Annotated in this window: 370 protein-coding genes, 10 tRNA genes, 3 rRNA genes, 1 other RNA gene, 3 pseudogenes, 1 riboswitch and 3 other annotated features (1 of these 391 cut by a window edge); of the genes and pseudogenes, 324 read left to right on the top strand and 63 right to left on the bottom strand. The window is 45.4% G+C overall.

Going from position 1 to position 461,373, the window contains the following annotated elements:
* The 3 genes from MHB37_RS26470 to gpmA form a co-directional block, all read left to right on the top strand.
* Positions 1 to 1,222, top strand: partial view of a PLP-dependent aminotransferase family protein gene (locus MHB37_RS26470; RefSeq protein WP_405168691.1) — the 3' portion only. It extends 284 nt beyond the left edge of the window; 1,222 of the gene's 1,506 nt are visible here — the last part of the coding sequence; its start codon lies off the left edge, out of view; it ends in the stop codon at positions 1,220 to 1,222.
* A gap of 292 nt (positions 1,223 to 1,514) precedes the next feature.
* Positions 1,515 to 2,300, top strand: a complete 786-nt coding sequence (locus MHB37_RS26465; protein ID WP_036679782.1) for an AraC family transcriptional regulator — start codon at positions 1,515 to 1,517, stop codon at positions 2,298 to 2,300.
* A 779-nt stretch (positions 2,301 to 3,079) separates the two neighbouring features.
* On the top strand, positions 3,080 to 3,823 hold the full coding sequence (gpmA, locus tag MHB37_RS26460; protein ID WP_076141983.1) for a 2,3-diphosphoglycerate-dependent phosphoglycerate mutase: 744 nt from the start codon (positions 3,080 to 3,082) through the stop codon (positions 3,821 to 3,823).
* 1,542 nt (positions 3,824 to 5,365) lie between these two features.
* Here the strand turns inward: gpmA and asd are convergent.
* Positions 5,366 to 6,157: an archaetidylserine decarboxylase gene (gene asd, locus MHB37_RS26455; protein WP_341164518.1), complete on the bottom strand. Its 792-nt coding sequence runs from the start codon at positions 6,155 to 6,157 to the stop codon at positions 5,366 to 5,368.
* Positions 6,158 to 6,243: 86 nt separating this feature from the next.
* Complete coding sequence (locus MHB37_RS26450) at positions 6,244 to 7,338, bottom strand: YheC/YheD family protein (protein ID WP_405168690.1); 1,095 nt, start codon at positions 7,336 to 7,338, stop codon at positions 6,244 to 6,246.
* Between the two features lie 217 nt (positions 7,339 to 7,555).
* Between MHB37_RS26450 and MHB37_RS26445 the strand changes: the two genes are divergently transcribed.
* From MHB37_RS26445 to MHB37_RS26425, 5 genes are all read left to right on the top strand, one after another.
* A complete protein-coding gene (locus tag MHB37_RS26445) occupies positions 7,556 to 12,244 on the top strand; it encodes a WIAG-tail domain (protein ID WP_405168689.1) in 4,689 nt (1,562 codons plus the stop codon).
* Positions 12,245 to 12,959: 715 nt separating this feature from the next.
* The gene (locus tag MHB37_RS26440) at positions 12,960 to 13,802 is read left to right on the top strand and encodes a glycosyltransferase (RefSeq protein ID WP_254848867.1); all 843 of its coding nucleotides are present in this window, start codon (positions 12,960 to 12,962) and stop codon (positions 13,800 to 13,802) included.
* Complete coding sequence (locus tag MHB37_RS26435; protein WP_111505479.1) at positions 13,799 to 14,719, top strand: glycosyltransferase; 921 nt, start codon at positions 13,799 to 13,801, stop codon at positions 14,717 to 14,719. Before MHB37_RS26440 ends, MHB37_RS26435 begins: the two co-directional genes overlap by 4 nt.
* On the top strand, positions 14,716 to 15,453 hold the full coding sequence (locus MHB37_RS26430; RefSeq protein WP_076142551.1) for a glycosyltransferase family 2 protein: 738 nt from the start codon (positions 14,716 to 14,718) through the stop codon (positions 15,451 to 15,453). The genes MHB37_RS26435 and MHB37_RS26430 overlap by 4 nt, the downstream gene beginning before the upstream one ends.
* Positions 15,454 to 15,500: 47 nt before the next feature.
* Entirely contained in the window at positions 15,501 to 16,232 is a 732-nt protein-coding gene (locus tag MHB37_RS26425) for a sugar phosphate nucleotidyltransferase (RefSeq protein WP_076130445.1), read from the top strand.
* A gap of 65 nt (positions 16,233 to 16,297) precedes the next feature.
* Here the strand turns inward: MHB37_RS26425 and MHB37_RS26420 are convergent, their stop codons facing one another.
* The gene (locus MHB37_RS26420) at positions 16,298 to 16,813 is read right to left on the bottom strand and encodes a GNAT family N-acetyltransferase (protein WP_076195275.1); all 516 of its coding nucleotides are present in this window, start codon (positions 16,811 to 16,813) and stop codon (positions 16,298 to 16,300) included.
* A gap of 195 nt (positions 16,814 to 17,008) precedes the next feature.
* Here MHB37_RS26420 and MHB37_RS26415 point away from each other — a divergent pair, with 195 nt between their 5' ends.
* The 5 genes from MHB37_RS26415 to MHB37_RS26395 all read left to right on the top strand — a co-directional run bounded on the left by MHB37_RS26415 (position 17,009) and on the right by MHB37_RS26395 (position 19,058).
* Positions 17,009 to 17,296, top strand: coding sequence for a hypothetical protein (locus tag MHB37_RS26415; protein ID WP_036679726.1), 288 nt, complete (start codon positions 17,009 to 17,011; stop codon positions 17,294 to 17,296).
* A gap of 24 nt (positions 17,297 to 17,320) precedes the next feature.
* Positions 17,321 to 17,665 (top strand): hypothetical protein, encoded by a 345-nt coding sequence (locus MHB37_RS26410; RefSeq protein WP_036679724.1) that lies wholly within the window; start codon positions 17,321 to 17,323, stop codon positions 17,663 to 17,665.
* Positions 17,662 to 17,964: a hypothetical protein gene (locus MHB37_RS26405; RefSeq protein ID WP_051491084.1), complete on the top strand. Its 303-nt coding sequence runs from the start codon at positions 17,662 to 17,664 to the stop codon at positions 17,962 to 17,964. The genes MHB37_RS26410 and MHB37_RS26405 overlap by 4 nt, the downstream gene beginning before the upstream one ends.
* On the top strand, positions 17,945 to 18,385 hold the full coding sequence (locus tag MHB37_RS26400) for a hypothetical protein (RefSeq protein WP_405168688.1): 441 nt from the start codon (positions 17,945 to 17,947) through the stop codon (positions 18,383 to 18,385). The genes MHB37_RS26405 and MHB37_RS26400 overlap by 20 nt, the downstream gene beginning before the upstream one ends.
* A 142-nt stretch (positions 18,386 to 18,527) precedes the next feature.
* Positions 18,528 to 19,058 carry a GNAT family N-acetyltransferase gene (locus MHB37_RS26395; RefSeq protein ID WP_076179672.1) on the top strand — a complete coding sequence of 177 codons (531 nt, stop codon included), beginning with the start codon at positions 18,528 to 18,530 and terminating at the stop codon, positions 19,056 to 19,058.
* Between the two features lie 348 nt (positions 19,059 to 19,406).
* Here the strand turns inward: MHB37_RS26395 and MHB37_RS26390 are convergent, their stop codons facing one another.
* Complete coding sequence (locus MHB37_RS26390; protein ID WP_256715073.1) at positions 19,407 to 20,270, bottom strand: IS3 family transposase; 864 nt, start codon at positions 20,268 to 20,270, stop codon at positions 19,407 to 19,409.
* Positions 20,271 to 20,281: 11 nt separating this feature from the next.
* Positions 20,282 to 20,599, bottom strand: a complete 318-nt coding sequence (locus MHB37_RS26385; RefSeq protein ID WP_076305695.1) for a transposase — start codon at positions 20,597 to 20,599, stop codon at positions 20,282 to 20,284.
* Positions 20,600 to 22,446: 1,847 nt separating this feature from the next.
* A riboswitch (purine riboswitch) is annotated at positions 22,447 to 22,545 on the top strand.
* 70 nt (positions 22,546 to 22,615) lie between these two features.
* Between MHB37_RS26385 and MHB37_RS26380 the strand changes: the two genes are divergently transcribed.
* The 8 genes and pseudogenes from MHB37_RS26380 (at position 22,616) to MHB37_RS26345 (ending at position 31,568) form a co-directional block, all read left to right on the top strand.
* Positions 22,616 to 23,953 (top strand): 5'-deoxyadenosine deaminase, encoded by a 1,338-nt coding sequence (locus tag MHB37_RS26380; RefSeq protein ID WP_076302428.1) that lies wholly within the window; start codon positions 22,616 to 22,618, stop codon positions 23,951 to 23,953.
* A gap of 140 nt (positions 23,954 to 24,093) precedes the next feature.
* Positions 24,094 to 24,291 carry a sigma factor gene (locus tag MHB37_RS26375; RefSeq protein WP_339244812.1) on the top strand — a complete coding sequence of 66 codons (198 nt, stop codon included), beginning with the start codon at positions 24,094 to 24,096 and terminating at the stop codon, positions 24,289 to 24,291.
* Positions 24,221 to 24,664: a sigma-70 family RNA polymerase sigma factor gene (locus MHB37_RS26370; RefSeq protein WP_339244809.1), complete on the top strand. Its 444-nt coding sequence runs from the start codon at positions 24,221 to 24,223 to the stop codon at positions 24,662 to 24,664. The genes MHB37_RS26375 and MHB37_RS26370 overlap by 71 nt, the downstream gene beginning before the upstream one ends.
* Positions 24,661 to 25,827: a hypothetical protein gene (locus MHB37_RS26365; protein WP_339244806.1), complete on the top strand. Its 1,167-nt coding sequence runs from the start codon at positions 24,661 to 24,663 to the stop codon at positions 25,825 to 25,827. Before MHB37_RS26370 ends, MHB37_RS26365 begins: the two co-directional genes overlap by 4 nt.
* 206 nt (positions 25,828 to 26,033) lie before the next feature.
* Complete coding sequence (locus MHB37_RS26360) at positions 26,034 to 27,932, top strand: LTA synthase family protein (RefSeq protein WP_405168687.1); 1,899 nt, start codon at positions 26,034 to 26,036, stop codon at positions 27,930 to 27,932.
* Between the two features lie 8 nt (positions 27,933 to 27,940).
* On the top strand, positions 27,941 to 29,356 hold the full coding sequence (locus tag MHB37_RS26355; RefSeq protein WP_339244801.1) for a hypothetical protein: 1,416 nt from the start codon (positions 27,941 to 27,943) through the stop codon (positions 29,354 to 29,356).
* Positions 29,357 to 29,529: 173 nt separating this feature from the next.
* Positions 29,530 to 30,576, top strand: a pseudogene (locus MHB37_RS26350) (IS1595 family transposase).
* A 77-nt stretch (positions 30,577 to 30,653) separates the two neighbouring features.
* Positions 30,654 to 31,568 (top strand): phosphotransferase, encoded by a 915-nt coding sequence (locus MHB37_RS26345; protein ID WP_076187163.1) that lies wholly within the window; start codon positions 30,654 to 30,656, stop codon positions 31,566 to 31,568.
* 310 nt (positions 31,569 to 31,878) lie between these two features.
* On the opposite strand, the gene MHB37_RS26340 is transcribed toward MHB37_RS26345, so the two are convergent.
* Entirely contained in the window at positions 31,879 to 32,637 is a 759-nt protein-coding gene (locus MHB37_RS26340) for an AAA family ATPase (protein WP_405168686.1), read from the bottom strand.
* A gap of 253 nt (positions 32,638 to 32,890) precedes the next feature.
* On the opposite strand from MHB37_RS26340, the gene MHB37_RS26335 reads away from it, so the two are divergent.
* From MHB37_RS26335 to MHB37_RS26280, 12 genes are all read left to right on the top strand, one after another.
* The gene (locus tag MHB37_RS26335) at positions 32,891 to 33,991 is read left to right on the top strand and encodes a glycosyltransferase (protein WP_076187167.1); all 1,101 of its coding nucleotides are present in this window, start codon (positions 32,891 to 32,893) and stop codon (positions 33,989 to 33,991) included.
* A gap of 54 nt (positions 33,992 to 34,045) precedes the next feature.
* Positions 34,046 to 35,161, top strand: coding sequence for a glycosyltransferase (locus MHB37_RS26330; RefSeq protein WP_076187192.1), 1,116 nt, complete (start codon positions 34,046 to 34,048; stop codon positions 35,159 to 35,161).
* Positions 35,162 to 35,214: 53 nt separating this feature from the next.
* A complete protein-coding gene (locus MHB37_RS26325; protein WP_175617396.1) occupies positions 35,215 to 35,385 on the top strand; it encodes a hypothetical protein in 171 nt (56 codons plus the stop codon).
* A 171-nt stretch (positions 35,386 to 35,556) separates the two neighbouring features.
* A complete protein-coding gene (locus MHB37_RS26320) occupies positions 35,557 to 37,029 on the top strand; it encodes a glycosyltransferase (protein WP_339169622.1) in 1,473 nt (490 codons plus the stop codon).
* Positions 37,030 to 37,680: 651 nt separating this feature from the next.
* A complete protein-coding gene (gene wecB, locus MHB37_RS26315; RefSeq protein ID WP_340033622.1) occupies positions 37,681 to 38,775 on the top strand; it encodes a non-hydrolyzing UDP-N-acetylglucosamine 2-epimerase in 1,095 nt (364 codons plus the stop codon).
* Complete coding sequence (locus MHB37_RS26310; protein ID WP_036679704.1) at positions 38,765 to 39,751, top strand: polysaccharide biosynthesis protein; 987 nt, start codon at positions 38,765 to 38,767, stop codon at positions 39,749 to 39,751. Before wecB ends, MHB37_RS26310 begins: the two co-directional genes overlap by 11 nt.
* Positions 39,748 to 40,587, top strand: a complete 840-nt coding sequence (locus MHB37_RS26305; protein ID WP_076195129.1) for an SDR family oxidoreductase — start codon at positions 39,748 to 39,750, stop codon at positions 40,585 to 40,587. Before MHB37_RS26310 ends, MHB37_RS26305 begins: the two co-directional genes overlap by 4 nt.
* On the top strand, positions 40,584 to 41,555 hold the full coding sequence (locus MHB37_RS26300; protein ID WP_076195131.1) for an NAD(P)-dependent oxidoreductase: 972 nt from the start codon (positions 40,584 to 40,586) through the stop codon (positions 41,553 to 41,555). The genes MHB37_RS26305 and MHB37_RS26300 overlap by 4 nt, the downstream gene beginning before the upstream one ends.
* Positions 41,552 to 42,268: a glycosyltransferase gene (locus MHB37_RS26295; protein ID WP_405168685.1), complete on the top strand. Its 717-nt coding sequence runs from the start codon at positions 41,552 to 41,554 to the stop codon at positions 42,266 to 42,268. Before MHB37_RS26300 ends, MHB37_RS26295 begins: the two co-directional genes overlap by 4 nt.
* A 5-nt stretch (positions 42,269 to 42,273) precedes the next feature.
* Positions 42,274 to 42,849 carry a class I SAM-dependent methyltransferase gene (locus tag MHB37_RS26290; protein WP_076130427.1) on the top strand — a complete coding sequence of 192 codons (576 nt, stop codon included), beginning with the start codon at positions 42,274 to 42,276 and terminating at the stop codon, positions 42,847 to 42,849.
* Positions 42,850 to 42,882: 33 nt separating this feature from the next.
* Complete coding sequence (locus MHB37_RS26285) at positions 42,883 to 43,605, top strand: glycosyltransferase (RefSeq protein ID WP_076141520.1); 723 nt, start codon at positions 42,883 to 42,885, stop codon at positions 43,603 to 43,605.
* Entirely contained in the window at positions 43,602 to 44,639 is a 1,038-nt protein-coding gene (locus MHB37_RS26280; RefSeq protein WP_076141521.1) for a glycosyltransferase family 4 protein, read from the top strand. Before MHB37_RS26285 ends, MHB37_RS26280 begins: the two co-directional genes overlap by 4 nt.
* A 76-nt stretch (positions 44,640 to 44,715) precedes the next feature.
* Here the strand turns inward: MHB37_RS26280 and MHB37_RS26275 are convergent, their stop codons facing one another.
* On the bottom strand, positions 44,716 to 45,783 hold the full coding sequence (locus MHB37_RS26275) for a glycosyltransferase family 4 protein (RefSeq protein ID WP_076219322.1): 1,068 nt from the start codon (positions 45,781 to 45,783) through the stop codon (positions 44,716 to 44,718).
* 201 nt (positions 45,784 to 45,984) lie between these two features.
* Here MHB37_RS26275 and MHB37_RS26270 point away from each other — a divergent pair, with 201 nt between their 5' ends.
* Entirely contained in the window at positions 45,985 to 47,019 is a 1,035-nt protein-coding gene (locus MHB37_RS26270) for a YhcN/YlaJ family sporulation lipoprotein (protein ID WP_076281923.1), read from the top strand.
* 81 nt (positions 47,020 to 47,100) lie between these two features.
* On the opposite strand, the gene nagA is transcribed toward MHB37_RS26270, so the two are convergent.
* The 8 genes from nagA to MHB37_RS26230 form a co-directional block, all read right to left on the bottom strand.
* On the bottom strand, positions 47,101 to 48,285 hold the full coding sequence (nagA, locus tag MHB37_RS26265; protein ID WP_076130422.1) for an N-acetylglucosamine-6-phosphate deacetylase: 1,185 nt from the start codon (positions 48,283 to 48,285) through the stop codon (positions 47,101 to 47,103).
* Complete coding sequence (gene nagB, locus MHB37_RS26260; protein ID WP_341143508.1) at positions 48,273 to 49,001, bottom strand: glucosamine-6-phosphate deaminase; 729 nt, start codon at positions 48,999 to 49,001, stop codon at positions 48,273 to 48,275. The genes nagA and nagB overlap by 13 nt, the downstream gene beginning before the upstream one ends.
* Positions 49,001 to 49,879 (bottom strand): MurR/RpiR family transcriptional regulator, encoded by an 879-nt coding sequence (locus tag MHB37_RS26255; RefSeq protein WP_076219325.1) that lies wholly within the window; start codon positions 49,877 to 49,879, stop codon positions 49,001 to 49,003. Before MHB37_RS26255 ends, nagB begins: the two co-directional genes overlap by 1 nt.
* Before the next feature lie 234 nt (positions 49,880 to 50,113).
* Entirely contained in the window at positions 50,114 to 51,094 is a 981-nt protein-coding gene (locus tag MHB37_RS26250) for a LacI family DNA-binding transcriptional regulator (RefSeq protein WP_076130419.1), read from the bottom strand.
* A 197-nt stretch (positions 51,095 to 51,291) separates the two neighbouring features.
* On the bottom strand, positions 51,292 to 52,896 hold the full coding sequence (locus tag MHB37_RS26245; RefSeq protein WP_256716153.1) for an FTR1 family protein: 1,605 nt from the start codon (positions 52,894 to 52,896) through the stop codon (positions 51,292 to 51,294).
* Between the two features lie 238 nt (positions 52,897 to 53,134).
* Positions 53,135 to 54,472 carry an iron uptake transporter deferrochelatase/peroxidase subunit gene (efeB, locus tag MHB37_RS26240; protein ID WP_405168684.1) on the bottom strand — a complete coding sequence of 446 codons (1,338 nt, stop codon included), beginning with the start codon at positions 54,470 to 54,472 and terminating at the stop codon, positions 53,135 to 53,137.
* Positions 54,473 to 54,477: 5 nt separating this feature from the next.
* Positions 54,478 to 55,365, bottom strand: coding sequence for an iron uptake system protein EfeO (efeO, locus tag MHB37_RS26235; RefSeq protein WP_076305600.1), 888 nt, complete (start codon positions 55,363 to 55,365; stop codon positions 54,478 to 54,480).
* A gap of 966 nt (positions 55,366 to 56,331) precedes the next feature.
* The gene (locus MHB37_RS26230) at positions 56,332 to 56,499 is read right to left on the bottom strand and encodes a hypothetical protein (protein WP_169744806.1); all 168 of its coding nucleotides are present in this window, start codon (positions 56,497 to 56,499) and stop codon (positions 56,332 to 56,334) included.
* Positions 56,500 to 56,714: 215 nt separating this feature from the next.
* On the opposite strand from MHB37_RS26230, the gene MHB37_RS26225 reads away from it, so the two are divergent.
* From MHB37_RS26225 to MHB37_RS26190, 8 genes are all read left to right on the top strand, one after another.
* Positions 56,715 to 56,939, top strand: coding sequence for a LuxR C-terminal-related transcriptional regulator (locus tag MHB37_RS26225; protein ID WP_019908812.1), 225 nt, complete (start codon positions 56,715 to 56,717; stop codon positions 56,937 to 56,939).
* Between the two features lie 166 nt (positions 56,940 to 57,105).
* Positions 57,106 to 57,867, top strand: a complete 762-nt coding sequence (locus tag MHB37_RS26220; RefSeq protein WP_076130854.1) for a SagB/ThcOx family dehydrogenase — start codon at positions 57,106 to 57,108, stop codon at positions 57,865 to 57,867.
* A 200-nt stretch (positions 57,868 to 58,067) separates the two neighbouring features.
* Entirely contained in the window at positions 58,068 to 59,087 is a 1,020-nt protein-coding gene (locus tag MHB37_RS26215; RefSeq protein ID WP_341164332.1) for an AraC family transcriptional regulator, read from the top strand.
* Positions 59,088 to 59,258: 171 nt separating this feature from the next.
* A complete protein-coding gene (locus MHB37_RS26210; protein ID WP_076219529.1) occupies positions 59,259 to 61,040 on the top strand; it encodes an ABC transporter ATP-binding protein in 1,782 nt (593 codons plus the stop codon).
* The gene (locus MHB37_RS26205) at positions 61,037 to 62,776 is read left to right on the top strand and encodes an ABC transporter ATP-binding protein (RefSeq protein ID WP_076194572.1); all 1,740 of its coding nucleotides are present in this window, start codon (positions 61,037 to 61,039) and stop codon (positions 62,774 to 62,776) included. The genes MHB37_RS26210 and MHB37_RS26205 overlap by 4 nt, the downstream gene beginning before the upstream one ends.
* Before the next feature lie 32 nt (positions 62,777 to 62,808).
* The gene (locus MHB37_RS26200; RefSeq protein ID WP_081390604.1) at positions 62,809 to 63,225 is read left to right on the top strand and encodes a hypothetical protein; all 417 of its coding nucleotides are present in this window, start codon (positions 62,809 to 62,811) and stop codon (positions 63,223 to 63,225) included.
* A 623-nt stretch (positions 63,226 to 63,848) separates the two neighbouring features.
* Positions 63,849 to 64,748, top strand: coding sequence for a hypothetical protein (locus MHB37_RS26195; RefSeq protein ID WP_076219520.1), 900 nt, complete (start codon positions 63,849 to 63,851; stop codon positions 64,746 to 64,748).
* 92 nt (positions 64,749 to 64,840) lie between these two features.
* The gene (locus MHB37_RS26190) at positions 64,841 to 65,305 is read left to right on the top strand and encodes a phage tail protein (RefSeq protein ID WP_076194578.1); all 465 of its coding nucleotides are present in this window, start codon (positions 64,841 to 64,843) and stop codon (positions 65,303 to 65,305) included.
* Positions 65,306 to 65,478: 173 nt separating this feature from the next.
* On the opposite strand, the gene MHB37_RS26185 is transcribed toward MHB37_RS26190, so the two are convergent.
* Positions 65,479 to 65,859: a hypothetical protein gene (locus MHB37_RS26185; RefSeq protein WP_405168683.1), complete on the bottom strand. Its 381-nt coding sequence runs from the start codon at positions 65,857 to 65,859 to the stop codon at positions 65,479 to 65,481.
* 121 nt (positions 65,860 to 65,980) lie between these two features.
* Between MHB37_RS26185 and MHB37_RS26180 the strand changes: the two genes are divergently transcribed.
* A complete protein-coding gene (locus tag MHB37_RS26180; RefSeq protein ID WP_076303269.1) occupies positions 65,981 to 67,933 on the top strand; it encodes an AraC family transcriptional regulator in 1,953 nt (650 codons plus the stop codon).
* Between the two features lie 98 nt (positions 67,934 to 68,031).
* Here the strand turns inward: MHB37_RS26180 and MHB37_RS26175 are convergent, their stop codons facing one another.
* The 4 genes from MHB37_RS26175 to MHB37_RS26160 form a co-directional block, all read right to left on the bottom strand.
* Positions 68,032 to 69,201, bottom strand: a complete 1,170-nt coding sequence (locus MHB37_RS26175; protein ID WP_339169596.1) for a DUF4179 domain-containing protein — start codon at positions 69,199 to 69,201, stop codon at positions 68,032 to 68,034.
* Positions 69,188 to 69,721, bottom strand: coding sequence for an RNA polymerase sigma factor (locus MHB37_RS26170; protein ID WP_076129163.1), 534 nt, complete (start codon positions 69,719 to 69,721; stop codon positions 69,188 to 69,190). Before MHB37_RS26170 ends, MHB37_RS26175 begins: the two co-directional genes overlap by 14 nt.
* Positions 69,722 to 69,984: 263 nt before the next feature.
* Positions 69,985 to 70,533, bottom strand: coding sequence for a hypothetical protein (locus MHB37_RS26165; RefSeq protein WP_339244764.1), 549 nt, complete (start codon positions 70,531 to 70,533; stop codon positions 69,985 to 69,987).
* Positions 70,534 to 70,620: 87 nt separating this feature from the next.
* Complete coding sequence (locus tag MHB37_RS26160; RefSeq protein ID WP_052097297.1) at positions 70,621 to 71,832, bottom strand: sugar efflux transporter; 1,212 nt, start codon at positions 71,830 to 71,832, stop codon at positions 70,621 to 70,623.
* 248 nt (positions 71,833 to 72,080) lie between these two features.
* Between MHB37_RS26160 and MHB37_RS26155 the strand changes: the two genes are divergently transcribed.
* Positions 72,081 to 73,010 (top strand): aminoglycoside phosphotransferase family protein, encoded by a 930-nt coding sequence (locus MHB37_RS26155; protein ID WP_076218773.1) that lies wholly within the window; start codon positions 72,081 to 72,083, stop codon positions 73,008 to 73,010.
* Between the two features lie 200 nt (positions 73,011 to 73,210).
* Here the strand turns inward: MHB37_RS26155 and MHB37_RS26150 are convergent, their stop codons facing one another.
* The gene (locus MHB37_RS26150) at positions 73,211 to 73,396 is read right to left on the bottom strand and encodes a hypothetical protein (RefSeq protein ID WP_036679656.1); all 186 of its coding nucleotides are present in this window, start codon (positions 73,394 to 73,396) and stop codon (positions 73,211 to 73,213) included.
* Between the two features lie 507 nt (positions 73,397 to 73,903).
* Between MHB37_RS26150 and MHB37_RS26145 the strand changes: the two genes are divergently transcribed.
* The 24 genes and pseudogenes from MHB37_RS26145 to MHB37_RS26030 all read left to right on the top strand — a co-directional run.
* Positions 73,904 to 74,815, top strand: coding sequence for a dihydrodipicolinate synthase family protein (locus tag MHB37_RS26145; protein ID WP_038573110.1), 912 nt, complete (start codon positions 73,904 to 73,906; stop codon positions 74,813 to 74,815).
* Positions 74,816 to 74,820: 5 nt separating this feature from the next.
* The gene (locus tag MHB37_RS26140; protein WP_076129213.1) at positions 74,821 to 75,462 is read left to right on the top strand and encodes an SGNH/GDSL hydrolase family protein; all 642 of its coding nucleotides are present in this window, start codon (positions 74,821 to 74,823) and stop codon (positions 75,460 to 75,462) included.
* A gap of 147 nt (positions 75,463 to 75,609) precedes the next feature.
* Positions 75,610 to 77,016 carry an ABC transporter substrate-binding protein gene (locus MHB37_RS26135; RefSeq protein WP_076129167.1) on the top strand — a complete coding sequence of 469 codons (1,407 nt, stop codon included), beginning with the start codon at positions 75,610 to 75,612 and terminating at the stop codon, positions 77,014 to 77,016.
* Between the two features lie 84 nt (positions 77,017 to 77,100).
* Positions 77,101 to 77,976, top strand: coding sequence for a carbohydrate ABC transporter permease (locus tag MHB37_RS26130; RefSeq protein ID WP_076129168.1), 876 nt, complete (start codon positions 77,101 to 77,103; stop codon positions 77,974 to 77,976).
* 13 nt (positions 77,977 to 77,989) lie between these two features.
* Positions 77,990 to 78,832 (top strand): carbohydrate ABC transporter permease, encoded by an 843-nt coding sequence (locus MHB37_RS26125; protein ID WP_081382492.1) that lies wholly within the window; start codon positions 77,990 to 77,992, stop codon positions 78,830 to 78,832.
* 24 nt (positions 78,833 to 78,856) lie between these two features.
* On the top strand, positions 78,857 to 79,546 hold the full coding sequence (locus MHB37_RS26120) for an N-acetylmannosamine-6-phosphate 2-epimerase (protein ID WP_036679646.1): 690 nt from the start codon (positions 78,857 to 78,859) through the stop codon (positions 79,544 to 79,546).
* Positions 79,547 to 79,569: 23 nt separating this feature from the next.
* Positions 79,570 to 80,448: an ROK family protein gene (locus MHB37_RS26115; protein ID WP_076303275.1), complete on the top strand. Its 879-nt coding sequence runs from the start codon at positions 79,570 to 79,572 to the stop codon at positions 80,446 to 80,448.
* Positions 80,449 to 80,471: 23 nt separating this feature from the next.
* Complete coding sequence (locus tag MHB37_RS26110) at positions 80,472 to 81,326, top strand: MurR/RpiR family transcriptional regulator (RefSeq protein ID WP_051491079.1); 855 nt, start codon at positions 80,472 to 80,474, stop codon at positions 81,324 to 81,326.
* Between the two features lie 30 nt (positions 81,327 to 81,356).
* Entirely contained in the window at positions 81,357 to 81,830 is a 474-nt protein-coding gene (locus tag MHB37_RS26105) for a YhcH/YjgK/YiaL family protein (protein WP_076281915.1), read from the top strand.
* A 236-nt stretch (positions 81,831 to 82,066) separates the two neighbouring features.
* The gene (locus tag MHB37_RS26100) at positions 82,067 to 83,059 is read left to right on the top strand and encodes an ABC transporter substrate-binding protein (RefSeq protein ID WP_139329957.1); all 993 of its coding nucleotides are present in this window, start codon (positions 82,067 to 82,069) and stop codon (positions 83,057 to 83,059) included.
* Positions 83,040 to 83,816: an ABC transporter ATP-binding protein gene (locus MHB37_RS26095; RefSeq protein ID WP_076129171.1), complete on the top strand. Its 777-nt coding sequence runs from the start codon at positions 83,040 to 83,042 to the stop codon at positions 83,814 to 83,816. The genes MHB37_RS26100 and MHB37_RS26095 overlap by 20 nt, the downstream gene beginning before the upstream one ends.
* Positions 83,810 to 84,562 (top strand): ABC transporter permease, encoded by a 753-nt coding sequence (locus tag MHB37_RS26090; protein ID WP_076186390.1) that lies wholly within the window; start codon positions 83,810 to 83,812, stop codon positions 84,560 to 84,562. Before MHB37_RS26095 ends, MHB37_RS26090 begins: the two co-directional genes overlap by 7 nt.
* A 470-nt stretch (positions 84,563 to 85,032) precedes the next feature.
* Positions 85,033 to 87,606, top strand: a complete 2,574-nt coding sequence (locus MHB37_RS26085; RefSeq protein WP_081394068.1) for an alpha-L-arabinofuranosidase C-terminal domain-containing protein — start codon at positions 85,033 to 85,035, stop codon at positions 87,604 to 87,606.
* 75 nt (positions 87,607 to 87,681) lie between these two features.
* Positions 87,682 to 89,118 carry an ABC transporter substrate-binding protein gene (locus tag MHB37_RS26080; protein ID WP_076277619.1) on the top strand — a complete coding sequence of 479 codons (1,437 nt, stop codon included), beginning with the start codon at positions 87,682 to 87,684 and terminating at the stop codon, positions 89,116 to 89,118.
* Positions 89,119 to 89,285: 167 nt separating this feature from the next.
* Entirely contained in the window at positions 89,286 to 92,216 is a 2,931-nt protein-coding gene (locus tag MHB37_RS26075; RefSeq protein ID WP_339244741.1) for an extracellular solute-binding protein, read from the top strand.
* Positions 92,213 to 93,178 (top strand): carbohydrate ABC transporter permease, encoded by a 966-nt coding sequence (locus MHB37_RS26070; protein ID WP_405168682.1) that lies wholly within the window; start codon positions 92,213 to 92,215, stop codon positions 93,176 to 93,178. The genes MHB37_RS26075 and MHB37_RS26070 overlap by 4 nt, the downstream gene beginning before the upstream one ends.
* Before the next feature lies 1 nt (position 93,179).
* Entirely contained in the window at positions 93,180 to 94,040 is an 861-nt protein-coding gene (locus tag MHB37_RS26065; RefSeq protein WP_036679629.1) for a carbohydrate ABC transporter permease, read from the top strand.
* An 8-nt stretch (positions 94,041 to 94,048) separates the two neighbouring features.
* On the top strand, positions 94,049 to 95,542 hold the full coding sequence (locus tag MHB37_RS26060; protein ID WP_405168681.1) for a hypothetical protein: 1,494 nt from the start codon (positions 94,049 to 94,051) through the stop codon (positions 95,540 to 95,542).
* Positions 95,539 to 96,153 carry a YIP1 family protein gene (locus MHB37_RS26055; protein WP_076277616.1) on the top strand — a complete coding sequence of 205 codons (615 nt, stop codon included), beginning with the start codon at positions 95,539 to 95,541 and terminating at the stop codon, positions 96,151 to 96,153. The genes MHB37_RS26060 and MHB37_RS26055 overlap by 4 nt, the downstream gene beginning before the upstream one ends.
* An 18-nt stretch (positions 96,154 to 96,171) precedes the next feature.
* Positions 96,172 to 98,544, top strand: a complete 2,373-nt coding sequence (locus tag MHB37_RS26050) for a DUF5696 domain-containing protein (RefSeq protein ID WP_405168680.1) — start codon at positions 96,172 to 96,174, stop codon at positions 98,542 to 98,544.
* Positions 98,545 to 98,548: 4 nt separating this feature from the next.
* Positions 98,549 to 99,424, top strand: coding sequence for a carbohydrate ABC transporter permease (locus MHB37_RS26045; protein ID WP_081382489.1), 876 nt, complete (start codon positions 98,549 to 98,551; stop codon positions 99,422 to 99,424).
* A 3-nt stretch (positions 99,425 to 99,427) separates the two neighbouring features.
* Positions 99,428 to 100,420, top strand: coding sequence for a carbohydrate ABC transporter permease (locus tag MHB37_RS26040; protein ID WP_081387615.1), 993 nt, complete (start codon positions 99,428 to 99,430; stop codon positions 100,418 to 100,420).
* A 199-nt stretch (positions 100,421 to 100,619) separates the two neighbouring features.
* Positions 100,620 to 101,708 (top strand): low temperature requirement protein A, encoded by a 1,089-nt coding sequence (locus tag MHB37_RS26035; protein ID WP_405169624.1) that lies wholly within the window; start codon positions 100,620 to 100,622, stop codon positions 101,706 to 101,708.
* A 197-nt stretch (positions 101,709 to 101,905) separates the two neighbouring features.
* A pseudogene (locus MHB37_RS26030) lies at positions 101,906 to 102,202 on the top strand (HAD-IIB family hydrolase); the annotation flags it as partial.
* A gap of 148 nt (positions 102,203 to 102,350) precedes the next feature.
* On the opposite strand, the gene MHB37_RS26025 reads toward MHB37_RS26030, so the two are convergent.
* Positions 102,351 to 103,346 carry a serine hydrolase gene (locus MHB37_RS26025; protein WP_340940909.1) on the bottom strand — a complete coding sequence of 332 codons (996 nt, stop codon included), beginning with the start codon at positions 103,344 to 103,346 and terminating at the stop codon, positions 102,351 to 102,353.
* Positions 103,347 to 103,459: 113 nt separating this feature from the next.
* Here MHB37_RS26025 and MHB37_RS26020 point away from each other — a divergent pair, with 113 nt between their 5' ends.
* From MHB37_RS26020 to MHB37_RS25995, 6 genes are all read left to right on the top strand, one after another.
* On the top strand, positions 103,460 to 105,832 hold the full coding sequence (locus tag MHB37_RS26020) for a YcdB/YcdC domain-containing protein (RefSeq protein ID WP_405168679.1): 2,373 nt from the start codon (positions 103,460 to 103,462) through the stop codon (positions 105,830 to 105,832).
* 830 nt (positions 105,833 to 106,662) lie between these two features.
* Positions 106,663 to 108,315, top strand: coding sequence for an extracellular solute-binding protein (locus MHB37_RS26015; protein ID WP_076194604.1), 1,653 nt, complete (start codon positions 106,663 to 106,665; stop codon positions 108,313 to 108,315).
* A 183-nt stretch (positions 108,316 to 108,498) separates the two neighbouring features.
* On the top strand, positions 108,499 to 109,404 hold the full coding sequence (locus MHB37_RS26010; RefSeq protein WP_036679607.1) for a sugar ABC transporter permease: 906 nt from the start codon (positions 108,499 to 108,501) through the stop codon (positions 109,402 to 109,404).
* 19 nt (positions 109,405 to 109,423) lie between these two features.
* A complete protein-coding gene (locus MHB37_RS26005) occupies positions 109,424 to 110,311 on the top strand; it encodes a carbohydrate ABC transporter permease (protein ID WP_038573097.1) in 888 nt (295 codons plus the stop codon).
* Between the two features lie 83 nt (positions 110,312 to 110,394).
* Positions 110,395 to 112,158, top strand: coding sequence for a sensor histidine kinase (locus MHB37_RS26000; RefSeq protein WP_038573096.1), 1,764 nt, complete (start codon positions 110,395 to 110,397; stop codon positions 112,156 to 112,158).
* A complete protein-coding gene (locus MHB37_RS25995; RefSeq protein WP_076303284.1) occupies positions 112,136 to 113,797 on the top strand; it encodes a response regulator in 1,662 nt (553 codons plus the stop codon). The genes MHB37_RS26000 and MHB37_RS25995 overlap by 23 nt, the downstream gene beginning before the upstream one ends.
* Before the next feature lie 78 nt (positions 113,798 to 113,875).
* On the opposite strand, the gene MHB37_RS25990 is transcribed toward MHB37_RS25995, so the two are convergent.
* Positions 113,876 to 114,703 carry a TerC family protein gene (locus MHB37_RS25990; RefSeq protein ID WP_036679597.1) on the bottom strand — a complete coding sequence of 276 codons (828 nt, stop codon included), beginning with the start codon at positions 114,701 to 114,703 and terminating at the stop codon, positions 113,876 to 113,878.
* A gap of 662 nt (positions 114,704 to 115,365) precedes the next feature.
* Here MHB37_RS25990 and nifB point away from each other — a divergent pair.
* The 10 genes from nifB (at position 115,366) to MHB37_RS25940 (ending at position 126,382) form a co-directional block, all read left to right on the top strand.
* Positions 115,366 to 116,742: a nitrogenase cofactor biosynthesis protein NifB gene (gene nifB / locus MHB37_RS25985; RefSeq protein WP_405168678.1), complete on the top strand. Its 1,377-nt coding sequence runs from the start codon at positions 115,366 to 115,368 to the stop codon at positions 116,740 to 116,742.
* A gap of 6 nt (positions 116,743 to 116,748) precedes the next feature.
* The gene (gene nifH, locus MHB37_RS25980) at positions 116,749 to 117,615 is read left to right on the top strand and encodes a nitrogenase iron protein (RefSeq protein ID WP_036679593.1); all 867 of its coding nucleotides are present in this window, start codon (positions 116,749 to 116,751) and stop codon (positions 117,613 to 117,615) included.
* A gap of 74 nt (positions 117,616 to 117,689) precedes the next feature.
* Positions 117,690 to 119,153 carry a nitrogenase molybdenum-iron protein alpha chain gene (gene nifD / locus MHB37_RS25975; RefSeq protein WP_076129186.1) on the top strand — a complete coding sequence of 488 codons (1,464 nt, stop codon included), beginning with the start codon at positions 117,690 to 117,692 and terminating at the stop codon, positions 119,151 to 119,153.
* A complete protein-coding gene (gene nifK / locus MHB37_RS25970) occupies positions 119,150 to 120,691 on the top strand; it encodes a nitrogenase molybdenum-iron protein subunit beta (protein WP_405168677.1) in 1,542 nt (513 codons plus the stop codon). Before nifD ends, nifK begins: the two co-directional genes overlap by 4 nt.
* A 161-nt stretch (positions 120,692 to 120,852) precedes the next feature.
* Entirely contained in the window at positions 120,853 to 122,217 is a 1,365-nt protein-coding gene (gene nifE, locus MHB37_RS25965; RefSeq protein WP_405168676.1) for a nitrogenase iron-molybdenum cofactor biosynthesis protein NifE, read from the top strand.
* Entirely contained in the window at positions 122,207 to 123,544 is a 1,338-nt protein-coding gene (gene nifN, locus MHB37_RS25960) for a nitrogenase iron-molybdenum cofactor biosynthesis protein NifN (RefSeq protein WP_076186360.1), read from the top strand. Before nifE ends, nifN begins: the two co-directional genes overlap by 11 nt.
* Positions 123,510 to 123,914: a nitrogen fixation protein NifX gene (gene nifX / locus MHB37_RS25955; protein WP_076146356.1), complete on the top strand. Its 405-nt coding sequence runs from the start codon at positions 123,510 to 123,512 to the stop codon at positions 123,912 to 123,914. Before nifN ends, nifX begins: the two co-directional genes overlap by 35 nt.
* Complete coding sequence (locus MHB37_RS25950) at positions 123,898 to 124,464, top strand: DUF269 domain-containing protein (protein ID WP_076279961.1); 567 nt, start codon at positions 123,898 to 123,900, stop codon at positions 124,462 to 124,464. Before nifX ends, MHB37_RS25950 begins: the two co-directional genes overlap by 17 nt.
* Before the next feature lie 38 nt (positions 124,465 to 124,502).
* Positions 124,503 to 125,255, top strand: coding sequence for a HesA/MoeB/ThiF family protein (locus MHB37_RS25945; protein WP_076279960.1), 753 nt, complete (start codon positions 124,503 to 124,505; stop codon positions 125,253 to 125,255).
* Positions 125,252 to 126,382 (top strand): homocysteine methyltransferase, encoded by a 1,131-nt coding sequence (locus tag MHB37_RS25940; protein WP_280753694.1) that lies wholly within the window; start codon positions 125,252 to 125,254, stop codon positions 126,380 to 126,382. Before MHB37_RS25945 ends, MHB37_RS25940 begins: the two co-directional genes overlap by 4 nt.
* Positions 126,383 to 126,474: 92 nt before the next feature.
* Here MHB37_RS25940 and MHB37_RS25935 read toward each other — a convergent pair whose 3' ends face one another.
* From MHB37_RS25935 to MHB37_RS25925, 3 genes are all read right to left on the bottom strand, one after another.
* Positions 126,475 to 127,365: a carbohydrate ABC transporter permease gene (locus MHB37_RS25935; RefSeq protein ID WP_036679567.1), complete on the bottom strand. Its 891-nt coding sequence runs from the start codon at positions 127,363 to 127,365 to the stop codon at positions 126,475 to 126,477.
* A 27-nt stretch (positions 127,366 to 127,392) separates the two neighbouring features.
* The gene (locus MHB37_RS25930) at positions 127,393 to 128,277 is read right to left on the bottom strand and encodes a carbohydrate ABC transporter permease (RefSeq protein WP_036679565.1); all 885 of its coding nucleotides are present in this window, start codon (positions 128,275 to 128,277) and stop codon (positions 127,393 to 127,395) included.
* Positions 128,278 to 128,484: 207 nt separating this feature from the next.
* Positions 128,485 to 129,861, bottom strand: a complete 1,377-nt coding sequence (locus MHB37_RS25925) for an ABC transporter substrate-binding protein (protein ID WP_076129193.1) — start codon at positions 129,859 to 129,861, stop codon at positions 128,485 to 128,487.
* Positions 129,862 to 130,099: 238 nt separating this feature from the next.
* On the opposite strand from MHB37_RS25925, the gene MHB37_RS25920 reads away from it, so the two are divergent.
* The 5 genes from MHB37_RS25920 to MHB37_RS25900 all read left to right on the top strand — a co-directional run bounded on the left by MHB37_RS25920 (position 130,100) and on the right by MHB37_RS25900 (position 137,275).
* Positions 130,100 to 131,920: a sensor histidine kinase gene (locus MHB37_RS25920; protein ID WP_076194621.1), complete on the top strand. Its 1,821-nt coding sequence runs from the start codon at positions 130,100 to 130,102 to the stop codon at positions 131,918 to 131,920.
* Positions 131,921 to 133,576 (top strand): response regulator, encoded by a 1,656-nt coding sequence (locus tag MHB37_RS25915; protein WP_339188297.1) that lies wholly within the window; start codon positions 131,921 to 131,923, stop codon positions 133,574 to 133,576. It begins immediately after the preceding gene.
* 71 nt (positions 133,577 to 133,647) lie between these two features.
* Positions 133,648 to 135,339 (top strand): alpha-glucosidase, encoded by a 1,692-nt coding sequence (locus MHB37_RS25910; RefSeq protein WP_076129196.1) that lies wholly within the window; start codon positions 133,648 to 133,650, stop codon positions 135,337 to 135,339.
* Positions 135,340 to 135,491: 152 nt separating this feature from the next.
* The gene (locus MHB37_RS25905; RefSeq protein ID WP_312149175.1) at positions 135,492 to 136,226 is read left to right on the top strand and encodes a class I SAM-dependent methyltransferase; all 735 of its coding nucleotides are present in this window, start codon (positions 135,492 to 135,494) and stop codon (positions 136,224 to 136,226) included.
* 38 nt (positions 136,227 to 136,264) lie between these two features.
* Positions 136,265 to 137,275, top strand: a complete 1,011-nt coding sequence (locus tag MHB37_RS25900; protein WP_405168675.1) for an MBL fold metallo-hydrolase — start codon at positions 136,265 to 136,267, stop codon at positions 137,273 to 137,275.
* Positions 137,276 to 138,577: 1,302 nt separating this feature from the next.
* On the opposite strand, the gene MHB37_RS25895 is transcribed toward MHB37_RS25900, so the two are convergent.
* Positions 138,578 to 139,186: a phosphatidylglycerophosphatase A gene (locus tag MHB37_RS25895; RefSeq protein WP_076129198.1), complete on the bottom strand. Its 609-nt coding sequence runs from the start codon at positions 139,184 to 139,186 to the stop codon at positions 138,578 to 138,580.
* Between the two features lie 269 nt (positions 139,187 to 139,455).
* Between MHB37_RS25895 and MHB37_RS25890 the strand changes: the two genes are divergently transcribed.
* From MHB37_RS25890 to MHB37_RS25880, 3 genes are all read left to right on the top strand, one after another.
* Positions 139,456 to 140,589, top strand: coding sequence for a GerMN domain-containing protein (locus MHB37_RS25890; RefSeq protein WP_405169623.1), 1,134 nt, complete (start codon positions 139,456 to 139,458; stop codon positions 140,587 to 140,589).
* A 163-nt stretch (positions 140,590 to 140,752) separates the two neighbouring features.
* Positions 140,753 to 141,511 (top strand): ribonuclease PH, encoded by a 759-nt coding sequence (gene rph / locus MHB37_RS25885; protein ID WP_036686952.1) that lies wholly within the window; start codon positions 140,753 to 140,755, stop codon positions 141,509 to 141,511.
* Position 141,512: 1 nt separating this feature from the next.
* Positions 141,513 to 142,169: an XTP/dITP diphosphatase gene (locus tag MHB37_RS25880; RefSeq protein ID WP_076220464.1), complete on the top strand. Its 657-nt coding sequence runs from the start codon at positions 141,513 to 141,515 to the stop codon at positions 142,167 to 142,169.
* A 393-nt stretch (positions 142,170 to 142,562) separates the two neighbouring features.
* Here the strand turns inward: MHB37_RS25880 and MHB37_RS25875 are convergent, their stop codons facing one another.
* Together MHB37_RS25875 and MHB37_RS25870 are read right to left on the bottom strand one after the other, a co-directional pair.
* Complete coding sequence (locus MHB37_RS25875; RefSeq protein WP_405168674.1) at positions 142,563 to 145,025, bottom strand: glycosyl hydrolase family 18 protein; 2,463 nt, start codon at positions 145,023 to 145,025, stop codon at positions 142,563 to 142,565.
* 60 nt (positions 145,026 to 145,085) lie between these two features.
* A complete protein-coding gene (locus MHB37_RS25870; protein ID WP_340033585.1) occupies positions 145,086 to 147,047 on the bottom strand; it encodes a glycosyl hydrolase family 18 protein in 1,962 nt (653 codons plus the stop codon).
* 602 nt (positions 147,048 to 147,649) lie between these two features.
* Here MHB37_RS25870 and MHB37_RS25865 point away from each other — a divergent pair.
* From MHB37_RS25865 to MHB37_RS25850, 4 genes are all read left to right on the top strand, one after another.
* On the top strand, positions 147,650 to 148,084 hold the full coding sequence (locus MHB37_RS25865; RefSeq protein ID WP_076129202.1) for an NfeD family protein: 435 nt from the start codon (positions 147,650 to 147,652) through the stop codon (positions 148,082 to 148,084).
* Positions 148,084 to 149,019 (top strand): SPFH domain-containing protein, encoded by a 936-nt coding sequence (locus MHB37_RS25860; protein ID WP_076129203.1) that lies wholly within the window; start codon positions 148,084 to 148,086, stop codon positions 149,017 to 149,019. The genes MHB37_RS25865 and MHB37_RS25860 overlap by 1 nt, the downstream gene beginning before the upstream one ends.
* Positions 149,020 to 149,121: 102 nt before the next feature.
* Complete coding sequence (locus tag MHB37_RS25855) at positions 149,122 to 149,577, top strand: cupin domain-containing protein (RefSeq protein ID WP_036686965.1); 456 nt, start codon at positions 149,122 to 149,124, stop codon at positions 149,575 to 149,577.
* 155 nt (positions 149,578 to 149,732) lie between these two features.
* Positions 149,733 to 150,569 carry an aldo/keto reductase gene (locus MHB37_RS25850; protein ID WP_076146344.1) on the top strand — a complete coding sequence of 279 codons (837 nt, stop codon included), beginning with the start codon at positions 149,733 to 149,735 and terminating at the stop codon, positions 150,567 to 150,569.
* Positions 150,570 to 150,668: 99 nt separating this feature from the next.
* On the opposite strand, the gene asnB is transcribed toward MHB37_RS25850, so the two are convergent.
* On the bottom strand, positions 150,669 to 152,513 hold the full coding sequence (gene asnB, locus MHB37_RS25845) for an asparagine synthase (glutamine-hydrolyzing) (RefSeq protein ID WP_076129204.1): 1,845 nt from the start codon (positions 152,511 to 152,513) through the stop codon (positions 150,669 to 150,671).
* A 144-nt stretch (positions 152,514 to 152,657) separates the two neighbouring features.
* Between asnB and MHB37_RS25840 the strand changes: the two genes are divergently transcribed.
* Together MHB37_RS25840 and MHB37_RS25835 are read left to right on the top strand one after the other, a co-directional pair.
* Positions 152,658 to 153,014 carry a hypothetical protein gene (locus tag MHB37_RS25840; RefSeq protein WP_036686975.1) on the top strand — a complete coding sequence of 119 codons (357 nt, stop codon included), beginning with the start codon at positions 152,658 to 152,660 and terminating at the stop codon, positions 153,012 to 153,014.
* Positions 153,015 to 153,223: 209 nt separating this feature from the next.
* Positions 153,224 to 153,297: transfer RNA gene (locus tag MHB37_RS25835), tRNA-Arg, on the top strand.
* A gap of 1,603 nt (positions 153,298 to 154,900) precedes the next feature.
* Here the strand turns inward: MHB37_RS25835 and MHB37_RS25830 are convergent.
* A complete protein-coding gene (locus tag MHB37_RS25830; protein WP_405168673.1) occupies positions 154,901 to 155,809 on the bottom strand; it encodes a serine hydrolase domain-containing protein in 909 nt (302 codons plus the stop codon).
* A gap of 444 nt (positions 155,810 to 156,253) precedes the next feature.
* Between MHB37_RS25830 and MHB37_RS25825 the strand changes: the two genes are divergently transcribed.
* The 7 genes from MHB37_RS25825 to MHB37_RS25795 all read left to right on the top strand — a co-directional run bounded on the left by MHB37_RS25825 (position 156,254) and on the right by MHB37_RS25795 (position 167,275).
* On the top strand, positions 156,254 to 157,267 hold the full coding sequence (locus tag MHB37_RS25825; RefSeq protein WP_076142395.1) for a LacI family DNA-binding transcriptional regulator: 1,014 nt from the start codon (positions 156,254 to 156,256) through the stop codon (positions 157,265 to 157,267).
* Positions 157,268 to 157,291: 24 nt separating this feature from the next.
* Positions 157,292 to 158,041, top strand: a complete 750-nt coding sequence (locus MHB37_RS25820) for an alpha/beta hydrolase family protein (RefSeq protein ID WP_248549555.1) — start codon at positions 157,292 to 157,294, stop codon at positions 158,039 to 158,041.
* A 62-nt stretch (positions 158,042 to 158,103) separates the two neighbouring features.
* A complete protein-coding gene (locus MHB37_RS25815; protein ID WP_036687012.1) occupies positions 158,104 to 159,027 on the top strand; it encodes a sugar ABC transporter permease in 924 nt (307 codons plus the stop codon).
* A 17-nt stretch (positions 159,028 to 159,044) separates the two neighbouring features.
* Complete coding sequence (locus MHB37_RS25810) at positions 159,045 to 159,944, top strand: carbohydrate ABC transporter permease (protein WP_036686985.1); 900 nt, start codon at positions 159,045 to 159,047, stop codon at positions 159,942 to 159,944.
* Between the two features lie 57 nt (positions 159,945 to 160,001).
* Entirely contained in the window at positions 160,002 to 161,606 is a 1,605-nt protein-coding gene (locus tag MHB37_RS25805) for an extracellular solute-binding protein (protein WP_076129208.1), read from the top strand.
* Between the two features lie 109 nt (positions 161,607 to 161,715).
* Positions 161,716 to 163,884 carry a beta-glucosidase BglX gene (gene bglX, locus MHB37_RS25800; protein ID WP_076129209.1) on the top strand — a complete coding sequence of 723 codons (2,169 nt, stop codon included), beginning with the start codon at positions 161,716 to 161,718 and terminating at the stop codon, positions 163,882 to 163,884.
* Between the two features lie 46 nt (positions 163,885 to 163,930).
* Positions 163,931 to 167,275 carry a GH36-type glycosyl hydrolase domain-containing protein gene (locus MHB37_RS25795; protein WP_405168672.1) on the top strand — a complete coding sequence of 1,115 codons (3,345 nt, stop codon included), beginning with the start codon at positions 163,931 to 163,933 and terminating at the stop codon, positions 167,273 to 167,275.
* Positions 167,276 to 167,336: 61 nt separating this feature from the next.
* Here MHB37_RS25795 and MHB37_RS25790 read toward each other — a convergent pair whose 3' ends face one another.
* Positions 167,337 to 169,202, bottom strand: coding sequence for an arginine--tRNA ligase (locus tag MHB37_RS25790; RefSeq protein ID WP_076187567.1), 1,866 nt, complete (start codon positions 169,200 to 169,202; stop codon positions 167,337 to 167,339).
* A gap of 40 nt (positions 169,203 to 169,242) precedes the next feature.
* Positions 169,243 to 169,461, bottom strand: a binding site (T-box leader).
* A 249-nt stretch (positions 169,462 to 169,710) separates the two neighbouring features.
* On the opposite strand from MHB37_RS25790, the gene MHB37_RS25785 reads away from it, so the two are divergent.
* From MHB37_RS25785 to MHB37_RS25775, 3 genes and pseudogenes are all read left to right on the top strand, one after another.
* A complete protein-coding gene (locus MHB37_RS25785; protein ID WP_036687001.1) occupies positions 169,711 to 170,070 on the top strand; it encodes a hypothetical protein in 360 nt (119 codons plus the stop codon).
* Between the two features lie 81 nt (positions 170,071 to 170,151).
* A pseudogene (locus MHB37_RS25780) lies at positions 170,152 to 173,197 on the top strand (beta strand repeat-containing protein).
* 430 nt (positions 173,198 to 173,627) lie between these two features.
* Positions 173,628 to 175,364: an exosporium glycoprotein BclB-related protein gene (locus tag MHB37_RS25775; protein WP_405168671.1), complete on the top strand. Its 1,737-nt coding sequence runs from the start codon at positions 173,628 to 173,630 to the stop codon at positions 175,362 to 175,364.
* 73 nt (positions 175,365 to 175,437) lie between these two features.
* Here MHB37_RS25775 and MHB37_RS25770 read toward each other — a convergent pair whose 3' ends face one another.
* From MHB37_RS25770 to MHB37_RS25745, 6 genes are all read right to left on the bottom strand, one after another.
* Positions 175,438 to 178,782: an SNF2 helicase associated domain-containing protein gene (locus tag MHB37_RS25770; protein WP_405168670.1), complete on the bottom strand. Its 3,345-nt coding sequence runs from the start codon at positions 178,780 to 178,782 to the stop codon at positions 175,438 to 175,440.
* A gap of 81 nt (positions 178,783 to 178,863) precedes the next feature.
* On the bottom strand, positions 178,864 to 179,538 hold the full coding sequence (locus MHB37_RS25765; protein ID WP_405168669.1) for a TetR/AcrR family transcriptional regulator: 675 nt from the start codon (positions 179,536 to 179,538) through the stop codon (positions 178,864 to 178,866).
* A gap of 57 nt (positions 179,539 to 179,595) precedes the next feature.
* Positions 179,596 to 180,645, bottom strand: coding sequence for an ABC transporter permease (locus MHB37_RS25760; RefSeq protein WP_405168668.1), 1,050 nt, complete (start codon positions 180,643 to 180,645; stop codon positions 179,596 to 179,598).
* Positions 180,642 to 181,373 carry an ABC transporter ATP-binding protein gene (locus tag MHB37_RS25755; RefSeq protein ID WP_076279987.1) on the bottom strand — a complete coding sequence of 244 codons (732 nt, stop codon included), beginning with the start codon at positions 181,371 to 181,373 and terminating at the stop codon, positions 180,642 to 180,644. The genes MHB37_RS25760 and MHB37_RS25755 overlap by 4 nt, the downstream gene beginning before the upstream one ends.
* 577 nt (positions 181,374 to 181,950) lie before the next feature.
* Positions 181,951 to 182,235 (bottom strand): hypothetical protein, encoded by a 285-nt coding sequence (locus MHB37_RS25750; protein ID WP_405168667.1) that lies wholly within the window; start codon positions 182,233 to 182,235, stop codon positions 181,951 to 181,953.
* Between the two features lie 78 nt (positions 182,236 to 182,313).
* Complete coding sequence (locus MHB37_RS25745; RefSeq protein ID WP_339244692.1) at positions 182,314 to 182,529, bottom strand: hypothetical protein; 216 nt, start codon at positions 182,527 to 182,529, stop codon at positions 182,314 to 182,316.
* A 320-nt stretch (positions 182,530 to 182,849) separates the two neighbouring features.
* Between MHB37_RS25745 and MHB37_RS25740 the strand changes: the two genes are divergently transcribed.
* From MHB37_RS25740 to pstA, 4 genes are all read left to right on the top strand, one after another.
* On the top strand, positions 182,850 to 184,286 hold the full coding sequence (locus MHB37_RS25740) for a stalk domain-containing protein (protein ID WP_076220484.1): 1,437 nt from the start codon (positions 182,850 to 182,852) through the stop codon (positions 184,284 to 184,286).
* A 54-nt stretch (positions 184,287 to 184,340) separates the two neighbouring features.
* On the top strand, positions 184,341 to 185,201 hold the full coding sequence (locus MHB37_RS25735) for a phosphate ABC transporter substrate-binding protein (RefSeq protein WP_038573065.1): 861 nt from the start codon (positions 184,341 to 184,343) through the stop codon (positions 185,199 to 185,201).
* Between the two features lie 82 nt (positions 185,202 to 185,283).
* Positions 185,284 to 186,231 carry a phosphate ABC transporter permease subunit PstC gene (gene pstC / locus MHB37_RS25730; RefSeq protein ID WP_036685038.1) on the top strand — a complete coding sequence of 316 codons (948 nt, stop codon included), beginning with the start codon at positions 185,284 to 185,286 and terminating at the stop codon, positions 186,229 to 186,231.
* Between the two features lie 50 nt (positions 186,232 to 186,281).
* Positions 186,282 to 187,109, top strand: coding sequence for a phosphate ABC transporter permease PstA (gene pstA / locus MHB37_RS25725; protein WP_081386384.1), 828 nt, complete (start codon positions 186,282 to 186,284; stop codon positions 187,107 to 187,109).
* An 883-nt stretch (positions 187,110 to 187,992) separates the two neighbouring features.
* On the opposite strand, the gene MHB37_RS25720 is transcribed toward pstA, so the two are convergent.
* A tRNA-Arg gene (locus tag MHB37_RS25720) sits at positions 187,993 to 188,066 on the bottom strand.
* A 279-nt stretch (positions 188,067 to 188,345) separates the two neighbouring features.
* On the opposite strand from MHB37_RS25720, the gene MHB37_RS25715 reads away from it, so the two are divergent.
* The 44 genes from MHB37_RS25715 (at position 188,346) to MHB37_RS25500 (ending at position 242,725) form a co-directional block, all read left to right on the top strand.
* The gene (locus MHB37_RS25715) at positions 188,346 to 189,191 is read left to right on the top strand and encodes a hypothetical protein (RefSeq protein ID WP_036685042.1); all 846 of its coding nucleotides are present in this window, start codon (positions 188,346 to 188,348) and stop codon (positions 189,189 to 189,191) included.
* A gap of 98 nt (positions 189,192 to 189,289) precedes the next feature.
* Positions 189,290 to 190,624: a trigger factor gene (gene tig / locus MHB37_RS25710; RefSeq protein WP_076303255.1), complete on the top strand. Its 1,335-nt coding sequence runs from the start codon at positions 189,290 to 189,292 to the stop codon at positions 190,622 to 190,624.
* Between the two features lie 386 nt (positions 190,625 to 191,010).
* Positions 191,011 to 191,601 carry an ATP-dependent Clp endopeptidase proteolytic subunit ClpP gene (gene clpP, locus MHB37_RS25705; protein WP_076129430.1) on the top strand — a complete coding sequence of 197 codons (591 nt, stop codon included), beginning with the start codon at positions 191,011 to 191,013 and terminating at the stop codon, positions 191,599 to 191,601.
* A 12-nt stretch (positions 191,602 to 191,613) separates the two neighbouring features.
* A complete protein-coding gene (clpX, locus tag MHB37_RS25700; RefSeq protein WP_036685052.1) occupies positions 191,614 to 192,870 on the top strand; it encodes an ATP-dependent protease ATP-binding subunit ClpX in 1,257 nt (418 codons plus the stop codon).
* A 112-nt stretch (positions 192,871 to 192,982) separates the two neighbouring features.
* Positions 192,983 to 194,110 (top strand): flavodoxin-dependent (E)-4-hydroxy-3-methylbut-2-enyl-diphosphate synthase, encoded by a 1,128-nt coding sequence (gene ispG, locus MHB37_RS25695; RefSeq protein WP_036685055.1) that lies wholly within the window; start codon positions 192,983 to 192,985, stop codon positions 194,108 to 194,110.
* Between the two features lie 202 nt (positions 194,111 to 194,312).
* Positions 194,313 to 194,984, top strand: a complete 672-nt coding sequence (locus tag MHB37_RS25690; protein WP_076306854.1) for a BlaI/MecI/CopY family transcriptional regulator — start codon at positions 194,313 to 194,315, stop codon at positions 194,982 to 194,984.
* A gap of 22 nt (positions 194,985 to 195,006) precedes the next feature.
* Positions 195,007 to 195,150, top strand: coding sequence for a hypothetical protein (locus MHB37_RS25685; protein ID WP_340011142.1), 144 nt, complete (start codon positions 195,007 to 195,009; stop codon positions 195,148 to 195,150).
* Positions 195,151 to 196,046: 896 nt separating this feature from the next.
* Positions 196,047 to 197,756 carry an ATP-dependent protease LonB gene (gene lonB, locus MHB37_RS25680; RefSeq protein ID WP_038573063.1) on the top strand — a complete coding sequence of 570 codons (1,710 nt, stop codon included), beginning with the start codon at positions 196,047 to 196,049 and terminating at the stop codon, positions 197,754 to 197,756.
* Positions 197,757 to 197,990: 234 nt separating this feature from the next.
* Positions 197,991 to 200,354, top strand: coding sequence for an endopeptidase La (gene lon / locus MHB37_RS25675; RefSeq protein ID WP_405168666.1), 2,364 nt, complete (start codon positions 197,991 to 197,993; stop codon positions 200,352 to 200,354).
* 12 nt (positions 200,355 to 200,366) lie between these two features.
* Entirely contained in the window at positions 200,367 to 201,035 is a 669-nt protein-coding gene (gene yihA / locus MHB37_RS25670; RefSeq protein WP_036685063.1) for a ribosome biogenesis GTP-binding protein YihA/YsxC, read from the top strand.
* Between the two features lie 104 nt (positions 201,036 to 201,139).
* Positions 201,140 to 201,922, top strand: a complete 783-nt coding sequence (locus MHB37_RS25665; RefSeq protein WP_076129427.1) for a tyrosine-protein phosphatase — start codon at positions 201,140 to 201,142, stop codon at positions 201,920 to 201,922.
* A 135-nt stretch (positions 201,923 to 202,057) separates the two neighbouring features.
* Positions 202,058 to 204,034 (top strand): S-layer homology domain-containing protein, encoded by a 1,977-nt coding sequence (locus MHB37_RS25660; protein ID WP_405168665.1) that lies wholly within the window; start codon positions 202,058 to 202,060, stop codon positions 204,032 to 204,034.
* Between the two features lie 119 nt (positions 204,035 to 204,153).
* Positions 204,154 to 204,933: a YveK family protein gene (locus tag MHB37_RS25655; RefSeq protein WP_036685072.1), complete on the top strand. Its 780-nt coding sequence runs from the start codon at positions 204,154 to 204,156 to the stop codon at positions 204,931 to 204,933.
* Complete coding sequence (locus tag MHB37_RS25650; protein ID WP_036685074.1) at positions 204,914 to 205,600, top strand: CpsD/CapB family tyrosine-protein kinase; 687 nt, start codon at positions 204,914 to 204,916, stop codon at positions 205,598 to 205,600. Before MHB37_RS25655 ends, MHB37_RS25650 begins: the two co-directional genes overlap by 20 nt.
* A gap of 41 nt (positions 205,601 to 205,641) precedes the next feature.
* Positions 205,642 to 207,474, top strand: a complete 1,833-nt coding sequence (locus MHB37_RS25645; RefSeq protein WP_405168664.1) for a polysaccharide biosynthesis protein — start codon at positions 205,642 to 205,644, stop codon at positions 207,472 to 207,474.
* Positions 207,475 to 207,497: 23 nt separating this feature from the next.
* Complete coding sequence (locus tag MHB37_RS25640) at positions 207,498 to 208,184, top strand: hypothetical protein (RefSeq protein WP_076194518.1); 687 nt, start codon at positions 207,498 to 207,500, stop codon at positions 208,182 to 208,184.
* Positions 208,185 to 208,186: 2 nt separating this feature from the next.
* Positions 208,187 to 209,212: a copper amine oxidase N-terminal domain-containing protein gene (locus tag MHB37_RS25635; RefSeq protein ID WP_076194515.1), complete on the top strand. Its 1,026-nt coding sequence runs from the start codon at positions 208,187 to 208,189 to the stop codon at positions 209,210 to 209,212.
* Between the two features lie 92 nt (positions 209,213 to 209,304).
* On the top strand, positions 209,305 to 209,970 hold the full coding sequence (locus MHB37_RS25630; protein WP_076194513.1) for a sugar transferase: 666 nt from the start codon (positions 209,305 to 209,307) through the stop codon (positions 209,968 to 209,970).
* A 38-nt stretch (positions 209,971 to 210,008) separates the two neighbouring features.
* Positions 210,009 to 210,776, top strand: coding sequence for a glycosyltransferase family 2 protein (locus tag MHB37_RS25625; protein ID WP_076194511.1), 768 nt, complete (start codon positions 210,009 to 210,011; stop codon positions 210,774 to 210,776).
* Between the two features lie 28 nt (positions 210,777 to 210,804).
* Positions 210,805 to 211,404, top strand: a complete 600-nt coding sequence (locus tag MHB37_RS25620; protein WP_256717245.1) for a DapH/DapD/GlmU-related protein — start codon at positions 210,805 to 210,807, stop codon at positions 211,402 to 211,404.
* Positions 211,405 to 211,572: 168 nt separating this feature from the next.
* Positions 211,573 to 212,580 (top strand): glycosyltransferase family 2 protein, encoded by a 1,008-nt coding sequence (locus tag MHB37_RS25615; RefSeq protein WP_076194508.1) that lies wholly within the window; start codon positions 211,573 to 211,575, stop codon positions 212,578 to 212,580.
* Positions 212,581 to 212,615: 35 nt separating this feature from the next.
* Positions 212,616 to 213,761 carry a hypothetical protein gene (locus MHB37_RS25610; protein WP_076194505.1) on the top strand — a complete coding sequence of 382 codons (1,146 nt, stop codon included), beginning with the start codon at positions 212,616 to 212,618 and terminating at the stop codon, positions 213,759 to 213,761.
* A gap of 46 nt (positions 213,762 to 213,807) precedes the next feature.
* Positions 213,808 to 214,998: a CDP-glycerol glycerophosphotransferase family protein gene (locus tag MHB37_RS25605; RefSeq protein WP_076194502.1), complete on the top strand. Its 1,191-nt coding sequence runs from the start codon at positions 213,808 to 213,810 to the stop codon at positions 214,996 to 214,998.
* A gap of 30 nt (positions 214,999 to 215,028) precedes the next feature.
* Positions 215,029 to 216,285 carry an oligosaccharide flippase family protein gene (locus tag MHB37_RS25600; RefSeq protein ID WP_076194500.1) on the top strand — a complete coding sequence of 419 codons (1,257 nt, stop codon included), beginning with the start codon at positions 215,029 to 215,031 and terminating at the stop codon, positions 216,283 to 216,285.
* A 59-nt stretch (positions 216,286 to 216,344) separates the two neighbouring features.
* Entirely contained in the window at positions 216,345 to 216,755 is a 411-nt protein-coding gene (gene tagD / locus MHB37_RS25595; RefSeq protein ID WP_076194498.1) for a glycerol-3-phosphate cytidylyltransferase, read from the top strand.
* Positions 216,756 to 216,818: 63 nt separating this feature from the next.
* Positions 216,819 to 217,697, top strand: coding sequence for a glucose-1-phosphate thymidylyltransferase RfbA (rfbA, locus tag MHB37_RS25590; protein ID WP_076179300.1), 879 nt, complete (start codon positions 216,819 to 216,821; stop codon positions 217,695 to 217,697).
* A gap of 20 nt (positions 217,698 to 217,717) precedes the next feature.
* The gene (gene rfbC, locus MHB37_RS25585) at positions 217,718 to 218,278 is read left to right on the top strand and encodes a dTDP-4-dehydrorhamnose 3,5-epimerase (protein WP_076129409.1); all 561 of its coding nucleotides are present in this window, start codon (positions 217,718 to 217,720) and stop codon (positions 218,276 to 218,278) included.
* Between the two features lie 28 nt (positions 218,279 to 218,306).
* Positions 218,307 to 219,302, top strand: a complete 996-nt coding sequence (rfbB, locus tag MHB37_RS25580) for a dTDP-glucose 4,6-dehydratase (protein ID WP_076194495.1) — start codon at positions 218,307 to 218,309, stop codon at positions 219,300 to 219,302.
* A 42-nt stretch (positions 219,303 to 219,344) separates the two neighbouring features.
* A complete protein-coding gene (locus MHB37_RS25575) occupies positions 219,345 to 219,950 on the top strand; it encodes a YdcF family protein (RefSeq protein WP_405168663.1) in 606 nt (201 codons plus the stop codon).
* Positions 219,951 to 220,602: 652 nt separating this feature from the next.
* Complete coding sequence (gene hemA / locus MHB37_RS25570; RefSeq protein WP_076194493.1) at positions 220,603 to 222,000, top strand: glutamyl-tRNA reductase; 1,398 nt, start codon at positions 220,603 to 220,605, stop codon at positions 221,998 to 222,000.
* 5 nt (positions 222,001 to 222,005) lie between these two features.
* Entirely contained in the window at positions 222,006 to 222,833 is an 828-nt protein-coding gene (gene ccsA, locus MHB37_RS25565; RefSeq protein WP_405168662.1) for a cytochrome c biogenesis protein CcsA, read from the top strand.
* 5 nt (positions 222,834 to 222,838) lie between these two features.
* Positions 222,839 to 223,486: a bifunctional precorrin-2 dehydrogenase/sirohydrochlorin ferrochelatase gene (locus MHB37_RS25560; protein ID WP_405168661.1), complete on the top strand. Its 648-nt coding sequence runs from the start codon at positions 222,839 to 222,841 to the stop codon at positions 223,484 to 223,486.
* A gap of 822 nt (positions 223,487 to 224,308) precedes the next feature.
* On the top strand, positions 224,309 to 225,262 hold the full coding sequence (gene hemC / locus MHB37_RS25555) for a hydroxymethylbilane synthase (protein ID WP_076129403.1): 954 nt from the start codon (positions 224,309 to 224,311) through the stop codon (positions 225,260 to 225,262).
* A gap of 5 nt (positions 225,263 to 225,267) precedes the next feature.
* Positions 225,268 to 226,815 carry a uroporphyrinogen-III C-methyltransferase gene (gene cobA, locus MHB37_RS25550; RefSeq protein WP_340394530.1) on the top strand — a complete coding sequence of 516 codons (1,548 nt, stop codon included), beginning with the start codon at positions 225,268 to 225,270 and terminating at the stop codon, positions 226,813 to 226,815.
* Between the two features lie 759 nt (positions 226,816 to 227,574).
* The gene (gene hemB / locus MHB37_RS25545; RefSeq protein ID WP_076129402.1) at positions 227,575 to 228,573 is read left to right on the top strand and encodes a porphobilinogen synthase; all 999 of its coding nucleotides are present in this window, start codon (positions 227,575 to 227,577) and stop codon (positions 228,571 to 228,573) included.
* 82 nt (positions 228,574 to 228,655) lie between these two features.
* Positions 228,656 to 229,957, top strand: coding sequence for a glutamate-1-semialdehyde 2,1-aminomutase (gene hemL, locus MHB37_RS25540; RefSeq protein WP_370511266.1), 1,302 nt, complete (start codon positions 228,656 to 228,658; stop codon positions 229,955 to 229,957).
* Positions 229,954 to 230,889, top strand: coding sequence for an RluA family pseudouridine synthase (locus MHB37_RS25535; RefSeq protein ID WP_405168660.1), 936 nt, complete (start codon positions 229,954 to 229,956; stop codon positions 230,887 to 230,889). The genes hemL and MHB37_RS25535 overlap by 4 nt, the downstream gene beginning before the upstream one ends.
* A gap of 331 nt (positions 230,890 to 231,220) precedes the next feature.
* Positions 231,221 to 232,588, top strand: coding sequence for a LysM peptidoglycan-binding domain-containing protein (locus MHB37_RS25530; protein WP_405168659.1), 1,368 nt, complete (start codon positions 231,221 to 231,223; stop codon positions 232,586 to 232,588).
* A gap of 194 nt (positions 232,589 to 232,782) precedes the next feature.
* Positions 232,783 to 233,066: a binding site (T-box leader), on the top strand.
* Positions 233,067 to 233,168: 102 nt separating this feature from the next.
* Positions 233,169 to 235,868 carry a valine--tRNA ligase gene (locus MHB37_RS25525; protein WP_076297113.1) on the top strand — a complete coding sequence of 900 codons (2,700 nt, stop codon included), beginning with the start codon at positions 233,169 to 233,171 and terminating at the stop codon, positions 235,866 to 235,868.
* A 5-nt stretch (positions 235,869 to 235,873) separates the two neighbouring features.
* Positions 235,874 to 237,250 (top strand): folylpolyglutamate synthase/dihydrofolate synthase family protein, encoded by a 1,377-nt coding sequence (locus MHB37_RS25520; RefSeq protein WP_076129399.1) that lies wholly within the window; start codon positions 235,874 to 235,876, stop codon positions 237,248 to 237,250.
* A 6-nt stretch (positions 237,251 to 237,256) separates the two neighbouring features.
* The gene (gene murC / locus MHB37_RS25515) at positions 237,257 to 238,633 is read left to right on the top strand and encodes a UDP-N-acetylmuramate--L-alanine ligase (RefSeq protein ID WP_036685137.1); all 1,377 of its coding nucleotides are present in this window, start codon (positions 237,257 to 237,259) and stop codon (positions 238,631 to 238,633) included.
* Positions 238,634 to 238,842: 209 nt separating this feature from the next.
* Positions 238,843 to 240,009 (top strand): diguanylate cyclase, encoded by a 1,167-nt coding sequence (locus MHB37_RS25510; protein WP_076129397.1) that lies wholly within the window; start codon positions 238,843 to 238,845, stop codon positions 240,007 to 240,009.
* A gap of 33 nt (positions 240,010 to 240,042) precedes the next feature.
* Entirely contained in the window at positions 240,043 to 241,200 is a 1,158-nt protein-coding gene (locus MHB37_RS25505) for a GGDEF domain-containing protein (protein WP_076280013.1), read from the top strand.
* A gap of 337 nt (positions 241,201 to 241,537) precedes the next feature.
* Positions 241,538 to 242,725, top strand: a complete 1,188-nt coding sequence (locus MHB37_RS25500; RefSeq protein WP_076129395.1) for a glycosyltransferase — start codon at positions 241,538 to 241,540, stop codon at positions 242,723 to 242,725.
* Between the two features lie 92 nt (positions 242,726 to 242,817).
* On the opposite strand, the gene MHB37_RS25495 is transcribed toward MHB37_RS25500, so the two are convergent.
* Positions 242,818 to 243,804: a diaminopimelate dehydrogenase gene (locus MHB37_RS25495; RefSeq protein WP_038573038.1), complete on the bottom strand. Its 987-nt coding sequence runs from the start codon at positions 243,802 to 243,804 to the stop codon at positions 242,818 to 242,820.
* Positions 243,805 to 244,020: 216 nt separating this feature from the next.
* Here MHB37_RS25495 and MHB37_RS25490 point away from each other — a divergent pair, with 216 nt between their 5' ends.
* The 42 genes from MHB37_RS25490 to MHB37_RS25285 all read left to right on the top strand — a co-directional run bounded on the left by MHB37_RS25490 (position 244,021) and on the right by MHB37_RS25285 (position 280,433).
* Positions 244,021 to 245,259 carry an SPOR domain-containing protein gene (locus MHB37_RS25490; RefSeq protein WP_405168658.1) on the top strand — a complete coding sequence of 413 codons (1,239 nt, stop codon included), beginning with the start codon at positions 244,021 to 244,023 and terminating at the stop codon, positions 245,257 to 245,259.
* Between the two features lie 199 nt (positions 245,260 to 245,458).
* On the top strand, positions 245,459 to 245,704 hold the full coding sequence (locus MHB37_RS25485) for a DUF4321 domain-containing protein (RefSeq protein ID WP_036685144.1): 246 nt from the start codon (positions 245,459 to 245,461) through the stop codon (positions 245,702 to 245,704).
* A 34-nt stretch (positions 245,705 to 245,738) separates the two neighbouring features.
* On the top strand, positions 245,739 to 246,335 hold the full coding sequence (locus MHB37_RS25480) for a nucleoside triphosphate pyrophosphatase (RefSeq protein ID WP_076186081.1): 597 nt from the start codon (positions 245,739 to 245,741) through the stop codon (positions 246,333 to 246,335).
* A 25-nt stretch (positions 246,336 to 246,360) separates the two neighbouring features.
* A complete protein-coding gene (radC, locus tag MHB37_RS25475) occupies positions 246,361 to 247,050 on the top strand; it encodes a DNA repair protein RadC (protein ID WP_036685147.1) in 690 nt (229 codons plus the stop codon).
* Positions 247,051 to 247,088: 38 nt separating this feature from the next.
* The gene (locus tag MHB37_RS25470; protein ID WP_036685150.1) at positions 247,089 to 248,123 is read left to right on the top strand and encodes a rod shape-determining protein; all 1,035 of its coding nucleotides are present in this window, start codon (positions 247,089 to 247,091) and stop codon (positions 248,121 to 248,123) included.
* 62 nt (positions 248,124 to 248,185) lie between these two features.
* Positions 248,186 to 249,064, top strand: a complete 879-nt coding sequence (gene mreC / locus MHB37_RS25465) for a rod shape-determining protein MreC (protein ID WP_076186079.1) — start codon at positions 248,186 to 248,188, stop codon at positions 249,062 to 249,064.
* Positions 249,064 to 249,594, top strand: coding sequence for a rod shape-determining protein MreD (mreD, locus tag MHB37_RS25460; protein WP_081387283.1), 531 nt, complete (start codon positions 249,064 to 249,066; stop codon positions 249,592 to 249,594). The genes mreC and mreD overlap by 1 nt, the downstream gene beginning before the upstream one ends.
* 79 nt (positions 249,595 to 249,673) lie before the next feature.
* Positions 249,674 to 250,333, top strand: a complete 660-nt coding sequence (gene minC / locus MHB37_RS25455) for a septum site-determining protein MinC (RefSeq protein WP_076280016.1) — start codon at positions 249,674 to 249,676, stop codon at positions 250,331 to 250,333.
* A 5-nt stretch (positions 250,334 to 250,338) separates the two neighbouring features.
* Complete coding sequence (gene minD, locus MHB37_RS25450) at positions 250,339 to 251,133, top strand: septum site-determining protein MinD (protein ID WP_036685156.1); 795 nt, start codon at positions 250,339 to 250,341, stop codon at positions 251,131 to 251,133.
* Positions 251,134 to 251,335: 202 nt separating this feature from the next.
* Positions 251,336 to 252,232 carry a M23 family metallopeptidase gene (locus MHB37_RS25445; RefSeq protein WP_076194474.1) on the top strand — a complete coding sequence of 299 codons (897 nt, stop codon included), beginning with the start codon at positions 251,336 to 251,338 and terminating at the stop codon, positions 252,230 to 252,232.
* A complete protein-coding gene (locus tag MHB37_RS25440; protein ID WP_036685160.1) occupies positions 252,225 to 253,067 on the top strand; it encodes a M50 family metallopeptidase in 843 nt (280 codons plus the stop codon). The genes MHB37_RS25445 and MHB37_RS25440 overlap by 8 nt, the downstream gene beginning before the upstream one ends.
* Positions 253,068 to 253,121: 54 nt before the next feature.
* Positions 253,122 to 254,363, top strand: coding sequence for an Rne/Rng family ribonuclease (locus tag MHB37_RS25435; RefSeq protein WP_076129388.1), 1,242 nt, complete (start codon positions 253,122 to 253,124; stop codon positions 254,361 to 254,363).
* The gene (locus tag MHB37_RS25430; protein WP_155288184.1) at positions 254,344 to 254,511 is read left to right on the top strand and encodes a hypothetical protein; all 168 of its coding nucleotides are present in this window, start codon (positions 254,344 to 254,346) and stop codon (positions 254,509 to 254,511) included. The genes MHB37_RS25435 and MHB37_RS25430 overlap by 20 nt, the downstream gene beginning before the upstream one ends.
* Positions 254,426 to 254,512: a sequence feature (ribosomal protein L21 leader region), on the top strand. Its footprint overlaps the gene before it by 86 nt.
* Before the next feature lie 14 nt (positions 254,513 to 254,526).
* Positions 254,527 to 254,838: a 50S ribosomal protein L21 gene (rplU, locus tag MHB37_RS25425; RefSeq protein ID WP_036685166.1), complete on the top strand. Its 312-nt coding sequence runs from the start codon at positions 254,527 to 254,529 to the stop codon at positions 254,836 to 254,838.
* 12 nt (positions 254,839 to 254,850) lie between these two features.
* Positions 254,851 to 255,186 (top strand): ribosomal-processing cysteine protease Prp, encoded by a 336-nt coding sequence (locus tag MHB37_RS25420; RefSeq protein WP_036685168.1) that lies wholly within the window; start codon positions 254,851 to 254,853, stop codon positions 255,184 to 255,186.
* Between the two features lie 17 nt (positions 255,187 to 255,203).
* Positions 255,204 to 255,515, top strand: coding sequence for a 50S ribosomal protein L27 (gene rpmA / locus MHB37_RS25415; RefSeq protein ID WP_036685171.1), 312 nt, complete (start codon positions 255,204 to 255,206; stop codon positions 255,513 to 255,515).
* A gap of 243 nt (positions 255,516 to 255,758) precedes the next feature.
* Positions 255,759 to 256,499 carry a Spo0B domain-containing protein gene (locus MHB37_RS25410; protein WP_076105522.1) on the top strand — a complete coding sequence of 247 codons (741 nt, stop codon included), beginning with the start codon at positions 255,759 to 255,761 and terminating at the stop codon, positions 256,497 to 256,499.
* A gap of 15 nt (positions 256,500 to 256,514) precedes the next feature.
* The gene (gene obgE, locus MHB37_RS25405) at positions 256,515 to 257,825 is read left to right on the top strand and encodes a GTPase ObgE (protein ID WP_036685174.1); all 1,311 of its coding nucleotides are present in this window, start codon (positions 256,515 to 256,517) and stop codon (positions 257,823 to 257,825) included.
* Between the two features lie 210 nt (positions 257,826 to 258,035).
* Positions 258,036 to 259,358, top strand: a complete 1,323-nt coding sequence (locus MHB37_RS25400; protein ID WP_038573034.1) for an SPFH domain-containing protein — start codon at positions 258,036 to 258,038, stop codon at positions 259,356 to 259,358.
* A 10-nt stretch (positions 259,359 to 259,368) separates the two neighbouring features.
* Positions 259,369 to 260,115, top strand: coding sequence for a hypothetical protein (locus MHB37_RS25395; protein ID WP_076129386.1), 747 nt, complete (start codon positions 259,369 to 259,371; stop codon positions 260,113 to 260,115).
* Positions 260,116 to 260,129: 14 nt separating this feature from the next.
* On the top strand, positions 260,130 to 260,906 hold the full coding sequence (locus MHB37_RS25390) for a hypothetical protein (RefSeq protein WP_248549646.1): 777 nt from the start codon (positions 260,130 to 260,132) through the stop codon (positions 260,904 to 260,906).
* Between the two features lie 66 nt (positions 260,907 to 260,972).
* A complete protein-coding gene (locus tag MHB37_RS25385; RefSeq protein ID WP_076129385.1) occupies positions 260,973 to 262,334 on the top strand; it encodes a hypothetical protein in 1,362 nt (453 codons plus the stop codon).
* Positions 262,335 to 262,492: 158 nt separating this feature from the next.
* Positions 262,493 to 262,930 carry an ACT domain-containing protein gene (locus tag MHB37_RS25380; RefSeq protein WP_038573029.1) on the top strand — a complete coding sequence of 146 codons (438 nt, stop codon included), beginning with the start codon at positions 262,493 to 262,495 and terminating at the stop codon, positions 262,928 to 262,930.
* A gap of 33 nt (positions 262,931 to 262,963) precedes the next feature.
* Positions 262,964 to 264,250 carry a homoserine dehydrogenase gene (locus MHB37_RS25375; protein ID WP_036685184.1) on the top strand — a complete coding sequence of 429 codons (1,287 nt, stop codon included), beginning with the start codon at positions 262,964 to 262,966 and terminating at the stop codon, positions 264,248 to 264,250.
* Positions 264,251 to 264,309: 59 nt separating this feature from the next.
* Positions 264,310 to 265,287 (top strand): homoserine kinase, encoded by a 978-nt coding sequence (gene thrB, locus MHB37_RS25370; protein WP_038573028.1) that lies wholly within the window; start codon positions 264,310 to 264,312, stop codon positions 265,285 to 265,287.
* The gene (gene pheA, locus MHB37_RS25365; RefSeq protein ID WP_036685188.1) at positions 265,284 to 266,171 is read left to right on the top strand and encodes a prephenate dehydratase; all 888 of its coding nucleotides are present in this window, start codon (positions 265,284 to 265,286) and stop codon (positions 266,169 to 266,171) included. Before thrB ends, pheA begins: the two co-directional genes overlap by 4 nt.
* Before the next feature lie 4 nt (positions 266,172 to 266,175).
* Positions 266,176 to 267,057 (top strand): branched-chain-amino-acid transaminase, encoded by an 882-nt coding sequence (gene ilvE, locus MHB37_RS25360; protein WP_036685189.1) that lies wholly within the window; start codon positions 266,176 to 266,178, stop codon positions 267,055 to 267,057.
* Positions 267,058 to 267,361: 304 nt separating this feature from the next.
* Positions 267,362 to 269,101, top strand: a complete 1,740-nt coding sequence (locus MHB37_RS25355; protein WP_405168657.1) for a LysM peptidoglycan-binding domain-containing protein — start codon at positions 267,362 to 267,364, stop codon at positions 269,099 to 269,101.
* Positions 269,102 to 269,554: 453 nt separating this feature from the next.
* A 16S ribosomal RNA gene (locus MHB37_RS25350) occupies positions 269,555 to 271,112 on the top strand.
* 262 nt (positions 271,113 to 271,374) lie between these two features.
* Positions 271,375 to 274,301: ribosomal RNA gene (locus MHB37_RS25345) — 23S ribosomal RNA — on the top strand.
* A gap of 128 nt (positions 274,302 to 274,429) precedes the next feature.
* Positions 274,430 to 274,546, top strand: a 5S ribosomal RNA gene (rrf, locus tag MHB37_RS25340).
* Together the 16S, 23S and 5S rRNA genes form the textbook arrangement of a ribosomal RNA operon.
* A gap of 620 nt (positions 274,547 to 275,166) precedes the next feature.
* Positions 275,167 to 275,241 (top strand) — tRNA-Glu (locus MHB37_RS25335).
* An 89-nt stretch (positions 275,242 to 275,330) separates the two neighbouring features.
* Positions 275,331 to 275,406: transfer RNA gene (locus MHB37_RS25330), tRNA-Val, on the top strand.
* Positions 275,407 to 275,495: 89 nt separating this feature from the next.
* Positions 275,496 to 275,572: transfer RNA gene (locus tag MHB37_RS25325), tRNA-Met, on the top strand.
* Between the two features lie 25 nt (positions 275,573 to 275,597).
* A tRNA-Asp gene (locus MHB37_RS25320) sits at positions 275,598 to 275,675 on the top strand.
* Positions 275,676 to 275,689: 14 nt separating this feature from the next.
* Positions 275,690 to 275,762, top strand: a tRNA-Lys gene (locus MHB37_RS25315).
* 36 nt (positions 275,763 to 275,798) lie between these two features.
* Positions 275,799 to 275,873 (top strand) — tRNA-Gly (locus tag MHB37_RS25310).
* A 10-nt stretch (positions 275,874 to 275,883) separates the two neighbouring features.
* Positions 275,884 to 275,960 (top strand) — tRNA-Arg (locus MHB37_RS25305).
* 19 nt (positions 275,961 to 275,979) lie between these two features.
* Positions 275,980 to 276,061: transfer RNA gene (locus tag MHB37_RS25300), tRNA-Leu, on the top strand.
* Positions 276,062 to 276,407: 346 nt separating this feature from the next.
* Complete coding sequence (locus MHB37_RS25295; protein WP_341143460.1) at positions 276,408 to 278,393, top strand: AraC family transcriptional regulator; 1,986 nt, start codon at positions 276,408 to 276,410, stop codon at positions 278,391 to 278,393.
* On the top strand, positions 278,380 to 279,429 hold the full coding sequence (locus tag MHB37_RS25290) for a FecCD family ABC transporter permease (RefSeq protein ID WP_405168656.1): 1,050 nt from the start codon (positions 278,380 to 278,382) through the stop codon (positions 279,427 to 279,429). The genes MHB37_RS25295 and MHB37_RS25290 overlap by 14 nt, the downstream gene beginning before the upstream one ends.
* The gene (locus MHB37_RS25285; RefSeq protein ID WP_405168655.1) at positions 279,426 to 280,433 is read left to right on the top strand and encodes a FecCD family ABC transporter permease; all 1,008 of its coding nucleotides are present in this window, start codon (positions 279,426 to 279,428) and stop codon (positions 280,431 to 280,433) included. Before MHB37_RS25290 ends, MHB37_RS25285 begins: the two co-directional genes overlap by 4 nt.
* A 276-nt stretch (positions 280,434 to 280,709) precedes the next feature.
* Here the strand turns inward: MHB37_RS25285 and MHB37_RS25280 are convergent, their stop codons facing one another.
* Together MHB37_RS25280 and MHB37_RS25275 are read right to left on the bottom strand one after the other, a co-directional pair.
* Complete coding sequence (locus MHB37_RS25280; RefSeq protein WP_405168654.1) at positions 280,710 to 281,990, bottom strand: GHKL domain-containing protein; 1,281 nt, start codon at positions 281,988 to 281,990, stop codon at positions 280,710 to 280,712.
* On the bottom strand, positions 281,983 to 282,720 hold the full coding sequence (locus MHB37_RS25275) for a LytTR family DNA-binding domain-containing protein (RefSeq protein ID WP_076303065.1): 738 nt from the start codon (positions 282,718 to 282,720) through the stop codon (positions 281,983 to 281,985). Before MHB37_RS25275 ends, MHB37_RS25280 begins: the two co-directional genes overlap by 8 nt.
* A gap of 156 nt (positions 282,721 to 282,876) precedes the next feature.
* Here MHB37_RS25275 and MHB37_RS25270 point away from each other — a divergent pair, with 156 nt between their 5' ends.
* The gene (locus tag MHB37_RS25270; protein ID WP_339169432.1) at positions 282,877 to 283,818 is read left to right on the top strand and encodes an ABC transporter ATP-binding protein; all 942 of its coding nucleotides are present in this window, start codon (positions 282,877 to 282,879) and stop codon (positions 283,816 to 283,818) included.
* Entirely contained in the window at positions 283,815 to 284,597 is a 783-nt protein-coding gene (locus MHB37_RS25265; RefSeq protein WP_076130409.1) for a hypothetical protein, read from the top strand. Before MHB37_RS25270 ends, MHB37_RS25265 begins: the two co-directional genes overlap by 4 nt.
* A 210-nt stretch (positions 284,598 to 284,807) precedes the next feature.
* Here MHB37_RS25265 and MHB37_RS25260 read toward each other — a convergent pair whose 3' ends face one another.
* The 3 genes from MHB37_RS25260 to MHB37_RS25250 all read right to left on the bottom strand — a co-directional run bounded on the left by MHB37_RS25260 (position 284,808) and on the right by MHB37_RS25250 (position 288,537).
* Positions 284,808 to 285,716, bottom strand: coding sequence for an aldo/keto reductase family oxidoreductase (locus MHB37_RS25260; RefSeq protein ID WP_370510776.1), 909 nt, complete (start codon positions 285,714 to 285,716; stop codon positions 284,808 to 284,810).
* A 174-nt stretch (positions 285,717 to 285,890) separates the two neighbouring features.
* Positions 285,891 to 287,081, bottom strand: a complete 1,191-nt coding sequence (gene fabV / locus MHB37_RS25255; RefSeq protein WP_405168653.1) for an enoyl-ACP reductase FabV — start codon at positions 287,079 to 287,081, stop codon at positions 285,891 to 285,893.
* Positions 287,082 to 287,601: 520 nt separating this feature from the next.
* Complete coding sequence (locus MHB37_RS25250) at positions 287,602 to 288,537, bottom strand: aldo/keto reductase (protein WP_405168652.1); 936 nt, start codon at positions 288,535 to 288,537, stop codon at positions 287,602 to 287,604.
* 183 nt (positions 288,538 to 288,720) lie between these two features.
* On the opposite strand from MHB37_RS25250, the gene MHB37_RS25245 reads away from it, so the two are divergent.
* The 11 genes from MHB37_RS25245 to yajC all read left to right on the top strand — a co-directional run bounded on the left by MHB37_RS25245 (position 288,721) and on the right by yajC (position 301,592).
* The gene (locus MHB37_RS25245) at positions 288,721 to 289,695 is read left to right on the top strand and encodes an ornithine cyclodeaminase family protein (protein ID WP_076185517.1); all 975 of its coding nucleotides are present in this window, start codon (positions 288,721 to 288,723) and stop codon (positions 289,693 to 289,695) included.
* Positions 289,696 to 289,709: 14 nt separating this feature from the next.
* Positions 289,710 to 290,870: a dipeptidase gene (locus tag MHB37_RS25240; RefSeq protein ID WP_076278864.1), complete on the top strand. Its 1,161-nt coding sequence runs from the start codon at positions 289,710 to 289,712 to the stop codon at positions 290,868 to 290,870.
* An 11-nt stretch (positions 290,871 to 290,881) separates the two neighbouring features.
* Positions 290,882 to 293,008: a CocE/NonD family hydrolase gene (locus MHB37_RS25235; protein ID WP_341143458.1), complete on the top strand. Its 2,127-nt coding sequence runs from the start codon at positions 290,882 to 290,884 to the stop codon at positions 293,006 to 293,008.
* A 752-nt stretch (positions 293,009 to 293,760) separates the two neighbouring features.
* Entirely contained in the window at positions 293,761 to 294,486 is a 726-nt protein-coding gene (locus MHB37_RS25230) for a BofC C-terminal domain-containing protein (protein WP_076130403.1), read from the top strand.
* 245 nt (positions 294,487 to 294,731) lie between these two features.
* Positions 294,732 to 295,235 (top strand): crossover junction endodeoxyribonuclease RuvC, encoded by a 504-nt coding sequence (gene ruvC / locus MHB37_RS25225; protein WP_036677679.1) that lies wholly within the window; start codon positions 294,732 to 294,734, stop codon positions 295,233 to 295,235.
* Positions 295,232 to 295,849, top strand: coding sequence for a Holliday junction branch migration protein RuvA (gene ruvA, locus MHB37_RS25220; RefSeq protein WP_036677675.1), 618 nt, complete (start codon positions 295,232 to 295,234; stop codon positions 295,847 to 295,849). The genes ruvC and ruvA overlap by 4 nt, the downstream gene beginning before the upstream one ends.
* A gap of 36 nt (positions 295,850 to 295,885) precedes the next feature.
* Positions 295,886 to 296,893: a Holliday junction branch migration DNA helicase RuvB gene (gene ruvB, locus MHB37_RS25215; protein ID WP_036677672.1), complete on the top strand. Its 1,008-nt coding sequence runs from the start codon at positions 295,886 to 295,888 to the stop codon at positions 296,891 to 296,893.
* A 32-nt stretch (positions 296,894 to 296,925) separates the two neighbouring features.
* Complete coding sequence (locus MHB37_RS25210; protein ID WP_076130402.1) at positions 296,926 to 299,025, top strand: SpoIID/LytB domain-containing protein; 2,100 nt, start codon at positions 296,926 to 296,928, stop codon at positions 299,023 to 299,025.
* A 9-nt stretch (positions 299,026 to 299,034) separates the two neighbouring features.
* Positions 299,035 to 300,063 (top strand): tRNA preQ1(34) S-adenosylmethionine ribosyltransferase-isomerase QueA, encoded by a 1,029-nt coding sequence (queA, locus tag MHB37_RS25205; protein WP_076130401.1) that lies wholly within the window; start codon positions 299,035 to 299,037, stop codon positions 300,061 to 300,063.
* A 21-nt stretch (positions 300,064 to 300,084) separates the two neighbouring features.
* Positions 300,085 to 301,221: a tRNA guanosine(34) transglycosylase Tgt gene (tgt, locus tag MHB37_RS25200; RefSeq protein WP_036677666.1), complete on the top strand. Its 1,137-nt coding sequence runs from the start codon at positions 300,085 to 300,087 to the stop codon at positions 301,219 to 301,221.
* Between the two features lie 50 nt (positions 301,222 to 301,271).
* Positions 301,272 to 301,592: a preprotein translocase subunit YajC gene (gene yajC / locus MHB37_RS25195; RefSeq protein ID WP_036677664.1), complete on the top strand. Its 321-nt coding sequence runs from the start codon at positions 301,272 to 301,274 to the stop codon at positions 301,590 to 301,592.
* 95 nt (positions 301,593 to 301,687) lie between these two features.
* Here the strand turns inward: yajC and MHB37_RS25190 are convergent, their stop codons facing one another.
* A complete protein-coding gene (locus MHB37_RS25190; RefSeq protein ID WP_248549480.1) occupies positions 301,688 to 302,527 on the bottom strand; it encodes a phosphatase PAP2 family protein in 840 nt (279 codons plus the stop codon).
* Positions 302,528 to 302,621: 94 nt separating this feature from the next.
* Positions 302,622 to 303,014 carry a TIGR04086 family membrane protein gene (locus tag MHB37_RS25185; protein ID WP_036677660.1) on the bottom strand — a complete coding sequence of 131 codons (393 nt, stop codon included), beginning with the start codon at positions 303,012 to 303,014 and terminating at the stop codon, positions 302,622 to 302,624.
* A gap of 226 nt (positions 303,015 to 303,240) precedes the next feature.
* On the opposite strand from MHB37_RS25185, the gene MHB37_RS25180 reads away from it, so the two are divergent.
* On the top strand, positions 303,241 to 304,005 hold the full coding sequence (locus MHB37_RS25180) for a DUF421 domain-containing protein (protein WP_076130399.1): 765 nt from the start codon (positions 303,241 to 303,243) through the stop codon (positions 304,003 to 304,005).
* 4 nt (positions 304,006 to 304,009) lie between these two features.
* Here MHB37_RS25180 and spoVB read toward each other — a convergent pair whose 3' ends face one another.
* Positions 304,010 to 305,608, bottom strand: coding sequence for a stage V sporulation protein B (gene spoVB, locus MHB37_RS25175; protein ID WP_076130398.1), 1,599 nt, complete (start codon positions 305,606 to 305,608; stop codon positions 304,010 to 304,012).
* A 196-nt stretch (positions 305,609 to 305,804) separates the two neighbouring features.
* On the opposite strand from spoVB, the gene MHB37_RS25170 reads away from it, so the two are divergent.
* The 6 genes from MHB37_RS25170 to MHB37_RS25145 all read left to right on the top strand — a co-directional run bounded on the left by MHB37_RS25170 (position 305,805) and on the right by MHB37_RS25145 (position 312,610).
* Positions 305,805 to 306,056: a post-transcriptional regulator gene (locus MHB37_RS25170; RefSeq protein WP_036677655.1), complete on the top strand. Its 252-nt coding sequence runs from the start codon at positions 305,805 to 305,807 to the stop codon at positions 306,054 to 306,056.
* Positions 306,057 to 306,277: 221 nt separating this feature from the next.
* A complete protein-coding gene (gene secD / locus MHB37_RS25165; RefSeq protein ID WP_036677653.1) occupies positions 306,278 to 307,528 on the top strand; it encodes a protein translocase subunit SecD in 1,251 nt (416 codons plus the stop codon).
* Complete coding sequence (gene secF / locus MHB37_RS25160) at positions 307,518 to 308,420, top strand: protein translocase subunit SecF (protein ID WP_052097271.1); 903 nt, start codon at positions 307,518 to 307,520, stop codon at positions 308,418 to 308,420. Before secD ends, secF begins: the two co-directional genes overlap by 11 nt.
* Positions 308,421 to 308,563: 143 nt before the next feature.
* On the top strand, positions 308,564 to 309,514 hold the full coding sequence (locus MHB37_RS25155; RefSeq protein WP_036677651.1) for a cation diffusion facilitator family transporter: 951 nt from the start codon (positions 308,564 to 308,566) through the stop codon (positions 309,512 to 309,514).
* Between the two features lie 29 nt (positions 309,515 to 309,543).
* Positions 309,544 to 311,946: a single-stranded-DNA-specific exonuclease RecJ gene (gene recJ, locus MHB37_RS25150; RefSeq protein ID WP_405168651.1), complete on the top strand. Its 2,403-nt coding sequence runs from the start codon at positions 309,544 to 309,546 to the stop codon at positions 311,944 to 311,946.
* 145 nt (positions 311,947 to 312,091) lie between these two features.
* Positions 312,092 to 312,610, top strand: a complete 519-nt coding sequence (locus MHB37_RS25145) for an adenine phosphoribosyltransferase (protein ID WP_036677647.1) — start codon at positions 312,092 to 312,094, stop codon at positions 312,608 to 312,610.
* Between the two features lie 252 nt (positions 312,611 to 312,862).
* Here MHB37_RS25145 and uraA read toward each other — a convergent pair whose 3' ends face one another.
* Positions 312,863 to 314,176 carry a uracil permease gene (gene uraA / locus MHB37_RS25140; protein ID WP_038572987.1) on the bottom strand — a complete coding sequence of 438 codons (1,314 nt, stop codon included), beginning with the start codon at positions 314,174 to 314,176 and terminating at the stop codon, positions 312,863 to 312,865.
* Positions 314,177 to 314,489: 313 nt separating this feature from the next.
* On the opposite strand from uraA, the gene MHB37_RS25135 reads away from it, so the two are divergent.
* The 21 genes from MHB37_RS25135 (at position 314,490) to MHB37_RS25035 (ending at position 342,170) form a co-directional block, all read left to right on the top strand.
* Positions 314,490 to 316,670, top strand: coding sequence for a bifunctional (p)ppGpp synthetase/guanosine-3',5'-bis(diphosphate) 3'-pyrophosphohydrolase (locus tag MHB37_RS25135; RefSeq protein ID WP_036677643.1), 2,181 nt, complete (start codon positions 314,490 to 314,492; stop codon positions 316,668 to 316,670).
* A 21-nt stretch (positions 316,671 to 316,691) separates the two neighbouring features.
* Positions 316,692 to 317,135: a D-aminoacyl-tRNA deacylase gene (dtd, locus tag MHB37_RS25130; RefSeq protein ID WP_036677641.1), complete on the top strand. Its 444-nt coding sequence runs from the start codon at positions 316,692 to 316,694 to the stop codon at positions 317,133 to 317,135.
* A gap of 133 nt (positions 317,136 to 317,268) precedes the next feature.
* On the top strand, positions 317,269 to 317,424 hold the full coding sequence (locus MHB37_RS25125) for a hypothetical protein (RefSeq protein WP_175617366.1): 156 nt from the start codon (positions 317,269 to 317,271) through the stop codon (positions 317,422 to 317,424).
* Between the two features lie 150 nt (positions 317,425 to 317,574).
* Positions 317,575 to 318,084: a type 1 glutamine amidotransferase domain-containing protein gene (locus MHB37_RS25120; protein ID WP_076105448.1), complete on the top strand. Its 510-nt coding sequence runs from the start codon at positions 317,575 to 317,577 to the stop codon at positions 318,082 to 318,084.
* 48 nt (positions 318,085 to 318,132) lie between these two features.
* Positions 318,133 to 318,582, top strand: coding sequence for a hypothetical protein (locus MHB37_RS25115; RefSeq protein ID WP_036677637.1), 450 nt, complete (start codon positions 318,133 to 318,135; stop codon positions 318,580 to 318,582).
* Between the two features lie 366 nt (positions 318,583 to 318,948).
* A complete protein-coding gene (locus MHB37_RS25110) occupies positions 318,949 to 319,086 on the top strand; it encodes a hypothetical protein (protein WP_175617365.1) in 138 nt (45 codons plus the stop codon).
* Positions 319,087 to 319,278: 192 nt separating this feature from the next.
* Entirely contained in the window at positions 319,279 to 320,532 is a 1,254-nt protein-coding gene (gene hisS / locus MHB37_RS25105) for a histidine--tRNA ligase (protein WP_076281194.1), read from the top strand.
* 55 nt (positions 320,533 to 320,587) lie between these two features.
* The gene (gene aspS / locus MHB37_RS25100) at positions 320,588 to 322,372 is read left to right on the top strand and encodes an aspartate--tRNA ligase (RefSeq protein ID WP_076193219.1); all 1,785 of its coding nucleotides are present in this window, start codon (positions 320,588 to 320,590) and stop codon (positions 322,370 to 322,372) included.
* 61 nt (positions 322,373 to 322,433) lie between these two features.
* Positions 322,434 to 323,189 carry a ThiF family adenylyltransferase gene (locus MHB37_RS25095; protein ID WP_076130395.1) on the top strand — a complete coding sequence of 252 codons (756 nt, stop codon included), beginning with the start codon at positions 322,434 to 322,436 and terminating at the stop codon, positions 323,187 to 323,189.
* Positions 323,190 to 323,428: 239 nt separating this feature from the next.
* On the top strand, positions 323,429 to 324,727 hold the full coding sequence (locus tag MHB37_RS25090; protein WP_036677630.1) for an NCS2 family permease: 1,299 nt from the start codon (positions 323,429 to 323,431) through the stop codon (positions 324,725 to 324,727).
* 250 nt (positions 324,728 to 324,977) lie between these two features.
* On the top strand, positions 324,978 to 325,475 hold the full coding sequence (locus tag MHB37_RS25085; protein ID WP_405168650.1) for a hypothetical protein: 498 nt from the start codon (positions 324,978 to 324,980) through the stop codon (positions 325,473 to 325,475).
* A 112-nt stretch (positions 325,476 to 325,587) separates the two neighbouring features.
* Positions 325,588 to 327,771: a UvrD-helicase domain-containing protein gene (locus tag MHB37_RS25080; RefSeq protein ID WP_339169399.1), complete on the top strand. Its 2,184-nt coding sequence runs from the start codon at positions 325,588 to 325,590 to the stop codon at positions 327,769 to 327,771.
* A gap of 391 nt (positions 327,772 to 328,162) precedes the next feature.
* Positions 328,163 to 328,444 carry a CD3324 family protein gene (locus MHB37_RS25075; protein WP_076129667.1) on the top strand — a complete coding sequence of 94 codons (282 nt, stop codon included), beginning with the start codon at positions 328,163 to 328,165 and terminating at the stop codon, positions 328,442 to 328,444.
* Between the two features lie 294 nt (positions 328,445 to 328,738).
* Positions 328,739 to 330,043 carry a replication-associated recombination protein A gene (locus tag MHB37_RS25070; protein WP_076129668.1) on the top strand — a complete coding sequence of 435 codons (1,305 nt, stop codon included), beginning with the start codon at positions 328,739 to 328,741 and terminating at the stop codon, positions 330,041 to 330,043.
* A gap of 379 nt (positions 330,044 to 330,422) precedes the next feature.
* Positions 330,423 to 331,439 (top strand): ABC transporter ATP-binding protein, encoded by a 1,017-nt coding sequence (locus MHB37_RS25065; protein WP_076129669.1) that lies wholly within the window; start codon positions 330,423 to 330,425, stop codon positions 331,437 to 331,439.
* A complete protein-coding gene (locus MHB37_RS25060; protein WP_036677615.1) occupies positions 331,426 to 332,361 on the top strand; it encodes an ABC transporter ATP-binding protein in 936 nt (311 codons plus the stop codon). Before MHB37_RS25065 ends, MHB37_RS25060 begins: the two co-directional genes overlap by 14 nt.
* 4 nt (positions 332,362 to 332,365) lie before the next feature.
* Entirely contained in the window at positions 332,366 to 333,328 is a 963-nt protein-coding gene (opp4B, locus tag MHB37_RS25055; RefSeq protein ID WP_036677612.1) for an oligopeptide ABC transporter permease, read from the top strand.
* A 27-nt stretch (positions 333,329 to 333,355) separates the two neighbouring features.
* The gene (locus MHB37_RS25050) at positions 333,356 to 334,261 is read left to right on the top strand and encodes an ABC transporter permease (RefSeq protein ID WP_076129671.1); all 906 of its coding nucleotides are present in this window, start codon (positions 333,356 to 333,358) and stop codon (positions 334,259 to 334,261) included.
* A gap of 19 nt (positions 334,262 to 334,280) precedes the next feature.
* Entirely contained in the window at positions 334,281 to 336,128 is a 1,848-nt protein-coding gene (locus MHB37_RS25045; RefSeq protein WP_076218485.1) for an oligopeptide ABC transporter substrate-binding protein, read from the top strand.
* Positions 336,129 to 336,420: 292 nt separating this feature from the next.
* Positions 336,421 to 339,153 carry a glycoside hydrolase family 9 protein gene (locus MHB37_RS25040; RefSeq protein WP_405168649.1) on the top strand — a complete coding sequence of 911 codons (2,733 nt, stop codon included), beginning with the start codon at positions 336,421 to 336,423 and terminating at the stop codon, positions 339,151 to 339,153.
* 32 nt (positions 339,154 to 339,185) lie between these two features.
* Positions 339,186 to 342,170 carry a glycoside hydrolase family 48 protein gene (locus MHB37_RS25035; protein WP_081388349.1) on the top strand — a complete coding sequence of 995 codons (2,985 nt, stop codon included), beginning with the start codon at positions 339,186 to 339,188 and terminating at the stop codon, positions 342,168 to 342,170.
* A gap of 368 nt (positions 342,171 to 342,538) precedes the next feature.
* On the opposite strand, the gene mnmA is transcribed toward MHB37_RS25035, so the two are convergent.
* Positions 342,539 to 343,660, bottom strand: a complete 1,122-nt coding sequence (mnmA, locus tag MHB37_RS25030; RefSeq protein WP_076193287.1) for a tRNA 2-thiouridine(34) synthase MnmA — start codon at positions 343,658 to 343,660, stop codon at positions 342,539 to 342,541.
* Positions 343,661 to 343,954: 294 nt separating this feature from the next.
* On the opposite strand from mnmA, the gene cymR reads away from it, so the two are divergent.
* Positions 343,955 to 344,374, top strand: a complete 420-nt coding sequence (gene cymR, locus MHB37_RS25025; protein WP_036677599.1) for a cysteine metabolism transcriptional regulator CymR — start codon at positions 343,955 to 343,957, stop codon at positions 344,372 to 344,374.
* 202 nt (positions 344,375 to 344,576) lie between these two features.
* Here cymR and MHB37_RS25020 read toward each other — a convergent pair whose 3' ends face one another.
* The 3 genes from MHB37_RS25020 to MHB37_RS25010 form a co-directional block, all read right to left on the bottom strand.
* Positions 344,577 to 345,032 (bottom strand): GNAT family N-acetyltransferase, encoded by a 456-nt coding sequence (locus MHB37_RS25020; RefSeq protein ID WP_076304253.1) that lies wholly within the window; start codon positions 345,030 to 345,032, stop codon positions 344,577 to 344,579.
* 68 nt (positions 345,033 to 345,100) lie between these two features.
* Complete coding sequence (locus MHB37_RS25015; RefSeq protein WP_076179369.1) at positions 345,101 to 345,718, bottom strand: YitT family protein; 618 nt, start codon at positions 345,716 to 345,718, stop codon at positions 345,101 to 345,103.
* Positions 345,715 to 346,161, bottom strand: a complete 447-nt coding sequence (locus tag MHB37_RS25010) for a GNAT family N-acetyltransferase (protein ID WP_076129675.1) — start codon at positions 346,159 to 346,161, stop codon at positions 345,715 to 345,717. Before MHB37_RS25010 ends, MHB37_RS25015 begins: the two co-directional genes overlap by 4 nt.
* A 128-nt stretch (positions 346,162 to 346,289) precedes the next feature.
* Here MHB37_RS25010 and MHB37_RS25005 point away from each other — a divergent pair, with 128 nt between their 5' ends.
* Positions 346,290 to 346,742, top strand: coding sequence for a MarR family winged helix-turn-helix transcriptional regulator (locus MHB37_RS25005; protein ID WP_076105880.1), 453 nt, complete (start codon positions 346,290 to 346,292; stop codon positions 346,740 to 346,742).
* 179 nt (positions 346,743 to 346,921) lie between these two features.
* On the opposite strand, the gene MHB37_RS25000 is transcribed toward MHB37_RS25005, so the two are convergent.
* On the bottom strand, positions 346,922 to 347,365 hold the full coding sequence (locus tag MHB37_RS25000) for a carboxymuconolactone decarboxylase family protein (RefSeq protein WP_076281201.1): 444 nt from the start codon (positions 347,363 to 347,365) through the stop codon (positions 346,922 to 346,924).
* Between the two features lie 271 nt (positions 347,366 to 347,636).
* On the opposite strand from MHB37_RS25000, the gene MHB37_RS24995 reads away from it, so the two are divergent.
* From MHB37_RS24995 to MHB37_RS24985, 3 genes are all read left to right on the top strand, one after another.
* The gene (locus tag MHB37_RS24995; RefSeq protein WP_076129677.1) at positions 347,637 to 348,011 is read left to right on the top strand and encodes a hypothetical protein; all 375 of its coding nucleotides are present in this window, start codon (positions 347,637 to 347,639) and stop codon (positions 348,009 to 348,011) included.
* Positions 348,012 to 348,169: 158 nt separating this feature from the next.
* Positions 348,170 to 349,378 carry a glycosyltransferase gene (locus tag MHB37_RS24990; protein ID WP_076185497.1) on the top strand — a complete coding sequence of 403 codons (1,209 nt, stop codon included), beginning with the start codon at positions 348,170 to 348,172 and terminating at the stop codon, positions 349,376 to 349,378.
* Between the two features lie 22 nt (positions 349,379 to 349,400).
* Positions 349,401 to 350,501: a glycosyltransferase family 4 protein gene (locus tag MHB37_RS24985; RefSeq protein ID WP_254857104.1), complete on the top strand. Its 1,101-nt coding sequence runs from the start codon at positions 349,401 to 349,403 to the stop codon at positions 350,499 to 350,501.
* 249 nt (positions 350,502 to 350,750) lie between these two features.
* On the opposite strand, the gene MHB37_RS24980 is transcribed toward MHB37_RS24985, so the two are convergent.
* Complete coding sequence (locus MHB37_RS24980) at positions 350,751 to 351,419, bottom strand: SOS response-associated peptidase (protein WP_076129680.1); 669 nt, start codon at positions 351,417 to 351,419, stop codon at positions 350,751 to 350,753.
* Between the two features lie 156 nt (positions 351,420 to 351,575).
* On the opposite strand from MHB37_RS24980, the gene MHB37_RS24975 reads away from it, so the two are divergent.
* The 6 genes from MHB37_RS24975 (at position 351,576) to leuS (ending at position 358,364) form a co-directional block, all read left to right on the top strand.
* Entirely contained in the window at positions 351,576 to 352,031 is a 456-nt protein-coding gene (locus tag MHB37_RS24975; protein WP_076129681.1) for a DUF523 domain-containing protein, read from the top strand.
* Positions 352,032 to 352,159: 128 nt separating this feature from the next.
* Complete coding sequence (locus MHB37_RS24970; protein ID WP_076129682.1) at positions 352,160 to 353,311, top strand: cysteine desulfurase family protein; 1,152 nt, start codon at positions 352,160 to 352,162, stop codon at positions 353,309 to 353,311.
* Between the two features lie 92 nt (positions 353,312 to 353,403).
* Complete coding sequence (locus tag MHB37_RS24965) at positions 353,404 to 353,925, top strand: PRC-barrel domain-containing protein (protein ID WP_036677560.1); 522 nt, start codon at positions 353,404 to 353,406, stop codon at positions 353,923 to 353,925.
* 14 nt (positions 353,926 to 353,939) lie between these two features.
* Complete coding sequence (locus MHB37_RS24960) at positions 353,940 to 354,149, top strand: hypothetical protein (RefSeq protein WP_036677557.1); 210 nt, start codon at positions 353,940 to 353,942, stop codon at positions 354,147 to 354,149.
* Between the two features lie 179 nt (positions 354,150 to 354,328).
* Positions 354,329 to 355,396, top strand: a complete 1,068-nt coding sequence (locus tag MHB37_RS24955) for an AI-2E family transporter (RefSeq protein ID WP_036677553.1) — start codon at positions 354,329 to 354,331, stop codon at positions 355,394 to 355,396.
* 517 nt (positions 355,397 to 355,913) lie between these two features.
* Positions 355,914 to 358,364 carry a leucine--tRNA ligase gene (gene leuS, locus MHB37_RS24950; RefSeq protein WP_076129683.1) on the top strand — a complete coding sequence of 817 codons (2,451 nt, stop codon included), beginning with the start codon at positions 355,914 to 355,916 and terminating at the stop codon, positions 358,362 to 358,364.
* Positions 358,365 to 358,425: 61 nt separating this feature from the next.
* Here the strand turns inward: leuS and comER are convergent, their stop codons facing one another.
* Positions 358,426 to 359,277, bottom strand: coding sequence for a late competence protein ComER (comER, locus tag MHB37_RS24945; RefSeq protein WP_036677548.1), 852 nt, complete (start codon positions 359,275 to 359,277; stop codon positions 358,426 to 358,428).
* 187 nt (positions 359,278 to 359,464) lie between these two features.
* Between comER and MHB37_RS24940 the strand changes: the two genes are divergently transcribed.
* The 7 genes from MHB37_RS24940 to MHB37_RS24910 all read left to right on the top strand — a co-directional run bounded on the left by MHB37_RS24940 (position 359,465) and on the right by MHB37_RS24910 (position 369,252).
* Entirely contained in the window at positions 359,465 to 360,118 is a 654-nt protein-coding gene (locus MHB37_RS24940; protein ID WP_405168648.1) for a ComEA family DNA-binding protein, read from the top strand.
* Positions 360,119 to 360,231: 113 nt separating this feature from the next.
* Positions 360,232 to 360,750 (top strand): dCMP deaminase family protein, encoded by a 519-nt coding sequence (locus tag MHB37_RS24935; RefSeq protein ID WP_076137388.1) that lies wholly within the window; start codon positions 360,232 to 360,234, stop codon positions 360,748 to 360,750.
* A gap of 114 nt (positions 360,751 to 360,864) precedes the next feature.
* Positions 360,865 to 363,540, top strand: coding sequence for a ComEC/Rec2 family competence protein (locus MHB37_RS24930; RefSeq protein WP_405168647.1), 2,676 nt, complete (start codon positions 360,865 to 360,867; stop codon positions 363,538 to 363,540).
* Between the two features lie 771 nt (positions 363,541 to 364,311).
* Complete coding sequence (locus MHB37_RS24925; protein WP_405168646.1) at positions 364,312 to 366,375, top strand: glycosyl hydrolase 115 family protein; 2,064 nt, start codon at positions 364,312 to 364,314, stop codon at positions 366,373 to 366,375.
* Between the two features lie 133 nt (positions 366,376 to 366,508).
* Complete coding sequence (locus tag MHB37_RS24920; protein ID WP_340976724.1) at positions 366,509 to 367,048, top strand: RNA polymerase sigma factor; 540 nt, start codon at positions 366,509 to 366,511, stop codon at positions 367,046 to 367,048.
* Positions 367,045 to 368,163 (top strand): hypothetical protein, encoded by a 1,119-nt coding sequence (locus tag MHB37_RS24915; RefSeq protein ID WP_076185491.1) that lies wholly within the window; start codon positions 367,045 to 367,047, stop codon positions 368,161 to 368,163. The genes MHB37_RS24920 and MHB37_RS24915 overlap by 4 nt, the downstream gene beginning before the upstream one ends.
* A gap of 72 nt (positions 368,164 to 368,235) precedes the next feature.
* Positions 368,236 to 369,252 carry a LacI family DNA-binding transcriptional regulator gene (locus MHB37_RS24910; RefSeq protein ID WP_076179378.1) on the top strand — a complete coding sequence of 339 codons (1,017 nt, stop codon included), beginning with the start codon at positions 368,236 to 368,238 and terminating at the stop codon, positions 369,250 to 369,252.
* A 485-nt stretch (positions 369,253 to 369,737) separates the two neighbouring features.
* Here MHB37_RS24910 and MHB37_RS24905 read toward each other — a convergent pair whose 3' ends face one another.
* Positions 369,738 to 370,688, bottom strand: a complete 951-nt coding sequence (locus MHB37_RS24905) for a sugar kinase (protein ID WP_405168645.1) — start codon at positions 370,686 to 370,688, stop codon at positions 369,738 to 369,740.
* A gap of 346 nt (positions 370,689 to 371,034) precedes the next feature.
* Between MHB37_RS24905 and MHB37_RS24900 the strand changes: the two genes are divergently transcribed.
* The 6 genes from MHB37_RS24900 (at position 371,035) to MHB37_RS24875 (ending at position 376,083) form a co-directional block, all read left to right on the top strand.
* On the top strand, positions 371,035 to 371,676 hold the full coding sequence (locus MHB37_RS24900; RefSeq protein ID WP_038572952.1) for a bifunctional 2-keto-4-hydroxyglutarate aldolase/2-keto-3-deoxy-6-phosphogluconate aldolase: 642 nt from the start codon (positions 371,035 to 371,037) through the stop codon (positions 371,674 to 371,676).
* Between the two features lie 238 nt (positions 371,677 to 371,914).
* Positions 371,915 to 372,151: a hypothetical protein gene (locus tag MHB37_RS24895; RefSeq protein WP_038572950.1), complete on the top strand. Its 237-nt coding sequence runs from the start codon at positions 371,915 to 371,917 to the stop codon at positions 372,149 to 372,151.
* 308 nt (positions 372,152 to 372,459) lie between these two features.
* Positions 372,460 to 373,008, top strand: a complete 549-nt coding sequence (locus MHB37_RS24890; protein WP_036677530.1) for an RNA polymerase sigma factor — start codon at positions 372,460 to 372,462, stop codon at positions 373,006 to 373,008.
* Positions 373,005 to 374,261, top strand: coding sequence for an anti-sigma factor family protein (locus MHB37_RS24885; RefSeq protein WP_405168644.1), 1,257 nt, complete (start codon positions 373,005 to 373,007; stop codon positions 374,259 to 374,261). The genes MHB37_RS24890 and MHB37_RS24885 overlap by 4 nt, the downstream gene beginning before the upstream one ends.
* A gap of 276 nt (positions 374,262 to 374,537) precedes the next feature.
* Positions 374,538 to 375,557, top strand: a complete 1,020-nt coding sequence (holA, locus tag MHB37_RS24880) for a DNA polymerase III subunit delta (protein ID WP_036677525.1) — start codon at positions 374,538 to 374,540, stop codon at positions 375,555 to 375,557.
* A gap of 37 nt (positions 375,558 to 375,594) precedes the next feature.
* A complete protein-coding gene (locus MHB37_RS24875; RefSeq protein ID WP_076193273.1) occupies positions 375,595 to 376,083 on the top strand; it encodes a hypothetical protein in 489 nt (162 codons plus the stop codon).
* A gap of 149 nt (positions 376,084 to 376,232) precedes the next feature.
* On the opposite strand, the gene rpsT is transcribed toward MHB37_RS24875, so the two are convergent.
* Positions 376,233 to 376,505 (bottom strand): 30S ribosomal protein S20, encoded by a 273-nt coding sequence (gene rpsT, locus MHB37_RS24870; protein ID WP_036677521.1) that lies wholly within the window; start codon positions 376,503 to 376,505, stop codon positions 376,233 to 376,235.
* Positions 376,506 to 376,809: 304 nt separating this feature from the next.
* Between rpsT and gpr the strand changes: the two genes are divergently transcribed.
* From gpr to dnaJ, 16 genes are all read left to right on the top strand, one after another.
* Positions 376,810 to 377,811 carry a GPR endopeptidase gene (gpr, locus tag MHB37_RS24865; RefSeq protein WP_036677518.1) on the top strand — a complete coding sequence of 334 codons (1,002 nt, stop codon included), beginning with the start codon at positions 376,810 to 376,812 and terminating at the stop codon, positions 377,809 to 377,811.
* A 156-nt stretch (positions 377,812 to 377,967) separates the two neighbouring features.
* A complete protein-coding gene (locus MHB37_RS24860; protein ID WP_076129693.1) occupies positions 377,968 to 379,305 on the top strand; it encodes a stage II sporulation protein P in 1,338 nt (445 codons plus the stop codon).
* Between the two features lie 35 nt (positions 379,306 to 379,340).
* A complete protein-coding gene (locus tag MHB37_RS24855) occupies positions 379,341 to 379,826 on the top strand; it encodes a hypothetical protein (RefSeq protein WP_076185487.1) in 486 nt (161 codons plus the stop codon).
* A gap of 140 nt (positions 379,827 to 379,966) precedes the next feature.
* Positions 379,967 to 381,781 carry a translation elongation factor 4 gene (lepA, locus tag MHB37_RS24850; RefSeq protein WP_036677511.1) on the top strand — a complete coding sequence of 605 codons (1,815 nt, stop codon included), beginning with the start codon at positions 379,967 to 379,969 and terminating at the stop codon, positions 381,779 to 381,781.
* A gap of 105 nt (positions 381,782 to 381,886) precedes the next feature.
* Positions 381,887 to 383,692: a sensor histidine kinase gene (locus MHB37_RS24845; RefSeq protein ID WP_248549491.1), complete on the top strand. Its 1,806-nt coding sequence runs from the start codon at positions 381,887 to 381,889 to the stop codon at positions 383,690 to 383,692.
* Positions 383,677 to 384,444: a response regulator gene (locus MHB37_RS24840; RefSeq protein ID WP_405168643.1), complete on the top strand. Its 768-nt coding sequence runs from the start codon at positions 383,677 to 383,679 to the stop codon at positions 384,442 to 384,444. Before MHB37_RS24845 ends, MHB37_RS24840 begins: the two co-directional genes overlap by 16 nt.
* A gap of 95 nt (positions 384,445 to 384,539) precedes the next feature.
* On the top strand, positions 384,540 to 385,844 hold the full coding sequence (locus MHB37_RS24835) for an ABC transporter substrate-binding protein (protein WP_405168642.1): 1,305 nt from the start codon (positions 384,540 to 384,542) through the stop codon (positions 385,842 to 385,844).
* Between the two features lie 91 nt (positions 385,845 to 385,935).
* A complete protein-coding gene (locus MHB37_RS24830) occupies positions 385,936 to 386,820 on the top strand; it encodes a carbohydrate ABC transporter permease (RefSeq protein ID WP_249267723.1) in 885 nt (294 codons plus the stop codon).
* A 61-nt stretch (positions 386,821 to 386,881) separates the two neighbouring features.
* Positions 386,882 to 387,709, top strand: a complete 828-nt coding sequence (locus MHB37_RS24825) for a carbohydrate ABC transporter permease (protein WP_076129699.1) — start codon at positions 386,882 to 386,884, stop codon at positions 387,707 to 387,709.
* 19 nt (positions 387,710 to 387,728) lie between these two features.
* Positions 387,729 to 390,005, top strand: a complete 2,277-nt coding sequence (locus MHB37_RS24820; protein ID WP_405168641.1) for an FAD-dependent oxidoreductase — start codon at positions 387,729 to 387,731, stop codon at positions 390,003 to 390,005.
* 185 nt (positions 390,006 to 390,190) lie between these two features.
* Positions 390,191 to 391,363 (top strand): radical SAM family heme chaperone HemW, encoded by a 1,173-nt coding sequence (gene hemW / locus MHB37_RS24815; protein ID WP_076105910.1) that lies wholly within the window; start codon positions 390,191 to 390,193, stop codon positions 391,361 to 391,363.
* Between the two features lie 93 nt (positions 391,364 to 391,456).
* Positions 391,457 to 391,948 (top strand): N-acetyltransferase, encoded by a 492-nt coding sequence (locus MHB37_RS24810; protein WP_051490987.1) that lies wholly within the window; start codon positions 391,457 to 391,459, stop codon positions 391,946 to 391,948.
* A 103-nt stretch (positions 391,949 to 392,051) separates the two neighbouring features.
* Positions 392,052 to 393,083, top strand: a complete 1,032-nt coding sequence (hrcA, locus tag MHB37_RS24805; protein ID WP_036677493.1) for a heat-inducible transcriptional repressor HrcA — start codon at positions 392,052 to 392,054, stop codon at positions 393,081 to 393,083.
* A 48-nt stretch (positions 393,084 to 393,131) separates the two neighbouring features.
* Positions 393,132 to 393,713, top strand: coding sequence for a nucleotide exchange factor GrpE (gene grpE / locus MHB37_RS24800; RefSeq protein ID WP_036677491.1), 582 nt, complete (start codon positions 393,132 to 393,134; stop codon positions 393,711 to 393,713).
* Positions 393,714 to 393,888: 175 nt separating this feature from the next.
* Entirely contained in the window at positions 393,889 to 395,736 is a 1,848-nt protein-coding gene (gene dnaK / locus MHB37_RS24795) for a molecular chaperone DnaK (protein ID WP_036677488.1), read from the top strand.
* A 253-nt stretch (positions 395,737 to 395,989) separates the two neighbouring features.
* Positions 395,990 to 397,114, top strand: coding sequence for a molecular chaperone DnaJ (gene dnaJ, locus MHB37_RS24790; RefSeq protein WP_036677487.1), 1,125 nt, complete (start codon positions 395,990 to 395,992; stop codon positions 397,112 to 397,114).
* Positions 397,115 to 398,846: 1,732 nt separating this feature from the next.
* On the opposite strand, the gene MHB37_RS24785 is transcribed toward dnaJ, so the two are convergent.
* Complete coding sequence (locus MHB37_RS24785) at positions 398,847 to 403,424, bottom strand: S8 family serine peptidase (protein WP_405168640.1); 4,578 nt, start codon at positions 403,422 to 403,424, stop codon at positions 398,847 to 398,849.
* 284 nt (positions 403,425 to 403,708) lie between these two features.
* Between MHB37_RS24785 and MHB37_RS24780 the strand changes: the two genes are divergently transcribed.
* From MHB37_RS24780 to MHB37_RS24765, 4 genes are all read left to right on the top strand, one after another.
* On the top strand, positions 403,709 to 404,068 hold the full coding sequence (locus tag MHB37_RS24780) for a hypothetical protein (RefSeq protein WP_036683926.1): 360 nt from the start codon (positions 403,709 to 403,711) through the stop codon (positions 404,066 to 404,068).
* Positions 404,069 to 404,106: 38 nt separating this feature from the next.
* On the top strand, positions 404,107 to 404,286 hold the full coding sequence (locus MHB37_RS24775; protein WP_036683923.1) for a YfhD family protein: 180 nt from the start codon (positions 404,107 to 404,109) through the stop codon (positions 404,284 to 404,286).
* Between the two features lie 97 nt (positions 404,287 to 404,383).
* On the top strand, positions 404,384 to 404,758 hold the full coding sequence (locus MHB37_RS24770) for a hypothetical protein (RefSeq protein WP_076128956.1): 375 nt from the start codon (positions 404,384 to 404,386) through the stop codon (positions 404,756 to 404,758).
* 727 nt (positions 404,759 to 405,485) lie between these two features.
* Positions 405,486 to 406,397, top strand: a complete 912-nt coding sequence (locus MHB37_RS24765) for a methyl-accepting chemotaxis protein (protein ID WP_076310171.1) — start codon at positions 405,486 to 405,488, stop codon at positions 406,395 to 406,397.
* A 275-nt stretch (positions 406,398 to 406,672) separates the two neighbouring features.
* Here MHB37_RS24765 and MHB37_RS24760 read toward each other — a convergent pair whose 3' ends face one another.
* Positions 406,673 to 407,053 (bottom strand): hypothetical protein, encoded by a 381-nt coding sequence (locus MHB37_RS24760; RefSeq protein WP_405168639.1) that lies wholly within the window; start codon positions 407,051 to 407,053, stop codon positions 406,673 to 406,675.
* Between the two features lie 154 nt (positions 407,054 to 407,207).
* Between MHB37_RS24760 and MHB37_RS24755 the strand changes: the two genes are divergently transcribed.
* The 7 genes from MHB37_RS24755 (at position 407,208) to mtaB (ending at position 414,326) form a co-directional block, all read left to right on the top strand.
* Complete coding sequence (locus MHB37_RS24755) at positions 407,208 to 407,768, top strand: RNA polymerase sigma factor (RefSeq protein WP_076128962.1); 561 nt, start codon at positions 407,208 to 407,210, stop codon at positions 407,766 to 407,768.
* A complete protein-coding gene (locus MHB37_RS24750; RefSeq protein ID WP_405168638.1) occupies positions 407,728 to 409,404 on the top strand; it encodes a DUF4179 domain-containing protein in 1,677 nt (558 codons plus the stop codon). The genes MHB37_RS24755 and MHB37_RS24750 overlap by 41 nt, the downstream gene beginning before the upstream one ends.
* Before the next feature lie 104 nt (positions 409,405 to 409,508).
* Positions 409,509 to 410,087 carry a DNA-3-methyladenine glycosylase I gene (locus MHB37_RS24745; RefSeq protein ID WP_076192116.1) on the top strand — a complete coding sequence of 193 codons (579 nt, stop codon included), beginning with the start codon at positions 409,509 to 409,511 and terminating at the stop codon, positions 410,085 to 410,087.
* Positions 410,088 to 410,296: 209 nt separating this feature from the next.
* Positions 410,297 to 411,349, top strand: coding sequence for a 50S ribosomal protein L11 methyltransferase (gene prmA / locus MHB37_RS24740; protein WP_036683907.1), 1,053 nt, complete (start codon positions 410,297 to 410,299; stop codon positions 411,347 to 411,349).
* A gap of 2 nt (positions 411,350 to 411,351) precedes the next feature.
* Positions 411,352 to 412,035 carry a site-2 protease family protein gene (locus MHB37_RS24735; protein WP_405168637.1) on the top strand — a complete coding sequence of 228 codons (684 nt, stop codon included), beginning with the start codon at positions 411,352 to 411,354 and terminating at the stop codon, positions 412,033 to 412,035.
* Positions 412,036 to 412,214: 179 nt separating this feature from the next.
* Positions 412,215 to 412,979: a 16S rRNA (uracil(1498)-N(3))-methyltransferase gene (locus MHB37_RS24730; protein ID WP_076185272.1), complete on the top strand. Its 765-nt coding sequence runs from the start codon at positions 412,215 to 412,217 to the stop codon at positions 412,977 to 412,979.
* 3 nt (positions 412,980 to 412,982) lie between these two features.
* Positions 412,983 to 414,326 (top strand): tRNA (N(6)-L-threonylcarbamoyladenosine(37)-C(2))-methylthiotransferase MtaB, encoded by a 1,344-nt coding sequence (gene mtaB, locus MHB37_RS24725; protein ID WP_076128970.1) that lies wholly within the window; start codon positions 412,983 to 412,985, stop codon positions 414,324 to 414,326.
* Positions 414,327 to 414,649: 323 nt separating this feature from the next.
* Here mtaB and MHB37_RS24720 read toward each other — a convergent pair whose 3' ends face one another.
* Together MHB37_RS24720 and MHB37_RS24715 are read right to left on the bottom strand one after the other, a co-directional pair.
* The gene (locus MHB37_RS24720; protein WP_036683900.1) at positions 414,650 to 414,976 is read right to left on the bottom strand and encodes an AzlD domain-containing protein; all 327 of its coding nucleotides are present in this window, start codon (positions 414,974 to 414,976) and stop codon (positions 414,650 to 414,652) included.
* Positions 414,967 to 415,701, bottom strand: a complete 735-nt coding sequence (locus tag MHB37_RS24715) for an AzlC family ABC transporter permease (protein WP_036683898.1) — start codon at positions 415,699 to 415,701, stop codon at positions 414,967 to 414,969. The genes MHB37_RS24720 and MHB37_RS24715 overlap by 10 nt, the downstream gene beginning before the upstream one ends.
* Positions 415,702 to 415,910: 209 nt before the next feature.
* Here MHB37_RS24715 and MHB37_RS24710 point away from each other — a divergent pair, with 209 nt between their 5' ends.
* From MHB37_RS24710 to MHB37_RS24695, 4 genes are all read left to right on the top strand, one after another.
* The gene (locus MHB37_RS24710; RefSeq protein ID WP_405168636.1) at positions 415,911 to 418,139 is read left to right on the top strand and encodes an Ig domain-containing protein; all 2,229 of its coding nucleotides are present in this window, start codon (positions 415,911 to 415,913) and stop codon (positions 418,137 to 418,139) included.
* 151 nt (positions 418,140 to 418,290) lie between these two features.
* Positions 418,291 to 418,851: an ECF-type riboflavin transporter substrate-binding protein gene (locus MHB37_RS24705; RefSeq protein ID WP_405168635.1), complete on the top strand. Its 561-nt coding sequence runs from the start codon at positions 418,291 to 418,293 to the stop codon at positions 418,849 to 418,851.
* Positions 418,852 to 418,932: 81 nt separating this feature from the next.
* Positions 418,933 to 420,639 (top strand): ABC transporter ATP-binding protein, encoded by a 1,707-nt coding sequence (locus tag MHB37_RS24700; protein WP_405168634.1) that lies wholly within the window; start codon positions 418,933 to 418,935, stop codon positions 420,637 to 420,639.
* Positions 420,636 to 421,466 (top strand): energy-coupling factor transporter transmembrane component T family protein, encoded by an 831-nt coding sequence (locus tag MHB37_RS24695; RefSeq protein WP_405168633.1) that lies wholly within the window; start codon positions 420,636 to 420,638, stop codon positions 421,464 to 421,466. The genes MHB37_RS24700 and MHB37_RS24695 overlap by 4 nt, the downstream gene beginning before the upstream one ends.
* Before the next feature lie 54 nt (positions 421,467 to 421,520).
* Here the strand turns inward: MHB37_RS24695 and MHB37_RS24690 are convergent, their stop codons facing one another.
* A complete protein-coding gene (locus MHB37_RS24690; RefSeq protein WP_405168632.1) occupies positions 421,521 to 422,507 on the bottom strand; it encodes a Na/Pi cotransporter family protein in 987 nt (328 codons plus the stop codon).
* A 99-nt stretch (positions 422,508 to 422,606) separates the two neighbouring features.
* On the opposite strand from MHB37_RS24690, the gene MHB37_RS24685 reads away from it, so the two are divergent.
* The 30 genes from MHB37_RS24685 to rnpB all read left to right on the top strand — a co-directional run bounded on the left by MHB37_RS24685 (position 422,607) and on the right by rnpB (position 461,033).
* Complete coding sequence (locus MHB37_RS24685) at positions 422,607 to 424,031, top strand: class I SAM-dependent rRNA methyltransferase (RefSeq protein WP_076281218.1); 1,425 nt, start codon at positions 422,607 to 422,609, stop codon at positions 424,029 to 424,031.
* Between the two features lie 773 nt (positions 424,032 to 424,804).
* Positions 424,805 to 428,317 carry a helicase-exonuclease AddAB subunit AddB gene (addB, locus tag MHB37_RS24680; RefSeq protein WP_076306381.1) on the top strand — a complete coding sequence of 1,171 codons (3,513 nt, stop codon included), beginning with the start codon at positions 424,805 to 424,807 and terminating at the stop codon, positions 428,315 to 428,317.
* A gap of 2 nt (positions 428,318 to 428,319) precedes the next feature.
* Positions 428,320 to 432,363, top strand: coding sequence for a helicase-exonuclease AddAB subunit AddA (gene addA, locus MHB37_RS24675; RefSeq protein ID WP_405169622.1), 4,044 nt, complete (start codon positions 428,320 to 428,322; stop codon positions 432,361 to 432,363).
* Between the two features lie 40 nt (positions 432,364 to 432,403).
* Positions 432,404 to 433,585: an exonuclease SbcCD subunit D gene (locus MHB37_RS24670; protein ID WP_076136581.1), complete on the top strand. Its 1,182-nt coding sequence runs from the start codon at positions 432,404 to 432,406 to the stop codon at positions 433,583 to 433,585.
* A 1-nt stretch (position 433,586) separates the two neighbouring features.
* The gene (locus MHB37_RS24665) at positions 433,587 to 437,003 is read left to right on the top strand and encodes an AAA family ATPase (protein WP_405168631.1); all 3,417 of its coding nucleotides are present in this window, start codon (positions 433,587 to 433,589) and stop codon (positions 437,001 to 437,003) included.
* A 354-nt stretch (positions 437,004 to 437,357) separates the two neighbouring features.
* Entirely contained in the window at positions 437,358 to 437,717 is a 360-nt protein-coding gene (locus MHB37_RS24660) for a histidine triad nucleotide-binding protein (RefSeq protein ID WP_036683863.1), read from the top strand.
* 139 nt (positions 437,718 to 437,856) lie between these two features.
* Positions 437,857 to 438,030, top strand: coding sequence for a 30S ribosomal protein S21 (gene rpsU, locus MHB37_RS24655; RefSeq protein WP_036657994.1), 174 nt, complete (start codon positions 437,857 to 437,859; stop codon positions 438,028 to 438,030).
* Positions 438,031 to 438,045: 15 nt separating this feature from the next.
* On the top strand, positions 438,046 to 438,489 hold the full coding sequence (locus tag MHB37_RS24650) for a GatB/YqeY domain-containing protein (RefSeq protein WP_036683862.1): 444 nt from the start codon (positions 438,046 to 438,048) through the stop codon (positions 438,487 to 438,489).
* A gap of 118 nt (positions 438,490 to 438,607) precedes the next feature.
* Positions 438,608 to 439,993: a nodulation protein NfeD gene (locus tag MHB37_RS24645; RefSeq protein ID WP_248549505.1), complete on the top strand. Its 1,386-nt coding sequence runs from the start codon at positions 438,608 to 438,610 to the stop codon at positions 439,991 to 439,993.
* 55 nt (positions 439,994 to 440,048) lie between these two features.
* The gene (gene floA / locus MHB37_RS24640; RefSeq protein WP_036683849.1) at positions 440,049 to 441,053 is read left to right on the top strand and encodes a flotillin-like protein FloA; all 1,005 of its coding nucleotides are present in this window, start codon (positions 440,049 to 440,051) and stop codon (positions 441,051 to 441,053) included.
* 18 nt (positions 441,054 to 441,071) lie between these two features.
* The gene (locus MHB37_RS24635; RefSeq protein ID WP_405168630.1) at positions 441,072 to 441,650 is read left to right on the top strand and encodes a hypothetical protein; all 579 of its coding nucleotides are present in this window, start codon (positions 441,072 to 441,074) and stop codon (positions 441,648 to 441,650) included.
* Positions 441,651 to 441,822: 172 nt separating this feature from the next.
* Positions 441,823 to 442,116, top strand: a complete 294-nt coding sequence (gene yqfC, locus MHB37_RS24630; protein ID WP_036683844.1) for a sporulation protein YqfC — start codon at positions 441,823 to 441,825, stop codon at positions 442,114 to 442,116.
* On the top strand, positions 442,113 to 443,294 hold the full coding sequence (gene yqfD / locus MHB37_RS24625; RefSeq protein WP_076304277.1) for a sporulation protein YqfD: 1,182 nt from the start codon (positions 442,113 to 442,115) through the stop codon (positions 443,292 to 443,294). Before yqfC ends, yqfD begins: the two co-directional genes overlap by 4 nt.
* Before the next feature lie 15 nt (positions 443,295 to 443,309).
* Positions 443,310 to 444,281: a PhoH family protein gene (locus MHB37_RS24620; RefSeq protein ID WP_036683834.1), complete on the top strand. Its 972-nt coding sequence runs from the start codon at positions 443,310 to 443,312 to the stop codon at positions 444,279 to 444,281.
* A 14-nt stretch (positions 444,282 to 444,295) separates the two neighbouring features.
* Positions 444,296 to 446,551: an HD family phosphohydrolase gene (locus tag MHB37_RS24615; protein ID WP_036683831.1), complete on the top strand. Its 2,256-nt coding sequence runs from the start codon at positions 444,296 to 444,298 to the stop codon at positions 446,549 to 446,551.
* Positions 446,548 to 447,045 carry an rRNA maturation RNase YbeY gene (gene ybeY, locus MHB37_RS24610; RefSeq protein ID WP_076129001.1) on the top strand — a complete coding sequence of 166 codons (498 nt, stop codon included), beginning with the start codon at positions 446,548 to 446,550 and terminating at the stop codon, positions 447,043 to 447,045. The genes MHB37_RS24615 and ybeY overlap by 4 nt, the downstream gene beginning before the upstream one ends.
* On the top strand, positions 447,045 to 447,440 hold the full coding sequence (locus tag MHB37_RS24605; protein WP_076304278.1) for a diacylglycerol kinase family protein: 396 nt from the start codon (positions 447,045 to 447,047) through the stop codon (positions 447,438 to 447,440). Before ybeY ends, MHB37_RS24605 begins: the two co-directional genes overlap by 1 nt.
* Before the next feature lie 199 nt (positions 447,441 to 447,639).
* Complete coding sequence (locus MHB37_RS24600; RefSeq protein WP_405169621.1) at positions 447,640 to 448,101, top strand: cytidine deaminase; 462 nt, start codon at positions 447,640 to 447,642, stop codon at positions 448,099 to 448,101.
* Between the two features lie 668 nt (positions 448,102 to 448,769).
* Positions 448,770 to 449,663, top strand: coding sequence for a GTPase Era (era, locus tag MHB37_RS24595; RefSeq protein WP_036683823.1), 894 nt, complete (start codon positions 448,770 to 448,772; stop codon positions 449,661 to 449,663).
* A 113-nt stretch (positions 449,664 to 449,776) separates the two neighbouring features.
* Positions 449,777 to 449,920 carry a YqzL family protein gene (locus MHB37_RS24590; protein ID WP_076098533.1) on the top strand — a complete coding sequence of 48 codons (144 nt, stop codon included), beginning with the start codon at positions 449,777 to 449,779 and terminating at the stop codon, positions 449,918 to 449,920.
* Positions 449,921 to 449,956: 36 nt separating this feature from the next.
* Positions 449,957 to 450,712 carry a DNA repair protein RecO gene (gene recO, locus MHB37_RS24585; protein WP_036683821.1) on the top strand — a complete coding sequence of 252 codons (756 nt, stop codon included), beginning with the start codon at positions 449,957 to 449,959 and terminating at the stop codon, positions 450,710 to 450,712.
* Between the two features lie 420 nt (positions 450,713 to 451,132).
* Positions 451,133 to 452,020, top strand: a complete 888-nt coding sequence (glyQ, locus tag MHB37_RS24580) for a glycine--tRNA ligase subunit alpha (RefSeq protein WP_036683820.1) — start codon at positions 451,133 to 451,135, stop codon at positions 452,018 to 452,020.
* Positions 452,013 to 454,088, top strand: a complete 2,076-nt coding sequence (gene glyS / locus MHB37_RS24575) for a glycine--tRNA ligase subunit beta (protein WP_341171252.1) — start codon at positions 452,013 to 452,015, stop codon at positions 454,086 to 454,088. The genes glyQ and glyS overlap by 8 nt, the downstream gene beginning before the upstream one ends.
* A 162-nt stretch (positions 454,089 to 454,250) precedes the next feature.
* A complete protein-coding gene (locus tag MHB37_RS24570; protein ID WP_076103766.1) occupies positions 454,251 to 454,730 on the top strand; it encodes a DUF188 domain-containing protein in 480 nt (159 codons plus the stop codon).
* Between the two features lie 39 nt (positions 454,731 to 454,769).
* Positions 454,770 to 456,590 carry a DNA primase gene (dnaG, locus tag MHB37_RS24565; RefSeq protein WP_036683805.1) on the top strand — a complete coding sequence of 607 codons (1,821 nt, stop codon included), beginning with the start codon at positions 454,770 to 454,772 and terminating at the stop codon, positions 456,588 to 456,590.
* 40 nt (positions 456,591 to 456,630) lie between these two features.
* Positions 456,631 to 457,764, top strand: coding sequence for an RNA polymerase sigma factor RpoD (rpoD, locus tag MHB37_RS24560; RefSeq protein WP_036683799.1), 1,134 nt, complete (start codon positions 456,631 to 456,633; stop codon positions 457,762 to 457,764).
* A gap of 110 nt (positions 457,765 to 457,874) precedes the next feature.
* Positions 457,875 to 458,699, top strand: coding sequence for a hypothetical protein (locus tag MHB37_RS24555; protein WP_405168629.1), 825 nt, complete (start codon positions 457,875 to 457,877; stop codon positions 458,697 to 458,699).
* A gap of 5 nt (positions 458,700 to 458,704) precedes the next feature.
* Positions 458,705 to 459,475 (top strand): class I SAM-dependent methyltransferase, encoded by a 771-nt coding sequence (locus MHB37_RS24550; RefSeq protein ID WP_340921549.1) that lies wholly within the window; start codon positions 458,705 to 458,707, stop codon positions 459,473 to 459,475.
* Entirely contained in the window at positions 459,451 to 460,566 is a 1,116-nt protein-coding gene (locus MHB37_RS24545) for a Nif3-like dinuclear metal center hexameric protein (RefSeq protein WP_076098536.1), read from the top strand. Before MHB37_RS24550 ends, MHB37_RS24545 begins: the two co-directional genes overlap by 25 nt.
* A 64-nt stretch (positions 460,567 to 460,630) precedes the next feature.
* Positions 460,631 to 461,033, top strand: an RNA gene (rnpB, locus tag MHB37_RS24540) — RNase P RNA component class A.
* The last annotated feature ends 340 nt before the right edge of the window (positions 461,034 to 461,373 follow it).

Below are 461,373 nucleotides of genomic sequence, written 5' to 3'. Positions count from 1 at the left end.
GAATCGGGCTCTGAGTGAAGTCGCAGATGCTGCTGGAGGAGATTGTGCAAGCGAGACTACGATTCCAATCTCGGCATGGGGAAAGCGGCTGCTTGCGCGCCCGATACCCTTTTATGAAAAGAGTAACAAGAAAGTAGTGAGCTTCCAGAGTAGTGGTATGCGGATGGAACATTTTCCATACTCCGAATGGCGTAGTGCGCTCTCTTATGCCGGAGGGAAGGAAGGTGGATTGCTGCAAAGCACTTGTCCACCTCAAGGCGATGAAGGACTTCGGAAAGCTATCGCTGCACATCTGCGGATTACCCGCGGGATTCGCGCGGATGCAGAGTATATCGTATTGTTCAGCGGCTCGATGCAAGGCATCGTTATTTTGACGCAGCTGCTGCTGGATGCAGAAGGCTCAGCGGTCGTTGAGAACCCGGGCTTTCACGGGATTCGCCGAGCCGTAGAGATCACAGGAGGCCGATTGCTGGCAGGGGAGCTGGATGGCAACGGTCTTATTCCGGAGGATTGGGATGCCCGGCTGTTGTTTGTTACGCCGAGCCGTCAATTTCCTACGGGTGTGGTACTGCCTTTGGAACGACGCCGAACCTTGTTGGAATGGGCGCAGCGGCATCATGCAGTAATCATTGAAGATGATTATGACAGTGAGTTCCGTTGGGCTGGGCGTCCTATCGAGCCCTTAAAAGCACTGGATCGTGAAGAGCGGGTCGTATATGTGGGCTCCTTTTCAAACACGATGTTTTCAGGCCTGCGGCTCGGCTTTGCAGTGCTTCCGCCCTCTTTAGTAAAGCCGACTATCGCCGCCAAGGCGCTATATGAGCCCTTGCCGGTAGGGCTGCTGGAGCAGCGAGCCTTGGCGAGGTTCATGAATACAGGCGGCTATGGCCGTCATCTGCGCCGGATGACACGCATCTATGGTGAACGCGGACGAATCCTCAGGACGCTGCTGTCGGAACGGCTTAAGGAGCTCTTCGAGCTGCTGCCTGGTGATGCGGGCTTGCATGTATATGCCCGCTGGCTGCGCAGCAGCGAAGAGTTTGTTGCTTTCCGAGCGGCAGCGCTTAGGCGCGGCACGGATTTTAGAGATGCCGCGTTATATCAGCTATCACCGGGAGCGCCGGCCGCTTGTTTTTCTTTTGCCCATCTGAATGCCGCGGAGCTGGAGGAAGGGATAACAAGCCTGCATCTGGCGTGGGAAGATGTACAAAATGCAACATGACAAGGTATGATAAAGAAGATGAAATGCAAAACTAACCGAATGCTTGCGAATTTTGACGAAGAAACTCGGAGTAGATTAAGCTAAACAAAACTATATAGACACTGCGAAGTCAGAAAGAGCAGATTTGCTGAGAATACTAAGCGGATGCTTACGAGACAAGTTTTGCTAACAAAACAAAGCGGATGCTTACGAAGCGAGTTTTGCTAACAAAACAAAGCGAATGCTTACGAAGCGAGTTTTGCGAAGAGGTTTAAAGTAGGTTATGCTAACAAAACTTTTAGGAGGGAACGTTATGCTGCATGCATCGCCGTCCTCTTTTGTTATTTTGCCGGCTCTGGCTAAGATTGTATGCGAGCCGGGCTGGAAATGGCAAAAAAGAGAGAAGTCGCTGCAAAATTATGATTTATTTTATGTATGGAGCGGGGAAGGGACGGTTGTGCGTAACGATGAACCCTTTCAAGTAGGTAAGGGAAGCTGCTTCCTTTTTCGTCCGGGTGACCATACAAGTGCTACACATAATCCGCAAAAGCCACTTGTACTTACATATATTCATTTTGATGTCTCCGAAGAGGTGACGGATATTCCGCTGCCCTATCGTGAGCTTACAGAAACCGTTGAATTTGAACATCTGCTTGCTAGGTACGTTCGACTATTTCTGGTGGATACTTACGCCGCTGAAGAAGAAGGGCAGCTTGTACTGAAGCAGCTGATGATTCATCTGCTGAGGGAGGACCGTGTGAAGCCAGTAGAACGTTATGTTAGCAACCATTTGACAGAAATCATTCACGAAATAGCGAACTATGTGAGCCAGCATCCGGGGATTGCACATCGTGTAGAGGATCTTGCTGCTCGTGCGGGGCTTTCACCGCGGTATTTTTCAATTAAGTTCAAGGAGCTTACGGGTTCTTCTGTGCAGTCTTATGTCATCCGAGCCCGGATTGAGCGTGCTCAGCATTTACTGCTGTACGCGGGAATGAATGTTACTGAGGTAGCAGATGCGCTTGGGTATCGTGACATTTTCTTTTTCAGCCGCCAGTTCAAGCAATATACCGGAAAAAGTCCATCTGAGATCCGCTGATTCACTTTTTTAGTTTCAGTTTGTTCAACCAAGGGTAAATACTTTGCAGTTTAGTTTACAGAGAATTTACATAACTTCTTGGAAGGAGACTCTTGGCATGATCATCAGACGCAGAATTTGCAACACGGATTGTAAGAGTGGAGGCGGAGGTATTTTTAGAAACCGCTTAAAACGGTTAAAGCAGGCGAATGCTTTTGTCGTGGATAGCTGGTTCTAATTGAACAAGCAAGCATAGAATCGCATGATATGACTAAAAATATAAATAGCCGGAGCCGTGAGGCATCCGGTTTTTTTGTGTTGTTAGAAAATGATATATATAATGAACTTAAGTCGAAGATTAGAGTAACTGATGGGCATTTCATCGTGCCTCACGTTGTATTTTGTACAATAGATTGACTCTAATAGCAGTCGAATTTGAATTCTGAAGCACATCTTACATTCAAATTCAGGAGAAACAGCCTTTCTAGAGATTTTCACGATAATCTATTGCACGAAGTACAATGTAATGTATCTTCAAGTGATAGTTAAGATTTTCTGTTGCACATTCTGCAATGAAGCGTACGCTCATTTACCGCAATATCCACACACCATTCACGCTCCATGCACGCCTCATTCACGTACCTTTGAGGATGTTTAATTGGCCTAACTATGAGGTAGCGGTAGATATTTATTTCTACGATTGGGTTATTACTAAGGTGAGAGCTTTCTGCGATACGTTTCGCATAATGTTGTTCGTCGGTAGAATATATAAGGTTCATAGTTGGAAGGAGAGAGAGAAAATGTACGAAATCGTACTTATACGTCATGGTGAGAGCCAGTACAATGTACAGAATTTGTTCACAGGCTGGAGTGACCCGGATTTAACTGAGAAGGGTATCCAAGAGGCAAAGACTGCTGGTAAGCTGTTGAAGGACGCTGGGTATACATTTGATCTGGCTTTTGCTTCGGTACTCAGACGCTCGATTAAAACTCTTAACTATGTACTGGATGAGATGGATTTGCTGTGGATTCCCGTGCAAAAGTCTTGGAAATTGAATGAGCGCCATTACGGGGCATTGCAGGGATTAAGTAAAAGCGAGACAGCACTAAAATATGGAGATGAGCAACTGCATATCTGGCGGCGGAGTTTATCGGTGAGACCCCCGTTGCTGGAGCTTGATGATCCTAGATATGCCAGAAACGATATTCGCTACAGCAGTGTTCGTCCGGGAGATATCCCGCGTGGAGAGAGCCTGGAGGACACTGTACATCGTGTAGGCGATTTCTGGGGAAACCGGATCGTACCTCTTTTGCGTAAAAAAGAACGGGTGCTTATCTCAGCCCACGGCAATACGCTGCGTGCATTGATTAAATTTATGGAGGATATTGATGAAGCGGCATTACTGGAGCTCAATATCCCTACTGGAGTACCACTCGTGTACAAACTGGATGAGGACATGAATCCTATCAGTCGCTTTTATCTAGGCGATCCGGAACAGGTAGCGGCCAAGGCGCTTGATGTTGCTAAGCAGGGACATGTGTAATTGGCGTGTAATAAGCGTATAGGCGTAGCAGGTGTATTGAGTATGACGGGTGTACAGTAATAAGCAAAACGGGGCGTAAAGGTTAAATAAGCGCAACAGGTGTAATAGGTTATATAAGCGTAACAGGCGTATTAGGTGTAATAAGCATATTAGGGCGTAGCAGGTTGAATAAGCATAACAGGTGTAGTAGGTTAAATAGGCGCAACAGGTGTAATAGGTGGGTTACATGAAAAGATAAAAGGACAGCCTTGGGGCTGTCCTTTTTGTTATTAGTGTGTTTGTGACCAATCAAATGTGCGAAAATGGCGCGTTTAAGGTCAGCTGGGTCCGATAGCGTTGAATGCTAACGTTCCACCAACTCTCCGTAGATCCTGACCAATGCTCCACCAGCCTTCCACTAACGCTCGACTAGTCCTTAACTTTCTCTCGGCCAGCCCTTAACTAACTTTCGACCAACCTCCACCAACGCTCTGCAAATGCTTACGGACTCAGCAGCCGCTATTTGCCCATTTATCGCCATTTGAGCGGAGTTTCGGACTCCAGCGTCGCTATTTCCCAAGAATCGACTCTAATATGGCGTTTTTCATGCCAATAGCTGCGGTGGAGTCCGATAGAATTGCAAATGTGTGAAAAAGCCGCGTATAAGGTCATCTGGGTCCGATAGCGCTGAGGCTAACCTTTCACCAACTTTCCGTTGATTCTCGACCAACTCTCGACCAGCCCTCAACTAACGCTCGACCACCTTCCACCAGCTCTCGACTAGCCCTCAACTAACTTTCGACCAACCTCCACCAACGCTCTGCAAATGCTTACGGACTCAGCAGCCGTTATTTGCCCATTTATCGCTATTTGAGCGGAGTTTCGGACTCCAGCGTCGCTATTGCCCAAGAATCGATTCTATTATGGCGTTTTTCATGCCAATAGCTGCGGTGGAGTCCGATAGAATTACAAATGTGTGAAAAAGCCGCGTATAAGGTCATCTGGGTCCGATAGCGCTGAGGCTAACCTTTCACCAACTTTCCGTTGATTCTCGACCAACTCTTGACCAGCCCTCAACTAACGCTCGACCACCTTCCTCCAGCTCTCGACTAGCCCTCAACTAACGCTAGACCAACCTCCACCAAAGCTCTGCAAATGCTTACGGACTCAGCCGCCGCTATTTGCCCATTTATCGCCATTTGAGCGGAGTTTCGGACTCCAGTGTCGCTATTGCCTAAGAATCGACTCTAATAAGGCGTTTTTGATGCCAATAGCTGCGGTGGAGTCCGATAGAATTGCAAATGTGTCAAAAATCCGCGTATAAGGTCAGCTGGGTCTGATAGCTAGCGATAGGTGTACGTTGGCTAGACGATATGTATACGTTGGCTAGCGATAGGTAGATGATAGCTGGACGATTGGTACACGATGGTTAGACGATAGCTAGAGCGTTCGCGTCCGCAACTGTGCTCCACACGAAGTCCCAAAAATTAGAGGGCACCCCAGCAGCCATTTCATGGCTTTTGAGGCACCCTCTAATTTTTCTGGGAATTCGCCTAAATCTCCCTACAAAGGTCGATGCAACGTTCCCAGTAGTTCGCCCATTTTTACCTTTGAGTTGACCTCAAGCTTGGGTCTCGGGGTAAAGGTACCGCTTTCCGTGAGCAGCACTACGGTGGAGCCAAACTCAAAATAAGCCAGATCATCACCTATTTGCCACTCGGCAGCGGTATCATCCGTATAACGAATACTGCTGACGTTCATTGCGCCTACCTTTACTACCGCGGTTTCTCCGTGACTCCCGGCAATATACGTAATGAGACGTTCGTTGCGGTTCAGGACACCCTTCATATGTCGCATTCCGAAATCGTTGACAGGATAGGCCCGTCCGCGAATATAATCGCTCTCCACCTTTTGTCCGGTAAGGGGAGAGTGAATCCGGTGATAATCGGTAGGACTCAAATAAAGAACGAAGAAAAAACCCTTCTTGTACAGCTCCAGATGCGGGGAGTGATTAAGGAGATCCTCGATCTTATAATCCTGCCCTTTTACATTCATAATCGTACCGGCGTTAATGTCACCCATAGCAGTAATCGTTGCGTCTACGGGACTAACCAAAGCGTCAGCGTCGGTTGCAATAGGCCGCATGCCCGGCTTCAGCCGGCGGCTGAAAAACTCATTAAGAGTGAGATATTCTCCAGGATTTTTCTCCGCTTGAGCGGAGGGGATTTGATAAGTCTTAATAAATGCCGGGATAAGAAAACGGCTGATTCTACTATGAGAAAAAGATCCCATTAACCGTGAAATCCACCGGTGTGAGGATAGCTCGGTCATCAGCCGTAGCAATTGTTTTACCATGCCCATCTCCCTTCCATAATGCAGCAGTACGGTTGTATACGGGTCGTCTCTGCTCTGCATTATATTGACATAGAATAGGAGACAAATCAATAACTGTTATATACCGTACTGTTCGTTTCTATTAAAAAACGCGCGTATCCCATAGGTCTGCGATAGCTGTCTTTCCAAATTTCCGTAAGGCCGGCTTTATGAAATCCGTAGCGTTGGTCACGACCGTTACATTCTATGAAGAAGAGTCGTCCGTCCTTAGTAATGCCTATATCCAGTCCGATATCGGCCAGTCCGGGAAGGTCTTGCTCCAGACACCGTGCGATTGCAAGGCTAAGTATTTCGACAGACATACGGATGTGGGCCGCTGTGGATCTTGAAAAGGCCTTTTCGAGCGCGAGGGAGGAGCTTAACGCTTCTCCTCCGCGGGCTATATTGGAGACAAAGCCCCCTGGGGCAGCCAGTTTGGCGAAGAGCCCAGTGACCTGCCAATCTCCTCCCCAGCCGCGCTGAACGGTGACGCGTAGATCAAAGGGACGTCCTCCAATCTCAGCAAGGGGAATACGTTCTTGTACAAGATAAGGCACGGAGGTTAGGCGTGCGCGGAGCGCTTGTGGCAACGCCGCCTGATTGACGGGAATACTTCTCCAGCGCTGCATCGAAGGGGAGAGGTAGCTCAAGGTCCAACGCTGAGCTCCCTTGCGGACCAGCCGCATGACCCCATTCCCTATACTTCCCCGGCAAGGTTTAAGAATGAGATCGGGATAAAGATTCATCATTTCTTTTAGGCCTGAGACTCTCGTTGTTACGGGTAAATATTCGCGAAGCTCCGTATTTTTTTCAAGCAGCTGATGGATCTCATCTTTGCCGTATCGATTACATGTATTGAAAATCAGGGGATAGTGCTTCAGCAGACGCTGCATCCCAGGGCTGTTTTTGCTGTATATTGCCCGGTTATGGATAACAGCAGGCGTAGGAACAACTACGCTTTTATATCCATTAACTCCCTTTATATAGGCGGCACTAAAGCCTGTGTCCGTATCGATGTCCGCGAGCTTCAGGAAGCAAGGGACTAAACCGTATGCCGCCGCGGCCTCTTCATAGTTGGATAGAGACTCCTGTCCTGTTTTTAGCCGGGGAACGCCCCGGTGCATATCGGCATTTAGTAATATTCCAATGAGCTTATGCCCCATGTTTGTTCCTCCTGTTTCATCGGTTACATGATCCCTGCTTTTTCTACTCTTGTCATAGTATGTTTGTACCCGCGTGTCAGGGTGGACGAATGCGCGAAGGCAGATGCCTTTTTTTATACATAATCTTATGAAGGCCTCATCGCAAAAGGGTGTCATAAGCCCATACCGCTGCATATGATGCCTAGGAGAAACATTAGATGGAAGGAGGAGACTGCTTGTGAGGGGTTCCAAAAAAAAGCAGCCGCGCAGTCCACAGAAACGACTCTATTTTGTAGATAATCCCAATAAAGAGGAACTGAGTATGCTGGATACCAAAAGCAGCTCTAGAAGCTCGGGGAATAACAGTGACGGAGTCAGTGAAGCAGAGATCGCGGAAGTTCAGGTAAGTGGGGGAGCAATAGCTGAAGTCGTTCTAGAGGAGCCAACTTCTGCTCCAGTTCTACAATTGGAGCCGGAGCTTATAGAGGAAGCGCAGCTTCAGAAACAGGCGGATAATCTTCCTGAAACCGTATGGTTCGCTCCTCCAGAGAAAGAACGTTTTCAGCCCGTTTATACAGATGATCTTTCGGATGCAGCGGTGACCGGAGCCAAAATCGCTCCACGTACCATTGACGGTTCTAAGCTAAAGTTCGGCATTATTGGTACACCTTGGCTGCAAGATTACGCTGTACAGAGTATCAATATCGCGGACAAGGCAGTCACTTCTGCAAAAATCGCACCAGAATCGATAGTGGGCGAGCATTTAGCAGAAGGAAGCGTTAGTGGCGGTAAGCTGCTGGATCATTCGATCAGTGGAGAGAAGCTGAAAAATGGCAGTATTAGTCCAGAGAAGCTGGCTGATCGGATTATAGGCGGCGGTCAAATTGCAGATAAAGCTATTGAGAGCCGCCATTTAAGCGATTTGATTATTACTGCGGATTTACTGGAAGATGGAGCCGTTACTAGTGACAAAATAGGAAGCAGCAGCATCACAAGCCGCCACCTGGCAAACGGCAGTGTTGACCGTTCCAAGCTGGCCGATGCAGCGGTATCTGGCGATAAAATTGCTGATGGTGAAATCAGCAGCTCAAAGCTAGCGGATGCTGTCATTGAAGGCCGCCATCTTAGCGACGCTTTGATAACCGCCAGACATCTGGCCCCGGGAGCGATTGGTTCTGATCAGCTTGCCAGCAAATTGATCGGTAAGGAACAGCTGCAGACGGGTATTATCGAAGGCGGACATTTAGCTGATGGAGCCATAGGCTCCAAGCAACTTGGTGCAGATGTCGTGAGAAGCATCCATTTAAGCCCAGAAAGTGTGAATGGTAATCATATCGGTGATGGCGAAATATCGAGTCGGCATTTGGCTGACCGCAGCATCTCTTTTTTAAAGCTGGCTGAGGGTGCAGTAGGGACTGCACAGTTAGTGGAGCAAGCGGTAACCTCGTCCAAAATTGCTGACCAAAGCATTCTCCCACATAAGCTGGCAGACGAAGCAGTGACCACAAGACATATTGCTAAATCCGCCATTCGCGGACCGCAAATTGCTATGCAAGCCATAACTTCTATTCATCTGGAACGCGAAGCAGTGAATCATTCGCATATAGCTGCGGAAGCGGTCGGCTCGGAGCAGCTCAAGGAAGAAGCTATTCAGACTCAACATTTATCTTCCGGTGCTGTGACTGGAGAACAGCTGGCTTCAGAATCTGTGGGTGGGGAGCATCTACGTGCACAGAGCGTTACTTCAGCCAAGTTGGCAGATGGAAGTGTAAATGCAGCTAAGCTGGCAGCGGGTGCAGTGATTGGCAGCACGATTGCGCGTGAAGTAGTCAGTGGTGAACATATCGCTTTTTGTACAGTGGAGGAAAAGCATCTGGCGGATGCCAGTGTGAGCGGCCGTGTATTGCAGGATGCTGTGGTAAATAAGGATCATTTGGCCACGGGAGCCGTGGAACGAAGACATCTTGGTGAAAATAGTGTGACTTCCGCTGCGATTCAATCGGGCTCAGTTTCAGGAGATAAGCTGGCTTCCGCTGCGGTGAGAGAAATTCACCTGGCAGCAGGAGCCGTGCAGCCTCATCATCTGGCCGATCATGCAGTAACCTCGTTGAAGCTTTCACCGGAAAGTGTCTCAACGGATAAAATCAGTGATTTAGCAGTCACTTCGGCTAAGCTTGCAGACGGCAGCATAGAATCCAGTAAACTGGCGGCGTCAGCAGTTCAAGCGGAGCATTTGTCGGTAAATGCTGTGAGTTCGAAAACCATAAGCGAAAGTGCTGTTCAAAGTAGACATTTGAATCCCGGCAGTGTCAGTGGGGCGCATATCCGGCCGTTGTCTATCGGGAATGGTCATATCCTTCCGAATTCTATTTCTGCAGTTCAAATCCAAGAGGGCAGTATTAATAGCTCTAAGCTGGTAAAAGGTGCCGTGGATTCTCAGCATCTTTCACCTGGTAGTGTAGACGGCAGCCATCTGTGTATCGATACCATTGAAGGCCGTCATATCCTACCGGGTGAGATCACGCTGGCTCATCTGGCGGAAGAGGTACGTAGCTCTGAGTTGCTGCCAGACGGCTGCATAACTGGGGAGAAGCTGGCAGAAGGATCGGTAGATTCCAACCATCTCCTGCCTGGAAGTGTGAACGGAAGCCATTTGAACTCGGGTTCTGTAGAAGGTCGACATATCCTACCGGGTGAGGTCACGCTTGCTCATCTGGCTGCAGATGCATATACCTCCGACTTGCTGCCTGAAGGCAGTATTACCGGGAAGAAGCTGGCGGGAGCATCTGTGGATTCTATTCATTTAGTGTTTGGAAGTGTGGAAGGCGGACATCTGAGTTCAGGTTCCGTCGAAGGACGTCATATTGGAAAAGGTGAGATTACCCTAGCTCATCTCGCCGATGAAACCCGAAGCGCTGATCTGCTGCCAGACGGTAGCATTACTAGAGAGAAGCTGGCGGAAGAATCCGTAAGTTCTATACATCTAGTGCCTGGCAGTGTGGATGGCAGCCATTTAGGCCCAGACACAGTTGAAGGACGTCATATCCGATACGGTGAGATCACGCTGGCTCATTTGGCAAAAGAAACACGCAGCTCTAAATTGCTGCCAGACGGTAGTATTTCTGGAGTAAAGCTGGCACATGCTTCCGTAAATTCAAATCATCTAGTACCTGGCAGTGTGGAAGGCGTTCATCTAAGCTCAGGTTCTGTCGAAGGACGCCATATTGGAAAAGGTGAGATTACGTTAGCTCATCTGGCCGAAGAAACACGTAGCGCTGACTTGCTGCCAGACGGTAGCATCACTCGGGAGAAGTTGGCGGAAGAATCCGTAAATTCTAATCATCTGGTGCCTGGAAGCGTAGATGGCAGTCATTTGAGTCCGGACACGATAGAAGGACGTCATATCCGATATGGTGAGATCACGCTGGCTCATTTGGCCGAAGAAACACGCAGCTCCAATTTGCTGCCAGACGGTAGCATTACTGGGGAGAAACTGGCGGAAGCATCCATAAATTCAAATCACCTTGTACCTGAAAGCGTGGAGGGAACTCATCTGAGTCCGTCTGCAATAGAAGGACGCCATATTGGAAAAGGTGAGATCAAGCTAGCGCATCTGGCGGATGAGGTACGCAGCTCCGAGCTGCTGCCAGACGGAAGCATTACTGGGGAGAAGCTGGCGGAAGCCTCCGTAGAAGCAATTCATCTAGTGCCTGGCAGTGTGGATAGAACTCATCTGAGTCCGTCTGCAGTAGAAGGTCTCCATATTGGAAAAGGTGAGATCAAGCTAGCACATCTAGCGGAAGAGGTACGCAGCTCCGAGTTACTGCCGGATGGCAGCATTACCGGTAAAAAGTTGGAGGGTGGATCTATTACTGCCTACCATTTGGCTCCTGGCAGTGTCTATGGGGGACACTTAGGGGGGAATGCGGTAGATAGCCGCCATATCCGTGCTGGAAGCATTACTCTGAATCATTTGGCAGAAGAAGTGCGCAGCGCTGATTTATTGCCGGAAGGCAGTATTACAGGGGAGAAGATTGAAGTCGGGACGATCCAGTCTTTCCATTTGGCCCAAGGCAGCGTCTCTGGAGGTCATTTGGCCGGGGATGCGGTGGATGGCCGCCATATTCGATCGGACAGCATCACGCTGAAGCATTTGGCAGAAGAGGTACGCAGTGCGGATTTGTTGCCGGATGGCAGCATTACGGAAGAAAAACTCGCTGAAGGCTCCGTGAGTTCTTCACATTTACAACCATGGAGTGTTTACGGAGAGCATCTTGCTGACAAGATCGTGGCAGATCGGCATTTGCAGCCTGGCATCATCAAATTAGAACATCTTGCAGATGAAACACGCAGCTCAGCCCTGCTCCCGGATGGCAGTATCAACGGAGCTAAGCTGAAGGAAGGCAGTATCGAGTCCGCTCATCTGACAGAAGGTGCAGTAGGGACAACAGAGCTTCAGGATGAAGCGGTAGTAGCATCCAAAATCTCTTCGTTTGCGATTCAAGCCCGCCATCTGGAAGAAGAAAGTGTTCAGGAATATCATATTTCCCCAGGTGCAGTAAACGGGACTCATCTGGCACCGAACTCTGTAAATACAGATCATCTGTCCTTCAGTCCGATTCAGACAGCTGGGAAGCGAGAAGCACTACAGCAGTTTGGAATGACAGCATTTATGTTCAATGGGGATGCTGAGAGTGTAGAGGTGACCGTATCGTTTGATGAGAGCTTTGGGCATACGGGTTATGTGCTTGTTGCCATGACCAATCAGCCTTACTTCTATGCTTCCTTAAAGAGCAGAGCCAATGGAGAAGCAGTGATTCAAGTGGTGCGGTTGCGCGAAACTCCGCATTTCTATGGGGTCATCTCTTGGATTGCTATAGGCGCTCCTTTAGCTAAACCGGCAGCGGATGATCGCGTATTTGATTGAACCTTAAGCAATTCCTCTTAAAAACAGCAGAGCAGCGAATCTCCTTATTGGAGATCGCTGCTCTGTTTTTTTGGTGGGGAACGGTACTTGTCAGCATCGCCGGGTTCTAATTATTCGCTGTGGCTGCGGATCTGTCCGATAGCCTGGTAGTCTAACATCCGCTGCCACTACGGACCCAGATGGCGTTATTTGCAGATTTATCGTTTTTTGAGGCTGGTTTCGGACTCTAGTGACGCTATTGTATAGAAAAAGAGCCTTATTGGGTTCTTTTCATGCCAATAGCTGCTATGGAGTCCGTTAATAACCTAAAAGTGTGATAATGCGGCGAATAGGAGCAACTGTGTCCGATAGCGCTGAAGTATAATCATCCGCTGTGGATTCGGTTGTGTCCGATAGTGCAAAAGTATAATCATCCGTTGTGGATTCGGTTGTGTCCGATAGCGCTAAAGTACAATTACCTGATGCGGATTCGGCTGTGTCCGATAGCGTCCTAACCTAATCCCCCTGCTGCGTTACTGCGTTCGTTACCGCCGCAGGTTGTGTCCGCAGCAGCTGGCTATGCGCAATGTATCTAAGCCGAAGTTTGGTGGGGAGTACATTTGTCCTGTTTTCAGAACGACAGGAGACAATTGCCGTTACCCTGTGCGTTATAGTACATAAACTGTGATGTAACCCTCAGCCTGAAGAATTGGCTCTGTAAGGAAGGTGGATGAGCATGAAGCCCAAACGAACTTCTGCCCGCCGCACAGGGCGGCGGGTCTCTCGGATGAAGCGGCGGACTTCACGCCCAGTGCGGCAAGTCGCTGTAGTCCCTATAGTTAACCATCCTAATCCCTATGTTTCGGTTATTATTCCAGCCATGAATGAAGCTCAGACCATTGCGGGAGTGATATCTGGAGCCAGAGGGGTCCATCCGCGCTGCGAGGTAATTGTGGTCGTGAATGGATCCACTGATCAAACGGCAGGGATTGCACAATCGCTAGGTGCGCGTGTTATTTCCTATGAGTTGCCGCTTGGACACGACGCTGGCCGTAGTGTGGGAGCTGAGGCAGCCAAGGGAGAAATCCTATTGTTTACAGATGGAGATTTGGTGATACCTGCTTCGGGGCTGCGTCCTTACGTCACTGCTGTTAGTGGTGGAGTGGACATAGCGCTTAATGATTATTCCGGTCCGGTCCGGAAGCTGTCCCCCCATCCGGTGGTGCTGTCTAAACATGCACTGAATATTCTGCTTGGCCGTCCAGATCTGAAGGGATGTTCGATGACGGCAGTTCCGCACGCAATCAGCCGCAGAGCACTTGATATTTTAGGGAGCGATTCATTATCACGTCCTCCACTGGCGCATGCCCAGGCAATTCTTAGTGGACTGCAAGTGGTAGCCGCTCACAAAGTACCTGTAGGGAAGTTAAATGCGGTGAGACGCAAGGAAGACGGCATAGATCCATTGCAGCAGTTGATTACAGCGGATCATATGGAGGCTGTATCCCTCTTGCTGGAACATCGGGGGAACAGAGCGGGCTTTGGCGACGGAGCCCGGCGCAGAGAGATGGTGAGATGATGGTTGCAACTTTACGAGGCACAGCAGCTCGAACGGCAAAGAAACGCCCAATCCGTCACAGGTCAGCCAATCGCTCTGTAAAAGCCAACGCTGCTGCTCGCCCGCTTCTGTCTCGGCAATCGAAGGCAGGCAAGGAGACTCTGAAATTACCGAAGTTACGTGGGACTTTGTCAGTCATTATCTCCGCGCGTAATGAGGAGCAGACCTTGTCCCGTCTGCTGCATCAGGTTGCACGGCTTGAACCTGCAGAAATTATCGTCGTACTTAATGGCTGCAGTGATAACTCTTTTCCTATTTCTAGACAACATCGTCAAGCCATTGTAGTACACTGCCCAGAGTCTGTCGGACATGATGTGGGCCGGGCTATCGGTGCAAAGCTGAGTCGCGGGGATATATTGCTTTTTCTGGATGGAGATATGGTCATTCCGGCCTCTCAGCTCGTTTCATTCACGGCGGCTGTAGATCGCGGAATTGATGTAGCTCTTAATGATTTAGACTCACTGATGCCTTCCTTTGGATTATGTGATGATGTCACCCGCAGCAAACTGTTTCTGAATTATGCTCTGGATAGGTACGATCTCGGGGTTAGCTCTATGACAGCTGTTCCTCATGCGCTTTCGCGGCATGCGCTTGAGACCATAGGCTACCGTGAATTAATGGTTCCACCTAAAGCCCAAGCTCGCTCTGTATTAGAAAAGTTACGGGTGGAGAAGGTAGGAACGGTAAATGTTATTAAACATAATCGGCTGCGCAAGGCAAATACAGGGGTTGGAAATGCTGTGGAAAAACTGATCATAGGAGATCATGCTGAGGCTCTACATGAGGTTCTTTCCCGGCGAAAAGCTGGTGGTCTGCTAAGTAGTGAAACACAGCGTGAGTACCGCAGACAGGTAGCCGCTTGGAGGAATCGGATATGACGCTGACGAGTATTATTATTCCAACCTACAATGCGCTGCCCTTGCTGCGGGCCTGTGTGGAATCTATTCGTGCCTACACTCCGCCGCCTTATGAGATTATCGTAGTGGACAATGCTTCAACGGACGGAACAGACACCTATTGCCGTGCGAATCATATAACGTTTATTTCATTGCCAGACAATCGCGGCTTTCCAACTGCATGCAATTTGGGGCTACAGCTAGCGTCAGGTGATGAAGTCCTGCTGCTGAATAACGATGTAGTGGTGTCTCAAGGATGGTTAACTAATCTGAAGAGGGCTCTATATAGTGCTCCTGATGTAGGTATTGTTGGACCAGTCACAAACTATGCCAGTGGACGTCAACAGGTGAAGACCGATTATGAAGGTCTGATAGGTTTTCATCAGGCTGCTGAGAGGGCGAACCTTCCAAATCCCCAGAAATGGCTGGAGACGAGACGGCTGGTAGGATTATGTTTTTTATTCAAAAGAGAGCTGCTAACTTCCGTAGGTCTACTGGATGAGAGATTCTCACCTGGACATTACGAAGATGATGATTATTGTTATCGCGCCAGGATAAAGGGATATCGGCTGCTTATCGCCGGAGATTGCTTGGTGCACCATGAAGGAAGTGCAAGTTTCAAGCAAGTTTACAATACCGGACTGCAAGAACTGGTGGAACGAAATCGCAAGATCTTTATAGATAAATGGAATGTAGATCCTATTAATTTTATATGAAGTGCAGATCCGAAGGCAAAGGACGTAGATAAAGAGGAGGAAAGTAAGTGAAAGGAGTCATACTGGCGGGCGGAACAGGATCTAGACTTCAACCGCTGACCCGGCTTATGAACAAACATTTGCTTCCGGTCGGCAAATATCCTATGGTCTGTTACGGCATAGACCGGCTTCGCCGGGGAGGAATTACCGACATTCTTCTGGTCATAAGCAAGCAGTCTGCTGGCCTGTACACGGATTTTTTAGGCAGCGGTGCTGCATTTGGTGTATCTCTGACCTATAAAATTCAGGAAGCTGCCGGAGGCATTGCCGAGGCGCTTGATTTAGCAGAAGGGTTCATTTTCCCAGGGGAACGATTTGTTGTATTGCTCGGGGATAATCTTTTTATGGATGATCTGAAGCCTTATGTGGAGAGTTATCTTCGTCAGCCGGCGGGCACTGCAAAGGTGTTGCTGAAGCCGGTGGAGGACGCGCGCAGATACGGTGTACCTGTGTTTGATAGTCAAGATGCGGCATGGATTGCTTATATCGAAGAAAAGCCTGAGCATCCGAAGACCAATTATTGTGTAACTGGTATTTATATGTACGATGAAGCTGTATTTGATATCATCCGGCGGGTATCGCCTTCCAAGAGGGGGGAGCTGGAGATTACCGATGTAAATAATATATACGCCGCTGATCGCAGACTTAGTTATGATGTGCTTAAGGATTGGTGGAGTGATGCGGGGACGTTCCAGTCTTTGCACGAGGCGGGGGAAAAGTTAAAAGATGCACTGCCATAAGGCAGTGCTTTTTTTGTTGTAATCCTGCTATAGATAGCCGCAAGGGCTTTGAAATCACACGTTACTCAGAGAGCTCGGGGGTTAGAAATCCTCCACCAGATTAAATCCTCAGTTTCTTTGTATCTCTCAGAGCCTAGACGCTCCAATACTTTGTGGGAGGCTGTATTATCTTTTTCAGTGTCAGCGATTACATAGACAGCTTGGGGATGGGAGAAGATCCATGCATTAATTGTGTGTAGTGCCTCTGTTGCATACCCTTTTCTTCTATATTTCTCATCAATCCCATACCCTAGAATAACCTCGCCTTTCTCATTCGGGTAACCTTTAAGGATAATGAATCCTATAATACATTGATCTTCCCGATGAACGATGGCCCAGTTCGTTAACCATAGGTAATGGTCGGGGTCCTGCTGCACCTTTTTTAGCCTGATCTGCATAGCATATTGCATTTCATCATCAAGCGCCGCACTGATGGCAGCTAAGCCTAATTGCTGCTGTAGCTCCGAATAGTTATCTATTGCTAGCGTGAGCTCTGGGGCAGTTAAAGGTATTAGATCGATACGCTTGCTTTCAAGCTTCATATATTCCCCACCAACCTTTGGTAAACTCAGGATTGTGCATTTCACATTTTAATCCTTTTAAATGTACTTAGCAATAACGTAATTTTTATGTCATTCCAGTCACGAATAGAGCCTTAACTTGTCGAGGATCCCGGCACCGTCCCGGCTCCTGCCGCATATGCTGTAGCAGGGCGTTTGAGCAAAGGAGACATGAAGGTGCAGAGTAAAATAACTAAAGTCCTGCAGCACATGGCCCATACGCACGAACAGATGGCGCGGATATTAGACGCTGAGCGCCATGTGGCTGTCCGTATGTCGCAAATTGTCCACGATCTGCCAGATGCGGAGCCTGATTTTGATGGGATCAGCGGGATGATCGAAAGCTCAACTCAGGTAAACAAGAATATTATTGCTTACTTGAATGCACTTGCAGATCTGGAAGAAGCGATGGCTGATGGGGTAGGCAGAGTGATTAAGGAATTGAACGGTCAAGAAGAAGAGTAACGCTATAGGAGCAGGAGGCGGAAGATGAGCAGAGAAAAGGCTTATCTGCAAATGCTGGAGTCCACCGCCGCCATCCAGTGGAACGTTGCGTTGATTCTGGAAGCTAAGGCGGTTGAAGCTGAAAAGGTAAAGCAGTGGGCACAGCATCATATCCACGCTAGAGCCTTTGATTCCCACAGTGAGCAACTGAAGGAGTCCCTCTCTATACACGAGGTCATCGTGGAGATGGTCGAAGGGCTGACCAAACTGGAGAACGGACTCTACAGCAATTTAAAAGCAGTGCTGGGCAGTGGTGAAGACGATGGTGGCGGGGAAGGTTTTGGAGACATGTCAGGTGATGGCTTTAGTTTTGGAGAAGACAGCAAATGAGCGGGGACCGTCTCTCTGAACATGCCGTCAAGCTGGAGATGATTCGCTCCATTTCGCGCAGTCAGGCTGCTTTGGCGGCCATCTTGGAGAGCATCGCCGAATTGACGGAGCAATCTGAGTTGACGGCCCGCAAATTGAGCGACAATATCAGGATTTTAAGTGGGTATCAGAGTGCGATGTGCCGGATGATGTCCGGGATTTCACTACATCGTCCTAAACGGGGAATTCCTGCTGCGCCATGGCTGAGCAAGGCATACGCCGTAGGAACCTCCAGAGAACATGGAGCACAGGAGGAATAGAAGCATGAAGAAAAAAAGCCGCAGAACGCTACGTTCAGGCAGAACCCGTAGACGCACATTGCTGCTCTCGCGGAGAGCAAAAGTTCGTAAAGGGCTAGCCCGTAAATCCCGCAGAGTTCTTGCCCGGAAAACTGCTCGTTATGGGAAGTCAAAGAAAGGCCTATTGCTACGCAAGAAAAGAAGACTTCGTCGCAAGCTTGTTCGTAAAGTAAGGGTTGCGCAGCCACCGGTGATTGTGGTACCCGTGAGCGAGGCTCCGCCTGCTCCACAGGTAATTCCGCTCCCCCCGGAGCTGGGCGTTTCGCCGGAAACGCCTCCGGCAGACGCCTTTCAACAGGGCTACACCGAAGCATACAACGTGGGGTTCGACGCCGGTTTCGCCAAGGGCTTCGAGGACGGGCATAAGCTGGAATTCAGCTAGGAGACACAGATGACAAGATCCGCTCCGCCCGTGAGCGGGTCTTGGGGTTTTCGTGCGGACTGGTTTGCTGCGTTGCCGATGTGATAAACTTCATAATGAAAGTGAAAATAATATGAGGTTAAGATGAAGGCAGGGATGATTCATGGGTACTGAGATTCGCAGAGCACGCAAAGATGAGATTGATGAAATTATGGAGCTGATTGCCAAATGCGTACAGGTGATGCAAGCAGGTGGCAGCGATCAGTGGGACGAGCATTATCCGAACCGGGAGATCATCTCCCTTGATATTGAACGTGGCAATCTATGGGTATGTGAGGAGAACAATGCGGTGGCCGGCATTCTAGTGTTGGACGAGCACCAATCCGAGCAGTATGGGAAGATTGACTGGACAGAAACGCAAGGGCCTCATTTAATTATGCATAGATTGGCTGTGCATCCCGAAGTGCAAGGGAAGGGAATTGCGCGCCGTCTTAGCACTTATGCAGAAGAATATGCTCGCCAGAATGGTTATTCCAGTATCCGTCTGGATACATATGCTAAGAACACTGGGGCACTCGCCCTATATCCCAAGTTAGGTTATGATCGCAGGGGTGAAGTAACTTTTCCGGGGCGCACCGCTAATTTTCCGGTGTTCGAGAAGGTTCTAGAAAAGCACGGAAATTCGGAAGCTTAACATAGCAAGAGAACCAGAGGATATCTCAGAGCCATCAAATGGCTGCTGGGATATCCTCTTTTTTCGTGAAAATAACACCTTTCTCTAAACAAAAACTTTGTTTGATTAGGTAGCATTTGCGCTTACGGAAACCCTGCTCAAAAGGCGATGAATTTGCAAAAAAGCGTCATTGGAGTCCGAAACCCTGCTCAAAAGGCGATAAGTGTGCAAATAGCGTCATCTGGGTCCATAAGCATCAGCGGCTGAGTATGACTCGCCAGTAACGGACCCAGATGACCTTAAACGTGGAATTTTCCCACATTTGGGATGCTATCGGACTCCATGGACCTCTGTCAAGAAAGTGGACAGTCACGCAACAGACATTCTAGTCAATTGCTCAGCAAAACGAACTGGAGAAAGATACCCCAGCGCGCCATGCATTCGCTTGCGGTTATAGTAAAACTCAATATATTGAAAAAGTGTCTGGTAGGCTTGCTCCTTAGTTTTGAATCGCGGATTACAATAAATGAGCTCCTTTTTCAAAATGCTGTGCCACGACTCGATACAGGCGTTATCATAACAGTTACCTCTGCGGCTCATGCTGGACTCCATGCCATACGCTTTCAACTGCTTCGTGTATTCATGAGAAGTATATTGAGAACCTCTATCGGAGTGATGTAATAGACCCTTTTCCGGTTGTTTAGCTTCGTAAGCATCTTGTAAAGCGCCCGAAATCAAGCTGGTTTCCATATGGTTCTCCAAGCGCCACCCCACGATTTCGCGCGTGCAAAGGTCCATCACACTTGCCAGGTACAAGCGCCCTCCCCGGCAAGGAATGTAAGTAATGTCGGTAACCCATACTGAATTGGGTTTGAGTATTTTAAATTGCTGGTTCAGCGTATTCGGGGCAATCGGATGGTCATGATTGGAGTCGGTGGTCTGTACGCGATACGTTTTGGAGACAATGGAGCGAAGCTTCATATGTCGCATGTACACACTCACCGTGCGTTCGGTAACGGTATAACCTTCTTGATGTAACAGGCGGGTGATCTTCGGACTCCCATACCGCTTTTGATGGTCTGCAAAATGATACTGAATTCGCTTCATTATCGCAGCCTTACGAAGCATATGCGTACTGGTTTTTTCTGTCCGCCACTTGTAGTACCCGCTCCGTGACACATGTAGGGTCATGCACATCTTCTCCAAGAGAAACTCGGAGCGATGTTTTTCAATAAACTGGAATCTCAGTTCCTTGGTTTGCTGAAGATGTGCACTGCTTTTTTTACGATCGCTAATTCCTCTTCCACATCGGCAATCTTGTTATCTTTTTCTTGAAGTTGCCGACGCATCTCCTTCAACTGTGCCTCGAGTTCCCGTACTCGATCCACGCTAGCTGCCGGTTCATTCTTTAGTTCTCGATACTGGCTCATCCATTGATGCAGGGTACTTTTTGGGATGTTGAGCTCTTCCGCCAAGTCGCCCACTGTCTTTGTTTGCTCTTGAATGAACTGCACTGTCTGTTTTTTAAATTCTTCGTTATACCGTTGTCGATGTTCTCCCATGTGAACACACCTCCGTGGACTCATTATCGCCAGTCTGTTAACTAGTGTCCACTTTTTATTCTAGCTTCACCAGCGCAGCTATTACTATAAAACACACTACATATGGACCTGTTTCGAGGGAATAGCGTCACTGGAGTCCGAAACCATGCTCAAAAAGCGAAAATGTGCAAATAGCGTCACTGGAGTCCGAAACCCTGCTCAAAAGGCGATAAGTGTGCAAATAGTGTCATCTGGGTCCATAAGCATCAGCGGCTGAGTATGACTCGCCAGTAACGGACCCAGATGACCTTAAACGTGGAATTTTCCCACATTTGGGATGCTATCGGACTCCAGCGCAGCTATTGGTATAAAACACACTGCATATGAACCTGTTTCGAGGGAATAGCGTCACTGGAGGAGTCCGAAACCCTGCTCCAAAGGCGATAAATGTGCAAATAGCGTCAGCTGGGTCCGAAACCCTGATCAATAAGCGAAAATGTGCAAATAGCGCATCTGGGTCCATAAGCATCAGCAGTTGAGTATGACTCGATAGTAACGGACCCAGATGACCTTAAACGTGGAATTTTCCCACATTTGGGATGCTATCGGACTCCAGCGCAGCTATTGGTATAAAACACACTACATATGGACCTGTTTCGAGGGAATAGCGTCACTGGAGTCCGAAATCTTGCTCAAAAGGCGATAAATGTGCAAATAGCGTCATTGGAGTCCGAAACCCTGATCAATAAGCGAAAATGTGCAAATAGTGTCATCTGGGTCTATAAGCATCAGCGGTTGAGTATGACTCGATAGTAACGGACCCAGATGACCTTAAACGCGGAATTTTCCCACATTTGGGAATGCTATCGGACTCCAGCGCAGCTATTGGTACAAAACACACTGCATATGGCCCTGTTTCGAGGGAATAGCGTCATCTGGGTCCGAAAGTATGGAGGATTATGACTCACCCGTGGTGTGGACGTAGCGAGAGCAGTAGAAGCAGGAGTAGATGTAGATGTAGATGTAGAAGTAGACGTAGCAGTGTAATAGTCGCAAGGGGAACATAGATGTGCAGAAGTAGAAGTAGTGTAGGGACAGTAGTAGCAGAAGCAGTAGAAGTAGCAGTGGAGTAGGCGCAGGGAGAAAGTAAAAGTGCAGAAGTAGGAGTAGAGTAGGAGCTGTAGTTGTAGTTGTTGTAGCAGTAGACGTAGCAGAAGCAGTAGACGTAGCAGTGTAATAGGCGCAAGGGGAACGTAGAAGTGCAGAAATAAGAGTAGTGTAGGGGCAGTAGTAGAAGCAGTATCAGTAGACGTAGCAGTGGAGTGGGCGCAAGGAGAATGTAGGAGTGCAGAAGCAGTGGAGTAGGCGTAGGGGAGAAATACAAGAAGCCGAAGCAGTGCAGAAGTAGCAGTTGAGTAGCAGTAGGGTCGGCATAGGTCAGTTAGATGAATAGAGCTAGACGTACACTTTCGGGCTCTGACCAGTCCACCATACCGCGCTATATGCAGGCAGTGGTTTAGCACAGCGCGTTAGAGTAAGCAGAGATACTGTCCGAAATGGTCGACCTAATCGTGCGAAATGGCCGACTTAATCGAACGAAACGGCTGTCTCTTAAGCCATGAAATAGCTCTCGGAAAGCTTATTTTCTATGTTTTCCTGACAGTAAATCTGACGCAAAGTACAGGGTATCGTGATCGAAATTTTCTTCAAACAGAATAATCGTGATCATAAATCGAATTATGTTATTTAACATAACATAAAATACTAAATCACTTTTATGAAACAGTATTAATAAAACGAAATCAATTTTATGTGTCATGTATATTGACATATAACCTGTCTTTAGATTATTATTGGACTATTCAAATTACAAATGAATAGTCTTTTTTCGTATATCCTTAATAATTGGTTTAAGGGTCTCTACCGGGAACCGTAAATTTCTGGCTACGAAAATATGCTCAGGCATATTTTTGTGGCCTTTTTGTGCTACATGCGTGAGGTTGTACTGGAATTAACTCAATGAGGGGGAGAAGGGCTATGGGGAATATTTTGATCAAAAATGCCGAAATCATTACGATGAACAAGCAAGAGGAAATTATACACGGGGATGTCCGGATTAAGGATGATCTCATTGTTGAAATCGGCACTGGCCTGATCCCGCAGGGCGACGAGCAGATCATTGATGCTACGAACCGTACATTAATTCCGGGTTTTATCCAGACTCATATTCATTTATGCCAGACGTTATTCCGAGGTAAAGGGGACGATCTGGAGCTGATGGATTGGCTGCGCAAACGAATCTGGCCATTAGAGGCCGCGCATGATGAAGAATCCCTTTATTATTCGGCTATGCTTGGCATCGGCGAACTGATCACCAGCGGCACGACGACGATTGTGGATATGGAGACTGTCCATCATACGGATTTTGCGTTTCAGGCTATAGCTAAAAGTGGAATCCGGGCCTTGTCCGGCAAGGTGATGATGGATCAAAAAGGGGGAGATGTGCCTGAGGCGCTGCAGGAGGATACCGCATCTTCTTTGCAGGAAAGTGTCGATCTACTGGAAAAATGGAATGGTTATGGAAACGGCCGGATTCAGTATGCATTTTCTCCACGTTTTGTGATTTCCTGTACAGAGCCTTTATTAACCGAGGTGCGAGATCTGTCCGCAAGATACCATGTGAAGGTGCATACTCATGCGTCTGAGAATTTAGGGGAAATTGAGATTGTGCAGGCCATGACTGGCATGCGTAACATCGTTTATCTGGACCATCTAGGATTAGCCAATGAACGGCTTATACTGGCGCATTGCGTGTGGCTGGATGCTGAGGAGCGGCGGATTTTGCGGGATCGAGGAGTGCATGTAAGTCATTGCCCGGGTTCCAATCTGAAATTGGCCTCCGGAATTGCCGACACACCAGGGATGCTTCATGAGCATGTTTCTCTTAGTCTGGGAGCGGATGGCGCTCCATGCAATAACAATCTGGATATGTTTAATGAGATGCGATTGGCGGCGATTATTCAAAAGCCTCATCACGGACCCACAACCATGGATGCCCGCAGTGTATTCCGTATGGCTACTATTGGTGGGGCGAAGGCCGTAGGGATGGAGGATAAGATCGGGAGTATCGAGGTAGGCAAAAAAGCAGATCTAGTGCTCCTTAATCTCTACAATTTTCATACCTTCCCCTCTTACGACGTAGATCCCATCTCTAGAATTGTATATTCCGCTACGCGGGCAGATGTGGAGACAACGATAATCGACGGGGAGATCGTGATGGAAAGAGGTTTGCTAAAGACTGTGGATAAAGAAATTGTACTAAATGAAGCTAACCGTTCTATTAAAAGATTACTCACGCATACCTCGATCGTTTGAGGGGAGAGGTCGATTCGGATTCGGATATCTTATCATTCGCAGGGGATCATCACTGGACCCCCTGTTTTTTTATGAGAAAATATGAACATAAGGGAACTAAGGTGCCTTTTATGAGGTCGTATTAAGTGAGGTGAAGCTAATTGGAACTGGAAGGTCTTCAGCATAGCGAGACGATGAATGAACAGCAACTAAGAGAAATCATGAGCCGTTACGGAGAGGATATATGGAATTATATCTATTATCTTACCAAAAATTCTGAACAAGCCGATGATCTGGCTCAAGAAGTATTCATTAAATGTTATTACCGGATTGGAACGTACCGGGGGTTCTTCATTTAAAGCATGGTTGCTTACGATTGCCAGGAATACTGTTTTTTCGCACCGGAAATCGCGCTTTTTTCGTTCGGGCTTATGGGGTGGTGTACAGCCATTGTCCACGGTTGATGTGAAGCAGCGGGAAAAAACTGTCGAACCTCTTGGCGTAGCCCGATCTGCGGAGATGGAGTATTTGGGTAATCAGTCCATTGGTGAGATATGGGATCTAATTATGGCATTGTCTCCAAAGCTGCGCGAAATATTGGTCCTGGATTTGAAATATGAGCTCTCTATAAAAGAAATAGCTGAACTGATGAACTTGAGTCACGGAACGGTAAAATCAAGATTGCACCGAGCGCGGCAAAAAATTCAGAACAAATTAAAGGGGGTAGAATGATGGAGGATCATAAACCGGAATGGTATGCTCAGGCCCGAAAAGGACCTTTTGGAAATGAAAAGTTTACTATGAGGCATGCAGACAACGTCATTCGCCGAATTCAAGAAGATCAACAGGGAGCGAAATCTTACTCAGGAAAAAGACTGCCTGTGCAATTGTTGGCTGTGGCGAGTTTTATTGTATTGTTGGGCTTAGGTGTATTCTTTCTGAACGGAAGGTTCCTCGGTAATGAATCAAGCAACCCTGCGCAAACTGAGGTTTCGTCGCATTTCACGGAGGCTGAGCTACAGCGGAACGCAGATCAGGTGATGCAGAGTTTACTTGGAAAGACTTATCCGCTAGATCACCGGGAATGGCTTAAGGAGCAACAGCAGATATTTTACTCTTACCAGAAAGGTGAGGACTCCGCATATATCTGGATCAATTATGAGACAGGAGAACTGGTGCAAACGAAGATGAGTAGGATTCTGACAGCTGCGGAGATCGACGCTGAAATGAATACCCGTGCGGAAGAGATCAAGGGCAAACTGGGTTATGCGAATGATTCAGCTTATGAAGTGCTCAGATACGTTGAATATGATGTTACACAACATTCTGGCGTGAAAATTGAGAATAACTTTAGGGCGGAGAAATGGCGTATCGGATTTGTAAATGGTGAATTCGATTACGCATCAGCCACGCTTGAGGCCTCGGCGGTATCAGAAGAGATGCGTCAAGCTGGGGAACAGGCCTTGAAGGTGTTGAGAGGTAACGGAGGTGAAGAGCTTAGTTTAGTATTTCGGGCTATGGACAAGGATCAGGATACGCTTACGCTGCAATACGGATCAAAGGTTTCGGTTACGTTCGATAATGTTACTAGAAGGATTGAGCAGATTAGTGATACAAATCCTCGTGCTAGTGATAAAACAGATCCCAAACAACTAACGGTATTAGACCGGGAGCTGTCTCTAATTGATGGGGATCGCCTACGTGAGAAGGCAGCACCTCTGCTGACTAAGATATTTAGCGTTGCTGATGTGAGCGAATATAGCTTGCTTAAAAGAGATCAGGAGCCCGGGAATCTCACTTTTCATAAGCTTGGCAGTCCTGAGATCACTGTATATTATGATAGTGATTTAACGATCTGGAAGGTAAAAGAGGATTTGCCAGCAAGCCAGTCTTAGATTGAAAGGCATAACATAATAGGCTTAAATAGGGAGGTTCCACAGCCGAAAAGGCGTGGGATTTCCCTATTTGTAGTGGGAGCGAAAGGTGCACATTTTTGATAAAAAAAGTAAGTATTGTTATACTAGAACAATCTGATATTTTACAGAAAAGATGAATAGAGTTCATAATCAGAACAAATGAAAAGGTAAGAGGGGATTAAAACGTGAAAAAGCACGGGCCGAATCGAGCTCAGTTCTATATTGTTGTCCTGCTGCTATGGTTGAAGCTGCTCCTGCTGAGAGTGCTGTTCTTTGATAGAATTGCTTGGGAGTGGATTGCAGCAGATGTTGCTCCAGTCCTCTTCATCATGGGGATACTGACAGTCATTACTCCTTCGCGGGTGAGAACAGCTGTCTATTGGACATTTAACGGGATATTATCGCTGCTGCTGTTCGCAGCCAGTGTATATTTCAATCACTTTGGTTCTGTTCCTACGTATCTGGCTTTATATGAACTGAATCAGGTGTTTCAAGTGAAGGCAAGCGTAGAATCAACGATACAGACTATTGATTATTTATTTTTCGCTGATTTTGTGATCATGGCAATCTATGTCTTGATCCGCAGATGGAAGCATGGAAAAGCCTATCCGCGTGAGCGTGAGCGATTCAGCTCCCGGAACACACGATTGGCACATATGATGGTGATTCTGGTGGCTATTCTTGGAGGTTTTGCTTTATCGGCCAATTCTGTCAATTCTGCGCGGGGAATTACAAATGAGCTTGTGCAGGCAGAAAGTGCCGGATTCCTGAATTATGAGGTCGTTGCCGCAATTAAGGTCAAGGAAGATAACAATCTCATTGGAACCGGAGATATTAAGGATACAATCACGAAGATTGATGAGCTACAAGCTTCCTATCCTTATAGTAGTAAGGCCGCGGGCACAGCACCTGAGTATTTCGGCTCGCAAAAGGGCAAAAATGTAATTGTCATCCAAATGGAAGCTTTCCAAAACTTCCCGCTGCATCAATCCCTGAAGGGTCAAGAGCTGACTCCAGTGTTGAACAAGTTGGCAGATGAGGGATTTTACTTCCCCCATGTCTACCAGCAGATTGGTCCGGGCAATACTTCTGACGCTGAATTTATGAGCAACACGTCGATTTATCCAATCGGGACCTTGGCAATGTCCACTGGATTCGGGGACAGAGAACTGCCGAGCCTACCACGTCTGCTGAGAGATAAAGGATATGAGGCGTACACCTTTCACGTGAATCAAGTGGGCTTTTGGAATCGGAATGAGCTATATCCTGCACTTGGATTTAACGGCTATTATGATAAAGATTATTTTACCAATGATCATTTTAATGCGTTTGGTGCTTCCGATGAACAGCTTTATATTACGGGTGTCGAGAAATTGGCAGAGCTGCAGAAGAAAGGAACTCCTTTCTACGCACAAATGGTGACGGCGTCCAGCCATCATCCCTTCCAAATTCCGGACTCTTTTAAGAAGATATCAGTGCCTGATGAGTTAAAAAACACGATGCTTGGCGATTATTTGACTGCTATTAACTATACTGATTATGCCATTGGAACTTTAATAGAGGGTTTGAAGAAAAATGGAATGTGGGATAACACTGTGCTGGTGATGTATGGCGATCATTTTGGCTTGCAGCCGCAGGATGTGCCACCGGAGCAAGTAGAAAGTGCTTTGGGGATTCCATACGATTCCCGGATCAGTCGCTTTAATATTCCATTGATTGTACATGTACCAGGAATGGAGCAAGGGAAGGTAGTAGAGAGAACCGGTGGACAGTTGGATATTCTTCCAACAATAGCTAACCTATTGGGGGTTTCTTTAAAAGAAGAAGGTTATACAGCATTTGGTCATGATCTCTTGAACATTGATCGTAATGTGTTAGGGATGCGGTATTATTTGCCTTCTGGTTCTTTCTTTAATGATGATATTCTCTATGTGCCTGGTAAAGATTTTGCTGATGGTAAAGCTGTGTCGCTGGATACGCTTAAGCCAGTATCGGATTTCACAAAATATCAGACTGATTATGAGTATATTTTGAAGCTAATGAATTTGTCCGACGAATATGTGAAGCTGTTACCACAGAGATAGGGGGAATCATGAAAAAGTTCTGGAAACCGGAGTATCTCGTAGGCCTTGCCGGCTGCGGTATCATTATTTATTTGCTATTCGTAGGGCCATTTATTGGTGTTGCCGATAACGGAGATTTTCTGCGTATGATGAATACCATCGGTCTGAACTACTATGATACTGGAGCATCGTATGCCGACCAGTTTTTCAATTTTAGTCATTCCAGTTTTGCGTATGAAAATTTATTTAGAGGTTTTTATCCATCCTCACAGATTTTTATAGTACTTGTGCCGAGATTGATCGGCGGGCTCATCCATGGCAGCTTTTTTGATGTTCGTTTGCTGGGTGCAGTTTATGGGCTTCTTTTACTGGCGGCAACTTGGCTGCTGGTGAAGTATAATGCTCGTGGCTCTTATGTTACAGGGTTGCTGTTGGGAGCAGCTATCTTATTTGTATTTTACGATATCGGGTATGTGGCCTATTTCAACTCCTTGTTTGGAGAACCAGTGTCGATGGTGTTTATGCTGCTGACATTTGCATTAGGATTAAGATTAACCAGCCAAGAGAAGCCAACCACTAAAGGATTAACCTTATTTTTTATCGCGATTCTGTTTCTGGTCACCTCCAAAATCCAGAATGCACCGATTGGGATTGCCTTTGCACTGATTTTCTTGCGGTTTATGATGCTTGACGGAGAGGGCAAATGGAGGAAGCTGGCGTTACGTTTTTCGATTGCCATCTTTCTTGTATCCATCGTTTTGTATGTGGCAGCGCCAAAAGATCTGAAGCATATTAATCTGTATCAAACGGTGTTTTTTGGGATTTTAAACGAATCGCCGGATGTGAAGGGAGACTTGCAGGATCTCGGATTGCCGGAGCGGCTGGAGGTACTGGCGGGTACAAATTATTTTCAGACCGATACAGTGATTAAGCAGGATGATCCTTCGCTGGTTCCGGACTTCTATGACCGTGTATCTCATAAAGATGTATTGTTCTTCTATCTGAAGCATCCGGACCGGTTGATAGATAATATGAAATATGCTGCGAGTAACAGCATGGCGATTCGCCCGTATTATCTAGGAAACTATGAGAAAAGCGAGAATAAACCAGCAGGTGCATTATCCTATACTTACAGTGCATGGAGCCAATTCAAAAACAAACATATTCCGCACACGCTCGGATTTCTCTCCATATTCTATCTGGTGTATTTTGCGGGAGCTTTGTTCCAGTATTTCCGCAGCAGGGATATTCGTGGCAAAGTTGCCGGCGAGCTGCTGATGCTGCTAGGGCTAATAGGGATTTTCTCCTTCTTGGTTCCGATTCTTGGGGACGGAAGGGCTGACATCGGTAAGCATTTATTCTTGTTTAATGTGTGCTTCGATATGATGGTTGTAGTCATGTTTGGATGGATTGTTCACAAGCTGACGGTGATTGCGAGACGCTAATTTCAAGAACCTATCAAACACAAAATAACACAAAGCAAACAGCAAGTTTCCGATTTGGAGACCTGCTGTTTTTTTATAAATATGACTATGTTAAACTTTGTTGTTGATGTTTGATAATTGCGAACGAGTGTTCTATAATAAGGGCAATATAACTGTTCGGAGATGATTTGCCCATGGATTTAAAGGAACTGAAAAAGCTTGCTGATACGTTGGACGATAATGGTAAGCGAGAACTTATCTACTTTTTGCAGTCCCGAACCAAGGGAGTGGCACTTCCAGTTCGAGCGATTGATGAAATTCAAGAGCAGAAGCATAAAGATGGACTTGTTTGCCCGCATTGCAAAAACCATTCTGTTGTTCGATTTGGAAAGTAGGCTGTAAGAACACGCACTGGAGAGGTTAAACGTCAACGTTACCGTTGTAAGTCCTGTCGCCAAACATTCAATGACCTTACGAACACCCCTCTGCAACGAATGAGGCGACCTCATATGTGGGTTCGTTTTATCGAATGCATGATTGAGGGCTTTTCTCTGAGAAAATGTGCAGAGCAGTTAAACGATGAAGTCACGCATGTCACCTTGTTTTACTAGCGGCATAAGATTCTTTCCGCTCTGAAGCAGATTCCAACCGAAGCATTTCAAGATATTGTTGAAATGGACGAGACCTACTTTCTTTACTCGGAAAAGGGCAAGCGGAATATTACCGAACGCAAGCCACGTAAACGTGGCGGCAAAGCGAAATATCGTGGTATAAGCCACGATCAAGTGTGCGTGCTGGTTGCCCGTGACCGTCAGAAAATGACTTACTCTGGTGTACTTGGGCGTGGACGTATTCGGATTACAAAATTAGACGAAGCGATTGGTGGTCATCTATCTGACTCAAACGTGTTATGCACTGATTCATGGAGGGCATTTAGCTCCTATGCGAATTCAAAAGGCATGACTCATTACCGATTCAAGTCCGACGGAAAACAACGTGTGAAAGGCGTGTACCATATCCAAAACGTAAACAGCTACCACAGCCGCTGGAAGAAATGGATGGATCGCTTCAATGGTGTTGCAACAAAGTATTTGCAGAATTACTTGGCGTGGTTTCGTTACTTAGACAGCAAGGAATATGAGAATACCGCATCGAATAAGAAAAATATGTTGGTCAAATCGTGCCTGTTTACTGTGACCGACACGAACACCAAACTTCGGCTTTCTGCTTATTCTTGTTAAGCTAACGGGCAGTTATGCGTAACTTTTAGGGAATGTAAATATCTAAATAACGTAAGGAACGAGGAGGCAGACAATTCATGGGAGGAACGAATGTATGGGATGCGGAGTGGGAGGTTAACGAAGAGCAGGCGCGGACGCTGATCGGCAGACAATTCCCTCAGCTGTCATCGAAGCAAGTGAAGCGATTGGGCTGGGGCTGGGACAATACGGTTTTTCTCATCGGTGACGAGTACGTGTTCCGGTTTCCAAGAAGAACGATTGCAGTTGGCTCGATTCGTATGGAAGGGAAGCTGCTGCCAAAGCTGGAGGCATATATAACCATCCCCTATCCGAAACCGTTGTTTTATGGCGAAGCAAGTGACGAATACCCGGCACCATTTCTTGGCTATGCCTACGTGCTAGGAGATTTCCCAATCGGTTTGACGGAAGAACGTAGGGCTTTATCGGCAGAGACGCTGGCGAAATTTTTGCGGAGATTGCATGAGTTTCCGGTGCAGGCGGCGCTGAAGTGCGGAGTTCAGCAAGATCATCGAAACTTGACGGACATAGCATCGCGCAAAGTGAAATTGGAGGGCTTTCTATCGAAGGTGGTTGAACACTTGTCGCCGGAGGAGTCCGGTGTGATCGAAGCGTATATTAGCGGGCTGCAAAAGGACCGTGTCGAGGCGGTGAATGCACTGCTACATGGCGATCTTCATTTCAAAAATATGCTTGTGAATGAGAACGGGATCGTTTCCGGCATCATTGATTGGGGCGATCTGAGCGTAGGCCATCCGGCTTGCGATTTGAGCGTTGCTTATAGCTTTTTACCACCTTACGCTCGCGGCGTGTTTTTCGAAACGTACGGAGGAGCGGACGAGGAAACGAAGCTGCTGGCGCGGCTAATCGCGGTATACATCCCCATACTGATCTTAATGCAAGCGGTCGATGACGGGAATGAAGCAATTGCGGCAGAGGCGAAATCCAACATCATGCGGGCACTGTCGGATTAGGCTTATTATTTCGTTGCGGCTATGGGGCTATGGCTATCGGCACCATTTTGTCGTTTAAAGGCCGCGATAAGGTACGATCCGCCTTCTCTGATGCCGCTTTATGTTGAGGAACACGAAATTCAACAGAGTAAGTCGTTGCGCTAACGGGACACGATAGCTAGCAATAAACCGCCTTTTCAACGAAGGCGGTTTTCTTATGGTCAAATATCAAACATAGCCAAAAATATAAGAATTTATATGTTCCATGTTGTAAATATCCTTATATTTCTCGCTTAAACGCTTACCGTCCTTATAGGGACGTCGAAGGCGTTTATGCTTGTTTATCTTCAAATAACTCACGCAGCATCCCTTGACGATCGTTCATAAACGCTTTAGTCACGGTATAATGTTCGGTTTCCTCCAAGGCGACGGACCGTATTCCCTCCCCCTCCAAGAGAAAAATTTCAGCACCGGGATAGGACATCAGAATGGGGGAATGAGTTGCGATAATGAATTGTGAATCTTGCCCGACCAGCTCATGCATACGCACCAGCAGAGACATTTGACGTAAGGGGGAAAGCGCTGCTTCAGGCTCGTCGAGGATATAAAGACCGCGGCCGCCGAAACGGTGAACGAATGTAGCTAAAAAAGACTCTCCGTGGGACTGCTCATGCAGAGATTTGCCTCCGTAGGAGTCTTTGATCGGAGGGCCACCGGGTTGTTCATCCAACTCATCAATATAAGAAGCCACATTATAGTAACTCTCCGCACGTAGAAAAAAGCCATCCTTCGGCCGTCTAACCCCTCTAGCAATTCTAAAATATTCATAAAGATTCGAATGCGAGGAACGAGTGTTAAAAGAAAAGTTTAGCGTTCCACCCTCAGGGTTAAAGCCCCAAGCAGCAGCAATTCCCTCTAACAAGGTTGATTTGCCCGTGCCGTTCTCTCCAACAAGAAAGGTCACTGGTTTTTGAAAAGTCAGGCGATCCAGCGTTCGAACAGCAGGCAGATGAAAAGGATAGGTTTGAAAGGATGGCACCAGATCACGCAGCAGCTCCGCGTGTCGCAAATACAACGTGGTGTTAATCATAGTTCCCCCCTTGTGAATTTCAAAAAATAATCATCTTCGGACAGATTGGACAGAGATGACAAGTTTAGTGCCTCTAGCTAGTCCTTTATAGTATAACAGCATCCAGCGAGTGGATGAAATCTGACGGGGTTCGGGCAAGCCGGGCAAAAGACAGGGTACATCTGCCAATTTAGTTCTAGTAATGACAGATGTCCATGAGGCGAGTGCTGACTCCGCATATAGTTATACTGTCTTGAGAATACAACGGGGCAGGGTGAAGGCCGTGAAAGCAAAAAGGAGAAAACACAAGCGTCCGCGAGATTATCGCGACGGTTATCACGAAGGATATCGTCTCGGCATGTGTGAGGCTGTGCAGCGTCGGAGTACTGCAGAGGTCGAAGCCTGTCGGCCATTTAAGCTAATGTATGTTCCTCAAGGGTTCCATGCAATCGATACTGGGGTAATTGAGGCGCTTCAGCAGCTTGTAAGTGAGCTTGTGATAAGCACTCCAGAAACTATGCTGGAGACCGCGGCTCGGGAGATGCCCGGGGCAGTGCTGGTTATGAATGGACTGCATGTTTTTCCGGAAAATCATTTAGAACAGATTACAGAAATCAGAAAGCTGGGCATTCGGACTGCGATCTGGTTTGTGGATGATCCTTATTTTACAGAGGATACTTCAGTGATCTGCCGGCATTATGATCACGTCTTTACGCATGAGCTCGGTTGTGTGGAGTTTTATCAATCCTTTGGAGTTCCATCCGTTCATTATTTACCGCTTTGCGTCAATCCAAAGATGTTCTATCCGCGCCGTACGGCACCGCAGTATAAGTACGACATTGTGTTTATTGGCAATGCATTTCATAATCGGACAGCGCTGTTTGATGAACTTGCCCCCTATTTAAAGGATAAGAAGGTGCTGATCGCTGGCGGCTTCTGGGAACGGCTTGCGACTTATGACCAGCTTGCCCCTTTTATTAGCAATGGCTTTATCCCACCTGAGGAAACTGCGAACTATTACAGTGGTGCAAAGCTAGTCATTAATATTCACCGTCCGTGGGAGGAGGGGCAGGATAACCGGAATAGCTTCCGTTTACCATCACGCTCTATCAACCCACGTACTTATGAGATCAGTGCCTGCGGTACTATGCAGCTTACGGATGTTCGTGAGGATCTGGGCAATTATTATCGGCCAGGTTATGACTTGGATACTTTTGGCTCTGCTAAGGAATTGCAGGAGAAGATTGAGTACTATCTGAAGCATGAAAAAGAGCGCCGAATATACGCTTTACGGGGACTACAGACAACCATGCGCAACCATACATTCACTGCGCGTTTGCCACATTTGCTGAATGTGATTGCTTCAAGTGTATGAAATCTATAACGGGATAAAGGAGCGAGGATGATAATGAACAACAATGAATTTATTATGCCTGCACCACCGCTACCTCTGACACCTCCAGAGGAAGAAAAGCTTCGTGGTCGTCTGAGTGGTTTTAAGGGCGGATATGATGAAGGATATTTACGGGGGCGGCTTGCGATTTTGGATGGTCGGCCAGAAGAAGTATTTCCCGTACGGAATATTCATGTAATGTATGTGGCTTCTGGTAAAGGATATCCCTACTCTCCATTAGACGATGCAGTCCTCTACGCGCTGCAAAAATTAACCACACAAGTCACGATAACGGATGTGCGCCAAAACTTAGTGGAGTTAGCCGCTGCTCAAAGACCGGATCTGGTACTTGTGCTGGATGGTATGGATTTACCGCTTGAGCAGATCTCCGTTCTTCGGGCTAGCGGGATTAAGACAGCCATTTGGCTTACAGATGATCCTTATTACACTGATTTTACAGTTAAAATTGTGGCGCATTACGATTTTGTGTTCACGCTTGAGCGTAATTGTATTGATTTTTATAAGGGACTTGGCTGCCCTGAAGTTCATTATCTTCCTTTTGCCGCTCACCGCGAGCATTACCGTCCAACTACAACACGTTCACCATTGAATCGCGAAGTTAGTTTTATTGGCTCTGCCTATTGGAACCGGGTTAATTTCTTTCGTGAGATTCTTCCGGATTTGATGAACTATAACACGGTGATTAACGGCATCTGGTGGGACCGTCTGCCTGAGGCGGCACTTTATGGAGATCGAATTGAGATAGGCAAGTGGATGTCACCACAGGAAACAGCGGTAGCTTACAGCGGATCCAAAATCGTCATTAACCTCCACCGCTCGCACATTGATGAAGTAGTGAATAACAATACGCTTTCGATTCCGGCGGTATCTCCTAATCCGCGTACTTTTGAAATCGCGGCTACGGGTACGCTGCAATTAGTAGATGCCAGAGATGATATGGGATCTTTCTACAAACCTGGCGAAGAAATTGAGACTTTTGCAAGCCCTCAAGAAATGATGGATAAAATCCGTTTTTACTTGACTCATGAGGAAGAACGCCGTGCGATTGCCCTGCGCGCTTTTGAACGGACGCTTAAAGATCACACCTACACCAAACGTATACACCAGCTGTTAACAGTAATTTATGGCTAGGTCATATGCCCGGAAATGGAACGGAAATGTGCGCTTACCAGGGGACAGGTGTCGTGCCGGCATCTGTTTTTCCTCGATATACTGTAGAACCGAACCTCAGCTTATGCCTGTGGCCTGATGAAAAGAAGCAACGTCTGGAGCGGGCTTGTATAGCGGAGCGGAAGCAACTGGCTAGATTCGAGAGCAGAGTGGAAGTGAAGGGGCGAAGCTCGGGAGCGAAGTGAAATTGACTGACGAGATTCTAGAGCTAAGCGGAAGCGATGTTGCGAGTCACAGGAGCGACCATTTTCAAAGAGAGTTTTACTGCGAAGGATAGAACTTAGCGCAAAGTTTGTAAATTTTTTAAGGAGGTGAATGGCTGCTCCAGGCCCCTCGTTAGGGAGCGCCGAAACGCCATGGCTGACAAAGCTACAATCGTCCTCTTTTCACATGTATCCAATACACGCAGTATTACGGGAGCGGAGAAGCTATTGTTGTTTTTCGCTCAGGAGCTTTCTCCGTACTTTAATTGTATTCTCGTTGCGCCTCAGGACGGCAAGCTGACTTCTCAGGCTCGAAGCTGTGGAATAAGTGTACAGTTGCTTTCGATTCCTCTTTTATATGGAATGTACACTCCTTATGCAGGGTTGGAGGCAGATGCTCGGAAATTCCAGGAAAGCAGGGAGTATCACGAATTAACAGACTGGCTGAATTCCCTGCGCCCGGCGTTTGTTATTACAAGTACCTGTGTGCATGCTCTGCCAGCAATGGCTGCAAAGTCACTGGGCATTCCGGTGATATGGAAAATATCAGAGACGATAACAGACAATGAATATACACCTATTAGTGTAGGGCTGATTCATCGGAATAGTGATGAGATACTAGCTATTTCACAAACAGCTGCGGCTTGCTTTCCAGAGGACGTGAGAGCGGAAAAAGTGATCCAGCTGCCTCCCTCTTGGAATGATAAAGAGATGATGATTGAGGCTTGGAGCAAGCTTCGGAGCGAACGGCGGCGGGAATTGCGGGTTAAACCGCATGAACAGCTGATCGGCTATATTTCTTCTTTTATCAACAAGGAAAAAGGTCTAGAACATTTTGTGAAAATGGCTGTGCTTGTGCACGCGGTTCATCCAACCTCGAAATTTGTTGTCATTGGGTCAGCTGGCGATAAAAGCTACTATGAGCGCTGTGTCCGCAAGGTGAAGCTTGAGGGACTGTACACCCGGTTTAAATTTGTTGGTTATGCTGAATGTCTTCCATCTGCCTATTGCGCCATGGATGTGCTAGTGGTTCCTAGTCTGATCCGCGAAGGCTTCGGCATGACTGCTCTGGAAGGAATGGCTTTTGGAAAGCCCGTGGTCGCTTACGACTCTGGGGGCTTGCGAGAAATTCTGCACGCAGCGGGCTGTGGCGAAAATCTCGTGCCAGCATCGGACATTTCCGCGCTGGCAGAAAGAGTCAACGTCATGCTGGCGCAGCCGGGACTGGCGTTAACTCTAGGCAGTCAAGCGCGGGAGCGCGTCGACGCCGTCTATGGTCCGGCGGCTTATCGGAGCCGCCTGCAGGGCCTTGCGGAGATGTGGAACCTCCGCTATTGCAGCGCACCTGCGGTGCGCGAGGCTGACAGCGTGGTGGTGGTGGAACCACCCGCTGTCCAGCCTGATTTACCCGCAGCGTCGCCGGCTTTGCCGCCGCGAAGCAAGGGCCTGCCAAGCCGCGTCGCCCGCAAGCGGCGCGGCAAAGCCCGGGCGCGCCGGCGAAGCGGGCGCCCGTTGGTTTTGCGCCGCGTTGCTCGCAAGCGGCGTAAAGGTTCTGCCCGGCGGCGCAGCACCGCCGGGGGCAAGCGCCGCCGGGCCCGCCGCGGTGGACGGCGGCGCGCGGCGTAAATGCCTCGATTGCAGCGAAGCGGCAAGCTGAGCGCAAAGAGAGGCATATTTGCCCTCGAATGCGTCGAATTCGGCAAGCTGAGCGCAAAGAGAGGCATATTTGCCCTCGAATGCGTCGAATTCGGCAAGCTGAGCGCAAAGAGAGGCATATCTGCCCTCGAATACGTCGAATTCAGCTAGCTGAGCGCAAAGAGAGGCAAAAATGCCCTTCATTGAGCTCATTCCAGCAACCGGAGCCCAATGAGCGGTATAAATCCCGCTAAATGAGCTCATTCCAGCAACCGGAGCCCAATGAGCGGTATAAATCCCGCTAAATGAGCTCATTCCAGCAACCGGAGCCCAATGAGCGGTATAATTCCCGCTTATTGATCTCAATCCAGCAACCAGAGCCCAATGAGCGGTATAAATCCCGCTAAATGAGCTCATTCCAGCAACCAGAGCCCAATGAGCGGTATAAATCCCGCAAAAAGAGCTCATTCCAGCAACCTGAGCCAAATGAGCGGTATAAATCCCGCAAAAAGAGCTCATTCCAGCAACCTGAGCCAAATGAACGGTACATTTCCCGCTCAATGATCTCAATCCAGCAACCAGAGCACAGTCCGCTGATTGAGCCAAGTCAGACCATAATTAAACAGGCAGGGGAGTGAACTCATGAAGATCATGACGATTTTAGGCACGAGGCCTGAAATCATTCGCCTCAGTGTAATCATTCCGCTTCTCGACGAACATGCTGAGCGGCACATCCTGGTGCATACAGGCCAGAACTTCACCGCCAGTCTCAGCGGCATTTTCTTTGCTGAGCTGGGTCTGCGGGCACCGGATTATGTGCTGCAGGATAAACAAGCAGGACTAGGCGGCCAGCTTGCCGCCATGTTCGGAGGGTTAGAAAGTATTTTACTAAAAGAACAGCCAGATCGCGTTTTGCTTCTGGGCGATACGAACAGCGCGTTATGCGCGATTTTGGCTGAACGTATGGGAATTCCGGTGGTGCATATGGAAGCGGGCAACCGCTGCTATGACCTCCAAGTACCAGAAGAGAAAAACCGCCGTGTCATCGACGCCGTTTCGACCATTAATATGCCTTATACGCAGCAGAGCAAAAGACATCTAATCAGCGAAGGTTTCCCCAGCAGGCGTATCGTGTTAACAGGAAATCCGATCCATGAGGTCATGACCCACTTTGAGCACAAAATCCAGACTAGCGACATTCTGGAGCAGCTGAAGCTTAACGCAGGACAGTATTTCCTAGTCACGGCCCACCGTGCTGAGAATGTAGATGATCCAGAGTCCCTTGTACAAATTATGTCGGGTCTTAACGCAGTGGCTGAGCATTTTGGAATTCGTTTAATATGCAGCATTCATCCTCGCACTCGCTCCAAACTTACCGAGCAATTTTCCCTTCCAATGAACCCACTAGTTGAATTTCATGAACCTTTCGGATTTTTTGATTTTGTCTACTTGGAACAGCACGCCTTATGTGCCATCACCGACAGCGGGACTGTACAGGAGGAATGCTGCTTGATGAAAGTGCCAACAGTTACGATTCGCAGAACGACGGAACGTCCAGAAACAGTGGATTGTGGCAGCAATGTAGTCTCAGGTGTAGATCAGAAAAGTATTCTGCGCAGCGTCAAGCTGATGACGGCGCTCAATCGGGATTGGGAGGCACCGGAAGGATACATGACTCCGGATGTTTCGGTCAAGGTAGTTAAATTCTTGCTTGGAGGGAACCTGCATGTTCAATAATAAAAGGATTGTGGTCACAGGCGGAACTGGTTCCTGGGGGCATGAGCTGATTAGGCAACTTCTGCCACAAAATCCTAAGGAAATCATCGTATTCTCCCGCAGTGAATCCGCTCAAGTGGCGATGAGCCGGGAGTTTGAAGATCAACGTCTCAGCTTTATCATTGGCGATATCCGTGACAAGGATGCGCTGATTGCAGCCTGCCGTGGCGTTGATTATATCTTTCATCTGGCGGCGCTCAAACATGTTCCAGTCTGTGAAGATCAGCCTTATGAAGCACTCAAAACCAATGTAGTGGGAACTCAAAATGTGATCGAAGCTGCCATTGTAAATGGCGTTGAGAAAGCAATTTACATCTCTACCGATAAGGCTGCGAACCCATCCAACTTCTATGGAATGACCAAAGCGATCGGGGAGAAATTGTTCGTTTATGCCAATCTGATTGGCTCAAACACCCGGTTCGTTACTGTACGCGGAGGTAATGTGCTCGGAACGAACGGCAGCGTAGTGCATTTGTTCATGAAGCAGATTAAAGATAAGGGTCAGGTACGCATTACGGATATGAAAATGACCCGCTTCTTTTTTACCCTACGCGATGCTATTACGTTATTATTTAAAGCTTCTGAGGTTAGCTTGGGTGGAGAAATCTTCGTCATGACTATGCCTACCTGCCGAATTATCGATCTTGCTGAGGTGCTGATTGAGGCTTCCGGAGAGTCCAATGTGAGTATTGTTGAGACCGGGATTCGTCCGGGGGAGAAAATCCACGAGATTCTGATGAGCGATTTCGAAAGCTTAACTACCGTTGTCTACGATGAACAGTATCTAGTAATTCTCCCTACGCTGAACATGCCGGAATTAAAGGCACATTATAGCGCTTATCCTCATGTCTCTTTCAATAGCTTCAGTTCAGAGACGAATCTGATGGATCGGGAAGAGATCAAAAGCATCTTGATCCGGGGAGGGTTCCTGCAATGAAGCTGCTTATCCTAGGTGGAAACGGTATGGCGGGGCATATGCTGGCGGATTATTTTCGCCGCCAGGGCAAGCATCACGTCTTCCATACAACCCGGGATAAGAGCGATCTTGGCGGGCTGTATGTAGATGCGAACGATATAGCCGGAGTTGAGAAGCTGGTCGATATCGTTTCCCCTCATTGCATTATCAATGCAATGGGGGTTCTCAATCAATTCGCGGAGCGTGACAAAATTGGGGCTTACCACGTGAATGGCTTTCTCCCTCATCACTTGTGGCGAAAGGCGGAGGATGTTCAGGCAAGGCTCATTCATATCAGTACCGACTGCGTGTTCGAAGGAACACGCGGAGGGTACACCGAAGAGGATGCTCCTGATGGAACCTCTGTATATGCAATTTCGAAAAGTCTCGGTGAGGTGCAAAAACCCGGGCATCTTACGATTCGCACTTCCATTATTGGTCCCGAAATCCGCTCAGGCGGTATTGGTCTGATGGATTGGTTCCTGGCGCAGAGTGGTAAAGTTTCAGGATACCGGCGGGTGATGTGGAACGGGGTCACAACGCTCCAATTAGCCAAAGCAGTGGATGTAATGCTGGATTCCCCCGTATCGGGGCTAATCCATTTAGCGCATCCAGAGCCGGTAAGTAAATATGAGCTGCTTCAGCATATTCAGGTGGCTTTTCATAAAGAAAATGTGGAGATCATCCCTGAGGATGAACATATTCAGGATCGTACACTAGTGAATACAAGAGCGGATGTCCTCTTGCCGCTGCCTTCATATCCTTTAATGCTGCAGGAACTGGCTGACTGGATGAAACAGTCAGAGATGTATTTATGACAGGTCAAAGACTTCTGATTACCGGAGCCGGTGGATTCACCGGGCAACATGCCGTTCGATTATTTTCGGCAGGAGGGGCTGAGGTTATCGCTGTATTGCGGCCGCAATCGACAGCTGCCTCCACTCTTTTTCCAGAAGGAGTAAAGATATATATTTGTGATTTAAGTGACCGGAAAGCAGTAGCTGAGATGATCAAGCAAACTACACCGGACGCTGTCCTTCATTTGGCTGGGAAGAACTCCGTACCCGAGTCATGGCTTAATCCCTTGCTTTATATGGAGACCAATGTGATGGCCACCTTATATTTACTGGAGGCTATGCGAAGCCTGCCGAGCAGTCGGATTCTAGTGGCTGGCTCCAGACTTAAGTTCAAACCGGGTGTGGTGGCTGGGCCACCACACCCGTACAGTCTTAGCAAAACAATAGAAGAGCTGGTGTCCCTCGCTTGGGGCACCTTATTTAAACAGCCGGTTATGCTGGCTGAGCCCTGTAATCTGATTGGTCCCGGTCCTTCCACCGGCTTCTGCTCTTTATTAGCACAGCACATTGTCCGAAGTGAAGGCCAGCCAGAAGAGGAAATACCTCCATTTAAGCTCTCTTCTCGTTATGCGCTGCGTGATTTTTTAGATGTAAGAGATGCCGTTAGAGCTTATGATTACATTTTGCGTAAAGGTACAAATGGAACCATCTATCGCATCGATTCGGGGAAGCAGCGGGAACTCGGGGAGATCGCGGAGCAGTTGCTCAGTCATTCTGTAGGTCCAGTGCCAATGGACTGGGGACCTGCAGATGCTGAACGGGCTATTTCAGAGATCGCAGCCACAGCGGATAAGAAGGTTCATTCAGAAGCATCAACCCCTGAGGCTGATGTGACTTCACTGGGCTGGCTTCCGGAAATTGGGCTTAAGCAATCGTTAATGGATATTTTGAATTATTACCGAGTTAGCGGGGAGGGGAGGTTGTTATGAGACCGAAGGTTTCGGTAGTGATTCCTTTTTATAATTGTCCTTATATTGAGCACGCCCTGCAAAGTGCGTTCTCCCAGTCTTGGGAACCTTACGAAATCATTGTTGTCGATGACGGCTCGCATGCCCATAGCAATCTAATTACACCGTATCTTTCCCGAATTCATTATTTGGGCAAAGGCAATGGGGGAACCGCCTCCGCACTGAATCACGGCATATTGAATGCAACGGGGGACTATGTGGTCTGGCTTAGCTCGGATGATTTATTTTATCGGGATAAGATCAACAATCAGGTTCTGTTCATGGAGCAGAACCACTTGTTAATCTCCTATACCAACTTTAATTATATTAACGCTCAATCGCAGCTGGTTCAGCTGAATGCTGCGCCATTGTTTCCTAGTCACCTGGATTACTTACGTTGTTTTTTACACGGTAATCCCATTAATGGCTGTACGGTGATGTTTAAACGAGAGGTGTTTGGAGCCATCGGACTTTTTGATGAATCACTTCCTTACACCCATGATTATGACTTATGGTTCCGCGCCATTCTGAACGGATATCCACCGGTGTTGTTGAATCAATCCCTCACAGCTTACCGGACGCATGAGGGCATGGGAACGATCAAATATTTTGATGTAATTATGGCAGAGGCAGCTGCGACCAATGCCCGCTACAAGAATTCGCTGCAGCACTTGATTTCTTCTATGGGGGGCTGAAGGTAATGTACCGGGAAATTGAAGTGAATGACTTTCTGCCAGTCTTACTGGAACAGTTGAAATTCTGCCAGAGTATTCTGGATATCGGCAGCGGCACCGGTACCCTGCTTGAACGATATGAAGCCGCAGTAGTGCTTGGATTAGAAATTCACAGGCCGTACCTGCTGCATCGTCAATATAAGTCACCTCATATTATTCCGGTACATGCAGATGCCAGTCATATGGATAAATTATTCCTCCCCAAAACATTTTCAGCGGTTACCTTTATTGATTCAATAGAGCACTTTAATAAAAATGAAGCGAAGACTCTGCTAGGGATGGCCGAAAGAATCGCCAATAACCGAGTAGTTGTATTTACCCCTCGGGGCTTTTTTCCACAGGAGGGTATGGATCATTATCATTTGCAGGGAGAGCATTATCAAAAGCATCGGAGCGGGTGGGAGCCGGAGGATTTTATTGCACTTGGGTATGAGGTAACGGTACTTAAAGGTTTCCATCATGCCCAAAACCCATCGTTTCGTGAAGCATTCGGGGAGAGCCATGCACCAGTAGATGCCCTGCTTGCTTGTAAAACAGTATAAAAGTTGAGCTCCGGGTGAAGGAGGTGAGTGCGTATGAGTGAAGAACCTAAAGTATCGGTGATCATCCCATTTTATAACTGTTCGTATGTGGATCTCGCCATCCAAAGTGTCTTGGATCAAAGCTATCCGAATATAGAACTTATTGTAGTCGATGACGGTTCTACCCTATGGCTGGAGAAGTTGGCCCCCTTTCGTGACAGAATCATTTATATACAAAAGAGTAATGGAGGGACGGCTTCTGCTTTGAACAAAGGGATAGAAGTGGCTACCGGAACGTATTTTGCCTGGCTCAGTGCAGATGATCAATTTCACCCGGATAAAATCAAAAACCAAATAGAAAAGCTCAAAAGTACGGGTACTTTGTTTAACTATACAGCTTATTATTATATAAATGAGCAGGGAGAACGGATCTCAGATACGGTAAGTATGCTTTTTAGCAGCAGAGCCCATTTTATTGAGACTATGATGTTGGGTTGTCCGGTGAATGGGAGTACAGTTCTTCTTCATATGGATATATTTCGTGCTGTAGGAACGTTCGATGAAATGTTGTTATATACTCAAGACTATGATTTATGGCTGCGTATTTTACCGCATTTTAGCTGGTCTTATATTGAGTATCCGCAGCTTGATTATCGAGTGCATCAAGAGATGGGCTCAGTGATTTATAGTGAGGCGCAGAAAAGAGAGATAGAACAGGTACAAGCAAACCATCATGGGGTTCTATCGCATCTGCTGCTAAAGGAGAGAGGGGAATGAAATTAATATTTCCTGTTCTAACTCTATCTAGGGGCGGAGCACAACGGATGCTGGCAGAACTGGCTAATCGTCTGTCAGAGATCGGTCATGAAATTACGATCCTCTTGCCCAGCGATGGTGTCGTTGAATACGAGATAAATTGTGAATTGCGTTATGCGGCAGATGGTGATTTGTCGGCCAGCGATTTTCCAGTGGGGGACGTGATTGTCTCCAACTTTTATACCACAGTCGAGGTATCGCAGCAGGCAAGTAATGAGGGAAAAGGGATTCATATTCGTTTAGCGCTTTGCTACGAGCCCACTTTTTTACCTGACAATAGCCGTTCTTTTGCATCCTATAGTTTAACCAGCAATCTGCTTGTACTATCCCGTTGGCAGCAAGAAATCGTCCAGATGAATCATGGGATTAAGGGGACAATCGTGCCCATTGGTGTGAATCCTGTTTTTAGAAATTTGAACATTCGTGAACCTGAAAATAAGCTTGTAGTTTCCGCGGTTATGCGAAAGCCAGAGGGTGGATTCTCAGGCCATCGTGAACAAGACTATTTGCTTGAACAGTTAAATCGGGTCAGAAGACTTCATCCAGAAGTTGAACTTTATTTGATCATTCCTCCTGGTGAATTTGCTGAGTCGACTACCCTGCAAACTTTATTAGCGGACGAACGATATCATATAAGGACTCCTGCAAATGATACTGAGCTTTGTTACCATTATAGTGAGAGCGATATTTTTGTAAGCTCAAGTACGTATGATACGGGATCGCTACCAGGCATCGAGGCTATGCGTTGTGGAGCAGCGCTCGTTACTGTTTACTCCGGTGGAAATATGGAATATGGCAGGCATGGCCATAACTGCTTAATGTCCTACCGGTTTGAGAATCGGCTCGCGGATGATATCATAACCTTAATTAAAGACCCGGATTTACGCCAGCGGCTGGCTCGTAAGGGGGAGCAGGATTCACAGCATTTCACTTGGGAAAAAAGCACACAATTGTTTCAGAATGCACTGTTTGAGATCGTAGCGAGGAACTCTTAATAATATGTCCTTAAAATATAAAAAACCTTCAATACCACGTGAGAAGTGGCTTGAAGGTTTTTTTGCATGATATCGGTTAGAAGATGGCATAGGAATTCATCATTTCACGAAAAGATTGCGCATACTTCTCGGTTCCGAAGCGTGAGACCATATATCCTCTTCCTTGCTGGCGGAGACCCTCTCGCAGAGGAATATTGTTCATAAGCTCCAGTCCTTCGTTGACGGCAGTTGGAATATTGCCAAGGGGGTAAAATTTACCCGTGACATTATGAACAATAAAGGATCTGACACCATCGGAATCTGTACTAAGTACTGGACAAGTGCAGCAAATCGCTTCGGCAACAGCATATCCAAATCCTTCTGTAATGGAGGTAGCTAACAGGAATCCACCCGAATTAGCGATCGAGGAATAATAAATGGGCATTACATGATTAGGAATATTGGTAAAAGTACTTAGACGATCATTCAGCCCTAGAGCGTGTAGCTCCTCCTGAAAGGATTGTTTCTGATCCTCTGCGGCTAAATTAGGATCATGGAACATCCACAAATGAATATCTGGTTTATAAAGGCGAATTTCATGGGCGATTCTCAAATATTCCCGCCAATTTTTATTGCTCTCTAGCCGGCCTACCCAAGCGATAACCGGATTAGCGGGAGGTTCAGCAGGGATATGCTGAAAGGACTGGACATCAACAATATTCGGAATTACATAACGATGCAGCCAGGGACAGATTTCAATAAACAGCTCCAATAAATGATCGGTTGGCGGGATTAGTACCGCATTACAATAAGAACGTAAATAAGGGACGGCATCTCTGATCAGAGTTTCCGCATGACTGCGTTTTCCAAGGCCTTGAGATTCGTATATCATAATACCGCGGTAACCGAGTTCACGCAGACGTTTCAGTAATAAATAATCAGATGTAACAATAATGGCATCGTAATTATGGGTCTCCAGCAAATTTTTAATTTCTTCATCTGAAGATGAGACAAATACCGGAAAATTGGTCGTATTCTGGCCTGAACCCGGCATTAGATATAAAACATGGCATTCGATCCCACTTCGCTGGAGACTTTCACATCGCAGCTTATTTAATGTCTCCACCCCGCCACTCGGTACATAAAACGTAAATAGAACTTTCATGCACAAGCCTCCTGACTTTTGCGGAGTAATACCGACTTGTTGAGATATGGCTTACTGTTTATAAGATACGCCGATCTGCACTCGCGGGTGACGGTCAAAGCGGCATAGTTCCAAATCCTTTCAGGATAGCTTGTTCTTCAGAAGGTCATCCTAACGATCGTACACTGCACACATACAACATTAGAGATGGAGGATGAATTCATGTTGCGATCCAAGATCAGTATGTCAGTCTCAGCTGCATTGCTTCTCGGCTTGGTGAGTATTACAGGGTGTGGAACCAATACGGCAGAAAAATCGAATGTGCAAACCAATAGTGTCCGGGGAGTAAATGATGGGCGTATTGGTGTGAATTCCGTACGCGGTGGCACGCATAACATCACTAAGATGGAAGTTAGTCAGGAGCTTGCAGACCGGATTGCTGCAATGCCTGAAGTCCGCTCAGCGAATGTAATGCTTGCAGGGAAAAGCGCGTATGTAGCAGTAACTTTAAACGATGCAACTGCTGGCCTGCGTGCCAAAGGGACTCCATCGTATCGGGCAAAATCCTCAACCACTCCTCACAATTACGGACCGACTGGCGTAATGTCTGGTACAGGAAGAGTGAAAATTGGCCGTGATGGAATGAATGATACTGGAGCCGTAACCAATGGTATGAACGGAGCCTTAAAAGGTACTGTAAATACAGTTCCTGGTACAACAAGTACTGGACCGGCAACCAGAAATGGAATCAATGGCATGGGTAATTTGGGAGCGGATATGTTGGGAACAGGAACAGGTACAGGTACTATGGGAACAGGTACGACAAGAAACCATACTTATAATAATGGTCCTCTGCTGAACAGCAATGGCTCGAAACATGATGTAGATATGGGGATGGGAAAAGGTATGGGAACTGGAATGGGAATGGGCATGCGCAGTACCACTCCTAGTACCCATGATACGAATTACAGAAGTAATTCGACGCATATGTATAACACCAATAGCACGAATAACACAAATAACACCATAAATACAAGAGAAACAGAAACAGTTACCAAAGCAATTAAAGATAAAATTGCTGCGGAAGTTAAAAAACATGATGCGAGAATTAAGGATGTATACGTATCAGCAAATCCTGACTTCGTGGAACGCGCCAATGTTTATGCTGAAGAGGCTCGTGCCGGTCATCCGATAAAAGGATTTGTGGATGAATTCCGCACCATGGTTGAACGAATTTTCCCAACTCGTAATTATTAATGATTTTTGTGATCTAAATAAAAAAGCAACAATCTCACCATCTGGAGAGAATTGTTGCTTTTTTGTTTGGAGCTAATTTTATTAAGTGGTGATTGGACGTCCGCCGATCCATACGCCGCGAATATTAAATTCAGCATCAAGGCGTAGGATATCGCCGCGTTTTCCAGCCTCCAAGGAGCCAATGCTTCGTTCCATTCCAATGGACGCCGCTGGCGTAAGGCTTGCAGCGCGGGAGGCCTCTTCCAAGGTGAGTCCTACCTCTTGGATCAGATAACGGAAGCCGCGAATCATCGTTAGTGTGCTTCCAGCTAGAGCAGCGGGATTATCTTTAAGGGTAGCGATGCCATCTTGAACGAGTACAGGTAAATCACCGATTGTATATTCACCATCACTAAGTCCAGTTGCAGACATGGCATCAGTAATCAGTAATAAATTGTTCTCTTTCTTGAGACGGGTCAATATAGAAATGGCTGCGGGATGAACATGAATCCCGTCGGCTATAATCTCTGCGCGAATGCGCTTATCGAACAAAATAGCTCCAGCCGCTCCAGGCTTACGGTGATGTAGGGGTGTCATCGCATTGAACATATGCACGGCTTGGTTAAGTCCAGCATCTGCTGCGGCAATAACCTCTTCAAAGGAGGCATCCGTATGCCCGAGCGCTGCAGTTATACCGTGCTTGCGCAGCCAGAGAATAGCTTCGAGGGCACCTTCACGTTCCGGAGCAAGCGTGACTTGCCGGATCATTCCTGGATAATCGTTCTCCCATTGTGCTAGCCACTCAATATTGGCAGGAACAATATGCTCTGGATTTTGTGCGCCGGACCATTTCGGGCTGATGAAGGGTCCTTCCAAATGCATGCCTGCGATTTGTGTGTAAGGCATTTCAGCAGCGCGATAAGCGCTGACTTCGGAGAATACTTGGTCAATAGCAGACTTGGAAGCGGTCATGGTTGTAGCCAGCATTGTTGTTGTTCCTTGGGAACTATGGAACTTAGTGATGGCATTCAGCGATTCAGTATCACTGTACATAAAGTCGTGGCCAGCTCCACCATGAACATGTACATCTACAAATCCGGGGATCAGAAGATCCGTTGCTTGACCACTGGCAGGCCAATGCGCGTAACGCTCTGGAAGCCAAGCCGCATCTCCAGCATAGTGGATCTGCTCTCCAGATACGGCAATCACACCGTGCTCAATTAAACCTTGGGGAGTCAGTACCTTACCGAACAGCAACTGTTCTAGTTCTTTATTTATTTCAGCCATTTGCCTGCTCCTTCATCTACGAGAACGATTACATTTGGATGGCTCTGCAGCAAAGATGCAGGGCATTGGGTTGTAATCGGGCCTTCAACAGCATTGCGGATGGCTTCAGCTTTGCCGGCACCACGAACTAATAAGAGGATTTGGCGTGCTTTTAGGATGCCTCCAATGCCCATTGTGATCGCTTGCCGAGGGACCTCATCCAAACTGTCAAAGAATCTAGCATTTGCTTCCCGGGTATCTTCAAGCAGGTCGACGACATGGGTTTTGCTGCTGAGGTTAGCATCGGGTTCGTTGAATCCAATGTGGCCGTTGCTGCCAATACCGAGAATCTGCAAGTCAACGGGTCCGTTTTCTTCCAGCATTTTATCGTATGCAAGGCATTCTGCTTCCATATCCGCTGCGTTTCCGTCAGGGATATGTGTCTGTCCTGGATCAATATCTATATGGTTAAATAATTGCTCGTTCATGAAACTGCGATAGCTCTGTGGATGGTCGACAGGCAAGCCGATATACTCATCCAGATTAAAGGAAGTTGCTTTAGAGAAACTCACAAGTCCTTTTTGGTGCATTTCAACCAATTTGGCATAAACCCCAACAGGGGAGCTTCCAGTCGCAAGACCGAGCACGGCTTTAGGATTGCTTTGCAGCAGGCTGGCGATAAGATTCGCACCCGTTTGTACGAAATCTTCATCACTATGGAACTTTAGAATATTCATTAGGATTGTCCTCCTCGTTTGTTTCGGTATTGTTGGACATTGAGATAAGATTGCTCCAGTCTAGGAATAAAATCCCCAAAACGGGTGCTGACCATTCCAGTGAACAAAATATCAATGATGTGAAGCTGAGCTATGCGTGAGGCCATGTCTCCCCGGCGCATGCCTTTCTCCAAAGATGAGGAGAATAGGGGGATATCCGCCAGAGTAGCCAAGGTGCTGCTGCCATAAGAGGTTAGTGCGATAGTGCTTGCTCCGCTAGCCTTCGCACACATCAAGGCATCAATGGTCTCGGGAGTCTCTCCCGAATAGGATACTGCAAATACGACATCACCTTCGGAGAGTGATGAAGCAGAGGTAATCTGCATATGGGAATCAGCAAAAGCAGTACAATTTACGCCTATGCGGATCAGCTTCTGATAGAAATCCTGAGCGACAATGGAAGAGGTCGCCATCCCGTACAGATCAACGCGGCGTGCTTGGCACAATAAATGAACTGCTGCCTGCAATCGCTCCAGATCTAACAGTGAGGTAGTATCCCGGATGGAGGTCAGATGGTTCGTCTGCATCGCTTCCACAATCACGGAGAGTGGGTTGCCGGCTACAATATCTTGATAAGAAGAGCCACCATCCTGCGGCGCGGCATCACTATGAGCAATTTCTGCTGCCAGCTTCACCTTGAAATCCGGAAAGCCTTTAAAATGAAGCACCTTACAGAAACGTGTGATCGTTGCCGGGCTTATTCCGCATTGTTCTGCTAATTCTGTAATGCCCATATGAACGATTTCGCCTGGTGAGGAGAGAATTCGTTCAGCCAGCTTTCGTTCCATTTGAGAGAGCTTGGCCTTCTCATGCTCGAGTGCATGCAGTATTGGGGACATCCATTCATCCACCTCGTTTCAATGGGGTATTGAAATTATTTTTATGATTATTAACTAAATGCAGAAAATTATTTTCATATTTAGGATAAAACAAATTCCATTCGGAAGCAAGGGATAAAAATGAATACTAAAGGGGAATATGCAAAAATAAAAAACGGTCTACTCGCAGAAGGCTGCAAAGTGGACCGTTAAAATGATGTAATTACGGAGATATAAGATGAAAAGGATACTATACTATACTGTATTGCGTTCTATAATACGGTACTCAAGCTTGCGATGAACGGGTTGTCCATCATTTCGCTGGATCTGATCATAGATAATCCGAAAAGCGGATATGCCCATTTCAGTTAACTGATTATCTACAGTGGTCAGACCTAACGTTCGGCCGATAGGCTGATCATCAAATCCAATGACGGCCAAATCCTCAGGAATGCGGATACCCTTTTTCCAAGCTTCGATGATTAAACCAGCCGCTATATGATCGCCTGCTGAAATAATCAGGGCATCAGGACGATTCTTCATCTGCAGCAGTTGGTGAAGTACGCGGGCACCGTCCTCTTCGGTCAGACAGTTATAGATCATCCATTCATCATTGTAAGGCTGATCTGTAGCTTCTAGAAAGTCTCTAAAGGCAATTTGGCGGATAGAGCTGCTGCTGCCGTGTGGTCTTCCTTCACAGTAGCCAATATGGCGGTAACCTTTATCATTCAAATATTGAAGGCCACTGCGAAAAGCAGAATAATGCTCAATATATACAGAAGAAAATTGGCGTTCTCCCCTATCCTGACATACCACAATAGGACCATAAGCTGTATATTCTTCAATAGCTTCTGAGCTCATTGTTGAAGAGACCATAACTACACCGTCAATTTCTTTGTTCCGCAGCATCTCAAGCACCTTAATTTCTTCTTCCGTACGATAATCGGTTTGGCAGAGAACGAGCCGGTATTGAGCCAGCAGTGCTTCTTGAGCCAAGCCTGCAATAATGACTGAGAAATAAAATAAGTTGGTATACGGAATAATAACAGCTATAGCTTGAGTCCGCCCAGTGATCAGATGCACGGCGTTCATATTACGCGTGTAGTTTAATTTTTCAATAGTATTTAGGACTGCGGTTCGTTTGACTTCACTTACATAAGGGTGATTATTGAGCACCCGCGAGACTGTTGTCACAGAAACACCAGCCATACGGGCAATTTCTTTAATATTAGCCATTAGAGTACAACAGCCTCCCTTTTGTGCTTGTGTATAGTCATTTTATTTTATCATATTGTCCGCAAATTACCTCCCAAATAAAAAGCTTGCTATGGAATCCATTTCATAAATTAGACTGTAAATGCAAGAGATTACCGGACTAAACCGGCGTAACCACAAGGGCGTGACGGACCGGTATATCTATTGTATTAATAAAACTAAGCTGTTCGTGAAGCCTTTGGCGATCTGTTCCGAAACAGCTCCCACACAATAAACAACAGGACAAGCAGCTGTGGAAGCAAGGTTTCCCAAGTGGGATACATGCCAAGCCAGTTAATTGAAGGCAAGCCCTCTTGTACATGTGCAGGAAGTTTGCCGGCAACCTGAAGCGAGTGAATGCTCTCCCCAAGAAAGCGGAATACTAGGTAATAAATCAGAATTGTAGCTGTACGGAAGAAGGCGGCAATCGGTAATTTTGCACTCAAGGCAATAATTGCATAACCTACAATACCAAGAATAATCAGAGCACATCCAATCCCAAGCAGTAATTGAGACAGCTTGATGGATGGAGCCATGCCCACATAAAAAATTGTAGTTTCTGCACCTTCACGTAAAATAGCAAGCGCTGCAACGGAGGACAGTGACCAAAGGTTTCCTTTGGCCAGCGCGCCATCAACTTGCCTACCCACGTAGTTGTTCCAATTTGCAGTGTTTGATTTGCTATGTAACCAGCGTCCGATTGTGAGCATCATAACTACTGCGACAAGACCAGTAATTCCTTCAATCATCTCCCGTGCTCCCCCGGAAGCTGCCCGAGAAATGGTATAAGTGAGCACAACAGCCAATCCGATACTTGCGATGAGGCCGACAGCTGCACCGGACCAGATCCATTTTTGCGCTTTGGCGTTCCCATCACGTTTCAGGTAAGCAAGAAGAGCTGACAAGACGAGAATAGCCTCAAGCCCTTCGCGCAAGAGAATCAAAGCGGCATCCCAAGCATTATAAGTGGTTTCACCAGCCAAAGGCGTTAGTTCGCTAAGCATATTGTTCATGATGGTTAAAGCTTGATCCAGTTTAGGCGGATTTGAGAGCAGGTAACCTGTGACAGCCGCACTCTCATTTTCGATATTGTTGTAGACTGTTGGTGAGGCGATCTGGACTTGCCCTTCGGCAGAAGGCCAGGCTACGATGAATTGCTCCATGATGTTAGCGGCTTCTGTGCTGTTATTGTCTTTGGCAGCGGAGGATGCTTTGTTCAGGTAGCTGATTAATCCCTCTATAGAAGCTGGTTCACTGGAAGTATCCCCAGCGTCAATGGTTTTGCCTTCACTGTAATCAGCCAGCAGTTGATACAGAGCTTCTGCTTCCGATTTCGCCGATGCCTCGCGAAGCGGTTCAGCCTGCAGCGCAATCCGCAGCAGGCTTATTCGCGTCTCCAGCAGGCTGTAGACGGCGGAATCGTCCGCCCGGATGTTGCGCTCCGCCGGCTTCCATCCGCTGACGATGTCGCGGTACGCTGCCGCTGCCGCGCTCCAGTCGGCGCTGCGCGCCGCATCCCGCGTGCGTTCCGCCGCGGGCAAAAGCTTCGCCGCCGTCTCGCGTCCGGCGGCTCCAGTGTCACCGCCGACCGTGCCGGAGGCGGCGGTGACGTACGCGTCCACGCTTCTCGCGAGCGTGGACAGTGCGGTTTTGGCGGGCTCGCCGCCGCCCGCCGCAAGGGCTTTCGCCGCGTCTGCAAGCGCGGCGTCAACGGCAGCAGCCGGACCGGCGAGTGCCGGGTCCGGCGTGCCTGTGTTCGCGGTGCGCCACAGCGCAGCGAACACTTCTACATCGGCCGCGGCCGCGTCCCAGCGGCTCTGGCCGGCTTCGACGAGTGCGCTGCCGACCGGCGGCAGGAGCTCGTCGACCGTGCCATCGCCCTCCGCCCCCGCGGGGCTGGAGAGCAAAAGCATACACAAAAAGCCAAACAGAATCAGCAAGGCAACCTTTGGCATTTGCCGTTTAGGATGCGTAAGAGATAACATCGGGATAATCCCCCTTCAATAATGGACAGCCATAAATTTAGCTTAGTAGTGTTTCCCCGATAAAGCCGCCTCTGCGGACACCGGGGAAGCAGGCAAATACAGCGCTGCCGGTGTGAGTCATATATTCGTTCAAAAGATCAGTCTTAGAGAGGCGCTGCTGAATGGCAACGAATTGTTTCATTAAATCACGTTGAAAGCTAATGAATAACAAACCTGCATCAAGCTGGCCCGTGGTGACGTCCAAACCGCTGGAAAAAGAATAGGAGCGGCGCAGCATTTTGACTGTACCGTCACCATGCGCCAATGCGGAATGTGAATTCACCGGAATGACAGGTTTCCCGGAAGCGTCCGCAGCTGAAAGATCCAGATCATCGAATTCATCCTTAGCTCCGAGTGGAGCTCCGTTGTGACGATAACGCCCGAAGGTAGCCTCCTGATCACTTAGCGACGACCGATCCCAGACTTCAATACGCAGACGTACCCGGCGTACCGCCATATAAGTGCCGCCGCTCATCCAAGAAGGACCGTCACTGCTGCTGTTCCAGACCACTTTGTTCATTTCAGCGTTATCGGTTGTATCGGGATTGCCCGTGCCGTCTTTGAAACCCAAAAGATTGCGTGGCGTAGCCCCCTTGGGATCCGCTGCTCCAGTGCGTTGAAAACCTTCCTGTGTCCAGCGCAGTACAGCAGTCCCCCGGGCGATACGCGCCAGATTACGGATCGCATGGAATGCGACCTGCAGATCATCCGCACAGGCTTGCACACAAATATCCCCGCCACACCATTTCGGATCAAGATTGTCACCCGCAAATGCCGGAAGATCGGTCAATAGGGCTGGGCGTTTCGAAGCTAAGCCGAATCTTTCATCAAAAAAGGAAGGGCCAACACCAAAGGTCAGCGTACACCGTGCAGGGTTTAGCCCGTCCGCTTCCCCGGTGTCTGAGGGTGGAAGATTGGGGTTGTCATTTACGTCACCAATAAGCTCGCCAGTAGTAAGAGCGGCAGCGGCAGTGGTCCATGCTTGCATTAGTTTTTTCACATCGGCCAGTTTGGTTGTGGTGAAATCAAAGGCAGCAAAATAAATAAAGTTCTGTGCAGGTGTCAAAATCCCTGCCTGATGGCTCCCATAAAAAGGAATGGAACTGGAATCACCTTCTGCGGATTTCGTTGGCTCAGCTACAGCATTACGCGCAGCCATAATTCCACCGACACCTCCGCCCCCTAACAAAAGACCAAGGCCAGTGGCGCCAGTAAGCCGCAGCATATCGCGGCGGCTTAATTTTTTACCAAATATAGGCTCATTCTTCGATTGATCATTAAGAGGGGGACTTTCAGGATTACCTGGTACTCCAGTGAACTTGTTATGTTTATTCATGAGGGTCACACTCCTAGAATAGTTCCCATGTTGGACAATGGCTCAGCCAAGGCGTCCAAATTCTGACTCAGTTTACGTACTTCATCTTCTTTCAGCTCTTCATAGGAAACATATCCATCTCCGGATTTGAAAGGGGCAAGCTCAGCTTGCAAGGCAGCGAATCGCTCACCAATGGTTTTTTCAAGATCGGCATCTTTTTTAGCTAGTTCTGGTTTTAACAGCTCGTATATCTTTTGCGCACCCTCAACGTTTGCGACGAAATCATACAGGTCTGTGTGCGAGTAACGTTCTTCCTCTCCGGTTACTTTGGAGGAGGAGACCTCATTTAACAGCTCAACAGCACCAGTTACGAGCAGATTCGCGTCGATCTCAACGGTCTCCACTTTCGCACGCAGCAGCTGTGCATCCTTCAGCAATTGGTCAGCAACTTCTGTCATGTCTTTAGTTGTATTGTCCTGCCAGAGTGCTTTCTCAAGCTTGTGGAAACCGCGCCAATCTGCCGCATCTACATCATTTTCCCGGGCATCGATATTTGGGTCCAAGTCACCAAGGGCTTCTGCAATAGGCTCAATCCGTTCATAATACATGCGGGCAGGAGCATAGAGCGCCTTAGCCTCATCAATCTTGTCCTCTTTTACAGCGTTGGTGAAACTCTCTGTTTGCTTCACAAATTCATCACATTGCTGGATGACGTATGTGCGATATTGATCTATAGCTGACGTGAAGTCAGCGGTGGCAGTCTCCGGTGTGTTGGTAGCTGCTGCAGTCGTCGGTGCGTTGGTGGCTGTAGTGCTGTTGGCAGCAGTATTTGTAGAGTTGTTGTTATTGGCACATCCAGTGAACAGTATGGAGGCCGCAAGTAGACTTGCAGGCACAGCATAAGTAAATTTCATTAAAAAAACACCCCTTTTTTTATATCTAAATGATAATCGTTATCAATTATGCTGGACTTATCATAAGTCCGTATACAATTACTGTCAATATAAAAATGTGATGTATCTCATTGTAATAATTGCACGACAAAAACTCCCAGGGTTGGGAGTATAGTTTGTAGCAATGTATCCGATTACAATTGAAAAAGCAGAATAGTAACCGCGCCAGCGAAGCTTTACGTGAACGCAGCAGTAACCGATATTTTGATCTTTGCGCATAAGCAGTAACTAAAGGACCCAGATGACACTAAATGCAGCATTATTCGATATTTGAGCCGCTATCGGACCGCATAGTCGCTATTGGCTTGAAAAGTACCGAATATGAGCCTGTTTCTAAGGACTAGCGTCACTGGAGTCCGAAACTTCGCACAAAAGGCGGCAATTTTGCAAATAACGCCATCTGGGTCCGAAAGCCTCAGTAGGGGCTGATGAATACACTATTGAAGCGGGTAGCCGACCTGGCGAACCATTGCGTGCACGCAGTAGTAACCGCCCCAGCAAACTTTTGCGCATACGCAGTAACTAAAGGACTCAGATGACACTACATGCAGCATTATTTGATATTTGAGTCGCTATCGGACCGCATAGTCGCTATTGGCTTGAAAAGTACCCTATATGAGCCTGTTTCTAAGGAATAGCGTCACTGGAGTCCGAAACTTCGCTCAAAAGGCGATAAATTTGTTAATAACGCCATCTGGGTCCGAAAGCCTCAGTTGGGGCTGGTGAATACACTATTGGAGCGGGCAGCCAACAGCCTACAACATAAAGCAGCGATTCCCATTAATGGCGAATCGCTGCTCTAAGTCGTTTACGATGTTTAAATGAAGGGAACCGTCTCATTTATAGTTAATTAAGCTGTTAATGTGACAGTTCCATTCTTTGAAGGTTTGATCTGCTTAAGAATAAGATCAAGGCGTCATCCGCTTTTTATCGTTCATTATGGGATTCATGATCTGCAGAGGGTTGGTTTTCGAACACTTCTGCAGCTTCCTCTGCAGAAAATTCAGGTTCGAATTTACCTACGAGTGGTAATTTGTTTAATTTCGTTGTTTGTACTTCTGCTTTGGTAGGTTGATTGTTTTTTGAATGGCTCATACATACACCTCCTTTAATAAAGAACAACAAACCATAGTTTGCCCTGAAAAAAGATGTTCATATTCATGAAAATTTCAGGCTTTTGCATTTGAATGAACTAAGCCCATTTTATATTTGTGACAGCACCATTAACATCAACACTACATAATATGTTTTGACTGTATCCCTTTACCTTGTTATACCAAACAAACCCAGGGCAAGGAGGGGTGACACCATTGAAGGGGAACGAACACCACAGCAAATTTCTGTTGACTCATCGTGAGCGCGAAGTTTTTGAGCTTCTCGTGCAGGACAAAACGACTCGTGATATCGCTGGCTTATTATTTATCAGCGAAAAAACAGTTCGAAACCACATTTCCAATGTAATGCAAAAACTAAACGTTAAAGGCCGTTCACAAGCGGTTGTCGAGCTGATCAAGCTTGGGGAGCTGAAAATATAGCTGGCCATGTCTTCGGAAGTGACGCGTTTAAGCCTTCTTTTGCCCTTCGGGGCAAAGGAAGGTTTTTTGTTTACTCACCAAAACAACTGAAGAGTGAGTTAGATCACCGTATGATTTTTATGACATGATAAATTAGAGCTATTAAGGTAGTTCAGGAGGATCTGTTATGACCAGATATGAACAACAAAGAAATTTTCTGAAATCCAATTTTCATGAATTCAAACATATCAAAACAGATAAGATCAAGGGAATTGCACAACCGCCAATTGTTAAGCCATTTGATTCAGATTCACTAATTATTGATTTGCCCAAGGTCAGCAAAGACGTTGTGAGTAAAGATAATATTTTTGATTGTATAGATCAAAGAAGAAGTACACGGTTCTATTCTGAGGATACTGTTAGTCTGGAGGAGTTATCCTATTTATTATGGGCTACCCAAGGGATTAGCGGCATGAATAAGAACGGACTTACGCTGCGGACTGTACCCTGCAGTGGGGCGACGCACACCTTTGAAACCTATTTAATGATTATGCGTGTAGAGGGTATTGGGCAAGGGATCTATAGATACCTGCCTGTGGAACATAAGCTCTTATTTATGTTTGAATTAGATCAACTTGAACAAAAGATTGATGCTATTACTTTGGATCAGCCCTTTGTCCCTAACTTTGCCAAAAAGGCTTCTGTATTGTTTGCCTGGAGTACCACACCCTACCGCTCCGAATGGAAGTATGATATTTCTGCTCACAAAAAAATCCTCATCGATGTTGGACATGTCTGCCAGAACCTTTATTTAGCCAGCGAATCCATCGGTGCAGGTGCTTGCGCAATTGGAATCTATGATCAAAAGTTGATAGATGAGATTTTAGAATTAGACGGCGATGAAGAGTTTGTTATCTATCTTGGGGCAGTTGGGAAGAAACGAGAGTAGCTATGAAGGCTAGATACGGCTTCGGAAGTGAGACATATAAGCCTTTTTCACCCTTCGGGGTGGGAAAGGTTTTTTTGATTATAATCCAGTGTATTTGCCCAACTGCTCAGTCTGAACGAAGAGGAAATCGTAATGTTTAATTGATAATCATTCTCATTGCATATATAATTAACCCAAAGTAAGAGGAAGCAGGGATGTGCATGGAGCGAAGCAATGGACTGAAAGAAGCAGAAACGATTGATGCCCATAAGACGCTTACATGTGAAGGGGTGGATTATAATTATCGTTTTGATGGGGCTCATTTTGAGATTAAACCTCCAGTCGAAATAGGGGAAGGCAGTTGCCGCAGCCTGCTTAGCCATGGGTATATCCAGATGACAGATTTTAATCTCTGTTTTAATCGGGATATCGAAGCGAAGGGCAATTTTAGCACTCCGCGTACAGAGCTGGCATTCTGCATGGGGCATGGCATTGAGTGGGGGACCTCGCTGAAATCGGACTATTTTGTTATAGATACAGGAGAAATTGCGCTGTTTCATGGCGGAGTAAGAAGTGAAAACTGCACATACCTGAGTGGAGCGGGGTACCGATTCATCAGCATAGATATGAGCCCTGCACAATTTGAGCGGATGACCAGTGGTCTGACTGAGGATACACGGCTTCGCATCGGAGCTGGTGCGGGTTTGTTTTTTGGAAAAAATAACATCACACCATCCATCCGCTTCATTCTATCGCAGATTGCGGATTGTTCCTATAACCATGGCATGCGTGAACTTTATCTGGAGGGCAAAATGCTGGAGCTTATGGCGGTCTATCTCAATGAATCTTTATATGAAGCAGACCGGATTCCACGCTCGGTCAAGCTGTCCAGAGAGGATATGGAGAGCCTGCGGCTCGCTAAGGAGATTTTACAGCGTGATTATTTGCACCCGCCGACGCTTGCAGGCCTTTCTCGCATTATATGCCTCAATGAGTTCAAGCTGAAAAAGGGCTTTAAGGAAATGTTTGGTTATACCGTGCATGCCTACGTTATCGAACAACGGATGCAGAGAGCGCAGCAGCTGCTGGAACAAGGGAGTATGACTGTAAGTGAAGCAGCCTCCAGAGTTGGATACGGTAATGTGAGTCATTTCTCGGCAGCCTTCCGCAAAAAGTTCGGTGTGCGTCCAGGAGAATATCTGATCAGCGGCAGGCAGCGTCTCTTCGGTATTAAGTTGTAAGTCCGTATCCTGCACAGATGCTCCTGATTTGGTTAATTATAATCCCTTAAACGGTAGCAATCGTGAACAACGTTCCTATACACTAGTGCACAGAGAATCATTCTCAGTGCACTTTTTTTGCGCGTAATTACCAAGAGTGGGGGAACGGCTGTGAGTAAAACCAAAACCGGCATGCCAAGGCTGCTGGAGATCGCCGGAGAGAAGCGAGGTTTGCTGCTCTTGTCCGGAATATTGTCATCTGTCAGCGCTGTATTAATGCTGATTCCGTTTTTGTCTGTTTATTTCATTTTGGCAGAGCTGCTGCGCCATGCTTCATCGCCTGGACAGGTCGACGGTGCGTATATGATCCGCTGGGGGTGGATTGCACTTGGAGGGTTAATCGGAGGGCTGGTGACTTCGTATTGTGGTATTATGTGCTCGCATATTGCGGCTTTTCGTATTCAATATAATTTGCGTGTGCGAATGACCGAGCATTTGGGCAGATTGCCGCTCGGTTTCCTGAACGGGACTTCAACAGGCGTGGTCAAGAAGACGCTAGAGCAGAATGTCGACAAGGTGGAAAATTTCGTAGCGCATCAGCTTCCCGATTTAGTCAGCGTGCTGGCTTCTACAGTGCTGATGATCGTGGCGATGTTTTGGCTTAGTCCGCCGTTGGCGGTAGCTTGCCTGCTGCCGATAATTATAGGATTAGGTGTGCAGTCAGCGCTTATGATGAGCAGCAGAGGCAAAGCCAGTGTGAAGCAGTATCATGATTCGTTGGAGCAGATTAATACTTCGGCGGTGCAGTATGTACGGGGGATGCCCGCGGTTAAGGTGTTTGGGCAGACGGTGCATTCTTTCAGAAAGTTCTACAGTGATATGACCAGCTACCGCGATTATTGTCTGGAGTATACGGACCGTTATCAAACAGGTTATATCTTATTCAAAACATTGCTGGCGTCACCGTTTACCTTTATTTTGCCGGTGGGCGTCTTCATGCTAAGCGGTCGGCCGGATTCCATGTCCTTTGCGCTTGTGCTGTTGTTCTTTCTGATTATGGCACCCGGCGTTTCATCTCCGCTCTACAAGCTACTTCTGCTGGCTTCAAGCACTCGGGATATTGGCGAAGGCGTGGAGCGGATGGACCGTCTCTTGGCACAGCAGCCTGTACCGGAAATAGCAGAACCGCTATCTCCGCATACTTTTGACGTTGAATTTGTCGATGTAACCTTCTCCTACAGTGAAGATGCAGGGACTGCAGCGGCGCTCAGCGAAGTCTCATTCCGTGCGGAACAAGGGAAGGTTACAGCACTGGTAGGCCCGTCAGGTTCGGGAAAATCGACGGTGGCCAGCTTGGTGCCGCGGTTCTGGGACCCGCAAGTGGGTGCAATCCGCATCGGTGGAGTCGATATTCGCCATATGGCAATCCATGAATTAATGAATACAGTTGCTTTTGTATTTCAGGAAACCTTCCTGTTCTATGACACTTTGTATGAGAATATTGCTGTCGGCAAACCGGGAGCGACTTTGGAGGAAGTCCAGGCTGCAGCCAGAGCGGCACAATGCGACGAGTTCATTACTCGGCTCCCGCAGGGATACGATACGTTAATTGGTGAGGGCGGTGTCTATCTCTCGGGTGGTGAGGAGCAGCGCATTGCAGTAGCTCGGGCTATTCTCAAAAATGCACCAGTGCTCGTGCTCGACGAAGCGACTGCTTTTGCCGACCCAGAAAATGAGTTTCATATGCAGTTAGCACTTACGGAGCTTATGCGCGGCAAGACGGTTATTGTCATTGCTCACCGACTCTCCTCTATACGTGAAGCTGCACAAATTCTGGTGCTGCGGGATGGAGAAATCGTGGAACGTGGAGAGCACGCAGGTTTGATTGAGGCGGACGGGCTTTACGCAAAAATGTGGCATGCCTACACTGACGCCGGAGATTGGCATATGGAAAAAGGAGGGGATCAGCTATGAAGGTATTGCATAATATTACTGCCGGTAAACCGCAGCAGTTGCTGAAGCCTGTGCTTTTTTCCTTGTTGGCTAATCTAGTTAGTGTGCTTCCGTTCGCGCTTGTAATTGAGGCGGTGCGGTTGATTTTTGCTCCTTATATTACTGTAGGCGCAGAACTTCAGACAGAACGCCTTTGGTGGATCTGCGCAGGGCTTGTCGCCGTCATGGTGCTGATGTTCCTGAGTGAGATTCCCGCCTATCGCACCGCTTACCGCGGGGCATACAATGTTGCTGCACAGGGACGTGCGGAATTAGCAGAACATCTGCGGAAGCTTCCGCTGGGTTACCTGACTCGCCGGGACCCAGGTGATTTAGCCAATATGATGATGGGCGATTTCACGCTCGTTGAGACGGGCATTTCACATCTGCTGCCACAGCTTGCGGGAGCTTTTGTCCTGCCGATATTTGCACTTGCTGGTTTACTGTTTCTGGACTGGCGGATGGCGCTTTCTATGTTCGTAGCTCTGCCGGTTGCTCTCCTGATCATGTATATATCGGGCAAGCTGCGGCGGAGACTCGGAGCGGATCATATGAAGGCCAAGCTGAACGCTGCGAACCGCTTGCAAGAATACTTGAATGGTATACGGGTAATGAAGGCCTATAACCTGACGGGAGAACGATTTGTCCGTCTGGATAACTCTTTTAAAACTTTGATGAAGGAAAGTGTGAAGCTGGAAGGGATGTTCGGTCCGGTTATTCTAACCGCTATGGCTCTTCTTCGTGCGGGACTGACCTTAATGGTATACGTAGGTGTTCATCTATTATTAGGGGGGGAGCTCGGTATTTTGCAGTTGGCAGTATTCCTTATTGTCGGCACACGTATCTATGATCCATTGACCACGGCGCTAGCCAATTATGCCGAATTCCGCTACAACGAACAAGCGGGTGAACGTATAGTAGACCTGCTACGCCAGCCGGTAATGACAGGTAATACGAGTCCTCTTCCTAAAAGCAGCACCATTCGGTTTGACAATGTAACCTTTAGCTATGGAGGAGAGCCTGTTCTCAAAAATTTAAGTCTGGAAATGCCGCAAGGTTCACTGACTGCAATTGTGGGCCCGTCAGGCAGCGGCAAGAGTACAGTGCTGCGCCTGATCTCACGTTTCTATGATCCTGAAGAAGGGAGCGTTCTGCTAGGTGGGCGCAACATCAAGGATATTGATCCAGAACATCTGCTAGGATCTGTATCGGTGGTGTTTCAGGATGTGTACCTATTCCAAGATACCATCGGGAACAACATTGCTTTTGGGCGGCCGGGGGCGTCGCAGCGGGATATTCAGCAGGCAGCGCAAATGGCTCACTGCCATGATTTCATCATGAAATTACCGCTTGGTTATGACACGCCGGTAGGCGAAGGCGGCAGTACGCTGTCCGGAGGGGAGAAGCAGCGAATTTCCATTGCCCGTGCGATTCTCAAGAACGCTCCAATTGTGCTGTTGGATGAAGCTACTGCATCGCTTGACCCGCAGAATGAGGCCGAAATCCAGAAAGGAATTGATGCGTTGATTACGGGCAGAACCGTCATTGTTATCGCCCACCGGTTGAAAACCATACGCGGTGCGGACAACATTATCGTACTGGAAGACGGTCGGCTGGTCGAGCAGGGACGACATGAAGCCTTACTGTTGCGCGGCGGACTGTACGACCGGCTCTGGAAGCTGCAACAGCAATCCGTTGGATTCCGCATCACATCTTAGGCAATGCTCGGCACATTTTAGGAGGGAAACGTATGGCTATAACAAAGGATGAATCCGCTTGGCCGATCATAAGCCTTAGTTTGGGGGAGGCGTTTGATCAGGAGACAGTAGAAGAATATATCGCTTATTGGGAAGAGCTGCTCGCGCGCCGATCTGCCTTCGGCCTGCTGATGGTGCATTCTGCTGAGAAAAACACACGTCCAGAGCGTGCGGTCACACAGCTGTATATGAACTGGTGCAAGATGAACAAGCGGGAAATCGCCCAATATTGTTCAGGCATCGCGGTCGTAATGCAGAATGCAAAGTTGCTTGCTGTCTACAAGCCAGTTACAGCGTTGTCCACTAAAAGAACCTACGGCTGCCCCGGAGGCGCCTTCTCTGGAGAGTCTGAGGCGATAAGGTGGCTGGAGGAGCAATTGACTAAGACATCCTCGGGTACGAAAACCTAATATAGCTGCCCATATTTTGGGGATACACATTAAAGCTTTCTTCACCCTTTTGGGTGGGGAAGGCTTTTTTTATCTAGAAAGATAAGAATCTGCCAACCCCTCACAACCAACGTGTCAGAGTAAGCTTTTTGAAATATAAATGGGGTGTGTTGGATGAAGATAAATAATAATTATTTGAAAGAAGAATTAAACCAAGAAGTTTGTAGAGGAATTAGGTTTTCAAACATTAGAGGATGATCTCTAGCCAATGGTTATTTCAAGTGGTCGAAGAGATGATGGAATTCTTTATTATTGACTTGCTGAAGTTACCTGATGACCAACCAATCCAAATAGATTTAGGAATAATGCCTGAATTTATATTACCGTTTATCCCGGAAGAGAGAATGCACTAAGCTGGGCATCAAAACCATAGAAAGAACACCAAACATGAGCGTAGAAGAACAATTTAGGTTAGTTCGTGAACATTTTAAAAATGTAGGGATGACCGAAAGGTATACCTACTCAAAGAAACCATTTCTTTGTCAGGGATGGTTTCTTCATAACTAGAAAAGTACACAGGTATGCCCGTATAATAAATAGGAGCAAGTAATTGGAAGTAGATTGATGATGAGGGGAGAGAAGACATGTTTTTCTTTAAAAAAAATAAAGGCATCACAAAAGAGGAGCTACAGGCCTTGGTTGAAGGCTTGGAGCAGGCTTATATGGATAAGGATGAAGAAGGTTTGAGCAAAAGATTTCATCCAGATAAAAGGGGAATGTCCTTTTTAAATCACTTTCAATTAATGATGACATTTCAAATCTATAATATAAAATCTGAAATTCTCGAATTTGAATTGCTGTCAATGGATGCCACTAAAGCAGTCTTTACATACACTCGGAAGCACATTCATACCTGTATCAACCCCGCCGATGAACGTGAGGAAAAAAGAAATCAAATTATCAGTTATTACGTTGAGGCTGTGAAGGAGAATGGTTCAATTTGGATTACGAGGTACAGCCCTTATAGCACGATTTTTGTAGATAAGAAGGGTGATTTCCTTAGTGGTGTGGATGCGGTCATTCCTCCTGGAGAAGAGATCAATTCAGGCATTGCGCGATTCATCCCGTATTTTCAGCTTGATAGCTATGTACCTGCAACCTTCCATATCTACAGTAACAGTCAATTTATCGGATATTATCCGTTAGGAGAATACCATCGGTACGAACCTTCGCATACGTTCACGATTAATTATTTTGATAAGATAGAGGCATCTTCTGTAGAGAAGCATACAGCGGATTATATCTCCCAAGAGACCTTGTTGACTGCTCAAGTACTGCATCAGACTGTTAATAGCTCTATAGTGGAGACGCAGTTGATGAACAATAATGTATTAGAACATGAACTTGTTACCAGCCTGCTTACGAAGGATGGGTTCTATATGATTAGATTTCTGTATGACAAAGGGGAGCCGATCCCGCCAGAGGAGCGAGAAAAGTGGAAGCGTGAGATGGTCACTTTAATAGAAAAAGAGCACAGCAGTTAACACAGAAACTTGCTGTTACAGACAACACGCGAACCGTATCCTAAGTAACGATAAGTTTTTTTGGTAATAATGAGAGAAAAGGAGAGATGGAAATGTCCTATATCGTTGATTTTAAAAATGTGTCTACGGTTGGGTTAGAATCTTCACCTGTAGTAGATGCACTTGCTGGTCTGCGTGCTAATGAGGCCCGTTACTTTATGAACAAATACAAACATGAGTTTACGGTTGTACGAGCCAGCGAAAGTCAGGAGACCCTTGATTATGTGAACCGAATTTTAAAAGAAGAACGTGATATTGAGTTTGCGGCCAAGCCTTTAGAAACATCGCGTTTTCAAGTGGAAAATATTAAATTCGCTTATGTCTTTTATGAGGATGGTCTTGCGGTGAACGTTATGTATACGGTGGATGACCCTAAGAAGCGGGCTGTTGGTTTTAAGCTTTCTGAGGGGATGGAGATCCCAAAGGAGCTAGAAGAGAAGTTTAAGTTTGCTAGGCAGAAGTCCAAGCTAGCCGGAACAATTCGGGGTTCATTTTTTGTAATTAAAGGAGAGTATTAAGGTTAGCAAAATTGCAACTTAATCAATGAGAGGGCCATCCTGTAAAAGGATGGCCCTAAATCTTGCCGATATAGATAATTTGCGTAGGTTATCTATGGGAATGGACTCTCATTCAAGAGGCCGAATTTATTATATAGAGCAACGAAAACTGGAGTTGCGAGCGTACTTCATAATTATTTTGCATGAATAGCTGGAACGGTGAAATGTACGGTATAAATCCCGTAGAAAAGAGCTGAGGTGGCTGGAACGGTAAAATGTACGGTATAAATCCCGTAGAAAAGAGCTGAGGTGGCTGGAACGGTAAAATGTACGGTATAAATCCCGTAGAAAAGAGCTAAGGTGGCTGGAACGGTAGAATGTACGGGATAAATCCCGTAGAAAAGAGCTGAGGTGGCTGGAACGGTGGAATGTGCGGTATAAATCCCGCAAATAAGAGCTGAAGTAGCTGGGACGGTGAAATGTACGGGATAAATCCCGTAGAAAAGAGCTGAGGTGGCTTGGCTATATCGACTTGGTTGGAGACTCTCCGGGGGCATCAGATTTGATCCATTCAAATGTGTTCGACAAGTCACCTATCATTTGACAATGATAATGGTTATCGTTTACGATTTTGGTTTGTATAGGGATTTGCAGCTGCAAAGGGTTAGCATGCTTTTGGACTTGGGAGGTTTAACAGTGAATTGGGAAGAATACATCCAGGTATGGGACGCTTCATGGATTCAACTGGTGGATATTCGCCAACATGTGATACGTAGACAGAGTAAACAGCAACATATACTCCCAGCTAGTTGTTTTATATTTGTCGTGCGGGGGCAAGGTGCTATCTGGTTGGATGGTAATAGGCATTCCTTAGAACGATTCTTTGTTTTACATGCGGGAAAAGGAAGTAACATCAAGTTCGAGGTTGGACATGAGGATGTCACATACTATTACATTTTATATAGAGGTAGTATTTCTACTAAAGCTAGTAAAACAATATTGAAATCCTATTATATAAATAACCCTTTTCATCTGCAATATGCATGTAAACCAAATTCTCCGGTTGTTTTATACCGTCATGCGGAATCGATGTATGAGGAATGGAATCGCAGACCGGCTATGGAACGGTTCCAGGCGAAAATCCAGTTTTATCAGTTTGTATATACACTTGTCCAGCAGTTACAGCTTCAAGGAGTTGCCCCCAAAGAAATAGATTTAGTGGAACAGATCATTCAATACATTCACAAACATTATTATGAACCTATTTCACTTGAATCTATGGCAGAAGTATGGAATTATAGCATTCAATACTTATCGAGGCAGTTCAAACGCCGTACAGGGAGAAGTCCCATTGAATATGTAATTCAGACCAGGATGGCTAAAGCGAAGGAGTTACTGATTCAAACCGATGCCACCGTACAGGAGATTGCTGTAAGCGTAGGTTATAGTGATGTCTTTTATTTTACCCGTCTGTTTAAGAAGCAGGTTGGGACAACGCCAGTTCAATACAAAAATAAGGTGAAGTCAGGTTTGATCGTTTCAGATAGTCCATGGCAAGAGTTCTTATCCTCCATGGGCAAATATTCTTCTGCTTGTTATATTGATGATGATAATCATTATCAATTAAAACTTGAAGGGGATAAACAGATGTTAAAGGGGATCGAAACGAAAAAAGGATTAATGCTAATGCTTGTGCTCACACTGTTACTTACAGCTTGCGGAAATGGGAACACTAGCCGTAATAGCAATGCGGGAGCAGAACCAACACAAAGTAAACCTTCCAATCAGGCCATTGAAAATACGGGTTTACGGAAAATAACAACGGTCATGGGGGATGTTAATGTTCCAGCCAATCCCCAACGTGTTGTAGTTGATTGGGATTTGGGACCAGTCTTAGCAGTTGGGGTAGTACCGGTTGGAGCATCAAATACCCAACTGGAGTATTCTCAGTTTCTCAAACCTTTCTTAGATGAGACGGTACAAGATATAGGGGCAGAAGGAAGTATTTCTTTTGAAAAAGTATTAGAGCTAGCGCCAGACGTCATCATAACCTGGAATAAAGATGCTTATAGTAACTATTCTAAGATCGCACCGACCGTATTATTTGATACAAGTAAATACGCAACGATTCAAGAAGAGATTACAGCTATGGGAGAAATTCTGGATCGAGAAGAAGAGGCTAAACAGTTTGTGGCAGATTTCGAAAAACGTAAAATAGCTGCCCGCGAAAAAATTAATAATGTACTTGCAAAAGATGCAACTATTTCTATCGTAGATTATATCACCGTAGAGAAATTTTTAATGGTCATTGGTAATCAGGGTGAGAGAGGCGGCAGAGCTACTTACGATATTTTGGGTCTGAATCCCGCTCCAAAAGTTCAAAGTGAAATCATTGATAAGGAAATGAGCCGGGTTGAAGTTTCTTGGGAAACGGTAAATGATTATGTAGGTGACTACGTTATTGTCCTTACCGTAAAGGACAAAGAACCGCCTAAGTTGCCAGCAACATGGAAGATGTTGGATGCAGTCAAAAACAATCGAATGATTGAGATTGATATGGAAAAATATTTTGCAGCAGATTCATACTCCTCCTTATTACAAGCCGAAGATATTGCCGACAAATTATCGAAGCTGGCTTCATCAAAATAACCTTATTGGATTGAACCTACCTGAAGCCATCTAAATATAAAGACGAAGCCTATTATGGCTTCGTCTTTTGTAGTTTTGCATACCCTTTTACAAATGAACTATTGGACCGAAAGTACAGTCTCCAGCTCAGGGATATATTCCTTGACCATATTGTTGTCTTCCCACAGTCCTTTAGTCCCAGCTAGGGCTTGACCTTCGGAAATGACTAAGTACGGTTTGATGGTTACGGTATTCGGTATAGTCTTGAAGGGTTCAAAACGAACATTATAAGATTCGCTTAAGGGGTGAGCACCGATGGGCTTCAGTTGAACGCCACGTTCATCGACAATGTCAAATTGAAGAGCGATGACGCCCCCGTTAGCACCCTTATATTTCGAAGGGATAGAAGCGAGCATTTCTTCTACGCTCTGGCCCGGTTTGGTTTTGTACTCAATGGATACCTGCGTTGTGATTGGGGTGATTTCTACCTTACTGATCTGCAAGTTAATGTTATCGTGATGCTTGGTCTCCTCTGAAGTTAGTGCGGTAACAGGCGTTGATTTGGTAACAGGCAGAACGAATTCGAACGGGACATCGTAACCCTTTAACGTTACATTTACAGTCAAGTCAAACTGATCAGGGAACTGGACAGTCTGTGTTGTTGTGCTCGGATCATAATAAGTATTCAAAACCTGAACCATTATGCTGGAAGCAGTCTCACCATCCATGTGTTCGTAACTCCAGAGCAGAGGTTGACCTTTATAGAGAACCTCAAACTTATCCACCGCCCCTTTATTGGCATCTGAAGGCGGCGAATTGGGCTCCGAAGCCAGACGGTTTCCAGGAGTGGTTAGGTTCATAAGAATTCGGGTTCCGTCAAATAACAACGTTGGGATATTCATGGTCACATCGCTATGGGTCACGCTTTGGTTTACGTTTGTGATGAAATCCCCGGCTTGTTGAACACCGGGATCTAAGTTTTTTTCGCCCCATAATGAATAGATTTGTCCCAAAACCGGAATTTGCTTGAGTGCACCAGCCATTGCGGGCGATACAAAGCCGGAAGCGAGGACTGTAACTCCAAGAATTGCAGCGGCTGCAGTGGAAATCAACCACTTATTAAAAGTTCTTGATGCATCCATCTTTCTCTGAATGGGGGAAATGGAATTATCGGTCTCCCTGATGATTTGGTAAGTCTCATTCAGTTTGGAGCGGGCAATATCCGATAACTGAGCGGGAAGTAGGCTTTGGCAGTTCTTTAACTGTTCTTCTAACTTAGTGTTTACCATGTCGCAACTCCATTTCTTGATTGAATTGAGATGAATGCTTTAGCTTTTTGCGGGCGCGATGCAGCCGGGTCTTCACAGCAACCGTAGAAATTTCGAGAATGTCGGAAATTTGACGGATCGGCATGTCCTGTAGGTAGTGAAGGTGAATGACAATCCGGAGGTTCTCCTCAAGATGTTGAACGGCATCCCATAATTCGATTTTCTCATAATCCTTGGAAGTGGAAGGGACTTCGGGAAGCTCTCCATAAGGGAGGGCTCTTGAGTTGTTTTTGAGCATTTTATTGCATTCATTAATCAGAATCCGGAAGATCCACGTTTTGAAAAAAGCGGGCTCTCTGAGTGTATGGATGTTCTTAAAGGCTTTAAGCATCGTCTCCTGCAGGGCATCTGCACAATCTTCTTCTTTGTTGACGATGGACCTTGCAGTTCTGTATAAAGGTAACTCTATCTCCTGCATCAACTGCACGAATGCTTCAGGGTCTCCAGCTTTGGCTTTGACGACAATAGGATCTATATGCAAAGATTTACCTGCTTTCTTGACTAGAAGTCTTAGGATGTTCGTAACGTTACTTAAATATTAGATCGGGTAGGTAGCTAGAAGGTTACCACAAACATGATTCAATTCTCCGCATCTCGCAATGCTAGCAAGGTGAGAAATTGGTTTTTTTTCACAAAAAAATCGCCGTTCAAATTCCCTGTCAGGAATCGGTCGACGATTTTTCATAAGCAAGTCAGTCAGTTAGTCAATCAATCAGTCAGTCAGTCAGTCAGTCAATCAATCAATCAATCAATGATATAAATGACCCATTCCCCTTGATCGTTTGGCCGAATAGCGTATAGCATTTTTACATTTTCAACTGTCTTTGCGGCCATATCCAAGCGTTGTCCGATTACCGTTATATTCACCTGATGTTCGTTGGGTAACATGGAATCGATGCTTTCGATGTCTGTGAATTTGTACTGATATTGTTCGTCATAATAAGGTTCCATAGCATCTGCTAGTTTTTTGTTTACGAACCCGGATTGGAAAAGTGTGTGGTCATGCTCAACCAAAGCAGTTAGGTTTTTTTCCAGCACTTCAAGTGCGGGGAGATCATACTCTGTCAATTGATCTGAATATGATTTCAGATTTATCGACAATTCTGCTTTAAAACTAGTTTCATTTGGCTGCTTGGGTTCTGTGTTTTGCGGCTTCTGCGTATTCATCGCTGGACTTTGGGTTGGCGTATTTGCTCCTGTGCTCGGCTCCTCGATGGGTTTAACATCCCCTGCACATGCTGCCAGAAAGATTAAAGACATCAACATGAGCATTCTTGCAATAGTTTTTAACATCTAACCCCACCTTTTTAAGGATATGTTAGTTAGTCGCGAGAAAATATGGAGAAGTTTCAAGGGCTGAATGAAGCCCGAAAAAGCGGATTAAATCGCTAGTTTTTGTGGATCATCTACAGAGTAACGTCCGCTTACCGCAAGCATGATTGTAGAAATAATGACGAGTATGAAACAGAGCACAAATGAGTACCGGTACCCAACAACACTAGCTAATAACCCGCCAACAAGACTGCCAATCAGTCTGCCGATCGTGGATGAATTAGAGTAGAGCGTGGATGCATACCCAGGCATGTTTGGAAGCAGATCCTGAATGTAGCTAATGCCAATCGCTGAAATAACGGCAACAAAAAAGGCAAGCAAAATTTGGGCTGCAAGCATTTGCCACATCGCGCCTGAAGTAATGACAACGAGATAATAAGCTCCTCCGAAAATGGCTCCGCACATCATCAGGATTCGGTTACTGTATTTCGCACTAAGTAGTCCCAGCATGATCATAAAAGGAATTTCCAGCGCAGCACAAATACTGCTGACTAAACCGACATCGCTTGTTGTTCCCCCTAGATTGTTAGTAATAAAGAGGGCAGTATTGATGCTACTCGTCCAGTGGGCTACATACATGAGTATCATAATCAGAAAAGGAAGCAGAACATTACGGTTCTGACCCAACCGGAAACTTTTTACTTTTACTTCTGCAGTACTGCTTTTCACTTCTGTATTTGATTTCAGGAATAGTGAAATAAGTAAGGCAACCAGCAGGAATACTCCGATGGTGCCCGAGAAAATCCCTTTAAACCCAACAGCAGCAATTAGCAGAGTACCGATTAAAGGACCTGTAATAAAGCCGAGAGAGAAAGCAGAACGCAAGGTAGAATTTGCAAACGCAGTATCCGTAAAATCGCTCTTATTCACTGCTTCTCTAGCTATGGCGAACAATTGAGGCATCCCTGGTGCACCTAGAGCGGTGAACACAATCATGTAGATGAATAAGATCGTAAAATCCCCAATGAGCAAGTATCCGCTATAAGCCAGAGCATTACAGAGCGTGGAGACAAGGTAAATGTTTCTTCGATTTAAGCCGAGGTCAGAGCGTCTTCCGATTAGTGTACTGATCCATATCCCGGCAATTAACGTGGTGGCCAGAAAAACACCAAACAGCCCGACAGATACTCCAAGCTGTTCCGTGAAATAAATGGATAAAAAGGGTGCGCTGAGTGAAATCCCCATCCCCTGCAGTAACATACATAAAAAGAGTAAGCCATAAGAGGGAATCGAAAATAGTGCAGTTAGTCGTTTGAACATGTTGTGAAAGTACTCCTCTATATTTGTATAGATATTTCATAAAAAAAAGCCGTTGAAATTGATTCCAACGGCTTTTTGTATGCTTGTTTTTTTCAAGACCTTATTCAACATCATAATTGATCAGAAAGAATAAGTCTATACTTTCGGCTGGATTTTATTTACTATTGTGAAGCCGGCAAAACCTAATAAATGGAGTGTTGTTAATGGACGTTACTTGTCATCTCGATAAGGCTGACTTACAGGATTATATTAGTAGGGTTTTTGGCAGCAGTTATTTCGTTGCTCGTGTTTCGCGCATGCATGGCGGCGCACAAAAGGTGGTCTACAAGATTGAGTGCAGTAATGGATTTTCCTGCGTTTTGTATGTGTGGGATCTTTCCATGAATTATTTTAAAGAAGAAAAAGAAAATGAAGATATAAACGAACAATCCTATGGAAGTCATTTATTCGAATTAAATAACAGGTACTTAACACAACATGGAATTCAGACCCCTGCTCTTTATGATCTGAATAAGGTAAGAGATCGTTACTCTTTCGATTATGCTCTGGTTGAATATATAGATGGAAGAATGGCAGAAACCTATTTTCATCATCCCGAGTTACGTGTTCAAGATAAAGTTTTTCAGCGTGTGGGGGAGATGCTTACTGCTATGCATACCCACGAGAGGCATGTTTTTGGGAAAGCAAATGCTAACGAGAGCAGCATGGGGCAATGTCATTTATTACAAATGGAAAATGCGAAAGTACAGCTAGCCTATGCCTCCCAACATATTGAGAAGATCAGGTCTAATCAAAGCAAACTGCTCGATAAGTTGTACGAGCTTGAATCAAAAATTCAACCCAGACAGCAATATGGGTTTATTCACGGGGAACTGGGTCCTGACCATGTTATGGTTAACGATAAACTGGAACCTTTCTTGATCGATATCGAAGGAGCAATGTTTTATGATATTGAGCATGAGCATAGTTTTTTGCAGATGAGATTTGGGGATTTCTACCGGTACTTAAAGAACGATGCTCTGGATCATGATAGGCTGTTATTTTATCAATTCCACCATCATGTCTCCTTAACTTCAGGTGGATTAAAGCTGCTGCATAGAGGATTTCCTGATCAACAATTCGCCCAAGGCCTAGCTGATTATCAATCGGAACGCGCGCTGAGGTTTATCGAAGGATGAACTAAACAAGGCCTTTGAATTGATAACCTACTGCCATGTCCTTGAAAGTAACCTATTAGCCTTCTTCACCCTTTAGGGTGGAGGAGGTTTTTTCGGTATACAACTACAAGGCATAATAAAAGACCGCATCCACTGAAATTGCTTCCAGAACTGGCGGTCTGATGTCTTCGTTATGAATCAATCTTTATCTGAAGGGTTAGTTAATGAAATTTAACGGTCTTGATGCGAGCCTCTTCTTCATAGCTAAGTGGTTTCGGAGATTGCGGAGTGTGCAGATGGCGCTCCACGGAGTACTCCATTTTCCGGTAGTCCTCATTACCTGTATTCAATGTTGGATTCCAGTTTTCTGTCACCCAATTTTTAAGTTCCTTAAGTCCTGCTAGCATTTCCTCCAGCCTCCTTTGGCGAAGAAACAAAATAGATTTTGTTGTTCTTTGTTTACGCTTTCATTATAATCCTAAACTCCATTTTTTAAAAGGTGTGTCCGTCTGAAAAACACAGATTATTCAGTGAACATTGTGTGTTATTTAGGTTTTGTGCTTCATCTGGAGAGAAGTGTCTCCCTGTAGGAGACATTTTTAACGAAGCTGAAAGGATACTCATTAGTACCACTTTTTTAAATTATTTTACATCCGTATATCCAACAAATACTGCCCTGAAGAAATAAATTTAGGGTGGAGAATTTACAGGATTATTTTCTAATGAATATGGAAAAATAAATGATTATTAGCTGCGAGTTGCACTGAAAACCATTATTTTGCTAATCATAAATAAGATTGGTGGAAATAAATTTTATTTTTCAAAAAATAGAGAAAATAATTTACAAAAGCAAAATATAATGATATTTTGTTTATGTAGAAAAGAAACCGCTCACAACTTAAGGGGGATTAACAATGACACTCACAAAGTTCCACGGAATTATACCTGCCTTTTATGCCTGCTATGACGATCAAGGAAATATTTCGGAATCCCGGACGCATGCTTTATGTGATTACTTATTTGAAAAAGGAGTTCAAGGTGTATATGTGGGAGGCAGCTCAGGAGAATGTATTTACCAGAGTCTCGACGAACGCAAAGCGGTACTAAGCTACGTAGCTAGTAACCTGAAAGGTAAAATGACACTGATTGCCCACGTGGGTGCCCCTTCCACTAGAGATAGTATTGAGTTAGCGAAACATGCTGCAACCTTAGGATACGATGCATTATCCGCAATCCCGCCTATATATTTCAAGTTACCTGATAGTGCAGTCTATAAATATTGGAGCGAGATTATGGAGGCAACCCCTCTAAGCTTCATCATCTACAACATTCCTCAGACTACTGGATATACACTGACTCCGTCCCTATTTGAGAAGCTGCTTGCGAACAAAAAGGTGATTGGTGTGAAGAACTCCTCCATGCCGACTATGGATATTGAAAGATTCAAAAGAGTGGGTGGAAAAGATGTAGTGGTATTTAATGGACCGGATGAACAATATGTTGCGGGAAGAATCATGGGAGCGGATGCGGGAATCGGTGGAACCTATGCGGTTATGCCTGAGCTGTTCCTGCAAGCAAATGAATTTGTTAAGGCTGGTAAGTTCGAAGAAGCTGGACAAATTCAAAGCGATATCAACGATATTATCATCGCCCTTTGTTCGCTGAAAGGTGCCATGTATGCCGGAATAAAAGAGATTCTAAAATTAAGAGGCGTAAACATTGGTAGCGTAAGAGCACCGCTTGAGGCAGTAGCCGCTGAAGATGCTGGTCCGATCGCAGACATTATGAAATTGATTGATCAAGCTATTGAAAGATATTGCGGTTAAGACAAATGAAGAAATCCATCGTATGCTTTGGCGATTCTAATACTTGGGGCTACGACGCAGAGACAGACCGCAGATTTAAGGATGATATTCGTTGGACGGGAATTCTTCATACAGAATTGGGTGACGCCTACCGTATGATCGAAGAAGGGCTTCCCGGCAGAACAAGTGTCAGTGAGGACCCTCTATTCGAAGGACTTTCTGGAATTTCCTATATCTATCCCTGCCTGATGTCACATTCGCCATTAGACTTGGTTGTGATCATGCTTGGGACCAATGATACCAAAGAAAGGTTTGGATTAACTTCTTATAACATCGCACAAGGTATTGTTAGACTGGCTCTTAAAGCTAAAGGTAGCGGTGCAGGACCTGAGGGGAAGGCTCCAGAGGTTCTAGTAATCGCGCCCCCTCCGATTGGAGCAGAGTATATTCATACCCCTATTGGCAAACCAATGGGTAGCGGGTGTAGTGAGAAGTCTATGGAGCTCGCTGAGCATCTTGCAGCTTTGCTAACGGGAACTGGTATCCACTTTGTAGATTCCAGAGACCATGTATCGATGAATGAAATTGATTATATGCATCTTGATCCGCAAGGACATCGCAGCATGGCCGATTTAGTGCAATACCATGCCAAACGGATTTTAAATTAAAGGTTCTATGCTTTCGAGCGAGTTTTGTACGAAGAGATTCAGAGAAGATAATGCTCACAAAACTTTAAGCGTATGCTTTCGATGCGAGTTTTGTACGTAGCGATTCAGAGAAGGTAATGCTCACAAAACTTTTAGGGAGGTTTATAAATGAAGAAAAAACGTTTACTCTCGGCAATGCTTGCGCTAATGGTGATTATTTCTTTAATTTCAGGTTGCTCAGGTAACAATGCTGCGAGTTCTAATACATCCGATAATTCTTCTGCATCTGGGAAGGAAAAAGTGGCGATCAGAGTATGGCTGACTCCACAGTGGAAGGGTGTTGTGGATGCCACGGAGGCAGGCGCGGACTATGATAGCTTCCTAAAGCACGCCGCTGAGAAATTCAAAGCACAATATGATAAATACGATGCAGATATTCAAATAGAGGTCATTGCTGGAGATCAGCGCGATCAATTGCTTAATGTTAACTTAAGCGGAGGAACACCTCCAGATGTGTTCTTTGAGAGTGTATTCCCGATGGGGGATTACGTTCACCGGGGAGCATTGGTTCCTTTGACTGACATCATTGATGAAGACGCGAAAAGCGATATTGCTCAAAACTACTGGGACGCTGTAACGTTCGGAGAAGATATTTATTTCTATCCATTCCAGCACAACCCAGGCACCTTGGTTTACAACGCGGACATGTTTAAAGCAGCAGGCTTAGAAAAGTTTGTGGGTGAAGAATCCGAAATCAAAACTTGGAACTTGGATGAATATCAACAAATTCTTGAGGGTCTGAAAAACAATCTGCCGAAGGATAAGTATTCCAATGCATATCCAATGGCATTATTCGCTGTAAATAATCAGGGCGATACATGGAACCTTGCCTATATGAGAATGTTCGGCAATAAGTTCTTTGATGATCAAGGCAACATTGTCCTGAATGATGAGAACGGAGTTAAAGCTGCAACTTGGCTGAAAAACCTATATGACGGCGGATATACAAATCCAGGCGCAGAATCTGTTTCTTCTAATGATGCCAATGCTATGTTCCAAAATCAGCAATTAGCGATCAGTTTCACTAACCCAATTCTGTTTAATGGTACGAAAGCTAATATGGCGGACGGTACGGCAGCGAAATTCGATATGAGACTTGCTAATATTCCGTCGGAAAGCGGAGATCCTCTATCCTTTACTTATGTAGTAGGCGCTAGTGTATTCAAGTCCAAAGATGCTAAGAAGACTGAAGTAGCTAAGGATTTCGTGAAGTTCTTCTCAAGCGATCCTGAGTTAGTTAAATCCTCTAAGAATGGTATTCCTGTAAGAAGTTCTGTAGCCGAAGCGCTTAAAGCGGAGAATCCACTGTTTGCAGCTTACGATGCCAACTCTAAATATTTGTTCAACTTCACAGGCAACGTTCCAGGATACAGCCAATTAAGAGAGGTCTTATATCCAGAGCTACAAGCACTTTACATGGGAGCTAAGACACCGGAACAGTTTGTGCAAGATTATCAGGCAAGTGGCAACAAGGTGATTGAGACCAATAAAGCTGGCTCTGTAATTTTCCAATAATCTAAGACCAGATAAACAATACACGATTGACAGCCTTTAGGGTCTGAAGAGACTCTAGGGCTGTTAATTAGAAAGGTAAACGATATGAAACTACGTAGTAATTACCTAAAAGAGAATATTACAGGTTATCTGTTTATTTTACCTCAGATGATAGTATTCTTAGCCTTTCTTGTCTATCCGATCTTAGAAGGGATGCGGCTGAGTCTATACCAGATTAATTATGACAGCGAGAAGTTTGTGGGTTTTGCCAATTACACCACATTGTTTAATGATCCGGTATTTTTTAAGGCTACTATCAACACCGTTGTGTTCGTAATATTTATCGTTCTACTTACAGTGGGGTTTGCATTGTTCGTAGCCTCTGCGGTATTTGATAAGAATGCTAAGTACGTTTCCTTTATTAGAGGAAGTTATTATATCCCGGTAATGGTGTCCATGGTGGTTATGAGTATGGTCTGGAGCTTTTTGCTGAATCCGGCTAACGGACTTATCTCTTATCTATATAAAGACATGGGACTAGGGACGATTAATCTGCTGGGAAATCCAAAGACGGTTCTGCCAGTCGTGATATTTGTAACCTTCGCAACTAACGTGGGCCAGGCAATTATTCTGTATATAGCTGCGATGATTGGTGTCTCGAAAGAGCTTTTTGAAGCAGCAGAAATCGATGGTGCTAGCAGATGGCAAGTGATTACAAAGATCCTGATTCCTTCGGTAGGACCTACAACAACTTATATTACGATTATCAATATTATTGCCGTATTAAAAATCTTTGTAGTTATTCAGTTATTGACCGGTGGCGGACCGAACAATTCCTCCGTAACGCTGATGTACTATCTTTATAATAATGCCTTTAAATATAACCAACTCGGTGTAGCTTCTGCGGTAGGGGTTATCATGTTCGTGATTACATTGATATTGTCTGTGCCACAGCTACGAAGCATGATTAAGGTGAAGTGAGGGGGAATACAACATGTCGAAGATTAAAAACAAGAAAAAGAGAGAGAAGTTTGATGTGATATCGAATGTGATCATTATCCTCTTCGCACTCCTTAATCTTTTTCCACTATATTGGTTATTCACAAGTTCACTTAAAAACAGCTCGGATGTTGTGAAGATGCCTCCAGACTGGTGGCCCAAATCGATTACATTCTCCAACTATGTGGATGTATTTCAGAACCAGCCGGCTTTAAGATGGACGTTTAATAGTATTTATGTATCTGGTATTTCTACTATTTTGGTTATTGTTGTAGGCTCTATGGCCGCCTATGCGTTCTCAAAGATTAATTTTAAAGGTAAAAATATAATCTTCATTATCTTTATATCAAGCTTGATGATTCCTAAAGAAATTATGATTGTGCCCTTATTCCGGATCACCCAACAATTTGGAATGGTAAATAGTTATAACGGTATGATTTGGCCGAACGTGGCGGGTGCATTTGGAGTGTTCCTATTAAAGGGATTCTTCGATTTAACCCCTAATGCCTTAAGAGAAGCCGGGAGAATAGATGGTGCAAATGAATGGAGAATCTTCACGCGCATCATGTTGCCTATTGTCAAACCTGGTATTGGAGCCTTATTTATTCTGAATTTCGTGCAAGTCTGGAATGATTATTTGTGGCAGCTGGTTATAGGCCAAGAGAACAAAATGAAAACATTAATGGTTGGTACTGCGACCTTAATGCAGGATTTGAATCCTAATTTCGCTTATAAAATGGCCGGAGCTACCATCGCTGCAATTCCGATGTTGCTAGTGTTCATGTTATTCCAACGGTTCTTCACCAATGGGATTACGGCAGGAGCAGTTAAAGAATAAATAAAAATGTGGAGTGGGTTACTGATGAATACTGAAAATAATGTACTTAAAAAAATAAAACATAAACTAGTCGTCTCCAGTCAAGCCTTACCAGAAGAACCGCTGCATAGCCCGTTTATTATGGGGAGAATGGCTTATGCTGCTTACTTAGGCGGGGCTTCTGGAATTCGGGCAAACAGCGTAGCGGATATTCAAGAAATCAAAAAGCAAGTGAATCTGCCGATCATTGGGATAATCAAAAAGGTGTATGAAGGCTCTGAAGTCTTTATTACACCCACTCAAAAGGAAGTCGATGAGCTGTACCGCGAAGGGGTAGATATCATTGCTATGGATGCTACAGACCGTATTCGCCCGGACGGATCTACTATTTCTGAACTTTTTCCACTTTTAAAAGAGACCTATAAAGATCAACTGTTTATGGCGGATTGTTCTACATTTGCGGAAGCTGCGAAGGCTGTTGAGCTGGGATTTGATCTGATAGGAACTACCTTGAGCGGTTATACCGAGGCTACTAAAGGCCGCAACTTGCCAGATTTTGAATTGGTTCAACAAATCGTCAACAACTTCTCTGTTCCCGTTATAGCTGAAGGTGGGGTTTCCACTCCTGAAGAATTAAAGACCATGTTTGATTTAGGTGTGTATTCAGCAGTGGTTGGCTCTGCGATCACGAGACCGATGGAGATTACGAAACGGTTTGTGAACGCTATTCAGTAGAACGCCAGAGAGGGTAGATGGGAATGAGAATTGTAGCCGTAGATATTGGCGGTACCAATACCAAGATGTGTATATGCGATAAACAGGGGAATGTACATGACTTCAAGGAGTATGCAACAGAAAGCTACTTGGGGGGACCCCATGTAATCTCGAGAATGCTGGAAAAGATTGCAGAATACGATCATTTTGATGCCATTGCCATAAGCACCGCGGGCCAAGTTAATGCAGAAGAAGGATTTATTGTCTATGCTAACGAAAATATACCTAGATATACTGGAATGAAAATTAAGGATATTGTCACCCATCATTTTAATAAACCTGTTATGGTAGAGAACGATGTGAATTCAGCTGCATTAGGCGAAGCTTATTATGGAGCTGCTCAGAGCTTTAACAATTTCTTATGTCTAACCTTTGGCACAGGCATTGGCGGTGCGATCGTCATTAATCGCCAAATCTATAAAGGGGCTAATGGGGTAGCGGCTGAATTTGGCCATATCTTTACTCACCCATTGTCGGCCACATGCGGAGTAGAAGGACTGCCGTATTATGAGAAATACGCTTCAACTACAGCTTTAGTGAAGATGGCTCAGCTGGCAGATCCCGAATGCATGGACGGAAAAGCTTTATTTGATAAAATACAGAGCGGAAATGAGCAGCTTGAACGTATTTTAGATTTATGGATTACTGAAGTGGCTGTGGGTTTAGCCTCTATCACACATATCTTCAATCCATCCGCGATCATTATTGGTGGCGGCGTAATGGAACAAGAAGATTTGGTTCGAAGGGTAGAAGAACGCACGAAGTCTTTGATTATGGAAAGCTTTGCGGGAGTGAGAATTGTTAAAGCCTCATTAGGGAATAAGGCAGGTCTGCTGGGAGCTTCCTCCTTATTCGTACATTAATTTATTGAAAAGGAGGGGCTTTTTTGCGGACAATCAGTATTTTTTCTTCAATTCATTCTAAATACAATAATTTGACGAATACGGAGAAGAAGGTAGCGGACTACGTACTGGAGAATACGAGAAGTGTAGTCTACATGTCGATTACTGATCTTGCAGATGCATGTGATGTTGGGGAATCAAGTATATTTCGATTTTGCAAATCTTTAAGTTATAAAGGGTATCAAGAGTTCAAGATCGCATTGGCACATAGCATCACTGTGGAGAATGAGATCCCGCAGCTTACCGATCAAATTCTGATGGATGATACGATTGAAGCTGTTGCTTCTAAAGTGCTGACCACGAATGTAAGTGCACTCAACGAGACCTATAATTTAATTGATATACAGAAGATCAGTGAGGCCATTGAGTATTTGATTAATGCAGAACGTGTATTGTTTTTCGGTGTGGGCTCTTCTCTAGTCACAGCTATGGAAGCCAAGATTAAATTTATGCGCATTACGAACAAAACGGAATGTTTAATGGATTCACATCTGCAGATGATGTCGGCAGCGTTGATGTCTAACCGGGATGTCGCTGTTGTGATTTCTTATTCCGGCTCGACCAAGGATAGCATTGAGGTTGCGAGAAAAGCAAAGGAACGAGGAGCCAAAGTAATATCCATTACCAGGTTTGAAAAGTCACCGTTAACCTCGTACTCCGATCTGACCCTGCTATGTGGGGCTAATGAAGGACCGCTGCAAGGGGGTTCATTATCTGCAAAGATATCGCAGCTTTATCTGCTTGATATTTTATATGTAGAATATTTCAAGAAGACTAGTGAGCAATCCATAATCAATAAAGAAACTACAGCTTCAGCAGTCAGTGAGAAACTGGTTTAGCACATTAAGATGTGAGGGGAATGGGAAGTTATGATCTTAGGTTCTTTGTCATCTTGGGAAGAGCATATCAAGTATGAGAATCCTGTCATTGTTGAGGCTATTGAGGAATTGAAAGTAATCTTACAACATGATCCTGATCTTGGGCGAATCGAAATCCGCGGGAACGAAATGTATGCTTCGATTATGGCTCTGGAGGCAAAATCGCTGGAGGAACAAGCCGCAGAGAAGCATGAGACTTATATTGATGTGCATTATCTGATAGAAGGTGAAGAAACGATTGGCTGGGCACCCCTGCAAGAAGGGATCGAGCCCATTAAGCCTTACGATGCCGAAGGAGAATATGCGCTTTATCCCCCATCAGCAGATGAAATATTGTTATCTTTGAAGCCTGGAATGTTCGCGGTCTTTTTCCCTCATGATGTTCACAGACCGGGCATGGGTCAACCGGGGCAGCAGATTAAAAAAGCTGTCATTAAAATCCACACAAATCTACTAACTCCATAATATAGAGATTGAGGCTGGTAGCGGAACCATTCCGCTGTCAGCTTTTTTTGCGTCGCTTCTATTTACTTATATCTAAATTTATAAATATACAAAATATAAAGATTGGTGGTAAACTTAACATGCCTAAAGCTTTTTTTGTAGAGCTTAAGGATTTTTTTGCATGCACATTTATGAGTGAGCAAAGAATATTACAGAGAATTACACTATAGAAAGAATAATGGAGGCAGGAGAGTTAAATGAAGAATAAAGGTCTAAAGAGAATGTTGTTGTTATCTATGATGGTTGTTGTCATCGCTGCACTTGCAGTGGGTTGTGGTTCGAAAAATAATACAAATACAGAATCGTCAGAGGGAGCTGCTCCAGAGGCTGCAAAAGAAGTTACCTCATTGTCGCTCGGTTTATTACCCTCGATTGATGCTATTCCTTTTATCATCGCACATGAACAAGGTTTCGATAAAAACCACGGTGTGGATCTGGACATCCAGACGTTTAAAAGCGCCAAAGATCGGGATGTAGCTTTTCAAGCAGGCAAGCTGGATGGTCTAAGTGCTGACCTGGTTGCGATCTCCATTTACAATGAGGCTGGACTGGATGTGAAGATCACCAGTACAACTTTTGGGGAATTTGATTTGCTGACTGGAAATGAATCGATCCAGGATGTGAAGGGTTTGAAGGGGAAAACCGTGATTTTGTCCAAAAATACCTCCACACAATATACAGTGGCCATGATGCTGAAACAAGCAGGTCTGACCGAAGCTGATATTACAGTGACAGAGGTTCCACAGATTCCGACCCGTTTAGAATTGCTTAAGAATAATAAGGCGGATGCGGCAATTTTGCCAGAACCTTTTGTAACGATGGGCAAAACCTCAGGCCTGCGTGTACTGAGCTCAACGCTAACTGCGGGAGTAAATCCGTTCGTATTAGCTTTCCCGCAAACTGCAATTGATGCCAAAGCAGAAGCTATCCGCAGTATGTATGCTGCTTATGATGAAGCAGTAGCTTATATGAAATCCCATGAACAATCTGAATATATCGATCTTGTAATCAAAGAAGTAGGATATCCAGAAACATTAAAAGATGAGATCAAGGTACCGGATTATGTACCAGCTTATCAAGTGGATGTGAAGGAAGTAGAGGCTGCATTTGCTTGGGCACGGGAAAAAGGTTTGCTTAGCAAAAATATCTCGGCTGAAGATGTGATTTCTGATGTCCAATTCAAGAAATAAAGGACTCGCCATAAAGGATCTGAAAGTAGAATATAAGAGCGGACAATTAGCCTTAGGTCAGGTGGATTTATCTTTGCCGGAACATGGGATCTACACCATTATCGGACCCTCTGGCAGCGGAAAATCAACCTTATTACGGGCGATTGCGGGCTTGCTGCCTAGCTATCAGGGACAAATTCTTTTTAATGAGAAATCTGTACATGAGAAAGAAACGTTAATCGGGCTGGTGCCGCAGAACTACGGGCTTCTTCCTTGGAAGACTGTACATGATAATATTCAGATAGCGATGAAGATTACGCATACGGCAAGTTCATCCAAGCAAGAACGGGAGACGCAGATTAAGCAGTGGCTTTCGTCGATGGGGATCTCTGATTTAGCAGAACGTTATCCCTTATCCCTCAGTGGAGGCCAGCAGCAAAGAGTAGCGATTGCCAGAGCTTTTGCCATTTTGCCTACTATTCTGTTGCTGGACGAGCCATTCTCTGCACTCGATGCGATAACAAGGGAAACGCTGCAGGTCCTCTTTTTAGAGAACTGGATGGCTAACCCGACGACTACATTATTTGTCACTCATGATGTGGAAGAAGCGATTCTGCTGGGGCAAAAGATTATCGTCATGCCGTCCAACAAAGAAACTACACCTGAAATTATTGATAATCATTTGGTGTTTCATATGAAGCATGAGGATAAGCGGGACAGTGTGGATTTCTTTGAGCAGACTAAGCGGATTAGAAAGGTAATGCAGGAGATATGGTAAACAAACGTCGACTTCATCATCTAGTAAGGCTGCTATTTGTATTTGTCTGTATGAATGTAGTCTGGTATATCGCATTTTTACTTATGAACCATTCGATTTTGCCAAGTCCCTTTGCTGTATATAAGGCGATGTTTCAGTTAGGAGCGCAGGATATTGCTATAAATGTAGGGTATAGCTTGTTCAGAATTTTTGCAGGTGTGGTACTGGCGTTAATTATTGGACTGCTTGTAGGTCTTCTAATGGGACGTTCGTTGACCTGGAACAAACTGCTGGACCCTGTGGTTTACTTGACCTATCCTGTTCCCAAAATTGCCCTGCTTCCAGTAGTGATGCTGTTCTTCGGGCTTGGGGAGACGTCCAAAATCCTAATGATCATGCTGATTCTATTGTTTCAGATCATCATTTCGGTAAGGGATGGGGTTAAGGCTATTCCGGACAATACCTATGATGTCTTAACTAGTATAGGTGCCAGCGCTGTGAAGAAGTTCTGGCATGTGACACTGCCGGGGGCATTGTCAGTAATTCTGAGTACGATTCGTATTTCGCTTGGAACGGCGATATCTGTACTGTTTTTTACGGAGATCTATGGAACAGAGCACGGTATGGGCTTTTTCATCATGGATGCGTGGTTAAGATTAGATTATCCGGAGATGTATGCGGGAATTATGTTGTTCAGCTTGGTCGGTTTTATTCTCTTCTTGCTTGTTGATTTTCTTGATTACAAGTTTATGAAGTGGCGGAACTAAATTTAGTTGGAAATTAAACGATAGCTTTCCTTTGCCTGAGTTTGGGCAAGGGGGAGCTTTTTTTATATGATTTTTTGGGGGCAACACAATCAATTTTAGTTTCATTATTATTTGAATGGAAAAATAAAACAGTAAAATAAATGAAGGAAAAAATGAAAATTAAACTTACTTAGGGCTGTAAACCCCCGTTTATTTTAGAAAAATATAAAGATGGTGAGATGAAAAGAGGGAATTTGTTTTAAAAAAACTAATAAATCTCTTGATTTCTTGCAAATCTATTGGAAATTATATTCATAAAAGTATAAAAAGGTTTAGTTTAATTTATTTACAACCAGATTTTAGTATGGTATTTTATCAATGGAAACGGATTCATTTAGGTTTTGTGAAATGATTTTAAGTTATTACGAATGGAAGGATCTGTTCACTTCATAAAAATGAAAACGCTAATAAAAGGTTGGGGGTAATTATCTTTGAATAAATATGGACGGAAGCTATGGCTTACGGTACTGATTTTCGTGATTGCGATTGGCGGGCTGACGTATTATTGGGCTTCTAAGGGCGAAAACCCAGCAACACTGTCTCAGGAGTCTGCCAAAGAAGCAACGGGTGAAGCGGGAAAGAAAACTCTTCCAACGGCGACAGCAGCTAACACAAGTAGTGGAACCGCATATACGTTGACTGTGGATACGGCGAATCCGGGAGCTAAGATCAGCCCGATGTTGTACGGAGCCTTTTTCGAAGAGATTAATCATGCGGGAGATGGAGGGCTATATGCAGAGCTGATTTCCAATCGTTCCTTTGAGGATAGTTCGGTCACACTGTTCAATTGGTGGATGGATGAAAAAGGAGGGAGTAAAGGGAAGCTTGCTCTGACCAGCACTAAGCTTTTGAACGATGCTCAGACCCAGGCAATGGCTTTAACAGTATCATCAGCTGCCGAGGGTGGTTCGGTATCTGCTGTGAATAATGGTTACTGGGGGATTGCTTTGACGAAGGATGCCAGTTACAAGTTGTCTTTCTATGCGCGGCCAGAGCCAGGGGACAATATGCCACTGCGTATAACGTTAGAGAGCCCAGATGGCAATGAGCTATATGCAGAACAGACCGTTGATAAGTTAAAAGAAGGATGGCATCCATATACATACACACTGACTTCTACAGGTACTGTAGCAAACGCACGAATTGTAATCTCTGCTGCCAATGTAGGGACTGTTTATCTCGATATGGTGTCTTTGTTTCCTGAGACTTGGAACAACAGGGAGAATGGGCTTCGCATCGATTTGGCTGAAAAGGTAGCTGCGATGAAACCCGCATTCGTTCGTTTTCCGGGGGGATGTTTTGTGGAAGGGAAAACGCCAACTGATGCTTATCAATGGAAGAACACCATTGGTCCGATTGAAACGCGTCCCGGTCATAAGGGATATTGGGATTACCGCTCCTCAGATGGGCTGGGCTTTCACGAATATCTGCAATGGGCCGAAGATCTGAAAGCGGAACCATTATATGTAGCTTATATCGGGATTTCACATAACGGAGATCCTATAGCCAAGCAGAATACCGTTCCAGTCAGTGAAATTCAGCCATGGATACAAGATGCGCTGGACGCCATTGAATATGCAAACGGACCGGTTACTAGCAAATGGGGGGCACAAAGAGCCGCCAATGGTCATCCGGAGCCTTTTAATATGAAATATTTAGAGATTGGTAACGAAAACAATTTCCAGATGAGTGAATATATTAAGCGTTATGGCTTGTTTTATAAAGCAATTAAAGAGAAGTATCCAGAGATTCATCTCATTGCCAATGCGGCAGTTGAAGGTGAGCCTATCGAGATGGTTGATGAGCATTACTATGAAACCTCTGAATGGTTCCTCAGCAACTCGAACAGATACGATACTTATGACCGGAGTGGTCCTGAGATTTATGTTGGTGAGTATGCGGTGACCAAGGGTGCGGGAGAAGGCAATCTGAACGCTGCAATCGGCGAGGCCGCTTTTATGATGGGCATGGAACGGAATTCTGATATCGTAAAAATGTCCTCTTATGCCCCGTTGTTTGTGAATACGAAGGATCGTACTTGGAACCCGGACGCTATTGTGTTTGATTCATCGACTAGCTACGGAACACCTTCTTATCATGTGCAGCAGATGTTCGGAAGCAATAAGGGGGATGTGGTTCTTCCAACCTCACTTGTGGCTCTAGGTCAAGAAGAAACCTCCGGTAAGCAATCCATTCAAGGTGGAATTGGTTTGGGGACTTGGGCCACCCAGGTAGAGTACAGCGATGTACGAGTAGCGAAAGGTGATGACGTTCTTTTTGAAGATCATTTCAAGAAGGATTCCGGAGCCTGGACTCTAAACAATGGGGACTGGGAACAATCCAAGGGTACTTTTAAGCAGACTTCTAATGATATTGATATTCGTGCAGTTGCCGGTGAGACTTCATGGAGTGATTATACACTTTCTCTTAAGGCGAAAAAGACTGGCGGAGCAGAAGGCATGCTCATTATGTTCGGCTCTAAAGATGAAGGTAACTTCTATTGGTGGAATCTTGGCGGCTGGGGAAATACGCAGAGCGCGATTGAAAAATCAGTAGGTGGAACAAGAGCAGTCATCGGAAGAACGGTTCCTGTAAGGATTGAGACTGGGAAATTGTACGATATCCGCATTGAATTATCAGGTGCTAATATCCGGCTCTATCTCGACGATGAGCTTATACAAGAGGTGAACGATGAAAGTCCAGCAGGGCCGCTGTTCCAAACTGCGAGCCGTGATCTTGCCACAGGTGAGCTGATCGTTAAAGTCGTTAATGCGGGTGACACTGCTCAGCGCACGGATGTTTCTTTTGCCGGACTTGCCACATCAAGTCTGGAAGGAACAGCTACCGTACTTCAGTCGGACGATTTAAATGCTGAGAATAGCTTCGCTGAACCTGACAAGGTGGCACCTGTAACTCAAAAGGTAAGTGTAGACAAAGGTAGTCTGGAGTTTGAATTCCCGAAATATTCCGTGACCGTGTTGAGACTAAAGGAAGGGGGGAAATAGCCGGTCACGGAGGGAGGTTCACTCCTTCACTATAAACAAGCATTTATTTGTTCAATTTAAGAGGGAGGTTAGGTTATGATTTCGCAAAGAAAAACGAGCAGTTTAGTCGTATGTATGGTAATGGTTTTTGTGCTTATTCTGTCAGCCTGTAGCAGCGCTGGAAGCTCAACGACGAATAAAAATGCAGCTAACAACGGTAAAACGAACACTGAAAAAACTAATAATGCTAGTGAGCCAACCAATGCAACAGCTACTGAGGGCACGGAAGCAGCAGATCCTGCCAACGACCTGCCAAGCAAAGATATTCAAGGTGAGGTTACCGTTTGGGCCTTTAATGAAAAAGTGTTCGAGGAAGTCGGCGCTGCATTTATGGCTGAATATCCTGGAATCAAGCTGAAGACGGTAGTTATGCCCTTTGGCGACCTGCATGACAAGCTGCAAACGACAATCGCCGCAGGTAGTGGAGCGCCGGATGTAGCTGAAGTAGAAATGTACCAGTTGAACCGTTATATGGCGGGCAATGTGCTGGAGAATCTTTTGGAAGAGCCTTATAACGCTGGAAAATATAAAGATCTGGTTGCTCCATATAACTGGGAACGTTGGATGACACCAGACAGCTCACAGCTGCTTGGTATGCCTTGGGATATGACACCGGGGGTTTATTACTACCGTGCAGACATTTTTGAAGAGCTTGGATTGCCAAGTGATCCTGCTGAGCTTGGTGAATACATGCAAGATGAAGAGAATCTCTTGAACCTGGCTCAAATTTTGAAAGCTAACGGTAAATATTTCATGGAGTGGAGCGATGGCCCGATCGTATGGGCAGGAGATGAAGTCGGCTACTTTGATAAGGATATGAACTGGACACGTAATACGGACAAAATGGTGAAAGTTCTTGATATTACAAAACGTGGACAACAGCTGGGCTGGGCACCTCATATCGGTTATGGCTCAGACGAAGGTAAACAGCTAGTTCTGAAAGGTGATTTAGTTGGTGTCGTATCGGGTTCATTTGGAGCGCGCGGACTTCAGGAAACATTCCCTGAGCTTGCCGGAAAATGGAAGGTAACCCGTTTGCCAATAGGAATTAACGTGGGAATGGGCGGCTCAAGCTTTGTTATTCCTTCGCAAAGCAAAAATAAAGAAGCGGCATGGGCTTACATTCAGTGGAGCATGAGAAGTGAAAATGCTTGGAAAATTTGGACAAAACATTCCATTCAGCCGGGTTACAAGGATATTTCCAGTCTTGATTGGTACGCAAACACTAAAAATGAATATCTGGGTGGGCAAGAGGAATTTAAACTATATGAGCAATTAAGCAACGATATTCCAGTCAAACACCTTACACCAGTAGATAACAAGGGCTGGGAAATCTTTATAGCGGCGATCGGTGATGCACTGGCTAAGAACACAGATTCCAAGACGGCTATTCAAAAAATTGGTGATGATGTCTTGAAGCAAGCTTCCAAAGAAATTGCTGCCTTTAAAAAGGCAATGGGAATGCAGCCGTAAGGAAATCTAATAACAGGAGGGGCAGCCTGCAATTGCCAGAGCTGCCCTGCTTGTATTCACTTAAGTCCGAGAGGCCCGTAAAGATGGGAGGAGACCGATGCGTGTTACGCATACTGCGAAAATATAAGATTAGTTTGTTGTTACTGGTACTTTTAGGAGTCTCCCTAATGTGGTGGAATCAATCACGAGGGTTTGATAATTCAGCGATGGAGGGCGTCCCCGTTTATGCGGATGTTGATGAAAGCTCTATTTTAGAAAGCGATAGTGTGAATTCAAAACTCGAAGCCTCTTACTTAAGCTATTACGAGGAAAAACAGCAGGATGGAGCAAAGGACTCATCGGATTTTACGCTTGCTATTCCTTCGGCGGATTATACGGCCATTAGTGCTGAAGGTACAGAGGTAATGACGGATCTTGGTGGAAAACCCGGCAAGGTACTAGCGCTTAAAGCAGAGGATAGCTGGGTGGAATATACATTTACGGTTCCGGCAGATGGGTTGTATCAGATGGGGATGGAGTATTATGCCCTTCCTGGTAAACGATCCTCGATCATTCGAAGCGTAAAGATTGATGGGGAGTATTTATTCTCTCAAGTAAAAAAAATGGAATTCCAGCGGATGTGGAAGGAAAGTGCAGAGCCATGGCTGGACAATCAAGGGAATGAATTTAATCCCAAGCGGGAAGAGGTAACAGGCTGGCAATATCGGGAGTTTCGAGATGCCGAGGCCAGAACTGCGGATCCCTTTCGCTTTTATCTGACCAAAGGGGAGCATACGGTGAAGCTGGAAGCCATCCGGGAGCCGGCCGCACTTAGTGAACTGAGAATATTTTCTCCAGAACCGCTCCCGACTTATGCGGAAGTGAAGCAGGAGTATGAGAATAAGGGTTACAAGCCTGTTCAGAATCAAGTGATCAAAATTCAGGCAGAAGAATCCTCCCTTCGTTCAGATCCAACGCTGAAGCGGATCGAGGACCGGGAGCCACTCACCGAACCTTTTAACAAAGATGCTATTGTGCTTAATAGTTTTGGGGGTGTCGGGTGGCGTACGGGTGGACAATGGGCGGAATGGGATTTCGAGATTCCTGAGTCAGGGCTCTACAATATCGCAATTCGTTACGGCCAGTGGTTCCTAAACGGGATACCGGTGGAACGCCGGATTATGATTGATGGCGAGGTACCGTTCCAAGAGCTGAATGCCTTGAAATTCCCTTACAAAGCGGAATGGCAAGTAAACAAGCTGGGAAATGAGGACGGAGAATACTTCTTTTATCTCGAACAAGGCAAGCATACGTTGCGGATGGAAGTTCAAGTATCGGGTGTAGGCGGAATGATTGAAGCTGTGCTGAACACTACACATAAAATGTCTCTTTTGGGACGTGAAATCACGCAGGTAACGGGAACGAACCCTGATCCAAACGGGGATTGGCAGCTGGAGCAGAACATTCCTAATCTTGTGCCACGTTTACATTTGATGGCGCGGACGTTGGATGATGCCGTGCAGGATATGTATGCTTTTGGCGTTGCTGATGGAAGCTCTGAGCTGAGTACGCTTTATGAAGCACGTGATCGGTTCCTGGAAATGGCGAAGGATACCTCAAGTATTCCAGGTCGTCTTCAGCAATTTACGGATCTGCAGTCATCGCTTGGCTTATGGGTCAACGGATTAATGAAGCAGAGTATTGTAATGGACTATATTGAAGTGAAGTCGGAAGATCAGCCATGGCCTAAAGACGCGGCTCCTTGGTATACCCGTGTAGGGACGATGACGTATGACTTCTTTAGTTCTTTTACAAAGGATTACAGCGGCATAGGAAATACGTACAAAAATGAAAAGGTGCTGGATGTCTGGATCTCTCGTGGACGTGATTGGGCGGAGATCATTAAGCAAATGGTGGATGAGGACTTTACACCAAACACGGGCATCAAGGTGAACGTCAATATTATTCCTACGCTTGCAGCGGATCAGAAGCAGATTCTGTTATTAGCCAATACTGCCGGACTTGCTCCCGATGTGGCACTGGGGGTTGAGGGTGAAGTGCCGATTGACTTCGCGGTGCGGAATTCACTCGTGAATCTGAATGAATTCTCGGATTATCAAGAGGTTGCTGAACGTTTCAGAGCGGGCGCACTGATTCCTTATAAGTATGATAACGGAGACTTCGCATTGCCGGAGAATCAGAACTTCACGATGCTCTTTTACCGGAAAGATATTATGGCACAGCTGGGCATTAGCGAGAAGGATATTCCGAATACGTGGCAAGAGGTTATGGAACTGATTCCTGTGCTGCAACAAAACGGGATGGACTTCTATTATCCACATGCCCCGAACAATCCGAGTCTAGCCATTAATGAGTTTGCGCCGTTCTTATTCCAGTATGGCGGGGATTTCTATAAGAATAATGGGATGTTGTCTGATCTGGATTCACCAGAAGCACTGACAGCTATGAAAATGTGGACGGGACTCTTTACGAACTACAAGCTGCAGAAACAAGCGGATTTCTATAACCGTTTCCGTTCTGGAGAGATGCCAATCGGCGTTGCTGATTATTCCACATACATTCTGTTATCTACTGCCGCACCTGAGTTGACAGGCTGGTGGGGCATGAAACCAATGCCGGGTATTGAACAAGCCGATGGACAGATTAACCGTTCTACAGGCGGGCTTGCACAGACAGGAATTATTTTTAAGGATACGGATATGAAAGAAGAGTCTTGGGAGTTCCTGAAATGGTGGACCAGTGCGGATGCACAGGAGAACTTCGGCTCAGAGCTTGAGTCTTTGCTGGGTGTTGAAGCTCGTTGGAATACAGCCAATGTTGAAGCGCTCAAACGTCTGCCGTGGCAGCAAGATGATATCGACGCCATTATGGAACAGTGGGAGTGGTTTAAAGAGCGCGAAGTGGTGCTTGGAGGATATTACACGACCCGGCATATCGCCAACATCTGGAATGAAATTGTGCTCAACGGTAAATTCCCGCGGGAGGCGATGGAGCAAGGTGTGCGTGAAATCAATAAAGAGCTTAGTAAGAAACGCGAAGAGTTCGGAATTGAAACTTCCCAGACTTCAAGCGCTAAAGAGGAAGGAGGTCAGAAATGAGTAGTGAAACAATTACACCGGCACAGAACGAAGCCGTACAGATGCAGCCGACGAAAACTCCCGGGAAATGGGCTCAGCTTTGGTTGGATATCAAGAAAAATAAAGTTTCCTATTATTTCTTGGCCCCTTTCCTGATTCTGTTCACCGTTTTTACTATTGTTCCTATTATCATGTCCGTCGTTCTAAGCTTCAGCTATTACAACATTATTGAGACACCGAGATTCATTGGCTTCTCTAACTATAAGCTGTTGTTTGTAGACGACGATATCTTTCTTAAAGCTGTTGGGATTACGCTGAAATTTGCTATTATTACAGGTCCGATAGGTTATATTATGGCCTTCTTGCTGGCCTGGCTGATTAGCCAGATTCCGCAGAAGTTCCGCTTTTTCTATACCCTATGCTACTATGTGCCATCGATTACAAGTGCAGTAGCAATGTCCGTGGTTTGGTTGTATTTGTTCGCCGGCGACCGCAAGGGGTTGCTCAATCACTGGCTCATTCAGCTGGGGATTATCAATGAACCTTATTTATTTCTACAAAATGTAGATTCGATCGTACCGGTGATCATCATAGTTTCCTTATGGATGAGTATGGGGGTAGGTTTCCTTGCTTTTCTGGCCGGACTTCAAAATGTACCGACAGATTTATATGAAGCTGGCTCAATTGATGGGGTCAAGTACCGCTGGCAGGAGCTTTGGTACATTACAATTCCATGCGTCAAACCGCAGCTATTATTCGGTGCGGTGATGCAGGTGGTCGGTTCGCTTACCGTATTTGACGTCAGTATGCGGCTTGTTGGATTTCCGAGTCCCCTTTATGCAGGCCATACGATTATGGCGCATCTGTTCGACTACGCATTTATCCGCTTTGAGATGGGATATGCGTCAGCGATTGCTGTATTACTGTTCGCTTTGATGCTTGGGCTCAACCGTCTCATCTTCAAAGTGCTGGGGAGGGATTAGGATGCACAAAATAAATTTAAGGCGTATTGACTATGGCGGCATCTTTTTATATCTGTTCTTAACGGTGTTTGGCCTAATTATGCTGCTGCCACTTGTCTATATGGCAGTGACTGCTTTAAAACCAACAAGCGAACTATTCCTGTTCCCACCGCGGTTTTTCGTAGTGAATCCGACGTTGGTGAACTTTCGTGATTTGCTGTTAATTACCGGAACTTCGGCGGTGCCGTTCTCACGGTTTATTTTCAATAGCGTGGTCGTTACATCGGGGATTGTGGTCGGGGGTGTCTTAATTTCAGCAATGGCGGCTTATCCGCTTGCCAAGCACAATATGCCATTTAAAAGCGCTATCTTTAGTATGATTGTGGCGGCGCTGATGTTTTCACCCCTAGTATTGCAAATACCGCAATATCTGCTGATTAGCCGCAGCGGATTAATGAATTCGTATTTTGCAATGATCTTACCTTATCTGGCTGCACCGATGGGAATGTTTCTTATGACCCAGTTCCTGCGGCAGCTTCCAGACGCTTTATTAGAGGCGGCCCGCATAGACGGGGCTTCAGAATGGAAGGTATTCTGGGTGGTTGTGATGCCAATGCTTAAGCCGGCGATTTCGACTTTTGCTTTATTTAGCTTCATTTCTGCTTGGAATGATCCGTATCCTTCAATGGTCTATACGACTGTTCAGGAAATGAAGACATTGCCGCTTGCCATCCAAACCATCAGTGGTGGAGCCGGAGTCGTTGCTAGGGTAGGCACTTTGGCAGCAGCAAGCTTCTTGATGATTCTCCCGACTATTCTTGTCTTTATATTAACGCAGCGGATGGTGCTTCAGACAATGGCCCATTCGGGGCTGAAGGAATAGGGGGAGTCATGATGATAGGACGTAATATGAAAAAAATGCTGCTAACAGGGCTACTGGTGACGCTGACACTGCCAGTGCTGCTGCTTCCAGGGCAGGCGCTAGCTGGCGAAGCCCCGTATGAGGGGTATACATGGAATCAGTCCGGCAATGAGGTCCGCTCGATTAATGGTTATCTCTACGATTCTTCTATCGATCCAACAGGAACAGATACGGGGTCCTTCAAAAATCCGGAATCTCTCTTTATTAGTGATGACGATTCACTCTACGTAGTAGACACGGGCAATAGCCGTATTGTTCATATGGATAAGGACGGTCGTCTGCTAAATCTGATCGGTGATGCGGAGGGCAGCGGCAAGCTGCAGGAGCCGAAGGGTGTATTCGTGAAAGAGGATGGAACGGTATATGTAGCAGATACAAAAAACGCGCGTATTGCTATTTTTGATAAAAATGGCAAGTTCGTAAAAGAGTTTCTAAAACCGGATAGCCCATTACTGGGTGCTAATTTCTCTTATTCTCCTTCTAAATTAGTTGTAGATAAGCGTGATTATATGTATGTGGTGAGCGATGGTAACGCGCAGGGGTTGCTGCAAATTGACTCGGGCGGTAAGTTCAAGGGGTTCTATGGAGCGAACCATGTAGGCTTCTCCTGGACACGACTCTTAATTAAGCTGGTGGCCACCAAAGAGCAGCAGAACCAGCTGGCGACCGTTAAACCTTCTGAGTTCTCCAACGTGGATCTGGATGAAGAAGGATTTATCTACAGCACGACCCTGGGCGAAGAGTATAACCAGATCAAACGGTTATCTCCGGTAGGCGTAGATACGCTGAACATTGGTAAACGCTGGTACGGCGATTATTACTCCGAGGGTCCATTCAGTATGGCTTCCTTTATGGGGATCAGTATTGATAAGAACGGATTTATAACCGCGCTGGATTTGCAGTCCAGTAAAGTCTTCCAATATGACAAGCTGGGGAATTTGTTATTCAGCTTCGGCGGGATCGGGGATCAGAATGGACTCTTCGTGACTCCTTCCGCCGTAGATCAAACCGCTGATGGTCTCATCTATGTAGTGGATAAAGGACGGGGCAGAATCGATCGCTTCCGGACCACGCCGTTTGCGGATTTGGTTCATCAGGCATCTTTGCTATATGTAGATGGCAGCTATGACGAAGCGCAATCCTTATGGCAAGAGGTGCTGCGATTAAACGCCAATTATGATATGGCTTATCAGGCTATCGGCAAAGCGCTTTATAAAGCAGAGCAATATAAGGAATCTATGAGCTATTTCAAGCTTTCAAATTCCAAAGCTGACTATTCATCCGCTTTCCGCGAATATCGTAAATTGTATATCCGGGAGCACTTTACTTATTTCTTCGCCGGCGGAATTGGACTGTTCTTAGTACTGTTCTGGAGTGCGCCGAGATTATACCGGAGATTCCATACCTGGCTGTATAGAGGAAACAAGGCAGTATTGGACCCGGCAAAGGGGGAGATTGGATGAACACTTTGCGAATGATTCATCAGGTTGTAGTTCATCCTTATCAGTTCTATAACGATATTCAGGGAAAGCAGCGTATCCGCTGGATACAGGGGATTGCCATCGTTCTACTGACCTTTGTGGCACGAATGATCTCGATTCTAATTACAGGGTATGCTTTTCAAACTAGAGAGCCGCATGAAATCTCTATGTTTCATGAGTTTATTTGGCTTATCGTTCCTTGGTTGACCTGGTGTATCTCGAACTGGGGTGTCAGTACGATTATGGATGGTGAGGGGAAATTTAAAGAGATTTTTGTGGGCAGTGCCTTTGCGCTTGTTCCATACATGCTCTTTATCATCCCAGTCACACTGCTAACGTTGGTCCTTTCGCTGGATGAGGCTTCAACCTTCAATCTGCTGCACAAGTTTGTGATTCTTTGGGTGGCTTGGTTGATTTTAATGAAGGTGAAGATCCTGCATGATTTTGAGATTCGCAAGGTTATTTTTATCACCATAATCAGTGTAATAGGGATCGCCATTATCTGGTTTGTAGGCATTTTGCTATTTGGTATTTCCAATCAATTTGTTTCATTTATTGTCGATCTGCTCAAAGAATTGAGATTGCGCGCGTAAGGAGGGAAAGGTAACACGATGAGAAAAAAAGTTAAAGTGCGGGGCATTCTCTGTATTGTTGTGATGATGCTGTTCGCAGTGATAAATGTTCAACCCCTACACAGTTCCGCCGATCCGTCCACCGCTACGCAGTCTGTTCAGACTGAAGAAAGCAAAGAGGTTGGGCAAGAGCAAACATCGGTGGTGACTGAACCAGCTGAAGGGCAGGCCACTGCTGTGCAAGAAAAGGAGACCACGGCTCCGGCAGAAGAGCAGGCTCCAACAGCTGTAGCAGCACTTGTTCAGAAGGTTGAGCTGCAGCCGGTCACGCCTGGAACAAAAGCACTGGAGAACGAACGCTATATTTTATATGTAGATGAGAAATCGGGAAATCTTCGCATCACAGATAAAATCACAAACAAGGAGTGGCTTGGATCTCCACAGCTGGAGCGAACAGCCATGCCAAATATTAAGAAATATACGACCGCGCCGATTTATGCCAGATACACACAGGGGGCTGACATTACACAGGTCTACCCACTTAAAGATGAAGACTCCACGGTTACCGTAACGATTGAGCAAGATGTCGTCCGCGCGGAGTTTGCTTTTATTAGCCTGAAGCTTTCTTTTGCTCTGGAGTACAGACTGACTGCTAATGGATTTGAGGCTTCCATTCCACAGGAGTATTTGAAGGAAGAGGGGAATGCGAAATTCACGAGTCTGGAGGTGCTGCCATTTTTTCATGCGGCTAGAGAAGATGCAGAGGGGGCAATGATGCTTCCAGATGGTTCAGGGGCATTGCTGGAGTTTCGGAAAGATCATCCCGCTTATTTGAAAGGTTATTCTGAATACATTTACGGCGGGGACGAAACCTTCGTGAAACAAAATCATGAAATTACGGATAACTCTTGGCAAAAGGCGGCACCTCTTAAAAAAGCTATCGCCTTGCCAGTGTTTGGGATCTATCAGGGAGACACAGGATATTTAGCAATTGTTACTAAGGGAGATACCGACGCTAAAATCAACGGTGTTCCATCAGGCATTCGCGCTATTTCGCTTTATAGAGCATCAAGTGAATTTACCCTGCGCAAGGATGATGTTATTTTTGTCGGCAATTCCGGCCAAATTCCTTATTATCAGGGTGAGATGATCAAAACCGATCGTAACGTACGTTATGTTCTGCTCCAAGGTGAGGAAGCCAACTACGTTGGGATGGCGAAGGAATACCGTAATTACTTAATGGAGGAGAAAAAGGTCAAGGAAGTAGTTCTTGAGAACACGCCATTGTATCTTCAAGTGCTCGGCGGGATTTCACGTGATGAAGTCATCGGTTCAACTTTTATAGAAGCAGCTACGTTTAAACAAATCAAGGACATGATTGATCAATATCAGGCAGAGGGTGTTACTCAGCTAGAGATTACCATCGAGGGATGGTCCAAAAATGGTTTATACGGAAACCAGCCAGAACAATTCCCTGTTGAGAAGAAGCTGGGAGGCAATAAGGGACTAAAAGAGCTTCAGGAATATGCCGCAGGCAAGGGCGTAAATCTTTATTTGAAAGCTAACTACGTGAAACCTTACCAAGATAGCAACGGCGTGAAGGCAAGCAGAGATGCTGTGCGCGGTATTAATCGTGAAGTCTTGAAGCAGTACGTCTATTATCTCTCCACCCGGTGGAATACGGATGACTATTTTTATTTAATGAAACCTAGTGTTATCGCAAAACGCAGTAATGCTGAGTTAAGCAAGTTTCAGGATCTGGGTGTGAAGGGTGTGCAGTTTGAACACTTTGGAAGCTTGCTATACTCCGATGAGGATAATAAATCCAATACGGACCGCCAGCTTACAGAAGATACTTATGTTAATGCATTGGATAACTTCCGTAAGGGTGAGCTTAACACGGCAGTAGATTATGGTTTTGCCTATACATTAGGACATGTGAACCGGATTGATCAGGTGCCGCTCGACTCCAGTCAATTTGTCTATACAGATCGGGCGATTCCTTTTTATCAACTAGTGTTACACGGCTTAGTGCCTTATACAGCAAGCCCGGTTAATCTGTACGATGATTCCCGTAACCAAACCTTACGGGCGCTGGAATATGGAGCCCTTCCAAGTTATGAATTAACCTATGCTCCGACTAGCGATCTTCAGAGAACCATGGCAGACCGGCTGTTCAGCTCTAGTCTTGAGAACTGGCTGGCACCTTCTGTGCAGAATTATCTCACATTGAAAGAGGTCTATGACAGCATTAGCAACCAGCAAATGACGAATCATGAGCAGCTGCAAAGTAAGGTCTTTCGGACGACTTATGCAAACGGTGTGAGCATTATAGTCAACTATAATGAGCAGTCCGTTGACGTGTCTGGTCAGACCGTCGAGGCATTCAGCTATGCGGTAACAGGAGGATGATGAAGTGAAAAAATCAAAGCTATCGATGCGAGCGCGTTATTTCGTTGAAGGATATTCCTTCATCGGCCTGTGGCTGGTCGGATTTCTGGTGTTTATGGCTGTTCCGCTGGGCCGTTCCTTGTATTATTCCTTTCAGGATCTCCAAGTGAGCAAAGGCGGCTTACTGGCCACTTTTGTTGGGATGGAGCATTATCGCGCCGCTTTTACTACAGATGTTAATTTCTTGCCTCTGCTTAAATCGACGATGGTGTCGACGGTGACTCAGGTTCCGTTAATTCTTATCTTTTCGCTCTTTTGTGCGATTCTGCTAAATCGCGGACTCGTAGGAAAAACCTTTTTCCGTGGCGTATTCTTTTTGCCGGTCATCATTGCTTCAGGGGCGATCCTGGGCAAATTGATGGATCAGGGTGCCGCAAATTTACCGATTTTTTATAACCAGGATTTATATGATAAGCTCCATAACTTTATCCCCGGCGACATTTTGAAGTCGTTGCTGAAATATGCAGAATCTTTAACGCTGGTGATGTGGGATTCTGGCGTGCAAATTCTGATTTTTCTAGCGGGGTTACAGACGATTTCTGTTTCACTGTATGAAGCGGCCAAATGTGATGGAGCAACCGCGTGGGAGAGCTTTTGGAAAATCACCTTCCCGATGATTATGCCGATGATGCTCGTAAACACATTGTTTAGTATCGTCAGCTCATTCACGAAGGCAGATAATCAAATCATGAGTCATATTTTGAATGTCGTCTTTAAGAATAATGATTTTGGATATGGCTCAGCGATGGGCTGGATTTATTTTGTGTTTATTTTCTTGGTTCTGGGTTTGGTCTTCCTGTTATTCAGCAAGTCGCTCGGTGCCACCGAAGGGAGGAAGTAGAAGATGTTGAAGGAATCCGTAAAGCAGGTTCGGACAACGAACATGGAACATCTGACAACTCGTCTAAAAGCAAGCGGCAGGCTGGACAGGGTCGTGAAACGTTCGCTTCAGGTGCTGAATATCGCTTTTTATTACTTGGTTATTCTCAGCTTAACGTTCGTATTCCTATATCCCTTGTTATACATGGTATCCAAATCCATGATGCAAGTAACAGACGTAGCTGATGCCACAGTGCAATGGCTTCCGAAAAAGATAAGTTTTGGCAACTATTTTCTGGCATGGGATTCGCTTAAATTCTGGGCCGGGTTCGCAAATAGTGCGATTATTTCCTTCGGGAGTGCGGTTCTGCAAATCTTAAGCTGTTCCTTAATCGGTTATGGTTTTGCCAGATACCGTTTTCCAGGCTACGCAGTATGTTTCGTTCTGCTGCTGTTTACTTTTCTAGTTCCACCGCAGACGATTGTTGTGCCACTGTATTTGTTCTTTAGTGACTTGGGGTGGATTAATACACATTTGCCGTTTGTGGTTCCTTCTATGTTTGGGCACGGGTTGAAGGGGGCATTATTCGTACTGATCTTTATTCAGTTCTATCGCGGAATGCCTAAAGTGTTGGAGGAAGCAGCACGTATCGACGGTGCAGGCGCATTCAGAACGTACTGGAAAATCATGTTTCCTATCGCCAAGCCGGCAATGCTGATCGTATTCTTGTTCTCTGTGGTATGGCACTGGAATGACAGCTTTGAACCGAATACGTATTTAACAACACCGGATTTCTATAATCTGTCGCAGCGATTAGCGATGTTTTATGGTTCCAATAATCAGGCAGCGGAGACGATGTCGCAAATGACTTCGGGTTCTATTGGGATGGCCCCAACTGGACTGAATCAGGTTATGGCGGCCTGTATTCTAACCATTCTGCCAATTCTGATTCTGTATTTGTTCGTACAGCGTCATTTTGTAGAAAGTGTGGAACGCTCCGGTATTGCCGGGGAATAACTTTATTTACTAAAAACCAGCAAGCTCCCTGTGTGGAGGCTTGCTGGTTTTATTTTTAGGTAAAGGGTCTTCAAATTAGTATATCAATTCGGTTAAGATGGATAAGTATTCGATAAACTGTATTAGAAATACACATCCAAACCAAGGGAGTCAGACGATGAATAAACGCACATCGGGATTTGAGCACAGTACAGTATCCATTGCTGAGAAGAAAGTTACTTGGCTGGAGCTATTTTATGATCTGCTTTTTGTAGCAGCAGTTTCAAAAGCGAGCCATGTCCTATTGCATGTAGAGGCGGGTACAATTCCACTTGAATACTTATCCAAATTTATCTTAATATTTATTCCGATCTGGTGGGCTTGGGTAGGGCAATCGCTTTTTGTGAATCGGTTTGGGCAAGATATCTTTTCACATCGGATATTCTTGATTCTACAATTATTTTTTGTATTAATAATGACGGCGAGTTTATCGGTTAATTTTGATCAATATTATATGCCATTCTTAATAGGTTATGTTGGTTTAAGAGCTATGACAGCCATTCAATATCTTACGATAAATAAGAATGAAGCGGCTGATAGAAAGGGCACTGCCCGGTATTTGGGAAGCAGATTTTGGATTGGATTAGTGATCTCTTCTTTATCACTTTTCTTTGACTCTTGGATGCGTTATGTAGTTTTGTATGCGGGAATTACTGTAGACATTCTGCTTCCATTAGTAGGCCGGAAATACTTGGTAAAAAGTCCGATCAATACTCATCATTTATTGGAACGCTTTTCGTTGTTTACGCTTATTCTGCTTGGGGAATCAGTGGTCAGTATCCTTGCGGTTTTACAGTCTAGCCACTGGACGTGGCATTCTGTTGTATTTGCATTATTAACTTTTCTATTAATTATAGCTATGTGGTGGCAATATTTTGATAATGTTGAAAAGAAAGTGGATAAGACTATAGAGACTGCCGGGCAAACCATAATTTACGGGCATTTATTTATTTATGTATCCTTGAGTATGATTGCAGCGTCGATCCAACTGCTATTTTTAGATCAATTAAATTATACATTTATGGTGTGTTTTATTTTTGGATCGGTCCTGCTCTACTTCTTCTCTACCTCACTGGTCTTCCATAAATATAGACGTATACAGCAACGGTTAGGGATATTCCATTTGACGTTATTATTAGGTTTACTTGGTGTTTTTTTCGCAGTAGATTTGTTGTTCCTTATACCTAATTACCTGATCATTGGTGAAATGATGTTATTTTTTGTGGTATATGCAAAATTAACGACGTAAGCTTGTTGTGCTGAAGCTGAATAAGAAAACAAGAAGGAAGCCGATCCGTGTGATCGGCTTCCTTCTTGTTTTAGATCCCATGAAATATAATCTATCTAGTTACGATCGAACGGGGAGGCTTATTTCATAATATGTATAAGATTGTATTTTTTGATGTGGACGGTACTCTAGTGAGTGAAATTGATAGAAGCATCCCAAGATTTCCTGAATTATGGTTCGAACGTTTTCACGGATACGTTATGAATGTGCTTGAAGAAACACAAGTTTCTAAATCAACGGCGATTAAACAGGTGCTGGATTATCTGAATATTTGCAAGTCAGAGGCTATCGCGTTTGGTGACGGTGGGAATGATATCGACATGTTGGAGTATGTGGGATTGGGCATTGCGATGGGAAACGGTGCGGAACAGTTAAAACAAAAAGCCGATTTTGTTACAAAAAAAGCAAGTGAAGGCGGGATAGCCTACGCATTAAAGAAATTTGGCGTCATTTAAGCTTGCAGCAAACGAGTTGAAGAAAAATTAATAGCGATCATTTGTACAAAACTAACAGCGACAGCCCAAGACTTTATCAGTCTATGGCTGCGGCTGCTTTATGGATTGTGTGGTATCCACACATAGAACTGCATGTGATTCCTGGTTCTTACTGCCCTAGAAGAGCTGGCACAATAAATCGGCCGAAAACATTTGCAGGAGAGCCTTTTTTGTACTTATCCGCGGTGATAACGGCAACCAGCTCGTAAGCAGGAACTACAATGATATGCTGCCCTTTAAAGCCGAGTGCAAAATAATAAGGGATCTCGTTCGGCTGTTGCTCTGAACCTGCATTGAATTGGGATACCCACCAATGCCAGCCGTAGAATCCTTTTTGCGGATGATTGGCTTCAACGTAAGGGCGAGTAGATTGCTGAATTGTATCTGAAAAAAGGATTTGCTGATCCTTCCAGCGTCCCTCTTGCAAATAAAGTAAGCCGAATTTCAGCATATCCTCCGGCTTCAGATGAAGTCCGAACCCACCGGTATGTATGCCTTGCGGATCGCTCTCCCAGTGATAGCTTTGAATGCCAAGTGGTTGAAACAGCTGGTCTTCGGCAAATTCTGCAACCGCCTGTCCAGCACAATCACGCAGGATTGCGGACAAGAGCTGAGAGGAGCCTGAGTTATAAGTCATCACGGTTCCTGGTGTATGAGCTAATGGCTGTGCAAGCACAAATTTTATCCAGTCTGCGGTTTTAGTCATGGCCGGAAAAGAATTCTGCCCACCAAACTCTGTCCAGTTAAAGCCTCCGGTCATCGTTAATAAGTGTTCGATAGTGATCTCTCTTTTACGTGGGTCACGATCTTCTTTTAATGAAGGAAAAAATAAAGAAATAGGTGTGTCTGGAGGTGGAATCATTTGTTTATCTATGGCTATGCAAACTAAGGCGGAGAGTATGCTTTTGGTGCACGAGTTGATTTTGCCAAGCTCTTCAGCGATTTGTGGATCGCGGTAATGCTCCAGTATGGGTTCTCCATGTTGAATGATCAAACAACTGCGAATGTCTAGGTTAGTAATACCGTCAATAAGCGGCTGAAGGTTCCAGTCAGTAATGTCGGTGACCCCCTTTCTAGATGAATTATAGCTGCAACTGTTTACCATTATAGCTCACATCACAAAAATGTCGTAATTTCCTGTCGTTAAATAATTATGGAAAATACAAGAAAATATCTGTATAATAATATGAATCACGTGTTAGAGGAGGATGAATTCTTTTGAAAAGCAATAGTACTCTTTTTGTTCATCAAACAGCTAAAACGGTATTAATCACTTCCGTTGCACTCGCGTTACTCTTACCCCCTGGCTTAGCCGCAGCCGATTCTATATCTGTTAGCAGCAACACTTCCGTAACGCAGGTTAGTACGCAATCAGCGGCTCCAGCTACGACTACGAAATCTGAGGCTGATCCTGCAAAAGTGAAATTCACGCAGGAGCAAGCCATTGCAAAGTTAAAAGAACTATTCCCATCTCTAAAAGATGCAACTGTAAACAATGTTCAACTGGGATCTAACCAAAGCTACCCAGCTCCAGCAAATCAAATGATCTGGCATATTCAGTGGCAGGTTCAAGAAGGGAATATAGGATATGGTTTTAGCAGTGAGGTAGACGCCATTAATGGTGATATCATCAACACCTATCTCTCATTCTCCCAGGAGAAGAACGAATCCTATTATCCACCGAAAGTATCGCAGACTCAGGCATTGGAGATCGCCAAGACTTTTGTGGCTAAGGCAGCCTCATCGGTTAAGAGCAGTGAGCTGCAATTAAATGAGAATGTTGGTTATAGTTATTTTTCGGAATCATTATTCGGTCCTGTTCAATATGGATATAACTTCAGTATTCTGAAAAATGGTATTCCTTCTGGATCGGACAGCATTAACATAGTTGTGGATGGTAACGGAAATGTAACGCAATTCTCTAAGTCTTCTCAAGGGCTTGAGTACCCGTCTGCACAGCCCAAGATTACCTTGGAGCAAGCACAGAAGCAATTTGCGGAACAGTTTGATGTGGGCCTATTTTACATTCCTATTTATAAGAACGGAAAACCTAACAACTGGATTCTAGGCTGGCGTCCAATAGATCAGTCTCTATATCCTATCGATGCATTAACGGGCAAGCGGATAGATTATGAAGGAAAAGAATCCGTATCCACCTCAGTCGTGTATTCAGAAGTAGCGAAGAGCAAGGATGTTTTTCAGGCAAGAAGTTCTAGTACAGAGCTTTCTGCAAAAGAAGCAGCACAGCTTGTAGAGAAGGTTGCTTATATCCCGGCAGATCGTAAATTGATCTCGCAAACCTTGAGAAATGACTATCAGGATTCAGATCGGAAAATCTGGCAGCTATACTGGGGCAGTAATGGAAATGATCGTTACATTGGTGCTGGCTTTCCAGAACAATCCTCTGCCGAGATCGATGCAAAGACCGGTGAAGTATTGCAGTACCAGGTTCAAGCTTATGGTGCTATTCAGGATAAGAAGAAGGAAGAGCCGGCACCTGCTGGAGGTAAGAAGCTTAGTGAGGCTGAAGCGAAGGTGAAAGCGCTTAGTATAATTAATAGTCTATATCCTCAGGCGAGCCAGAAGCTAAAGCTGGTAGAATACGGGGATAATTCGAGTTTGACTTCAGACGGATCAGGATATGGATACCAGTTTATTAGATATCATCAAGGAATTCCTGTGAGTGACAGCACCATTACGGTAAGCTTGGATCTTTACGGCAGACTGACTTCTTACATGGGGAATCGGATAAGCGGTATCGATGGAATCACATTATCGCCTGATGCAACAATTTCCAAGAAAGAAGCGCTCGAAAGTTATAAACCTAAATATCAGACTAAACTGAAGTATACTCAGGTTGGCGGATACAATACTTATAGTAACTATGTCGCACCGAAGGTGAAGCTGGTATATGATACAACCTTTGATGAATCTAACGGATTGAATCAGGTTTTGGATGCAGCCACTGGAAAATGGGTTGCGGTGTATGATTACCTCGGTCAGCAAGATGCTCAACTATCTGCAACGGATATCAAAGGTCATGCAGCAGAGCGGGAATTATCAGAATTGGTAAACCACCATGTGATTACACCGGATGCCGATGGCAAAGTGAACCCGGATCAAGAAATAACTGTCGGTGATTGGTTATCCTATCTTGCCAAAGCTTCTAGTCCAAATTTCACCAATTATTATAATAATAATGAACGAAAAACTGTGGCAGGCGTGAAGCCAGAGAATTCATATTATGATGCAGTTATTTTTGCAGCAGATCGTAAATGGATCAATAAGGATGAAAGCCTGCAAGTAGAGAGTAAGTTAACCCGGGAACAGCTTGCTGTTCATCTGGCTAATTTCTTGAAATACAATAAACTCACAGCTTATCTTGATAAAGATGTGACTGTAAGTCAGTTTAGTGATAGCTCAGCTATAAACAATAAAGGGGCCGTGGCTCTTGTTGTGAAATTGGGACTCTTAAAGGATGACAACGGCAAGTTTAATCCGCAGCAGAATGTAACAAAAGCGCAGGCGGCTTCGGTGATCATGAAGCTAGTGGAGCTGCAAGGAAAGACCGATCAGATCATTGGTCAATAAGTGTTAATAAGACAGCCAGGCAGCGATTCTCCGACGATTGGAGAATCGCTGCCTGGTTTTTTAGTTTGCAGCGCGGCGGATTGACTAAAGCATCTCTATCTGGCAAATGCAGTTTCCAGTATTCTCTTAGCATTTTTTGTGCGCCGATTCTTGCTGGAATCCGCAAAATAACTGCATTCTATACAGCTATTTCTTATGCAAAAGGTGAATGTGTATCTTTAATTGCATTCTCTGCAACTAAAAACTAGAGAATTCACCTATTGGCGAGAAAAGCAAGAATATAAGTGTACGAAATACACTTATATCCTTTGGCCGAGTGATTTGATGCATTATAAGTGTACTAAATACAATTAAACGCGTAATGCCGCGTAATTCAATGCTTAATTCAACGCTTAATTCAATCCTCCGCGTAATCCTCAACGCAATCCTCAACGCAATTCTCAACGCAATTCTCAACGCAATTCTCAACGCAATTCTCAACGCAATTCTCAGCGCAATCCTCAGTCCATTCCTCAGCGTAATCCTCAACGCAATCCTCAGTCCATTCCGCCTACACTATGCAACCGCCGGCTCACTATATAGGTAATCTTGATGGCTAAAATTCTTATGGGATAGCATAAGGATCAGCCTCTTTTTTGTGTAATTAATTACCAATACATAGACACTTACAAACTCACAGTATTATGATAATCAGAGTGACCCTAAAGCGGAGCTTTGTTAGGCGAACATGAATAGGTAAAGAAAAGATACCGAATGTAAACGGTTCACACTCGCTGTGTTAACGCTTTCTTCTTACAATTAGGATATAGAAAATAAGGGAGGTTCAATAGATGAAAAGAAAGATTAAAGGCTTGCCTTTAATGGCATCGGCCATTGTTTTATCATTAGTTTTCAGTGGTTGCTCCAGCAATAATAGTGGAAACAGTAGTAGTACCGCAGAGGGAAACACTAGTGCGCAAACGGAAATGGAAGGCGGCCCTTTAACCAAATATGATCCGCCGATCAAACTTCGCTCCACGATGAACGAAACAGGCAAAGAGACGTTGGCGCAGGGCGATACACATTCCAATAACATCTGGACCAGAGGATACGAGGAAGAGCTTGGGATTAAAGTGTCCTATGACTGGATTGTGGCTGATGCTAACTATAACGATAAAATGAATGTTACCTTGGCGAGCGGGGATTTACCTGATTTGTTAAAGGTGTCCACGGTGCAATTCGAGCAGCTTTATGAAGCTGGCATGTTGGAGGATTTGACCGGGGTATTTGATAAATATGCTTCGGATCTTGTCAAAGAATATTACGCTGAAGAGGACGGAGCAGGGCTTAAGCCGGTTACGAAAGATGGAAAACTGATGGCGATGGTAAGCTTCCCGGGTTCGCTGGATTCCTCTGATATGATATGGATTCGAAAAGACTGGATGGACAAGCTGAATCTGGCAGAGCCAACATCCATGCAGGATATTATTAAGATTGCAGAAGACTTTACATTTAAAGATCCAGACGGAAATGGCAAACAGGATACTTACGGCATTTCGTTGAACAAGGACTTGCCAATCAATGCGTTTCTACTCGGGTACCATGCTTACCTGGAAACTTGGATCAAAAACGCCGATGGCGAGGTTGTGAATGGTACGATTCAACCGGAGGTAAAGGCTGGACTTGCGGAGCTGCAAAGATTGTATAAAGAAGGAGTCATTGATCCAGAGTTTGGGGTAAAAGACTTTGCCAAAGCGATGGAGGATGTGAATGCTGGTAAATCCGGTATGTTATTTTTGCCGCAATGGGCCCCTTTCCAAGTAAAGGACATGATTAAAAAGGATCAAAATGTTAACTGGGTGCCTTATCCAGTACAATCTATTGATGACCAACCTGCCAAAACCCAAAACCATCTTACGATTGGAGGCGTATTCGCGGTCCGTAAGGGCTACGAGCATCCGGAGGCATTGATCAAGCTGCTTAACTTCCAAGCAGAGAAAATGTTTGGGGAGTCCGCTAAAACGGAACGGGCAAAATATTTGAACGGGGACACAGGTCTGGGCTTCCAAAACGCGGTTGTATCCAACCTCCCACCGAACAAAAATGTAAAGGCACAGGATGAAGTGGAAAAAGCCCTTGAATCGGGAGATACCTCAAACATGGGCCTTGAAGCTAAATTATTCTATGATGATATTCAAAGCTACCGCGGTGGAGATCTTGATAAATGGCATATGGAACGGATCTTTGGGCCGCTTAGCTCACAATCGGTTATCAAACACTACCGCGACAATGACTTGGTGTTGATGAATGAGTTCATTTATGCCCCAACTAAAACGATGAACAGCAAAGCGGCTACCTTGGATAAACTGCGTGCAGAGACCTTTGTCAAAATCATTTACGGAAGTCTTCCTATCGATGAATTCGACAAATTCGTAGCCAACTGGAAAAAGCTCGGTGGAGATCAAATAACGAAAGAAGTAAATGATATCGTAAAAGCAAACTAGTAAAAACGACGCAGAAGAGGACTGCCCCTAGTCATGATAATGACAAACGGGCAGTTCTTTTTTTGGCTGAACAGCTATTCGGTTCGATAACCAGGTCAACAAAAGATACTTAAAGTCAATACGCTACACTATTAAGGCAATTTGGGGCTGCTCTATAATTGAGATACAAGGAGGAGAAAGCATATGCACTTTAATACTAAGCAATTTCTACGTAATATTCCGCTCCATTTAATGATTTTACCTGCCTTAATAGTAATCATTATTTTTAGTTATATTCCGATGGCTGGCCTTGTAATTGCCTTCCAGAATTTTTCCCCGATTTCAGGGTTTAAGAATATGAACTGGACAGGGCTCGAAAACTTTCGTTATTTGTTTGAGCTTCCCGGTTTTGGTCAGGTCGTATGGAATACTGTATTTATCTCCGTCATGAAAATTATTGCTGGGCTGACCGTGCCAGTTATAGCGGCTTTATTGCTTAATGAGGTTCGTGTAAACGGCTTCAAACGTTCGATTCAGACGATTATTTATATGCCGCACTTTTTCTCATGGGTTATCTTGGGCGGGATTATCGTAGATGTACTGTCTCCGAGCAGCGGGATTGTCAACATGCTTTTAAAAGCACTAGGCATGCAGCCTATTCAATTTCTAGCGGACAATAGCTGGTTCCCATACGTACTAGTGATCACAGATCAATGGAAGGAGTTTGGATTCGGGACGATTATTTATTTGGCGGCTTTAACCAGCATTGACTCCTCTCTTTATGAAGCTGCTGTAATCGATGGTGCCGGAAGATGGAAGCAGACCTGGCATATTACGCTTCCGGGTATTCGCCCGATTATGATCCTGATGCTTACACTCAGCCTTGGCAACGTCCTGAATGGGGGATTTGACCAAGTGTTCAACCTCTACAACCCGCTAGTGTATGAATCAGGCGATATTTTGGACACGATGATTTACCGAATTGGTCTACAGGATGCTCAGTACTCTGTATCGACCGCACTAGGATTGATAAAATCGGTAGTTTCCTTCGTATTTATCGGGCTGGGTTATTATCTGGCGTATCGTTTTGCTAAATATCGGATTTTTTAGAGAGAAAGGAGTGGACTAAATGCACCATACTTCAACTGCTTATCGTTGGTTTCTCCGCTGCAATTATGTATTTCTGACTTTGCTCGCGGTGCTTTGTCTTTTTCCAATCGTGAATATTCTGGCGATCTCTTTCAGCTCCAGCGCAGCTGTTAACGCGGGTAGCGTAACCTTCTGGCCTGTGGATTTCACTCTTTCTTCCTATAAATATATCCTTCAGAACAACCAGTTCATTCACTCCTTCGGAACTAGTCTGCTTCGGGTAGTGCTTGGGGTATCCGTTAACTTGTTGTTTACGATTCTAGTAGCTTATCCGCTGTCTAAAGAGGCAAAGTCCTTCCGCTCACGGACCGTGTATGCCTGGATTTTTGTGTTCACGATGCTCTTCAGCGGGGGTCTGATTCCTGGCTATTTAATTGTAAAAGAAATGGGGCTGCTGGATAGCATCTGGTCGCTTGTTATACCGGGCGCGGTGCCGATCTTTAATGTTCTGCTCATGCTCAATTTCTTCAGAGGTTTGCCAAAAGAATTGGAGGAAGCCGCATGGATGGATGGCGCAGGACACTTACGTACGTTGTGGAGTGTGTATCTGCCGGTATCTATGCCAAGTATTGCGACCATTACGTTGTTCGCTTTGGTAGGTCACTGGAATGCATGGTTCGATGGCATGATTTATATGAGAAGCCCGGAACATTATCCGCTGGCCACCTATTTACAATCCATACTTCAGCAGGTATCGATCCAGACCGAAAATATTACTTTTGAACAAGCTGCGTTATTAAACCAAATCTCAGACCGTACAACGCAAGCCTCCCAGATCTTCTTGTCTATCATTCCGATCCTGGCGATTTATCCGTTCCTGCAAAGATATTTTGTGCATGGACTAGTCGTGGGTAGTGTAAAGGGTTAAACTGGACTGGACCTAAAAATAAGAAGGAGCCTGAACATGGCTCCTTCTTTATTATTATTCGATAGAAGAGGGAGAAAATTCCAATGAAATCATTCTCCATCGGGTGGAACCCCGATTCCATTGTGATCAAGCTGATCGGAGCTTTCCTATTGGTCATGCTTCCACTCTGTGCGCTGAGTATATCTATTACCTACTATAGCTCCAACCAAATGCAAGCTGAAGTGGAGAGGGCGAACGAATCGAAGGTTCATTTTTACTACAGCCATCTTGAATTTGAGCTGCAACGGATAACGGGCTTAGTCACGGAGTACTCTCAGGATGAAACGCTGGCTACCTTCAGTACCCGTATTCCAATTATGAGCCGGTACGAAGTGGATTCTAATCTGAACAATATATACACCAAGCTAAAACAAATCAAAGAAACCAGTCCTTATATTAGTGATGTTGTGTATTATGTCCCGGAAATTAATAAGCGGGTTAGCGCTGCGGTGGGGGTTAGGGATGTCACCAACGAGGAATGGCAAAGTCTGCTGGCCACTATGGGTAATCTGAAGGGTGCTTTATCTAAATACGAAGACGACTTATATTTACTGCGTAGTAATCCTTATAACCTGGATCGCAATCTTTCACCTAATTTTTTGCTGGGAGTGAAGCTTTCCTCACCTGAGCTTGAGTTGCGTTTGAAAGAATTTGCGGTATCAGGGGGGAGCGATATTACGTTAGCCTTCGGCAATAACGATTATGTGATATCAACTTCTGACCAGAAGCCCAGGTTGTTCCCCATAGAGAAACCACTAAATAGTGAAGAGACTGTAAGTGTGCAGCGGTATCGTTTTGATAATTCTTTTTACTATTCGCTCTACGATCACAGCAATAACTTTAGGCTGACCGCAAATATTCCCAATACGGTGCTCATGAAGCCGATTCATGTCTACTCATTGTTGCTATGGTTGTTGTTCGTTGTCTCGATAGTGATCATTATCTTGTTCTCTTTATGGACATACAGGATGATTCATCGCCCGATGTCTATTCTTATCAGGGGGTTTAAGAAAGCGGAGCAGGGGCAGACGGGGATCTTTATAACTCACTCCCGCAGGGATGAGTTTGGGTATCTATATTCTCGTTTCAATGAGATGCTGAAGCATCTGAATACGTTAATCGATGAGAACTACGTGCAGCGTATCCGGACAGGGGAAGCGGAGCTTAAACATTTACAATCGCAGATCACGCCTCATTTTCTCTATAACAGTCTATTTAGCATAAAACAGATGGCTGAGGTGGAAAATGTAGAGCTGATCAAGGAATTCTCTGATTATTTAGGGCAATATTTTCGGTACATGACCCGGGATTCCGCCCAGGAGGTTACTTTGCAGCAAGAGCAGGAGCATGCTTTGGTCTATCTGGCTATACAGCGGATTCGTTTTGGCGCGAGAATTAGAGCTGAGGTAGATGAGATTGCAGCGGATTGCCGGGACATCAAAGTCCCACGGGTTCTCCTGCAGCCCATTATTGAAAATGTATTCGAGCATGGGCTTAAGCAAAAAAGCAGCAATGGCCTATTAAAAATGAGTTATGAAAAAGTTGAGCATACGCTGACTATTATAATAGAAGATAACGGTGACTCACTTAGTGAGGACAAGTTAAATCTCTTGCAGCGCCAGTTCTCCGAGCAGAATGCCATTCAGGGGGAGATCACGGGTTTATTAAATGTAAATCAGAGATTGAGGATCAAATTTGGTTCCCCTTATGGCTTGATGGCAGAGAGAAGCAGTTTGGGCGGACTTTGTGTAAGAGTCAATTTACCGCTTAAAGGGGACGTGCAGGATGCAACGAATGATGATAGTTGATGATGAGCCTAATATTTTGGATGGGCTGTACGAATTTTTTGTAAAGGCAGATTTTAAAGATTTGGAGATCATAAAGGTTCATTCAGCGGATCATGCCATAGACTGGCTTAATACCGTAAAAATAGATATTGTGCTTAGTGACATCTGTATGCCAGGTATGGATGGGATGGCGTTAATTCAGGAAATTGTCGACCGCTGGCCACGTTGTAAAGTAATTCTGCTGACAGGACATAATGAATTCGATTTTGCCCATCAGGCGATCCGAAATCCATGTGTAGTTGACTATTTATTGAAGACAGAGGGGATGGATAAAATTCGTGCCGCTGTGGAGCTGACTTTGGAGAAAATATCTTCAGAAGAGGATTATTTCTATAAAAGCCAGTGGCTTCGCGACAAGCTCCCGCGCGCTCTGCCCCAGTTACAGCAGCAGTTATTACACGATATTCTAAGACGCACCGAACGGATAGACCGGCAGAGCTTGCAGGTTGAATTCGATGCCATTCAGCTCCCGTTCAACGCGGATGGATCCGTCCTGCCTATTATTCTGCGGATGGAGGCTTGGCGAAATTATGAAACGGCTTCAGACCGGAGTTTAATTCGTTATGCGGTAGCCAATATTGCGGAGGAGCTGCTCAGCGACAAGGTTGAAGTTAAGGCTGTGGATCTGGATCCGGGGACGATAGCTTGTTTTGTTCAGCCTAAAAGTGAAAGTGTATCCTCAATCAAGGAAGAAGAGCTCTGGTTAAAAACGCTGCGCTTCGTCCACGGAACAATGGAATCCGTTCAGCAAGCCTGTGGCAAATGTCTGCAACTATCTGTGTCTATCATCGCCAGTGATCAGGAAGTGCATTGGCATGAGCTGAACTATGCCTTGAACCGTTTACGATTAGCCATTTTTGATAGCCCCGGACTTGGGATGGAAAAGCTGCTGAGGATAAATACCAAGGAAGTGGGCCCAAGTCCAGGTTCTATGCATAATCGAAATGCAACAGCGGAACTACTGCTCGACTATTTAAAACAACGGCTGCTTGAAGGTGATCTCGATTGGGGCACATCTTTTCGCAAATGGGTGGAGCTCTCGGGGGAAGGTGGGCCGGAGGATCCTTTTTTGAGATTAAGATTAATGTCTGGGATCAGTAACACCCTGCTGCAGACTTTACAAGAGTTAGGTTTAACGGAAAAAGCACATAGCGGTATGAATTTATCACGCATGTTATATTTTAATATCAATACACACTGGTCGGATGTCATCTCTTTTTATCACACGTTTTTTGAATGGATTATCTCGAACAGAAGCGCTACCTATAAACATGATGAATCGAATATCCTGTCCATGATCCACCAATATATTAAATCCCATCTGGCTGATGATTTGTCCTTAACCCGGATTGCGCAGGAAGTCTCACTTAATCCGTCCTATCTGTCACGCTGGTATAAAAGAACGACAGGGAAGGGGATTTCTGATTATATTCTGGAGAAAAAAGTGGAGCTGAGTAAGGAGCTGCTGCTTGGAACTGCTCTAAAAATGCACGAGATCTCCGGCCAGCTCGGGTTTAGTGATCAGCACTATTTTTTTCGATTCTTCAAAAAAACCGTTGGCTGTACGCCGCAGGAATATCGAGAGCAAAAACGAGGATAAATAAAAATACCCCGAAAGACGGACACCTGTTCAGAAGGTGCATCTTTCGGGGTATGGTTTGTGGCTGTATTTTAACGATTATTTACCGAGTTGTTTGTCTACTTCTCGAACCGGATTCTCGCCAACATTCTCTTCAACCTTGTGGCTACTCATAAACCAGCCGATTACAGCGATGAGTACGAGCACAACGTAGAAGGTGGCTTTCCACCAGGTACTATGTGCGAAATCTTCGGACAGAACACCAAGTGAAGGGTGCGCCAATGTAATGACTGACAGCTTAACACCCACCCAACCTACGATAAAGAAGGCTGCAATTTCAAGTCCTGGACGGGAATGCAACAGCTTAACGAAGAAGGAAGCTGCGAAACGCATAATGACCAGACCGATAAATCCACCGGCAAAGATGACGAGGAATTGTCCGCCATCAAGGCCTCCGATTTTTGGAAGACCACTTGCAGGAAGAGCAACCGCGAGTGCAACTGCGGCTAGGATGGAATCGACCGCGAAGGCGATGTCAGCAACTTCTACCTTCAGAACAGTAAACCAAAAGCTGGATTTCTTTTTATTGACCGCACCGTCAGTGCCGCTTTCAGCAGCTTCATCTGTGACGGGCTTCTTAAACAACAGTTTTCGGAAAATATGATTACCCGCGATAAATAATAAATAAATCGCGCCGATGGCTTGTACTTGCCAGATATCGACCAGATAGGAGATGACAAATAGCGAACCGAATCGGAACACGAAGGCCCCCGCTAATCCGTAAAACAACGCTTTTTTTCTTTCCTCATCAGGAAGGTGCTTAACCATAATTGCCAATACCAATGCGTTATCTGCGGCGAGTAGTCCCTCTAGTGCTACCAGAACAAGCAATACCCAACCGTACTCTAATAATAATCCCCAATCCATTACTGTTGTCCTCCCTTTTTGAATGCAAATATCTACCAAAAGATATCTACCCTACCATTTTAACCAAATTTATATAAAAAAGACCTTTACCAAACAGATTAGCCTTTGGAATAAAGGTCTAACCTGATTGGTAAAGGTCTCGCTAACAATGTGAATTGCCAATAAAGCCGGAGAATATCCTCATATTCTCGTATTGACGACTTTATTTAACAGCTACTCCCCTTTACGGGATATATTAAATTTTTAAGATTATTCAATGTGTTCTTGCCTAAAGAGATCATATACGAGATGAAAGTCATTGTCAATAAAAGTTGCAGAAATAAATGGATTCTATCTTTTAAGATTCCTTAAAATGGCCAGAAACATGACATGATGACGGAGAATCAACAGAGATTGAATAAAATGGAAACGGAAACATGATAGATATAGGTTATATAAACTCACATTTAATATGACGAAACTGCAAACATAAGGAAAAACAGGACTTAAAAAGGGAAAACTCGATTGACGATGTAGGTTGATGAAAATATGATGAAACTAATCAAAGCAATCAAGCGAGAAGTGTGTTAACTAAAATTACATCAGTTGTTCTATCAGAGTGAGTTTTACTGCGAAGAAGTACTAGTAGTTCATGCTGCATAAAATTTTTAGGAGGTGGAGAAATGCCGCAGGCGTCATCGAGGTTATCCATTGAAGCAGAGGAGGAGCTCAGCCGCCATCCCTGCTACAGCGAGGAAGCTCATCGTTTTTTTGCTAGGATGCACATCCCGGTTGCTCCCGCCTGTAACATCCAATGTAATTACTGCAACCGAAAATTCGATTGTGTGAATGAAAGCAGGCCTGGTGTAGTTAGTGAAGTGCTAACTCCAGAGCAAGCTGAACGCAAAGTGAAAGGTGTAGCCGCACAGCTGATGCAACTGTCGGTAGTTGGGATTGCAGGTCCGGGTGATCCGCTGGCGAATCCAGAACGAACCTTTGACACGTTCGAACGAGTCAAGCGGCAGGTCCCTGATGTTACCCTTTGCCTGAGTACTAATGGATTGACCCTTTACAGGCATGTAGATGCCATACTAGCGCTAGGTATCCGTCATGTCACGATCACCATCAATGCCATTGATCCCAATGTGGGCCGTGAAATTTATCCATGGGTTGTTGACGAAGGGATCCGGTACGAAGGACAAGAAGCAGCGGAGCTGCTGATCAGCCGCCAGCTTCAAGGTTTGGAGCTGCTGGCGCAGCAAGGTGTTCTTGTTAAAGTTAATTCCGTTATGATTCCAGGGGTCAATGATCATCATCTCCCTGAAGTATCGCGAACAGTTAAAGCGCTCGGGGCAACTCTGCATAATGTGACGCCTTTAATTATCGCACCGGGAAGTCAGTATGAACGGGATGGGCGCAAGGCGCCGCGTCCTAAAGAACTGCACAACCTGCAGGAAGTGCTTGGGCGCGAAGGGATGAAGGTCATGCGCCATTGTCGGCAATGCCGTGCTGATGCCATTGGGCTGCTAGGTCAGGATCGTAATCAGGATTTTATATTAGAAAAGATGGATGAAAATCCAGTTATTAATGAGCAAGCTAGAGCGCTCTTTCAACGTGAACTCGATGCCAAAATCCGTCAGCGTGTCAAAGCCAAAGAGCTAAGGCAGAACTCTTTCCAGCAAGGGCAGCACACCACCAAAGTCGCTGTTGCTACACGTGGTGGGGATAAGGTCAATCAACATTTTGGCCACGCGACAGAGTTCATGGTTTATGAAACGGATGGAATAAACGTGAAACTGCTAGGTATCAGAAAGATTCAGGCCTATTGCCACGGTAAAGCGGATTGTAATGGGGATAAGAATGCCACGTTACAAGAAATTATTTCTATATTAAAGGACTGTCAAATATTGCTCTGCTCTGGTATTGGCGATGTCCCTCGCGCCAGCTTAAATAAAGCCGGAGTATTGCCTCTGGTGCGTAAAGGTGAAATACAGGATGCGATTCTCGAAAGTGTGAAGATCAGCTCTTATTTTGAAAATATATCGATTTCGAAGGGATGATGAATGATGAGACAAATAGCTTTTTACGGTAAGGGCGGTATCGGTAAATCCACAACTTCGCAGAACACTTTGGCGCAGCTCGCCACTAAATTTGGTCAAAAAACAATGATCGTAGGCTGTGATCCTAAAGCGGACTCCACACGGCTGATTTTGAACACTAAAGCTCAGAATTCAGTGCTCCAATTGGCAGCAGAAAGAGGAACGGTTGAGGATTTGGAGCTTGAGGATGTAGTTCAGTTGGGATATGGCGACATTCTTAATGTGGAGTGTGGTGGACCTGAACCGGGTGTGGGTTGTGCCGGCCGCGGGATTATTACAGCTATTAATTTTTTGGAGCAGCAAGGGGCTTATGAAGGATTGGATTTTGTATCCTATGACGTACTTGGTGACGTGGTATGTGGTGGATTTGCAATGCCGATCCGTGAGAATAAAGCACAGGAAATTTATATCGTATGCTCCGGGGAAATGATGGCTATGTATGCGGCCAATAACATTGCGCGCGGAATTCTAAAGTATGCCAACAGCGGTGGCGTAAGATTGGGCGGTCTGATCTGCAACAGTCGTAATACGGACCGTGAGGATGAGCTCATTATGGAGCTGGCACGCCGTTTGAATACACAAATGATCCATTTTGTCCCGCGGAATAATGTGGTTCAGCATGCAGAGCTGCGAAGAATGACCGTAGCCCAATATAATCCTCATCATCAGCAAGCGAGAGAATATGAGATTTTGGCAGAAAAGATCCTGAATAACAATATGATGACAATCCCGACCCCGATTTCTATGGAAGAGCTGGAGGATTTACTCATGGAATTTGGTGTGATTGAGGATGAAGAGACGGCGCTGAAAAAGCTGAAGGCATCTGGCCAATAATTAGGTTCGTCCGGTGAACAGAGTAGAGAGACGGCTGTTCACCGGATCACTCTAAGGGATGAGGAGGGTTCAGAATGGGGCTTAATATCGAAGATAACCAAAAGATGCTCGAAGAGATTCTTGAGGCTTACCCGGAAAAGGCACGGAAGGATCGTCAGAAGCATTTTGAAATCAATAATGAAGAGTTAATAAACTGTGGCAAATGCGCCATCAAATCGAATATGAAGTCCCGTCCGGGGGTTATGACCCAAAGAGGATGTGCTTATGCCGGTTCGAAGGGCGTGGTCTGGGGCCCGATCAAGGATATGGTGCATATCAGCCATGGTCCTGTAGGTTGTGGGCAATATAGCTGGGGAACAAGACGGAATTATGCCAACGGAACACTGGGCATTGATAATTTTACGGCTATGCAGGTGACGAGTGATTTTCAGGAGACAGATATTGTATTTGGCGGTGACAAGAAGCTTGAAGTCATTTGCCGTGAAATTAAAGAAATGTTCCCACTGGCTAAAGGAATTTCGATCCAATCAGAGTGTCCTGTGGGGCTAATCGGAGACGATATTGAAGCGGTGTCCAAAAAAATGTCTATCGAGCTAGGTATCCCGATCATTCCCGTTCGTTGTGAAGGGTTCCGTGGGGTTAGCCAATCCTTGGGTCATCATATTGCTAACGATGCGATCCGTGATTTTCTGATGGGGAAGAAGGAGCTTGCGGAATGTGGTCCTTACGATATTAATATTATCGGAGATTATAACATCGGTGGGGACGCTTGGGCTTCACGCATTTTACTGGAGGAAATGGGTCTGCGTGTTATTGCGCAGTGGTCTGGGGATGGAACCATCAATGAATTGGCGATTGCGCATAAGGCGAAGCTCAATCTGATTCACTGTCATCGCTCCATGAACTATATGGTAACGACGATGGAGAAAGCATATGGGATTCCTTGGCTGGAATACAACTTTTTCGGGCCGACCAAAACCGCTGAAAGCCTTCGAGCCATCGCCGCAAGGTTTGATGAATATATTCAGGAAAACTGCGAGAAAGTCATCGCTAAGTACACGCCACAAATGGAGGCGATAATCTCTAAATTTAAACCCCGGCTGGAAGGTAAAAAGGTCATGCTGCTGGTAGGTGGATTACGTGCCCGCCATACACTGGGGGCTTATGAGGATCTGGGGATGGAGGTAGTGGGCACAGGTTATGAGTTCGCTCACAAGGATGATTACGAGAAGACATTTCCTGAACTTCCGGAAGGCACTATTATTTACGATGATCCAACCGCTTACGAGCTGGAAGAGCTTGCGCAAAGACTTGATATTGATCTGATGGGCTCGGGTGTGAAGGAGAAATATGTGTATCACAAGATGGGTATTCCTTTCCGGCAAATGCACTCTTGGGATTATAGTGGTCCTTACCATGGCTATGATGGGTTTAAGATTTTTGCTAAGGACATGGACATGACCATTAACAGCCCGGTGTGGAGCTTGATTAATTCAGGGAAAACAGGATCACTCCCTAAAAAGGAGGCGGGCGTATGAAGGAAAAACTGGAGATCCCAGATTACAATACATTATTTCAAACTGAACCCTATGTGAAGCAACGTGATGGGAAAAAAGCATTCGAGGCACCCTGCAGTGAGCAAGAGACAGCAGAAGCATTAGCCTACTCGAAGTCGTCTGAATATAAGGATAAGAATTTTGCCCGCACCTCACTGGTAGTTAATCCTCATAAAGCATGCCAGCCCCTAGGAGCCTTGATGGCTGCGCTGGGATTCGAGAAAACTCTGCCGTTTATACATGGCTCTCAAGGCTGCACTGCGTATTTTCGTAGTCATTTAAGCCGTCATTTCAAGGAGCCGACCCCCGCAGTTTCTTCCTCTATGACAGAAGATGGTGCGGTGTTTGGAGGGATGAACAATCTTATTGATGGTCTTGAAAATAGTGTGGCGCTCTATAAGCCAGAGATGATAGCTGTATCCACTACATGTATGGCTGAGGTTATAGGGGATGATCTGCAGGCTTTTATATCCAATGCCCGCCAGAAGGGTGCAATTTCGAACGAAATTCCAGTGCCCTACGCCAACACGCCAAGTTTTTCCGGATCACATATTACAGGTTACGATTCCATGTTAAAGTCTATCCTCAGTACCTTGTTCATCCGCTCTGGGATTGAAGCTACCCCTGGCAGTGGAGAGGGAACTGGAGAGAAGCTGAATGTCATTTTAGGGTTTGAGCCTTATACGGGGAATTTTGCGGAAATTCGAAAAATCCTTGCCGCGTTTGATACAGGCTACACCTTCCTTGGTGATCACAGCGGCAATTTTGATTCCCCGGCTACAGGTGAATATTCCTATTATTATGGGGGAACGAAGCTGGCGGATGTGCCGAAGGCAGCTAATGCGTTGGGAACTCTTTCACTTCAGAAATATTCTGTCAAAAAAACGTTGGAATACATCAGCGGCACATGGAAACAACAGACCGTTGCGATGTCGACTCCGCTGGGCATTCATGCCACAGATCGGCTAATAGAGTCTATCAGTGAATTAACGGGATTGCCCATTCCGCCTGAGCTTGTGGAAGAACGTGGCCGGGTAGTGGATGCTTTACTCGATAGCCACCCTTATCTGCATGGCAAACGAGTGGCTTTAGTTGGCGATCCGGATTTGCTGATCGGCCTGATTGAATTCTGTCTGGAAGTCGGTATAGAGCCTATTCATATTGTGTGCTCTAATGGGGAAAACGGATTTAAAGAAGAAGCGAAAGCTCTGCTTGCTGCCAGCCCCTACGGAGCAGAAACAACGGTTCATATCGGAAATGATTTGTGGCATATGCGCTCTCTGCTGATTGATGATCCTGTGGATCTGGCCATTGGAAGCTCTCATCTTAAATTTGCTGCCAAAGATGCCGACGTTCCTTTGATCCGTGTAGGCTTCCCTGTCTTTGACCGCCATCATCTGCATCGTTATTCGATTATCGGTTATCAAGGTGCCTTGAACTTGTTAACTACTATAGTAAATACAATTCTGCAGGGGTTGGATGAGGATTCATCTGGCTTCAACCACGATCTTGTTCGTTAGTAGGAGAACGTTAAGCCGAATCGTATACTTCCGATTCATTCCCTCGTCCTCATATGGAGCCGAGCGTTGGGGAGCGGCCGGAAGTGCAATATTTATCGTAGTGAGACTGAATAATTGAGCATTTTAAGCGTAAGGAGTATTCAGTTACGGGAGGTGGTACGATGGAGTCCATCAGAAACGATGTATTCGACGCGCAAGCTTGCGGGAGCTTAACTCCGAAATCGAAACCATGTCCACGCCCCAAGCCGGGCGAAGCGGCTGGGGGCTGCTCCTTTGACGGAGCCCAAATCACGCTGCTGCCGATCATGGATGCTGCGCATCTTGTCCATGGGCCGGCTGCTTGTGCCGGGAATAGCTGGGAAAGTAGAGGGGCTTTGTCAAGCGGGCCTTCGCTTTCACAATACGGATTCACTACAGATCTCAACGATAACGATATTATTTTTGGCGGAGAAAAGAAACTGAAAGATAGCATTGACTATATTGCCGGGCGCTTTATGCCTCCGGCAATATTTGTATATGCGACCTGTGTGACAGCATTGATTGGCGAGGATTTGGATGCGGTATGCAAGGAAGCGGCAGGCAGATTGGGGCTTCCTGTGATCCCCGTGAACAGCCCCGGATTCGTAGGCAGTAAGAATCTTGGAAATCGGCTGGCTGGTGAAGCGCTGCTACAATATGTAATTGGCACAGGTGAACCAGAGATTGAGATTCCTTTAGGTGTGAATTTGATTGGGGAGTACAATATCGCGGGTGAAATGTGGGATATCGAGAAATTAATGAAGAGTGTTGGAATTACGCTAATGTCCAGAATTACAGGGGATGCAAGATATAAGGAAATTACATGGGCACATCATGCAAAAGTGAATATGGTTGTGTGCAGCCGTGCATTGTTAGGTCTGGCAAAAGAAATGGAGGCAATATACCACATTCCTTATTTCGAAGGCTCCTTCTATGGGGCCAAGGAGACAACTTATTCCTTACGTCAAATGGCTTATTTGCTGAATGACCGTGAGATGGAGCGGCGTGTGGATCGGTTGACGGAACTAGAGGAAAGCAGACTGATTCAGGAGCTGCGGCCCTACCGCAAGCTGCTTAAAGGAAAGAAAGCAGTTCTCTATACGGGTGGAGTAAAAAGCTGGTCGATTATTTCCGCACTGAAGGAGTTAGGCGTTCAGGTGGTAGGTGTAGGCACGAACAAAAGCACGGAAGATGATGTACGGCGTATAGCGGATCGTGTTGGTGATGACACCGAATATATCCCGGAGGGCGGGGCAAGCCGAATTATCAAAACCGTCCGGGATCGTAAGGCAGATATTATGATTGCTGGCGGACGGAATATGTATGTGGCAATGAAAGAGCAAATTCCGTTTATCGATATTAATCAAGAAAGACACAAGGCCTATGCTGGTTACGAAGGTTTACTAAGGCTGGCTAAGGAGCTGACGTATTCTCTTGCTAATCCAATCTGGAAGCTGGCTGCCAGTGCCGCTCCCTGGGATAAGGAGGAACCTTCCTATGACCGTTAACAAAAGGAGTAAACCTACTTCAGTTAATCCAATCAAAATCGGTCAATCCCTTGGTTCCGTACTGGCATTTCAGGGTTGCTACAAGGCATTGCCTATTGTGCATGGCGCGCAAGGTTGTTCCGCATTTCCGAAGGCGCTGCTTACCCGGCATTTTCGCGAGCCAATAGCCGTACAGACCTCTGCTTTGCAGGAGATGGATGTAATCTTTGATGCGAATCGTAATTTAGAGGAAGCTCTAAATACCATACTCAGTAAACACCGACCAGACATTATAGGCATTATTGGGACTGAGCTGACGGATGTGGCTGGAGTGGATTATCAATCCATGCTCAAGACCTATAAAAGGGAGCGGAACATGCGGGGTGGGCTTGCTTTTTCCGTCACCTTACCTGACTTTCGTGGTTCATTGGAATCGGGGTTCAGTTCTACCGTGGAGGCGATGCTTGATGAGATGATTCAGCAGGTAGGCCATCGGGGTTCAAGGAGTGTGAATTCACGTCAGATTACCCTCTTGCCGGGATCGTTTCTGACGCCGGGTGATGTGATGGAGCTGAAAGAAATGATATCCTCCTTCGGTTTTGAGGTAATTGCTGTACCTGATATATCGACCTCTTTGTCTGGGCATCTGCTGACAGGATTTTCACCGCTAACAAGAGGTGGGGTGCCTCTAGATTCGATGCTGCAAAGCTTGCATTCGGGTCTAACCCTTGCCATCGGCGGAAGTATGGAGCGTCCAGCTAGAAGACTGCATAATGCGCTGGGAACTCCCTACAAAGTATTCGAGAGTGCTATGGGGCTTAAAGCAACGGATGATATTTTGCAATTTCTGCATCAAATTAGCGGGGAGCCGGTACAGCTTCGTTATTGCTGGCAACGAGAGAATTTATTGGATAGCATGCTGGATGCTCATTTTCAATTTGCGGGAATGTCTGCACTTGTTGCGCTGGAGCCAGATCATTTGTATACCGTATCTTCTTGGCTCGAAGAGCTGGGGGTGGAGCAAAAGGCCCTGGTCACTTCCTATGAAACTCCTTTGGTGGTTGAGATGGAACGAGAGGTATGGGTCGGTGATCTGGATGATGTTGAGTTTTTGGGTAAAGGTGCAGATTTATGGATCGGTAACTCACATGGGATAAATGGAGCGGCGCGGTTAGATGCAGCATTTATGGCGGCTGGATTTCCCGTTTGGAATGAGCTTGGTGCTTATATGGCCACTTCTGTAGGGTATCGGGGAGCGATGGAGTGGACGAATAAAGCGGCGAATCTGTTAATGCGAAGGGAGGAGGAACATCGTGAAAGTAGCATTCGCTACAGAGGATGGAATTAGAGTGAATGCCCATTTTGGGCAGAGTCCGATGTTCGCAATTTATAAAGTTACCAAAAGTGGCGGGGAGCTTATAGATCTTCGTAAACTGCCAACGATTCTCAATCAGGATGAAGCAGGCAAAATAGAGAGTCGTCTGGAGGTGGTAGAGGATTGCACACTAATATTCATCATGCAGATTGGAGCCTCAGCAGCGGCAAGAGTCACACGTCGTAAAATTATGCCGGTAAAGGTTCCACCAGGCAGTCCTATTGATGAGCAAGTGAAGCGGATTGTTGAAATGCTACAGGGCAAACCACCGATGTGGCTAGCCAAGGTATTACATGCTGAAAATGAAGCGGAAGGGGCGAGTGTAGATGGATCCCATAGCTAATGAGAGTGCTGCATTAATGGGCCGGGTTGCTCCGGAAGCGGCAGTATTAAACCGCCGTAGTCGAACCACGGAGAAAGAGCTGGATAAAGATATAGCAAAGATGTTCATACGGCGGTTGTGTCAATTGCTTGATACAGAAGACTTTTTTGGAAGACATGCTTCTCTTTCACCACAGAAGAAGATCGAACGATTGTTTCTCGCTTCCGCTGAAGATAAGAACAAATCTGATTTTAACTGCGCGGTTTCTCCAAAAGTCCGTTTGCAGGTTCCTCTCTTGTTTCAGGCGGTGGCGGGCGTGATCGAGGAGAAGAGTGGGGTTCTGGTTCAGAGTTCATCTGAAATAAACGGGGAAGGATTTGGGCGTGCTCTTTTATATAGTGATCGGATTATTCTTGTGTTAAAAAGCTTGAGAGCAGGTTTTCCGTTTCCTTTTACCTCTGAGGAGAAAGTAATTCGCTACGGCGTTGCTTGTGTAGAAGAAGGGTTAGCCTTTATGGATAAATTTAATGAAATGACAGCTCTTTATGGAACGGATGGTCTGGAGGGTTAGATTCCAATGATGCAGCTCAGCCACAGGGAGGGAGCAACATGGAGCAGCTTATAGGCGGCACCGAACTGGAACGATACGCTCGCCAATTGAAGCTGCTTGGAGAGGGCGGGCAGAAAGCGCTAAAAGAAGCTACAGTGATGATTGCTGGAATTGGAGGGCTTGGAGGCACTGCCGCACTTTATTTAGCTGCTGCCGGAATCGGCAAGCTGATCTTGGCGCATGAAGGAAACATTGTGCCTCCAGATTTAAATCGACAGATATTGATGGACAGTGATCATTTAGGTATGGAAAGGATGAGCACAGCCATTCAGCAGCTAAAACGTCTGAATCCAAATGTTGAAATGGAAGGATTTAATTCGAAGATTGAATATAATATGGCAAAACCTTGGGTAGAACAAGCCGATATAGTGATTGATGCACGGTATGATTTTCCGGAAAGATATACGTTGAACCGCCTATGTGTAGAAACCGGCACGCCAATGGTAGAGGCGGCGATGTATGGATTTGAGATTTCACTAACAACGGTTATACCTGGTGAAACCCCTTGCTTAGAGTGTCTTTATCCGGATGTGAATCCAGAATGGGAACCGTTTGGCTTTCCAGTATTGGGAGCAACCTCCGGAATTGCGGGTTGTCTGGCTGCGTTGGAAGCCGTAAAATGGGTTACAAGGGTAGGGACGACTTATGCGGGCGTAATGCATCGCTTCAATTCACTCGACTTCGCCTGTTACAGCGTCCATATTACCCGTAATCCGAATTGCACTTGCTGCGGAGAGGAAGGTAAACCGTGAAAAGTCTCAGGCTATGTGACACGACACTTAGGGATGGTGAACAGGCGGCTGGAGTTTCATTCACGAGGGAAGAAAAGCTGGAAATCGCAAGGTTGCTGTCGGAATGCGGAGTGGAGCAAGCAGAGGTAGGAATTCCTGCCATGGGCAAGCAAGAGCAAGAAGATATTGCGGCTATCGCTGATTTAGGTCTACCTATGAAGATGATGACTTGGAATCGGGCTTTGGAAAGTGATATCGACAAAGCTTGGGCGACGGGTGTGAACTGGAGTCATGTATCGATCCCTGTCTCGGAAATTCAATTACAAGGTAAGCTAGGTTTAACACCTGCCAAAGGTCTGACAAGATTACTGCATGCGACGGAATATGGTCAACGGCTAGGAATGACTGTGTCGGTGGGGATGGAGGACTCTTCAAGGGCAAGTATGGAGTACCTGGTTGAACTGGTAAATACATTATATAAAGAAGGCATTCGTTGGTTCCGTTATGCAGATACGGTATCTGCTCATCATCCGGGTCAAATGGCAGAGCGGGTAAGCACATTACTTAGTGCTGTTCCTGTAGATGTAGAGCTTGAGGTACACTGCCACAATGATTTTGGTCTTGCGGCTGCAAACACACTTAGCGGTATTGCCGCGGGTGCGGTCTGGGCAAGCACTACGGTAGCAGGGATTGGTGAACGTACCGGGAATGCAGCAATGGAAGAAGTAGTGATGGCTTGGCGTTATCTTTATGGCGGAGAGAGCAGCGTACGTCCGGAGTGTTTGAAGGGGCTGGCGGATAGGGTGATCACAGCCTCGGGCCGAAGTGTCGGCGATGCCAAACCAATCGTCGGATCACTCGCCTTCACACATGAATCTGGGATACATGTTGACGGTTTGTTGAAAGAAACAGCCACCTACCAGACCTTTGATCCCACAGAGGTGGGGAGAGCACATCATTTTGTGTTAGGTAAACATTCCGGAAGTGGTGGAATCATACATGTACTGAACGCACATGGTTTAGAGGTTAGTGCTGGAACCGCGGGACGTTTGCTTGAACGGGTGAGAGACTATGCCGAAGTTAATAAAGTGAATGTGCCAGAGCTCCTCTTGGTTGAATGGCTGAGGGAGGATTGGCAACGACCGTAAGAGATATTAGTAAGAATGAATAAAGGCTGACAAGACGGGTACGAAACCTGTCTTGTCAGCCTTTTAATGTTGTTAGGATTAAGTTTATTGTGTTAGCCCTTAACCGCTCCAGCGGTAATTCCCTTGGTCATCTGTTCTGTGAAGAGCAGGTAGATCAGGATGGTTGGGATAGCGATGATCGTCATAACCGCGAACTGTGCACCATAGTTGGATGAATACTCACCAGTGAATTTCATAATGGAGAAGGGAATCGTCTTAAGATCTTCCGAGGTGAGGAAGGTATTCGCCATAATGAATTCATTCCAAGTGCTGATGAAGTTGAGCACACAGATGGTTGCCAGCGCCGGTTTGGTGATGGGCAGGATGATACGGAAGATTAACCCGTAAATGCCACTGCCATCAATAACGGCGGACTCTTCAATGGCCCGTGGGATGGTCTCCAGGAACCCGGTCATAATCAGGACACTCATGGGGATGACAATGGCTGAGTAAGGCAAAATCAATGTGTACATATTGTTCAGCATCCCAAGCTTGTTAAACAGAATGAAGTTTGGCAGCAATGTAGCGTGAATCGGGATGATCATGCCTAACATGATTAGAGAGAGGACAATGCCACTTAGCTTCCATTTCATCCGGGTAAACGCATATCCCATCATCAGGGACACCAGCGCAGAGAGCATAACAGTTATCACTGTAATGATAAGACTGTTGGCGAAATAACGTGGCACACGCCCGTAGGTAAAAGCGTTTCGATAGTTCTCCCACTGGGGTGGAGAGGGCCATTTCAGAAATGAGCTTCCAAAGAACTCACCGCTCTTGAGCAGGGAATAATCGATCAACCAAATAAGCGGAAATAACTGAATCAACGCGATGATACACAGGAACACCATCATTAGGATTTTGCCCGTTGTAGGCTTTCTGCGTTCTTGTTTGTGAAGGTTTAGCTTAGGGGGTGAAGCGGCAGGCGATAAGGAATTATTCATAGGATTTCCTCCGGTTACAGGGTTTCTTTAAAATTCTCCGATATCTTTCTTTAAAATCTTGTTGAGGATAACGGTTAGGATCAGGCAGAACACAATAAACAGAATGGAAATGGCATTACCATAGCCGTATAGCGATGATGAGAAGGCGGTTTTGTACAGATAGTTCCCTAGGAACTGTGTGCTATTTGCAGGGCCACCGTTGGTCATTAAGAATACGGTTTCCATTTGCTTAAGACAGGTGGTGACGGCAATGATGATGGCAACCCGCATCATCGGCGAAAGCAGCGGAATGATGATACGCGTGTAGAGGGTAAAGTTGTTGGCGCCATCGATTCTTGCGGCTTCGCTTAAATCTTCCGGAATGCCTTGCAGACCTGAATAATACAGCAGCAGTGCATACCCAAAGCCTTGCCACATAACAACAATGATGATGCACCAGATGGCTGTCTTCGGATCACCGAGCCAATCATGCGTAAGTGCGTCCAATCCAACTCCGCTTAGCAGCTTGTTAAGCAGTCCGTAGTTCGGATGGAAAATTCCGGTCCACAGCTTGGCTGTAACGACGACGGAAATTACAGCGGGGATAAAAAAGATCGTCCGGAATATTTTTTCGTATTTGCCGGAGTTGGTTAGGAATATCCCCATGAGAATGGCAAAGGGATGTTGTAAAAATACTGTGGCGGCGGTCAGGAGCAGGGCGTTGACCAGCGATCTCCAGAACACTTTGTCATGAAATAGAATTTCGCGGTAGTTATCAAAGCCGATGAAATTGTATTTGCCGATCCCGCCCCAATCCGTAGAACCGTAATAAGCGCTCATGAAGATAGGGATGCAGATCATAAAAGCAAATAGGAACAGTCCAGGTGCGATGAGTAAGAAAATCGCTTTTTTGTCGCTTAACACTCTGTGCATGGAAATCTCCGTCCTTTTAAAGAGTAATCTATCTATTACCATCGTAACGGGAAGCCAGGCACCGGAACATGCCGTAAATTTCAGATCGGTGTATACATTTTTTCGAAAACAAAACCCCGGCCTCTGGGGGAAGCCGGGGTTTGCGCACTGCCATCTATAAGCTTACTTCAGGAGCGCTAAGGTTCATGTTTTTTGTAGTTCTCTGGTTTATTTACCAGCGAATTTATCGGATGCAGCATCCAGTGCTTTGGCGAATTCTTCAGGGGTAATCGCATCAGAAAGCAGGCTTTGATGCGCCTCCATTACCTTTTGCTTGAACTCATCGTCACCCACATCCTGCAGTGGAGTACCGCTGGAAGAGGTCATGGAGCTGAACACTTCAATCAATTCTTTTTGCAGCTGGGTTTCGTTACCCGTTAGGAATTGATCGAATTGCTGCGCAGGTGTACCCGCGCCAGCTTGCCATAGCATTTTAGACCAATGCTCTGGAGCGAAGAAATATTTCAAGAAATCAACAGCGGCTTCAGCATGTTTGGAATTTTTGCTGACTGCATATCCACCACCATACCAAGCGGCATCATCGGTTGCTTTACCTTTAGCTGAAGCTGGGAATGCGAAAGCACCTACGTTATTGCGGAATTCTTCAGAGAAGTTCTCGTCTGTTGCCAGACCCGACTCCCAAGCGCCCATAAAGAACATGGCAGCTTGCCCTTGTCCGAACAAGTTGCGTGCAGCACCGTAATCGGCAGTCAGCCAGCCATCGGCAAAACCTTTAGCATCGGCGAATTGCTGCATTTCAGTTGCAGCTGCAACCAGACTAGGATCTGTAAAGGATATTTTACGTGCAACAGCTTCATCCATTGTATTGAAATCGCCAGTCTGACGTTGGGCTACAAATTCATACCAGATAGGCAGTGTCCAAGCGTCCATACCATTCATAGCGATCGGGTTAATTTTCTTGGCACGAAGTGTTTTGACGGCGGCAAGCAAATCATCTGTTGTTTTTGGAACCTCGATGCCGTTGTCAGCAAATATTTTTTTGTTATAGTACATCACCATGTAGTCGGCACCACGCGGCAAGCCGTAAAGCTTACCGTCTTTACTGAAGCCGTCCATGGATCCGGACACAAACTGATTACCTTCGAAGTCAGCACTGTTCAGTTCAAGCAGCAGATCGTTATCCAGCAGCGGACTCAGGAAGGAGGGCTGACCCCAGGCTTGAATGATATCAGGCAGCTGATTGCTGGAGGCATACACTTTGATTTTTGATTTGTAAGGCTCATCTTGAAGCGCTTCTACTTCAATCTTGACGTTAGGGTTCTCTTTCATGTAAGCATCGATAATGTCTTGCTCTACCTTACCTGAACCATTGGCCCGATCCGCGAGCGCGGTGAAGAACTTCAGTGTGATTTTTTCGGCGGGTGTGTTTTCCCCTGCACTAGCTGTTGCTTCGGCAGTAGCTTCGGCCTTGTCATTTGTAGGTGCATTGGTAGCTTTCGCATTGTTATTTCCGCCACCGCAGCCTGCCAGCAGAGCTGGTAGCATTAGACTCATAAGTGCTAGCTTTATTCCTTTACCTTTCATCAAAAACCCACCTTTTTTATGAGATATATTTCCACGAGAACGGCTGTCATCGAACGAGGACGACAATGTCGTTTCTTCTTGCATCCCCATCTTAAGAGTTTATGACCGATAGAAACATGGTCCATATTTAAGAACTATGTAGGCATTTTTCAGTGATTGTAAAAAGCTGGTTCAGGGTTTAATGATTTCAGTTATACTTGGTTTACACATTTATTGATTATACATGAAGGTGGTTCTCATGAATCGAAACATCCGCTTATTAAGCCGTTATCGCCATCTTCCGCTCCAGTTTAAGCTGTTATTATGGTTTGTGCCGCTGCTTCTCGTGACTATATTTGCTATGGGGTGGAACTCCTATCAGATTTCTTCGCAGCAGGTGGTGGAGAAAATGAAACAGTCACAGGATCACCTGACCCGGAAAACAGCAGAGCAGATTGATGAGATGGTGAGGGGAATGATTTCTTTTTCCAATACACTCTTTCTGGATGAAAGTGTGCAGCGGCTCTTAGTGTCGTCAGAAGCACAAAAAGAACGTAATTCCGTATTTAAAACGGTCACCAACCTGATGGTCGCTGGCAATTCGATTCAATCCCTGATTCTATACTCTTTGGAAGACCAGAATAATGGGGCGGAGCCTTTTGCTGCGAACCAAGCCGGATTGACGACTGGCATGAAGTTCTCTAACTTTATCCAAACCTCGTACTACAAGGAAGCCGTTGAAGCCGCAGGCAGTCCAACCTTTGGATTGTCCAGACCCACGGATGGCATATTTGTTGGTGATCATTATCATAAGATTGTACTTTCCAGAATTATCAAGAATGTATATACTTTAAAACCGGCAGGGCTAGCGGTGATCGGGGTCGATGCTGGTAAGATTGGAAGCCAATATCTAGACAACTCTGAAGATGATGTAGATATGTTTGTGGTTGATCGAGACGGGCTCATCATTACGGCTTCTAACCGGAGCTGGATCGGCAAAAGAGATCTTGATCTTCCGTATTTTGCGGACAGCGATCCTAAGTTGAACCTAGAGCAGAGACTGGAGTCTACAGCGGATCACAAACAGTGGATTGTCTCGCATCTGCAGTCAGAAACGACGGGTTGGTATGTAGTGGTGGTGCATTCCAAACGGCAGCTTGTCAAAGAGCTGGGGCAGATTTCACAGGTCACGGTGACGATCGCTTTTCTGTGCTTAGCAGTTAGCTTAATGGTTACCTGGCTCGCCGCCGCCTCAATAACGAAACCGCTGAAAAAGCTTTCCCGCTCCATGCGCAGATTCCAGACAGGGGATTTCACGCAGCGCGTATTTTTTGAAGGAAATGATGAGATTGGTCTCTTGGGCCATGGTTATAATCTAATGGTGCAGCGGATCAAATCGCTCATCAATGATGTATATGCCTCCAAACTGAAGCAGCAGGAAGCAGAATTGAAAACGCTTCAGGCACAGATCAGGCCGCACTTTTTATATAACACGCTGAATACGATTTGTTGGGAAGCTGAGAAGAAAGGCGACAAAGAAATAGCGGATATGGTCTATTCGCTTTCTCAAGTATTCCGGCTGAGCTTAAATGATGGGCGGGATACGTTTACATTGGAACAGGAAGTAGAGCTTGTAAAGAATTATTTGTTCCTGCAAAAAAATCGGTTTAGAGAACGTTTTGAGTTCGAAATTACCTTGGATGAGAGTATCAAGGATTTTACAGTTCCTAAGCTGCTGCTCCAGCCACTGGCGGAAAATGCAGTGATTCATGGGATCGAGCCACTGGCTGGAAGCGGACTCATCTCGATTCGCGCCTTCCGCAAAGATAGGACTATTGTGCTCGAAGTTCAAGATAACGGGGTGGGAATCACGCCGGAAAGACTTCAGGAGCTACATCAGCGTTTAGCGAGAGGAAGCTCTATCTCGGAGGAAGAGGAGAATGCTGGACGTTCGGGGTTTGCGCTCTCGAATGTACAGGAACGTTTAGCTTTGTTTTTTGCCGGAGCCTCATTGCAAGTAGAGAGTGTAGAAGGAGCAGGCACACGTATTATCATTCATATCACTGTGGAGGGTCCCTAAATGATGAAGCTGAAGCTGCTGATTGCTGAAGACGAAGACACCATCCGTGAGGGTATCGTCAATATGATTGACTGGAATTCGCATCAGATTGAGGTAATGGGCGAAGCGGGGAACGGAAGTGAAGCGCTGGCTCTGATGGAGTCTGAACAGCCGGATTTATTGTTAACGGATATCCGCATGCCGCAGATGAATGGTCTGGAGCTAATCGAAGCTGGACGGCGTCGCGGTTACGACTTTCGCTCGATTATTTTATCTGGCTACAATGAGTTCTCTTATGCGAAACAAGCGATTGCGCTGGGGGTTGTCGATTATGTGCTGAAGCCGTGCCGGCCGGAGGAAATTCTGAAGACGGTACTCAAGGCTAAGGAGCTAATTGAAAGGCAGCGTTGTCAGGAGAATGAGCAGCTAAAAAGAGATCGTTCCTGGCATAAAAATGCACCGCTTGTCAAAAGCCAAGTGCTGTCCCAATGGATTCATCATCCTCCGGTTCCGCTGGAGCGGCGGCAGGAGCTGATCGGTGAGTTAGCTATGGCTATTAGTCACGAAGGTCCGCAGATTGGGCTGGTCAGCTTTGATTTTGATCCTCCCTCTGCCGGTGGGTCTGGACAGGATTTTGTACTTTTACGTTACGCGGCCCTAAATATTATTAGTGAGACCTTGTCTCCTATCTATAAAGGAAAAATCGAGACCTTCCATGATGGCAATCTCCTGCTCTGGATCGGCAGTGGTTTAGCTGGAACGGATTCTCGCAAGTCTTACCGAACCCCCATCTATTTAAAAGAGCAGATTGGGATGCTGCAAAGCAATCTGGAGAAATACCTCAAGCTGTCAATCAGTATTGCTGTAGGCTCCTGTCGTGCGGATATTTCGGAAGCTCATCTGTCTTATAAAGAAGCGCTTCAGGCCATGGAATCCCGCTTTCTGAACGGGAAAGGCGGCGTTTATTTTTTTACAGAAGGTTCAGGAGTTATTGGGGGTGGCGCACAGGAGATCGGGATTTTAGATGATCCTGAATTAAATGTGCTGGAGGATGAGATGCTTGTGGCAGTCGGTGCAGGAAGTAATGAGCTTGCCCTCGATCTGCTGGAGCAATGGCTGGAACGTTTTCGCGGAAACCCCGGATGCCTCAAGCAGGAGGTGAATATTCGGGCAACAGCTTTTGTCGTTCGCCTTAAGAGGCTTGCGCAGGAAAAACAAGTAGCTGGATTTGAATGGAAGCAGCATTTGGTCAATTGGATGGAGCAGGCACCACAGATCGAGACGCTGGAAGAATTATCTACGATCCTGAATAAGATCATGCAGAATGTGGTGGAGGCTTTTTCTAAACATCGCCCTCTGCATCGAACAGTAGTTACAGCGCTTGAGATCATCCGTAACAAATATAATACCAATCTGTCTCTGGATTATGTTGCGAAGGAAGCTTATGTATCTAATACTTATTTAAGTTCACTGTTCCGCCAGGAGCTGGGTGTGAATTTTCTCGATTACTTGCATCAATACCGGGTAGAAGAGGCAAAAAAGCTGCTCCGCCAAAACTTAAAAATGTACGCCGTTGCAAAGTTAGTGGGCTATGGGGAAGAACGCCACTTCAGTGCTACTTTTAAGAAATGGACCGGACTTACGCCCTCACAATATCAAAAGGGACTAGGGAAGTAGGAGTAAATTGTTATCTACTAGGCTTTGTGTGGTTAAACTCTACATATAGCTAAATAGGAGGTAACCGAGAAATGAACCCGAAATGGTGGAAAGAGAGTGTCGTGTACCAAATTTATCCGATTAGCTTCATGGATAGTAACGGAGATGGGATTGGAGACTTGCAAGGAATCATATCCAGACTGGATTATCTGCAGGATTTAGGTGTAGACGTGATTTGGGTCTGCCCAATTTATAAATCACCAAACCATGATAACGGTTATGATATCAGTGATTACTGTGACATTATGAAGGAATTTGGCACGATGGATGATTTTGACCATTTGCTGAGGGAGATGCACGCACGTGGGATGAAGCTGATGATGGATTTGGTTCTGAACCATACGTCACATGAGCACCCATGGTTTGTTGAATCCAGATCGTCGAAGGACAATCCGAAACGGGACTACTATATTTGGCGAAAAGGAAAAAATGGAGGTCCCCCGAATAACTGGGAGTCTTATTTCAGTGGCTCGGTGTGGGAGCATGATCCGCGGACGGATGAATATTACCTTCACCTTTACTCCAAATATCAGCCTGATCTGAACTGGGAGAATCCGGTGGTCATTGATAAGCTGCATGAGATGGTGGAATGGTGGCTGAAGAAGGGTGTGGACGGATTCCGCTTTGATGCCATTGCACATATCGTGAAGACGAAAGGTTACCCGGATGCGGATAATCCAGGTGGAACACCTACCGTAAGAGCTTATGGAATGTTCTCCAATCTGGCAGATGTGCATACCCTGCTACAGAATTTATATGATAAAGTGCTTTATTTCTACGATATTATGACGGTAGGAGAGACTTCAGGACTTGGACCGGAGCAGGCGCTTGATTATGTAGGTGATGGTCGCCGGGAGCTGAATATGACTTTTCAGTTTGAGCATATGTTTCTGGATGCCGCTTCGGCAGGTAGTGGGAAATGGGATGTCGTCCCATGGAGTCTACTGGAGCTGAAAAAGATTATGAGTAATTGGCAGACGGTTCTGCATGACAAAGGCTGGAATGCGAATTATCTCTGCAACCATGACCAGCCGCGCGCAGTGTCCCGGTTTGGGAACGACCTTTTTTACCGGATTCCTTCGGCTAAAATGCTGGCGACCTTCATTCACATGCTGGAAGGCACACCTTATATTTATCAAGGCGAAGAAATTGGAATGACGAATGTCTGTTTCGAATCCATTGATGAGTACCGGGATGTAGAGACGCTTAATTATTATGAAGAAAAGCGAAAAAACGGCGTTCCAGAAGAGCAGATTATGTCTGCCATTCATCATAAAAGCCGGGATAATGCCCGCACCCCGATGCAGTGGGACGATGGTCACGCAGGTGGTTTTACGACGGGGACTCCTTGGATTGAAGTAAATTCCAACTATATGGAGATCAACGCTGGCAATGCGATTAAAGATCCCGATTCCATCTACAACTACTATAAACAGCTGATTGCCCTGAGAAAAAAACACAAAGTCATCGTTTATGGAGCCTACGGGCTGCTGCTCGCAGAGCATACAGAGATATATGCGTATACTCGGACATTAGAAGATCAGCGGCTGCTGGTTATTCTGAATTTTTATGATGGAGAGCCTGTATTCGAATGGCCAGCGGAGTTCCAACCAGACAATATTGAGCTGTTAATTTCTAATTATTCCGTGGAAAAAGATGAGCAGATCCAACCGCTTAAACTTCGTCCTTATGAAGCACGAGTATATTTGCAGCAGCTTGTGTAAGGGAAGCTACAGGAATGAGTTGTCATGAAGGGGCTGAGCGCTCCACTGTGACAACTCTTCTTTGAGTTTGTGAGTAAAAGACTGTACAATGGCGATACATTAACATACATAGAGTGGAGTTACAGGAAGACGCCTGTGGGAGGAGAGACAACATGACTGAATGGTATGAAAAGAGCTTCGGAGAGGATTATCTGGTCGTATACAAACATCGAGACTTTGGTGGAGCTCGTAAAGAAGTTGAACGAATGATCTCGTGGCTGGGACTACCGCCAGGCTCCAAAGTGCTGGATTTATGTTGTGGGATGGGACGTCATTCACTGGCGCTTGCGGAAGCAGGGTACGAGGTAACTGGAGTAGATTTATCAGAGGTATTGCTGCGTGAGGCAAGATCTCAAAAAGGAGCGGAGCAGGTAACTTGGCTGCGTTCTGACATGCGCGACCTACCGTTAACTGGAGGTTTCGATGCTGTGGTTAATCTGTTCACTTCCTTTGGTTATTTTGAAGAGGATGAGGAGCAGGTAAAGGTTTTGCGTGAAATCTATCGGATGTTGAAGCCGGGTGGCAAGTTTGTTATTGATTATCTGAACCCTGCGTATGTGATTCGTCATCTGGTGCCGCATTCTACCCGTGAGGATGGAAAGAATCTGATTGATGAGTCGCGGCGGATCGAGGATGGGTATGTGAAGAAGGACATCATTTTAACCTCTAAAAATGATTCTACACCTCGTCAATATCATGAACGTGTGAAGCTGTATTCCTTGGAGAAATTCAGCGGGATGATCGAGGAAGCAGGTTTACAGCTCGAAGCTGTGCATGGCAGCTATGAAGATGAGGTTTATAATGCAGCAAGCTCCACGCGGATGATTTTTAGTGGAATTCGATCGTAATGGTATCAGGAAAAAGATTCAAAGGCGGTGATCGCACCATGTCTAAGGCGGATATCACTTCATGGGACGAGAACATTCTTCAGGTCTCGGTACCCATGGACTCGCCGCTTCGTCAAGTGAACAGCTATATTCTTCCCGATGAGGATGGCAGAATTACTATTATCGATCCGGGTCCGCGTAGCCCGGAGACAGAAAAATGCTGGCAGGCGATCCTGCAGGAGCTGGGATTGTCGTGGAAGGACGTGCGGGATATCGTCGTAACGCATCATCATCCCGATCATTATGGATTGGCGGGATGGTTGCAGTCGCAGACCGGATGTAAAGTATGGATGACTGAACGTGCTCATGCCGAAGCGATGTTGATGTGGGGCGGTAACACGGATATCAATGAAGTTTTGCCGTTATATTTCATCAGACACGGAATGTCGGAAGAATGGTCGAGTGGAATTAAAGCGCATTTGGAGAGCTTTGACGCTCAAGTAGAGCCACAGCCGGTTGTAACTTATCTGAATGAGGTAGAGCCTTTCGGGATGGGTGGCCGTGAATGGAAATTGATTGTAACTGGCGGACATGCACCGGGACATGTGAGTTTCTATCATGCGGGCAGCGGGCAAATGATCTGCGGCGATGCTGTGCTGCCGCAGATTTCGCCCAATGTCAGCCTGCTTCCAGGCAGCGATCCACAGCCGCTGCAGACGTTTCTTCAGGGGCTGCGGGAGCTGGGGAGCTACCCGGTCAGCATGGCGTTCCCGGGTCATCGGGAACCGTTCACGGGCTTCGCGCACCGGGTCAGCAGTCTGCTCGCTCATCATGAGGAGCGGCTGGATACCACGGCAGCCTTGCTCGCAAACGGCCCGCTGAGCGGCTTCGCCGTCTGCGAAATTCTGTTTCGCAGCCGGGTAACCACCGTTCACCAGATGCGCTTTGCGATGAGTGAGACACTGGCGCATCTGGCGGAGCTGATGCGCCGGGAGCGGGCAGTGATGATAGAGGCGGACGGTGTTATATTGTTTGCAGCATCTGAAAGTGCTGGTGACCATGTTAGTTAGAGTTTCTAGCGCGATCGAAGAGTGATGAAATGAATGATGAGTGATGAATGATGAAATGAATTTAGATGTGAATGTTATGATCGAGTAGAGGTGTAGAGCAGTCCTGTGTTATTGGGACTGCTCTTTTTTGGGCTTTGGTTTTAGTGACTAAGTAGAGAGTATATTTCGGTGCTATTTATATGAATATTGAGCTCCTTAGTCCGATCGAATACCCAACTAACCTTTGATTACATACTCATGCGTCACGCTGATCATTTAGACTAACATTTGATTACTTTACTCATGCGTTATGCAGGTCATTTGACTAACATTTGATTACATTACTCGTGCGTCACACTGGTCATTAGGACACAGATTTGATTACTTTACTTATGCGTCACGCTGATCATTTGGACTAACATTTGATTACTTTACTCATGCGTCACACAGATCATTTGGACTAACATTTGATTACTTTGCTTATGCGTTATGCAGGTCATTCGGACTCAGATGCAGCTATTCGTGGATTTTGAGACTTTTGAGGTGAGTATCGGACCGGAGAGGCGTTATTGCTAGAGTAATGGGTTGTTATTGGTCATTTTTGAGTGAATAGCGACTCTGGAGTCCGAAATTGACTAAATCAAGGGTGATTTATAGAAATAGGGTCTCCTGAGTCCGATTACATAACCTAACTAACATTTGATTACTTTGCTCATGCGTTACACAGATCATTCGGACTCAGACGCCGCTATTCGTGGGTTTTGGGACTTTTGAGGTGAGTATCGGACCGGAGAGGCGTTATTGCTAGTGCAGAGGGTAGTTATTGGTCATTTTTGAGTGAATAGCGACTCTGGAGTCCGAAAGTGACTAAATTAAGGGTGTTTTATGGAAATAGGGCCTCCTGAGTCCGACCGCATTACCCAACTAACATTTGATTACTTTACTCATGCGTCATGCTGATCATTCGGACTCAGATGCCGCTATTCGTGGGTAGAAGCACATCTTATTGAGTAACTAAGTGCTGGTATTGACTAATTGGGGAATTTCTCCCTGTTTTTTGAGGTTTGTTGGAGTGTAGAGCGGATATTAGGGAATTTCTCCCTAATAATCTACGAATGTAGCTATAAATTAAGGTTTTCGTAGAGTTATTAGGGAAGAATTCCCTAATAACTTAGGTTTTGAACGATTTTCGGTATTTTTTAGGGAGTTTTTCCCTAAAACGGTCCCAACCCAACCCAACCTTAAAAAAAGCGATTGTCTCATAACCCGCAAGGGTTACGAAACAATCACTTTTTAATTCTCAGAGTGTACCCAAAACACCGGTTACTCCGGTTGTTTTTCATGTTCTGCAAGTTTCCTTGCAGCTTCTTCGCGATCCTCAGGCGAATGCGGAAGTTCGAGGTCTATCTCACGCTCTGCTTGCTTACGGTGTGCGATTCGGCTACTAGCTGCAGCGGCTACCGCGCCGACGATATCGTCGAGGAAGGTGTGGATCTGCCCGGTGTTTTTGTCGTTCAACCGTTCAAGAACGCCTGGCTTAAGCTTGTCCACATAACCATAGTTGGTGAAGCCAATGCTGCCATATACATTTACGATAGAGAAAGCCAGAATCTCATCCACTCCGTATAATCCCTCATCATTTTCGATCATATCCTGAAGCGGCGGAAACAACTTCCCCTCCTCCGCGAGCATGTCCAATTGAATGCCCGTAAGTACCGCATTTTGCACTTCTCGTTTGCTGAGTACCATCTCAACGTTATGGACACATTCTTCCATCGTTAAGTTTGGATAATATTTTTTTTGCAGAAACATAACGAGCTCTGCGATTTCCTGCAGGTTCACTCCACGCTTATTCAACCACATTTTGGTCGCATCTGCGACTGCCTTGCTGTTCAGACTGTAAGGTATTTTTGCGATTGGTTCATCAGCCATGATTAGTCACCTCGTAAGTTAAGTCTTTGCATTACAACGTTCGTTAGCATGATGTTAAACGCTGGTGTTATCTCAGATTGTACGTTTAGAAAAAGTATTTGTCCAGAAAACGGAGTCTATGTGAATTAATATCTAGATCCAACCTAACCTGAAAATAAAGCGCACAGGCTTTTCCAACAATTTAGGATAAGCAGTTGTTATTTTTTGGACAAAGGTCTCGTATACATAGCAGTACAAATGCTATCTAACCTTGAAAGGGGTAATAAATGATGAAAAAAATGCAACAAATCCGCGGGATTTCCGCAGTCTGCCTACTCGCAGTTCCACTGGCACTGTCCGGTTGCGGCTTGTTCGGTTCGGAATCAGCATCGATAGATGCTCCGCCACCTGAGGTTGAAGCGCAGATGTTACAGACAGAGGGAAATAACACTTTGGATTCAGGTGTATTTGGTCCAGTGGCTCAGGATGATGCACAAGCAGTTGTGAAGGACAGCACCAAAACCGCTAAAGCAACGGATAAAGCAACGGCTTCCGGTGACCGGACGACCGTATATTTGGAAGATGGAAACGGCTTACTCGCTCCAGTGTCGCTAAATCTGTCAAAAAGCAAAGATTCCAGCACGCTCAAGAACTCTTTAATGGCATTAGTGAATAAGGGAGAATATGCGTCCTCATTGCCAAAAGGCTTCCAAGGCATTCTACCAGCTGGAACTGAGGTGCAAAGCATTACGGTAGACAAGTCGAATCTGGCAGTTGTTGAGTTCAATTCGGAATTTAACAACTACGATGCTGCGGATGAACGCAAAATCCTTGAAGCGATCACTTGGACACTTACCGGTCAAGATGACATTAAAGGTGTGCAGTTCTGGGTAGATGGTAAAAAGCTTACGGAAATGCCGCTTCAAGGCACTCCGCTGGATCGCCCGCTGTCCCGCACAATGGGCATTAACCTGCCAAAACAAGGTCCATCTTTGATGAACTCTAGTGCGGTTACTGTTTATTTTTCCACAACATCTCCTGACGGTATCCAATATTATGTTCCGGTTACGCGCTTTGTACCCGCAGGGCAAGAACAGCTGACTGCTGCTATCAATGAACTGATTGCGGGACCTGAATCCGGAGACGGTCTGGAAATGGTTATGACACAGGGCACATCACTTGATTCGGTTGAAGCCGGACAAAACGGTGTTGTTACTGTATCCTTGACTGACGATATGTTCGCAGATGGGAAGGAAGTTCCTGCCGAATTGCTGGAATCGGTTGTTCTGACTGTTGCGCAAAATACGGAAGATGCTCTGGTTCAAATTCGTTTGAACGGCAAACAATCGATTACTGACACTGACAATGTGGATTATAGCAAACCTGTTTCTGCACCTGAATTTTTGAACGAGCTCCCGTTATAGAATGACCTTCTAAGGTTTAAAAGATGCTTTTGTGCCTCCTCTTTGGTAGAATAAAAGTTGCTCAAAAAGACGTAACGTCCCGAACGGTGAACTGCCGCAATGAACAACAGGGAAACGGGACTCACACTAAACTATTAGCTATACGATGTAGGAGGCAGAAAAGATGAGATCAAACGGGCGAACTGACGACCAATTACGGCCGCTGACAATAACGACCCAAACGAATAAATATGCTGAGGGCTCCGTGATCATTGAGATGGGAGACACCAAAGTTATTTGTACGGCTACTGTAGAGGAAAAAGTGCCTCCGTTTCTTAAAGGACAAGGAAAAGGCTGGGTAACTGCCGAATATTCGATGCTTCCTCGGGCCACCCAGTCCCGTAATCAACGTGAAGCTGCACGCGGTAAACTTACCGGACGTACAATGGAGATCCAGCGGCTGATCGGCCGTGCGCTTCGCTCCGTGGTGAATTTACAAGCGTTAGGTGAACGTAGTATTACGCTGGATTGTGATGTGATTCAGGCGGATGGGGGAACTCGGACGGCTTCGATAACAGGCGCTTTTGTTGCCATGGCATTTGCTATTAATAAAATTGCACTACAGCACAAGCTGGCTGTTTTTCCTATAACAGACTTTTTGGGAGCAATTAGTGTAGGTGTTGTAGGGGATAAAACATTGCTCGATCTGAATTATGAAGAGGATTCCAAAGCCAAAGTGGATATGAATGTAGTCATGACCGGCGGCGGTGCTTTTGTTGAGGTACAAGGGACTGGCGAAGAAAGACCATTCTCGCGTCAAGAGCTGGACCTATTATTAGGTCTAGGTGAGAAGGGAATTTATGAACTGATTGCGGCGCAAAAAGAAGCGCTCGGAGCGATTGCTCTGAAAATCCCTTCCGGCCAACCGGGCCAAGAGGTGTAACATGAATTCCAAGGGCAATATTCTCATTGTCGCAACGAAGAATAAGGGGAAGGTGCGCGAATTCGAGCACGCTTTTGCCCCGCTGGGCCTGACAGTTAAGAGTATGTATGACTATCCGCATCTGCCCGATGTGGTGGAAGACGGGGCTACTTTTGCAGAGAATGCGTTTAAAAAATCCAAAGCCGTAGGTGATGCACTTGGAATTCCGGTACTCGCTGATGATTCGGGTCTTTGTGTAGATGCTTTGGATGGCAGACCGGGTGTGTACTCTGCACGTTTTGCCGGTGAAGACGCTACGGATGGGGAAAATAACCTGAAGCTGCTTAGCGAGCTAGAGAGATTGAAACAGGGGGAAGACACAGATCAGCCTTTGTTGAGCACGGCTAGGTTCGTCTGTACTTTATCGCTGTACGATCCAGTTTCCAAGCAGGAGCTAACCGCAGAAGGTGCGGTCGAAGGTTGGATTACTTCAGAACCATCAGGTGCTGGCGGTTTCGGTTACGACCCGCTATTTTATCTGTCTGAACATGAAAAAACTATGGCCGAGCTTACGCTGGAAGAGAAGCAGCAGATTAGCCATCGAGGAACTGCACTGCGACTGCTGACGGCAAAGCTGGAGAAAAAACTGGCAGCCGAAGGCGGCCTATCGCAGGAATAGATTTTTATATAAAAGTGGGGGTGTCCAAAAGCCGCAAAATGGCTGCTGGGCACCCCCGTTTTTTATTCCTTCCCCTTAAACAAAGCATCAAACTTCGTTCGATTCTAGCACATTCAACCGTATGAAGCGGCTACCCGGACACAGCTGACCTTAAACGCAGCTTTATCCGATATTTGAGATTCGAACGGACCCCAAAGTCGCTATGGGCACGAAAAACACCCCGAAAGAAGCATTTTATAGGGAATAGCAGCACTGGAGTCCGATACACAGCTCCAAAGGCTTGAAATTTGTAAATAACGTCAACTGGGTCCGTAACGTAAGCCCCAAAGGATGAGAATGCCTCTGCACTAATAATGGGATGTTCTCCTTGTTGGAATCAAGGAGAGTACCGGATTATATCAGCTTCCAAAGAGCAGGGGTGGAAGCTGGCTCCCACCCCTGAAGTGAAGTGTGAGGCTGCAAGCAGGAATACGTTTTTCCACTGTAGGCGACGACATCACCTACTTTATAAGCAACTCCTGTTACCCAGCTAGACCCTCCCGAAGTAGGAGTAGCAGTCGGTAATGGAGTTTGCGTCGGTGTTACGGTTGCGGTGGGCGTCGGTGCCACCGTAGGCGCTGGAGTAACGGTTGCAGTAGGCGTCGGTGCCACCGTCGGTGCCACCGTTGGTGTCAAAGTCGGTGTTACTGTTGGAGCTACAGTTGCCGTTGGTGTAGAAGTTGCTGTTCCACACACGCTGATGTATTTCCAGACACCGTCCGGTCCGCTAAGATCGGGACGGTCTCCCTGTGTCCACCACTTGGCTTCATAGAGTGAGCCGCTGTAGGAAACGCGTTGTCCGCCAGTATATGCGGTTGCCGCATTCCAGGTCGCTGCCGAGCATTGTCCCGGCGTAGGAGTAGGTGTTGGCGCTACAGTTGGCGTTGGCGTCACGGTTGCCGTCGGAGTCGGTGTTGTTGTAGGTGTTGCCGTTGGTGTTGCTGTTGGTGTAGTCGTCGGAGTAGGTGTTGCTGTCGGTGATGCAGACGGTGTTGGTGTTGGCGTAGGTGTAATGCCTCCGTACAGTTTATCGTATTCCTGTTGGGACGAGTTTCCGTTCAGGGTGATTCGCTGTGGACCGCCTGAAAAATTCAGCTTCATCATACCCGGAATTTCAAGTGAAGCTCCATTCGCAATAGTTTGAGTAGCTGTACCTGTAATACGGTAGCGGTTGAAATCCCAGGCCGTGGAGATTTGCTCAACGCTACCGGCTCCCCATGCCGAGGTTAGGGTTGTAGTTGTTGGCAGGTCGAACTCCAGCTTCCAGCCACCGGAAATATCTGTGCCGGTATTGTTCGTTATTTTTAATGAATAGGTATAGTTCGGATGATCATAGGCGCCGCTGAAGCTGAGGTTGAAGTTTTTAGGTTCAGGCAACTGCGGCTTAGGAGCTCCGCCCGGCGGCGAGGCTGTCTTCAGCTGATCATAGGCAAAATCGGTCAGAGAATTGCCATACGTATAAGTGCCATCGCTCTGCTCAGAGTAATCGCCCGTTAGTTCCCAGAACATCATACCTCCCAAGCCTTTTTGCTTGATGTAATCCAGCTTGTAGCCAAGAGATTCCTTATCTTCATACGTAAGAAAAATCTTCTTGTCTGCGTTGAACAAGTACGGTGTTTTGGTAACAGGATCGAAGTAGCGCTTATTCGCTGGATCTTTGAGCAGATTTAGCACATGCCAGATCGGATTTGCACCAGCAGGCTGCTCTGGTGCGGGATCATTCCAGATCCCGTATTGGCCATCTGCTCCCCCACCGGTTGTCGGAGCTGTGCCGTAAAGGCCGGTATTGTTGATGCCTCCATTCACATTTTTCCAGCCTCGTGAATAATAAGGAACTCCAATCACGATTTTTTCCGGAGGAAGCGTTCCAAGATAGTATCGGACCGCCCAGTCGGTATTTAGAACCGGAGTGCCCAGCGCAGCAGTTTCAGTATCGCGGGAATCCGGGTACAATGCAGAATGCGGCCCTACATATCCATTCCAAGCCCCATGGAAATCATAGGTCATAAGGTTCGCCCAGTCTAAATACTGATTGGCTTCCCCAAGCTTCATGCCCCCAAGAATCCAGGAAGAGGCGGTGGCCGCAATGGTCAGGTCATATTTCTGATTGTCTTGAGCACCTGCCAGATCGAGCTTTTCGCGGAGTTTTTTCATAAGAAGAACGTAGTTGTTGTAATTAACTGTACGCAGCGGTTCTGCCACGGCAAAATCGTTAGGATTACCGGACTGCCCAGTGCCAGAAGGGTACTCCCAATCGATGTCTACTCCGTTGAACTGATAGGTACGCAGAAAATCCACAACACTATTGGCAAAAGCTTCTCGCCCGGCTTCTGAATTCGCCATGTTGAAGAACCCTCCGGAACCCGACCAGCCGCCAACAGAAATCAGGGTGCGGACATCAGGATAGAGCTGTTTGTACTTAACCAGTTGGTTAAAATGCCCCTTAAAAGGCAGGGTGGTCAGCTGACCGGGATAGTCTTTTTCGATTGCAGCTGTACGGTCCATGAGATCAATCTTGTTCGTTTGAGGATTTACCTTGGCGAAGGCGTAGTTAATATGGGTAATTTTATCCCACGGAATCTTGTCTACGGTGTAAAATCCTTTGTTCTCCTGATCGCCCCACTCTGGGAAGTAAGCAACGATTTTACGAGGGTGATCAGCTGCTGGAGCGGGAGCGGAAGGTGTTGTTTCCGCGGCATGGGCCACTGGTAAGGATGCACCTGTCCCGGTGTAAAGTGGAACCAGAACGATTAGGCTCATTAGCGCAGCAAGGTAACTTATGGATATTTTGCGCTTAGCACGTGCTTTTGCAATCATATTTAATATACCTCCAAAGGGGGATAATGTTATTTCAGGAACGATGCTTCCAGCAAGTCTTTAATTGAGCTTCCATAGCGCAGGTGTGGTGGCTGGCTCCCAGCCCTGAAGTGAAGTATGGGGCTGCAAGCAGGTATATGTTTTTCCGTTGTAAGCGACGACATCACCTGTTTTGTACGCAACGCCTGTTCCCCAGCTAGACCCTTCCGAAGTAGGCGTAGCGGTAGGTAAAGGAGTTTGTGTAGGTGCAACGGTTGCAGTTGGCGTTGGCGCTAAAGTAGGCGTAGGTGCAACGGTTGCGGTAGGCGTTGGTGCTACCGTAGGTGTTAAAGTTGGGGCCACAGTTGCAGTTGGTGTTGGTGTCGCTGTTCCGCATACGCTGATGAATTTCCAGACCCCATCAGTTCCGCTAAGATCAGGACGATCCCCTTGCGTCCACCATTTGGCTTCATAGACTGAGCCATTGTAGGAGACACGCTGTCCGCCAGTGTATACGGTTGTTGCACCCCAGGTCGCTGCAGAACATTGTCCCGGTGTAGGCGTTGGGGTTGGCGTCACGGTTGCAGTTGGCGTTGGTGTTGGTGTTGCAGTTGGAGTTGCAGTAGGTGTAGCGGTTGCAGTTGGTGTAGGTGTTGGTGATGTGGATGGTGTCGGTGTCGGCTGCACCACTCCGCCACCAAGATCGGCGTTTAGTTTATTGGTTAGTGTTTTGTTCCGGTCACCACTTGTTTCCCAGAACATAGCACCTGCAAGACCCTTGGACTTCAGGTAGCTGATCTTGTGGCCAAAGGATTCTACGTCGTCATAGCTGATAAAGGTTTGATTTGTTGGATTATAGAGATAAGGCACTTTGGATGTATCATTCCAATAGCGGATATAACCGTTTTTGTTGATATAATTGGCTTCGAGATCATAGAAATCATAGCTGCCTTTTTCCCATGTACCCGTTGGTGAGATGCCAGCGGACACCTGATATTGGCCGTTTCCTGAAGCAGGAGCTCCGCCCCAACCACGACCGTAATAAGCCATGCCAAGTACAAGCTTGTTCGCAGGTACACCATTCGCAAGATAGGAGGTTACCGCTTTATCGATGTTAAAATTTTGCGGTTCGGTTAAGCCCGAAGCGGAAGCTGCGGGATCATAGTACAACGGAGCATTATGTCCGGTGGTGGTGTTCCAGCTCCCATTAAAGTCATAGGTCATAATATTGATCCAGTCGACAACGGAAGCAATGCCGGCCAGATTATTATTGTTGATATACGTTGGGCCTGCCCCGGAAGCAATGGTCAGCAGATAGGTTTTTCCATCCGCCGCGCCGGCTGTATTCAGCTTTTCGCGAACTTTTTGCAGCAGCAGTACATAGTTTTCTTTATCTTCAGGACGGTAGCTATTGCCTGCGAGTCCACCACTTACTGGATATTCCCAGTCGAGATCCACGCCGTCCATCTTGTATTTTCGAATAAAATCAACCGCGGAATTGGCAAAAACCTCACGGGTCGCAGCTGTCGCAGCTACATCCGAGAAACGGTTCGACCAGGTCCAGCCTCCAACGGAGATTAGGGTCTTCAGGTTCGGGTTCTTTTCCTTCAGCTTCCATAGCTGCTTCAGGTTACCTTTGATGGGATCATCCCATTTGTCATCCCCGAAGCTTTTTCCAGTGTCAATCCACGGGTCACCAAGAACAATCGTACCGTTCGGAACGCTGATGGCTTGGCCTTGCTCATTCTGGCAAGACCAGGTCACCGGATTAGGGCCGGTGGGGTCGGGATTGCCATGGATTCCATTCCAACAAATATCCGCAAAAGCGTAGTTAATGACATTCATTTTGGTAGGATCGATATCAGTTACATTGTAAGAACGCCCGTAAGCGGCCCATGAAGCGTAATAACCAACCAGTTTGTAATCCTGTGCGGCGTTGGCTATTTTGGGACTGCCGCCCAGGGTGGAAAAGAGTGTCAGAACAAGCGCGGCGATCATCGCAATTGCAAAGGTTTTGCGTGAAGCTTTTTTCGTGAAGATCATTGAATTTCTACCTCCTAGATTCAAAGTGTAGTTCGAAATTCTTTTCGGCAAGATGTCCTGACCTTCACCTCCCGTCGGTTGTAGTGCACCATCACCCTTGGCGTTTCTATCATTCTATTGAAGATCAATTCGTAGATTCAGCAGCAAAAAAGCAGCGGTCCAAATCAAGCCTTACCCAATCAGTAAGCGCTTTCTTTTATGCTTTTTGTGTGCTGCTGTTTCATGGATTTTTAAAGATGTAACATGCTGTGTATGGTTTGAATGAATAGAGGAGGATGTTTGGAAGTTGGATAATTAGGATGAATTAGATATAAATGGGTGATGGTAACTCTTATTCTCAAGCATAGCTTGCAATTGCGCTAGGGATAAAATCAGGTGATATAGGGGGACAATTTTCTAATTTATAGTGACTCTTCAAAAAGTGAACCCTTTTGGATTTGTATACTCGCCTTTTATCAAGAAACTCATGAAGAAACACATAACCACCGATGTAATGAATATAAATCATATACATGCCTGAAATATTTTTTTATGGAACTATGCAACGCATCGTTGTTTCTTTTCGTTATAGTAGTATCATACGGAAGGTGGTGGGCTCACCGATGGTTGTGTGGGTGTTTTGGCTGATCGCAGCCGGTGTCCTGTTTGTTGTTGAGATGATGACGCTTACTTTTTATTTATTGTGGCTTAGTATTGGTGCTTTGGCCGCAGGTTTGGTGTCGCTGATTGTTCCCGAAGCCATTTTGTTTCAGGTGGTCCTTGGATCACTGGTCGCACTTGGTCTGACTATATTCTCGAAACCACTGGTTTCTAGATTTCGCCATTCACGTGGGTTCAAGGATACAGGTACAGAAATCATCGGTAGGCAAGGAGTAGTTGTTGAGCCGATAGAGCAGGGACGTTACGGGCAAGTGAAGGTAGGCGGAGATACGTGGAGCGCGAGCTCTGATCAGAATCTGGGCAAGGATGAGGTTGTAAGAGTAGTGAAAAGAGGCACGACGATTATCGAAGTAGAACGATGGGGGGAAATGAACTAATGCAATGGGCAATTATCGCAATTATTATTGTAGTGGTCGTAGTTTTTGTGGCATTAACAGTCAAAATCGTACCACAGCAACGGGTAGGCGTAGTGGAAAGGCTCGGTAAATTTAATCGTCTGCTGACACCGGGGTTGAACATTCTGATTCCTGTAATTGATCAGGTGCGCACGTACCATGATTTACGGATTCAACAAGCGAATGTACCTCCGCAAACGGTAATTACAAAGGATAACGTGCAGGTGCAGATTGATACGATTATTTTCTACCAGGTGGTTGGACCAGAGGAAGCTACTTATGGTATTTCTGATTATGTGTATGGGGTAAGAAACATTTCGACGGCAACAATGCGGCAAATCATCGGTAAGCTGGAATTGGATGAGACCTTGTCTGGACGGGAAAAGATTTCGACGGATATCCGTCTTGCTCTCGATGAAGCTACTGAGAAGTGGGGCGTGCGGATCGAGCGTGTGGAAGTTATCGATATCAAACCGCCGTTGGATATTCAGGAAGCGATGGATAAGCAGATGAAAGCAGAGCGGAGCAAACGTGCCATTGTTTTGGAGGCGGAAGCTGCCAAGCAGGATATGATCCTACGCGCTGAAGGGGATAAACAGAGCAAGATTCTAAAAGCAGAAGGCGATAAAGAAGCGCGTATCCGTCAAGCAGAGGGTTCACGCCAGGCGCAGGAGCTGGAAGCACACGGTGAGGCTAAAGCGATTCAAGCCGTGGCAGAAGCAGAAAAATCACGCATTGAGCTGATTCGTTCGGCAGGTCTGGATGAGCACGTTCTGGCTTATCGTTCCTTCGAGGCTCTGGCTGAGATTGCCAAAGGTCCTGCTAATAAAGTGTTCTTGCCAACTAGCGCTGTTGAAACACTGGGAAGTCTTGGAGCGATTGCGGAAGTCTTCAAAGCGAGCAAGGACAGTAAATAGATTTTACAATTCGAGCTTATTCCGTTAAAGTAAAAAGCAAAAACAACCTTATGCATATGAAGCTATTGTTGTTCATGCTAACTTTGAAGGAGAGAAGCTACTGTGACGCAAAAAGAAATTTCACCGCTAGTTGAACTGCTTGGATTACAGCCTCACGTTGAGGGTGGTTGGTACAAAAGACTTTGGAATTCGGAATTTGAAATTTCGCAGGAAGTGTTAGGCGATAGCTATTCTGGATCACGTCATTCGGCATCTTCAATTTATTTTTTACTTCACGAAGGCGAACAATCTGATTGGCATACTGTATTGTCCGATGAAGTTTGGTTGTGGCATTCCGGTAGTCCAATCGTGCTAAGTCTCGGAGGTAATGGAGATAAGCCTGAGGATGTGCAGGAAGTTATTCTGGGTCTCGATATTGCTGCAGGCCAGCAGCCACAAGTGGTTGTTCCAGCGGGAGTATGGCAGGCCGCGCGCTCGTTAGGCAAAGAACCGACGCTGGTATCCTGTATTGTTTCTCCTGAATTCCATTTTGATGATTTCAAACTAATTGAGAAATAAAGAAGAGCGGGGGCGCTTACGCCTCCGTTTTTTTATAAGGATTTGGGGAATGATGAAGCCATCTGCTATACTTTTTATGGTAGCGTTTGCTTCTTAAGTGGATAAATAGGTTAAGTATGTTTAACGAAATAACAATAAGCTTGGAGGGTTAAGCGATGAGTGAATTGAATGCACCGTTCTCGGGTGGTCCTACTTTAAATGACGGGGTGACCATGCCGTGGCTGGGTCTTGGCGTGTATAAGACTAAAGATGGCGAAGAGGTTATTCATGCGGTCAAAACCGCAGTGGAATTAGGATATCGCAGTATTGATACGGCAGCCGGATACAATAACGAAGAAGGCGTAGGACAAGCTATTCGTGATTGTGGAGTGGCCCGGGATGAGTTGTTTATTACAACTAAAGTACGGAATCCTGATCAAGGTTATGAATCTACGCTAAAAGCGTTCGAGGATAGCCGGCGCAAGCTGGGTCTGGACTATCTAGATCTGTATCTCATACACTGGCCGGTGGCAGGGAAATATCGTGAGACATGGAAGGCCTTAATTCATCTGCAAAAAGAAGGCCTCATCAAATCTATCGGCGTGAGCAATTTTCAGGTTCATCATCTGAAAGATATCATCGAGGATACCGGAGTGGTGCCTGTGGTGAATCAGGTGGAATTCCATCCGCTGTTGACTCAGCGCGAGCTGCTGAAATATGCCAATGAACAGGGCATTCAGCTTGAAGCATGGAGTCCATTAATGCAGGGGAATCTTGATCTACCGCTCTTAAACGAGTTGGCTGAGAAGTATGGCAAGACCCCTGCTCAAATTGTACTTCGCTGGGATTTGCAGCAAGGTGTCATTACGATTCCTAAATCCGTACATGCGGATCGAATCAAGGAGAATGCGGGATTCTTTGACTTTACGCTTAGTGATGAGGATGTCAAAGCTATCGAGGGCTTGAACAAAGACCATCGATTTGGCCCGGACCCGGACAACTTTAACTTTTAAAGATCGTAGAGTAATTATTGCAAATACAAGCCAAACAGCAAGCCACCGGATACGGGGACTTGCTGTTTGGCTTGTCGATTACCTCAGTTATCTACGTGTTTATTGGATGGAGACGTTATATTTACGCAGCCAGAGATCCACTTGGGCGAGGTAAGCAAACAGCTGAGGACCGGACATGAGCTGGCCGAACCAAGGCAGATTGGTTGAGGATTCCGGGGAAGCGGCGATCTCACGGATTTTGGCAGCATCAATTAGCGGAAGTAGGGGTGAAGTGGAGTCATCCAGAATGTTTAATACCTGAGTTCGTACCGCATTTAAATAGGCAGGATTATGAGTTTTGGGGTAAGGGCTTTTTTTGCGGTAGAGCACATCGTCTGGAAGAATGCCTTCAAGAGATTTACGTAAAATCCCTTTTTCACGGCCCCCCAGATTCTTGATTTCCCACGGAATATTAAATACATATTGAACGAGTCGGTGATCACAATATGGAACACGTACCTCTAGCCCTGCGCCCATGCTCATTCGGTCTTTACGGTCTAGCAGAGTAGGCATGAAGCGGGTGATATTCAGATAGGACATGACGCGCATTTGTGCTTGTTTTCCCGTCTCTCCATCCAACTTCGGAACTTCAGCCACCGCATCGCTATATCTGTCACCCAAATATTCCAGTGGACGGATCCACTCGTTAATTTCTGGGGAAAGTAGACTTGCACGCATTTTCGGAGCAACTGACCAAGGAAAAGTGCCTGAGGAGAGCATTTCCTCACGGTGGAACCAAGGGTATCCGCCAAAAATCTCATCCGCAGCTTCACCGGAAATAGCTACTGTCGCGTTCTTTTTAATCTCCCGGCAAAATAAGTACAAAGAAGAGTCTACATCGGTCATCCCTGGTAAATCCCTAGTGTACAAAGCATTATCCAGCGCTTCTACAAGCTCTGGGGTATCGAACGAGATGTAGTGGTGGTTTGTATTCAATTCATCGACCATTCGTTTAATCCACGGCCCATCTGCTCCCGGCTGGAAAGTATGACTTTTGAAATGTTTGTCGTTATCTACATAGTCTACGGAATAAGTATCCACTTGTCCCTGACCATTCCGGTTGTAGTAATCCACTGCAAGTGCCGTCAGCGCACTGGAATCCAGCCCTCCCGACAAAAGAGAGCAAACAGGGACGTCTGAGACCAGTTGGCGTTCGAGTGTATCTTGGAGCAGTTCACGCACCTTAGCGGCTGTCTCTGCTTCATTGTCAGTATGCTTTGCGCTCTCCAGCTTCCAATAGGCATAACTGCGCAGACCTTCACGGCTATAGATCATAGCATGACCTGGACGAAGCTCTTGCATATCCTTATAAACACCATGACCCGGTGTACGCGCTGGACCGATGATGAAGATTTCTGCGAGACCTTCAGGACCCACGATTGGTTGTACCTTGGGATGCTGCAGCAACGCCTTAGGCTCTGAGCCAAAAACTAGGACATCATCAACCTTGCTGTAGAACAGGGGTTTCACACCTAAACGGTCACGTGCAAAAAAGACTTGGTCCCGCAGACCGTCCCATACTGCAAAAGCAAAGATTCCATTGAGCTTCTCTGCGCAATCCGGCCCCCATTCGATATAGGAATGCAGCAGCACTTCTGTATCGCACTGGGTGCGGAATTGATGCCCTCGCTGCTTAAGTTCCTGTTTGAGTTCGAGGGCGTTATATAATTCGCCGTTGTAAACAATCGCGTATACCTGTTCCTCATGGCGGGTGATCATGGGCTGGGCACCGTTCTCCGGATCGATAACGCTAAGTCTGCGGTGACCGAAAGCACAGGGGCCTGAGATCCAGGTTCCGGCTGCATCGGGGCCGCGGTTTGCTAAAGTTTCAGTCATTTTGACCAGCAGCTGCGAGTGCTGAGTGAGATCTCCGCGCCACTGGATAAATCCGGTTATTCCGCACATGATGGTTCATCCTCTCTTTTGTGCGATTGTTGTCCTTACTTTTTTGCCAAGTAATACAGATATATGCCGAAGGAAGGCATAAAATGTATGTCCTTATCCGAACACTAGGGGAGAGGGGAATTTGCCAGGAGGGAAGGATGACAGGTGTATTATATTAAAGACGCCAAAATTCGCAGAATGATGGAGTACGATGGTGCGCCTTGTGCAGAAGTGGGTGTTTTGCCGGGTGCTGTTAGTGATCCTGCGCTTTTGGTGTATATCGTTGAGGATCGGCGTGAAGAAGGATATGAGATTGTCCGTATTCTGACTAATGATGCTGATACCTCCACCGATTGGTTTGATAACAATATGCATGACGCTTTTCAAGATGTGACCTCGAGTGCATTTACAGGCAGTAACTTCATGTCGCCAGAAGATGAGCATTCCAAGTTTCAACGAGAATTACTCACTTTTGGGGATTTAAAAAAGCAGCTGGAGAAGCGTTTTCGAAAGCTGGAGTAAATATCGAAGGTTTGTAAAACGCACACTGGAATGGCTGAAAAGGACGGCAGAAATGCCGTTTTTTTCATTTCCTGTGGTTACGCTGATGTGTGAAAAAGCTGCACCGGAAACACTTTTATTATTTTTCTAAGTTGTTTTGACTTGAAAAATCCGCTGAATAAGGTATAATAAATATCGTTGCGTCAATACATAGTATTTATTTCTTATATGTCCCGGTAGCTCAGCTGGATAGAGCATGCGCCTTCTAAGCGCACGGTCAGGGGTTCGAATCCCTTCCGGGACGTCAATTAACAGCCTTCCTTTGGGAAGGCTGTTTTTGCGTGCGGGAGTTTTAGTTCGAGGTCACACACGGGGTGCCTTTGTCTTCCTTCTTGATCTAAATGTTGAAATTCGAGTCATCGTTGAACATTAAACTTCGAACGACTAGATCACATTTACACCTATGCAGTAGCTATCGGACCCAGATGACCTTAAATGCTGAGAAATGCGGAATTTGCGATGTTATCGGACTCCATCGTCACTATTGATGCCAAACGTGCCCCAAAAGAGCCGCTTTCTCAAGAATAGCTGCTGTGGAGTCCGAAACGTTTCTCAAAAGGCGATAAATGAGTAAATAACGTCACCTGAGTCCGCGAGCCTCCTCGGTCTGAGTAATGCTGGTTACTTGGTGTGTTGAGCTACTAACCATCATAGAACATCAAGCTTCCAGCATCTAGCCCACATTTGTACATACGCAACAACTATCGGACTCAGTGGATCTTAAATGCTGAAAAGTGCCACATTTGCGATGTTATCGGACTCCATCGTCACTATTGATGCCAAACGTGCCCCAAAAGAGCTACTTTCTCAGGAATAGCTGCACTGGAGTCCGAAACGTTGCTCAAAAGGCGATAAAAGAGTAAATAACGTCATCTGAGTCCGCGTGCCTCCTCAGTCTCAGAAAGTGCTGGTTACTTGGTGTGATGAGTTACTTATTTTGTACATACGCAGCAACTATCGGACCCAGAGGACCTTAAATGCTGAAAAGTGCGGGATTTGCGATGTTATCGGACTCCATCGTCGCTATTGGTGCCAAACGTGCCCCAAATAAGCCACTTTCTCAGCAATAGCTGCAGTGGAGTCCGAAACGTTGCTCAAAAGGCGATAAAAGAGTAAATAACGTCATCTGAGTCCGCGAGCCTCCTCGGTCTGAGAAAGAAAGTGCTGATTACTTGGTGTGATGAGTTACTTATTTTGCACATACGCAGCAGCTATCGGACCCAGAGGACCTTAAATGCTGAAAAGTGCCACATTTGCGATGTTATCGGACTCCATCGTCGCTATTGGTGCCAAACGTGCCCCAAATGAGCCACTTTCTCAGGAATAGCTGCGCTGGAGTCCAAAACGTTGCTCAAAAGGCGATAAAAGAGTAAATAACGTCATCTGAGTCCGCAAGCCTTCTCAGTCTAAGTATTGCTGGTTACTTGGTGTGATGAGCTACTTGTAGGCGTTGGGGACTTACGGTTTGAGCATTTATTGGTGTGAACGCTTGGGCGTGTTTAGTTACTTATCATCTGTTTAGTTACTTATATTGTACATACGCAGCAGCTATCGGACACAGAGGACCTTAAATGCTGAAAAGTGCGGGATTTGCGATGTCATCGGACTCCATCGTCGCTATTGGTGCCAAACGTGCCCCAAATGAGCTACTTTCTCAGGAATAGCTGCACTGGAGTCCGAAACGTTGCTCAAAAGGCGATAAAAGAGTAAATAACGTCACCTGAGTCCGCAAGCCTTCTCAGCCTGAGACAGCGCTGGTTACTTGGCGGTGTTAAGTACTAATCGCGGAAGAATGTAAATTACCCATTATGCGCACGCTAACCTCAAGCCATAAAAAAAGACCGCTCCTAAAGAAGCGGCCAGATTTCCTCCCAGACGGTATCCAGGATTCCCTGCATGTTATCTTCCATGCTGTTAATTGCAATGACTGCTTGAGCGTCCGGCACCACAAGACAGAATTGTCCATGAGCGCCATCGGCACGGTAAGCGTCGTGGGAGCAGCGCCAGAATTGACAGCCGTATCCTTCTCCCCAGTCGTCGTTTCCATCATTGTCGATCTGTTTTTGTGTAACAAAATCGATCCATGCTGCGGGAATTAGTTGCTGGCCCTGCCACTTTCCTTGCTGTAAAAGCAGCTGTCCAAACCGGCTTAACTCTTCCGTGTTAATCTGAAGTCCGGCACAGCCAAGGGTTACCCCTTGAGGTGTTGTTTCCCAATCGACATTGTTTATGCCCAGAGGTGCAAACAAATGAGGTACCAGATAATCCTTTACGGTTTGCCCGACGCGGGCTTGCACCATTGCAGAGATCATAATGGTATCTCCGCTGCTGTATGTAAATTTCTCTCCGGGAGCTCTGTCTAAAGTCAGAGACAAATAATGCTGCACCCAATTTTTATCCTTCAAGGCTAATCTCTCTTCAGCCCAAAATGGAGGGGAGTCGTGCCCTGTACTCATTCGCAGCAAATCGAACAAAGTTATATCTCCGGGCTGCATGGAAGGAGGCGTTTGTTTAAGAGGAGAGGCATACTCCGGAAAAACATCTCTAAGCGTTGTTTCCAGTGTCAGCTTCCCTTCATCAATGGCAAGACCTACTGCCATACAAGTAAAAGACTTGCTGACGGAATGCTGCAAGCGCCGAATATCCTCCGTGAGATCCAGTTTTCCCACAAGGTTTCCGTTTTGAAGCACACGAACATTGAAGATATTCAGGTTTCGTTCACGAGCCTTAGCTGCGAATGGAGCCATGTTCAACATAAAAAGAGTCCTTCTTTCTCTTGATATTCCTAGCTAGGATAGCGAAGTGACAAAAAGAAAAACTAGAAAAATGAGTGGAAACGTTTTCTGCTATTGCGATGAAAATCACTAAATTGATGGTATTCCATTCTTATTTTAAAGTCAATAAAGCAAGTGGAACTATTGTTTGATATATAAATTACAATTAATTCTAATTCATTAATTTAGTAACTATAGACTTATTGTAATTTTAACCAAATAAAAAGTGATGAATCACAATTTTTTTTGTGTTTTTAGTTGACTTATAAAAATTACCTGTTCATAATGGACGAAGTAAGCGGAAAAAACGCGCTGAGGACTCAAAATGATGTCGTGGGAAACGTTTCCCATCATTTCATGCGTTTCCACAACCTGATTTTCATCGGGTGAAGGGGGGACTCATCATAGGAGTGGAGCAAGGTAAATATGAATATCAAAGATATTGCAAGGCTATCAGGCGTGGGTATCGCCACAGTCTCCAGAGTAATCAATAATAGCGGTGTTGTAAGCGATACAACTAGAGCTAAAGTAATGGCGGTTGTTAGAGAACATAACTATATTCCAAACGGTAATGCCAGCAACTTGAAAAAAACGCGATCCAATACCATAGCGCTAATGGTAAAAGGGATCTCAAACCCGTTTTTTGCCGACATGATCAAAGAAGTTGAACGCCAGGTGAACCTGCGGGGATGTCCGCTAATGATCCAGCATGTAGAAGATGGAGTAGACGAGATCGATATCGCTCTACAGCTTGTAAAAGAAAAAAATCTATATGGCGTGATTTTTATGGGCGGAACGTATGATCACTCCGAAGATAAATTCAAACAATTAAAAATTCCATTTGTTCTGACTACCATTACGACTACAAAAGAAGTCGATCCTGCTGTTTTTTCAAGCGTGATCATTGATGATCTTCAGGAATCTTATAAGGCTGTCAGCTATTTAATCTCATTAGGACATCGCAATATCTGTTTTTTGGCCAGATTTCCTCTGGTGCAAAATACAACAGGTAACCGGCGGCTTATGGGATATATCAAGGCGCTTGAGGAGCATGGAATTGAGTACGACCCTTCAATGGTAGAGGACTGTGAATATAGTCCAAGCTCTGGCTTTACAGCTACCAAACGTCTGCTCAATAAGAAAAAAGATATCACTGCTGTTTTTGCTGCATCAGATACGATTGCCATTGGGGCGGCTAAGGCGTTATTGTCCTTGGGCTTATCAATTCCAAATGATGTTTCGATTATCGGATTCGACGGGATTGAAATGGCAGAATATTATCATCCATCTCTGGATACGATCAGCCAACCCGGAGTGGATATGGCGAAGGCCAGTGTTGAAATTTTGTTTGACCTGATCACAGGTGATTCGCAAAACAAACATATGGTATTCGAATCCGTACTGGTTAAGCGGGGATCTTGCAAGAAAATAAACAAATGAATAAGAACGAAAAGGAGATAACTCATGGCATTATTAACAGTTGAGACAGGCTCTCCTACCTTGAGAATGACAACGACCATCAGTATTATCTCCCCCGTCGATTCAGGCAACATGTCTGGAGGAACGCTCTACCTGCTGCATGGTGCTGGTGATAACGCCAGTACTTGGCACAGGATGACTACTATTGAGCAGTATGCAAGTCAATATGGTTGTACAGTCATAATGCCCCAAGTAAACAGGAGCTACTATACAGACATGGAGTACGGACTGGATTACTTCCACTATGTGACCCATGAGCTTCCCGAGCTTTGTGGCCGAATGATGAGGTTGGATGATAATCCGCAGAAGACGTATATCGCTGGTTTATCGATGGGCGGGTATGGCGCTCTGAAATGTGGACTTACCTATCCCGAGCGTTACAGCAAAGTGGTTTCGTTATCAGGAGTTACCGATCTCCAGAAACGATTAAACGATCCGCAAATGTCCAAGGACATGGCGAGGGAGATGGCGGGTACTTTTGGAAAACGCTTACAAATTAAGCCGGATCAGGATCTGTACGCTTTAGCCACTAAATTGGTCGACGATAAACGTAACCTGCCTTCGATTCTGACTTGCTGTGGTTCGGAAGATCCGTTTGTGGAGATGAATCGGGAATTCGCAGCTTACCTAGAGACGACCCCTTATGAATTTCAGTATGTTGAGACCTCTGGAACTCATGAATGGCGATTCTGGGAGGAACATCTGAAGACAACCTTTGATTTCTTGTACAACTAAAAGACATAAGCAGAGTGAGGAGATGCAAATTGAAATCCGAAGTTGCAATACCGGCTAAAAAAATGAACGACAGCAGATTCCAACTGTTCCTAAGAGAAGTCTGGAAGAACAGAATGGTCTATACTCTGGTGCTTCCTGGACTAGTGTGGCTTTTCCTATTCGCTTATCTGCCGATGGGTGGTCTATCTCTGGCTTTTAAAGATTTTAAAGCGAATTTAGGAATTTGGGGCAGCCCATGGAGCGGATTCGAGAATTTCACCTATGTGTTCCGTGACCCGGCTTTTATTGACGCCGTATGGAGAACGTTAACCATTAACATTGGTAAGCTGATTATTCAGTTCCCTTTTCCAATCATATTGGCATTGCTGCTGAATGAACTACGCATGAATCGTTACAAAAAAGCTTTACAGACGGTGTTCACATTTCCGAACTTCCTGTCATGGATCGTAGTATCCGGGGTTGTTATCAATGTGCTTTCCTATGATGGTCTGGTCAACAGCCTCATTCAAATGTTTGGCGGGACAGGCATTAACTTCCTGGGTTCTGAAAAAATGTTCGTTCCGATGTTGTATCTTACGGATATCTGGAAATCAGCAGGTTGGGGAGCCATTATCTTTATGGCCGCTATCTCTGGTATTGATACAGACCAATATGAATCCGCACAGATTGATGGTGCTACACGCTTGCAGCAAATGTTCCGCATTACTCTGCCTAACATTCTTCCGACGATTACGATTATGTTTATCCTTTCTGTCGGTGGCCTGATGTCATCTGGATTTGACCAAATCTTTAACTTGAGCAACGCTGCAACGAAAAACGTCTCGGAAGTACTAGATGTGTATATCTACCGAATCACGTTCCAGTCTTCAACAGACTTTTCATTCTCCACTGCAGTCAGTTTGTTCCGTTCACTTGTTAATATGATTCTGCTGATTCTGGCAGACAGAGCTGCCAAACTTATGGGCGGAGACGGTTTATTCCGGTAAGAAAGGAGTGCAAATGTATGAGTAAAAAAAAGCTGACCATTATGCAAGACCATAAAAAAATGACCGCTATGGATTATGTGATTTTCGTAATTCTGAGTGTAGGCGCTTTGGCCATTCTTATTCCATTCTGGAATGTCATTATGATTTCTTTTTCTACGCAAAAAGAATACGCTGATAACCCTATGATGTTATTTCCGAAGAACCCAACACTGGAATCCTATCGGGCACTCTTTGCTGATGGGCGGATCGGGACAGGGTATTGGAATACCTTTAAGATCTTAATCTTAGGACTACCGCTTAGCTTGTTCTTAACGACAAGTATGGCTTACGGCCTTAGCCGCAATAAATTCCCGGGTAAAAAGCTGATTTTTATGCTTGTCCTGTTCACAATGATTTTTAATGGCGGGATTGTACCTTTGTACCTGGTGATGAAGGATCTGCATCTGACAGGCAACCTTTGGTCAGTTATTCTGGCTGGAAGCTTCAGTGCGTTTAACCTGATTCTGATGTCGAACTATTTTAGCAGTCTGCCTGAGTCCCTGATGGAATCTGCGCGACTTGATGGTGCTGGGGAATGGAGAATCCTGTTCTCTGTAGTCCTGCCATTATCTGCTCCAATCGTAGCTACCATCACATTGTTCTACGGAGTAGCCTTCTGGAATGGATGGTATGACGCCATGATCTTCCTGCGGAAAGCGGATCAGATGCCACTGCAGAACGTGTTGCGATCTATCATTATGGAAGCCCAAGTGAATGCATCGAATGCCACAAGTGTTGACGCAGTGGGTAAGCAATCATTCTCTATGGGTATGAAAATGGCGGCAGTATTCGTTACCATGGTTCCTATTATGTGTTTCTTCCCAATGCTCCAAAAGCACTTTGCCAAAGGGGTACTTACAGGGGCTATCAAGACCTAGTGGTTTATGATTTATCCATATAAAAGAGGGTCAGTCACACAATTTAAGGAGGACAAAATGAATATTTTAAAAAGAAAATCTGTAAAGTCAATCCTTGCCGGTGTTTTATGTCTTACTCCAATCATGTTGGCAGCATGCTCAAGCTCAGACAACAATGCTAATAGCGGAAATTCAGGCAATCCAACAGATGGATATAAAGATGAGTTGAAGATTTCGTTAGCCAGTACCATTAAGACAACAGAATCTGATTTTGATAACGTGTATCATAAATATTTTACGGATAAGTTCAATATTAAATGGGATTACAACTATATTGAATGGGATTCATGGGCTGAGAAGCTTCGCCTATGGATTAACTCTGGTGATCTTCCTGACGTAGCAAGCTGGAACTATGTTCACGGTGATGCGCTTAATTACATTGATCAAGGGCTGCTGTACAAGCTGCCAGATGACTGGAAAGAACGCTGGCCGAATGTGGCAGCCGCTTATAAGTTGACAGGACTTGGCGATGAATTGGAGAAAGCGGTAGGTGGCACTTATGTTCTGCCAAGACCGGTATACTTTGAGAACAAGCCGGCAGATCCGCTCATTAACCAAATCGGAGTAATTGCTCTGCGTTCTGACTGGGCTAAAGCCGTTGGTTTTGAATTGAAGGATGCTTACACTACTACAGAACTGATGGAATTTGCTAGATTGCTTAAAGAGAAAGACCCTGGCAAGGTAGGAGATAAACTCATTCCTATTTCTTATGACATCAACGATGCTTTGACTAATATTGTAATGGCTAATAGCGTGCATTCCAGAGTAGAGTCAGCATTCTATAAAGATGCAGATGGCAAATACCAATGGGGTCCAGCCAACGATGAAACGTTAGCGGCACTGAAAGAACTTCAAACTACTTATAAAGAAGGATTACTGCACCCTGAGTTTTATACTTGGAAAAATGGTGAATCTGGCCAAAAGTTCACAGTTAACGGTGTTTCCGGTATTACGAGTCTAGGTGGTTTGGCTTCTTACAGAAAAGACATGGACGTTAAAATGAAAGATAACCTAGGTGTAAATAGTGATGACCTAGTACACACAGCTATTGTACTTGGCGATGACGGTAAATATCGTAACCTTGATCAAGTTAACTTCTGGTCTGCTGTAATCTTCTCGCCAGATATTAGCAAAGAGAAATTTGAACGGATTATGGACTTCATGGAATATACAACAAGTAAAGAAGGTCAATTGACCGTTAACTTGGGCTTTGAAGGAACAGACTGGAAAAAAGGCGAAAATGGCGAATTAATCAGCCTACTCCCTGAAGGAACAACATTGGATAAGAAATATCCGAACCGTTTTGAAGGACTGTATGTCTTGGCGGATGACTTTAGTGTCGTGAACCCTGCGATCAAAAAAGAATATCGCGATCGTTCTGTAGAACTGTTCAAGGAAAAAGCTGAGCTTGCGTTAAAAGACAAAGCAACGGCTGAATATGACTGGGACTACCAGTTGTATGATTCCAAGGCTAAAAATCAGGCTTCCTTTGACTATGCTACAGAATACACTAACCTGATTTTGAAACCAGGCGATCTAGAGGCGAACTGGAAAGAATGGGTTAAGAGCAAACAATCCCTCGTTCAGCCGGTTCTAGATGAACTAAACAATCTAAAAAAATAGCTTTCGCCCTATGCATGTAGGAATGAACCTACAGGACCCGCGTGCAATTCTTGCACACGGGTTTTTCCATTCATAGGCATCGGCAGAATTGAACAATGGAGGATTTGAAATGAATGAGCAGCAACTGACTACCTTGTTGAACCAGATGACGCTTGAAGAAAAGATTGCACAATTGCAGCAGCTAGCCGCTAATTTCTATGAAGGGGCAGAGGATGGAGGACAAATCACTGGCCCTATGGCATCCATGGGAATTACGGACCACATGATCGAGAGCAGCGGCTCTGTACTTGGTCTATCAGGTGCAGCGCAAGTCATTGCGGTTCAGGAAGCCCATTTACGCAAAAATAGATTGGGCATTCCCTTGCTGATGATGGCGGATATTGTGCATGGCTTCAAGACGATTTTTCCGGTCCCGCTGGCAATTGGCTGCTCTTGGGATATGGATCGCGCAGAGCTGAGCGCCGAGATTGCGGCTAAAGAAGCGGCAGTCTCCGGTGTGCACGTTACTTATGCGCCAATGGCGGATCTTGTACGGGACCCACGTTGGGGAAGAGTAATGGAATCTACAGGAGAAGATCCATATTTGAATGGTAGGTTTGCCCGTGCGTTTGTGCGCGGATTTCAAGGAAGCGACTTGACTGGTGATGTAGATCGTCTGGCGGCTTGTATTAAGCACTTTGCTGCCTATGGTCTATCCGAAGGCGGTCGTGATTATAATACGGTGGATTTATCGGAACGGCAGTTGCGTGAATATTATCTGCCGGCCTATCGTGCAGCACTGGATGAAGGTGCAGAGATGGTCATGACTTCATTTAATACGATTGATGGGATTCCGATAAGCGGCAACGTCAAGCTGCTTCGCCAGCTGCTTCGTGAAGAATGGGGATTTGATGGCGTATTGATTTCGGATTGGGGTGCAGTGAAGGAACTGATCCCACATGGTGTCGCTGAGGATGAGGCTGAGGCAGCACTTAAAGCCATCAAAGCTGGTGTAGACATCGAGATGATGACGGCTTGTTACGTTCATCAGCTTCCGGCGCTTGTTGCAGATGGACAAGTAGATGAGAAGATTATTGATGAAGCTGTGCTTCGTATTTTGAAATTGAAGCAAAGATTGGGCTTGTTCGAGCATCCGTTCCGCGGAGCTGACGTCGAGAAAGAGCGTGAGGTAATCTTCTGTGAAGATCATCGAAATGCGGCGCGTGAGTTGGCGGCTAAATCCTGCGTACTGCTCAAGAATGATCAGGTTCTGCCGCTTGCTGCAGAGCAACGGATTGCGCTAATTGGACCGTTTGCTACAAGCGGAGATATTCTTGGACCGTGGTCGTGGTTGGGTTCAACGGAAGAGGCAAGCCGTCTTGCACCAGCACTTCAAGCTCGCGCAGGTGCGGGTAAGATTACTGTTGCAGAAGGTTCTGGAGTCGATAGCTTTACAGAGGAACAGTGGCTGGAGGCGGAAGCGGCTGCTAAGCAAGCTGATGTGATTGTACTGGCGCTTGGTGAACATTCAGAGATGAGTGGAGAAGCGGGCAGCCGTTCAGATATCCGTTTGCCGGAAGCGCAGCTTGAGCTTTTACAACGTCTGAAACAGCTGAATAAGCCTATCGTGGTGGTGTTGTTTAATGGACGTCCACTAGACTTGGCCGGTGTGTACGAGCATGCAGATGCTATTCTGGAAGCTTGGTTCCCGGGCAGTGAAGGCGGAGCGGCAATTGCCAGTCTACTTTATGGAGATGAGAATCCTTCAGGAAGATTAACGATGTCTTTCCCGGTATCCGTTGGGCAGATTCCAGTCTATTACAATCATTTCAACACTGGACGCCCACTTCATGCTCCGGGTGCCGACAAACGTTATGTCTCGCAATACCTGGATATTCCTAATGAGCCGCTTTTGCCATTTGGTTTTGGACTGAGCTATACGTCATTTAGCTATAGTGAACCAATTCTGTCCGGTGAAATTATGACTGAAAATCAGCCTATTGAAATAAAAGTTACGGTGACCAATACTGGAGAAGTAGATGGGGAAGAGGTAGTGCAGCTGTATATCCGAGACATTTCCGGAGAGGTCGTCAGACCAATGAAGGAACTGAAGGATTTTGCCAAAATCAACCTCTCACCAGGGGAAAGTCGTGAAGTGACCTTTACACTTACCGAACAGCAGCTTCGTTACTATCATAGCGATCTAAGCTTTAGCAGCGATCCGGGACGATTTAAATTATTCGTCGGTTCGAACAGCAATGAGGTTAAAGAACGGGATTTTTGCTTAACATTAGCATAAGTAGAATATATACGGCAGTAACGCCGTAATGGAGGAAGTGTATAATATGACTACTAATTTGAATACTAACATCCGTTTAAACGCCGGGGATCTATCCTTCACTTTTACAAACAGCGGGGACTTGTTCCAAGTCCTCTACGAACGGACAATGATCAATCAATTGCTGCCAAGCATTGTGGATGGTTCATTATCCAATCTATATTTGCGAGTGTACAATGATGGAAACATTCAAGCCATTCCTTTGCTGGGCATTCATTCTTCAAGCACTGTACGTAAGGCTGGAAACCGTTTGGTTTGGGAAGGTACTGCGGAAAATATTGAATATCAAGTTATTTTCACCCCTACTGCAGGAGGAGCTTGGTTCTGGGATGTGAAGCTTACTGGACAAAATGCAGAGGTAGATCTCGTGTACGGACAGGATGTAGGGATTGCTGATATCGCTGCTGTCCGCAGTAATGAAGCTTACCTGTCACAGTATATCGATCATGCGGTATTTGAGGATCAATCCAACGGGTACGTTGTTTGCTCTAGACAGAATCAGCCGCAGGGCGGGAAATTCCCATATCTGCAACAGGGTTCACTTACCAAGGCAACAAGCTTCTCAACAGACGGTTTTCAATTCTTTGGACTGTCCTATAAAGAAACCAACCAACCAGAGAGCTTGGGTCGTGAGCAATTAAGTAATGAAATCTATCAATATGAATTCGCATATACTGCGCTGCAATCGGAACGGGTGAAGCTGAGCGGGGAAACACGGTTTGTGTTCTACGGATTGTTTAAGCAAGATCATCCAGAAGCGATCACTGCGCTAGAATTTGCTAATGATATTGCTGCGGCTTGGGATGCTGTTAAAGATTTACCTTTAGAAGCTGAAGCAGCACTTGAACGTTCTTTCTTCTCGAAGGAGCTGGGAGCACCGCTGGCTGCAGATTCGCTGACAGAGAAAGAGATCGGGGTCTTGTTTCCGGTTCGTTATCAGGAGGAGAGAGAAGGAGACACACTACTTTCCTTTTTCACTGAGAATTATGAGCACGTAGTATTAAAAGAGAAAGAAATGCGCGTAGAACGGCCACACGGCCATATCCTGATGAGTGGGGATAACGCTCGACTTAATGATAAGGTCATCACAACAACTTCTTATATGTACGGGATCTTTAACTCCCAAGTGGTAATTGGAAATACCAATTTCAACAAGCTAATGTCCAATCCAAGAAATGCGCTTAACATTCCAAAAGCTTCAGGACAACGCATTTATGTAGAGTGGAACGGTGAATATCGTTTGCTGACCATGCCTTCTCTATTTGAGGTTGGTTTCAACTATGCTCGTTGGTATTACAGAACAGATGGTGAATGCTTCATTATTACGAACTACACCACCGAAGATTCGCCAGAGATATTCCTGAATGTGCGTTCGGAAAGCGGACGAGCTTATCGTTATTTAGTCACTAATCAAATCACTATGAACGTTAATGAATACGAGCTTCCATATCAATCTAAGCAAGAAGGTGGAGCAGTAATCTTCTCGGCTGACAGAAGCGCACTAAGTGCTGGTGAATATCCTGACTTACAGTATAAATTACAGGTACAGGGTGCGGAGTTAACTCTGCAGGATGAAGGTAGACTTGTCTCTCCTGTTCAACAAACTGAAGCGCCGTTAGCAGTTCTGGAGCTGTCTGCCAGCAGTGAATGGACCTTGAATATTCAAGGGCTTCTGGATGGTAAGTCACTTGCTCCAAGAAATCGTTCAGCTGAGGAAGAAATTTCTGCTTATCGCGCGTTTTATGCTGGTGTGATGAATGGCTTCCGCCTGACGCTTGGGGACGGAACAGAAGGTGAACTGTTTAAGGTTAACGCTCTGACTTGGTGGTACACACATAACATGCTGGTTCACTATTCGGTTCCACATGGTTTAGAGCAATATGGTGGCGCTGCTTGGGGAACCCGGGATGTATGTCAGGGACCTGTGGAATATTTCATGGCTACGCAAAAATACGAACAGGTTCGGGAAATTTTGCTGACGCTGTATAGTCATCAATATGAAGATGATGGCAACTGGCCACAGTGGTTCATGTTTGATAAATACACGAAGATACAACAAGAAGAAAGTCATGGAGATATTATTGTATGGCCGCTTAAGGTGCTTGGAGACTACTTGGCAGTAACTCAGGATTACAGCATCTTGGGAGCAACAGTACCGTATACCCGTAAGCACAGCTTTGACTTTACAGAAGAAAAGGCGACGTTGCTGGATCACGCACGGAAGGAAATTGCTTATATTAAGGATCATTTCCTGCATGACACACATCTGTCTTCTTACGGTGATGGAGACTGGGATGATACGCTCCAGCCTGCAAATCCACAGCTGAAGCAGTATATGGTCAGCAGTTGGACAGTGGCACTTACCTATCAGACACTTAATCAGTTCTCAGAGGTACTTCGTTCAGTTGATCAAGCTGAGGCAGAGGAACTGAAGGCGATGGTGGAAGGGATCCGTAAGGATTTCCATACTCATATGCTTCAATCCGAAGTGATTCCTGGCTTCCTGTATATGGAAGACCCTGAGCAAATTAAACTTATGGTGCACCCAAGTGACACAGAAACAGGTATTCAGTACCGTCTGCTGCCTATGACGCGCAGTATGATCAGTGAGCTGCTTACTCCGGAACAGGCCGAAGCACACTATGATGTCATTCAGGATAAACTATTCTGCCCTGACGGTGTGCGTCTGATGAATCGTCCAGCTCAATATGTTGGCGGGGTCAGCACTCATTTCAAACGTGCGGAGCAAGCGGCTAACTTTGGCCGGGAAATTGGACTTCAGTATGTGCATGCACATATCCGTTATGTAGAGGCTATGGCTAAGCTCGGTAAAACCGATCAGGTCTGGAAGGGTCTGGCAGCGATTAATCCGATCGGAATCCGCGATGTGGTGCCAAACGCTGAACTACGTCAAGCTAACTCCTATTTCAGTAGCTCGGATGGTAAATTTAACACCCGTTATGAGGCACAGGAGAATTTCGATAAACTGCGCAATGGTGACGTAGCTGTTAAAGGTGGCTGGAGAATCTATTCCAGCGGTCCTGGGATCTATATGAACCAGTTAATCTCGAATGCACTGGGGATCCGTACGGAAGGTGGAGACTTAATTGTTGACCCTATTCTGCCGGAATCGCTGGATGGAATGCACTTTAGTTTTGAATATGCAGGCACTAAGGTAGACTTTATCTATCACCTTACAGGTCGTGAGATCAGTCAAATTACTATCAACGGTACGGAAGTGCAAACAGAAGGTACACCTAACCGCTATCGTAGTGGTGGTGTTCGCATCAAACGTGCGGACTTTGATCGTCTCAGCACGGAAGCTGGAAATGTGATAGAGATTTATAAGTAACATTATATATAGAAGGGCAATCTCCGCGTTAAGCGCGGAAATTGCCCTTTTTTTGTATCTTCTACATTCGGTTCGGTGTCGGTAACCCAAGCACTTCGAGCACATCTCCCAAGATGTCCTTGAATCTTGAAGTAAGCCAGAGGCGGAATTCGATCGTAGCTGGATCGCCTTTTAGAATCGGACATACAGAATAGAAGTTGTTGAACAGGGTAGCTAAGGTATGTGCGTAAGTGCAGAGCGTATTTGGCGTCAACTCTATACTTGCTGAATGTAATGTCTCCGGCCAGAGGTTTAGCTGTCTTAGCAGCGCAAGCTCTGCTTTTTCCAATTCGGAAGGGAACTGAAGCTGTGCGGCAGCTGTAAGGATTGGGATCGTAGCTTTACTCAAAACGCTTGTCGCACGCGCAAAAGTATACATCAGATAAACTCCGGTATTGCCGGATATTTCGGTAGCCTGTTTGAAATCAAACACGATTTCCGTTCCTAAATTAAACCGTAGCAGATAGTAGCGAATCGCAGCAGTGGCAATCAATCGGCTGGAGAGGCCGTCTTTATCGGAACGTGAGTGCTCAATGTTCTGTTCCATAAGCTCCACCAGATCGCTTACCTTAATCCCGATTCCCTGGCGTCCGGACATAGCATAAGAAGTTTTGCCTTCTGAAATATCTATACCCAGCTCGGCCGCCGAGGCGGGACTAAGAGATACAACACCATAACTCACATGATGGAGTTTGTCTGCTTGCTCGTTATAACCTAGTGCCCCTAAGGCTTGCTTAACCATCTGTTGTGGATATTCCTGTCTGTAATCGATCACATTGATGACTCTGTCCGCGTGCCCATAAGATTCTTGGGTTCCAGTTAATCCAGTTGTCCATAAACCGGACGAGAATTCGCTATAGGAGAAATCTTTGGTCAAAAGACCAAATTTCCAGAGATGATAGGCAATATCTTTGGCTGTATACGTTAAAATCCCATTCGAACGCACCAGCACCTTATCGAGCTGATGCTCCTCTGAATCCGCTCCAATGTTAGCCTCTGTTCCTTGCTTCAGCACCCAGCAGCCTGCGAGTTTACCTTCAGTCTCTTGTACAAAAACGGCTGTCTGCTTCAGTAGCTCAGCTGCGGCTGCCCAAAATCCCTCTTTTAAAATACTGCTCTCCCATACCAGCAAATCATAATAAATCCCAAAATGTTTCATTTCCTCTACATGCTCTCTAACGATGCGTTCAGCTACAAGGTTGCCCAGCCAGGCTTCGTTACCGCCCCCTAGTTCAAGTGAGTGGAGTATATCAGTGCGCTTGTGTGTCATCTCTGGGTTCAGCGCATATTCTTTGTTCACTTTGGCATAAAGATCCCAGCAAAAATCACCGAAACGTTGGTGTTCCCCTTCTAAAGGTATATTTAATAATCCAACAACTGTATCCGCCAGCTGATTGCCGAGATCATCAATGTAGTTATGGACCTCTACGTTATACCCAGTTCTTTTCATAATTCTGACTAGAGTATCGCCGATACAGGCGTTTCTTAGATGACCTACGTGAGCGGCTTTGTTGGGGTTGATAGAAGTGTGCTCGATGATGACTTTTTCGCCAGTGCTGGCAGGCAGTTCAAAGGAATGTTCAGCCCAGCTTTGCCAATTCATATACAAATTGATAAATCCGGGAGCAGCGACTTCAACTTTTTGTAAAAGACCGGCGAAGCGCCCTTGGAATTGAAGTTCTGCTTTCACTAATTCTGCTATGACCATTGGGGATTTTCGTAAAGTTTTGGCTAGCTGCATAGCGATATTGCATGAATAATCACCATGTTCTAGATTTGCTGGCTGTTCGATCAGAATGGCAATGTCCTCTGGATAGTCAGCTCCTAAGGTATTGAATACACGTTGTACACTGTGCTCGATTCCGTCTTTGATGATTTGATTTAACATGGTATACCCTCCTTTGAAAATACAAAAAAGCCCTCGTCTCAAAAGAGACGAGGGCTTTAGCGCTCGCGGTACCACTCTCGTTGCTGAACAAGTTGTTCAGCCACCTTACGGGATAACGGCCTTCAGCCGGGACTTCCTACTAAGGTTCAGAAGTCCATCTCACGGGTGCGCTTCATTAAAGGGATCTGTACCGGCTTACACTCTCCCGGCTCGCTGAGGACTAGATCTCGTTAATTACTCTCCCGCTCATCGATGCTTAATTAATTTTTACCAGTATACCTAATATTTCATAAAAAGCAATAGTGGTTAGCTTCTTAACAATCTTGGTTGCTCTTTGTTGTTAGATTATCAGTTTAGTAGATTATAAATTTGGAAAAAGAAGGCTGTCTTGTTATAGGACTAGCTGTTCCTTTGCACAACAGTCCACACGCTAACTCAAGCCAAGGAATATTACTATACGGAGCCACTAATCTTTCAATTTGTAGTGGAAGGGAGGAGTGAATAAAACATGGCTATTTTTTCTACTGGACCTATAGATAACAGCCCGATCCTAGGGGTCAGACCGTCGCAACTGGTAACCGTAAAAGTAGTTAATCGGGATTCTCTTAATCCTTATAATCTAGTTATTCAAGGTTTCCTTCTTAACGGATCAAGAACGATGTATGTGAATGAAACAGTAAATCTAGCACCTAATCAAGTTTTAACTAAGAACTATTTTGCCGACTTGGACGCATTTGAATTTGTGTTTACAACAGTAGAAGCAGTTGAAGCAGAGGTTGGGATTTCAGTCTGGGGAAAACAGAACTCGGGGGCATTGGTAGATCCTCATCGCATAGTTGCGTGGGAGAAGCAGGCAGTATTAATTTAATAATTATTTTTGTGACACAGTTAACGTTAAAGGAGTGATGAGAAATTGAGTTATTTATCTACCGGACCGATAGACAATAGTATGGTAGGGGGTGTAAGACCTACTCAGCATGTTACTGTCAAAATTGATAACCGAAGTGACATTGATTCATCAATGGCTCTTGTTCAAGGATACTATATGGATGGGACAAGAACTTTATATGTAAGCGAGCTGATAAATGTAGCACCTAATGAAGTTATAACACGTGATTATTATGGCGATTTTGATGCGTTCGAATTTATTTTTACAACTACAAGTCTGGTAGATGATCCGATTCAAATCTCAGTATGGGGAAAAAATAGCGTTGGCCAGATTGTGACTGCCCATCGACTTGTACATGCAGAATTGCTTGGTGTAACGCAAGGAATAACTGGCGCGACCGGCGCGACCGGGGCGACTGGTGCAACGGGAGCGGATGGAGCAACAGGAGCAACGGGAGCGACCGGCGCAGGAGAGACTGGAGCTACTGGTGCAGATGGAGTGACTGGGGCGACTGGTGCAACGGGAGCGGATGGAGCAACTGGAGCGACTGGAGCGACTGGAGCAGGAGAGACTGGGGCAACAGGTGCCGATGGAGTAACTGGGGCGACTGGTGCAACGGGAGCGGATGGAGTAACTGGAGCGACCGGAGCAGGAGAGACTGGAGCTACAGGAGCAGACGGAGTAACTGGGGCGACTGGTGCAACGGGAGCAGACGGAGCAACTGGAGCGACCGGAGCAGGAGAGACAGGTGCAACAGGTGCAGATGGAGTGACTGGTGCAACGGGAGCGGATGGAGCAACGGGTGCAACGGGAGCAGACGGAGCAACCGGGGCGACCGGAGCAGGAGAGACTGGGGCAACAGGAGCAGATGGAGCTACAGGTGCAACAGGAGCAACGGGAGCAGACGGAGCAACGGGAGCGACTGGAGCAGGAGAGACTGGGGCAACGGGAGCGGATGGAGCAACTGGTGCAACGGGAGCAGACGGAGCAACCGGGGCGACCGGAGCAGGAGAGACTGGAGCAGATGGAGCTACAGGTGCAACAGGAGCAACGACCGGAGAGCAGACGGAGGAGCAACGCAACAGGAGCGACTGGAGCAGGAGAGACTGGGGCAACAGGAGCAGATGGAGCTACAGGTGCAACAGGAGCAACGGGTGCTACCGGAGCGACCGGAGCAGGAGAGACTGGGGGGACTGGAGTCGATGGAGCAACTGGGGCGACTGGTGCAACGGGAGCAGACGGAGCAACGGGAGCGACCGGAGCAGGAGAGACTGGAGCTACAGGAGCAAACGGAGCAACTGGGGCGACTGGTGCAACGGGAGCTGACGGAGCAACGGGTGCTACCGGAGCGACCGGAGCAGGAGAGACTGGGGCAACAGGAGCAGATGGAGCTACAGGTGCAACAGGAGCAACGGGAGCAGACGGAGCAACGGGAGCGACTGGGGCAGGAGAGACTGGGGCAACAGGAGCAGATGGAGCTACAGGTGCAACAGGAGCAACGGGTGCTACCGGAGCGACCGGAGCAGGAGAGACTGGAGCTACAGGAGCAAACGGAGCGACTGGAGCGACCGGAGCAACCGGAGCGACTGGAGCAACGGGAGTAGCTGGGGCAACCGGAGCAACGGGTGAAGCTGGAGCGACTGGAGCAACGGGAGTAGCTGGGGCAACCGGAGCAACGGGTGAAGCTGGAGCGACTGGAGCAACGGGAGTAGCTGGGGCAACCGGAGCAACAGGAGTAGCTGGTGTAACCGGAGCAACGGGTGAAACAGGAGTAACCGGAGCGACTGGAGTAGCAGGAGCAACTGGAGCAACAGGAGTAGCTGGTGTAACCGGAGCAACGGGAGTAGCTGGTGTAACCGGAGCAACGGGTGAAACAGGAGCAACTGGAGCAACAGGAGTAGCTGGTGTAACCGGAGCAACGGGAGTAGCTGGTGTAACCGGAGCAACGGGTGAAACAGGAGTGACCGGAGCGACTGGAGTAGCAGGAGCAACGGGAGCAACAGGAGTAGCTGGTGTAACCGGAGCAACGGGTGAAGCTGGAGTGACCGGAGCGACTGGAGTAGCAGGAGCAACGGGTGCAACAGGAGTAGCTGGTGTAACCGGAGCAACGGGTGAAACAGGAGTAACCGGAGCGACTGGAGTAGCAGGAGCAACGGGGGCAACAGGAGTAGCTGGTGTAACCGGAGCAACGGGTGAAACAGGAGTAACCGGAGCGACTGGAGTAGCAGGAGCAACTGGAGCAACAGGAGTAGCTGGTGTAACCGGAGCAACGGGTGAAACAGGGGTGACCGGAGCAACGGGAGTAGCTGGAGCAACGGGAGCGACTGGAGTAGCTGGTGTAACCGGAGCAACGGGAGCAACAGGAGTGACCGGAGTGACTGGAGTAGCTGGAGTGACCGGAGCGACTGGAGTAGCTGGTGTAACGGGGGCAACAGGAGTAGCTGGAGTAACGGGAACAACGGGAGTAACAGGAGCGACTGGAATAGCTGGTGTAACCGGAGCAACAGGAGTAGCTGGTGTAACTGGAGCAACAGGAGTTGGAGTGGCCGGAGCTACCGGAGCAACTGGGCTCACTGGTGCAACAGGTGCAACCGGAGTAACTGGAGCTACAGGTCCGAACATTCAACAAGAAGGGTTTTCTGCTTTCAAGCCCTCATTGGCAATTTCCACATCTACACAATTAACTGGCTGGACTGTGACAACACCTTTTTATGATAGCCCGTCTTTCGACGAAGTTGGCGGAAATTATACCATTCCGACAACTGGTAGATATTCGATTGAAGCGACTATCAATTATTCTACAACTGCCTCACTTTCTATCAGTCTTGGTGCTGGAGTTAATCCGGCTTTCGTAGTTCAGAGAACTTCTCCTACTGCAACAAATCTGGTAAGTGGGTTGTTCCCAGTACTTGATGTGAATGTTGCACTTATATTAGATTTGAGAGCAATTTTGGGAAGTGGTACTGTGACGCTGGCTGGAGAATTTGCATTAACCGCAGGTGATGTGATTGGCTTGTTCTATGTGGCAAATGGTTTGACGGTTCCTTTGAATTTGGGTGGAGCGAACTCAGCAGGTATCGTCTGGTCTGTTCATGAATTAACTTAAGCTTATTTATCTTCAAGTTCAGTGTTTATAACAGGGGTAATTCGGTAGCCGTTAGTGTGGCTCTCGGGTTACCCCCTGTTTTGTTGGCATATGTTATAAGTCGACTGGAATGTTGCTTATTAGATTCTTATTCTATTAAACCAGTACGGATTTTCAGCTTATTTTAATAAATCAAATATGTGTAATAGTAGTTTTTAAATGGATGTCCACACCTTAATTCAAAACAAGAATAATACTATAAAGAGCCAAAAAATATGAACTAATTTTTTAGGCTCATAGATTATCAACTTAGAGTAGGTGGGAGGAATGATTATAGATAAAAACACATTTTATACAAAGCTATTGAGGAGAATCTTGTTCGATTGATTTGATTTTTGAAATTCAAATAATACGAGTATTTTAAAATCTATACAAAATGAGGTGTTGAAAATTGAGTCAACTATCTACTGGTCCCATAGAAAATAATCTGGTAGGGGGTGTAAGACCTACTCAGCTTGTTACTCTTAAAATTGTCAATCAGAGCGATGACACTCCGTCAACAGTTCAAGTCGAAGGTTATTATATGAATGGGACAAGAACTTTATATGTAAGTGAGCTGGTTAATGTAGCTCCTAATCAAGTAATTACTAATGATTATTATGCAAACTTTGATTCATTTGAATTTTTATTCACAACACCAATTATGATTGATGATCCCATTCAAATTTCAGTTTGGGGGAAAAGCAGCACAGGTCAATTAGTGACTGCTCACCGCCTTGTCTACTCTGAATTATATGGAGAAAATATAGGAATTACAGGTGCTACTGGAGCTACTGGAGCTACAGGAAGCGTTGGTGCAACGGGAGCGACAGGTGCTGGCGTAACCGGAGCCACAGGTGCTGGAGTAACGGGAGCGACAGGAAGTGCAGGGGCAACGGGAGCGACAGGAACTGCTGGAGCAACGGGAGCCACAGGTGCTGGAGCTACTGGAGCTACAGGAAGCGTCGGAGCAACGGGAGCAACAGGAAGCACTGGAGCAACGGGAGCGACAGGTGCTGGCGTAACCGGAGCAACAGGAACTGCTGGAGCAACGGGAGCAACAGGAAGCACTGGAGCAACGGGAGCAACAGGAAGCACTGGTGCAACGGGAGCGACAGGTGCTGGCGTAACCGGAGCCACAGGTGCTGGAGCCACGGGAGCGACAGGAACTGCTGGTGTAACGGGAGCGACAGGAAGCACTGGAGCAACGGGAGCGACAGGTGCTGGCGTAACCGGAGCAACAGGAACTGCTGGAGCAACGGGAGCAACAGGAAGCACTGGAGCAACGGGAGCGACAGGTGCTGGCGTAACCGGAGCAACAGGAAGTGCTGGAGCAACGGGAGCGACAGGAACTGCTGGCGTAACGGGAGCGACAGGAAGTGCTGGAGCAACGGGAGCGACAGGTAGTGCTGGAGCAACGGGAGCGACGGGTAGCGCTGGTGTAACTGGAGCGACAGGAACTGCTGGAGTAACGGGAGCGACAGGAAGTGCTGGAGCAACGGGAGCGACGGGTAGCGCTGGTGTAACTGGAGCGACAGGAACTGCTGGTGTAACTGGAGCGACAGGAAGTACTGGAGCAACGGGAGCAACAGGTGCTGGTGTAACTGGAGCAACAGGTGCTACTGGTTCAGGTGCAATTATTCCATATTCTTCTGGTCTTCCAGTAGCAATGACCACTGTATTAGGGGGGCTTTTGAATACTTCAAGTGCAGTTGGTTTTGGTAGCAGTGCAACCAATATCAGTATTACAGGCGGTACTATAGATCTCACCGGAGCGGCTGGAACCTTGCTGAACTTTGCGTTCTCGGTCCCTAGAACTGGAACGATTACGTCTATGGCAGCCTATTTCAGTGCGACAGCTTCCGTTAGTTTAGTGGGGACTACGGTAACAATCACGGCTCAATTATACAGATCTACTACACCTAACAATACCTTCACAGCAGTACCTGGGGCTTTAGTTACGTTAAGTCCTCCGCTTACAGGATTAGTTGCTCTTGGAACTATTAGCAGTGGTAATACCACAGGTTTGAGCATCCCTGTAACTGTGGGAGAACGCTTGTTGTTGGTCTTCACTTCGACGGTCACGGCTGGCATTGACGTTGCAACAACTGTTGCTGGCTATGCTAGTGCAGGAGTTACAATCGCATAATCTGAAGAAAAAGGGATATCCCGATAGCCCTATGGGCTGCAGGATATCCTGATTTTTTCTCCAACGTTGTTATTTAGATCATTAGAATCTCCCGGATGTCTTGCTCTGTGAGGGTAGACAAGCTTTCTTGACCTGGCTGGATGACCTCATCGATCAAGTTCTTTTTCTTCTGCTGCAGCTCATACATCTTGTCCTCTACGGTGCCTTGGGTGACGAGACGAATTACTTGCACTACATTTTTCTGCCCGATACGGTGAGCCCGATCCGCAGCTTGCTGCTCGACGGCAGGGTTCCACCAAAGATCGTAAAGGATTACAGTGTCTGCCCCAGTTAAGTTGAGCCCGGTCCCGCCGGCCTTTAAGGAGATTAAGAAAATATCACGCTCTCCTTCATTAAATTTATTACATAAATCTACTCGTTGAGAAACAGGCGTTTGACCATCTAAATAAAAGTATGGAATGCCCTGATATCCTAGTTCACGCCCAATCAGGCCGAGCATCTCTGTGAATTGTGAGAATACTAACATACGTTTACCCGAACTGCGACATTCTTCTATAATTTCGAGCAGCTGCTCGAATTTAGCAGAGCTTCCCTCATATCCATCGACCAAAAGAGCAGGGTGGCAGCACAACTGGCGCAGACGAGTTAGTCCCGCCAGAACTTTGATCCGATTATTATTGCCGAAGCTATCTTGGGTCAAATGCTTAAGCGCCTCTTTTTTCAAACGGGCGAGATAAGCTACATATAACTTTTTTTGCTCCGGCAGCAGTTCACATGCTTGTACGGATTCGATTTTGTCCGGAAGTTCCTTTAACACATCACTCTTTAAGCGCCGCAGCAAAAAGGGACGCGCCCGCTTCGCAACCGTTTCTCTTGGTAAATCATGAAAAGCTTTTTTGCCTGGAAACAACCCAGGGAACACGGTGCCGAAAATGGACCATAAATCTTCCAACGCATTCTCCACGGGAGTACCCGTAAGTGCAAAACGGTGCCGGGCTTGAAGCGCCATTACAGCTTGGGCTGTCTGTGTAGTATGGTTTTTTATAGTTTGTGCTTCATCGAGAATCAGGGTATGAAAAGACTTTTTAGCATACAGCTGAACATCTCTGCGAAGCAACGGATAAGAAGTGATGATTACATCAGCTTTTGCTGTATTTTTTAAAATCCGCCCGCGCTCAATTAGACTACCGTCTGCAATGACAGCTTTGATCTCTGGCGTGAATTTTTTAAGCTCATTAAGCCAGTTATAAGTGAGAGACGCAGGAGCGACAATTAGGGCAGGCAATCCATTCTGGCGGATCTCTGGAAGTTCTGACAGGAGAAAAGCGATACTTTGCAGCGTTTTGCCTAACCCCATATCATCCGCCAAAATACCACCAAAACGGTAATGGGCCAACGTCTTCAGCCACTGAAACCCATACTGTTGATAATCCCTTAGCACAGGAACCAGACTGTCAGGTATAGGAAAATCAAGATTCTCAGGATTCCGCATGTTCGCAAGTAACCTTTTAAAGGATCTGCCCAGCTTAATGGAGTCACTCTTAGCATCCGTGGAGGTCAAATGTAGCCCGCGAACAACGGGCAGAGAAAATTCCACCCCTTTGATCTCACCTTCCCGGATGCCTATATCATTCATAAAGGTAATGATTTCTTGAAGCTCCTCGCTCTCCAGCGGTAGTAGGGCCCCATCAGGCAAGCGGTAGTATTTGCGTTTTTCCTGCAGGGATTTCAGAACCATAACAATCTCAGCTTCTGGAATCCCGCCCATATCGAATTTAAAATCAAGCCAGTCCGTCTTTTCATTCCAACTAATGCTCACCTTTGGGGGTGTAGTGCTCGTGAACAGTCTTGCTTTGACTGCGGAGGTCGCATAGACCGAAAGCAGCGGTTCCAGCAGCGGAATGGTATGGTACAAAAAATCGTACTCGCCCTCTTCGTCTGTCATAATATATCCGCCTTCAGTTTTAGCGAAGGATTCGTGCTCCATCAGCTCCAGAATGCGGGCTTCTCCCTCCCCGTCTCGCAAAAGAATCAAATTCGTCCCGCGAACATGGGCTTTTTCATCTAAGGGATTGATCACAATGTCACCATATTGGAACTCTAGTCCGGCGAGCAGCCGATCTCTCACACGGTCCAGATAAAGTCTCGCGATAAGCCTATGTTGGACAATCCGATCCGCGATGGAATCGGCGATATGGACGTTGCCTAGCTTTTTCAGACCAGGAATAACCTTGTCCATAAAAGACTCCATTTGCTCGGGGGCAATATCGATACCATTTCGGCGGGAGGAATCCAGCATTTTTTTCATTTCAGCAAGGCGTATGCATTCTTGAGGGGATAGCTTCAGCAACTTACCTTCCGATAGTACTATCCCGTAATCTTCTAAGACCGAAATCTGCTCAAGTCCTTGAATATCCAGATGATATCCATCCTCTTCTGCCTGTTCAAATTCAAAGCTGAGTGGAGGCGCCTCATTAGACACAAGGATGCCTTCGTACAGCACCTCTTCTTGTTGCAAAAATACCGAAGAGCCCTCTGAAAGCGCAGGCTGAAGCGACTCCCAGAAAAAAGGAGGGACGGCCAGCAAACGATCTCCCCCAATACTTCCCCCATAAGGTGAGTAAGGAGTGACGTTATCGCGGTACATTTTTTCATTTAATACAATATCAATCAGCTTCTGTAGAACAACATTGTCTTCCTTCCGAAAGCTGTAAATGGCAGGATCATAGATAAAATGTTTCGAGAACTCAAAGGATTCTCCGCGGTGTACGCTTTCTAGAAATCCCCTTATTTTCTGAACAATATATAGACGTTTTGGACCGACTTTCATTTCTATACCCAGCATGGTGTGGCTGTAACTATAAGTGAACGGCTTGCATGTAAACTCTATATTTAGAGGAAGTCTGTTATCTACAAAAGCCCCCGTACCGCTAGGACGCGGTGTATGGTTGCTGAACATCCCCAGTAGGCTGCTCACGAGCTGTTGATCTCTGGACTTTCCCCCGTTGTCTTGCGCAGTATCTGTAAAAATACGTGGGGTTAGAATCTCAGTATCTTCTATAGAGGACAGGTGCGAAGCTCCGGTAGGCTCTGAACGATCTCGGCCAGTTTTAAGGGCGTCAACGTTGATCAGCACAGCCGCGATATGTTTACAGAATGGCCCCCCATGGGAGTAGGCTGGACAATTACACTCTGCCTGGACATCCCCATCAATATCAATGACCACCATAACTTCATAGTCGATCGCCCCCTGAACGATGGCTTCATATCGAGAGCGGGGCAAATCTGGAATGGAGTCATTGTATTCTTCAACTTCAATTATATCGACACTTTCAGTTTGGTAATAAGCTAATCCTTTTTCAAAAATAGACTTGCCGCACAGCAGTTTGATTACCCGTTCTGATACACTAAAGCCCATAACATAATTCCTTCCTCATAACTTGATCTCGAAAAGTCCGAATTTAATATAGTACTTATGATAACAGAACGGGCGTGCGCATCAAATAGGGGGTGTTGCTTTACTTATTCCATGCATGATAAAAGCGATCGTCAGGTTGATTTCTTCCTCGTCGTTCCAGTCCTTATCTGGCTGCAGCAGCAAGCGATTCATCAAATAACCTACGACAGACGAGAGTGTGAAGCGTATAAGTGTGGGTGTAGGCACCTCGATGATTTCACCCTTTTCCTTAAAATGTTCAACAATATCAATCACGCGCTCCAGTATTTTGCTAAGAATATTCTCTACAAACTGCGCTCTAACTGTTGGCTGAAAAGGAATCTCCTGAATAAGAATCTTAAGAATTTTAAAATTCTTGCGGGCGAAATCCAGCCGATTGATCATAAATGCCCGCAGGAACTCCTCGAAGCTGTCGTAGGGCATATCGAGCACGCCGTTGAAATTCCGCAGCACAAAAGGCGCAAGCATGCGACTCATGGTAGGACCTACTATGGCAAGCAGCAGATCATTTTTAGTCTTGTAATAGCGAAAAATCGTTCCCTCCGCCACGCCCGCCTTCTGAGAAATTTCACTCGTGGATGTCGCAGAGTATCCTTTTTCGGAAAACACCTCAATCGCCGCTTGTAGAATAGAAATCTGCTTCGGTGTCAGTTTCTCGTCTTTGCCAAGGGTCAGCAACTCTTCTATATTTTGTTCCGTAGAAACTTCCTCTTTCATTACAATAATCCTCCATGCTTAATTCATTTTGTTTCAATGATAATAGCTTTTGTGAAGTTACATTTTGCGATGCTTGCGCAGTGCCAATACATTCAGCAGCATAAATAGCAGCGAAAATCCTATAAGTACATAGACATCCATTGCAATTGCGCTCCATCCTTTGCCACGGACCATAATGTTCATCAGAGCTTCTGATCCGTAATAGATCGGTGTAGCGAGGCCAACGCGCTGGAGCCACAGTGGGAGGGTATCGAGCGGGAATAATCCACTGAGGAAGATTTGTGGCACTATAATGAGTGGAATGAACTGAATCATCTGCAACTCATTGGCTGCAAAAGCCGACAGCAGTGTGCCCAACGTCAGCGCTGTCATCGATAGGAGTAATGTGATCAGCAACACGTAAGCAAAGCTGCCTGTCATCATAATGCCAAGAATCTGTATGGAATACCATGAGATCAATAGCGCCTGAAAAACGGTAAATATGCCGAAACCACATACATACCCGAGCACAATCTCCCATCTTTTTAATGGAGTCGAAAGTAGGCGTTCAAGCGTGCCTGTGGTTCGTTCCCTTAAGAAGGATACACCTGCAATCAAGAATACGAAAAAGAAAACAAATACGCCAATCATAATGGGACCGAAACGGTCGATCGTCTTCATATTCTCAGAACCGTAAAGATAGCTGATCTGCGGCTGTAATTGTTCCTTTGTACTTGGAAGAAGTTTTTGGGAGATTTGTTGCAGCGTCATGATTACTGCCTTATTGGCTGTAGGGTTGCTACCTTCTAACAGCACTTGAGGCGTAACTTGCGAATCTCCGGCGGTTCCGTTCAAAGTGATCAAAGCGTCAATTTTTCCTTCTACTAAAGCGCCTTTTCCCAGCTCTGCGCTGGCATATTCTTTGATGGTGGCATTTTGTTCTTTTAACGCAGCTGACATATTTAGAGGTACACCGGACACACCGATTTTGGGTTCATAGGCGTCACCGTTGAAGACCAAGCTCATTAAGCTTAGAACGAGGAGTGGTGCAATGAACATTAATGCCATTGTTCTTTTATCATGAATGAATTGTCGCAAAATCCTTAAGGTGATCGCTCGGATTCTCATGAACGCACACCTCCATAATATAAAAAGGCTTCTTCAATAGAAGCTGAACCGGTGGCTTGCAGCAGTCCGGCAGGCGTGTCGGCAGCAAGCAGCTTGCCATCACGGATCATTCCGAGCCGGTCACATTTTTCAGCTTCATCCATGACATGCGTGGTCAGCACAATAGTGGTGCCTTTCTGGTTCAGCGCTTTTAGTTCCTTCCAGATGGATAGCCGCAATACCGGATCTATGCCAACTGTAGGCTCATCAAGAATAAGCAACGGCGGTTCATGCAGCAGCGCGATCGCCAATGATAAGCGGCGTTTCATCCCGCCGGAGTATTGGTCTACTCTTTTTCTTAAATGATCTTGTAAATTAACGATCTCCATTACGGCTGTGATGCGTTTGGAGCGTTGCTCCCCCTTTAGTCCATATAGCGCTGCAAAAAACTCCAGATTCTCCTTCGCGCTAAGCTCCGTGTACAAGGCATCAGACTGGGCCATATACCCAATCTGTTGCAGCATAGTCAGCTTCGGCATCGTCACGCCAAGTATTTTCACCTCGCCGGAGGTTACCTCATCGATACCTGTAAGCAGCTTCACTAATGTTGTTTTTCCTGAGCCCGATGGTCCTAGTATGCCAAAGGTTTCCGCACGTTCCACTTGAAGCGAAATATCCTCGAGCACCTGTTTCTCTCCAAACGCTTTCCCGACATGGCTCACTGAAATAACTGGAATCTCTGAACCCATGTTTATCTCCTCGATTCTGAATGTTCTGGGATACTTACTTAAGTTGAAGGTGTAGATGGTGTAGATGGTGTAGATGGTGTAGATGGTGTAGATGGTGTAGATGGTGTAGAAGGTGTAGATGGTGATGGTGATGGTGATGGTGATGGTGATGGTGATGGTGATGGTGATGGTGATGGTGATGGTGATGGTGGTGCTGTTGAACTGCATTGCGTTAAACACTCTAAGTACATAATGAGTGACTACTCACTCATTACTCTGCATCAAAAGTTAGGAATTGTAAACCATATATTTTATACAAATGTATCCCACAGTATAAGCTTAATCCCGATTGAGGTTTGTTAATTCAACTTGTCCTTTTACTATGTATATAGAGATGATTGAATGAAAGGCAAAAGTGCCACTAAATAGTGTCAGTCCGCCTAAACTAGGTAATAGAAAGGCATAAATGCCCTTAAATGGCGTCGATCCACTTAAATCAGCTAAAAGAAAGGCATAATTGCCTCAAAATAGCACGGGTTAACCTAAACCAGACAAAAGAAGGGCATAAATGCCACTAAATAGGCATGATTTAGATAAATCAAGCTAAAGAACGGTATAAATCCCGCACAATGTAACCAATCCCGCTAAAGTTAGCAAAAGAACGGTATAAATCCCTCACAAAGAGCTCAATCCGACTGAAGTCAGTAAAAGAACGGTATAAATCCCGCACAATGAGCCCGATCCTACTAAAGTCAGTAAAAGAACGGTATAAATCCCGTACAATGTACCCAATCCCGCTAAAGTTAGCAAAAGAACGGTATAAATCCCGCACAAAGAGCTCAATCCGACTGAAGTCAGTAAAAGAACGGTATAAATCCCGCACAATGAGCCCAATCCCGCTAAAGTTAGCAAAAGAGCGGTATAAATCCCGTACAATCAGCCGAATCTCCTACGATGCCCCTTACGCAGAAAGCGCCCCAACAGACCAGTTAGTTTTTAAATCGTAAGCAGCAGCCACATAATTGATAGCAGACTCTCGCCAGTAACAAGCTTCCCCCACCCGCCAAGCGATCTCCGTAATACGCTCCCCACCCGCCCAAGCGACCTCCGCAATATACTCCAAGTGCCCATCGACCTTAGCAACAAGCTTCTCCACGCACCCAAGCGAACTCCACATATACTCCACCCGCCCACCTCGGCAACAAGCTTCCCCCACCCGCCTGCAATCTCAAATTAGTCCCTACGTCTCACCAAATCCCAAACAATTCTCCAACTAAATAAGCTAGCCACACCAAGCACCTTTTTACGAAAAGAGGCTGTTTTTGCTCTTTAGTTCATTTGGTTTAGAGCAAGAAAATTGTTAAATGAGCTAATATACCTGATTTTTTTAAAAAAAGAATACTAGTTAATATTTCCATTACATTCCTCTGCAACAGAATTGACAATTGTAGACGAAAATGACATTAGCAGTTACCTATACGAAAAGGGTGAATCTAATTGAAAAACAGTAAATGGATTAGCGCAACGTTGGCTTCAGCACTTCTTGCAACAGTAGGCGTTGGAAGTGTATCTGCAGCTAGCACCGGCAGTAATGTAAAATCTGTAGCTACCAATCAAGTCGCTGCTGTTACAGCAGTTAAAGAAGGTACAACTACTTGGAATGTAAACGGAACGCCGATTGTGTTTAACACCATTAACAGCAGTGGTTACAAGCTTTACTCGCTGACTCAGGTAGCTGGTGAAATTGGGGCTAAGGTAGTACTGGGAACAAGCGGGTTTGAACTTAACGACAGCAAAGGACTACATAATGTGCAACTCAAAACAGGCTCAAAGAGCTATCAAGTAGATGGTAATTCCGAATCGTTCACAGTGGCTCCAGTGTTTTATAACGGTAAAACTTATGTAGAGCTGACTAAGTTAGTTATTGCATTAGGTGGAGAGCTGGACGCTGATGCTAGCACGATTTTGAGCTTTGCGCGTCCGGAAGGATTGTTTGATACTTTGCACTGGACGGCAGCTGGTAACCTGATTGCGAACAAAAGTGATGCTGAAACTACTCAGCTTATCAAATTCAGTACAGAACCAGGTAACTATGAAGTGTTTTCGTCAAATGACAGTGCGGTGGACTTTGCAGTATCGCCGGATCAACAGTGGGGAGCTTTTAATGATGAGAAAGGTTTGCTGAATCTGATTAACTTGTCTAGCGGAGCTGTTAAAACACTAGGCACCGACAATAGCGTGAAGACAGATCTGGTTTGGTCCAAAGATGGGAAAAGCATTTATTTCATCCAAGGAGACAAGCAAGAAAAAATCGCTAAAATCTCAGTAGAGACTGGTGATGTTAAATCCGTTTTGGCTGACAAGGTTGAGAATAAATCCGAACTGCGCATTTCTGCTGACGAAAAAAGCGCCGTTTATATCGTTAATTTGACGGGTGTTGCTAAAAATGATGCAGACAGCACAGAAGATTCTCTTACGGTAGACTTCAGCTCGGCAGGAGAGCAGCTTTACAAGCTTGATCTGGCTACAAAAGATGCTAAACCAGCTGCATTAACAACTACAGCGGATAACAAGCTTTACCCAGAGATTTTGGCTGATGGAAATGTGGCATACCTGAGCGCAGATGCAGACGGCAATGCGAAGAATACCCTGAAGCTTGTAAAAGCGGACGCAACCAGCACTAATATTGCACTTGATATCGAAGTGAATTGGTCCACTGGCGTTAGCAATGGTTTGGTAGTGGCAGGTACTACGGCAGACGGAAGCACAGTGATCTATTCTATCGATGGTAGTGGTGCAAAGACCGAACTGTTCCGTACGGCTGAAGATGTATCTGAAGTATCTGTATCTAAAGACGGAAGCAAGCTTGCGATTGTGAGCGGCGACAGCGTATGGGTTATCCAAGGCGGTAAAGGGCTGCAACTGACTAAATAATGATTATCCCAAACATATTTTAACGGCCTAGAGCCGAGAGGAGAAAATAGTACAATGAAAATCTTCAAGAAATTAACAGTAACGGCTTTAACAGCCGTAATCGCGGTAACCGCATCTTTTGCAGGGATTGCAGCAGCAGCAGATTCACTTAGTGGCAAAATCACCGTTAACGGTTCAACCGCACTTCTTCCATTGACCTTGCAAGCGGCAAAAGAATTCCAAAAGCTGCACCCTAAAGTAAAAATCGCAGCATCTGGTAAAGGTTCTGTAACTGGACCACAAGCTGTGAAAAAAGGCATCGCTGATATCGGCGCTTGCGACTGGGATGCTAGCATCGACGTACCAGGCTTCAAAGCTTTTGACGGACAGGTAGCGAACAAAGTGGCTGTCATTCCTTTTGCAACGATCGTAAACAAAAATGTGGGTGTAGATAACCTTACAACAGAACAACTTAAAGGCATTTTCGCTGGCAAAATCACCAACTGGAAAGAAGTAGGCGGCGCAGATGCAGATATCGTTGTCATCACTCGCTCATTCGGTTCTGGTACCCGCGTTAACTATCAAGCTAAAGCCTTGGATGGCGGAGATATCGTTAAAAAAGCTAAGAACTACAAAGAAACAGGTTCATCCGGCGACATGAAAACAGCAGTAGGAACTACTCCTAACTCCATCGGTTATATCGACCTTGTTTATGTAAGTGGCGACGTAAAAGCAGTGAAACACAACGGTATCGCAGCTACTACAGACAACGTAATTAACGGTTCTTATAAGATTTGGGCTTATGGTTACTACATGACTAAAGGTCAACCTACTGGCGCAACCAAAGAATTTATCGAATACGTACAAAGCAAAAAGTTCCAACAAGGTTCTCTGAAAAAGCTTAAATTCATTCCGATCGCAGCAATGAAGGGTTAATAACATCTGAAGATCATATTGAACGGTAACAGCGGCCAGCCCCGATTTTGATACGGGGTTGGCCGCTTACAGGAGGGAAAGTATGGGGGCACCAGTCCACAACCTGGCAACTAAGGTTAAGGAGGGCGTTACAGAAGTTAGCGCCAACTCCAAACGTCACAGTAGACATATGTTTAGCAACCGATTATTCCGCTTTTATTTCTTATTCAGCATTCTTGCACTTTGCTTCGTGCTTGGACTTGTAATTCTATTTATCGGCAAAACGGCGCTGCTTCTGTTTGGTCATCTCTCGCCTGCGGACTTTTTCTTTTCTTTTAACTGGACGCCTGAAGAGGACTCCTTTGGGGCTGCTGCCTTCATTGTAAATACACTTTCACTGACGGCTTTGACCCTGCTGATCGCAGTACCTATTTCTGTGGGTATGGCCGTGCTCTGTGCGGAGATTGCTCCGAAGTGGATGAAGACCTTCATTCGCCCGGTGCTCGATTTGCTCGTTGGTATTCCTTCTATAGTATATGGTTATTTAGGCTTAACGGTATTACTTCCTTTCCTGCGTAGAGTTAGTGGGGAGAGCTTGGGTGATGGTTTGCTGGCTGCGGCCCTCGTACTCGCATTAATGGTCCTGCCAACAATTTGCCGAATCAGTGATGATGCTATTGTCGCTGTTCCACGCAAATATCGGGATGCTGCGTACGCTCTTGGATCTACCCGTTTGCAAGTTATTATGCGTGTTGTTTTGCCTGCTGCTAGCAGAGGAATTATCTCCGCGGTCATTCTCGGGATGACTCGTGCTGTGGGGGAGACAATGGCTGTAGTTATGGTTATCGGAAACACACCACAGTTGGCGAAAACCTTATTTACACCTGCCTCGGTCTTGACTAGTAACATCGTTATGCAAATCTCGAATGTAGAGTTTGAGTCAACCTGGAATTATGCCCTACATATGATGGCCTTTCTTCTGCTGGTGATTTCATTTGTACTGATTCTGATCATCCGCGTGCTGGGTAGAAAAAGGAGGGATGCAGCGTGAACGGATTCGCAAGTACAAAGCATACAGCGCGTGCTCAGAGACGCAATAAGATGGCGACTATAGGGTTTTATACGCTTGGGGCTTTAGTTATGCTGCTAATCTTCTGGCTGCTCTTCACGATTCTTAGTAAAGGTCTGCCAGCACTGCGGCCTGACTTCCTGATTAAACAGCCTGAAGAGATTGACGTAGGTGGCGGGATCGGTCCTGTACTTTTCAACTCTTTTTATATTTTGTTCATCTCGCTGCTTATTTCCGTCCCTATCGGTTTAGGTGCGGGGATTTATATGGCGGAGTATGCTCCGGATAATGCTTTTACAGGCGGCCTGCGTATATGTGTAGAAGCTCTCTCTTCGGTTCCTTCAATTGTATTTGGTATGCTTGGACTTGCGATATTTGCTGAATATTTTGGGATCGGCCTGACGATTCTTGGCGGTGGGGTAAGCTTGGCGCTTTTGAATCTGCCTATGCTTGCACGTGTGACGGAGGAAGCGATTCGTGCAGTTCCTGGGGAGATGCGTGAAGCTGGATATGCACTGGGCATGACTAAATTCCATGTGATCCGCACAGTAGTTCTACCCGTTGCAATGTCAGCCATTGTTACTGGGATTTGTCTCGTTGCTGGACGCGCCTTCGGGGAGTCTGCGGTTATTATCCTTACCGCGGGTCTCAGTACCTCGGGCGAAATGTGGGACTTTAATCTATTCTCACCGGGTGAAACCCTTGCAGTGCATCTATGGTATGTACAATCTGAAGCAATTGTAGAAGATGCGCGGCAAATCGCTGACAAATCAGCGGCAGTACTCGTATTTGTAGTTCTGTTTATTAACTTTGCCTTCCGTTTTCCGCTCTGGCTCGGAAATCGCCGCAAAGGGCGCTGATTCGCTCATATAGGAAGAACATGCATAAAAAACTGTCTCTCGGCGAGAAATCGCCGTGAACAGTTTTTTTATTCCCGATTAAATAAGCAAGGTGCTCCATCCATCGATAAAATTGCTAATGCGCGTGTCTTTTGAGTAATTGGATTGGCCACGCTTAGCTTATAGAAAACTGAAAAAATTCCCATATTTAAAAATCAGAAATGGGAATGTGAAGAGTAATAGTCGATGAGTAGTGAGTGGTTTTTAATTGCACTTTATGCACTTATTTTTAAGGGGGATAGGTTTGTTTGGGTTTAATTGTACTTTGTGCAGTTAAAAATGGTGAAAAGGCCATTCTAGGCGTAAATCTGAGAATATAAGTGTATGAAATGCAATTAAAGCGAGTTTTGGAGGTAAAAGGGTACTTTTAGTTGCAGAAAATGCAATTAGATAGCATGTAGCGGCGTTTCTCCGGAAAAGCAGCCGTAATGTTCTAATGCTAAACGTGGGATGACCTGGCAGTGACTCATAAAAACTGATCAACGATTGCTAAGCTTCACATAACCCTGAGCCCCAATGAGTTCTAAGTGTGACCAAGTCCGAGCGAGCATCAAATCTTAAGCTCCATCGACTCATAGCCCGACGAGGCATGGGTTTTCACTGAATTCGAGTTTCGAATGCTAAGCTCTATCGGACCCTGAGCTCCGACGAGGCTAAGGTTTCATCAAGTTCTGAGCTTCGAATCCAAGCTCCATTAATCTCTGAAACTCAACTAATCCAGAGCCGCGAATCTTTAAGCTCAGTCGTTCAGTCGTCTATTCGTCCCAGTGACTCCCTGAGCTCCGCCCAACCCCTCCCCTGAACACAGAAACAGCCTTCCCGAAGGAAGGCTGTTTCTATATGACGTCCCGGAAGGGATTCGAACCCCCGACCGTGCGCTTAGAAGGCGCATGCTCTATCCAGCTGAGCTACCGGGACATGGTTGCTGGCAGAAAAGCAAGCAGGAATTATCATATCATATGGGGTGTTTTTTTTCAAGCTGTTTTTTAAAAAGAGTACGGGGTATGCTATAATCTACAATTATTAAGTTTCGGAAGAAGCTTAAGGTATTAATAACTTTTATAATGGTTAGGATTCCATTCACATAAGTAGACATAAGGAGGTGCCCTCATTAAACATTCGGATTCCCCCGCCACCAAAGAGAATATCGTCCTTTTCCCCAAGACACTGGACTATTATCAAATCCAGCTGACGGTGATGCTGGAAAGTGAACGCTACGGGGAAGCGATGGAGCTGCTTCGTTTTTTGCTGCAGTGTCAAGGACAGGAAGAGCGAAATTACGAGGAATGGCGGTCCCTGCTGGAATGGCTCGAAACGGCATTTCCTTACGCGTCCCAGAATGGAGATGCGGAGGGAGCTGTTCACCCCGAAGACGAAGATTTAAGGGAAGAGGATATGGCCCGCTTTTTGGCCAAATCCAAAATGAACGAGGATACGGGGTATCCCAAAAAGCTGCTGCAGCGGGTGATGAACGAGCCTCTGTCTGAGGCGACAATACTTGCACTAGAGCAGCTATCCTATCTGGAAGGTGGCGGCGTTGACGAGGAGCTGACCACTTGGCTACAGGGGGATAATGTTCATCCACTGCTGCAATTTCGGACCTTGCAGACGCTTAAGCGGCGTGGGATGCAGGGAACAGTGAAGCTGATTCGCGGCCATGAAAAGGTACTTGTAGAGATCGAGAGCGTGCCACTGCAGACGGAGGATTTTCCTCCGCAGGTGAGTCATGTGCTGGAGCGGGTAGCCGGGCAGGCTGAGGTGCATGAGCCTACGCTGTATTATTTTGCACAAGAGCTCTGGGGCCAGTTCATCATGTCGATTTATGGGTCGGATGAATATCGGAAATTGCTGGAAGGCGAAGACGTTTTGCTGGATATTTGGGCAGGAGCGTTGCACCAATTTGTTTCTGAGAGTTTAAACGGCTCCCGACAAGAGGAAGAGACACGTGGAATGTATGGCATCACAGACGGCATGCGCTTTCAATTTGAGGGAGCTTATCGTGCTCTCAAGGGTTTTGTAAAGACTTCTCTACTTGATAAATAAAGTAATGTTGTATATAATATAATGGTTATTCTGTGCGTGGATTGTATCATTATTTGAAGTAAACTTGTGAACCTATATTTTGGAGGGAAAAGTATAATATGAAAGCAACATGGGAAAAAATAGAGAAGAACCTTGGAGTTCTTGAAGTAGAAGTAGACGCAGAACGCGTAACAGCAGCACTTGATAAAGCTTTTAACAAAGTCGTTAAAAAAGCTAACGTACCAGGCTTCCGTAAAGGTAAAGTACCTCGGCCGATCTTTGAATCCCGTTTTGGTGTAGAAAGCTTGTACCAAGATGCAATCGACATTCTTCTTCCTGAAGCTTACGGTGAAGCAGTTGAACAAACTGACATCTTCCCTGTAGACCGTCCTGAAGTTGATATTGAGCAATTTGCTAAAGGCCAATCCTTTATCTTCAAAGCGAAGATCACGGTTAAACCTGAAGTGAAGCTCGGCGATTACAAAGGTCTGGAAGTTCCAGTACAAAAAGCTGAAGTGACTGAAGAAGAGTTGAGTGCTGAACTTGCTCGTCTGCAAGAACGTCATGCTGAGCTTGTAGTAGTTGAAGAAGAAGCAGCAGCTAACGGCGACATCGCTGTAATCGATTTTGACGGATATGTTGATGATGTACCGTTTGAAGGCGGAAAAGCTGAACGTCACTCTCTTGAGCTTGGCAGCAACTCCTTCATTCCAGGATTCGAAGAGCAAGTGGTAGGAATGGCTACTGGAGATTTCAAAGATGTTGAAGTTACTTTCCCTGATGAATACCATGCAGAGAACCTTGCGGGTAAAAAAGCAGTATTCAAAGTGAAGCTGCACGAAATCAAACGCAAACAACTTCCTGCATTGGATGATGAGTTCGCTAAAGATGTAAGTGAATTCGAAACTTTGGATGAGTACAAAGCAGATTTGAAGGCTCAACTCGAATCCCGTAAAGAGGAAGAACTGAAAGGCCTTCGTGAGAATGCAGTTGTTGATAAAGCAGCAGCTAACGCTGAAGTTGAAATCCCTGAAGCTATGATCAACAGTGAAGTTGAGAATATGGTTCGTGACTTCGACACTCGTCTTCGTCAACAAGGTATGAACATGGATATGTTCCTTAGCTTCTCCGGCCAAACTCGTGAAGACTTGCAGAACCAAATGAAAGGCGATGCTGAAAAACGCGTTCGCAACAACCTGGTATTGGAAGTTATCGCAAAACAAGAGAACATTGAAGTTTCCGAAGAAGAAGTTAACGAAGAGTTGGCTACTATGGCTGAAGCTTACAAACGTACTCCAGAAGAAATTCGCAGCATCTTGGCAGCTAACGGTTCACTGGGCAGCTTGAACGAAGAGCTTTCGTTGCGTAAAACCATTGATTTCCTTGTTAGCAATAGTGTAGAAGTTGAAGCAGTAGAAGAAGCACCAGCTGCTGAAGACACTAAAGCTGAGTAGGATATTTTAAAATTATAAGAAGGTATAAGTTTCACTTTATACTTTATTCTTATAATTCTCGCATAAACGCTTACCGTCCTTAAAAGGACGCCGAAGGCGTTTTAGCTTGACACTACCTAGAACGGCCAAGTTACACGGCCTCCATACAGATATGATAAGGCACGTAAGTTTCGTTACGTGCCTTATTTTTATCCTCGGCCGCAAATATATGTGACTACATAGGTATCCGTATGAACGTATGGCAATAAGGTAATAGGGGCGGTAACGTCACAATTCACAAGCAGCGGACTGTCCACTGTAGTGAAAAAATGACATCGCGCCGTGAACGTGTTAAAATATTTCTGAAACGATAAGACTAATCTGTACAGAGAAAAGAGGTTGGTGGCATGAGTCTGGTACCAATGGTTGTGGAATCAACAAGTCGTGGAGAACGTTCGTACGATATCTATTCCAGATTGCTCAAGGATCGCATCATTTTCTTAAGCAGTGCGATTGACGATGATGTCGCCAATCTGGTTATTGCTCAATTGCTGTTTTTGGCAGCAGATGATCCCGAGAAGGACATTCACTTGTACCTCAACTCACCCGGTGGTTCAGTAACAGCCGGCATGGGTATATACGATACGATGCAATATATCAAACCGGATGTTTCAACCATTTGTGTAGGGATGGCAGCAAGCATGGGATCGCTCCTTCTAACAGCTGGGGCTCCGGGCAAAAGATATGCGCTGACCAACAGCGAAGTTATGATTCATCAACCGCTCGGCGGTGTTCAAGGTCAAGCGTCTGATATTTGGATTCACACTGACTGGATCCTCAAGACGAGACAGAAGCTGAATCAAATTTATGTAGATCGCACAGGTCAGCCCCTTGAAAAAATCGAACGGGACACAGACCGCGATAACTTCATGAGCGCGGAAGAAGCCAAGGAATATGGGCTTATTGACCAGGTTCTTTCTTCACCGATGAAATCTTAAAGGGGTGGTTAGATGTTTAAATTTAATGATGAAAAAGGGCAATTGAAATGTTCTTTTTGCGGTAAATCACAAGAGCAGGTTCGTAAGCTTGTAGCAGGACCGGGCGTTTATATATGTGACGAATGTATCGAGCTTTGCACGGAAATTGTGGAAGAAGAGCTCGGTCATGAGGAAGAGCTTGATCTGAAGGATATTCCAAAACCAAAGGAAATTCGTGATATTTTGGATCAATATGTAATCGGTCAAGAGCAAGCGAAGAAATCTCTTTCTGTAGCGGTTTATAACCACTACAAGCGCGTGAACAGCCAAAGCAAGATCGAAGATGTTGAGCTGACGAAGAGTAATATCCTTTTGCTCGGTCCAACAGGTTCTGGTAAAACCTTGTTAGCACAAACGATGGCGAAGATTATCAACGTTCCTTTTGCTATTGCAGACGCTACTTCCTTAACGGAAGCTGGTTATGTTGGCGAGGATGTTGAGAACATTCTGCTCAAACTCATTCAAGCTGCAGATTACGATGTGGAGAAAGCCGAACGCGGCATTATCTATATTGATGAAATTGATAAAGTAGCACGTAAATCCGAGAATCCGTCCATTACTCGTGATGTTTCCGGCGAAGGTGTACAGCAAGCGCTTCTGAAGATTCTGGAAGGAACTGTTGCTTCTGTGCCTCCGCAGGGCGGACGTAAGCATCCTCATCAGGAGTTTATTCAGATCGACACGACGAACATCCTGTTCATCGTTGGCGGTGCCTTTGACGGTCTGGAGCAAATGATTAAACGCCGTATCGGTAAAAAAATCATTGGCTTCAACGCAGCAGTTGAAGGACAAAAGGATCTTAAGCCTGGCGAATATTTGTCGATGGTATTGCCTGAAGATTTGCTCAAATTCGGTCTTATTCCTGAATTTGTAGGCCGTCTGCCAGTCATCTCGACTTTGGAGCCGCTTGATGAGAATACGCTTGTACGTATCCTTTCCGAGCCTAAAAATGCACTCACGAAACAATATATCAAGCTGCTGGAAATGGACAACGTAGCGTTGAAGTTCGAACCATTGGCACTCGAAGCAATTGCCAAGGAAGCGATCAAACGTAATACGGGAGCCCGTGGACTGCGCGCGATTATTGAGAGCATCATGCTCGATGTGATGTATGAAGTTCCTTCACGCGATGATATTAAGGATTGTGTGATCACGGAACAGGTCGTTCAGGAGAAAGCTTTGCCTGAGCTCAACCTTAAGAAAGACAAGAAGAAAGAGGAAAGCGCGTAAGCCGCATTTCCTTAACAATACATGTCACAGTCTCCACCTTTCTTCCGCTTATCCCGCTTCACATTAGCGGGAGCGAAGGGGTGGAGCTTTGGCGTTATGGGGGAGAAAAATCATGTTCTTGAGACACCAAACCCGTCCTGTCAATGTTGGCGGGCTCATTATTGGGGGAAACAACGAGGTTGCGATTCAAAGCATGTGTACAACCAAAACCGCTGATGTGGAGGCTACTGTAGCTGAAATATTGCGGCTTGAGGAAGCAGGCTGCCAGCTAGTACGCGTAACTGTCAACAATGAAGAGGCGGCTGCTGCAATCAAGGAGATCAAGAAACAGATTCATATCCCACTCGTAGCGGATATTCATTTCAACTATAAGCTAGCGTTGATGGCTATCGAGAACGGCATCGATAAAGTACGGATTAATCCGGGGAACATTGGTCGTCGCGAAAAGGTAGAAGCGGTAGTTAAAGCATGTAAAGAAAAAGGAATTCCGATTCGGATTGGTGTAAACGCTGGTTCTTTGGAGAATCACCTTTTGGAAAAATACGGATACCCAACCCCAGAAGCTATGGTAGAAAGTGCGTTATACCATATTGGTATTCTGGAGGAACTGGATTTCCACGACATTATCGTTTCTCTAAAAGCATCCGATGTGCCAATGGCCATCGAAGCTTACCGTCAGGCTGCGGAAGTTATCCCTTATCCACTGCACTTGGGGATTACAGAATCTGGCACATTGTTTGCTGGTACAGTGAAGAGCTCCGCAGGTATTGGTGCACTGCTCTCTATGGGCATCGGCAGCACACTGCGTATCTCGCTTAGTGCCGATCCGGTTGAAGAGGTTAAGGTGGCGCGTGAGCTGCTGAAGACGTTTGGTCTGATCTCTAACGCGGCGACGCTGATCTCATGTCCAACTTGCGGCCGACTGGATATCGATCTTTTCTCCATCGCTAATGAGGTGGAAGAATATATTTCGAAGCTTAAGGTGCCTATTAAAGTTTCCGTCCTTGGCTGTGCTGTTAACGGTCCTGGTGAAGCACGTGAAGCAGATATCGGTATTGCTGGCGCTCGTGGGGAAGGTTTGCTTTTCCGCTACGGACAAATGATCCGTAAAGTGCCTGAAGCTGAACTCGTGAACGAGCTGAAGAAGGAAATTGATGCGATCGTGGTGGCTTACGAGGCAACGGGCGAAATCCCAGGCCGCGCCCACGCTAACCTTGCACCTCCGGTGCAATCGAAGTAACTTGGTCTGAATGGTATTTATAAGAATTTTCAATCTCATAATATTATAAACACTTCTTAGCATCGTATAGTAATTTTGGGCGACGTTAGGTAAGTAGTGATCTAAGTGGCGAAGAACGTCCTGTGCAGTTCCGGTATATCCGGGGCTCATGGGGCGTTTTTTTTTGCGTTTATTTCCATTTTGGAGGAAGGGATGAGTAAACATGAACTATGAACAAGCCCATGAAAAATTTATTGCGCATCATCTTGCAAGCAGAGCGGGCGAACGTCGGGGGAGGCTGGAGAGAGGGCATGGCCACGCCGAGAAATTATTTTTGCAGAATGTCTGGTGGCCGCTTTGTGGTGATTTCAATAATCTTCATCCGGAGTATGAGGTGCTGGATTTACAAAGACGAGCTTATTTTGCTGATTTTGCTTTTTTGCCGGGGCCGATCAAGCTTTTGTTTGAGATCAAAGGGTATGCAGCTCATGTAAGAGACATGGATAGGCTGAAGTATTGTAATGAGCTAAATCGTGAAACTTTTCTGTACGGAATGGGTTATCAAGTAATTTCATTTGCCTATGATGATGTTGAACAGCGCCCTGAGTTATGTGTTACACTGCTGCGTTTGGCGCTAAGCCGCTACCAAATTGTAGATGCACCGCGTGGCAGACTGCTAATCGCTGAGAAGGAAATCATGCGTTTAGTGGTGCGTCAAGCTGGGGTGATACGCCCTAAAGAAGTCGCTGATTATTTCACGCTAGATCCCAAAACAGTACGCATGATGCTAAAGAATCTCTGTGAAAAAGGCTGGCTTACCCCTGTGAAGAGGGGAATCGGCGTCAAAAATGTTGAGTATAAGCTGGCTCGTGATGTTCTTTATTACTGGGATTGATATTTGTAAAGGCTGATGGCTGGTGGCTGATGGAGCAGGTGTAGCAGAAGTGTTTGATGGGGCTGATCATATAGGCGTAACAATGTTGGCCATGGCTTTTGTTGAAGGTGGAAATTTGAAAAGAAGGTATGTGAAGGAGCTTGATGTGAAGTCCGTTATGAAGTAAAACGCAACAATTAGGGAAAAACTCCCTGAAATAAGCCGATTATGGCTCAAAATCAAGCTTTTTAGGGAAAAACTCCCTAATAAAAGGAACATTTCTCCTATTTATGTGTGATTCGTCCAATAATCAGGGAGGATTTCCCTAATTGGCAGCTTTGAGGTCGTGAATCACTGATAAATAGGGAGGATTTCCCTAATTATTTGGCAGGGTACCAATGATACTTAGATTTTTGTACTAAATAGGATGTTTCTACGGGCATAGGAGATACAAAGGGATATGTTCAGCAAACTAAGTTAACTCTGCATCTTAGAGGTAAACTGACGCAACTTCTAAAAGTAGCTCACCATGCCCAGCTGACTTAGCCTCTAGAAGTAACCCACCGTCCCCAGCTAACTCAGCTTCTAGAAGTAGCTCACCATCCCCAGTTAACTCAGCTTTTAGAAGTAACCCAATGCGTCCAACTGACTCAGCTTCTAAAAGTACCTCCTCGAACTCAACAAACTAAACGTCTACAGGAAACTCCCGACGCCCTTACCCTTAGCGGTACGCACAACTAGGTTCCTTACCCCCACGTAGCACCGATCACGATCCTCAGTTACTAAGTATGACGATTCCCCTTAACACCACAGTTACTCAAATTCCCTTTCCACTAATCTCTCCCTCATTTCTCCGCATTCCTTCCTCTCCAACCTCCTCAACAATCTCCTTTTTAAAATTTATCTAAGCTACATTCACACTCCCACACTCATTAATGCCCTTATAGTTAATTATCAGAGTCTATCCTACTGCAACAATTCAACAAATCCTTAAATTCGCGTTTACTAATTACCGAAACGGCTATACTACCTAATAGTAGCCAAGAGTGGAAAGGTAGACTGAACGAAACAGGAGGATGACCTATGGAATTAAGTATAGTTGTGATGATCGTGCAGCTCTTTTTCGCGCTGGTTATCGGCGTATACTTTTGGAATCTGCTGCGGGGTCAGAAGACAAATAAGACAGCGGTAGAACGAGAGTCGCGCAAGGAACTGGACAAGTTACGGAAAATGCGGATGATTACATTAACTAAACCATTGTCGGAGAAAACACGTCCGGCTTCTATTGGAGATATTGTCGGGCAAAAAGATGGGCTGCGCGCCCTGAAAGCCGCACTTTGCAGCGCTAATCCGCAGCATGTGATTATTTATGGTCCGCCGGGAGTGGGCAAGACTGCGGCAGCACGTGTTGTCATGGAAGAGGCGAAAAAGAATGTGCTTTCTCCTTTTAAAAGTGACGCCAAATTCACAGAGATTGACGCCACTACCGCTCGTTTTGATGAGCGTGGTATTGCTGACCCGTTGATCGGCTCTGTGCATGATCCTATTTATCAAGGTGCAGGGGCCATGGGTGTGGCGGGTGTGCCACAGCCGAAACCGGGCGCGGTGACTAAGGCGCATGGCGGGATTCTTTTTCTGGATGAGATAGGAGAGCTTCACCCTATTCAGATGAATAAGCTGCTTAAAGTGCTTGAGGACCGGAAGGTCCTGCTAGAGAGCGCTTATTATAATTCGGAGGATAATAATACTCCGGCTTATATTCATGATATTTTTCAAAATGGATTGCCTGCTGATTTCCGGCTAGTTGGCGCTACTACGCGTTCTCCGGATGAGATTTCACCTGCGCTGCGTTCGCGCTGCATGGAGATTTATTTCCGCCCGCTGCTGCCGGATGAGATTGCCGTCATCGCGCGTGACGCGATACAGAAAATTGGGCTTAAACCAAGTCCGGAAGCAGTCACTGTGGTGCAACAGTATGCAACCAACGGCCGGGAGGCAGTTAATATGATTCAGTTGGCTGCCGGATTAGCTTTAACTGAGCAGAGAGATACACTAAATGCTGCTGATGTGGAATGGGTGGCAGGCAGCAGCCAGCTTCCGCTGCGTACGGAACGCAAGATTCCTTCGGCACCGCAGATTGGATTAGTCAATGGTCTTGCCGTGTATGGGCCAGGGATGGGTACTCTGCTCGAAATCGAAGTTTCCGCAGCGCCTGCTGTGAACGGCCAAGGCAGATTGAACGTGACAGGTGTGGTGGATGAAGAAGAGATCGGTGGAGGCTCCCGCACGATTCGGCGAAAAAGTATGGCAAAGGGCTCAGTTGAGAATGTATTGACCGTACTGCGTACGATGAATCTGGAGCCCGATCGTTATGATCTACATGTGAATTTCCCAGGGGGTACACCGATTGACGGACCTTCTGCTGGAGTAGCGATGGCAGTAGCAATTGTCTCCGCTATTCGTGGACTTCCCGTGGATAACACGGTAGCGATCACAGGTGAGATAGGCATCCATGGTCGGGTTAAGCCAGTGGGTGGTGTAATTGCCAAAGTAGAAGCTGCTTTTCAAGCTGGAGCCACTACAGTGCTTATTCCAAAAGAAAACTGGCAGTCGCTCTTCGCTGACCTCGCACCATTACGCGTTATTCCAATGGAAACAGTAGAAGAGGTGTTCCGTCACCTGTTCGGTGCCGATACAGCTGATGTAAGGCTGCCTGCAGTTGCTGGAGAGTTGTTCTCCGCTGCACCTTCACTCCTAAAGGCCGATGCGGCTGGTGAATCTGCAAAGGGTTAAACTAAATTGATCCCTAATTCGAAGAATAAGGTGAGATTTGTCGCTGTAAAATAAAGGAGGCTGCAGGCAATTCTGCTGCTTCCTTTTTAAATGCTACAAGAAACGTTGTCTCTATTTATGGAAAAGCAAGTCGGTTCTTCTTGAAATCTAAGGACTCTGTTGGTGTTTTGAGGCTGCTTTTGTTAGAATGAATGCATATGAGATTAATTGAGAGCCATGGGAGGTGCGAAAGCGATGATGACAAATAAAACAAAAGGTCGTCGTTTTCCTTTATTGCCGCTAAGAGGGCTTCTTGTGTACCCAAGCATGGTTCTTCACTTGGATGTGGGCCGTGAGAAGTCAGTTCGGGCGCTAGAGAAAGCTATGGTTGAAGATAATTTGATTCTTCTTTGTTCCCAGTCGGAAGTGAATATTGAAGAGCCAGGTCAGGACGATATTTTTCGGGTCGGTACTGTCGCCAATGTGCGGCAAATGCTGAAGCTTCCAAACGGTACGATACGTGTACTGGTTGAAGGTGTAGAACGGGCCGAAATTATTAATTATATCGATAATGATGAGTACTATGAGGTTATGGCGCGTGAGCTGCCGGAAGATGAAGATAGCGATCAAGAATGTGACGCGCTGATGCGTACAGTACTCAATCAGTTCGAACACTATATTACGTTATCCAAAAAAGTGACCCCAGAGACCCTCGCTGCTGTATCCGATATAGAAGAGCCTGGTCGACTTGCGGATGTCATTACGAGTCATTTATCGCTAAAAATTAAGGATAAGCAAGAAATTCTCGAGACGATTGATGTTAGTAAACGGCTGGAGAAGCTTCTTGATATTCTTAATAATGAGCGTGAAGTGCTGGAGCTTGAACGTAAGATCAATCAACGTGTCAAAAAGCAGATGGAAAAGACGCAGAAGGAATATTATTTGCGTGAGCAAATGAAAGCGATCCAGAAAGAACTCGGCGAGAAGGAAGGCCGGGCAGGAGAAGCGGAAGAGCTGCGGACGCTAATGGAAGAGAAAAATGTTCCAGAACGTGTGAAAGAAAAGATGGAGAAAGAAATCGATCGGCTGGAAAAAATGCCAGTCAGCTCTGCGGAAGGCGGCGTCATTCGCAACTATGTAGATTGGCTGCTTAGTCTCCCTTGGAGTGAACAGACAGAGGATGATCTTGACATCAAAAAGGCCGAGCAGGTACTTGATGAGGATCACTACGGTTTGGAAAAACCAAAGGAACGGGTATTGGAATATTTGGCTGTTCAGCAGCTGGTTAAGAAGCTTAAGGGTCCGATTTTATGTCTTGTAGGTCCTCCGGGGGTGGGGAAAACCTCACTGGCTCGTTCCATCGCCCGTTCGCTCAACCGCAAGTTCGTCCGTATCTCGTTAGGCGGTGTACGTGATGAGGCGGAGATTCGAGGTCATCGCCGGACTTATGTAGGTGCGATGCCGGGCCGGATTATCCAAGGCATGAAGACGGCGGGTACGATTAATCCGGTTATCCTATTGGATGAAATCGATAAGATGGCTGCGGATTTCCGTGGAGATCCATCTTCAGCGCTGCTTGAGGTGTTGGATCCAGAACAAAACAACACGTTTAGTGATCATTTTGTAGAGCTGCCGTTCGACTTGTCGAACGTAATGTTTGTAACAACAGCGAACGTAGTGCATAATATTCCGCGTCCTTTGCTGGATCGGATGGAAATGCTGTTCATTCCAGGTTATACGGAACTGGAGAAACTGCAAATCGGCAGCCGTTATCTATTGCCTAAGCAGAAGAAAAACCACGGTCTTGCAGAAGATCAACTGATTATCGAAGACGATAGCTTATTACGCATTGTCCGCGAATATACCCGTGAATCCGGTGTTCGTAATTTGGAACAGCAGATTGCAGCATTATGCCGCAAAGCTGCGAAACAAATCGTGTCTGAGGAAAAAGAGAAAGTGGTCATTCTTCCTGACGACATCAAGGATTATCTTGGGGCTTCTAAATATCGTTACGGTATGGCTGAGCTTGAAGATCAGATCGGTACGGTCACTGGGCTAGCTTGGACTGAGGTTGGCGGCGATACATTGCTGATCGAAGTTACGGTTGTGCAGGGAACAGGTAAACTAACCCTCACCGGACAGCTTGGCGATGTAATGAAGGAGTCGGCACAGGCCGCATTCAGCTATACTCGTTCGAAGGCGGAGGAGCTGGGGCTCCAGCCCGATTTTTATGAGAAGATTGATATTCATATCCATATTCCGGAAGGTGCAATTCCGAAGGATGGTCCGTCTGCAGGGATTACGATTGCAACCGCATTGATCTCCGCACTCACGAAACGTTATGTTTCGAAGGATGTGGCGATGACAGGTGAAATCACCTTGCGGGGACGTGTACTGCCAATTGGTGGATTGAAAGAGAAATCCCTTGCTGCTCACCGAGCTGGATATAAAAAGATCCTTCTTCCCAAAGACAATGAACGGGATTTGAAAGATATTCCTGAGAGCGTACGTAATGATGTTGAGTTCGTACCGGTATCTAATATGGATCAGGTCTTGCATCATGCGTTAGTTGAGCATCATAATGAAATTAGCAGTGAGCCACCGAGTAGTGTGCATTAGAAAGGAAGTCCTATGAAAGTTAATATTGCCGAATTTATTATCAGTGCCGTTGGCCCTGATCAGTACCCTGATGATTCCTTGCCAGAGGTTGCTCTGGCAGGGCGTTCCAATGTGGGGAAGTCTTCCCTCATTAACCGAATGATTAACCGTAAGAATCTGGCTCGGACAAGCTCCACGCCTGGTAAGACACAACACATGAACTATTACCGTATCAATGAAGACAGCATGTATTTTGTTGACTTTCCAGGTTACGGGTATGCCAAGGTTTCCAAGACGCAACGCGCGGTATGGGGTAAAATGGTTGAAAAATACCTCTCTGAGCGCGATACGTTGAAGCTTGTTCTGCTTATTGTGGACCTGCGGCATTCGCCTACCAGCAATGATAAGATGATGTTCGACTGGTTGAAGCATTATGATCTTCCTATGTGCGTTGTAGCGACCAAAGCGGATAAAATTCCTAAGACACGCTGGCAAAAGCATATCAAGACCATGAAGCAGGAGCTGGGCGTGCTGCCAGGGGATAATTTTATTCCATTCTCCTCGGAAATTGGTCTCGGCAAAGACGAGCTTTGGGGCTTAATCGATGGGTATATTCGCCCTTCTGAGAATGAATCTCCGGATTCAGAGGATGCTGAAATGATAGCAAATGAATCTCAGCAAGAGGAGTCAACCGAAGCGTAAGATATGAACTCATTTACAATCAAGCAACCATTCCTGGAGGGAATGGTTGTATTTTTTTGTTGATAAAACTAAAATTTCTATGGAAAAGGACCGATAGATAACATATGATAGATATTCACTGCCACATCTTACCCTTTTTGGATGACGGAGCCTCTGATTGGGAAGCTGCTCTTGCCATGGCGCAAGACGCCCACAGAGAAGGGATTACTTCAGTCATCGCCACGCCACATCATGCCAACGGTCAATATATGAATAACGCCCCCAAGATTAAAGAAGCTGTGGAGATGATGAATGAGAGACTTCGTCAGGCTGGTAATCCACTGCTTGTTCTTCCAGGTCAAGAGATCCGTATCTACGGTGATCTGCTGAATGATCTGGAGCGGGGGGAACTGCTGAGTCTTGCAGATTCGCGGTATATTTTACTGGAAATGCCTTCTTCACGAGTACCACGTAACATGGAAGAAATCTGCCACGAGCTGATCATTCAAGGATTCGTTCCGGTCATCGCCCATCCGGAGCGCAATGCTGAAATAGCTGCTGATCCTTCTAAACTAGAGAGATTGATAGAGCTAGGATCACTTGGGCAGGTAACCGCACAGAGTCTTGCAGGCGTTTTCGGGAATAAGCTACAGAGATTGTCGCTGGAGCTATGCCGTAGAAATGCAGTACATGTGTTGGCCTCTGATGCACATGACAGTGTTCATCGTCCTTTCGGATTAAACGCTGCTTATGTGGTTATGGAGAAAGAATTAGGCCCTGAGATGCGTGACTATGTTCGCGGCAATGCTCAGCAAATTATGACCAATGGCGAGGTTATTCATGGAAAACACGTACAAACAAGGGGAAACCGACAAAAATTGTTTGGATTTTTTTTCCGAAAGGGCTGACTAATCTACCTAATAGTGGTAGAATGGGTTTTATTGGGTGATTTAATGCTATACGTAATAGCGTAGCATTTGGGCGAATTGTTCTAGGTCTATGGTAGTACAGTATTTTAATACATAAGAAGAGGTGGATATTTAGTGACTTTGAAAAAGAAACTAGTAGTATCAACATTAGCAGCAAGTATGGTAGCAGCATCCGTAGCGGGTCTTCCGTTGGGAAGCCTTGGAGCAGTAGGCACAGCATCTGCGGCTACAGTTAGTAGCAGTGCAGCAGTTAAGGATAAGGTTCTTGCTGTTTACAAACAATTGACCGCAACAGATGCAGTTTATCTCTACAATTTGAAGACTGAGGTTGCAGCACTGAGTGAGAAAGAATTTACAGAAATTTTTGCTCCAGTACTGAACAAGCTTTCACTGGATGGAGAAGAAACAAAAACCTCACTTAAATTGTTCCAAAGCGTTACTAGTGTAGTCTACGATGTCTATGGAAATGACTTCTCCGGAATCCAAGTGATCCGTAACGATGACAAAAACATTGCTTTGGTAAGCAAAATTGCAGCTAAAGCGGGTGTGTCTGGACTTACTGTTGATAGTGTTGCTGAATTCTTGAGCAGTATTGAAACAGAACTTCGTGAACTGGTAGGTAACAAGTCATCAGCAGATTTGTTGGCAATTCTTACATCTGAATCTGGTTACGAGACTTTGTTGGATGAAGCCATTGCGAAAGTGATGAACCACACTGCAGGTGCAGGAGCTCTTACAGTAAGTCAGGCTTTGAACAAGCTTGGAGTTACTGCTAATGATGTTAAGCAAACATTGAAAAACCTGAACAATAATATTAAATCCGCAAAACCTGCGGCAAAATCACTTGCTGTTGCTTACGTTAAAGCTTATGGATTTAGTACTGGCGGCGGAGTCGGTCCTGGTAGCGGTGGCAGTGGGAGTGGAAGTGTTACAACGCCTGTAGCTCCTGTTCAAACTCCAGGAATCTATGACGTATCTAAGCTCGTAAGCATTGTTGACGGTAAAGCAACCTTGAAATTGGTTGATGCTGATGTAATTAAGGAATTTGATAAGCTGGTTGCAGCGAACCCTGGTAAAACTGGTCTTACTTTGACCCTGAATCTGGGAACAGTAAACGCTACTACAGTTGAAGTTCCACTTTCCCAAGCCATTATTGAAGCTGCAAAAGCTAAAGGTATTGCGAATATCGCCGTTACTTTCAACGGTGTAACTGTAACGATTCCTGTAAGCCAATTCAGCACAGCGATTTCATTGACAGTAACTACAGCTAAACCAGAAGTTGTAACTTCCGTTACCAAGCTGAAATTGGCTTCGGATGTGTACGAATTCACACTTAGTGTGAACGGTGTAGTACAAAGCACATTTAAACAACCAATTACTATCAAATTGCCACTTAAGAATACTGATGGTCTTGATAAAGAATTGCTTTCCGTTGGTAAGCTTGTATACGGCGACTTGCAATTCCAAGGTGGAGTTCTTGATGGAGATTTCATCGTAGAACCACGTGATACATTCTCTTCTTATGCAGTACTTGAGAATAAAGTCTCCTTTAATGATATTGCTGCTGTACAAGCATGGGCTGGTAGACAAATTCAAGTCGTAGCTGCTAAAGGTGCGATTGAAGGAGTCGGAGCAGGTAAATTTGCACCGAAGAGCAACGTAACTCGTGCTGAGTTCTCCAAAATGTTGATTCGTGCGCTTAACCTGGAAAACAACTCTGCTGTACAAAGCTTTAGCGATGTAAGTTCAACTGCTTGGTATGCACCATATGTAGCAGTTGCAGCAGAAAAAGGGATTATCACTGGACGCAGTGCGGCCAAATTTGATCCTAATGCAACTATTACACGTGCAGAAATGGCAACAATGATCTCCCGTGCGTTGAAATCTATCAATCCTGATGCAAAAACCGATTCTACTGCAATCAGCAAATTCTCTGATGCTGCTAAGATCAGCGCATCCCTAAGAGATGGCGTAGCGTTTGCAGCAAGCCACAACCTGGTTATCGGAAATGCTGGCAAGTTCAACCCGAACGATACAGCTACCCGTGCTGAAGCAGCAGTAATTATCTACCGTACTATTAACTTCAAGTAAATAAAACTTATAGTATACAGCCTCCTCTCATGTAGGTGAGAGGAGGCGATTTTTTTGCAAATAGGGAAGATTTGAACAGGCATCGAAATATTTCAGAAATAGCTTGGGGGTAATTTCACTTGTCATCACAAGAATTGGATCTTCGCGATTATTTTCAGATCGTCAGGAAGAGACTATGGCTCATTTTCAGCATAGTTGTATTGGTGTGCGGTATTGCTGGTGTATATAGTCTGTATATTAAAAACCCGGTATATGAGGCATCCACGAAGATTATCGTTAACCAAACACCGACGCAGTCAGCGGTGGGGCAGCTTGATTTAAACCAGATTAATACCAATATTCAATTAATTAATACGTATAAGGAAATTATTAAGACTCCGGCCATCCTTGATATTGTTACAAAGGATTATCCGCAATTCAATATTACTGCGGAAGAGCTATTAAAAAAGGTTAATGTGAGTTCCGTAAATAATACGCAGGTGATGACACTTGTCGTTCGAGATAATTCTTATCAGCGGGCTGCTGAAATCGTGAATGCCATTTCACTTGTGTTCAAGGAAGAAATTCCAAGTCTATTTAATGTGGAAAATGTATCGATTCTGAATGAAGCTAAAGTGAATCCAACTGTTGAGCCACGGCCGGTAGAACCGAATGTTTTACTGAACATGGCTATTGCTTTTATCGTCTCTTTGATGATTGGATTAGGGATTGCCTTCCTGCTGGAATATATGGATGACACCCTGAAGACAGAAGCTGATATTGAGAAGTATCTTGGTTTGCCTACCATAGCTATGATTACAAGATTGGGTCAAGATGAAAGCAAGCAAGGTGCCGCACAAACTCAGAAACAATCATCCAGAAAGGCGGGGGACCTCGAACATGTCACAGCTTCCAAATAAACAACGCCATCTGATCACCGTTACGAACCCACGCTCTCCTGTCTCTGAAGCGTTTCGCGCATTGCGGACGAATATTGATTTTTCTTCTGTAGATCAGACTATTCAAGTGATTATGGTCACTTCCTCCGGACCGGAAGAAGGTAAATCTACGGTATCTGCTAACCTGGCGGCAGCTTACGCACAAGCAGATAAAAGAGTATTGTTGATTGACGCCGATTTGCGGAAGCCGACGGCACATAAGACTTTTACACTAAGTAACCGTTTTGGTTTATCCTCCCTACTGTCTCAGCAGGCAGTTCTTGAGGACACTGTCCAAGATTCCGGTGTTAATAATCTTTCAATCATGACCTCTGGACCAATCCCGCCCAACCCGGCGGAAATGATGGCATCTAATCGGATGAGCACTCTTTTACAGGATTTGCGTCAGCGGTATGATGTCATTCTTATTGATACTCCACCATTATTAGCGGTTACGGATGCACAAATTGTGGCCTCGAAGAGTGATGGCGTTATTATGGTTGTCAGCTATGGTAAGGTGAAACGCGATATCGCAGTAAAAGCTAAAGCTAATCTTGATCGCGTGGGTGCAAAAATGCTCGGCGTTGTTCTCAATAATGTAAAACGTAAAGCTAGTGAAGGGTACTATTACTACTACTATGGAAATTGATTTATTCATAATTAAAAATGTTATTTTTGGAGGCACTGAAAATGACAGCGAAATCTAGAGTGATTCTTTTATTCTTCATTGATCTTGCGATCATTTGGTTCAGTATTGTGACATCTTATTTGTTTCGGTACCCTAACCATGCTCTTCAGGAATACGTTGTACAGATGCTGCAATTTGGTTTGATTGCAACATTTGCATTTGGTGGAAGCCTGATATACTTCGGTCTTTACCGAAGAATGTGGCAATATGCCAGCATCGGTGAAATTATATCGGTTTCTAAAGCTATTGTAGTAGGGTCTTTATTTTCATTTGCACTGGCATATCTAATTTTGCCGGATAGAGTACCTCTTGCCATAGAAGTTCGGTCGATGGAGACTATTCTTTTATTAGTAGGTGGAGTCCGATTTTTGTGGAGAGTACTTCATAATGATCGAATCAATTACAAAGACACTAAGACCCATACACTAATTGTAGGTGCTGGTGATTGTGGGATATTAATTGCTCGGGAAATGATGGGACCCTCTTTTGCGCATACCAAATTAGTTGGTTTCATTGATGATAATGCGAATAAATACCATATGTACATTATGGGTGTTCCTGTAATTGGAAATCGTTACGCAATCCCAGCTATTGTGAAAGAAAGAGAAATTCATGAGATAATCATCGCCATGCCCTCTGTTTCACGTACTGAGATTTCTGAAATTATTAATCTTGCCAAAAAGACTGGAGCAAAGCTGAAGATTATACCGGCTCTTAATGATCTGATCGCTGGAAAAATATCAGTTAAGAAACTTCGGGATGTTAGCGTAGAAGACTTATTAGGTCGTGAACCGATCGTAGCTGATTTGAACAGTATTTTAGGTTATGTACATCATAAGACGGTGCTAGTTACGGGGGCTGGCGGCTCTATTGGTTCAGAGTTATGCCGGCAGATTGCTCCTTTTGGTCCGGACAAGTTAATGTTACTTGGACACGGTGAGAACAGTATTTACACAATTGAAATGGAGCTTCGTAAGAGTTTTCCGGAGTTGAACATTGTAACCGTGATAGCAGATGTGCAGGATCGCAGTCGGATGATGGATGTATTCAGTGGCCATAGACCGCATGTGGTCTTTCACGCAGCAGCACATAAACACGTTCCTTTAATGGAGCGTAATCCTTCGGAAGCCATTAAAAATAATGTTTTTGGCACCAAAAATGTTGCGGATTGTGCAGATAAATATGGTGCCGAGAGATTCGTAATGATCTCTTCTGATAAGGCGGTTAACCCAACCAGTGTAATGGGTGCCACTAAACGGATTGCGGAAATGTATGTGCAGAGCCTGCACACCACAAGTCAAACAAAGTTCTCTGCTGTGCGTTTTGGGAATGTTCTTGGCAGTCGTGGTAGTGTGATTCCAGCCTTTAAGCAGCAGATCGCTGCCGGAGGGCCAGTGACTGTGACTCATCCAGAAATGGTGCGTTATTTCATGACGATTCCGGAAGCTGTTCAGCTTGTAATCCAATCTGGTTCTTTCGCCAAAGGCGGAGAAGTGTTCATTCTGGATATGGGAGAGCCGGTTAAGATTCTAACGTTGGCGGAAGACTTAATTACGCTCTCTGGATATGAACCCTATAAGGACATTGATATTCATTTCTCCGGTATTCGTGAGGGTGAGAAGTTATATGAAGAGTTGCTTACAGATGAAGAAAATCTAGGTTCTACTGATCATGGAAGAATCTTTATCGGTAAACCTAATGTCATAAGTCTGAACCAGTTAGAACTGGAGTTTAAACGTTTGGAACGTGTTCTCGCTGAGGAACCAGAAGTCATCCGCGAAATAATCAATCAGATTGTACCGATGCAGCCCGTTGTCCAAGTTGCTATTAGCTAACTATTCATAAAGGGGGATATAAAGTGTTCAACAAACGATGGAAAAAGATCCTTTTATGGACGCTGTCAGTTATTGTAGTACTGGGTGTTGGTGGCTTGTTCGCCGCGAATTATGCTGTCGATAAGCTGATGAATTCAATGGTAGATGGTTTTGATCTGGAGTCTGAGGATAATGTTGGTGGTGGTCAGGATCACGGAACAGCGCCAACTGATACAGTTGATGATAGTAATGTCGATCCTGTAGAGTCCGCGGTGCCTACTACTCCACCAGCAAATGATGAGGGAAGTAGTAATCAAAGTAGTAAAAATAACGATAAACCTAGTGGAGAAACAACAGCTTCTACTACTAGTGAACCGACCAAAGCTCCATCATCAGAACAAAAAGATGGTTATACAGCACAGGTCTCCACGGATAAAGCTAAGCAAATTCAAGAGAATGTAACGATTAAGGATAAAGCTGATGTAGCTTCTATTGTGCTTGGTCAACTTAGCGTATCCGATATTAATCGTCTTAAAGATTTGGCAAAGGGTGGCTTAACACTTGATGAAAAGCGGGAAGCACGTAGCATAATTCTTGGTAAAGTATCCGAAGAGCAATACAATGAGCTTTCTCAAATTGCTAAGAAGTATGGTGTTAGTCAAGGGAAGTCACGTGACCAAATTATTGCTGAAGAAGAACAATTAAAAGCGAAAGAAAAGGGAAGTGAATAAATATGTCTAAAGCAACACTATCAGTCGTGGCTTTATCATTAATTGCTTCAATTGGTTTAGCACCCTTAACAGCATCCGCACCTATCTCAGTATCAGCAGCGTCAGTACCAAGTGCAACGACTAAGGCTGCAAATCCTACGATTAAAGTGCAAAGCATGAACGTGAATTTGATTTTTGATGGCGTGAGCATTCAACCACCCGTAGGTCAGTATGTATTCATGTACAACAATACAACGTATGTTCCATTGCGCTTTATGTCATATGCCTTGCAGAAGAGTGTAGCTTGGGATGCTAAAAACATTAAAGTTACAGTTGCAGAGCCTAGCAGCTCAGAGCTAGTTGTGATTAAAGAATATCTAATGAATGCAAAGAACGGGAATAGTACTTCAGCAGCAGCGAAGAATATTGTCCTCAATCAAGTTAAGGCAAGTTATGTATTTAACGATGCAACCAAGGCTTTGCCTACAGGTCAATCTAGCTTCATCCTGAATGGTTCCTTATATGTGCCTCTACGTTTTTTATCGGAATCTGTAGGTCATAACATTAGCTGGGATCAGAAGACGAAGACTATTACTGCAGCTTCCAAGGCTTATCAGGAACAAACCACTAATGGATCGACAAACAATGACAATGTTAAGGACCCATCTCCAGTAGCGACACCAGTGCCAACGGATACAACAGGTGCACCAGGTGGTGGTTCTGCAGGAACTGGAAAGGTTTCATATGAAACTATCACTAGTGACACAGAAGCTAAGCTTTCGGCGCTTAAAAATCAAAGCCAATCGACATTAATAAGTATTGGGTTTGAGTATCTTGGAGCGACAGATGAAGCGAGTAAGAAAAGCATTAAAGAAAAAGGGTTGCAACAGCTGGCCTCATTTACTGCTAGCTTCAATAGTATAGTTGCTGACACTGAACAAAAACTGAACAGCAACGGCTATAGCACGGAGATTATTAGTCAATATAAAAGTGAATTTGAGGCACAGCTTCAGGCGGGTAAAGATATAGCCGAGAAGATGGCGAATTAAGAGAGTAGTAAGAAGATCATCTCTATGCTCATTTGGCATAGAGATGATCTACATATATGGAGAAATAGTAACTAAAAGGATCAGGTGAACTTATGAGACCTTATGTTTACACGAAACAAACCATAGATTTTCTATTAGCTTTAATTGGGATGCTAGTGTTATGGCCAGTCTTTTTAATCATTGCGATCGCAATTAAGACAACTTCCAAGGGCCCTATATTATTTAAACAAAAACGTTTAGGTAAAAATAAATCGGAATTCTACATACTAAAATTTAGAACAATGCGTACAGACACACCACAAGACATGCCGACGCATCTACTGGAAGATCCTGATTTCTTTATTACTAAAATAGGCAAGTTTCTAAGAAAAACAAGCTTGGATGAATTACCTCAGATTATCAATATCCTAAAAGGTGAAATGAGTATCGTGGGACCTCGTCCTGCATTATGGAATCAATATGATTTGATTGCTGAACGTGATAAATATGGAGCTAATGATATTAAACCTGGGTTGACTGGATGGGCTCAGATTAATGGCAGAGATGAACTTTCTATTGAGCGGAAAGCTAAACTGGATTGTGATTATGTAAAACAAATAAGCTTTGTAATGGATGTAAAATGCTTTTTTTTAACTATTGTTAGTGTAGTGAAAAGAGATGGTATTGTAGAAGGTGAAACTGGAAATTTAGGATTTAATGAAGTTACCATACGTAAAGAAAAAGGCACTGTAGAAAAATCAAATACTATAAGCTTTTGAATGACAATAAATAAGAAATGGGAGGATGAATTAAAAAAATGAGTTTGACAATCTCTGCTAGTATAGTTACTTATAATAGTGAATCTCAAATCAGGGGAGTTCTTTCTTCCTTAGCGAATAGTAATCTATCACATAAACTTGAGGTGTATGTGATAGATAACTCATCAAGTGATAAGACAGTTGATATTGTGAAAAACGAATATCCAAATGTCAATTTAATTACATTAGATTCGAACATTGGATTCGGAGCAGCTCATAATAAAGTATTATCTTTGATAACTTCCAATTATCATTTGATTGTAAATCCGGATATTTTCTTTTCTACAGATACACTAGAAGAAATGGTTAATTATCTTGATAATATGAAAGATATTAGTATGGTGTCGCCGAAAATTAAAAATGAAGATGGAACTGAGCAATATCTTCCTAAAGTCAATCCCAAGTTTAAATATTTTATTGGTGGAAGGTTTGAAAAATATGGTGGGATTTTTGCGAAGTGGAGAGCTGAGTATACTAGGAAAAATGAATTAATAATAGCTCCAGTTGATATAGATTTTTGTACAGGGTGCTTTATGCTTGTTCGTACAGATATATTGTGGGAAGTAAATGGATTCGATGAAAGATACTTTTTACACTTTGAAGATGCTGACTTAACACGCGAAGTTAAAGTGAAAGGGCGAGTTGTATTTAATCCGAATTTTGAAGTTACACATCTTTGGAAGAGAGATAACGTGAAGTCTTTAAAAGTATTCTGTATAGCACTAAATTCTATGTATAAGTATTTTAGAAAATGGGGACTTAATTAATTTAAACTTTATATAGGAGAGATTAATAGTGGGAGCTGACAGGACAAGTAATTATGGGTTTAGTGAACTAATAACCAATGGAATTTCATTTTTATATACCAAATTATTTTGGAAAAAGGCTAGACTTATACGACTACCTATTCGTGTGAGAGGTAAAAAATGCATGACATACGGATCTGGTTTTACTACAGGGTATAATTGTCGAATTGAAATGAATGGAATAAAGGTTAAGGACAAACTAGTTATAGGTTCTGACTGTGTAATTGGAGATTTAGCACATATTGTCGCTAACTATAAAGTGGAGATTGGAAACGGAGTTCTTATGGCTTCGAGAATATTTATTACGGATACAAATCATGGTGAATATAATCAAGGAAGTAATGTATCTGTACCAAATGTACCTCCTAATAAACGGCCTCTGCATTATAAGAAAGTTGTGATTGGAAATAATGTTTGGTTAGGTGAGAATATATCTATCTTACCAGGTGTTAATATAGGTCATGGGAGTATTATTGGAGCCAATTCTGTTGTAACAAAAAATGTTCCTGAAAATAGTATAGCTGTGGGCAATCCAGCCAGAGTCATAAAGCAATTTGATGAAAAAAAGCAATTATGGGTCTCAACATAGAGTGCATTTCCTAATATAATTTGATGAAAGCAAGGAACATCCATCTTTTTGGAAACTTCTTCACTTTTTTCTTTTTGGAAATGCCGACTTGATCTGCGTTAATGATGAGGAAGATAATCTTATTATAGATTGTATAAGATCTATATTTGCTAGGACGGAGAATTTAAGATGCCTAAAATTAGTATAATAGTTCCTGTTTATAAGGTAGAACCATATTTAGAACGTTGTGTAGAGTCCATCTTAGCTCAAACATTTCAAGATTTCGAACTAATTTTAGTAGATGATGGATCACCTGATAATTGTGGAGCTATTTGTGATGCTTTTGCGAGGCGGGACAATCGCGTGAGAGTAATTCATAAAGAAAATGGAGGTTTAAGTTCGGCAAGAAACATCGGAATAGATGTTGCAGAGGGGAAATATATAGGATTTGTGGATAGTGATGATTGGGTTACAAAGGATATGTTTGAATACCTCTTAAATATACTTGAAGAATATGATTGCGATATATCTTCTGTTACATATGTATTAACAAATGGAACTAGTAAATTCAATCAACCACCTATAGAGGTGAAACTTTATGAAGGTAATGAAAGTTTGCAATATTATTTATTTGAAGGGATGTCTAAGCGTATTGCTGATTACCCTGTATGGATTAAATTATATAAAAAAGAATTATTCTCCGATTTAAGATTTCCCACAGGACAATTATTTGAAGATGGAGCTACTAATTTCATACTGTTACAAAAAGCAAAACGTTATATTAAAAGCAACAAAATATCATATTTTTATTTTCAGGATGGCTCAAGCATTACAAGGAGTGGATTTAAGGAGAAGGATTTTGATATTTTAATTGTTGGAGATCAGTTAGTGGAGCTAGCTTTGTCTATACAAGATCCAACAATTTTAAAGCTTGCAAGAATGAAGCAAGCTAGGTCATACTTTTCTCTTTTATCAAAAATCGCAGTATATGGATTTGCTGATAATGTTTCAAATAAAGAGGAAATCATCGCAAAACTTACAAAAGATTTAAGAACTAGTTATTCATTATTAATTAAATCTCCAATGCCTGTGAATAGAAAACTGATAATGAACTTATTATGTATTCATATTAATTTATTGAGTTTCCCAATAAGTGTTTTTAAGAGGGTTAAAAGTCTTTTTTTCAGATTAAACTGATTTAGTAAGAGAAGTGACAAAGAAGGGGCATTATAATGTTATTACAAAAAACAGGAACTTCTTCTGTGGTTATTAAACTTTTGGTTTATATGATTTTTTTATGTTCATATATATTGCCTACATATTATTTTGAGAGTAATGGATATCCAATTATAAAATTTATTTATTTAGCTTTTATATGTATTCTTTATCTACTGATGTTGAAAAAAATTAATCTATTTGAGTTATTCTTTATCATTGCTATATTAGGATTGGCTCTTATAACAAAATCATTAGATTTCTTTCAATTCATTGGGATCGTAGTACTTTATAAAATAATTGAATATAAGAATGAGATAAAGAAAGTTCTTCAAACTTCAAAAATCATTTGGGTTGCTCTAATTGCAACTATAGTATATAGCCTGATGTATATAGGGGATGGAAGATTAATTCATACATCGATAAAAGAAATAAACCAATCTGGGTTAGCTATATTATTTCTGGCATTAATCATCCGAAAAAGGAATAAAAATGTTGGTAACTTAATTCTATTTCTTGGTCTCTTTACTTTATCGAGAACCTATTTATTGGCATTTCTTATCTTATTATTAATAAATTTTCCGATTATTAAATCTAAACTCATCACACATAAATTGATTATAAGGACATCGTTTATAAAAATATTAACGTTATCATCTGTTTTATTGTTATGTATCGCATTGGTATATGATTTTCTTTATAGAACTGGTAAATTGTATATTTATGATAGTAATTTTACAAGGTTATTTAATATTGCGGATATGTCAAATTATTTTAGATTTATAACTAATAAAAATCTTGTAATGATATTTAAGAGTGAACCGAAATTCTTATTAACAGGAATGACAGAGAATGACTTTTACATTTACAGCTTGAATCTGGCAAAAGAGTTAGGACAAGCCTATAGATATACTAATCCACATAATTTTGTTTTCTCATATTTGAAAATATATGGTGGATTTTCAGTTTTTGTTTTTTTATATATTTCAAGAATACTTAAGAAGATTGTTGATGAAGCTAATTATTCAATTTATCTTACTCTTATAGTCTATGCAGTTTTTTTAAGTGTTGGTTTTAATCACTACTGGTTGTATCTCTCCTCATTTGTTTTAATACTTTATGCAAAAGAAGATGTAATAGAAGGGAACGAAATCATCAACTAATAAAGGACATCGTTATAAAAAAGAAATATCAGAAAGTTGGATGGAGATGAAAAACAAAATAAAGAAGCTAATACCTTTTAAAATACAATTGCTTTTTTATCGCTTATTAAATGGAAATTTCAATTATTTATTTTGGCTTTTTCCTATTCAAAACAATAAAATAGTAGTTTGTAATTTTTTCGGAAAATCTTATGGGGATAATGGAAAATACATAGTCGAAAAATTATTAGAAGAAAATAAAATGGATTACGAGGTAGTTTGGTTACTTAATAATAAAAATCAATATCAATATCAATATGAAATACCTAACTATATTAAAGTTGTTGAATATAAATCTCTTAAAGGATTATATGAATTAGCAACAGCAAGGGTTTGGATTGATAATACAAGGAAGGTATTTTATCCTCCTAAAAAAAAGAATCAATTTTATATTCAAACTTGGCACGGAGGAATATCCTTGAAAAAAATAGAGCGAGATGTCGAGGATAAATTAAGTAATGCATACCTTCACTTATCAAAACATGACTCTAAGATGACGAATTTATTACTTTCAAACAGCGATTTTTGTACTGAGTTATACCGAACGGCTTTTTGGTATAAAGGAGATATATTAGAATGCGGTTCACCAAGATGCGATATATTAATGCATAATTCATTAGAAATAGAAGAAAAAGTTAAACGTCACTTTAATATTAATAGCTCATCACAAATTCTTACTTATGCTCCCACTTTTAGAGTGGATTCTAATACAGAGATATATAATATTGATTTTGAACAATTAATTAGTGTTCTGAAAAAAAAATTTGGTGGTGAATGGATTGTTTTAGTTAGATTACATCCTAATTTATCAGCGATGAGCAATTTTATGGAATATACATCTTCGATAATTGATGCGACAAATTATGCTGATATGTATGAAATATTGGCAGCAAGTGAGATTCTATTAACTGATTATTCAAGTACAATGTTTGAATTTTCTTTCATGAATAAACCAGTGGTATTATATGCTCCAGATATTAATTCTTACGTAGAGGATAGGGACTTTTATTTTGATATTCATACTTTACCGTATCCCTTAGCAGAAAATACGGATCAATTATTAAAAATAATAGAACGATATGATTCAAATAAATATAAAATACAAGTTAATGAGTTTTTGTTAAAGTTAGGAATAAAAGAAAATGGTGATGCTTCAAATCAGGTTGTAAAAAAAATCAAACAAATCATAATGAAATGATGAATTTCGTTAGAAAGCGTGACTAACTTTATGAGTAGTGAGAAAAATAAGACACTTATAAATAATACTATTATGCTCTATATTCTAACATTTTCAAATTATTTTTTTGGGTTTATTACTATTCCTTATCAAACCAGAATACTGGGTCCTGAATACTTTGGAAAATTAGGATTTGCAACGGCTGTTTCTATATATTTTCAATTAATATTAGATTTTGGATTTATTCTTTCAGCAACTGCAGATGTGGCTAAACATAAGGATAATAGAGAAAATTTATCTAAAATTATGACAGCAGTAACAATATCAAAGATATTTCTTGCAATTGTTTCTCTCCTATTGTTATTAATATTTTGCGCAATAGTTCCTCAGCTAAGAAATGACGTATGGTTGTATATTTTGTTTTTTATTTATGTTGTGATAAATTCAATGCTACCGGATTATTTATACAGAGGTTTAGAAAAAATGAAGATTATTACATATAGAACAGTGGCTGTGAAACTTTTCTTTACAATAATGATTTTTATTTTTTTGAAAGAAAGAAGTCAATATTATCTTGTGCCAATACTAAACATAATTGGCTCAGTAGGAGCTGTGTTTATTGTTTATTTTCATGTATTGAGAAAGTTGAAAATTAAGTTTATAAAGATTGACTTTACGTTTATATGGGAGACTTTTGTGAAATCAAGTTTTTATTTTCTCTCAAGAATTGCTACTTCTATATATGATGCATCTAATACATTTATTTTAGGTTTTATTTATCCTACTGGAAATATAGTTGGATACTTTACTTCTGCCAATAAATTAGTTGCAACGGCTCGTGGAGGATTTGCACCAATTGCTGATAGTTTATACCCATATATGATCAAAAATAAGAATTACAAATTACTTAATAAAATATTAGTATTATGTTTACCGTTAATTATAATTGGGTGTATTATAATTGGGATTTTCGCTGAATCTATTTGTGTTATGTTGTTTGGACAAGAATTTAGAGACGCAACACCAATACTAAGATTACTTTTACCACTTATAGTTCTAGCTTTACCAAATTATTTATTAGGATTTCCAACATTATCTCCATTAGGATTAGCAAAATACGCAAACATCTCTACTATATTTGGTGCAATTATACAAATCATGGGATTAACATGTATGTATTTATTTGGGATATTGAATGTTTATAATATATGCATATTAACCTGTATAACAGAATCTTGCGTTCTACTAATACGTTTGTGGGTTATTATAACTAAAGATAAGCTACTGGTGAATCAAAAAAATAATTAATCTATATGCTTTATAATTCTTTAGAACAAATATTAGATGAAATTTTGGGGGGATTCCTAATGAAAAAAGTTATTACTTATGGAACATTTGATTTACTACATTATGGACACATAAATATTTTAAAGGGAGCTAAGGAACAAGGGGATTATTTAATCGTTGCTTTATCGACTAACGAATTTAATGAGATTAAAGGAAAACAATGTTATTTTTCGTATGAGGAAAGAAAAAAACTTGTTGAATCAATTCGATATGTAGATTTGGTGATTCCTGAAAATAATTGGGAACAAAAATCTCTTGATATAACTGAATTCCAAGTAGATACTTTTGTTATGGGAGATGACTGGAAAGGAAAGTTTGATTATTTAAAAGATGTATGTGAAGTCATATATTTGAGTAGAACACCTGAAATTTCAACAACGAAAATAAAGAATGAACTGGGCTTAAAGAATGAAGTCTCATTGAAAATTTAAAACTACATTCCAGTGTAATTGTATGGCTAGAAAGAAAAAATATTTATAAAGGAGATTTAATTCATGAAAGGCATTATCCTAGCAGGCGGCAGCGGTACGCGCCTATACCCATTAACAATGGTCACAAGTAAGCAGCTTTTACCTATTTACGACAAACCAATGATTTACTATCCACTATCCACATTAATGCTAGCGGGTATTAAAGAGATTCTTATTATTTCCACTCCAGAGGACACGCCTAGGTTCGAGAGCTTATTAGGTGACGGTTCCCAATTTGGAATATCATTACAATATATAGTGCAACCTACACCTGACGGTTTAGCTCAGGCATTTATTCTGGGTGAGGATTTTATAGGTAGTGATTCAGTTGCCATGATCCTTGGAGATAATATCTACTATGGAAATGGAATGCGGAAGATGTTGCAACGTGCTTCTTCTAAACAACAAGGAGCAACGGTGTTCGGATATCACGTGCAAGATCCAGAACGATTCGGTGTTGTAGAATTTAATGAAGAAGGTAAAGTATTGAGCGTAGAAGAAAAACCAACACAGCCAAAATCTAACTACGCAATTACTGGTCTATATTTTTATGATAACAGAGTTATTGAGATTGCTAAGAACGTTGAGGTCTCTTCACGTGGAGAATTGGAGATTACCTCCATTAATGAAGCTTACTTAAATCTTGGTGAGCTTGATGTGGAACTTCTAGGTCGGGGATTCACCTGGTTAGATACAGGAACTCATCAAAGTCTTGTCGACGCAACTAACTTTGTACGGACTATTGAAGATCATCAAGGAATCAAGATCGCCGCTCCGGAGGAAATTGCATATATTAATGGATGGATTACTAAAGAACACTTGTGGAATTGCGGGGAGAAGTTAAGTAAGACGGGGTATGGTCAGTATTTGATGAAAGTAGCTACAGGTAAAATACAATACTAATAACTGAAAGTGTGGCAGTGATGAAAATTACAGAAACCTTATTGCAAGGCGTATTAGTCGTTGAACCGGCTGTTTTTGGGGACCACCGCGGTTGGTTTATGGAGACGTATAGCGGAGCTAAGTTTAAAGAGCATGGAATAGATATGGAGTTTGTACAAGATAACCAATCCTACTCTGCGACTAAAGGAACATTACGTGGTTTGCACTATCAATTACATCCCAAGGCACAGACGAAATTGGTTCGTTGTACACGTGGTGCTATTTTTGATGTAGCCGTAGATATCAGAAAAGGTAGTCCTACCTATAGTAAATGGTTCGGCATTGAACTGAATGCTGAGAACAAAAAGCAACTGCTGATCCCAAAAGGATTCGCACATGGATTCATGACACTAACAGAAGACGTAGAGGTTCAGTATAAGTGCGATGAGCTTTATGCCCCGGAATGTGATGGGGGTATTCTGTGGAATGATCCTTCTATTGGCATCGAATGGCCTCTTCATATTACACCTGTATTATCTGCCAAGGATGAGAAGGCGCCTTTATTAAAAGATGCTAATTTGAATTTTTTTTACAATAACTAATAAAGCTAATAGATCGGGAGTGCGTTCATTGAGTAAGCAAAAGATGCTGGTTACGGGTGGTGCCGGATTTATTGGAGGCAACTTCGTACAGTATATGGTAGATAAATATCCGCATTATGATATTGTGAATTTGGATTTGCTAACTTATGCGGGTGATCTAACGAAACATAAGGATATTGAGTCCAAATCCAATTATCGGTTTGTTCAAGCTGATATTGCTGACCGAGAGGCAATATTGTCTCTTTTTGAGTTGGAGAAATTCGATTATGTTGTTCATTTTGCTGCGGAGAGTCATGTGGATCGCTCAATTAGTGATCCTGCGATATTCGTTCGTACGAATGTTATGGGGACACAGGTACTACTGGATGCAGCTAAAAAATTCGGCATTACTAAATTCCTCCATGTCTCTACGGATGAAGTGTATGGTGAACTCGATTTTGATCCTACTGTATTTTTTACCGAAGAAACACCTTTGCAGCCTAACAGTCCTTATAGTGCTAGTAAAACGGCGTCTGATTTACTAGTCCGTGCGTATTATGAGACCTTTGGTTTACCAATGAACATAACACGCTGCTCGAATAATTACGGACCGTATCATTTTCCTGAAAAACTGATTCCACTGACCATCTCAAGAGTATTAAATGAAGAGAAGGTTCCTGTATACGGAGACGGGAAAAATATTCGCGACTGGCTCCATGTCTGGGATCACTGTGCGGCCATTGACCTTGTCGTGCACGAAGGAGTAAGTGGTGAAGTTTATAATGTGGGTGGTCATAATGAGAGAACTAATCTTGAAGTAGTTAAGACGATTATCAGTACCTTGGGAAAATCTGAAGATTTGATTGAATTTGTAACAGATAGATTAGGACATGATAAACGCTACGCCATTGATCCAACGAAACTTGAGAATTTAGGTTGGAAGCCAACTTATACTTTTGAGACCGGAATTGCGCAGACGATCCAATGGTATATTGATAATGCTGAATGGTGGCAACAAATCCTTAGTAACGAATCGCATAAGTGATTTATGCACGACTTAACGGTTAAGAAAAGAAAAGGTAATTTAATGAATAAAAGATTTGTCCTTTTCGTATGCTTGCTATTGTTAATTACTGGTTTATTCAGTGCAGGCCGTTTCTTAGTTCTATCTGAATCTCCCAAACAATCAGATGTCATCATCGTCCTAAGCGGAGGCCAAGGCCGTGTGGAAAAGGCAGCTGAGTTATATAAAGCAGGCTATGCTCCTTATATAATTCTTTCCAATGCTAAAGAGTTAACGAGTAAATCAGGTGACATGGTCCAAACCGCCCTAGCTTTAGGCATACCCCAGGACGTTATTTATACCGAGAACGCGGCGGATAGCACTTATCAGAATGCCGAGTACACTCTTCCTATAATGAAGGAATACGGTTTTAAATCTGCGATTGTTATTTCCTCTGACTTTCACATGCGGAGGGTGAAATTTCTTTTTGGTCGTGTGTACAAAAAATCGGAGATTGAGCTGACGTATGTGGGTTCAGCATCAGGATATAACGCTAAACGCTGGTGGAGTGACCGAAAGAGTAGAGAAACAACGTTCAACGAGTATGTAAAAATGATCGGCAACACCTTTGGTTACAATGGTCCGGAGGCAAAAAGTACTCTTGATCAGATTAAGAACTGGTTTCGCTAATCTGCTGTAGAATGTTCACTATAATCCGACAAAAACAGTTTTTTTCTTATCTTGGCTTAAGGCGCATTACGACAAACAATATTGTTTAATAGTTTTATACTTATAACTATATCAATATTATTCTCGTGGGAGAGACGCCAAATGCCTAATTACTATTTTAAAGAAATATGGACGCCTTTAAAATTAGTGAATATTCGTTTTTATCTGGATGATGAAAATCGTGTTTGGGTTAAAGTTTGGTCTAAGCATCGGCGACTTCTGAAAAGAGTAGAGTCTACTATATAACTTCCGAGGTCTATCTCTTTTGGCTGAGAAGTTTTAAGTCACTGAGCAGTGACTTATTTTTTTTTTGAGAACGGAATTTTTGACAATTTTAAGAACTAGTAGGCCCTAATGTTTCCTTTTTGCTATCACAACCTTATAAATTAGCTAAAAATAACTCATCCTAACCGTAGCGAACCTACGGTTTTTTATTTATAATAATTATTATCTGGATTTCATAAAGCGTTCAAAAAATCTGTAAAAAGTCTTATTTTCGTGTGATATACTTAACACAGTGTTTTGAGATGTTGTGAAAGTGAACGGTATGTAAGATATTAATTTATATAATTGGATTTCAGCAACTTATAGAGACTAGGATGGTGAACTATCGATGCACATCGTCGTCGTTGGCCTGAATTATCGTACGGCTCCCGTGGAGGTTCGGGAACAGTTTGCTTTTGCGGAAAGTGATCTTCCGGCAGCGCTCCATCAACTGATGAAGACGAAGGGTGTGCTAGAAGGGGTCTTAGTAGCTACCTGCAACCGTACGGAAATTTATGTGGTGATGGACCGCCTTCATATGGCTGGTTATTTCATCCGCGGCTTTATGGAGCAATGGTTTGGTGTGAAAAGCGAGCAATTTGCTCAGCATATGTATATTTATGAAGACGAACAGGCGATTGCGCATTTGTTCCGCGTGACTTGCGGCCTGGATTCCATGGTGATTGGGGAGACGCAGATCCTGGGACAGGTGCGGAGTTCTTTTCTCACAGCTCAGGCTGAGGGTGTAACTGGAACTTGGTTCAATCGGTTGTTCAAGCAAGCGGTGACGCTCGGCAAAAGAGCACATAGTGAAACGTCAATCGGCGAGAGCGCAGTATCGGTCAGTTATGCGGCTGTGGAGCTGGGCAAGCGGATTTTTGGCATGTTCACTGGGAAAAAAGTGCTGATTCTCGGCGCCGGCAAAATGAGCGAGCTTACCGTGAAGCATCTATACAGTAGTGGTGCTGCAGAAGTGATTGTCGCTAACCGTACGCTGTCGCGTGCGATTGAATTGGCGGAGAAGTTCTCGGGTAAGCCAAGCACGATTGAAGATGCGTTAACAACTCTAAATGAAGTAGATATCGTGATCAGCTCAACAGGAGCAGACGGGTATGTGCTTACGGCTGATAAGGTAGCGCATGCTATGAAACGCCGCCCTTCGCGGCCGCTTTTTATGATTGATATTGCTGTACCACGTGATATTGATCCTGCGGCGGCAAGTGTGCCGGATGTTTTTTTGTATGATATTGACGATCTGGAGGGCATTGTGGAGAATAATCTGGAAATGCGCCGAAGTGAAGCTGCGAAGATTGAAGTGATGATCAGCGAAGAAATGGATGAGTTCCAACTGTGGCTCAAGACGCTTGGGGTAAGACCGGTGATCCGGGCGCTCCAGGATAAATCGAATACGATTCATGAAGAAACGATGGAGAGTCTGTTCAACAAGCTGCCCGAGCTGGACGAGCATCAGCGGAAAGTGATCCGCCGCCTGACTAAAAGTATCGTGAACCAGATGATGCATGATCCGATCAATGTAATTAAAGAGCTGTCCGGCGGTAAGCAAGGGAATGAAGCTCTTGATTATTTTTCCAAAATCTTTGCGTTGCAGGAACAGCTCAAATCCGATTCAGATGATGGAGACATTGCCCCGGTGAAGCAGTCTAGTTCTGGAGAACGTACGGCTGGCAGCGCTGATTTCTCTGTGCCTAAAACGGCGCTTGCTCCGGCAGGCTTGCTGGGCGGGTGAATAATATGCAACTGCTGAACGGAATATATGACGCCGCTCTGCTGGTCTATGCCCTGAGCCTGCTGTTTGTTTTCTCGGATTGCCTTAAAAGGAGTCCGGGTGGGAAGCGGTTAGGCACGGGGCTTCTTGTTGTTGTGGGTCTTTTGCAAGTTGCAGGACTTGGAATTCGTTTCTCTCAGGAGAAAGGCCTGCCTATTTTTACACCTTATGATTTCTTGTTTTGGTTTGCGTTTAGTATTGTGCTGACTTCGCTTGCGGTGGCTTTTACACGTGGTGGCGAGTTTACGATTTTGCTGCTCAGTATGGCCGGGTTTAGTGTTTTTCTGCTTAATCGGGTGTGGCTGACGGCGGGTGGGCATACGCTTGAGACTTGGAGTGCGGTGTATGGCTGGCTGACGATGCATGTGATTTTGGCAAATATGAGTTTTGCAGCACTGACGTTAGGGACGGTTTTTGCAATATTGTACTTGTTCCTGCACACCAGACTCAAAAGCAAGAAATGGAGCGACCGGATCCGTCGTTTGCCGAACCTGGAGACTACAGATAAATACTCTTATACCGCTATTTTGGTGGGCACTCCTTTGCTGGGAATATCGCTGGTGGTGGCGGGTTTATCTATAGTTTCTGAGGGACGGACGCTTTTATTGAAGGATTTAAAAGTATTAACGACTCTTATCGGTCTTGGGATTTACATATTTTATATTATCTTTAAGAAGTCCGGGCGGAAAAGTAGAGTAAGTATGGCTCGCTGGGCGATTTTAGGATATGCTTTTATTATCTTAAATTTTCTGTTGAATTCTTGGTCTGATTTTCACGGTTGGAGCGGGGAGTGAAGGGCATGACGCGTTATTTACCCATAATGCTGGATTGTGAAGGGCAGCCCTGTGTGGTTATTGGCGGTGGTGTCGTGGCTGAACGTAAGGTGAGCGGGCTGTTGGAAGCTGGAGCGGCGGTTAAGGTGATTAGTCCTTCTTTGACAGATCCGCTTGATTCTCTAGCTGAAAAAGGTCTTCTGATCTGGATGGACCGTACTTATGCTCCCGGAGATCTCCGTGGGGCCTTTCTCGTATATGCAGCCACTAACGATAGGGCGGTTAATGAAGAGGTTGCGCGGGAGTCTAGACGGCTTGGAATTCATGTGAATGTGGCCAGCCATGCGGAAGCGGGAAACTTTATCACGCCCGGAGTGGTTCGGAGGGGACGTTTGACGGTAGCTGTATCTACTTCGGGTGCTGGCCCGCTTGCGGCAACGAAGATCAAAAATGTGCTTGAAAAAGCGCTGGATGCGGCGTATGAGCCATATTTGGATTTTGTGCATGCCATGCGTACCCGGATTAAGGAAAAAGAACCTTCTGCTGAAGTTCGTGGAAGGCTTTTGCGGAAGCTAGGCGCGCTGGATGTGTTGAACGAGATGAGTATGGGTACCTTCATAGCGTGGAGCCCGGAGGATATGGACGCTTGGATTGCTCAGCAACGGGTGGAGTAAAAGTGCGCGTGGACACTGTAAAGATTAGAAAATTGGGTTAGATTAAGATATGAAGTGGATGAGCGGTTTTGAGTAACTATAATGAATGGCTGAGTTGGCTCGTAGTGGCTGGGATGGCGGAATGTAAGGTAAAAATACTGTTGAATTGAGCTTAAGTAGCTGAGATGGTGGAATGTACGGTATAAATCCCGTTGAATTGAGCTTAAGTAGCTGAGATGGTGGAATGTAAGGTAAAAATACTGTTGAATTGGGCTTAAGTAGCAGAGATGGCGGAATGTACGGTATAAATCCCGTTGAATTGGGTTGAAGTAGCTGAGATGGTGGAATGTACGGTATAAATACTGTTGAATTGAGCTTAAGTAGCTTGGATGGCGGAATGTACGGTAACAATGCCCTTAAAATAAGCAACAGTCGCCGAATGAGCTTATGAAAGGCAAAAATGCCTTTAGATTGAGCAACAACAGCCAATTTAGCAACAACAGCCAATTTAGCCAAAAGAGAGGCACAAATGCCCTCTAAATAAGCAACAGTCGTCGAAGGAGTTAAAAGAAAGGCAAAAATGCCTTTAAATTGAGCAACAACAGCCAAATTAGCAAAAAGAGAGGCAAAAATGCCCTATAAATGAGCAACAATCGCCGAAGGAGCTAAATAAAAAGCAAAAATGCCTCAAATTCGGCGGGAATTATCCGAAGTAGCGAATTCAAAGGCAATAATGCCTTTTTTAGAGTGAGAGTAGTTAATTGGTTAGTTTGGGTTTGGATTTCTAGTGCAAGGTTCTGCGGTGAAGAGTAAGAGGCGAACGTTACCAGGAGGAATGGACAAATGCGTAAGGTTATAGTGGGGAGTAGACAAAGCGCGCTTGCGTTGACGCAAACGGGACATGTGATTGCTGATCTGGAGCGGCTTAGCGAGGAGCATGGTTTTGGATTTACTTTTGAAGTGAAAAAGATCGTCACCAAAGGTGACCGCATTCTTGACGTTACTTTATCCAAGGTAGGCGGCAAAGGGTTGTTCGTGAAAGAAATCGAGCAAGCGATGCTGGAAAAAGAAATCGACATGGCGGTGCACAGCATGAAGGATATGCCATCCGAGCTACCGGATGGGTTGATCAATGGTGCTGTGCCGAAGCGTGTCGATCCGCGTGATGTTTTGATCTCTAACGGAGGCGTCTCGCTAGACGAGCTGCCTCAGGGTGCACGCGTAGGCACAAGCAGCCTACGCCGATCTAGCCAGCTCGCTGCGCTGCGGCCTGATCTGGTCATTGAGCCCGTGCGCGGCAACATTGACTCGCGGCTGCGCAAGCTGGAGAGCGGCGAATACGACGCAATCCTGCTGGCAGCGGCGGGGCTGTCGCGCATGGGCTGGCAGGATCGCGTGAGCGCCTACCTGCCGCCGGAGGTTTGCCTGCCCGCTGTAGGGCAGGGCGCACTCGGCATCGAGTGCCGCGCAGATGACGCTGACCTGCGGAAGCTGCTGGCATTATACAACGATGCCGATACGGCATTGACGGTAGCGGCGGAGCGCACGTTCCTTGGCGTGCTGAATGGCGGCTGCCAAGTGCCGATTGGTGCTCATGCGGTGCTTGACACAGCCGCCAAAGCTGCTACCGCTGAGCACAAAGTAATCTCGTTAACGGGGATGGTGGGAACACCGGACGGTTCAACGATTTTGAAAGAAACTTGCACGGGGATTGACCCGGTACAGCTCGGCGAAGAAGTCGCTAAAAAGCTGATTGCAAGAGGAGCGGAGAAGATACTGTCAGACGTTAGGGGATGAGTGGATTGACGGGGAAGGTTTATTTGGTAGGTGCAGGTCCCGGGGACGCAAAGCTGATTACTGTGAAAGGCCTCGAGTGTATCCAAAAAAGCGACGTACTGGTGTATGATCGCTTGGCAAGTCCTAGATTGCTGAAATGCATGAAACCCGGCGGGGAGAAGATTTATGTAGGCAAGCTGCCGGATCGCCACACGATGAAGCAGGAAGAGATTAATCAATTGTTAGTTGATTTGGCTTTACAGGGGAAAACAGTGGTGCGGCTTAAGGGTGGGGACCCTACGATTTTTGGCCGGGTGGGTGAAGAAGCGGAGCTGCTGCGCAAAAATGGGATCTATTACGAAATCGTACCGGGCATTACGTCAGCGATCAGTGTACCTGCCTATGCGGGTATACCTGTTACGCACCGCGATCATGCTTCTTCCCTGTCGATTATCACCGGGCATGAGAGTCCGGATAAACTAGATCATTCGATTCATTGGGATAAAGTAACGAACGCCACAGGAACGTTAGTGTTTCTGATGGGCGTAGCTAAAATAGGTTACATCAGCGCTCAGCTGATCAAGCACGGGCGGCCGCCAGAAACACCAGTGGCACTTGTGCGCTGGGGCACCCGCGCGGATCAGGAGACGCTGACGGGAACCCTCGCCGATATTGAGGCGAAGGTGAAGGCGGCGGATTTTCAGCCGCCGGCAGTCATCGTCGTCGGCGACGTGGTGCTGCAGCGTGAGCAGCTGAAGTGGGTCGAGGCGATGCCGTTATTCGGCAAACGCATCGTGGTGACACGGGCTCGCAGCCAAGCAAGCGAGCTGGTGGATAGAATTGAAGAACTCGGCGGGGAACCCTACGAGTTCCCGGTGATCGAGACGATTATGCCGGAAGGGGCAGAGAAGAAGGCGAAGATTGCAGCGGCGTTTGGCGCGCTGGAATCGTACGACTGGGTATTCTTCACTAGCCCGAACGGCGTGGAGTTTTTTTGGCGCCACTTGGCGGAGCTGGGGGCGGACATTCGCGGGCTACACCGCGCGCGTATTGCAGCGGTGGGGCCAGGCACAGCCGCCGCGCTGGCGCAGCGCGGGGTGATTGCTGAAGAACTTCCGGCAAAGTTTCAGGCGGAAGGTCTGATTGAGACGTTCGGTCCCCAGCTGCTGCCGGGGCAGAACGTGCTATTGCCGCGCGGCGATCTGGCGCGGGACTGGCTGCCGGACAAGCTGAGAGAGCTTGGCCTTCAGGTGACAGACGTGGATACTTATGAAACGGTTGTCACTGGTGAGGATGACGACGAGCTGCTGAAGCTGCTAGAGGAAGGTCGCGTTCACGCGGTAACCTTCACCAGCTCGTCAACCGTGCGTAATTTCATACACATCCTGAAACGGATGGGGCTTGAAGATCCGCTCCCGCTGCTTGCAAATGTGAAAATCGCCTGCATCGGCCCGTTAACGGAGCAGACTGCGGTAGACGCGGGACTGACACCGGGACTCTTGCCTGAAGAGGCAACCATAGATAGTTTGGTGCAGGAGCTCTGCCGCTGGAATGCGGAGACTCAGCTGCAGTAGCGCTCGGATCGAGGATAGAACGAAGCAATAGTTTACTGGTGAGCTTAACTTACGTAGCTTGCTTTCTGGTGGGAAGGTAAAAGCTGATTACTCCGCGGGGAGAGTAGTAGCTGTTCTACGGAGAAAGGCAGTGCCTGCTTAGAAATATAGCGCTCAGCTTATAATTAGTTACATTACAGGCTAGAGTTTGTTCGTAGTTACTAAATAGTTCGTGGTTACACGTGAGTTGGTAGTTATTAATGAGTTCGCGGTTACTTTTACTAACTAACATTTGTTGGTTTACTCGCCGTTATATCTACGCTCAAAAGTGCCACATCGCTACCTTCAAGTAACATATAAATTGAACTCCGAACGTAGTTACATATGGAGTTCGGAGGATAATATTTGGTTGTAAATTAACTGGTATGTAGAGAATATGCAGTAGGTTAATGTGAGCAGATCTGCTTGAGGTTTAGTTGTACTTCATACAATTAAATTTTCTATATATCAGCTAAAGTCGAGTTTAGTTGTAGTATGTGCAATTAAATATCCGCTAAATGAGGAATCTTCGCACTTTTGTAATAAATAACTGTAGAGAATGCAACTAAAGCTTACAATTAGGACAAAACATCGAGATAGTTGCACAAACTACAACTATACGTAGTTAGCCAGTGGTCGGCGGTTTGGTTGTAGCTAATTTAGACTTGGCTGCGGCTAGTTGTAGTTTGCTGCCAGACACATAATTTGGTTTTATATTTTATTTTTCAGGAGGATGAACAAATGAGCTTTCCAATTACACGTCACCGCCGTTTGCGCGGTTCTGCTGGAATTCGTGGCATGGTGCGGGAGACGATACTGAATGTGCTGGATATGGTACAGCCTATTTTTGTGACTTATGGAACAGGTGTGAAGAATGAGATTAGCTCGATGCCGGGTGTGTATCATTTTTCGCTGGATACGTTAAAAGCAGAAGTGGACGAGATTGCCGCACTAGGCATCCCGGCTGTATTGTTGTTCGGGATTCCTGAGACGAAGGATGCTATCGGTTCTTCCGGTTTTGCAGAGGATGGAATTGTGCAAGAGGCTACTCGCTTGATCAAGCAGTGGTACCCAGAGCTGTTGGTCGTTGCAGATACCTGCCTTTGTGAATTTACGGATCACGGACATTGTGGAATGGTGCATACGCATACGGTGAATGGTGTGGTCCATGGCGATGTTATCAACGATGCCTCGCTGGAGCTTTTGACTCGTACGGCGGTATCCCAAGCAAAAGCTGGAGCAGATATTATCGCCCCTTCCAACATGATGGATGGATTCGTTCACGCAATTCGTGCGGGACTTGATGAGAACGGCTTTGAGCATGTGCCGATTATGTCGTATTCGGTCAAATATGCTTCGGCATTTTATGGCCCTTTCCGCGAAGCAGCGGATTCAGCACCACAGTTCGGGAATCGCAAAACATATCAAATGGACCCTGCCAATCTGCGCGAAGCACTCCGTGAAGCAGAATCCGATGTGCTGGAAGGCGCGGATATGTTAATGGTGAAGCCAGCTCTGGCTTACCTAGATGTGATTCGTACGATTCGTGATCAGTTTGATCTTCCTTTGGTGGCTTACAATGTGAGTGGAGAATATTCCATGGTAAAAGCAGCGGCATTGCAAGGCTGGATCGACGAGCAAGCCGTTGTGCTGGAAATGCTGACGGGCATGAAACGTGCTGGTGCGGACATTATTATTACTTATTTTGCAAAAGATGCAGCCCGCTGGCTGCGCGGCTAATCTTCATCACACCGACATCGCGGCAGCTAATATATGTTTGTACAAGCTTGTGTAACCAAGAAGAGAATAGGAGTGAAGATACATGAGTAATGTGCCAATGGCGCGTAAAGAGGAAGCGTCCCGGAAGGCTTTTGATGAAGCAAAACAATATATTCCCGGCGGGGTGAACAGCCCTGTACGGGCGTTTAAATCCGTAGGTCTGACTCCGATTTATGTGGATCATGGGATAGGTTCGCGTATTTTTGATATCGACGGCAACAGCTTTATCGACTATGTGCTCTCATGGGGTCCGCTGATTATGGGTCATGCGCATCCCGAGGTTGTGAAGGCATTGCAGGAGACGGCGGTAAAAGGGACAAGCTTTGGCGCTCCAACGCTACTCGAAACGGAAATGGCAAAAACCGTTGTTGAACGAGTGGCATCTGTAGATATCGTGCGCATGGTTAACTCTGGAACGGAAGCTACGATGAGCGCGATTCGTTTGGCACGTGGTTACACTGGACGCAGCAAAATCTTGAAATTTGAAGGCTCCTACCACGGTCACGCGGATAGTCTGCTTATTAAGGCTGGCTCTGGTGTAGCTACATTGGGCTTGCCGGATAGCCCGGGTGTCCCAGAAGGCGTTGCAATGAATACCATTACGGTTCCTTACAATGATTTGGAGTCCACTCAGATTGCTTTCGAACGTTTTGGCAATGAGATTGCCGCAGTGATCGTAGAGCCGATTGCCGGCAACATGGGCGTGGTTCCACCGCTTCCAGGCTTCCTGGAAGGGCTTCGTAAATTAACTTCTGACAATGGTTCGCTGCTTATTTTTGATGAGGTTATGACAGGCTTCCGTGTTAATCGTGGCTGTGCTCAAGGCTTGTTCGGGATTACTCCGGATATTACTTGTTTTGGCAAAGTTATCGGCGGCGGACTTCCAGTGGGTGCTTATGGCGGCAAAAGAGAGATCATGGAGCAAATCGCTCCTACTGGACCGATTTATCAGGCGGGCACACTTAGTGGTAATCCATTAGCGATGGCAGCCGGATATACTACGCTCAAGCTGTTGACCCCGGAAGTATATGATCGTCTGGAACAATTGGGTGCACGTCTGGAAGCGGGTTTGAAAAAGAATTCAATTGAGACTGGCATTCCGCTCACTATCAACCGGGTGGGATCGATGGTTTGTCCGTTCTTCACTGAAGGACCTGTAATCAATTTTGAAACGGCTAAGTCCAGTGACACGGATCTTTTCCGTCGTTATTTTGGTCATATGGTAAACCAAGGCATCAGTGTGCCACCTTCACAGTTTGAGGGGATGTTCATATCGGCTGCACATAGTGAGCAAGATATTGATGATACCATTGAGGGCCATTATAATGCCCTGAAGGCCCTTTGAGCATCGGAGCCGGAGAAAGAACCGGTGGTGGCGCTTGGACCCGGCGTGGAGAGTGGCTGGAGGTAACACCCGGCAAAATCATTACTGGAGCCGAGGATACGCAGGCAATGATTGACAAGTGGCTGCTAGAAACTGTAGGTATGCCGGAGAAACTTTATCTGCGGTTACGCCGCGAGGGAGGCATTCAGTGGAAGGGTGACCGGCTTCGGCTGGCGCTTTTTCCCGATCGTGAAGCGGGGCTTGAACCGATATGGGAAGAGCTTGAGGTGTTGTACGAGGATGATTTTTGCCTGGTAGCTCATAAACCAGCTGGGCTGGCGGTACATCCAGATGGCAGTGGAACAGGTGTAACTCTGGATCACCTCGTAGCTGCGCATTATATCACTTCCGGCGAAAATGTGGCTGTGCGCCATATTCACCGCTTGGACAAAGATACAACGGGTCCGGTAATGTATGCGAAAAATGAGTTCGCACAGTTAGTTCTGGACGAGAATATGCGTGAAAAAAGCATCTCGCGGCACTACGCCGCGATCGTTGAAGGCATCGTGCCGCCTGCGCTTAAGGTGATCGATGCCCCGATTGGGCGCGATCGGCATCACGCTGCGCGCAGACGGGTCTCGCCCGGCGGACAATCTGCCGTGACGCGAATCATCCAGCGCGAGGCACTGCATGGCGGAAGCCTGGTGCATGTGCAGCTGGAGACTGGACGGACGCATCAGATTCGCGTTCATCTCAGCCATATGGGTCATCCCTTGTATGGGGATGAACTATATGGCGGTCCGGTTTGGGCTTCCAGCGCTGCCGGCCGCCATGCCCTGCATGGCGAGGCATTGTCCTTCCGCCATCCTTGGAGCGGAGAACAGCTGGAAGTCAGCGATCCGTGGCCGGAGGATATGCTGCAGCTGCGAGAGCTGCTGTCTGAAGCACCCTGACAGATACGTAAGTGGCTAAGGAACAGTAGAATCAGCAAAAGCTGGTTCTGCTGTTCTTTTTCTATTTTTTCAGAAAAAAAACATCTATCCATGTCTTATTAATAAAAGCAGCATATAATACTTTGTTCTTACGAAGTAGTGCATCTATCAGCAGGCTGAAGGTTTGGTGAGCTCTTAAATTCATGAAATTTATTAGCATCCTGTCCGGTTAGTACTACCAAAGTTGTCATGCCTCTCTGTTTGAAGCATATACATGTGGGGAGTAACATTTTGGGCTTATGCTCTGGGCCTGTCTCAGGGTTAGATTATGCCAAGAAGGAGGACATATCCCGTGTTTGATCAGTCCCACGGCTTGCGGTTTGATATTTACGAACGCATTCACCTTTCGGAAGAGCTTCCGGGAATAGCTGAGCTGGAGGAGGTTGAACTACTTCCGGAAATTCAGGTGATTCAGCGGGAGGATCGTGCCGAGTTATATGGTCAGCTGTTGCTTACCGGGCTTTACCGGAGTGAAGATGACCGAACACAACGTCTGGAGCATGCCATTCCCGTGGAAATCACTGTTCCGCTTACACGCGTCAGCTCGATTGAAGATATTGGGGTAGAGATTGAGAATTTTGATATCGATCTGCTCACGATGCGCACTGTGAATATAACAGGCGTATTATCGCTGCGGGGGATCGGTGGTGCGGACCCTCAACCTCAACCAGCCTGGCAGCAAGAGGAGTATACAGTCGCCTATTCTCCTGTGAATGATGACAGGGTAGAAGCTACTACGGAGCTACAAGAACAGGAAAATGATGCACTTTATGAAAATTCTCAGTGGACCTTCGGTGAGGATGCCTCACAGGTTGCTGTAGAAGAACATGAGCATGCCGAAGCGAATGAACAGGAAACAGAAGAATCATTAGTCTCTACTGGAGTCGCTCATACGTCCCCTGTAGTCAATTTCTCATCCGGTCAGGAGAAGGACAAGGGAGCTAAAGCACGGACACATAGTCTGGAGTCCCAAGTTGACGATGCTAAAGCGGGTTTATCCGATTACTGGTTTAAAGCCGAGGCCCAGAACAAAGAGGTTGAGGTGTCTCAGCTGAATCAAGCAAGCAATGTGAGCGAAGAGAACCAACAGTCGGCAGAGGAATATTTTACTCCTAGAGAGACCGCTGTTCCAGCCGTTAGTGCAGATGCAATTCAGGATATCCCTGTATTCGCTTCTGAAAATGAGGCTAATAATGCGCTTTCTAAGCAAGAAGAGAATACTGCGCCGATTAATGAGAATGCGAACGAAGTTTTTGTTTCACAAGAGAGTGTGGCTTCTCATGAGGAGAAACAAGATCTTAAGATCGCCTTGGGTAGTAAAAAAGAAGCAGAAATTCCGGAAAAAGAACATCTCACCTTCTCCTCTTTACTAAGCTCCAGTCGTGTCCGTAAAGAGCAGGAAGCTCTGCAGTCGGATGCAAACACATCTGCAGCAGTGGACGTTCCAGAGGTTGGCAATAATACGGAATGGAAGAGCAGATTCATTGCCAGCGCGGATGGAGCTAACATGTTCCGCAAAGTTCGGCTGTGTATTGTGCAGCGTGAAGAAACACTGGATACCATAGCAGAGAAGTATCAGCTAAGTGCGCGGGAGCTGGTAATGTATAATCGCTTATCCGGGCAGAGTGTAGAGGAAGGTCAAGTGTTGTACATCCCGTAATCGAATCGTGATGCGTACACACATGAATAGGTGAATCCCGATCAGGTATTAGGATCGGGATTTTTGCTGTTTCATTGTTGGAAGGGATGCTTCAGAAGAAATAAGTCGAAATTCAGCCTAAAGTCCCGCTGCAAAGGCGTATCCAGGTTGACTAGGGGGGGCTCAAAATGTATTATGGAGTAAGCAATATCTAAGTAAAGACTGGGAACGGGAAGAGTAGGCGGTCAGCCCTTCAGAGAGCGGAATTGCAAGTGCTGTGACATTCCGTAGGAAACAGCCCCCGAAGTCGCCCCGGAGTCGCCCTTCTGAGCTTATCTTCATACCTGTGAAGGATAAGTTAGGTTGTGGCCGGTAGCAGCCGTTATCTGTACGAGTGTCGCGCTAAGCTTCTGAATCCGTAGGGTAAGAAGTGTAGTTTTATTTTTCATTGGCGCGAAACAAAGGTGGTACCGCGAAAGAATGACCTTTCGTCCTTTGAGACGAGGGGTCTTTTTGTTTTTTTCAGAGACCTGTGTGCTCTATACAGCAACTTATTAACAACTATAAGCAACTACAAGTAAACTAGTGGAGGTATCAGAGAATGGCTGACCAAAACCATCTAACAGCGGCAGATGCTGCTGCTACGAATGAATCTAAAAACGAGATGCCAACAACGTATGATCCGAAGGCAGCAGAACAGAAATGGTATTCCTACTGGACAGAGGGCGGATATTTCCGTGCAGGCCAGCGTCCGGATGCTCAGGCCTATAGCATTGTGATCCCGCCGCCAAACGTAACGGGAATGCTGCACATCGGGCATGCGCTCGATTTCACATTACAGGATATCCTGATTCGTACTAAACGGATGCAGGGCTTCGATACGCTTTGGTTGCCAGGTACGGACCACGCAGGTATTGCAACACAAACGAAGGTAGAGCAGAAGCTGCGCGAGCAGGGGATTTCCAGACATGACCTCGGACGTGAGAAGTTCCTGGAGCAGGTGTGGGATTGGAAAGACAAATACGCGAACACCATTCATGAGCAGTGGGCAAAAATGGGACTTTCCCTTGACTACTCCCGCGAGCGTTTTACCCTCGATGAGGGTTTGTCGAAGGGAGTTCGCGAGGTATTTGTTAAGCTTTATAATAAAGGCTTGATCTATCGCGGTAAACGTATCATCAACTGGGACCCGGCGGCTCGTACGGCGTTGTCGGATATCGAGGTTGAATATAAGGAAGTTAACGGTCATCTGTACCACCTGCGTTACCCCCTTAAAGATGGCAGCGGACATATCACTGTAGCGACCACACGTCCGGAGACGATGTTGGGTGATACGGCAGTTGCTGTTCATCCTGAGGATGATCGTTATAAAGATCTGATTGGTAAAACGCTGATCCTGCCGATTATCGGCCGGGAGATTCCAATTATCGCTGACGAGTATGTAGATAAAGAGTTTGGCAGCGGTGCGGTTAAGATCACGCCAGCTCATGATCCAAATGACTTCGAGGTAGGTCAACGGCACAATTTGCCGCAGATCAACGTAATGGATGAGAGCGGTACGATGAACGAAGAAGCAGGACCTTACCAAGGTCAAGACCGGAGTGAATGCCGTAAGGCCATCACGGCGGATCTGAAGGAGCAAGGCGTTCTGATCTCTATTGAAGATCATGTGCATCAAGTTGGACACAGTGAACGTTCAGGAGCGGTTGTTGAGCCTTACCTGTCCACACAATGGTTCGTGAAGATGCAGCCGCTCGCCGAAGCTGCCATCAATGCACAGAAGGATGGTAATGGGGTTAACTTTGTACCTGAACGGTTCGAGAGAACCTACCTGAACTGGATTGAAAACGTACGCGACTGGTGTATTTCCCGTCAGCTTTGGTGGGGACATCGTATTCCGGCTTGGTATTCTGAATCTACCGGTGAGCTGGTTGTGGCGAATGACGAGGAAGAAGCGCGCCGGATCAGCGGCTTAACCGACCTGAAACAGGACGAGGATGTGCTGGATACTTGGTTTAGCTCCAACCTCTGGCCGTTTGCAACCCTAGGCTGGCCGAATGAAGACAGTGCAGATTTCAAACGTTACTATCCGAACGATGTGCTTGTAACAGGCTACGATATTATTTATTTCTGGGTAGCGCGGATGATCTTCTCGGCACTGGAATTCACCGGAGAGAAACCATTCTCGGACGTATTGATGCATGGTTTGGTACGGGATGCTGAAGGACAAAAAATGTCCAAATCACTCGGCAACGGTGTAGATCCGCTTGAGGTTATCGAGAAGTATGGCGCAGATGCTATGCGTTATATGATTTCTACCGGCAGCACAGCGGGTCAGGATTTACGCTTCCGCTGGGAAAAGGTAGAGCAGGCGCGTAATTTCGCTAATAAGATCTGGAATGCGTCACGCTTCGCCCTCATGAATCTTGAAGGAGTTAGCTTCGAGAATATTGACATTACTGGTGAGCTAACTACGGCTGACCGTTGGATTTTACACCGCCTGAACGAAACTTCTCGTGAAATTACGCGTCTAATTGACTCGTACGAGTTCGGCGAGACCGGCCGCCAGCTGTACAACTTCATTTGGGACGATTTGTGTGACTGGTATATTGAGTTCGCGAAGCTGTCGCTTTACGGAACGGATGCCGCAGCCAAAGCGAAGACACAGTCCGTACTTGCTTATGTACTCGACCGCACGATGCGCTTGATCCATCCGTTTATGCCGTTTATTTCGGAGGAAATCTGGCAGCATCTGCCGCATGAAGGAGAGACAATTACTTTGGCTGCTTGGCCTGAGTATGATGCTGCTCTGGAGAACCCGCAAGCGGTAGCGGAAATGAACCTGCTGATGGATGTAATCCGGGCAGTTCGTAATATCCGTGCTGAAGTAAATGTACCGATGAGCAAAAAGGTTGATTTGATTATTAAAGCGAGCAATGAGGAAACGCTGAGCATCATTACTCGTAACGACAACTACATCGGACGTTTCTGCAATACCTCTTCTTTCGAAGCTGGCCTGAATCCGGAAACGCCAGACAAGGTAATGTCCGCTGTAGTAACGGGAGCGGAACTGCTTCTGCCTTTGTCGGGGCTGATTGATATTGAACAAGAAATCGCTCGTCTGGAAAAAGAAGTGCAGACGCTGAACAGCGAAGTAGAACGCGTAGAGAAAAAATTGAGCAATCAGGGCTTCGTGGCCAAAGCTCCCGCAAAAGTTATCGAAGAGGAGCAGGCGAAGCAGGCGGATTATTCCGCCAAACGTGAGAAAGTACTTGCCCGCATAGCAGAGCTGAGAGGATAAGAGACATGGATGACCTAAATCGGGGCGGGAGCACCGCCCCTCTTGCGACATATACCGAAGCGGTTAACTGGATCAAGGGCCTGATTCCTTTTGGAATCCGGCCAGGTTTAGACAGAATTGAGATGTTGATGGACAAGCTGGGAAACCCGCACCGTCGGCTGAAATTTATTCATGTGGCGGGTACGAACGGCAAAGGCTCCACCTGTGCTTTTTTGACAAGCGCACTTTTGCAAAGCGGCTATTCCGTCGGCACCTTCACGTCTCCGTATATTACGAAGTTCACGAACAGGTTCCAATATAATAATACGGACATTCCTGAAGAAACTCTTCTTGAGCTAGTGAATACCCTTCGTCCTTTGGTAGATGAGATTGCAGAAACGGAATTTGGCTCACCAACGATGTTTGAGGTAACTACAGCTGTGGCCATTCTATTTTTTGCGGGTGTTTCTTGTCCGGATGTTGTCGTATGGGAGACTGGGCTTGGGGGAAGGCTGGATGTAACGAACATCGTTACTCCGATCGTGTCGGTGATTACAAATGTCGGCCATGACCATATGGATATTCTGGGAGATACGCTTGAGAAGGTTGCAATGGAGAAAGCCGGGATTATCAAACCCGGTGTACCAGTTGTTAGCTGCGTAAATCAACCGGAAGTCGTGGCTGTACTCAAGGAGAAAGCGGCGGCTTGCCGCTCTACTCTTTATCTTGCCGGAGAAGATTTTAGCTATGAAGCTACTGGAATCCATGGGGATGTGCAGACCTTTAACTTTAAGGGTCCCTTCCGTTCGCTTGAACTTGGGATTGTGATGAAAGGCGAACACCAGATTAGCAATGCGGCGGGAGCCATGATGGTTCTTGAAGTTTTGCGCCAGTATATGGCGTTCATGCTAGAGGATGAAGATGTTCTGGAAGGATTGCGTCATGCATTTTGGGCTGGAAGGCTGGAAGAGGTAAGTAAATCTCCGAGGATCGTACTGGATGGAGCACATAATCCGGAAGGCGCGGAGAGCCTTGCCAAAAGCCTGCCACAGCTCTATAAATACGGTAAATTAAATTTACTTATGGGAATGATGGCAAATAAGCATCATGAATCCTACTTTAAGCATATACTGCCTATAGTGGATACGCTCATCCTGACCGAACCGGATTTCCAGAACAAAATGGACGCGGAGCATCTGCAGGTTATCGCAGAAAGTCTGCGGGATAAATATGCCAAGGAAAACTTGGTAATCATAGTAGAACATAATTGGGGAAAAGCGCTGCAACAACTGAAGTCGATTACAGCGGAGGATGACCTTGCCGTCGTATCTGGTACGCTGTATTTGATTTCTGACGTGCGCGGTACACTTTTGCAGCAACCCGATACTGAAAAAGGCTGGTGACGACTGTTGGATACTACTGAACGTGTGCATTTTATAGGGATCGGCGGCTACGGTATGAGCGCGATTGCCCGAGTAATGCTAGAAATGGGATATACGGTTACGGGCTCCGATGTGGCTGCCCAAGAATTGACGGATAAATTGATTGCTAAAGGTGCCAAGATTTATATTGGGCATACAGCAGAACAAGTAAAAGGTGCGGATCTGGTCGTGTACTCTACGGCTTTGTCCAGCGATAATGTGGAATGGGTGGAAGCAGAGCGTCTTAAGATTCCAATTCTGCACCGCTCACAAATGTTAGCCCGTTTATTGAACGAACGTAAAGGGGTAGCTGTTGCCGGAGCGCATGGTAAAACAACTACATCCTCTATGATCGCACTTGTAATGGAAGAGTGTGAAGTTGATCCTACGTATATTATCGGCGGAGAGATTATGAACGTCGGTACGAATGCAAAGGCAGGACAAGGCGATTATGTAGTGGCGGAAGCGGATGAGAGTGATGGCTCTTTCTTGCACTATCACCCTTGGCTTGGAATTGTCACGAATGTGGAAGCAGATCACTTGGAGAATTACGGCGGAGATTTTAACCGTCTCAAGGCTGCTTATGTACAGTTTATGAACCAGACCCGTGAAGACGGCACTGCGATTGTGTGTGCAGATGACGAGAACGTGATTTCTTTATTGCCTGAAGTGTCAGGTAAGGTGATTACTTACGGCATCAAGTCGAAGACTGCAGATTATATTGCCACAGACATCGTTCTTGGCGACCGTCAGGTTTCGTATACGATGAACCATAATGGCGTAGTATTGGGACAAATTGAACTATCCGTGCCAGGCCAGTACAATCTGTATAATTCAATGGCTGCGGTTATCGCTTGTTTGAAGTCAGGAATCTCTTTTGAAAAAATCGCTGAAGCGATCGTGAAATTCCATGGTGCGAAGCGCCGTTTTCAAGTGCTCGGAGAAGTCGATGACATTCTGGTCATCGATGATTATGCGCATCACCCAACTGAAATTCAGGCGACAATCAGTGCTGCTAAGGCAACGGGGAAACGGATTATTGCCGTATTCCAGCCTCAGCGGTATACACGTACGTTCTTCCTGCTAGATGCCTTCAGCCGCGCCTTTAGCGAAGCAGATGAGGTGATCATCACCGACATCTACTCTCCGGCAGGTGAGAAGCAGATTGAGGGGGTTACATCTGCGAAGCTGGTTGAGCTTATTGTGCAGAACAGTAACGCTGGTGCAAGACATCTGCCAACCAAAGAAGATGTGCTTGCTGATCTGAAACCTCGTATTGCCCCAGGTGACCTAGTGATTACGATGGGCGCAGGCGATATCTGGAAGGTTGGATACGCATTGGCGGACGGCTTGAAGAAGCGTTAATACAAACACAGGCCTACACGAGAATATTCATATTCTCTTGACCATAGCACTTCCCCCCGAGCTCCGTGCAGGGGGAAGTGCTTTTTTGTATACTTAAGCGGTGTATGTACATTCTAAAAAATGAAATAAATAGGGTATTTGCTGAACCAGCCATTGAGTGCTATAGTGCTGTCAGTAGAGGATCAATTTTTCCGTGTAGGTGGTGACTCATGGACTCCCAGCTTGATATCAAAACGTTAGTGTATTTATTTATTTTTGGAAATCTATTTATATTGCTGCTGATAACCAATTACCGGAGGAGCGCTCCTAAAGACAGGGCATCCACCTTATTCATACGCTCCAAGGCGGTGCAGCTGCTCTTCTGGTGTTCATTATTATTATGGGGTCATATCCCCCGCGCTTTATCCATTCCACTTAGCAACGCTTTGATTCTTTTAGGCTGCTGTCTGGAGATTATTGCTTTATTGCTGATGATGGGAATCCTTGGTCAGCGGATAAAGTTGTATTACATAACGCTTTCCATACTTAGTTCGATTACTTTTAGTATTGTTGCGATCTTCTTTCATCATTCCAGCTGGCGCATAGCCTGTACCTCATTATGGTCAATACTGTTTATTGTCTATCCAGCTTACCACCTCACGGTGAACCCCAAAGGCACCCCTCTTCAGAAGATACTCGGAATATTGTTTTACGCTTTTGCAGGGATTATGCTGCTCCGCGCGATTGTTGCATTGATCTGGGAGCCAGAGATGAACGTGTTCACAACTAATCTTTCGCAGTATTTATATTACCTGGGGATGTATTTATTGTTGATTGTGGGAGCCGCAGGCTTTATTCTACTTTCTAACGAGCATTCCTTTGTAAAACTGAAACGAATCGCTAGCTACGATGATCTGACTGGAATCCTTAACCGTGGAGCATTTCTTGAGGAAGCTGAGGTTCGGCTTGAGAAGGCAGTTGCTGAGCAAGAGTACTTTTCGTTTATGCTGCTGGATTTGGATCATTTCAAAGAAATCAATGATACATACGGCCATGATACCGGCGATGTTGTTCTGGAAGAATTCGCATTGACGATTAAGGACAACCTCGAAAACAGCGATTTATTTGGCAGGCTGGGCGGCGAGGAATTTGCAGTTATCCTTTGCGGGCTGGATGAAGCTAGCTGTGACCGGAAAGCTGAAGTGTTACGAAAGGCAGTAATGAAGACGCCTACACAAAAACTTTTACAAGGCTATACAGTTAGTATAGGTGTAATTACAATCATACCGGATCAGGAGATTTGGATAAATAAGCTGTACAAGCTGAGCGATAAAGCGTTATACCAAGCCAAACAAGAAGGAAGAAACCGAGTGGTCAGATACAATTATATTTATTGAGCTTAGAGAATACAGGGGGTGAAATTCACTAACATGCATCTGGATCTCAAGACACTGCTGGTCTGCCTCTTTATGTGGCAATCCTTTACGGTATTGCTTATTGTCGTCTATCGTTTGCGTTACGCGCAGGAACGGACTTCTACCTTGTTTGTCACGGCAAAATATTTGCAGCTGGCAGCTTTAATTCTCCTTTTGCTGAATGATTTCACAGACTCACGACTTCCCATTCCAATCAGTATGCTGCTTGCTTTAGCTGGAGGTACGCTGGAAAGCTTAGCGCTTCTGATGCTTCTCAGAGTTTTTGGGAGTAGGATTGAACGATATTATACGATCCTGTTCGGAGTATCCATTGTCATCGTAGTGCTACTGCATATAATTATGCCAGATGAGCGGTTGGTTATGGCTGCAACTTGTCTATTTGGGATTATGATCTTAGCGTTGCCAGCTTATATATTAGCTGTGAAGATTAGAGAGACCTCTCTCCAGCGAACCATAGGATTGTTGTACTTTGTTGTAATTTTAGCGCTGGTTAGCAAGGGACTTGAACCGTTTTATTCGATGTTAGGATGGAATGCACAGACCTCTCACTGGCTGCAGATATTTTTTTATCTGGGGATTTATTTGCTTATGTTCTTAGGAACTGCAGGAATCATGCTGCTTTATAGGGAGGATTCCTTTACAGAATTGGAACGGGTGGCCACTTATGATGTGTTGACAGGTATTTTGAATCGCAGATCCTTTGTACAGCGCGCCCGGCCTTTAATAGCTGCCTCAGCAATGAAGAAGCTGCCGTATTCTTTTTTACTGCTGGATGTGGATCACTTTAAACGCATAAACGATACCTACGGCCACAATACCGGCGACCACGTTCTAAAAGATCTGGCTCATAAAATAAAACAGCAGCTTGGCAATGGTGATCTGTTCGGAAGATTCGGTGGTGAGGAGTTCACTGTGCTGCTGCATAGAGCCGATGAACAAAACAGTGATATGATTGCAGAGCGGATGCGCACAGCGGTTACAGGGGCGGTCATTCATGGTGTGCCCTTGCATTACACGATAAGTGTTGGCATCATCACGGTGGATTCAGGTGAACGATACGCATTGAACACTCTTTACAAACTTAGTGACACTGCATTGTATCAGGCTAAGAAAAAGGGCCGGAACTGTGTAGTTAGAAGCTATGACAACTAAAGTGTCTTCCTTTCGACATTAAGCGAGGGAGATGCTTTTTTTGTATGCAAAGAGTCGTAGTACATATTACCTAACGATTACGAATTCTATCCATAGAGCAATTCATGATTATGTATGGCGTCAAAAAAGGGGTTTTAGTCTATATTTTAGAAAATGTGGCGTTTTATAAGGGGAAATCGTGATGAATTTCTGGAAACTCAGAAAAAAACTTAAAAAATTTTAGACTTCTCCTATAAATCGACAAAACTTTTAAGTGAAATGAGTTACTATTGAACTGCATCTAAAGTTTCAGTTAGTAGATGGGGGTTTTTATTACAAAATACAAGGAGCCAGAGTCATGCGAGAAAGAATGCTGTTCCTATCAGCCCAGAATCAAAGCGCAGAGGATCTAGAAGGAGAAATGAGAACAGGGAGTATTCTCGAGATTTTGCTTGGGAAATTTGATATAGATTTGCTGACGTACGGCAGTGCCAACCAAACCGTATCTATAAATGAGCGGACGGCACTTACGGTTCATAACATTAATGAAGATTATACGACCTGGAGGCCAATGCTGCGCCCCTTACATAAACTGCGGAATTTCTCGAACTTAAGTCATATAGATAAAGATATGAAGAACACTATTTTGGAGCTTTGCCGTTCCAATAATTATAAGCATGTATTTATATCGCATGTCCTACTGGGAAAATGCATTGATATGGTGCGGAACTTGCTTCCAGAAGCCAGTGTGATCACAGATACCTATAGTTTTGCAAACGGAAGCGGAGGATCTGCCGGAGAGACAGGAAAGTTAAGCAGGAAGAATCCATATAATAAACTCAATGCCGCTTGGGATCGTAGGAATAAACGGCGATTAATGAATAAAACGGGTCTACTTTTAGCAACCTCGGAATGGGATGCACTAGCGTTCAAATCTCTATCATTTGCGGATGCCCGTAAGGTTCATGTTGTCCCCCATTTCATTAAGATGAATGAGTATGAGACTTTTGCAGAGCCTGTAACTAAAGAAAATTCAATTGTGCTGCACTGGAATATGAATATGAGACTGGGAATAGATGCAGCCCGAGTATTCTTTAAAAAAACCTATCCCATGATTAAGGAGCAAGTGCCCGATATCAAAAGTTATATTATCAGCTCAGAGGTTCACCCGGAGGTCATGACTTTGATTAAGGAAGATGAATCGGTCATAGTCACTGGATCAGTAAATTCCTCTACTGAATACATACGACGGTCTAAAGCTGTTCTGGTGCCCATCCTTGAAGGCTGCGAAGTTTCTAGAAATATACTGGAATCCTGGGCGCTTAAAACCCCGGTGGTTACTAGCTCTATCATGTGTGAGAAGCTGAATTGTGAGCATAACCGAAATATTTTGCTGGCTAATACCTCGGTTGAGGTGGTTGGAAGTGTACTGAATTTACTGAAAAATCCTGAGCTTGGTGCTATTATTGCGGATCGTGCGCATGAGACTTTGTTGAAGAATTACGAAATGAATCATGTTAAGAGTAAGATTCTTAGTCTTGTATAGAGGGTTGTCAGACATGATGCTTGCCGCTCTGGACAACAAATAACCCGCGAGGACCATTAAAAGTCCTACGCGGGTTATTTGTTGACAGGATTTTAGAGCAAGTTGCGGCGCAGTTCTTCTGGTGATTTCGGAGACAACATCCCAAGTGGAATATCGAAAACAGTACGCGCTCCGCTTTGACCTTCTTGACTCATACGCTGAGCAGCTCTGGCATAAGCCACAAGCACACTAGCTGTAAATTCAGGATTGCTCTCCAGCTTCAGGCCGAATTCAACAATTTGTTTCGTGCCTTCTCCTGTTACACCACTGCGAATAACAAACCCGCCGTGCGGAATACCGCTATGCTGAGCTGCCAGTTCTTCTTCAGTGATGAAAGTAACCGTAGTATCATAATCTGCAAAATAGTTCGGCATATTCACAATTTCTTCGCGAATGCGCTCTTGATCTGCACCTGCCTCAGCTACTACAAAACACTCTCTAAGATGTTTTTCACGAGTAGTGAGTTCTGGTGTTTCACCCGCACGGATGGCCTCGATAACCTCTTGTACTGGAACAGTATACTGTACGCCACCTTTAACGCCTTCTACTCTGCGAATGGCATCGGAGTGACCTTGGCTGACGCCTTTACCCCAGAAAGTATATTCTTTACCTTGTGGAAGAATAGCTTCAGCTAGCAGACGGTTCATGGAGAACAGGCCTGGATCCCAGCCCGTAGAAATTACGCTGAGTGTTCCGCCTTGTTTAGCTGCGGCATCAACGGTCGCAAAGAACTCAGGGATTTTGGCATGAGTGTCAAAGCTGTCCACGGTATTAAACATCCGGGCAATAGCTGGTGTCTGTTCCGGCAGATCGGTAGCCGATCCTCCGCACAGAATCATAACATCTACTTTTCCCTTATATTGTTCGACGGCAGAGATATGCTCGAATTTCACACCGGTTTCACCGGCTTCCAGTTGTCCAGGCTCTCTGCGCGTAAAGATCGCAACCAGCTCGATATCTTCACTTTGGTTAATAGCCTTACGTACACCTTTTCCTAAATTACCGTAGCCCACAATTGCTGCTTGAATTTTTTGTTTCAGAAAAAGCCCTCCTAAACTGTAATGAACTAAAATCCTATTTCTAGCTTAACTAGTATAGTGCACACTTTTAGCTCTTTTTATATAGTATATAAAAGTTACATGTAATGTAAACTGAATCCGTATAACTTTCATTATTCATTTGGCTATAAAAATAGCATATCTCTCTATTGTCTATCATATATTTCCATATAGATTAGATGAGGTGAGGTGTTACTGTTGAATAACGGAAGAATGACATTCCGATTTGACGTGAATAAGGACGAGCCTAAGCCAAAACCGCAGGTAGTGGAGCGCTGGTCCAGTGGCGGACTGGGTACAGCTGAAGAATATGCAGAGGAGTTGCGCAAGGAGGTCGGTCCAGCACAGCAGCATACTTGGTTGCAAGAACCTGATCTACGCTCTACGCGTGAGGCACCACGGGAGGATGCTTACGACTATTACTCAGGAACTGTAGATCCACGCCAGCAAGAATGGGACGAACAGGATAGAGATTTCAGAAATACGCAGCAATCGTATCTGCTCTCAGATTTGGTACTGGATGACAGAGATAAATCAGCAGAGGTTTACACGGGAGGTTATGGGGGCTCATATCATACTCGTCGCCCATCGTATTGGTGGAAATTATCCCTGTCTGTGGTGGGGGCCATCGGCACAGGTCTACTGCTTGGGTATGCGGCGCTTTCCTTTTTTTATGGAGGAAACATGGATAGTAGTTCTGGAACCGGGATAACAGATACATTGGCTACTTCAGGGCAGACTTCCGGAGCTAATGATCCAGCAGGTGTAGGAACCTCGGGATTGCCGGTTACGGGCACAGATGATGCTGGCAAAAACAGTATTCCTGTTCAAGTGGCTGCGCAAAGCTACTACCTGCTGCAGTATGGCGTATTCAGTACGCCGGCAGGCGCGGAACAAGCTAGACAAGAGCTTTTGGACGCTGGCTTGGCTGCGGGCATGGACCCTGCTGACGGAAATCGTGTATATGCCGGAATGTCCTCTGACCGTGAACAAGCTAAGCTGCTCAGCAGTGGACTGAAGAATCAAGGGATTGAGCTTTATGTAAGAGAGGTGGATCTTCCCGGAGTGGAACGATTAGGATTTGCCGGAAATGCGGAGGCTGTGAATAGTTATTTTGCGGTGAGTGGACAGTTGCTCAGTGAACTAAGCAGTCAATCCGCTTCTTTACTCAGTGGCGGACAAACGGATGCGGCAGCTAATACCTCAGCTGTGAGTGATCTTCATCTCCAATGGAGTGAAGCTGTTAAAGCTCTGGAGCAAGGCATAACGCCTGAAGCCAAAAGCATTTGCGCAGCGCTAGAGAAATCTATGAGCCAAGGAATTTCAGCACTGAGTGAATATAACAAGAACAAGGCGCAAGCCCTGCTTTGGGAAGTGCAGGAATCCATGCTGAGCTTCTTGACCAGCCAAAAACAGCTGCTGTCTGCTATGAATTGAATGCTAGGATTGCGGATTCAAAATAACAACAAGTCTCCGGGGAATTGGGGGCTTGTTGTTTTTTTCGGAGAAGGGTATCGTTCCGCAACTTTTAGGGCAAAAGGTGGTAAACATTACCGTAGGGGATTTTACGTTTGTATTGATCACCGTTTCACCGTATAATAATTAGGGTGTCAAAAAATGGCGAGGGAAGACTGAGATGAAGAAGAAAAATGTAGGAACACTGCTGTTATTTCTAATTCTAGGCTGGCTGGCTGGAGCCTGGATCGCCAAGCTGCTGCAGCCCGTAAAGGCTCTGTCTTTTCTAACAACATCGACTGTGCTCAAATGGTCTCCGCGAGCCGATTTAGACATCATAACCTATGACATCACTATTCATTTGAAATTGTGCATGCTTAGTCTCGCCGGTATTATTACAGCTGTATGGCTGTACCGCAGACTGTAACTCTCGTTACTGAGCAAGAAGGGACGTTTACAACGTGGACAACTCACCACTCATTATTCTAGCCTCAGGTTCACCGCGTCGACGTGAGCTGTTATCCTTACTGGGTTTACCCTTTGAGGTCATTACCAGCGAAGCTGATGAGAGCACACCGCCGGATTGGACGCCGGAGAGAATCGTGCGCAGTCTAGCTTTGCGAAAAGCAGAAGCCGTAGTAGCTACAGCCGGAGAGCGTAACGCAGTCATTATAGGAAGCGACACAATTGTTGTACTAGATAATACTGTGCTAGGCAAACCGGTGGACAAGCTGGACAGCAAAGCGATGCTTACCAGACTTCAGGGCCGAACTCATAAGGTATACACGGGTGTAGCCTGCCTCGGACTCCCGAATGGGAAGACTATAGTGGAGCACCGTGTTACTTCCGTAACGATGAGGGCAATGACTGAAGAGGAAATTGCTGCTTATATAGCTACGGGAGAGCCCGCTGATAAGGCTGGCTCTTATGCGATACAAGGGCTTGGGTCCATTTTGGTGGAACGAATTGAAGGCTGTTATTTCAATGTAGTCGGATTGCCTTTGTCGCTTCTTGGCGAAATGCTATCCGAGTTCGGTATAACTGTATTGAGCCGGTAGGAAGCCTGGGGAAAGAGGGATAGGGATGGAGTCGCAACCAATTATGCTGCGGGACCTCCCCCATGAAGAACGACCTAGAGAGCGCATGATGCATTATGGGGCGGAATCATTAAGTCAAGCGGAGTTGTTAGCCATTCTGCTGCGTACGGGAACACGCCGCGAGTCGGCTATTCATATTGCACAGCAGATGCTGGGGAAGATCGGTGGCCTGCGTGGGCTAGTTGACCTTAGCATCGAAGAACTGACCAAAATCAACGGTATCGGTCCTGCCAAGGCCGTACAACTAAAAGCAGGCATCGAACTGGGAAGGCGCCTTGCGAATTCCAGGTTCAATATGCCGGTCATTATCCGCTGTCCTGGGGACGCTGCTGAGATTCTGACTGAGCAATTGCGTTATTTGCAAAAGGAGCATTTTGTCTGTCTGTTTCTGAACACGAAGAATCATGTGATTGGACAAGAAACATTGTCCATGGGCAGCCTGAATGCTTCGATCGTTCATCCTCGTGAGGTATTCAGGGCAGCTATAAAATGCAGTAGCGCCTCTATTATATGCGCGCACAATCATCCTAGTGGTGATCCAACACCTAGTCCAGAAGATATTTCCCTAACTGCTAGATTGCTTCAGGCAGGTGAGATTATCGGAATAGATGTGCTGGACCATCTAATTATCGGAGATAGCAGTTTCGTAAGCTTGAAAGAAAAAGGACATATGTAATATAAATGTAGATTTACTTAGGAAAAGGAGAAATTAGCATGTTGGGTGGTTTCACAAAAGATTTAGGAATTGACTTGGGGACAGCGAATACGCTTGTCTACGTACGCGGTAAGGGTGTTGTTGTAAGAGAGCCTTCCGTTGTAGCCATTAACACTGATACTAAGACGATTGAAGCTGTGGGTGAATCCGCCAAAAAAATGATCGGTCGTACACCTGGAAACATCCGTGCGATCCGTCCGATGAAAGATGGCGTTATCGCTGATTTTGATACAACGGCTACGATGATTAAATATTTTATTCGTCAAGCACAGAAACAGCGTTCTATGTTCCAGCGTCATCCTAATGTAATGGTCTGCGTACCATCTGGCATTACTGCTGTAGAGCAACGTGCGGTAGAAGATGCTACCAAACAAGCTGGCGCGCGCGAAGCTTACATTATCGAAGAGCCTTTTGCTGCTGCTATCGGCGCGGATCTGCCAGTATGGGAGCCTACAGGTAGTATGGTTGTAGATATCGGTGGAGGTACAACTGAAGTTGCTGTAATCTCGCTCGGCGGTATTGTTACTAGCCGTTCAGTGCGTGTTGCAGGTGATGAAGCGGATGAGTCCATCATTCAATACATCAAACGTCAATACAATCTGATGATCGGTGAACGTACTTCGGAGCAGCTCAAAATGGATGTTGGCTCTGCCCTTCCTCTTGAAAAGGCTGAAACCATGGAAATTCGCGGCCGTGATCTCGTAACAGGTCTGCCAAAAACACTTACAATTACTTCTGATGAAATCTGTGAAGCTTTGTCTGACACAGTGAATGCTATTATTGAAGCTGTTAAAGTAACGTTGGAAAAATGTCCACCGGAGCTTGCAGCAGATATTATGGATCGTGGAATTGTTTTGACAGGTGGGGGAGCCTTGCTTCGCAACTTGGATAAGCTGCTTGCACGTGAGACGGGAATGCCGGTTATTGTTGCTGAGAATCCACTGGACTGTGTAGCTATTGGAACCGGTAAGGCACTTGAGAACATTCATTTGTTCAAGAGCCGCAGCGGATCCAGTCTTCGTTCGAAGAGATAAGATGATGTTCTACCACTTGTGTAAGTCAACCCCTGTTATGGGAGAAATACTGTTGTTAGAGGGTGTTGAAACTGTTTAAACTCTTAAGCAATAAACGTCTGTTTATTCTGTTGATTACACTGGTGCTGTTCATTGTGGTAATGGGCTTCAGCTTGGCAACAAGGAAAGGCTTGTCCTGGCCGGAGAACTTTCTCAGAGATTCGACTGGTTTCGTGCAAAAAATGTTCTACAAGCCCGCTGGATATGTAGCGGGCTTGTTTGAAGATATTGGAAATCTGAGTGATCTTGCTAAAGAAAATGAACAGCTTAAAATTATGGCTGCCCAGTATGCACGTGATAAAGCCCAGTATAATTTCGTCAAGGCGCGGAATGACGAGTTGGAGAAAAATTGGAATTTCACTGAAGAACAGAAGAAATTGTATAAATATGAATATCGTATTGCACAGGTAATTAGCCAGACAACAGAGCCAAGCAATAGTACGATTGTTATCGATTTGGGCTCCAAAGATGGGGTTAGACCTAATATGTCCGTGATTTCAGTGGATGGTCTAGTTGGTGTTATCAGTAAGGTGAGCAATTTCACCTCCACGGTGAAGCTGATGACAATGATGGACACCAATGATCCTAATTCCCAGCCGCCTATTGCGGCAACTGCCTTAAATAAAGAGGGTAAATCCTTTGGGATGATTGAGAGTTATAATCCCGAGACGAACAGACTGCTGATGACTAAGATTCCACCGGGTGATCCTATTGCAGCGAAGGATACTATTCTGTCTTCCGGTATTGGAGGGTTATATCCAAGGGGATTGACAATAGGCACAGTTGAAAGCGTCGATGTTGGTGAATTTGGATTAACCTCCACAGCAGTGATTAAGCCTTCAGCAGAATTTCAGGACTGGAAGCAGTTGATTGTTGTGTTTACGGAGGAGCGTGCTGAATAGTGAATATGCGCAGATCAGTTCTTGTTCTGATATTGTTCCTCTTATTTATTGTGGAGGGAACCATCTTACCTTGGCTGATTCCAGATGTGTGGCAGATGCGAATCATTCCGAATTTGGTTTTTGTAGTGTTATTGTTCGTGACTATATATCATCATCGGCATACAGCACTTATATTGGGATTATGTTTTGGAATGCTGCATGATGTCGTTTTTTACGGCAGAATTCTTGGAGCACACTCTTTTGCGATGGGATTGTCGGCTTATTTAATCGGCCTTTTATTTCAGATTCCACGTGCTCCGCTGCCCCTTATGATGACTGTGGTTCTGCTTGGAAGTCTACTTGAGGATAGTATACTATTTGGTATCTATAGTGTATTTAATCTTAATCAAGAACCTTATAGCTGGGCGATTTTGAATCACATGCTGCCGACGATGCTTTTTCATTTTGCCATCGGGCTACTCTTCTACATACCGGTTCGGCGCCAGCTTGAGCTAATCAAGAAAGAAACGAATAAGGAAGAAGCGGCTTAAAGAGCTTCTATTTTCTTTCTATACAAAGCAGGAATTTAAGGAGCCCGGCACGAATGAATGAGGATAGGGGGCCAGGCATATGACAGTAAAATCCAAGCATGTAAGGATTAAGGGCATCAAGGATGGCCTGATATTCCTGCTAGACGACAAATGTCCCTTTGAAGATCTTCTGAGCGAGCTTCGCTATAAGCTGGAGCACAGCCATCAAAATATTTTAACTGGACCGATTGTACATGTGGACATAAAGCTGGGCAATCGTACCGTAACTGAGGAAGACAAGGAAGCTGTGCTGGAGATTCTTAAGGGACAGGGAAATCTGTTGATTCGATCTATAGAGGCGCTTCCAGCGCCCGGCGGTGAGGATAATGACGCATTGTTTCTGATGAGCGGAATTCTACGTTCCGGTCAGGTGCTGCACCATAACGGAAATCTTCTATATCTGGGGGATGTGAACCCTGGGGGGACCATAACCTGTTCAGGCGATATTTATATACTAGGTTCGCTAAGAGGGATGGCGCATGCTGGAGTAGACGGGAATGAGGAAGCGATTATAGCTGCTTCTTTAATGTCTCCAACGCAGCTGCGAATTGCCGATATTATTAGTCGTCCGCCCGATGAATGGGAAACCCGAGAAAGCAGTATGGAATTTGCATATTTAACAAACGGAGCTATGCAGATCGATAAGATTCATAATTTGGTCAAATTACGTCAGGATTTAAATGTGTTTAAAGGGGTGTAGCCTCCATGGGAGAAGCGATAGTCGTAACCTCGGGCAAAGGCGGAGTTGGCAAAACAACCACAACAGCCAACATTGGAACCGCACTTGCACTGCAGGGCAAAAAAGTATGTCTCGTCGATACCGACATTGGACTGCGTAATCTGGATGTAGTTATGGGGCTTGAGAATCGTATTATTTATGATCTTGTGGATGTAGCGGAAGGACGTTGCCGCCTTAATCAAGCGCTCGTTAAAGACAAGCGCTTTGATGAATTGTATATGCTGCCTGCAGCTCAAACAAAGGATAAAACGGCTGTCTCTCCTGAACAAGTAAGAGATATCATTCTTGAACTAAAGAAGGAATATGAGTATGTTCTGATCGATTGTCCGGCAGGAATCGAGCACGGCTTCCGCAATGCGATTGCCGGTGCGGATAAAGCGATTGTGGTTACCACACCAGAGCATGCCGCTGTACGGGATGCCGATCGTATAATCGGACTATTAGAACAGTCGAGTGTGGAATCGCCGAAATTGGTGGTAAACCGTATTCGCCCAGGTCTTGTGAAGTCTGGGGATATGCTTGATATTGAGGATATATTACAGGTGCTGAACATTGATCTTATCGGAATTGTTCCGGATGATGAATTAGTCATTAAAGCCGCAAATAACGGAGAACCTACAGTTATGAATCCCGATTCTTCAGCTGCTATTGCCTATCGCAATATTGCACGCCGAATTCTAGGTGATGCTGTACCCCTGATGCAGCTTGACCGGAAACCGGGAGCATTTAAGAAACTTAAGAAATTTTTCGGCATGGCTTAATTTTTACTAAGCAATCCTATGATAAGAAGCATACACGGGTCCCACCAGTAGAGAAATCTATGGTGGGGCTTATTTTTTTTGAATAAATATGAATGTATGGCATTTCCGGGATTTAAATGGTCTGTCTTGGAGGGGCTTGTTCTAAAGAGACTTCCGTGCTTCATAAAATGGAAGTAAAACAAGCCCGTCCGGAGGGATAAATATGGATCAGAAATCAGATATCAAGAATCGCCGCAAGGAGCGTATTCGTAGTTTATTGGAGGAACTCCCGGAAGTCTCAGCAGTCTCAGGAGTTTCGGAAGTCCCGGAACTAGAAATAGCGGAGGCTCCCCCTTTATTTATTATGCCGGATAAGAGTACGAGCTTTAAGGAATGGGGAACAGGATTTAAGAATGCCGATCAATCCTCTGTAGAGCCCGATCCAGAGGTGATGTGGAAAAAGAGTCGTGGAGGCTGGGAGGATAACGGCGGTGGAGGCTCAAATTTTACTGCCGGTTTTATTCGGCGCTTTGTTGCTAGTGTTCTTGTGTTTGGAGCAGTGTGGGGGATTTTTGCGGTACATCAGCCATGGTCCTATAAGATGCAAGCTTTTATTAGTGATGCGTTAAGCAATGACATGGATTTCACGGCTGTGAGAGTCTGGTATGAGGAGAACTTTAACGGAGCTCCAGCGTTCATTCCGATATTTGGGGATAAAGATGAGCCTGCTCAAAAAGTGGCCGCTCATCATCAACTCACTGCTCCGATAGCTGGGAGCATTGTCCAGCCTTTTGCATCTACGCTAAAAGGGGTGGAAATTATGCCTCAAATCGATTCAACCTTAAATGTGACGGTGAAAAGTATAGACATGGGACGTATTCTCTCCATCTCTAAGGAGCTGGAAGGGGGCATTCGAATTGCTGTTCAGCATTCAGGCGGTGTCACTGCAGAATACGGACATTTGAGCGGCACCAAGCTGGAGGTTGATGACTGGGTGCAGAGCGGGGATTCACTCGGTTGGATGATGGAGAAGGACGTATCCTCAGCTTCAACACTGTTTTTCGCAGTGATAAAAGACAAGACTTATATTGATCCTACAGAAGTGGTATCGTTTGATTAGGATCTTTGGTATCGAACTGTCACTACATCCACTGTTCGTGATCATTATGTTATTCTCCGTGGTCACGGGACAATTTCTAGAGCTGCTCACCTTATTTACGATTGTCTTCATTCATGAAATGGGACATGTCGTTGCGGCTCTTTTGGCTGGTGTTACAGTTAAGTCGGTTCAGCTTCTTCCGTTTGGCGGAGTGGCTGTTATTGAAGATCATGGGCGGCTTACAGCCAGTCGTGAGATCGGAATAGCCCTCGCCGGTCCACTGCAAAATGGAATTATGATCGTTATTGCTTTTGGACTTCAACAAGCCGGTTATGGCAATCAGGAATTTCTGACCTATTTTATTCATGCCAATGCCATTATTGGGCTTTTTAATCTAGTGCCAGTGCTGCCGCTTGACGGAGGTAAAGTGCTTCAGGCCACTATTAGTTTAGTACTTCCTTATTACTACACTTTGTTATGGACTGGACGGGTGAGTGTAGCCGCAAGTGTCCTTGTGATTATATATGCGCTGCTGCCTCTTGGAGCGGGTGGAGGCCTTAGGCTGAATATGGTCATGATCGGAGCTTTTCTGCTGTATTCGAATTTCACCGACCATCGTAATTTACCGTACCGGTTTGTTGCTTTTTTGATGAATCGGGAGGCTGTTTATGAGTATCATTTGCGAACAGGAAGCGTAGCTCGTCCAATAGTTGCATTATCTGCGAAACCTTTAGATGATATATTGCGTCTATTTAAACGTAATCAATATCATTTTATCTATGTGTTAAACGGTAAAGGAAATGTTGTTGCTGTTGTGCCGGAACAGCGCTTAATATCAACCTACTTCGGAATATAGTGTATTTATGCAGAGAATGTGAAGGAATGAACGAACGAAACCAGAGGTGAAGCCATGAAACAGATGATCGTTCACTGCACGCAGCACATTACCCGAATGGCTCTTCTGGAAAACGGAAGGCTGGTGGAGTACGCGGCTGAACGCGATCAGCAGCAAGGGTTGGTCGGCAGTTATTACAAGGGCCGTGTGATTAACGTACTTCCAGGTATGCAGGCTGCTTTTGTTGATATCGGACAGAAGAAGAATGCTTTTTTATATGTTGATGATGTATTGCATCCTAATTTGGATAAACAGCCTGATGTGAAGCCCTCTATCGAGACGCTTTTGCAGCCGGGACAGGATATTGTTGTTCAAGTGCGGAAAGAGCCGAGCGGCGGAAAAGGCGCGCGTGTAACGACTCATTATACGTTGCCCGGGCGCTGGATGGTGTACATGCCCTTTGCAGAATACGTCGGTGTCTCCAAAAAAATAAGCCGGGATGCAGAGCGCAGTCGTCTCAAAGGAATCGGAGAACGTCTGCGAATGAAAGAAGAAGGGCTTATTATGCGGACGGTTTCTCAGGACGAGCCACATGAAGCTGTGGAGGGTGATCTTTCTTTTTTGCGTGCCCAATGGGAGAATATTACACGTAAGGCACAAACGGTAGAGGCTCCCGCTTTACTACATCGTGATCTTAGTATTGTCCAACGCTTTATAAGAGATGCCTTTAATCCGCAACGGGATCAGTTGATTATTGATTCATCTGCCGCAGCTAGAGAAGCAACAGCCTTTCTGGACGACATGGCTCCTGAAGGGTACAAGCCAGTCTGTCTTTATAATGGAGCGGAGTCTATTTTCGCTGCTTATGGTATTCAGGATCAATTGCTCAAGAGCTTCAGCCGCAAAATCACGCTGGAGGGCGGAGCAACAATGATCTGGGATGAGACAGAGGCGTTAACCGTAATTGATGTCAACACCGCTCAATACATTGGCGGAGCATCGCTTGAAGAAACGGTTACTAATACGAATTTGCTCGCAGCTGAGGAGATCGGTCGTTTGATCCGGTTACGCGATACTGGTGGAATCATTATTGTCGATTTTATTGATATGGAACAAGAGCTTCACCGCAAGATGGTCACAGAGCGATTAGAGAAAGTGATCTGCAAGGATCGCACCAAAACACATATTTTGGGGTGGACAAGACTCGGGCTGCTCGAGATGACCAGAAAGAAGGCAAGGCATGATTCAGCCAGCTTTGCGCCTGTGATTTGCCAGTGCTGCGGGGGAACCGGAAAAGTTGGAGAATGGCTGGAATGAGTTGACGATAAGTCATAAGTATGATACTATCTTCAAGTATGTGTTTGATGCAGTTGATCCTGCACATGCTGTAACCGCTCCGATCGGGTACATAAGCGCAGTTCCTACGGGAATTCTGCCACCTAGACTAGGCGAGTCTGAGACATGAGGAGGTGCAAGTAAAATGTATGCAATTATCGAAACTGGTGGTAAACAATACAAAGTCCAAGAGGGCGACGTTTTGTTCATTGAAAAGTTGGAAGCTGAAGACGGCGCAAGTGTAACTTTTGACCGTGTATTGGCTGTTTCTAATGATGGTGGTCTGACTGCAGGAACTCCGCTAGTAAGCGGCGCGTCTGTAACAGCTAAAGTCGAGAAACATGGTAAAGGCGCTAAGGTTGTAGTTTACAAATACAAACCTAAGAAGAACTACCACAAGAAACAAGGTCATCGTCAACCGTACACGAAAGTAACTATCGAGAAGATTCAAGCGTAAGAAGGTGCGTTAATGATTAGCGTGCGGATTACACGATTATCGGATCTAGGAACTATCGTTGGCTTTGAGGTTAAGGGGCATGCGGGTTATGCGAAGCGTGGCGAAGATATCGTATGTGCCGGGGTATCCGCTGTAACAGTTGGAACCGTCAATTCGATTGAGACCTTGACCGGAATCTCCATGGACACGTCCATGAAGAACGGATTCTTAAGTGGAACATTAAGTTCTGTTGAAGATTTCGATACTTCCGCGAAGGTACAATTGCTGCTTGAATCCATGGTCGTGATGCTGAATGATATCGCAGAATCATACGGGAAGTATATTCAAATACAGCAAGTAAATATTTAAAGAAGGAGGTTGACAACATGTTGAAATTGAATCTTCAATTGTTCGCATCGAAAAAAGGTGTAGGTTCCACAAAAAACGGACGGGATTCCCATTCCAAACGTCTTGGCGTGAAACGTGCTGACGGTCAAGCAGTAACCGGCGGTAACATCTTGGTTCGTCAACGCGGAACAAAAATTCACCCAGGAACTAACGTAGGCATCGGTAAAGATGATACTTTGTTCGCAATGGTGGATGGCGTAGTGAAGTTCGAACGTTGGGGCCGCGATCGCAAAAAAGTGAGCGTGTACCCAGTTGATGTCGCTCCGGTAGCAGCGGCACTGGAAGCGTAAGCTTACGGACCATATGAGCAAGTAGAAGCCTCCGGCATGAGTGCCGGAGGCTTTTTTGTAGAATATTCATAATTATTTGTGTTGCAAAGTTGGAATGGTTAGATAGATGTGAAATTCTCGTTATTATCTCTGGTGAACTACAGTGAACGCGTGTGTTATACTAGGAAATGGTAAATGATACTAACAAAACAAATTATCTAAACGAAGTCATGAATTTTGCGAACTGAGGGACGGGGAGAAAGAATGAAATCCTGGAAAAGTGCAATCTGGGCAGTCATGTTATCCGTAATGCTTCCTTTAGGTCTTTTGTATTGGCATACTTCTCTTCTGACGTGTCTATTACTCGGAGTCTGGGTAGTGGCAATCGTTGCTTTCAGTTTTATCTGGAGCCAGCGTCATTATGAACGGGAGCTGCGTATACAAGAGAACACTCTGCAACAGGCGGCGATTCGGACACTGAATCATCATCGACATGATTGGATGAACGATTTGCAGATTCTATACGGATATATTCAGCTTGGAAAGCCTAATAAATCCGTGGAGTGTGTGGAAAGAATAAAGGAACGCATAGCACTTGATAGTCGTATCGCTAAGTTGGGCATTCCTTCATTGGTTTTCTATATCCAATCCTTCCGAACTAACAGGTCTAGTCTGGAATTGGAAGTTCAGGTGGAGGAAGGGTTGCAGCTAGAGGACAAGCTAAATCCAGAAGCAGGAGATGAGCTGACTTCAGTGATTATGCAGACCATACGGGCTTATCAGTACAACGGGCTGGCTCCTCAGGGGGAGACGCGCAAGCTGCGCCTTGGCTTTTTTCAGGATGGAGGAGACATTCTTATCTCCTTCGAAGGCGAGGGGGAGCATGGCAATCCCGAGCTGCTCAAAGGGCAAATTTATAATATAGTACAAGGAAAAATCATGAAAGCAGAGCAGTTTAAGCCTAGCAGGGCTTATGTAGAGCTGCGATTACCGCTTGAAATGTGAGGAAGGTGAACATTTATGTTCGTAGATAAAGCTAAGATTTATGTTAAAGGCGGTGACGGCGGGGATGGTCTCGTTGCGTTTCGCCGGGAGAAATATGTACCGGAGGGTGGTCCTGCCGGTGGTGACGGAGGCCGTGGAGGCGACGTTATTTTCCGTGTAGATGAGGGACTGCGCACGTTGATGGACTTCCGTTATCAGCGCCACTTCAAAGCTGACAAAGGGATTAAAGGACGGAACAAAAGCCAACATGGAGCGAATGCGGATCATATGATCGTTCGTATTCCGCCAGGAACCATTCTGATTGACGATGATACGCAAGAGATCATTGCCGATATGACGCGTCATGGACAACAGGTTGTAGTTGCACGTGGAGGCCGTGGAGGCCGGGGTAACACCCGTTTTGCCACAGCTAATAATACTGCACCAGAGCTTGCGGAGAACGGTGAAGAAGGCCAAGAGCGTTATGTTGTTATGGAACTTAAGGTAATGGCTGATGTAGGGCTTGTAGGCTTCCCGAGTGTGGGTAAATCTACGTTGCTGTCGGTTGTGTCCGCTGCTCAGCCCAAAATCGGAGCTTACCATTTCACAACAATTACACCGAATTTAGGGGTAGTGGATGTTGGGGATGGCCGAAGCTTTGTGATGGCGGATCTGCCTGGATTAATCGAGGGAGCTAGTGAAGGCATAGGTCTGGGTCACGAATTCCTGCGTCACGTTGAACGTACGCGTATCATCATTCATGTAGTTGATATGTCTGGCTCTGAGGGCCGTGATCCCTTCGAGGATTGGGTTCTAATTAATGATGAGCTGAAGCAGTACAATGCTAGTCTAATCGATCGTCCGCAGATTGTGGCGGCGAATAAGATGGATATGCCTGAATCAGAAGAGAATCTTATTTCTTTCCGCGAACGCGTAGCTGAGGTGCGGCCGGATTTAGAAATCATGCCAATTTCATCCCTTACCCGTCAGGGTGTTCAGGAGCTCCTATATCGTGCAACGGATATTCTCGACAGCATTCCGGTTGCGCCGGTGGTTGAGGAAGTTGCTGAAACTACTGAACGTAAGGTGTATAAGCTGGAAGCAGAAGAGGATAATTCGTTTACTATTACACGTGATAACGAGGCGTTTGTGGTCACAAGCCCACGTATCGAACGTATGCTGAAGCGCATGCAGCTTAGCACACATGATGCGATTCTCAAGCTGGCACGGACTTTGCGTCATATGGGTGTAGATGCCGAGCTTCGTAAACGTGGTGCTGTAGAAGGAACGATTGTCCGTATCGCTGATTTCGAATTCGAATTCGTTGAGAACAGCAGCTACTATTAATATTTAGCTGACTATGAAGCGCCAACTATGGTTTTCCTGTAAAGGGATAGCATAGTTGGCGCTTTTTTTGTGAGGAGATCAGTAATTTTTTTCAATAAAAGAACCCAAAACACGATATATATCGTATACAATAAATATCGAAATACACTAATTCCCATTTGGGAGCGTACACGTTATTTATATATAAGATAATGAAAGAAGGAATAGCAGATGGCAATTATAGAAGTGGTGAAGTATGACGGTCCTCCAGGTATATTTGCATGGAAATATCCTAACCAGGAGCTGGGGACATGGACACAACTAATCGTTAATGAATCCCAGGAAGCGATTCTATTCAAGGGCGGACAAGCGCTTGATTCTTTTACAGCTGGGCGGCACACGCTAAGCACCGCTAATATACCTATTTTATCCAATATCGTTAATCTTCCTTTTGGTGGAAAATCACCATTTACGGCTGAAGTATGGTATGTGAATAAGACGAATTCGATGAATGTCAAATGGGGAACGAGCTCACCTTTGCAGCTTCAGGATCCCAAATACAAAATTATGATTTCTGTTCGTTCTTTTGGGCAGTTTGGTGTAAAAATCGATGATCCGCGAAAATTCTTGCTGAAGCTCGTAGGGACGCTCCCGCAGTTTGATCATGAAACGCTTATCAGTTATTTCCGCGGACTGCTGATGTCGAATATAAATGAACTTATTTCTTCTTACCTTGTGCACAAGCAAATCAGCATACTGGAGATTAATGCTTATGTTGCAGAGATCTCCAAACATATTCAGGGCCGGCTAGCCTCGGCTTTCTTGGATAATGGCATTGAGCTGAATAATTTCTATATTGATTCGATCAATATTCCAGAGGATGATCCGGCAACGATTCGTTTGAAGGAAGCTTTGGCTAAAAAAGCGGAAATGGATATCATGGGCTTCACCTATCAGCAGGAGCGTGGTTTTGACACGATGGAAGAAGCGGCAGGTAATCCCGGCAATCTTGGAGTGGGCATGATGAACACCGGGATGGGGCTTGGACTTGGAATGGGATTTGCTGGACCCGCTATGGATATGGTGAACCGTATGACTAGAGGGATGAACTTGGATTCAGGGACTACAGTTATACGTCAAGAGCAGCGTTCCTGCTCTAAGTGTGGAGTTATGAATCCAGTAGAGGGACGGTTCTGCAGCGGTTGTGGGCAGGCGCTTGGAGGCAACCCGCAAGGTTCTCCCTCTGCGAACAAGATCAAATGTTTTGAATGCGGGCATGAACTAAATGCGGGAGCTAAGTTCTGTCCAGGTTGCGGGAATCCTTATCGTCCTTGCCCATCCTGTAAAGCAGATAATCCTGAGGGAGCGGCTTCTTGTGTCTCCTGTGGAAAAGAAATGCCTAAAGCTTGCGGTAAATGTGGGACTATGGTAGCGCCAGGGGTGAAATTCTGTCCTCATTGTGGAGACAGCATGGTGATTAAATGCAGCGGCTGTGGACATGAGCTGAAAGCTGGACAAAAATTCTGTGCAGAGTGCGGAACAAAAGCAGGCTAAGGAGGACCTAATGAACAAAAGCAGGAGATATATATACATTATTACCATCATTTATGCGGTAGCTATAGTACTGACAGTGTTCTCGTTTATTGGATTAGGTTTCTCCGACTCACTGTTTCGGTTCATAATTTCTTTATCCGCGGTTCTGCTAGCAGAGAGTGTAATCTATGGCTATTGTATTTTTTGGCTCCGAACTGCAAGTAGCATTCAGCAGACTCCGCCTGTTCTTATCAGCGGCGCAATCATTACGGGAATCTATGCAGCCATCGTATTTGTATCGGCCTTACTCTTCGATTGGCTGCTGGAGTTACCCGCCTTGTGGTACGCAGCCGAACAATTGCTGATTCTTGTGTTAGGAGCGATCACTTTGGCCGCGATAGGGCTTTACGGGTGGAATGCTGGGGCAGGGGAACAGCAAGCCAAAAGGTCTTTACAAAAGTTTCGGCGGTATCAGAACGAATTAACTGAAATGAGTGAGCTGGCTAGTAGCTGGAAGAATTCCGAATCCGAGCAGCTAGTGAACGTGTTAGATATGTTGGAGGAAAAATTTAAGTACAGTGATCCGATATCAGAACCGTCTTTATATGCTACAGAGGATATTCTGCAGCAGCAGATTTCTCTGTTACATGATCACGTGAAGCTACTGCTGGCGACCCAAGAGCCACATGAGGGCTGGCAGGTAGAAGTAAATGAGATGTCAGAGAGTATAAAGTCTACACTTCAGCGGCGTAACCGTGAATTAGCGGCACTTAAATAGGAGGAGTTTACTACATGAACAGTTTGAACCTACAAGAGCCGTCACCGCTCCCGGGAGGAAATGCAGCCGTTCCCCGGCTTAAATACGAACGTACCGGGTTTGATTATGTTATTCTCGCGGCTGCTTATCTGCTGATGCCAGTTGGACTTGTGCTTGCCTTGTTACGTTTGATGACAACGCATTACAAAAATTACCGTAGACCGACTAACCTCAATCTGCTGATGCATGTATTTATTGGTGGGTTTGTTGAACTTTCTATTGCTATGTTTTCTAGTGCGCTCAATGGGGAATTTGGAACTTCTGAATTAGTATCAACGCTTATTTTAATTGCAATCATGTTTTTGACTCCAGCTTTTATACTGGCCAGTGTGACAGCGAAAGCTAAATATACCCTTTCTAAGCTTAACACTTCTTATATAGAGCTGATTCGAAATAAGAATATCCGGCATATTGGCAGTATATCTGAACGAATAGGCCAAAGTGAAAGTGATGTACGGAGAGATGTCCAGTATCTGAAGGATAAAGGACTGCTTGATATTGATGTCGCATTATCCGAAGGGCGCCAGACGCCAGAACCATCAGCAGCTAATCAAGGTTACCCTGAAAGTACTTCGGGCTTTGGAGGAACGGGGAGAACCCAAGCATCGGGGCAGCAGATACCTGCGCAGCCTCAGTCTCCGCCGCAACTGCCTAAGTCTATCCGTTGTCCGGGGTGCGGAGCCCAGAATACTGTGCTCCCAAGCCAATCTAAAAGCTGTGATTACTGTGGAACGAAGATCCCGTACAATTAATGCCGTCAACCAACAGATTAGCTGCATCGCATATAGGATTACATAAATAAGGGGATTAAAGACAAAATGAGTGGATTGGATATACGCAGACAGCCGCCGACATCGGGAAAACCTGTGTACAAGCATGAATATGAGCGGACGGCGTTTGATTATACGACTATTGTGTTTGCGTATGTATTTGCTCCGGTTGGCTTTATATTGGCTGCCATTCGGTTATTATCTACACATTCCAAGAGACAGCGCAAAGCAAGCAATATCAACCTGTTTTATCATGCGTGTATGGGTGCCTTTGTAGAATTGGCGATCTATTTCATTATTAGCAAGCTACTCGGTCAAATCGATTATGTCGCACTCTTGATCAGGCTGGTGATTATCTACGCATTGTTTAGGATTCCCGCCATCAAATTGTCGGTTAGGGCCGTAGGATGGAGAGAGGGATTCACCTATCTTTGCAATGACTATATCGCATTGGTTCTTGTGGACGGCATAAGGCATATCGGCAGCCTATCCGATATTCGCGGATTCAGTGAAGAGAATGTCCGCGAGGTTTTGGAATATTTAAAAGATCAGGGAGTGCTTTCTCCAGATATTGTTTATTATGAAGGACGTGTAGACAATCCATTTGTAAAATTGCCGCCGAAGCTTATTTATTCCAAACGGGCACAAGCACTGGTGCGTGCGCCTGAGAATAATCTTCGCTACCGTAACAAGCGAGACCGGACAGTGTTTGATCGAATCATCATGGCGATTGCCTATTTGTTTGCTCCGCTTGGGTTTGTACTTGCGATGCTTCGTTTTGTAAGCACTCATTATAAGAATGAGCGGAAATCATTTAACTACAAATTGCTCTATCATGTATGTATGGGAGCTTTTATGGAACTTGCTGTCCTCTTCGCCGTGGGGACCTACAAAGGGGATTTTAAGTGGTACACTTTATTGATCATTCTGGTGGTCCTCTACGTGATCTTTATAATTCCGGCGGACAGCTTTGCAGGGAGGGCTACCTTTGCAACAGAAAACTTTGATTTTCTGTGCAAGAAGTATCTCATGCTGATCGTAGTGGATGATGTTAGGCATATTGGTAATTTAGCTGATATCACGAGACAAAGTGAAGATGATGTACGTAGAGACCTACGGTATTTGGTGAGATGGGGGTTACTTGCTTCTGATCTTGTCTATTATGAAGGACGTGTTAAGCTCTTAGATAAACAACCGCCCAATCTTGTACATCCTGACCGGGCACAGCCCTCCGCGGCATCAGAGAACCAGCCATCATCTGGGCGGCAGTCATTGCCGGAGAATAGGCCTAAGCCACCTGTCCAACTGCCGAAATCCATCGTTTGTCCGAGTTGCGGTGCTAAGAGTAGAGTACTTCCAGGGCAGGATAAAATCTGTGACTATTGCGGGACGACGATTCCATACAGTTAGTGTACATACGATTGCCTTCTGCCCCCGGGAATCCGGGGGTTTTACTACACCTAACTACCCGGCCTTGGAGCATCCAGATAAAGTTATTGCATTTTACAAGCCTTTTCCGATATAATGTCCACTAAGAAAACACAAAAGTCTTTGAGGTGAGGACGTTCGTGAGAGAACGCTATTATTTGGTCCGGGAGGACATATTGCCTGATGCTGTACTTAAGACTATGCAGGTTAAACAATTGCTTGAGGCCGGGGATGCGAAGACCGTAAATGAAGGTGTAGAGCAGGTGGGATTAAGCCGAAGCGCTTTTTATAAATACAAGGATGGAATTCACTTGATCCATCAGCTCGAACGAGAGCGGATCGTTACGATTTCCATGGATTTGGAGCACGAATCTGGAATGCTTTCCAAGGTACTAGGCTCTGTAGCGGGACATGGGGCTAATGTGTTGACGATTCACCAGAGTATTCCGCTGCAAGGGCGGGCAAATGTGGTGATCTCCGTAGAAATTTCACACTTAAATGAGGAACTCGGAGAGATGCTGGATAGTCTGAAAGAGATTCCAGGAGTGAAGCGTGCTTTAATCGTTGGACAGGGATAGGAACTATATTCGTAAACTTTTAGGAGGAGACAGATGAAGCCGGTTAAAGTGGGGTTGCTGGGCCTGGGAACAGTAGGCACAGGTGTAGTTCGTATCGTGGAAGGGAATCAAGAGGATTTAAGCAGCCAGGTAGGCTCTTCAATTGTCATTGAACGTATAGCTGTGAATAATTCTAATAAACCACGCGAAATCGAGGTTGATCCTGCTAAAATAACGACAGATCCATGGGATGTGATTCGTGATCCTGAAATTGATGTCATCGTTGAAGTTATGGGGGGAATCGCGGGAACCAAAGAATATATTCTTGAAGCTTTGGAACGCGGTAAACATGTCGTAACTGCGAACAAGGATTTGATGGCGCTGCACGGCTCGGAGATTCTTGCTAAGGCGCAGGAGAAGCAATGTGATGTCTTTTATGAGGCTAGCGTAGCAGGAGGCATTCCGATTATCCGCACACTTATCGAGGGCTTTTCCTCAGATAAGATTATGAAGATTATAGGTATCGTGAATGGAACGACTAATTACATACTAACCAAAATGAGCCAAGAAGGCGCATCCTATAATGATGTGTTAAAAGAAGCGCAGGATCTGGGATACGCAGAGTCTGATCCAACCTCGGATGTGGAAGGCCTGGACGCTGCCCGCAAAATGGCGATTCTCGGAACCTTAGGTTTCCGTACTAACGTGGAGCTGCATGATGTAAGTGTGAGTGGGATTTCTCAGGTGAGTAAGGCGGATATCGCCTTTGCGAAACGTCTCGGATATGAAATTAAGCTGTTAGGCATCGCTGAACGTCAGGATGAAGAATTCAGCATCAGTGTTCAGCCAACCTTGATTCGGGCTAGTCATCCCTTGGCTTCTGTCAATGGCGTGTTCAACGCAGTTTACGTATACGGGGAAGCAGTGGGAGAGACCATGTTCTACGGTGCGGGTGCGGGCGCAATGCCAACTGCAACCTCAGTGGTAGCTGATTTGGTAGCTGTCATTAAGAACCTTAAACTAGGTGTGAATGGATTGAAGCAAAAAGTACCTTACAAGCAGAAAAAGCTTAAGAGTGATGAAGCTATTTTTTATAAAAATTTTTTGCTTCTGCATGTTGATGATAAAGCAGGGGTATTGGCTAAGATTACTCAAGTGTTTGCCGAATATGATGTAAGTTTGGATTCAGTAGTTCAGCAAGCCAATCCCAATAATCCTGATGCGGAGATCATTATTGTCACTCATAACGCTAGTAAAGCAAGCATGAACAAAGTGCTGCGCCATTTCGAGGAGCTGAAAGTCATCCGCCGGATTAAGAGCCATTATCGTGTGGAAGGTTAACCAAGCCACTGAACTAATACTTTCATATTTCAAAACATAGTAAGGAGATTGTACCTGTTATGAGTATTTACGGAAGAGCTAGGGTTAAAGTGCCTGCTAGTACTGCCAATCTTGGTCCGGGCTTCGATACTCTGGGTATGGCTTTGCCGCTATATGCCTGGATTGAGATGGAGGAAGCAGAGGAGACTGTTTTTCATCTATATGGTGATGAGATGAATGGAGTGGCTCAGGATAAGAGTAATTTACTCTATAAGGTCGCTCAAATGGTATTTGCAGAGGCAGGCGTTACGGTGCCTGAATTATCGATATCCATGTACTCGGAGATTCCGCTTACGCGTGGACTCGGCAGCAGTGCCTCAGCTATTATTGGCGGAATGGCCGCAGCGAACACAATGATTGGCTCTCCGCTGGATAATGCTAAGCTGTTTGATATGGCTACCCAGCTTGAGAAACATCCCGATAATGTGGGTGCCTCCTTGTTTGGCGGCATTATTACTGCCGTGTGGGATGGTGAACATGCGGATTATGTTCGGCTAGAACCACCACAAAATCTTGAGGTGCTGGTGGTTATTCCTGAATTCGAACTGGAAACCACAAAAGCGCGGGGATTGCTTCCAACAGAAATCTCAGTTAGTGATGCTGTGTACAACATTAGCAGAACCTCTCTATTGACGGCTTCGCTGGCATCAGGCCGGCTTGACCTGCTTAGCAGAGCGATGCAGGATCGCCTGCATCAGCCGTATCGTGCACCGCTTATACCGGGCATGGAGAAGCTGCTCGCAGAAGCTCCTGAACACGGTGCTTTAGGGATCGCACTTAGCGGTGCTGGACCGACTCTGCTATGTTTAGTGGATCGCCAAGAGACCCGTAAGAGTGAGCTTGAGGCCTTCTTGAAGAATACGATGCAGGAACATGGCATTTCCGCTCGGACCTGCTGGTTAACACCTTGTGCTTCTGGAGTTACTACAGAGCTGCTCGAAATAAACGAGATGCAAAACGTATCATTTTTGGATATGATAAAAGGAGTACGGTCATGAAATCAATAGCGGTATTGCCGCAGGGCTCGGTATCCCACGAAGCGCTGCTGCATTTGTTTAACGGTGAACCTGTAAAGCTTGTGCATCACAAGTTAATTTCCGATGTATTTCTCTCTACGGCGAATGGTACCACCGATTACAGCGTGATTCCGATTGAAAATACCATTGAAGGCTCAGTTAGTCTTCACATCGATTGGCTCATCAATGAAGTGGATCTGCCAATGCAGACGGAATGGATTTTTCCATCGATACAGAATCTTATCGGTAACCCAAGGGAATTCACAGATACAGACGGCAACAAGGATTTCACCAAGATGGTAAAAATCCTTTCGCATCCAGTAGCAATGGCACAATGCATGCAATTTGTTCGTAAGCATGCCCCTTGGGCTGAACTGGAGTCGGTCGGAAGTACCTCTGAAGCTGTGGAAATCGTCAAAAACAATCCCGGTAAGGGCTGGGCTGCTATCGGTACCGCTCTTGGCGCCGCTACTCATGGGCTGGAGATTGTAGATCGGCAAATTACAGATCACAACAACAACTACACACGGTTTGTCCTGGTTGGTCCACAGAAGATAGATCTTCCGCGGAGCAGCACAGGAGTAAAGACGAGTGTTCTAGTAACGCTGCCAGAGGATTTTCCAGGTGCCTTGCATCAGGTGCTTGCTGCTTTTTCCTGGCGGAAACTGAATTTATCGCGTATTGAATCACGACCAACGAAGAAGAAGCTGGGTACTTATTATTTTTATATTGATGTGCTGGAACCGATAGAATCTGTTCTGCTGCCAGGGGCTATTGAAGAAATTAGTGCTTTAGGCTGTCAGGTAAGGATTCTGGGCTCGTATCCCACATACACCTATGAGGAAGAGAAAGCGGAGGTGCAGTAAATTCATGGCTGAGCAATGGATCTATTTGGATGGACAACACGTAACGAAGGAAAATGCAAAGGTATCCGTTTTTGATCACGGTTTTTTGTATGGAGACGGCATTTTTGAAGGTATCCGTATCTATAACGGCAATATATTTAAATGTAAAGAGCATTTGGACAGACTGTATGATTCGGCAAAATCGATCATGCTGGACATTCCGCTAACGTATGATGAGATGCTGGAAGCTATGGCTGAAACGATTCGTCTTAACGACATGCGGAATGGCTATATTCGACTGATCGTGTCCCGGGGACCAGGGAACTTAGGTCTTGATCCGCGTCGTTGTCCAAAAGCTAGTGTAATTATTATCGTTGAGCAACTGGCTATTTACCCAGAACAAGCGTATTTGAACGGACTTCGTGCAGTTTCTGTGTCCCAACGCCGTAATATTCCGGATGCACTCAATCCAAAGATCAAATCGCTTAATTACCTAAACAATATCCTAGTAAAAATCCAATCCAACTTGGCAGAAGCCGACGAAGCCATCATGATGAACGCTCAAGGTTATGTTACTGAGGGATCGGGCGATAACATTTTCATCATCAAAAATGGTGTAGTTTTCACTCCTCCATGTTACTTGGGAGCCCTTGAAGGAATTACCCGTCTGGCGATCATTGAGCTCTGTGAGAAATTAGGTATTAAACTGAAAGAAGAACCGTTCACAATGCATGATGTTTATATAGCGGACGAGGTGTTCTTCACTGGCACAGCTGCTGAGGTTATTGCAGCACGTGAAATTGACGGCCGGATCATTGGTGAAGGACAAGCGGGTCCAATCACTTTGAAGCTGCTCGAAGAGTTCCGTAATGTGGTTGATAAAGATGGCTACAAGGTTTGGGAATAAAGACTAATCATACAACGTAAATAGCATTGAATACGCATCAGAAGTCCTTTTATGCATACATGCAGAAGAAAACGGGAGTCTCCGGTTAATCTTTTCATGGATCATGAAAGGATTTTTTTTATTTCGGGGATGTCATTCGCCCATGGGCTGCATAAGATGTAGTAACGAAGGAGGCGGCTGTACCGCATATAACTTTGTAAGAGAGCAATGTTCCATGAAAAGGGTGTTTGCTTTCGAAGTCAGTTTTGCTGTGTAGCTGTAAAGAAAGCAATACTCCACAAAACTTTTAGGAGGTTAATGCTACGTGAAAATACACATTGTCAAACAAGGCGATAGTTTGTATGCCTTATCGCAAAAGTACGGAGTGCCGTTACAAAAAATTATTGAAGCAAACCCGCAGATCAGTAATCCGAATGTGTTAGCGGTTGGAGACAAAGTAAAAATACCTACGGCCCCTGTATCCGTACCGGAGAACAGTGAAGTTTACTACAAGCACACCGTTAAACAAGGAGATACCTTGTGGAAATTATCTAAAGCCTGGGGAATTCCTTTAAAGGATATGGTTGAGGCCAATCCCCAACTAAAGAATCCAAATGTACTTATGCTAGGGGAAGTAGTTAATATTCCTAAAAAAGTATCCAATACCTCACCGACACAGCCTGGGTATACACCGTCTAACGCGTCAGAGAAAACGCAGGTGGGTGGCAAGGAATATACAGGTCCTAAAGAACAGCCTGCTGCTGAGGTAGTGCCTGCACCTAAACCAGAAACTAAACCAGAAGTAAAACCAGAAGTAAAACCAGAGACCAAGCCAGAAGCTAAACCTGCACCTAAACCAGTGACAAATATCTCACCTGAATCCAATTCTGCACCACACCCATCGCTAAACATCGCCCCTATTAATACACAAAATATTGCACCCAATCCTGCGCCTAATATGCAAATGGAAGTTGCACCAGTGCAAGAAATTGAAATGCAGAGTTTATTTGTTCAGATTACGGTTCCAAATCAAGAACCGATTGCTCAACAAGAAGCACCTAAAGCTGAGAAGAAAGCAGACAATGATTGCTCATGGGATAATTCCAACGGATACCCGGGCCTGGGAGGAAATCCTTATCTCTATGATTCATATCAAAATAGCCCTAATATGAACATGAACTGGGCACCAAGTTATGTTCAGCCAATGGCTTATGCACCAGAATGTATTTCACCATGTTATTTTTCGGGCAATATGTATTCTAATATGAGTCCAGAACAGTGGAATCCCAATGCAGCGCCAAACATAAGCCCGGAACAGTGGAATCCAAATGCCGCGCCAAACATAAGCCCGGAACAATGGAATCCAAATGCCGCACCAAACATAAGCCCAGAGCAATGGAATCCCAATGCAGCGCCTAACGTGAGCCCAGAACAATGGAATCCCAATGCTGCCCCTAATATGAGTCCAGGACAGTGGAATCCGATGGAGGCTAATGTTGCTGGCATGAATGTTGGCGGGGATTTCTCCCCGTATGCTGTTCCTCAATATGGAGGACAGACGCCGAACCTTCCTTGGCCAACTTGTGGGTGCGGAGGCGTGCATATTCAACCAGTGCAAACTTATTCATATGACATGCCTGTATATAACACCTATCCTGAATATGGGAATCCAAACGCTTTTTCCGCATATGGAGCAGGAATGCCTAATCAGGGAATGGTACCTACTTCTACGCTTGGAGCATTTGGTGGACCGGATAACTCTAATATTCCATCCAATCCGCAGTATCCAGGGATAGGTAATTATTCGCAGCATAATCGGGTGCCGGAAATTCAAGAACCTGAAGCGTTCGTGCAGGAATCTCCCGAAACGGCTAGAACAGAGACTGATGAGTCAACTTCTAACGCTTCTCTCAAGAATAAGGGGAATGTAGCAAAGGAAACAGTAACAGGCAAAAAAGCAAAGACCTCAGGTCAACCTAGTAGCAAGAAAAGCAAAACTGCTACGAAATCTCAAGGTTCAGCAGCGAGTACTAAAAAACGTAGAAATCCTTGGATTTCAAACTAATAAATTTATATATTAAGCCGTTGTTTGACTTACGTGTAGATTCTGTATCCTAAGAATCTACACGTTTTTTTATAGGTAAATAGGGATAAAAGATGTTAAATAAAGTGGGGCAAAAGCACTTATTTATAAAATATAAATTTTTAAGTATTGTTTTTATATAGGGATATATGGTACATTATAAATCCAGTCGCAAAGAGGAACTATAAAGCTTTCGGTTGGTGAGTGTTAATCTGAATTAGATTGCAAAGAACTTTGAAAAAAAGAGTTGCAATAAATCAGAAAGCATGATATAGTATAAGAGTTGCTGCTGAGACATTAAACGGCGCCAACGAGAACTTGATCTTTGAAAACTGAACAACGAGTGAGTAGGAAATCACGTAAGTGAAATCCAAAATTAGAGAATTAATTTTCTCGTCAGATGTTTCAAAATGAGCATATCGCTCTTTTCAATACTAATTGGAGAGTTTGATCCTGGCTCAGGACGAACGCTGGCGGCGTGCCTAATACATGCAAGTCGAGCGGAGTTACTTTGAAAGCTTGCTTTCAAAGTAACTTAGCGGCGGACGGGTGAGTAACACGTAGGCAACCTGCCCTTCAGACTGGGATAACTACCGGAAACGGTAGCTAATACCGGATAATTTCTTTTTTCTCCTGAGAGAAGAATGAAAGACGGAGCAATCTGTCACTGAGGGATGGGCCTGCGGCGCATTAGCTAGTTGGTGGGGTAACGGCCCACCAAGGCGACGATGCGTAGCCGACCTGAGAGGGTGAACGGCCACACTGGGACTGAGACACGGCCCAGACTCCTACGGGAGGCAGCAGTAGGGAATCTTCCGCAATGGGCGAAAGCCTGACGGAGCAACGCCGCGTGAGTGATGAAGGTTTTCGGATCGTAAAGCTCTGTTGCCAGGGAAGAACGTCCGGTAGAGTAACTGCTATCGGAGTGACGGTACCTGAGAAGAAAGCCCCGGCTAACTACGTGCCAGCAGCCGCGGTAATACGTAGGGGGCAAGCGTTGTCCGGAATTATTGGGCGTAAAGCGCGCGCAGGCGGCTATTTAAGTCTGGTGTTTAAACCTTGGGCTCAACCTGAGGTCGCACTGGAAACTGGGTGGCTTGAGTACAGAAGAGGAAAGTGGAATTCCACGTGTAGCGGTGAAATGCGTAGATATGTGGAGGAACACCAGTGGCGAAGGCGACTTTCTGGGCTGTAACTGACGCTGAGGCGCGAAAGCGTGGGGAGCAAACAGGATTAGATACCCTGGTAGTCCACGCCGTAAACGATGAGTGCTAGGTGTTAGGGGTTTCGATACCCTTGGTGCCGAAGTTAACACAGTAAGCACTCCGCCTGGGGAGTACGGTCGCAAGACTGAAACTCAAAGGAATTGACGGGGACCCGCACAAGCAGTGGAGTATGTGGTTTAATTCGAAGCAACGCGAAGAACCTTACCAGGTCTTGACATCCCTCTGAATCTGCTAGAGATAGCAGCGGCCTTCGGGACAGAGGAGACAGGTGGTGCATGGTTGTCGTCAGCTCGTGTCGTGAGATGTTGGGTTAAGTCCCGCAACGAGCGCAACCCTTAACTTTAGTTGCCAGCAAGTAATGTTGGGCACTCTAGAGTGACTGCCGGTGACAAACCGGAGGAAGGTGGGGATGACGTCAAATCATCATGCCCCTTATGACCTGGGCTACACACGTACTACAATGGCCGGTACAACGGGAAGCGAAGCCGCGAGGTGGAGCCAATCCCATCAAAGCCGGTCTCAGTTCGGATTGCAGGCTGCAACTCGCCTGCATGAAGTCGGAATTGCTAGTAATCGCGGATCAGCATGCCGCGGTGAATACGTTCCCGGGTCTTGTACACACCGCCCGTCACACCACGAGAGTTTACAACACCCGAAGTCGGTGGGGTAACCCGCAAGGGAGCCAGCCGCCGAAGGTGGGGTAGATGATTGGGGTGAAGTCGTAACAAGGTAGCCGTATCGGAAGGTGCGGCTGGATCACCTCCTTTCTATGGAGAATCGTTCTCTGCAATGAGGACATTCAAATCGGAAGTTCAGCTTCCAAAACTCAGGTTTAGGCCTGTTACTCACTCGTTGCTCAGTTTTGAGAGTTTAAGCTCTCAAGTAAGACTTGATCCTTGAAAACTGGATACCGAAACGAATTTGCGTTTTAGAACATCTTTTAGCAACTTGTGCAAACAAGTAAATGTTATTAGTGAGATGATTCCAAAGAGAATGTCATCGTATGATATTTTCCTGCGGAAAAATCAAGGTTAAGCTAATAAGAGCACACGGAGGATGCCTAGGCGCCAGGAGCCGACGAAGGACGTGGCGAACAACGAAACTGCCTCGGGGAGCTGTAAGCAAGCTTTGATCCGGGGGTGTCCGAATGGGGAAACCCAGCTGTGGTAATTCGCAGTTACTCATTTCTGAATACATAGGAAATGTAGAGGCAGACCAGGGGAACTGAAACATCTAAGTACCCTGAGGAAGAGAAAACAATAGTGATTCCGTCAGTAGCGGCGAGCGAACGCGGAACAGCCTAAACCTAAGAGCTTGCTCTTAGGGGTTGTGGGACGTCTCACATGGAGTTACAAAGGAATATGGTAGGTGAAGAGGTCTGGAAAGGCCCGCGATAGAGGTAAAAGCCCTGTAACCTAAACTGTATTCTCTCCGAGACGGATCCCGAGTAGTGCGGGGCACGTGAAACCCCGTATGAATCCAGCAGGACCATCTGCTAAGGCTAAATACTACCTGGCGACCGATAGTGAAACAGTACCGTGAGGGAAAGGTGAAAAGCACCCCGGAAGGGGAGTGAAATAGAACCTGAAACCGTGTGCTTACAAAAAGTCAGAGCCCTATTAATGGGTGATGGCGTGCCTTTTGTAGAATGAACCGGCGAGTTACGTTTAACATGCAAGGTTAAGCCGAGAAGGTGGAGCCGCAGCGAAAGCGAGTCTGAATAGGGCGAATTAGTATGTGGACGTAGACCCGAAACCGTGTGATCTACCCCTGTCCAGGGTGAAGGTGCGGTAACACGCACTGGAGGCCCGAACCCACGTACGTTGAAAAGTGCGGGGATGAGGTGGGGGTAGCGGAGAAATTCCAATCGAACTCGGAGATAGCTGGTTCTCCCCGAAATAGCTTTAGGGCTAGCCTCGGTATAAGAGTAGTGGAGGTAGAGCACTGATTGGGTGCGGGGTCCGCAAGGATTACCAAGCTCAGTCAAACTCCGAATGCCATATACTTATTGCCGGGAGTCAGACAGTGAGTGCTAAGATCCATTGTCAAAAGGGAAACAGCCCAGACCATCAGCTAAGGTCCCCAAGTGTGTGTTAAGTGGGAAAGGATGTGGAGTTGCACAGACAACCAGGATGTTGGCTTAGAAGCAGCCACCATTGAAAGAGTGCGTAATAGCTCACTGGTCGAGTGACTCTGCGCCGAAAATGTAACGGGGCTAAACACACCACCGAAGCTATGGCTAGATACGTATGTATCTGGGGTAGGGGAGCGTTGTGTAGGGGTTGAAGGTGTACTGAAAAGAGCGCTGGACACTACACAAGTGAGAATGCCGGTATGAGTAACGAAAAGATCAGTGAGAATCTGATCCGCCGAAAGCCCAAGGTTTCCTGAGGAAGGCTCGTCCGCTCAGGGTAAGTCGGGACCTAAGGCGAGGCCGAAAGGCGTAGTCGAAGGACAACAGTTTGAAATTACTGTACCACCGTAATCCGCTATGAGCGATGGGGTGACGCAGGAGGGTAGTGACGCGGACTGATGGATGTCCGTCTAAGCAGTGAGGCTGATGTGTAGGCAAATCCGCACATCATTAAGGCTGGGCTGTGATGGGGAGCGAAAATTATAGTAGCGAAGGTCATGATCTCACACTGCCAAGAAAAGCCTCTAGCCAGGAGAAGGTGCCCGTACCGCAAACCGACACAGGTAGGCGAGAAGAGAATTCTAAGGCGCGCGGAAGAACTCTCGTTAAGGAACTCGGCAAAATGACCCCGTAACTTCGGGAGAAGGGGTGCCCCGGTAGTGTGAATAGCACGAGGGGGCCGCAGTGAAAAGGCCCAAGCGACTGTTTAGCAAAAACACAGGTCTGTGCGAAGCCGCAAGGCGAAGTATACGGGCTGACGCCTGCCCGGTGCTGGAAGGTTAAGGGGAGTGGTTAGGGGTAACCCGAAGCTATGAACCGAAGCCCCAGTAAACGGCGGCCGTAACTATAACGGTCCTAAGGTAGCGAAATTCCTTGTCAGGTAAATTCTGACCCGCACGAATGGCGTAACGACTTGGGCGCTGTCTCAACGAGAGATCCGGTGAAATTTTAATACCTGTGAAGATGCAGGTTACCCGCGACAAGACGGAAAGACCCCATGGAGCTTTACTGCAGCTTGATATTGAATTTGGGTACGATCTGTACAGGATAGGTGGGAGCCGTAGAAATCGGAGCGCAAGCTTCGGTGGAGGCGCCGTTGGGATACCACCCTGATCGTATCTAGGTTCTAACCTAGTGCCCTTATCGGGTACGGGGACCGTGTCAGGCGGGCAGTTTGACTGGGGCGGTCGCCTCCTAAAGAGTAACGGAGGCGTTCCAAGGTTCCCTCAGAATGGTTGGAAATCATTCGCAGAGTGCAAAGGCATAAGGGAGCTTGACTGCGAGACCTACAAGTCGAGCAGGGACGAAAGTCGGACTTAGTGATCCGGTGGTACCGCATGGAAGGGCCATCGCTCAACGGATAAAAGCTACCCTGGGGATAACAGGCTTATCTCCCCCAAGAGTCCACATCGACGGGGAGGTTTGGCACCTCGATGTCGGCTCATCGCATCCTGGGGCTGAAGTAGGTCCCAAGGGTTGGGCTGTTCGCCCATTAAAGCGGTACGCGAGCTGGGTTCAGAACGTCGTGAGACAGTTCGGTCCCTATCTGTCGTGGGCGCAGGAAATTTGAGAGGAGCTGTCCTTAGTACGAGAGGACCGGGATGGACGTACCGCTGGTGCACCAGTTGTTCCGCCAGGAGCATGGCTGGGTAGCTACGTACGGACGGGATAAGCGCTGAAAGCATCTAAGCGTGAAGCCCCCCTCAAGATGAGATTTCCCAATTAGTAAGACCCCTTGAAGACGACGAGGTAGATAGGTTGGAGGTGGAAGTGCAGCAATGCATGGAGCTGACCAATACTAATCGGTCGAGGGCTTATCCTATACGTAGAATGCAGATTCGTTTCGGATTCAGTTTTCAGGCATCAAGCCTGAAATACGCTTAGAAATTCATTGTCACTTCTGGTGATGAACTGAATTTCACGCGGCAGCGTCTGTTTCACAGACGCATGTTTGGTGGCGATAGCGGAGGGGTTCCACGCGTACCCATCCCGAACACGACCGTTAAGCCCTCCAGCGCCGATGGTACTTGGACCGAAGGGTCCTGGGAGAGTAGGACGTTGCCAAGCACGCAAGACCACTGTTGAGTAATCGACAGTGGTCTTTTTGTTGTACGATATTTAGCAGCTTATTATAAGGATAGGCAATCACTGTGAAGTGGTTTTTGAATGAAAATTAGTATCATGGAGGCAAATGATCATGATTATATGGATAAATGGTGCTTTTGGTCCAGGGAAGACAGAAACCGCAAATGAAATTTATCGAAGAAAAATATAGCTAGCGAATATGATGGAATAATTATCGTACCTATGACCCTAGTGAATCCGGATTATTGCAGGGAAATCATCGGCAAGTTAATTGATGGAGGTATAGAGCTTTATCATTTTAGTTTGTGTGCCTCCCGAGAGACCTTGCTTAAGAGATTAAGCATTAGAGTGAAGGAAAAGACTCTTGGGCTGCTCAGCAGATCGACAGGTGCATCAGAGGGCTTGATCACGAGGTATTTAAGCAGCATCTAGACACGAATGATAGAACTATAGGTGAAATCGTTGAGATAATAGCTCAAAAGCTTCATATCAATCTATTACCTAGGGAAGAGTAAAAAGAAAAATAATTAGTTTAGGTATTGCTATACTTAATAATACATGATATAATATTTTTTGTTGTCAAAACAATTTGTTTTTAAAACGGCCCGTTGGTCAAGGGGTTAAGACACCTCCCTTTCACGGAGGTAACATGGGTTCGAATCCCATACGGGTCACCATTTCTTCTTGAAACAGCTTCAGACTTCTAGAAAAAATGGTTGCATTACAGATTTGATTATGTTATGATAATTAAGTTGCTTCTTTACATGGAGGCTTAGCTCAGCTGGGAGAGCATCTGCCTTACAAGCAGAGGGTCGGGGGTTCGATCCCCTCAGCCTCCACCATAACACATCCCCAAAAGTGAAGTTAATGCATCACTGACGATTCCGAATACTTTCCGGGGGATCCAAGGGAATTAATACTTTTTTACTGACGCGGGGTGGAGCAGCCCGGTAGCTCGTCGGGCTCATAACCCGAAGGTCGCAGGTTCAAATCCTGCCCCCGCAACCAATTTTCATTAAGAAATTATTCTTCTGGAACCGTGGTGTAGTTGGCCTAACATGCCTGCCTGTCACGCAGGAGACCGCGGGTTCGAATCCCGTCGGTTCCGCCATTTTCTTGCTTTATGAGCCATTAGCTCAGTTGGTAGAGCACCTGACTTTTAATCAGGGTGTCGAAGGTTCGAGTCCTTCATGGCTCACTTCTTTAGTGAGTCGGATATCAATACATACCGTGTGCGGACGTGGCTCAGCGGTAGAGCATCGCCTTGCCAAGGCGAGGGTCGCGGGTTCGATTCCCGTCGTCCGCTCCATATAAATTTTGCGCCCTTAGCTCAGCTGGATAGAGCGTTTGACTACGAATCAAAAGGCCGGGAGTTCGAATCTCTCAGGGCGCGCCATATTTTAACTTAATACTTTGCCGGTGTGGCGGAATGGCAGACGCGCTCGACTCAAAATCGAGAGGGAAACCGTGGAGGTTCGAGTCCTCTCACCGGTACCAACTAAATCAACTCAAAGTTCATTAGATACTATATCTGATGAACTTTTTTGTTTGTTTTTTTACAATTCCGTTCATGCCTGTGCCGGAAAACTTTTGATACATCCTTCAAGTGTGAATAAGAAATTGTACTTAGTTGTACTGAGGAAGATTAATGTAAGCGGATATGTGAATGAGATAGAGGCATTCCTGAGGAAGCTCCACTTCGAAAGCTATAAGCAATCATGATACTAAACAGCGATTGACAAAATAGAGGAACTACCTAATACTAATTGATAATCATTATCATTTATTGTGAAATATAATTAATTCAAATAGATTGTGGAGCAGATCGGAGTGTATTGCAAAGATGAAGCTGGAAGATCATATTTTTGCATGGAATTATGCCGCTGTTAAAGTACTTGATATTCGACATGCTGTGATGAAGCCTGGGGACAAGCTGCAAGGCTATGTATTACCAGCATGTGGATTTATCTACTGTGTGCGGGGTACGGCCAGCTTGAATCTCAACGGCATAGATTACGACGCAGACCGTCACTTTATTGTGCATGGTGGCAAGGGCATGAGACTAAGTATAGAGACAGGGAGGTTGTTTGAATACTATTTATTATTCTATAGAGCCTCCTTGCCAGGAAGAAAGGATTTAGCAAGACTTTTAGAACGCAGCAATCCATTTCGGATGCAGTATAGCTTCGAGTCTTTGGAGCCTTTACCACTGCACTATCAACTAATGGCAATGGAACAACTTTGGGCACAAGGAAGCCAATTGGAAAGAATTCAAGTTAAAGGCTTGTTCTATCAGTTTATACATGAATTATTAAAGCAGTTTACAAAGGATGGAATTAACCTCAGGCAACCGGATGTCATTGGGCAGGTTGTCCGTTATATTGAGGAGCATTATCGTCATAATTTATCACTAGAATCTATAGCGGAGCAATTTAATTATAGCCCTCGTCATTTATCAACCCGCTTTAAAGGAGAGACAGGGTTTAGCTTGATTGAATATTTGATACGATTCCGGCTTAAACATGCAGAAGAGCTATTACGATGTACCGATGCTCCACTTCGCGATATTGCAGAAGAAGTTGGATATAACGATGTATATTACTTCAGTCGCATGTTCAGTAAATACAATGGTCAATCTCCCATCCGGTTCCGCAAGGAAAGCAGGCAGGTGAGCTCATCGGACAATCGTCCATTTACCACCGCCAAATTCTCCATTGGCGAGCACATATCCTCCCGATATAATGTTATTGAGTATGATAATCATTATCATTACTATTACCATAATGAAATAACCGGAGGGTCTTCACCTATGAGATTAACAAAGACGTCAAGTTTTATTGTAGCGATGCTGCTTAGCTTTACCTTGCTATTAAGTGCATGTGGATCTGCAAGTGTTGGTTCTAATGCCACAAATTCTAATGGATCCAAAGCTTCTGAAGTTACATCATCACCAGCAAATAATTCAACTGCAGCTGACAATGCCAATAAGGAGGCTCAGACAAGAACTATCTCTACAATAAAGGGAGATATTGTTGTTCCAGCTAATCCAAAGAGGGTTGTCGTGTTATACCTTCAAGGGGATCTTGTGGCCCTCGGCATTAAGCCAGTAGGGACTTCGAGTGTCTTTGAAGGAGCGGCCTTTGCAGAAGAGCTGGGGGGGATTGAAGATCTAGGTTCATGGTATGAGCCTAATCCAGAGGCTATTATGGCAGTAAAGCCGGACTTGATCATAGCTGCTTCTGAAGAAACCTACGAAATCCTTAAGGATATTGCACCGACCGTTCCAATTCCTTATGAAAAAATGGCGACGGATGAACGTGTAATGAAGATTGGCGAGGTATTTGGCAAGGAGCAGGAGGCACAAGCTCTATTAGATAATTTCCACGAGAAGTTGGAGAAGAGCAAGCAGCAGCTTGATGAACTTGGAATTTTGGATAAGACAGTAACCATTATCGAAGGCGGCAAAAAAGAGATGGCGGTGATCGATAGCAAGCTTTATGGAAGGGGCTCTCAGATCATTTATGAATATTTAGGGCTAAAAGCACCAGAGATTCTTCAGAAAAAGATTGATGGCAGAGAGAAGGCTACTGGAGGGTTTGTTTCCTTAGAGGTGTTACCTGAGTATATAGGAGACTTCGTGTTCCGCTCTGTATGGGATGGGGCTGATGATTTGTCGGACAATCCAATTTGGAACAGCATTCCAGCAATTAAAGAAGGTAGATTGATCGAAATTGGGTTTGATTTTTCATATTATTCCGATATCTACTCTCTTGATAAGCAGCTAGATTTTGTAGTTGAGAAGCTAGTGTCAGCGTATGAAAAAAAATAGAAAGCTAGATGATAGAACAACCGTTATCCCTGATTTAAGAGGGAAATCGTATTTCGGTCTGTTTCTACTCCTAGGGATACTGCTGCTGCTACTTTCAGTAGCAGCTTCTATCTCATTTGGCTCTGCTTCCATGAGCCTGAAAATGGCATGGACAGCGATTTTTAATTTTGATCCTGAACTGACCGAGCATCAGATTATTCATGCCCTTCGAATTCCGCGTACAGCAGCTGATATTATTGCAGGTATGTGTCTCGCGGTAGCAGGAGCGGTTATGCAGGGCTATACGCGAAATCCCTTAGCAGATTCCGGATTAATGGGAGTAAATGCAGGAGCAGCTCTTGCAATGGCCGTTACACTGGTTTTTCTTCCAGGACAACTGCAGACAACAACCTTGCTGGTTAGCTTTATTGGCGCAGGACTTGGTGCAGGATTAACGTATCTTGCCGCTTCATTGAATCGTTCAGGAATGACACCTCAACGACTGGTGCTAGCTGGAATATCAATTACAATGCTATTTGGAGCTGTGGGATCATTTATCTCTTTAAACTATGGAATTGGTCGTGCCCTTGCTTATTGGACTTCGGGTAGTGTGGCTGGAGCAACATGGGTGGAAATTAAGCTAGTTATACCTTGGTTCTTAGGTGGACTAGCTTTGTCACTATTCATTGCACGCTCTATCACTGTTTTAAACTTGGGAGAAGAGATCGCGAAAGGCTTCGGGCAACGGATCGTTCTCGTTAAGATGATAGCTACGCTTGCGGTCCTTTTACTAGCGGGTGTAGCTGTTGCACTTGTAGGGCCAATCGGCTTTGTAGGGTTGATTATTCCGCATATTATGCGTTTTTTTGTAGGGGTAGATTATCGTTATATTATTCCGGCATCAGCCATTTACGGCGGCGCACTTATGGTTGTAGCGGATATCGCAGGAAGGCTGATTAATCGTCCGGCAGAGACAGCACTGGGCATTATTTTTGCAATGATTGGTGTTCCTTTCTTCTTGCTAATTGCGAGCAAAGAGAGGAGAGCCTTCAAATGAATGTTGTTAAATCGCATAAGGCTAAAATATGGATTCTATCTCTTTTAATACTGCTTATTGCAGGAGCTATTCTTAGTCTTAATATGGGAAAGGTGTCCCTCAATCCACTTGAAGTATTTCAAGTATTGCTTGGACAAGGTCCAGAGGAGCATAATCTCGTTGTTTATAAGTTTCGTCTTCCTCGGATCGTATTAGCGATACTTGTTGGATTTGGGATGGCACTGGCAGGTGCAGTTATGCAGGCTTTGCTGCGCAATGATCTGGCTGATCCCGGCATGCTTGGTATTAGCTCAGGTTCAGGTCTTATGGTGTTGCTGATTATCTCAACGGTAAGCATTCAAGGCGCCGCTATAACATTATTACTGCCGTCTATGGCATTCTTAGGTGGTCTGCTGGCAGCAGCTCTGATCTATGTTCTAGCCTATAGAAAACGTCGTATGATTTCTTCTACACGACTTGTCTTGACTGGTGTTGCGATCAATATGGGGTTTAGTGCGCTATCGCTATTCCTAACTTTAAAGCTTGATGACCAGAAGTATGAGTTTGCGCAGCGTTGGCAAGCAGGATATTTATGGGGTGACAAGTGGTCTTATATCAGCTTGTTGGCACCTTGGGTATTGCTGCTATTCGTATATATTCTTTCTAATTTCAGGACATTGAACGTCTTGGTGCTAGGCAACGAAATTTCGATAGGATTAGGAGTCGCTGTAAAGAAGAAATTTTTGCGCTTGGCAATTGCGGCTGTAGGCATAGCTTCTGGCTGTGTAGCGCTCGGGGGCTCGATCTTCTTTATTGGATTGATTAGTCCGCATGTGGCTCGCAAGCTGGTAGGTCACGACTACAAAGTGCTTCTACCTACTTCAGCGCTTATTGGTGCGCTATTGCTGCTTGTAGCGGATACGATTGCTCGAACGGTCAGCTTTAAGTCAGATATTCCCGCAGGAATTATTGTAACAATGCTGAGTGTGCCTTACTTCCTATATCTATTGATGCGTTCAAAATAAATATCGATAGGTTCCATTCCTCTCACCGGTATACTAAAAAGGTCTATAAAATTGCTTAATAAGCGATTTTATAGACCTTTTTCATTTTCAGAGCTTATTAAATTCCAGAAAAGTTTGATAAATATAAAAAATCCCCTTTCTCCTATCTTTAATAGAAAGGAAGGACTGTTCCCTATCTCGTTAATTGATCAAGATACCGGTGTGGCAGGAACTATATATCTTACCAGTAAAGATGAAGGAATCACTTGGGTTTATGATGAAGCTTATGATAAGCTTCTAAATCCTTTTTTTACAGGGGACCATAAAAAGAACAATTTCGACTTGAAATAGATTATTGTTATATGAAATATCTACTAAGCCATTACTATCCTCTACGACCTTCTGGATACTTTTTAAGCCTATACCATGACCGGATTTATTAGTTTTTGTGGAGCAGATGTCGTCAAAACGATTCGTATGAATTTCATTCACATAAGGATTCTGAATCCGGATGAACAAGCTTTCATTAAGATAATGCATATGTATGGTTATATAGCACTCTTCATTTCTTTTATCGCAACAAGCTTCAATGGCATTGTCCAGTGCATTTCCTAAAATCACACTGATAACTGTGGTGTCGAGCGTCAGCTGTGCAGGGATGTTCAAGTCTAACTTGAAGGGGATCTGATGCTTTTCAGCGACCTGCTGCTTGTAGTTGATAATGGAATCAATAATCGTATTCCCGCTATTGCTAACGCCTATTGGATTGTCTATTTGCCCCAGTAAGTTGTCCAACTCATTTAGATTGGCAGCTTCACCGGATTGTACCTTTGCGCGTAAACCTATGAGAATATTTTTAATATCATGCTGGAACTTAAAAGATTCTTCCTGTACTTCTTTTGTCAAAAGATATTGATTTACATAGTAAGCATTTTGTTGCTCAAGTAAATAACTTTGGTTCTGCGCAGATTGGATAACTAACATACGGTCACATAAGATAAATATCAATAAATTTATAATGAGTAGTCCTGTGGATAGGATTGGAACAAGGGTAGGGAAGGACTGCATATAAAGGCTGGATGCGAAGCTGTAGATCCCTAGTGTGCTTATAGAAGGGCAAATAAATAATAGAACCCAATACCATTTAGATAACCCGCCATTTCCAAAGGCTTTAGCTACGCGCACGGATACAAAAGCTAATATAAACATCAGCAGCTTGGAAAGAAACTGGTTCAGAATATATCCCTTTGTCGAGTAAAATAGGGGTAGTGATAACTCACTAAGTGTAATAAGCGCAACCAGAAAAAGAGCGGCAACGATCCGCCATTTGATATTTCCATTGTAAAAAAAAGATAAGAGAGCAATCAGGCCAATATTGAGTGTGAGTAGGATTGAGCCTGGCAGTGAGCTATAGTGCAGAAAGACAATACAGAGGAAATATAGAGAGTACACGATAACAAGATTGGCTTTGGTGGTAAGTCGGCTAACGAAACAATGGCTGTAGAAGTAATGAATGATGATAGGTAAAAGTGGAAGCGTTACTAGATAGAATAACTCCTCCAGAAAGATATTATCCAACAAGACTCCCCCTGAATTTCAGATATTTTTTCTTAAAATCGGCACTGTATTTTGCACTAATGGGTAAGGCTTCGCCATTAAGGAGAATTACTCCCTGGTTACTGATTTCTTTAATAAAGTAAAAGTTAACGATGTAGGATTGATGGATTCGGACAAAATCGCTCACAGGAAGCTTCTGCTCTTCCTCGTTTAGTGTACTGTAGTAGTCATGTTGATCCTTGCAGGAATAAAGAATAATTCTCCGCCGGTTGCTTTCCAGATAGATGATATTTCGATAGGGGATTAGAATTTCTTTTCCTTTTTGCTGTAGTGATAAGAAGTTTTTTTTGCCTTGCTGCAGCTTGCGAATTACTTTTTCAATCTTAGAAATCAGTTTTTGCTTAAATATCTCTGAATCGATAGGTTTCTTTATAAATCCCGAGGGCTGAACATCGAAGAGTTGCAGATGATATTCATCATGACTAGAGACATAGATAAGCTGCACTAGATCATTTTCATCATTTCCCCGCAGTACATACCCAGCTTTTATTCCATCCATATCCGCCATTTCAATGTCCATAAAAATAATATCAAACGCGCAGGCCTCTTGAATGGCCTTAGTGAAGCTTTCTCCGGAATAAAAGATCGACACCTCTATTTTCCTTGTGAAATTCCTTTGAGTCTCCAGAATAAGTCTCTCTATTAATTCAGTAGTGGGAAAGTCATCATCACAGACAGCAATACGTATCACTTTATCATTCCTTTCGACAAGAATTGTCCAAAATATCCGGGAATTTGTCGACCATATAAGTCACATTATACAAATCCTTCTTAATAATTACATTAACTAACTTGATTGTTACAGTTTGAATGTAGAGTTCATGGCAACATGTTAGGATGTGGAAAAGTGAAAAGAGGAGTGTTTGATTTGACTCAAACGATCTTTGAGGCCAAAGGTTTAAGCAAACAATACGGAGAGTCTTTTGCGCTTCAGGATGTCTATATGACGATTGGGGTAGGAGATATTTATGGGTTTGTTGGCGAAAATGGGGCAGGTAAAACTACATTAATGAAAATAATAGGCGGATTGGTACATCCGACACATGGCGAAATCTCTCTTTTTGAAAAAAAGGACACAAAAGCTGTTCACGAGGCGAGGCGAAAGGTTGGATTTCTAATTGAAAGGCCAGCGCTTTATCCTAATCTAAATGCGAAGCAAAATCTTACGTTTTATTGCCGTGCGTTTGGGATTAAGGATAAGAGCAGAATTGCAGAAGTATTGCAGGCAGTTTCTCTGGCAGATGCCGGTTCTAAGCTAACCTCAGAATACTCCCTTGGGATGAAACAACGTTTAGGTCTGGCTATTGCTCTACTTAACGATCCCAAATTTCTGGTATTGGACGAGCCTATTAATGGTCTTGATCCGTCAGGCATTGTTGAAGTGCGAAAGATCCTGGAGAAGCTATCCAAAGAACAAGGAGTGACTATATTAATCTCCAGTCATATTTTAAGTGAGTTGCAGCTACTTGCGACCCAATACGGTTTTATTCATAAAGGAAGGTTAATCAAAGAAGCTTCTGCGGAGGAACTCTTACATACGGCGGAAACAAAAATCTGTATTCGAACGGCTGATCCCGCAGCGACACTTCAGATTTTAAAAAGTGAACTCCAACTAGAAACCATTACGATCAGCGAAGCTGGAGAAATTCAAATTCCTAAAGAGAGTACAAATCTAGAAGAGCTGATGTCTTTTTTTCTAAAGCGGGGCATCCATATTGAAGGGATTAACCTGTCGGCTCCAAATCTTGAGAACTATTATATGGATCTAATTGCTGGAGGTAACGAATGAGGAATTTTCTTAAGGCTGAAGCTTATTATGTAACCAAGGATCCCATGTTCAAGGGGATAAGTCTTCTTTTGCTGTTTGGAAGTGCCTTATTACTGGTTTGGATGGGGGTACAAGTAGGATTTGATATAGATGGTCCTTTAGAGCCTTTAATCACTAGCATTCAGTTATCTTTTTTTCTGTATTTTATCATCCCGATTTACGTTTGTTTTTTTGCTACCGAGGGATTTGAGTATGGGTCGGTTCAAACCATTATCGCTTCGGGTCAGAGCAGGTCATTATATTTACTGGGAAAATATCTGACCGAATTAAAAGTTGTATTATGGTGGGTAATTCAATTTTTTGGTCTTTTTTATGTATTGTATATGCTGGCAGCGCTTGTTACGGGTTCCCATATCGGAAATGAAAGCTTAGAGGGGAAGTTTATCGTTGCTATGGGGGCTATTGGATTCAATATTTTGTATCTCGCAGCTTATTCCGCTGTCGTGCTGTTGTTAGGAGTATTGATGAAAAAATCGGCTACCGCTGTTATTGCCACGTTTGTTTTTGTATTTGGCGATTTTCTGCTCAGTGGTTATCTGAAAGACTCTTCGTATGTATATCTGAGAGTGATTTCTGAAAATACGCTAACGACGCAAATTTTTAAATTCTCTGCTGTAAATTCACATGAAATATATACCCTAAACGAGGGTGTTCGTATGATCCTAATCCCTGTTGTAATCATAGGAGTTTGCTTGAGCGTTGCTTTAATTTCTTTTGAAAAGAGAGATGTGCATCTATAGGAAGGAAGGATGGATTATGAAAAAGGATAACAAAAGATTCACTATGATCTTAAGTATTTCGGTAGTAGTTATTATTTTTTGTGTTCTTTTTGTGAGTATACGAATATCTTGACGCTGTCTATCTAGTTTTACTAGAACGTGAGGATTGAATCGCTCTCTGGTAAAAAAGCCACGGCGTACGTTAATAACGTACCTCGTGGCTTTAGGTGTTTATGGAAGGACATTGCCGGCAGCACGGTAGATTTCATACCATTCTTGCCGAGTGAGAGTAATATCGGAAGCTTTGGCAATATCACGCAAGCGCTGCGTATTAGTTGTGCCAACGACAGGCTGCATATTTGCCGGATGTCTGAGAATCCATGCGATGGCAATCGCTGTATTGGTTACGTCTTTTTCAGCTGCTAAGCGGTTAATGACCTCGTTCAATTCAGGGAACTTATCGTTATCTAAGAATACGCCTTCAAAGAAGCCATATTGGAAAGGCGACCAAGGCTGAATGGTCATGTCATGCAGGCGACTGTACTCCAAAATCCCGCCATCATGAACAACTGAACCGGAGTTAGTCATATTCACATTGAAACCTGTATCAATCATGCCAGTGACCATAATGCTCAATTGCAGCTGGTTGAACAGCAGCGGTTGCTTTACACTTTTTTTAAGCAGCTCGATTTGCAACGGGTTCTGATTGCTGACACCAAAGTGTTTGACCATACCTTTGCTTTCCAGAATATCAAAAGCCTCAGCGACTTCTTCTGGCTCGAACAGCGTATCAGGACGGTGAAGCAGTAGGACGTCGATATAGTCTGTTTTCAAGCGCTTAAGGCTGCCTTCCACGGATTGCAGGATATGTTCCTTGGAGAAATCAAAAAAACCGTTGCGGATTCCGCATTTGGTTTGGATCATCATTTTATCACGCATACCCGGATTGTTCTCCAGTACACCTGCGAATACTTCCTCGGCTTTGCCAGCTGCGTAGATGTCGGCGTGGTCAAAAAAGTCTATTCCGAGCTCGAGGGCACTATGTACATGTGTATCTGCTTCTTTTGCAGATAAATCAGCAATCCGCATACAGCCAAGCGAAATTTGTGACACCTCAAGTGCGCCGTTTGCTACACTAATTTTTTTAACCAAAAGTGACTCACTCCTTCGAATGTTAGTAGAACATGCAGTATTCAATCAAACCATATCATAAAGAGGGGAGGTAAGCCAATGTCTATCTAAAAGAGAAAGAGGTTATCTCGTCAGTAGAATTCACTACTTCAGAGATAACCTCATTTGTCTATAGATCAGTTATTAATACATATTTGGAATGTCGACATTAGGATCAATGTCAGCTTCGTAGTCTACACCCTCTGTTCTAAAACCAAACAGATTAAAGAAATCTTGGCGGTAGCCTTCAAGATCAGCAAGCTCACCTGCATTGTCGGTTGTCAGCTCGTCCCAACGTTTCATAACCTCAGTCTGAACATCCTCACGCATTTCCCAGTCATCAATTCGGATCAAGCAGCCTCCGTCAGCAGTAGCTTCGCCCCCACTGTAAAGATGCTCAGAGAATAAACGGTACATTTGTTCAATACAGTTCTCGTGCAGCCCTTTTTCCTTCATTACTTCATACAATGCAGAGATATAAAGAGGGACTACAGGAATCGCGGAGCTGGATTGGGTTACCAGAGCTTTGTTCACGGAAACAAAAGCACGTCCACCTTGAGTGGACAGGCGATCATTCAGTTGGATCGCTGTTTGTTCCAGATCATATTTGGCTTGACCAATCGTTCCGTCGCGATAGATAGGGTGAGTGATTTCAGGCCCGATGTAGGAGTAAGCAACGGTTGTAGCTCCCTCGGCAAGCACGCCAGCTGCTTGAAGCTGATCGATCCACATTCTCCAGTCTTCGCCGCCCATAACTGCGATGGTCTGACGTACTTCCTCTTCTGAAGCAGGCTCAATAGTGGTCATGGAAACTTCACCTGTATGGAAGTTCAAGGTTTTGTTCGAATAAGCGGTTCCCACCGGTTTAATGACGGAGGAGAAGGTTTCTCCTGTTACCGGATGAGTGCGGCGTGGTGAAGCGACACTATAGACAACTAAATCAACTGTGCCATATTCAGCTTTAATCAATTCAATGGTCTTCTCTTTGATAGCATCGGAGAAGGCATCGCCAACTATGCTGTGAGATTTAAGTCCAAGCTGCGCTGCTTGTTGTTCAAAAGCAGCAGAGTTGTACCAGCCAGCAGAAGCTGTACGTTGACCTTCAGCAGCTTTATCAAAGAAAACACCAATGGTGTTGGCGCCCGCACCAAAAGCGGCTGAAATTCTGGAAGCTAGTCCGTATCCGGTAGAAGCGCCAATGACTAGTACATTAGCAGGTCCCTCAATTTTCTTTTGTGCTTTTACATATTCAATTTGTTGTTGTATTTGTTTGGCGCATCCCTCTGGATGGGCTGTTGTACATATAAATCCGCGAGTTTTAGGTTGAATAATCATCAAGGAATTCCCCTTTTTATAAAAATTAAAGTCCAATGTTACTTCAGAGAAAGTATAGCAAACAATATTTACTAATACAAAGAATTTAGGATATTGGAGAAGAATGACTGCTCTCCACTACGATCGACTGCCATCCGCTGCCGCTTACGGACCCAGATGACGTTATATGCAAATTTATCGCCTTTTCAGCAGGGTTTCGGACCCCAGAGACGTTATTGCTTAGAAAAAGGTTCATATTAGGTGTATTTTGTGCCAATAGAGGCTATGAGGTCCGTTGGAATTCCAAATGTGCAATAATGCTGCGTTAAGGGTCAACTGTGTCCGATAGGGGCATTGTGCGGGGAGCTGTGATAGGTCGACCGAACGTACGAAGGAAATAAAACGAACGAATGACGAATCTTACGAATCGTGGCAATCGAACTATCTAACCCGAATCATCCGATGAACCCAAGCAGAAAAGGGGCTGCCCCAGCAGCCATTTCGTGGCCATGGGACAACCCCTTAATCTAATGAGGCTAGATTACGCCTTAAATATGGAATCTATAGTTTTGATCTCTTCTGGTGTCAGCCGCACCTTCAGCGTCTCTAAGTTGGAAACGATCTGCTCAGGACGTTTGGCGCCCGGAATAAGCGCATCGATGGAAGGTACGGTCAAATACCAGGCAAGTACGACATGTGCGACTTCGACACCTTTAGCATTGGCAATCTGACGAACCTTGTCCACCTTCTCCAGATTCTTGGCAAAGGTCTCCCCTTGAAATAGCGGGTCATTTTTTCTAATGTCGCTGAATGTATCGCCTTGCTTATATTTGCCGCCCAGCAGGCCCGACGCAAGTGGGAAATAGGGCACGAAAGAAATGCCATGCTCCTGCGTATAAGGCAGCAAATCTTGTTCCGCATCACGATGCAGCAGATTGTAGTGGGATTGAAGAACATCCACATGACCGTCTTTGTTGGCTTCTTTCAGCTGATCAATGGAGAAGTTAGACACCCCGATGGCTCTAATCTTCCCTTCATCTTTCAGCTTCTTAAGTTCACCTACAGCTTCGTCCTTAGGTGTGCTTTCATCAGGGAAATGAATATAGTAAAGATCAATATAATCGGTCTGGAGGCGTTTCAAGCTGTCTTCTACAGACTGTCTTAGAAAAGCTGGAGAGTTGTCGAGTGTAATCTTGTCACCGGTAATCACGTGAGCGCCTTTAGTAGCAATGACCACATTGTCGCGGCCGCCTCTTTCCTTCAGCACTTCGCCAATCAGTTCCTCGGATCTTCCTGGTCCATAAATAAAGGCGGAATCAATAAAATTAATCCCATGATCCAGAGCGCTGCGCACAATATTTCTGCCGGTTTCATCATTTAAACCCGGAAATAAATTATGCCCGCCAACAGCATTGGCACCCAGACCCAGCGGGAGAACCTGCAGATTGGTTTTTCCTAAAGTTATTTTATCAGCCATAATCAATAGTCAGCTCCTTAAAATATAATACGTACTATATTAAGTATAGAGAATAACTCGGGTCAGGACAAATTTTGCCTTCCAGCTTTATACATGAATATTTAAACCGGATAAGTTATGATAGTAAGAAAAATTTTATATTTGCGTTCGTGCAATCATGATGAGGAGAAGGAGGTCCGTCTTATGCTAGTCATTAATCAAAATGAAGTGGCCGAACTGTTAGCTATGGAATCTTGCATCTCCGTTATGGAATCTGTTTTGAAGGCTCTGTCCGCTGGACAAGCCGTACAAAGCTTAAGACAAGTGCTTCCTTTACAAAAGAGCAATCTGCTCGGCTTAATGCCGGGTTATTTGCAGCATGAAGAGGTAGCTGGTGCCAAAATCATCAGTGTATTTCCCAGCAATCATGGTTCAGGCCTGCCTTCTCATCAAGGTCTTGTTACCCTATTCGATTCATCTACGGGTGTTCTGAAAGCTATAGTGGATGGACAAAAGATTACAGCCATTCGTACGGCGGCAGTCAGTGCAGCAGCAACCCGATATCTGGCCAGAGAGGATGCCGAAATCCTTGCTCTTCTTGGAACTGGGGAACAAGCAAAAAGTCATCTGGAAGCGATGTTGCGGGTTCGACCCATCCGTGAGGTAAAAGTATGGAGCAGGACACTCGCAAAGGCACAGGATTTTCAAATGGAGATGAGCCAAAAATATGATGTGCAGATCATTGTTGCCGAGACAGTTCAAGCGGCAGTCAGCGCAGCGGATATCATTTGTACCGTGACAGCATCCACCGAACCTGTGCTCAAGGGAGAATGGCTGAAACCGGGTGTACATATCAATGCTGTCGGCGCATGCAGACCCAATGACCGTGAGCTGGATTCGGAGACCGTCCAATTAGCTAAGTTATATGTAGATCGGCTGGAATCCGCTCAGAATGAATCTGGTGATTATTTAATCCCGCTGAACGAAGGCAAAATTACAGCAGATCATATTGTCGGGGAGATTGGTGAGCTGATCAGTGGCACTATCGAGGGCAGAAGGTCCGCAGCTGACATTACTCTTTTTAAAGGATTAGGGCTGGCCATTGAGGATTTAGCAGCAGCTAATTTTATATATAATGAAGCTGTTAGATTACATAAAGGCACTGAAATTGCATTCTAAGGAGCGACTACACGATGAGCACTTATGAAGGTCTGTATGATTTCAAGTTGACGGAGCAAGAGGAGGAGCGGGCTAAACGCTTGCATGAACAGAACATTATTATCGATCTGCTGTTTCAAGGCCCCTTATCTCCAAGCGCGATTCCAGACTCTATCTCTGACAGAATCAAAGAATTATGTGAGCCTTATAAAGATGAGCCAATGGTATACAGCAGTATGCCTGCAAAAATCATCACAAAGCTATCTGCGAGCGGAGAGATCCCTGAGTATAAGGAAGAGTGGTACAAGTCCGGAATTACAGCAGGGAACCGCGAACTTCATTTGGAATCCTTAGACAGCATCATTACAAGCATGGCAGAGGTGCAACTGCAATTCGATTCTGCAGATTGGTTAATCAAAGCCTTAACTGCCGAAGACATACGTGCTGCCAAGCGTAATGGTTATAAAGCGGGCATTATCACAGCACAAGAAACGGATGGTCTGGGCACGAATCTCGATCAATTAGATGTACTTTATAACTTCGGATTAAGAATTATACAATTGACCTACAACAATCAGAACCAGATTGGGGCGGGCTGCGCAGAACAATCGAACGCCGGGGTCACTAATTTTGGGAAAAGATTCATTGCACGCTTGAACAAGCTGGGGATCATTGTAGATACGGGGCATTGCGGGAAACAGACTACGTTAGATGCCTGCGCTTATTCCACAACTCCGGTGATTGCTTCACATACGGGTGTAGAGGCGATCTATCCGCATATGCGCTGTAAAAGTGATGAGGAGATTATCGCGATAGCCAAGACGGGTGGAGTTATTGGTATTTTTGCTATGCCTTGGTTTGTTCATGAAGATCCTAAACATACAACTATTGACCATGTGCTGGATCATATCGAATATGTAATCCGGCTTGTAGGCGTGGATCATGTCGGAATTGGAACGGATTGGCCGATGAGCGATGTGCTCTGGTCATTGGTTTATTTTAAAGAACATATCGCACCCAAGCTTGGATTCGCCAAAGGAGACGGACCTTCTACAGAAACCGTTGCTGGACTTGAGAAATATAGTTATTTTATTAACTTTACTAGAGGTTTGGTTGCCCGCGGTTATGCGGATGCAGATATTGCTAAGATCATGGGCGGCAACTGGCTGCGCGTATTTGAAGAAATTTGCGGATAGGGGATAAACAGATGACAACCTACTTACACACATCTACATTTAACGTCTACTTTTCTGGTGTTTATACAGGCAAAATTCATTTTACAGAGCAACAGATCATGCTAGCTAAAGTCGATCCGCGTAGAAGAACGCAAATGCAGGACAATGTGCTGGATGGACAGTTCAAGACCGTACTCCCGCTTCAAAAAATCCATAAACATTTGGATGCTTATGCTAATGCAGAATGGGCAGAAGACGAGGTAGTGCTGAGTAATGGCGATATCTATCAAAAGCATATCCAGTATCAGGCGCAGATTGAAGGCCGCGAACTGACCTCACAAGTATGGGCGCTGCGCAAAGAGACGGCTCTGGACATTGTGACTTTGGACGGGGAAATTATCGCTTTTTTAACGCCGAATCGGTATGGTATTGAGCTTATGGTTAAAGCAGGTTATGAGAAGCTGACTCCGTTAGTGGTCTACGACGATCCTCTTCTATCCAAGGCAGAATATGGTGTGAACGATTTGGGTACTGATCTGATTCCGATGCGCGATGGGGTGAAGTTGGCGACAGATGTTTTTTTACCAGAGGGCATTAAGCCGGGAACTAAGCTGCCGACAATTCTCGTAAGAACATGTTATGACCGCAACGGAAAAAAAGAGATTTTTATGAGATGGGCCAATAAAGGTTATGCAGTAGTATCGCAGGATGTTAGAGGTCGGGCGGATTCTGAAGGCGAACTGATTCCTTTTTATAATGAACGGGAGGATGGCTATGATACGATTGATTGGATTATTGCTCAGGACTGGTCGGATGGCAACGTCGGCATGTGGGGCGCATCCTATCTAGGTTTTGTTGTTGTGGCGGCGGCCACCAGTGGGCACCCGAATCTGAAGGCGGTTGTGGATGAAGTGAACGTGGGCTCTCCATTTGTTGATACCGTTCGCAAAGGGGGAACCCTTTGTTCGTGGCCATTGCTCTCTTGGACTCTTGCTCAATCTGTGGGTACTCGGACGGATTTTGATATCTTTGGAGGCATTACGGTGAATCCGGAAGCAGCCGTTGATGCAAGACCGATTAAAGAGATCCCTCAGCAAATGATTGGCAAAACATCAGGTCCATGGGATCTGTGGAGCCAGCATCCGGAGTATGATGATTTCTGGAAAAACTGTACTTTTACCGAGCGCGGTGATCAGGTGCAGGTGCCTATGTATGTTATCTCAGGTTGGTATGACGGCGACAGCGCCGGCGTATCGGAAACATGGAGAATGCTAACAGAACATGATGTGCCAAATCGAAAAATCCGTCTGGGCGCTTGGGAGCACGGGCCGAACAGAGCTAGAGACTACGAAGGCGTGAGCTTCGGCAATGATGCCGTAGTCTATGATTACGATGTTTCTGTGCTGCGCTGGTTCGACCGCTTCCTCAAAGGCATTCCAAATGGAATAGATCAGGAGCCTAGAGCCTCTTATTATGTTGTTGGTGAAAATCAGTGGAGAACGTCCGCAGATTGGACACCTGCTGAAGCCACAACTTCTTCCTTCTACCTTTCCAGCGGCGGGCGAGCGAATTCAGGACATGGGGATGGGCAACTGCTTGCAGCGCCTGAGGAACATTCTCCTGAAGATACTTATATCTATAATCCTCATGATCCTATGAATGATAGCGGTGAACGAGAGCCTGAGAATTTGCGAAAATACGAGCTGCGCAATGATATCCTTGTCTACACTAGTGATATTCTGACGGATGAGCTGACTGTGGCCGGAGAATTGTCTGCGGTTATCTATGCTGCCAGCACTGGCAAAGATACGGATTGGGTTGTTACGCTTAGTGACGTGAATGAACAAGGGGACTCTATCCGGTTATCCAATTATATTGTCAGAGCTAAATACCGTCATGGATTGGAAGCGCCTGAGCTGCTGATTCCTGGGCAGGTGGAGAAATATGATATTTTCATGCCGAATATTGCTCATAAATTTGCTGTGGGGCACCGAATTCGGTTCTCGATTACTTCGTCCAGTAAATTCGTTGCTTTCCCTAATACAAATACAGGCAGTAATCCGTATGAAGATTCAGAAGCGATTACTGTGCTGCAGACTGTTTACCATAATCGTGAGTATCCGAGCCATGTGAAGCTGCCGGTGGTTCCTAAATCTTAAATGTGACTTTAATACGAAGAAAGGGCTGAACAAAGGTAAAGGGAATTAACACTTGAAGCTGAAGCTGCATTTGATGACAAATGATGCTTCAAGTGACGTACCGAGAGAGTACTGAGTGAACACCGAGTGAACACCGAGTGAACACCGAGTGAGGCCTAGGTGAAACAAAAAGTGAAGAATGAGCTTATGCTTCAATTGAAGCGAAAAGTAAAACTCTTATAGAGCGATTAGGGAATTTCTCCCTGAAATTCTTAGGATTCTGGTCGTCAGGCATATAATTGAGGAAAAACTCCCTAATTTTATGTCTGATTCCCCGGAAATAAGGAAAACAGCCTATTTATTAGGGAGGAATTCCCTGGTTTCGTTCATTTAGAGCAAATTTCTCCTACTTTCAGGGAGTTTTTCCCTAATTAGTTTTAGATCCACTCCGCACAACGCGCAAACGCAGAACACATACTCCCAGCACGCAAACGCCCAATCCAATGGCATAGCACACTAAGAACTAAATAGTCTATTGGCGAAGCAAAAGCTTTGGTGCAAGAAATGGTCGATCGTCATGAAATAGGTATCACCTTAGACCGGTATGTGAAACCTCTCCCCAGAATCCCCCTTCCAGACTTATACCATAAATCTTGAACTATACTGCAAGGTCAACCTTGTATTTTTGGAGAAATGTCGATTATTCACAGAAAAGCGCATAAATGCTCCCTTCTTAGGTCACAATAGGGAAAAACCAGAATGAAGGGATTAACGTGAACGCGTTTCGCTTAAAAAAACAACTTTGGCGGCGATGGAGACGTTGGAAAAAGGCGCTTTGGGTAGGAGCTGCTTGTATAGCTTTTACTGTACTGGCTTGGCGCAGTATGCAGGTACCTGAGGAAATCAGTGGACTGCTGACGAATTCTAGCTGGGCGGATAGTGCCGATAGTGAGCTGGCCGCAGCTGTCTTTAAAGTAGGCGAGGACAGTGATGAGGCAAAAGAGAAGGGCACTTTAAATAATGAACAACTGCTGCAAACCATCACCCAAAGTGGGCTCAGCAGAACCGTTCATTTAAAAACAACCTATGTGTCCGGAGAAGAGATTCAGACGTTGCCGGGCGTAAAGAACCCGCTGCAGCTGAAGACTATAATCAATGAACACCCTGAATGGAGCGGTTGGATTAGTTCAGAAGGGGATTTGTGGCTGGAACAAAAAGTGAATGATTTATCGACAATGATAAAAAATGAAGCTTACATTGGTGTAGATGCGTTTGGGAATTTGACCTTGTTTAAAGGTCCGCCAGTTCAGGAGAAGGTACTGAAGACTTTTTTTCAAATGGATATGGGTTCCCTGAAATCCTCATTGCCGGAAAATATTTGGAAAGAGCTTCATGAGGGGATTCGTGTTCAGGATATTGAAGAGTACAACAGTGTGCTGTCTACCTTCAGTGATTATGCCCGCGAAGCTGCTGAGCATGTCATGCAGAACAAGCAATAGCTTTGATAAAGCTGTCCTAAAGTCATTATTAATGGCTGAGGGCAGCTTTTTTGTGTGAAATGAAACGGGGAAGAGTCTTAGCTGTAGGCCTAAAGTTGCCATTTCGCTGCAAACAGTAAACTTTTTTTCTCCCGCAAGGGCGATTTTTGCTATAATGGTTAGAAGGAATACATATGTTCGCTTCATGGCGGAGGAATGGATGAAAACGGCGGAATAATCTGCCTGTTATAGAGGAGAGATCGTGTTTGCGTATTTTGGGAATTGATCCGGGGCTGGCGATCGTCGGCTTTGGCTTTGTGGATAAGGAAGGACATAAACTGACCCCCGTCCAATATGGTTGTATTCAGACTGAGGCTCATACGCCTGAAGAAGAACGACTGCTGCATGTCTATGAAGGCATGGGTCAGCTCATTGATAAATATAAACCCGATGCTGTGGCGATAGAAAAGCTGTTTTTCGCTCGCAACGTTACTACAGCATTGCCAGTGGCGCAGGCCCGCGGTGTGACTATATTAGCTGCAGTACAGCGGGGTCTCCCCGTCTCGGAATATACACCTATGATGGTAAAGCAGGCTGTTGTGGGTTATGGTAAGGCTGAGAAACGGCAGGTCCAGGAAATGGTGAAGCTGCTGCTGAAGCTATCGGCGATTCCGAAACCCGATGATGTGGCGGATGCGCTGGCGGTAGCGGTATGCCATGCCCATTCGAGCAGTCTTAATTCTAAATTAAATGAGGTATTGCGAAAATGATAGATTTCTTAAGAGGACCCGTCGTTCATTTGGAGTCGGAATATGTGGTGCTGGATGTGCAGGGAGTAGGATACCGGGTATTCTGCCCGAATCCTTATGCTTTTGCTAAAGTAGAAGGACCTGTAACGATCTATATTCATTACCAAACACGTGAGGACGCTACGCTATTATTTGGGTTCCCGACTCGTGAGGAACAAAAATTGTTCCGCAAGCTGATAGAGGTATCTGGCATCGGTCCTAGGGTTGCGCTTGGAATCCTGACAGGTGGAACACCGGATCAGTTGATTTCAGCGATTTATCAAGAGAATATAACGTTCTTAACGAAATTACCGGGCATTGGCAAAAAGACGGCACAGCGTATGATCCTTGATTTGAAGGACAAGCTGGACGGACTCAGTATGGCTTCAATGCAAACGGGATTGTTTGCAGTGCCAACGGAAGAAGCAACGGATGGATTGGCCTGGCAAGAGGCGCGGGATGCGCTTAAGGGGCTGGGTTATACCGAAAGCGAATTGGACCGCGTGTGGCTCGCGTTGAAGAAAGAGGGAGCAGAGACAGGCACTGTAGATGTGCTGATGAAGAAAGCACTAGGGCTGCTATATATAGCTAAGTAAAGCCGTACACATCCTAAAGAAAGGGAGCGATAGGAAATGGATGACCGGATTATATCCGCGAATTTGATGATGGATGAGCAGGCGGTAGAACTAAGCTTGCGTCCTCGTTATCTGGGAGAATATATCGGCCAGACTCAGGTGAAAGAAAACCTGAAGGTATATATAGAAGCGGCCAAAATGAGAAGCGAAGCGCTGGATCATGTACTGCTGTACGGACCTCCGGGTCTGGGCAAAACAACGCTCGCTAATATTATCGCCAATGAGCTGGGTGTGAACCTGCGAACAACTTCCGGCCCTGCGATAGAGCGTCCAGGCGATCTTGCCGCTCTGCTGACGAATCTGCAGGAAGGCGACGTGCTTTTCATCGATGAGATTCACCGTTTACACCGCACGGTTGAGGAGGTTATGTATCCTGCGATGGAGGATTTCGCGCTGGATATCATGATCGGCAAAGGGCCAAGTGCCCGTTCGGTACGATTGGATTTGCCGCCGTTCACACTGATAGGTGCCACAACCCGGGCAGGACTACTGTCTGCACCACTGCGTGATCGTTTCGGAGTGGTCAGTCGCCTGGAATTCTATAACATAGATGAGCTGAGTTACATTGTTTCTCGAAATGCGGATCTTCTAGGCATTGAGATTGTTGGCGATGCAGCAGAAGAGATCGCGCTTCGTTCGCGGGGCACGCCGCGGATTGCTAACCGCTTATTGAAGCGGGTCCGTGATTTTGCTCAAGTGCGCGGAGATGGAATTATAACTCCTGAAATTTCTGGGGAAGCATTGAAGATGCTTCAGGTGGACCCGCGTGGGCTGGACAGTATTGACCACAAGATGTTAAGTGCTATGATTTCAAGCTTTCGCGGCGGTCCTGTAGGACTGGATACGATTGCAGCTACGATTGGTGAGGAAAGTCAGACGATTGAGGACGTATATGAGCCGTACCTGCTGCAGATAGGTTTCTTGCAGCGGAGTCCGCGTGGAAGAATTGTAACCCCGGCCGCTTATCATCATTTAGGGCTTCCGCTCCCTCCGGAGCAGCACTAGTTCGTCACTACAATTATAAAGGAGGATGCTGGATGAAGCATACGAAGAGGAAATGGAGAGGGGTCGCCCCGCTAAGCAAAGGATTGCTTGCGGCTGCGCTTGCTGTAGGAAGTTTCCTGATCCCTGCGGGTGCCAGTCATGCCGATTCTAATAGCACGATACGAGTTGCTCTTTATGCTGATATTGGAAGTAAATATAAATCCACTGTGCCAGCAGTAACACTGCTATCAACGCAAAGCTTTACTTTGCTGTCGGATCAAGCAGGAAGTGCTCCTTTGGTGTCTGTCCCAGCACAGAAGCAAATTCGTGTAAGTCTGGACGGATATAGAGTTAAGGTGATGGAGGTTTCAAGCTGGCAGACAGCAGCGGATGCAGCTAAAAAGCTCCAATCCACCTCCGATAAACCGCAGATTTTTGCAATCTCCAGAAATGGAGCGACTGTGTATCAGTTGTACACGGGCGTCTATGCTAGTGAAGCAGCTGCCAAGGATGGGCTTACCCGTGTAGTCAAAGCAGGGTTGAGCATTCCTGCTGACCAAACCCCAGCAGTGAAAGGTAATAAACATTTATCAGCTGGCCGCTATTCTTCGGAGCAGGAAGCAGATGTGGCGCTTAATAGCCTCACTGCAGCTGGTTTGGATGCTTGGAAGGTGTTTCTGGCAGGAAACGATGGCAGTGCACAAGTAGAGGTATGGGTAGGCGAAGCTGCCAACGATAGTGATTTAACAGCTGTTCAGGCCGCTGTGTCTACGGCGGCACCACAATTTACGGTTTCGGTGGCGACCTCGCCCGGATTAATACTGCGTAAGGATGCCGGACTGGATTTTAGCAGTGAAACTCAAGCCGATCATTATCTGGTTTCTGGAAGCAATGCTAAATTTCTTGCTGCAGGCAGCGAGGCTGGGATTCAGTTAGTGGAAAGATCCAAGCGTACATATCGCGGGAATTTGGAACTGAGCAATTTGAGCGGATCGCTGGCTGTAATTAATGTAGTGCCGCTGGAGCAATATTTGTATGCCGTAGTTGGAGGAGAGGTTTCCTCCAGCTGGCCAGAAGAAGCGCTAAAAGCTCAGGCTGTCGCCGCCCGCAGCTATGCGCTGTCCCAAGGCAACCGTTTTGATGTAGCGAATGTAGTAGATACCACTCTTAGTCAGGTATATAACGGAATCGGGTCTGAAGCTCCCTCCATTATCAAAGCTGTAGATACTACTGCTGGTGAAGTGCTGATGAGTGGTGGTAAAGTTGTTGAGGCTGTATTTTCTTCCAATAGTGGAGGTATGACAGCTGACCCTTCAGAGGTTTGGGCGAATGGTGGCGATGTATTTGCTAGTGTTCCAAGCGTTGAAGATGTTTCGGCTGCTGCTGCTAAGAAGTGGTATTATGTTCTGCTTGCGAATGGTACCTCTGGTTATGCACGTGAAGATAATATTAAATTGACGGGCAGCAAAACCGCTGCCGGACTCGATATAGTTACCGCTACAACCAAAGATGTGAATATACGTCCTCTGCCAGTTATTGAGAGCAGTGTTAGTGCAGTCGGAAAGCTGAATCCGGGTGAGAACGCTGTGGCTCTGGATAAAGTATATGAGTCTGGCAGCTATAGCTGGATCAAAGGGCCGTATACCTCTGCTGAACTTCTAAAAAGCCTGCAGGGTAAAACAACAAGCACGCTCCCTTCCAGCATCTCTAACCTGCAGGTCACCCAGCGCGGTCCTTCTGGAAGAGCGATTCAGGTGAAAGCTAATGGTCAGGCTCTGAATGTGAAATATCCTGATATGTTCCGCTCCGCGTTTAATGGATTACCTAGTACATTGTTTGATATTGTGGCACCCGGAAGTTATACTGTATTAGGCGCTGACGGCGCTACCGCCACAATTAGCAGCTCGCAGAGTGCTGGCGTGCTTTCCGCATCGGGGAAGGTTAATGTGAATGGCAGTGGAACTGTAGTGATGGGCGGAGATTCTGCGGCCAGAGTGATCACTAACAGCTCGGGCTTTCTGTTCATTGGACAAGGCAACGGCCATGGTCTAGGCATGTCGCAGTGGGGCGTGAAAGGCATGGCGGACAGCGGGTATGATTACAAGCAAATATTGCAACACTATTATAAGAACGTTACTATAGTTAAGGAATGAAGACAGACCATGAATGTAGATGCTTATGATTTTCATTTGCCGGAAGAATTGATTGCCCAGACACCTCTCGCTGATCGCAGTGCTTCTAGACTGCTTCTAGTGAATAAGGAGGATGGAGAGCTGGCTCACCGGCATTTTACCGATATTATTGATTATTTTAATCCCGGAGACACGCTTGTTCTAAATGATACGAGAGTCATTCCAGCGAGATTGTTTGGAGTGAAAGAAGATACTGGTGCTAAGGCGGAAGTGCTTCTCCTGAAGAATCTTGGGGATGATCGCTGGGAAGCACTTGTAAAGCCAGGGAAAAAGCTCAAGACAGGCGCGGTGATCATCTTTAGTGATGAGCTTCGTGCCGTTATCGAGGATGAAGCTGATATGGGTGGCCGTACGCTTCGTTTCATATATCAGGGTATTTTTCAGGAGATTCTGGACAGGCTGGGAACGATGCCGTTGCCACCTTATATTAAGGAAACACTGGATGATCGTGAACGATATCAGACTGTGTATGCTCGGCATGAGGGATCGGCCGCTGCGCCTACCGCAGGGCTTCATTTTACCCAAGAATTGCTGAAACAGATTGAGGCTAAGGGTGTAAATATCGCTTATATCACCCTTCATGTAGGTCTCGGTACTTTTCGTCCGATGTCTGTAGAGAAGGTTGAAGAGCATGTTATGCATTCTGAGTATTTCGTAATGTCTCAAGAAACGGCAGATACCATAAATGCTACTAAGGCACGAGGCGGCCGTATTATTGCAGTTGGTACAACGTCTTGTCGGACACTTGAAACGGTCGGAAGACAATGTGAAGGTGGTCCGCTTGTGGAATGCAGCGGCTGGACGGATATTTTTATCTATCCAGGGTATAAGTTCAGTGTAGTAAATGCGCTAATTACCAATTTCCACCTGCCAAAGTCTACTTTGGTTATGTTGGTTAGCGCTTTGGCAGGTCGGGAACATATTCTAGCTGCTTATGAAGAAGCGATAGAGCAGAAGTACCGATTCTTTAGCTTTGGAGATGCAATGTTTATTTATTAAGGTAAGAGGATGGGTTAACTTATGGCAGCAATTACTTATGAGCACATCAAAACGTGCAAACAATCCGGAGCCAGACTTGGAAGAGTCCACACTCCACATGGTGTGATTGAGACACCAGCATTTATGCCAGTCGGCACACAAGCTACAGTCAAGACTATGAGTCCTGAAGAGCTGAAAGAGATGGATGCCCATATTATTTTGAGCAATACTTACCATCTGTTTCTAAGACCAGGCCATGATATTGTTCGTGAAGCTGGTGGACTGCACAAGTTCATGAACTGGGATCGCCCGATTCTGACAGACAGCGGCGGGTTTCAAGTATTCTCGTTAAGCGACATGCGCAAGATTACGGAAGAAGGAGTTCATTTCCGTTCCCATTTAAATGGGGATAAGAAATTCCTGTCTCCGGAAGTAGCGATGGAGGTTCAGAACTCTCTGGGTTCAGATATAATGATGGCATTTGATGAATGTCCTCCATTCCCGGCCGAATATGATTATGTGAAAAAATCACTGGAGCGCACCACGCGCTGGGCAGAACGTTGCCTGAAAAGTCATGCTCGTCCTAACGATCAGGGTCTTTTTGCTATCGTGCAAGGGGGCATGTATGAAGATCTGCGCCGTCAGAGCGCGGCTGATTTGACTTCCATGGATTTCCCGGGGTATGCTATTGGGGGGCTCAGCGTCGGAGAGTCCAAGCAGCTAATGTATGAAGTGCTGGATTATACAGTTCCCCTGCTGCCACAAGGCAAACCTCGCTATTTGATGGGCGTGGGTTCACCGGATGCGCTGCTGGAAGGATCAATCCGAGGAGTAGACATGTTCGATTGTGTCTTGCCTACTCGTATTGCCCGTAATGGAACAACGATGACCAGTCAGGGAAGACTCGTTGTACGCAACGCTAAGTATGCCCGTGATTTTGGGCCGCTTGATCCGGAGTGTAATTGCTATACATGCCGGAATTATTCCCGCGCTTATTTGCGCCATCTAATCAAAGCCGATGAAACCTTCGGACTTCGATTGACGACATACCACAATTTGCACTTCTTGTTGGATTTAATGCGTAAAGTGCGTGAAGCCATCAAAGAAGATCGGCTGCTTGATTTTCGCGATGAGTTTTTTGCCAAATACGGATTATATGATAATCTTAAAGGCTTTTAGGGTTTGATTTAAGAGTCATGCTTTAATGTACTTTGAAAGGGGGGAGAAATATGATTCAATCGTTTCAATATGCAACTGGCGCAGGTGGTGGAGGTAGTATACTAGGCCTGGTAGGTCCCTTTGTCCTTATGTTTGTAGTATTCTACTTCTTGCTGATTCGTCCGCAACAAAAGAAGACCAAAACTCGTAACGCAATGTTGAAAGCTCTGAAAAAGGGCGATAAAATCGTTACTATTGGAGGACTTCACGGTACGATCATGGAGATTTCCGATGATATCGTGGTTCTGCGGGTCAACGATGTAACTAAGCTGACTTTTGATCGCGGTTCCATCAGCCACGCTGTGGCGACGGATGTCGAAGAGAAAGTATAGAATTGTTATTTAAGTACATAAAAAGCGGTGTCTTCTCATTGGAGAGGACACCGCTTTTTTGATCTTTAAGGTTATTAAGATTTAGCAGTTTAACTTTAACGTACATTTGTTACGCGGCTCGGAACGGTAAGCGACTCTTCACGTCCCCGCAAAGTTAATTTGGCGAGTTGAACGCCAACTGTAGAGGCTAGTACAGCTAGCAAGGTTCCACCAATCATATCTGTAAGCCAATGAATGCCCAGATAGAAAATTCCAAAGACGATTACAACTGCGGAAATACTAGTGATGGCCATCCAGCGGCGGTTCCCTGAACGGAAGGCCAGAAGTGCCATTGTAACAGATATGGACGTATGTAGACTCGGGAAGCAGTTATTGAGACCGGATAGCGGTCTATATTCCTGTTCGAATTTCGGAAATACATCCAGCATAGTAAATTTGACGCCCGCTGGCAGATAGGACCAAACCTCGTTTACCGGGAAGTAAAGATAGAATGGAATCGCCAAGGCATAGTTGATAATAATAGCATAGCAGGTGGCATATAACATCACCCGGTTTTTATCTAACAGATAGACCCCTAATGATGCTGCTAGAACAGACTGAAGCATGAAAATGTAGAAAAAGACGATGATCGGTGTTAACCATGGACTGTAGAATATATCCTGAACGGCTTGGACAAAATGACCCTCTAGACCAAATATAAACGGCGTATAATCAGAGGTAAGATGCATTTTTTGTTCAATTTGCAGTTCATATTTATTTATGGCTAATACGCCAAACATTCCTGCAATCAGCAACAAAAACTTATAGGATCGCAGCATCTCTTTCCCAATTTCAACCAATGCCATGAGTGGATTACGTTTAGCGCCAATCCATACTAATATCACTACTAATGCAACTGTGTACAAAACAATATGGTTCATTGATTGGTAAAACAAAGCAATCGAAGCCTCCTTGATCTCTTAATGAAGTCAGATGATCACAGTTTAACATATTTTCAAGGAATGTTTCGAATTTAATGGAATTATAATTTTAGCTTTTTTGTAAATTAACGCCAAACATTCCGCCGAGAGCGCCAATTGCAGCAGCTGCCAGAACCCATAGCAGATCCACACCAGAGGGTGCGCTGTCCAGTGCCAAAAAACCGATCAACAGAACGATAATTCCATAAAATGCGCCTGTAAGACTTCCTTGATACCAGCCTTTGCTCGTGGCTCTGCGACCGGCGGTTAGTCCTCCGAATGCTGCAGCTATGCCGTGTACAATGTATGTGTACATTGAGAGATCCTGCTCCTTCAGACTGCTGCCCCATAACAAAAGTGAGAGGACAAACGCACCCATCAGCATCCAAAGGAATGATCGACATAGGCCAGATAACACAGGATTGGCTATTCTCCACGAGAACATGCGCCGGATTAAATACATGGTACAACCTCCTAAAGTTTTTTTGAGGAAAAAGAATCAACATAGTTATTATTCATTGTATGGGATGGCTTGCCCCAATAGTACAAGAAAGGGCATTGCAGCCTTTTTACCATTAATTAATATGCCGGCTTCCGAATGTTCCCTGCACAGAGCGGTCAGAATAGGGTTACATTAATCCACCCGGGAAAACAAGTCTGCGGGTGAGAATGGAGGGGAGCGAAGCTATATGTTCCAGCATATCTCTACCCATATTTTCTTGACCGTGCTGATGTATTTCTTCATATTCCTGTGTATGCGCATCATGGGGAAGAGGGAAATAGGTAAGCTGTCTGTATTTGATCTAACGATCTCCATCATGATTGCTGAGATTGCTGTTTTTGTGCTTGAGGATATTAATCGGCCGATCTATGAAGGAGTCGTTCCGATGGCAACATTGGTGTTGATACAGGTAATTGTGGCTCAGCTCAGTCTTAAGAGCAGAAAGCTCAGACTTTTAATGGACGGCAAACCGAGCATACTCATTTCTGGCGGCAAGCTGCACCGGGGCGAAATGCGTAGGCAGAGATATAATATTGATGATCTGCTGCAGCAGTTGCGTGGACAGAACATCGCCAGTCCTGCTGACGTGGAATTTGCAATCCTGGAGCCTAGTGGACAGCTAACGGTATTCGAGAAAGAGAAGGGGAGTTCATCCTCTAACCCATCAGGCAATAGCAGTGCAGCTGCTGAGCATAAAAAGAGTGACGATAATAAAGGAAATAAGAACCGTAAGATAGAGCTGCCGAAGAATAAGATCAGATATGAAGGACTTCCAATCCCTCTGATTATGGATGGCAAGGTGCAGGATCAGAATTTAGAGATGATTGGAAAAACCAGATTTTGGTTAAGAACTCAAATTCGTCAAAAAGGAGTATCTGATTTCAAAAATGTATTTCTATGCTCCATAGATCATAAGGGCAGAATTTATGTCGACCGTTTGGACAACAGATAGCTTTTTAGAGCCTGCGTTTGATAAACGGCAGACGGTCCAAATCACGAATTGAGATAAGGCCAGCTAACAGACTGATTCCGAAATACAGGACCATTCCTATCGCAGAGGCAAATATAAATTGAATCCATTGTACATCTGCAATGGGAATGGAAGTGTATACATAATGCACGCCCGCTCCCATAATGACCATTGCACATAAGGTTTTTATGGTTTCGGTTACTCTTAAAGATAATGAAATAAGACTGACCACACTGTATCCGTGAAGCAGCGTAACCAGAATGCTGTTCACAATAATGGCTATGATGGCGCCGTAAATTCCATATTCAGGTTGCGATGCCAGTATTACGATCAGAATGATTTTGACTACTGCTCCAATTAAGGTATTGATGAGTGCCCTGCCCGGTCGATCCATAGCTTGCAGCGCAGCTTGTAAAGGAGCTTGAACATAAATGAACAAGGCGAATGGAGCCATGAGCTTCAGCATAGGAGCTGTATCCGCGTTACCATATAACAAATTGCATAGCGGAACCGCCAGGATATACATAAGAACAGCAAAAGGAGCCCCTGTTACCAGCGCAAGCCGCAACGCTTGATGCATACGCTTGTGAATGGTGGGCAAGTCCTTTCTTGCCGCAGCTTCTGATATGGAAGGAACCAGAGACACAGCAAGTGAAGAGGTTAATGCCCCGGGCAGCAGCAATAAAGGAACAACCATCCCTTGTAAAGACCCGTACTGAGCTGTAGCGGCAGCAGCGGCTATACCTGCCAAGGCGAGACTGCGCACAGTAATAATAGATTCCAGCAGATAAGAAAAAGAGCCTACAAGCCGACTTGCTGTAACGGGAATGGATATGCCTAGTAACCGCCGTAATATGGGGGAGTTGGCTTTCACACCTTGTGTATCAGATGGGATAACCTCCGGCTCGAGAGCGGGTTGCTCTGGAGTCGGATTTGTCTGCTTTTTATCTTTTTTAGTAATGACATAATATTGCCACAGAATCGCTAACATTCCGCCAATTTCTCCTACCGTCACACCTAACATCGCTCCAGCCGCCGCCATAGCAATACCCTTAGGAAGCAACAACCAGGAGAACCAGAGCATAAAGAATATTCGAACTAAAGATTCGAAGATGGAGGAGAGCGCCGATGGTATCATGTTCTGCTTGCCTTGGAAATAACCGCGGTAAATTGCAGATACGGCGACAATCCCAATCATTGGGATCATGGCAATAAACGTATAATAAACTCGATGGTCTGTTAAGATAACATTGGAGACCCATGAGGCACTTACCAAAGCAACCAATGTAAAGAAGATTGCAAGTCCAATACTAAGAGCAAGTCCAGTACGTAAAATCAGCCGTGATTTTTCAGGCCGATTCTCTCCTTCTGCTTCCGCCACCATCTTGGCTATCGCCAGTGGAATCCCGCCTGTAATGACAGTAACCAGCACAAGAAAAAAAGGATACGCGAGCTGATACAGACCCACACCTTCTGCTCCGATAATACGGGGTAAAGCAATCCGGGGAATAAATCCAAGCATCCGATTAATGATGCCGGCGGCTAGCAAGATTAAAGTTCCTTGTATAAAGCTCTGTTTCTTCAAAGGTCACGCCTTCTTCCCAAAATGAAATAAAACGCTGGCGAACTTGTCTATTCTTATGGATATGCTGTACCCCTATCTCGGCATGCCTTGTTTTAGTGGCATTAACTTTTTGTGACGGAAGAAGGAAAGCGAAGAACAAGAGTCGAATATCTATGGTGAGCATACGAACATGAGCGATCTTTGGAGGTGTCAACACGTGGAATCGGAACAGTGGAATCATGATCAACATAGTGAAGAAATCGAAGCCATGTGCCGCAGCAAAGCTGAAGAATTCCGGCTCCTCGGCTATGAGTATGTAACCAGCAAGGATATTTGGGATTGCATCAGCCGTAATTATGATAAGGAAGGCTTGCCTCCCCTACATAAGCTGGTAAACGACATTTATTCCTTGAAAGCCAATAGTTACATGAATTATTTGACTATTGCGGCCTATCGGGGGTTGAACTGAACAATAAACCACATATTTCTTTTTGCGAACTGCCTGATAAAGCAGTAAAGTAAGAGAATAATAACTCCACATCTCCTATTAAAACGGATGTCTTGCTGATTTAGGCAGGGGCGGCCGTTTCTTTGTGTGAGTATAGCTCTATCAATGCTGTGAATTGACGGTCATTTCGCGTGTAGCTATAATAGGAATATTGAGTTAATGAAAGGGGAACTAGCTAGAGCATGAAGAGACTAATGGGCTTTTTTATTACCGTGCTCGTTTTGACAGGCGTTATGGCATTTACTACTCCTGGACTGCTGGACAAGGTTAGACTTGGTCTTGACCTGAAAGGCGGATTTGAGATTTTGTATCATGCTGAGCCTATGGAAGCGGGAGCAGCATTGTCCCGAGCTTCTCTGCTGAAGACAGCGGAAAGCTTAGAAAAACGGGCGAATGCGCTCGGAACAAGTGAACCAGAGGTAACTACTGAAGGTACGGACCGTATCCGTTTGAAAATTGCGGGCGTAACGGATGAAGCCGAGGTTCGTAAAAAAATGAAGGAACCTGCAGTTCTGACTTTCCGTAGTGCTGCTGAAGGTGACGCTGAGGGAACTTACAGCAAAATCGAACTGGTAGGTAGTGATTTTGTTGAAGGTGCTGCAGAAGTTGGACGGGATAACCTGAATCAGCCAATCATCAGCATCAAGATTAAGGACAAGGACAAATTTGCAGAGATTACTAAACGTCTCTTGGGAAAGAATCTCGCAATTTACTTGGATGAGAACAAACTATCTGACCCTACGGTACAAGCAGTACTTACCGATGGCAGTGCTTCTATTTCTGGTAACTATACAATTAAGGAAGCGCGCGAACTTGCAGACACGATTAACCTAGGTGCATTGCCACTGAAGCTGACGGAGAAATATTCCCAAAGTGTGGGTGCTACCCTGGGTAAGCAATCGCTTGATCAAACGATTCGAGCAGGTCTGCTGGCTTCTGTGATTATCCTTATTTTCATGATCGGAATGTATCGTTTGCCAGGTCTTTTGGCTAGTTTTGCCTTGCTCTTGCATACATGGGCGCTAATTGCGGTCTTCGTCTTCGCGGACTTCACCTTGACGCTGCCTGGTATAGCCGCATTTATTCTGGGTATAGGTATGGCGGTCGATGCTAATATCATTACCAACGAACGGATAAGGGAAGAAATGCGCAGTGGAAAAAGTATACTGTCCTCCGTTAAGGCAGGGAATAAATCCTCTTTCCGGACAGTAATGGACTCCAATGTGACTACTATTATTGTGGCAGCAGTTATGTTTGCCTTCGGTACAGGTGCGGTCAAAGGCTTTGCATTGGTGCTGATTGTAGAAATCGTGCTGAGTATCGCCACGAATCTTTATTTCTCCCACTGGTTGCTTAGCCAGCTTGTCAAAGCGGGTAAGCTGAACAAACCGAAGAGCTTCGGTGTTAAGGAGAGTGAAATCCGTGCGCTTTAAGAAAGAGCTTGATTTCGTACATTTGAGTAAATATTTCTATATTTTCTCTATCGCATTGACAGTAGCAGGATTGATTTTCCTGGCGACATTTGGCCTGAATTACAGCGTTGACTTTAAAGCTGGATCTAATGTGGACATCTCCCTATCCAAGAATTTGAACTTGGATCAGGTTAAGACTGCAACTAGTGCAATCGATGTCGATCATGAACCGACGATTTCGTTTGGTGATCAGCGTGTGAATATTCGTTATGACGAAGTTCTTGATGAGGCTCAAGATGAAGCCCTAAAAGCTGAAATCCTTAAGCTGGATGACAAAGCATCATTTGAAATTAACACCGTGGACACTGAAATGGCTAAAGAATTGGCACGTAATGCTATTTATGCAGTTCTGATTTCTTGTCTGGGGATTATTATTTATGTAAGTATTCGTTTTGAATGGCGTTTCGCCGTGGCATCGATTGTGGCCTTGCTCCATGATGCCTTTATCGTAGTCGCGCTCTTCTCTATCTTCCGCTTGGAAGTGGATTTGACGTTCATTGTAGCGGTGCTTACGATCATCGGTTATTCCATCAATGATACGATCGTTATCTTTGACCGTATCCGTGAGAATTTACGTTTTGGTAAACAGAAAACTTATGAAGACTTGAAACACCTTGTGAACAAAAGTGTGGCTCAAACGCTCATGCGTTCTCTCTATACTGCATTTACCGTATTTATTGCGGCGTTCTTCCTGTTATTGTTCGGAGGCGAGTCGATTAAGATGTTCTCGCTTGCGATGGTAATCGGTTTGCTCTTCGGAGCTTACTCTTCCATCTTTATTGCAAGTCCACTCTGGTTAGTGCTTAAAAAGCGTGAGAAGGTTAAAGTGAAGAGCAGCCCGAATAAAGGTTAGAAGAAATTAGCATCGAAGTTCTACTTTTCTTATACGTTTAAGAAAGCCGCGTCAAATGCGACGCGGCTTTCGAAATCTTTAGGGTCATGTCATGTGTATTGAATCATCATGAGATTACTTGCTATTGGTAAGGAGGGCCTCGTATGAATAAAGAACGATCACCGCAAAGCGAGACGGTTGCTTGGACAGGGATCATTAGCGATGTTACTTTGGCAGTAGCTAAGGGGAGTTTTGGCTATATTTCAGGGAGCAAGGCATTAATGGGGGATGCTTTGTATTCCGGAGCAGATGCAGCAGCTAAACTGGCGGATATTCTTCCGTGGCGCTCTGAGCAAGGGAGAAAGAGTAAGCAACGGATCGAAGAACGGCGGGGCACTAAGGAGCCGCTGCTGGCTATACTTTTTTCGGTATTTATTCTTATGGGGGGACTGCAGATCGCATTCTCTGCAATCCGCGACTTAACAGATGGAAAATCATCTACACACGGACAGCTGGCGTTTGTAACCGTCTTAGTATCTATTGTGTTTAAAGAAGCTGTTTTTCAATATCAATATCGCTACTTTAAAAAAATAGGTGATGGCAGTCATGCTGCATATGTTAATAGTCATCGTTTCAGCTTATATACATCTATCACAGTATTAGTCGGAATTTCGTTATCCATGGGTGGTACCTATTGGCATCCTCTATCTTATATGGATCCTATTGCCGCGCTCTTAACCGGAGTTTTAATTCTTCGTAAAGGCTATTCACTCATTGCTAGCTCTATTAACACTAAAAACGCGCAGGAGCTTCCTTCGGAGGAAGCCGCTAATTTTATTGAAACAGTGCAACGTGTTCATGGCGTCATTCGCGTAGAACATTTGAAGGCACTTGAGCAAGGGAATTATGTGAATCTTCAAGTGAAAATCAGTGTGAATCCGCGGATTACGGTGATGGAAGCACAGGATATTTCGGAATGCGCTAGGAAGCTGCTGCAGCACCGGTTTGTTCATGTCGGTGAGGTGCATATGGACGTTGTTCCTTATGATCCCGGCTATCCGTACAAAAGCAATTATGAATTGCCGGATAATGATATTCCTACGTTGCTTCAGTAGTTTGCAAGGTGAGAGAAAGGTGAGTTCTATTGCTTTATTCAAAAACAAGATGGCAATCTCCGGCAGCCAATCCCGACACAGTTAGGGATATGGCCCGGAGCCTTTCTATTTCTCCACTCTTATCCTCACTATTAGTAAATAGAGGAATGAACACGCCTCATGAAGCTCTAAGCTTTATGGATGGCAGTGAGGAAGAACAGCATGATCCGTTCCTACTCAAAGGAATGGCTGAAGCGGTTCCTAGAATTAGAAAGGCTTTAAAAGATGAAGAACATATTCTTATTTATGGCGATTATGATGCCGACGGGGTGTCCAGCACAGCACTTATGATTCATCTGCTGCGCTATTTAGGCGCTTCCTTTGATATTTATATCCCACACCGCTCTAATGAGGGTTATGGGCTGCATAATCATGCCCTGGATTGGGCTTTACAGCAAGGTGTCTCCTTAATCATTACAGTAGATACTGGCATTAGCGCTTATCATCAGGTTGCTTACGCTAATGAACTGGGGATCGATGTGATCGTTACGGATCACCATGAACCTCCTGAGCTTTTGCCAGAGGCCTATACGCTTATTAATCCCAAGCTGCCAGACTGCCCTTATCCGTTCAAAGGATTAGCAGGTGTAGGTGTGGCTTATAAGCTTGCTCAGGCTATTCTAGGGGAAGAGACTCCCACAGAATGGGCAGAGATTGCAGCGATAGGAACGGTTGCGGATTTAATGCCGCTGCTTGGCGAGAACCGTGAGATTGTTAGAAATGGCTTGGAAAGTATGCGGCATTCAAGTTTCCCGGGGATTCGTGCCTTACTCGCTGTCAGTGGTGTGAATATGAGCACTGTGAGTGCGGTCAATATCGCTTTTGGCATGGCGCCGCGCATCAATGCCAGTGGTCGCCTGGACCATGCTGGACGGGCTGTATCCCTCCTCACTACCGAGCATGCGGCTGAGGGTGAGCAGCTAGCTGGAGAGCTTGACCTGCTTAACAAAGAACGCCAATTGGTGGTAGAAAGAATTGTTGTTGAGGCCACTGCCAAGCTGGAGCAGATGACACAGGGTGGCGAAATCCCAGACATCATTGTTCTTGCTGATCATGGCTGGAATGTAGGTGTAGTAGGTATAGTGGCTTCCAAACTGCTGGAGCGTTATTATCGGCCTGTGATCATTCTGGATATACATCCAGAGACCGGAATGTGCAAAGGTTCTGCTCGCTCCATACCTGGACTTGATATCTACGCTGCACTTTCTTCTTGTTCTGATTTAATGGATCATTTTGGAGGTCATCCAGCCGCTGCGGGAATGAGCCTGCATCGGGATGGATTAGAAGCCTTTGCTGCAGCATTAAATGAATATGCGTCCGGGGTGTTAACGCCAGAGCATTTCGTTCCTGTTGCTTCCGCTGATGCAGAGGTGTCAATCTCAGATTTATCACTGCAGACCGCGTTAGAATTGGAAAGGCTTGCACCTTTCGGAATGTCTAATCCGTTGCCGAAGTTTATTATTCGTGGGGCTACCGTGAAAGAGACACGTACAATGGGTCAAGATGGAAAACACCTGAAGATTGTATTGCAGCAGGGGAAAAACAGCATTGAAGCCTTGGCTTTTGGCAAAGGCGCTTTATCCAGGCTGCTACCGGCGGGTACTACGATCAACGTGTTAGCTGAGCTGTCGATCAATGAATGGAATGGCTCACGCAAATCACAGCTGATGCTGCAGGATTTATCTGTGCAGGATGCTCAGATATTCGATCTTCGTGGTGCTGCTGACGCCGTACGGCAAGCCGCACATATTAGAGAACTACTTCTTCCTTATAGCGGTGCGGGTCCGTATCGAGCTGCTGCAGTGTTTCAGAACGGACGTAGTAAGTCTGCAAGTGAATTGATAGGAATGTCTTTATGGGTATATGATAAAGAAGCTGGCATTAGCGCTGCTGTTAAGGATGAGCCCCTTCAGGAAGCAGGGCATGTCTCTCTGTTATGCTTACTGGATATGCCGGAGACTCCTGAACAACTGGATGCGCTACTCCAAACCTTCCCTAATGCTGATAATATTGCGTTATTGCATTCTATCAAGGATGGCCGAGAACGACTTATTACTCCGACACGGGATCATTTCAAAATACTATATAAACTGTTGGCTTCGATCACCTCAGTTGCAACGCCTGAGAACGAAGTTTTGCTGCGGTTAAGCCGCCAGTCCTCGTTAAGTATCCGCATGCTTAACAACATGCTTGATGTGTTTGAGGAGCTTGATTTTATTAAAAGAAGTCAGGGAAGTGTGGCGTTTATTACTCAGCCAGTAGCTAAAAGTCTGACAGCATCGAGTCATTTTGTCCGACTGGGACAGATGGCGGAGATGGAGCAATACTTCATGGAGGGCAGCCTGTCAGAGTTACAGGACTGGATGTTATCGCGTCGTTTAGGCGTATCATAATCCATGCAAATATGAGATGCTGAGCGTACCCAACGGTGTATAAAAATGCAACGCTCATATAACAAAGCGAATGCTTACGAAGCAAGTTTTGCCGATCTGAAATCACTGTAGCTTATGCTTACAAAACTTATAGGAGATGATAAATTTGGATTTTAAAGATAGTATTCGTGTGATTCCTGATTTCCCTAAAGAAGGTATTAGTTTTAAAGATATCACCACATTGCTTAAAGACGGTGAGGCTTACCGCCAAGCGATTGACGCGTTGAAAGCTCTCGTAGCGCACTTGGAAATCGACGTTATCGCTGGACCAGAAGCACGTGGCTTCGTAGTTGGAGCACCTCTTGCTTATGCGATGGGGGTAGGTTTTGTGCCGATTCGTAAAAGCGGTAAGCTTCCATATGAAACTATAGAGGTAGGTTATGATCTTGAGTATGGCAAGGACACCCTTGCTGTTCACACAGATGCTATCAAGCCTGGTCAAAAAGTATTGATCGCTGATGATTTATTGGCTACTGGTGGAACCATTGCTACTTCGGTTAACCTTGTAGAACAGCTTGGCGGTAAAGTGGTAGGTGCTGCTTTTCTGATTGAGCTGGTTGAGCTTGCTGGGCGTAATAAGCTTTCTGGAGTTGAAGTTCTTTCCTTGGTGAATTACGAGGATTAATCTTGTAAAGTTTGTCTTTTCCCGGGAAATAAACGGGGATTCGGCGCTCGAATTATGCTGAAAAGTGCAAAGATTAGCGCGTGACGCAAAGTGTGGAAGTTAAACATTAATTGGAAAATGTAAGATAATAACAGCAGCTGTCTGCCTTGTGGCGGAGAGTTGCTGTTTTGTATCTGCGTTAATAAAAAAAGCTGCCCAAGTCCATAAATGGATGTTGGAGCAGCTTTTTTAAAATTCTATTTTTACAATCGATTAATGGGCAGTTTTATCACTTTCTCCGCCATCATTAGACAGTCCAAGCACTTCAATGAGTTTGAAGAACAATGCCAATACGATACCAACAATTGTAGCCAGCGCCATACCACTTAGTTTAACGTTGCCCATAGTAAGGGTTGTACCACTGATTCCGACAACGAGTACCAACGTAGCCATGATCATGTTCGTAGCCTTGGAAAAATCAACTTTTTGCTCAACGAAAATACGTAATCCGGAAGCCGCAATTACACCAAACAGCAACAGGGATACACCACCCATTACAGGGGTTGGAATATTAGCGATGACGGAGGAGAAAGTACCAGAGAATGAAAGCAGAATAGCAATCACCGCTGCGCCGCCGATTACATATACCGAATATACTTTAGTCAACGCCATAACCCCGATATTTTCACCGTAGGTTGTATTTGGAGTAGAACCGATAAAACCGGAGATAATTGTAGATATCCCGTTCCCCATCAGAGAGCGGTCAAGTCCAGGATCTTTTGCCAAGTCTCTGCCGACAATATTGCTTGTAACAAGTAAATGTCCAATATGCTCAACAATAACAACTAATGATACCGGGATAATAGTGAATATTACATTCCAATCAAATGAAGGAGTAACAATGGAAGGATGCGCTAAAAATTTTGCATTAGAGATAGCAGCGGTATCCACCATTTTCAAAATATATGCTAAACCATAACCAGTGACGATACCAATAAGGATGTGAATGATTTTTGGAAAACCGCGGAAGAGTACAGCTCCAATTACAGTTACACCAAGTGTCACCATAGAAAGTGCGATTGTTTTGCCATCTGGAGTCCAGTCTGCAACTGCAACGCCTTCAGGAGCAATAAGTCCTGCCATTCGTGCGGCAACAGGTACAAGTTCAAGTCCGATCGTAGCTACGATAGCTCCCATTACTGCTGGAGGGAAAACAACATCAATCCATTTGGTTCCTGCATAACGAATGATCAATGCCACGAGCACGAATATAATACCAGTGACGATAAAAGCACCCAAAGCAAGCGAGTATCCTTTCATGTGATCATTTGGGTAACGACTGAGTACTGACAATACCGGTGCAATAAAGGCAAAGCTGGAACCAAGGTACGCAGGGATTTTACCACGACAGATCCAAATGTACAGCAATGTACCGATACCATTCATAAGCAAAATCATTCCAGGGTCGACCCCGAACAAGTTAGGCACTAGCACTGTACTGCCAAACATGGCAAACAAATGCTGGAGACTTAATAGAAAGCCTGGGCCCCATGGAAGTTTTTCGTTAACTTGAATTTCGCGTTGCAATGGAGTTCACTCCTCTTTCTTATCTGATATTAGGTTGTCCGGCGAAAATCCGCCTTTACTAGATTAAATAGAACTTGGCTTTTTTACAACAACATTTTCACAAGTGTTATTAATTTGTCCGAATTTAATTAGTTTTACTTCTGGAATACCATGAGATGGCAAGTGTTGACGTAATCCTCCTTAAGCCTCATAATTATAGACAACTTTGAATAAGGGCGTAAGTAAGCTTGGACAAATGAAATGATTGGAACCTGCAGATTTTTGAACAGTTGCGGGTTCATTTTATTATAGAAAGGAATCGGATACGACGAGAATGGGCATTGAGCGATTAATTGATAAGGCTGGCGCCTATATAAAAGATAAAGATCTTCTCCGCATCCGGGAAGCTTATGAATTTGCCGATCAGGCTCATCACGGGCAGATCCGCAAGTCGGGGGAGCCATACATTCTGCATCCGCTGGCGGTGGCAGATATTGTCGTCAATATGCAAATGGATGTTATATCTATTGTTGCAGCGCTTTTGCATGATGTGGTGGAAGATACGACGGTCTCACTGGAACAAATCCGCGCTAAATTTGGCGATACCTGCGCAATGCTTGTTGACGGCTTAACGAAGCTGGAACGTATTCGCTTTCGCTCAAAGGAAGAGCAGCAGAACGAGAATTACCGCAAAATGTTTATTGCTATGGCCCAGGATATCCGGGTCATTGTCATTAAACTGGCGGACCGTCTGCATAATATGCGAACGTTAAAATACCAATCTGAAGAGAGCCAGCGCCGTATTTCTTATGAGACGTTGGAGATCTTCTGTCCTGTAGCTGACCGGCTGGGGATTTCCGCGATTAAGTGGGAGATGGAGGATATTGCGCTTCGTTACTTGAACCCGCAGCAGTATTACCGGATTGCTAATCTGGTGCATAAGAAGCGGGCTGAACGTGAGCAATTTATCGACAGCGTAATTGGCCGTATTCGTGCCAAGCTGGATGAAATGGGCATTGAAGGTGATCTTTCCGGTCGCCCGAAGCATATTTACAGTGTTTATAACAAAATGAGCACAAAAAATAAGCAGTTTAATGAAATTTATGACCTGCTGGCCATTCGTATCATTGTGGATAATATCAAGGACTGTTATGCAACCCTTGGAATTATTCATACCTTATGGAAGCCAATGCCGGGGCGTTTTAAAGATTATATAGCTATGCCAAAAGCCAATATGTATCAATCTCTGCATACTACTGTGGTAGGACCAGGCGGAGAGCCTACTGAGGTGCAAATTCGCACCTGGGAAATGCACCGCACGGCAGAATACGGGATAGCCGCACACTGGGCATACAAAGAAGGCAGCAGTAATAATGCTAATCCGGAGAATCGGATGCCTTTCTTTCGCGAAATATTGGAGCTGCAGCATGAAGCTAAGGATGCCGAAGAGTTCGTAAAATCACTAAAAATGGATTTTTTCTCAGACCTCGTGTTTGTATTTACTCCTAAAGGTGAGGTTATTGAGCTTCCTGCCGGTTCTGTGCCTCTTGATTTCGCGTTCCGCATTCATACAGAAGTGGGCAATCGTACGATTGGTTCCAAGGTGAATGGGCGGATCGTGCCGCTTGATCACAAGCTGAAGACGGGCGATATTGTTGAGATTTTGACGTCTAAGCATTCTTACGGACCTAGCCGTGACTGGCTCAAAATTGCACAATCCTCTCACGCAAGAAGCAAAATTAAACAATGGTTCAAAAAAGAAAAACGTGAGGAAAATGTCGAAAAAGGTCGCGAAGCGATTGAACGTGAGCTGAAGCGCCTGAATGTTGAAGTTTCCGAGTGGATTTCTGATGAAAAACTGTTGGAAGCTGCGAAAAAATTTGCTTTTAATGATGTAGAGGATATGTTGTCTGCCGTTGGTTTTGGTGGGATTACCGCTTCGCAGATTGCCTCCCGTTTGACGGAGAAGCTGCGCAAGGAGCAGGAAGAAGCTGCTAACCACTTGGAGCTTACTTCAGAGATGAAGGAGATCAAGTCTTCCGGCGAGAGACGAAATCAACCCACCAATGGCGTTAGTGTAAAAGGAATTGAAAACTTACTTGTTCGTTTTGCACGATGTTGCAACCCGGTTCCGGGTGACGACATTGTAGGTTATGTTACACGGGGCCGGGGCGTATCTGTACACCGCCAGGATTGTCCTAACATTCCGGGTGAAGGTGACGGAGAAGAAGCAGCTAGAGTGATTGAAGTGGAATGGGAAGGCACGATGGAAGCAAATTATAGTGTGGATATTGAGATTACAGGCCATGATCGCAATGGACTGCTCAATGAAGTACTGCAGGCTGTGTCCGAGAGCAAAACGAACATTTCAGCGGTCACTGGGCGCTCTGACAAGAATAAGATGGCAATGATTCATATGACCATCCTTATTCGTAATACGGAGCATCTGCAATCCGTTGTAGATAAAGTGAAACGAGTCAAGGATGTATATACAGTGAATCGGATCATGCAATAAGGCAAGGAGCGAAGTAGTGCGATGAGAGTTGTAGTACAGCGTTGTAAGGACGCCAAAGTAACCGTGGATGAGACAGTGACCGGAGCGATTGGCAATGGCCTGATGCTGCTTGTCGGCGTTACCCATGAAGATACAGAGAAGGATGCCAAATATTTAGCGGATAAAATAGCTGGACTGCGTATTTTTGAAGATGATGCTGGCAAAATGAACTATAGTGTCACGGATACTAACGGAGCTATTCTTTCAGTGTCCCAGTTTACTTTATACGGAGATTGCCGTAAGGGAAGACGGCCGAATTTCATGGGAGCTGCAGCTCCTGCGGAGGCCGAGCGTCTTTATGATTATTTTAATCAAGAGCTTAGAGCTGGAGGTCTTCAGGTGGAGACGGGCATATTTGGAGCGATGATGGATGTGTCGCTGACCAATTGGGGCCCAGTTACTCTCATTCTGGATAGCCGCAGCTAACGAAATAGAGGATGTCGAAGATTGCTTCTGGCCGGAGCTAACTTTCGACATCTTTTTTTTATGCGGATAGAGCTTCTTTGGGCTGGATAAACTAAATGCAGGCAGATATCACGCATAAGGCAGGAGTTTAAGAATGAGACAATCACAGAAGGCATGGGTATGGAGAAGTATCCCGGCACTACCGACTGGGAGTCCTATGGAAGCCTGTGCATTAGCCAAAAAGCTAGACGGCGAGACCGAACCACTAGTGATGAAAGGAAGAAGCCGCAATCTCTTGCCGCGTACCTGAAGCGGGTGGAAAATGCGGCTTTTTCGGTGTTGTGAAGGAAGCCTTTTTTCCGATTAAAGGTTAGAAAGCATCCTCATAAGGGTAATAGACCACAAGAAAGAATAATTAGAACATCATTAATTGCTAAAGACAGAGAGGAGAAACTATTACATGAGTAACGTTGCTTTCTTACTGGCTAATGATTTTGAAGATTCTGAAATGAAGGTTCCTTATGATGAAATTATAAAGGCAGGACATCAAGCTGACATTATTGGTTTGAAAAAAGGGGAGACCTTGCTAGGTAAAAAGAAAGAAGTCTCCTACGCAGCAGACAAGGCGATCGCCGATGTTCAAGCAAGTGATTATGACGCGATTGTCATCCCGGGTGGTTCTTCCCCCGAGAATTTACGGCAAAATGCTGATATTTTGAAGTTTGTAAAAGAAGCAAATGAAGCAGGCAAGCCTATCGCCTCTATTTGCCACGGACCGCAAATTCTGATCAGTGCAGACTTGCTTAAGGGACGCACCATTACCTCTTATCCTCCGCTGAAGGATGATGTTGTGAATGCCGGCGCGGAGTTTAAGGATGAGGAAGTAGTGGTTGATCGCAATTACATTACTTCGCGTACACCAAAAGATGAGCCTGCATTTGTTCGTGAAATATTGAAGGTCCTGAAATAAATAAGCATTTTTTATTTTAGAGTCTTATAATCCAAGGAGGTAATGGCAATGAGCAGAAAAATCCAAGCGTATTTCAGAACTGAAAATGAAGCAGAAGGCGCAAAAACAGCATTGATTAGCTATAAGGTGGATGGCTTGGAGGTTTGGCCACTCACAGACCCTATCGGCAATGATCGTAATATTCTGTTTCCAATCATTCCACTGGATAGTGCATCTGTAGTCGCAGGCACAACTGGAACGCTTGGAACGGCTAGCACACCTGCAGCTGGAGCTATGCTGGTTCCTGGCATTGCCGCTTCCGACACTCGGGCTGACCCTGAAACACATTATAGTGTGAATGAAGATCAGGTTAGTGCGAACGTGGCAGAAGGAGATCTCGAAGATGGGGATTTAAGTGAACTTCGTTATGTGATGGAGCTAAGTATAGCAGAAGAAAATTATAATGAAGTTGTGGAAATCCTTCGGGGCAAAGGGGCCTATGTTGAACAATTCGAATAGTATTCTATTAAAAATAAACCGCTTTCATGGAATGTAATATAATCGTAATATTACGTACATGATTCCTTAATATAGTGTGTTTATAATAAAGGCATGACCCCCTTTTTAATAATATATGATGATGGACCTGCAGCATTCGGCTGCAGGTCATTTTTTTGTTACAATATAATTGCTGAATAAAAAACTCGGAAGCTGTCAAAATTTATACCAGGCATCCTTTTTACTACCTTGACTTTAATGCAGTAGTTCAGTAGAATGTTAACAATATACGATTTTATCATATGGTTTTGATGACGGGACCAAGTAATTCGAGAACCCACAACTCCAGAGAAGAATCCCTTGTCGATTCGGATGACATCTACTTAAGTGGATGATGAACCGGTATCGCTTGGCTGCAAGGATTCTGTTGATGAGCGAATGAATGACCTCCCCGAGAACGTACGGCGAAAGTGGGCAATGTTGATTGCCGCGATCAGTAGCCGTTTACGCGTAGGCGGGCGTTAACCGCTTTGAGCGGCTTCAGTATATTTTTACTGATCCGGAATGTGGGTGGTACCACGTGGTGTATTATTGGTTATGATAATCCCTCGTCCCTGTTTTTTTATAAAACAGGGCGAGGGATTTTTTGCTTTTTCTGCAATAGAAACAGATGAAGAGAACAGCTTTAGAGGGGTTATTTTTTAGGAGGGATAGACTGTGGCTAAAGAAAGATTCGAGAAACCAACAGGAACGCAGGACGTGCTTCCGGGTGCTGTGGAGAAATGGCAGTATATTGAGGGGAAGGCCAGAGATTTATGCCGCCGTTTTAACTACCGGGAAATTCGCACACCTATGTTTGAGCACACAGGGTTATTCGAACGTGGAGTAGGCGAAACAACGGATATTGTGGAAGGCGAAATGTATACGTTCAAGGACAAAGGCGACCGTGATTTGGCTCTTCGTCCAGAAGGAACGGCTGGTGTCGTGCGGGCTTACGTTCAGAACAAGCTATACGGTGAACCTGATGTAAGCAAGCTGTATTATATCGGTCCTATGTTCCGTTATGAGCGTCCGCAGGCCGGAAGATATCGCCAGTTCCATCAGTTTGGGATTGAGGCGTTTGGGGCCGTGGATCCGGCTATTGATGCAGAAGTAATCTCTATGGGCTATCAATTCTATAAGGATCTAGGTCTTAAGGATGTAAGAGTGGAGCTTAATTCCGTGGGTAATGCACCAAGCCGTGCGGCTTACCGGGAGAAGCTGCTGGGATTCCTTAGACCGATGAAGGATAACCTCTGCAGTGACTGTCAGCGTCGAATCGAGCGTAATCCGCTTCGTGTGCTGGATTGCAAGGTGGATCAGGATAAATTTACAGATGCGCCTTCCATTTTGGACAGTTTGGATGATGAATGCATAACTCATTTTGAGAAGGTTAAGATGCATCTCGACATCATGGGTGTGGAGTTCACGATTAATCCTCGTCTTGTACGTGGTTTGGATTATTACACGCATACTGCGTTTGAATATAAAGCAGCTGGCATTGGCTCTATTGATACCGTAGGCGGCGGAGGCCGTTACAACGGTTTGGTTGAAGAAATCGGTGGACCGGATCAACCGGGTATTGGTTTTGGGATCGGGCTGGAGCGTATTCTTCTTATTCTGGAAGATCAGAAGGTAGAGCTGGAGACTGCGAAGCCACTGGATGTGTATTTTGTAGCTCTTGGCGATGAGGCTGACATTGAAATCTCCAAGCAGCTATACTTTCTGCGTAGCCAAGGGTTCTCGGCAGAACGCGACTACCTCGGCCGGAAGATGAAGGCGCAGATGAAGTCAGCTGACCGTATGTCGGCACGTTATACTGCGATTCTTGGCGAAGACGAGCTGAAGAATGGTGTAATTGCGCTGAAGTCGATGAGCACAGGGGAACAGCAGACTGTGAAGCTCGAAGAGCTGGCTCAGGCGTTGGTATAGAAGAAGACTTTTTAAGTAGAAATGTATTTTTAAATAAAAAGGGGAATGGTGAATTATGCAAAGAAGTCATAACTGTGGGCAATTAACACCAGAACATATTGGACAAACGGTAACTTTGAACGGATGGGTCCAGACCCGCCGCGACCTTGGGGGCGTACTTTTTATTGACCTGCGTGACAGAAGCGGTATTGTGCAAGTTGTATTCAACCCGGACTACTCCGGCGAAGCACTGCAAATTGCGGATAAGGTTCGCAGTGAGTATGTTTTGGCTGTCAAAGGAAAAGTGGTTAAACGTGATGAAGAAACCATTAACCGCAATCTGCCAACAGGTGAGATTGAAGTTCAAATTACAGATATCGAAGTGCTGAACGCTGCTAAGACCCCTCCATTCTTCATCGAAGATGGAGTGGAAGTAGACGAATCTCTTCGCCTGAAATATCGTTACCTGGATCTGCGTCGTCCAGAAATGCAAAAAACATTGTTGCTACGCTCGAAAGCTTCTAAGATTTTCCGCGATTTCCTTGACAGTGAAGGATTTATTGATGTAGAAACACCAATCCTAACTAAGAGCTCACCGGAAGGTGCGCGTGATTATTTGGTGCCAAGCCGTGTGCATGAAGGCGAATTTTTCGCATTGCCACAATCTCCACAAATCTACAAGCAGCTATTGATGGTGGGTGGCGTTGAACGCTATTATCAAATTGCTCGTTGTTTCCGTGATGAAGATTTGCGTGCTGACCGTCAACCGGAATTTACACAAGTGGACATCGAGACTTCATTCCTGTCTCAGGATGAGCTGCTTGGCATGATGGAGAACCTGATGCAACGTCTGTTTAAAGAAACTGTAGGAGCGGATATTCAACTTCCATTCCAACGTTTGACTTATGCTGAGGCTATGGGCAAATACGGTTCAGACAAACCTGACCTGCGTTTTGGATTAGAGCTTGTGGAAATGAACGATATTGTTGCCACAAGTGGCGTAAAGGTATTCGCTTCCGTGATCGAAAAAGGCGGAGAAGTGAAATGTCTAAATGCTAAAGGCTGTGGGACTTGGACTCGTAAAGAAATCGATGATCTCGGACCTTATGCTGCGCGTTATGGAGCGAAAGGTTTGGCTTGGATTCAAGTGAAAGACGGCGAGTTCAAAGGGCCGATTGTCAAATTCTTCACTGAAGAAGAAATTGCCGCTGTGAAGGAGCGTACAGGCGCTGAAGAAGGCGACCTACTGTTGTTCTCCGCTGATACCAAAAAGGTTGTAGCGGACGTTCTAGGTGCCCTTCGTGTCAAAATCGGACGTCAGCTGGGTCTGATCGACGATAACGTGTTCAAGTTCGCTTGGGTGACTGACTTCCCATTGCTTGGTTATGATGAAGATCAGAAACGTTATGTAGCAGAACACCATCCGTTCACTCGTCCACGTGAAGAGGATCTGCATCTGTTCGACACAGATCCAGGTGCAATTCGTGCACAAGCCTACGATATCGTTCTGAACGGTTATGAAGTAGGCGGCGGCTCCATGCGGATTTACAAACGTGAAGTACAGGAAAAAATGTTCCAAGCTCTCGGCTTCTCAGATGAGGTTGCTTACGAGAAATTTGGTTACCTGATGGATGCGTTCGAATATGGTACACCTCCACATGGTGGTATTGCCTTCGGTTTAGATCGTCTAATCATGCTGCTGGCGGGCCGTACAAATCTGCGCGAAACCATCGCATTCCCGAAAACGGCAAGTGCAACGGACCTGCTTATGGATGCACCTGCACCAGTAGACGGTTCACAATTGGAGCAACTGCATATTAAGCTGGCTCTTAAACCAAAGAAAGAAAAAGAAAAAGAATAATTAAATAAAGCGGGCGAGGCAGATTTCTGCTTCGCCATAGCTTTTGAAGGAGGCTGACCTCATGCTGCATCAGTTCTCACGTACGGAACTGGCGATCGGACCGGAAGGTCTGGAGATTATGAAGAACAGCACAGTAGCGGTACTTGGTATCGGCGGTGTTGGCGGTATGGCTGTTGAGGCATTGGCTCGTAGCGGGATCGGCAGACTGATTCTGATTGATAAGGATTCCGTCGACATTACCAATGTGAATCGGCAGATCCACGCACTTACTACAACGGTTGGGCAAAAGAAGGCCGAACTGATGGTAGACCGTGTGAAGCTGATTAATCCGGAATGTGAAGCGATTGCGCTGAACATGTTCTATACGGAAGAAACCTATGAGGAACTGTTCAAGCTGAAACCGGATTATGTGATTGATGCCTCGGATACGATTATCTACAAGGTCCATTTGATTAAAGAATGTCTGGCACGTGGAATTCCTATGATCTCAAGCATGGGCGCTGCCAACAAAATGGATCCTACAAGATTCCAGGTAGCGGACATTTCCAAAACAACGTATGATCCGATTGCCCGGGTCATTCGCCAGAAGCTGCGTAAGGATGGGATTAAGAAAGGCGTGAAGGTGGTTTTCTCTACGGAGCCGCCAATGAAGCCACGTCAGGATGTTACGGACAAGATTGTTCCGGAGAATGCGCCGGATCGACGTAAAGCGAAACAACCGCCAGCCAGCAATTCATTTGTTCCACCGGTAGCCGGCCTAATTATGGTCAGCGTTGCCGTGCGGGATTTGCTTGAGGCTGGAGGCGTCAGCTTGTAAGTGAATTGCTGAGCTGAGGCTGTTTCAATTATAGTTATAGGATTAGAGTAATGGACAAAAGGGCGAGTAGCTGGAATCCGGCTGCGTACGCCCTTTTGTTGTCGTTAAACAGGCGGGTTCTGCAAGAAGCAGGCCACAAATAGGCATAATAGCTGAACCGGGATGAACGGCTGATTATTAGATTTATAATCCGGGTAATATCCGCCTGCGGAACTTAATATCAGTGGAGGTTTTTGTACATGAAATCGAATTTTTGGCGAAATAGTGTGGGGCTTGCGCCTGAGAATGACTGGAAACGGGAATGGGCTGCAGGGATTCTCTCCTATTTTGCTTCAGTTTATATTGTTATGGTGAATGCGACGATTCTCCATGATGCGGGGATGCCGCTTAGACCGGCAATGGTGGCTACACTGTTGACCGCAATTACCGGCTGTCTGCTGATGGCTTTTGGCGGGAAGACGCCTATCATCGTGGTTCCCGGGATGGGGATTAACGCATTTTTCACTTATACGCTTGTTCATTCCATGAAACTGGACTGGAGAGAGGCGCTTACTGTAGTTGTTATAACAGGCGTGTTATTTGCTATCGTGGCCTTCACATCACTTTATCGTATTCTTAGTGAGGCAATTCCCCAAAACTTGCAGCATGCCATTACAGTCGGTATAGGGCTGTTTCTGACCTTTATAGGGCTGCAAAAGAGTGGGATAGTGATTGCCCATCAGACTACTTTTGTTGCCATAGGACATTTTAGTGATCCTGCAGTTATTACATCCTGTGTGACTTTATTGCTGGCTTTAGTGTTATTTATCCGGGGAACTAACGGAGGCCTGCTGATAAGTATGCTGGTTGGTACAGGACTAGCCTATCTGCTGGGAGCTGCACATGCACCGGAAAAACAGGCCTCAGGGCATGTATTCTCAGGTTATGGCGGCCTATTTTTCGGAATGGACTGGAGCGGCATTGTGAGCCTGGTGTTCTGGATTGCTGTATTCCTGTTATTGTTAATCGTTGTATTTGAAAATATCGGTCTTGTAGCCTCGCAGACGATGATGGCAGGCCGTCCAGAACGCTTCAAAAGCAGCCTGCGTGCGCTCTCGCTTGCTAATATCGCCGCGGGTCTTTTCGGAAGCAGTCCGGTTGTGGCCGCTGCAGAATCTAATGCAGGAATAGCTGCGGGCGGGCGTTCGGGTCTCACCTCGCTGGTGACAGGGCTTCTATTCGGGGCGACCTTCTTATTCCTACCGCTGTTATCCTATATTCCCGATAGTGCGATCGCACCGATCCTGATTGTGATCGGCGGGCTAATGGTACAAAATGTGCGTGAGATGGACTTGAGTGATTTGACCGAGCTGTTCCCGTCTTTTCTAATCATGGTTATGATTCCATTCACCTATAGCATCGTGGACGGTATGGCTTTTGGTTTTATTACCTACCCAATTGTGAAGCTGGCGCTGGGCAAAGGGAAGGAAGTGCCACCTGCGTTGTATGGAATTGCTGGTTTGTTTGTGGCTAACTTTATTTTGCAGGCTGTGCTATAGTGCGGCATCCGGTTTCTTTGATTGCGAGGGACCTGTTGCACACTAATTAGCTCTACTGCCAGCGTTGAAATCAAAGAGGTAAATGCGTGTGCCGCTGATTGGAGTCAAATGTGCGTAGACGTCGAAAAGAAAGGGATAAATACCGCTGATTGGAGCCAAATGTGCGTAGACGCCGAAAACAGAGGGATAAATACCGATGAATGGGGCTAAATGTGTGGAAGCCTCGAAAACAAAGGGAAAAATACCGTAGATGGAAGCTAAATGTGCCTGGACGTCGAAATTAAAGGCAAAAATGCCTCTGATTGGAGCAAAATGCGAGCGAACGCCGAAAACAGAGGCGAAAATGCCTCTGATGCGAGCTAAATGTGCCTGGACGTCGAAATCAAAGGCAAAAATGCCTTTGATCGGAGCTAAATGTGTGCGAACGCCGAAAACAGAGGCGAAAATGCCTCTGATGCGAGCCAAATGTGAGAGAACGCTGAAATTAAAGGCAAAAATGCCTCAGATTCGAGCTAAACGTGTGCGAACGCCGAAAACAGAGGCAAAAATGCCGTTGATTCGAGCCGAACGTGTGCGAACGCCGAAACCAAAGGCAAAAAAGCCTCTGATCGGAGCTAAATGTGTGCGAACGCTGAAACCAAAGGCAAAAAAGCCTTTGGTTTGTCCCGAACATTCGGCGCTTGTGCATGCTAAGGTGCACCAAAGGGCTTTAGGTTGGAGAACTTATAAGTTTAGTCAAATCTTTTGAAAGATTTGGTATTTAAGTGCTGATTGTGCTACAATGGGTATCCTTTTGCGTGAGAAATGGGCGTAGGAGCATGAAAATTTAAGCTCGATAAACTTTTAGGAGGTAACTGAAATTGGAAGACAACTTTCAAAGTGCCTATCAAGAGGAAGAAGACAGGCTGAATCAAGCGCTTACTGAAATTGACACTTTGCTGGAGAAGCTCCAGCAGACACCAGTGTACACGGGACATGACTATACGGAACAGGTGCTGGAAGCGAACCGTGATCAGAAGCGCAAAGATCTTGCCAAGCTTAGGCAGGAGCCTTATTTCGGACGGCTTGATTTTCAAGGCAATGATGAGAATGAACGGAAGGCACTCTATATAGGCAAAATCGGCGTAGACCGCGAGCAGGTAAGCGACCGTCCGCTAGTCATCGACTGGCGCGCACCGGTAGCAAGCCTGTTTTATTCGTTTACCGGCGGTACCGAGCCAGCCTCCTATGAAGCTCCTGAGGGATTAATAGAGGGGCTGGTATACCTCAAACGCAACGTGGTGATTCGGAAGCAAATTCTGGAGCGGGTCGCGGATACGTACAATCGGGAAAGCGATGCACCGATTGTATCAGATGAGTTTCTCGTCTATCGACTTGGGGAGAACAAGGATAATCGTCTACGGGATATCGTATCGACCATTCAAGAGGAGCAGGACAAGATTATCCGTGCTGCCAAAAATACAGCGCTAATCATTCAGGGCGTGGCAGGAAGCGGTAAAACAACCGTTGCACTGCACAGGCTTGCTTTTCTGCTGTATCAATACAAGGATCAGGTTTCTGCGGAAAAAATGATCATTTTTGCACCAAACCGGATGTTTTTGGATTACATCTCGGATGTATTGCCTGAGCTCGGGGTAGGTAATATTGCTCAAAGTACATTTCCGGATTGGGCGGCTAATGTACTAGGACTGGAATTGCCGGAACAGGATGCGACAGAGACGATGAACCGCTGGTTCGAAACCCCTGGCGGCATGCCGGTAATTACAGAAGAGACGCCGGGGCGCTTCAAGGGTTCCACGGTGCTGATGGGAATCATAGAGTCCAGCATCAAGCTATTGGAAAGCAGCTCTGTACCTGAGGGTGATTTTAGCCCGTGGGAGGGTGCGGTGCTACGCCGTTCTATGATTTTGCGCTGGCATAATGAGGAGTATGCTCCCTATCCTCCAGCCAAGCGCAAGGAACGGGTAATGGCGCGGATTCATCGCTGGATTGAGATGGAACTGAAGAAGAGTCCTTCAGCTGCTGCTATGAAGGATCGCAAGAAAAAAGGCGCGCAGCGAGAGAAGGCTTATAGTGCCAAATGGCCTAAATATGATCCATTAACGATCTATAAGCAAATTTTCCGAGCAGCTAAACTTCCTGAGGATTGGCCGGTTGAACCGCCAGAGGAAATTCCGGCAGCTGTGTTGAAGGAAACGGCAAAAGAGCTGAAAAAAGGCATCATACGTGAAGAGGATTTACCTCCGCTGCTGTATATCCATTATCTTTTGAATGGTGATGAGGGCGTTACTCGCTTTGACCATGTAGTAATCGATGAGGCTCAGGATTTTTCACCTTTCCAAATTGCCGTTCTGGATTTATATGTGCGAGGCCATTCCTTTACGATCCTGGGTGATCTCTCGCAGGGCATACATGCCTATAAAGGCGTACACGCGTGGGAAGAGATGCAGACGTTGTTTGCCCCTGAGAACACGGCTTATCACGCGCTGACACGCAGCTATCGTTCTACTATGGAAATTATAGACTTCGCTAATGGAATTCTATCTTCAGGTGTGGAGAGCTCATTGCTGGCTGTTCCTGTGTTTCGTAGTGGAGATCCCGTGCGTATGATCGCCTATGGCGAGGATGCCGGGGAACTGGTGGCTGATGAGCAAGCTCGCTTGCGGACAATAACCTCTGCACTGAAGTCTCTGTCAGGAAGGGAATACCGTACGGTGGCTGTCCTAACAAGAAATCTTCATGAGGCTGCAGAACTATATGCGGAGCTGGCACAGCATTTTGAAGATATTCATCTGATTGATGGCAGTATGACGCAATATCAGGGCGGGTTATCGGTGCTGCCTGTCTATTTATCAAAAGGTTTGGAGTTCGATGCGGTGATCTTAGCAGATGCCGATCAAGATCATTACGGAGCGACGGCTTGGGACGCGAAGCTGATGTATGTCGGTTGTACACGTGCTCTCCATGAGCTGTGGCTGCTCCATAATGGGGAAGTTCCTTCCTATGTGCAAACGGCGGCTGGAAGCGATTCTGAGGGAGAGTAAGACTGGTGGAGAATGGTTATAACTGTTCTTGGTCTTGTAACTCCCCCATAGGTATGGCTTAATAATAAGTGTCCGGCCGGGCAAGAACACTTCTGGAAGGAGGCTGATTGAAATGATTTCAGTATACGAGGTGGTTTCCGTTTAAGACGGAAACCTGCTTAAAGCGAGGAGGCCTTACGGCCTCCTTATTACTAACATAAGAAGTACCACACTTATCCATAAGAACTTAATTTATGAAATCGAATGTAGACGCTACCAAAAGGTTTTTATATAATGAAATTACGGATTTTTCCAAATATGAGGAGAAGAAAGGAGGCAGGTGACGTGATTATAACTAAAAACTTAGTTGACCGACGCATAGGGACACACCTGTTGAAGGAGGAAATGCAAGTTGAGTTATGTAAATGGGAAGGATGTGCTCCCCCCTGGCTTGCTCGAAGAGCTTCAGGGATACATCCAAGGTGAACTGCTCTACATCCCAAAGAAGACGGAAGAGCGGGTTCGATGGGGCGAGAACAGCGGTTCGAGGAAAGAAATAGCGAACCGGAACAAGGAAATTTTCAGTTGTCATCGAAGCGGTGATTCCGTAGCGGAACTTCAGAAGAAGTACCATCTATCGGAAGAAAGCATTCGTAAAATCATATCAAAAATGCGGCTGGCAGTAAATTGCTAGCTTGCAATTCAAGCATAAACGCCTCTGGTGTCCTTATAAGGACGGTAAGCGTTATGCGAGAAATCATAAGGATAAAGTGTAGCGTGAAACCTATACTTTCTTATATTTTGAAAAAAGAGCATGGCTCCCGCCTTTCTAAGACGAGATCATGCTCTTTTTATTTTGGCGTAAAATAAGTCTATGCTGATACTATTACCTTGACCCGGCAGGGCATCCTAATCCTTCCCTGTGATATGGTATGATAGAGAGGATTTACATTGAGCTTTTACAAGAATATAGCAAGGAAGTGGAGTTATGGATTTATTTTCTTTCGGAGAGGACACCGGGGGCGGACGGCTGCTTGCGGACCGGATGAGACCGGAGAATCTTGATGAATATATTGGTCAAGAGCATATCATAGGTCGGGGGAAGCTGCTGCGAAGAGCGATTGAGGCGGATCAAGTCTCTTCGATTTTGCTCTATGGCCCCCCGGGATGCGGCAAGACGACACTCGCGCATATTATTTCTCATCACACGCAAGGAGAGTTCGTACGTCTGAATGCGGTGGAAGCTACCGTGAAGGATGTACGGGAGGTTATTGAGCGAGCTCAGAACAATCAAACATTGTACGGCACTAAGACGATCCTGTTCCTGGACGAGGTGCATCGATTTAATAGCTCACGCCAGGATGCGCTTTTGCCAGCAGTAGAAAAAGGGACTATTACCTTCATTGGAGCGACTACAGAGAACCCGTTCCATTATGTTAATGGGGCGCTTATGAGCCGATCCACCTTATTTCAGCTGGAGGCATTAACGAGTGAACACAGCTTGATCGCGATGCGCAGAGCCTTGGCGGACAAAGAGAAAGGTCTTGGATTTATGGAGCTTCAGGTTGATGAGGAGGCTTTGTTGCATATTGCAACAATGGCTAATGGAGACATCCGGCGGGCACTAAATGCGCTGGAGCTGGCAGCCCTGACTACCGCGCCGCAAGTTGATGGAAGTGTTCATATCACGCTGGAGGTGGCGGAAGAATCCATTCGGCGCCCCATTGTGAAGGCTGATGAATCTACGCAGTATGATGTGCTATCCGCTTTTCATAAAAGTATTCGCGGTTCCAGCGACGCCGCGTTGTTTTGGTTTCTGTATGCGGTAGAAAAGCTTGGAATGGACCCTATGACTTTTATTCGGCGCCTGATTGCAGCCAGCAGTGAGGATATCGGCTTGGCTAATCCCCAAGCTATGGTTCAAGCGGTGAGTGCGCTGGATGCGTATCGAAACAATGGTTGGCCAGAGGCGAAGCTGAACATTGCCCAAGCTATTCTTTTTGCAGTGGAAAGTCCGAAGTCTAATGCTGTGGTTATGGCTATTTCCAATGCAATGGCAAGTATGGATGAGATCAAATCAGCGGAGGTACCGCTGCATCTGCGTGATACGCACTATAAAGGTGCAACTGCGTTAGGGCATGAAGGATATCAATATCCGCACAATTTTCCGGGGCATTATGTGAAGCAAGAGTATTTGCCTAAGGAGATTTCTCAGCGTGTTTTTTATCAAGCTACTGAGCAAGGCAATGAGATTAAGATTCGTCATAATCAAAAGCTTCGGCGGGAGCAGTAAGCAGCTAGCGACTGTAATACCTTCCAATTTCATGCTGGAAAGCCAAAGATTTTAACTTTCAGTCGAACTAAATAATTTCCAAAAAAAGGCGGCCTAGAGCCGTTTTTTTGTTGCCTACGTTACTTTTAATCACATCGATTGAAAATTTTTTATAGGAAAAGATTGATAATTTACCATAAGTTAATTAAAATGAACTACAAAGTTACGAGATGTTCATTTTTATTTCCGATTGAACTACTGGTAGTATTCTTAACAGTGTTAATTATCATCACATTGGTTATTTCAAAATGTTTCATGAAAATCAACACTATTTATATCAAAATTTACATAATATTTTCATTGTGTTAATTTTGAAATCCTTGTCGTTAGGGTGATGAATATGGGCGAAGAACTACTAGAAATCAAAAATTTGTCGACATCGTTCAGAATTGCAGACGACTATTATGCTGCGGTTGATGATGTTACCCTGTCTGTTCGCAAAAATGAAATTCTGGCTATCGTTGGAGAATCTGGTTCAGGAAAAAGTGCGCTCGCCTTTTCCATTATGGGGCTGCATACCAGAGCCAGAATTGACGGACAAATCAAATACAAGGGCCAGGACATCGTTACTATGTCTCCTGCTGCACTAAACAAGCTGCGCGGCCAAGAAATGTCTATGATTTTTCAAGATCCTTTATCCGCTTTAAACCCGCTAATGATCATCGGTTCACAGATTGAAGAAGTACTTATCCTACATGATTCCAAGCTTTCTAAGAAACAGCGAAAAGAGAAGGTCATTGATCTTTTGACCAAGGTTGGAATTTCCCGTCCCGAGCATACATATCAGCAGTACCCCCACGAATTATCCGGTGGCATGAGGCAGCGGGTGGTTATCGCCATTGCGATAGCCAATGGACCCAAGCTTTTGATCGCCGACGAGCCTACCACAGCACTAGATGTGACTATCCAATTACAAATCCTTGAACTTATTAAAAAATTAAAAAACGATATGGAAGCAGGCATTATCTTAATCACTCATGACTTAGGGGTTGTAAGCGAAATGGCTGACCGTGTTGCGGTGATGTATGCCGGACAAATCGTCGAAATCGCAGATATTTTTACGTTGACGTCTAATCCGAAACATCCATATACGAGATCCTTATTAAACTCCATTCCAACGGCAAAAGAAGAAAAATCCAGGTTGCATGTGATTCAGGGGATTGTTCCACCACTGCAAAACCTTCCGCGTAAGGGCTGCCGTTTCTCGGCACGGACGCCTTGGATTCCTGAATCGGAGCATGAGGAGAACCCACAGCTGCATGAAGTCGCACCCGGACATTTCGTTCGCTGCACCTGTTATAACAATTTCCATTTCCCTGATACTAACGAGGAGGCAATCCACAATGGGACTTCTTGAGGTTAAAAATTTAGCAGTACATTTTCCGATCCACGGCGGTGTTTTTCGAAGGGAAGTTGGCGTAGTTAAGGCTGTCGATAATGTTAATTTTACCATTGAAGCTGGGCAAACCTATGGTCTGGTTGGTGAATCTGGTTCCGGAAAGACGACAACGGGTCGCGCGATTATAGGTCTTAATTCTATTACTAGCGGCAGCGTGATTTTTGAAGGGCAAGATTTGGCCTTGAGGGGTGTACGAAAGCAAAGAAATGTCCGCAAAGACATTCAGATGATCTTTCAGGATCCGTACTCTTCCTTAAATCCTAAGAAGCGTGTACTCGATATTATTGCAGAACCGTTGCGTAATTTCGAAAAAATGTCTCCAGGGGAAGAAAAACGCCGGGTGCAGGAATTGCTTTTACAAGTAGGCTTAAGTCCTGAGAACATCCTGAAATATCCGCATGAATTTTCTGGCGGCCAGCGGCAGCGGATCGGAATTGCCAGAGCAATTGCACTCAAGCCAAAACTTATTATTGCTGACGAGCCGGTATCTGCGCTAGATGTCTCAGTACAGGCACAGGTGCTTAACTTCATGCAGGACATTCAAAAAGAGCTGAATCTTACTTTTCTATTTATCAGTCATGATCTCGGGATCATCAGGCATATGTGCGATCACATAGGGATTATGTATAAAGGACGACATGTGGAGCAAGGGACTGCTAAAGATATTTTTGACAATCCTCAGCATATTTATACCAAACGACTCATTGCCGCCATTCCTGATATTGATCCGAAACAGAGAGAAAAGCAGACGGAATTCAGAAAATCAGTAAGCAAGGAATATGAACAAGCGCACCGGAATTATTTTGATGAAGAAGGCATGGCTTATCCATTAAAATCAATTTCCGAGACTCATCTGGTAGCCTTGCCTGAGAAAGGTTGAGAATATGTGGAAGATTATCGTTCGTAGAATTCTTATAATGATCCCTCAAGTAGTTCTATTAAGTATTCTTGTTTTTCTTATGGCGAAGGCGATGCCTGGTGACGCACTCTCAGGAATGCTCGATCCGAATATTGATCCGGCGGCCATTGATGCGATGAGAGAAAAGCTCGGTCTAAATGATCCATGGTACATCCAGTACTGGGATTGGATCACTAAAGCGATACAAGGGGATTTCGGCCAGTCCTTCCGTTTCAAAATGCCGGTCTCAGAGCTAATCGGACAACGCCTGATGAATACACTTTGGCTGGCCATTGTTACGCTGATTCTTACATACCTTATTGCTATCCCGCTTGGTATTACCAGCGGACGTTATAACGATTCGTGGCTGGATCGCTTGATAACTGGCTATACCTATATTGGATTTGCTGCACCGTTGTTTATTTTTGCACTTTTAATGGTATGGGTTTTCGGATTTCATTTTCATTGGTTTCCTACCAGCGGCAGTGTCAGTCCCGGGGAAGTTCCAGGTACACTAAGTCACTTCTGGAGTAAATTCTATCATCTGCTTCTGCCTGCGCTATCTATGGCGCTAATTGCAACGGTTGGGACCGTACAATATCTGAGAAATGAGATCATTGATACGAAGCAAAAAGATTTCATTCTCACTGCTAGAGCTAAAGGGGCTTCGGAGTCACGCGTATACAATCGTCATATTTTGAGAAACTCCTTGCTGCCGATCGCTGCATTTTTTGGATATGAGATCACTGGGTTAATCGGTGGTACGGTGTTCGTTGAAACGATCTTCAGCTATCCAGGAATGGGTTTGCTGTTTCTAAGTTCGATAACGATTCGGGATTTCAGCGTGGTAACAGCCCTCGTTCTTCTGTATGGGGTTGCTTCCATCGTCGGTGCGTTGTTATCAGACATTATTTTAAGTATCGTAGATCCTCGTATCCGGATTAAATAAGAAGATGAACACTTTGGGGTGAATGAAATGGCAAAGACGAGCGCAGAGATAGCTCTGCTGCAGGAAACTGATAAAAGTCCATCGGGCTTCAAAATTGTTTGGCGGGAGATGGTGCGGGATAAGCTGGCACTGGTCTCGTTGATTTTCCTATTTACGATTATTGCTGCTGTATATGGGATCTCCTTATTTTTAGATCAGAAAGAAATTGTCACGGTTGACTTGTTCGCCCTATATGAGAAGCCTTCGGCTGTGCATTGGCTGGGGACTGATTATGGAGGACGGGATGTATTCGGTCAATTAATTATAGGAACACGAAATTCCATGTCTATTGCCTTTATGGTTACATTTTTTACGGGAATTATCGGTATTCTGGTAGGTTTAGTCTCAGGTTACTTTGGGGGAACGGTAGATAATGTCGCGATGCGTATTGTAGATTTCTTCATGATTCTACCTTTTCTAATGATTGTTATAGCTTTTGTCAGCGCAGTTCCTAAATACAATACGTTGACCTTCTCCTTTATCATGACAGCATTTCTTTGGATGGGGATTGCCAGGCTCATTCGTTCCAAGACATTACAAGAGAAGGAATTGGATTATGTTCAGGCATCTAAGACCCTAGGCTCCTCCAATCTAAAAATTATGTTTACGCAAGTTCTGCCGAACTTAAGCTCAATCATTATCGTAACAATGACCTTGAATCTGGCAGCTAATATTGGATTGGAATCAGGCCTATCCTTTCTAGGTTTTGGTTTTCCAGAAAGTACACCCAGTCTGGGTACTCTAGTAAGCTATGCGAGAAATCCGCAGACTCTTGAGTTCAGATGGTGGATCTGGTTACCCGCATCATTGCTGATCCTGGTATTGATGTTGAGTATAAATAATGTGGGTCAAGCGCTAAAACGTGCGACCGACGCAAGACAAAGAAAAGGATAATAAGGGAGGAAATGATTAAATGAGAAAAGCCATTCGTTCAAAAGCTTTACTAGTTTCATTAATGTTTGTAATGTTGTTCGCTCTTGCGGCTTGCGGCTCCAAGAACAACAACGAAGCGGCTGAATCAACAGCAGCTCCTAACGCCAGCGCACCTGCGGCAACCGCAGAAGCAACGGCCGCGCCTGAGGCAGAAGACGGACTTTATAACATTAAAGATTTCAGTAACGTTAAGACTAACCAAGGTGAAGCTATTGACGGAGGGACAATTACATTTGGACTTGTTTCCGATAGTCCATTTGAAGGCACTTTGAACTGGAACTTCTATTCTGGAGATCCAGATGCTCAAGTTCTGAACTGGTTTGATGAAGGTCTGTTAACTTGGGATAAAGACTATGTTTATACTAATGATGGTGCGGCTACTTATGAAGTTGCAGAAGATGGACGTACCTTTACCTTTACGATTCGCGACAATGTAAACTGGCAGGATGGTAAACCAGTAACAGCTGAAGACTGGTTGTTCGCCCATGAAGTTATTGGTAATCCTGCTTATGATGGTCCTCGTTACGGTTCTGACTTCACTAATATTGAAGGCATGGATGAGTACCATTCCGGTAAGGCCAAGACCATATCCGGGATTAAAGTGCTGGGTGATAAGAAACTGCAAATTACTTATAAGCAATCTACACCTTCCTTGTTAACGGGTAGCGTATGGATTTATCCATTAGCCAAACATATCTTTGGCGGCATGGATGTTGCCAAAATCTCCTCTTCCCCTGAAGTCCGCCAAAAGCCAATTGGCTTCGGAGCTTTTAAAGTAGAGAGTATCGTTCCTGGTGAGTCTGTAGTATTTGTTAAGAATGAAGATTACTGGCGTGGAGCCCCTAAATTGGATAAAGTAATTTTGAAGGTTATCAACCCAACAACGATTGTACAAGAACTGAAATCTGGTGGAGTTGACTTGGTGGATTCCTTCCCTATTGATCAATTCCCTGATAATGCGAAGCTATCAAATGTTGAGTATCTCGGGGCGGTTGACCGTGCGTATACGTATATTGGATTTAAGCTTGGCAAATGGGATGCAACGAAAAAAGAGGTTGTTACCGATCCTAAAGCTAAAATGGCGGATGTGAATCTTCGTAAAGCAATGTGGGCTGCGGTTGACAATGATACTGTTGGTAAAAAGTTCTATAATGGTCTGCGTTGGAATGCGACTACCTTGATTCCACCATCCCATCCAGAATTCCATGATACTACCAATCCGGGCGTAGCTTTTGATCCAGAAGCAGCTAAAAAGATCTTGGATGACGCTGGTTACAAATTAAACGGTGAATTTAGAACGAATCCAGATGGCAGCGAGCTGAAGATTAATTTCATTTCGATGACTGGTGGAGACATTGCTGAGCCGCTGGCTCAATATTATGTACAATCCTGGAAAGCGATTGGTCTGAATGTAACTTTGGAAATGGTAGAGTTTAATACCTTCTATGATCGCATAGGTCAAAATGGTGAGGATGATCCTACTGTTGATGTGTACCAAGGTGCTTGGGGGGTAGGGATTGACGTTGACCCATCAGGCCTGTACGGTAAAGATGCAATCTATAACTTCCCACGTTACTCCAGTGCAGAGAACGATCGTTTGCTCGCCGAAGGGATCTCTGAGGCTGCATTTGATGTAGACAAACGTAAAGAAATCTATAAAGAGTGGCAACAATTTATGGTTGATGAGATTCCAGTATTCCCAACACTTTATCGTGCTGTGATTGTGCCGGTTAATAACCGTGTTCTAAACTTTGCAATTGGTGATGGAACCGGACTCTATTATAACGACATTGCGGTTTCTGCAGATAAAGCTGCGGTGGCTCAGTAAGAGGGGATTAATGAACAGCAGTTCAAGGAGAAATCCTGAGCTGCTGTTTTTTATTTTCCGTTAAATTAACAATTATTCCTATATTTTGTGCATTATTTACTGTAAAAATATAGTGTTTTAATGAAAGATATGGTATATTTTGGGTGAGAGCGAAACTTTCGCTTAAATATTGCTCTTAGAGTGAGGTGAGTGGATGATCGCAATGACAGGTACCTGATTCAAGTGAGGGAGGTGTTACGGGACTGAGGTGTAATCTTTCTTGTGGCATTCACTGAAGAGAGGGGCAGTAGAAATGATCAAGAGGTATAGGAAACAAGGACTGGTGTTCAGTTTGTTGTTTACGCTTACATTTTGTTCAAATGCTGCATTTCAACCGGCGATAGCAGAGGCAGCGGCCGGAGACTACAACTATGCGGAGGTTCTACAAAAATCTATTTATTTCTACGAAACCCAGCGGTCTGGTGAATTGCCAGATAACAATCGGGTGGAATGGCGGGGCGATTCCGGTCTTTTGGACGGGGCGGATGTGGGACATGATCTGACTGGTGGTTGGTACGATGCCGGTGATCACGTTAAATTCGGTTTGCCTATGGCTTATTCTACAACGATGCTGGCATGGTCAGTTTATGAGTACAAGCAAGGATATGAGGGGTCTGGGCAGCTGGAGGAAATTTTAGACAATATTCGCTGGGCAACCGATTATTTTGTGAAAGCTCATACCGCTCCTAACGAGCTGTGGGGACAAGTTGGTAACGGAACAACCGATCATAATTGGTGGGGACCCGCAGAAGTCATGCAGATGCAGAGACCTTCCTACAAAATTGATGCCACTCATCCCGGATCAGATCTTGCCGCAGAAACAGCTGCAGCGTTAGCTTCAGCATCCATTATTTTCAGGGATACGGATGCCGTATACGCGGACAAGCTGCTGCTGCATGCTAAACAGCTTTACAATTTTGCAGACACTTATCGCGGCTCCTATTCCGACAGCATTACCGACGTCAAACAATATTATAATTCTTGGAGCGGTTACGCGGATGAATTGAGCTGGGGGGCTGTCTGGTTGTATTTGGCGACTAACGATCAGCAGTATCTCAATAAGGCTATTGCAGCAAGCGATCAATGGGGAACGAATCAGGCTGGAAACTGGGGGTATCAGTGGACACAGTCTTGGGACGACAAGCATTATGGCGCTCAATTACTGTTGGCACGAATCACCGGGCAGACCAAGTTCATTCAATCCACTGAACGGAATATGCAGTATTGGACGACTGGAGTGGGTGGAACAAGTGACCGTGTTGCCTATACACCTGGCGGACTAGCCCATCTCGATCAATGGGGCGCATTGCGTTATGCAGCCAATCAGGCTTTTATGGCCTTCGTTTACTCAGACTGGGTGAGCGATCCGGTGAAGAAAGATACGGCGCGCTCTTTCGCGGAGAGACAAATTACGTATATGCTTGGTGACAATCCACGAAACAGCAGTTATGTTATCGGTTTTGGTAACAATTCTCCTCAGCATCCCCATCATCGAACCTCACATGGATCATGGAATGATAGTCAGAGCGTTCCGGTAAATCATCGCCATGTCTTGTACGGAGCGCTAGTTGGAGGCCCGTCCAAAACAGACAGCTACACCGACTCCATTAACGATTATGTCTCGAATGAAGTTGCAACCGATTACAATGCAGCTTTTACAGGAGCTATTGCAAAAATGGTGCTGCTGCATGGACAAGGGCAACAGCCCCTTGCACAATTTCCACCTGCAGAGACACGTGAAGATGAGATGTTTGTCGAAGCCTCTGTGAATGCTAGTGGCAGCAACTTTGTAGAGATTCGAGCATTGCTGAATAACCGTACGGGCTGGCCGGCAAGGGCCAGTAAAGAGATGTCTTTTAACTATTATGTGGATCTTAGTGAAGCGATAGCGGCTGGTTATGGTCCTGAGGATATTACGGTTACAGCGGGAGGCTACAATCAGGGTGGAACGGTGTCTGCACTTCAGCCTTACGATGCAGCTAACCATATCTACTATACTAAGATCGATTTTACAGGTACTTTGATTTATCCGGGTGGACAATCTGCTCATCGTAAGGAGATTCAATTCCGAATTGCAGCTCCGCTGAACACTAACTTCTGGAATAATGCTAATGATTTTTCATTCCAAGGGGTGGCAGCTCAAGGAGTAACTCCTGTAAAAACAGCGAACATTCCGGTGTTTGATGCAGGTGTACACATGTATGGAGAACTTCCAGCGGGTGGTGGACAACCTGGAGAACCTCAAGTCCCTGCACGTCCGACTAATGTTCAGGCTGTAGCAGGTAATGGAACGGTCCATTTGAATTGGAATGCGATTAGCGGGGTCAGTGAATATACCGTTAAACGCAGTGAAGTGAGTGGAGGCCCGTATACGGTACTTGAGAATGTCACGGGAACGGATTACATGGATAGTGGACGGGTGAACGGAACCACTTATTATTATGTGATCACTGCCACGAATAGTGTAGGGGAGAGCTTGCCATCTATACAGGTTAGTGCTAAACCCCAAGAACCGACACAGCCCGCAACGGGAAATTTGAAGGTGCAATATCGTACGAATGATACGAATGCCAGTGATGGACAGCTGCGCCCTCAGTTCCGAATTATGAATACAGGAACCGAGTCTGTGGCACTTAGCGGCTTGAAGCTGCGTTATTATTTCACTGTGGATGGGGATAAACCACAACAGTTTCATTGTGATTATGCTGTAGTGGGCAGTGGTAATTTAAGCGGCAGTTTTGTTAAGCTGAATCCCGCCAGTACGGGCGCGGATTATTATCTGGAGATTTCTTTTGGTGCAGGGGCTGGAAGTATAGCGCCTGGTGGAGATAGCGGCGAGATTCAGGCTCGCACCAATAAGACGGACTGGACGGCTTATAATGAAACGGATGATTATTCCTACAGCGCGGTTCAGCAGACATTTGCCGATTGGAATAAGGTTACACTTTATCAAGGTGAAACACTTGTATGGGGCTTAGAACCATAAATATATCCAAGAGAGGGAGCTTGCCTAAGATGATGAAATTGAGCTTAATAAAGAAGCCTGTTTCTGTAATAATGGCCGCAGTCCTGTTTCTCTCACTCATGACCGGTCTATTTAATTTTAGACCTCAGACTGCTCACGCTTCAACTACGGAGCAGACGCGATTTCTGCAATTATATGCGCAGCTAAAAGACCCCGCAAATGGTTATTTCTCTGCCGAAGGAGTACCTTATCATGCGGTAGAGACCTTGATGAGTGAAGCCCCTGATTACGGACATATGACGACCTCAGAAGCTTACAGTTATTGGATGTGGCTTGAGGTACTCTATGGTTATCACACAGGGGACTGGACTAAGCTGGAATCAGCTTGGGACAACATGGAGAAATATATCATTCCTATTAACGAAGGTGATGGCAAGGAAGAGCAGCCAACCATGAGTTATTACAATCCGAACAGCCCGGCTACGTATGCAGCGGAGCATGCTCAGCCGGATCAGTATCCAAGTCAGCTAGGTGGCCAGTATACAGCAGGTAAAGATCCGCTAGATGCTGAATTGAAGGCGACGTATGGCAACAACCAGACCTACTTGATGCACTGGCTGGTAGACGTGGACAACTGGTACGGCTTCGGCAACTTGCTGAATCCTACGCATACAGCCGCTTATGTGAATACATTCCAACGGGGTGAACAAGAGTCCGTTTGGGAGGCGGTCCCTCACCCGTCTCAAGATGACAAAACGTTCGGAAAAGCAAACGAAGGCTTCATGAGTCTGTTCACAAAAGAAGCTAACGTGCCTTCCGCTCAATGGCGTTACACGAATGCTACAGATGCCGATGCACGGGCAGTACAAGCAATGTACTGGGCTAAAGAGCTCGGCTACAACAATACAGTGTATTTGAATAAAGCTAAGAAAATGGGCGATTTCCTGCGTTACGGTATGTATGATAAATACTTCCAAAAAGTAGGAAGTGCTGCTACTGACGGCACCCCTGATGCCGGGACTGGCAAAGACTCTAATCAATATCTTCTGGCTTGGTATACCGCATGGGGCGGTGGACTTGGAGCAACAGGAAACTGGGCTTGGAGAATCGGTGCGAGCCATGCCCACCAAGGGTATCAGAATGTCGTGGCTGCCTACGCACTTTCTGATTCGGATGGTGGTCTGATTCCGTCATCAGCTACAGCTGGGCAGGATTGGGAAAACTCTCTGAAACGTCAATTGGAATTTTATACTTGGCTGCAGTCCTCTGAAGGGGCAATTGCCGGTGGAGCGACCAATAGTTATCAAGGCGCTTACAAGGCTTATCCAGCTGGAACCAGTACTTTTTATGGCATGGCCTATGACGAAGCTCCAGTCTACCACGATCCTCCATCCAATAACTGGTTCGGAATGCAGGCATGGAGTGTGGAGCGGGTAGCGGAGCTGTACTATATCCTTGCTTCTAACGGAGACACTACATCTGAAAACTTCCAAATGGCAAAACAAGTTATAGAAAATTGGGTAGATTGGTCTAAAGATTATGCCTTTGCCAACAAACGTCCAGTTACGGATGCAGAAGGTTACTATCTGAACAGCCAAGGAAATCGAATTCTTGGAGGCGCCAATCCGCAAGTGGCTACAGTCTCTGCACCAGGAGAATTCTGGATTCCAGGTAATGTGGAATGGACAGGACAACCTAATACTTGGAATGGCTTCAGTGGTTCTACTGCAAACAATAACCTGAAAGCCGTAACTAAGAGTCCAAGCCAAGATACAGGTGTACTGGGCAGCTATATTAAGGCACTTACCTTCTATGCGGCTGGCACCAAAGCTGAACATGGCAGCTACAGTACTCTGGGAGGAGAAGCTCAGGTACTGGCTAAATCTTTGTTAGACACGGCATGGGGTTATAACGATGGAATTGGTATTGCAACTACCGAAAGCCGTGCAGATTATTCTCGCTATTTCACTAAAGAAGTCTATTTCCCAAGCGGCTGGACAGGTACATTCGGCCAAGGAAATACAATCCCTGGTACATCAACAGTGCCTTCCGATCCTGCTAAAGGCGGAAATGGGGTATATGCAAGCTATACCGATATCCGTCCAAATATCGTAAATGACTCTAAGTGGCAATATCTGCTGGACAAATACAATACTTCTTTTAATAAAGTGACTAAAACTTGGGACAATGGAGCCCCTGAATTTACCTACCATCGCTTCTGGTCGCAAGTAGATATGGCAACTGCTTATGCAGAATACGATCGATTGATCAACAGCAGCGTGCCTACGGAGCCAGTAGCTCCAAAAGCACCTTCCAAACCAAGTGCGGTCGCTGGTAACCAAGTTGTAGATCTTAGTTGGAACAACGTAACTGGAGCTACAAGCTATACTGTGAAAAGAGCTGCAACAACTGGTGGCCCTTACAGCGATGTGGCTGTTGTCACTCAAGCTACTTACAGTGATGCTTCCGTGGTTAACGGTACGGATTATTACTATGTAGTTAGTGCTTCCAACGTGGTTGGGGAGAGTCCGAATTCCCCTGAGGCACTCGCCAAGCCTATGGATGTACCGATTCCGGCACAAGGAGATTTGGTGGTGAAGTACCGGACAAGTGATACCAATCCGGGAGATAATCAGTTCCGCCCGCAGCTGCAAATTGTTAACAATGGGGATACGGCTGTAGCGCTTAGCGATGTAAAGCTGCGGTATTATTACACGATTGATGGCGATAAACCTCAACAATTTAATGTTGACTATGCTAACATCGGTGGAAGTAATATACAGGGAACATTCGTGAAGGTAGACCCTGCCAAAACTGGAGCGGACTATTATTTAGAAATCTCCTTTGGCGCAGGTGCAGGCAGTCTTGCACCGGGAGCCAACACGGGTGATATCCAGATCCGGGTCAACAAAACGGACTGGAGCAATTACAACGAGGTTGGAGACTACTCTTATGATCCTACCAAAACATCGTACACGGAATGGAATCATGTGCCGTTGTACTTGAATGGTGCTCTAGCATGGGGACTTGAGCCTTAAAGTCTAAATGAGGGAAGCCCTAGCCATTTGGCTGGGGCTTTTTTTGTTATTGGCTGGTTAGCGACTGCACTGCGACTAATTGTGGCTTCATGTCCATTTTAATTGTATTTCCTACAACTAAAATAGGCTCTAGCCGCGCCAACGTAATTTAATTGCACTTCATACAACTATTTATCAGTATATGGATACTTATTGAGATATAAGCTCAGTTTAACTGTACAATGTGCAACTAAAACCCAAAAAGAAATAAAAAAGCACGAAATAGCTGTATTAAATACAACTATTTCGTGCTTTTGGTATGTTAGTTAGATATTGTGAGTTACTACGAATACTTGTAGATCAAGCTTTTATAGAAGCTTGGTTTACATTCACACTTGTGCTGAAGGAACAACCTTCTCCGCGTATTCTATCGTTCCGCCGCCGAGACATTGCTCACCGAGATAGAAGACAACGGCTTGACCAGGGGTGATCGCTTTTTGTGGAACATCAAAGGTTACATTAATCGTTCCATCTTCACGCGCTGTAAGGGTCACGCCTTGATCTGGCTGGCGATACCGGAATTTGGCGGTGCATTTCAGCGGCTCTTGCCCAAGCGCTTGACCGTCAATCCAGTTAACACCGGAAGCAATCAGGCTAGTGGAGTACAGGCTGTGGTGCTTGTCTCCTTGTACTACATAAAGAATGTTGCGGCTAAGATCTTTTTCAGCTACAAACCACGGTTCGCCGTTGCCAGAGCCACCAATACCAAGGCCTTGGCGTTGGCCTAACGTGTAATACATAAGTCCGTCATGGCGGCCTTTGATCTCTCCAGTTACTATGTCAACCATATCGCCAGCTTGTGCCGGGAGATATTGGCTGAGGAATTCGCGGAAGTTGCGCTCGCCGATAAAGCAGACGCCTGTGCTATCTTTTTTCTTGGCAGTGTAAAGTCCTGCTTCTTCAGCAATTCTCCGCACTTCAGGTTTCGGCAGATGTCCAATAGGGAACATTGTTTTAGAGAGTTGATGTTGCCCCAGTGCATTCAGGAAATAGGTTTGATCCTTATTGTTGTCTACGCCGCGGAGCAGCTTGTACACACCATCTTCTTCTATAACACGTGCGTAATGTCCAGTTGCGACATAATCGGCACCAAGCTGAAGAGCTTTGTTCAAAAATTCTCCAAACTTAATCTCGCGGTTGCACATGACGTCAGGATTTGGCGTCCGGCCGGCCTTATATTCATCGAGAAAATAAGAAAATACCTTATCAAAGTATTCCTTCTCGAAATTAACGGTATAGTAAGGAATATCAATCTGCTCGCATACGCGGCGAACATCCTCTGCATCGCTTTCGGCCGTACATACTCCGAATTCGTCGGTATCGTCCCAGTTCTTCATGAAGATGCCGATGACGTCATAGCCCTGCTGCTTGAGCAGAAGCGCCGTGACGGAGGAATCGACCCCTCCGGACATGCCGACGACGACACGGGTGTCTTGTTTTGCTTTTGTCATCGTAATCACCATTTCTGTACCCAAAATACCGGTCATTCATGGAACACCCGGCTCAAAATGTATTATAACATACCTGTCTACTCTAAACCTCTGAAATAAGAGACTGGAAACAACAAAATGTCCACCTGGGGTGAACATTCTCGTAAAATGTTTTGTTTTCCATTTCATTTGTGACTTCGGATATGATAACATAAACTGAGAGTAATTATCGGAATACCTTGATATGACAATCCAAATGACTTGCCGAATCAATAGTATACAATAATCAGACATTAAACTGAAAGAGGTGCCCCTTTGAAAATATCAACTAAAGGTCGTTACGGACTAACAATTATGATGGAGCTTGCACTGAAATTTGGTGAAGGACCAACTTCACTTAAGAGTATTGCTGAGAAAAATGGTCTTTCCGAGCATTATCTGGAGCAACTAATTGCTCCTCTGCGCAATGCAGGACTTGTAAAAAGTATTCGTGGAGCATATGGCGGATACATTTTGTCGCGTGAGGCGAATGCTATCACTGCCGGTGATATCATCCGTGTGCTGGAGGGCCCTATCTCTCCTGTAGACTTCACGGAAGAGGACGATGCAGCGAAACGGGATTTATGGTTGCGTATTCGCGACAGTATTGCCGATGTGCTGGATTCCACAACACTTTATGATTTGATTAACTACAAAGAAGAGAGTTTGGCTGACAATTACATGTTTTATATTTAGATCTCCAATGAAAGATAACTCAACAGTATTATGAATCAACCTTTAGGCTCCCATTTGGGAGTCTTTTTTTATCTTTTATTATCTGTGATTCTATTTGTTCTTACGTTTATTAAGGAGCGCAATCCAGCAGCAAAAGGCTCCGATGAACGCTGCGAGAATCGGTATCCATTGATTAGTAGTCAAGTAAGCACCTCTACAGTACTTATAATTCTTTCGTCATAAAAACACTATAGGGGTCTTCAATGTAATCTGCAAACGGACTACAGTATTCAAACCCATATTGTTCATATAGTTTTCTAGCCGCTTTGAACCCTTCAGTGGATCCGGTTTCCAAGCTCAGCCGCCGATAGCCTTGTTGCTTAGCTTCTTTAATAATATGGGCAAGCATTTTAGATGCAATGCCCTTCCTAAGATGCTTGGTAGAAGTACGCATGGATTTGATTTCACCATGATGGCTACCCATGTCTTTAAGAGCACCGCAACCTAAGAGTTCGCCCTGCTCCCAGGCACTCCAGAAGGTGATTTCAGGTGTTTTTAATTTATCTAAATTCAACGCATGTACACTCTCTGGGGGAGATTGCTCAAACATGCTCTGAAGATGTTCACTGATCAATGCTATGATTTCGGTTCCGGTTAAGTTATCGATTCTAATCTCCAAATTATTCACTCCCAATGATAAGATTATGGTTTGTTGTATAAATCAAGTTTCTTTAGCGGAGTTCGCTATTAATGTTGTAGCAATCGGTCCAAGACTTTCTGTGTAAGTGGCATAAAGTAATTAAGAATTAATCCGCCTAAACAAATGGTAAGTAGAGTACCAATCCCAATAGGCCCATTGAAAATAATGGCGGCAAATAAGAAAACAAGATAAATGATTGTTCTAGTAAATAGTATACTAAGCCTAGTTATCGTTTGCAGTACTAATGTTAGCCGGTCCACTGGAATCGGTGCGAAATTTGCGTATAAATAAATGGATGTACCTAATCCAATTGCGATTAAGCCTAAACCATAAAAAGCAATTTTACTGATCCACAGATTAGGCTCGATCAGATGGTTAAACAAAAAAAGCCACATATCAATACCTAAGCCTGCTATGAATGCAGTTACCAGCCCTAATAATTCCGGTCTTTGCTTGGATAAACATGAATTACATCCAATCAATAGGCATGCGATCAGCACTTCCCAACTGCCTACTGTAAGACCGACATTTTTGGATAGACCCACTAAAAGTGCATCAAAAGGTGATGCTCCAAGGTCAGAGATTATTGTTAGTGAAACGCCTAGGGTTAAGATGAAAATCCCGCAAGTGAAAATGGAAAACGTAGTTACACTAAACTTCTTCATTCTTTTGAAGCAGAAAGATCTTTAGTCATTAAAAGATGAGGGATGCCATCCTCCATAAATTCAGTAGATGAAGCCCGATAACCAAGTTTTTTATAGAAGCCCTCCGCCTGAGTTTGCCCGTGCAATTTAACTTTTTGATGCCCCTTTTCCACCACGATCTCTTCTAATGCCGAAATAATTTTTTTCCCAATTCCAAATTTACGATAAGGTTCTAGGATGCAAATACGCTCTAACTTACCTATACCATCAAGAACGCGGATCCTTCCTGTGGCAACTGGTTGCCCATCATAATAGGCCAGGACATGTTCACATTCTCCATTCAGTGTATCGAATTCATCAAATTCATCATTAAGGGGAACGCCTTGTTCCTCAACAAATACTTTTTTTCTGATTGAAAATGCAGCTTCAAGTTCCTCGATTAGTGTAATTCTTTTAAGATTCATTCTTGCTTACTCCATTCTGTATTTGTTTTTTTTAGGAAAAACGTCATAATGAATTAACGACAATTATAAGTATATATATAATCAATATTGTTGTAAATACAACATTATTGGAACTGGTAGGTGATTGAATGAAAGAGATCCTTCGTGAAGTTGGAATGATAGCGAGGGCATTAGATTCCATAAGTAATATAGAGTTCAAGGAATTAGAGCTTACAAAGGGGCAGTATTTATATCTGGTCCGGATATATGAGAATCCGGGCATTATTCAAGAAAAGCTGTCGGAAATGATAAAGGTGGACCGAACAACAGCAGCACGTGCGATTCAGAAGCTTGAAATCCAAGGTTTTATTGAAAAGAAAGACGATGAAACGAACAAAAAAATAAAAAGGTTATTCACAACTGAAAAAGGCAAACAAGCCTACTCTTTTCTGAAGAGAGAAGGGGACCATACCGACTTGGTTGCGTTAGCAGGATTATCTGAAAAAGAAACGGAAGTCTTGTTTCAACTTTTGCAAAGAGTTAGGAAAAATGTTGAGGTTGAGTGGGAGTACGTAAAGAAGGGAAATAAAAGAGAGTACTAAAATCAGAAATTGTTATTGAACTAACCCAACACGATCGCAAGAAAAAATGCCTTGCTAGTGATTATACTGGCAGGGCATTTTAATGAGATGATTCATATATCAACGGAGCCGTGGAACGTGAGGAGCGGAGAATAAAAAAAGAACACCCTAAAGTGTTCATTAAGGTTAATTAATGTTAATTATTGTGCTGCGGGGGTATTTCCCATTGCAATAGAAATTCTGTTCCAACTGTTGATTTGATTAATAATCAGCACAAGATCAACATATTGTTTCTCATCGTAATGTTCACGTACTTGCTTATATAGATCATCCGGAACTCTTTTGGAAGGGATTAGCGTAATATGCTCAGCTAGTTCTAGAGCAACCTTCTCTTCAGGTGTATAAAAAGTACATTCCTCCCAAACATTTAAACAATAAATTCGTTGTTCAGTTTCACCCATTTTACGAGCTTCGGATGTATGCATATCTATACAGAAAGCACATCCGTTAATTTGAGAAACTCTGATTTTGATAAGTTCTCTTGTAGTCCGATTAATCGTAGATTTTTTGGTGTACATCTCCATATCCATCATGATTTTCATACCCTCAGGTGCAACTTCATTGTAAGCAACTCTTTGACTCATTAGGCAAGACTCCTTAGGCTTTAGTTTAGGAATAGTATAACTTTATTTTAACACTATTATTCTTTATATGCGAACATTTGTACTTATTTTTGTTTATAAGAAGGCAGAAATCACCCGCCGACATATCCTCAAAGCGGAACGGAAATGATATCAATATAATCTTCTACCTGTCTAATTGGCTGTTATTCCACGAGTTTCCCCTTCCTCTTGCCTCACAACTATCGGCTTCCTGGTGAATAAGTTGATAGAAACCAAAAGGAGGAGTGAGGAAATGCCTTATACAACAGGTCTTATTACAAATACAAGAGCAACTGGTACTGCAGCAAGTAATGTAGTAGTCAGTGTTCGTAACACAAGTAATGCGAGTGCAATGATGATCGTCGAAGTTTTTGGTGTTCCATATTCGATGCCAGCTCTTACTCCGCTTTATGTCACAGGGTATTACGTTCCTGCAAAGAGTTCTGATATTAGAGAGTTTTTCATTGGGGGCAATTTGGCTTACGAGGTACAAATTAGTAGTCCTTTTCCTTTGGCAGAAGTAGTTACCTCCGTGTATGGGCTGGACGAGTTCGGAAATCTAGTTACTGATCAGCGAGTGCTTCAATCTGAATTGACGCAGATTACCGCATTATCTATCCCTATATAATAGTAACGTTTAGACCATTAAGCAGCAGTCGCTGAAAGAAATAGGGCGATTGCTGCTTTTTTAGGCGCAATAAAGTATTTTAGGGGCATTCACACAATCAGATGAGAGGAATCAAAATATACTGATTTTATACTCCAATGTAGAGAGAGGTAAAAATCATGGCGGATGTAGGAGTAGTTATGCCTGTGTATACCCAAAAGCCGGAGTTTCTGCGGCAAGCTCTGCAGTCTGTTCTACACCAATCTTTTACCAATTTTCGGCTGGTTGTTGTGATCGATGGAGCACCAGATATGGAACCGCTCGTGAGATCCATTATTGTCGAAGATCCGAGGGTAACGGTTATCTCTTACGCACAGAACAGGGGTATAGCACATGCACTGAATACTGGCTTTGATCTTTTGTTTAGTGAGCCCAGTATTCAATATTTGAGTTGGGTTTCCAGCGACAATGTTTATGAACCCCGTTTCCTCGAAATCCTTCGGGGGGCGCTAGTTAGAGGTCCACAGGAGTTAGGCATCGTGTTCAGTTCTTTTCAAAGCATCGATAACGAGGGAAAGTTTCTTCACAACGAACATCAATTGGCTACGCAGCGTAATTATCAGTCACAGCCCAAAGAGAGATTGCTGGATTATTCGCTCATTGGCGTATCTTTTATGTACAAAACACAGATTGCGAAGCTTGTTGGAGCTTATGGAATGGAACCGGTGGAAGATTATGATTACTGGCTGAGACTGGCTGAACATTGTGAGATTCGCTTTATACCGGTGGAACTGGTGAATTATCGTGTAGATTCTACCTTTAGTGTATCTGCCCAGTTACATTCGGTTGAAAATCATCGTAGATGGAGATATGCCTATCATTTGACCCGCCATCAGGCGCGGTTTCGCAGAGGGATTCCGGCGATGATTACCGTTTTATATCCTGTAGTGAATGCTTGTGCGGATGAAATAACGAGGATAGAGAATCTGTACGAACAAACGTATAGCAATTATGAATGCCGGGTGCTGGATTTATCAACTACACGTCAGCCATCAGCTCTATTGGAAACCATACCTCATCCTGCGACAGCGTTCGCTTGGCTGCCTGGGGCTGTGGAGTCACACGCGATTTGCAGTGCTATTGAGCAGCTATCCACCCCATTTACGATAGTTTTAGGTCCAAAGGTTTTTATAGGAGCGCTCGATATTGAGTACATGCTGGAAGCTTTGATTACTACGGGTGGGGATACGATTTCCAACTACTACACGGATGATCATAGCTTGATTGGATTTCGACACAGACATGTCCCCTCGACCAAAAGCCACTATTATAATGAGCTGTTTCGCAGCGCAGATTTGTATGATTTGTTGAAGACCTCTTTTACCTAAAATAATTTGCGAATGAGTGATCATGATGAAGATTTTGTTCACTTTTTATAACCCGAGTGGTGGTATGCAAACTCTGAACCGAGTTCGCTGCCAAGCGTTATATGCTCGCGGTGTAGAGTGCCATTTACTGTATACACACCATGGAAAAGGACAGCAGAATATCCGTAACATTCAAACGCATATTACCAATAGTGATGACGAGATCAGGGCAATGCTTGCTCGTGAAGCATTTGACTTAATTGTAGTGTGTACGGATATTAACTTAGCAGAGCGGATTCGAGGGTTTGGGTATAAAGGGCCGCTTGTTTTTGAAGTGCAGGGTTTAGGTACCTTAGATGAAGCTGAGCAGGTCGTTAATAATTTTACAGAGCGCATTTACAGGCTCACCGATGCACTGCTGTATCCGGAAACAACCCATTTGCAGGCGCTTTTCAAAGGCGGATTTCCAACCATTCCACAATATTGTTTTGATGATCCGATCGATTGTGATCAGTTTGGATATACCAATTATCCCGCGAAAAGTTTCCCTATCCTCGGTTGGGTAGGACGCATTCAAACGAATAAGAATTGGCGGGAATTTCTGCAAATCGGGCAAAGGCTGCTGACGATCCATCCCGAGCTTTATTTATGGATTTTTCAGGATGATACGTTGTTTGATCCAGAGCAAAAAGAAAGCTTTGATCAATTTGTAGCTGAGACAGGGATTTCTTCACGATTAATTTCGTATTCCAATATTCCTCATGAGCAAATGGCAGATTATATGAGCATTATTGGTGATTCGGGAGGTTTGCTCCTTTCGACCTCGATTTTGGAAGGATTTGGATATGCGGTTGCTGAGGCGATGTTGTGCCGTTGTCCTGTACTTACTACAGATTCTGACGGCGTTCGAAGACTCGTCATTAACAATCACACTGGAAAAATATACACGAGAGGGCAGCTGGATGAAGCTGTGAATGCTGCTCTATCCTTAATGGATGATCCGGCACTGCGGGCCAGAATCAGGATGAATGGAGAATGGCATATCCGGACTAACCTGTCCTCCGAGCTGTATGCAGACAGATTTCTACAGATGTATCATCAATTGATGGGACGTAGAATTCAAATTGAGCGGCGCTGGTCTTAACTCTGCGGTTAATCTGCAGGGTTAAGATGTTTTTTCATGGATTAACAACGAGGTCAGAATTAGTGTCAATAAAAGGGTGACAATCATTCCCACCATTTGAATAATATTGTTATAGGGATCAGGGAGAGTGACATAAGAAAAGATAACCTCTTTTAATATAAAGAACAGAATTCTAAATAAACTCAGAAATACTAACCCTGCTACGATCCACTTTTTTAAATGTGTTTTATAAATATGACTTCCTCCTGTCTATATCTCATTGATTAATTCCTTCGTATTATTCCGGACATTTCCCACTGCAGTGGAAACCGGATAGGCTCTCATTTGATGCTGATCATAGGGTTTAAGAAGCTTTATTAACGAAGTTGCGTCCTGATTGCTCCGGCTTAGCCATTCAGGCTCATCCTCAGGCTTCAAAATAACTGGCATACGGTTGTGGATTTCAGCCATAAGTTCATTTGGGGTAGTCGTTATAATCGTGCAGGTACTTAATTTATTACCTTCAGGGTCCATCCAAATATCATACAATCCGGCCATTGAAAAAATACCCCCATCGCGCATCACGATTCGCATGGGTTGTTTGCTGCTGCCCTGTGCCTTCCATTCATAGAAACCATCAGAAGGGATGATGCAGCGGCGGGAGCTTACTAATCGCTTGAAAGAAGGCTTCTCAAGGAGTGACTCTGCCCGGGCATTGATCATTTTACTGCCGATTTTATCATCTTTGGCCCAAGAAGGAACCAGACCCCAGCGCAGTTCCCCAAGTTTATTGCTGGACCCTGTGTTAATGACTGCCGGAATTTGCTGCATGGGTGCTGCGTTATATGTTGGAGCATAGTGGATAATGGTAGAATCATTGGCAAAATATCTGACCATCAGCTCTTCCATGGTGACTGTTATTGTATATCGTCCGCACATTTTATACACTTCCCATTCGGTCGTTTTTGAGGCTAGATTTGTTTACAGCTTGTAATCAGCATGTTATGCTCGAAATATTTCTTAGCTTGAACGGCTGTTGAGGGTTGTATCTTATTATAAACGAAGCACAATGAATGAAGAAAGCGGTGCATATAGGTGATTTTGGTAAGCTCTTGTTTAGCTGGCATGAAGGTAAGATATAATGGTACGGATTGTTTGGATGAGAAAATTCAGAAGCTATTGAATGAGAATCAGGCTATTGCTGTGTGTCCGGAATTATTAGGGGGATTCTCTACGCCTAGAGAGCCAGCTGAAATTGTCGGCGGGGATGGTGAGGATGTGCTTGCAGGAACGGCAAAAGTAGTGGACCGGTCGGGAACAGATGTAACAGAACTATATTTAAAAGGGGCCTATATTACGCTTGAAAAAGCTCAAGAGGTTTCAGCCACGATGGTAGTCCTCAAGGAAAACAGTCCTTCTTGCGGCAGCACCATGATTTATAACGGAGAGTTCAAAGGGAAGAAGATCGCTGGCAACGGCGTGACTGCGGCTTTACTTAGAAAAAACGGCATAGAAGTTACCTCTGAAGAGAATTGGCTGTCATTATCCTAGCCTATATAGGGAATTGATTACAATATTGTGTTCTTTAGTTTGTGGAAAACTAACTTCTCGCGCGGTATAATTTAATAGTTCTTAAAAACGAACTATTGTACTATACCCTAGAAGTGGAGAAATGAATGATGAAAACCATCTATTTGGACCACGCCGCATCAACTCCGGTTCATCCCGAGGTGGCCAAGGTCATGCTGAATATAATGACAGAACAATATGGAAATGCGTCCAGTGTACATCAGTTCGGACGTTCAGCCAAGAAAATATTAAATGGGGCGCGCGATACTATCGCCGCCTTTTTAGGCTGCTCGCCGGAAGAGTGGGTGTTCACTGGCGGCGGAACCGAAAGCGACAATCTAGCCCTCTATGGAGCTGTCGCTGCTGTTGCCCAGAAAGGCAATCATATTATCACCTCTGCGATAGAGCATCATGCAGTGCTACATACCTGCGAAGAGCTGGAGAAGGAAGGCTTTAAGGTTACTTATCTTCCTGTGGATTCTACAGGCCGAGTATCCGTTGCAGACGTAGAAGCAGCGGTGCAGGAAGACACGGTGCTAATCAGTGTAATGTATGCCAATAATGAGGTAGGAACCGTTCAGCCGATTCAGGAAATTGGCCAGCTTGCCAGAGAGCGGGGAATTCTGTTCCATGTTGATGCTGTACAAGCTCTTGGTGCCTTACCGATCACACTGCGGGAGCTTCCGGTAGATTACATGAGCTTTACAGCTCACAAAATCAATGGACCTGGGGGGATCGGTGGCCTTTATGTGCGGAGTGGAGCACCGCTGCATCCAAGACTCCACGGTGGCCTTCAGGAGCGCGGCAGACGAGCCGGAACAGAAAATCTAGCAGGTACTGCTGGATTTGCCAAGGCTGTTGAGATAGCAGTTACAGGTCTATCAGAACGTCGACAAAAAGTGCAGCTCCTGCGCAATAGACTACTTGAAGAGCTGGATACGCTGATTGGACGGGAAAGTTATTCGATTAACGGCAATACCGAGCATTTTTTGCCAAGTATACTGAATTTGAGCTTCCCGGGAGCTAGAACAGATGTTATGCTGATGAACCTGGATATGGACGGGATTGCGGCGGCAAGCGGTTCAGCCTGCACGTCAGGATCACTGGAAATATCCCATGTTCTGAGAGCAATGGAGCTTCCAGAAAATATTTTAGGGTCCGCGATTCGATTTAGCATGGGTTTGGGTAATACTACTGAAGAAATTGAGTACGTTGCTCGAAAAGTTGAAACCATTCTGAATCGGCTGCGTATCAGAGACTAGTTACTTCTAGGCTATGATAGGTATCCTGATCATTCGGGCTTTCACTTTTTGAGAACTCGTAATTACACTCAAAGTGAGGAGACCGAGCAGCCATGAAACTTCAAGATCTGATCGGCTTGGCTGTATATGAAGTTGAAGAGGGTAACGCAATCGGCAAAATTGTCGATATTTTGCTCGATTCAAACTGGAATATTACGGGTATTGAACTGGAAAGCAAATCTTTTTTTGGTGGCCATGTGAAATTTGTGGCATGGGAAGATATTGTGGCCTACGGCGAGGATGCTGTCATGATTCGTAGTAAAGAGTCGATTGATAAGATAGATGCCGATCATATACCTTGTACTTTTCTACTTGGAAAGAACAAACTTAAGGATTTAAAAGTGCTAACTACAACTGGAACTATACTCGGACGAATATCTGATGTTTATTTTGACCAAAAGTTGGGAAACACAATAGGAGCGCTGGAAATTAGTGACGGGCTTGTCACTGATTTGATCGAAGGCCGCAAATGGCTGCCTTGTTCTGACGAGATGTCCATTGGTGAGAATGCATTAATGGTTCCTGCGATGAGCGAAGAACGGCTACAAAAAGCCATTAATATTGTTAACGGATAGGTGGAATGTATTATATGAAGTGTCCAAACTGCAACTCCAAAGATATCGGAAAGATCGGTTCCCACCAGTTTTATTGCTGGGGCTGTTTCATCGAATTGACGGTAAATGGCGAGAAAATGTCGGTTTATCAAGTTGAAGAAGACGGCACACTAAGCTCACTGGACGACCTGTTCTCCGGGGATGATATGACTCAGGATTTCCCGCAAATTCATGCGTCGTCTTAACTATGAATCTTGCTTTGTAAGCAAGACTGCTCTATGTACTTAAGCGTCAATTTCCTTTCAGCTGAAATCAGTTGCAAGGTTATTGACGCTTTTTTGTGTGTTTGATGGTTATTTTGCTGCGGCCATACATATACTTATTTACGAAGCTAGTCCAGGCTCTACCGCAGGAGGGTACTCTCATGGAACAATGGTCCCAAAGTAAATGGTTCCGCTGGATGATCGGAGTGCTGCTATCCCTGATCATTTTGTATTTTGTTTGGTTGCTTCGTCCGATGCTGCAGGGGATTTTTGTATTCTTAAAGGCAATCCTCGCTCCATTTCTGGCAGCTATGATTATTTCCTATGTGCTGAATCCCGTGGTTAGTATGCTGGCCGGACGGAAGATGCCGCGTAGCGTAGCTGTTCTACTTATATATGCAGTGTTTCTAACGGCGATTACCGTGATCGCCATCAACCTTATCCCGATGTTTATTGAGCAGCTTGAAGAGTTAAATGAACATCTGCCTGAGATCACACTGCAAGCCCAAGGCCTGATGAGCCATATGAATACAAGGCTAATACCACCTGGGGTTGAAATGGGGATGAACAACTGGTTTTTTCAACTGGAGAATCGTCTGGCCGAAGGGATTTCTCATTTTCTCGATAACATAGGGACAACGATTAACTTGCTGTTCAATGCTTTTATCGTGCCGTTTCTGGTGTTCTATATTCTGAAGGATTTTGACGTATTTGAACGGACGGTGGTCTCTTGTCTGCCCCGCGCACGCCGCAAGTCTATTGTTACTTTGTTAAAAGATATTGATGCCGCGCTCGGCAATTACATTCGCGGACAATTTCTGGTCTGCATCATTATAGGTGTGCTCGCCTATATCGGCTATGCTATTGTCGGAATGCCTTATGCCTTACTGTTCGCCAGTGTGGTGGCAGTATTTAATATTGTTCCGTATATGGGTCCTTTTCTAGGGGCTGCACCTGCCATTGTGATGGCTTCGACCGTCTCTTTTCGATTAGTTCTACTGGTTGCTGTGGTAAACACTTTATGTCAAATTGTGGAGAGCAATATTATTTCTCCACAGGTAGTAGGCAGGACGCTACATTTGCATCCGCTGCTTATTATCTTTGCATTGCTGGTAGGTGGTGAGCTGGCAGGGATGATTGGACTGATCCTTGCTGTACCGTTCTTTGCAGCTGCAAAAGTCGTTATTCAACACTTTATGGCGTTTTTAATCAAACGAAAGCCTGTATAAAGGGATAATCATTGACTATTGACAACAGTTTTGTATATAATGTTGGGGAATATTACTGATGACTCAGTATATAGTTGTTCGATGATGAGGAGTATTAATTCTATACCGTTATTGCAGAGAGCCGGCACTAAGGTGCGAGTCGGTTAACGGAACAGAGTGAACTCACCTCGGAGTAACGGTGCAAGTTTACAGGATATCCATAAGAGATAATGGATGTCATGAATGAACCGCCGTCGCCTCACCCCCGCTAAAGGGTGCAAAGTGAGTGGCAGAATAAAGTATATTCAGCCGCTAACTAGGGTGGTACCACGGGAATTATAACCTCTCGTCCCTAGCGATAATACGCTAGGGATGGGAGGTTTTTTTGTAAATATAAGAGAGTATACGTTTCACGCAATACTTCATGTCTTATATTTCCCGCATAAATGCTTACCGTCCTTATAAGGACACCGAGGGCGTATGTGCTTGGTTAAGGAATAAGAAATCTAAGAAGTAACACTCCAAGGAGGAGCAGACAATGAGCGACAATCAAACAAATAGCATACCCGCTACTGGTTACCGGGCGCAGGCTATTGAGCCGAAATGGCAAAAGTTCTGGGATGAGAACAAAAGCTTTAAGACAGGAGAAGATCCTGAAAAACCCAATTTTTATGCACTGGATATGTTTCCGTATCCTTCAGGTGCAGGACTGCACGTAGGTCATCCAGAGGGTTACACAGCGACGGATATCGTTTCTCGCTACAAACGGATGCGCGGTTTCAACGTATTGCATCCGATGGGCTGGGATGCTTTTGGACTTCCGGCAGAGCAGTATGCGATGGATACCGGCCAGCATCCACGTGATTTTACCGATAAGAACATCGATAATTTCCGTCGTCAGATCAAATCGCTGGGTTTCTCCTACGATTGGGACCGCGAGATCAGCACGACAGATCCGGATTATTATAAATGGACACAATGGATTTTTATCCAGTTGTATAACAAAGGCCTGGCTTATGTAGCAGAAGTACCTGTTAACTGGTGTGAGGCACTGGGTACGGTACTTGCCAACGAAGAGGTTATCGATGGTAAAAGTGAGCGCGGAGGTCACCCTGTCGTGCGCAAACCGATGCGTCAATGGATTCTGAGAATTACAGAGTACGCTGAGCGTTTGCTGGAGGATCTGGAAGAGCTGGATTGGTCCGAAAGCATCAAGGATATGCAGCGCAACTGGATCGGGAAATCAACAGGTGCAGAAGTGAACTTTAACATTGAAGGTCACGAAGCTAACCTGACCGTGTTTACTACACGTCCAGATACACTGTTCGGAGCAAGTTACTGCGTATTGGCACCAGAGCATGAGCTTGTTGATGTGATTACAACTGAAGCACAGCGTGCTGCTGTGGCAGAATATCGTGAAAAAGCTTCACGTAAGAGCGATCTGGAGCGTACGGATTTGGCGAAAGAGAAGAGCGGTGTCTTCACAGGCGCATATGCAATTAATCCTGTGAATGGTGCTAAGGCGCCAATCTGGATTGCAGATTATGTGCTTGCTGGTTACGGAACGGGAGCAATTATGGCAGTTCCGGGTCACGATACTCGCGACTGGGAATTTGCTAAACAATTCGGCCTGAATATCGTGGAAGTCGTTCAAGGCGGCAACGTTGAAGAAGAGGCTTATTCCGGAGATGGGCCGCATGTCAATTCTGATTTCCTGAATGGACTCAAGAATGAAGAAGCGATTGCGAAGATGATTGCTTGGTTGGAAGAGAAGGGCGTAGGTAAAGGCAAAGTAACTTATCGTCTGCGTGACTGGCTGTTCAGCCGTCAACGCTACTGGGGAGAGCCCATTCCAATTCTGCATTTGGAAGACGGCACAATGAAGACTGTTCCGGTTGATCAGCTGCCGCTGGTACTGCCAGATGTAGAGGCAATCAAACCTTCGGGTACAGGGGAATCTCCACTTGCGAATGTAACAGAGTGGGTGGAAACTATCGATCCTGAGACTGGCATGAAGGCTCGCCGCGAGACGAACACCATGCCGCAATGGGCGGGCAGCTGCTGGTATTACCTGCGTTATATTGATCCGAAAAATGATCAAGAGCTGTGCTCCCCTGAGAAACAAAAAGCATGGCTTCCAGTAGATCTGTATATTGGTGGAGCGGAACATGCCGTGCTTCACTTGCTCTATGCACGATTCTGGCACAAGGTGCTTTATGATCTCGGCGTAGTTGAAACAAAAGAACCTTTCCATAAGCTGGTTAACCAAGGTATGATTCTTGGAAATAATAATGAAAAAATGAGTAAATCACGCGGAAATGTCATCAACCCTGATGAGATTGTGGAAGCATTTGGTGCAGATACGCTGCGTGTGTATGAAATGTTTATGGGCCCTCTGGAAGCAACCAAACCTTGGAATGAAAAGGGTGTAGAAGGAGTTCACCGTTTCTTGTCCCGTGTATGGCGCCTGTTCGTGAGTGAAGATGGTAAGCTGAGCACCAAAATCACAGCAGACGGTGGCACTGACGAGTTCAAACGCACTTGGCACAAGACCATTAAGAAGGTCACTGATGATTTCGAGCATCTGCGTTTCAATACCTCAATTAGCCAATTGATGATTTTTATTAACGATGCTTATAAGCAAGAAACTTTGTCCCAAGAAGCTGCTGAACACTTCGTACAAATGTTGTCACCACTGGCGCCTCACATCGCTGAAGAGCTGTGGCAGCTGCTCGGTCACGAAGGAAGTATCAGCTACGTGGCTTGGCCAACGTATGATGAAGCATGGACGGTGGATGCTGAGGTTGAAATCGTTATTCAGGTAAATGGTAAAATCGTACAACGCGCGTTGATCCCGCAGGATATGGGTCAAGAAGAGATGCAAGCTCATGCGTTGTCACTCCCGAATGTGAGTGCAGCAGTAGAAGGTAAAACCGTACGCAAGATCATTGCGGTTCCTGGCAAGCTTGTAAATATCGTAGTGGGTTAAGCGAAGAACGCAATATTGCCCGCAGCAACGGAGAATTCCGTGCTGCGGGTTTTATTGTTTTCTAACGGTCTACGGGACTTTGAATAATACCGTCATGCCCAAATAACGCATCCAGCTTGGTAACATCCTCATCGTATTTATCATGGGTAGTCATGATGAGACGTTCGAATACGCCCTCAAGGCTAATGCGAAGATGGTTCAGTGCTTCTGCGGTAATCCCACCACGGACAGCTACACGTTCTTGAAGCTCTTGCGGGGTGAATTCTCCTTCTGTTAGCAGCTTGCCTGTTCCAAGCAGCATTTCACCTGCAAGCCGGCTGATTAACGTCTCTTCAATCCCGGTAACTTCCACCGCAGCTTCAATCCAGCGTTCAATGAAATAGCTCAAGAACGCAGGTCCGCAGCTGGAGAAATCAGAAGCGATTCGGGTATGGGCCTCTTGAATTTCCAAAGGAACACCTATGAAAGACAACAGCTGCAGCAGCACGAGCCTGTCTTCTTTATTAAGCCTGCTGCCAAATATGCACAGTGATGTCCCACTTTTGACACAGTGTGTAATGCTGGGGATGATCTTGGCTATTTTGGACGGCAAAGCGGATTCCAGATGTTGCAATTGAACGGGACTTGTAATGGATACGACGATTTGATCGCTGCGGAGATAAGGGCCGATCTCATCTGTTAAGGTTTTGAATTCCAGCGGTTTTACACATAAAAAAACAATGTCACTTCCAGTCGCTGTTTCACTATTGCTTCCGCATAAGTTTATGCCGGGATGACGATCTTCTAGCTCCAGCAGTTTATTCAGACTGCGGTTGCTGGCGAGTACATCGCACGGATTCAGGGCTCCGGAAGAAAGAAAGGCGTCAATCAGCAGGCTGCCCATGCTGCCTGTTCCGATAAATCCAACTTTCACCTGTGGTTCCTCCTTTCTAGCGTTGCTTATTTACTAACTGACATGAATGCTCTTCGTTATATGTATGCAGGATAGACTTGGACAGATGACAGGTTTTGTATGAATTATTAAAGGAGTTTCCAGCCGCAGGAATGTATGAAGATTCACAAAAAGGCATAAGAAGAATTTTTGTGAGGAGGAAAGTAATATGAATAAAGGAAGTATCGTACTCGGAGTGGCTGCTGCTGTAATAGGAAGTGGGCTTTTATGGGCGGCAGGGAGCAAGGGCGATTCCGGGATTGCCGGGTGGGAGACTTTGAATGTTGGTATGGAGCAAGCGGTTGGAATCGCTGAGTCTGGTGGCGCTCCAGCTGCTGGGGGCAGTGAGGGAGGTCATCAGACGAAGGGAAATAAGCAACATTTAGAGAAAGATGCAGGGCAGGCTGAAGCTGCTGGGAATGCTGAAGAAGGTGAGAAGGTTAAGGTGGCAGCGCAAGCAGAACAAGCTGACCAAACTTCGGCAGCTGAAAAAGCTTCGACAGCAGTTGCGGGGGAGAGAGCAGAAGGAGCGGGCCAAACGCCAATGGCAGAAGGCCAAACACCAGCAGGGGGCAAGGTACTTGCGGCTAAGGAGGCGACTGAGCTTTCCATATCAGCAGCTTCACAGGAAGGTAAAGTAAATGTGAATACTGCGGGTGTTAAGGAGCTGAAGGATCTTCCGGGTATCGGAGAAAAGAAGGCTCAGGCAATTATAGATTACCGCAACCGTGAGGGTACTTATCGCAGCCTGTCTGATCTGGGGAAGGTAAAGGGGATAGGACCTAAAATGCTGGAGAAGTTAAATGCTTTAGTAATATTTTGAAGATAAATAAGAAATGAAGATCGTTGGAAGTGCCACAACCGTTGTCCTAGTGAAAACTTGCGGGGATGTGCTACAATAGTTAACAACTATTTAGAAGGATATGGAGATTGATTATGACTACTGCCTATCGTAAAGACTGGGATACTTATTTCATGGACATTGCCTGTATGGTCTCAACTCGTTCACGCTGCTCACGACGACATGTAGGTGCTGTACTGGTGCAAGGCAAGAAGCTGCTTGGTACCGCGTACAACGGGGCGCCAATGGGTGTACCTGATTGCTCAGAAGCAGGTTGTATGCTCTCGGAGCAATATGAGATGGAGATCGTGGATGGCGTAGAGACTATGGTGAAGAAACAGCGCTGCATTCGCACGATTCATGCCGAACAGAATCTTTTGCTATTCACAGACCGGATTGACCGGGAAGGCAGTACCGTCTACGTGACGGATGAGCCTTGCTGGACCTGTGCAAATATGCTGGCTAACAGCGGTATTGTGGAGATTGTGTATTATCGTCCTTACCGTAAGGATATGGAAAAGGTAGAAGCAATGATGGCTGCCAAAGGCATCGTATTTCGCCAATTGGAGAATTATGAGCCGCCAAGTGAAACGATGATTAAAGTAGCCGAGTAGCTGTATTGTACAACCCTAATTGAATAAGATGGCTTGAGGAAGAACCTCTCGTGCGCTTTTATGGCGTATGCAGAGGTTCTTTTTTTTATCTTGCGAAAGGAGGAGAATGGAGGCGTGAAGGAGAGACCCTTATTAAGTTTTACAGTGTGTTGGGTGGCTGGAAGTGCAGCAGCGTGTTTATTCTCAGGGATTAGCTTATGGTTGGCGTGGGCTGGATTACTATTTTTACTGGTTAGTATGAGAGTTTGGGTGAACATGAACTGGAAGCAGCTGGCGGTATTTTGTTTGGCGATTAGTTTATCCGCTGGATATTGGGAATGGAATGAAGGCCGTAATTTAAGTCACCTGCCTGAAGCGCTAGGGAGATTATTGTCGGAGTTGAATGAGACTGCCGTGGAGGCTAAGGGGACGATAGTTTCCGTTGTGGAACGGGACGGGGACCGGGTTGATTTCACGATGAAGCTCTCAGAGTTATCGTTGATTACTGAGGAAGATGCCGGTTCACCTGATCCGCGGGACGAACAAGATAAAAGAGTGCATGGGGAGTTAATTATGGTGCAGATCAAACTTCTTGCCGAGCAAGAAATCGCTATTGCTGCGGAGTGGCGCAGAGGGGATCAGGTGTCGCTAAACGGTGTACTTGAAGAGCCAGCAACAGCGCGGAATTACGGAGGGTTTGATTATCGGGCCTATTTGCATACGCAGAAGATTCACTGGCTTCTAAAGAGTCAAGGTGCAGAAAATGTGCAAGCAACTGCTCCAGATTCATGGAATCCGTTAATGATCTTACGCTGGAATGATAAAGCGCGGGCAGTTCTTGGAGCGGAGACGGATCGGCTGTTTCAAGCGCGCCACTCTGGATATATGAAGGGTTTGGTGATTGGGATGCAGGATGATCTCGATCCGGATACCTTTAAGCAGTTCTCACAACTTGGTTTGACACATATCCTCGCCATTTCAGGTATGCATGTTGCGGTGTATGTTGGTGTTCTTTTATTTATATTCAGGCGCTTACGGATGACAAAAGAAACTACGCTAACAGTCACCTTAGTGCTCGTTCCTGTATACGTCCTGTTGACAGGTGCGGGTCCGTCTATCGTGCGTGCGGGATTAATGAGTATGATTGCATTGCTCGCTGCACGAGTTGGAATGCTGAAGGATGGACTGAATATTTTGGCTGCAGCGGCACTGGTTATGCTGATTTGGAATCCTTACATGCTGCTCAGTGTCAGTTTCCAGCTGTCGTTTCTGGTGACCTTAGGATTAATGGTCTACGTTCCGCTTATGGACCCTCTGCTGAGCGCACTGCCACGCTGGCTTAAAAGCGCCGTCTCTGTGACTCTAGTTGCCCAGTTGGTCTCATTTCCATTGACGATTTATTATTTTAATCAATTTTCTCTGCTGTCTTTAGTGGCTAATCTGGTTTTTGTGCCCTTTATTACTTTTATCGTATTGCCGTTAGGAACGCTTGCGCTACTGCTTGGACGATTGTGGGGAGATGCCGCGATTTTTTTGGCACATATTACGGAGCTGCTGAATAACGTTACTTTTTATGCGGTTGAATGGATTAATGGTTTTGCTGGTGGAGTTCTGATTTGGCGCTCGCCTTCACTGCTGTGGATTGGAGTGTATTATGTCTTATTGTGTGGGCTGTTGTATGCTGCCAGGCTAAGAGTAGAAGCCCGCGCAACACCTCAGTATATGGAGGATGAGACGAGGCCGTTAGCTGAGATTGGTTTATCTGTGAACAAGCACGGCGGGTTTGGGGGAACGGGGAGCGCACAGTATTTTTTGGATGAACCTAAGATTGTACGTTGGAGCGGAGCGATTGTTCTACTATCTGCGGTTGGACTGGGCCTAATGCTGTACAAGGGTTATCAGTCAGAACGTCAAGCGGGTAAAGGGACGATTAGTTACCTGGATATCGGGCAAGGCGACAGTATCCTCATCACTACACCAAAAGGAGCTCATATTCTTGTAGATGGTGGAGGAACGTTAAATTTTGGGCAAAAAGAAGAATGGCGCATTCGCCGCAGCCCGTTCGAGGTAGGGGCTAAAGTGTTGGTGCCTTTGCTTAAAAAACGTGGGATCCACCGTCTGGACGCGATTATTTTGACTCATGGGGATCAGGATCATGCCGGGGGACTCCAAGCCGTTATGGGGGCAATTCCGGTTTCGGCACTGCTTTTTAATGGCACACTCGCTGACCGTGAATCTTATATGGAGATGATGCGGACTGCGCTGGAGAACAATGTTCAACTGTATGCCGTACATCAGGGAATGAGGCTTTCCCCGGATGATAAGACGGAGCTGTCCTTTTTATGGCCGGAAGAACAAGATAGAGAGGGAGCAGCGTCAGGTTCTTCTATGCTGAATAGCATCCCACTGCTGGAGGATCAGAACCACGATTCTGTAGTTTTTCGTCTAGAGATGAACGGAAGAAATTTTCTATTTACCGGAGATATGGATTTGGAAGCCGAGGAGGAGATTGTGCAGCAAGCCCTGCAAAAGCGCATTAACGCAGGACCTGTCATTGACGTTTTGAAAGTAGCTCACCATGGGAGCAAAACTTCAACAGGCGAGTCTTGGCTGCAGTTTTGGCACCCAGCCGCTGCTGTAATTTCTGCAGGAGTAAATAATCTATATGGTCATCCGAAAGCTGAGGTATTGGAACGTTTGAAAGCTAATCAAGCTGCTATTTATAGAACGGATCAGCAGGGAGAGATCCAGATGCGTGTGCGGGCCGACGGGATTATTGTGCGTCATAAGTTGGCGGAGGGAGCGGATTAGGGAGGTAGTCGAGTAATGTGATTTAGTGCTGGTGGTGTATGTTAATTTTCGCAGACTCTATAAAGTCCCTTTAAAGCTCCTTTAAAGCTCCTTTAAAGCTCCTTTCGTGGTCTTTTACACCACTATAAAACTAAAACCTTGTTTAGTTGCACTTTGTGCAATAGATCGCAATTTAAAGTAGCTGGTTCTTCATTTAGTTGCACTTTGTACACTTAAAATCTGGAAAAACACCTATTTTTCTAAATTTGAGCAGAAATAGTTGCATGAAGTGCAACTAAATCACTTTATGAGCTGGAAAGATCTTTTTTAGTTGCACAAAGTGCAACTAAACGCTCCATATGAACATATCAAAGCACCTCAGTTACATATTATCGTTGTAGCGATACTAACTTTCACATAAGTTCCTGTTACTTGCTGATGATCCCAGTCCATTTGTTCTAGCACCAGCTGCTCTAATACTGTAACTGTTGTCCTTTCTAGCACCTGCTGCTCTAACGCAGTAACTCCTTTCCCTATCTAGCGGCTGGTGCTCTAACACAGTAACTGCAGTCTCTGTCTAGTAACTGTTGTCACTGTAGCACCAGCTGCTCTAATCCAGTTGCCGTCGTCCTCCTCCAGTAATTATTACGCATGCACAATATATGTAAACGCTTTATAATAGAGATAGAAGATTCTGGTAAACTCTATGCCTACTTAAACTATGTTGCAAAGTGCGGTGGTGAGAAGCTTGTGTCCTCCGTGTTTTGTAGCGAATTAGGAGATGAAGCGATAGTGAATACATATGCAGAATTTAGAGTCACAGCGGAAAGTGTATATGATGTTCAAGTAGAACGCAGTAATCCAATTGGATATGCTTGGCGGATGATCGCCAGGGATCATGAGCAGGTGTTCGGAAAAGCTCCGGTACAAGGAGCAGCAGCTACTGTAATTATTCGTTATGCGACAGAGGATGATGGCTGCCCGGAATGGGCGGAGGGTTTTTGTTTGCGTTTTACAGGTAGTGAAGAGGATCGGATCTTGCATATTATCGGCCGCGATGAATTGGGCATTATTTATGGGATGCTTCATTATAGCCGCCACGTGCTTGGTGTCGATCCCTTCTGGTTCTGGGCGGAGCTTCCTCCTGTTAAGAAAGATGCGATCAATTTACCTATTTCTGATTACAACAGCATTCAGCCAAAGGTACGCTACCGAGGTTGGTTCGTGAATGATGAAGTGTGTCTTATCGGCTGGAAGGAGGATTATCCTCCGACGGCGGAGGTATGGGAGCCTGTTTTTGAAGCGCTGCTGCGCTGTGGTGGAAATATGGTAATCCCCGGGACGGATTTGCCGAGAAACGGAATTCATCATCAGCTTGCGGTGGATATGGGACTGTGGATCACACATCATCATGCGGAGCCGCTTGGCGCGCAAATGTTCCTGCGTGCTTTTCCGGGCAAGCAAGCCAGCTATAAAGAATATCCAGAATTGTTTGAAAAGCTGTGGAGAGAGGCCATTGAGCGGCAAAAAGATGAAAAAACACTCTGGGTGCTCTCTTTCCGCGGACAGGGTGATAAACCTTTTTGGGAGAATGATCCCTCTTTTGATACTCCGGAGAAACGGGGCGATTTGATCTCATTTGTAGTTCGCAAGCAATACGATATGATCTGTGAATATGTGGACCAGCCTGTGTGCTGTATGGCGATGTACGGAGAAATTGCAGAGCTGTATAAACAAGGAAAGATCGAAGTGCCAGAAGGTGTTATTAAAATATGGGCGGATAACGGATACGGCAAAATGGTGTCGCGACGACATGGCCATCAGAATCTGCGCGTGCCTGCTCTACCCGAGGCAGGAGATCAAGGCAAAAACGGGGTATATTACCACGTCACCTTCCACGACTTGCAGGCCTCCAATCATCTAACACAATTCCCAACGGATCCGTCCTTTATAGTGGAGGAATTACAGGGGGCATTTGCGGCAGGGGCTAGTGAATATCTGCTAGTGAATTCAGGGAATATTTTGCCTCATCTCTATACATTAGATCTGACAGCAAAGTTGTGGATGGATGGAACAGCAGATGCTGATGAACAGCTTCAGACCTTCGTTAACCGTTTCTACACAGCGCAGCAGGGGCGAATTGCACAATTGTACAAAAGCTACTTCAAAAACACCATAGTATATGGTCCTAATGCTGACGACCGCGCAGGCGATGAATTCTATCATCATCCGGCAAGGCAGATTATAGGGCATTGGCTGCAAAATAAGACGGAGAGCGATGAGCGACTGCGCTGGGCCGCAGGGGATGTTCCTTTTGTAGAGCAGGTTCGATGGTTCAGGGATCGAGCTGAGCGAGTTGTACTAGTTTGGTATCTGCTGCGAAAGCAGTGCCAAGAGGTGATGGAACTTTTACCCGAAAAAGAGAGAAACAGGCTGCATGTTCAACTGCTAGTTCAAATTGAGCTGCATTGGAGCGGGTGCAGCGGGTTATCCTCTCTTTGCCAGGCGTATATGTGTTACCAAGAAGAGCGATTTCCAGAGGCGTTTATCGAAGCTTCTCATGCGGTTTGGGATTATAAGGAGGGCCAGCAGGCTCTTTTACGGGCAGAGATCGGCCAGTGGAAGCATTTTTATCGGGCTGATTGGTTGACCAATATTGCCAACACTATAGATCATGTAGAAACGGCCCGTAAATTTTTGCGGATTCAGGGGGATAGTCCGGATATGTTTCTATGGTATAAGGAATATTTGATGCCCGAGACCGAAAAGCATATCTATCTGGAAAATACGCATCGTAATCCGTTACCGGACGATGAGCTTGCACGGCGGCTGGAGGAGAAATTCAGCTCTCTTTAAAAAATATCCACACACCACTAGTGAACGCTTAAACGTTCATCGGTGGTGTTTTTTTATGAATGACCTATTTTTTATTTTAGAGGGAACTTTTTCAAGTTTGGAAAGTCTTATTAGGCAAGGGGTGAGGCGAAAAATGCTAAGCGAAGATATACCATATACAGCAGCGTACGCGCCCGCAATGAGTTTGCGGGAAATGATGGAGGCGTATGGCTCGGATGTGTGGAATTATGCTTTTTTCTTAACTAGAAGTCGAGAGCAGGCAAATGATATCAGCCAAGAAGTGTTTTTGAAGGCGTACAAGAATGTTGGAAAATACCGGGGGCAATCTTCGATGAAAACCTGGCTGCTTACGATTACCAGAAATACGGCCTTCAGTTGGAGCAAAAATAGCTTTTGGCGCAGATTCATAGCTTTGGGTGATCAACCTACTGCTGTTAATGCACCTTCTGCGGAAAAAGAAGCCCTTGGCAATCAGTATGCGAACCGGATCTGGGAAATTATTATGACCCTTCCAGAGAAGAACAGAGAGGTGCTTGTGCTAGATATTCAACATGGATTATCCATTGCCGAAATGTCAGATTTGCTGAATTTAGCACAAGGAACCGTGAAATCTCGGCTCGCGCGGGCGAGAGAGAAGGTTAAAGAGGCTATCCAGAAGGAGGAGAGGGAATGAAACGCAACACGGATGATAGTAATCCAGTGATGATCGGGCAGACGGATTGGTATGCGCAAGCAGGCAAAAATCCTTTCATTGAAGATGGTTTTACGCCTGAGTTAATGATGCGGATCGAACAGGCTGCTGCGAATAAAAGTTCAGCTTACAAACGTTATTGGATAAATAAAAATGTGGTGTTGACCAGTCTGGCTACGATTTTGTTGATAGGTGCGCTTACCTTCCCTATGGGCATATGGAAAAACACAGGGCCAATTCATTCGTCATCCGTTCAGTCACAAGGCGCAGGCATACTGCCTTCTTCTAGTCCTGCAACTAATGATAAAGCAATAGAGCCTCCGACAAGTCCAGTAGAATTTGAGATTAGCGGTAAGAAATACTACATGCCTTTGCCAATGAACAGAGATAAGAGTAAAGCGTATGCCGTTGAGACAACAGCGGGAATCCTTTGGTCGCCGCCACCCCCGATGGTGGACTACAAGAAGCCAAAGTACACACATCCTACAGAACCGTTCACTCTTTACCTGAGCTCGAAGGACCAGACGGAATTATCGGCTTCTTCAGCTACTAGGATTTATACTTTACCTCTTTATGCAGGAGGGGCAAGTACTTATCAATATTTGAGTGGATTTTTTGGAGCGGGCGATTACGCTCTGCTATTTACCTATACGAAGACTATAGGTTCAGGCATTATGGAGAATGGTAGATTTTTTATTCTAAATGTTAAAAAAGCAGCGACAGGAGAATCTGTGGTACCGAAAGAGCTTACGTCCTTTGATTGGGAGCTATTAGAATATAAGTCAATAATCGCAGTGGATAAGGAGCATGACCAGATCGTATTTAGTTACCTAGAATACCCGGTAGATAAGACATACCAAGATAAAACAGTGCTTTATGATATGGAGACCTTAAGCATTCAAACACCTGCATCGACCATTGGATTTAGAGACATTAATGGACAATCGTTAACCATGGAATATGAGATGAATGGGGAACTTTGTAAAGCGGATATTCTTACGAAAGGTGGACCAGGGTGGATAGATGAAGATTGGGCATTTTTATCAGAAGAGCGACAAAATGAGCTGTATCAGGAATTTTACAGTCAGACTCCCTAGTAGATAATTCACTAAATAAAAGCTATACTTTTTGATAAAGTATTTTCTTTTGAGAAGAGTGGAGCCGAAGCGATGAAGAAGTTAACGATTGATGATGTGGCTCAAAAAGCGGGAGTTTCGAAAAGTACGGTCTCCCAATTTTTGAACAAACGTTTTAAATATATGAGCGAAGCGACGAAAAACCGGATTGAGGCCGTAATTGAAGAGCTTAATTATCAGCCAAATGGTCTGGCGCGCAGTCTGAAGCAGAACCGGACGCATATGGTCGGGATCATCGTAGCTAATATTGACTACACGCTGTCAATCCAATGTATCCGGGCGATTGAGAATGAGCTGCAGCATCACGGAATCCAAGTGATCATATGCAACGCAGATGAGAATGCGGAGAAAGAAAGCAAATATGTAGAAACCTTAATCGCTCGTCAGGTGGATGGGCTGATTATTTTTCCTACAGGGAATAACCCGTCTGCCTATAGCAAGCTGGTAGAGGCTGATTTCCCGCTAGTCTTTATGGATCGTCTAGTAGATGGAATCACCACGCAGAGTCTATTGCTGGATAATGAAATGGCGGCAAAGATAGGCGTAGGGCAGCTAATTCAGCAAGGCCATGAGCGGATTGCTCTGGTGTCCCTTCCAATTGGGGAGCATGCGATTACCCCTCGGAAAGAGCGGATTAGTGGCTACAAAAAAGCGATGGAAGAAGCGGGCATAACGCTGCGTGAGGAGTATATTTGCAGTGTATCCAAAGAGGAATTAGCTTCGGGGCTGGAACACTTATTAGCACTGCCGGAGCCGCCAACTGCACTGCTGGCTACGAACGACATCACACTAGCGGAAATTCTGAAATATGCGAATCGAAATGCCATCTCTATTCCAGAACAGTTGTCGGTCATCGGGATAGATGATGCGGAATTCGCGCAAATTTATAATCCGGTCATTACGACAATCCGTCAGCCTGCTTACGAGATGGGGATGCAGGCTGCCAAGATTATACTCTCTTGTATCGAGGATAAGGGAGCTTCTGTTCCAATTACATATCGTTTCCCACCGACCTTGCAGCAAGGGCAGTCGGTGAAGTCTTACAAATAAGTTTGAACTATAAAAAGGGGAGTGCCCAGCAGCTATTTCTTAGCTTGTTGGGCACTCCCCCTTTTATTGGGCCTAACTTTATCTAAACACTAAACTTGGGTTTGATTGGGTAATATTCTCGCGTAGGAAGTCACTATCGGACTCAGCTGACCTTATATGCGGTATAATCCCATATTTGGAGTACTATCGGACCCCATCGCAGCTATCGGCATGGAAAACATGCTAAATGCCCTTTTTCATAAGGAATAGTGTCACTGGAGTCCGAAACTACGCCGCAAAGGTAAAAAAATTGCAAATAGCGTCTTTTGGGTCCGAAAGCCCCAGAGCGAACTGATTACACTGCTGAAGCATAGCAATAGCAATAGCAATAGCAATAGCAATAGCAATAGCCATAGCATAGCAATAGCAGCCAATCAGCGACCCAAAAAGCAGAGCAGCGCTCCTCCAATAACGGAGAATCACTGCTCTGTGTCTTTTTGCAATTATTAGACTTCTTGTTGCATAAACTTCGCAAGTTCCTCACGGGTGGGAAGTCCGTCCATATCGCCTGGCGACATGACGGCTAACGCACCGATCGCATTGCCGCGTTTGACGGCCTCAGCAATCGGAAGCTTTTCCAGCATCGCACTGATTACGCCAACCGCAAATCCATCACCTGCACCCACCGTATCAACAACCTGCTCCACCTTGAATCCGTCCACGTAACCTTCCCCAGCAGAGGATTTATAGTAAGCGCCTTCAGGGCCAAGCTTGATGACGACTAAGCTTACGCCACGCTCCAGGTAATAGTCTGCAATCTCTTCGGGTGTGCTCAGTCCGGTAAGGATTTTACCTTCACCGAGTCCCGGCAGGAACCAGTCGCAGCGTGGAGCCAGATCATTGATGGTACTCACCATTGTTTCTGTATCCGGCCATAAGCTGGGACGCAGATTAGGATCCAGAGAGATCGTCTTTCCTTTACTCTTCATAAATTCCATAGCGTGAATAGAAAATTCATGACAGCTCTTGGACAAAGCGGCGGAGATACTTGTAACATGCAGATGTCCTGCGGAATTGAAGTAGGCCTCGTCGAAATCCTCCAGACTAAGCGTGGAGGCCGCGGAGTTTTTGCGGAAGTATTCGACCTTTGGATCGCCGGTAACCACTTTCGATTTGATAAGCATGCCTGTTGAATACTCTTTAGTAAAAGTAATATTGTCCGTATTAATGTTCTCGTTCTTCATCGCCTGAGCAATGAATGTGCCAAAGTTATCTTCGCCGAGCTTCGTAACATAACCTGTAGGATGATTCAAACGCGACAAGCCTGTAGCCACGTTGCTTTCTGCACCTGCTAATGCTTTGGAGAACGAAAATACTTCATGCAGAGGACCGGCCTCATTCGCATAAAACATCGCCATCGGCTCCCCGAAAGTGACGGCATCCAGCTGTTTACTCATTTTTAGTTCCTCCTAGGGTAATGATTTTATCCCAGTATAATGATTTGTAATTTGAAATTATCACATAAATCGGTTTTGTACAATAAAAGAATGATTGTTAACCAAAAAACTTTTTTCGTAAAAAGAAAATAATGTTTCCATAAACCCTTGTTTTATAAAGGTTTTTCTTAGGTTTTATTACTTATTTCCACCTGATGTAATAAAAATGTATTGACTGTTAATCGTATTGTTATTACTATTTCCTTATAGAACAAAACGCAATAATTAGTAAATTTAATAAAAAAGTTTATCTAAAAAAGTGTTTCCTGTTTATCTATGATCGTACCAAGAGAAAGGGAGTCTACTGATGAAGAAAATGAAAGTATTGCAGAATGTGGCATCCGTCGGGGTTGTAGCGGTTATTCGAGCAGATAGTGCTGAGGAAGCTTTTAAGATGTCCGTTGCTTGTATAGAAGGCGGTCTAAATAATATTGAGGTAACTTTTACTACACCAGACGCGGATGTGGCGATTAAGAGATTGGTTGCTGAGTACGGAAGTCGTGCGGTGATTGGCGCCGGAACTGTCTTGGACCCCTTAACAGCTAGAATAGCCATTCTTGCAGGTTCAGAGTTTGTGGTTAGTCCCTCTTTTGAAGTGGAGACAGCTAAGATGTGTAATCTTTATGGCATTCCCTATATGCCTGGTTGCATGACATTAAATGAAATGAAGGAAGCGCTGAAGTACGGCGTGGATGTGCTTAAATTGTTCCCTGGCAGTGCTTTCGGGCCGGATTATGTAAAAGCGGTTAAAGGTCCTATGCCACATGTAAATATTATGCCGACCGGTGGCGTGGATTTGAACAATATGGAGAAGTGGATTGCAAACGGCTGCATGGCTGTGGGCATTGGGGGGAATTTGACTGCACCGGCGAAGAATGGCCGATACGATCAGATTACTGATCTTGCTGCCCAATATGTGGCGAAGTTTAAAGAGATAAAAGGGATTTAATGTATAGTTTGAACGGAGATTGAAATCCTGATTTGCGTTTTTATTTATAGGCTGTGTGGCTGACAGACGTTGGCCATGCAGCCTTTTTATGTTGATTTTCTTTGAGCTGTCAATATTCCTTTTATTCTATGCTTTTTAGAAAGTATAGAATCGGGATAAAGATAATAAACTATATAATAGAAGAGTAGTGATACATGGACTGAACGTCAGGATTTATTATCCAGCCGGGAGTGAGTATATGCCTGCTTATAATGATAAAAAGCTGTATCAAGCAGCGGATGAAGATGATGCTGAGTACGTAGAAATTGAGTCGGCATTCCATGGTTGTAAGGTGACGGAAGGGCAGATCTACAGATTAGAGCGCAATTACAATAACCCTCAATTATTTGAGAATGGAGAAGCCTATGTGGTGGATGATGAGACTAGGGAAAACTACGCGGTCTTCATGCTCTGCAAAATTGCGCTCTATAAATAGAGTTTCTTGCTCGATACCGGAGGGTAATATTTAAGACAGACGGCTTCATTTCCGACAAGGGGATAGGCCGTTTCTTTTGATGTCATTTTTGTTACTAAGATAGTGAAAAAGAGTATTTGAATGATTGTTGTTTCCCCTGTATGCTTAGTAGGAATTATTGGCTGTGCAATGCGGGATAGCGCGTTGTAACGGCTGGCTTAACATGACGTTCTAAGAAAAGTTTGGTATTCTAAAAATATTAATTACACGGTTGCAACAAATTCGCAGTCTTGCGCGTCAGTAAGATTGCATAGAGAGGGGGAACCTTCGTGGTGGAGCAGGGACTCATCAGAGCCGCTCAAGCGGGCGATCGCGACGCTCTAATCACCCTATTGCGAGAAATTGAAGGACATGTATATAAAACGGCCTTCTACATTTTGCATAATGAACAAGATGCGCTAGATGCATCTCAGGAAGCCTTGATCCGGGTTTATACAAAAATCGGCTCATATGAGGAGAAGGCCCAGTTCAAAACGTGGGTTCAGCGAATCGTCACTAACATTTGCATTGATAAATTCAGAAGAACTAAACCTACAGTTTCTATTGATGAACATGAAATGGTGTTTCAGGATAAACACAATGTGGAACGTGAGGTTCTATCCTCTTATTTAGCTGAGGATATACGCGAAGCGATTGATCAATTGCCCGAGCATCATCGGACAGTCATCGTCCTGCGCTATTTACAGGATTTTTCTTACAACGAGATTGCAGATTGTCTGGATTTGCCCTTGAATACAGTGAAATCATACTTATTTCGGGCTAGACAGCAACTGCAGAATAGACTTCAGGAGTACCAGAAAGGTGGTGTATCGGGATGAAATGCGCGGAGGTGATGGAATGGATGCACCGCTATTTAGACAAAGATTTGAGTCAAGATGAGATTGTTGAGATGTTCCGTCATATCGATAATTGTCCTTCCTGCGCGGAAGTCTTTGAGCGCCTGACACTTCTCTCCAATGAATTGGAGCAGTTGCCAGACGTGAAACCCCCGTTTAGTCTGGTTGACTCTATTTTACCTCAGCTTGCAGAATTGGATCGAAGCAGTCGTGAACAGAGTGCTGTGAGATCTGAGGAGCCGGTTGTTGTCCCATTTTCACGTGAAAGCTCCCGCGGTAAACCTTCCAAGGGAACCTCTATAGCAACACGGACAGGCATTGGAGCTATTGCAGCTGCCGTTCTATTAGGGATCGCAATATTTAATATGCCCGATAAAATGCCTGGGGCAGAAGTAGAACAAAGGATGCAGGATAGTGCTAAAACAGCCAGCGATGATACTAAGGATACAGCAATGGAATCACAAGCTTCTATTACTGCTAACTCTGATGGAGCTTCACCTGCCGCTGGTGGAGAGAACGAGGGCGCTGCGCAGTATAAGACGGATGCACCGGAGATGAACGAAGATAACGCCGCTTTAGATAGAGCGACGGGACCAGTGGACCTTACCTCGATGCCAAGTGCACCGGCGGATGCAGCTGATGCGGGAGCTGGAGCTGGAGGGCGGTCGATCACCGAACCGCCTCAAAGCGCAGATCCTAAGCCTACAGAGAAAATTGTTTCGCCAAAGCAGGATATCGCCACGAAATCTCATAATTCAGATTCTAGCAACGCCAGTAGCAATCAGCTAAAGGTGGATAATAAGGAGCAAACTGCTGATATGAATTCAGACAGCGCAGCCGATTCTGCTCCGCTGATGGAGGATTCTTTAAAGATTCCTTATGACTATGGACGGGAAGTTATGAGCTTAAGCAGTTCTGAAGATCCTAATGTGCAGACCTGGACTTCTCCTGATGGTCAGTATGCTATAGAATTTGTTGGGCTGCAGCTTGTGATTTATAAGAAGTCGCCAGCGGGCTCAGCGGAAGAACGGTTAGCCGTAAACTCTTATCCGCTAGAAGGAAATTGGATTTCTGGTGAATGGTCTACGGACAGCTCGAAGTTTACGTACGTGACTGAAAAAGATGGTGTGAATGTAACCAAGGTGTACACTGTACAGGAAGCAATTTCTTCAAGTCCGGCTGTATCCCCTGGGGCGACACCAACGAACACTCCAACCTCATCTTCAACAAATTAAAGTGGGGTTGGAACTTTTTTCGAAGTTTCTGAATATACTATATCAACAGGACAGGAACTAGAAAGTATAGGTTTTGCAGAACATCGGTATGACCGCCGGATGTGGAGTTTCTAGAGCTTCGCACTCCGTCGTTTATATAGATGCGCCGCTTAAACGGAGAGGCTTTGGCCATGGCTGCCAGAGTTTCTCCGTTTTTGCATGCATTTTTGTAGTTTTTTTTGCTACAATAGAACTCTGGACAAAATGGGCTAGATGAATGGAAAAGGAAGTGGCGGGATGGATGCCAAAACGGCGATAAAAGAAATCAAACAAGGGAAGATCTCACCGTTATATGTTTTATATGGCAGTGAGAAATTTCGAATGAATGAATTCACGGCACTGCTGGAAGAACAGCTGATTGCTAAAGAGGATCGTGATTTCGCAGTTATTCCCTTTGATCTCTCTGAGACGCCGGTGCAGGCTGTGGTAGAAGAAGCTGAGACTGTGCCATTTATGGTAGAACGTAAATTATTGCTGGTGCGGGATGCCTCGTTATTTACAGCGGGCAAAGAAAATGCCAAACTGGAGCATCGTATAGATCTTTTAAGTGACTATTTGCAGCATCCTGTAGACTTCAGTGTAATCGTCTTTATGGTGAATAATGATAAGCTGGATGAGCGTAAAAAAATTGTGAAGACTGTCAAATCAGTGGGCACAGTATTAGCCTTTAATCCGCTGGGAGCTGAAGAGCTGCTGCGCTGGGTGGAAAAAGGAATTCGTGAGCGGGGTTGTGTAATGGCACCTGGCACGGCAGAAATTCTTATAACGAATGCAGGCACAGGCTTGCAAGGTTTATCTGCAGAGATGGACAAGCTTTGTTTATTCGCTGGTAAGGGCGGCACTGTAGATGCGGGGGCCGTAGAGAGTCTGGTACACCGTGGAACAGAACAAAATGTGTTTACGCTTGTTGAGGATATCGCTAATCTGCGTCTTGATAAGGCGCTTGATACATTATATGAGCTGCTGAAGCAGCGTGAGGAACCGATCAAGATCGCAGCGTTGGTTGCGCGGCAGTTCCGCATTATTTTGCAGGTTAAGGATTTATCAGCACATAGTTATTCGCAGGGACAGATTGCGTCACAGATCGGATTGCATCCATATGCGGTTAAACTTGCTGGGGAGCAGGCCCATAAGTTCTCCAGTGAACGATTACGGCAAATCTTAAGTGCATTGGCGGATCTGGATTATAAAATGAAAACAGGGGCTATAGACAAAGTTCTAGGGCTGGAGCTGTTCATGCTGCGTTTAGGTGTCTGAGCTAAGAAGGGGAAAAAGTATTGGAGATGATCTGACTATGAAAAGAATATTTCAATATTCGGCACTGCTGTTACTCGTTCTATTAATTAGTTCCTGTGGCAAAACGGATACTAATTCACCGTCAGGTTCAGCTTCTGAGTCGCCTGCGAATACGAATACCTCTGCAGATGCACCTTCTTATTTTGGGGAATGGAGTGTACAAGGTCTAGTAGGTTCTACACCTGTCTCGGCAGCGGAGGATGAAAAGCTTATTGGCATGCGGGTAACTTATTCGCAAGAAAAGGCATCTTTTGATAAAGATGAAATTATGAACCCTGAATATAAAGAAGAGAGCATTACAAAGGATGACTTTTTTAACGAATACAGAAATGAATTAAGTGACCTTGGCATCGAGACGGAATCGGTTAAGACGGTATCTATAAATAATTGGACGAATCCCGGCAGCAGTTTTATTGTTAAAGACGATCAAACGATGATTTTTTTATGGGATGGTAACTATTATGAAATGAAAAAAGAGAATAAATAAATGAAAGAAGACCGCCTCTCTGAGGCGGTCTTCTTTCATTTAATAAACATCTCTTAAACACTACTTATTATTAATTAATAGACACAAAAAAACCTAACCGTATGAAACATAGCGGTCAGGTTCTTCAATTGCTCATTATGAATGTCGTCTTAGGCTTGAGCCGTAAGAGCGTTCAATTTCTTCGCCAAGCGGGATTTTTTGCGGGCAGCCGCATTTTTATGAACCAGACCTTTACTTACGGCCTTGTCCAGCTTTTTGGAAGCAGCTAGGAAAGCAGCTTGAGCAGTTTCTACTTCCGTACCAGTCAGAGCTACATCAGCAGTTTTCACAGCTGTACGAAGCGCGGATTTTTGGGAAGCATTCAGTGCACGGCGTTTTTCGTTCGTGTTTACGCGTTTAACCGCGGATTTAATATTTGGCATTGCATTCACCTCCTGTAAGACATTCGAAATCATTATCAAATGATTCACAACTTAAAATAGTTTAGCATGACCGGTAGCAAAAAGCAATACTTAAAGCTTTCAAATTAAACCTCCGTATCCTGCATAAACATTGGCTTTCTCTCGCACACTATCGACAAAAGAGCATAGGCAGAAGCTTGCCAAATGAGGATGAACTCATGGAAGTGTATGCTTACAAAACTAAGCAGCTGCTTTCGAAGTGAGTTTTGTTCGAAGTAATTCATGGAAGTGTATGCTTACAAAACTTTTAGGAGGCTGGTACACAATGGAACCGGATCTGCAGCTATATTCTGTGCGCACCGATTTGGCATTAGAGGCAAAGGAAATGGCTCAAGGCCCACAACGAACGCCGATCCCTGGTGTGAACGAAGAAGTGGAAGAGTCTGATGGGATTAAAGTGACCCGTCTTGGTGTAGCTAATGCTGCCGGATCACAGGCAATAGGACGCGCAATTGGCAACTATGTAACCCTTGAGGTACCCGCTCTGCGTGGCGGAGATACAGGCTTGCAGCAAAAGGTGGCAGAAGTTTTTGCCCGCGAATTTGAGGACTTTTTGATCAGAATTGGGATTGGCAAGGATGCATCTGTGTTGATTGTTGGTCTTGGTAACTGGAATGTTACACCGGATTCACTGGGTCCGTTGGTGGTGGAGAACTCACTCATTACGCGGCAGTTCTATGAACTGGTTCCGGATCAGATCTCCCCTGGTTATCGTAAGGTGAGCGCTATTGCTCCTGGAGTGCTTGGGCTGACTGGAATTGAGTCGAGTGAAGTCGTGCAGGGAATCGTGGATCGGACGAAACCTGAGCTTATTATCGCCATAGATGCGTTGGCATCCCGGTCACTGGAGCGTATCAATACGACGATTCAAATTGCCGACATTGGGATCCATCCCGGTTCGGGAATTGGCAACAAGCGACGTGGATTAACCCAAGAAATTCTGGGTGTTCCTTGTATCGCAATCGGAGTGCCCACTGTCTGCTATGCCTCAACTATTGTAAATAATGTGCTGGAGATGATGAAAAATCACTTCGGGCAAGGAGCAAACCATACGAAGGAAATCATGGGGATGCTGGACGATATCTCTGAGCAGGAACGCTTGTCATTAGTGAAGGAAGTGCTTGAACCTCTGGGGCACGATTTGATTGTCACTCCCAAGGAAATCGATGAATTTATTGAAGGGATCGCGAATATTGTGGCCAGTGGTCTGAATGCGGCTTTACATGATGCGGTTGATCCTGAGAATGTTGGCGCGTATACCCACTAACTGAATTATGGTTTGTTTAGCCCGGCGGGATGCTGAATTAAGGTATCCTGTACGGGCTTTATGTCTATTCTCTCATTTTCGGTTCTAGTATTGCTCTTGCGCTCATAGATTTGGAGTATAAGAGATTACAGAGGGCTGGAGGAGGACATAACTACAATGAATAAAAAATGGTTTCAGCTTTGGAACATCGGCCGTTTAAGGGGAAAAATGCTGGATGTTTTATCGCTGGGGAGAACGATGCTGCTGTTGGCCGGAGGTTCGCTAGTATTTTTTATGCTGCTTGGAGCCGGTGGATTGGCCGGACAGAAGCTTAGCTCTTCACCCATTCCTTCAATGAAGGGGCTTGCTGCCTCTCTGTCTAGTGGTTTTTTCATGGAGCTGCTGGGGATGGAGGTGCCGCATTTACCGCAGGGTAAAGAGCCTTCCGCTTTTTCAGGTGAAAAGGTAACTTCTTTCGTATTTCAGTTGCTGACCAGCGTGAATCCAGGTGACCCTAAGAGTCTAGTCTCTCGTGAAGTGCCGGGGATGGCGGCGGATGATCCATTTCTTTTGCGGAAAGGTTCAGGTGGATCTACAGGAGCACCAGTGGATTATCATCCTGGGACTGATGAACTGGCTGAGGGTGGTGAAGATGCAGAAACTTCTGTTCCGGACGAAGGGGACAAGCATGGAGATACTACAACACAGCAGCCTGAAGCGACGGTTGCACCATCCCCTGAACCATCAGCGGAGGAAGGGACGGATAAGAGTGATCCGCAAAGCGGCACAGACAGCACTAAGGATACCTCGATCAAACGGATTCTAATCTATCATTCACATCCTAGAGAGGCCTACAACCCTCTGTTAGGGGCAGCAAATGAAAATCCCAGCTCTGGAGTTTCAACTAAAAATGTAATGCTGGTAGGATCATATATTACGAAAAGACTGGAACAGCTCGGGATTGGTACGGTTCATGCCAAAGAAGATTTTCCAACCAAAATCACCGACTATAACTGGAACTTTTCCTATAAATATTCCCGGATCTTGGTTAAATCAGCACTCAGCGCAAATGAGGAAATGGATAGTTTTATCGACATTCACCGCGATTCGCAGCGTCATAGCAAAACAACAGCTGTTATTGACGGGAAAAGCTATGCACAGGTCTATTTTATCATTGGACATGCAAATAAAGACTGGAAGAAGAACGAAGAGTTTGCCAATAAGATTCATCAACAGCTTGAAAAGAATTACCCGGGAATATCTCGTGGGATATGGGGAAAAGCTGCGGGTAAAGGAAATAACGGGGAGTACAATCAGACCCTCTCTCCTAATAGTGTTTTGATTGAAGTGGGCGGAATTGATAATTCGGCTGAGGAATTAAAGCGTACGGCTGATATTTTGGCGGATGCTATCGCTGATGTTTACTGGAGCAGTCATGACGCTGAGAAGGTGAACGCACCTGAAAAAGTGGCGAATCCCACTACAACACCAAAGAAATCAAACGGAGCTTCTTAAAATAAATTACCAAGGATTAAAAAGGAGTGGTGTACATGTCGCGTTTCGGAAAAAAACTGGTTATGGTCGGGATTTGGGCAGGGATTGGCATCCTCTTAGGGATGCAGTTCGGCGGAAGCGGTGGTTCAACAGTCTCTAAGATTCTGCCCGGCTGGAATGCCAGCCCGACTACACCCACCAGTCAAGTAACAGGCATGCAGCCACAGCCACAACTGCAAAAGAATGGTGTGACACAGGGTGGGCAGACTTATGTATATGTGCCAATGGTGATCGATCCTGTCACAGGTGCATATACGGCCGTCTCTCCTTTGCCTCAAAATAGCAATACAACGCCAGCCGCAGATCCTCCTCAGCAAGTTGTGGATGATTATAGTACGAAATCTCCGGAGCAAATTCTAATTCCTGAGGAGCAAAAGCCTACAGTTGATGTTCTGGCAGATAAGACGGCAGGTCTCTTGCAGCAGGCTTCCCAGAAGGGAATCCGCTGGGTAGTTTCATTGTTCGCTTCGGCAGAAAATTAACAGCAAATTTAGAAGAAACGGTTATTTCACGGGATCGTGTATAGCTGTTTCTTTTGTTTTGGGCCAGCGCGGGATTGATGGAGTAAGCTTGTACTGTTATAATAAGTGGATTAATATCAGGCTGTCTGTGGGGGTAAGGAATGACTGACGTTCAGAAAAGACAACAACAAATTCGCAATTTCTCGATTATTGCACATATAGACCATGGTAAATCGACACTAGCTGACCGCATTTTGGAATACACGGGGGCACTAACCACGCGTGAAATGCAGGAACAGGTACTCGATCAGATGGATCTGGAGCGCGAACGTGGTATCACAATAAAGCTGCAAGCCGTGCGTTTAACCTATCGTGCAGACGATGGTGTAGAGTATTATCTCAACTTGATTGATACACCGGGGCACGTCGATTTCACCTATGAAGTTTCCCGCAGTCTTGCAGCATGTGAAGGCGCACTGCTGGTTGTGGATGCGGCTCAAGGAATTGAAGCACAGACGCTGGCCAATGTGTATTTAGCACTGGATAATAACCTGGAAATCCTACCTGTGCTCAACAAAATTGATTTGCCAAACGCTGACCCTGACCGGGTAAAGCAGGAGATTGAGGATGTTATCGGGCTGGATACCAGTGAAGCGGTTATGGCATCTGCCAAAGCCGGTATCGGAATCAAGGAAATTCTGGAGCAGGTGGTGAAGCAGGTTCCTGCGCCATCCGGTAATTCAGAAGAGCCGCTTAAAGCATTGATCTTTGACTCTCACTACGATCCTTACAAAGGCGTTATCGTCTATGTGCGCGTAATGGACGGGAAGATCCGTGCAGGTTCGAAGATTAAGATGATGGCAACTGAGAAGACCTTCGAGGTCATTGAAGTTGGCGCATTTATGCCACGTATGACCATTGTCGATGAATTGAACATCGGTGATGTTGGCTTTATCGTAGCTGGGATCAAGCATGTTGGAGATACCCGTGTCGGTGATACTGTCACTGACGCAAAGAATCCTACTGCTGAGCCGCTTCCAGGTTACCGTAAGATCAACCCGATGGTCTATTGCGGGTTGTATCCGATTGAGACCTCCGATTATAACGATCTTCGTGAGGCGCTGGAGAAGCTCCAGCTGAATGATGCTTCGCTAAGCTTTGAGCCGGAAAGTTCAAGCGCGCTTGGATTTGGTTTCCGTTGCGGTTTCCTTGGACTCTTGCATATGGAGATCATTCAAGAGCGGATTGAGCGCGAGTTCAATTTGCCGCTAATCACAACAGCACCGAGTGTTATTTACCGAATTATGCTGACCAATGGCGAAATGATCCAAATCGACAACCCGTCACATTATCCGGAGATCGGTACGATTGACTACATTGAAGAGCCGTATGTTAAAGCAGCGATCATTGTGCCTAACGACTTCGTGGGTACTGTAATGGAGCTGTGCCAGAACAAACGCGGCGAGTTCGTAAATATGGAATATCTAGATACTAATCGTGTAACGATTACGTACGAGATTCCGCTGTCAGAGATCGTTTATGATTTCTTTGATCAGTTGAAATCCGGTACGAAAGGATATGCTTCTTACGACTATGAAATTTGTGGATACCGTCGTTCGAATCTGGTCAAGATGGATATCTTGCTTAACAATGAGCAGGTCGATGCCTTGTCCTTTATCGTTCACCGCGATCGTGCCTACAACCGCGGACGTATCATTTGTGAGAAGCTGCGGGGGATTATCCCGCGTCAAATGTTCGAAGTGCCGATTCAAGCCTCTGTGGGTACGAAGGTGGTTGCGCGTGAAACCGTTAAGGCGATGCGCAAAAACGTACTTGCTAAATGTTACGGCGGCGATATTTCCCGTAAACGGAAGCTGCTGGAGAAGCAAAAAGAAGGTAAGAAACGCATGAAGCAAGTGGGTAGTGTAGAAGTACCACAAGAAGCGTTTATGGCAGTACTGAAGATCGATGAGTAGAAAATAGGTAGAGCCGGGAGAATATCCCGGCTCTATTTTTTTAAGCAGGAGCAGATTACAATAGGGGGAAGGATTGTAAGCACATACAAAGTGAGGGGAGTCCTCGTGAAGCGATTATATTTGAAACTTACGCCAAGTACCTTTAAGAATCGGATTTTGTTAGCCTTCTTGCTGTTGGTACTAACACCCATTGCCATACTCGTTCTATATAACTTTAAAGAGACAGAACAAATGCTGCAGGATAATGCGGAAACGAAGAACATAGAGCAGCTTATTGGTATTAAGAATGGTTTTGTTGATCTCATGAGTCTCGTGATGAAAACAGGGTCATTACTCGAACAAGATACGACGATTTTATCGATAATGAAGAATCCCGAGCAATCTGATGAAATCACGAGAAAAAAACTCGTTGAAAACAAGTTTGGAGCGATTGAAAATACATTCTTTATGAGTGGAGCGACGGTGTATTATACATTAATCGATCTTCATGGAAACGCATACACTTCCTTTATGCCAAAGGAAACCTTGAGCTACGACGAAATCCAATCGGAGGATTGGGTTCAAGCCTTGAAGCGAGAAGGAACGAATCGATATATATGGAATCCGAATGACAAGAATAATGTGGTCCGGGAAAGTACAACAAGTAAGAAAATGCTTAGTCTCTATGAGGTTATGCGTGATAATGGTTTGAATATTTATGCCTATGCAAGATTAAGTATCGATTATGAGGAGTGGTTTACCAGATCAACGTTAGGGAGTAAACAGGAAGGGGCTTTATTTCTACTCGATGCCTTGGGGGGTGTGATGCTTAATCCGCTTAAGGATGAGACTTTTTCCCCTGATATTGCGCAGAGTATTGTGAAGAGTGCCAACCAGCGGCAGACGGGGCGTGCTGCATCCATTGTCGATCCGAAGGAGGAAAGTTTATACACATACAGCTACATCGAGGAGTTAAATGGCTATGTTGTTAAAAAGGTGCAGCTAGCACAGCTATTTCTTGAGGTAGACAAGCAGAAACGACGGTTTTTTGGTGGATTTGGAATCATTCTGCTGCTATTTGTTCTATTAACTTATTTCATATCATCGACGATTACAGTACCGCTTAAGAAGCTACAGAAGAAGATGGAAATGACCGCTAAGACGAATCTCAAAATGAAATTACCCGAACAGGGACGGGGAGAGATTCTTGCCCTGACTCAGAGTTTCAATATCATGATCCATGATTTAAATGAGCTGTTGCAGCGACTTCAGCTTGAAGAAAAACAGAAGCAATTCGTTCGATTTCAGGTATTACTTTCGCAGATGAACCCGCATTTTCTACTAAATACATTGAATACGATAAAGAGCATTGCCTTAGATAAAGATGATGATGAAATTTATGGAATTTGTGTTGCACTAGGAAAAATATTGGAGACAACCTTAAATACTGAAGTCGATTTGATCCTGTTAAAGGATGAAATCGTACTAATAGAATCTTACATGGAGATACAGCGGCAACGTTTTGGACATGGGATTGAAATTCAATATGATATCAACGAGGAACTGCAATACGCATTAATCCCTAAATTTTGTCTGCAGCCCTTAATTGAAAATAGCTTGATTCACGGCTTCGGTCAGTCTGTAAAACAAGGGAGAATTGATATCTCCGCTAAAGTGACTGAGCAACAGCTGTATCTAAAGGTTAGAGATAACGGCATGGGGATAGAAAGAGCACAGCTGAATAAGGCTATACGGAAACGTAAAGGAATCGGTGTTCAGAATATTAGGGAGAGCTTGGAGCTGTTGTTCAAGAATCAACGGACAGGTATGGACATTGTGTCATCAGACACAGGAACTGAAGTGATCATCCATTTTCCATTCCTTATTTCAAAACCTTACGATGGAGGTAAGCTCACATGTGGAGAACGTTAATTGTGGATGATGAACAACCTGCGGTTAAAAGTATACGGAAGCTATTCTTAAAGGCTGGAATCCCGTTTGAAATTATAGGTGAGGCGGAGAATGGAGAAGTAGGCTTGCAAATGATTCGTGAGCTGCAGCCTGATGTGGTAGTGACGGATATCAATATGCCAGTGATGGATGGGGTGAAGCTTCTTCAAATTGCGCGAGAGGAAGGCTTCGACTGCCGGTTTGTAATGTTAACTGCATTGAGTGAATTTGAATACGCCCGGCAGGCGCTCGTATTTGGGGCTTCGGACTACATTTTGAAGTTATCTTTAGATCTCCAAGGTTTGAAGAAGACGATGGGTAAGGTTCAGGCCGAGCTGGAGCGAATGGTGAAGATGAAGAAAGCCGATAAATGGTTTCCTGAGAAGCAACAAACGGGACCGACAGATCATGTGGAGATGAACAAAATTATAGCTTATATTGAAGAACATTATGCTGAGGACATCTCGCTCAAATCCATGTCAGAGTTGATCCGGATGGATGCCAGCTATATAAGTGACTTATTCAAGAAAAAGACAGGGAAAACGTTGACCAATTATATTCAAGAGCGTCGGATTCAGGCTGGGAAAATGCTGCTTGCAGAAACGAAGCTAACAATTAGCGAGATTGGGCAGCAAGTAGGCTTTGAGAACGATAATTATTTTATAAAAATCTTCAAAAAGTGGTGTGGTGTCACGCCAAATGAATTCCGTAAAGAACCAAAAAACGTTCTATAAGTTCCCAAATGTAGTTCATCCCCCAGAATCCGCTCTGATGATAAAGTTATAGATGTAGAGCACAACACATAATCCTTCCAAGGGGGAAGCTATCTATGAAGAAAAAGTGGTATACTGCAGTGCTTTCTGTCTTATTAGCAGGTACGATGCTGGCTGGTTGTGGGAGTGGTGGAAGTAATGAATCGCAGGGCAGTGCAAATGGAGAACCAGCAAAGGAGAAAATAAAGCTTACGATGTGGGGGGCAGTTCCTGCAGAAGCCGGGCCTCAAGCTGTAGTTGATAACTGGAATAAAGATCATCCAGATATTCAAGTCGAGTATATCCGTAATGTAAATGACGATGCAGGCAACTTAAAGCTGGACACTGCTTTGATGACCAATCAAAACATAGACCTTTTCATGAACTACGATCTTGCTCATTTACAGAAACGTATGGATGCAGGCGTTGCCTTGGATCTAAGCACGAAAACAGATTATGATATCGACAGCCAGATCGGCGAGGACGCAGCGATGTGGAAAATCAATGATAAATACTATGGGATTCCTACAAAGAAAAACATGGCGTTTGTATGGTTGAACAAAGATATGCTGGATGCAGCAGGATTACCGATTCCTGCGGTGGACTGGACTTGGTCAGATCTTGAGGAGTATGCGAAGAAGCTAACGAAACCTGGTGTGTACGGATTATTGCAGGCAGATTCCTCCTTCGCAACAACGATGGACGGTACGCTTGCTGGAATGGGTGTGAAACAGGCGGATGGTACTTCAAACTTTGGAAATGATCTCTGGAAACAGCAACTGGAAATATTGCATAACATGATGTTCGTGGACAAATCCACACCGGAATATGGGGAGCAGCTGACCAGTAAAATGCCGGTTGACACCATGTTCCTGCAAGGCAAAGCGGCAATGCTGGCAGCCGGTGAGTTTATTTTCCGCAATGCGAACAACTTGAAGGACTATCCGCATGATTTCAAAACCGCGTTCGCCGCTATTCCAAAAGTGAATAAAGATCAAAAGGATTATAAATATTCGGGCGGTGTGGGCGACATGCTTGCTCTTAATGCAAAGTCCAAGAACCTGGATGCGGCTTGGGAGTTCGCAAAATGGTATGCGGATGGCGGTATGCTGCCAATGGCAAGCGGGGGTCGTATTCCAGCCTCTAAGAGTGTGGACAGTAAGGAAGCGATGAGCCTTCTCTTGAATGGTGTAGAAGACAAATATGATACAGATTCAATGAATAATATTGTATTCGGCAAATTCCCATCCTTCCAGCTAAATGTACCTCAACAAGCCATTGATGCACGTAAAGAAGAGTATGAAAAATACTTCTTAAATAAGCAAGATATTGATACCACGATGAAAAATATGCAAACCCGTTCGCAAGAGTTAATGAAATAAAGAAATAGCTGGCACAAAAGAGAAGGAGGAAGAATTCTTCGTTCTTCTCTTTCGTGTACCCATTTTTCAGCATACGAAAGGCGGCGATACCGTGAAGCGGAGAAGCTGGATGGACAGACAAGGCTGGATCGGCATGACTTTTATTCTCCCGAATATGATTGGTATTCTCTTATTCTTTGTGATTCCTGCAATCTTTTCCTTTGTCCTGATGTTTACGAATTATCAATTTTCAAATCCGAATTGGCAATTTACCGGGCTGGATAATCTCAAACGGTTGTTCCATGACGATAATTTCTATGCCTCGATCAAATATACGGTGATATTCCTGATATCGGTTCCAGTATCGATGGTGCTCGCTTTTATTGTGGCGCTATTTCTAAACCGCAGTGTGTATCTTAAAGGATTATTGCGTGGAATGTTTTTCCTGCCGTATATCTCTAGTGGAGTAGCCGTTGCATTTGTCTGGATGCTGCTATTTCAGCCTTCACAGGGACCCATCAATGAACTGCTTCGCTGGATTGGCATAACATCGCCGCCAGGGTGGTTTGCGGATACGGAAACCGCAATGTATGCCATTGATATCGTACAGATCTGGCTGATGCTTGGCTACAATATGATCATATATTTAGCAGCACTACAGGAAATTTCGACAGAACAGCTAGAAGCTGCCCGGATCGATGGTGCAAGCACATTCAAAACAACATGGAAAATTGTATGGCCTCTTGTTAGTCCAACAACTTTTTTATTAATGATTACCGGATTAATTATGACGATGAAATCGTTCTCGATTATTCAAGCCATTACGGCTGGAGGACCTAGCGGAAGTACGACGGTCTTATCACTATTCGTTTATAAAACAGCATTCAGTTATTACGATATGGGATACGCTTCAGTCATTTCATGGTTCTTGTTCGCCGTCATTCTCGTCATTACAGTCATTCAGTGGATCGGCCAAAAGCGCTGGGTTCATTACTAAATAACCCTACAAAGTGGTGCTTTGCGGGACCCCGAAACCATAAATTAAAGGAGCAGGCGGTATGAATGAAAAAGCAGGAAACATGAAGGTGAAGCTGCCAGTAACGATCATCATGTTTGTTCTAGGACTATTTATGATTGTGCCTTTTCTATGGATGCTCAGCACATCTTTTCAGACACCTGCCGAGGTGTTTAACGAATGGCTGCCTTCATCTCTCAACTGGAGCAATCATATTCGGGTGTGGACAGGAAGTTATGATTTTGTTCCGTATTATTTAAATTCACTTAAGATATCGATTATTGGAACTGCGGGAGCTGTGTTTCTATCTGCCCTTGCCGCTTACGGATTTTCACGTACTTCGTTTAAAGGGCGGGATGGCCTATTTGTCATATATCTATCCATGATGATGGTTCCACCGCAGGTGCTTTTTGTTCCTAAGTTTATCATGTTTAACTGGGTTGGGATTTACAATACGCATTTGGCCCTAATCCTTCCAGCCATGTTCTCGATCTTCGGTGTATTTATGCTTCGGCAGTTCTTTATGGGCATTCCTAAGGAAATTACGGAATCTGCTTTTCTGGATGGAGCCGGTCATTACAAAATATTTTTCCGCTTAATTCTGCCATTAGCGAAGCCGGCAATCGCTACGTTTGCTATTCTTGATTTCTCCTGGCAATGGAATGATTATGAGAATGCGCTTGTATTTTTGCAGAGCCCTAAGCTATATACCATTCCGCTTGGATTGCAGAATTTTATTCTTGAGAACAATGTGGATTACAACGGGATGATGGCCGCTTCGTCGGCTGCGATCATTCCAATGATTGTTATCTTCTTCATAGGTCAGAAATATATTATTCAAGGAATTTCTAGCTCGGCTGTGAAAGGCTAACTATAGGAGGGATACTGACATGAGAACAGAAACGGTTAAATCCGATGTGACAGTGGTCGGGGGTGGACTTGCAGGGATGAACGCGGCGATTGCTGCAGCACGTCTTGGGTTAAAGGTAGCACTGGTACAGAATCGTCCTGTACTTGGTGGTAACTCGAGTTCAGAGGTTCGGGTATGGGTATGTGGTGCAACAGGACATGGTGTAAATCGCTATGCACGGGAGACAGGCATTATGGGTGAGCTGTTCATCGAGAATCAATACCGGAACCCGGAAGGGAATCCATATCTATGGGATCTAACCTTGCTCGAAGCGGTGAAGGCAGAATCGAATATCAGCTTGTTCCTAAATACCGATGTACGTGAAGTGGAAGCGGAAGGTGAGGCAGAGGAGCGTACGATTCAGAGTGTGACCGGCTGGATGATGGGATCTGAGCGTTTAATCACGTTCGAGAGCGATGCTTTCATCGATTGTACGGGTGATGGTTTAGTGGGCTTCCTAGCAGGAGCGGATTTCCGATTAGGACGTGAAGCCCGTCATGAATTTAATGAGGAATGGGCACCAGAAGTGCCTGATAATATTACATTAGGCAGTACATTATTATTCTATACACAGGATACTGGAAAACCGGTACGTTATGTTGCACCCTCATTCGCGAAGGATATTACAACAACGTCTATCCCGATCCGCCGGGTCATTCGGAGTGGGGATTCAGGCTGTCACTACTGGTGGATTGAGTGGGGCGGCGAGCTTGATACGGTGGATGAGAATGAACGTATACGTGATGAACTATCCTCTGTTATTTATGGGATTTGGGATTACATTAAAAACTCAGGTCATTTTGATGCCGAAAATATGACGCTGGAGTGGGTTGGCTCAATTCCGGGTAAACGTGAATACAGACGGTTTGTTGGCGATACGATCTTAACGCAAAATGATATTCTTGCGCAGCGTGAATTTGCAGACCGGATTGGATTCGGAGGATGGTCGATTGATCTGCATCCACCGCAAGGGATGTACGCAGAAGAGAGTGGCTCCAAGCATCTGCATGCGGACGGGATCTACCATATTCCATTTGGTTCGCTATATTCGAAGAATGTGCGGAATCTATTCTTCGCGGGTCGTAATATCAGTGCATCTCATGTGGCTTTTGGAACCACACGTGTTATGGCAACCTGTGCGATCATGGGTGAAGCAGCTGGAGCAGGTGCCGCTTTATCCGTCATCAAAGGTGTGACTCCACGTGTAATTCGCGAGCATCATATGCATGAATTACAACAGGTGATGTTGAAGCAAGATGCTTCGATTATTGGATTACGTAACGAAGATCCACTGGACCTCGCCAGAAAAAGCGAGATTCATGCATCCAGCACGTTGAATGGTATCCTGCTGGATCGTCCAGCCGAAGCTTATGAGCTTTCTCATGATGTAGGGATTTTGTTTCCGGTTGAAGGAAGTATCCGTGGGTTAAGGCTGCTTGTGTCAGCAACTATTCAGACGCAGCTGACCGTGGAGATCTGGACGACTGGACGCGCGGAAAATTACGTGCCGGCGGAGTGCAAACAGGTTGATTTTATAACAGTAAAGGCTGGAGAGCAGCAATGGATTGAAGTTCCGATACAAGAGGAGAAATGTAGTCTTATCGGCGAATGTAATATCTTCGCTATTATTCGAGCTAATGAACACCTTCAATTGCATATTTCAGAAACCCCAATCACAGGTGTCATTACATTTGAGTGCGGTGCTAAATCCGTTGTTGATTCAGCGCTGGAAGATCATCAGCCAGATCAGCCGGTGATAGAGTGGAGCATGAAACAACTTGTACGCAGGCATTTCTGCTTTGCAGTAGAAACATCGGCATATGCTGCATCTAAAGTCATTGATGGGTATGTTCGACCTTTCGCGGGACCGCATAGCTGGGTTTCTGAGCCGATGACCGCGGGTAGATCGGAGTGGGTAGAGGCGCGTCTCCCTGATGCTGTTCCAGTCTCCGAAATCCATTTCACCTTTAATGATGATGTCAATGAAGATCTCATCAACTTACATCACCATGAAACGCCATTTCTAGTGATTCCTGAACTGGTAAAGAACTATGATGTAGAGCTGCTCATTGATGGCGCGTGGCAAGTCATGCTCCGTGTCAAAGATAACCATCGCCGGAAAAATGTTCATCGATTAGAGAAGCCTGTCCTTACAGATGCTGTCCGGATCGTTATTCATGAAACTAACGGTGGAGTACATGCCGAACTTGTGGAAATGCGGATTTATCAAGAAGCAACGGCTTTGCCGTCCTTATAGGGACGGTATCCGTTTCTGCGGGAAATACAAAATATATAGGATAACGTAAAACTTATACTTTCTTATATTATAAAATAGAGTTCATCTATAAATGAACGCCCTCGGAGGGAAGCTGTCAGGCTTCCCTTTTCTTGTTTTTTAGATTACACTATTCAAACGATATTTTTATATAAAGGAGACAGCTAATGACAACGAAGACTAATGGCCGTCCCCCTGAGGCTGTATACATTCATATCCCTTTTTGTACCAATAAGTGCTTTTATTGTGATTTCAATTCCTATGTACTCAAGGATCAGCCAGTTATGGATTATCTCGAAGCTTTGGATCGAGAGATGGAGCAGACCGTCAAGAACACCCCTCCGGGTGTTATCAAAACGATCTTCGTCGGCGGAGGCACACCCACTGTTTTAAAACCTGATGAAATGGCTTATTTCTTAAAGTCTGTTCGCACGCATTTCCCCAACTGGGATAAAGATATTGAGTTTTCTATGGAAGCTAACCCTGGAACAACGGATCTGGACAAGCTGACGGTTATGAAAGAAGGCGGCGTGAACCGGGTGAGCTTTGGTGTTCAAGCATTTCAGAACGAGCTGCTCACAGGCATCGGCCGGATTCATAATGTAGATGATGTATACCGGAGCCTAGAGAATGCACGTGCAGTTGGACTAAATAATCTTTCGGTTGACCTGATGTTTGGGCTGCCTAATCAAACTGTTGAGATGTTGGGCGAAAGTATCCGCAAGGCGTTGGAGCTGGATCTACCCCACTATTCTATTTACAGCTTGAAGGTGGAGGAGAATACTCTTTTTCACACGCTGTTTAATAAGAACAAGCTTCCTCTTCCTAATGAAGAAGATGAATTGCAAATGTACCTCCTGTTGATGTCCTCTATGAAGGAAGCGGGTTACAATCAATACGAGATCAGTAACTTCGCGAAACCAGGAATGGAGAGCCGCCATAATATCACCTACTGGCGTAATGAAGATTATTATGGTCTAGGAGCAGGAGCGCATGGATATGTGGGACGTCAGCGGCATATTAATGTTAAGGGCGTAAATCCATATGTAGAAGCCACACGTAAAGGGCTGCCACGACTGGATGCATACCCAATCTCAGAAGCAGAAGCGATGGAAGACTTTATGATGGTCGGCTTGCGTATGCATGAGGGCGTCTCTAATGAAGCTTTTCAGGCGCAATTCGGGCGTTCAATAGAGGAAGTATTCGAGAAATCCTTGCATAAAATGCTGCATGCAGGGCTGTTGGAACAAGAAGCAGGGGTTTACCGACTCAGCAAGCAAGGAATCTTGTTTGGGAACGATGTTTTTGCTGAATTTGTAGGCGCCCTGACAGAAGTTTAATTTTAAAATACCCCTTGAATTGTAATTCACTCTGTTGTATATTTATTCATATTATCAACAGAGGGGTGAACCAAAGTGCTTGCCAAGACGGAAATGATTCGCCATTCGTCTCCAGCGGGAGACGCACAGGTGATTTGTAGAAATGCTGTGGTAGAAGACGTTGAGCCATTGTATCTAATGATAGAAGAGTATGCCCAGCGCGGCATCATGTTGCCCCGTTCCCGGCAGGCGCTGACACGCCAGATCGATCAATTCGTAGTTGCCGAAATCGAAGGCAGATTCGTAGGCTGTGGTTCACTTTTCAAGCTCGGGAATGATCTCGTAGAGATTCGTTCAATTGGATTGAATGATGAAGGTAAGGGTAAAGGCGTAGGCTCCATGATATTGGCGAAGCTGGTCGAGGAAGCTAGGAACCAGAAAATCCCAAAGGTTATGGCACTAACCTATGCTGTTGATTTTTTTCTTAGAAATGGATTTGAAGTCGTCCAGAAAGAGATTTTCCCTGAAAAAGTATGGACAGATTGCGTGAATTGTAAAAAGCAGCATGCCTGCGATGAAATAGCAGTGCTTAAGATACTGAACTGACTTGACAATGTCAATGTCAGTTTGGTATTTTTGTATTAGTGGTTAGCACTCATCTGAGTCGAGTGCTAACGAATCGGAGCCACAGCCGATAGGAGGGAATAACATGTTAACTGATCGCCAGAGAATGATACTAAATGCAATTGTGGATGATTATATTTCATCGGCAGAGCCAGTAGGATCTCGCAGCATTTCTAAACGGGGAGATGTAGGATACAGTCCGGCTACGATTCGAAATGAAATGGCTGACCTAGAGGATTTAGGTTATCTCGAGCAGCCTCATACATCGGCGGGAAGAATTCCTTCCCATAAAGGATACCGATATTATGTGGATCATTTGGTACCGTGGAATTCCGCCGAAACGGCAGAAATGGGCACGATCCGCGCTTTTTTTGCCGAGAAGCTAAATGCAATGGAGCAGGTAATCCAACATGCGGCGATGATTCTTTCCAATATGACGAATTATACTTCCATCCTGCTGGGACCGGAGGTTTTTCATACTTCATTGCGTCATTTTCAGTTGTTACCACTAGATGATACAACCGCTGTGGCCATTATCGTCACAAGTACGGGGCAAGTTGAGAATCGTACGGTGAACATTCCGCCGGAGATTTCTGTTTCCGAGATGGAGAAAGTGGTTAACCTACTGAATAGTAAACTGGTCAATGTACCACTCTATAAGCTGAAGACTCGGCTCTATTCCGAGCTTGGCGAAGAAATGCAGCGTCACATCTCACATTATGAAGAATTAATGCAGGTGCTGGACACCGCGCTGGAAAGCGATCAAGAGCAGCGCATCTATCTCAGCGGAGCAACGAATATGCTGACACAGCCTGAGTTCAAAGACGTAGACAAGGTGAAGAGTATTCTTGATCTGCTGGAAGAGACACCGACACTGCTCAAAATGCTGGCCCCTACAGTGGGTGGCACAGGTATTCAAGTACGAATAGGAACAGAAAACAATCACGAAGCGTTCGCTAACTGTAGTCTGATCACCGCCACTTATTCACTTGATGGGCAGGCACTAGGAAGCATTGGGATCCTTGGGCCGACCCGTATGGAATATGCAAGAGTGATGGGGATCTTGGGCATTTTATCCCGAGATTTGACAGCGATGCTGGCGCACTGGTATAAGTGAACAGAGTCAACATGATTTCGTGAATGATTTTAAGGAGGTGAAGACAACTTGAAAAAGGAACAAGTTCAAGATTCTAATGAATTCAAAGAGGAATTGATCAATGAGGAGCCTGTGGCTGAAGTAGTCTCAGATGCCGACTCATTTACAGCTGAAAACGTTAGTGAAGGTGCTTCAGATACAGGTGCTGAGGTGAAACGCCTACAGGATCTTGCTGATGAATATCAAGGTCGTGCACTGCGTGCACAAGCTGATTTTGATAACTTCCGTCGTCGTACCCAGAAGGAAAAAGAAGAGTTGGCTCAATATGCTACCTCCAAGCTCCTGACGGAATTGCTTTCCGTGCTGGACAATTTCGAGCGTGCGTTAGTCACTACTCCAGCTAATCCTGAATCCGAAGCTTTCGCGAAGGGCGTTAATATGATTTTCCGTCAGCTGGATGGGGTATTGAAGGCTGAGGGGCTTACAGCTATGGAAACAGTAGGACAGCCTTTTAATCCTGAATACCATCAGGCTATTATGCAGGTTGAGAGCGAGGAGTACGAAGAGGGGATCGTTACAGAAGAGGTTCAAAAGGGATATCTTCTGAAAGATAGAGTTCTTCGTCCGGCCATGGTCAAAGTCAGCATGTAGTCTGTCTATATAGGACGGGCAGTTTCTGCTCGCCATAAAGCAGCAGTGCTTTTGCCTACTATTTATCCGATTGCAGGCTGTTGCCCGGATAGTTTATTATCAATCGAATTTTTTTGATATTTTTATAAATTTATTGAGCTTAGGCTCCATATAACTTTAGAGGAGGCAAATTATTGTGAGTAAAGTTATCGGTATTGACTTAGGAACCACGAACTCTTGCGTTGCCGTTATGGAAGGCGGCGAAGCCGTAGTAATTCCAAACCCAGAAGGCGCGCGTACAACCCCTTCGGTTGTAGGCTTTAAGAAAGACGGCGAGCGTATCGTCGGTGAAACGGCTAAACGCCAAGCAATTACTAACCCTGATCGTACGATCAGCTCTGTTAAACGTCACATGGGTACTAACCACAAAGAAAGCATTGATGGTAAAGACTACTCCCCACAAGAAATTTCGGCAATGATTCTGCAAAAGCTGAAATCCGATGCAGAGGCTTATCTTGGCCAAACTGTTACTCAAGCAGTTATCACTGTTCCTGCTTATTTTAATGACAGCCAACGTCAAGCTACCAAAGATGCAGGTAAAATTGCAGGTTTGGAAGTTCTGCGTATTGTGAACGAGCCAACAGCAGCAGCTTTGGCATATGGTCTGGAGAAATCCGAAGATCAAACCATTCTAGTCTATGACCTTGGTGGCGGTACTTTTGACGTATCCATCCTTGAACTTGGTGATGGCTTCTTCGAAGTAAAAGCTACAAGCGGCGACAACAAGCTGGGTGGCGACGACTTTGACCAAGTGGTTATGGATTACCTGGTATCCGAATTCAAAAAAGAGCAAGGCATTGATCTGAGCAAAGATAAATCTGCTGTGCAACGTTTGAAAGATGCAGCTGAAAAAGCGAAAAAAGAATTGTCAGGCGTACTGACAACAACTGTATCGCTTCCGTTCATCACTGTGGTTGACGGCGTACCTCAGCACTTAGAGATCAACTTGACTCGTGCGAAATTTGATGAACTGACTGCTGGTCTGGTAGAACGTACATTGGGACCAACTCGTCAAGCATTGTCTGATGCTGGCATGACCCCTGCAGACCTTACTAGAATCGTTCTGGTTGGTGGTTCTACACGTATCCCAGCTGTACAAGATGCTATCAAAAAGCTTACTGGCAAAGAACCACACAAAGGTGTGAATCCGGATGAAGTAGTAGCTCTTGGTGCTGCTGTTCAAGCGGGTGTATTGACTGGTGATGTTAAAGACGTTGTATTGCTTGACGTAACTCCGCTTTCCCTGGGTATTGAAACTGCAGGTGGCGTGTTCACGAAGATGATCGAGCGTAATACTACCATTCCTACAAGCAAATCCCAAGTATTCTCAACCTTTGCTGACAACCAACCTAGCGTAGAGATTCACGTGCTGCAAGGTGAGCGTCAAATGGCAAATGGCAACAAGACACTGGGACGTTTCATGCTGAACGAGATTCCACCAGCACCACGTGGCGTGCCACAAATCGAAGTTTCTTTCGATATTGATGCCAACGGTATCGTAAATGTATCTGCGACAGATAAAGGCACGAACAAGAGCCAAAAAATCACTATCACTTCTTCCAGCGGCCTGAGCGACGCAGAAGTAGAACAAATGATGAAGGATGCCGAGCTTCACGCTGAGGAAGACCGTAAGCGTAAAGAACTGGTAGAAGCGAAGAACGGTGCTGACCAACTCGTGTATTCTACTGAAAAAGTAATTAAAGACCTTGGCGATAAAGCTGATGCTTCTGATGTTGAAAAAGCAAATGAAGCTAAAGATAAAGTTAAAGCAGCACTTGAAACTGACAATCTTGAAGAAATCAATGCAGCTACAGAAGCATTGACTGAGATTGTACAACAGTTGTCCATGAAGCTGTACGAACAAGCTGCTCAAGCTGAGCAAGGTGCTGAAGGTGGCGCTGGAGCCGCTGAAGGCGCTCCTAAAAAAGATAATGTAGTTGACGCTGACTATGAGGTTGTTGACGAAGATAAGAATCAAGGGTAACCTTATACGATAAGTGTAATAGGAAACTGATAAATTCTTATATAGTTAAGAAGGGAAGGTCAAAACCGGGTCATCCCGTGTTTTGACTTTCCTTTTGTAATATCAGATTGCACACTCTTTGCGAATGCGCCTTCTGATATTGTAAGAATAAACATCGCTGAATCTGGATGGTCAGATCCTGAGGTTTTATCGTATAATGGTTTGTTTGACAGGTAATAAGGAATTTGAGTATGTATGCACGGAGGTGAAAGCAGTGGCAGATAAACGCGATTATTATGAAGTGCTTGGCCTTAGTAGAGATGCTTCAGACGATGAGGTGAAAAAAGCGTACCGGAAATTAGCGCGCCAATATCACCCAGACGTGAATAAAGCAGATGACGCTGAAGCTAAGTTTAAGGAAGTAAAAGAAGCTTATGATGTTCTTAGTGATGGACAACAGCGAGCTAGATATGACCAATATGGCCATATTGACCCTAACCAAGGTATGGGCGGCTTCGGAGGCGGCGGTGGTGGCGACTTCGGAGGACTTGGCGATATCTTTGATATGTTCTTTGGAGGCGGCGGACGCCGTGATCCTAACGCACCGCAGCGCGGTGGGGATTTGCAGTATACCATGACCATTGAATTCAAGGAAGCGGTATTCGGCAAAGAAACCGATATTACTATTCCACGTACAGAAACTTGCGATACCTGCTACGGCTCCGGGGCTAAACCGGGCACTAAACCAGAGACTTGTTCCGTATGTCATGGTAGTGGACAACAGGAATTCGTACAGAATACACCGCTTGGACAGATGCGTAATCGTCGTCCTTGTTCACATTGCAGTGGTACAGGTAAGATTATTAAGGAAAAATGTACGACTTGCGCCGGACAGGGTAAAGTTAAAAAGCAACGCAAGATCCATGTGCGTATCCCGGCCGGTGTTGATGACGGTGCACAGCTGCGCATGACTGGCGAAGGCGAAGGCGGCTTACGCGGCGGTCCTGCTGGAGACTTGTATATTGTTATCCGTGTCAAATCGCATGATTTCTTCGTGCGTGAGAACGATGATATTATGTGCGAGGTTCCGCTTACGTTTGCACAGGCAGCACTTGGTGATGAGATTGAAATTCCAACCTTAACCGAAAAAGTGAAGCTGAAGATTCCTGCCGGAACGCAAACAGGCACTTTCTTCCGCCTCAAAGGTAAAGGTGTTCCACGTCTGCGTGGATCTGGCCAAGGTGATCAGCATGTACGGGTAATTGTTGTGACACCTAGCAAGCTCAATGAAGAGCAAAAAGAATTGCTACGCCAGTTCGCTTCTCTGAACGGAGAAAACACACATGAGCACGAGCAGTCCTTCTTTGATCGTGTGAAACGTGCGTTTCGCGGGGACTGATATCCTAACTCATTCATTCAGTAAATGAATAGAAAAAGACAGCAGAGCAGCGACCTCCCGTTCTTGGGGGATCGCTGCTCTGCGTTTTTGTCCAGGCATGAGATTAGGGCAGGGCCAGTTAACTAACCTCATGCAATTCTTTGGTTGAGCTGTGATGCTGGAACCTGCGGAATTCTGCGTGTTTGGCTAACTGGTTCAATCCCGTAACCCCGGTAAACCTGGTAACCCCGGTAAATTCGGTAACCCCGGTGACCCCGACAAGTCCGGCAACCCCGGCAACCCCGGCAACCCCGGCAACCCCGGCAACCCCGAACCGCGAACCGCGAACCGCGAACCGCGAACCGCGAACCGCGAACCGCGAACCGCGAACCGCGAACCGCGAACCGCGAACCGCGAACCGCGAACCGCGAACCGCGAACCGCGAACCGCGAACCGCGAACCGCGAACCGCGAACCGCGAACCGCGAACCGCGAACCGCGAACCGCGAACCGCGAACCGCGAACCGCGAACCGCGAACCGCGAACCGCGAACCGCGAACCGCGAACCGCGAACCGCGAACCGCGAACCGCGAACCGCGAACCGCGAACCGCGAACCGCGAACCGCGAACCGCGAACCGCGAACCGCGAACCCTGTAACCTTGAAACCCCCGACTGGTCTCCAGCTTTTTTAAACACACTATATGCTTTGAATTATCTAGGTGGGCTTGCGGACTCAGCTGACGCTATTTGTACATTTTTCTCCTTTTGAGCGAAGTTTCGGACTCCAGTGCAGCTATTGCCCAGAAAAGCGCTCGTATTTGGTGTTTTTCGTGCTAATAGCGACTATGGGGTCCGTTGGCATGGCAAATAGCGCATAATCCAGTGTTTAAGTGCAACTGAGTCCGAAAGCGCTGAGAATAATCATCTGCGTGGATAGAACCCAGAAGACGCTGGAGGCTTACGGACCCAGCTGACGCTATTTGCACATTTTTCTCCTTTTGAGCCAAGTTTCGGACTCCAGTGTAGCTATTGCTCAGAAAAGTGCTCATATTTGGTGTCTTTCGTGCTAATAGCGACTATGGGGTCCGTTGGCATGGCAAATGTCGCATAAATCAGCGTTTAAGTGCATCGGTGTCCGATAGCGCTGAGAATAATCATTTGAGTGGATAGGACCCGGAAGACGCTGGAGGCATACGGACTCAGCTGACGCTATTTATACATTTTTCTCCTTTTGAGCGAAGTTTCGGACTCCAGTGCAGCTATTGCCTAGAAAAGTGCTCATGATTGGTGTTTTTTGTGCTAATAGTGACTATGGGGTCCGTTGGCATGGCAAATGTCGCATAATTCAGCGTGTAAGTGCAACTGTGTCCGATAGCGCTGAGAATAATCATCTGAGTGGATAGGACCCAAGAGACGCTGGAGGCATACGGACCCAGCTGACGCTATTTGCACATTTATCGCTTTTTGTGCGAAGTCGGACCCAGCTGACGCTATTTGCAAATTTTTCTCCTTTTGTGCGAAGTTTCGGACTCCAGTGCAGCTATTGCCTAGTAACACGCTCATATTTGGTGTCTTTCGTGCTAATTGCGACTATGGGGTCCGTTGGCATGGTAAAAGTCGCATAAATCAGCGTTTAAGTGCAACTGTGTCCGATAGTTGCCTCGTATACGCCGCAGATGTGACCTTAAGACGAGAAAGCCCCAGCAGCCATTTGGCTGCTGGGGCTTTCTTTGAGAGTTCAACTAGATACTGTTTAAGAACGTAGGTCCTCAAACACACGGCTCAGAATGGTTGCTGCTTGTGCACGAGTCAGAGTGCCTTGTGGATTGAAGTTGTCCGCACCAACGCCCTTGAGATAACCTTTGCTTACAGCATAGGCTACGGCGTTACGTGCTTCTGCAGCGATGTTGTCGGCATCCTTAAAGCTCAAAGGAGTCTTAGCTACTGTAAGATCAGCGCCTAGGGCCTCAGCAATGATAAGGGCTGCTTCTTCGCGAGTCAGCACATCGCGTGAACCACTTTGTTTGATACGAGTATTCCATGTGTCACCTTTTCCGAGTAGACGGTCGAAGAGCGTTAACAGTTCCGCTTGATTTAAGGTGTCAGCAGGTTTGAAGCTGCCATCGGTTCCTTTGCCGGCAATGATGCCATGAGCAGCAAGAACTTCGATATCGCCTTTAGCCCAGTGTGTGCCGATATCCTTGAAGCTTACATTACGGGATGCCACGCTATAAGAGCCGTCGCCAGTAACTGTAAACTGTAGAATACCTTCTTTAGAGAAAGATCCAGGTTGCAGATAGGACCATTTATGATCCTTTGTTTCTGCATAGGCGGCAGTTTTTCGAGCATCACGTAGACTGCTGTCTTTTAGATTAAGCTGAAGGGTAACCGGCTTTCCGGTTGTCCAACCATTTTTGATGGTAAGAATGGAAGAACCAATATTGATCGCAGCTGAGCTTCCTGATAACACTGCTGCATCACTAGCATCAGCCAGACTTATCGTAAGCAACAAACCACTGCTGCTAATGAAATCCGGAAGGGTTGCCGCTGGAATAAGAACATTGAACCCATTACCGTTAAGGCTGAGTGCATTCTCCGATTTCTTCAACTGTTCAGCTTGCGCCGGGGTAAGCGTAATAACAACTTGGCTATACTTATTGAAATTCACATCGCTAAGATCAAGTACAGAAGTCTTATCTTTTGCATTCTGAATCGAATTTGTTAATGCAGTATCTAAGATATTAAACACCGCTGAAGCTTTACCACCAGCTGGATCGGCTGTCTCTACTAGCTTCCCGGATTTCGAAGAAGGTCCAGGAGTGGGAGTGCTGGTTGCTGTAGGTACATACGACTCAGAAGATGGAGGCGATGTAGGCGATGTAGGCGATGGTGTCGGTGTTGGTGTTTCTGTTGGATCTGGCGTTGCTGATGGTGTTGGTGTTGGCGTTGGTGTCGGCGTTGGCGTTGGTGTTGGTGTAGGCGTTGGTGTAGGTTTTTCAGGTGTGTTTACAGTTACACTTACTGTTCTCAAACCAGATGGGATAGTTGATGTTGTGGCATCATTCCAAATCTGGACATCATATAGCTCAAAGGAATAATCTCCTGCTGTTGCTGGTTCGAAGGTTATTTGGGCTAGTGAGCCAGAGCCGTGATAAGCACCTCCTGACAGATTGACACTATATTGTGTCAGTTTTTGGCCGTCTCCAAGGTCATACGTTTGTGAATATTCTGTAAGTGGAACACTAGAGAAATGCTCCTCTTGATACGTAACCAGCTGTACGCTTGGCTGGATTACTGGTGTTTCAAGGGAATCATCGTATATGACACCGAATGAAGCCCCATAGACGCCATAAACCTCATCTGTCACGGAATAATCTAAATTAACGGTCACAGATTGTCCTACTTCAATGGTGGATGCAGAAAGAGCCGGAGTTACTGTGAAAGTACCGTCCCCTGTGCTATAAAGCAGCCGCTGAACGTAATCATCGTCGTCTGCACCATTGCCAACTTTATCGACCACATGGACTTTGTACTCATTTAGCCCCTCGTTAACAGGAACATCAATGGTAAAGGCACCGTTATTTGCAATCACACCGCCAAATTTATAAGCATTCCCATCATAATGTTTGCCTTCGGCATATACGGTAAACCAGTTTCCAATAGGGTTTGTATTAGAAATATAATAGGCCATTAGGTCATCATCAATGAAACCACTAATTTGTGCCACGCCAGGATCGGTTGGCGCTTCGCGTTCATACTCCTCAATGGTGATGCCGGAAACTAGCGGCTTCTCGGTATCAATTGTGAACTCGGCCTTTTGTTTCTCGAGCAGTTGCCCATTGGGAAGCACAGGAATGATGTAGTAGTGACCATCTGCTAAAGTAGACTTGGCGGAGGTCTCCAGGTCTGTTAATGTTCCATCCCAATTTGGAACTTCGTATACACCACGATAGATCTTCTCATCGATCGCATAAACTTCACCTAAAACTGTTGCGGGAGCATCTTTTGAAGAGGCAACGAAACTTATGCCTTCCAGCTCTTCATTGACAGAAAAGGTAAAGGTGGTGTCGTCTGAGCGACCATCACCATTAGGTGAAATTTGTGGACTTTCAAAAGAGAGCTGATTAATAGGTGCTACATTAAATTGGTCACCTACAACAACGTTAAATGGCAGACGAAGGGTTTCTGTATCAGAGGTAAGTAACAGGATGCCTTCATATGCGCCCTCTTTTGCTGTTTTAGATACATTGAGTGTAAATTGTGCATATTGATCTGCCCCTGAGGTAACGCTGTTTGGTGCAAAATCAATACTAATATCAGTAGGAGCTTCTGTCAGCCATTTGGTGGACAGGGTGTATGTTTCTCCGTTTCCTTTAAAGTCCTCTACATAGACAGCTTTCGTTACAGTAACACCCTTTGGCTGTAAGCCGAAGGATAAGGAACCTGTGTAATAAGGGATTTCAACAGTACCCGGAAGACCGCTGTTAAGGATCTCACCGACTTTAGCAATGGATTTAGCGTTTATCGACTTCTCCAAATTAATTAAACCTGCACCTTGTTGGTACAAGGAGTAAGAATTCCCATCACGGTTAAAAATAGGATCAGCATTGTTCATCAACAGAGCTTTAATTTCATTTGGCTTCAGATCAGAGTTTTTACTCAGTAACAAAGCCACAGCTCCTACAACATGTGGGGTTGCCATGCTAGTGCCATTTTTTAAGCCGAAAGCATGGTCATAGTTCCCATCCCAGCTAGGGATCGTCGAGTTGATATTGACTCCGGGCGCTACAACATCAGGTTTTATTAGATAATCGGGCATCCCTGGACCCATAGAACTGAAGTTTGCTAACTGATTTACTTCAAGCGCTATATAGTAACTGATTATATCTTTAGCAGCAGCCATCTGAGTTTTTATTTTTTTGCCATCGGCTTGACTGATTCCGTAGGTAGGAATGTAATCCCCAGGCGCACCAAGGGTGGGGCTGATTTCACCAGGCTCATTATTGGCAATCAGCAAAAGCTTCGCACCAGCAGCTTTGGCATTAAGAGATTTGTCTGAGAAGCTCAGCGAGCCCCGATCAACAAGCACTACCTTATCTTTGACATCCAGATTTTTGTAATCGGAAGGACTCCCAAGACCAGCGAAAACGATCTTACTGCCAGCAATATTATCGATTAAATCTGGGGAGTAACTGGCTAATGTCCCGGGAATCTTTTTAACATCGCCAATATCAAAGAAAGGGGTATTTATCGGAGTAGTAGAAGCTCCAACACTAAGCGCGAGTTGGGCACCAGCGGGTTCGCCCAGTGTTCCTGCATCAGGACCAGCGTTACCGGCGGCAACAATAACGTTCACGCCCGATTTTACGGTATTGTCTATCGCGATTGAACTCGCGGAATAGCTTTGGTTGACACTAGAGCCTAGAGAAAGGTTAATCACATCTGCTCCGTCATCGACTGCTTTCTCAATACCCGCAATTACATCCGCTGTGGAACCAGATCCATAGGGACCAAGTACGCGATACGCATACAATTCTACCTCAGGTGCCACATCTAAAATTGTCCCGGCAACGTGTGTACCATGCGAGGTTTCGTAAGGAGTACCTGCTCTTGGAGGGAAGTTAGCATCAGGGGCTGTTTCAGCCGGATCATCATCCTGATCATATACATCATAGCCACCCTTATAATTATCTTTTAACAAAGGGTGATTCTTATCAATACCAGTATCGACAACAGCTACCTGTATATCTTTGCCTGTGTAACCTAAATCATGTAGTTTGTCCGCGCCTATTAGCTTGCCGCTGTCTGAATAGGAACGTGTAACAGGTAATGTCGCTACTTCAACACTGTCTGCTAGTGCATGTACTTCTTCATTTGGATAGATAGCCGCAACGCCTGGAAGCTCTAACAGCTTGTTTACTTGATTGGCTGGCAGCGTAATGGAATACCCGTTAAAAATCTCACTGTATTCAAAACCGATATCGGCATCGATTTTCTGTGTTGAGGAAATAAAGCTTTTATGCTCTGAGATAATTTTACTGCGTTGTGAGGAGACTGAGGATCGTAAAGAATAAGTTTTTGTCTCATTTACATACACACTGACTGGTTTATTAGTCAATTCCACAATTACTGAAACTGGTGCTGAACCTTTGAGTACTCCAGCATAGTTATGAGGGGTCACACTTTGAGATTGTACATCAGTAACCAGGGTTGAAGATTCAAGGGATGAGTTCGCAAATGCAGCTGATGGAAAAAGAACAGACACAGCCAGTCCGAAGCTTGCCGCTCCAATACCAAATCTTTGAATAGAGTGTTTAAAGGTACGTTTCAAATAAGTTCATCCTCCCAAATGAATTTTTTTGTATTGCAATGTGTCTGTGGTTCTCCTCCTCAAAATAAAATGTAAAAAATTATGAAAATTAAATTTATTCTACAGCTATAACTTCAAATCGAATATACAACTTTAGTACCATATTGCAGCGAAGCGTTGAGGAAAATGTCGAATTCCCAGTAGATAAGTGGAATATAAGAAAATCAGAGCATAAAACAAGTGAAATTAAGACAATATAAATGAATGCAACAGATGTCTGAATTTCAAGCGAGAGCGGGGATAAGATGTCGGAAAGATATATTTTGGCATATTTTAAAAGTCCAGAGGAAGCCGAAGGGGTCGCGCGCAAGCTTCGTGCACTTCGGGCCATTGAAGTTTCCATTGATCGCTTCAGTAGATATGGAGGTACCAGCTTTAGCTCAGGGGTAAATCCGGTGACAGGCAATGTGGCCAGAATGGACTCCATGACTGCTGAGCATGCACACACAGGCATACTTGCAGCTGCGGACACCAGCTCTAGCGGGATGAGTCATGGTGGTAACGGTGGTCCAACGGGGAGAGATATTTTGCTTACGGTTATTGTGCATACGGAGTCCTACGATCAGGCTCTGCGCTTAATTGAAGAAGCAGGCGGGATGGTCTGATCAGGCACTTCATTGAGTAAGAAGAAAGGAGACGAACAATGGATAGAGAGAACTCACAAATCTTCTCCAAGACGGAGAAATTGAAAATGTTATACGAAGCTAAAGCAGAGGATGTAGAATTCTCCGCGGCGGAAGCCGATCTTGATGATATTGAAGCTCAGGATCGCGCACAAGAAGCGGACAAACGTCAGCTGAATGAGATTATGAAGAAAGAATAGCAGCTAAAAAAGCTAAGGCGGATACCTCACTTTGTGGGGTATTTTTGCGTTTGGGCATGTATAATTAGGGCGAAGAGCTTAAGTGTGGGGGGAGAAGATGGATAACGTTATTTTGTGGACAGGGTTAGCCTTATTGATCGCATTATTAACCTATTTGAACCAGAAGCAGTTGTACTCTCCAAAAGTAAAACGCGCCTATCGTGAGTTGCGGGAGCTGACAAAGAAGGTTCGTATGGAGCGCTCTGAGGCGAGCGATTTGTATCGATGGGAAGCAGAATTAACCGAACTAGAGAATCATCCGAATGAACTGAATAAATTGGATGCCGAAATTAGGTTTCATCACGCATTTTTGTTATATCTTGAACGTCACTACCCTTCAGACCCAAGGATTATTGGTTTGAAGCAAGCTGACGCATATCAGAAGGATATGGTTTTGGGGATTAAAATAAAAGATTATAAATCCAATAAGTAAGATAATTTTGAATGTGTGTACAATGGGAAAAGGAAAATATTCGTACAGGTCGCAGACAACTGTTGCATGAAGGCGAGGGTAGGCGTGGCTTGCTGCGCCGCAGTCTGGCTGGAGTGCATTTGAAAACGGAGGAACTTCCATACTTTGCTACAAGGGGATTGAGAATGATAGGAATTTGAAAATGAAATTGAGAGTTTGAACCCTAGCTGATATTTGCAGCTGGGGTTTTTGTTATTAGATCAGTAAAAATGAACTGAGTTAGGCAATTTTTTAGCTTATAAGTAAGGTTACCGCTAAGAAGAATTTGGGGGTCTCATAGTCGACGTAGCTGTAGATATTTTTCTGTTGGAATCGGGTAACATTTTCGGCATGTTTGAGGTTGGAAAATGAAATTAGGGAAAACCTCCCTCTATTTTTCTCTAAATGCTCGAAAAAAAGAGATTTTAGGGAAAACCTCCCTGAAAATCCCCTGAAAAGATAGAAAAAGACCTGATTTCATGAGTTTTTGGGGAGTATTTCCCAAAAAGATAGATGAACATTCGAATCTTGCACATCATTAGGGATGTTTACCCTAATTATCATCACTTTCAAGTATATTAACGTCTGCAGAAGTTATAAATTTTTTAAGTAATATAGCTAATATCACACTACAGATTAAGGATGTATAATTGTTCGAATATACTAGCTACGACCAATCAACTATTGAATTTTTTCAGGGGGAATTAGAATGGGGCTGGTACACTCTCAAGGAGTTACTGATGAGCTTGTTGTTAGATCTTTAGAAAGAAATTTAGCTATTATCCGGTTTGACCTTGATCGCCGGGTAGCTTATGTGAATGAAGTTTTTGCAAATTCCATGGGATATAAAAAAGATGAAATGTACGGAATGCATCATAAAGAATTCTGTTTTCCACATTTCGCAGATAGCCCAGGTTACGAACGGTTTTGGCAGGATCTTTTTACAGGGAAGAGTTTTCAGGATAAGATCGAACGAATGGATTCGAAAGGAAATGCGGTTTGGCTTGAAGCCACCTACATGCCAGTGTTTGATGAAAGCAATGAACAAGTCATCGGAGTATCTAAAATAGCAACTAATATCACCCAAAGACAAAACAACATGAGTAATGTTGTGCAACGGATGCAAGAGATGGCAGACAGCTTGAATCAAAGAGCAGATTTAGGTATTGAGCGCAGTCAAGAATTATTACGAAGCATCAACAAAATCGCCGAAGTATCGATAGAAAATACACATACTCTAGCTAATCTTGAAAAGCAAGCTGTAGCGATTCATAGCATCGTGCAAACGATTCGCGATATTGCTTCGCAAACGCAATTATTAGCCCTAAATGCAGCTATTGAAGCAGCTCATGCGGGGGAGTATGGGCGAGGTTTTGACGTAGTGGCAAAAGAAGTAAGAAAATTATCTTCCATGGTACAAGATTCGATCATAAAGGTACGGGATAGTGTGGATGCGATCACGCTGGAAATTGGAAAGATCTCTATAGGAACAAATCAAGTGCAAGAAAATATAGAAGATAGTCAGCAGCAGGTTCTGGTAGCGTTGGAGGATTTTTCGAAGATTGCTTCTTCTGCACAAAATCTCGACACACAAGCGCGCGAGGTTATGGATATCCTTTAATTGTTAATATGTATGTTGATAGATTGAATATCAGCAAAAAAGGGTCGGTCTCCTACTTAAAAGAGATGGACCCTTTTATTGTTGGTATTATCCGATTTTGTTAACAATCAAGGTAGGAATCATATATCTATGATTTGTGATGACTCCGTCTACAGTAACACTAACCTTAGTAACTCCGGTGTCCCCAATCGCCCCATCAGAGCCAGTCCCACCTTTAGCCCCCCCGTCACCCCAGTCGCTCCAGTTGCCCCAGTCGCTCCAGTTGCTCCAGTTGCCTAGGTTGCCCCAGTAGCCCCATCATATCCAAGTAATTCTGATGTAACTAATCGATGTGGGGCTACTAATCTTTCTGCACTGTCTTTACCCCAAAATGAGATTTGGATTGGATGGTCTGGCAAACTAGCAGTTGTGAAAAAAAATTCGAAGGTATCAAAATCCGCAAAAAAATTTTTAGTTATTACCTGATTTGGCATCACATCTAGCAGATCGCCTACATATTGAATTCTTTCTTCATTCATGTAGTAGCCTTCGATCAGAACTGTTGAAGCAATCTGACCGCTACCATTAGCAGTTTTGACAGTGACCTGTTGTGTAAGTCTTGTGTTATTTTCTGAGTTAACATTGTTTTCTATCGGACCAGTAGTTAAAAGAGTCATTGTCCTTCCGCCATTTGCTTCATTCAGATTATTAAGCCTGTTTGATTTTCTCTATGTCTTTAAGAGTAGCGATAGTTTATGCTCAGAAAAACGAACCTTTTCCAAGGATTGGTTGTCATATAGATATCTCAGTCAAGAAAGGAGGGCGTAAAATTTGGAGAGTAACCGGGAGTTATTTGAAACCTACAATAAAGATGTATACCGGACTTGCTACTATATGGTGCATGACGCGGCGGATGCAGAGGATTTGACTCAGGATGTCTTTATTACCGTATTTCGCAGTAATCGTGAGCACGTGGAGCATATCAAGGCTTGGATTATGAAAATAACGGTCAACCATTGCCTCAATCATTTGAAACGAAAACGGACTTTACAACAGAAGATTACGGACAACCTTCATTTCTTTAATAAAACGGCAGAAACAGCTGTGGAGCAGCAGATTGAGCAGCGTGAGACGGAGGTCGAGTGGGCGCAATATATGAGCCAGGTCCCTATCAAACTTAGGATGGTGCTCACACTTAGGTATATGCATGATTTCAGTCTGGCTGAAATTTCGGATCTGCTGTCCATTCCACTTGGAACGACCAAATCTAGGCTGCATAAAGGGCTAACGGTAATGAGGAGAATCCTGCAGGAGGCTGGGGTTCAACTTGAACTAAAGGAGGGCGAAGCTTTTGAAAAAGTTAGAAAATATGCTGGAGCATCGTTTAAATGAAGATAAAGGCGTGCCTTATCCAGATTTTGAACGCATGTGGGGACGTTTAGAGCAAGAAAACAGTACAATGACTCCCCTACAACTTCGTATGGCGAATGGTAGCGGGAACAGAGGGAGAAACTGGAGTAAAATAGCTGTGGTGGCTTCATTTTCAGTACTTATTGCAGCGGCACCCGTATATGCAGCAGTGCATTATGATTGGGATAATTTGCTCCATGGGAGAGGAGGCGTTCAAGCAGCGCTGGCCCAAAATCTCGGACAACAAATGAACCAGTCAGTGACGCAGGATGGAGTAACTCTGAAGCTACATACAGCGATTGTGGATGAGAATCGGACGGTTATCTTATTCACTTTGGATGTAGGAAAACGCTTGGAAAATGAAAATTGGAATGTTAATGGAATGACTTTGAAGGGCGCAGATGGGGCGAATGGTCCTAGTGAGTTCAGTTATGTGTTATGGGATGAGAAAAATCAACATTACAACGGATATTTCGAGAGTGATTGGACACCGAAAAAGGATACTGTGAATGTGCAACTAGTTGCAGATAATCTGCAAGCCTTTAGTACACAGGAGTTAGATTTACCGCTGGATATCCAATCGCAGGAGACACAAAAGTTTCCTATTGGACAGGAAGGAATGCGCAGCATAGAGGTGAAACCTTTTACCCAAGGACAAGAAAAAATATTATTCTCTTCAGCAATCATTTTTGATCAGCCAGAAACAAAAGAATGGGCCTTTCCAAATATAGTGGCTTACAAAAACGGAACGCTCATAAATTCGCTGGCTGGAGGTGCTTTCGGTACACCGGGAGAAAACGGGGAATATACGTCCCAGCAATATTTTAAGGCGGCTGATATTTCCAGTGGAGAAGTGAATTACAAGCTGCAGTACATGAAACAAGAAAAAAAGGTTGAGGGGCCCCTAGCTTTTGATCTTCAATTAAGCAAAAAGCAGATGGAGAGCGGAACCATAAATACCTCATTGAATCTGCCGCTAGAAGAGGGCGAACCTAATTACACGCTGGAGAAAATGGTAGTGACGCCTACTCAAATTCGAATCGCTATTAGAAGTAAAGAGAAAGGCAACAATTTCCCGTATCAAAAGTCTACTCTTGAAGTAGCAGGCAAGACGCTGGAGGGCAATTTCTGGAGATCTCCAGAAGGTGAGCCGGAATTAACAGTGCTTCGTTTTGAGCGGCCAGTTGACCTTGAAATCACAGAAGAGACGCCAATTACCTTTGTTGCTAAATACAAGGTGACTCAGCACGGCAGCTATAAAATTAACAAAGACGAAAAAACACCGCTTCTGTTGACGAATATATCTGATAAGAAACAGACGCTTATCCAGCAGCTTAGCGGATACCCGGTAAAATGGACGTACTATATGCAGGGTGCCGATCTTTATGTAGAGACTGAAAGTGAAGATGCTCGCTTCGGTGGAATTAACCAGACCCATATCGGACTGGGGAAAGAGCGTGTTTTAGGTAAACCTCTGACCGTTAATTTCACTGGGGATGGAAACAATAAGGCCATTGATGTTTACAAGGGTTTCAAAGGTACAGAAGCTTCTATTTATATATTCTTCTATACGACTGACGATCCGGATAAAGAAACAAGAGTGCAGCTGCGGCCATAGAAAATCTTTTTTAGGGAGGAACCTTGTGTTCTTCCCTTTTTTTCGTTTACAGTGAGTAGATGCTGAGTGGACTCAGCGAGGATTAGCGTAAAGGAGAGAAAAGGATGGAAATCACTCGCTGTGCTTGGGTTAATGAGGATCCTTTATATATCGCATACCATGATGAAGAGTGGGGCAAACCTCTGTATGATGACCGGAAGCTGTTTGAATTACTTATGCTCGAAGGCATGCAGGCAGGGTTAAGCTGGTACACCGTCTTAAAAAAACGGGCACATTACAGAGAGGTATTTGATGGATTTGATCCGGAAAAAATTGTGCATTATGATGAGCTGAAAATTGCTGAGCTGATGAACGATCCCGGGATTATTAGAAATCGCTTAAAGATTGATTCTATCATTCGTAATGCAAAAGTATATTTGCAAATTAGTGCGGAAACAGGCAGCTTTTCAGATTATCTCTGGAGCTTTGTGGGGGGCGCGCCTACACTTAACCATTGGAAGACACGTGCGGATGTCCCTGCTTCAACGGCTCAGTCTGACGCAATGAGTAAAGCATTAAAAAAGCGAGGCATGAAGTTTGTCGGCTCTACCATATGTTATGCTTTTATGCAGGCATCGGGGATGGTAGATGATCATTCGCTCGATTGCTTTTGCAGGAACAGCACGGGCATGGCAGAGCGTTGATCTGTAGTTTGGCGTTACCCCAAGAAGAAATGTTATACTATGAAGCGAATGCTCACAAAACTAAGTCTATGCTTACGAAGCCAGTTTTGCACGAAGTCAATCAATGAAGCTAACGCTCACAAAACTAAGCCTATGCTTTCGAAGCCAGTTTTGCACGAAGTTAATCAATGAAGCTAACGCTCACAAAACTTTAGGAGGATCACATAAAGATGTTATGGCATGAAGTGACGATACATACAACAGAAGATGCACAAGAAATGATTTCGAATTTTTTATATGAAGCAGGAGCGGGTGGGGTTTCTATTGAAGAATCCGGAACACTCAGTAAAGAACGGAATACGCGTTACGGTGAATTATACGACCAACCCTTGAATGATATCCCAGAAGGGGAAGCGGTAATCAAAGGTTATTATGCCGATTCCACGGATATGGATGCTGTTATAGAAGAACTGACTCCACGGGTAGCAGAATTGCGTGAGTACGGCATTGATCCGGGCAAATCGCTGATTTCTTGGAAAACCGTAGATGAAGACGAATGGGCGCATGCTTGGAAGCAATATTTTAAACCGCTCAGGGTATCGGAGCGTCTCACGATTAAACCAACTTGGGAGGAATATACACCTGAGAGCCCAGATGAAGCAATCATTGAGCTGGACCCTGGTATGGCATTTGGTACAGGGACTCACCCTACAACAGCTTTGTGCCTGCGTGCGCTCGAGAAGAATATTAGCGGCGGCGAAGAAGTAATCGATGTTGGTACGGGTTCAGGAATATTGGCTGTAGGTGCAATGCTGCTCGGTGCGAAATCCGTGCTGGCGTTAGATTTGGACCCTGTAGCTGTTGAAAGTGCGCGCGAGAATGTAGCACTGAATAAACTTGAAAAGTTCATTACGGTAAAAGAAAGCGACCTGCTCTCCTTGCTAGGCGGTGAAGGTGTAGCTGACACGGCTGCTGGAGAAATGTGGCCATCCGCTAGACCGGGTCACACTCTTGAGGGAACACCTGCGGAGCAAGTAACAGAGGATAGCCTCGGCGTTACACTCCCGGTGAAGATTGTAGTTGCGAATATTTTGGCAGAAATCATCGTATTGTTTACGGATGATGTGTATCGTGCACTTCAGCCAGGAGGCTTGTATATTACCTCTGGTATTTACAAGGATAAAGAAGGGCTTGTGGCTAACGCACTACAAGAGTCCGGATTTGAGATTATGGAAGTATCCCGTGAAGAAGATTGGGTGGCATTTACAGCCGGAAAGAGGTAAAAATGGATATATTGCAAAGTATAATACGTGTAGATCTGGATCAGCTTCCTTTTCTGCTCATTACGATTTTAATTGCTTTTACAGTACATGAATTCAGTCATGCTTATTTCGCAAATAAGTTCGGTGACCCTACCGCTAGATTATTAGGACGTATGACGCTTAACCCTGCTGTACACTTCGATTTTTTTGGTATTTTACTGCTGCTGGTTGCTGGTTTCGGGTGGGCACGTCCAGTTCCTGTAAACCGTGATAACTTTAGCCGCCCCCGTCTGATGGGAGTCATTGTGTCTGCTGCGGGCCCAATCAGTAACCTGTTACTAGGGATTATTGGTGCTTTAATATATGGGTTGCTTGCGGCAACCGGTGTATTAGAGTCGATCTCCAATGATCGCGTTTTAGAGGCAGTGTATCTGTTCTTTGGCACCTTTATTCAATGGAACTTCTTTTTATTCTTGTTCAATCTGATTCCATTGCCTCCGCTGGATGGCTACCGGATTGTGGAGGATATTGCTCCTCGCTCCATTCGGGGCAGATTACAGCAATTTGAGCAATGGGCTGTATTTATCTTTTTATTAATTCTGTTTATTCCAGGGTTACGAACCTATACCATCGATCCTCTTGGCCACTGGGCTAGTGAAATGTCGAGAACATTTGTGCAGCTATTCCTAAGAATGTTTGGCAGCTAAGGTAGGGACTGAAGTCTGGTCAACCCTGCTTAAACATTGTATTATGTAATTTGTTGAAAAATAGGATAGTTAAATTTCGCCTGATCCATAGTTATATTTCTCTAAGAAACGGGTGACGTCTTTATTAAGGCGTCTTTACCGTTTCTTCTTACTGAATTCATGAACAGGATGATGAAGAGATGCAGCGATATTTTGTTACACCGGAGCAGTTTGGTGCAGATAACGTTAGAATTGACGGGGAAGATGCAAGGCATATTGCCAAAGTCATGCGCGGTAAGGTTGGGGACAAGCTTATTGTCAGCGATGGCGTCTCCCGTGAAGCGTTAGTTGAGATTGCTCAGATCGAAATAGGGGAAGTGACAGTGAATATCCTGGAAACCCTGGAGATGACGCATGAACCGCGGATAAAAATCACAGTGGCTCAGAGCTTACCCAAGGCCGATAAGATGGAAACTGTCATTCAAAAGTGTACAGAAATTGGAGCCGTTGGTTTTATTCCTTTTCTGTCGGAGCGCACGATTGTACAATACGATGAACGCAAGGAAAGTAAGCGGCTGGACCGCTGGCGTAAAATTTGTAAAGAAGCTGCCGAGCAGGCACACCGGAACATCGTTCCGGCTGTAGGCTCACCGTTATCCTGGAAGCAGCTGCTACAGACTTTTAGTGAGTATGATGCTGTTTATTTCTGTTATGAAAAAGAAGAAGGCTTGCAGCTTCGCAGCAGTGTTGCCCCTTGGTTATCCTCGCTTTCACCGCAGGCTGGTGGGAAGGTACTGATTGTGGTAGGTCCTGAAGGGGGTTTTACACCAGAGGAATGCCAAAAGGCAGAAGAAGCTGGTGCGGTTTCCGTAGGACTAGGACGGCGTATTCTGCGCTGTGAGACAGCGGGTATGGTTGCCGCTGCTTGTATTTTATATGAATCGGGAGAAATGGGAGGAGCTTAAGAGATGCCATCCGTAGCATTTTATACTTTAGGTTGTAAAGTGAATTTTTATGACACCGAAGCCATCTGGCAGCTATTCAAAAATGAAGGTTACGAGCAGGTCGATTTCGAGGGACCCGCCGATGTATATCTGATTAATACTTGTACTGTAACTAATACAGGTGACAAAAAAAGCCGTCAAATGATTCGTCGTGCCGTTCGCCGCAATCCGGAAGCTATCGTGGCGGTTACTGGCTGCTATGCGCAGACCTCTCCTGGTGAGATTCTTGATATTCCTGGTGTCGATCTTGTTATTGGTAACCAGGACCGCGATCAGATCATGACGCATGTGAAAAACATTGAAGCCTCACGTCAGCCGGTCAACGCTGTTCGTAATATTATGAAGACACGTGAATTCGAAGAGATGGATGTACCTGGCTTTGCGGATCGGACGCGTGCTTTTATGAAGATTCAGGATGGCTGCAACAACTTCTGCACATTCTGCATCATTCCATGGTCGCGTGGACTTTCCCGCAGCCGTGATCCCAAAAGTATCGTAACCCAGGCACATCAATTAGTAGAAGCAGGGTATAAGGAATTTGTGCTCACGGGTATTCATACCGGCGGTTACGGTGATGATCTTGATAATTACCGTCTAGCCGATTTGCTGTGGGATCTAGATAAGGTGGATGGACTGGAGCGGGTACGTATCAGTTCTATCGAAGCTAGCCAGATCGATGAGAAGCTGCTGGAGGTGCTGAACCGTTCCTCTAAAATGTGCCGTCATCTGCATATCCCGCTGCAAGCCGGACATAATGATGTGCTGAAAGCGATGCGCCGTAAATATACGACAGAAGAATATTACGCCAAAATGCAGCTGATCCGTCAGGCGATGCCGGATGTCGGGATTACTACGGATGTTATCGTTGGATTCCCGGGGGAGACCGATGAAATGTTCCGTGCCGGCTACGACTTCATGAAAGCTATTAATTACTCCGAGATGCACGTATTCCCTTACTCCAAGCGGACGGGCACTCCAGCAGCGCGGATGGAGAATCAGATCGACGAAGAAATCAAAAATGTACGCGTGCAGGAATTGATTGATCTTTCGGAAGAAATGCAAATAGCTTATGCTCGCAAATTTGTAGGTCAGACATTAAGTGTTATTCCGGAAAGAGCCGCAAAAGGGGCTCCGGGCCGCAATATCCAGCATGGATTTAGCGACAACTATTTGCAGGTGTTCTTTGATGGAGAAGATTCACTCCAAGGAGAACTTTGTCAGGTGAAGATAACGGAAGCTGGCGTGAACGAATGCCGCGGTGAGTTGGTCGGGGTTAGTCAGACTGGGCTTCAGCAGGCTGTCCGTTAAGCAATAGATATTAGTAAAAGACAACAGAGCAGCCATTTTCCCGTTAGCGGGGAAGGGCTGCTCTGTTTTTAGTTATTGCTGCCTAGACCACCAATTCATAACAATCTCCTGATGCTTTCGGACCCAGATGGCGTTATTTGCATTTTTTTTGCCTTTTATGCTTAGTTTCGGACTCCAGTGCAGCTATTCCTTAGAAAGTGGTTCATAATAGGTGTTTTTCATGACAATAGCGACTATGGTGTCCGTTAGTGTTCCAAAAGTGGGATAATGCTGCGAATGAGGTCAGCTGTGTCCGATAGTGACTTCATACGCGTAGAAGTGGATCAAAAAAACATCCGTAGGATCATGATTGAAACAATCCCCGCCAGTACAGTGCCTAGCAAGCTCCGGGTTTTTATCGCAACCAAAAAAGTAGGCAATGCCGCAAAAAGCTCAATGTTATTAGCTAAAGACGAAAATTTCCCATCATTCAAAAATATCTCCTGACCTATTAATGCTGCCATAACAGAGATAGGAACATAATTTAACCAGCGCATTCCCCATTCTGGCAATTCAAACCGGCTAAGGATCATGAGTGGAACCACCCTGGGAATGAAGGTCACAAAAGCTGCTCCTAGAATGATCAGAAATACATCCCATCTTACTTCCATTTTTCAAACACCATCCCTATCGTTGACGCAATGACTGTAGCGATAATCACTCCAACACTGCTGGAGAATAGGAAGGAGCTTCCTACTGCTATGATCACGGCAAGGATTGCGACAACCAAATCTAGTTTGATTTTATTACGGTCAATCATGGAAATTACAAGAATGCCAATAAACATCGCAGGTAAGGCAAACTGTAAACCGAATTGATCAGGGTCTGAGATCCACTGGGCTAAAAAAGCTCCCGCTACATTCGCAAGAAACCAATTTAAATAAGCGGTGAGATTTAGACCGTGCATCCATTTTTCACTGATTTGCTGCTTATTCAAAGCTTGATTGATGGCAACTCCGAAGGTCTCATCAGTCAATAAAGAACCAACCAGCATATTTCTCAGTGGGGAAAGATGGCGGAAATAAGGTGAAAGAGCTGCACTAAGCAAAATATGGCGAAGATTCACGATAAATATCGTAATAATAATGGCCGCAGGCGAGCTGCTAACAGCTATCATTCCAGCAGCTATAAACTGAGCTGAGCCCGCGTAAAGAATCAAGCTGATTAAGGCAATCTCAGCAATGCTGAGCCCGGCTGTCTTTTGAACAACACCTGCTGCAAGTCCGATGCTTAAGTAGCCTAGTAGTGTGGGAATACAATCTTTTACCCCTTTAAGGAAGCTATCTTCCTGTTTAGGAGACGGGATTGCTTCTAGTTGGACGTTCTCTGCACTCATCGTAGCCCCCTTGTTTCAAGAAAGAATGTAGTAGTTAGCATATTACTTCCTAATATTTTGATCAACCTTTACCGTATTATCTAGTCTGAAAGTCCCGAATTTCGCTTTATAGAGCCAGGGGGTAAACACTTAGGGTACAATTGTCGATATAAGTAAAAGAGTGTGGGGATAAACCACCGAACGACATTATAGCCTAAGGGAGAGAACAAATGACTGTGTACAGGAAAATGACGAAAATGCTCCTCATCATGATATTGTTAGCTACTGCGGTTTTTCCGGTAAGTGTCTTTGCAGCGACCGGCGATATCAACTCGATTGAATTCGAAAGCTCCGCTAAAGTAGAGCTTACGGTTGGACAAACGCCAAAGCAACTTAAGGTATATGCGAATGTGGAAGGGTCCTCATCTAAAAGAGATGTGACAGGTGCAGTTGTATGGAATTCTTCTAACACAAACGCTGTAAAGGTAGTAAATGGCCTTTTGACTCCGATTGACAGCGGAAAAGCTATTATTACAGCGACTTATAATCATGCACTTGCTACCATTGAAGTTGAGGTAGCCCATCCTGTTAAAGAACTGAAGCTCGAATATAGTTCTGAAGGGAACTACAAATTGGGTGATGATGAGGATAAACTGCTGGTCAAAGCCAATGCGATTGGTGGAGAAACAGCGACTTCTGCTAAGGATGTAACGGCTGATACTACTTGGAGCAGCTCCAACACAAGCGTGTTGACCATTGCAGAAGGTAAGATCACTTTGGCTGGTGAAGGTACAGCAACGATCACTGCCAAATACAAGACCTTAACAGCAACCTTTAAGGCTGTAGTGAAATTGCCTTATTCTGAAATTGAGCTTAAACATGACGACAAAATCGTTAAAGAACTAGAGATGCTAGTCGGAGATGCACCTTTGAAGTTGGTTGCAGAGACTAAAGAAACTACAAAATCCAGCGCAAATGATATTTCAGAGAAAGCGGAATGGTCCTCTTCTAGTGCTAGTGTAGCTACAGTAGACAAAGGCGAGATCAAAGTGTTGTCTGCTGGTAAAGCTGTAATTACAGTGTCCTATCTGGGGATTACACAAACAGTAGACGTATATGTACGTGCTCCTTATGAAGCGCTACTACTTACTCCTACAGGAGATCAATTCCTGTTTATGGGCGAAACCCTGAACGTTAAGGCTGAGGTTCGCGATGCTGCGAATTCTACTCCGAACATTTCAGGCAGCGCAGTATGGACTTCGGATAATCAATTGGCGGCAACCGTTACGCCTGGTAGCGATACTGCGGCAGTGACTGCTAAAGCAGTGGGAACTTCGGTTATTAAAGCAGAGTACAGAGGAATTAATAAAAGCTTTAAGCTGACAGTTTATCCTACGATCACAGAATTGGCAGCCGACAAGACGGAATTGGAGCTTTACACAGATGACACCGTAAGCCTTCCAAAAGTAAATGGTACAAAGCTTGACGGTACAAAGCTAGATCTTAGCAGTGATATTGAGTGGACCTCTGCGGATGATGAGATTGCCACCATTAAAGACGGCAAGATTGTAGCTGAATCGGCAGGTATTGTGAAGGTTATCGGTAAAATAAAATCAGAAAACCCAACGACTTCAAAAACTGCTGTAAGAGAAAAAAGTGTTGAAGTAAAGGTTACAGTGAAAGATAAAGTCCTTGTCTTGCTTGGACCAGAAGAAAATCTGGTGATTGTTACTGGTGAAGAGAAGGCTGTTCCTGAAGTAAAAGCTGTGATGGAAAACGGCAGTGAACTTGATGCTACTGGAACTATGGAATGGGAGCTTACCGGTACGAATGCGATTATCAAGACAACAACTTCCGGTAAGGTAATCAAAGGACTGGTGAAGGGTTCTGCTACTTTAAAGGGAACTTACGCTAATAAAACCATCAGTATCCCAGTTACCATTGAACAAAAGGTTACTAAGCTAGTTGTAGAACCTACTGCTATCGAAATGAACATTAAAGGCTCTAAAGCGATAAAGGTAACGGCTTATTATTCTAATGGTAAGACAGGGAATGTCTCCAGCAGTATGAATTGGGAGTCCTCAAACGAGGCGGTTGCTACAGTTAAAGCTACAACCGTTAAAGCAGTAACAGAAGGTACTGCTACGTTGACAGGATCTTACCAAGGGATTGCTGCTAGTGTCAAAATTACTGTAGTTCCTAAATTAACAAAGCTGACCGTTAATGAAAGCAGACTGAAAATGGCTCCGGGAGCCGTTCAGAATGTAGTCGTGACTGCACAGTATGATACTGGTAAGACTGCTGTTGTTACTGGAAGTGCGGTGGTATGGACCAGCTCCAAGCCTTCTGTAGCGAGAGTATCTGCAAGTGGTCAGATTGTAGCTGTGAGTAAAGGAACGACATCCATTAAAGGAAAGCTAGGCGGCAAAACAGTTACAGTATCAGTGACAGTGAAGTAATAGAGAATAAGATCTGAATTATCAACTATGAATCTGCAAAGCCAACATTATGTTGCTTTGCAGATTTTTTTATTTAGATTCTATAGTAATTCCGACTATTCCGATGTATAATCACTTAAAACATAATAGATGCGTTGGGGGAGATGAAAACATGGCAAAACAAAAGGTGTTGTCGATCAAGACGATTGTAGCGATTGGTATTGGTTCTGCTTTATTCGTTATATTGGGGAGATTCGGCTCGATTCCTACGGGTATTCCAAACACTAACATCGAGACTACATACGCATTACTGGCATTGTTCTCCCTATTGTACGGCCCGTTTGCCGGATTATTTATAGGCCTGATCGGGCATACCCTGAAGGATACGATATCTTATGGATCGCCATGGTTCAGTTGGGTCATATCATCAGGAATTGTAGGGCTGGTTATTGGCTTGTTAGTAGCTAGAATCGCTATTCATGACGGGGAATTCGGACGGAAGGAAATAATACGCTTTAATTTGGCTCAGATTGCAGCGAATGCTGTAGCTTGGTTCCTTGTAGCCCCAGTGTTGGATATTCTGATCTATGCAGAACCCGCTAATAAAGTATTTACGCAAGGACTGACCGCAGGTGCATTAAATATAGCTTCGGTGGCAGTGATCGGATCTTTACTAGCCATTGCGTATGCTAAGACAAGAACGAAACAGGGCAGCTTGACTAGAGAAGCTTGAGTGGAATACATATCCAAGCTAAAAAGCCGGTGGAAATCACCGGCTTTTTTCTCTTCACATTAACCCAGAGGAAGGTCTCAGATGAAAAAAGTAATGATTGAATTTAAGGATTTCAGCTTTCAATATCGGGCGCAGCAGGAACCCACACTACAGGGGATTAACTTAACGATTGTTGAAGGGGAGAAGGTGCTTATCGTGGGACCCTCAGGTTCTGGGAAAAGTACACTGGCTCATTGCATTAATGGTCTCATCCCTTTTGCTTACAGAGGGGAAATATCAGGTTCATTACGGGTTATAGGCCAGGAGCAGAAGGATCTGAGTATCGCAGAGCTGTCCAATCAGGTAGGTACCGTATTGCAGGACCCGGATGGACAATTTGTAGGATTAACGGTTGGTGAGGATATCGCCTTCAGTCTAGAGAACCATGTGGTTCAGCAGACAGAAATGAAGAGCAAAGTGGCGGCTGCCGCAAGAGCGGTGGATATCCACGACTTTCTGGCCTCTTCTCCTCAGGAGTTATCGGGTGGACAAAAGCAAAAAACGTCCTTGGCAGGTGTTCTGGTAGGTGATGTGGACATCCTGCTCTTTGATGAACCGCTGGCAAGCTTAGATCCTTATACAGGTACAAAAGCGATTGAGCTTATTGATCGAGTGCATAAAGAGACAGGTAAAACCGTTATTATGATCGAGCATCGTCTTGAAGAGGTGCTGCATCGGGCGGTGGATCGTATTATTGTGATCCATGAAGGACGTATTGCGGCGGATATGCCGGCTGCAGAGCTGTTGAGCACAACGTTGCTTTCAGAAGTTGGCATTCGGGAACCTCTCTATTTAACGGCTTTGAAGTATGCCGGATGTTCGATTACAGCAAATATGAATCCGCAGCATGTGAACGATATTCAGTTGGAGGCGTGTTCTAATAAACTTAAGATTTGGTATGAGTGCAATCAGTCACGCCAGGATAAGCTGGAGAACCCACCCATCCTTGAGCTAAGAGATATTTCTTTTGGATACGAAAAAAATCAGCAGGTGCTGGATAAGCTCAATCTCTGTATTCATAAAGGAGAGATGGTCTGTATAGCGGGGCGAAATGGAGCTGGGAAATCTACAGTTTCTAAGCTCATTTGTGGCTTCTATAAGCCTTCTTCCGGATCGATACGGATGCATGGGCGTGATATTGCTCAGGACACGATTAAGGAGCGGGCAGAGCGGATTGGTTTTGTTATGCAAAATCCCAATCATATGATTTCTAAGACACTTTTATATGATGAGGTTGCCCTAGGACTAAGACTCCGAGGTTGCCCTGAGGAGCTCGTTCGTGAACGCGTCCATCAAGTCTTGAAGGTGTGCGGACTTTATGTTTTTCGCAGCTGGCCGATCTCGGCGCTCAGTTACGGCCAGAAGAAACGGGTCACGATTGCCGCCATTCTGGTACTGGAGCCGGAAGTGATCATTTTGGATGAACCGACTGCTGCTCAGGATTACAGGCATTATAACGAAATGATGGAGTTTCTCTTGACGCTGCGGGGGCAGGGGATGACGGTCATTATGATTACGCATGATATGCACTTGATGCTGGAATATGCCGATAGAGCTATAGTGTTAGCTGATGGCGTGAAGCTTGCGGATGATAGCCCTGAGCGAATATTAACGAATACTGATGTGGTGAAAAAAGCGAACTTGAAAGAAACCTCGCTTTTTGCCCTAGCTATAAAAGCTGGATTGAAACAACCGGAGGAGTTCGTTAGAAGGTTCATTGCGTATGATAGGAGGAGCCGAGGCGGATGAAGGCCAAAATGTTAACTTTTACGAAGCAGGATTCACCTATTCACCGTCTTACCGGCGCTACGAAGTTGATTTTATTTGTAGTGTGGTCTGTGACGGGGATGATTACATATGATACAAGATGTCTAATTGTGATGCTGTTATTTAGTTTGCTTGCCTTTAGAATTTCCAAAGTTCAATTTCAGGATTATGCTTTCGTATTATATTTCATCTTGATTTTCTTTTTGCTTAATCATATAGCTATCTTTATCTTTTCTCCTTTGGAGGGCGTACGTGTTTACGGGACACGTCATGATATTATGCATATTGCAGGCCGGTATAAGGTAACTTGGGAGCAGCTATTTTATCAATTCAATATTGCCCTGAAATATGCGGTGGTCATTCCTATGGCATTATTATTTCTTCTAACGACCAATCCCAGTGAATTTGCAGCATCCTTAAATAGAGTTGGAGTGAACTATAAAATTGCATATTCTGTATCGCTGGCACTGCGGTACATTCCGGATATTCAACGAGATCATGAGAATATATCGTTCTCTGCTCAAGCAAGGGGAATAGATATTTCTAGAAAAGAAAAGCTGCCTAAGCGGCTAAAAAATATCATTTCGATTCTGATGCCCCTAATTCTGACTAGTATCGAGCGGATTGAAAATATCAGTACCGCTATGGAGCTGCGCGGCTTTGGCACTGAGACCAAACGAACTTGGTATAGCCGTCGCCCGTTCACGAGAGACGATTATTTTGCACTGGCTTTGTTTGCGCTGATTGGAATTTTCTCGACGGTGATCACTTTTTACGACGGTTCGCGGTTTTATAATATTTTCGATTGAAGTATAATAGTACAGTTGTGGAAAACTGGGATTATAATAAACGGCACCTTTTTGTTAAGACTGAAGACGTTTCTCCAGTTTTGACCATATAGGCAGGTAGCATAATGGCAGTGCTAGAAGTGAGCAGACTACGTTGAAAATGGTCTGGGCGTGGGCGATTTGTGAAGCAGGGCCTCCACCAATCCATGCAGCACTTGCTTGTAGCAGCCCGATCATGGGCAAGAATAATAGTGCACCACCTACATTAAGCGCAACATGGGACCAAGCGACGAAGACGCCGGATGGCGTGCCGCCGATGGAAGCGATGACCGCTGTAACACAGGTGCCCACGTTGGCGCCCAGCACAATGGCTATACCTAGCTCAGGCGGCATGGCACCCGAGGCGGCAATGCTCATAGCCATAGCTATGACAGCAGCGCTGCTATGGAGCATGGCTGTTAGGCACGCTCCAGCGGCGAGCCCCCATAAGGCACTAGTAGCGGCATGGTTTAGGAACCAGAGGAATAAGCCACTTTCCTGAAGTATTCCGCCGATAGACTGCATGATAGCGATGCCCCATAGGACGAGGGCGAAGCCTGATACAGCCAGACTGATAAATTGCAGCGGCGGGGATATTTTGTGGCAGAGCTCTGCCACTCGTGATGTAGGCGGCAGTTCGCCTGCAATAACTGCCGCTGCCCACAGACTGAGCGAGGCTGCCAGCAAGGGCGTGGCCATGGTATTGATCTGAAGTCCGATCAATTCTGTAGTTAATGTGGTGCCGATGTTGCTGCCCAGGATAATGCCAAGTGTGCGGGCATAGGTAAGCAGGCCGGCATTGACCATGCCGATAGTCAACACCGTTACAGCAGTACTGCTCTGGAGTAAGGCGGACAACAGGCTGCTGGCAATCATTCCTTTAATAGGTGTTGAGGTAGCTCTATTTAGGCTTGTAGTTAATAGAGGGCCTGCTAGCTTGGACAACGCCGTTTCCATCAGCTTCATGCCGGCTAGAAAGATAACAAGACCATATATGATAGGGAACAGCAAATCACTGAACATAGGGCATACTCCTTTGGACGAGGGTTGTACACCAATATATGAATGTATTGCATGGGACATGTATAAAAACATTTTTAGAAAAACAGGGAGTTGAAGTCATTGCCATCGGTTATTTTAGAACGCAATCGCAAAAAAAGACTGGAACAGGGCCATCCGTGGGTCTATGCAGGTGAAGTCGCATCGGTAGAAGGAAATCCGGAAGCGGGGGGATTAGTAGATGTCCTTAATCATCAGGGCCGATTTTTGGCCGTAGGATATTACAATCCAGCGTCACAAATTCGGGTAAGAATTGTATCGCAGGGACCCCTTGCGATCATGGATACAGCCTTTTTTGCAGAACGGTTTGCGAATTGTCTGCAACACAGAAATCGTTTCCTTCCGGGTGCGGATGCTTATCGCTTGGTTTATGGTGAAGCGGACTTTTTGCCGGGGCTTATTGTAGATCGATTCGGAGATATTTTGGTTGTGCAGCTGCTTACCCTCGGAATGGACAAGCGGCGTGCAGAAATCGTCGAAGCATTGGTGCAGGTTATGGCACCGCGCGGAATCTATGAGCGCAGTGATGTTAGTGTGCGCGAGCTTGAAGGTATGGAGCAGACAACGGGTGTGCTGTACGGGGAATGTCCAAGGCATGTAACCGTGAGCGAGAATGGCCTGAAGCTGGTCGTTGATATTGAAGAGGGCCAGAAGACAGGTTACTTCTTTGACCAACGTGAGAATAGAGCTTCCATTGCTCCGCTCATGAAAGGCTGGGGAGGACGAAGCGGCATTACGCTACAGGAAATTGAAACTGAGGATGGTTCACTACAGACCTTACCAGTTAATAAGAGCGGCAAACATGTAACGTTCCCTTATTGGGACGGTGCCACAGTGCTGGAATGCTTCTCGCATACGGGCAGCTTCACGCTGCATGCCTGCAAGTATGGCGCGAAAAAAGTAACCTGCCTTGATGTTTCAGCACACGCCATTGAGAGTGCCAAAGTGAATGTGGAGCTGAACGGCTTTAGCGATCGTGTTGAATTCGTAGTGGATGATGCTTTTGCATATCTACGGAATCAGGTTAAAGGACTAGAGGAACGTTCTGAACGGGCGACAGTTGCCAGTGGAACAGATACGGCAGCAGCTGCTACAAATCCTAAATCCGGAGGCAAAACAGCCAAAACCGACACATCCAAGCCGATGACGGCAGGTGGAGGAAGAACTTGGGATGTAGTCATCTTGGACCCTCCGGCGTTTGCCAAAACCAAAAGTGCAGTAGCTGGCGCTTGCCGTGGTTACAAGGATATCAATCTGCACGGGATGAAGCTGGTGAACGAAGGCGGCTATTTGGTTACCGCAAGCTGTTCTTACCATATGCAGCCAGATCTGTTCCTCGAAACGATTGCCGATGCAGCTAAAGATGCTGGCAAGGTGTTGAGACTTGTAGAATGGCGGGCCGCAGGCAAAGACCATCCACAAATACTTGGCGTTAACGAAGGACACTATCTGAAGTTTGCGATTTTTGAAGTGCGGAGTAAAAAATAAGCCTGAAGGTCAAAAAGGTTTACAGTGCCAAGTAACAAATAAGATAAAAGGGCTGGTCGTAGGGTGGCCGTGAGTCGACTGTAAGGCAAGGAGTTGCCAACGGACTCAGATGACTCTATTTAGCGTAAACAGCCCATTATTGAATTCTTACGGACCCTAAAGGCGCTATTGCCCCAATAACACCCGTAATGCAGCACATTTTCGAAGAATAGCGTCAGTGGGGTCCGAAAAGTTGCCATAACAGCACTGAATCCACGAATAACGGCTCCTGGGTCCCTAAGTAATTAATGAAACAAGCCTAGCCGAAATGTTGAGTGTTAAATTCGGAATACTAAATAGTAAACAACGAATGATGCTTATTGAATTATGATATGCGGAATGCGGATTACAAAACGATCGGCGTTGAGTGCGGGGTGTTGAGTATTGAACGCTGAACGCTGAACGCTGAACGCCAACAGTCTAACATTGACCCTACGCTCCGACATTGGCAGCTCCTATCTAACGTTGCACAACTGGCATTAAAAACAAACTAAACACTCTAAAAAGCAAGCCGCCAAAATCCGGAGGTTTGCTTTTTTTATTTGTACTCATAGCTGATTATCCTTTGTAAAACATTAGAAAATACTAGCAAACACATGTTCCGATTAGTGTGGTTATGATATACTGAGGGGACGAGGAATCACTGAACTTTTTTAATTGGAGTGTAATCAATGGGTGGATATTTCACCCTGTATTCTATATATTTTCTCCGCTACGGAAGGAGTCTATCATTTATGCCGGTAACCTTTTTACTAGGCCGCTCGGGCAGTGGCAAGACAACAAAAATATGGGAATCTATCTCTTCTTCCTTAGAAAAGGAACCGCTTGGTGCGCCGATTATTATTCTTGTGCCAGAGCAAGGTTCTTTTGGAGCAGAACGGGGGCTTCTGACCGTAGGGAATGTGAAGGGAAGCCTTCGGGCGCAGACACTGAGTTTTTCGCGGCTTGCCTATCGTGTGAAGCAGGAAACTGGTGGCAGTGCAAGTCTGCCAATCAGTGAAGAAGGTAAGAAAATGTTAATTTACAAAATCATCAGTCGCCGCAAAGAGGAACTGAAATTATTCGGTGCCTCAGCAGACAGACCGGGTTTTGTGGAACGTCTGAACCAACTGCACACGGAGATGAAACGTTGCTGTTTGGGTTCCACTGATTTAGAGGAACAGCTGTCCGCTATGCGAGGAGCTATTGCAAGAAGTCCTATTCTTGAGGGTAAGCTGGATGATTTGCAGCTGGTATTTAGCGATTTAGAGAAGGAAATGTCCCGTCTTTATATCGATGAAGAGGATCGTTTAGCAGAACTGGCTGAGCATATTCCAGATTCCTCCTACATTCGCGGGGCAGAGATTTGGGTAGATGGGTTCCATGGATTTACTCCGCAGGAATTCGTAGTGCTTCGAGAATTGATGCAGCAAGCTTCGAAGCTGACGGTTTCGCTTACAATTGATCGTCCTTACCCCTATGGAGATCAGTTGAATGAGCTTGAATTGTTTCACCCAACTGCGGTTACTTACATTAAACTGCGTGGAATTGCTGAAGAGCTGGGCATTGATGTATGGGACGAGCTGCTGGAGCCAATGGTTCTTCCACGTTTTGAAGAAAGTCCAGTACTTGCTCACCTTGAACGGGGATATGATCGCCGGAAGGCTTGGATAGATGCGGATGAACTGGCAAGAGAGGCTATATCCATAGGCGCCGCAGTTTCGCACAGAGCAGAGGTTGAGGGAGCCCTGCGCGAAATGACTAGACTGGCGCGGGATGAAGGTGCAAAATATGGCGAAATGGCCGTATTGATGCGCAATATTGGCGATTACGAGCAGCTGGTTCAGCCGTTGTTCCAAGATTATGGAGTGCCATTTTTTCTGGACCAGAAGGTGAATGAGCTGCATCATCCGCTAGTGGAGTTTATACGTTCCGCATTGGATGTAGTGCGTCGTCGCTGGCGTTATGAGGATGTATTCCGTTGCGTAAAGACGGAGCTTCTGCTTCCGCTAGACGGTAGTATTACGCGTGAAGATATGGATGCTTTAGAAAACTATGTGCTGGCTTGTGGGATTCAGGGGTACCGCTGGACAGATGGCCGCTCCTGGAAAGGTATTCCTAGCTTGTCGCTGGAAGGCGGCAGACAGATGGATGATGAACTGCTTGCTACTATGGAACGATGCCGTGCTAGTATAACAGGTCCATTATTTGCTTTTGAGAAAAGAATCCAGAAAAGTCGTAGCGGTCTTGAACTTTGTACGGCATTGTACAAGCTGCTTGAAGAGACGGATGTTGCGCGAAAGCTGGAGAAACTCAGTGTTAAGTCTATGGAGAAGGGCCAACCCGAGAAGGCTAGGGAACATAGCCAGTTGTGGGGTGCGGTACTTGATCTTCTAGATCAGATAGTAGAAATGATGGGCAATGAAAGACTTGAGTTTGAAGTGTTCACTGGAGTTCTAGAGACAGGTCTTGCTGAACTTAAAATGGGACTAGTTCCGCCCGCACTGGATCAAGTATTGGTCGGCAATATGGATCGGACTCGCCCAACGGGGGTTAAATACGCTTTTTTGCTTGGATTTAATGAAGGTGTTGTGCCTGCGCAGTTTAAGGAAGATGGAATTCTCTCGGAAGGTGAACGCTCCGTACTAGAGAATGCTGGAATGGAGCTTGCTCCCGGCGCTTCTCGTAAACTGCTGGACGAGCGGTTTCTGATCTATAATGCACTAACGACAGGAAGCCGAAAGCTCTGGATTAGCTACGCTACAGCGGATGATGAGGGCAAAGCTCTCCTTCCCTCTGAGGTTATCCGGCATTTGCATAGAATGTTCCCAAGGGTTCAAGAGCACAGCTTGTCAGCACTTCCCCCTTCGGGACTACCTATAGAAGTCGGAAATCCTATCCATCTCGGTTTCATTGGTCAACCAGAACAGAGTCTTCGCGCATTGATTATGCAGCTGCGGCAGTGGCGCCAAGGAACAGAAATTCCGGAGCTATGGTGGGATGTGTATAACTGGTTTACTAAGAACGAAGATCGTAAATTTCAACTGGAACGTTTGCTAAGTTCACTGTTCTATCGTAATGAGGGAACGAAGCTAAAGCGTGGCACAAGCCTCAGATTGTATGGTGGCTCAACACTGCGGGGCAGTGTGTCCCGGATGGAGAAATTTGTTGCGTGCTCATTTTCCCATTTTGCGTCCTACGGACTAAGACTGAAAGAGCGCCAGTTATATAAGCTGCAAGCACCTGATATTGGACAGCTGTTCCATGCTGCGTTAAGTGATATGGCGATAAGACTGAAACAAGAGGGACGGGGCTGGGGCAGCTTATCTCCGGATGAATGTCGGCGTGAGGCCAGTGAGACAGTAGAACGGCTATCTCCGATGTTGCAGGGTGAAATTCTAATGAGCTCCAAACGTTACGGGTACATCTCCCGTAAGCTTAAGAATATTGTTGGACGTGCTTCTGTGATTCTGGGCGAGCACGCCCGCCGGGGCAGCTTTGAGCCAGTAGGGCTGGAGCTGGATTTTGGACCGGATAAGGAGTTGCCGCCTTTAAGAATTACGCTGCCGAATGGCTGTGTGATGGAGGTCGTTGGCCGGATTGACCGTGTAGACATGGCTCGTGGAGAGAACGGTATTCTTCTGCGGGTAATTGATTATAAATCGAGCCAAAAGGATCTCAAGCTGCATGAGGTGTATTATGGCTTGTCGCTGCAAATGCTGACTTATTTGGATGTGCTGCTGACATATTCGGAGCAATGGCTGGGGCAGCCGGCACTTCCAGCAGGCACACTTTATTTCCATGTGCATGATCCGTTGTTAACTTCATCCAACGGGATGAACAAGGAACAGGCTGAGCAAGAGCTGTTGAAACGCTTCAAGATGAAAGGACTGCTTACAGCAGATCGTGAGGTTGTCTCCCTGATGGATACGACTTTAGACAAAGGGTATTCTTCTATCGTGCCTGTAGCAGTAAAAGCTGACGGCAGCTTTTATAGTAGTGCCTCAGTAGCTACACCAGAGCAGTGGGGCCATCTATTATCCTCCGTTAGAGGGACGATCTCGGATATCGGGACACGGATAACAGAGGGTGATGTGGCGATTGAGCCGTACCGAATTGGGCAGGAGACCGCCTGCACATTCTGTTCCTTTAGACCTGTCTGCCAGTTCGATGAAGCTGTGGAAGGCAACAGCTATAACAATCTGGGTAAGCCAGGGAAGGATGTTATATGGGATCTGCTGTCCCGCAAAGGAGGAACTACACCTTGAGTATGAAGGCTGAAATAGAAGCGAAACCGGAAGGAAGTATATGGAGTGATGACCAGTGGCGCGCCATTGCGGAGAGCGGTGATGACATCCTCGTTGCTGCGGCAGCAGGTTCCGGCAAGACGGCGGTGCTGGTAGAACGGATTATTCGAAAGATCAGTAAGGAAGAGAACGGCTTCAGTGTAGACAGGCTACTAGTAGCCACGTTTACCAAAGCTGCGGCTGCCGAAATGCGGCAGCGGATCAGGGAAGCCCTTGATCGGGAGCTGGAGGAGAACGGGGAGAACGACCATTTGCGCCGTCAGCTATCCCTGCTGGGCAAAGCTTCGATTACAACGTTGCACTCCTTCTGTCTGGAAGTGATCCGGCGTTATTATCAAATGATTCCGATTGATCCGGGTTTCCGCATATTAAATGAGCATGAAGCGGAGATGATGCGGCAGGAGCTGCTCGAAGAGTTGCTGGAGGAAAAGTACGGTGAGGTAGGTGCGGATGGCGAGGACAGCATATTTGTGCAGCTCGCTGATTGGTTCAGTGGTGAACGCAGTGATGATGCAGTGCATGCGCTCATACAGCGATTGCATGATTACGCCCGCAGCCATCCTTGGCCAGCGCAATGGCTCCGTGATACTGCAGCTGATTTCTCATTGCCAGACACCGAAAGTCTGGGTGGAACGCCATGGGTGCTGAGCATTCTTGAAGAAGCGAAGCTGACACTTGCGGGTGCAGCCAGTCAGCTGATGCAAGGCCGGGAGATTGCACTACAACCGGGTGGTCCGGCACCCTATGCTGAGAATTTAACCACTGATCTTGAGATGGTAAATGCACTGCAGGATGCCGTAAACGAACGACCTTGGGCAGAATTATATGATATTTTTATGGAAGTATATTTTGGAAAATTAAAGGCTTGTAAGAAGGATTCGACAGATCCTGGACTGCAGGAGATGGTGAAGGAACTGCGCGACAGTGTGAAGAAGAGTATTTTAGATCTTCAGAAAGCATTGTTTGGCCGTCCGCCTGAGGTTTTTTTGAAAGAGCTGAACGAAGCGGCTCCACTGATGGCAGAGCTTGCAGAGACAGTGATAGCATTCGGTGAACGTTATAGAATTGAAAAAGCAGGAAGAGGTCTAGTCGACTTCAGTGATTTGGAGCATTATTGTCTGCAAATTCTACGCCATCCGGACTCTACGCCCGGTCATTCCCTGCCTTCTGATGCAGCTATGGAATACCGTGCTCAATTCGATGAGGTTCTGCTGGATGAGTATCAGGATACGAATAGTGTGCAAGAGGAGATTGTGCGGCTAATATCCCGTGAAACACCCGGTAACCGGTTTATGGTCGGAGATATGAAGCAAAGTATCTATCGATTCCGTCTGGCGGAGCCGGGGCTATTCCTGGATAAATACCGCAGCTTTGGCTCACACCCAATCGATGATCCATCTGAAATTACTAATGAATCGTCTAGCGGTTCGGTTATCGATCTGGCCCGTAATTTTCGCAGTCGCATGGAGGTTGTGAATGCCGTTAATATGATCTTCCGGCAGATTATGAATGAGACGGTAGCGGAGATTAATTATGACGAACGCGCTGAGCTTGTTTACGGAGCGAATTTCCCAGGTGCAGCAGAGAAGGGTCCCGATACCTTTTTTGCACCGGAGTTATTATTGATAGATCGTGGTTCAACAGCAGGGAAGTCAGAAGAGACTTCTGAAGACGGTGAGGCGCTACTTCAGGAGAGTGAAGCCATTGAGAGCGAGACGGCGCAGCTGGAAGCACGGGCAATTGCCCGGCGTATTTCACAAATGACGGGGATGACCGGTGGATCGCCGCTGCTTATCTACGATAAAGGACTCAAGATTATGCGCCCGGTTATTTACGGTGATATCGTAATCCTGCTTCGCTCGGCAAGAATCTGGACCCCTCTAATCATCGAAGAGCTTCGGATGGAAGGAATCCCTGCTTATGGTGATCTGAATAAAGGTTATTTTGAAGCTACAGAAGTGGAAATTGCACTCTCCCTCTTAAAAATAGTTGATAATCCTCAGCAGGACATTCCGCTGGCGGGCGTACTTCGTTCACCTGTGGTCGGATTAACGGAAGAAGAATTGGCTACGGTGCGTATGTGTAGTCAGGGTCCTTATTTTCAAGCAGTACAGATGGCGGTGGATATGCAAGATGCAAAAGAGGCTGAAGAAGAGTATGACCTCTTCTCGGCTCATGTGATTGAATCCGCAAGCACCGTCGAAAATAATGTTTTACCTGATAAAGATCTGCCGCAGATCAGTCCAGAACTGAAGCGCAAGCTTAGACATTTCCTAGAACAGCTGGAAAGCTGGAGAAATGCGGCTAGACAAGGTAGTCTCAGTGAGCTGATCTGGCGTATCTATGGGGAGAGCGGCTATCTGGAATGGGTTGGAGGACTGCCTGGAGGCTCGCAGCGCCAGAACAATCTTAAAGCTTTGTATGATCGGGCTGTGCAATTTGAGAATGACACCGCAGCGCGTGGATTGTTCCGTTTTCTGGTGTTCATTTCACGGCTTCGTGAGAATGGCGGAGATCTGGGTGTAGCTGGCGGTGGCGGTGAAGAAGGCAATGGCGTCAGAATCATGACCATCCATAAATCCAAGGGGCTGGAGTTCCCTGTTGTTTTTGTAGCCGGGATGGCAAAACAGTTCAATCGACAAGATTTGCATTCGCCATTTCTTATGCACAAAGAGCTTGGCTTTGGGCCGCGTTTTGTGGAACGGGAAACGCGAGTTAGCTACCCAACACTTCCTTATCTGGCTATTAACCGGCGTACACGGCTTGAATTATTAGCTGAAGAGATGCGTGTATTATATGTAGCGTTAACTCGTCCGAGAGATAAAATGATTCTAGTAGGCACTGTAAGAGATTTGCCGCGCAAAATCGCTAGCTGGAGCAGCGTACAGAACCGGGATGAGCTGCTGCTTGCAGATCATCTGCTGGCCCGAGGGCGCAGCTATTTGGACTGGGTCGGACCGGCATTGATCCGGCACCCTGCGGCGGCGGTTCTTCGTAAGCTGGGCGGTTCAGAAGGTACCGTCTCCACGGTGCTGCACAACGATGTCTCCAACTGGAGCATTAGTGTGCAAAATGCTTCCGAACTTAATTCTGGGGCGTTCCTGCCAACGGATCAGACTGAAGAGAAGGTAGAGGAACGGCAAGCTGTACTCGAAGCACTGCATAAGGGTGAAGCTGTAAATATATATGGAACAGAGACTAGCGATGAAATTGCTAGAAGACTGGAATGGAATTACCCGTATGCGGCAGCCTCAGGTATTCCGGCTAAAACTTCTGTTACGGAGTTAAAAGCGTTGTTGTCGTTGCAGGAGCAGCCCTCTTTTGATCTGCTGGAAGAAGGCAATTCTACAACCTCAATAGAAAACGATAAACGTCCAAGTGTTGCAGGTGCGGACAGTCTTCATTTGCGGCGTCCGAAATTTATGGAAAAACGCAGTCTAACCCCAGCGGAACGCGGGACAGCATACCATACAGTCATGCAGCATATTCCGCTGGAGGGCCCGGTTGATCCTATGGTTGTGGAAGAAACCTTAGCCCGACTTCAGAGAGTGGCTATTCTAACTGCTGAGCAGGTGGAGGCTGTAGCTCCCGATCAGATAGAAGCTTTTTATACTAATGAACTGGGACGTAGATTAATAGCTTCTTCTTGGAAGCTTAGAGAAATGCCGTTCAGTTATATGGTTCCCGCAGGTGAGGCTTATCGAGGGCTCGATTATATGAATGAAGCCGTCTCGGAGCTTTCCCCTGAGAACAATAAGGAAGGCTTTAGTGAGGCTGTGCTAATTCAAGGGGTCATTGACTGCCTGTTCCGTGAAGAGGACCGGATTATTCTGCTAGACTATAAGACGGACTCTGTATTAGAACATCAGGGCGGACTAGAGGCACTTAAGGAAAAATATCGTTTTCAGCTAGAGTTATACAGCAAGGCATTACATGATATTTTGGGAGAACCGATCAGCGAGATTTGGCTGTACTTTTTTGACGGCGATCATGCTGTGAAATTATAAATTATTCATTGCCGCATAGGAGCGGGGAAAGAGGACGAAGATGCGGATATTGCATACGGGGGATTGGCACTTGGGCCGTACGCTGGAGGGAAGAAGCCGCCAGAAGGAGCAAGAGCAGTTCATAGATGAATTGGTGGAGATCGCCGATTTTCATAAGGTGGATTTGATTATGATGGCGGGAGATGTGTACGATTCCGTTAATCCACCAGCGGCTTCGGAGCAATTATTCTATGAGGCTGCTGCCAGGCTGACTTCAGGGGGCAGGCCCCTTGTGGTGATTGCCGGCAATCATGACCAACCGGAGCGCGTATCTTCAGTCTCCCCGCTTGTATTAAGGCAGGGGATTACCTTGGTAGGACTTCCAACCTCAGAGCCAGTGACAGTTCATGCTGCGCGGACAGGTGAGATTGCCAAAATCGCAGCCCTTCCCTATCCCTCTGAGGCACGTCTCGGTGAGTTGCTTGCTGGGGACAGCGGGGAAGAGGAGCTTCGACTAGCTTACAGCGCACGGGTAGGCAAACTTATGCAACTGTTGGGACGGGAATTTACGCCACAAACCGTGAATTTGGCGATGAGCCATATTTATGTGCTTGGAGGTGTAGAGAGTGATTCGGAACGCCCAATTCAGGTGGGCGGGGCTTACACTGTAGACCCTTCTGCTTTATCCTGTGGAGCGCAATATACTGCACTAGGCCATCTTCATCGCGCTCAGCGTGTTAAAGGGGAAGGGATGATCCGTTATAGCGGATCCCCGCTGGCATATAGCTTTTCGGAAGCAGGACAAGCCAAGTCGGTGACACTGATTGATGTTGCGCCGGGCGGTGAGCCGACCTTCGAAGAAATCTATCTACGCTGTGGGCGTCCACTTGTAAGATGGAGCTCTACGGGGGGATTGCAAGAGGTATATAACTGGTTGGATGAAGGTAGAGATGCTTCTGCTTTTATAGATTTGGAGATTCGGCTCAGTGAAGCTATGTCGATGAATGATATTCAGCGACTGCGTAAATCACGTGAGGGGATCATTCATATTCGTCCGATTTATCCGCAAATGGAGCTGGAGCTCGAACAGATTTCCCGTTCACGTATGCCTGTACAAGAATTGTTCCGTAAATTCTATCAGCGCCAGACGGGCGGGGCGGAGCCGGAGGATCGTTTGATTGAGCTGTTCTTACAGCTAACCGAAGAAGAACGGCAGCAGCCGGAGGAAGGAGAGGAGAACTAAGGTGAAGCCTATTTTATTAAAAGTGGCAGGATTGCAGAGTTATAGAGAAATGCAGGAAATAGATTTTGAAAGTCTGTGTGAGACCGGGCTGTTTGGGATTTTTGGACCTACGGGCAGCGGCAAGTCCAGTTTGCTGGATGCTATTACTTTGGCGATGTACGGCAAAGTGGAGCGCGCCGTTAATGGAACACAGGGGATTATGAATCACTCTGAGGATTCACTCAGCGTGGCGTTTACCTTTGAGCTCACTTCTTCCGCTGGGGCACATCGTTATCGCGTTGAACGTAAGTTCAAGCGGACAGGTGAGCAAACAGTCAGTAACACCATTAGCCGTTTCATTGAAGTTACACCTGACGGGGATAACGTTATGGCGGATAAACTCGCAGATGTTACACGTTGTGTGGAAGAACATATTGGGCTCAAAATGGATGACTTCACGCGAGCAGTTGTATTGCCGCAGGGGAAATTCGCCGAATTCTTATCGCTTCGGGGCGTAGACCGCCGGCAAATGCTGCAGCGCCTGTTCCATTTGGAACAGTATGGCGATCAGCTTGCGTTGAAGCTTAGCCGACGGGTGAAGGAGAATGAGGCTGCGCTCCGCGCGCTCGAAGCGGAGCAGCAGGGGCTTGGCAGCGCAGGCAAAGAGGATGTAAAGGCAGCGGCGGAGCGCCTCGAACAAGCAGCCCAGCATGCTGCGGAATGCCGCCGCAAGCTGGAGGCGGCGCTGCAGGTCGCGGAGCGTTTCACGCGCATTCGCGAGCTGCAAGAGGAACGGACCCGCCGCGAATTGCAGCGGCAGGGACTGCTCTCCAAGGAGGAGGAGATTCTCCTCCTTGAACGGAAGCTCGGCCAAGCTGACGAGGCCGAGGCTAGGCTTCCCGCGCTGAAAGCATGGCGAAGCGCGGAAGACGCCTTCAAGAGCCGATTGACCCGCGCGGAGGGCCAAGAGGTGCTGGCCGCCGCTGCCGAGCAGGAGGCGGCGCGTGCCGCTGCGGCCGCGGCTGCTGCGCAGGCCGCGCTTGCGGCGGAAGAGCCGGCCCTCCGGCAGGGGGCCGACACCTACCGCCGCGCGCTCGAGCTCGAGTCCGAGCTCGGCGCCCTGCGGCGCGAACTCGCGGCTCTGCGCGAGCGCCGCGAAGAGGCCTCCCGCAAGCTGACGGAGCTGCGGGAGGGCATGGCCCGGGAGCGTGAGCTTTTGGCCAAGGGCCAAAAGCGCCAGCAAGAGCTGCAGCAGAGCTTGCAGCCGCTCGGTGTCCGCTCCCAGGAGCGGCAGTCTCTGCAAGAAGCGATGCAGAGACTGCAAGGGCTGCACTCCGCTGAATCCCAGTGGGATAAGGCGGAGAAGGAGCGCCGCGAGCGTGCCGCTGCACTCGCGGCTGCGCAGGCGCGCCTCGCGGAGGCCGAGGGCCGTCGCGGGCAGCAGGAAGCTTCTCGCGGGCAGCTGATCCGCGAGGCGGCGCTGCATCAAGAGAAGCTGCTGGCGACAGAAGAAGCTGCGTGCACCGCAGCAGAAAGTCTGGAGCAACATATCAGTTCTTTGGAAGCAGCCCTCAAGGGGTATGAGTTGCACAGACTCTCGCTTGGATTGGCTAAAGAATTGGAAGCAGGACAACCTTGCCCTGTATGTGGCAGCGAACACCACCCGGCCCCTGCTGTATTGCACGATAACGTAGAGCAACAGGAACTGGAGTTAAAGCTTCAACAGGCTCGGGTGTTGTCCAGACGTGCTTTGGAAGCACGCCATATGTTCCGTGGTCTGCGGGAGCAGGACCTGGTTTGGCTGGAGCAGGTGTTTGGTGATGGAGCTTTTGATACGGTAAATCATCCTGCAGCGGCAGGCTCAGAAGTCAGCACTACTGAGGTTTCCTCTACCGATATGTCCATTCCAGATGAAAAGGCTTTGGCAGAACTTGATGCTGCATTTTTAGTATTAAAAAGCCAGTCTGTAGAACTGCGCCGTACAGCGATACAGTGGCAGCAATCGATGCAGGAAGTTCAGCAGCTATGCCTCAAAGAAGCAGCGGGTGCCGAAGGTGAGCGAAGCTGGGTAGAAGGCCTAACCGCCAAAGCCGAGGAACTGAGTGGCCAACTAACCGCTTTGCGGCAGAACTGGGTACAGCAGTTCCCTGATTTGGCACCGGAAGAGGTAGAAAAAGCTTATCGTGAGCTGTTAGCCAAGGATGCTCAAGCTGAGGAAATTAGATCCCGACTGGAAATCAGTGTCAAGTTTCTGGATGAGAAAAGCGCTTCGGTGCAGAATCTTCAGGAGACCATCACCGGACTCGATAAAGAGCTTACTCAGTGGAATACACAGATGGAAGGCAAAGAAGAATTGCAGCGTGAAAAAGAACGGCGTCTTTTAGAGTGGACTAATGGCCGCGCTGCTGCCCCTCTTCTAGCAGAGTGTGAGCGTCGTCTGCAGGAATTGTTAGCAGCTGTGGAGACCAGCCAACGATTACATCTCACGGCAGCGGAAAAAGCTCAGCATGAGATCAAGGAGGCAGCGATTACCCGCCAGGCTGCAGAATCTGCTCGAGAGCATTATGTGACTTCAAGCCATCTGTGGGAGCAAAGCCTAACCTCTTCACCGTTTAGTTCGGCCGCTGAGGTTGAAGGAGCAGCTCTCGCACCTGAAGAACGGGAAATTTCTTCTTCTCGGGTACGTGCCCATCGTGCTGAAGAAGCTGAAGTCTCATTGCAGCTGCGCAATATTGAAGAGAAGCTTGACGGAGCCAGCTTAAGTGAAGAGGAGTGGCAAGTTAGCAAGGAGAGCTTAAGCGTGTGTAAGTCAGAGGATGAAATGTCGCTGCAAGCAAGAGCGCGCGCAGAGCGAGATCTGGAGGATCTGCGGCATCGGCATATTCGCTGGATGGAGCTCGAAGCCCAGCGGCTAGAACATGCTTCTCTACAGGATCATTTGTCCAAATTGCAGACGGTTTTACGTGGAAATGCTTTTGTTGAGTATATTGCGGAGGAACAATTGATGCAGGTATGCCAGTCAGCTTCCCAGCGGCTTCGTTTCCTGAGCAAACAGCGTTATGCGCTGGAGGTTGATTCGGGTGGTGGCTTTGTAATCCGTGATGATGGAAACGGTGGTGTAAGAAGACCGGTCTCCACGCTTTCCGGCGGAGAGACGTTCTTAACTTCCTTGTCACTTGCACTTGCTCTTTCGGCACAGATTCAGCTGCGGGGGCAGTATCCATTGCAATTTTTCTTTTTGGACGAAGGTTTTGGTACGCTGGATCCGGAATTGCTCGATACGGTAATTACCTCACTGGAAAGACTGCATAACGACCAACTGTCTGTCGGCATTATCAGCCATGTTCCAGAGCTTCGGGCACGACTGCCACGCAAGCTGGTAGTAGTACCTGCTGAACAGGGTGGAGGGGGATCTCGGATCCTTTTGGAAAAAATGTGAAGATCTATAATGTGTGTGATTCTTATCACAGATACAGTATCAACGCGCTGTTATAATACAGCTAAGCCGACATTACTTTAGAAACACCTCGGCGGACGTATGGCAGGGAATGAACTCCTTTTCATACGTCCGCCGCCGAATCAGCTTTATAAGCTGTGAAGGGTGTTTCTCTTTTTTTTGTCTTTTTTAGGCCTAACGGTGTTGATATATTTATTTAATGGTTCATTCTGTAACAGATACAGTTTAGGGCAGATTATGCTGAGTTTGCTTGCTGCTTTCGTATTTGATGATTATCCTGTATGATTATCTTATGATGAAGTGGAATTTCACCAATTTTTAGGAGGCAAGCACTCTATGGAGACCGTGTTTAGCAAAATTATTGAGGGTACTATTCCTTCCAAAAAAGTATTTGAGAATGAACGTATTCTTGCATTTTACGACATCGAGCCTGCTGCACCGGTACATGTGTTGATCATTCCCAAGAAGTTCATTGCTTCAATGAATGATGTTACACCTGAGGATCTTCCGCTAATTGCTGAAATCCACAGTGTAGCCCAACAGATCGCCAAAGACCTTGGAATTGCTGAGTCTGGTTATCGTTTAATCAATAATTGCGGACCTGATAGTGGACAAGCTGTGCCTCATCTTCATTATCACCTGCTGGGTGGAGCCAAGCTGGGTGCGCTCACTGGAAACTCAGCTTCGCACGCATAGCATAATCATTTAATGTTGAAGAACTTGCCAGAAAAAAGAATAGCACGAAGGTTGACACGTTATTTCCGTTTGACCTATAATGGAGTTTGATAAACCGTGTTATGCTCTTGGACGGTATGGTCGGAGGGAGGGGAAACCTGTGTCTGAAACGAAAGTTCGCAAAAACGAGACAATTGATGCTGCACTTCGTCGCTTTAAACGTTCCATCGCAAAAGATGGTGTCTTGGCTGAGGTGAAGAAACGCAAACATTACGAAAAGCCGAGCGTTAAGAAAAAGCTGAAGTCTGAGGCTGCTCGTAAGAGAAAGTTTTAGGAGGATTACCCACGCATGAATCTTAGCGAGAGATTGAACGAAGATATGAAGCAAGCGATGAAGAGTAAGGACAAGTTCACGCTCTCCACGATTCGAATGGTTCGTTCTACAATAAAGTATCTTGAAATAGATCTGAAGAGAACATTGGACGACAACGAAGTGCTTGATATCCTTAGTCGTGAAATCAAACAGCGCAAAGATGCCCTCCAAGAATTTGAATCAGCGGGTCGCGACGAGCTTGCCGCGAGTACAAAAGCAGAAATCGAGATTATTATTAAATATCTTCCCGAGCAACTTTCCGAAGAAGAAATTAAAGTAATTGTACAGCAGACCATCCAGGAAACCGGTGCTTCTTCGAAGAGCGAAATGGGGAAGGTCATGAGCGCACTGATGCCTAAGGTCAAAGGTCGCGCTGATGGTAAACTCGTGAACCAGGCGGTTCTGCAATTTCTGCAATAATATAGCACTAGCACCCCTTGCAAAAGGGGTGCTTTTCTATGTTATGAAACGTAAATCCAATTTCAGCGTATTAAGGGTTATGAGTTCTGGGTCAAGCTAAAGAAGGGAGGTAAAATCATTGAGAAGATTACGGAAAATACTGTTAGCTAGCATTCCTGTGGTCCTGCTGTTACTCCTCCTGACACCCTTTGCAACGAATGTAAGCGCTGACGGGGCAGCCCCGAAAACACCGGGGGTTACGAACAGTGAGCTGAAAAAAGGTCCCGTGTTTATTATTCCGGTAGATCAAAAGATTGAACGGGGTTTGCAAAGCTTTTTGGAAAGAGGATTTGAAGAAGCCGCTAATTATGGAGCAGTCCTTATTCTACTAGAGGTCGATACACCTGGAGGGTTGGTGAAATCGGCAGAAGAGATTGGGACGATGGTAAGAGAGAGTGAAATACCAACAGCTGCCTATATTAAAGGTGATGCCGCTTCTGCAGGCAGTTACATAGCACTTAATGCAGGTGCAATAATCATGAAGCCGGGCAGTATGATCGGCTCCGCTTCCTTGGTAGACATGAATGGTCAAAAAGTCGATGATGCCAAAATGATATCCTACTGGAGATCTAAAATGATCGGCGCTGCTGCTCTGAATGATCGTGATCCAGACATTGCTGCTGGAATGGTGGATAGTAATTTGGTCGTGGATAAGCCAGAGCTTGGAGTGACTAAGACACAGGGAGAAATCATTGCCTTGTCTAGTGAAGAAGCTTTAAAAGCTGGTTACGCTGATCAAATTACAGATACCCCTGAAGAAGCAATTCAGTGGCTTGGATATACTACAGACGACATCTTTCGCGTAGAGCATACCGGTGCGGAAAAAATGTCGCAATTTCTGACCAATCCGATTATTATGACGATTCTGCTGTTCATTGGGATTACAGGCGTTGTCATTGAACTGATTGTTCCAGGCTTTGGTGCGCCAGGAATTATCGGGACGTTGGCTTTTGTGTTATATTTCTTCGGCAACTATGTTGCAGGATTCGCCGGAGCGGAAACTTGGCTCTTGTTTATCATTGGGCTTGTCATGCTTGTGCTGGAGCTCTTTGTGCCTAGCTTCGGAATATTGGGGCTCCTAGGCTCTGTCAGCCTTGTAGCGGGTGTTGTACGAGCTGCTTACAGCTATAAGCATGCACTGCTCAGTCTAGGTATCTCTTTCGTAGCTGCGACTATAGTTGTAGTAATTGTTGCGGTCATTTTTAAAGAACGAGGGATATGGAACAGATTTATTTTGAAGGAAAGCCTTACTAAAGATCAGGGATTTGTGCCTGTAGAAGAGAAGCTTAGCTTATTAGGCGCTACAGGAACCAGTATTACTCCACTTCGTCCCTCAGGAACGGCTATGATAGGCGGCGAACGTGTGGATGTTGTTACAGAAGGTAGTTTTATTAGTGCTAATGCACCGGTCTCTGTTATTAAAGTAGAGGGCGGACGGATTGTTGTGAAAGAAATCAAGGAATAAGGTAAATACTGGAACCAATAATAGTTCTACAACAAATTTACGGAGGTTATATAGTATGGGTGAAGCATCTTTGATTCCTATTCTGTTCATCGCGGTAGTGGTGATTATTGTATTGAGCGTGTTTTTAAGTTTCTTCCCGGTTATGCTCTGGATTTCAGCATTAGCATCGGGCGTTAGAATCAGTATTATTACGCTGGTGGCGATGAGACTGCGTCGTGTAACCCCAAGTCGTATCGTTAACCCAATGATTAAAGCGACTAAGGCAGGTCTTGGACTGAACATTAATCAACTGGAGAGTCACTATCTCGCAGGTGGTAACGTAGACCGTGTTGTTAATGCGCTTATTGCAGCACAACGTGCAGATATTCCTTTGGAATTTACTCGCGCAGCAGCCATTGATCTTGCAGGACGTGATGTGCTGCAGGCTGTGCAAATGAGCGTTAACCCTCGTGTAATTGAGACACCGGTTGTTGCGGCTGTTGCTAAGAACGGGATTGAAGTTAAGGTAAAAGCGCGCGTAACTGTTCGTGCCAATATCGACCGCCTCGTGGGTGGTGCGGGTGAAGAAACGATTATTGCCCGTGTTGGTGAAGGGATTGTAACGACAGTAGGTTCGAGTGATTCCCATAAAGATGTCCTTGAGAACCCGGATTTGATTTCGCGGACGGTATTGTCCAAAGGGCTTGACTCAGGTACTGCTTTTGAGATCCTCTCCATTGATATTGCGGATATCGATGTAGGCAAGAACATCGGTGCTTATCTACAAACCGAGCAAGCAGAAGCAGATAAACGCATTGCCCAAGCCAAAGCGGAAGAACGCAGAGCGATGGCTGTCGCTCACGAGCAAGAGATGAAGGCGCGCGTAGTAGAGATGAAGGCGCTTGTTGTGGAAGCTGAATCTCAGGTGCCTATGGCAATGGCTGAGGCGCTCAGAAATGGCCAAATCGGCGTGATGGATTATATGAATATCAAAAACATCGAGGCAGATACCCAAATGCGGGGCTCTCTCGGCAAAATGAATGATCAGGACGACAATAACCGTCCTAACAATAATAAATAAAAGGGGATGTGAATCTCCATGAGCTGGATCTATATTATTGCGGTTATTATATTCGCGATCGTATCCAATGTGAATAAAGCAACTAAAAACAAGCCCAAAGGAGCTCCTCGCGGGGGAATGCCCACTTTTGGGGGCGGAGAGGATTCTCCGCTCCGCCGGGTAAAACGCCCGGATATCGATGGAGGGCGCCAAGCGGAGTCTGGCAGTGGATTTCCTGCTCCTGTTAGCACCTCTTCCCGGCAGTCGAGGTCAGAGGATAACCGGGAGTATGATGCCTCTCCTGCCTTTCCAGAACCCGCGTATATACCAACTCCAGATTATTCTACTGGAGAAGGAATGTCTTTGGAGCATGCCGATGACGGAGTTGAATTACGCACACAAAGAATGCAAGAAGAGGTGCGGCGCCTTCAATCTGCTTTTGACGGGATAGCGGGTGCAGATACCAAAAGATCAAATAAGAATAAGAACACAAACTCACCCTCTGCGGGAGACCAGACACATGGAACAGGGAGTCGTGACGACCTGCGCAATGGTGTAGTCTGGGCAGAGATTCTGGGACCACCGCGTTCTCGTCAGCCGCATTCCACCCGAAGATAATATTTACAGATCATAGTAACAATAAAGCCTCGGTTTCCTATCTTTACGATAGGTTGCCGGGGCTTTTTTTGCTTTTTTCACACTAGAAGGGTCCTCCTTTGTTACTTCTTCTCATAAAAAAAAGCGTTGCCGCATAAGGTGTACAGAAGGCAGGAAGGGGGAACGTCTACTTATGACCCGTATTGGCCGCAGGCTGCGGGGATGGACAAACGGGGTACTGGATCTACCACAGGACTTATTACAGGAAATGCCCCGGATCACCCTGATCGGCAATAAGGAACTGCATATTGAGAATCATCGCGGCGTGCTGCATTTTTCCTCTGGTCAGCTTAAGCTCGCGTTAGCTAAAGGATCGCTTGAAATCACAGGCGAGGGACTTGTCATCCGAAATATTCTAGGCCAGGAATTGGCTGTAGAAGGCGTTATCGGGGAGATCAGATATAACGAAAGCGAGGAGAGATCATGAAGGAGCCACCTCTGTCATCACTGCGGGGGTTCGTTACACTGCATGTGACGGGACCTCAGGTGGAGCGATTTATTAATTTCATTTCTGAAGCAGGAATCATGATTTGGGATGTGAGGCCCGCTGAGGGCGGCGCTTCCCTTAAGCTGCTTCTGGATGATTTTTATGTCCTCCGGCCGATTTTAAAAAAGACAGGCTGTCGTATGCACGTAACCGGTAGAAGCGGACTTCCATTTCTTATGGCGCGGCTGTGGAAAAGGAAATTTTTTGGCGTAGGTATTTTAATGTTTGGAATTACACTTTTTATGTTATCTACGATGGTATGGAGTATTAGAGTCGAAGGGAATGAAAAAATTGCCTCTGAGGATATATTGGCTGCTGCTCGCCAGGAGGGTGTGTACCCTTTTCAGTGGATATGGCGTCTGGAGGAGCCGGACAAGCTCTCTAAGGGGCTGCTGGCCCATTTACCGGGTGTTTCTTGGATAGGGCTGCAACGGACGGGGACGAGCATCAAAATTCAGGTTGTAGAGGCTAAACAGCCCGATATCAAACCTTTGCTTAGCCAACGGCATTTAATTAGCCGAACAGATGCGGTGGTAACAGAAATATATGCGGAGCAGGGCAGACCGGTAGTAGCGCGTAATTCGCGTGTGAAAAAAGGGGATATCCTGATTTCCGGTGCTCTTGGAGACGAAGAAAATGTAGAGTATGTGGTAGCCAAGGGTGAGGTTAAGGGGTTGGTTTGGCATGAGTACAATATCGAGGTTCCGCTTGAAACAACAAATAGCACCTACACTGGGGAGCGTAAGGATCGCACCTATCTCGTGTTGGGGAAATGGGCTATTCAGCTGTGGGGTTATGGCAAATCCTCCTTTGAGAATTCAAAGACGCTCACAGAGCATGATCCGCTATCTTGGCGCTCTATTGAGCTGCCGCTGGGCCTGATGACTGAGAAAGAAATGGAGATCAATGAAACAAAGGATACGATAACTCCAGAAGCTGGAGTTGCGAGGGGAATTGAGCGGGCGAAGAATGATATTTTAGCTCGATATGGTGTTGATAGCGTCATCAAAAGTCAAAAAGTTTTGCATGAGAAGAAAGAGAATGGTAAAGTTTATATGAAAGTGATCTTTGAAGTAGAAGAAAAAATTTCCGAAGAACTGCCAATAGTAAACAATTGAGGAGAATGAGGCTACTTGTCAGAACAGACTGCAAGCATTCGTATATCTTTGCAAAATGCGGGAGAAGCGCAATCGCTGTTTGGCCCGCAGGATGGATTCTTAAAAATCATCGAGAGTGAAATTCCCGCCATTATTGATTCGCGTGAAGCAGAGCTAACGATTCGTGGAGCTGAGCGGGAAGTAGACATGCTGGGGCAATTGTTTAATGTGCTACTGTCCCTCATTCGGAGCGGTTACATACTTACTGAACGTGATGTGCAGTACGCTGTGGAACTGGCGAAAGATTTTCGTGCTGATCAATTGCTCGATTTGTTCAAAGGAGAAATTACTACAACTTTTCGCGGAAAGCCTATCCGTGTCAAAACGGTCGGCCAGAAGCATTATGTGACAACGATCAAGAAGCGTGATATTGTATTCGGAATCGGTCCTGCAGGAACGGGGAAGACCTACTTGGCAGTGGTGCTTGCAGTTACGGCACTGAAAGAAGGTTCGGTTAAGCGTATTGTTCTTACGCGTCCCGCAGTAGAAGCAGGAGAGAGTCTAGGATTCCTTCCAGGGGATTTGCAAGAAAAGGTAGATCCATATCTGCGTCCGCTTTATGATGCATTATACGACGTTATGGGGCCCGACCAGGTGGCTAAGGCACTTGAACGGGGATTGATTGAGATTGCTCCGCTGGCTTATATGCGCGGACGTACATTGGATGATTCATTTATCATCTTGGATGAAGCGCAGAATACAACACCTGAGCAAATGAAAATGTTCCTGACTCGACTCGGCTTCGGGTCCAAAATGGTGATTACAGGTGACGTTACCCAGATTGACCTGCCCCGCGGCAAGAAATCCGGTTTGATTGAAGCCAAAGCGATTTTATCCGGCATAGAAGAACTTGGCTTTGTCTACTTCGCGGAACAGGATGTAGTACGGCATTCCCTGGTGCAGAAAATTATCGTTGCCTATGACCGCTCTGCCGAAAACCTCCAATAAAGGGGATTGTCTTCATGGCTTCAAAGCAACCATCTAAATTAAGCGGATTTGTATATACGAACAACGGATGGAAGTATAGCGCAGTGACACGCTATGCTCTTTTCCTGTTACTCGGACTAGTGTTCTACTTCAGCTTGTCGCCAGAATTGCTACCTAAGAAATATGATATTAAAGAGAATACTTACAGTGCAAAGGAAATAACGGCACCGAAACAAATTAAGGACACCAAAGCTACGTTAAAAGCAGCTGAGGAAGCGGCCGAAAGCGTATCTCCCAAGTACAAAATTATCCCGATGAGGGCAGACAACCTAGTGACCTCGCTGCTGGACCGGATAGATCGCCTCAATCAGGATGATCTGATCTCGCAAAGCGATAAGACGGGGATTTATCGTGATGAAATCCCGCAGAGAGCCAGCGATTTCATCTTGAATTTCGTAGCTTCCAATCGGGGCAGCGCTACATATTCAGATCACCTCTTGGATGAAATGCAATCTGTCATCAAAGAGCAGACCTATGTCATTCCGGAAGAGACTTACATTAAGATTCCGCGCCTGACCTCTCAGGACATTATCGAGATGAAGCCTGTCGCCCGAGATATTGTAACTAGGCTGATGAATGATCAGATTACGGATGCGCAGACCGCTCGCGCCAAGGTAGCGGAACAGGTCAGTATTAGTTCTCTAAGCCAGCGTACAGCGCGTGAGGTTGTTCAGGAGCTTGTACGTCTTGTGATCACAAGTAACAAGTTCTACGATGAGGATGCTACCAAGGAAGCAAAGGTACAAGCCCGGGAGAACACACCTGATGTATTCATTGAGCAAGGGGACACGCTTGTTGCTAAGGGGCAGCTAATTACTCCAGAGCTCTACACTCTTTTGGATGAGAATGGACTACTAAGCAATGAGGTGAATTACTGGCCACAGTTAGGCCTATTGATTCTCTCTGCGATGCTCTCCGTCGGTTTGCTTGCGTTCATTCGTTATTCAGGCGGCACCTCAGGCTTTAAGTACAACAATTCTCAGCTATTGATGCTGGTGCTTGTATTTGTTATAACTATTATCTCTATGCGGCTGGCCGCTGTTTTGCAGACCGATGTCCGATCTTATATCGGATTCCTGGCACCGGTGGCGATCGGCGCAATGTTAATTGCAATGCTTCTGGACATGCCTTTGGCCTATTTCTGCTCCATTCTATTCAGTGTACTGGCGAGTGTTATTTTGAATGTGCAGCAGAACTCAATCTTTGATTTTAACTTTGGTTTCTTTGCTATCGTGGTTTCGTACGTGGCTATCTTTGCGACTCACCGTGCGGGTCAACGCTCCACGCTCCTTAAAGGCGGGATTATGGTATCGCTTTTTGGCTGTCTGACAGTCTTTATGCAGATACTGTTAGGTGGAGGAGCATGGAAAGAGGTAGGTACCTTGTATTCGGTTGGTTTTGCTTTTGCAGGGGGACTATTGACGGCTGTACTTGTGATTGGGCTAATGCCTTTTTTCGAGGCAACCTTTGGTATTCTATCGGCATTGAAGCTGGTAGAATTGTCTAATCCAAACCACCCGCTGCTGCGCAAACTGCTTACCGAAACGCCGGGAACCTATCACCATAGTGTAATGGTAGGTAACCTGTCAGAAGCTGCCGCGGAAGCGATTGGAGCAGATGGGCTATTGTGCCGGGTTGGATCGTATTATCATGATATTGGCAAAACAAAACGTCCGTTTTATTTTATCGAGAATCAGAATAATATGGAAAATCCACATGACTCTATTGAACCGAAGCTTAGTAAATCTATCATCGTTGCCCACGCCCGTGACGGGGTGGAAATGCAACGAGAATATAAGCTGCCAAAGCCAATCCGTGACATTGCGGAGCAGCATCATGGAACAACGTTCCTGCATTATTTTTACCATAAGGCACTGAAGCTGGCGGAAGAAAAAGGTGTCGAGGCTGATTTTACCGAGGAAGATTTCCGTTATCCTGGACCGAAAGCCCAGTCGAAGGAAGCAGCCGTTGTGGGAATTGCCGACAGTGTCGAGGCTGCAGTGAGATCATTGCGTAAGCCAACTGTTCTGCAGGTGGAAACGATGATTGAGAAGATTATTAAAAGTCGACTGGATGATCATCAGTTTGACGAATGTGATTTGACGATTAAAGAATTGGATATTATTGCACGGACTCTGAAGGAGACGGTTATGGGAATTTTCCATTCACGGATCGAATACCCAGAAGATGTGCGTAAGCCGAAAAAAGAGGAAGGGGCACCTAACCCATGAGTTTGGAGATCGTTTGGGATAACGAGCAGGAAGAATACGAGATAAAGGACGATCTCATTACGCTGCTGGAGAGTATTTTGCAAAAAGCAGGTGAAGCGGAAGGGATCGATCGGGGCGAGGTAGCTCTTACTTTTGTCGATAACGTTCGTATACATGAGTTGAATTTGGAATATCGGGGCATTGACCGTCCGACGGACGTGCTTTCTTTTGCTATGAATGAAAGCGGAGAGGACGAGCTGGACATTATATACGAGGTAGAGGAAGGCGAGGCGCTGGAAGATGTTCCAGACGTACTTGGGGATATAATCATTTCCGTAACTCGTGCGCAGGAGCAGGCGCTGGAATATGGCCATTCACTGGAACGAGAGCTTGGTTTTCTTTTCGTTCACGGATTTCTGCATTTGTTAGGATATGATCATCAGGATGAAGCCTCAGAAGCAGAGATGATGTCCAAGCAAGAAAAAGTACTATCTCAGGTTGGGTTGACGCGCTAATGGTGAAGAACACGGCGGTAGGGCACAAGAAGTTCTGGCACTCTTTTCGGTTTGCATCGCAAGGCTTAGTGTCGGCATTCAAATCCGAGCTTAACATGAAGGTGCATTGCTGTTTAGCGGTGGTTGTGCTAATAGCCGCTGCCGTGTTCAGACTTTCGCTGGCCAGTTGGATGTTGCTGCTGTTCTCGATCACGCTTGTCCTAACTGCCGAATTGCTTAATACGGCGATTGAAGCGACGGTTGATCTGATCTCGCCAGAGATTCATCCACTGGCTAAGAGAGCAAAAGATACCGCCGCAGGAGCTGTGCTTCTCACGGCGGTGTTTGCTGTCTTAGTTGGGATCTATGTTTTTTATCACCCTGTGATGGACTGGATTAGCGGACTTATGTCATAATCAGGATACAAAATCAATTCAGGGGAGAGGCGGACCCGCGTTTTGCGATTCCGCCTCTTTCGTTACTGAATAATTTGAAGTGAGTTATGTACCCGAATATATCTCATGAAGTACACTGATAAAATTTAGCGCACGCTGAGAAAATAACGATAAACGAAACTAATTAGATGTTTACGAAGTGAGTTTTGTGCGAAGAAAAATCAATGAAGTCAATACTCAACAAACTTTAGGAGGACAAAATATGGATTCTACTCTTCTTATGCAAGAGGCGATTAAAGCACGAGCAAAAGCTTACATTCCATATTCCCGATTCGGAGTGGGAGCTGCCCTTCTTGATCAGGATGGTCATATTCACCACGGCTGTAATGTGGAAAATGCTGCTTTTGGACCAACCAACTGTGCGGAACGGACAGCACTATTCCGTGCGATTGCGGATGGACACGCTGTTGGTTCTTTTAAAGCAATTGCCGTAGTAGCTGACTCTGACGGCCCCGTTTCACCTTGCGGTGTGTGCCGGCAAGTAATGATTGAGTTGTGTTCGCCGGATATGAAGGTTATTCTTGGGAACATGAAGGGTGATATCGTTGAGACTACGGTGGGAGAATTGCTTCCAGGCGCTTTTGGTCCCGTAGATCTGAAGCAAGGACAAGCTCCAGAATAAAATGAGGATTTGATTTAATGCCTGTGCCTGTTTAAGGGCAAATCAGGCATAGTTAGACGAAGGTTGCTACTTTAATTGCACAATGTACAGTTAAATTGCTACTCTTTCGCGACAAAAATGAATTTAGTTGCAGATAGTACAATTAAATTTATGATAAAGCCCATATTTGGCTCTTAAGACAGGATTTAATTGCACAAAATACAACTAAAACACCAAAAACATAAACTCAACCTAAAATTAGTTGTACAAAGTACAATTAAAAGTGTTCTAGTTCTACCAAGTTAGGCTAAACTGGTGCAAACTATGTGTTTTTAGAGTAACATTACGAGGTAAGCGCCACGGCAAAAGCCGTCAGCGATTTTAATTACGTAAGGTTACTTGTAACACAGCCTAAAGCCAATCATCTCAGTAATCTTTATTCATGGTGAGGGCAATGCGAACCGTGTGAATAAGCGACAGTGAAGCGTGTCCCCTATAGGGGAGGAAAGCGCTCATGCACCATAGTCCCTCTAATCCAGCCTAACGTTGCAGTTACGCCCATTTCCGGGTGTCCAGAGGGCCGGGGCCCTTGGGGTCCCCCTTGGCTAAGGGGGATTTAGGGGGATCGAAAAAGATCTTAAAAGATTTTCAAACGCAAATTTAGAAGGTAAGTATGGAAGGAAGATAATATGAAATTCAAATCAGGCTTTGTCGCAATTATCGGCAGACCAAACGTAGGTAAATCAACACTCATGAACCAGGTCATTGGCCAGAAGATTGCCATTATGTCGGATAAGCCACAGACAACCAGAAACAAAATCCATGGTGTTTACACAACAAACACTTCACAAATCGTATTCCTGGATACACCGGGAATTCATAAAAGACAGTCCAAGCTAGGCGACTACATGAACCAGACTGCAATGAGTACACTGGGTGAAGTAGAAGCTGTGTTATTCCTTGTGGATGCGTCAGAGGGCTTGGGCGGTGGAGACCGTTACATTGCCGAGCAATTAAATGGTCTGAAGACACCGGTGATTCTGGTGCTCAACAAGATCGATAAAATAGAGCCGGAAGCTCTGCTCCCGCTTATGGCTCAATATAACAAGCTGCATGATTTTGCCGAAATTATTCCGATTTCTGCGAAGATGGGCAGCAATGTTAACACGCTGTTAGAGCAAGTTGCCAAGTACTTGCCGGAAGGCCCTCAGTATTATCCGGAAGATCAAATCACGGATCACCCCGAGCAATTTGTCTGCGCGGAATTAATCCGGGAGAAAATTCTGCATTTGACTCGTGAAGAAGTGCCACACTCTATTGCTGTAGCCATCGAAGATATGAAGGTTGAGCCTAATGGAGTAGTGCATGTTTCAGCTGTTATTTTTGTTGAGCGTGATTCGCAAAAGGGAATTATTATCGGCAAGCAAGGGGCAATGCTGAAAGAGGTCGGCAGACGGGCTCGGACAGATATTGAGAACCTGCTGGGTTCGAAGATTTTTCTGGAGCTATGGGTAAAAGTGAAAAAAGATTGGCGCAATCAGGACCGCGTTCTGCGGGATTTGGGCTTCCATAAAGACCTTTAAGTTAATTCCGTTATTCCTCGTTTGGTAGGAATTGCAAGGATAGAACCTGCTCCATCGCACCATCCTAATTCTTGATAAGAGACATCGTCTTTCCCAAGAAAGGATGAATACGAATGCGAAACTTTTCGTGGAAGTATTTTGCAATGACAGGAGACGTCGATGCTTACCTGCTGTATAAGGAAGCTGGCCATCCGCTTGAAGATAGTGGATTACAGCTAGTGGAGGAAGAGAAGGCCTGTGATGAAGAAGCGCAATAAGGACTGGTTGCTTGCCGAATGGTTGGGGGAAGAGGCATGCTACACAGGGTGGAAGGGATCGTCATCCGCAGCATGGACTACGGCGAGGGGAACGCAATTATTACGCTTTGCACCGAGAACGCGGGAAAAGTAGGGGTTCTGGTGCGTGGCGCAAAGAAGGTCAAAAGCCGCCATGCTGCATTGATCCAACTGTTCACCGTTGGGGAATTTGTTTTTTTTAGAAATAATGGAGGACTTGGGACACTAAATTCTGGCGAAATTACGAAGTCGCACCATCCGCTGCGTGAGGATTTGATCAAAGCTGCTTATGCGTCTTATGCGTGTGAACTGCTTGATCGTGTTCTGCATGATGAGGAAACGGGAAGCTTTTGGTTTCGCCAGCTTACGGCCTGTCTTAATGCACTTGAAGAGGACAAGGAACCCGGCGTTATCATAAATGTCTTTGAAATGAAAATCTTACAGGCAGCCGGTTATGGTCCTGAATTCGATTCTTGTGTAATTTGTGGTGCCGAGAAGCCGGATGATCAACTGCTGGTCAGCCCTCGCCTTGGTGGAGCACTGTGCCGCAGTTGTAAACATAATGACCCTCCAGCCATGGAGGTCTCTGCTCGTGCGTTGAAGCTGCTGCGATTATTCGCCAGACTTGACCTGACTAGACTAGGCAATGTGGATGTAAAGGAAAGCAGCCGGGATGAGCTGAAAAAAATTATGCGGGCCTTTATGGATGTGCAACTCGGATTAAAGCTGAAGTCACAAAGTTTCCTAGACCAGCTCGACAAGTACAAGATTTGACGAAAGCTGATTTTTCCGTTACTATAGGATCAGTTTATTATATGATCGTCGTTATGCTCCAATTGGGGAGAGACGTGCATTGATCGGGAAAGTAGTGGACTGTATTGTCGTTATTCAGCGAGCTGGGGGCAGTGGAAGCCTAGCGGGACAACGTTCATGAACATGGCACCCGGGAGTACGAATGCGGCGAATGAAAGTGGATTTCGTTCTTGTCTTGGCAGCAAACTTGCTCATACAAGGTATGAAATCAAGTAGGGTGGAACCGCGGGAGAATAAGTTAAGCTCTCGTCCCTATGTCTGTTAATCAGGCATGGGGGCGGGGGCTTTTTGTTGCTGTCAGGAGCTAAAAGTGCCGCCTCCATGGTAGAAAGTTTTAGGCAAGCTGTTGTAAAAAACTTGTAAAGCGAAGGAGACGGTATTATGAACTTCCAGCAGATGATTTTGACACTGCAGCAGTTCTGGGCTGAACAGAACTGTATCATCGTACAGCCGTATGACACAGAAAAAGGCGCCGGCACGATGAACCCTATGACTTTTTTACGCTCGCTAGGTCCTGAGCCTTGGAGAGTGGCTTACGTAGAGCCTTCACGTCGTCCCTCCGATGGTCGTTATGGAGAGAACCCGAACCGTCTGTATCAGCATCACCAATTCCAAGTAATCATCAAACCCTCACCAGATAACATTCAAGAGATCTATTTGGATAGCTTGAAAGCACTCGGTATTGATCCGCTCTTGCATGACATCCGTTTTGTAGAGGATAACTGGGAGAATCCGTCACTGGGCTGTGCGGGTCTGGGATGGGAAGTATGGCTGGACGGTATGGAGATCACTCAATTTACTTACTTCCAGCAGGTAGGTGGCATCGAAGCTAACCCTGTTGCTGTAGAAATCACTTACGGTATGGAGCGCTTAGCCTCTTACATTCAGGATAAAGAAAATGTGTTCGATCTTGAATGGGTAAGCGGTATGACTTATGGTGATGTTTTTCATCAGCCGGAGTTCGAGCATTCTACCTACACTTTTGAAGTATCGGATGTAAAAATGTTATTCTCGCTGTTCAACATGTATGAAGAGGAAGCACGTAGAGCGATGGAGAAACATCTTGTGTTTCCAGCCTACGATTATGTGTTGAAATGCTCACATAGCTTTAATCTACTCGATGCGCGTGGGGCAATTAGTGTAACTGAACGGACTGGATTTATTACCCGAGTGCGTAATCTTGCCCGCTCCGTAGCGGCAACATATCTTGAGGAACGCGAGAAGCTTGGCTTCCCGCTGCTGAAGAAAGAAGGTGCTGACCGTGTCTAAAGATATCCTGTTTGAGATCGGTCTGGAGGAAATTCCTGCACGTTTTATCCGTGCTGCGATGGAACAGCTGCAAGATAGAATGTCCAAGTGGTTGGATTCTGCACGTATAAACCATGCTGGAGTTACTGCATATGCGACGCCACGTCGTCTCGCTGTATTTGTTAAGGACGCGGCTGAGAAGCAAGAGGATATTAGCGAAGAGGTCAAAGGACCTTCACGCAAAATTGCGTTGGATGCTAACGGTGACTGGAGTAAAGCTGCACTAGGATTTGCCCGCAGTCAAGGTGTATCTCCAGAGCAATTTACATTTAAAGAGCTAGCTGGCGTGGAATATATTTATGCCACAAAAAATAGTGCGGGTGTAGAGACTGCTTCTTTGCTCACAGAAGGACTTCTGGGTATTGTAAATGCAATGACTTTCCCGAAGAACATGCGCTGGGGAGCTTACGATTTTAAATTCGTTCGTCCGATTCGCTGGATGGTTGCTCTTTTTGGTAAAGAGATCATTGATTTGGAAATTACGGATGTAAAAGCGGGTAATGTGAGCCGTGGACATCGTTTTCTGGGTACAGAGACTGTAATCTCGGAGCCTGCGCAATATGTGGAGAGCATGCGTGCGCAGCATGTACTTGTGGATGTGAAGGAACGGGAAACGCTTATCCTAGATCAAATTAACAAATTGGCTGAAGAGAAAAGCTGGACGATTGCGATTAAAGAAGATCTTTTGGAAGAAGTACTGTTCTTGGTAGAAACACCAACCGTGCTCTTTGGAACCTTTGATCCATCTTTCTTAGAGATTCCTCAAGATGTGCTGATTACCTCGATGCGTGAGCATCAGCGTTATTTCCCTGTTTTTGATGCAGCTGGCAAGCTACTGCCATTCTTTGTAACTGTACGTAACGGGAATGCAGAATCCTTGGATGTTATCGCTAAGGGAAATGAAAAAGTGCTTCGTGCTCGTCTATCAGATGCCAAATTCTTCTATCAAGAAGATCAAAAGATGAAGATTGACGAGGCGTTAGCCAAGCTTGAGAACATTGTTTACCATGAAGATTTGGGCAGCGTAGGGGATAAGGTGCGCCGTATTCGCCAAATCTCTGATCGTCTGGCTGTGAAGCTTGGACTATCAGCTTCTGCTGTGTCCGAAGTAAGTCGCACTGCGGATATTTGTAAATTCGACCTTGTAACACAAATGGTTTATGAATTTCCTGAGCTGCAAGGAACAATGGGTGAAGATTATGCACGTAAAGCAGGCGAGCCTGAAACTGTGGCAAAAGCGATCTTCGAGCATTATCAGCCACGATTTGCAGGAGATGCTGTACCTTCAACAGAAGCAGGTTCAGTTGTCAGCATAGCGGACAAAATCGATACGATTGTTGGCTGCTTCTCCATCGGCATCATCCCGACAGGATCTCAGGATCCATATGCCCTGCGCCGTCAGGCTGCAGGTATTGTCCAAATTGTGCTTGAGCATAAATTGCCAATTACGCTGCGCGAAATTTTTGAAGCGGCGATTGAAATTCATGAAAATTCAGGAAATACGAAACATTCTGGAGATGAACTACGTATAAACCTGTACGAGTTCTTCGGTCTGCGTGTAAAACGTCTTTTATCTGACAATGTACGCTATGATGTTGTGGACGCTGTTACAGCGGCTGGTTTTGACGACGTGGTAGATGTTGTGGGCAGAAGCCGTGCTCTTATGGCTGCTGTGTCCGACCAAGCAGATTTCAAGATTACCGTAGATTCGCTTACTCGTGTCAGTAATTTGGCAAGTAAAGCAACCAGTGAAGTGATTGATCCTGCTTTACTTAAAGAAGATGCTGAATTGCAGCTTTTTAATACATGGCAGGAGCTTCACGCACCTTACCTTGAAGCTATGGCGGCAAAAAATGCCGAAGAAGCACTTCGGATTCTTTCGGGTCTAAAAGACGCCGTTACAACATTTTTTGATTCCGTTATGGTTATGGCGGAGGACGAGCAAGTGCGTGCTAACCGTTTGGCTCTGCTTGCTGGTATTGATGCTGACTCCAAGTCGTTCGCTGATTTCGCGAAGCTTGTCTGGTAATTTTAATCAAGAAAATTTGAATCTTATGGTATAGAATGTTGGTTTGGGGTATAAATATACGGAACGGTGCCAATGCGTCATTTGACATCCGTTCCGTATTTATGCTTAGAAAGAAGGATTTCTTGCGGAGAGGGCGTATATATATTACACGGGAAATTGGTGATGATCATGGAGAAGTCCCAGTCTAGAACGATAGTGGTGGATGGGGATGCTTGTCCGGTCAAAAAAGAGATCGCTGAGGTAGGTCGCACCTTTGGTGTTCCGGTACTTATGGTATCTTCTTATGACCATGCACTGAAAGCTGAAGAGGGTGTAACGGTTGTGCAGGTGGATCGAGGAGATCAGAGTGCCGATCTATATATTGCCAATCATATTACTGCTGGAGATGTGGTATTGACTCAAGATTATGGTCTTGCGGCACTTGCATTAGGTAAAAGGTGCAGTGTGCTTTCATTTCGTGGTCAGGAATACGACAATTTCAAGATGGATTTTATGTTGGAGGGTAGACATGCCAGGGCTGTGGAACGAAGACGGGGACATTATTCCAAGGGTCCAAAACCCATAACGGCAGAAGAAAAAACTTATTTTCAACATAAACTGACAAAACTTTTAATACTTTTGCAGGAGAATGTGGAGCAATAGCGAATTATATTTATTTGTTAAGAGATGAAGGTGGTTGAAGTGGCTAGCGGACACGGCAATATTCCGGAAGAGGTTATCGAAAGCGTGCTTGCGCGTCATGATATAGTCGATACAGTCGGTAAGGTTGTTCATTTGTCCAAGCAGGGGAAATATTTATGGGGCCTCTGCCCGTTCCATTCGGAGAAAACCCCTTCCTTTACTGTTACCCCCGACCGGGGAGTATTTCATTGCTTTGGCTGCGGTATGGGTGGAAATGCCATCAAATTTAGGATGGAAATCGAAGGATTAACCTTCCCCGAAGCTGTCAGAATAATGGCTGAAGAAAGTGATATTCCCGTTCCAGAAGGTAAGGGAGGTATGATGTCTCCTCCTGATCCGGAACGCGACCGGTTGATTCAAGCTTATGAATGGTCGGCAAAGTTCTATCATTACTTGCTGAAGAACACGGAACACGGCAAAGCCGCTATGGACTATTTAAGAGGCCGGAACTTCAGTGATAAAATGATTGATCAGTTTCAGATCGGATATGCTCCGGACCGCTGGGATACTTTGCTGCAGTTTTTGGAGAAACGAAATTTTGATCTTGCGGAAATGGAGAAAGGCGGACTTCTGTCAGCCCGCGGTGAGGGCAAAGGCTATTTGGATCGTTTCCGTGGCCGGATTATCTTTCCGATTGCCAACCGTACAGGCAAGGTAATCGCATTCGCCGGAAGAATACTTGGAGAGGGTCAACCTAAGTATTTAAATTCTCCGGAGAGTAGGTTGTTTAACAAAAGCCGGATATTGTACAATTTGCACCAGTCCAAAGCATCCATTCGCAAAACTCGACAAATCGTCCTGTTTGAAGGATACGGAGATGTCATCTCATCCTGGGAAGCGGGTGTGCATAACGGCGTAGCAACGATGGGAACGTCCTTGACGGAGGGTCATGTGGCACTGATGAAAAGCCTGGCTGATGAAATTATACTGTCTTACGACGGTGACCGGGCGGGACAAGCAGCAGCCATGAAGGCCATTCCGATGCTTGAAGGCAGCGGCCTGCGTGTAAAGATCGCCTTACTGCCAAGCGGGGTGGATCCGGATGAATTTATCTCCAAGCATGGAGGAGAAAGATTTAAAGATCAGGTTATTGATTCAGCAGTTTCATCCATAAAATTTAAGCTTATATATCTGAAAAAAAACCATATACTCCTAGAGGAAGATGGCAAAATCGCCTATGTCAAGGAAGCCTTAGAAGTTATTGCTTCACTGCATTCCTCAACAGAGCGAGAGGTTTATCTGAAGGAAATCGCTGCTGAACTCGAACTTTCCTATGATAGTTTGAAGCAGGATTGTAATTTACTTAGGGCATCGATGCAAAAAAACATCCCTGAAGGGGATAATAACGACAAAAGGTGGAATAATGGTAGGCATAAAAAAGGGCAGGTGCAGACACCGACCTTACTACCCGCTTATCATGTCGCGGAACGGCGTCTATTGTCCTTTATGATTCAGGACCCGGAAGCCGCCACGTATGTAGGCGAACGCCTCGGAGAAGATTTCAACATCGTTGATCATGCGGCAATTGCTGCTTATCTATATGCCTATTACGCGCAAGGCAAACCACCCGGCATTAGTCGGTTTCTATCATCACTTCAGGATGATCGTCTGGAGAAAACTGCGACATCAATATCCATGATGGATACCCCTCCGGACTGGAATATGCAGGTTCTAGATGATTGTATCCGTGAAGTGCGGAAATACCCACTGCAACGCAAAATGGAACAGAAGCGTGAAGAGATGATTCAGGCTGAAAAGTCAGGTGACTTTTTGCGTGCGGCACAAATAGCAAGTGAGATTATAGCCCTAGAGAGACAATGACATGTTGACAGGATGTACCTAGGGAGGAGGGAGTCGAATTATGGCGAACGATCAGCATACTGAATTGGAAGCAGAATTTACTTTGGATCAGGTTAAGGATCAGCTCATTGAGCAAGGTAAGAAAAGATCATCATTAAATTACAAAGATATTATGGAGAAATTATCGCCGTTTGATCAAGACCCCGAGCAAATGGAGGAGTTCTACGAGCAACTCAGTGATTTGGGAATTGAGGTTGTAAACGAGAACGATGAAGAGGTTAACAGCCTCCGACCAAGTGAGGATAATGAGGATAAAGACAGCGATGATTTCAGCTTTGATGACGATCTGTCGCTGCCACCAGGGATCAAGATTAATGACCCTGTCCGTATGTATCTAAAAGAAATCGGACGCGTTCCTTTGTTGTCGGCTGACGATGAAGTTGAGCTTGCTATGCGGATTAAGAATGGCGATGAAGAAGCTAAACGCCGTCTTGCAGAAGCGAACCTGCGTCTCGTAGTAAGTATCGCGAAACGTTATGTCGGACGCGGTATGCTGTTCCTGGATCTGATTCAGGAAGGTAATATGGGTCTGATCAAAGCAGTAGAGAAATTTGACCATAACAAGGGATTCAAATTTAGTACGTATGCGACTTGGTGGATTCGCCAGGCCATCACTCGTGCGATTGCGGATCAGGCGCGTACCATTCGTATTCCTGTACACATGGTGGAAACGATCAACAAGCTGATTCGGGTTTCTCGCCAATTGCTGCAAGAACTGGGACGCGAACCTTCCCCAGAGGAAATTGCGGCTGAGATGGAACTGACGGTGGAGAAAGTTAGAGAGATCATGAAGATTGCCCAAGAACCTGTATCCTTGGAAACACCAATTGGTGAAGAAGATGACTCTCATCTAGGAGACTTCATTGAGGATCAGGAAGCATTGGCTCCTGCGGATGCAGCGGCTTATGAACTCCTGAAGGAACAACTGGAGGATGTGCTGGACACGCTCACGGAGCGTGAAGAGAATGTACTTCGTCTGCGTTTTGGCCTTGATGATGGACGGACAAGAACGCTTGAAGAAGTCGGCAAGGTGTTTGGTGTTACCCGGGAACGGATCCGCCAGATCGAAGCCAAGGCATTGCGCAAACTTCGTCACCCTAGCCGCAGTAAACGGCTTAAGGATTTCCTTGAATAGTATTTCATGAACTGGACCTTCTGCTGCTCAGTGGCAGGAGGTTCTTTTATTTGAATTTACGCTGGTAAAAAATGTGTTGACCTTGTGTATCTGGAAAGAAGGATGAGCCAGTGAATTTGGAAAAACGCGACATCATTATAAAAGAGATTCAGTATTGGAGAAAAAGCCGGTTGCTGCCAGAGCAGTATTGCGATTTCTTAACCAATCTGTATGACGATGAGGATGCGAATAAGGATAACAATCCAATTTCGCTGAGAAATTTACAGCAGGGAAGCATCAAAATTTGCCTGTTTTCTTTTGGAATTATTTCCTTGATTTTCTTGATTAGTCTTTATTTTAGCGTTTTTCCCTGGCCTTTGCAACTTGCAACCGCACTATCTGTATTAATTATTTGTTATGGATACTCCGCCGTTTATAAGGACCGGAACAATGTTATCAGTCTTATCCTAGCGGGGCTGGGCAGTGTTTTAACGCTTGGTTTTGGGCTATGGCTGATTGATTTGCATGATCTGGATCCTCAGCTCTGGAGGCCTATTCTAATTGGGTGCTGCGGCTTGTTATGGTGTATTTTGGGATTTTTACTCCGGATAGGTTTGTTGCAGTACTGTGGTTTTGCTTTTTGGGCATTACTGTATGCAGGGTTCTTCGGTGGAAGAAGCCCGGAGGCCTCTATATTTGAACTGGAGTTCCTATGGCTGCCATTGTGTGTGCTGATGGTATGGTTAAGCTGGCTTTTGCATCATAAGGTAAGAGGTGTTGCCAGTGTTTATTTTGCAGTGGGAGTATCGCTTTGGATCATGCCAGAGCTTGACGCTCTTTTATTAAGACAGGATTATCCGCAGTGGATTTCATTGATGCTGATCCTAAAGATTGCAGCAGGGTTAGCTTTGTTGTTTGGGTTTCGAAAAAAATGGATAACGTGGGTGGCAACATGAACAATGTGAAATTATCAGATCGGCTTCAGCAATTGCTGGAGCAAATTCCGCAAGGAAGCAGATTAGCAGATATCGGTTCCGATCATGCCTTGCTTCCTGTGGCCGCTGTCGAAAGCGGTAAGGCTGTGTTTGCAATTGCAGGTGAAGTAAACCCGGGTCCCTTTGATGCTGCTTGTAAGGGCGTTGCAGAGGCTGGACTAGGGAAGGTGATCTCGGTGCGCCGTGGAGATGGCCTTGAGGTTCTGGAACCTGGTGAAGTCAATTGTATCACGATTGCTGGCATGGGAGGCGCATTAATTGCCGCGATTCTGGACCGGGGTCAAAGCCAAGGTAAGCTAAAAGAGGTTACAACCCTTTTGCTTCAACCGAATGTAGGCGAGGATATTTTGCGCCGCTGGTTATTAAATAATAAATGGGTACTCGTAGCTGAGAGAATTTTGGAAGAAGACGGGAAGCTATATGAAGTATTGACGGCTGTACCAGAAAATACGGAAGCTGGAATTACAAATGAAAGTGTATATCGTGAATTAACCTTGGGGGATTCCGCTAAAGTCCTTGGGCAAGAGGCCTTGCTTCAAATGGGACCATGGCTGCTTCAAGCGCCAAATACTGTGTTTTTTGCTAAGTGGCAGGGTGAGATTCAGAAATTGGAAGGCATTTTAACATCGTTGTCACGTTCAGAACTAGAATCTGCTGAGAATAAACGGAAACAGATTCAAGGTCAGATCAGGGAAATTACGGAGGTGCTACAATGTTTGCCAAGGGACAAACAGTAATTCAGTATATGGAGCAACTGGCTCCTAAGCATTTAGCTGAGGATTGGGATAAAATTGGTCTTCAACTGGGCACGCTGCAAAAAGAAATCACTAATGTATTAGTTGCTTTAGATGTGAATGATGAGGTAGTTGAAGAAGCGATTCGTCTAGGCTGCAATTTGATTATTGCGCATCATGCGATTATTTTCCGTCCATTGCAAGGAATCCAGACAGACACACCGGCGGGCAAAATGTATGAAAAATTAATTAAGAATGACATTGCGGTGTACATCAGCCACACGAATCTGGATGTCACCGAAGGTGGAATGAATGATTGGATGGCTGAAGCTCTTGGCATAGAAAACGGAGTACCCATCAAAGACATTCACTCCGAGCAATTATCAAAGCTGGTAGTATTTGTGCCGAAGGATCATCATCAGAAGGTTCTGGATGCTATTCTGAATGCTGGAGCAGGGGCAATTGGCAACTATAGTCATTGCAGCTTCAATATCGAGGGATACGGTACTTTTATTCCAGGAGAAGGCACGGATCCTTATATCGGGGAAAAAGGTAAGATGGAACGTGCCGAGGAAATTCGTATTGAGACGATCGTCCCGCACTCCATCCGCAATAAAGTGGTGCAGGCTATGCTTAAGGCCCATCCTTATGAAGAGGTTGCCTATGATTTGTACTCAATGGATCTTAAAGGCCGCAGCTTAGGACTTGGGCGGGTAGGAAAGCTCAAAGAGCCTACAACCCTTGGACAATTCGTGGAGACGGTAAAAAAAGGCCTGAAGGTAGACCATGTACGGGTTGTTGGTGATTTGGACCGTCCGATTCGTAAAGCTGCCGTTCTCGGCGGCTCGGGTGGAAAGTATTATAACAGTGCTATTTTCCGCGGTGCGGATGTCCTGGTTACTGGGGATCTGGATTATCATACAGTTCAGGATGCTGCGCTCGCCGGAATCACTCTGATTGATCCAGGACATAATGCGGAGAAGATCATGAAAGAGAAAGTAGCGGAGTGGATGGCTGGAAAATTGGCCGAGCATAAGTATGATACAGCTGTCCATGCTTCGCAGGTGAATACGGAGCCATTTAAGTTCCTATAAAATTGCCATTTAATAATGCTTGTGCCAGACATGTGATGTCTGTATAATATATAATGTTGTTCGGAAAGTTTGACAGACAATCGCCGGTGACGTGAAGACGTCACGGGAGGAAAGTCCGGGCTCCATAAGGCAGGATGCTGGATAACGTCCAGTCGGCGCGAGCTGAAGGATAGTGCCACAGAAATGGACCGCCGATGGCCGCCTTAGGGCGGCACAGGCAAGGATGGAACCGAGGTGTAAGAGACCCCGAGGAACGCTGGTGACTTCGTTCCTGGTAAACCCCATCTGGAGCAAGACCTAATGAGACGCAGCTGAATAAGCAGCCTTAGCCTGAGGCGCGTCTAGGTTGGTCGCTGGAGCTGTGCAGTAATGTATGGCCTAGATAGATGATTGTCGCTTATGGTGGGAGGGTAGTTCCCGATCGAACCACGACGAGCACAGAACCCGGCTTACGGCAAACTTTCCTAACTGCAACGTTATAATAACAACACCATACAAACGGCGACGTATCCCGGTAACCCGGCTTACGCCGCCTTTTTTGTTGCAAACAAATGCGGATACGGCAAATATATAAAGCAGTAAATGCGATAACATGCAGGGATTTGGAACGTGATATGCAGAAATTAGACTTTTTAGAAGCATTGCTAGCGGCTGATGGGCTGATGAGCTGATGACTGATGAGCAGATGGCTGGTGGTTGATGGTTGATGGTTGATGGTTTGATGAGCTGATATGCTAACGGACCGAGATGCAGCTATTTGTGTATTTTATGCCTTTTTGGAGGAGTTTCGGACTGGAGAGCCGTTAT

Source organism: Paenibacillus sp. FSL H3-0286 (genome assembly GCF_045040705.1).
Classification (GTDB): Bacteria; Bacillota; Bacilli; order Paenibacillales; family Paenibacillaceae; genus Paenibacillus_AQ; species Paenibacillus_AQ odorifer.
Note: the sequence above shows the minus strand (reverse complement) of the source record. Positions and strands in the feature narration are given on the sequence as shown.

Excerpts from the sequence above, each read along its gene's own strand:
- MHB37_RS25890 (WP_405169623.1), top strand. The coding sequence starts at position 139,456 with ATGAAAAAAATGCAACAAATCCGCGGGATTTCCGCAGTCTGCCTACTC.
- MHB37_RS26150 (WP_036679656.1), bottom strand. The coding sequence starts at position 73,396 with ATGCTAGCAGGACTTAAGGAACTTAAAAATTGGGTGACAGAAAACTGG.
- bglX (WP_076129209.1), top strand. The coding sequence starts at position 161,716 with ATGAATGAGCAGCAACTGACTACCTTGTTGAACCAGATGACGCTTGAA.
- MHB37_RS24670 (WP_076136581.1), top strand. The coding sequence starts at position 432,404 with ATGCGGATATTGCATACGGGGGATTGGCACTTGGGCCGTACGCTGGAG.
- MHB37_RS24810 (WP_051490987.1), top strand. The coding sequence starts at position 391,457 with ATGATTCGCCATTCGTCTCCAGCGGGAGACGCACAGGTGATTTGTAGA.
- MHB37_RS26285 (WP_076141520.1), top strand. The coding sequence starts at position 42,883 with ATGAGTGAAGAACCTAAAGTATCGGTGATCATCCCATTTTATAACTGT.
- MHB37_RS26100 (WP_139329957.1), top strand. The coding sequence starts at position 82,067 with ATGAAGAATAAAGGTCTAAAGAGAATGTTGTTGTTATCTATGATGGTT.
- MHB37_RS26410 (WP_036679724.1), top strand. The coding sequence starts at position 17,321 with ATGAGCAGAGAAAAGGCTTATCTGCAAATGCTGGAGTCCACCGCCGCC.
- MHB37_RS26195 (WP_076219520.1), top strand. The coding sequence starts at position 63,849 with ATGTTTTTCTTTAAAAAAAATAAAGGCATCACAAAAGAGGAGCTACAG.
- fabV (WP_405168653.1), bottom strand. The coding sequence starts at position 287,081 with ATGATTATTCAACCTAAAACTCGCGGATTTATATGTACAACAGCCCAT.
- MHB37_RS25005 (WP_076105880.1), top strand. The coding sequence starts at position 346,290 with ATGAAAGAGATCCTTCGTGAAGTTGGAATGATAGCGAGGGCATTAGAT.
- MHB37_RS25785 (WP_036687001.1), top strand. The coding sequence starts at position 169,711 with ATGGCTATTTTTTCTACTGGACCTATAGATAACAGCCCGATCCTAGGG.
- MHB37_RS24695 (WP_405168633.1), top strand. The coding sequence starts at position 420,636 with ATGAAGGCCAAAATGTTAACTTTTACGAAGCAGGATTCACCTATTCAC.
- MHB37_RS25420 (WP_036685168.1), top strand. The coding sequence starts at position 254,851 with ATGATTAGCGTGCGGATTACACGATTATCGGATCTAGGAACTATCGTT.
- lonB (WP_038573063.1), top strand. The coding sequence starts at position 196,047 with ATGGAATTAAGTATAGTTGTGATGATCGTGCAGCTCTTTTTCGCGCTG.
- ruvA (WP_036677675.1), top strand. The coding sequence starts at position 295,232 with ATGATAGATTTCTTAAGAGGACCCGTCGTTCATTTGGAGTCGGAATAT.
- MHB37_RS24705 (WP_405168635.1), top strand. The coding sequence starts at position 418,291 with ATGGCAAAACAAAAGGTGTTGTCGATCAAGACGATTGTAGCGATTGGT.
- nifD (WP_076129186.1), top strand. The coding sequence starts at position 117,690 with ATGGGGCTTAATATCGAAGATAACCAAAAGATGCTCGAAGAGATTCTT.
- MHB37_RS25820 (WP_248549555.1), top strand. The coding sequence starts at position 157,292 with ATGGCATTATTAACAGTTGAGACAGGCTCTCCTACCTTGAGAATGACA.
- MHB37_RS26420 (WP_076195275.1), bottom strand. The coding sequence starts at position 16,813 with ATGAAGCTTGAAAGCAAGCGTATCGATCTAATACCTTTAACTGCCCCA.
- dtd (WP_036677641.1), top strand. The coding sequence starts at position 316,692 with ATGAGAGTTGTAGTACAGCGTTGTAAGGACGCCAAAGTAACCGTGGAT.
- MHB37_RS24820 (WP_405168641.1), top strand. The coding sequence starts at position 387,729 with ATGAGAACAGAAACGGTTAAATCCGATGTGACAGTGGTCGGGGGTGGA.
- MHB37_RS26065 (WP_036679629.1), top strand. The coding sequence starts at position 93,180 with ATGCACAAAATAAATTTAAGGCGTATTGACTATGGCGGCATCTTTTTA.
- MHB37_RS24570 (WP_076103766.1), top strand. The coding sequence starts at position 454,251 with ATGATCATGGAGAAGTCCCAGTCTAGAACGATAGTGGTGGATGGGGAT.
- aspS (WP_076193219.1), top strand. The coding sequence starts at position 320,588 with ATGCAAAGAAGTCATAACTGTGGGCAATTAACACCAGAACATATTGGA.
- MHB37_RS25950 (WP_076279961.1), top strand. The coding sequence starts at position 123,898 with ATGGATCCCATAGCTAATGAGAGTGCTGCATTAATGGGCCGGGTTGCT.
- MHB37_RS24690 (WP_405168632.1), bottom strand. The coding sequence starts at position 422,507 with ATGTTCAGTGATTTGCTGTTCCCTATCATATATGGTCTTGTTATCTTT.
- MHB37_RS25015 (WP_076179369.1), bottom strand. The coding sequence starts at position 345,718 with ATGAAGAAGTTTAGTGTAACTACGTTTTCCATTTTCACTTGCGGGATT.
- MHB37_RS24735 (WP_405168637.1), top strand. The coding sequence starts at position 411,352 with ATGGATATATTGCAAAGTATAATACGTGTAGATCTGGATCAGCTTCCT.
- lepA (WP_036677511.1), top strand. The coding sequence starts at position 379,967 with ATGACTGACGTTCAGAAAAGACAACAACAAATTCGCAATTTCTCGATT.
- addA (WP_405169622.1), top strand. The coding sequence starts at position 428,320 with ATGAAGGCTGAAATAGAAGCGAAACCGGAAGGAAGTATATGGAGTGAT.
- yajC (WP_036677664.1), top strand. The coding sequence starts at position 301,272 with ATGATTCAATCGTTTCAATATGCAACTGGCGCAGGTGGTGGAGGTAGT.
- asd (WP_341164518.1), bottom strand. The coding sequence starts at position 6,157 with ATGGTAAAACAATTGCTACGGCTGATGACCGAGCTATCCTCACACCGG.
- MHB37_RS25485 (WP_036685144.1), top strand. The coding sequence starts at position 245,459 with ATGAAGAAGAAAAATGTAGGAACACTGCTGTTATTTCTAATTCTAGGC.
- rfbA (WP_076179300.1), top strand. The coding sequence starts at position 216,819 with ATGAAAGGCATTATCCTAGCAGGCGGCAGCGGTACGCGCCTATACCCA.
- pheA (WP_036685188.1), top strand. The coding sequence starts at position 265,284 with ATGAAATCAATAGCGGTATTGCCGCAGGGCTCGGTATCCCACGAAGCG.
- radC (WP_036685147.1), top strand. The coding sequence starts at position 246,361 with ATGGAGTCGCAACCAATTATGCTGCGGGACCTCCCCCATGAAGAACGA.
- tig (WP_076303255.1), top strand. The coding sequence starts at position 189,290 with ATGAAAGCAACATGGGAAAAAATAGAGAAGAACCTTGGAGTTCTTGAA.
- MHB37_RS25095 (WP_076130395.1), top strand. The coding sequence starts at position 322,434 with ATGCTGCATCAGTTCTCACGTACGGAACTGGCGATCGGACCGGAAGGT.
- minD (WP_036685156.1), top strand. The coding sequence starts at position 250,339 with ATGGGAGAAGCGATAGTCGTAACCTCGGGCAAAGGCGGAGTTGGCAAA.
- MHB37_RS24980 (WP_076129680.1), bottom strand. The coding sequence starts at position 351,419 with ATGTGCGGACGATATACAATAACAGTCACCATGGAAGAGCTGATGGTC.
- MHB37_RS26290 (WP_076130427.1), top strand. The coding sequence starts at position 42,274 with ATGTACCGGGAAATTGAAGTGAATGACTTTCTGCCAGTCTTACTGGAA.
- MHB37_RS25185 (WP_036677660.1), bottom strand. The coding sequence starts at position 303,014 with ATGTATTTAATCCGGCGCATGTTCTCGTGGAGAATAGCCAATCCTGTG.
- MHB37_RS26070 (WP_405168682.1), top strand. The coding sequence starts at position 92,213 with ATGAGTAGTGAAACAATTACACCGGCACAGAACGAAGCCGTACAGATG.
- MHB37_RS26140 (WP_076129213.1), top strand. The coding sequence starts at position 74,821 with ATGAAGAAATCCATCGTATGCTTTGGCGATTCTAATACTTGGGGCTAC.
- pstA (WP_081386384.1), top strand. The coding sequence starts at position 186,282 with ATGGCGACTATAGGGTTTTATACGCTTGGGGCTTTAGTTATGCTGCTA.
- ilvE (WP_036685189.1), top strand. The coding sequence starts at position 266,176 with ATGGCTGAGCAATGGATCTATTTGGATGGACAACACGTAACGAAGGAA.
- efeO (WP_076305600.1), bottom strand. The coding sequence starts at position 55,365 with ATGAAATTTACTTATGCTGTGCCTGCAAGTCTACTTGCGGCCTCCATA.
- rfbC (WP_076129409.1), top strand. The coding sequence starts at position 217,718 with ATGAAAATTACAGAAACCTTATTGCAAGGCGTATTAGTCGTTGAACCG.
- MHB37_RS26060 (WP_405168681.1), top strand. The coding sequence starts at position 94,049 with ATGATGATAGGACGTAATATGAAAAAAATGCTGCTAACAGGGCTACTG.
- MHB37_RS24875 (WP_076193273.1), top strand. The coding sequence starts at position 375,595 with ATGAAAAGAATATTTCAATATTCGGCACTGCTGTTACTCGTTCTATTA.
- nifB (WP_405168678.1), top strand. The coding sequence starts at position 115,366 with ATGCCGCAGGCGTCATCGAGGTTATCCATTGAAGCAGAGGAGGAGCTC.
- glyQ (WP_036683820.1), top strand. The coding sequence starts at position 451,133 with ATGAACTTCCAGCAGATGATTTTGACACTGCAGCAGTTCTGGGCTGAA.
- MHB37_RS25880 (WP_076220464.1), top strand. The coding sequence starts at position 141,513 with ATGAATTCCAAGGGCAATATTCTCATTGTCGCAACGAAGAATAAGGGG.
- MHB37_RS25235 (WP_341143458.1), top strand. The coding sequence starts at position 290,882 with ATGACAACCTACTTACACACATCTACATTTAACGTCTACTTTTCTGGT.
- asnB (WP_076129204.1), bottom strand. The coding sequence starts at position 152,513 with ATGTGCGGAATAACCGGATTTATCCAGTGGCGCGGAGATCTCACTCAG.
- rpmA (WP_036685171.1), top strand. The coding sequence starts at position 255,204 with ATGTTGAAATTGAATCTTCAATTGTTCGCATCGAAAAAAGGTGTAGGT.
- nifE (WP_405168676.1), top strand. The coding sequence starts at position 120,853 with ATGGAGTCCATCAGAAACGATGTATTCGACGCGCAAGCTTGCGGGAGC.
- MHB37_RS26270 (WP_076281923.1), top strand. The coding sequence starts at position 45,985 with ATGTTGCGATCCAAGATCAGTATGTCAGTCTCAGCTGCATTGCTTCTC.
- MHB37_RS25865 (WP_076129202.1), top strand. The coding sequence starts at position 147,650 with ATGGTTGTGTGGGTGTTTTGGCTGATCGCAGCCGGTGTCCTGTTTGTT.
- MHB37_RS24900 (WP_038572952.1), top strand. The coding sequence starts at position 371,035 with ATGAAGAAAATGAAAGTATTGCAGAATGTGGCATCCGTCGGGGTTGTA.
- MHB37_RS25290 (WP_405168656.1), top strand. The coding sequence starts at position 278,380 with ATGAAAAAAAATAGAAAGCTAGATGATAGAACAACCGTTATCCCTGAT.
- MHB37_RS25990 (WP_036679597.1), bottom strand. The coding sequence starts at position 114,703 with ATGGATTGGGGATTATTATTAGAGTACGGTTGGGTATTGCTTGTTCTG.
- nifH (WP_036679593.1), top strand. The coding sequence starts at position 116,749 with ATGAGACAAATAGCTTTTTACGGTAAGGGCGGTATCGGTAAATCCACA.
- efeB (WP_405168684.1), bottom strand. The coding sequence starts at position 54,472 with ATGAATAAACATAACAAGTTCACTGGAGTACCAGGTAATCCTGAAAGT.
- MHB37_RS25500 (WP_076129395.1), top strand. The coding sequence starts at position 241,538 with ATGCGAGAAAGAATGCTGTTCCTATCAGCCCAGAATCAAAGCGCAGAG.
- MHB37_RS25645 (WP_405168664.1), top strand. The coding sequence starts at position 205,642 with ATGACAGCGAAATCTAGAGTGATTCTTTTATTCTTCATTGATCTTGCG.
- hemA (WP_076194493.1), top strand. The coding sequence starts at position 220,603 with ATGCACATCGTCGTCGTTGGCCTGAATTATCGTACGGCTCCCGTGGAG.
- MHB37_RS25045 (WP_076218485.1), top strand. The coding sequence starts at position 334,281 with ATGAGAAAAGCCATTCGTTCAAAAGCTTTACTAGTTTCATTAATGTTT.
- MHB37_RS26105 (WP_076281915.1), top strand. The coding sequence starts at position 81,357 with ATGATCTTAGGTTCTTTGTCATCTTGGGAAGAGCATATCAAGTATGAG.
- MHB37_RS26210 (WP_076219529.1), top strand. The coding sequence starts at position 59,259 with ATGCCAAGGCTGCTGGAGATCGCCGGAGAGAAGCGAGGTTTGCTGCTC.
- queA (WP_076130401.1), top strand. The coding sequence starts at position 299,035 with ATGAATGTAGATGCTTATGATTTTCATTTGCCGGAAGAATTGATTGCC.
- MHB37_RS24650 (WP_036683862.1), top strand. The coding sequence starts at position 438,046 with ATGAATCTTAGCGAGAGATTGAACGAAGATATGAAGCAAGCGATGAAG.
- MHB37_RS24995 (WP_076129677.1), top strand. The coding sequence starts at position 347,637 with ATGCCTTATACAACAGGTCTTATTACAAATACAAGAGCAACTGGTACT.
- MHB37_RS25445 (WP_076194474.1), top strand. The coding sequence starts at position 251,336 with ATGGATCAGAAATCAGATATCAAGAATCGCCGCAAGGAGCGTATTCGT.
- MHB37_RS26130 (WP_076129168.1), top strand. The coding sequence starts at position 77,101 with ATGAAACTACGTAGTAATTACCTAAAAGAGAATATTACAGGTTATCTG.
- MHB37_RS26205 (WP_076194572.1), top strand. The coding sequence starts at position 61,037 with ATGAAGGTATTGCATAATATTACTGCCGGTAAACCGCAGCAGTTGCTG.
- MHB37_RS24635 (WP_405168630.1), top strand. The coding sequence starts at position 441,072 with ATGAGCTGGATCTATATTATTGCGGTTATTATATTCGCGATCGTATCC.
- minC (WP_076280016.1), top strand. The coding sequence starts at position 249,674 with ATGACAGTAAAATCCAAGCATGTAAGGATTAAGGGCATCAAGGATGGC.
- MHB37_RS24970 (WP_076129682.1), top strand. The coding sequence starts at position 352,160 with ATGAAAACCATCTATTTGGACCACGCCGCATCAACTCCGGTTCATCCC.
- MHB37_RS25770 (WP_405168670.1), bottom strand. The coding sequence starts at position 178,782 with ATGGGCTTTAGTGTATCAGAACGGGTAATCAAACTGCTGTGCGGCAAG.
- MHB37_RS25815 (WP_036687012.1), top strand. The coding sequence starts at position 158,104 with ATGAACGACAGCAGATTCCAACTGTTCCTAAGAGAAGTCTGGAAGAAC.
- MHB37_RS25805 (WP_076129208.1), top strand. The coding sequence starts at position 160,002 with ATGAATATTTTAAAAAGAAAATCTGTAAAGTCAATCCTTGCCGGTGTT.
- hemL (WP_370511266.1), top strand. The coding sequence starts at position 228,656 with ATGAGTAATGTGCCAATGGCGCGTAAAGAGGAAGCGTCCCGGAAGGCT.
- yihA (WP_036685063.1), top strand. The coding sequence starts at position 200,367 with ATGAAAGTTAATATTGCCGAATTTATTATCAGTGCCGTTGGCCCTGAT.
- MHB37_RS25560 (WP_405168661.1), top strand. The coding sequence starts at position 222,839 with ATGACGCGTTATTTACCCATAATGCTGGATTGTGAAGGGCAGCCCTGT.
- MHB37_RS26135 (WP_076129167.1), top strand. The coding sequence starts at position 75,610 with ATGAAGAAAAAACGTTTACTCTCGGCAATGCTTGCGCTAATGGTGATT.
- MHB37_RS25390 (WP_248549646.1), top strand. The coding sequence starts at position 260,130 with ATGAACAGTTTGAACCTACAAGAGCCGTCACCGCTCCCGGGAGGAAAT.
- MHB37_RS25040 (WP_405168649.1), top strand. The coding sequence starts at position 336,421 with ATGATCAAGAGGTATAGGAAACAAGGACTGGTGTTCAGTTTGTTGTTT.
- MHB37_RS26450 (WP_405168690.1), bottom strand. The coding sequence starts at position 7,338 with ATGGGGCATAAGCTCATTGGAATATTACTAAATGCCGATATGCACCGG.
- MHB37_RS26080 (WP_076277619.1), top strand. The coding sequence starts at position 87,682 with ATGATTTCGCAAAGAAAAACGAGCAGTTTAGTCGTATGTATGGTAATG.
- MHB37_RS25615 (WP_076194508.1), top strand. The coding sequence starts at position 211,573 with ATGCCTAAAATTAGTATAATAGTTCCTGTTTATAAGGTAGAACCATAT.
- MHB37_RS25035 (WP_081388349.1), top strand. The coding sequence starts at position 339,186 with ATGAAATTGAGCTTAATAAAGAAGCCTGTTTCTGTAATAATGGCCGCA.
- MHB37_RS24765 (WP_076310171.1), top strand. The coding sequence starts at position 405,486 with ATGGGGCTGGTACACTCTCAAGGAGTTACTGATGAGCTTGTTGTTAGA.
- ispG (WP_036685055.1), top strand. The coding sequence starts at position 192,983 with ATGTTCTTGAGACACCAAACCCGTCCTGTCAATGTTGGCGGGCTCATT.
- MHB37_RS24955 (WP_036677553.1), top strand. The coding sequence starts at position 354,329 with ATGGAACAATGGTCCCAAAGTAAATGGTTCCGCTGGATGATCGGAGTG.
- MHB37_RS24990 (WP_076185497.1), top strand. The coding sequence starts at position 348,170 with ATGGCGGATGTAGGAGTAGTTATGCCTGTGTATACCCAAAAGCCGGAG.
- MHB37_RS26255 (WP_076219325.1), bottom strand. The coding sequence starts at position 49,879 with ATGTCCCCAATACTGCATGCACTCGAGCATGAGAAGGCCAAGCTCTCT.
- ccsA (WP_405168662.1), top strand. The coding sequence starts at position 222,006 with ATGCAACTGCTGAACGGAATATATGACGCCGCTCTGCTGGTCTATGCC.
- MHB37_RS26320 (WP_339169622.1), top strand. The coding sequence starts at position 35,557 with ATGGCTGACAAAGCTACAATCGTCCTCTTTTCACATGTATCCAATACA.
- MHB37_RS24895 (WP_038572950.1), top strand. The coding sequence starts at position 371,915 with ATGCCTGCTTATAATGATAAAAAGCTGTATCAAGCAGCGGATGAAGAT.
- ybeY (WP_076129001.1), top strand. The coding sequence starts at position 446,548 with ATGAGTTTGGAGATCGTTTGGGATAACGAGCAGGAAGAATACGAGATA.
- MHB37_RS25395 (WP_076129386.1), top strand. The coding sequence starts at position 259,369 with ATGAACAAAAGCAGGAGATATATATACATTATTACCATCATTTATGCG.
- MHB37_RS26090 (WP_076186390.1), top strand. The coding sequence starts at position 83,810 with ATGGTAAACAAACGTCGACTTCATCATCTAGTAAGGCTGCTATTTGTA.
- MHB37_RS25470 (WP_036685150.1), top strand. The coding sequence starts at position 247,089 with ATGTTGGGTGGTTTCACAAAAGATTTAGGAATTGACTTGGGGACAGCG.
- MHB37_RS26165 (WP_339244764.1), bottom strand. The coding sequence starts at position 70,533 with ATGTTAAAAACTATTGCAAGAATGCTCATGTTGATGTCTTTAATCTTT.
- rph (WP_036686952.1), top strand. The coding sequence starts at position 140,753 with ATGAGATCAAACGGGCGAACTGACGACCAATTACGGCCGCTGACAATA.
- hemB (WP_076129402.1), top strand. The coding sequence starts at position 227,575 with ATGAGCTTTCCAATTACACGTCACCGCCGTTTGCGCGGTTCTGCTGGA.
- MHB37_RS24915 (WP_076185491.1), top strand. The coding sequence starts at position 367,045 with ATGAAACGCAACACGGATGATAGTAATCCAGTGATGATCGGGCAGACG.
- MHB37_RS26370 (WP_339244809.1), top strand. The coding sequence starts at position 24,221 with ATGATCTGGCTCAAGAAGTATTCATTAAATGTTATTACCGGATTGGAA.
- MHB37_RS26395 (WP_076179672.1), top strand. The coding sequence starts at position 18,528 with ATGGGTACTGAGATTCGCAGAGCACGCAAAGATGAGATTGATGAAATT.
- MHB37_RS25180 (WP_076130399.1), top strand. The coding sequence starts at position 303,241 with ATGTTCCAGCATATCTCTACCCATATTTTCTTGACCGTGCTGATGTAT.
- MHB37_RS25155 (WP_036677651.1), top strand. The coding sequence starts at position 308,564 with ATGAATAAAGAACGATCACCGCAAAGCGAGACGGTTGCTTGGACAGGG.
- MHB37_RS25915 (WP_339188297.1), top strand. The coding sequence starts at position 131,921 with ATGATGAAGCTGAAGCTGCTGATTGCTGAAGACGAAGACACCATCCGT.
- MHB37_RS26345 (WP_076187163.1), top strand. The coding sequence starts at position 30,654 with ATGGGAGGAACGAATGTATGGGATGCGGAGTGGGAGGTTAACGAAGAG.
- tgt (WP_036677666.1), top strand. The coding sequence starts at position 300,085 with ATGGCAGCAATTACTTATGAGCACATCAAAACGTGCAAACAATCCGGA.
- MHB37_RS25830 (WP_405168673.1), bottom strand. The coding sequence starts at position 155,809 with ATGTTGAACATGGCTCCATTCGCAGCTAAGGCTCGTGAACGAAACCTG.
- secD (WP_036677653.1), top strand. The coding sequence starts at position 306,278 with ATGAAGAGACTAATGGGCTTTTTTATTACCGTGCTCGTTTTGACAGGC.
- rplU (WP_036685166.1), top strand. The coding sequence starts at position 254,527 with ATGTATGCAATTATCGAAACTGGTGGTAAACAATACAAAGTCCAAGAG.
- MHB37_RS26005 (WP_038573097.1), top strand. The coding sequence starts at position 109,424 with ATGCACCATACTTCAACTGCTTATCGTTGGTTTCTCCGCTGCAATTAT.
- MHB37_RS24985 (WP_254857104.1), top strand. The coding sequence starts at position 349,401 with ATGATGAAGATTTTGTTCACTTTTTATAACCCGAGTGGTGGTATGCAA.
- MHB37_RS24905 (WP_405168645.1), bottom strand. The coding sequence starts at position 370,688 with ATGAGTAAACAGCTGGATGCCGTCACTTTCGGGGAGCCGATGGCGATG.
- MHB37_RS24760 (WP_405168639.1), bottom strand. The coding sequence starts at position 407,053 with ATGACTCTTTTAACTACTGGTCCGATAGAAAACAATGTTAACTCAGAA.
- MHB37_RS25090 (WP_036677630.1), top strand. The coding sequence starts at position 323,429 with ATGAAATCGAATTTTTGGCGAAATAGTGTGGGGCTTGCGCCTGAGAAT.
- MHB37_RS24745 (WP_076192116.1), top strand. The coding sequence starts at position 409,509 with ATGGAAATCACTCGCTGTGCTTGGGTTAATGAGGATCCTTTATATATC.
- MHB37_RS25875 (WP_405168674.1), bottom strand. The coding sequence starts at position 145,025 with ATGATTGCAAAAGCACGTGCTAAGCGCAAAATATCCATAAGTTACCTT.
- MHB37_RS26300 (WP_076195131.1), top strand. The coding sequence starts at position 40,584 with ATGACAGGTCAAAGACTTCTGATTACCGGAGCCGGTGGATTCACCGGG.
- MHB37_RS26145 (WP_038573110.1), top strand. The coding sequence starts at position 73,904 with ATGACACTCACAAAGTTCCACGGAATTATACCTGCCTTTTATGCCTGC.
- MHB37_RS25285 (WP_405168655.1), top strand. The coding sequence starts at position 279,426 with ATGAATGTTGTTAAATCGCATAAGGCTAAAATATGGATTCTATCTCTT.
- MHB37_RS26440 (WP_254848867.1), top strand. The coding sequence starts at position 12,960 with ATGAAGCCCAAACGAACTTCTGCCCGCCGCACAGGGCGGCGGGTCTCT.
- MHB37_RS26190 (WP_076194578.1), top strand. The coding sequence starts at position 64,841 with ATGTCCTATATCGTTGATTTTAAAAATGTGTCTACGGTTGGGTTAGAA.
- MHB37_RS25635 (WP_076194515.1), top strand. The coding sequence starts at position 208,187 with ATGTCTAAAGCAACACTATCAGTCGTGGCTTTATCATTAATTGCTTCA.
- MHB37_RS25245 (WP_076185517.1), top strand. The coding sequence starts at position 288,721 with ATGCTAGTCATTAATCAAAATGAAGTGGCCGAACTGTTAGCTATGGAA.
- MHB37_RS25650 (WP_036685074.1), top strand. The coding sequence starts at position 204,914 with ATGTCACAGCTTCCAAATAAACAACGCCATCTGATCACCGTTACGAAC.
- hemC (WP_076129403.1), top strand. The coding sequence starts at position 224,309 with ATGCGTAAGGTTATAGTGGGGAGTAGACAAAGCGCGCTTGCGTTGACG.
- MHB37_RS25125 (WP_175617366.1), top strand. The coding sequence starts at position 317,269 with ATGAGACAATCACAGAAGGCATGGGTATGGAGAAGTATCCCGGCACTA.
- MHB37_RS25930 (WP_036679565.1), bottom strand. The coding sequence starts at position 128,277 with ATGCACAGAGTGTTAAGCGACAAAAAAGCGATTTTCTTACTCATCGCA.
- recO (WP_036683821.1), top strand. The coding sequence starts at position 449,957 with ATGCTACACAGGGTGGAAGGGATCGTCATCCGCAGCATGGACTACGGC.
- MHB37_RS25525 (WP_076297113.1), top strand. The coding sequence starts at position 233,169 with ATGGCTGACCAAAACCATCTAACAGCGGCAGATGCTGCTGCTACGAAT.
- MHB37_RS25410 (WP_076105522.1), top strand. The coding sequence starts at position 255,759 with ATGAAATCCTGGAAAAGTGCAATCTGGGCAGTCATGTTATCCGTAATG.
- MHB37_RS26310 (WP_036679704.1), top strand. The coding sequence starts at position 38,765 with ATGTTCAATAATAAAAGGATTGTGGTCACAGGCGGAACTGGTTCCTGG.
- MHB37_RS25850 (WP_076146344.1), top strand. The coding sequence starts at position 149,733 with ATGAGTGAATTGAATGCACCGTTCTCGGGTGGTCCTACTTTAAATGAC.
- MHB37_RS25240 (WP_076278864.1), top strand. The coding sequence starts at position 289,710 with ATGAGCACTTATGAAGGTCTGTATGATTTCAAGTTGACGGAGCAAGAG.
- MHB37_RS25510 (WP_076129397.1), top strand. The coding sequence starts at position 238,843 with ATGGACTCCCAGCTTGATATCAAAACGTTAGTGTATTTATTTATTTTT.
- MHB37_RS24860 (WP_076129693.1), top strand. The coding sequence starts at position 377,968 with ATGAATAAAAAATGGTTTCAGCTTTGGAACATCGGCCGTTTAAGGGGA.
- MHB37_RS25520 (WP_076129399.1), top strand. The coding sequence starts at position 235,874 with ATGGATGACCTAAATCGGGGCGGGAGCACCGCCCCTCTTGCGACATAT.
- gpr (WP_036677518.1), top strand. The coding sequence starts at position 376,810 with ATGGAACCGGATCTGCAGCTATATTCTGTGCGCACCGATTTGGCATTA.
- MHB37_RS26355 (WP_339244801.1), top strand. The coding sequence starts at position 27,941 with ATGAAAAAGTTCTGGAAACCGGAGTATCTCGTAGGCCTTGCCGGCTGC.
- MHB37_RS26025 (WP_340940909.1), bottom strand. The coding sequence starts at position 103,346 with ATGGTAAACAGTTGCAGCTATAATTCATCTAGAAAGGGGGTCACCGAC.
- thrB (WP_038573028.1), top strand. The coding sequence starts at position 264,310 with ATGAGTATTTACGGAAGAGCTAGGGTTAAAGTGCCTGCTAGTACTGCC.
- MHB37_RS26075 (WP_339244741.1), top strand. The coding sequence starts at position 89,286 with ATGTGGTGGAATCAATCACGAGGGTTTGATAATTCAGCGATGGAGGGC.
- MHB37_RS25905 (WP_312149175.1), top strand. The coding sequence starts at position 135,492 with ATGACTGAATGGTATGAAAAGAGCTTCGGAGAGGATTATCTGGTCGTA.
- MHB37_RS26095 (WP_076129171.1), top strand. The coding sequence starts at position 83,040 with ATGTCCAATTCAAGAAATAAAGGACTCGCCATAAAGGATCTGAAAGTA.
- addB (WP_076306381.1), top strand. The coding sequence starts at position 424,805 with ATGCCGGTAACCTTTTTACTAGGCCGCTCGGGCAGTGGCAAGACAACA.
- MHB37_RS25755 (WP_076279987.1), bottom strand. The coding sequence starts at position 181,373 with ATGGGTTCAGAGATTCCAGTTATTTCAGTGAGCCATGTCGGGAAAGCG.
- MHB37_RS26160 (WP_052097297.1), bottom strand. The coding sequence starts at position 71,832 with ATGTTCAAACGACTAACTGCACTATTTTCGATTCCCTCTTATGGCTTA.
- MHB37_RS26000 (WP_038573096.1), top strand. The coding sequence starts at position 110,395 with ATGAAATCATTCTCCATCGGGTGGAACCCCGATTCCATTGTGATCAAG.
- MHB37_RS25945 (WP_076279960.1), top strand. The coding sequence starts at position 124,503 with ATGGAGCAGCTTATAGGCGGCACCGAACTGGAACGATACGCTCGCCAA.
- MHB37_RS25400 (WP_038573034.1), top strand. The coding sequence starts at position 258,036 with ATGGCAATTATAGAAGTGGTGAAGTATGACGGTCCTCCAGGTATATTT.
- hrcA (WP_036677493.1), top strand. The coding sequence starts at position 392,052 with ATGTTAACTGATCGCCAGAGAATGATACTAAATGCAATTGTGGATGAT.
- ruvB (WP_036677672.1), top strand. The coding sequence starts at position 295,886 with ATGGATGACCGGATTATATCCGCGAATTTGATGATGGATGAGCAGGCG.
- obgE (WP_036685174.1), top strand. The coding sequence starts at position 256,515 with ATGTTCGTAGATAAAGCTAAGATTTATGTTAAAGGCGGTGACGGCGGG.
- MHB37_RS26040 (WP_081387615.1), top strand. The coding sequence starts at position 99,428 with ATGTTGAAGGAATCCGTAAAGCAGGTTCGGACAACGAACATGGAACAT.
- MHB37_RS25630 (WP_076194513.1), top strand. The coding sequence starts at position 209,305 with ATGAGACCTTATGTTTACACGAAACAAACCATAGATTTTCTATTAGCT.
- nifK (WP_405168677.1), top strand. The coding sequence starts at position 119,150 with ATGAAGGAAAAACTGGAGATCCCAGATTACAATACATTATTTCAAACT.
- MHB37_RS26050 (WP_405168680.1), top strand. The coding sequence starts at position 96,172 with ATGAGAAAAAAAGTTAAAGTGCGGGGCATTCTCTGTATTGTTGTGATG.
- tagD (WP_076194498.1), top strand. The coding sequence starts at position 216,345 with ATGAAAAAAGTTATTACTTATGGAACATTTGATTTACTACATTATGGA.
- MHB37_RS26305 (WP_076195129.1), top strand. The coding sequence starts at position 39,748 with ATGAAGCTGCTTATCCTAGGTGGAAACGGTATGGCGGGGCATATGCTG.
- MHB37_RS25665 (WP_076129427.1), top strand. The coding sequence starts at position 201,140 with ATGATAGATATTCACTGCCACATCTTACCCTTTTTGGATGACGGAGCC.
- MHB37_RS25920 (WP_076194621.1), top strand. The coding sequence starts at position 130,100 with ATGAATCGAAACATCCGCTTATTAAGCCGTTATCGCCATCTTCCGCTC.
- hemW (WP_076105910.1), top strand. The coding sequence starts at position 390,191 with ATGACAACGAAGACTAATGGCCGTCCCCCTGAGGCTGTATACATTCAT.
- MHB37_RS24835 (WP_405168642.1), top strand. The coding sequence starts at position 384,540 with ATGAAGAAAAAGTGGTATACTGCAGTGCTTTCTGTCTTATTAGCAGGT.
- MHB37_RS25050 (WP_076129671.1), top strand. The coding sequence starts at position 333,356 with ATGGCAAAGACGAGCGCAGAGATAGCTCTGCTGCAGGAAACTGATAAA.
- yqfD (WP_076304277.1), top strand. The coding sequence starts at position 442,113 with ATGAAGGAGCCACCTCTGTCATCACTGCGGGGGTTCGTTACACTGCAT.
- MHB37_RS24545 (WP_076098536.1), top strand. The coding sequence starts at position 459,451 with ATGTTTGCCAAGGGACAAACAGTAATTCAGTATATGGAGCAACTGGCT.
- MHB37_RS24935 (WP_076137388.1), top strand. The coding sequence starts at position 360,232 with ATGACTACTGCCTATCGTAAAGACTGGGATACTTATTTCATGGACATT.
- MHB37_RS26380 (WP_076302428.1), top strand. The coding sequence starts at position 22,616 with ATGGGGAATATTTTGATCAAAAATGCCGAAATCATTACGATGAACAAG.
- lon (WP_405168666.1), top strand. The coding sequence starts at position 197,991 with ATGATGACAAATAAAACAAAAGGTCGTCGTTTTCCTTTATTGCCGCTA.
- MHB37_RS26220 (WP_076130854.1), top strand. The coding sequence starts at position 57,106 with ATGACCAGATATGAACAACAAAGAAATTTTCTGAAATCCAATTTTCAT.
- MHB37_RS24700 (WP_405168634.1), top strand. The coding sequence starts at position 418,933 with ATGAAAAAAGTAATGATTGAATTTAAGGATTTCAGCTTTCAATATCGG.
- MHB37_RS26250 (WP_076130419.1), bottom strand. The coding sequence starts at position 51,094 with ATGGCTAATATTAAAGAAATTGCCCGTATGGCTGGTGTTTCTGTGACA.
- MHB37_RS25790 (WP_076187567.1), bottom strand. The coding sequence starts at position 169,202 with ATGTTAAATCAAATCATCAAAGACGGAATCGAGCACAGTGTACAACGT.
- MHB37_RS26465 (WP_036679782.1), top strand. The coding sequence starts at position 1,515 with ATGCTGCATGCATCGCCGTCCTCTTTTGTTATTTTGCCGGCTCTGGCT.
- MHB37_RS25065 (WP_076129669.1), top strand. The coding sequence starts at position 330,423 with ATGGGCGAAGAACTACTAGAAATCAAAAATTTGTCGACATCGTTCAGA.
- MHB37_RS26400 (WP_405168688.1), top strand. The coding sequence starts at position 17,945 with ATGGAGCACAGGAGGAATAGAAGCATGAAGAAAAAAAGCCGCAGAACG.
- MHB37_RS25600 (WP_076194500.1), top strand. The coding sequence starts at position 215,029 with ATGAGTAGTGAGAAAAATAAGACACTTATAAATAATACTATTATGCTC.
- MHB37_RS26010 (WP_036679607.1), top strand. The coding sequence starts at position 108,499 with ATGCACTTTAATACTAAGCAATTTCTACGTAATATTCCGCTCCATTTA.
- MHB37_RS24615 (WP_036683831.1), top strand. The coding sequence starts at position 444,296 with ATGGCTTCAAAGCAACCATCTAAATTAAGCGGATTTGTATATACGAAC.
- MHB37_RS24710 (WP_405168636.1), top strand. The coding sequence starts at position 415,911 with ATGACTGTGTACAGGAAAATGACGAAAATGCTCCTCATCATGATATTG.
- mtaB (WP_076128970.1), top strand. The coding sequence starts at position 412,983 with ATGCCATCCGTAGCATTTTATACTTTAGGTTGTAAAGTGAATTTTTAT.
- MHB37_RS25825 (WP_076142395.1), top strand. The coding sequence starts at position 156,254 with ATGAATATCAAAGATATTGCAAGGCTATCAGGCGTGGGTATCGCCACA.
- MHB37_RS24605 (WP_076304278.1), top strand. The coding sequence starts at position 447,045 with ATGGTGAAGAACACGGCGGTAGGGCACAAGAAGTTCTGGCACTCTTTT.
- MHB37_RS26115 (WP_076303275.1), top strand. The coding sequence starts at position 79,570 with ATGAGAATTGTAGCCGTAGATATTGGCGGTACCAATACCAAGATGTGT.
- MHB37_RS26435 (WP_111505479.1), top strand. The coding sequence starts at position 13,799 with ATGATGGTTGCAACTTTACGAGGCACAGCAGCTCGAACGGCAAAGAAA.
- clpP (WP_076129430.1), top strand. The coding sequence starts at position 191,011 with ATGAGTCTGGTACCAATGGTTGTGGAATCAACAAGTCGTGGAGAACGT.
- MHB37_RS26295 (WP_405168685.1), top strand. The coding sequence starts at position 41,552 with ATGAGACCGAAGGTTTCGGTAGTGATTCCTTTTTATAATTGTCCTTAT.
- MHB37_RS26230 (WP_169744806.1), bottom strand. The coding sequence starts at position 56,499 with ATGAGCCATTCAAAAAACAATCAACCTACCAAAGCAGAAGTACAAACA.
- MHB37_RS26015 (WP_076194604.1), top strand. The coding sequence starts at position 106,663 with ATGAAAAGAAAGATTAAAGGCTTGCCTTTAATGGCATCGGCCATTGTT.
- MHB37_RS25435 (WP_076129388.1), top strand. The coding sequence starts at position 253,122 with ATGAAACAGATGATCGTTCACTGCACGCAGCACATTACCCGAATGGCT.
- MHB37_RS26430 (WP_076142551.1), top strand. The coding sequence starts at position 14,716 with ATGACGCTGACGAGTATTATTATTCCAACCTACAATGCGCTGCCCTTG.
- MHB37_RS26365 (WP_339244806.1), top strand. The coding sequence starts at position 24,661 with ATGATGGAGGATCATAAACCGGAATGGTATGCTCAGGCCCGAAAAGGA.
- MHB37_RS25060 (WP_036677615.1), top strand. The coding sequence starts at position 331,426 with ATGGGACTTCTTGAGGTTAAAAATTTAGCAGTACATTTTCCGATCCAC.
- MHB37_RS25605 (WP_076194502.1), top strand. The coding sequence starts at position 213,808 with ATGAAAAACAAAATAAAGAAGCTAATACCTTTTAAAATACAATTGCTT.
- leuS (WP_076129683.1), top strand. The coding sequence starts at position 355,914 with ATGAGCGACAATCAAACAAATAGCATACCCGCTACTGGTTACCGGGCG.
- MHB37_RS25910 (WP_076129196.1), top strand. The coding sequence starts at position 133,648 with ATGAACCCGAAATGGTGGAAAGAGAGTGTCGTGTACCAAATTTATCCG.
- MHB37_RS24840 (WP_405168643.1), top strand. The coding sequence starts at position 383,677 with ATGTGGAGAACGTTAATTGTGGATGATGAACAACCTGCGGTTAAAAGT.
- MHB37_RS25760 (WP_405168668.1), bottom strand. The coding sequence starts at position 180,645 with ATGAGAATCCGAGCGATCACCTTAAGGATTTTGCGACAATTCATTCAT.
- nagB (WP_341143508.1), bottom strand. The coding sequence starts at position 49,001 with ATGAATATTCTAAAGTTCCATAGTGATGAAGATTTCGTACAAACGGGT.
- MHB37_RS26200 (WP_081390604.1), top strand. The coding sequence starts at position 62,809 with ATGGCTATAACAAAGGATGAATCCGCTTGGCCGATCATAAGCCTTAGT.
- MHB37_RS25795 (WP_405168672.1), top strand. The coding sequence starts at position 163,931 with ATGACTACTAATTTGAATACTAACATCCGTTTAAACGCCGGGGATCTA.
- MHB37_RS25625 (WP_076194511.1), top strand. The coding sequence starts at position 210,009 with ATGAGTTTGACAATCTCTGCTAGTATAGTTACTTATAATAGTGAATCT.
- MHB37_RS24715 (WP_036683898.1), bottom strand. The coding sequence starts at position 415,701 with ATGAGTGCAGAGAACGTCCAACTAGAAGCAATCCCGTCTCCTAAACAG.
- MHB37_RS25900 (WP_405168675.1), top strand. The coding sequence starts at position 136,265 with ATGTCTAAGGCGGATATCACTTCATGGGACGAGAACATTCTTCAGGTC.
- MHB37_RS25575 (WP_405168663.1), top strand. The coding sequence starts at position 219,345 with ATGAATAAAAGATTTGTCCTTTTCGTATGCTTGCTATTGTTAATTACT.
- wecB (WP_340033622.1), top strand. The coding sequence starts at position 37,681 with ATGAAGATCATGACGATTTTAGGCACGAGGCCTGAAATCATTCGCCTC.
- rpsT (WP_036677521.1), bottom strand. The coding sequence starts at position 376,505 with ATGCCAAATATTAAATCCGCGGTTAAACGCGTAAACACGAACGAAAAA.
- MHB37_RS26120 (WP_036679646.1), top strand. The coding sequence starts at position 78,857 with ATGAATACTGAAAATAATGTACTTAAAAAAATAAAACATAAACTAGTC.
- MHB37_RS25610 (WP_076194505.1), top strand. The coding sequence starts at position 212,616 with ATGTTATTACAAAAAACAGGAACTTCTTCTGTGGTTATTAAACTTTTG.
- MHB37_RS24590 (WP_076098533.1), top strand. The coding sequence starts at position 449,777 with ATGCGAAACTTTTCGTGGAAGTATTTTGCAATGACAGGAGACGTCGAT.
- MHB37_RS24855 (WP_076185487.1), top strand. The coding sequence starts at position 379,341 with ATGTCGCGTTTCGGAAAAAAACTGGTTATGGTCGGGATTTGGGCAGGG.
- floA (WP_036683849.1), top strand. The coding sequence starts at position 440,049 with ATGGGTGAAGCATCTTTGATTCCTATTCTGTTCATCGCGGTAGTGGTG.
- MHB37_RS24910 (WP_076179378.1), top strand. The coding sequence starts at position 368,236 with ATGAAGAAGTTAACGATTGATGATGTGGCTCAAAAAGCGGGAGTTTCG.
- gpmA (WP_076141983.1), top strand. The coding sequence starts at position 3,080 with ATGTACGAAATCGTACTTATACGTCATGGTGAGAGCCAGTACAATGTA.
- MHB37_RS25690 (WP_076306854.1), top strand. The coding sequence starts at position 194,313 with ATGAACTATGAACAAGCCCATGAAAAATTTATTGCGCATCATCTTGCA.
- MHB37_RS25860 (WP_076129203.1), top strand. The coding sequence starts at position 148,084 with ATGCAATGGGCAATTATCGCAATTATTATTGTAGTGGTCGTAGTTTTT.
- clpX (WP_036685052.1), top strand. The coding sequence starts at position 191,614 with ATGTTTAAATTTAATGATGAAAAAGGGCAATTGAAATGTTCTTTTTGC.
- MHB37_RS25385 (WP_076129385.1), top strand. The coding sequence starts at position 260,973 with ATGAGTGGATTGGATATACGCAGACAGCCGCCGACATCGGGAAAACCT.
- prmA (WP_036683907.1), top strand. The coding sequence starts at position 410,297 with ATGTTATGGCATGAAGTGACGATACATACAACAGAAGATGCACAAGAA.
- MHB37_RS24775 (WP_036683923.1), top strand. The coding sequence starts at position 404,107 with ATGGATAGAGAGAACTCACAAATCTTCTCCAAGACGGAGAAATTGAAA.
- MHB37_RS26340 (WP_405168686.1), bottom strand. The coding sequence starts at position 32,637 with ATGATTAACACCACGTTGTATTTGCGACACGCGGAGCTGCTGCGTGAT.
- MHB37_RS26385 (WP_076305695.1), bottom strand. The coding sequence starts at position 20,599 with ATGGGAGAACATCGACAACGGTATAACGAAGAATTTAAAAAACAGACA.
- rpoD (WP_036683799.1), top strand. The coding sequence starts at position 456,631 with ATGGCGAACGATCAGCATACTGAATTGGAAGCAGAATTTACTTTGGAT.
- nagA (WP_076130422.1), bottom strand. The coding sequence starts at position 48,285 with ATGGCTGAAATAAATAAAGAACTAGAACAGTTGCTGTTCGGTAAGGTA.
- MHB37_RS24730 (WP_076185272.1), top strand. The coding sequence starts at position 412,215 with ATGCAGCGATATTTTGTTACACCGGAGCAGTTTGGTGCAGATAACGTT.
- MHB37_RS25810 (WP_036686985.1), top strand. The coding sequence starts at position 159,045 with ATGAGTAAAAAAAAGCTGACCATTATGCAAGACCATAAAAAAATGACC.
- MHB37_RS24940 (WP_405168648.1), top strand. The coding sequence starts at position 359,465 with ATGAATAAAGGAAGTATCGTACTCGGAGTGGCTGCTGCTGTAATAGGA.
- MHB37_RS24965 (WP_036677560.1), top strand. The coding sequence starts at position 353,404 with ATGAAACTTCAAGATCTGATCGGCTTGGCTGTATATGAAGTTGAAGAG.
- MHB37_RS25210 (WP_076130402.1), top strand. The coding sequence starts at position 296,926 with ATGAAGCATACGAAGAGGAAATGGAGAGGGGTCGCCCCGCTAAGCAAA.
- MHB37_RS25745 (WP_339244692.1), bottom strand. The coding sequence starts at position 182,529 with ATGTGGAGTTCGCTTGGGTGCGTGGAGAAGCTTGTTGCTAAGGTCGAT.
- mnmA (WP_076193287.1), bottom strand. The coding sequence starts at position 343,660 with ATGACAAAAGCAAAACAAGACACCCGTGTCGTCGTCGGCATGTCCGGA.
- yqfC (WP_036683844.1), top strand. The coding sequence starts at position 441,823 with ATGACCCGTATTGGCCGCAGGCTGCGGGGATGGACAAACGGGGTACTG.
- MHB37_RS24780 (WP_036683926.1), top strand. The coding sequence starts at position 403,709 with ATGTCGGAAAGATATATTTTGGCATATTTTAAAAGTCCAGAGGAAGCC.
- MHB37_RS26275 (WP_076219322.1), bottom strand. The coding sequence starts at position 45,783 with ATGAAAGTTCTATTTACGTTTTATGTACCGAGTGGCGGGGTGGAGACA.
- MHB37_RS25375 (WP_036685184.1), top strand. The coding sequence starts at position 262,964 with ATGAAGCCGGTTAAAGTGGGGTTGCTGGGCCTGGGAACAGTAGGCACA.
- MHB37_RS24960 (WP_036677557.1), top strand. The coding sequence starts at position 353,940 with ATGAAGTGTCCAAACTGCAACTCCAAAGATATCGGAAAGATCGGTTCC.
- MHB37_RS25085 (WP_405168650.1), top strand. The coding sequence starts at position 324,978 with ATGGAAGCTAAATGTGCCTGGACGTCGAAATTAAAGGCAAAAATGCCT.
- MHB37_RS25000 (WP_076281201.1), bottom strand. The coding sequence starts at position 347,365 with ATGAGTCAAAGAGTTGCTTACAATGAAGTTGCACCTGAGGGTATGAAA.
- MHB37_RS26175 (WP_339169596.1), bottom strand. The coding sequence starts at position 69,201 with ATGGTAAACACTAAGTTAGAAGAACAGTTAAAGAACTGCCAAAGCCTA.
- MHB37_RS24770 (WP_076128956.1), top strand. The coding sequence starts at position 404,384 with ATGGATAACGTTATTTTGTGGACAGGGTTAGCCTTATTGATCGCATTA.
- MHB37_RS25735 (WP_038573065.1), top strand. The coding sequence starts at position 184,341 with ATGAAAATCTTCAAGAAATTAACAGTAACGGCTTTAACAGCCGTAATC.
- opp4B (WP_036677612.1), top strand. The coding sequence starts at position 332,366 with ATGTGGAAGATTATCGTTCGTAGAATTCTTATAATGATCCCTCAAGTA.
- MHB37_RS25895 (WP_076129198.1), bottom strand. The coding sequence starts at position 139,186 with ATGGCTGATGAACCAATCGCAAAAATACCTTACAGTCTGAACAGCAAG.
- MHB37_RS25010 (WP_076129675.1), bottom strand. The coding sequence starts at position 346,161 with ATGAATCTTAAAAGAATTACACTAATCGAGGAACTTGAAGCTGCATTT.
- pstC (WP_036685038.1), top strand. The coding sequence starts at position 185,284 with ATGGGGGCACCAGTCCACAACCTGGCAACTAAGGTTAAGGAGGGCGTT.
- MHB37_RS25505 (WP_076280013.1), top strand. The coding sequence starts at position 240,043 with ATGCATCTGGATCTCAAGACACTGCTGGTCTGCCTCTTTATGTGGCAA.
- MHB37_RS26125 (WP_081382492.1), top strand. The coding sequence starts at position 77,990 with ATGTCGAAGATTAAAAACAAGAAAAAGAGAGAGAAGTTTGATGTGATA.
- MHB37_RS24920 (WP_340976724.1), top strand. The coding sequence starts at position 366,509 with ATGCTAAGCGAAGATATACCATATACAGCAGCGTACGCGCCCGCAATG.
- MHB37_RS26215 (WP_341164332.1), top strand. The coding sequence starts at position 58,068 with ATGGAGCGAAGCAATGGACTGAAAGAAGCAGAAACGATTGATGCCCAT.
- MHB37_RS26280 (WP_076141521.1), top strand. The coding sequence starts at position 43,602 with ATGAAATTAATATTTCCTGTTCTAACTCTATCTAGGGGCGGAGCACAA.
- MHB37_RS25715 (WP_036685042.1), top strand. The coding sequence starts at position 188,346 with ATGCTGGAAAGTGAACGCTACGGGGAAGCGATGGAGCTGCTTCGTTTT.
- MHB37_RS24825 (WP_076129699.1), top strand. The coding sequence starts at position 386,882 with ATGAATGAAAAAGCAGGAAACATGAAGGTGAAGCTGCCAGTAACGATC.
- MHB37_RS25765 (WP_405168669.1), bottom strand. The coding sequence starts at position 179,538 with ATGAAAGAGGAAGTTTCTACGGAACAAAATATAGAAGAGTTGCTGACC.
- MHB37_RS25295 (WP_341143460.1), top strand. The coding sequence starts at position 276,408 with ATGAAGCTGGAAGATCATATTTTTGCATGGAATTATGCCGCTGTTAAA.
- MHB37_RS25995 (WP_076303284.1), top strand. The coding sequence starts at position 112,136 with ATGCAACGAATGATGATAGTTGATGATGAGCCTAATATTTTGGATGGG.
- MHB37_RS24885 (WP_405168644.1), top strand. The coding sequence starts at position 373,005 with ATGAAATGCGCGGAGGTGATGGAATGGATGCACCGCTATTTAGACAAA.
- MHB37_RS25070 (WP_076129668.1), top strand. The coding sequence starts at position 328,739 with ATGGATTTATTTTCTTTCGGAGAGGACACCGGGGGCGGACGGCTGCTT.
- MHB37_RS25870 (WP_340033585.1), bottom strand. The coding sequence starts at position 147,047 with ATGATCTTCACGAAAAAAGCTTCACGCAAAACCTTTGCAATTGCGATG.
- MHB37_RS25265 (WP_076130409.1), top strand. The coding sequence starts at position 283,815 with ATGAGGAATTTTCTTAAGGCTGAAGCTTATTATGTAACCAAGGATCCC.
- MHB37_RS25935 (WP_036679567.1), bottom strand. The coding sequence starts at position 127,365 with ATGAATAATTCCTTATCGCCTGCCGCTTCACCCCCTAAGCTAAACCTT.
- era (WP_036683823.1), top strand. The coding sequence starts at position 448,770 with ATGAAATTCAAATCAGGCTTTGTCGCAATTATCGGCAGACCAAACGTA.
- MHB37_RS25115 (WP_036677637.1), top strand. The coding sequence starts at position 318,133 with ATGAGCAGAAAAATCCAAGCGTATTTCAGAACTGAAAATGAAGCAGAA.
- MHB37_RS25250 (WP_405168652.1), bottom strand. The coding sequence starts at position 288,537 with ATGGCTGATAAAATAACTTTAGGAAAAACCAATCTGCAGGTTCTCCCG.
- MHB37_RS25120 (WP_076105448.1), top strand. The coding sequence starts at position 317,575 with ATGAGTAACGTTGCTTTCTTACTGGCTAATGATTTTGAAGATTCTGAA.
- MHB37_RS24660 (WP_036683863.1), top strand. The coding sequence starts at position 437,358 with ATGGAGACCGTGTTTAGCAAAATTATTGAGGGTACTATTCCTTCCAAA.
- nifN (WP_076186360.1), top strand. The coding sequence starts at position 122,207 with ATGACCGTTAACAAAAGGAGTAAACCTACTTCAGTTAATCCAATCAAA.
- holA (WP_036677525.1), top strand. The coding sequence starts at position 374,538 with ATGGATGCCAAAACGGCGATAAAAGAAATCAAACAAGGGAAGATCTCA.
- MHB37_RS26405 (WP_051491084.1), top strand. The coding sequence starts at position 17,662 with ATGAGCGGGGACCGTCTCTCTGAACATGCCGTCAAGCTGGAGATGATT.
- MHB37_RS26330 (WP_076187192.1), top strand. The coding sequence starts at position 34,046 with ATGCCTGCACCACCGCTACCTCTGACACCTCCAGAGGAAGAAAAGCTT.
- MHB37_RS25135 (WP_036677643.1), top strand. The coding sequence starts at position 314,490 with ATGGGCATTGAGCGATTAATTGATAAGGCTGGCGCCTATATAAAAGAT.
- MHB37_RS25925 (WP_076129193.1), bottom strand. The coding sequence starts at position 129,861 with ATGAAAGGTAAAGGAATAAAGCTAGCACTTATGAGTCTAATGCTACCA.
- MHB37_RS26055 (WP_076277616.1), top strand. The coding sequence starts at position 95,539 with ATGAACACTTTGCGAATGATTCATCAGGTTGTAGTTCATCCTTATCAG.
- MHB37_RS24720 (WP_036683900.1), bottom strand. The coding sequence starts at position 414,976 with ATGGAAGTAAGATGGGATGTATTTCTGATCATTCTAGGAGCAGCTTTT.